Below are 456875 nucleotides of genomic sequence, written 5' to 3' on the forward strand. Positions count from 1 at the left end.
GGCTGCGCTGGCACGCCGTGCCTGCCATCTCGAACATGTGCCTGGAGATCGGCGGCGTCTGCTATCCGTGCGCCCCCTGATCGGTGGATCGTGAGCCCGCCGAGTGGACGCGCCGAGTGGACGCGCCGAGTGGACGCGCCGAGTGGACGCGCCGAGTGAGCGTGCCGAGTGGATCGTGAGCGCGTAGATATGGCGCGGGACGGTCGGAAAGCCGGAAAATCATCATGTGACGGAGAAGATCGGAGTCGTCGGCGCGGGCATCGTGGGGCTGGCGGTGGCGCGTGAGCTGGCCATGACCAGGGGCGCCGTGGTCACGGTACTGGAGAAGGAGGGGCGCGTCGGCGCCCACCAGACCGGCCACAACAGCGGCGTTGTGCACGCGGGGATCTACTATCCGCCCGGCTCGCTCAAGGCCAGGCTCTGCAGGGAAGGCGTGGCGCTGCTCAAGGAGTACTGCGCCGCGCACGAGTTGCCCTACCACGAGGCGGGCAAGCTGGTCGTGGCCGCCCGCCACGCCGAGCGGCCCCGGCTGGCCGCGCTGGCCGAGCGGGCGCGCGCCAACGGGGTCCCGGGCATCGCGGAGCTGGACGCGCTGGGCCTGCGCGAGATCGAGCCGCACGCGACCGGCGTGGCCGCCGTGCACTCGCCGCACACCGCGATCTGCGACTTCCCCGCCGTCGCGCGGCGCCTCGCGCTGGACGTCGCGGAACTGGGCGGGTCCGTACGCCTCTCGCACCCGGTCAGGGCCATCAGGGAACGCGCGGGAAAGGCCGAGGTGCTGGCCGGGACGCGCAAGTTCGCCTTCGACCGCCTGGTGGTGTGCGCCGGGCTGGGCACTGACGCGGTGGCCAAGATGGCGGGGGAAGCGGGAGACGTGCGGATCGTGCCGTTCAGAGGCGAGTTCTACGCGCTCAAGGGCACCGCCAGGGACCTGGTGCGCGGGCTGATCTATCCGGTGCCCGATCCGCGGTATCCGTTCCTTGGCGTGCATCTGACGCGGCAGATAGACGGTGGCGTGCTGGTGGGGCCGAATGCGGTGCTGGCGCTGGCGTACGAAGGCTATGGACGGTCTAATTTTCGCAATGTTCGGCAAATTCTCAGTTGGCCGGGGACGTTGCGCATGGCGAGGACGCACTGGCGTACCGGAGTCAGGGAAGTCTATGGATCGCTTGTGAAAAAAGTCTTCCTCGACGCGGCCCGCCGCTACGTCCCCGGGCTCACCTCGGCTGACCTGGAAAGGGCTCAGGGCGGCGTCCGCGCGCAGGCCGTGGCCAGGGACGGCGGCCTGGTGGACGACTTCGTGGTGGACGTCCAGGGCAGGGTCGTGCTGGTGCGTAACGCGCCTTCGCCCGCCGCCACCTCAAGCCTCGCCATTGCGCGGCATATCGCGGGAATTGTCCCAGCACTCGTCTAATGAGGGCATCCTTGGATGTGATGGAATCACGCCTGCTGATAGTCGAGGACGACCCCAACATCCTCGAACTCCTCGCCGCGAGCCTGAGGTTCGCGGGTTTCGACGTGACCACGGCGAAGAGTGGTCTCGACGCCGTGGCCGCCGTGCAACGGCATCGTCCCGACCTCGTCGTGCTCGACGTCATGCTGCCCGACCTGGATGGTTTCGAGATCGTCCGGCGGATGCGCGGCGGCGGGCTGCACACACCGGTGGTCTTCCTGACCGCCCGTGACGAGACCGAGGACAAGATCCGCGGGCTCACCCTCGGCGGCGACGACTACGTGACCAAGCCGTTCAGCCTGGAGGAGGTGGTCGCCAGGATCCACGCCGTGCTGCGCCGTACGGCGGGGGAGCCGCAGGCGGCGCCGCCGCGGCTGACGTTCGCCGACATCGAGCTGGACGAGGAGAGCCACGAGGTGTGGCGCGGCGGCAACGCGGTGGCGCTGTCGCCGACCGAGTTCAAGCTGCTGCGCTACTTCATGACCAACGCCGGCCGGGTCCTGTCCAAGCCGCAGATCCTCGACCACGTGTGGGACTACGACTTCAGGGGCGAGGTGGGCATCGTCGAGTCGTACGTGTCCGTGCTCCGCCGGAAGATCGACAACCGCAGCCCGCGGCTCATCCACACCCTGAGGGGCGTCGGATACGTCCTTCGCCTGCCACCGAGCTCCTGATGACGAGCCCCTGATGCGCGGCCTGCCGCTGAGGATCAAGCTGATCTCCGCCATGCTGGCGCTGCTCGGCCTCGGCATGCTCTTCATCGGCCTGGTGAGCGTATCGGTGCTGCACGGCTATCTGCTCGACCGCGTGGACAGCCAGCTCCACCTGCTCAGCGCGCGCATGGACAAGAAGGTCAGGAGCGACTGGCGCAAGGACAGGGCGACGGGCGACCACCCGATACTCATCGAGTCCGACGCGATCGCCCTGGTCAAGGAGCCGGGCGGCCAGTTCGTGCCGATGCTGACCGACCGCGACGTGGACCTGAAGCCGGGGCCCGTGCTGCCGCGCACGCCCGAGCCCGGGCCCTTCACCGTGCCCGCCGTCAAGGGGGACGGCGAGTGGCGGGTGCTGGAGAGCAGGGTGCAGCGGCGCAGCCTCGTGGTCGCGGTGGACCTGGAGGAGGTGGACGCGATCACCCGGCGGCTCGCGCTCATCGAACTGCTGGGCGGCGGCGGCATCCTGCTCATCCTGGCCGTGGCCGGCGTCACGATCGTGCGGCGCAGCATGCGGCCGCTGGCCCAGATCGAGCGTACGGCCGAGGCCATCGCCGGAGGCGAGCTGGGCCGCAGGGTGCCGGACGGCGACCCGCGTACCGAGGTGGGCGGCCTGGCCAAGTCGCTGAACGGGATGCTGGCCCAGATCGAGACCGCGTTCGCCGCCAGGTCCGCCTCCGAGGCGGCGGCCCGCCGCTCCGAGGACCGCATGCGGCAGTTCGTCGGCGACGCCTCGCACGAGTTGCGCACCCCGCTCACCTCCATCCGCGGCTTCGCCGAGTACTCCAGGCAGAACCCGAACGCCGACCCCGCCGAGCTGATGCAGCGCGTGGAGCAGGCCGCCGGGCGGATGAGCGTGCTGGTGGACGACCTGTTGTTGCTGGCCAGGGTGGACCAGCAGCGGCCGCTGAAGATGCAGCCGGTGGACATGCTGGCACTGGTGGCGGAGGCCGTACAGGATGCCAGGATCATCGCCCCCGACCGGGCGATCAAGCTGGACGTGATCGGCGGCGCGGCCCTGATCGTCTCCGGCGACGAGGTACGCCTGCGCCAGGTCATCAGCAACCTCGTCACCAACGCCCTCGTGCACACCGAGCCCGGCTCCCCGATCATCGTGCGGGCCGGGGCGGACTCCGGCAACCTGTTCCTCGAGGTCGTCGACAACGGCCCGGGACTGACGCCCGAGCAGGTCGAGCACGTCTTCGAGCGCTTCTACCGCGCCGACTCGGCCCGATCCCGCCGCCGCACGGCCGAGGACCGGGGCAGCGGCCTCGGCCTGGCCATCGTACGGGCGCTCGTCCAGGCCCACGGCGGCACCGTGGACGTGGACAGCTCGCCGGAGGCCGGCTCCACCTTCCGCGTCGAACTCCCACTCGCCTTGGAGTGAGCCTTCAGCTAACCCTCAGGTGACTGAGTCACTCTAAGTAGGTGATGAAACCCGAGGCGCTGATCATGGTGGTGGACGACGAGCCCAGCATCAGGGATCTGCTCTCCGCCAGCCTGCGCTTCTCCGGGTTCGAGGTGCTCACCGCCGCGGACGGTGAAGAGGCCGTGGAGGTGGCCGTACGCACCTCGCCCGATCTCGTGGTGCTCGACGTGATGCTGCCGGACCTGGACGGGTTCGAGGTGGCCAAGCGCATCGACGCGCCCGTGTTGTTCCTCACCGCCCGTGACGCCACCGAGGACAAGATCGCGGGGCTGCGGGTCGGCGACGACTACGTGACCAAGCCGTTCAGCCTGGAGGAGGTGCAGGCCAGGATCCGGGCGGTGCTGCGGCGTACGCGCGGGGAGGCCGTGCCCGCCAGCAAGCTGAAGGTGGCCGACCTGGAGCTGGATGAGGAGGCGCGCGAGGTGTGGCGGGCCGGCCGGTCGGTGCGCCTGTCGCCGACCGAGTTCAAGCTGCTGCACTACTTCATGGTCAACGCCGGACGGGTGTTGTCCAAGGCGCAGATCCTCGATCACGTGTGGAACTACGACTTCGGCGGCGACGCGGGCGTGGTCGAGTCGTACGTCTCCTACCTCAGGCGCAAGGTCGACGACGTCGAACCCCGGCTCATCCACACGCTGCGCAGCGTCGGTTACGTGCTTAGAGAGCCGCCACCCGGTTAGTTTGACAGCATGGATCTGCTGGGCGCGCTGGAGTCGCTGCGGCGGCCGCTGGACCGGGAGCTGTTCCCGCTGGCCGTCGGCGCGGCCGAGGCCGACAGGCGCGCGCTGCGGGAGCTGACCGGGCAACTCGACGACTACCTGCTGCCCCGGCTGCGCGCCCTGGACGCGCCGCTGCTCGCCGTCGTCGGCGGGTCCACGGGGGCCGGTAAATCCACCTTGGTCAACTCACTGGTCGGCGCCGACGTCGCCGAGCCGGGCGTGCTGCGGCCCACCACACTGGTGCCCACGCTCGTGGTCAGCCCGGCCGACCGCTCCTGGTTCATGGGCCAGAACGTGCTCCCCGGCCTGTCCCGCGCCACGGGGGAAGGCCCCGGTGCGTTGCGCGTGGTGACGTCGGAGGCGCTCGGGGCGGGGCTGGCGCTGCTCGACGCGCCCGACATCGACTCCGTGGTGACCGCCAACCGGGAACTCGCCGCCCAGCTCCTGGCCGCCGCCGACCTGTGGCTCTTCGTCACCACCGCCGCCCGGTACGCCGACGAGGTGCCCTGGAGCTTCCTGCGCTCGGCCCGCGAACGCAGCACCGCGCTGGCCGTCGTACTCGATCGGGTGCCAAGCGAGGCCGCCGAGCCCGTCGCCCGCGACCTGACCCGCCTCCTCACCGAGAACGGCCTCGAAGGCACCCGCCTGTTCACCGTCCCCGAGGCCGCGCTCCCCGACGAGAAGGCCAGGCTGCCCGCCGAGTACGTCGCGCCCATCTCCGCGTGGCTGACGGGGCTGGCCGCCGACGCCGCCGAGCGGTCCCGCGTCGTACGCCAGACGTTGTCGGGAGCGCTCGACAGCCTGGCCACCCGGGTGCCGTCGCTGGCCACCGCCGTCGAACGCCAGCAGGCCGCCTTCGAGGGCCTGCGATCCATCGTGTCGGGCGCGTACGCGGGCGGGATGGCCGACTTCGACGAGGGCATGCGGGACGGGTCGCTGCTGCGCGGGGAGGTGCTGGCCCGCTGGCAGGACTTCATCGGCACCGGCGACCTCATGCGCTCCCTGGAGAGCCGCGTCGGCTGGCTGCGCGACCGTGTGGTCGGCTTCTTCACCGGACGGGTGCCCGAGGCCAAGCTCAGGGACGCCCTGGAGAGCGGCGTGGAGGCGCTGATCAGGGGAGCGGCCGACGGAGCCGCCGAACGGGCCCTGGAGGGCTGGTCGGCCGCGCCCGGCGGCCCGGGGCTCCTCGACCGGCTCGGCGCCGTCGAGTCCGCCCGCCTCGGCCGGGCCTCCGCCTCGCTCGGCAAACGGGCCGAGGCGGCGGTGCGTGGATGGCAGGAATACGTCCTCGACCTGGTACGCCAGGAGGGCGCCGAGCGCCGGACCACCGCCAGGATCGCCTCCTTCGGGGTGAACGGGGCCGGGCTGCTGCTCATGCTGGCCGTCTTCGCCTCCACCGGCGGGCTGACGGGGATCGAGGTGGGGATCGCGGGCGGCACGAGCGTGTTGTCGCAGAAGCTGCTGGAGGCCGTGTTCGGGGACCAGGCGGTACGGTCGCTTACCGCGCGGGCCAGGGAGGACCTGCGGGAACGGGTGCGGGGGCTGCTGGATGAGGAGGCGGCCCGGTTCACCGCCCAACTGGAGACGGTCGAAGCGCCGAGAGGGACGGCGGACGTGCTCCGGGCGGCGGCCCAGCGCATCCACGACCACCGCGCCGACCTCCCCGCGACGGCGACGGCCGAACTGCCCGCACAAGGACCACCTCCGTCGGCGACGGCCGAACTGCCCGCACAAGGACCGCCTCCGTCGGGGACCGCCGAACTGCCTGTGCAGGGGTTGCCTCCGTCGGGGACGGCTGAGCTGCCCGCGCAGACGGCCGAGTTCCCCGTGCCGAGGGAGGAGGGGCCGTGAAGCTGCTGCGCCGCAAGGAGGGCCCGTCTCTCGACTCCCGGCTGTCCGCCCTGCTGGAGGCGGCCACCCTGGCCGAGGGGCGGCTGCCCGAGCAGGACGTGACCGGCGCGCGTGCGGTCGCCGAACGGGCCGGTGTACGCCGCGAGCTGTCCATCGACCACACCGTGGCCGCGCTGGCGGGCGCCACGGGCAGCGGCAAGTCCTCCCTCTACAACGTGCTGGCGGGGGAGGACCTGGCGGACGTGGGCGTCACCAGGCCCACGACCTCGACCGCCCAGGCGGCCCTGTGGGACGGCGACGGCGCGGGCCCGCTGCTGGACTGGCTGGACATTCCCCACCGCCACTCCGCCGCCACCACCCCCGAACTGTCAGGGCTGGTCCTCCTCGACCTGCCCGACCACGACTCCATCCGCCTGTCTCACCGGCTGGAGGTGGATCGCCTGGTCGAGCAGGTCGATCTGCTGGTGTGGGTGGTGGACCCGCAGAAGTACGCCGACGCGGCCCTCCACGAGCGCTACCTGCGCCCGCTGGCCGGGCACCGGGACGTGATGGTCGTCGTGCTCAACCAGATCGACCGCCTGCCCGCGCACGCGGTGGAGCGCTGCCTGGACGACCTGCGCCGCCTGCTGGACGCCGACGGCCTCACCGGCATCCCGGTCCTGGCGGCCTCCGCACGCACGGGACAGGGCGTGGACGAGCTCCGCGCCCTGCTCGCCGCTCGGGTCTCCGAACGCAGGTCCTGGTCGGACCGGCTGGCCGCCGACATCACCTCCGCCGCCGACCACCTCGCGACCTGCGGCACATCCGGGACGGAACCGGCGAAGGACGCCACTCGGGCGGAAGGGTCGGGGCGGCCGAGGGACGCCACTCGGGCGGAAGGGTCGGGGCGGCCGAGGGACACCACTCGGGCGGCAGGGGCGGGGCCGGTCAGGGACGCCACCAAGCGGATGGCGGGGGCGGATCGGGCGCTCACCGGCGCGTTGTGCTCGGCGGCTGGGGTGCCGCTGGTCGTGGAGGCCGTGGCCAAGGGACACCGCCACCGGGCCGTGGTCGCGACGGGATGGCCGGTCACCCGATGGGTCAGAAAGTTCCGGCCCGACCCACTACGCAGGCTGCGCATCGCCGGGCGGCAGAGCAAGGAGATCGTCGGGCGGACCTCCGTACCGGCGGCCTCTGCTGTGCAGCGGGCGCAGGTGGAGACGGCGGTCAGGGACGTCGGTGAGGTGGCCTCGGCGGAGCTGCCGGGGCCGTGGGCGGCGGCGACCCGGCAGGCGGCCAGGTCCCGGGCCGGTGAGCTGGCGGACGCGGTGGACCGGGCGGTGGCCACGACGTCCGCCGTCGGCACGAAGCGCCCCCGGTGGTGGCGCGCGGTGAACCTGCTGCAGTGGCTGGTGTTCGCGACCATGCTGACCGGCGCGTTGTGGCTCGCCGGCTTGTTCGCGATGGACTACCTGCGCCTGCCCCAGCCGCCGCTGCCGACCGCCGGCGTGGTTCCGTGGCCGACGGTGCTGCTGGCGGGTGGTGCGCTGGCGGGCGTGCTGATCGCGTTGTTGTCGCGGCTGGCGGCGTGGGCGGGCGGCAGGCGCAGGGCCCGCCGTACGGCCAAGGCGCTGCGGAAAGCCATCGGGACGGTCGGCGCGGAACTCGTACTGGAGCCTGTGGAGGCCGAGCTGGAGACGTACGCCCGCTTCACCGAAGCCCTGGACCTGGCCCGCGCCCGCCTCTGAGCAGCGGTGTGGCCAGTGCCGCGCCCACGAGGGCGAACACGGCGGCGGCCAGGAAGGGGACGGTGGGCCCGAAGCTCTCCCCGACCAGCCCGGCCACCGCCGAGCCCGCCGCGCCGCCCATCCCGAGCGCCGTGGAGACCCAGCCGAACGCCTCCGCCTGCGCGGCCGGCGCGTACTCGTCCACCAGCAGCGACGAGGTCGTCAGCGCCGGGTTGAGCGCCAGCCCGCCGGCGAACAGCACCACCCCGAACAGCGGCAGCGGCCCGATCAGCACCAGCGGCGCCAGCGCGAGCCCCAGCGCCAGCATCAGCCACACCAGCCGCACCGGCACCGGCGACCGCCACGAGCGGGCACCGTAGGCCATCGCGCCCGCGATCCCACCCAGCGACAGCGCCGCCACCAGCAGCCCGGTGGCGGCGGGCAGGTCGCGGGCGGCGGCCAGCGCGGGCATCCCGACCTGCAGCGCCCCGAAGGTGCCGCCGTGCAGCAGCACCACGGCCAGCAGCACCGGCATCCGGCGGTCGGCGAACACCCGTCCTCGCCCCCGCGAGGACGGATTCGACCCCACCCGCAGCGCCCGCGCGAAGGCCAGCGTGCCGAGCCCGGCCGCCGCGGTGACCGCGCCCAGCGCGAGCGAGGACGAGGCGACCGCGATCAGCAGGCCGAACACCAGCGGCCCCGCCATCATGGCGAACTCCTGAACCAGGTACACCAGGCTGTAGGCGGCGGTACGGTTCTCGGCGGCGATCCTGCGGCCCCACTCGATCCGCATGCTGACCGAGATGGGCGGCAGTCCGATGCCCGCGACCCAGGCGAGCACCACCATGGGCCACCAGGGCCAGCCCTGCCGGGCGCATCCGAGCAGGGCCAGCAGCGCCGCCACGTGCAGCAGGGCCGTGGCGGCCAGCACCGGCCTGGTCCCGTGCCGGTCCATCAGCCGCCCCTGTACGGGCCTGCCCATGCCCGCCCCGACCGAGAACGTCGCCGCCGTCGTCCCCGCCAGTGCCAGTGAGCCGCTCGCGCCCTGCACGACGAGCACCATCCCGACGGGGGCCACCTGCTGGGTGAGCTGGGCCAGGAAGCCGAGCACGGCCTGCGCCCCGACTCCCGGCAGGCCGATCAGCCTGCGGTACGGCACGCCCTCAGGTCCGTTTTGTCCCATGGGCGCACGTTACCCCTCAAGATCAGGAGATGGGGCAGCCGTAGCCCTTGACGGACTTCTGGTTGAGCCTGGCGATCTCCTCTTCGGGGAACGGCATCTCCGAAACCGAGAGGAAGGCCACCCCGGGTTCGGTGAGCATCCCGCCGTCGACGTACCAGTTGCCGGGCACCGACCTCATGTCGCCGGCGCCGATGGGCGTCAGGTCCGCGTACTTGTTGACGCGCACCCCGCGCTCCTTGAGCAGCGCGGTCACCTCGGTGACGGTCTTGTTGAGGTAGGGCACGCAGTGCATGGGCTCGCCCTTGGCGTCGAACGTGGTGGTGCTCTGGTACTTCTCGCCCGTACGCGCCTTCCTGCTCACGGCGACGTCGGCGACGCCGGAGAAGTTCTTGGGGATCTTCACGCCGATGGCGCAGCCGTCCACCCGCTCGCACGGGCCGGGCGGGTAGATGCCCTTGATCTCCTCCAGGTACTTCATGTCCGGAGAGGTCGGAAAGACCTGGCCCTCGTAGGCGGCGGTGGCGGGAATGACCCTCAGTGTGATCTTGAGCCCGGCGTCCCGCAGTTGCTTCTCGTAGACCTTCGGGTTGGCGTAGAGGTCCTTGACCTCGATGACGTAGTAGCCGTTGTCCTCCTTGATGTCCAGCGCGGCGGCGGGCGAGACGGGAAGCAGCCAGGTGGTGGCCGCCACCGCCCCGGCCGCCAGCAGCGCTCCCGCGGGGATGGCCATCCGCAGGTTGAGTCGCCTGCGGCTCTTCACGGGCTCCGGGGCGGTCGGGTCCGCCATGATCTCGTGCATCAGCTCTCGGGCTCCCTCGCTCACGGTGGACACGGCAGGCGGTGCGAACCGGGCGACGATGTCGTCGACGTTCCTGGTCATGGCTGTCCTTTCGCGAGAGAGACGGCGCGGCGGCCGTAGTCGGCGAGATCCGGGTCGAGTTGGGCCAGTTCCCTGGCCAGGCGCTTGCGGGCGCGGTGCAGTCGCAGCCGGGCGGCTCCGCGTGAACAGCCGAGCACCTTGGCCACCTCGGGGCCGCTGAGCCCTTCCCAGGCGACCAGGGACAGCAGTTCCCTGTCGTCGTCCGCCAGCCGCTGGAATGCCTGGTGGGCCGGGTCGTGCGTGGTGTCGGGCGCGGTCCAGGTCGCGGCCTCCTCGCGCAGCCGTACGGCCAGGGCGGTCCTGCGCTCCTCGGCGCGGAAGTGGTTGGCCAGCACGCGCCGGGCGACGCCGTACAGCCAGAGCCTGGCCTCGTCCCCCTTGGGGACGGCGTTCAGGCGGCGCCAGGCCGTGGTGAAGGTCTCCGCGATCACGTCCGCGACGTCGTCCGGTGACCCTGCGCGCCGCCGCACGTAGCTGGCGACGGCGGGATAGTACGCCATGTAGATCTCCTCAAAGCGTTGCTCGGGCTCGGGCGGCCCCATGCGGCGTTCCTTCCGATCGGCGAACACATTTGAGGAGATGTCCGGATATGTACGGGGTGTTTCACCCCGTTCCGAGAGATTCCGCAACCATGCGCAGGGCGGACAGCAGCGGGCGCAGGAGGGGATGGGCATCGGAGCCCCGGCGTACGGCGGCGAAGACCCGGCGCTCGGGACCCGGCGTATGGCGCACGGCGACGCCGGGCAGCGCCATGTCACGCAGCGCCAGCCGTGGCACCAAAGCCACCCCGGCCCCCGCCCCGACCAGCGCGACCACGGCGCGGAAGTCGTCGGAGCAGTGCACGAGGTCCGGCGTGAAGCCCGCCTGCTGACACGCGAACGTGATCACGTCGTGCACCGGATTGCCCGGATAGGGGCCGATCCAGGTCTCGGCGGCGAGCGACGTCAGCGTGGCCGTCTCCGCCAGCGGATGGTCATGGGGGAGCACCAGGTCGAACGGCTCGGCGTACAGCGGGCGGCGCGACAACCGGCGGTCGCCGGCGTCGGGCGCGCCGCGGTACTCGACCGCGATGGCCAGGTCCGCCCGCCCGTCCAGCAACATGGCCAGGCCCTGGTCGCCCTCGGCGTCGTGCACGCGCACGGACAGGCCGGGGGCGGTGGCGCGCAGGGCGGCCATGGCGGGCGAGAGCACGGCGCTGATCGCCGTGGCGAAGCAGGCCACCGTGACCTCGCCGGCCTCGCCCGTCGTGTACGCGGCCACCTCCGCCTCGGCGCGTTCGAGCTGGGCGAGCACCTCGTTGGCGTGGCCGAGCATGATCTTGCCGACCGCGGTGAGCCGCACGCCGCGCCCGTCACGGGTGAACAGCCGATGGCCCACCTCGTGCTCCAGCGCCACGAGCTGCTGGGACACGGCGGAGGGCGTCAGGTGCAGCGCGGCAGCGGCGGCGGTGACCGTACCGTGGTCGGCCACCGCGCGCAGCGTGCGCAACCGCCGCGGATCAATCACCCGTGCTCCATAGCACGGGAGGATACTCAGCCCTTGGCCTGGATGAACGCCTGGACCGCGCGGTCCACGTCCTGCTCGGAGTGCGCGGCCGAGAGCTGCACGCGGATCCTGGCCCGGCCGTGCGGCACGACAGGGTAGGAGAAGCCGATCACGTAGATACCCAGGTCGAGCAGGCGGTCGGCCATGGCGCTCGCCTCGGCGGCGTCACCGATCATCACGGGCACGATCGGGTGCTCGCCCGGCAGGATGTCGAACCCCGCCCTGGTCATCTCGGCGCGGAAGCGGGCGGTGTTGGCGCGCAGCCGCTCACGGGCCTCGCTGGAGCTCTCCAGCAGGTCGAGGATGCGCAGCGAGGCCGAGGCGATGACGGGGGCCAGGGAGTTGGAGAACAGGTACGGGCGCGAGCGCTGGCGCAGCAGCTCGCAGATCTCCCTGCGGGCCGAGACGTAGCCGCCGCTGGCCCCGCCGAGCGCCTTGCCCAGCGTGCCGGTGATGATGTCGATCCGGTCGGTGACGCCGTGCAGCTCGGGCGTGCCCCGGCCGGTCGGGCCGACGAAGCCGACGGCGTGGGAGTCGTCGACCATGACCATGGCGTCGTACTGCTCGGCCAGGTCGCAGATCTCCCGCAGCGGCGCGAGATAGCCGTCCATGGAGAACACGCCGTCGGTCACGATCAGCCGCCGCCGCGCCTCCGACGCCTCCTTCAGGCGCGCTTCCAGCTCGGCCATGTCGCGGTTGGCGTACCTGAAGCGCTGGGCCTTGGACAGGCGGATGCCGTCGATGATGCTGGCGTGGTTGAGCGCGTCGGAGATGACCGCGTCCTGGGCGTCGAGCAGGGTCTCGAAGACGCCGCCGTTGGCGTCGAAACAGGAGCTGTAGAGAACGGTGTCCTCCATGCCCAGGAAGTCCGACAGGCGGCCTTCGAGCTCCTTGTGCACCTCCTGGGTGCCGCAGATGAACCGTACGGAGGCCATGCCGAACCCCCACCGGTCCAGCGCCTGCTTGGCCGCCTCGACCACGGACGGCTCGTCGGCCAGGCCCAGGTAGTTGTTGGCGCAGAAGTTCAGCACCTCGCGGCCGGCCACGCTCACCTGGGAGCTCTGCGGGGTGGTGATCACGCGCTCGGGCTTGAGCAGCCCGGCCTCGGTGATCTCGTCGAGCGTGGTACGCAGTTCCTGGCGCACGTTCGTGAACATCAGGCGGGACTCCAATCCAGAATGACCTTGCCCGTACGACCGCTCGCGGCCGTGTCGAAGGCGGCGTCGAAGTCGCGGTAGGAGAATCGGTCGGTGATGACGGGGGAGAGGTCGAGGCCCTTCTCCAGCAGGACGGACATGTTGTACCAGGTCTCGTACATCTCCCGGCCGTACACGCCCTTGATCGTGAGCATGGACGTCACGACCGTGGCCCAGTCGATGGCGAACTCCCCGGCGGGCAGCCCCAGCATGGCGATCCGCCCGCCGTGGGTCATGCTCGCGATCATGTCCCGCACGGCCACCGGGTTGCCGGACATCTCCAGCCCGATGTCGAAGCCCTCGCGCAGGTGGAGCTGGCGCATGCCCTCGGCGATCGAGGATCTGGAGACGTTCAGCGCGAGGGAGACGCCGAGCTTGCCGGCCAGGTCGAGCCGCTCGTCGCTGACGTCGGTGATCACCACGTTGCGCGCGCCGACGTGCGTGGCCACGGCCGCCGCCATCAGGCCGATCGGTCCCGCGCCGGTGATCAGCACGTCCTCGCCCACCAGGGGGAAGGACAGCGCGGTGTGCACGGCGTTGCCGAACGGGTCGAAGATGGCGGCCACGTCGGGGTGTACGGGGACGCGGTGCACCCAGACGTTCGAGGCGGGCAGCGTGACGTACTCGGCGAAGGCGCCGTCCCTGTTCACCCCCAGCCCGATGGTGTTGGCACACAGGTGCCTGCGGCCGGCCATGCAGTTGCGGCACTTGCCGCACACGATGTGCCCCTCGCCGCTGACCAGGTCACCGACGGCGATGTCCTCGACCCCCGGCGCCACCTCGACCACGTGGCCGGCGAACTCGTGCCCGACGATGAGCGGGAGCTCCAGAGTGTGCCTGGCCCAGTCATCAAACTTCCGAATATGAAGGTCCGTACCGCAAATCCCGGTACGCAGCACCCGAATCTTCACCTCACCGGGCCCCACCACCGGCTCCGGCACGTCCACCAGCCACAAGCCAGGCTCGGCCCTCTGCTTGACCAGCGCTTTCATGCCCCTCACTCCCCCCAAAGGAACCTAACGCACTGTGCCCGCTCCACCTGGGACGTGTCCATCGAGGAGTTCTTAAGTGCCCCAACAGCTCCGCTTCACGCAGCGAAGCACTCAGCGGTAGGTGGGACTCCAGGGTTGGAAACGCCGTTCCGACCACCGAACGCGGGTCCAAGCTTGGATCGTGATCGACAGAGCAGCCGAGCCGACCTGGAACTTCAAGGTCATTCTTGATCGAGAGCCGACGGACGCCGAACTGGACGCCATCTACGAGGCGGGGCTTGATGACTGCGCCATGGCGGGCGGCCCTGACGGCAGGGTCTGGCTCATGTGCAGCCGTGAAGCCGGTAGCGTCCTGGACGCCATCGCCTCCGTGCTCGGTGAGCTCAGGACGGCCGAGGGCCCCCGGGCGGTCGGCGTCGACGAATACGACGACGTTCAGCCGATGCACCAGGACATCGCCTTGGCCGATGAGGCGGTCAAGCTCGCCTGTGAGGCCCGGGCTGCCCATCAGCAGGCCCGGATCCTCCTCCTGCTCGAAGCCGCCTGACCACAAGGACGCCTGCCGCCACGTGTGCGGCAGGCGTCACAGGAAGAAGCTCAGCGTTCGGCCTCGGAAGGTTTCTTGTCCAGGTCGGGGAATGGGGACGGCTCAGGGGTGGACTGGGTGAGTTGGCGGGGGCCGTTCTGGCTCTCGGATTCCTGGGCGTCGGCGACGGCCAGGGCTGCGGCCTCGGCCGCCTTGGCGGCCTCCTCCTCGGCCGCCGAGCTCTGCGGGACCTCCTCGCGCGTGGCCTCCGAGCGGGGCAGGGCCTCCGTGAACGCCTTCGAGACGCCCTGCAGTGCCGAAGTGACCTCGCTGGGGATCACCCAGAAGGTGTTGCCGTCGCCCTGGGCGAGTTGCGGCAGGACCTGGAGGTACTGGTAGGCCAGCAGCTTCGGGTCGGGGTCGTTGCGGTGGACGGCCTGGAAGACCTGGTCGATGGCGCGCGACTGGCCCTCGGCCTCCAGGATGGCGGCCGTGCGCTGGCCCTCCGCGCGCAGGATGCGGCTCTGCTTGTCGCCCTCGGCCGTGAGGATCTGTGACTGGCGCTGGCCCTCGGCGTTCAGGATGGCGGCGCGCTTGTCGCGCTCGGCCCGCATCTGCTTCTCCATCGCGTCCTTTATGGTCTTCGGCGGGTCGATGGCCTTGATCTCGACCCGGTTGACGCGCAGCCCCCACTTGCCGGTGGCCTCGTCGAGCACGCCGCGTAGCTGGCTGTTGATGGTGTCGCGGGAGGTCAGGGTCTTTTCCAGGTCCATGGAGCCGACGACGTTACGCAGCGTGGTGACCGTGAGCTGCTCGACGCCGGTGATGTAGTTGGCGATCTCGTACGCCGCCGCCCGCGGGTCGGTGACCTGGAAGTACAGGACGGTGTCGATCTCGACGACCAGGTTGTCCTCGGTGATGACCGGCTGGGGACGGAAGGAGACGACCTGCTCCCGCAGATCGATCATGGTGTAGACGCGGTCGATGTACGGGATGACGAAGTTGAGACCGGGCTTCAGCGTCCGGTGGTATCGGCCGAGGCGTTCGACGTTGCGCGCGCGGGCCTGCGGGACGATCCGTACCGCTTTGAGCAGGGTCATCACGGCGAAGAGTATGACGAACAGTCCGACCAGCAACAGCGGATCCATGGGTCACTCCCGGGGATATACGAGGGCTGTCGCCCCTTCGATCTCGATGATGTCGACGGTCGCCCCCGTGGGGATCACCAGGGTTTCGTCGTAGGCGCGCGCCGACCATTCCTCTCCCCCGATGCGCACGCGACCGTCGCGGCCGGTCACCTCGGACACGACGTAAGCGGGTTTGCCGACGAGCGCCTCCACGCCGAACCTCTGCAGCGGCGGCTGCTTGATATGGCGCATGGCGATCGGCCTGATGACCAGCAGGCCGCCCGCGGAGGAAAGGGCGAAGAAGAGTAACTGCAAGGGGACGGGCAATCCGATCGCGGCGGTCGCGGCCGTCAGGAGCGCGGCGACGCCCAGCAGGCCGAGTGAGGCCGTGAGCGTGAATATCTCGGCCACGCCCAGGACGACTGCGAGGATTACCCAGATGATCCATTCATCCATGTTGTCCGGCCCTCCTGATTGGACAACGGGCCTGCGTTCCGAAGTGGTTCCCCTTCTCCTACCGTAATCCCGATATCAGTGCTTCAACACCCTGCTACCTGCGGCATCGATTTTTCGCAACGCGCTTCCCTGCCGCCATTTCTCCCACGGCAGTTGCCAGAAGCCCCATCCGTTGTCCCAGGCGAGCGGGCGGCTGGTGCCCGTGATGGTGACCGGGTCGCCGCGCAGCGAGGAGGCGTAGAACCAGGCGGCCTGGTCGGGCCGGGCGTTGACGCAGCCGTGGCTGACGTTGGAGCGGCCCTGCGCCCACACGTTGTCCTTGGCGTGCACGTATTCGCCGCTGTTGGAAATGCGCACGGCGTGGTCGATCATCAGGTCGTAGAAACCGGGATCGCCCTTTTTCCTGCCGGGGGAGATCATGCGGACCGGGTTTCCCTTGTCCATGGTCAGATGGACGCCGCTGGTCGTGGTGTATTCGAGTGTGGTGGCCATGCCGGCGCTGATGGCCATGCGCTGGGCGACCTGGCCGTCGCGGTGGACGAGCATCTGGTGGCTCGTGGTGTCGATGGTGCTGGTCTGCCTGCGGCCGACGGTGAAGGAGAAGGTGGAGTCGGCGGCGCCGTAGAGGCCCTCGCCCGCGCGTACGCCCGCGAGATGTGCGACGACCGTGACCTGCTGCCGCGGCGCCCAGAACCGCCGGGTGCGGAAGATCACCTGGGTGTCGCCGACCCAGCGCCAGGCGCCCTCGACCGGCTCGCGGGACTGGATCTCCAGCGCCCGCTCGACCGCGGCCTTCTGCTCGATGGCGGTGTCGAAGTCGATGACGACGGGCATGCCGGTGCCGACCGTCTCGCCGGGCAGCGGCGCGGTGCCGGCCACCTGGAACGTCTTCGCGGCGGCGCGGGTGCGCACACGGCCCATCGCCACCGTGGCGGGCGCCCCCTCCCGCGTGGCGGTGGCGGTCACCGTGTACTCGGCCGACGGTTTGAGCGTCCAGTCGGTACGCCACGTGGTCCGCGCCGCGTCGAGCCGGCCGGGCACCGGCTCGCCGTCCTGGTAGACCAGCACCTGGCTGAGCGTGCCGCCCTGCGCCCTGATCACCAGGCCGCGGTCGGGCCGCGCGCGCTTGCTGTCGAACGGCGGCGAGACGTGCACGACGGGCGGCGTCGCCGCCGGGATCCCGGCCGGGTCGGCGCCGCAACCGCTGACCGGGAGGAGGCCACCGCAGACCAGGAGAAAGCCGACACGGAACATCGCGGCACGCCGCATGTGACTCCTGCTCTCCGAGGGAAGGGGTGCATCCAGAGTAGCGGTGAGTCATCGAGCAAGCACGTCAAGTCACTTATCCGACAGTTCCGGAAACCTCCCCCGACGTCGGACCGGCCGCGACTCCAGCAGTTCCGGAAACCTCTCCCGCTGTCGGGCCGGTCGCGACTCCGACGGTTCCGGAAACTTCTCCCAGTGTCAGGCCGGCCGCGATGGCGCGGATGGTCACCGTGTCCCCGTCCTGCAGGAACGTACGGGTCTCGCCGCCCGCCAGCTTGATCGGCTCGCTGCCGTTCCAGGTCAGCTCGATGAGCGAGCCGCGCTGCCCCGGCTCGGGCCCCGAGATTGTGCCGCTGGCGAACAGGTCGCCGGTGCGCAGCGAGGCTCCGTTCACCGTCATGTGCGCGAGCATCTGGTCGGGCGTCCAGTACATCTCCGAGTACGGTGGCCGCGCCACGACCTCTCCGTTGAGCAGCACCTCCAGCGCGAGATCCAGCCCCCAGTCGCCCTGCCTGCGCAGGTAGTCGGCGGGCGGCGGATCCTGGGCCCGCCCGGGAATCCTGGGCAGCGCCTCCAGGGGCGTGACCCAGGGCGAGATCGAGGTCGCGAACGACTTGGCCAGGAACGGCCCCAGCGGCACGTACTCCCACGCCTGAATGTCGCGCGCGCTCCAGTCGTTGACCAGCGTCACCCCGAACACGTGCTCATCGAACGCCCCGGCAGGCGAGCCCAGCTCGGTCGGCACGCCGACCACGAACCCCAGCTCCGCCTCGATGTCGAGCTTCTCGCACGGCCCGAACACGCCGGCCCGGAGCTGCCCCTGGGGCCGCCTGACCGGTGTGCCGGACACCACGACCGTGCCGGCCCTGCCGTGGTAGCCGACGGGCAGGTGCCGCCAGTTCGGCTGCAGCGGCTCCGTCCCCGGGCGGAAGATCTTGCCGATGTTGCTCGCGTGGTCGAGCGAGCAGTAGAAGTCGACGTAGTCGGCCACCTCGAACGGCAGGTGCAGCCGTACCTGCTCCAATGGGATCAGGTGCCGCTCGGTGACGGACAGGTCGGTGGTGAGCTTGTTCTGGATCAGCGCCCTGGTGTCGTGCCAGGCCGCGCGGCCCCTGGCCATGAACGGGTTGAGCGAGGGGGCGGCGAAGACCTCGTCGTGCAGGGCGGAGGCCAGGTCGAGCACGCTGTCGCCGTACCTGACGCCGACCCTGGGCTGCCGCCCGGGACAGGAGAAGACCCCGTAAGGCAGATTGTCCACACCCCAGCTCACAGGCCCTCCTCCTCATCGACCAGTCCGAGCGCGCGCAGGTCCGCCAGCGGCGCGCTGGTGCTGCACGAGCCGTAGCTCACCATCAGCCGCCGTGCTTGCCGCGCGGTGTCCTCCTGTACGGCCTGCGCCAGCCGTACGAGATGACCGACGTCGGTGGTGCGCAGCGCGGGCACCGGATCGCGCCCCTCCACGGTCTCGCAGACGGCCACCAGCAGGTTCAGAAAGCCGTGCCGGTCCACGCCGAGCGAGGGGTCGAAGTGGCGGACGGCGTGGTGCAGCCCGGCCGAGGCCTTGAACGGGATGCCGCCCTCCACGCAGGACCTGATGAACTGCCCCAGATGCTCCACCGCCGGGAAGGCGTCGGCCGTCGTGCCGCCGCAGCGTACCTTGAGCCCGACGCGGTCGGGCAGGTCGAGGGCCAGCTTGCGGGGCGGCACCTCGGCGAACAGCCGGATGCCGTCGGCCAGCGCCAGCCGTTCCGCCAGCTCCGCGACGGTCGTGTCGGCCGGCAGCCGCATCTCGACGTAGTCCACGGGCAGGTCGGCGAAGTCCGGCAGCGTGCTGGTGTCCACGATCAGCCCGATTCTGCGCGGCCGGTAGTCCATGCCGCGCAGCCGGTCCAGGCGGCTGGCCGGGCACAGGAAGCGGTGGGTCAGGATCCGGCTGTCCCGCTCCAGGTCGCGCCGGTTGCGGGCCAGGGCCTCGTCCATGTGCAGGGACGTCGGCGGGAACAGGCCCGCGTCGTCCACCAGCGCGGTGTACAGGCTCGTCGCCGTCTGTACGCTCATCGTGCCCACGTCCAGGCGTATCCGGGATCCTCGCAGGACAGCGCGCCCCGGCCGAGGTCGAGCGGGCGGAAGGTGTCCACCATCACGGCCATCTCGCTGGTCGCCGTGACGCCGCGGGAGACCGCGTCGATCACCGCCTCCACCGCGCCCGGCTGCGGTCCGTGCGTGAACCCGGCCGGATGCAGCGAGATCGAGCCCACGTCGATGCCGGACCCGGCCCGCGCCGAGTAGTCGCCGCCCACGTAGAACATGAACTCGTCGGAGTCCACGTTGTGGTGGTTGTACGGGATCGGCACGGCCTCGGGATGGTAGTCGAGCGGCCGCGGGCAGAACGAGCACACCACGAACCCCGGCCCTTCGAACGTCTGGTGCACCGGCGGCGGCGCGTGCGTCTTCTTCACGATCGGCTCGAAGTCTTCGATGTTGAACGCGAACGGGTACAGGTAGCCGTCCCAGCCCACCACGTCGAACGGGTGGTGCCGGTAGACGAGCCTGGTCAGCCCGCCGCGCGTACGCACCAGCACCGGCACCTCCGAACCCTTGACGACGAGCGGCTCGGCGGGGGCGCGCAGGTCACGCTCGCAGTAGGGCGCGTGCTCCAGGAACTGCCCGTACTGCGACAGGTAGCGCTTGGGCGGCCTGATGTGCCCGGACGCCTCGATGGCCAGCACGTTGACGGGCCCGTCGGGCACCCAGCGGTGGATGGTGCCGGTCGGGATGACGACGTAGTCGCCCTCGCCCGCCTCGATCACTCCGTACGTGGACTCGAAGCGCACCCGCCCGCGCTGGACGTAGACGCACTCGTCGCCCATGGAGTTGCGGTAGAGCTCGCTGGGCCGGTCGCTGGTGGCGTACGACAATCGGACGTCGGAGTTGCCCGCCAGCAGGATGCGCCCGGCGACCAGATCGCCGGCGCCGGTCAGGTCCTGGGTGCGGAAGTGGCGCGGCGAGAGCGGCAGGTTGGGCTCCAGCCGGGCCTCCGTGGACGGCGTGACCGCCTCCGCCTTGACGATCGCGGTCGGCAGGTGGCGGTGGTAGAGCAGGGAGGAGTCGGATGAGAAGCCCTCCTCGCCCATCAGCTCCTCGGCGTAGAGACCGCCGTCCGGCCGTCTGAACTGCACGTGCCGTTTGCGCGGCACCTCTCCCACGACCCGGTAGTACGGCATCCCGGCCCTCCATGACCGTCCGATTATCGGACGTATGTGTCCTCTATATGTAACTACCGTCCGCCAGCTCTCCGGAGATGTCAACCCAGGGCAGCGGTCAGCTCGGCCGCCGCGGCCATCACCCGCGGCCCCGCGTCCTCCTCCAGCGGCCCGAACGTCACCACTCCCACGGACGCCTCCAACCAGGGCAGCCCGGTCACCGGCGCGGCGACCCCCCGTGCCCCTTCCTGCAACTGCCCCTCCGTGACGAAGTAGTCGTGCCTGCCCTCGCGCAGCGCCAGGATCGCCCGGCCGGCCGCCCCCTTGGCCAGCGGATGGCGCGAACCCTCGCGGTAGGCCACGTGCATGTCGGTCCAGGACGGCTCCACCACCGCCACGGCCAGCCCGTCGTCGCCCTCGGCCACGGTCAGGTGCGCGGTCGCGCCCACCTGCTCGGCCAGCCGCCGCAACGTGGGCACCGCCGCCGCCCGCAGCAGCGGCTGTGCGGCCTGCGCCAGCGCCAGCACCCCGAGCCCCAGATGCACCCGCCCCTCGGCGTCCCTGCGTACGAATCCCTCGCCCAGCAGCGTCGTCAGCAGCCGGTACACCACGGGCCTGCTCAGCGACAACTCCGCGCTCAGCTCGGTCGGCGTGCGCCCGCCCTTGCCGTCGGCGAGCAGTCTGAGCAGGCGTAGCCCGCGTTCGAGGGTCTGGGCGGATTCAGCGGCCATGCCCCTGATTATGTAGTGACGCTGCGCGGTTAAGGGGGTACGTATCGGTATAGAAGAGCCGGGGGGTAAGGATGCGGCAAAGGTGGGTTCTCCTGCTTGCCGGGGTGGCCGCGTGCGCCGCCTCCTCCGCCGTGGCCTCCTTCATGCCCCCGATCACCACGCCCATGGCCCAGATGTCGCGCCAGACGCCGCTCACCCCGTCCGACCGGAGCCTGGTGGAGGACACCTTCTACCTCACCGAGGGCATCGAGGTGAGCCAGCGGCTGCTGCCCACCGCCAAGGGCGTCACCTTCAGGCCCGCATACCTCGCGGTCGGGGTCAAGGTCGACCAGGGCGGCCGTCTGTACGGCGCGCCGCAGCGTTCGGGCACCTTCGTCGTCCCGGTCCAGATCTGCACGGGCGAGTCCTGCGGCAAGCAGGACCTCACGCTGGTGGTGCTGCGCTACTCGCCGTGGGAGCCGCGCGAGCTGACCTTCCCCGGCAAGGTGGGCACGGCGCTGAACGGCGAGATCGGCGTCAACGGCGGCCCCTCGGGCGTGGTGCCCACCTTCACCGTGACCGACTACGAGAAGGTGCCCGAGGGCGTGAGCATCGGCCCCGACGGCCGCGTGGGCGGCACCCCCGCCTCGCCCGGCCTGTCGGAGGTGCCGGTACGGATCTGCGTGGCGGGCAACTGCGCGGGCGTCGTCGTCCGGCTCATCATCGTCTGACCCTCTTGTGGCGGGGCGTGCTTTCCGGTCACGGTGGTCTCATGAAATCGGTCATCGTGGTCGGAGCGGGCATTTGGGGGTCATCACTGGCGTTGCGGCTGGCTGAGACCGGCTGGCGGGTGACGCTGGTCGAGCAGCACAGGCCGGGGCACGTACGGCAGGCCAGCGCGGGCGAGACCCGGCTGCTGCGCTGCTCGCACGGTGCCGACGAGTGGTACGCGCGCCTGGCCCGGCAGGCCAGGGACGGCTGGCGGCGGCTGGAGGAGCGGGCGGGCGAGGAGTTGTACCTGGAGTCCGGCATGGTGTGGTTCGCCAGGACGCCGGACGGGTGGGAGCACGCCAGCGCCCAAGTACTGAAAAATCTGGACATCGCGTGTGAGGTGCTGGACCCGGCCGACGGGGCCAGGTTCTTCCCCGACTCCGGCGGCTTCCGTCACGACGATCTCAGCTTCCTGCTGTGGGAGCCGCACGCGGGCGTGCTCAGGGCCAGGCGGGCGACCCAGGTGACCGCCGCCCTGGCGCGGGCGGCCGGGGTACGGCTGGTCAGGGCGCGGGCGGTGCCCGTGGCGGCGGCCGGAGGCGCGGGGCCGTACCTGAGCGCGGTCGAGATCGACGGGGAGACGCACCGCGCCGACCGGGTGGTGTGGGCCTGCGGCGCGTGGTTGCCCGAGTTGTTCGACGGCCTGCCGATCACCGTCACCAGGCAGGACACGCTGCACTTCGCGGTGCCGTCCGCCTGGTCGGTGCCGGAGACGCCGGCCTGGGTGGACCACGGGGCCTCGGCGTACGGGCACGGCGACGTGGACGGGGTGGGCATGAAGGCGACCTCCGACGCGGAGGGCACGCCGTACGAGCCCGAGTACGGCCCGCGCGTGGTGGAGGCGGCCAGCGTCGAGCAGGCCAGGAGCTACCTGGGCCGCAGGTTCCCCGGCCTGGCGCAGGCGCCGGTGTTGTTCAGCCAGGTCTGCCAGTACGCGCTCACCCCCGACGCCGAATGGTTGTTCGCCGAGCTCTCGCCGGGGGTGTGGCTGCTGGGCGGCGACTCCGGGCACGGGTTCAAGCACGCGCCGGCGCTGGCCGGATACGTGACGGGCGTGCTGGACGGCGAGCACGGCCCCGAGCCGCGCTTCGGCCTGCACGAGCGTGTCCCCGCCCGCGGACTGCGCACGAGCGGACACACCGGGTAGGGCGTCCCCGCCCGCGCACCGGACACGCCGGGGTGGGGCGTTCCCTACCGCGACTCGGGGGTCGGCGGGCATGAATACGGCCAGGTCGGAGGCGGAGACTACAGAGGTACCCGCACACCTTGGAGACTGCCATGAGCACCACCGTCATCGCCGAACCCCGCGAGACCACGCAGACGCCCCCGCCCGTCGTGCACGCCGCCGCCACGCTCTGGTTGTCGGCGGTCGCGTTCGGCGCGTTCGAGGCCGTGCTGATGGTCGGCAGGGCCCTGTACGAGGGCGCCCCGGCACTCGACCTGCTGCCGGGCGCCGGATTCCGGCTGGCCGTTTTCGCCGGAGCCGTCTTCCTGGCGCTGCGGCTGAAGGCCGGGGCGAACTGGGCACGCTGGACCCTGGCCGGCACGCTGGGCGTGTTCGGCACGATCTCGCTGGTCAAGGAGCCGATCGAGTGGTTGCTCGCGGGCGGCTCGATCACCGAGGCGATGGCCGGCATGGACGCGCTCGGCTGGGCCTTCACCGCCAGCCGCGTCCTGCACGTGCTGGCCGTCCTGGGCGCGCTGGCCCTGATGTTCCAGCCCAGGGCCAACGCCTACTTCAAGTCTGCGGGCTGAGGGTGCGGCGCGCGCAGGTTCGCCTACTTCAGGTCGGCGGGCTGAGCGTGCGGCGCGCGGAGGTTGCGCACCCCGGGTGACAGCAGTGCGAGCAGCGTGGCCACCGTGACGATGACCGCGCAGCCGAGCAGCGACTCCTCGGTGCCGAACCAGCCCGCCGCCGGCCCGGCCAGCAGCAGCCCGATGGGCCCGAACATCAGCGACCCCAGCATGTCGTACGAGCTGACCCGCGACAACGACTCGGCCGGCACCTCGCGCTGCATCGTGGTCTGCCAGAGCACGCCGAACACGTCGATGCTCACGCCCAGCACGAACGCCCCCGCCACGATCGCCCACAACGGCGCGTCCAGCCCGAGCAGCAGGTACGGCACCGCCGTCGGCAGGCAGGCCAGCACCGCCACCAGGATCGGGCGGCGCGGTCGCAGCCGCATCGACACCAGCACCCCGGCGATGGTCCCGACGGCCTCGCCGGCCAGGAACGCCGACCAGGAGGCAGGGCCGCCGAGGCTCTCCTTGGCCAGCAGCGGGCCGAGCACGCCGTGCCCGGCCTGGACGGCCATGAGCATCAGCGAGAACTGCAGGACCACGACCCAGATCCACTGCCGCGAGCGGAACTCCCGCCAGCCGTCACGCAGATCGGCCAGCACCGAATGCGACTGACCGGCGGGCCGTTCGCCCGGCTCCAGCCGCAGCAGCGCGATCAGCACGCCCGCCAGGGCGAACATCGCACCGCTCACGGCCAGCGCCCAGCCGCCGCCGAACAGCACCACCGTGCCGCCGCCGAGCACCGCGCCCGCCACCCGCGAGGCGTTGGCGCCCAGGCCGAGCAGGGCGTTGCCGGCCTGCAGCCGCTCCAGCGGCACGACCTCGGGGATGATCCCGGTCAGCGCGGGGAACGTGACCGCCGTGGCCACCCCGGCCAGCGCCGCCGCCGCCATCAGCGCGGGCAGCGGGGTCCAGCCGGTGAGCAACATCAGGGACAGCGCGAAGAAGCCGAGCGCCATCAGGAACTCGCCGGCCATCATCACCCGCTGGCGCGGCAGCCGGTCCGCGATCACGCCGCCGACCAGCATGAACGCGATCATCGGCACCGACTCGGCGGTGAGCACGGCGGACAGGGTCGAGGCGGTCGCGCCGGGCATGTTGAGAATGCCGAAGGCCAGCGCCACGGGGGCGAACGCGCTGCCCAGCACGGAGATCGTCCGCGCCGACAGCAGCAACGCGAAACGACGGTCGCGGAGCAGGCCGAGATCGCCGAGATAACCGTGCATCTGCGCACAACCCCCTGACAGCAGGCAAACTCCGTCATTCTTCCGCAGTGCGCTCCCGATGTCGTGTGATTATTCGTTGTCACGCGGGTAACAAGATCGGTCGCGGAATGTGCCGGAGACGGGCAAGAATTGGGCCCGCCTTCTCCCGTACTTTGCTAGGTCCCTGCTGACGGCGAGGGGACCAGGCATGCGCGACATGGTGATCGCACAGGTGGCCCGGTGGGCCGGGGAGATCCCGCAGGCGCCCGCGTACACGTTCGTCGACCATCTCGGCGGCGGCTCGCGGCACACGCTGACCTGGGGCGGCGCGGACCTCAGGGCCAGGGCACTGGCGGTGCGGCTGCGCGAGCTGGCCGGGCCGGGCGAGCGGGTGGCGGTGCTCGTGCCGCAGGGGCTGGACTACGTGGTGGCGATGCTGGGCACGATGTACGCCCGGCTGGTCGCGGTGCCGCTGTTCGCGCCCGGGTTGCCGGGGCACGCCGAGCGGCTGGCCGGTGCGTACGCCGACGCCGACCCCCTCATCGTGCTCACCACCACCGCCGCGCTGCCCACCGTCACCGGCTTCCTGGAAGCCGCGCGGGCACCCAAGCACGTGATCACCGTGGACACCGTCTCCGGGCTGCTCGCCGACGAGTGGGAGCACGAGCCGGTCGGCCCCGACGACCTGGCCTATCTGCAGTACACCTCCGGCTCCACCCGCACGCCCGCCGGGGTCGAGATCACCCACGGGAACCTGACCGCCAACGTCACCCAACTCTGGGAGTTGTTCAGGGCCAGGCCCAGGACCTCCGTGGCGGCGCTGTGGTTGCCGCTCTTCCACGACATGGGGCTGGTCGCGACCGTCGCGATGCCCATGATGGGCGGGAACCTGGCCGCCTTCATGGATCCGGTGGCGTTCGTCATGCGGCCGGTGCGGTGGTTGCGGTTGTTGTCGGAGTACGACGACGTGTTCACCGGCGGGCCCAACTTCGCCTACGAGTACACCGCCGCCCGCGTCACCCCCGAGGAGAAGGCCGGGCTGGACCTGTCCGGGGTGCGGGTCATGCTGAACGGCGCGGAGCCGGTGCGGCCGGGCACGATCGAGGCGTTCGACGCCGCGTTCGCCGGGTGCGGGCTGCGGCCGGAGGCGCACACGCCCGCGTACGGGCTGGCCGAGGCGACCGTCTTCGTCACCGCGACGGGACGGGACGAGCGGCCGGTGGTGACCTCGTTCGACCGCGACGCGCTGCGTGAGGGGCGCGCGGTGCCCGCCGGGACGGGGGCGCGCAGCACGCTCGTGTCCTGCGGGCGGCCCCACGGTCAGCTCGTACGCGTCGCCGGCCCCGATGGGCGGCCCCTGCCGGACGGGGAGGTGGGCGAGATCTGGGTCCAGGGGCCGAACGTGGCCCGCGCCTACTGGCGGGATCCGGGGCGCGGCGTGTTCGGGGCGGTGCTGGAGGGTGCGGAGGGCGGCTGGTTGCGTACCGGAGACCTCGGGGTGCTGCACGACGGCCGCCTCTACGTCACGGGACGGATCAAGGACCTGGTCATCGTGGATGGGCGCAACCACTATCCGCAGGACATCGAGGTCACCGTGCAGGAGGCGCATCCGGCGGTGCGGCGCGACCGGGTGGCGGCCTTCGCGCTGTCCTTGGAGGAGGCGCAGGAGAGGCTGGTGGTGGTGGCCGAGCGGTCGCGGCACGGGCTCGGCGCCGACGCGGGCGAGGTGGGCCGGGCGGTACGGGCCGCTGTCCAGAAATTTCATGACCTGTCGGTGCATGACTTCGTGCTGACCGGGGCCGGGACCGTGCCGAGGACGTCGAGCGGGAAGATCGCCCGGCGGGCGTGCCTCCGGGCGTACCTGGAGGGTGCCCTTGCCGGGTCGACAGGTGTTTGAGTCGGCGGGCCGGCTGGTCTATCGCGGCCGGTGGACGCTGCTGGCGCTGACCCTGGCGGCGGCCGTGCTCGTCGCGCCGCTGGGACTGGAGCTGTTCGGGCGGATGGCCGACGGCGGCTTCGAGGACCCGCGCGCCGACTCCACCACCGCCGCCCGCTGGAACGACGAGTGGTACGGCGGGCACGCCCCCGACGTGGTCGTCCTCTACCGGCACCCCACCGTCAAGGTGCGCGACGCCCGGTACAGGAAGGCGGTGCACGACTCGTTGCGGGCGCTGCCGGGGGCGCACGTGCGCAGGATGGTCACGTACTGGACGACCGGGTCGAAGAAGATGGTCTCCGAGGACGGGCATTCGACGTACGCGCTGGTCACGCTCAAGGGCGACGAGCAGCGCGGCTACGCGGCCATCGCGGACCGGCTCAGGGACGTCGACAACCTGCGGGTGTCGGTCGGCGGGTCCGTGCCGCTGCTGGCCGAGCTGAACGACCAGACCGCCGCCGACCTCGCCCGCGCCGAGGCCATCGCCATGCCGGTGCTGCTGGTGCTGCTCGTGGTGGTGTTCGGCAGCCTGGTCGCGGCCGGGCTGCCGCTGCTCGTGGGGCTGCTCGCGGTGCTCGGCGCGCTGGTGTTGTTGCGGCTGCTCACCGAGGTCACCGAGGTCTCCGTCTTCTCGCTGAACGTCGTCACCATGCTCGGGCTCGGCCTGGCCATCGACTACTCGTTGTTCGTGCTCAAGGCGTTCAGGGAGGAGATCGGGCGCGGCGCCACGAACGAGCGGGCCGTGGTGCGGACCATGGCCACCGCCGGGCGCACCGTCGCCTTCTCCGGGCTGACCGTGGCCACCTCGCTGCTGGGGCTGCTGCTGTTCCCGCAGATGTTCCTGCGCTCGATCGGGCTGGGCGCGGCGGCCGTGGTGCTGGTCGCGATGTTCGCCGCGCTGGTCGTGCTGCCCGCCGTGCTGGGCGTGCTCGGGCCGCGCGTGAACGCGCTGCGGATCACGCCGGACTTCGGGCCGCCACGGGCGGGCGGCGGCATGTGGCACGCCGTGGCGTCGAGCGTGATGCGCCGGCCCCTGCTGTACCTGCTGGGCGTGAGCGCCGTCCTGGTCGCCCTCGCGGTGCCCTTCGCGCACGTGAGCTTCGGGAACGTGGACCACCGGGTGCTGCCGGCCGCCTCGGAGAGCCGGCGGGTGGCCGAGACCCTCGATCGGGACTTCGCCAGGAACGCCATGGCGGCCATCGACGTACACGTGCTGGTCGAACGCTCCTTCACCGGCTCACCCGCCCTGCCGGGGCCGCTCGGGCAGGGGCACACGCCCATCAGCGCCGTCACCCCGGTGAGCCCCGTGGACGTCCGGCCGCTGGTGCGGCGGCTGGAGCGGTTGCCGCACGTCACCGAGGTCGAGGTGGCGGGGCTGGCGCAGACCCGGGGCGCGGTACGGCTGGCCGTGCGTTACGACCGGGACCCGATGTCGGAGGAGGCCAGGCAACTCGTACGGTCGATCAGGGCTCTATCACCCGAGCCGAACGTCCGGCGGCTGGTGGTCGGCGGGCCCACGGCCGCGCAACTCGACCTCCAGGACAGCCTGCTCGCCACGCTGCCGTGGATGGCGCTGGTCGTCTGCTCGGTCACGGGGGTGCTGCTGTTCGCGGCGTTCGGGTCGCTGGTGTTGCCGGTCAAGGCGCTGCTGATGAACGTGTTGTCGATCGGGGCCTCGTTCGGGGTGATCGTGTGGGCCTTCCAGGACGGTCACCTGGCCTCGGCGCTCGACTTCACCTCCACCGGCGCCATCGAGGCGACCGTGACCGTGCTGATCCTGGCCGTGGTGTTCGGACTGTCTATGGACTACGAGTTGTTCCTGTTGTCGCGGATCAGGGCGGAGTGGGTGCGTACCGGGGACAACACGGGCGCCGTGGCCGCCGGGCTGCAGCAGACGGGCGGCGTGATCACCAGTGCGGCGCTGTTGCTGCTGGTGGTGATCGGGGCCTTCACGACCGCCGGGATCGCGATCGTGAAGCTGCTCGGGGTGGGGATGTTCGTGGCGATCGTGGTGGATGCCACGCTGGTGCGGGCGCTGCTGGTGCCGGCGTCCATGCGGTTGATGGGCGGGGCGAACTGGTGGTTGCCCCGATCGTGGCGACGCCTGCACCGGCACATCGACCTACACGAACCCACCCCAACCCCAGCACCACCAACCGCACCCGCACCCGCACCCGCACCTGCTCCCGTGCCCGCGCCGGCTTTCGCGCCCGGCTCTGTACGCGCGCCGCGCCCGTCCATCGTGACGCCGCCTGCCGCGCCGCCCGTTACGCCGCCCACTGCCGCGCCGCCCACTGCCGCGCCGCCCACTGCCGTGCCGCCCACTGCCGTGCCGCCCACTGCCGCGCCGCCCGCTGTGACGCCGCACGCTGTGACGGTCAACGGGCGGCCGGCCGTTTTCGGGGCGGACACCGATCCTGTGCCCTTGCCCGCCGCGAATGAGCGGGCCACCGAGCCCGGCAAGGACGGGCGGACCGGGTGGGTGCGGGTGGTGGAGAGGCGGGCGCGGGTGGTGCGGCCGCTTCCCGGTGGTGGGTGGACGTGGGAGGAGGTGGACGATTGAGTGCCGGCACCTTCACCCGGGCACGGCGGGCCGCAGGAGCGTGGCCGTTGTTCGTCGTCACCGGGCTGGCCGGGTTCATGACCACGCTGGACAACACGGTCGTCACCGTCGCGCTCCCCAGCATCCGCCGAGACCTCGGCGCCCGCCTGGCCGAACTGGAGTGGGTGGCCACCGGGTACATCCTGACCTTCGCGGGCCTCATGCTCGCCGGCGGCCGGCTGGCCGACGTCCACGGGCACCGGCGGGTCCTGCTGGCGGGGCTGGCCACGTTCACGGCGGCCTCGCTCGGGGCGGGCCTGGCGGACTCCATCCAGGCCCTGGTCGCGGCGCGGCTCGTGCAGGGGGCCGGGGCGGCGATGATCCTGCCCGCGACGCTGGCGGTGCTGGCCGGGCGGGAGGAGCGGCAGCGGTCCATGGGGGTGGCCGTGTGGATGGCCTCCGGGGCGGCGGCGCTGGCGCTCGGGCCGGTGGTGGGCGGCTACCTCAGCCAGCACGCGCACTGGACCTGGGTGTTCCTGATCAACGTGCCGATGGGCGCGGCGGTGATGGCACTCGCCGCCGTGACCGTTCCCCCTGGGCACGGGGCCGAGCGGGGCCCGGGGGTGGCCAGGCGCGGGAGCGTGCGGAGCTCGGGCGTGGCAGGGCGTGAGGGCGTGTGGGGTTCCGGTGCGGCCGGGCGGAGTTTGGACGTGGGCGGGGTGGTGGCGTCCGGGGTGTTTCTGGGTGCGGGGACGTTCGCCTTGATTCATGGGGGTGAGTACGGGTGGACGTCGCCTGCCGTGGTGGCCGCGCTGGGTCTGTGTGTGGGTGGCGGGGTGGGGTTCGTGGTGGCCGAGCGGCGGGCCGGGGAGCCGATGGTGGATCCGGGGCTGTTCGCGGTGCGGAGCTTCGCGGGTGGGGTGGCGGCCCAGGTGCTCTGGGGGCTCGGGGTCAACGGGGTGTTCTTCTACACGGCGATCTTCCTGCAAGGGGTGCTCGGGTTCACGCCCACGGCCTCAGGGCTGGCGTTCGTGCCGCTGGCGCTGCTGGTGGTGCTGGTCACGCCGCTCGCGCCCTGGGTGGAGCGGCGGCTCGGGGCCGGGCGGACGGTGGCCGCCGGGCTCGTGCTCGTGGCCGGCGGGATGGCCCTGGCCGCCACGCTGGAGGCGGGGGACGGGTGGGGACGGTTGTTGCCCGCCGTCTGCGCGATCGGGGTGGGGTCGGCGCTGACCATGCCGCTCGGGTCGGCGGTGCTGGGGGCCGTGCCCGAGTCGAGGGCTGGGGTGGCGGGCGGCATCTTCTCGGTAAGTCGTGAAATTTCGGGACTCTTCGGGATCGCGGCGGTCGGCGTGATCGTGCACGGCGCCGGGAATTTCGCCGCCGGGTACGCCGCCGGCCTGCTGGTGGCGGCCGGGCTGGTCCTGGCCGGAGCGCTGATCAGCCTGGCGACCCTCCCGTGAGCGGCGACCTTCCCGTGAGCGGCGACCCTGCCGTAAGCGGCGACTCTCCCATGAAGGTGGCGGCCCATGAAGGTGGCGGCCCATGAAGGTGGCGGCCCATGAAGGTGGCGGCCCATGAAGGTGGCGGCCCATGAAGGTGGCGATCCATGAAGGTGGCGGTGCTGGGGTTCGGGTCGCGGGGGGATGTGCAGCCGTGTGCGGCGCTGGCGCGGGGGCTGGCGGGGCGCGGGCATGAGGTCACGCTCGTCTGCGCGGGCCGCTACGCCCGGCTGGCCGGGCCCGGCGTGGCGGTCGCGGCCCTGAGCGTGGATCCGCAGGCCGTTGTGGAGAGCGAGGAGGGCCAGCGGTGGCTGGCGAGCGGCCCCCTGGGTTTCGTACGCGGGTTCAGGACCGTCGTCGAACCGCTGGCCGCCACGCTGGCCAAGGAGGTGGACGCCGCCTGCTGCGACGCCGGCCTGGTCCTGGCCCCGGCGCTGGGCGCCTTCGGCAGGCACCTGCACGACAGGTACGGCATGCCGTACCGGATCCTGCACCTCCAGCCCGGCGAGCCCACCCGAGAGTTCCCCAACCCCCTGCTGTCACCCGCCACCCTGGGCCCGCTGGGGAACCGGGCCAGTTACGCCCTGATCGAGCGGCTCGGCTGGATGGTGCTCGGCCGCATGGTGAACCGGCTGCGATCGGACGTACTGGGACTGCGGCCGTTGCGCGGCAGCCCGTTCGCGGCCGATCGGCGGGCGCGGGTGCCGGTGTTGTGCGGGGTCAGCCCACTGGTGGTGCCCAGGCCCGCCGACTGGCCGGGCCACGTGCACCTGACCGGCTACTGGCACCTGCACTCAGAGGAGGAGACGGGCGAGGCCGAAGAGTTCGTCGCGGCCGGGCCCGCGCCCGTGTTCGTCGGGTTCGGGAGCATGGCGCCGGGCGACCCGGAGCGGGTGGCCGGCGAGGTGACCCGCGCGTTGCGGCGGGCGCGGATGCGCGGCGTCGTGCAGGGGCTGCCCGTGACGCCGGGCGACGACCTGCTGGTGGTGGGGGAGACGGCGCACGACCGGCTGTTCCCGCGCATGGCGGCGGTCGTGCACCACGGCGGCGCGGGGACCACGGCGACGGGACTGAGGGCGGGGGTGCCGAACGTGGTGTGCCCGTTCTTCTCCGACCAGCCGTTCTGGGCGCGCAGGGTGTCGGCGCTGGGCGCGGGGCCGGAGTCGTTGCCGATCAAGGCGTTCACCGGCGAAGGGCTGGCCGCCCGGTTGATCGCCGCGAGTGAATATCGGAAGAACGCGGCACTACTGGGACGGCTACTACGTGCTGAGCAAGGCGTGAAGAACGCCCTGGATCTCATTGAACGTTGTTGATCGTCCGGATATTGTGCAAAATGCCCGCGTTCACCCCCCGGAAGACAGGTGCCATGAGACGGCGGCTACGGCAGGTCCTCATCATCGGACTCACGCTCTCGCTCCTGGGCATCGGCGTCCCCGCCTGGTCGGAGGACGACGACAGGAGCTGTAACGACCTGATGGCCGCCGACACCCCGGCGTACGTCGTCTGCACCTGGCTGGCCAAGCCCGAAGAGGCCAAGGAGATCGCGGAGTTCTGGCTCGGCAACGACGGCGAGAACCTGATGGGCGCCGAGCCGCTGCCGCCGATCACGATCGACTGCGACGCGCCCGGCAACTCGTGCCCCGACGACTCGGTGGGCGACGGCGAGGCTCACGACGTCGGCTCGCCCGACGTGCCGGGCGCCGAGGACGGCGGCACGCCGGAGTGCCAGAACGGCGAGCAGTGCTACATCGATCCGCAGGCGATCACCGCCGCCGAGAAGGCCGCCGCCCAGGAGACCCCGGCCGGCCGGGCCGCGCAGGCCGTCGCCCAGACCAGCATGCGCGTCTGGATCGACGCCGAGCTCGCCGACGACTACAAGGCCGGCCAGCTCACGGAGGCCGCCAAGAAGATCGCCGCGCTGGCCGCCACGCAGCCCGGCGTCGTGGGCGTCAGGTTCACCTCGCAGCTCGGCTTCAACCAGAACTTCACCACGGCCGAGGAACTGGACAAGTTCGTCGCCGAGGCGGCGACCGCGCTGCGTGCGCTGATGCCGGGCAAGAAGCTGGCCGCGCACACGGTGATGCCGGTGTTCGCCTGCGGCACGAACGACACCTGCAAGACCGAGATGACCAAGAAGTACCCGCTGCTCGACCCCGAGCGCGTCGGCACCTGGCTGAACAAGGGCTACATCGACCAGCTCGCCCTCGACGGCGGCTTGCTGGCCAACGGGTACGCCACCTGGAAGATCGACGCCACCGAGGCCCAGCGCAACCAGTGGATCCAGGTCCGCGCCCGCGCCTGGGACGCCTACGCCCAGATCGCCGCCGAGGACGCCTCCATGGCCGCCGGAGCGGGAAGCGCCCAGCTCACCGAGGAGCAGACCACCAAGGCGATCTCCGAGCGCGTCGCCGCCACGCTGCAGGACGACGCCGCCGAGACGGTCACCCTGTGGAGCCGCTGGCAGAACGACCAGGGCCAGGTCAGCCGGTTGTACGGCGAGAAGTGGGCCACCAGCGCCACCTGGGAGCAGCTCAAGAAGCTCGGCTCGATCAAGCCCCGCCTGGCCACCGTCTACGACCCGGCCAGCCCCGAGGTCGACGTGGCCACGGACCTGAAGAACCTGTCGGAGGTCTTCGGGCAGGTGTACCTGTACGCCGCCTGACACGACGTTGACATGAAGGGCCGGGTGCGCACGCACCCGGCCCTTCGCGTTATGTCCGGGGAGTTAGGGTCATGTGGCCATGCGGAAGTGGCCCTGTCGATGCCGTGGCGCGCGTGAAAGTTTTGTCCATGGGTCGGGTCGGCGACCGGATTTTTTTCTCTCGGTCGCGGTCCGAAGGGGGTTTTTCATCAATTTGTCCCGAAGGGGGCTTCATCATGGCCGAAAACTTCGCCGAGGCGCCGACGCCGCAGAACGTCCGGCTCATCGACTTCGAGGAGGCGAAGGTCGTCCGGGGCATCGTGCCCAACACCTTCATCCTGGTGGTCAGCGGCACCAAGCCGTATCTCAACATGGAGGTCTCGCTCGTACCGCTGACGTACGTCAAGCAGCCCGAATTCTGGGGCATCGAGGTCGTCGGCACGTTGAAGGGGTTCGGACTTCCCGCGACCGCTCCCTACACCGTGACGCTGCCGCTCGACGGCGTCATCGGCACCGAGGGGATCGAGGTCATCGGGGCGAACAAGAGCAAGACCATCAAGGTCCCGTAAGGCCCGGCGGCGGCCGACCCGAGTGGGGCCGGCCGCCGCTCACGCGCCCAGTGCCTTGCGGATCATCGGGTACGACCTCTTGAACTCCCTGGTCCAGTACGGCCAGGTGTGGGTGCCGTTGCCGTACAGGTGCAGGGTGTGCGGGATGCCGAGCCGCTTGAGCCGCGTGCTCAGCGCCTTGCCGGTGTAGGCCGACAGCGGCTCGCCCAGGTGGGCCGGATGCCACGGCGAGCCGGGCGCGTCCAGCGGGCCGTTGAAGCTGTTGGTGCCGCTGGAGAGGTAGAGGCGGACACCCTTGAGGTTCGCGGCCAGGGTCAGGGGGTCGTTCGCGGCCCAGACGCGCTTGTCGCGCTTCGGGTGGCCCCACAGGGCCAGGGGGTCCTGCTTCTCGCTGGCCTGGGCGTTCATGATGACCGCCGGGATGCCGGGCAGCGTGGTGGCCAGGATGCCGCTGTAGGCGCCGGCGAAGCGGAACATGCCAGGGTGGCGGGCGGCGTACTTGACGGCGCCGTACGCGCCCATCGACAGGCCCGCGACCGCGCGGCGCGTCCCGGCGCGGTAGCCCACCTCCAGCAGCCTGCGCACCTCATAGGTGTGGAACGTCTCCCACGCCGGCCGCCCGCCCCTGCCGCCGTTGTGCCAGTCGGTGTAGTTGCCCGCGCGGCCCGCCTCCGGCATGACGACGATGGCGTCCAGGTCGGCGGTGTGGGCCGCGACGTCGGTCATGCGGGTCCACGAGGTGTAGTCGTCGGCGCCGCCGTGCAGCAGGTACAACACGGGCCAGGTCCGCCTCGCGCCCTTCGACCAGCCCTCCGGCAGGAGCAGGCGGACCGGCAGCATGCGCCCGACCGACGGCGAGGAGATGAGCACGTCCAGCGTGCGGGCGTCGAGGCGGCGCTCGCGCACCACGCGGGCCGGTCCGGAAAGCGCCTTCTGTCCGGGCCGGTACCCGGTGTCCTGCGGCTCGGTGGGTCGCGGTCGCTCGCTCGGCGCGGCCTCGGGCCGCCCGGCGGGCGCGCCATCGGGGACGAGCGACCAGTCGGGGTCGGCGGCGTGGGCGGGCAGGGCACCCGGGACGGCCAGCATCACCGTCATCGTCAGCCCCGTGAGGGCGAGCAAGGCGCGCATGGTCGAAAACCCCTTCGCCGCAGGTGCAGGCGAGCGTAGGGGCCGGGGTGGCGGCCCGGCTATGAGCGTGGGTACGAAATTCCGGCCCTTGATGCGTCGTGCCGGATAAATCATCACTCCGGTGACAAAACGCGGCCGAGGAGTGTTCCGTCCGAGCCTGACCCGCGTCCGGCCCTGATGGGTATGTTGGCCGATCACCCCGGAGGCATGGAGCGCTCATGGACGTACCCGGCGAAGGTGAGATCCGCCGCTTCCTCGTCGAGCGGCTCGGCGAACACGTCGATCCCGACCGCCCGCTGGGCGAGTACGGGCTCTCCTCGCGCGAGTCGGTGGCCGTGGCGGGCGAGCTGGCCGGGCTGCTCGGCAGGGAACTGAGCCCGACCCTGCTGTGGGAGCACCCCACGATCAACCGCCTGGCCCGCGCCCTGTCCACCCCCACCACTCCGGTACGTCCCGCGCCCGCCCCCGCTGAGCCCGTCGCGGTGGTCGGGCTGGGCTGCCGTTTCCCGGGAGCGCACGGGCCGGAGGCGTACTGGGAGTTGCTCATCGGGGGACGCGACACGGTGGGCGAGGTGCCGCCGGGGCGGTGGGAGGCGTTCGGCGAGGCCCCGCCGGAGACCACGAGGCATGGCGGGTTTCTCGGGGACGTGGCCGGGTTCGACGCCGAGTTCTTCGGCATCGCGCCGGGCGAGGCGGCGGCCATGGACCCGCAACACCGGCTGCTCCTGGAGACCGCCTGGGAGGCGCTCGAACACGGCGGCATCGCGCCCAGGTCGCTGGCCGGCACGCGGACCGGGGTGTTCACCGGCGTCTCCGCCAACGAGTACGCGTACCTGACCGCCGGGAACCTGGCCTCCGTGGACGCCTGGACGGCCACCGGCGCGGCGCTCGGCATGGGCCCGAACCGCCTGTCCTACCTCCTGGACCTGCGCGGCCCCTCCATGGCCGTGGACACCGCCTGCTCCTCCTCCCTGGTCGCCACCCACCTGGCGGTCAACAGCCTGCGGGCGGGCGAGTGCGATCTGGCGCTGGCCGCCGGCGTGAACCTGCTGCTGTCGCCCGTGCTCACCCTGGCCTTCGACCGCGCCGGCGGCACGGCCCCGGACGGGCGGTGCAAGGCGTTCGACGCCTCGGCCGACGGGATGGTGCGGGCCGAGGGGTGCGGGGTGGTGGTGCTCAAGCGGCTGGCGGACGCGATCGGGGACGGCGACCGGGTGCTGGCGCTGATCGGCCCGACCGCCGTCAACCAGGACGGCCGCTCCAACGGGCTGGTCGCGCCCAACCCGGAGGCACAGGAGTCCCTGCTGCGGCAGGTCTACGGGGATCGCGGCCCCGACTATGTGGAGGCCCACGGGACGGGCACCTTCCTCGGGGACCCGATCGAGGCCCGCGCCATCGCGGCCGCCATTCCCACGCCGGTGCTGCTGGGCTCGGTCAAGACGAACCTCGGGCACCTGGAGGCCGCCGCCGGGATCGCCGGCCTGATCAAGACCGTGCTCGCCCTGCACCACGGCGTGATCCCGCCCAGCCTGCACTTCCGCCACCCGAACCCGCACATCCCGTGGGACACGCTGCGCGTCGTCACCGAGCCGACGCGCTGGCCCAGGGCGGACGCGCGGGCGGGGGTGTCGGCGTTCGGGTTCGGCGGCACGAACGCGCACGTGGTCGTGGACGCCTACGGCCTGCATAGCGACCCCGCCCCGCTTGGGAGCACCGCCAAGCACGTCTTCCTGCTCACCGACACCACCGAGGCCAGGGTCCGCCGGCACGCCAGGACCCTCGCCGCCTGGACCCCTCCCACCGGCCTCCGTGACGTCGCCCACACCCTGGCCAGGCGTGCCGGACGCGGGAAGGTGGCCGCCGCCGTGGTGGCGGGCGACCAGGAAGAGCTGGCCGAACGGTTGCGCACCGCCGAGCTCGGGACCGTGGCGGGCAAGGGCCCGGCATGGGTCTTCGGCGGATATCGTCCCCATCCGCCCAACCTCGCGCTCTACGACACCGAGCCCGCCTACCGCCGTACGATCGACGCCCTGGCCCCGCTGCTCGCGGCCGAGGCCGGCATCGACGTGCACGACCCGGCCCCGGAGGGCGTCGCCGCGATCCAGCCGATCATCTTCGCCGCCCAGCTCGCCCTGGCCCAGACCTGGCGGGCCTACGGGTTCGAGCCCGCCGCCGTGATCGGGCACTCGATGGGGGAGGTGGCGGCGGCCGTGGTGGCGGGCGGCCTCGCACCGCGAGACGCCGTCAAGGTCATCTGCACCCGGGCGCGTCTCCTGGGCGGGCTGAGCGGTGGCGACGGGGCGATGGCCGTGGCGGGGGTGGATGCCGCCCAGGTGCCCGCCGACCTGCACGTGGCCGTGTACACCGCGCCTGACCAGTGCGTGGTCACCGGTCCGGCGGAGCGGGTGGCCGCGTTCGTGGCCGGGCTGCTGGGACGGGGGTTGTTCGCCAGGATGCTCACGGCCGAGGGCGCCGGGCACTCGCCGCAGGTCAAGCCGCTGCTGCCGGTGCTCAGGGACGAGCTGGCCGGGATCTCCGGCGGCAAGCCGGGCGTGCCGTACTACTCGGTGGTCTTCGAGGATCCCCGTGAGGTGCCGGTGTTCGAGGGTGCGTACTGGGCCGCGGGTGTCCGCCGTCCCGTACGGCTCATGCAGGCCGTACGCGCCGCGGCCGAGGACGGCTGCACGCTCTTCACCGAGGTGAGCCCCCACCCCCTGCTGACCGGCGCGCTGCGTGCCACCCTGCCGCCGGACGCGCTCATCACCACCGGAGACCTGCACACCCAGGTGGCCACCGCCGCCACCGCCGTCACCCCGCGCACCAGCGGGCGCGTCGTGGACGTGCCACGCTCGCCCTGGCAGCACGTACGCCACTGGGCCACCGGGAACCCGCCCCCGGAGACGACGCCGGCCACCCTGGACGACAGACTGGTCGTGCGGACCTGGGCTCCCGCGCCACCACGGGAGGCGGGCCAGTCCCGCGCGTGGCTCATCCTGGCCGATGAGGGGGACGCGCGGGCGGCCCGCCTCCAATCCCTCCTCCCCTCGCCGGGATCGACGGGCGAATCGGTGCTCGTGCTGCCTGCACGGGGACTCGATCCGGCCGGGGTGCGCCGGGTGATGCTGGAGGTCGCCGCGCTGGTCACGCGGGGCTGCCGGGTCACGATCGCGACGGAGCGGGCACAGGTCGTACGGGACGGGGAGCGGCCCGACCCCGGCCCGGCGGCGCTGCGCGGGCTGATCAGAGTCCTCGCCCTGGAACATCCCGGGGCCCGCGCCACCCTCGTCGACTTCGACGACCTCGACGATCTGGCCGCGGAACTGGCCCTCGACGCGGCCGACGACGAGGTGGCCTGGCGCGCCGGCACCCGCCACACCGCCCGCCTGCTCCGCGCCCCGCTCCCGCCCGTCCGGGTGGATCCCGTCGTCGGGCCTGGCGCGTACATCGTCACCGGCGGGACCGGCAGGCTCGGGCTCCTCGTCGCGCGCCGGCTGGCCGAACTCGGCGCCACCCGCGTCGTGCTGAACAGCCGCTCGGGCACGTACCACCCCCACGGCCTGGTCGTGGCGGGCGATCTGGCCGCGCCAGGAACGGCGGAACGCCTGGTCGAGGCGGCCACGGACGGAGGGATGCGGCTGCGGGGCGTGATCCACGCGGCCGGGGTGCTGGACGACCGCCTGATCGCCGACCTGGACCCGGAGAGCCTCGAACGGGTGTGGGCCGCGAAGGTGGACGGCGGCCTGCGCCTGCACGAGGCCACCAAGGCGCTGGACCTGGACTGGTGGGTGGCCTTCTCGTCGGCGGCCGGTTTGCTCGGCTCCCCCGGGCAGGCGGCCTACGCGGCGGCGAACGCCTGGCTGGACGGGCTGTGCGAGCTGCGCGCGGCCGACGGGCTGCCCGGGGTCAGCATCGCGTGGGGGCCGTGGGCGGGTACGGCGGCCGGTGCGTTGCCCGCCGTGGAACCGCTGACGGCGGAGGAAGGGCTTGAGGCGCTGGAGGAGCTGATCAGGCGGGGCATGTCGGCGGGGGTGGTCAAGGTCGACGCGCGGAAGGCCGTGGCGGCGTTCCCCGCCCTGACCCGCATCCCCTACTTCGCCGCCCTCACCTCTCCTGACCGTGCCGCGCCCGATGACGTGTTCGCGCAGGTCAGAGACCGGGTGGCGGTCGTGCTGGGGGTGCCGGCCGCGAGGCTGGGCGAGGGCGTGGTGCTGACGGACCTGGGGCTGGACTCCCTGGCCGCGACCCGGCTGCGGGGCATCATCGAGCACGACTTCGGCGTCACGGTCGCCACCGCGCCGATGCTCACGGGCGCCACGCTGGGGACGCTCGTCCGGGCGGTCGCCACCGAATCGGGACGCGGGGACCCGGCGCCGGTGAAGGCACGGGACGCGGCGGAGCGGCAGGTGGCGCGGGTGGTCGCCGGGCTGCTCGGCCGCGAGCCGTCCGTCACGGAGCCGCTGGCACCCGGCCTGCTGCCCGAGGCCCTGGACCTCCTGGCCCGCGAGGGCAGGCCGATCACGCCACCCCCCGCGAGCCCGACCGTGCAGGTGCTGGCACAGGCGGTGCGGGAACAGGACGAGGCGGAGGCCGGACGCGGGACCGTACGCCGCCTGAACGCGGTCACCACGGGAAGGCCGCTCTTCCTCGCGCACCCGGCAGGCGGCACCACCGGCGTGTACGCGCTCCTGGCCGCCCGCCTGCCCACGCCGGTGTTCGGGCTGGAACGGGTGGCGGGCGAAGGCATCCCCGAGCGCGCCGCCGCCCACGCCCGGGCGATCAGGGGCACGGGCCCGGGGCCGTACCGGCTGGGCGGCTGGTCGTTCGGCGGGATCCTGGCGTTCGAGATCGCCCGGCTGCTCGCCGGCGACGTGGAACTGGTGGTGATGATCGACTCCGGACTGCCGGAGCCGGTGCCGGAACGGGAGAGGCGGGAGATCGAGGCCCGGCGCTACGCGGACTTCGCCGAGCACCTCGCGCGGACGTACGGCGTGCGGGCCGGTCTCGAAGACCTTGCCGACCTGGACGAGCTGGCCCAGCGCCTGGAAGGCGTGCTCCCCGCGCCGATAGTCCGCCACCAGCTCACCTCGCACGAGGACACCAGGGCCATCGAACGTTACCGCCCGTCCCCCTACCACGGCCGGGTCGTGCTCTACCGCTCCACGGAGCAGACCCCCTGGACGGTACGGGACCCCCGCTACGCCCACGACGACGACCCGGCCAGGGGCTTCGGCCCGTACAGCAGCGGCCTGGAGATCGTCGAGATCCCCGGATCCCACCACCTCAACCTGCTCGACCCCCCGCACTTCGAGGTCATCGCCGAGCACCTGAAGGGACTGCTATGACGCTGGCAGAGGCGGTCGTCGCGGGCGCGGAGCCCGCCGAGCTGGAGCGCCTGGAGGTGCCCGCCACCTACCGGGCCGCGTACCTGAGCAAGGACGAGGTGGGCACGTTCGAGCAGGACGCGGCCGACAAGGACGTGCGCAGGACGTTGCACGTCGGCGAGGTGCCCATGCCGGAGCCGGCCGAGGACGAGGTGCTGATCGCGGTGCTGGCCAGCGCGATCAACTTCAACACCGTGTGGTCGGCGATGTTCGAGCCGATCCCGACGTTCGCGTTCCTGGAGCGGTTCGGGCGCACGGACCCCAGGCACGACCTGCCCACGCACGTGCTCGGCTCGGACGCGGCCGGCGTGGTCGTGCGCACCGGCCGCGCGGTACGCCGCTGGCGGGTCGGCGACCGGGTGGTCACCAGCCCCGCGTACGTGGACGGCGAGGACCCCGTCGTCCAGCACGACGGCATGCTGGCGGCCGACCTGCGCGCCTGGGGCTTCGAGACGAACTTCGGCGGCCTGGCCGACTTCGCGCTGGTCAAGGCCACCCAGCTGCTCGCCAAGCCCCGGCATCTGACCTGGGAGGAGGCGGCCTGCAACATGTTGTGCGCCTCGACGGCGTACCGGATGCTGGTCGGCGAGCGCGGCGCGCGCATGAAGCAGGGCGACGTGGTGTTGTTGTGGGGCGCGACGGGCGGCCTCGGCGGGTACGGCGTGCAACTCGTGCTGGGCGGCGGCGGCATCCCCGTCGGCGTCGTCAGCTCGCCGGAGAAGGCGGCCCTGCTGCGCAGGATGGGCTGCGCGCACGTGATCGACCGCACCCAGTTCGACGACCTGACCGGCGAGAAGGCGTGGCGGCGGCTGGGCGCGGAGGTCAGGCGGCTGGTGGGAGAGGACCCGGCCATCGTGTTCGAGCACACCGGCAAGGAGACCTTCGGCGCCTCCGTGTACGTGGCCGCGCGCGGTGGCTCGGTGGTGACGTGCGGCTCCTCCAGCGGCTACGCCCACGCGTACGACAACCGCCACCTGTGGATGAAGCTGAAGCGCATCATCGGCTCCCACGGCGCGAACTACCAGGAATGCCACGAGGTCAACCGGCTCATCTCGCTCGGCCTGCTGCACCCGACGTTGTCGGCCGTCTACCCGCTGGACCGCGTGGCCGAGGCGGCGCGCGCCGTGCAGCTCAACCGGCATGTGGGCAAGGTCGGTGTGCTGGCCCTGGCCCCGGCGGAGGGGCTCGGCGTCGAGGACCACGACCTGCGCGCACGGGTGGGCGAGGACCGGCTGCGGATGTTCCGTTCCGGCTGATCCGGACGTGCGGGGCGCAGGGGGATCTTTCGGTATGTTGCGTAGTCCGAGATGACGAACCTGCGAGAGAAGGGAACGGCACGTGTCGGACGATGCCGGCCTTCAGGCGCTCCGCGAAGCGGCGCGTCTCTCCCCGGACAACCTCCCCCTGCGTCAGCACCTGGCCGGGCAGCTCCTGGCCAAGGGCTACCTCGCGGAGGCCGAGGCCGAATACCGCGCCGCGCTCGCCTTCGCGCCCCAGAACCCCGGCCTGATCGCCGGGCTGGCGGAGGCGTTCGTACGGCAGAGCGCCTTCGGCCAGGCGATGGCCGTGCTGGAGCCGCTGCTGGCCACCTCGGGTTTCCCGCCCGCCGTGGGCATCCTGGCCGCCCGGGCGCTGCTGGGCGAGGGGAACACGGCGAAGGCGGCCTACCACTACTTCGAGGCCGTCAACCGCGACCCCTTGGTGGCGGACCAGGAACTCCAGGGCCGCCTCGCCGGCCCGCCCACCTATGCCGGGTCTCCCGAACCGCCTGCTCCGCCCGGCGGATCTTCGCCGTACCTGCCGTCCGTGCCGGGACCCGGCGACAGCAGCACCGCCGAGGTGGAACGATCCGGGGTGTCCTTCGCCGACGTGGCCGGCATGGAGCCGGTCAAGGAGGCGCTGCGGATCAAGCTGCTGCTGCCCCTGCAGCAGCCGGAGATGTTCAAGGCGTTCGGCAAGCGCGCGGGCGGCGGCGTGTTGCTGTACGGGCCGCCGGGCGCGGGCAAGACCCACCTGGCCAGGGCCGCCGCCGGTGAGCTGGGCGCGGCGTTCGTCAACGTGGGCCTGGCCGACATCCTGGACATGTACACCGGCTCCAGCGAGCGCAACCTGCGCGCCACGTTCGACCTGGCCCGCCGCAACCGCCCGTGCGTGTTGTTCTTCGACGAGGTGGACGCGCTGGCCGGACGCCGATCCGACATGCGCCAGGCGCACACCCGCCAGCTCGTCAACCAGTTCCTGTCCGAGCTGGACGGCGTGGACCAGAACGCCAACGAGGGCGTGCTGGTGCTGGCCGCCACGAACGCCCCCTGGTACGTGGACGTGGCCTTCCGCCGTCCGGGCCGGTTCGACCAGCCGGTGTTCGTGCCGCCGCCCGACGCGACGGCGCGCGCGGCCATCGTCCGCATCCTCTGCAAGGACAAGCCGCTGGCCGAGATGGACTACGACGCGGTCGCGGCGGCCACCGAGCACTTCGTGGGCGCCGACCTGAAGGGCGTGGTGGACCGGGCGGTGGAGGCCAAGCTCCATCAGTCGCTCAGCGCCGGCCGGCCGATCCCGCTGACCACCCAGGACCTGCTGGCGGCCGCCAAGACGGTACGGCCCACGGCGGTCAGGGAGTGGATGGGCACGGCCCGCAACTACGTCATGCACGCCAACGACTCCGGCGCCTGGGACGAGCTGATGCCCTGGGTGAAGGCCAAATGGTGAGGGCGTGAAGGTCGCCTCGGGTGTAGGCCAGGTGGTGAGGGCGTGAAGGTCGCCTCGGGTGTAGGCCAGGTGGTGAGGGCGTGAAGGTCTCCTCGGGTGTAGGCCAGGTGGTGAGGGCGTGAAGGTCTCCTCGGGTGTAGGCCAGGTGGTGAGGGCGTGAAGGTCGCGGACCCGATCGAGCGGGCGCGCACGCTCCTGCAACTGCGCCGCCCGGACGACGCCGAGCGGGAGCTGCGCGGCCTGCTCGCCCAGGAGCCCGAGAACATCAGCGGACACGCCCTCCTCGGGCTCGCCCTGATCCAGCAGGGCCAGGTGGGCGACGCTCTGGAGGAGGCGGCCGAGGCGGTACGGCTGGGCCCCGACCAGTGGTCGGCCCACTACCTGGCCGCGCACGTGTACTACCGGGCCGGGCGCGGTGAGGAAGGTCTGACCGCCGCCCGCACGGCCCTGGACCTGCAGCCGGAGCACGCCCCGAACTGGGAGGTGCTGGCCCGCGTCCACATGCTCAGGGGCGAGTGGGCGCTCATGGTCGAGGCGGCCCTGAGCGGGTTGCGCATCGAGCCGGAGGACTGCGACCTGGTGTGCCTGGCGTCGCTGGCCTACAGCAACCTGGGCGACGAGAGGCAGGCGTTCGCCGCCGCCGCGCACGCCGTACGGATCGATCCGGAGAGTGCGCTCGCGCACTTCGTCCTGGGCCGGGCGGCGCTGAGGTTCGGCGATCCGCGGCGGGCGGCGGAGAGCTTCCGCGAGGTGCTGCGCCTCGACCCGGGCTTCGGCAAGGCCAGGGACCTGCTCGTGACGGCGCTCAAGCAGCGCAACCCGCTCTTCCGGCGGTTGTCGGGGCTGCGCGGCAGGTTCCCGAACGGGTGGCGGCTGATCTTCCTGCTGCCGGTGGCCCCGCCCATCATCGCGATCTTCATCATCGTCGCGGTGCTGCACTGGCTGGCCTGGGTCACCGAGGCGTGGACCGTGCTCCGGCTGGCCCGCGCCAAGGCCACCAGCCTGCTGTTCGAGGGGGTCGAGGCGCGGGTGTCCGCCGTGTGCCTGGGCCTGGTGGCGGCGGGCGCGGCGCTGCTCGGGCTGGGCATCGGGCTCGGCCTCGACGCGATCGGCACCGCGGGCGTGGCCGTGATGACGCTGGTCACCCCCGCCCAGGAGGCCGCGCACACCGGCTCGCCCCGGCTGCGCGCGTTCCTGTACGGCTGGGCGGGCCTGCTCGCCCTGGCCATCGCCGTCTCGATGGCGCTGGCCATCCCGTGGATCTCGTTGATCACCATCTACATCTGCCTGTTCACGGTCTGGCTGGCGAGCCGGTTGCGCGGCAGGCCACCCCAGACCGTCTAGGGCCGCAGCGGCGTTCCGCTTCACCTCGAACTCGGGCAGGGTTACAGCAGGGTTCCGCCGCTCACCTCGAACCCGGACAGGGCCTCGTCCAGCCTGGCCAGGGTGTCGGGGTGGAGGGTGAGGTCGGCGGCGGCCAGGTTCTCCTCGATGTGGGCGGGAGTACGGCTGCCGGGGATCGTCACCACGTGCTCGTCCTGGTGTAGCAGCCAGGCCAGGGCGAGCTGGGCCGGGCTGAGGCCCAGCTGGGCGGCCAGCGCCCTGATCGGGGCGTAACGGTCGTTGTTGCCCGCCAGGTTCTCGGCCGAGAAGCGGGGCGCGTTGTGCCGGAAGTCGCCCTCGCCGAGCGACTGAACGGTGCCGGTCAGGAAGCCGGTGCCCAGCGGGCTCCACGCCACGATCCCGACACCCAACTCCCGCGCCACGGCCAGGAGGTCGGCGTCCACGGGGCGCCACATCGACCATTCGTTCTGCACGGCCGTCACCGGGTGCACCGCGTGCGCGGCGCGGAGCTGGGCGGCCGTCACGTTGGACAGGCCGACGTGCCTGATCAGCCCGTCGCGGACCAGCTCGGCCATCGCGCCCACCGTGTCCTCGATCGGCACGCCGGGGTCGGGGTAGTGGGCGTAGTAAAGGTCGATCACGTCGGTGCCCAGGTTGCGCAGGCTGCGCTCGGCGTAGCCGCGTACCAGGCGGGGCTCGGCGTTCACGCGCAACTCGCCGAAGGCGTAGCCGACCGGTTGGGGCCGGCTCGGCTCGCCCTCCGGAATCGTCAGGCCGAACTTGGTCGCGACCACCACTTCGTCCCTGCGGCCCTTGAGCGCGCGGCCGACCAGGCGCTCGTTGTGGCCGTCAGGGCCGTAGGCGTCGCTGGTGTCCACATGGGTGCCGCCGGCGTCCAGCGCCGACTTGATCGCCGCCTCGGCGCGGGCCTCGTCTACCTCGCCGTACGTGCCGGGCGACAGGACCATGGCGCCGAAGCCGATGGCGGGAACTTCAAGATTGCCAAGTGTGCGTGTCTTCATGGGCCGAAGCCTGCCGCGCGGACCCCGCGTCTGTCCAAGACCTTCCGTCATAACCGGTGGTTATGGGGTGCCTGCTATAACCGGTGACTGTGGACGTACATCTGCGGGAGTTGCGGTATTTCGTGGCGGTCGCGGAGGACCTGAACGTGACGCGGGCGGCCGAGCGGCTGTTCGTCTCCCAGCCCGCGCTGTCCAAGCAGCTCAGGGTGCTGGAGCGGCAGCTCGGGTTCCCGCTGTTCGAGCGGACGTCCGGCGGGGTGCTGCTCACCAGGCAGGGTGCGGCGCTGCTGCCGGCCGCCCGTGAGCTGCTCGAACGGTGGAACGCCGGAGTCGAGGGGGCGCGGGCGGCGGCGCCCACCGGCACGCTCGTGATCGGGATGCAGACGGCCGTGGGCAGGGGGTTGCAGCAGGAGGCGCTGCGCCGTTTCCGCGCCGCGATGCCGGGCTGGGAGGTGTCGCTGCGGCTGGTCGGCTGGGACGATCCCAGCGGCGGGCTGGCCGACGGCAGCTCCGACGTGGCGTTCATCTGGTTGCCGGTGCCGCCGGGGCTGCGGACGTACGTGCTGGCCACCGAGCGGCGCGGGGTCGCCATGCCCGCCGATCACCCGCTGGCGGAGCTGGCGGAGATCCCGTTCGCGGCGCTGCGTGGTGAGCCGTTCATCGCGCTGCCGCGGGTGGCGGGGCCGTTGCGGGACTTCTGGCTCGGCGTGGACGCCCGCGACGACGAGCCGGTGGTCGCCGTGACGGCCAACACCGCGGAGGAGGTGTTCGAGGCCGTGACCAGCGGGCTCGGGGTGGTGCTGGTGGCCGAGGGGAACGCCGCGCTGTACAAACGGCCCGGTATGACCTATCGGCCGGTTACCGGGCTGCCTCCTGGGGAACTGGCCATTGCCTGGCGCGAAGGCGACGCGAGCCCACAAGTCGGGGCATTCGTCGACGCGCTGCGACACGTCAGCACTAAGGTCTGACGCGAGATCGACTCGTATGGAAGGGCGTCCCATGAGCAACGACTACGCGACCACGTTCAACCTGCTCGACACCGACAAGGACGGCCGCATCTCCGCCGTCGAGCTCGTCCGCCTGATGGAGGTGCTCGGCCAGCCCGTGACGCTGGAGGCCGCGCAGGAGGGCGTGCTCAAGCTGGACAAGGACGGTGACGGGCTGATCGACATCGAGGAGTTCGGCGCCTTCCTCCAGAAGTGATAAGAAACAAGCGTTTGCTAGCCATCCTTCTGTTGCCTGCGACACAATGGCGGCAGGAGGGACGATGGCCATCAAGAGTGACATCAGCGAAAGCCGGATATCTACGGACATCGTGCGAACACTCAGGTCGGGCATCGGCCGGGTCTCCGAAGAGGTGATCGAGGAGATCCAGGCCCGCATCCCCGAGTACGCCCGGCCATCGGACGAGGTCTACATCAAGGTCGTACGCATGGCGGTCGAGCAGGCCATCGAGGGCTTCCTCGACCGCATCGAAAGTCCGGACGCCCCCTGGGATCCGGAGCCGTTCCGCATGATCGGCAAGGGGGAGGCGGCCGAGGGCCGCAACCTGGAGCCGCTGCAGGCGGCGATGCGGCTCGGCGCCCGGGTGGGCTGGCGGCGTCTGACGGAGATCGCCGAGCCGCTCGGCCTGACCCCGCAGGCCCTGTACTGCGTGGGCGATGCCATCTTCGTCTACCTGGACCAGCTCGCCGACGCCGCCACCGAGGGCTTCGAGGAGGCCAGGGCGCGCGCCGCCGGTGAGATCGAACGCCGCCGTGGCCGCCTGCTCGACCTGGTGCTCAGCCACCCGCCCGCCAGCCCCGACGCCATCGCCGACCTCGCCAAGGCGGCCGGCTGGCGACTGCCGAGAACGGTCGCCTGCGTCGCCCTGGACGACCAGCCCGGAGGCGGTCGGATGGGCGGGGATGACCGACCCGGAGGCGGTCGGACGGGTGTGGATGACCGGCCCGGAGGTGGCCGGACGGGTGTGGATGACCGGCCCGGAGGTGGCCGGATGATGGGTGCGGATGACCGGCGCCGCCTGCCACGGGTGCCTCCGTTGCCGCCCGACGTGCTCGCCGGACCCGGACGTCCCCAGCCGTGCCTGCTGGTGCCCGACCCGGCCGGTCCCGGGCAGGCCCAGATGTTGCGGCACGCGCTGCGCGGCCACCGGGCGGCCATCGGGCCCGCCGTGCCGCTGGGCTCGGCCGCGACCTCGCTGCGCTGGGCAGGCGAGGCGCTGGAGCTGTCGCGCCGGGGCGTGCTGCCCGGCGGCCTGCTGAGCTGCGCGGACCACATGGCCACACTGGTGGTCTTCAAAGACGAGGAGCTGGTCAGCGCGCTGGCCGAGGTCCGCCTGGCGCCCCTGGCCCACCTGCGGCCCACACAGCAGGACCGGCTGGCCGAGACGCTGCTGGCCTGGCTGCGGCACGGGCGCGGGGCGGGGGAGGTGGCCGCCAACCTGCACGTGCATCCACAGACCGTGCGCTACCGGCTGCGTCAGCTGGAAGAGCTGTACGGCGACCAGCTCACCGACCCCGACATCCGGTTCGAGCTGGAGATCGCGCTACGGGCCAGACAGGCGGTCATCACGGGCCGCTGAGCCACTCCGCACTCACCCGGTCATCGATCTATAACATGGACCGATGCCGACACCGGTGATACTCGACTGCGACCCGGGACACGACGACGTCTTCGCGATCTGGCTGGCGGCCGGCGACCCCGAGATCGACCTGCGCGCCATCACCACGGTCGGCGGCAACGGCAAGCTCGCCCACACCACATACAACGCCAGGGTGGTGACGGACCTGGCCGGCATCGCGGGGGTGCCGATCTCGGCGGGCGCCGACAGCCCCATGGTGCGGCTGCTGGCGCCGGCCGAGTGGATCCACGGCGACAACGCGCTCGGCGGACCCGAGCTGCCGCAGCCCGCCGTGGCGGCCGACCCGCGCACGGCCGTCGAGCTCATCAGGGACACGCTCGACGAGGCCGGGCAGCCGGTGACGATCGTGGCCACCGGGCCGCTGACGAACATCGGCATGTTCGCGCGGATCCACCCCGACCGGCTGCCCCTGATCAAGGAGATCGTCTGGATGGGCGGCTCCACGGGCCGGGGGAACGTGACCCCGTACGCGGAGTTCAACGCCTGGACCGACCCCGAGGCCGCCGCCATGGTCCTCGGCACCGGGCTGCCGTTCACCATGATCGGCCTGAACGTCACCCACCAGGTCCTCGTCACGCCCGGGGTGATGTCCAGGCTCGGCGCCATCGGCAACAGGACGGCCGCCTTCGGCGTGGAGCTGCTGAACTACTTCAACTCCACGTACGAGACCGACCAGGGCATGCCGCAGGCCCCGCTGCACGACCCCGTGGCGGTGGCGCTGGTGGCCAGGCCGGGGCTGGTGTCGACCGTGCGCACCAGACTCGACATCGAGCTGCGCGGCACCGAGACGGCCGGCGCGACCAGCGTGGACCTGCTCGGCAAGCTGAAGCGCCCGCCCAACGCGAGCGTGGCCACCGGCGTCGACATCGAGGGCTTCTGGGGACTGGTCGAGGACGCGATCCGCGCGCTGGCATGAACGCTGGTGGATGAGGACGCGATCCGCGTGCCGGCGTGAGGGGGTGGATGGGGACGCGATTTGCGTGCCGGCGTGAGCGGTGTGGATGAGGCGCGCCGCTTGGGGTAGCGGGAGCGGATGCGACTGACGTACACCTCCGACGTCTGGCACAAGAACGCCGTCGTGTACTGCCTCGACGTGGAGACGTTCAAGGACGGCAACGGCGACGGCGTGGGCGACTTCCGCGGGCTCACCCAGCAGATCGACTATCTCGCGGGGCTCGGCGTGACCTGCCTCTGGCTCATGCCGTTCTTCCCGACCCCGGGCAAGGACGACGGTTACGACATCACCGACTTCTACTCCATCGACCCACTATTGGGCACGCTCGGCGACTTCGTGGAGTTCATGCGCACCGCGCACGACCGCGGCCTGCGGGTGATCGCCGACCTCGTCGTGAACCACACCTCCGACCAGCATCCCTGGTTCGTCGAGGCGCGCTCCGGCCGGGACTCGCCGCGCCGCGACTGGTACGTCTGGTCCGACGAGCCGGAGCCGGACAACAAGGACCAGATCATCTTCCCGGACAAGGAGACCAGCGTCTGGGAGTACGACAAGGGCTCGGAGCAGTACTACCTGCACAGCTTCTACCGGCACCAGCCGGACCTCAACGTGGGAAACCCCGAGGTCAGGGACGAGATCGCGCGCATACTCGGGTTCTGGATGGAGCTGGGGTTGTCGGGGTTCCGGGTGGACGCCGTGCCGTTCCTCATCGAGAACGTCAACCCCCAGCTGGCCGAGCCGCACGAGTTCCTGGCGGATCTGCGGGCGTTCATGACGCGGCGCAACGGCGGGGCGATCCTGCTTGGGGAGGTGAACGTGCCGTACCCGGATTTGGTGCGATATTTCGGGGACGGGCTGGGCGACCAGATCACCATGTGCTTCGACTTCATCGGCATGCAGCGGGCCTGGTTGTCGATGGCCCGTGGGGAGGCCGCGCCCCTGGCCGAGGCCCTGCGCGAGCGTCCCAAGCCGCCCAAGGACTGCCAGTGGGCCATGTTCCTGCGCAACCATGACGAACTGACCCTCGACAAGCTGACCGAGGACGAGCGGCAGGAGGTCTTCGCGGCCTTCGGGCCGAGCGAGGACATGCAGATCTACGGGCGCGGGCTGCGCCGCCGCCTGCCGACGATGCTCGGCGGGGACCTGCGGCGCGTCAAGATGGCCTACAGCCTGCTGTTCTCGCTGCCGGGCACGCCCGTGATCTTCTACGGCGAGGAGATCGGGATGGGCGAGAACCTGGAGGAGGAGGGCCGGATGGCGGTTCGCGTGCCGATGCAGTGGTCGCCGGACGGCGGCTTCAGCCAGGCCGAGCCGGTACGCGAGATCCCGGGCGGCGCCTTCGCTCCCGACCGGGTGAACGTGGCCGACCAGAAACGCGACACCGACTCGCTGCTGCGCTGGTTCCAGCTCCTGATCGAGCGTTACCGGGAATGCCCCGAGCTGGCCTGGGGCGAGTGCACGGTGCTGGACACCGGGCATCCGGCGGTCTTCGCGCACCGCTGCGACGCCGACGGCGCCACGGTGGTGGTCGCGCACAACCTCGGGGAGACCGCGCAGGACGTGGAGCTGCGGCTGGACGGGCTGGACCGCTACGAGCTCACGGACCTGCTGGTGGACGGGACGCTGAAGGTCTCGGACGACGGCCTGGCCCGGCTGGAGCTGGGCCCGCACGGCTGCCGCTGGCTGCGCGCCTCACCCCCGGAGATCCCGCCGGAGGACGCCTCGGTGAAGGCCCACTGAGGGAACCCGCTGGGCTTCCCGCAGGTCCACTGAGGGACCCCGCAGGCCCGTTGAGGGACCCCGCTGGACTCCCCGCAGGGCCCGCTGGACTCTCCGCAGGGTCCGCCGGGCTTCCCGCAGGGCCCACTGGGGCCCTGCCGTGAGACCCCGTCGTCTCCTGTCAGTGCCTGCTGACAGGAGACGACGGCCAGGCGGACATGGCGAAGGTGGCGATGGCGAGCAGGTCAGTGTGCGAGGCGCCGTCGCGCGACTGCGTGGACATGCCCTGGATCACCGAGGCGTAGAACGTCGCCAGCCCCGCCGCGTCGGTCCCGGCCGGCAGCCTGCCCGCCGCCACGTCGTCGTCGATCCGCCGCCGCAGCGCCGCCTTGGCCTCCTCCCTGAAGTCCCGCAGCAACGCCTCCACCTCAGCGGATTCAGGGCCGCAGTTCACCGCCGCGGTGATGATCAGGCAGCCGGACGGGTGATCGGGGCTGGCGTACTCGGCGGCGGCCTCCCGCAGCACCCGCTCGATCGCCGCGCGCCCCGTGGGCTCCTCGGCCAGCGCCAGGGTGGTGAAGGCGCCGTAGGTCTCCTGGTAACGCCGCACCGCCTCCTCGAACAGCCGCCGCTTGTCCCCGAAGGCGGCGTACAGGCTGGGTGGCCTGATGCCCATCGCGGTGGTCAGCTCCGCGACCGAGGTCGCCTCGTAGCCGTGCCGCCAGAACGCGAGCAGCGCGCTCTCCAGCGCCGCCTCCCTGTCGAACGCCCGTTGCCTGGCCATGGCGCCATTCTATAGCGATCGCTATGCTATTGTTTTGTATCGATCGCTAAAGAAAGAGGTCACGTCATCATGCCCACGGCCACGTACGACGGCGGCACTGTTCACTACCGCAGAGAGGGCAGCGGCCCCGGCCTGGTCATGGTGCACGGCACCGGCGGCGACGCCGTCACCAACTACGCCCACCTCGTCCCCGGCCTCGCCGACCTCCGCACCGTCATCACCCCCGACTACGCCGGCAGTGGCCAGACCTTCGACCCGGGCGGCGACCTCAGCCTCGACCTGCTCGCCGGTCAGGTCGCGGCCGCGTTCGAGGGCCCGTCCGACCTCGTCGGGTTCTCGCTGGGCGCGATCGTCGCGGCCCGGATCGCCGCGACGCGGCCCGAGCTGGTCAGGCGGCTGGTGCTGATCGCCGGCTGGACCCATCTGGCGGACTCGCGGCTGGAGCTGGGGCTGCGTACGTGGGCCAGGCTCGCGCGGACCGACCCCGAGAGCTTCGCCGCGTACGGGCCGCTCGTGGCGTTCAGCCCGGGATTCGTGAGCTCGATCGGCACGCCGGCCCTGATGGCGGGCGAGCCGCCGCGCGGCACGCTCCGCCAGATCGAGCTGGATCTGCGCGTGGACATCAGAGACCTGCTGCCGAAGATCACCGCGCCCACCCTGGTCATCGGCAACACCCAGGATCACCTGATCCCCGTCGAGCACGCCCGTGCGCTGCACGCGGCCATCCCCGGCAGCGAGTACGCCGAACTGGACAGCGGCCACGTGGTCCTGCACGAGCGTCCGGCCGAGACCACGGCGCTGATCAGGGAGTTCATCGACCGCTAGAGGTAGGAGGGGCCGGTCACCCGGTGCCGGAACGTCCACCAGACCCACGCCTGGGACGCGACCAGGAACGGGATCAGCGTCAGGACGACCGGCACCAGCAGCGGCCCCGACGTGCCGGCCTCCAGCGGCAGCCGGAGCCCCGCCAGCAGCCCGACCGCCACCAGCGCCGCCGTGGTAAGCGCGTACATGCGCGCCTCCCCGGCGCCGCCGGTGAGCACGGCCGCCCGCGCCCGCAGTGTCCCGCGCAGCCGCAGCGCCGCGAACGTCAGCCCGTGCGTGAGGAACAGCGCGGCCGGCACCAGCGCGCCCAGCACCACCACCGGGCCCTGCATGCCGAGCAGCACATGGGTCAGCAGCAGGCCCCAGCACAGCGCCAGCCCCCAGCTCCCGGCCACGATCGCGCCGTCCCAGAACGCCTGCCACCGTGCCCCGGGCACCCGCCCGCGCAACCACAGCCCCATGTCACGCACGACCCAGGCCACCAGCAGCGTCACGATCAGCGCGTAGTTGCCGTGCAGCAACTCGCCCTCCAGCTGGGGAAAGAGCCCGGCCAGCACGCCGCCGGCGGCCACCAGCCACACCTCGTTGCCCAGGAAGAACGGCGCGATCGCGGCGATCACCTCGCGGCGCTCGCCGACCGAGCGCCCCAGGTACGGCAGCGCCATGCCGACCCCGATGTCGGCGCCGCCCAGCACGAGGTAGCCGAGCGTGAAGAAGGCCAGGATGAAGATCTCCATGGAGGGCTCCTCAGAAGGTGGGGGCGGGAACGGGGACCTCGATCGGCCGGTCGCCCAGCATGACCGCGTCCGGCCCGCGCCTGGCCTGCCTGGCCAGCAGCCAGTAGTTGACCGCGACCAGCACCGCGAACACCGTGACGAACGCGGTCAGCGAGAAGATCATCTGCCCCTCGGTCACCGGCGACATGGCGTCGGAGGTCTTGAGCAGCCCGTACACGGCCCAGGGCTGGCGGCCGACCTCACGGAACATCCAGCCGGCCAGCATGGCGACGAACGGCACCGGGATCATCAGCGTCAGCAGCCAGTGCCACAACCTGAACCCGCGTACCACGGGCCGGAAGAACATGAGCAGGCAGCTCAGCCCGGACACGAACATCAGCACCGCGAACAACAACAACATGGTGAGGCCGCTCGCGTACACCAGCCCGGCGGGCGGCAGGTAGTCGCCCGGCCCGAACCTGGCCACCATCTCCGCCTGCGCGGCGGCCAGCCGCTCGGCGTCGTTCACCCACGCGGCGATCTTCGTGGGCTGCATGGTCTCGAAGCTGATCCCGCCGAACGTCGCGGTGACGAAGACGGCGGGCAGCGCCACGCCCATCCCGATCCGCAGCGACTTGCGGAACAGGTCCTGCTCGGGGGTGCGCTTACGCAGGTGGTACGCGCTCACCCCGGCCATGAAGAACCCGCCGGCGACCATCGCCCCGCCCATGATGTGCCAGAACGCCACCTGCGCCGCCGGGTTGGCCACCATCGCGCCGAAGTCGGTCAGCCGCAGCCGTTGCCCGCCCTCCAGCACGTGGCCGACCGGGTTCTGCAGGAAGCCGTTGGCGATCATGATCCAGAACGCCGACACGTACGCGGTCAGCGTCACCACCCAGATCAGCGCCAGGTGCGCCCACCGGTTCAGCTTGTTCCAGCCGAAGATCCACAAGCCCAGGAACGTGGACTCGACGAAGAAGGCCACCAGCGCCTCGATCGCCAGCGCCGAGCCGAAGACGTCGCCCGCGTACTCGGTGAGCCCGCTCCACGACAGCCCGAGCTGGAACTCCATCACGAGCCCGGTGACGATGCCCATCGCGTAGTTGATGATGTAGAGCTGGCCCCAGAACCGCGTCATCCGCACGTGCACGGGGTTGCCGCCGAACGTCGCCCGGGTCTGCACGACCGCGACCAGCGTGGCCAGCCCGAGCGTCAGCGCCACGAACAGGAAGTGCGCGCCGGCGGTGAGCGCGAACTGCAGGCGGGCGAGGTCTTCGATCTGCATGCTCCGACCATCCCGGTACGGCTGCGCCCACCGCGTCATGCGCGGGCGTGCACCCGTCGTACATCCCGGGTCGCATGCGGCCCGTCGGCGTACGACTCAGGGGGTAAGCCAGCCCGGAGTGATCATGCCCGCCTCGTATGCGATCACCACGAGCTGCGCCCTGTCGCGCACCGCCAGCTTGGTCATGATGCGGCTGACGTGCGTCTTCGCGGTGGCGGGGCTGAGCACGAGGCGGGCCGCGATCTCGTCGTTGGACAACCCGCCGGCCACCAGGCCCATGACCTCCCGTTCGCGCTCGGTCAGCGCGTTCAGCCGGGGGCCCGGCTCGGGCCGCTTGACCCGGCCGGCGAACTCCGCGATCAGCCGCCGCGTGATCGAGGGCGCGATCAGCGCGTCGCCCCTGGCCACGACCCTGACCGCGTGGATCAGCTCGGCGGGCTCGGTGTCCTTGACCAGGAAGCCGCCCGCCCCCGCGCGCAGCGCGCCGTAGACGTAGTCGTCCAGGTCGAACGTGGTCAGGATGATCACCTTGACGCCGTCCAGCGCGGGGTCGCCGGCGATGCGCCGGGTGGCCTCCAGGCCGTCGAGTTCGGGCATGCGGATGTCCATGAGCACCACGTCAGGGCGGTGCTCGCGGGCTCCGGCGACCGCCTGCTCGCCGTTGGCGGCCTCGGCCACCACCTCGATGTCGTCCTCGTCGCTCAGGATGGACCGGAAACCGGCCCGTACCAGGTTCTGGTCGTCGGCGAGCAGCAAGCGGATCATCGGGCCCCGTTCATCGGCTGGGTCAGTGGCAGGCGGGCGGCGACGCGGAAGCCGCCCTCGGGGCGCGGGCCCGCCTCCAGGGTGCCGCCGAGCGCGGCCGCGCGTTCCCGCATGCCCTGCAGGCCGAAGCCGCTGCCGCCGTCGTAGGAGGCGCCCGGCCCATTATCTTCCACGCTGATGATGATATTTCCGGATGTGTTGGTGATCGTGAGGGATGCCTTGTTCGTACCTGAGTGGCGGGAGACGTTCGTCAGGGACTCCCTGACGATGCGGGCGGCGGCCAGGTCCACCTCGGTCGGCACGGCGTCCAGCGGGCCCGACAGCTCCGTGCGTACCTCCAGCCCCGACGCCGCGACCAGCGCCTCCACCCGGGCCAGGCTGTCGGCCGGCGTGGTCGGCGCGTCCTCGTCCACCTGGCGCAGCACCCCCAGCGTGGTACGCAGCTCGCGCAGCGTCTCCTTGCTGGTGTCCTTGATCGTCCGCAGCGCCGACTCGGCGTCCTCCGGCCGCTTCTTGAGCCCGTGCAACGCCGCGGACGCCTGTACGTTGATCATGGAGATGTTGTGGCCGAGCACGTCGTGCAGCTCCCTGGCGATCCGCAGCCGCTCCTCGCTGGCCCGCCGCCGCGCCTCCTCCTCCTTGGTCTGCACCGCGTCCAGCGCGTGCTGTCTGGCCTCCTCCAGGTACGCGCGGCGGTTGCGGGTCACGCCGCCGAACGCGATGGCCGACACCACCCATCCGGCGATCATCAGGAACGCGCCGTCGTCCACGTGCCTGACCTCGCCGATCTCCCCGATCCCCATGCCCAGCAGGGCCAGCGCGCCCGTGGTGATGGCCGCGGTGAGGTGGCCCAGGTCGGCGGCGGTGTAGAGAGCGACGAACACGAGCGCGATGATCGGCCCGTCCAGCCTGGCCAGCGGATAGTACGCGGACAGCGAGAGCACCACGACGATCAGCGCGGTCACCGGGTAGCGCCGCCGCGCGAGCAGGGCGACGCACGCGATCAGCGGTAACACGAAGTCGAGCGTGTTCAGCGGGACGGGGCGCAGCCAGTAGATGAGGACGTTGGACGACAGTGCGACGGCAACGATCACGAGAGACACGGTCGTGCTCGTCGAGGGCCTGCGCATGGCTCCCATTCTTATCCGTCCGCGCATATGACGGTTAATTCGCTGGGTAGTGCCTATGAATGAGCACAAAGGATGAACTGCGGCAGGTCGAAGAGGATCTGGCCCGGTTGCGTGCCGAGAACCAGGAAGTTCGCGACCAGATCCGCGACATGGGTGCGACCGACCAGGTGGAGATCTCGGCGGTGATCAGCCAGGCGGACGAGCAGGACGAGCTGATCGCCGGCCTGGAACGCCGCCGCGACGGCCTGGTCCGGCGGCTGGAGGAGGAGGGCGCCCGGTGACAGGCGCCCAGGGATTCCGGGAGGCTCAGCGCAGGGGCTCGCCTACCTCGTGCAGGTGTTTCAGGGCTTGGCCGTAGGACTCGATCAGGCCGGTCTGCAGGTAGTCGACGCCGATCTCCTGGCAGTAGCGCTCGACGATCGGCTGCGCCTTACGCAGGTTGGGGGCCGGCATGTGGGGGAAGAGATGGTGCTCGATCTGGTAGTTGAGCTGGCCGAGCGCCACGTCGGTGAACAGGTTGCCGCGCACGTTGCGTGACGTCAGTACCTGCTTGCGCAGGAAGTCGAGCTTGTCCTCCTTGGTCAGTACCGGCATCCCCTTGTGGTTGGGTGCGAACGTACAACCGAGGTAGACCCCGAACAGTCCCTGGTGGATGGCCAGGAACAGCAGCGCCTTGCCGAACGGCAGGATCGTGAAGACCAGGCCGAGGTAGAGCGCGAAGTGCGTGACGAGCAGGCCCAGCTCCAGCCACCGCCGCTTGGCCGTGGGCTCGAACAGCGCCTTGACGCTGGCCACGTGAAGGTGCCAGGCCTCCAGCGTGAGCAGCGGAAAGAACCAGAAAGCCTGATATTTCGCGATGAAACGCGGCAGCCCGGTGACCCGCCGCGCCTGTTCCTGCGACCATACGATCACCGCGGGGGAGACGTCGGGATCGTGGTCCTCGTGGTTGGGGTTGGCGTGGTGCTTGTTGTGCTTGGTGTTCCACCAGCCCCAGCCGAGCCCGACACCGAAGTTGCCGATGATCAGGCCGGCGATGTCGCTGGGGCGGCGCGTCCTGAAGACCTGACGGTGACCGAGGTCGTGGGCGAGGAAGCCGAGCTGGGTGAAGACCACGGCCAGCACGACCGCCATGAGCATCTGCCACCATGAGTCGCCGATCCAGGCGAACAGGGCCCAGCAGCCGAGGTAGACGATGGTGGCGATGGTCATCCGCACGGCGTAGTAAACGGGACGCCGGTCGAGAAGGCCGGCGTCCGTGATTCGATGGGCTAGTCGGGCGAAGTCACTCCCCCGAGTATCGATGCTGCCGGGACTGGCCACTGGTCTCCTTATCTAGCTGTGCAAGGTTGCCCTAACCTTGGCGCATCCGCCGCCAAACCGGAAGCACGTACTGTGGCGGAGTGATCTATGTCAACACACCTCTTACCCCTGAGATCCGGGAGGCCGCCGCTGCGACCTGGGGCGTAGGGGGCGAAGGCGAACGTCTGTACGGGGGCGAGGAGTCCGCCGCATATCGGCTCGACGGCCATGTGATCAGGGTCGGCCCCGAGGGCCGCCCCGCCTCCGAGTCGGAGTGGTGCCACAGTATCGCCCGCCACGCCGCCGCCACCCTCCCCGAGGCCGTCGCGCCCCTGCTCACCCCTGAGGGCACGACCGTCGTCGTCGTGGCCGGGCGGCCCATCTCCTGCTGGCCGTACGTCGAGGGCTCCTGGCCCGACTCGGACGTCCCCGCGCAGCGCGTCGCGGGCGCCCGCCTGCTGGCCAGGCTGCACCGCACCCTGGCCGCCTTCGACCCGGGCCCGCGCCCGGCGCCCGCCCTCCAGGAGTCCGGCCTGTACGGCGACCCGCCCCAGGACGCCGCCGAACTGGCCGACCCCGACCTCGACCGCTGGCTGGCCGCCTTCCACGCCCGCCATCCCCTCCGCCACCCGCTGCACGGCGACTACTACACCGGCAACACCCTGGCCAGGGACGGCGAGATCGTGGCGGTCCTCGACTGGGACGAGACCTTCGTGGGCGCGCCCGAGCTGGAACTGGCCGCCGCCGCCCTGGAGTGGGGCGACGACCGGACCGGGCCGAGCGCCGAGTTCGTCGCCGCCTACCACGAGGCGGGCGGTACGGCGACTCCGCTGGATGAGGAGTCGCTGGCCCAGCTCGTCCGGCACAAGCTGCGCAGGGAGTACGCCTACTTCCACAAGGCGGTGGGCGCCGGGGTGGTGCATGACGAGGAGGACCTCGAATACCACCAGGCCAGAATCGCCCTCTTCCACCGCCTCCGCCCCTGATCACCTCCGGGTGGGGAGCCGGTCCAGTGCGTGTCTTTCCGGGTGGGGGATCGCCGCGCCCTTTCCGAGCGCCGCCTGGAAGGCGTCCGGGCCCAGAGCCCGTACACACCTGGCCGCCAGGTCGTTGACGTGTGGATCGGCGGACTCGCCGATCCCGCGCAGCGCCCGCGCCGCCCCCAGCAGCTCGGCCGCGGCCGGCGCCGGCAGGTGCTCGGCCACGCCCTCCAGCACGGTCGCCCGCACAGTCCGGTCGGAGCAACCGTCCATCAGCTCCAGCGCCCGGCCCAGAGGCCCGGCCGGCTCATCGCACACCCTGGCGAACTCCACCCTCATCAACGCCCTGAACTGCGCGGACTCCTCTACATCCAGCGCCATGGCCGCCTCCAGCAGCCGCCTGGCCTCGCCCAGGTCACCGATGCGCCGCGCCAGCTCGGCCCTGGCCACCATCACCCTGGCGACGAGCCCCTGATCCCCCGCCCGCCCAGCCACCGCCCACGCCTGATCTCGCGCACGCCCATCCGCCCCCCGCGCCTGATCCCGCATCCGCCCATCCTCCGCCCAGGCCCGATCCCGCACCCGGACGGCCGCCACCCACGCCCGATCCAGCGTCCGCGCGGCCCCGGCGTGATCGCCCGCCCGGCCCTTGAGCTGTCCGAGCCGCAGCAGGAACGTCATCGGCCCCAGCGGCGTCTCCAACCCGGACAACTCGGCCGCCAATCGCTCGGGCTCCTCGGCCAGCGCGACGGCCGCGGCGAAGTCCCCCCGGTTCTCCGCCACCAGCGACAACCAGTACAGCGCCGCCCACTGCCCCCACCGGTCACCGGCCGCGCGGAACCCGGCCAGCGCCGGCTCCAGCAGATCCTCCGCCCCCGCCACGGTCCCGTACTCGAACCGCACGATGCCCGCCACCAGCAGCGCCGACGACCTGACCCACGGATCGGGATGGTCACGCAGCCGGTCCAGGCCGCGCTCGGTGAGCCGGATCACCTCGTCGGCCGGGAGCAGGACGACGCCCAGCGCCCACGAGTTCAGCGCCGCCGGATGGTCGGACTCGCGTACGACCTCGGTCAGCTCCCCACGCGACAGCGCCACGCACAGCCCGTGCGCCAGCTCCCGCCCCTGCGGCGCCACCTCACCCACCCTGGCCAGCACCGCCGCCGCCTGCTCACCCATCTCCCGCCACCGGCCGCGCACGATCCAGGGCCACAGCAGCGGCAGGATGAGCCTGAGCGGATCATCGGAATGCCGCAGCGCCGCGTCCAGGTTGCCGCGCTCGGCATCCAGCCGCGCCAGCCAGACGAGCTGATCGCCGGTACGCAGGTGCGGCTCGGCGCTCTCGGCCAGCTCGGTGTAGTAGCGGGCGTGGGCCTGCCGCCGCCCGGGAAGGTCGGCGGCGGCGTACTGCCTGATGGTCTCCAGCATCGTGTAGCGCTCACCGGAGACCGCGATGAGCGATTTGTCCACCAGCGAGGAGAGCAGCTCCAGGTCGCCGCCGCAGACCCGGGAGACGGCCTCGTACGTGGCGCCGCCGGAGAACACCGTCAGGCCCCGCAGCAGCTCCCGCTCGCCCTCCGACAGCAGGTTCCAGCTCCAGTCGATGACCGCGCGCAGCGTGCGGTGCCGCGGCTCCGACGTGCGCCCGCCACGGAAGGCCAGCCGGTCGCCGAGCTGCGCGACCAGCACGGACATGGGCATCGTACGCAGCCGCGCGGCGGCCAGCTCGATGGCCAGCGGGATGCCGTCCAGCTCACGGCAGATCCGCGCCGCCTCCTCGCGCGACACCACCAGCTCCGGCCTGGCCGCGGCGGCCCGGTCCGCGAACAACTCGGCCGCCGGGCCTTCGGGCAGCGGCAGCACCTGGTGCAGGCGCTCGCCCGGGATGTCCAGCGGCTCCCTGCTGGTGGCCAGGATCCGCAGGCCCGCCAGCTCCGACAGCAGCCATCGCGCCACCCGCGCGGCGTCCTCGATCACGTGCTCGCAGTTGTCCAGCACGATCAGCGGAGAACTGCCGCGCAACGCCGCCACCAGGTCGGTCGCCTTGAACACACCCTCAACCGCCGCCCGCACGTCCGTGACGGCGGCCAGCTCGACCAGCCACACGCCGTCGGGAATGTCCAGCCCGGCGGCAGTCTCCACGGCCAGCCGCGTCTTGCCCGCCCCGCCCGGTCCCGCCAGCGTGACCAGCCTGGACTCCCGCAGCGACCGCCGTACCCGCGCGACGTCCTCGGCTCGCCCCACGAAGCTCGTGAGCCGCGCGGGCAGGTTGCCCTTCGGGACCGGCGCCGCCTCCCGCAACGCCTCCAGGTGCGCCTGACGCAACTCGGGTCCGGGATCGACTCCCAGCTCCGCCGCCAGGGCGGCCCTGATCCGCTCGAAGAGCGCCAACGCCTCGGCCCGCCGCCCCTCGGCGGTCAGCGCCCGCATGAGCAACGCATGGAACGGCTCCCGCAACGGCAGCGCCGCGACCAGCCCCTCCAGCTCCGCCACGACCTCGCCCGTACGCGCTTCGAGGTCGGCCGCGATCCGGCTGGCCAGGGCCGTGAGCCGCAGTTCCTCCAGCCGCGCCGCGGGACCCGCCGAGAAGGGCAGCCCGGCCGCGTCGGTCAGCGCCTCGCCCCGCCAGAGCGTCAGCGCCCGGTGTACCTCACCGTCGCGCACCAGCCGCTCGAACGCCCACGCGTCCACCTCGCCGGGCGGCACGTCGAGCGCGTAACCGGCGGGATGGGAGGAGATCATCCCGGGAGCCTCCCTGCGCGCCCTGGACACCAGGGACTGCAGCGCCGCCGTCGGATGCGCGGGCGGGTCACCCGGCCACAGGTCGTCGATCAGCCGATCGGCCGTCACCACCCGCCCAGGATCGAGCGCCAGCCGCACCAGCAGCGCACGCACCCGCGCCCCGCCGATCTCGCGCCCCGCGACCCGCAGCGGCCCCAGAATCCCGACCCGCATCCACCCTCCACGACCACGCGCCGGCTCCACAGTAACCCCGCCCACCCAACCGCTCAGGCGGGCGTGCCGCCGGCTTGACGGCAGCCTATGAGCTGGGCAGGACCGTGCGGACGATGCGGGAGGAGCGGGGCTGGAGCCAGAATGACCTGGCACGCGAGGCGGGGATGGCCCAGTCGGCGGTGGCACGGTTCGAGGCGGGTGGAACCGTGCCGACGTTGCCGGTCCTGGGTCGGCTCGCGAGTGCCCTGGACGCGGAGATGGAAGTACCTCTGACGCCCCGCGCCTCCGCGGCCTGAGCGGGCGATGGCCTGGGGTCAGGGGCAGCGGACCACCATGCCCGCGTAGCTCAGGTTGCCGCCGAAGCCGAACAGCAACATCGGGGCGCCCTGCGCCACCTGTCCGCGTTCCAGCAGCTTGGCCAGGGCCAGCGGTACGCTCGCGGCCGAGGTGTTGCCCGACTCAACCACGTCCCGCGCGACGATGGCGTTGACCGCGCCCATGCGTTGCGCGATGGGCTCGATGATGCGCAGGTTCGCCTGGTGCAGGACCACCGCCGCCAGGTCCTCCGGCCGTACGCCGCCGCGCTCGCAGGCCCGCCGCGCGATCTCCGGCAGCCGGGTGGTGGCCCAGCGGTACACGTTCTGGCCGTCCTGAGAGAAGCGGGTGGGGGTGCCCTCGATCCGTACGGCCAAGTTCAGCTCCGGCATCGAACCCCACACGACGGGCCCGATCTCCGCCTCCTCGCAGGCGCTCACCACGACCGCCCCCGCGCCGTCGCCGGTCAGCACGCACGTGGTCCTGTCGGTCCAGTCGGTCACCGCGGTCATCATGTCCGCCCCGACGACCAGCGCGTTCGTGGCCGCGCCGGCCCGGATGGCGTGGTCGGCCTGGGCCAGGGCGTGGGTGAAGCCCGAGCACGAGACGCCGACGTCCATCAGGGCGGCGGACGGCACGCCGAGCCGGGCCGCGACGTGGGAGGCGACGTTCGGGGCGCGTTCGGTCTGGGTGCAGGTGGCGATCATGACGAGGTCGATGTCGGACGCCTCCAGCCCGCTGCCGGCCAGCGCCTTGCCCGCGGCGTGGGTGGCCAGGTCCGCCACGCTCTCGCCGTCCTCGGCCACATGTCTGGTACGAATGCCGACCCGCTTGCTGATCCACTCGTCGCTGGTGTCCACCATGGCCGCCAAGTCATCATTTGTCAGGACTTTTGCGGGTTGGTAGTGGCCTGTGGCGACAAGTCGTGATCCATTCATGGGCGGACTATAGCAACCGATCGTTCGGACGCTATGTTGGCGACATGAACGCAGAGTTGCCGGTCGGGATCATCGCATGAGCCCGCGCAGGCCCGTCACCGACGGTGCTCGAAGCATGAGCGCGCGCAGGCCCGTCACCGACGGTGCTCGGAGCATGAGCGCGGTGCTCGAAGCATGAGTCCGCGCCGGTCGGTCGCCGACGCGCTGGGCACGCGGGCGGCGATCCTCGACCGCTCGGTCGCCCTGGCCTCCGTGGAGGGGCTCGAAGGGCTGACCATCGGGCGCCTGGCCACCGAGCTGGCCATGAGCAAGTCGGGCGTGCTCGGGCACTTCGGCTCCAAGGAGGCCCTGCAGCTCGCGGTGCTCGACCGGGCCGGGCAGATCTTCCGTGCCGAGGTCTGGGAGCCCGCCCTGCCCGCCGCGCCGGGGCTGGCCCGGCTGCGGGTGCTCTGTGAGGCGTGGATCTCCTACCTGGAGCGTCGGGTCTTCCCCGGGGGCTGCTTCTTCGTGGCCGCGGCGCACGAGTTCGACGGCCGGCCGGGGGCGGTGCGGGACGCGGTGGAGGCCCGGTTCGACGCCTGGCGGGAGCGGCTGGGCAAGGAGGCCCGCCGGGCCGTGGAGGCGGGGGAGTTGTCCGCGGGTACGGATCCTGGGCAGCTCGTGTTCGAGTTGCTCGGGCTGGTCATGGCGCTGAACCACGCCATCCAGCTTCATGGCGACCAGAGGGCGACCGCCCACGCGCGCCGTGGCGTACAGACGCGCCTTGGGCTTGAGGAAGGGCGGCCTCCCAGGAGGCGCCGCGGGCCCTACTCCGCCGGGGGGATTACTCCGCTGAGAGCCGGTCGAACAGGGCCAGCGCCGCCTGCCTGACCTCTTCTGGCGACACCCCGTCCAGCGTCTGCCTGGCGTCGGCGATGTCGCGGGTGGTGGCCAGGGTGATGGCCACCGACGAGGCGGCGGCGCGGTCGATCGATCCCGTCGGGGCGGCGTCGGCCACTTCCTGTGCGCTCGCGGCGAGGTCGAGGTTGTCTCTCAACGGATCTCCTCGGGTGAAGACGGTTCGGCCCATTGCATCACTTGGCATCGTGCCGCATCCACCATTCGGTGAATTCCCGGCATCGCCCGTCGGGAGCGAACCGTATCACCCACAGGTTGCTGTAGGTGTTGTCGGAGTACGTGGTGACCCCCTGGATGACGCTCACGTCCTCGGTCACGGACACCGGATGCCACTCGAAGGTGGCCTCACCAGGCTTGTCCGCCCGTCCCAGCCACTGCGAGACGATGTCGTCGCGCCCGTGCCACGGAGAGCTGTACGGCTCGGTGTAGTACACCGCGTCCTCCGTGAACAGGGCGGCGATGTCGTCGGGATCGTTGGAGTTCCACGCGCGCACGTACCCCTCGATCCACGGCTGTGGCTGGACCATCGCCTATCCTCTCAACGGATCATGCCCCACGGACATGAGCTCGCGCCGCGACTCGTCGTCAGTGCGGTCGCCCATGGTCTCGACGAGCTCCACGACCTGGCTCATCACCTCGATGTCGGTCTTGGTGAGGTCGCCCTTCCGTTTGCTCAGCACATGCAGCACGCCCCGGCCGAGCTCGTCGATTCCCAGGTCGGGGTCGGGCGGGAAGCCCTCTTCCGAGGAGGCGTCGGCGAGCAGGTAGGCCCGCAGTTCCTCGGAGTTCATGTTTACCGAGCGGTGAAAGGATTCCCACAACAGGTCGGTGTCGAAACCGTCAGTCATAACGCCCGCCTACCCGTCACGTCCCACGTTACGCACCTGCGGGGGTCAGGCCCGTCATCCACGCCGTCGGCGAGTTCGGCGACCGCGCGGCTCGGCCATGGGTCACGCTTTGCCGTATTTCTCATCTCATTTAGGTATGGACGTACTCAGGACACCCCCTCCGCACTCGGTACATGATGAAGCCGCCTCAGCGCGGGGGACGCGGGGGCGGCTTCACGGGGGGATGCCGCGAGGAGGGGACGGCACGTGTCAGGGGCCGGGGCTGGCGGTCTGCCAATCGCGACCCCAGCCCGTGGCACGTGCCGGACGGGGTCCCGCGACCCGTGGACCCAGGGTTCTCCCCAGGGTGGTCCCAGAGGCGGGCGCGGCGTGGCCGCCGTACCGTCACGACGTGAGCGACGACTTACTTCCCGACGTGCTGAGCCGGCGCGAGAGCGCGTTCCTGCTGTGGCGGCCCGCGGTGGCCGACCCCGCGCCCAGACTCGTGATCGGACGCTTCCAGCCCGGCAACCCGCCGAGCCTGGCGGACGAGCGCGCCATCGCGCTCGTCCCCGAGACCCCCGACCTGTGGACGGTGGCCGCCGCCTCGTGCGAGCTGGCCGACGGGCAGGTCTACCACTACTGGTACGAGGTCACCGACAGCCGTCCCGGCGGTCCCGGGCGGCGGCTGCGCCGTACCGATCCGTTCGCCACCACGGTGGACTGGCGGCTGCTGTCCCCACCCCTCGATCCTCCGTACGGCGGCCACGACCGCTGGCCCGCCGCGGTGATCATGTGGCGGGACGGCAGGCTGGTGACCTGCGACCCCGGCGGCCAAGTGCCCACCTGGGCACGTGAGGTGCCGGCCGACGAGCTGCCGCCCAACAACCAGACCGTCTACTACAAGCTGCCCGCCGCCTGGTCGCGGCGCTCGGCCGAGGGCGGCGTCGAGGTGGCCGCCGGGACATTCAGGGACGTCATGGCGCTGGTGGACCAGGAAGCGGCGCCGGCCAACTTCCGTGGCGTGGCCGCGCTCGCCCCCGGCCGCTCCCACCTCGGCGAGCTCGGCGCCACCACGCTGGAGCTCACCCCGGCGGCCGACAGCTGGACGGTACGCGAGTGGGGCTACGCCACCAGCAACTACTTCGCCCCCGACCACGACCTCGGCTTCCCGCGCGGCAACTCCACGCCCACCCCGAACGGCGACCTGGCCGCCCTGACCGCCGCCTGCCACCGGCGGGGCATCAGGGTCGGGTACGACGCGGTGATGGCCTTCGGCCAGCGGGACCCGTACCGGGAGATCAACTACCTGGACTTCCACGTACGGGAGGGCGCGGGCGACCCGGAGGAGGACGCCCGCTCGGGCTTCGGCGGCGACCTGTTCAAGTACAACTACCAGGTCGAGGGCTACGACCCGGTGAGCGGGAAGATCGAGCGGCAGGTGCCCGCCCGGCAGTACATGAAGGCGCACATCGCCCAGTGGATCCTGCGCCACCACATCGACTCCATCCGCATCGACAGCGTCAACAACGTCTACAACTGGGACTTCGTGCAGGAGTTCACCGAGTACGCCCGCGCGCTGAGCCGCGCCCCCGCCGACCGTTTCCTGGTCGTGGGCGAGGAGTTGTCCGTCCCGATCGACCTGGTACGCCAGCGCCGCCTGGACGCGTTGTGGAACGAGCGCTTCAAGCACCTGGTGCGCCAGGCCATCCTGGGCGAGGGCGACGACGAGACCGTGCGGTGCGTGATCGACGGCCGCCGGCTCGGCTTCGAGGACGGCGCCCAGATGATCAACTACGTGACCTCGCACGACGTGGAGGGCTTCAGGAACGAGCGGCTGTACGACTTCCTGAACGCCAACGGCGTCCGGCAGACCGAGGAGCGCGTCAAGCTGGCCTTCGCCTGCCTGCTCACGGCGGTCGGGATCCCGATGATCCTGGCGGGGGAGGAGTTCGCCGACCGGCACGACCTGGCGGTGACGCACCCGTCCAAGCAGGTGGACCCGGTCAACTACGACCGGATGGAGGACCCGTGGCGGCGGCGGGTCTTCACGCACGTCTCCCGCCTGGTGAAGCTGCGCCGGCAGGCCCCCGCGCTGGCGGTGAACGACACCGCGTTCATCCACACCGACCTCACCCCCGGCCGGCGGGTGATGGCCTGGCGGCGCGGCGGCCCCGGGCAGGATCCGGTGATCGTGGTGGCCAACTTCTCCGGTTACGCCAGCGGCCCCGAGTACGTCGTCCACGGCTTCCCCGAGGCGCCATGGGGCAGCACGTGGCGCGAGGTGACGCAGGACCGCGTGGTCCCGCCGGAATGGGCGGGCCGGGAGCCCGTCTACCCGTGGGAGGCGAAGGTCTACGCGCTGGAGTGAGGTCTACGCGCTGGAGTGAGGTCTACGCGCTGGAGTGAGGTTTACGCGCTGGAGTGAGGTCTGCGCGCTGGAGTGCGCTCTGCGCGCCGGAGTGCCGGCTATGCCCCGGTGTGGGCGGGGCCGGTGCTGCCGCGTGGCGTGAGGATGGCCGCCTGGTCCTCGAAGGGCGGCACGCTCTGGCCCGCGATCAACGCCAGCAGCCGCTGCGCGGCGTGCGCGCCGTAGGCGGGGATGTCGCGGGTGAGCGCGGTCAGCGGCGGCCGTACGACCTGGGCCAGCGGCGAGTCGTCCCAGGCCACGATGGACAGGTCACGCGGCACCTCCACCCGCATCTCCTGGGCCACCGACAGGCCGGCCACGGCCATGATGTCGTTGTCGTAGACGATGGCCGTGGGCCGGTCGGGCGAGCTGAGCAGCCGCCTGGTGGCCCTGGCGCCCTCCTCGCCGGTGTAGTCGGTGTGCACGATCATGTGCTCGGCCACCCCTTCGCACGCCTGGGCGAACGCCTGGTCGCGCACGGTCGTATGGACCAGCTCCGGCAGCCCGGCCACCCGCGCGATGCGCCGGTGCCCCAGCGCTACCAGGTAGCCGACGGTCTCCCGTACGGCCTCGCCCTCCTCCGACCAGATGGCCGACAACGACCCGGACTCCGACGGATGGCCGATGACCACGACCGGCATGCCGAGCCGCTCCAACTCGGTCACCCGGGAGTCGGAATAGTGCAGGTCCACGAGGAACACCCCGTCGATGCGGCTCTCGCCCCACCAGTGCCGGTAGACCTCGCTCTCCTGCTGGTGGCTGGCCACGACCTGGAGCAGCAGCGCGTAGGAGCGGTCGGCGAGCACGCCCTCGATGCCGCTGATCAGCTCCATGAAGAACGGCTCCACGCCCAGGATGCGGGCGGGCCTGCACAGCGCGAGGCCGACGCAGTTGGCGCGGGCGCCGTTGAGCGCGCGCGCCGCGCTGTTGGGCCGCCAGCCGATCTCGTCGGCGATGGCGATGATCCTGGCCCGCGTCGCCTCCGACACTCCCGGCTGCCCGTTGAGCGCGTAGGAGACCGCCACCTTGGACACTCCCGCCCTGCTGGCGATGTCGGCGATCGTCGGTCGCTTCACGGACTCCCTCTCTGAACCGGATAACCCTCCATACTCTAGGCCACCGGACCTCACCGCCATGGTGCCCACCCCGCCGGGGCGTTAACCGCTTAAGCCGCGTGCCAGGGCCGGGATTCCTGCGTCTCCTTGGCGTCGTCCGACACGCGCAGGGCGTACGTGGGCCGCTGAGAGCCTGCCACCGGCCCGAGGTAGGTGTGTCCGGTCATGTGGCACCACGCCGGCAGGTCCACGGGGGCGGCGGGATCGGTGGCGATCAGGTGGATGACGGCGCCGGGTCCGGCCTCGCGCACGTGGGCGCGCAACTCGATGAGCAACTGCACGCACAACTTGTCGCCGCCGTCGACTACGAGATCAGGCATGGGTATAGGAAACCACCACTTCAAACTGGTTGCGCGGTCAACAGGGGCAACATGGCCTCGACGCGGGTGCCCGCGCCCGGCCGGCCGGTCACGACGCAGATTCCGCCCAGCTCCGCCGCCCGCTCGCGCATCGAGCCCAGCCCCACGCCCGCGCGGTGCGACTCGGGCAGCCCCTTGCCGTCGTCCTCGACCAGCACCCGCAGCACCGCCCGCTCCCGCTCCAGCACCACCATGGCCCGCGACGCCTCGGCGTGCCTGCGGATGTTGGTGAGCGACTCCTGGACGATGCGGTAGACGGCCACTTCGACGGCCGCGGGCAGGTCCTCCAGGTCGCCCTCGACCCGTACCTCGATCGACTGCCCCGCCAGGTCCTGCACCGCGCGGGCCAGGCCGAGGTCGTCGAGGGCGGGCGGGCGCAGGCCGTACACGAGCTCGCGGACGTCGCTCGTCACGGCGCTCATGCCCGCGTGCAACTCCCGCAGCAGTTCGTCGGCGGCGTCGGGGGAGTTCTTCAGGCTCAGGCGGGCCATGTTGATCGTCATCGCCATGGCGGAGAGGGTCTGGCCGAGGCCGTCGTGCAGGTCGCGGCGCAGGCGGCGGCGCTCCTCCTCCCTGGCCGTCAGGATGCGTTCGCGCGAACGTTGCAGGTCCGCCGCCATCCGGACCGCGTGCGCCACGTCGGCCGCGTACGGCGTCAGCGTGGCCAGCACGCGCTCGTTGTGCGCGGCGGGGAAGCGGCGCGGCCCCGGCGGGCCCACGAGCAGCCGGCCGACCCGCGTACCGTGCCAGACCAGCGGCACCTCCCGGGGCGAGGGGCCGACCCGGCCGCTCTCGACGTGGCGGGGCTCGCCGTCGGCCGCCTCCACGGCCACGCCCTCGACCGCCAGCCCTTCGCGCAACACGCTCACCACCGAGGTCAGCGCCCGTGCGGGGTCGCCGCGGCGCACGGCCTGGGTCAGGCGGTCGGCCAGCACCTCGGGGTCGCCGACCGCGCCGTACAGGAACCGGTCCACGGCCCGCTGCAACGCGCGCCGCAGCGGCTGGAAGAACGCGCCGGCGAACAGCGCGGCGGCGATCCCGGCCAGGTGGTCGTAGCCGGACAACACCAGCCCTGACAGCGCGCCCACGCCGAAGTAGACGGCGCCGACCGCGGCCACCACGCCGGCCGCCACGAAGGCGCGGCTGATCAGGGTCTCGATGCCGTAGAGCCGGTAACGCATCACCGAGTACGCCACCGCGAACGGGATGAGCGCCGTCCACGCGATGGCCGGCCACCGGAACACCGGCCAGAAGACGCTGAGCAGCAGGAGCACGATGTACCCGGAGAACCCGAGCAGCGGCCAGCCGATCTGCCGCCGCCCCACCGGGTCGGCCCGCCGCATCCGCACCAGCAGCGACACCGCCGCCAGCACCATCGCGAGGAAGACCCCCGACCAGCTCACGACCGTGACCACGCCCAGGTACGGGGCCAGCGCCGGCACCCGCATCGGGTTGGGGATGACCCCGGTCGTCCTGACCAGGTAACGCGCGGCCGCGACCGTGAGCGACAGGCAGCCCAGCCACAGGATCGGCCGCCAGCGCCCGGAGGGCAGCCGGCCGTCGGGGGAGTACAGCGGCAGCACCATCGTCAGCAGCAGCCCGCACACCAGCCAGCCGAGCTGCGTCGGCAGCCGCAACCAGCCCGCGAGGAGCGGTTCGCCGTCGGCCGCCGCGCGGTACATCAGCGCGTTGCACAGGTCGCTGACGGCCGCGGCCAGCCCGCCCGCGCACATGAACCAGGCCAGGTTGAGCCGGGGCCGCCGGTAGATGAGGAACGCGCCGACGGCGGGGAAGGTGAAGGCGACGGCGGACTGCGGGGTCACGGTCTCGGAGGGCGTCCACTCGGCGGGCAGTCCCGCCCAGATGAGGATCGCGAAGAGGTTCAGGATCGGCGCGGCCGCCGCCATGACGATGGCGACGGCGACCGCGCCGGTCACTCTGCTGCGGGCGTTCTCGGAGAGTCCGGCCATCGCGCTAGTCCATCTCTGTCCTGGCCCCGCGAAACGGGAGAGGCCAGGACAGAATAGGCGCTACTCGACCGTGACGGTGGTACTCGCGGGCACAGTTGTGCCGGTCACCTGGCCGGACACGGTGAACGTGCCCGGCTGGGCGTACTGCGCGGGATCGACGGCCGCCCAGGTGACGGGCACCGAGCTGTCCTTCGAGCCGTCGTTGTAGGTCGCCACCACCGTCTTCGGCAGCGCGGGCGCCACCCCGGCCCTGGTGGTGACGGTCTCCTCGGCGATCGAGGTGATCGTGACCGCGGCGGTGGCGCGGACGTACACGGTGGCACGGGCGGGCTGCCGTACGCCCTCGGCCAGGCCGGTGACGGTGAAGCTGGTGCCGCCGGTCCTCACCTGGTCGGGGGTCACCTGCTGCCAGGTGACGGACGCCTGGCTGCGGGCGCCGTCGGCGTACAGGGTCTCCACGGTGGCCGGGAGTTCGGGCAACTCGCCGACCAGGGTGGGGACGTGGACCGGGCGCGCGGAGTCCGGCGGGACCTCGTACACCTTGGTTTCGAGCAGTCCGACCGACGCGCCGCCCGCCTCCAGTTGCACGCGCAGCCGCGAGGTCGTGACCTCCTCGAAGGAGACGGTGTTGTAGGCGTCCACGGCCTTGGGGTAGTCGGTGACGCCGGTGACGTCCTCGAAGGAGTCGCCGTCCCAGCGCTGGATCTTCCACGAGGCGGGCACGCGCACGCCGCCGCCGTCGTCGAAGAAGTACACCTCGGCCTTGTTCACCCGTACGGGCTCGGGCCAGGCGAGCTCGACCCACTGCGTGCCCTGCTGCGGCCAGGTGCCCCAGCGCGGATTGGCGCCGTCGTTGGAGCGCGGCGGGTCGATGCCGTCGTTGATCGCCGTGACCTTCTCCCACGGCGAGGTGTAGGAGGCGGTCGGTGTGGCCTTGGGGGCCACGTTCACCTGCGCGCTCTGGGCGGTGGCGGTGACGGTCACGGTGGCGGAGGTGCTCCTGGCGCCGTCGGTGGCGGTCAGTTTCAGCTCGTACGCCCCGGGCTCGGAGAAGGCGACCACCGTGGTCGTTCCGGTCGGCTCGGTGAAGAACGCCTCGCCGGGGCCGCTCACCTTGGCCCACTGCGTGCTCAGCTCGCCCTTGGGCAGCGCGTCGTCCTTGACCACGGCCTCGATCCTGGCCTGCCCCGGCCGGGTGAAGGTGGGATCGACCACGGGCACCACGGACGGCGCCCGGTTGGCGACCGGTCCCGCGCCGCCGCCCGTCCGGTACGCCTGCACCTCCTTCAGACCGGTCGCCAGCCCCGGCCGGTGCGTGACCAGCACGCGCAACTTCTGGGCGGTGACCGCCGGGAAGCGCACCTCGTTGAGGTTGGCGCGCGGGTAGACCGGGCTCTTCGCCTGGCGCGGAACGTCCTTCCAGGTCTCGCCGTCGAGGTACTGGACCGAGTGGAAGGCGGGCTCGCCGTAGTCCTTACGGTTGTTGTAGTAGTACAGCTTGAGCTGGTCCACCTTCTGCGCCGAGCCGAGATCGACCTCCAGCCAGTCCTGCGCCTTGCCCGAGCCCTTCGAGCCCCAGTACGGCTCGTTGATGGTGAACCCGTCCACGGCTCCGGCGGGGTCGCCGTGCGAGGCGGTGGCCGACCTGACCAGGTTCCGGCGGGTGCCGCGCAGGTCCACGCCGGCCTTGGCGAACAGGTCCTCGACGCGGTCGCCGGTCAGCCTGACCTCGGTGGGGGCCTTGAGCGACGCCTTCTCGGCGTGGACGACCGTGCCGCCCTCGACCTTGCCGGTCTTCGGGTCCCAGACGGCGTGTTCCAGGCCGGACAGGGTGACCTTGCGCCTGCCGTCGATGATGATCGAGTAGCCCTCGGGCGTTCCGGCGTAGTGCCTGGTGCCGTCGCCCGGCTTGTCCCAGACGATGGTCAGGTCGTCGCCCCGGTAGTTGACGCCGTTGACGGAGAAGTGGTCCCAGCCGATGTCCACCGGCCACAACTCGATCTTGCCGTCCGAGCGCGGGCGCAGGCCCATGACGTCCTCGATGACGGTCCAGTTGCTGCTGCCCAGGATCGTGTGGTGGATCCAGGAGCGGTAGTCGATGGTCTTCGTCTGCGGGTTCCAGTTCGCCCAGAACTCGTTGGCGTCGGGGTAGCGGGTGTCGCCGCCGACGTACTGCGACCAGGCGTTCCAGTACAGGAGCTGCTTGTACTGGGCGGCGGTGATGTGCGGGCTCGCGTACTGGCGCATGACCTTGGAGAAGAGCTGGAAGTTCCGGGTCGAGTTGATCTGCGAGAAGTTGTTGGAGCCCGGGTGGCCGGCCGCGGCGGCCTCCGCCTTGTCCTTCTGGTTCGCCGTATACGCCGGAAATATCGGATATTCCGCCGGATCGGACCAAAGGCGGAGAGCTTCGCGATATTTCGGGTCATCGGTGGGGACGAGGCCGGTCGCGTACGGGATGTAGTTGTTGGACTCCTTCCACGGGATCAGGTTGCCCGTCTGCAGGTCGCGATGCTTGAACAGCTTGTTCTCCTCGTCCCACAACAAGGAGAGGATGCCGTACTTGACCTTGTCGGCCACGCCGCGCAACTCGGCGGCCTTGGCCCGGTCGCCGGACAACTCGTACGCCTGCGCCCCCGCCATCGCGTTGGCGTACACGTAGGCGCCTTCCAGCCGCTCGTTGGCCCGGTCGTAGTAGTGGAAGGAGACCGCGTCGGCGTCGTTGCCGGTCATCGCCTCCCAGTCGTACTCGATGACCCCGTTGTCATTGGAGTCGTAGGCGTCGAGCTGGCCGTGCACGTCCTTCTCGGCGTAACGGGCCAGGTTGCGCAGGATCGACGGTTGCCCGCCGTGGATCTGGTAGCTCTCCAGCGCCGAGGCGGAGATGTACTGCGTGTAGCTGTTCGACCAGTTCTCCGGATCCCCCGGGTTATCCGTATATTTCGAGTTTCGTGATACCTCGCCCGCCGACACCCACGGCCCGTAGGAGTAGATCGGGTCCCGCAGGTACTTCAGGTCCTGCACGAACATCGGCACGGTCAGCACGATCGCGTTGTTGTAGCCCAGCGCCCCCTCCACCGACGTCGGGAACTGGAAGTCGTTGCCCGGGATGTCGGCGTCCAGGAAGTTGAAGCGCATCAACCACCAGCGGTAGTAGACGGACTTCTTGATGTTCTCGTCCGGCACGTCGATGTAGGGCAGGTTCTCCGCCCACCAGGCGTTGTAGTCCTGCAACTGCCGCCGCAGCGCCTGCTCGGGCGAGCGCCCCTTGTACCCGTCGTACTCGGCCCGCGACCCGGTCAGCTCCTCGGTCACGAAGCCCAGTTGCACCTTGGTCCGCACGGTCTTACCCGGCTGGACGGTCACCGAGCCCTTCAGCGTGCCCTCGGAGACCTTCAGCCCGTCGCCGCTGAGCCTCGGGAAGATCGTGGTCAGCTTGTTCTTGGCCCAGACTGCGCCGGTCAGCTCCCGGTCCCCGTCGGCCTTCTTCGTGTACGGCGAGGTCACGGTGATGGGCACGGCACGCGCCGCCGAGCCGGTGTTGGTGATCTCCAGGGTGGTCACGGCCACGTTCTCGTGGGTGATGAACTTCTTGACGCCGACCGCGAGGCCGTCGCCCGCGTACCGGCCGGTCCAGTGGCTGGGCATCTGCAGCCGCTTGGAGACGTCCTCGGTGAGCGGCGTGCCGAGCGTGATCTCGTACGCGTCGCGGTTGTCGATGCTCTCCCAGTACGCCACGTACCCGCCGAAACCCAGCTTCCTCGGGTCGTGCTCCTTCATGAACACCGCCCGCCCGCGCGACATCAGCCACGTGCCCGCCGGATCGTCACCCGGCCTGGCCAGCATGCGGTCGATCCAGTACGAGTCCCCGCCCTTCTCCTTGGCGTAGATCTCCGCCATCATCTTGCGCGGGTGATAGCGCACCGGCTCGTCGGGCACCGGATCGGCGCCGGTGAACACCGGCATGCCCAGGTCGTCGGCGACCGCGTGGGCGGGCGCCGTGCCGAGCGAGGCCGTGAGCGCCAACAGGGCTAAGCACACCAACGGTTTACGCACGTCAACCCTCCTGAATGGGCAGCCAGACACGCATGGTCGCGGGGCCCCGGTTGCCCCAGCGGTGGTAGGGCACCAGCCGCAGCCGTACGTCCGCGCCCGCCGCGTCCGCGTTCGCGGGGCCGTACGGAAAAGCGCCGTTGCCCCCGGGGGCGACGGAGGCGGCCACCTCCAGCTCGACCACCCCGTCCGACTCGCGCTCCACCGGCGGATCGACGCGCGCCGTCACCTCGCCGAGCGGCGGCTCGTCCGCCACCGACTCCGCGCAGTAGACCAGCGGCCCCCGCTCCACCGCCGCGCTGCCCCTGACCGCGTCGATGCGCCGGTCCGGGTAGGTCCACCTGGGCCGCATCGGCAGCTCCAGCCGGATCTCGTCACCGGCCCGCCACGGCCCATCGACGTAGGCGTAGCCGGGGCTCACCGGACGGATGACCGGCCCTTCGGGCAGCGGCGCGTCCTGCGAGGAGACCGGCACGTGCACGAGCGTCGCGTCCGAGGCCCAGGCCGGCACGCGCAACCCGACGCGCCCCTCGCCGCCCCGCAGAACCCGCACGCTGACGGAGCCGTGCCACGGGTAGCCGGTCTCCACCCGCAGCGCCAGCGCCCCGTGCCGGATCTCCGACGGCGTGAGGTGGTGGATCAGCACGTCGTCGCCGCGCGCGGCGGCCACGTAGGCGGGCAGTGAGGCCAGCGTGCGGGCGATGTTGTTCGGGCAGCAGGACACGTCGAACCACGGCGAGCGCAGCCCGCCCTCGGCCGCGTGGTTCACGCCGTCGAGGGGCACGGCGGGCACCCGTACCTGCAGCGGGTTGACGTAGAAGAACGAGCGCCCGTCCAGCGCGACGCCCGTGGCGAGCATGTTGTACATCGTGCGCTCGGCCAGGTCGGCGTAGCGCGCGTCGCCGGTGGCCAGCAGCAGCCGGTGGGCCAGCATGACCGAGGCGATGCTCGCGCAGGTCTCGTTGTAGGCCCGGTCGGGCGGCAACTCGTAGTCCTCGCCGTAGGACTCGTCGGCATGCCTCGAGCCCATGCCGCCGGTCAGGTACGTACGGCGGGCGACCGTACGCTCCCACTGGGACTCCACCGCCTTCAGCAGTTCCTGGTCCCCGGTCTCGACCGCCACGTCCACCACGCCGCAGGCCAGGTAGAGCGCCCGCACCACATGCCCGCGAAAGACCTGCGCCCGCCTGACCGGCACGTCGTCCTGGTAGTAGCCGCGCCCGAACGGGATGTCGGCCAGCGCGGGCAGGCCGCGGCGCGCCACGAAACGGCGGGCCATCTCCAGGTAACGCTCGGCGCCGGTCACCCGGTACAACTCGACCAGCGCCATCTCGATCACCGGATGCCCGCAGGTCTCGGCGCCCTCCATGAACCGCCGGCACACGTGGTCGGCCGCCTTGGTCACGACCTCGGTCAGCCGGTCCTCGCCGTGCGTGCGCAGCCTGGCCACGCCGGCCTGGATGAGGTGGCCGTAGCAGTAGAGCTCGTGACCCCACTCGAAGTCGGTGTAGCGGCTGCCGGTCCAGCGGGTGTTGAGATAGCCGTCGCCCTCCTGCGCCTGGGCCACGGTCTCGGCCAGCGCGGGCAGCGCCGGATGATCGGCCCAGGCCATGGCCTCCAGCAGCTTGTAGACCTCCGAGTCGCTGAACTCCCGCCCCCTGCGGGGCCGCTCGCCGCGGAAGTTGCCGATCCAGCCCTCCCGCTCTTCCCATTCCCGGCAGTGCGCGATCGTGACCTCGCGGTTGAGCGCGATCCGGTCGCCCCAGAAGCCGGGGAGCACGCGTACCGCGTCGAGTCCGAGAGGGGCAAGGACGCCCGATGAGGGCAGGACAGGATTAGCCACGCAGAGCTCCTGACATGAATCCGCGCACGTAGTGGCGCTGCAGAACGATGAAGAGAATGAGACAGGGGATCGCCATGACCATCACGCCGGCCTGGAGCATGCCGTAGTCGATGGCCCCGAACGTGTGCTGCGTCATGCTGACCACCGCCACCGGCAGCGTGAACGAGGCGCCGTCGTTGAGCAGGATGAGCGGCGCGAAGAAGTCGTTCCACGAGGCCAGGAACGCGAACAGGCCCACCGTGATCAACGCGGGCCGCACGGCCTGCAACAGGATCCTGGAGAACGCCCTGAAGGTGCCGCAGCCGTCCACCAGCGCCGCCTCCTCCAGCTCGCGCGGGATCGCCTCGAACGCGTTGCGCATCATGAACAGCGCGAACGGGAGCTGGAACATCACGAACACCAGCGAGAGCCCGACCAGGGAGTTCTGCAGGCCGATGTAGCCGAGCAGGACGTAGAGCGGGATCAGGATCGTCGCGTACGGCACCATCAGGATCGCCAGCGTGGCCAGGAACAGCAGGTTCTTGCCCGGGAAGTCGAAGCGGGCGAAGCCGTAGCCGCCGAGCGCCGAGACGACCAGCGTGCCGCCCACGGTCATGGCCGACACCAGCACGCTGTTGGTGGCGTAGGTGTCGATGCCCTCGCCGAAGCGGGCCATCTCCAGGTAGTTCGACGGCTCCTCCAGCGAGGCGTAGCCGCTCCACACCAGCGGGAACAGGAACAACACCGCCAGCGCGGACAACGTCAGATATCTGCTCATCGCAGCCTCCGCATCATCAGCGAGTTGAGCCCGACCAGGGCCACGAGCAGCACGACCGACAGCGCCGCCGCGCCGCCGAGGTCGAAGCGGAAGAACGCGTCCCGGTAGACGACCATGACCATCGAGACCGTGCTGTTGTCCGGGCCGCCGTTGGTGAAGACGAAGAACTGGTCGAAGGCCAGCAACGAGCCCGTGATGCTGAGGATGAGCATCAGCGCCAGCGTCGGGCGCAGCAGCGGCAGCGTGATCTTGGTGAAGATCTGCCGGCGGTTGGCGCCGTCGCTCCTGGCGGCCTCGTACACCTCGTTCGGGATCGCCTGCAGGCCGGTCAGCAGGATGAGCATGTTGAACCCGGCGAAGCGCCACAACACCAGCGTGATCGTGGAGAACAGCGCCATGTTCGGCGTGCCGATCCACTTGATCGGCTCGTCGATGAGACCCAGCGTGCGCAACATCGGGTCGATGGGGCCGAAGTCGTTGTTCAGCATCCCGTAGAACAGCAGCCCCGCCGCCGCGAACCCGACCGCGCCCGGCAGGAAGAACGCGGTCCTGAAGAAGGCGATGCCCGGCCTGCGCTCCTGCACCAGCAGGGCCAGGCCGAGCGCGACGCCGGACAGCAGCACCGTGGTGATCGCGGTGTACTTGAGCGTGAAGAACACGGCGTCGACGAAGAGCGGGTTCTCGCCGATCTTGACGTAGTTGGCGGGGGCGTTGAACGTGGCCCGGCCGAGCAGGGGCCAGCGGTTCAGCGACATCCAGCCGACCAGCACCAGGGGCGCGATGAACAACACGCCCACGATGACCGCGGTGGGGGCCGCGTACAGCCAGCCCTGGACCTTCCTGCTCCGCCACCGGGCGGACGGCGCCGAACGGGCCGCCCGCCCCCGCCCGGATCGGGTGGCCGTCAACGTCATTGCTGCTGCAGCGACTTGGTGACGTCGGCGTTGAGCTGCGTCACCTTCGCGGCGTCACCGAACACCGCCTCGCGCGCCAGCCGCAGCCACGGGCCCTGCGGGTCGTTGTAGGTCTGGCCGAAGCGCAGCGCGTACGGCGTCTGGCCCTTGGCCACCAGCGAGTTGATCAGGACCACGCGCGGGTCCTCCGAGGAGTACTTGTTGCTGGCCAGGTCGGTGCGCGCGAGCACGTCCTTGTTCTTGGCCATGACCTCGACCTGGGCCTCGTCGGAGACCGTCCAGGACAGGAACTCCCAGGCCGCGTCCGCGTTCTTGGTGGTCGAGGAGATGCCCACCGAGTCGCCGCCCACGAACGTGGACTCGCCGCCGTCGGGCCCGGCGATCGGGGTGACGCCGATCTTCATGTCCGCCGGCATCAGGCCGAGCGTGGTGGAGGGCATCGGCATCACGCCGATCTCACCCTTGGGGAAGAAGCCGGTCCAGGTCGGGCCCTGCTCCTCCTTGGCCGTCGGGCCGGTGACCTTCTTCTCGTACAGCCCGCGCCAGATGTTGAACACGTCCGTCATGGCCTGCTGGTCGTTGAGCGAGGACGTGCCCTCGGGGTCCATCACCTGCGCGCCCGAGGCCCAGACCGACGGCCAGAAGGTGAAGACGTAGCAGCCGCCGCAGTTGCCGCCGAAGAAGGTGCCGTGCACCTTGCCGTCCTTGCCGAGCTTCTCCTGGACGGTGGTCGCCTGCTCGGCGAACTCCTTGAGCGTCTTGGGGCCCTTCTCGGGGTCGAGGCCGGCCTTCTCGTACAGGTCCTTGTTCCAGAACCAGACCGACAGGTCGAGCGTGTGGGGGAGCGTGTACTGGCGGTTCTCCAGGGTGCCGAGCTTCATGTGCGAGGGGGCCAGCTTGTCCTTGTACGGCAGGGCCGCGATCCGGTCCGTGACGTCCAGGAACAGTCCTTGGGAGGTGTAGTTCGGCACGAAGATGACGTCGGCCGCGAAGACGTCGGGGAGCTGCTTGGCGCCTGCCGCGGCGGCGATGCGGGGCTGATAGTTGTCCGTCGGGATGACGGTGAGCTTCACCTGGTTCTTGTGGGACTTGTTGTAGGCCGCGACCAGCCGCTCGCTCTGCGTCTGGGTGGCCGCGCGGGTCCACATGGTGATCGTCACGGGACCGTCCGCCGGTTGGGTGCCGCCGCCACCCCCGCCGCTGCCGCAGGCGGCAGCTGTGAGCGCTAACACACCGATAAGGGAGATCCCGGCCAGCCTTCGTCTCATGATGTGCTCCTGGACTTAAAGGTTTTCGGAAACGTAGAAGAAACATGAGCCCATGTCAATGGGTGCTAAGGTGCTAAGCAGTTCACAATTCACCGAAAAGGGTTTCGAAGTATGGCGGGTAAGCGGGCGACCATCAACGATGTGGCCTCGCTGGCGGGGGTGTCGATCGCCACGGCGTCCAAGGCGCTGAACGGGCGTCAGGACGTGCGGGCGGCCACGCGTGAGCGCGTGCTCGCCGCCGCGGCGGAGCTCTCCTTCCAGCCGAACGCGCTGGCCAGGGGGCTGCTGTCGGGCCAGACGAAGACCGTGGGACTGCTGACCTCCGACAGCGTCGGCCGGTTCGGCATCCCGGTGCTGCTCGGGGCCGAGGACGCGTTCGGGGCCGGGGAGATGGCGGTGCTGCTGTGTGACGCGCGGGGCGACGCGATCAGGGAGCAGCACCATCTGCGCGCGCTGCTGTCGCGCCGGGTGGACGGGCTGATCGTGGTGGGCGAGAGCACGAACCCGCGGCCGTCGGTGAGCAAGGACCTGCCGGTGCCCGTCGTGTACGCCTACGGGCCGTCGGAGGACCCGTCGGACGTGTCGTTCGTGCCGGACGACGTGGGGGCGGCGGCCATGGCCGTCAACCACCTGCTGGCCCTGGGACGGCGCCGCATCGCGCACATCACCGGGCCCGCCCACTACAAGGCGGCCCGCGACCGCGAGGAGGGCGTGCGCCGGGCGCTGGCGGAGGCGGGGGTCGAGCAGGCGGGCGCCACGCTGAGCGGGGTGTGGTCACAGCGGTGGGGGCGGCACGCGGCCGAGATGGTGCTGATGGCCGAGCCGGAGATCGACGCGGTCTTTTGCGGCAGCGACCAGATCGCGGCCGGGTTCGTGGAGGGGGCTCGGGAGCGGGGGCGGCGGGTGCCGGACGATATCGCGGTCGTGGGGTACGACAACTGGGAGGTGCTGTCCACCGAGACCCGGCCGGCGCTGACCACCGTGGACATGAACCTTGAGGTGCTCGGACGAACGGCGGCCCAGCACCTGTTCGCCGCCATCGACGGCCGCGCCACGCCGGGGGTGCACACGCTGCCCTGTCAACTCGTGATCCGCGACTCCACCTCACCCCCCGGGGTGTCCTGACGCCCCACCGACTGCTGGTGCGGCTCCGTGCGTGGCTGAGGTCCTTTGGGTGGAGAAAGAGGGAACCCTCGCCAGCTCACCGTCCCATGTGGGGTGGCTGGGGTCCTTTGGGGGAGATAGGAGGACCCCGGCCACGCGCCGCCGCCGCGCCTCTCCGACCGCCGGTGCGGCACTGTGCGTGGCTGAGGTCCTTGGGAGGGAGATGGGAGAAGGACCCCGGCCACGCGCTGCCGTGCTGGGCCGCCTCCGCGCGAGGGGCGCGCCGTGGGTGGAGGGCGCGCCCCGGAAGGGTTAGGAGGAGGCGCAGGTGTAGGAGGTTACCGTGGAGGTGTTGCCGCCGGGGCGGGTGATCTGGAAGCCGAAGTTGGCGGTGCCGCCGGCGCTGAGGTTGCCGTTGTAGCCGGCGTTCCGAGCCGTCACCGTCTGCCCGCTGGTCGTCAGTGTGGCGTTCCAGGAGCCGGCGATCGTGTGGCCGGCCGGCAGGGTGAAGGTGACCGTCCAGCTGGTGGTCGGCGCGGTGCCGCTGTTGGTGACCGTGGCCTGTGTCACGTAGCCGCCGCCCCACTGGCTCTGCACGGTGCCTGTGGCCGTGCAGCCGCCGCCGGGACCGCCGCCGGACGTGGTGGTGAAGGTCGTGGTGGGTGAGTTGCCCGACCGGTTGCCGGCCCCGTCGCGGGCGCGGACGTACACCTGGTACTGGGTGGAGGCGGTCAGGCCGGTGAGTGCGATGGAGTTGGTCGTGGTGGAGCCGAGCAGCGGGTCCGTGGTGCCCTGTTCGCGGTAGACGTCGTAGCCCGCCAGGCCGGAGCCGCCCGCGTCGGTGGAGGCCGACCAGGTCAGGTTGGCGCCGCTGGAGGTGATGCCGGCAGCCGAGGGGGTGCCGGGCGTGGTGGGCGCGGTGGTGTCGGTGCCGCCGCCGCCGAAGAACGTGGCCTCGCGCGAGGTCGCGGCGATGCCGTTAGCGCCGTTGAAGATGCGCTGCCCCCATGAGGTCAGGCTGGCGGCGTTGAAGTTGGTGACCATGTCGAGGTACTCGACGCCGCCGCCATTGCCGCTCCACGACCAGCCGATGTAGCCGATCCCGCGCGACACCGCCTGGGACATGATCGTGTCCTCGTCGGGGTTGCCGTCGGAGTGGTTGTGCCCGAACTCGCCGATCACCAGCGGCAGGCCCGCGGTCTGGAAGGCGTTCAGGTAGGCGTTGATCTCGGCGGCCGTGTCGAACACGCCGTACATGTGCACGGAGAAGACCGTGTTGCGCTGCGGGTCGGCGTTGGCGACGGTCTGGGCGTTGTCACGCATGGTGAACTGCCAGTCCTGGCCCCAGTTGGGCGCGTCCACCAGCAGCATGTGCTGGAAGCCCAGGCCGCGCATCCGGGTGATCGCGCTGGTCGTGGCGCTGGTCCAGGTGGAGACGTTGTTGTTGCCGATCGGCTCGTTGCCGATGTTGACGATGATGAAGTCCTCGGTGCCGGTGAGGGCGCTCCTGATGCTGCTCCAGTAGTCCACCGCCTGGTCCAGCGTGTACGCGCCGCTCTGCTCCCCGTACCCGGTGGTGTCATGGTTTTCGAGCACGCATATTAACCGGTTCTGTCGGCAGAGCGAGACCACGTTGGCCACGTCGGCGGCGTTGTTCGCGGGCCACCGCCCGCCGCTCAGCACCACCCGGACCGTGTTCGCGCGCAGCGCCTTGATGTTGGCGAAAGAGCCGGTCTGGCTGGTGTACCAGGTGTGCGCGTGGCTGACGCCGCGCATGACGAACGCGTTCCCGTTGGCCTCCATGATCCTCGTGCCGCTGACCCGGAGCCCCACCGCGGCGTGCGCGGGAGCCGGGACGATCAGCGTCGAGACCAGCATCGAGGCGACGAGCGACAGGAGCGCCGCCAGCGCGGGCCCGAGTCGTTTCCTCATAGGTAGTGCCCTTCCTATTGTTAACCGGTTAGGAACGGCCACATGCTCCGGCGAATCCGTCCCGATGTACAGCGGGCAGGGGGCGAGTGGTCAGGAATGCCTGGATCCGGGTGAAACTTTCACTCGTCCCTGAGCGTTGGCAGGCCGACGGCCAGGGCCCTGAGCGCCCGGACGAGCGTGGGCAGCAACACGGGACAGGAGGCGGCCAGTTCCGGATCCTCGGCGTACACCTGGGCCAGTGCGGGAGGCGGGTTGGCCGCCGGGTAGAGCATGCCGGCCAGGCCGCTGGCGGCGGCCACCACCTCGCCGCCCTCGCGCTGCGTCAGCTCCGTGGCGCGGGCGACCTCGGCGCCCATTTCGGACAAAAGATCCACCACGGTGTGTTTGAACGCGCGGGCTGCCGGTACTGAGACGTTGTGTTCAAGGCTGGTGGAGGTGTGACTCATCAGGTCGCAGAAGAGCGGCCGGTCCACGAGGGTCTCGGCCAGCACGGTCACCGCCTCGGCCGTGCCGTTCGTGTCGCGCAGCCGGGCGGAGACGTCGGCGGCCCACTGCCGCCACTCCTCGGTGGCCAGTTCGAGATAGATCTCCTCGCGGGTGCCGAAGTAACGCATGATGTTCGACTTCGCCAGCCCCACGGCCTCGGCGACGGCGCCCAGGGTCACGTTGCGTACTCCGGAGGCGCGGGCGAGCTCGCGCGCGGCGGCGAGGATCGCCTCGCGCCGCTGCTGCTTGTGCTCGGGGCGCCTGGCCCGGAGAAATGCCGACCCGTCCATATCGCCAAACAGCATACTGACCGATCTTAAGAGAACGCCGTTCACTTGTTAAGAAAACGGTGTTCTGTTAGCGTTCCGCTAAACCGGCCCGGGAGGTACCGAGTGACCGAGATTCGGATGAAGGTGAACGGTGACGTCGAGTCCCTCGACGTGGAACCGTGGGTCAGCCTGCTTGACGCGCTACGCGACAGGCTCGACCTGACCGGCCCGAAAAAGGGCTGTGACCAGGGCGCCTGCGGCGCCTGCACGGTGCTCGCCGACGGCATGCGGATCAACGCCTGCCTGGCGCTGGCCGTCCAGTACGACGGCAGTGAGATCACCACCATCGAAGGCGTGGCCCACCCGTTGCAGGAGGCGTTCGTGCGCCACGACGGTTTCCAGTGCGGCTACTGCACCTCGGGCCAGATCTGCTCGGCGATCGGCATGCTGGCCGAGCACGCGTCCGGCATGCCGAGCGTCGTGGCCGACTCGTCGGAGCTCACCGAGGCCGAGGTCAGGGAGCGGATGAGCGGCAACCTGTGCCGGTGCGGCGCCTACAACGGCATCGTGGACGCGATCATGGACGTGGCCGGGAAGGACGCGCGATGAAGTCGTTCGCCTACGTCAAGGCCACCAACGTCGAGGACGCCGTACGAGCGATCACCGCCGAGCCGGGCGCCAAGTTCCTCGGCGGCGGCACCAACCTGGTCGACCTGATGCGCGAGGGCATCGAGCGGCCGGACACCGTCGTGGACGTCACCGGGCTGCCGCTCAACACCGTGGAGGAACTGCCCGGCGGCGGGCTGCGGATCGGCGCGCTCGTACGCAACAGCGCCCTGGCCGCCGACCGGCGGGTGCGCACCCGCTACCCGATGTTGTCGCAGGCGCTGCTGTCGGGCGCCTCCGCCCAGCTCCGCAACATGGCGACGGTGGGCGGCAATCTGCTGCAGCGCACCCGCTGCCCGTACTTCTACGACGGGACCTCGGCCTGCAACAAGCGCGAGCCCGGCAGCGGCTGCGACGCGCTCGACGGCTTCAACAGGGGCGGCGCGATCCTGGGCGTCAGCGACAGCTGCATCGCCACCCACCCCTCCGACATGTGCGTCGCGCTGGCCGCCCTGGACGCCGAGGTCGAGGTGCGCGGCCTGGACGGCACCCGGCGCGTACCGCTGGCGGACCTGCACGCCCTGCCCGGCGACACGCCGGAGATCGAGACCACGCTGGCCCCCGGCGAGCTGATCACGGCGGTCGAGCTGCCGCCCGCGCCGGTCGCGGCGAACTCCCGCTACCGCAAAGTGAGAGACCGCGCCTCCTACGCCTTCGCCCTGGTCTCGGTCGCGGCGGCGCTGGAGGTGCGCGAAGGCACGGTCAGCCAGGTACGGCTGGCGCTCGGCGGCGTCGCGCCCAAGCCCTGGCGGGCCCGCGAGGCGGAGCGGATCCTGCTGAACGGCCCGGCCGACGAGGCGGCCTTCCGCCGCGCGGCGGAGGCGGAGCTGGCAACCGCGACCGTCAGGCAGGGCAACGCGTTCAAACCAGGGCTCGCCAAGGCCACGATCGTGGCCACGCTGCGCGAGCTGAGCCGCGAGCTGAGTACGGAAGGAGCCGGTCGATGACCGTCACACAGTCCGAGGCGGTCGAGGAACGCGCGACCGGCACCACCAAGTACGTCGGCCAGTCCGTGGACCGGCTGGACGGCCCGGCCAAGACCACCGGCAAGGCCCGCTTCTCCGCCGAATTCCCCTACCCGGGCCTGACCTACGCCGCGGTCGTGCACGCCACGATCTCCCGTGGCCGGATCACCGCCATCGACACGGCCGAGGCCAAGGCCGTGCGCGGCGTGGTCGACGTGCTCACCCACGAGAACACGCCGCCGATGAAGCCCGTCCCCAAGGGGATCCCCACCAGCATGAACGCCGTGTTCAGCGCCATGCTCTCGGGCACGTCGGTCAACTACCTGGCCACCGACGAGGTGCACTGGAACGGCCAGCCGGTGGCGGTCGTGGTCGCCGAGACGCCGGAGACGGCACGGTACGCGGCCTCGCTGGTCCGGCTCACCTACCGGGAGCTGCCCGCCACACTGGACTTCGCGGCCGAGGAGCCGAAGGCCGAGCCCCAGAAGGGCGGCCTGATGGGCGGTGCCTCGACCGACAAGGGGGACGCGCCGGCCGCGCTGGCCGCCGCCGCGCACTCGGTTGACCTCGCCTTCAGCACGCCGCCGCACAACCACAACGCGCTCGAACCGCATGCCACGACCGCCGTCTGGGACGGCGACCGGTTGACCGTGCACGACAGCACGCAGGGCATCTCTGGCCTGCGCAAGCACCTGTCCCAGCGGTTCGGGCTGCCGGAGAAGCGGATCAGGGTGCTCGCCCAGTACGTGGGGGGCGGGTTCGGCGGAAAGGGCTCGTTCTGGGCGGGCACGCTGCTCGCCGTGCTGGCCGCGCGGGCGACGGGCCGCCCGGTACGGCTCTCCCTCACCCGGGAGGGCGTCTACCACACGGTCGGCGGTCGCACCCCCAGCACACAGCGGGTCGCGCTGGGCGCCGGGGCGGACGGCCGGCTGACCGCGTTGCTCCACACCAGCGTGTCCAGGCTGGGGCAGGTCGGCGGCATGCCGGAGAACATCACCGGAAGCTCCCGGCACCTGTACGCCTGCGACAACATTCAGCTGCGGCAGAGCGTCGTCCGGCTCGACCTGCTGTCCAACACCTTCATGCGCGCCCCCGGCGAGTCCATCGGCAGCTTCGCCATGGAGTCGGCCGTGGACGAGCTGGCCTGCGAACTCGGCATGGACCCGATCGAGCTGCGGGCGCGCAACGAGCCGGAACGCGATCCGGTGGGCGGCAAGCAGTTCTCCAACCGGCGGCTGGTGGAGGCGTACCGGGTGGGGGCGGAGATGTTCGGCTGGCGCGAGCGCGACGCCCGCCCCGGCGCCATGCGGGACGGGCGGTGGCTGGTCGGCATGGGGGTGGCCACGGCCTACCACCCGCAGATGCTGATGCCGGCCAATGCCACGGTGCGGATCGACGCGGCCGGGAAGGTCGTGGTGCAGTGCGGCCTGCACGAGATCGGCGTGGGCGCGGCGACGGCCCAGGCGCAGATCGCCGCCGACGAGCTGGGCGTGCCCCTCGGCTCCGTGCGCGTGGAGCACGGCGACTCCGACCTGCCGCAGGCCCCGTTCGCCGGCGGCTCGGTCCAGACCGCGAGCGCGGCGGCGGCCGTGGTCGCCGCCTGCGCCAAGCTGAAGCGCACACTGCTCGGCCTGGCCCGCCGCTCCGCCGCCTCGCCACTGCGCGGGCGCAGGCTGGAGGAGCTGGAGGTTCGCGACGGCGGGCTGTACCACGGGGGGCGCGGCCAGACGTACGCGGAGATCCTGGCCGGTGCCGGCCGTGGCCACGCGGAGGCCGTGATCAAGGCGAACATGCTGGGCTTCGTCGCCAAGACCGTGCGTGACACCAGGCGGTACGTGAAGGCCGCGTCCGGCGCGCAGTTCTGCGAGGTACGGGTGGACCCCGACACCTTCGAGGTACGGGTGTCGCGCTGGCTGGGCGTGTTCGACGTCGGCACGGTGATCAACACCAGGACGGCGGAGAGCCAGTTGCGGGGCGGCATCGTGATGGGCATCGGCATGGCGCTGTCGGAGCAGACGCTGATCGACGGCCGCGACGGCCGGATCATGAACCCGAGCCTGTCGGAGTACCACGTGCCCGTGCACGCCGACATCCCCCGCATCGACCTGCACTGCCTGAACGAGCCCGACCCGATCTCGCCGCTGGGCGTGGTGGGGGTCGGCGAGGTCAGCATCACCGGAGCCGCGGCGGCGGTGGCCAACGCCGTGCGGCATGCTACTGGCAAGCGCGTCGTCGATCTGCCGATCACGCTCGACAAGCTGCTCTGAGCCGAGCAGGCCGGCATCAACGACGTGCAGCCCCGGGGGACGTGCAGCCGCTCAGGTGATCAGGCCACCCGGATCCACCGGGGATCGTCGTAGCGCTGCTCCTCGCCGGCCGCGGGCGGGTAGTCGGGCGCGGTGCACAACACGACCATCCCCTGCACCTCCAGGTACCGGATGAGCCCCGCGGCCACCGACAACATGGCCGGGGGGCCGCCGTCCGGCGGCGGCATGCGCTCATTGAGCACCGCCACGACGTCGGTCAGCCCGAACTCGCCCGGCAGCAGCGCGGCCACCTCCTTGACGAACCTCTCGCTCACCCGCGCCTGCACCATGACCGTGCCCGGATCCCCCTTGCCCGAGCCGCCGCAACCGTCGCAGCCGCCGCGGTCGTGCGGGTTGATGGAGATCTGGCCGGAGCCCAGGCACATCTGGCAGCGGCCCGACGCCGCGGCGTGCCGGATGGCGGCCCGCCGGTCGGGCAGCGGCTGCCCGCAGGTGCACGAGAAGGAGTTGAAGGTGCCCGTCACGTAGTCGTGGTAGCCGATCTCGTCGGGGGCGTTGATCCACTCGGTGGTGATGACATGCTCGTCCATGGGGCATCCAAGGTTAGCCAGCACGTCCCGCGCGGATCACGGGATCGGCGAAACTCGTCACACTCCGTGAAGGTCGGGCTCCTCGTGCGGCCTGCCCTTCAGCTCGTGGAAGCCCGGCGTGCCCGCCACCAGCAGCGTCCCGTCCCACAGGCGGCCGGCGTCCTCGCCGGTGGGCAGGCGGGAGACGACCGGGCCGAAGAAGACCACGCGTTCGCCGCCCGCCGTGACCCGGACGATCGGGGTGCCCACGCCGGGGCCGATCGAGCCGACGCCCTCGGCGTGCGAGGCGCGTACGAAGTCGTCGTAGTCCGTGCCGTGCCCCGCCTCCGCCAGCGCGACCGGCAGCCCGGCGGTGCTCAGCGCCGTGCGCAGGTCGCCGATCCAGTCGCCGGAGCCGGTGGTCCACATCGCCGTGTAGAGCCGCTCCAGCGCCTGCTGCCCGTGATCGCGCTGCACCGCCGCGCAGATGCGTACCGGAATCCACAGGTATCCCTCGGGATCACCTTCCGGATCGACCTCCAGCCCTTCGTTGAGCACCTTCAGGCTCATCACGTGCCAGCGCACCTCGACCGGGCGCACCTGGCGTACCTCCAGCAACCACCGCGAGGTCAGGAACGTGTACGGGCAGGACGGATCGAACCAGAAGTCGGCCACCACCATGTCGGTCATGCGGCCAGCCTGCCAGAGTCACTGGGAGATCTTCCCGACCCCCGACCCCGCCATGACCGCCGCCCGCACCCCGGCCGGGTCGGCCACGGTGTAGGCGTAGTACGTGCCCGGCTCCTGCACGGCGCCGGAGCAGTCGGGCGCGCCGGACTCGTCGGCGAACACGTTGTTCCTGGCCACGCACCTGCCCGAGGGCCCGGCGTAGGAGTTGGAGACCGGCTCCTCGACCCGTTCGAAGTAGTTGCCCTCGACCACGCACCCGGCGTTCGCCTGGCAGGCCACCCCGACGTCGGTGTTGTAGACGTAGTAGTTGTTGAACACGTGCACCGGCTCTCCGAACCGCACGCGCGGGTTGCGCTGCGGCGTCCGGTCGAACCAGTTGTGGTGGTAGGTGACCTTCAGCCGTCCGACGTCCTGGGCGGCGTTGCCGTCGTCGTGGCCGAGCAGCATGTTCTTGGTGTGGTCGTGCGTGTGGTTCCAGGACACGGTGACGTAGGACGAGCCGCGCTTGACGTCGATCAGCCCGTCGTAGCCGGCGGCCAGGTCGTTGTGGTCGATCCACACGTGGTGGCTGAACATCTGCACGTTGATCGAGTCGTCACTGGCGTTCCTGAACAGCAGGTTGCGGACGATGACGTTGTGCACGGCGTTCGCGGGCGGGGAGGTGATGGCGTCGTCCGGCGGCAGGCCGATGTTGAGCCCGCCACCGCTGATCCCCGATCCGGCGCCGACGCCGAGGATCGTCTTGTCGGAGGCGACGTCGTACATGCCGGCCGGGACGGTGACCATCCCGCGCACGCACACCGTCAGCGGCCCGCTCCGCCCGATCGCGGAGATCAGCTCGGCGGCCGTGTCCACCTCCACGGTCGGGCCGCCCGCGCCTCCGGTGGTGCCGTTCTGCCCCCAGGCGTTCACTGAGGCGAACCCGACGGGAGCGCCGGGGGAGACGCACGAGCCGGTCGGCGGCAGGGTCGGCTCCGTCGGCGGCTCGGTCGGCCCGCCCAGGTCGCTCACCAGCACATCGTCGAACGAGGCGCTGGCGTAGTAGCCGGCCAGCCCTGCCTTGCCCGAGGCGAGGCTCGTGTCGGTCGCCGTGACGAGTCGCACGTTGTCCACGAAACCGCGCAACGTGCTGCCGAACGCCTCCAGCCGCAGCGTGCGCCACGCGCCGGGGACCACCGAGGCGGCGGCGGAGGCGAGGGTCACCGGGCCGCCGCCGGTCCGCTTGCCCAGGACGACCGTGCCCGCGTTGCTCAGGCCGAGGAAGTAGTAGTTGCTGGTGCTCTGCGCCCTGGCCAGCACCGCGACGTACCGTCCCGAGCCGTTGAACGCGATCGGCTTCACCCGCGCCTGCACCGCCTGATCGCCCCATCCGCCGCCGGCCAGCGCCCTGGCGTCCGCGCTGGTGCCGGACTGCCGGTAGGCCCGGCTGCCGTCGCTGACCACCGACCAGCTGCCGCCGGAGCGCGCCCAGCCGGCGGCGTCGCCGTCCTCGAAGTCGTCCCCGAACAGTGTCGCGGCCGACGCGCTCGGCAACGTCACCACCCCCAGCAGCAGGAGGACGGCCGTGGCCGCGAGAAGCCATAAATGAGTCTTGGGTGCTCTTGTCCTACGCACTGTGGAACCTCCGGTGGGGTTGACGGCGACCGGGGTGCACCTCTTTATGCAACCGATTGCCGGGCGAGTCAATGCGTGGGCTGTGCAGGTTTGTTGCATGAGCGTGCATGCATTGCAAGCGCTTGTAGTCCAGACATAAAGCCGCCGGGAGCCTTCCACCCCGCCGGGTACTCGTGGTTCCTGTGGCTCATGCGCCCCTTCCAGAGCGTGGAGCTGGTGGCGGCGGTGCAACACGCGATGGGCCTCGGCATCGCGGTGATGGTGTACGTCCTGCTGCGCCGCCGGTCGTTGCCCGCCTGGGTCGCGGTGTCCGCCACGGTGCCGGTGCTGTTCGATCCGGCCTTCGTCCGGCTGGAGCACGCCGTGCTGTCGGACCTGCAGGTCATCTTCCTGCTCACCGCCGCCCTGCTGGCTCTCACGTGGTCTGACAAGCTCTCCGTCCGGGCGGCGGCGGTGGCCGGGCCGCTGCTCGCGCTCGCCGGCCTCACCCGCACCGCGACCGTCCCCCTGCTCGGACTGGCCGCGCTCCACCTGCTGCTGCGCCGCACCCCGTGGCGGCGGGTCGCCGCCCTGGTGCTGGCCGGCGCGCTGCCCCTGCTGGCCTACGCCGGCTGGTACGCCCAGCAGCACGGCAGGTTCGCCCTGAGCGGCTCCGACGGAGTCGCCCTGTGGGCCCGCACCATGACCTTCGCCGACTGCTCCCGCATCCGGCCGCCGCCCGACCTGGCCCCGCTCTGCCCGAACGGCACCGTGCTCGACGCCGCCTCCGAGTACGTCTGGGACCCGGCCTCCTCGCTCAACCGCCTGCCCGGCGACCGCTTCCTGCACAACGACCGGGCCAGGTCCTTCGCCATCGCCGCGATCACCGCCCAGCCGCTGGACTACCTGAGCGAGGTCGTCAGGAACACCTCACTCGCCTTCACCTGGGAGCCCGTCGCCCACCCCAAGCGGGTCAGCGCGCACGAGTCCTTCCCGCACGGTTCGTGGCCGCTGCCCGAGCAGCACGCCCTCATCGGCAAGGTCCGCAGCGAATACGACCCGGACATTCGCGGCATGAAGTCGGTCGAGCCGTACGCGTCGATCCTGGCCGCCTACCCGTACCCGTGGCCGCTGCACGGCCCCGCGTTCGGCGCGCTGCTGGTCGTGGGCGCTATCGGCGTGGCCCGCCGCCGCCCGGCCGTGCTGCTGCCGTGGTCGTTCGCCATGTTCCTGCTGGTCGCCCCGGTGGCCGCCCTGGACTTCGACCACCGCTACGTGCTGCCCGCCATCCCGCTCGCCTGCGTGGCCGCCGCCCTCGCCGTACGGCGGGAGGTCAGTGGCGCAGATCGCGGCAGGCCAGACCCAGCCACAGGTACGGCACAGGCGACATCGCCAGCCAGAACCGGTGCGCCTCGTCCCAGTGCCCGAACCCGCAGGTCGGGGGCCACAACCTGACCGCGTCCGGCAGCAGGACGGTGGCCACCACCAGCCCGAGCTGCACCACCACGGCGGCCATCGCGGCCTGCCGGCCGGCCGCGAACCGGACGGCTGTGGCGGCGGCGGCCAGCGCGATGCCCAGGCAGACGGCCATCTCGATGAGCAGGTCGCCAACCGGGAAGAGCGAGCCGTCGGGGAGCCGGTACAACGTGTACGCGAACGCGCCGAGCCAGACGGCCACCGCCGTGCCGCCCGCCAGCAGGCAGCGCAGCGCCTGGCGTACCCAGCGAGGTGTGGCCGCCGCGCCCAGGTCGGTGGACATGGCGTCCACCAGGGCGAAGGCGGCGGCCGAGCCGAGCAGGGTGCCCGTGACGCGCATCAGCAGCAGCGCCTCGCCGCCGGCCAGCGGCTCCCCGAAGTCCACCAGCGTCAGCAGGGCCGCGGCGAACACCGTGACGACGGCGAGCGGCGCCCAGTCGATCGACCTGGCCAGCGGGCGGGCCAGCAGGACGGGAACGGGCAGGGTCAGCGACATGGGTCGGCTCCTTGAGGGGCGTCGAGCGTGTGCTTGAGTCCCAGCAGCGGCAGCGCCTGGTCGATGGTGGTGGCGGGGTTCACGAGCTTGTCCCAGGCGGCGTGCACCCGTTCGCGGGCGTCAGGGACGGCGAGCAGCGCCTTGGCGTAGGCGACCTCGGCGGCTCCCCAGTTGACCAGCCACCGCCTGCCATGATCGTCGTCCACGTGGAAGTCCCGTGGTGGTTCGGGCGGGACGACCTGCCCCATGATCCAGAGCGCCACGAGCGTGCGGGCCTGACCTCCCGCGTCGCGCGTCAGGCTTGGTGTTGCTCGGCGGCGGTCGTGGAGCGTGGGGCCTGGTGCTGCTCCACGGCGGCGGCAGTACGATCCTCGTCTCCCGCGACGATGGCCTCGACCAGTTCCGCGTGCACCTCCAGACGGTGCCGCAGATAGTCGTCGGGGCGGGTGTGCGCGTCGGGGTCGGCGTGCTCGGACAGCTCCGAGATGCACTGGGTCATGGCCAGGTAGACCGCCTTGGCCAGGTGGTTCGGGGTGATCTCGGCGATGCGCTCGTGCAGTGCCCAGTTGGCGCGCATGAACCGGTCGGTGTCCTTCGTGGCCCGCCTGAGCGCGGTGAGCAGCTTGCGCAGGTCCGCGATGTCCTGCTTGCTGCGATGGCGGGCCGCGTCGGCGCAGACCAGCGGTTCGAGCGACTCGCGTACGGCGATGGCGTCCGCCACCCGTGCCGGCATCCCGCGGACGGTGAGCAACGTGTGCCGCAGCCGCACGATCGGGTTGAGCGCGGCCACGAACAGCCCGCCGCCCCGGCCTGGCCGGATCTCCACCGTGCCGCGGTCGCTGAGCAGCCGCGCCGCCTCGCTGATCGTGGCGCGGCCGTAGCCGGACAGGTCGCGGAAGCCGTCCATCGTCCCGATCAGGTCGCCGGGGCCGAGTCCGCGCTCGCCGATCATCGCCTCAATGGTGGCGGCCAGTGACTCCGCCCGGGTCTGGGGTACGCCGTTAAACACCCGAACCATTCTACGGGTTGACTGGTCATTTGCGCGGGCGGGCGATACGCTCCCGCTGAGCCTTTGGAGGACTACGTGACCCCGCTGCTGCGACAGGTCCTGAGCCAGATCGACGGGCCCGACCCCCGGGTCAATGAGGTGGTCTCGGCGCTCGTCCGCCACCTGCACGCCTTCGTCGAGGAGGTGCGGCCCACCGACGAGGAGTGGATCGCGGGGCTCGACTTCCTGATCGAGACCGGGCGCGTGTGCACGCCGCACCGCAACGAGTTCATCCTGGTCTCCGACATGCTCGGCCTGACCAGCGCGGTGGACGAGGTCAACAACTCCGGCCCCGAGGGCATGACGCCGTCGTCCGTCGAGGGTCCGTTCCACTCCCCGGCGCCCGCTCGCGAGCCCGGCGCGTGGATCAGCTTCGGTCCCGAGCGGGAGCGTGGCGTGCCGACCGTGGTACATGGCCGCGTGCTCGACTGCGACGGCACCCCGCTGGCCGGCGCGACGCTGGACCTGTGGCAGGCCAACGACACCGGCCTGTACGACAGCCAGGACGACACCCAGGAGATCGGCAACCTGCGCGGCCTGTTCACCACCGACGCCGAAGGCCGCTACTGGTTCCGTACGATCCGGCCCAGCAGCTACCCCGTCCCCACGGACGGCACCGGCGGCACGCTGCTACGGGCCATCGGCCGGCACCCGATGCGCCCCGCCCACCTGCACTACCGGGTCGCCGCCGCCGGCTACCGGCCCCTGACCACGCACGTCTTCCTGGCCGGGGATCCGTTCCTGGGCTCGGACGCCGCGTACGCGGTCAAGGAGGAGCTCATCTGCGAGTCGCGGCCGCGCGGCGACGGCGAGTGGGGGATGGACGGCCCGTACGAGGAGATCGAGTTCGACCTCAAGCTCGTGCCGCTCGACTGGAAGGACGAAGGGTGAAGCTCGCGGGGGTACGCCTGCCCGGCCAGGACACCGTGCACGTGGCCAGGCTGGACGGCGACGAGGTCATGCTGCTGGCTGAGGCAGCCACCTTCTGGGCCGACCCGCGAGGGTGGCTCACCAAGACCGATGGGCGGGTCATTTCGTCGAATTACGTGGAGTTCGTTCCGCCGGTGCCGCCGTCCGCGCGGGTGATCTGCGTCGGGCTGAACTACCGGGCGCACGCCGCGGAAGGCTCCTTCGAGGTGCCCGAGCACCCCACCCTGTTCGGCCGGTGGACGGCCTCGCTCAGCGTGGGCGGCGTGCCGGTCGCCGTGCCGTCCGGTGAGCCGGGGCTGGACTGGGAGGGGGAGGTGGCCGCGTACGTCGCCGAGCCCATCCGCGACGCCGACCCGGACACCGCGCTCGCGTCCGTGCTCGGCTACTCCACCTTCAACGACCTGACCGCCCGCCGCGCCCAGAAGTTGTCCACCCAGTGGACGCTGGGCAAGAACGCCGACCGCAGCGGCCCCATGGGCCCGATCGTCACCGCGGACGAGGTCGGCGACCTACGGGACGGGCTACGCGTGCGCACCCGCGTCAACGGCACCGTCGTCCAGGACGGCGACACCCGCGACATGATCTTCAGCGTCGGCGAGGTCCTCTCCCTGATCAGCCGCACCCTGACCCTCAACCCCGGCGACGTGATCGCCACCGGCACCCCCGACGGCGTCGGCTACGTCCGCACCCCACCATGGCTGCTGGTCCCCGGCGACGTCGTGGAAGTAGAAATCGACCACCTCGGCACCCTCCGCACCCCGGTCACCGGCTCCGCTGATGGGCTCGCTCAGGAGAAAAGGGACGCCTGACGGGCTCGCCTGTATCGGGCGAGCTTGCTTCGCGGAGAGCTTCCGATGAGTTCCACCGTCCCTTCCTCCCTCAGGATTGCCAGCCAGCGGCGTACCGTCTGATCGGTGAGCCCGGTCCGTCGTGCCAGGTCGGCTCGTGAGAGCGTTTCGTCGCCCAGCGCATCCAGCAATTGCGGTCGGCGGTCAGTGCGTGTGGTCAGCGACGTTTCCTGCGGTGAACGCCGGTGCAATCGTTCGGACAGTTCATAGCGCGCCCACCGGTTGGTTCCCGTCTGTACGACGAGTTCACGCGCCACGAGGTCGCGAAGTTCGGCCGTCGCGACACGGGAGTCGACACCGGCGGTGTTCCGGTAGGAGCGGTTGTCCAGAATCTGACCTTCGCGCAGCATGGCCAGCGCGATGCATTGGCTGTCGGTGAGCCGCTGTTCGCCGAGCCCTTCGATCCATCTGACGGTCTCCTCATCGAGCAGCGTGTGGTTCGGAAAGGTGACGGTGAAGGCGGAGATCCGGTCGTCGAACTGGGGTGGGCTCATTCCTGCGGAGCGGAGGGCATTGACCATGGCGCGAATTCCCGACCCGCGATTTTCGCACACCGTGCGCGTTTCACCAGGCAGTACTACGTCTTCCAGAATCCTCATCAGGGTGGCGTTGCGTGTGGAGGAAATTCCATCGTCGGCCAGGTTGTCCACCGTGACAGGGCCGAAGAGTCCACCGGGGCTCCGAACCACGAGCCGGTCCGGATACATTTCGAGCTGAATCTGCGCGCCGCGGGCAGTGCTGGAGAGATCTCTGTGCACGAGCGCGTTGGCCACGACCTCCCGCAGCGCCGTTTCCGGATATTCCCAGACGTCTTCTCGCCCAGCGCCGCCGACGATGGCTCGTTTGGACATGTTGCGCCTGATCACCGCCAGCGCGTCGCGGACCATGACAGGAATGGGGCCCTCGATCGTGAGGTTGTCCAGGAAGCGGGTCCCTGCGGCGGCGTCGTCGCCCGTGGGGGAAGGGAAGTGCACGAAACTGATGATGAGCTGAGGAAAGTGCTCCTGCGGATAGGTGCCGAGGGCGAGAAGCGCTGCCAAGGAGAGAACTTCGGCGCCGTCGTGGCCGGTCACCATAATCTTCGCCCGTCGGAGCAGGGCATCGCGATCACAGTCCCTGAAAGCGTACGGTCTGCTGATACGCAGCCGTTGGACAAATGTTTCCAGAGCGACGGGATCGAGTAGTTCCAGCCCGGCCCCGGGAATTCCCTGCTCGTCGTCTCGAGGTTGCCCTCGTGAGGACAGCATGATCTGGACTTCGTAGCTCGACAGATGCCGGTCTCCGTCTCCTACCCGAATGAAGCTGCCTTTCGTCATGCCGGCGCCCTTGTAGAAGCATGGCCGTCGGGCACGCTCCAGCTCTGGAACCTCCGCGACGATGACCTGAACCCCCTCGAAGTCGTGGACACGAATCAACGGGCGTAGAACGGGCTCCATATCGGTGGAGCAGAGCGAGGCCAGGTCGTTCGAGATCTTGACGGCGTTCTGCACGCCGGTAGCTGCGAAGCCCGCGCTCTCGTCCAGCCCCAGGATCAGCACGCCGCCGTGCGTGTTTGCGAAGGCGGACAGGGACTCTCGAATGGTTTTCGGCAGCTCACGCTGGGACTTCTTCACCTCGACGTCGGCTACATCCCCGCCCAGCGTGCGGAGGTTCTCGACGATCTCGGAGAGTTCCTCGTCGAGCATTGCCACCTCCGGCCACCGCAGACGTCATGCCAGCTGACATGTTAACTAGCATGACAGCTAGCATGTAGCCGAAAGCGACGAATGGGTTACACAGAATAAGGCTGCTGGAGGCGAGCCCAGCGCCCGGTGGTGTGGGAGCCGCGTGTCAGCCGGCGATGGCGCGGTGGGCGATCACGGTTTCGATGTTCAGCCGTACGAGAAATTCGCCGGGGACGGCGTTGCGGGTGCCGAACTGCTCGGCGCGGTCGTCGCCCATGTAACGCCTGCCGATCTCCGTGCTCCACGCCAGCATCTCCTCCAGATCGAGGGAGAGGGTGGCGCTGCCCTTGATGAGCACGTACGAGTACGGCGGGTTCTCGTCGTCCACGCACAACGCGGCCCGGGGATCGCGGCTCAGGGCCTTGCCCTTGAGGCTGGTCTCCCCGGTGTTGAACACCACCGCGTCCCCGTCGAGCAGGAACCAGATGGGCGTGACGTGCGGCGCGCCGTCGGCCAGGGTCACCGCCAGCTTGCCCGTACGGGTGCCCGACATGACGAACTCACGCCACTCGGCATCGCTCATTTGTTCCATGCGGCCACGCTACGCCACCGCACGACCGGCTCCCGTCAACGGCGCGGGCCCGGGGAAAAGAGCTCGAAAACTGTCGGTGGCCGGTGATAGAAAACGGGTTCGAAGCCTGACTAGCAGCGGCCGGGGGGCTGTGTCACATGAGCACCAACAGTACGGAGTTCTCAGTCTCCGGCCCACGCTACAACCGCCGTGGGCCGGTGCGCTGGCTCTGGTCCCATCTGCGCCGTCATCCGCTGCACCTGGTCGGGTTCCTCGGCGGGTCGCTCGTCATGGTGGTGCTCAACGCCATGGTGCCGCAGCTCACCGGCGACGCCTTCGACGCCGTGCTGGGCAATCGGGGCGAGCCGCTCGACGCGCTGGGGTTCATCGCGCTGGCGCTGCTGGCGATCGTGGTCGCTCGCGGCCTGTTCGACCTCTGGGCCCGCCTGTCGAGCGAGGTGCTGGCCAAACGGCTGGAGCGGGACGCCCGCGACGAGCTGTACGTGAGCCTGCTCGGCAAGAGCCAGACCTTCCACAACCGGCAGCGCGTCGGCGACCTGATGGCGCGGGCGGCCAACGACATCCGGCAGTTGTCGATCATGATCACGCCGGGCGCCGACCTCATCGTGGACTCGGGGCTGACCGGGCTGGTGCCGCTGTTCTTCATCGCGACCATCGACCCGCGGTTGCTGCTGGCCCCCGGCGTCTTCGCGGTGGTGTTCGGGTTCGCGCTGTGGCACTACATGCGGCAGCTCAACCCGGTGTCTACCCGCATGCGGGAGGAGTTCGGCGATCTCAACGCGGGGCTCAACCAGGCCGTGCGCGGCATCGAGGTGATCAAGGTGACCGCGCAGGAGGCCCAGGAACGGCGGCGGTTCCGTGCCAACGCGCGGCTCTACCGGGACTCGTTCGTACGCAACGGGCTGGTGCAGGCGCGTTACCTGCCGACCCTGCTGTTCGCCTTCGCGATGGCGGGGGCGCTGTGGCACGCGCTCGCCCTCCAGGCGGCCGGGGCGATCACCATGGGCGAACTGATCGCGTTCATGGGCCTCATGGGGATGCTCGGGTTCCCGACGCAGATGTCGATCTTCACGTTCTCCCTGATCCAGATCGGCATCGTGTCCTCGCGCAGGATCCTCACCATCATCACCTCCGACAGCGAGATCGAGCAGCGCGCCGACGGGCACGCCGCGCCGATCAGCGGCGAGATCGTGTTCGAGGACGTGACGTTCGGCTACGAGGAGGACGGCGAGCGGGCGCTGCGCGGGGCGAGCTTCACGGTACGGCCGGGGGAGACCGTGGCCATCGTCGGCGAGACCGGCTCCGGCAAGAGCACGCTGACCAAGCTCGTGCCACGCATCTACGACGTCACGTCGGGGCGGATCCTGGTCGACGGCGTTGACGTACGCGAATGGGACCTCGACTCGTTGCGGTCGCAGATCTCCACCATCGAGCAGGACATCGTGCTCTTCTCGCGCTCGGTCTCGGAGAACATCGCCTTCAGCAAGGGGCAGCGGGCCGATCACGAGGCGGTGGTCAGGGCGGCGCACGACGCGCAGGCCGCCGAGTTCATCGAGGAGTTGGAAGACGGCTACGACACCGTGATCGGCGAGCGCGGCGTCACCCTGTCGGGTGGGCAGCGGCAGCGGCTGGCCATCGCGCGGGCGCTGCTGACCGATCCGGCGATCCTCGTGCTCGACGACTCCACCAGCGCCATCGACTCCGCGACCGAGGACAAGATCCAGCAGGCGATCGGGCGCATTCTCGAAGGGCGTACGACGTTGCTGATCACCCACCGGCTCTCCCAGATCCGATGGGCGGACAAGGTGCTGCTGCTGCGGCGGGGCGAGGTGGCCGACTTCGGCACGCACGACGAGCTGATCCGGCGCAGCCGCCTCTACCGGCGGGTCTTCGCGCACTACGACGAGGCCGACGTACACGAGCCCGGCCACGAGCCCGGCCATGAAGATGGGCCGGTCCTGGCCGGCGAGCAGGGAGGGGTGCGCTGATGGGCTTCATCATGGACGGCCTCGACGCCGAAGACTACGACCGCACGTATAACGACCGCGACCTGCTGCGCCGCATCATGTCCTACTTCCGGCCCAAGCTGGGCGCGATGCTCCTGGTCGCCTCCATGATCGTGCTGCTGTCCGCCAGCCAGGCGGCCGTCCCGGCGCTGGTCAGCCTGGCCGTCGATGCCATCGCGGACGGCACGATCGGCCAGGTCGGCTGGATGCTGGCCGCCGGGATCCTGGGCACCGGAGTGTTGTCGTGGGTGTTCAACTACCTCCGGCAGAAGAACAGCGCGCGGGTCACCGGCGATGTCGTGCTGCGCCTGCGCGAGGACGCCTTCGACGCGGTGCTGGAACGCGACCTGTCCTTCTACGACGAGACGCCCTCCGGCAAGATCGTCAGCCGGGTGACCTCCGACACCGACGACTTCGCCACCGTCTCCACACTCACGATGGACCTGATCAGCCAGGTGCTGATGGTGGCGTTCGTGACGGTGCTGCTGTTCGTGCGCAGCGTCGAGCTGGCCCTGCTGACGCTGCTGGTGGTGCCGATCGTGGTGGGGTTCGCGCTGCTGTTCCGCCGGCTGGCCAGGGCCAGTACGCGCAGGGCGCAACGCTCGCTGAGCCGGGTCAACGCCAACCTGCAGGAGACCATGGGCGGGATCGCCGTGGCCAAGAACTTCCGCCAGGAGCAGCAGGTCTACGACGAGTTCCGGCCCATCAACCGGCAGAGCTACGGGGTGACGCTGCGGCAGGGTTTCGTCTTCTCGACCATCTTCCCCGTGTTGTTCTTCGTGGCCGGGCTCGGCACGGTCGCCTTGGTCCAGCTCGGCGGCTCGTCCGTCGTGTCGGGGGAGATCACCGCCGGCGACTGGTACCTGTTCCTCCAGGGTGTGGCGCTCTTCTGGTTCCCGCTGACGTCCATCGCGGCGTTCTGGTCACAGTTCCAGCAGGGACTGTCCGCCTCGGAACGGGTCTTCGCGCTGATCGACGCGCCGCCGCGGGTGGTGCAGACCGACGCGCGACCGGCCGGGCGGCTGGCCGGGCGCATCGAGTTCCAGGACGTCACCTTCGGGTACGACGCGGCGCAGCCCGTACTGCGGAACTTCGACCTGGTCATCGAGGCGGGCGAGAGCGTGGCGCTGGTGGGGCACACCGGGGCGGGCAAATCCACGCTCAGCAAGCTGATCACCCGCTTCTACGAGTTCCAGGAAGGCCGGCTGCTGATCGACGGGCGCGACATCCGCACCCTTGAGCTGGGCAGCTACCGCAGCCAGATCGGCGCGGTGCCGCAGGCGCCGTTCCTGTTCAGCGGCACGGTGGCCGACAACATCCGCTACCCGAGACCGGAGGCGAGCGAGGCGGAGATCCGCGCGGCGGCGGCCGCGGTCGGCGGCGGCGACTGGGTCGAGGCCCTGCCGAACGGCCTGGAGACCGACGTCGGCGAGCACGGCCGCGCCCTGTCGATGGGCCAGCGCCAACTCGTCGCCCTGGCCCGCCTGCTCGTCCAGGATCCGGCGATCGTGGTCCTGGACGAGGCCACGGCCAGCGTCGACCCGCTGACCGAGGCCCAGATACAGGAGGGCCTCGACGTGGTGCTGGCCGGTCGCACCTCGATCGTCATCGCCCACCGCCTGTCCACGATCGAGCACGTCGATCGCATCATCGTGCTCGACCACGGCCAGATCGTGGAGGAAGGCGACCACACCACCCTCCTGGCCCGTGGCGGCCGCTACTGCCAGGTCTACAACACCTACTTCCGGCACCAGTCACCCAACTACCGCGCAGGCACCGGCTTCGTCCCAGTCACCACATCATGACCCAACCCGCCCACTGATCAGGCCGGCCGCCGCACAGACCGTGGTTGCCCGCCGCCGCATGCGACCACGGCCTGCTTGAGGCGTCAGCCTGCCTAGGGGCAGTTCCGGGGTCGGGTTGGTCCGGGGTCGGGTTGGTCCGGGGTCGGGTTGGTCCGGGATCGGGTTGGTCCGGGATACGGTGCCCGGCTTCGGTGCGGCGCACTGTCCGGCCTCCGTGCGGCGCACTGCCCGGCTTGCCTGCGGGGCACGATATCGGCCAGCCTGCCTTGGGGTGCCGACCAGCCTGCCTGGGGGCACGACGATGCTGGCCGGCTTACCTGCGGTGCGGTGCTGGCCTGGCAGTGGCTCATTGTGGTGCTGGCCTGCCTGCGGTGTATTGCTCGCGTGCCTGGGGTCCGATGCCGGCTGGTTTGAGGCCGGGTGGTTCGAAGCCGGGCATTGGCTCGCCTGGGGAAGGGGGCGATGTGCAGGCATGGGCTTGCCTGGGGAGGTGGGTGACGTGGTGGGGCTAATGGTTGTCGCGGAGGGCGCGTAGGGTTTCGGCTTGTTCGGCGGTGACGCCCCTTGCGCGTTGTTCGGTGGCCTCCTGGGGGGTCAGGCCGGCGCCGGCCCAGGAGGCGGTTTCTTCGAAGGGGATCCCCGCCTGCCACCAGGCCCGCGCGACCGCCATCGGGCTGAGGCCGCGCCGGATGTAGCGCTTCGCCTCGGCGGGGCGCAGGCCCAGTTCCTGCCACATGCGCGCGGTCGCGGCGGGCACCTTCTGCCTGGCCCACGCGGTGGCCTCGTCGTCCACCCAGTTCTCGTCGATGTAGCCGTACAACACCACACCGTCGGCATTGCCCGCCCGCGCGATGAACCGCTGCGTCTGGTCACGCGGTTCGCCACCATCACCGCCCGCCAGGGCCATCAGACTCGAGAACGGATCGAGTTCCTCTGTGGCGTCGCGACGGCGGCGCGGTTTGTGGCCGCGCCTGAGGTCGTAGGCCTCCTCAGGGGTGTGGCCCTCGCGCTTGAAGGCGATGGCCTCGTCGGGCTCGAACTCGTACTCGTACCAGAGGAGTGCCTGTGAAGCGGTGAGCCCCGCGTCGCGGCAGGCGGCGACCTGCTCGGGGGTGACCTGGGCGATGGCCCACTGGGTGGCCGGCGCGGGGTCGGCGACTCCGGCCCGCCGCCAGGCGTCCGCCTGCGCCGGGGCGAGCCGCCACTCCCACCAGCGCCGACTCTCCTGCGGTGGGATCCCGACGGCCTCGTACGGGGCCGGGTCGAAGTCATCGTCCGGCGCGCTGAAAGTCATCGATCCTCCTCAATCAGTACGGTGTGCGCCCATGCCGGCGCCCGTCCATCCGCGTCGAGCAGGCCGACGACGACCCGGGTGCCGGCAGGTGGTCGGTCCGGCCACGGAGTGCGGCCGTCCGTGATCGCGACGATCAGGTCAGGCGGCCGGCGGGAGGCCAGGGCGGCGGCGAAACCGGCCCGCAGATCGGTGCCGCCGCCCCCGCCCAGCCGCAGGTCGGAGACCCGGCCGACGATCTGCGGCCGGTACGCCCGCGCGTCGCAGGCGGTCACGCTGACCAGCCGCCGCCCGATGCCGACGGCCCGCAGCACCCCGTGTACCTCGGCCAGCGCCTGGCTCAGCATGGTGTCCGTGATGGACCCCGAAGTGTCGATGAGCACGGTCACGCAGGGCAGGGGCCGGCGCAGGCCGGGCAGGACGACCCCGGGCAGTGCGGCGGCCCTGCGTGACGGCCTGCGGTAGGTGTAGTCCACGCCGCCCGCTGCCTGGGCCAGGCCGTGGCGTACCTTGGCGGCCAGTAGGCGGCGCCAGTTCACCGACGGTTCGAGCACGTCCTCGGCCCAGCGGCGCCAGCCGGCCGGTACGTCGTCGCGGGCGTTGAGACGTTCGCGGATGCGGCGTGCGGTGTCGAGCGCGGTGAGCCGGGCGCTGGTGGCGGAGAGCCCGGGCAGGCCGCAGTCCCACGGGCGCGGCAGGCCATCACACGCACTGCCACAGTCGCCGTCCGCCACCTCTTCGCTGGCGAGGTGCCCGTGCGCATCCTCTTCGCTGGCCTGGTGCCCGCGCGCAACTTCGTCGGTGGCCTGGTGCTCGCGCGGAACCTCGCTTGTGGCGGGTTGTCCGTGTGCGACCTCTTCGACGGTTCCGTGTCGGCGCGCAACTTCGTCGGTAGTGGGTTGTCCGTGCGAAAACCCTTCGACGGCGGGTCTCCCGCGTAGAGCGTGCCAGTACTGTTCGGCGGTCTGGCCAGCCGGCAGGCCGAGCTGCGCGGGCGTGTCAGTCCCGGCTGGTAGAAGTGGGTCGAGGTCGTCGTTGATTTCGGCGTCGGTGGCCAGGTTCCAGGTGAGTCGCTCGTCCGCGTCACCCGGATAGCGCCGGGCATGTTCCCGTAGCAGGTGGCTCACCTGGTGGATCAGCCAGAAGCCGATCTCCGGTACGCGTTGCCGCGCGAGCTCCTCGGTTCCGACGTAGATGTGCCATCCCGTGTCGGCGGGGAAGCGCCGTAAATCGGGGCGCGGGGCCGTACCGTCCGGGGAGTCGGTGAGCAGGACCGGTTCGAGCGTGAGCAGCGCGTGGGCCAGGTAGGGAGCCTGGTGGGCGGCCCAGACCCGAGCCGCGGCCCACTTCTCAAGGTCGCTCATTCGATCAGGCCCGCCGCGCGCAGGATCGGCGTCAGTTCCAGCAGCGCGACCGGGATCCGGGCCCCGGGAGGTCGCCGGCCCGCCAGTGTACGGGCCGCGAGGGTGGCCACGTCGGGCGCGGTACGGGTGGCCTTGGCGATCACCTTCCAGGCGGCGTCCCACAGCTCCGCGTCACCGGCGGCCACCGCCACGGCCACGATCGAGGTGAGCACAGCGAACGCGCGATCGCCGCGCCGGGGCAGCTCGAACGCGTCCGGGTCCGCGAGCACCGCCATCGGATCCGGCAGGTCCAGATGTTCCACCCAGGACAGAAACTCCAGCGCCGCCCCCTCACCGACGGCCCCCGCCACGAGCACGGCCAGCACGTCGGCGTGCGCCCCGGCGGCCTCGCAGGCAGCCATCAACGTGGCCACCGCCTCCCACGACCGAGGACTGGGCCACCCCCGCCCACCGCCACCGCCCTCGCCGAAGCCGCCCCCACCAGGGCCATTGCCAGCGCCACGGAAGCCACCGCCACTGCCAGGGCTGCCGATATCGACGCCGATGCCGCCGTGGCCACCACTCTCGGGAGCACTTCCACCTCCTGGCACCCGCAGCACCAGTCCGGGCCTGACCTCAAGGAACGCCGCCACGGTCGCCCGTGCCCGAGCCACCTCCTCCCGCGATGCACCCCGCTCGAACCCGGCCGACGACGGTGGCGCAAACCCCACGGCCAGCCCGCGCGCGATCTGCCGGCCATCCACCGGCCAGTCGAGGTGCACGAGCCGGTTGGCCAGTGGCGCGGCCAGTTCCCACCCGTCGGCCGCCTCCTCGGGCGGGTTGGCGGCGGCGACGATCCGTACCTTGTCAGGCAGTCGCACGTCGCCGACCACCCGTTCCAGCACCACCCGCAGCATCGCGGCCTGTACGGCCGGGGGAGCCGTGGTCAGCTCGTCCAGGAAGAGCAACCCGTGCCCGGCCGTGGCCAGCCGCTGCGCCCAGGCGGGAGGCGCCAGCCTTACGGCGCCGTCGGAGATCACCGGCAGGCCGGCGAAGTCGCTCGGCTCTCTGATGGATCCGATCACGACCTCGATCGGCCAGTTCAGCGACTCGGCGAGGGCGACGACCGCGGAGGTCTTGCCGGTGCCGGGACTGCCCCACAACAGAACGGGCACACCCGCCGACACCGCGATTGACAACGCCTCCCGAACCACACCGCCTTCGCTCACTCCGCTCCCTTCCGCTTCCCACCGAATTCCCCGCCGCTCACTTCCCCGGTGCCATCAGCCCACCAAGCCCCGGCACACCAAGCTGCCGCTTCAACAGGGCCAACTCATGCGCAGGCACCTCGCGCCGTACAGTCTCGGCGTTGTCCCGCAGTGGCTGGGCGGTCAGCCGGACCTCACCGACGGCCCGCCGGAACTCCGCCCAGTCCCAGTTCTCGGGAACCACCGCGCCGTCAGCGATCCGCGCGATGTCCTCGGGCGCGGGCTGGGAGCCGATGCCCAGCCGGGTGGTGAGCCGGTCGCCGACCAGCAGTCCGGCCAGGTAGCCGCGGGCGGCGGCCGGGCGGCGCAGGGGCCGGGGGTCGGCGCCGTGCACCCAGGCGGTGACGACCTCCGCGACCAGCCGGGCGGCGGCGTGGCTGGGCCGGTCGGACAGGCCCAGGTCGCCGAGGTCGTGCTGGTTGGCGGAGATCACCAGCGCCACCCGGTCGCCGGTCCAGCCGCGGGTGAAGTGGCTCCAGCCCCACGGGTACTCGCCGCCATGACCGATGTAGGGGTGCTCGCCGCCGAACACGTTGAACACCAGGCCGATGGACAGGTCAGGGTTCGGGCCCGCGAGGGTGCCGCCGGACGCCTGCGCGGTGATCATCTGCTCGGCCGTGGCAGGTTCGAGGATCGTGCCGGAGCCAAGGGAGCCCCCGTTGAGCAGGGCGAGCACGAACCGTACGTGATCGGATGGCGTGCTCAGCGCGGACCCCGCCGGGTAGTCGCCGGGGTACAGCTGGGGCAGCGGCAGGCAGAGGCCGGGCAGGGTCGCGTACCCGGTCGAGCGCCGGGCCAGCAGTTCCTCCGGCACGAAGTCGGGATGTTGCGCCCGCGGGAACACGGTCGAGCCCATCGCCAGCGGCGCGAACACGTGCCGCGCCACCCACTCGGAGAACGTCACCCCGTCGGGATTGAGCAGCTCCACGAGCTGCCCGACCACGGCGATCCCGACGTTGCTGTACTGGTAACGCTCGCCCACCGGCCCGCTCCAGAACGGCACCAGCGTGCCCCCGTACGCGTCGGACCGGCCCGTCTCCAGCACCCGCCGCAGATGCTCGCCCAGCGGCGGGGGCGGCACGCGGTCCCAGTTGCCCATGCCGATGCCCAGGCCGCTGCGGTGGGTCAGCAGGTCCCGCAGGGTGATCGGCCGCTGCCCGTGCGGGTTGACGACGCGGATGTGCTCCTCGATCGGGTCGTCCTGCCCGATCAGGCCGCGCTCCACGAGCTGCATGGCCGCGACGCCGGTGTACGGCTTGCAGTCCGAGCCCGTCGGACCGACCGTCTCCACCGTCATCGCACGGCCGCCGGCCAGGTCCGCGAGCCCGTACGCCCTGGCCAGCGCCACCTCCGAACCCACCCCCAGGGCGATCGACAACCCCGGCGTCCCGCAGTGCTCCATGATCTCCGGCACGAACGCGTCGAGCGCCTCTGCCAATGCCTTGATATCCATGCGTCAAGGCTCGCATTGACGTTTGAGAACTGTCAAGCAAAACGTTGACAGGCATAATGGTACGGTGCCAGAGCTACCCGACCTCACCGACCTGCTGTCGATCGTCGAAGAGCGCAGCCGGGACGCCGACGCCCTGACCCGCCTCGACGTCGCCGAAGGCGTGCTGTCCGACCTGCAAGGCATCGGCGACAGGCTGCTCGGCTACCTCGTCGAGCTGGCCAGGGCCGACGGCTGCTCATGGTCGGACATCGGCGACCATCTCGGCATCAGCCGGCAGGCGGCCCAGCAGCGTTACGGCCGGCGCTGGTCCAGTCTCACCGTCGCCGACCTGGCCCAGTCGGGCGCGTTCGAGCGTTACACCGGCCGCGCCAAGGAGACCCTGGAACGGGCCGAGGGCCATGCCCGCCGCCTGGGCCGTCCCGCGATCGACGCCGCGCACGTGCTGCTCGGCATCCTCGACGACCCGAACACCCTCGCCGTACGCGCGCTCGCCGCCCAGGGCGCCGACCCGGACGCCATCCGCGCCGACCTGGGCAAACTCCTGCCGACCGGGCCGAGTTCGCCGACGGTGGTTCCGGTCGGGACGGAGGCCAGGCGCGCCCTGACCGCCACGCTCGCCGAGACCGCCGAACTACGGCACAACTACGTCGGCACCGAGCACATGCTCCTCGGCCTCCTGCACGACAAGTCGGGCATCGCCGGAAAGGTGCTGCGCGAGCACGGGATCGTCCTGGAGCCGACGCGGGCCGCCGTTCGCGCGGCGCTGGAGGCGTTCCTGCGTGCCCGCGAGGGGTAGGGCCAGCCCCACCCCGGGCTCACCTGCGTACCGGATCGCATCCGGTATCTGACATTCCGTAGTTTTGTCCCCATGATCGCACCGCGCTTCGCCCTCCTGACCGGCTCCTCCGCACTCGCTCTGGCCGTCCTGGCCGGCCCCGCCGCCATCGCCGCGCAGGCCGAGACCGCGCCCGTCCAGAGCACCCTGCAGAGCCTCGTCACGAAGGACAAGTTCCCCGCCGCGCTGGCCGCCGTACAGACCCGTGACGGGAAGACGAAGCACTACACCGCGGGAAAGACGCAGGCGGACGCGTACGTGCGCATCGGCAGCAACACCAAGACCTTCACCGCCGTCACCGTCCTGCAGCTGGTCGGCGAGGGCAAGGTCAAGCTGGACGCGCCGGTCGAGACGTACCTGCCGGGGCTGCTGCGCGGCCAGGGCATCGACGGCCGCCGCATCACCGTTCGCCACCTCCTGCAGCACACCAGCGGCCTGCCCGACTACACCGACTTCATGGCCAAGGGCGCCCTGCCCTTCCGGCACACCCACTTCGGGCCGAACCAGCTGCTCGACATGGCGCTGCGCAAGAAGGCGCAGTTCGCGCCCGGCGCCGGATGGGCCTACGCCAACACCAACTACATCGTCGCGGGCCTGCTCATCGAGAAGGTCACCGGCCACCGGGCGGGCGAGGAGATCACCAGGCGTACCGTCGAGAAGATCGGCCTGACCCGCACGTACTTCCCGGCCTCCGGCGATCGGAAGATCCGGCAGCCGCACGCCGTCGGCTACCACCGGGACGACCCCAAGAAGCCGCTGACCGACGTCAGCGAGTTCGATCCGTCCCAGGCGTGGACCGCCGGGCAGATGATCTCCACCCCCGGCGATCTGAACCGCTTCTACACCGCCCTGCTCGACGGCAAGTTGCTCAGGCCCGCGCAGCTCAAGCAGATGCGCACCACCGTCGCGGCGCCGATGTTCGGCCCGGACGCCCGGTACGGCCTGGGCCTGAAGAGCGTCAAGCTCTCCTGCGGCGGCACCGCCTGGGGACACGGCGGCTCCTTCCCCGGCTACAACACCGCCAACGCCGCCACCGAGGACGGCCGCGCCGCCACCATCACCGTCACCCAGCTTCCCACCACGCCCGACGGCATGAAGAACGTCGAAGCCGCCCTGGACAACGCCCTCTGCGCTCAGTAGCCGCGTGTTTGGACATCGCCGTCAACGCCCGTTTGAATCGAAACCATGATGACGCATGACATCGCCGTAATCCCGGGAGACGGCATCGGGCACGAAGTGACCCCGGCGGCCATGGAGGTGGCGCGGGCGGCGGGCCGGCGCCACGGGTTCGGGCTCCACCTCACCGAGTACGACTGGTCGTGCGAGCGCTACCTGCGAGAAGGCGCCATGATGCCGCCCGGCGGCCTGGACCGGCTGCGCGCCCACGACGCCATCTTCCTCGGCGCGGTCGGCGCGCCCGGGGTGCCCGACCACGTCTCGCTCTGGGGCCTGCTCATCCCGATCCGCCGCGCTTTCCGCCAATACGTGAACCTGCGCCCGGTCCGCCTCTTCCCTGGCGTGGAGAGTCCCGTACGTGCGGAGGTCGATCTTGTCGTGGTGCGGGAGAACACCGAGGGGGAGTACAGCGAGATTGGCGGCCGGATGAACCGGGGCTTCCCGGAGGAGATGGCGGTGCAGCAGTCGGTCTTCACCCGGGCCGGCGTGACCCGCGTACTCGACTACGCCTTCGACCTGGCCGGCCGCCGCCGCGGGTACCTGACCTCGGCCACCAAGTCCAACGGGATCGTGCACACGCTGCCGTTCTGGGACGAGCTGGTCAAGGAGCGCGCGGCCGAGTTCCCCGGGGTGCGCTGGGATCAGGAGCACATCGATGCGCTCTGCGCGAAGCTGGTGCTGCAGCCGTCGCGGTTCGACGTGATCGTGGGCTCCAACCTGTTCGGCGACATCCTCAGCGACCTCGCGGCGGCCGTCGCGGGCAGCATCGGGATCGCCCCTTCCGCCAACCTCAACCCTTCGCGCGAGTTCCCGTCCATGTTCGAGCCCGTGCACGGCTCGGCGCCGGACATCGCCGGACAGGGCCTGGCCAACCCGATCGGGGCAATCTGGTCGGCGGCCATGATGGTGGAGCATCTCGGGCATGCGCGGGCGGCCGAGCAGATCGTCGCGGCCATCGCCGCCGTCCTGGCCAAGGGCGACGTACGCACACGCGACCTGGGCGGCACGTCCGGCACCGAACAGTTCACGCGTGCGGTGCTGGCGGAACTGGGCTGAGGCGCTGTGGCACATTTCAGTGGACCGGACTGGCCTGGACCGGGCGTTATGGCGCTTTTCCGGGGAGTGCGCGATGGACGGTCACCTTGTCGCCTCGCCCCGGCCAGACCATGACGAGCAGCCGCTGCCCCGCCTGTTTCTCCCCCTTCCAGCTCAGCCAGGCGTAGTGGACGCGGACGCGATAGTGCCCCTTGCCCCGCACGGCCAGGTTCGGCAGCATGACACCGCTCAGCTGGTCGGCCAGGACGAGGCGGCCTTCCGGACTCTCGTACCCGACCTCGACCACCTGATCCCAGCCCCTGGTCTCGACCGGGGGACGGCGGTTGTAGGTCTCGGTGGTGACACAGACGCGGTACTCGGTGTTGAAGTCGATGACCGGCCGACGTCAGGTGGTCGGTGTTTGTGCGCGTGGAGCCGTCTGGACTCAGCTGGCCAGCTCATCTCCCTTCGCCATTAACGGCGCTCGTTTGGGCAGCAGGGCAGAGTGGCCGAGTAGCCAGTCGGCCAGGCGGTCGCGTTCGACCAGCACCAGGTTCTGGCGTGCGGCGAGTGCCTCCGTACGTGCCTGGCGGGTGAGGTGGCCCGACGTGACGAGGACGCCGGTGTGTCCGTCGAAGGCGTTGGCCAGAGCGCCGAGGAAGTTGCGGACCTCTGGGGCGCCGACGGTCTTGCTGTATCGCTTGCACTGGATGGCGTAGAGGGTCCCGCCTGGTGCTACCGCGGTGATGTCCACACCGCCGTCGCCGGCGCGGCCCCTTTCGCGAACTCGCCGGAATCCTTCGGCGATCATGCGTTCGGCGATCAGGTGCTCGAATTGCGAGCCGGTCATGAGGTCGACTTTTGCCAGCTCGGTATTGGCGGCCAGGAACTGTGCGCGGCGGTTTTGGATGGCCCGATATCGAAGGAAAAGGCCACCGCCTAGGGTGACGAGAATGAGAAAGGCGATGCCGATCGCCAAACCCGGATATTCTGCGATGAATCTGGCCACGAGGAAGACGGCGGTGGCGGCTACTGCGAAGCCGAGCGCCCACAGCCCTTCCTTGCCGCCCGACCTCCGCCGTCGCCTGCCGCCGCCCCTGCCCCGACTGGATCGCCTCGCCATCGATCTCCTCCTGAAAGCCGCTGTGATGGCCAGTATGAACGGCGGGACCGACAAAATCAGCACCCATGAGAGATGGGCGAAATGCGTTAATCGTTCAGGTGTTGGTGGAGCGGAATCTTCGTGAAACTCTTTTTGGCGGTGCGAGGTGCGGGTTCAAGGCATAGTAGGTCTTTAGGTCGTATATGCCGGATTCCCAGGAGGGAATCTTTTCGTGGGGCTTGCGCATCGGCCAGCCATGAGCGGCGAGCAGCCGCCGGATTCCGTACGCTCCCAGCGCGGTCACGCGGACGACCATGCCGCCATAAATGGCCTCGACGGACGCCCGAGGAGCCTCCTCGAGGAATCCGGCCGTATGCGAACCCTCTCCAAGGTCGGCGGCCAGTTCCTTCACCAGGAGATTGAGTTGATCGGTGGAGGCTGACGCGCCGGCTGCCGGGCGGTTCGGCACATGGGTGGTGGAGGACGGTGTGGCGGCCGTGGGGTGCTCCGGCCCGTGGGTGAAGGCCGGTGTGGGGTTCGTGGGGTGCTTCGGTCCGTGGGCGGGGGACGGTGTGGCGTTCGTGGCGTGCTCCGGTCCGTAGGTGGGTGGGGTGTGCGTCGGGTGATTGAGTCCCTGGGTGGGGAACGGTGTGCCGTCTGCTCGTTCGATCACCCCGCCCAGTGCCCAGTCGTCCATCACGAGCCGCACGTTGTGGAGCAGCCCGCCCTCCAGCCCATACAGCCCCGCCACGTCACCGGTGGCAGTGGCGATGACCAGTGCGGGGAGCAGCACCGGGAAAGGGCGGTCCGCCAGCCCTGCCATGATTTGGGCGGTGAACGGATACACCATCTCCAATGGCGCTGGTGGGGCGTAGTAGGAGCGGTTCCCCTGCTCGACGCGGATGCGGGACCGCAGTAGCCCGGCCAGCAGGCGCACCCACGTCTCCACGGACTCTTCGGTCGGATCGGACCCATATGCCGTGTCCTCCGCGCCCACCGGGTAGGCCCCGACAGCCGTGCTCCCTGCACCCGCCAGACCGGATCCTGCGGCAGCGTCCCTTGGGCTTGCCGGGCCGGATCCTGATGTGGTGCTCCCCGTGCTGACCGGATGGGGTGGTGTGGTTGTGGGGCTTGCTGCGCTGGTCTGATCCGGTGTGGGGGCAGCATGCTTCGGGGTGGACGGATCGGGGCTGAAGGTGGCGATGGCCTCCGACTCGCGGACTGTGATGAGCCCGGCCTCGACCGCAGCGCTCCACAGATCATGCAGTACGGGCAGGTCCTTGGCGTTGCGCAGGTTCTTCATGCGGCCGCCCTCGCGCCGAGCCGCCTCCTCCTCAGCACGCCGCAGCACCCAGCCGGGGAACGAGGACACCCCCGACAGCAGCACATCGACCTCCGGCAGCAGGGTGCAGTCCAGCCCGAGGTCGGCCACGGCTCGCAACGCATCCGCCGGTTGCAGCACCTTGCCGAGCGTCACTGCACGCCCAGAGCCCACCCACGCGGCCAGTTCGTGCGCCCGCCGTACCAGAAGGCAAGCCTCGGCCTCCGTGACCAGATGCGCCACCTCGCCCGGCCGCGCCGGCGGCTCCGCGTCGTCCTCTCGTACGGCGAAGGCCGGGAACAGGGCCGTGAACACGGGGTCGATCTGGCCGGCCGGGAGCGGGAGGTCGCGTCCGAGCAGCGCGCCGTTCGCGAAGAGCACCTTGTCGAGCGTGAGACGGTCGCCCTCGCCGAAGGCGCCGACGGTGTAGTCGTCGGAGTCCTCGTCGGGTGCGCGGCCGTGGCCGGCCGTGCAGGAGGGGTAGCAGGTCTCCGGGTCGGCCGCGAAGACGTCCTCCACCTCGATCCGATGCCTCCACTCCGCGCGCAGGTCGTACACGTAATCGAGGACGACGCCACGGCGGGGCGCGGCCTGGCGCAGCCGTACGTCGTCCTCCCGGATCCTGGTGGGCCCGGGTCTGCTCAGCCGGCCCGCCATCAGCGGCTCAGGGACGTACTCGACGGAATCGAGGCAGAACTTGTGTGGGTGTTTGCCCACCCACTCGAACGCGTCCTGCAGGATGTCACTCAGCACACCCAGCGTGATCTCGGACGGCACCCGCAACCGCCGCCACACCGTGGGCCGGAAGTCCCACAAGGTGACCTTGAGCTGATGCACCTGCGCCGGGGCGAGGGAGCGGCGACGAGACATCCAACGCACTCCGTCCATGGGGGGACTGGGCTGGGCGGCAGCCTAGTCCTCCGACGTCGGAAGATGCCAAGACCGAAGTTGTATTCAACTCGCTTTCCCTGCGCGGGTACGGCCGGAACACGACGGCCCGGCAGCGTTGCCGGGCGAACTCAAGCAACGCTCAGCGTGACGGTGAGTCCTTCCTCGGCGGCGAGAACCTGCCCGCCGAACTCCTCGCAGGCGGCGGCCACGGCGGCGGCCCGGTCGTTGCCCGGCCAGAAGTGGGTGAGCATCAGCCGGTGGGCACCCGCGTGGCGGGCCCAGTGGCCGGCCTCCGCGGAGGTCATCAGGTTACGGGTGGGGCGGCCGGTCTCGCCGTCGCGGTCGGTGGCCTCGACGATGAACAGGGCGGCGTCGCGGCCGAGTTCGGCGAGAAGAGGGGTCGGGCCGGTGTCGCCGGTGTAGGCCAGCGCGATCCCGTCGGCCTCCAGCCGGATGCCGGCATTGGGTACGTAGTGCGGCAGCGACGACGCGGTGAGGGTGAACGGCCCCACCTGGTGACTGCCGGGCAGCGGATGCACGTCGAAGACGGCGTGCAGGTCGGCGTCGGGCTCCAGGCCGCCGATCCGGTCGAGCACGCCCGGCGGGCAGTACAACGGCAGCTTCGGCCCGCCGGGTTCGCCGTAGAACCGCATCCGGAACAGCCCATGCAGGTCGACGCAGTGGTCGGGATGCTCGTGAGTGATGACGACGGCGTCCAGCGCGCCGTCCGGCCAGTGCGCGAGCAGCCGAGGCAGCGTGGCGTAGCCCAGGTCGAGCAGGAGCCGGTACCCGTCCCAGTCCACCGCGAACCCGCTGCAGGCCCGGCCCGGCTCGGGAAAGGCTCCACAACTCCCGAGAACGGTCACTTGTCGCATCCGACCATGATGCCAGCCCGCCACCTGACGCCATGTTGACGCCAAGTGGCGCACTCCTCGGAGATGCATGGCGTCATCACATCTTGCAATGACATCACTGTGGTGTCATAGTGGCGTCATCGACAGGCGAGAGAGACGAGGAACGGCCATGGATGAATCTCTTCAGACCTTCACGACGCTGCCGACCGAGCGTCAGCCCGGTTGCCCGTTCGACCCGCCCAAGGAGTTGATCGAGGCCCGCGAGCAGAGCCCGATCAGCCGTTACACCTTCCCCGGCGGGCAGAAGGGCTGGCTGGTCACCGGTTACGACCTGCTCAGGTCGGTGCTGGCCGACCCGCGGTTCAGCTCGCGCAAGGAGCTCATGTTCTTCCCGTTCTATGACGTCACCGGCGTGGAGATCCCGCCGGCGGCGCCCGGTGAGTTCCTGATGATGGACGAGCCGCGGCACGGCCGCTACCGCAAGCCTCTGGTGGGCAAGTTCACCGTCCGGCGGATGCGGCTGCTCACCGAGCGGGTCGAGCAGATCACCGCCGACCACCTGGACGCCATGGAGAAGGCCGGGCCGTCGGTGGACCTGGTGACCGCGTTCGCCAAGCCGATCCCGGCCGTCGTCATCTGCGAGCTGCTGGGCGTGCCGTACGAGGACCGCGACTCCTTCCAGGAGCACATCGACAAGCTCATGAACGGGGAGGCCAGCGACGAGGACCAGTTCGCGGCCTACACCGCGGTCCAGCAGTACCTCGCCGTGCTGGTGGCCGCCAAGCGCGCGAACCCCACCGACGACGTGCTCAGCGACCTCACCGACACCGACCTGACCGACGAGGAGTTGAAGGGCGTCTCCCTGCTGCTGCTGGCGGCCGGGCTCGACACCACCGCGAACATGCTCTCGCTGGGCACGTTCGCCCTGCTGAGCAATCCGGCGCAACTGGCCGCGCTGCGCGCCGACCCCACGCTCATCGACCGGGCCGTGGAGGAGCTGATGCGGTACCTGACCGTCGCCAAGACGTTCCAGCGGGTGGCGCTGGAGGACGTCGAGCTGGGCGGCCAGACCATCGAGGCCGGTACGACGGTCATCATGTCCCTCAACACCGCCAACCGCGACCCCGAGCGCTTCGCCGACCCGCACGTGCTCGACCTGCGCCGGCAGGACGGCGGGCACCTGGGCTTCGGCCACGGCGTCCACCAGTGCCTGGGTCAGCAGCTGGCCCGGGTCGAGATGCGGGTCGCGTTCAACGCGCTGATCAGGCGTTTTCCGACGCTGCGGCTGGCCGTACCGGCTGAGGAGGTCGTGCTGCGGCCGGAGATCGCGGACATCTACGGGATGAAGAGCCTCCCGGTCACCTGGTGAGCCAGGAACCACTCAGAAGCCAGAGAACGGATATCTGATGACGACACAGCACGTGATTCACGTAAAGGGTCTGGAGAAGTCCTACAAGGAGCTGCGGGTGCTGCGCGGGGTGGACTTCTCCGTGGTGCGGGGGAGCATCTTCGCGCTGCTCGGCTCGAACGGGGCGGGCAAGACCACGGCCGTGAAGATCCTGTCCACGCTGCTCAAGCCGGACGCGGGCAGCGCCGCGGTGAACGGCTTCGACGTCGCCACCCAACCGGCGGACGTACGCGAGTCGATCAGCCTGACCGGCCAGTTCGCCGCCGTGGATGAGATCCTCACCGGGCGGGAGAACCTGATGCTGGTCGCCCGGCTGCGTCGGCTGAAGAACCCCGGCGAGATCGCCGACGACCTGCTGCGCCGCTTCTCACTCACCGAGGCGGGCGCGCGCAGGGTGGCCACCTATTCCGGCGGCATGCGCCGCCGCCTGGACATCGCGATGAGCCTGATCGGCGACCCACCGGTGATCTTCCTCGACGAGCCGACCACCGGCCTGGACCCCCAAGCCCGCATCGAGGTCTGGCAGGCGGTCAGGGAACTCGCCGCCAACGGCACCACCGTGCTGCTCACCACCCAGTACCTGGACGAGGCCGAACAGCTCGCCGACCGGATCGCGATCCTGCACCAGGGCCGGATCATCGTCAACGGCACCCTGGAGGAGCTCAAGCAACTGCTGCCGCCCGCGAAGGTCGAATACATCGAAAAACAGCCCACCCTCGAAGAGATCTTCCTCAGCCTGGTCAGTGACCACGGCAAGCACCGCGTAAAGGACCCCCGATGAGCACGCACTTCTTCGGCGACACCACCGCCCTGCTGGGACGCTCGCTGCGGCACATCTCGCGCAGCCCGGACACCATCATCACCACCACGATCATGCCGATCGCCTTCATGCTGATGTTCGTCTACGTGTTCGGCGGCGCGATCAACACCGGCTCCGGCTCGTACGTGAACTACCTGTTGCCCGGCATCCTGCTCATCACCATCGCCTCAGGCATCTCTTACACCGCCTTCCGGCTGTTCACCGACCTGAAGGGCGGCATCTTCGAACGTTTCCAGTCCATGCCGATCTCCCGCTCCTCGGTGCTCTGGGCGCACGTGCTGACCTCCCTGGTGGCCAACCTGATCTCGCTCGTGGTGGTCGTGCTGGTCGCCCTGCTGATGGGTTTCCGCACCCCGGCCGGAGTGGCGGCGTGGCTCGGGGTGGCCGCCATCCTGTTGTTGTTCACTCTGGCGCTGACCTGGGTCGCGGTCATCCCCGGGCTGACCGCGAAGACCGTGGACGGCGCGAGCGCGTTCTCCTATCCGCTGATCTTCCTGCCGTTCGTCAGCTCGGCCTTCGTGCCCACCGACACCATGCCCGGCCCGCTGCGCCTCTTCGCCGAGAACCAGCCGGTCACCTCCATCGTCAACGCCATCCGCGCGCTGTTCACCCAGCAACCGGTCGGCGTCGACCTGTGGATCGCGCTGGCCTGGTGCGTGGCCATCCTCCTCGCCGCGTACGCCTTCGCGATGAACATCTACCGCCGCAAGATCTCCTAGGGCTTACGCACGAAGGCGCTCACCTGCGCCGCGAACTCCTCCGGGCTCATGATGCGCACCCCCAACGTCTCGGCCTTGGCCCGCTTGGAGCCCGCCTTCTCCCCGGCCACCAGCAGCGACGTCTTGGCGGATACGCTGGAGGAGGACTTGCCCCCGGCCCGCTCGATCAGCTCGTTGACCTCGTTGCGCGTCAGCTCCGCCAGCGGCCCGGTCATGGTGCCGGTCACCACCACCGACATCGAGGCCAGCGGCAGCTCGACCACCGGTTCCCCTTCGGCGGCGGTGGCGGCGGTGGGGGGTGTGGCGCCGGGCTCGGTCATGTTGACCCCGGCGAGGATCAGCTTGTCGATGAGCGGGGCCAGCTCGTCCAGCTCGTCCACCACGACCGGCGCCTTCTCCGGGCCGATGCCGTCCACCTGCTGGATCGCCTCGGCGTCGGCCGCGCGGATGGCGTCCATGGTGGCGAAGTGCCGGGCGATGCGACGGCTCATCGAACGGCCGGTGCCACGCACGCCCAGCGCCGCGAACACCCTGCTCAGGGGGCGCGTCCTGGCCTGCTCGATGGCGGCCAGCAGGTTGTCGGTGCTGGTCTCGCCCATGCGTTCCAGGCCGAGCAGTTGCTCGCGGGTCAGGAAGAACAGGTCGGCGAAGTCGGCGATCAGGCCGGTGTCCAGCATCTGCTGGATGCGGTTCTCGGCCAGGCCCTCGATGTCGAGCGTGTCGCGGCCGACCGCGTAGGTGATGGACGCGATCGCGCGGCAGGCCCGGCCGCGCACGCACCGCCACCGCTCCTGGGAGCTGTCGATCGCGTCCCCGCAGGACGGACAGACCTGCGGGATCGGGATCGGCTGCTCCTCCCCGGTACGCAGGTGCACCACCGGCGCCTCGACCCGGGGGATGACGTCGCCCGCCTTGTAGACGGTGACGCTGTCGCCCAGCATCAGGCCACGGCGGGTGATGTCGGCGACGTTGTGCAGGGTCGCGTAGGTGACGGTCGAGCCGTCCAGCTTCACCGGCTCCAGCACGGCGCGCGGGGCGATGATGCCGGTGCGGCCGGTGCTCCACTCCACGGCGAGCAGCTTGGTGATCTTCTCGGTGGCAGGCAGCTTGTACGCCACCGCCCAGCGCGGCGCCCGCGAGCTGAACCCCGCCTCCGCCTGGTCGGCGGCCAGATCACACTTGATCACAATGCCGTCGATGCCGAACGGCAGCGTGGCACGGACCGCCGCGATCTCCCCGACCCGCTCCTGCACCCGCTCCAGCGTCCGCGCCACGATCCCGGCGACCGGCGTGGCGGCCGTGGTCTGCACGCCCTGCGCGGCCACCCAGTCCATGATCTGGCTGTGCGGCAGCTCGCGCAGGCGCACAGCCAGCTCGGAGTCGTCGCCGGGCGGGGGCAGCACGCCGTACCCGAAGAAGGTCAGCTCGCACACGTAGGGCCGGTCCTGCGCGCGCAGCGTGCCGGCGGCGGCGCTGCGTGGGTTGGCGAACGTGGTGCCGTCGTGCGCCTCCCGCTTGGCGCACGCCTGCTCGAACTGGGAGGCCGTCATCATCACCTCGCCGCGCAGCTCGACGGTCACCGCGTCGGCCAGCCGGTCGGGCAGCCCCACGATGGTGCCGATGGCGTGCGAGACGTCCTCACCCGCGGTCCCGTCGCCCCTGGTCACGAGCTGCGCCAGGCGGCCGTGCCGGTAGCGGGCCGAGATCGCCAGCCCGTCGAGCTTGGGCTCCACACTCCACTCCGTGACGGGCCGCCCGAGCCTGCGCTCCAGCCCGGCCGCCCACTCCACCAGCTTCTCGGGGCCGAACACGTTGTCCAGGCTGAGCATGGGCACCGTGTGCGGCACGTCGCCCACCACGGCGCCCCCGGCGACCTTGCCCGTCGGCGAGGACGGCAGCACCGACTCGGGATGCGCCTGCTCATAGGACTCGATGCCGCGCACCAGCCGGTCGTAGGCGTCGTCGTCGAGCGTCGAGGTGCCGTCGGCGTAGTAGGCGGCGGCGGAGTCGACGGCGAGCTGGACCGCCTCGGCGTAGGCCGTGTCGTCCGCCAACTCGGTGAAGGGGGGTGTCTCGGTCATGGCATCATCATGTCGTCCGGCACTGACATTTTTGTGCTCCACGCAGACTGGTCAGGATTGGAGAAGCGCTCCCCACACCCCCGAAACTAGCGTGACCGGCATGGACATCAGCATCCAGGCCAGCTTCCTGCCGCACGACGACCCGGACGCGGCATTGACCTTCTACCGGGACGTCCTCGGTTTCGAGGTGCGCGAGGACGCCGCGTACGACGGCATGCGCTGGATCACGGTCGGCCCCGCGAACCAGCCGGGCACGTCTATCGTCCTGCAACCGCCCGCCGCCGACCCCGGCATCACCGACGACGAGCGCCGTACCATCGCCGAGATGATGGCCAAGGGCACCTACGCCGGTATCCTCCTGACCACCGACGACGTGGACGGCGTTTTCGAGCGGCTGCAGGCCGGCGACGCCGAGGTCGTCCAGGAGCCGATCGACCAGCCGTTCGGCGTACGAGACTGCGCTTTCCGCGATCCGGCGGGCAACATGGTCCGCATACAGCAGCACCACCCATAAACCGGACATATTGTGCTCAAGCTGGGCAGATCCAGTCAGGCGACGCCTATGACAAGTATGGAGAAGTAATGAGTAAGGACACTCCCGCGCCGCACGTCGCCGACAGCCACGATCTGATCCGCGTGCACGGCGCCCGCGTCAACAACCTCAAGGACGTGGACGTCGAGATCCCCAAGCGCCGGCTGACGGTGTTCACCGGGGTCTCGGGGTCGGGCAAGAGCTCGCTGGTGTTCGGCACGATCGCCGCGGAGTCCCAGCGGATGATCAACGAGACGTACAGCGCGTTCGTCCAGGGCTTCATGCCGACTCTGGCGCGGCCCGAGGTGGACGTGCTGGACGGGCTGACCACCGCGATCATCGTCGACCAGCAGCGGATGGGCTCCGACCCCCGCTCCACCGTCGGCACCGCCACCGACGCCAACGCGATGTTGCGCATCCTGTTCAGCCGGCTCGGGCAGCCGCACATCGGCTCGCCGGGGGCCTTCGCGTTCAATGTGCCTTCCGTACGGGCGAGCGGCGCGATCACCGTCGAGAAGGGCGGCAAGAGCAAGGCCGAGAAGGCGACCTACACCCGCACCGGCGGCATGTGCGTGCGCTGCGAGGGCCGCGGCAACGTCTCCGACATCGACCTCACCCAGCTCTACGACGACTCCAAGTCGATCGCCGAGGGCGCGTTCACCATCCCGGGCTGGAAGTCCGACAGCTGGTGGACGGTGCGTACGTACGCCGAATCGGGCTTTCTCGACCCGAACAAGCCGATCCGCGACTTCACCAAGCGGGAGATGCAGGACTTCCTGTACAAGGAGCCGACCAAGGTGAAGGTCGAGGGCGCGAACCTCACCTTCGAGGGGCTGATCCCGAAGATCCAGAAGTCGTTCCTGTCCAAGGACAAGGAGGCGATGCAGCCGCACATCAGGGCGTTCGTGGAGCGCGCGGTCACCTTCACCACCTGCCCCGAGTGCGACGGCTCGCGGCTCAGCGCGGAGGCCAGGTCGTCGAGGATCGCCGGGATCAACATCGCCGAGGCGTGCGCGATGCAGATCAGCGACCTGGCGGACTGGGTCCGCGGCCTGGACGAGCCGTCGGTGGCGCCGCTGCTCACGACGCTGCTGCGGACGCTCGACTCGTTCGTGGAGATCGGGCTGGGCTACCTCTCCCTCGAACGCCCGGCCGGTACGCTCTCCGGCGGCGAGGCCCAGCGCGTCAAGATGATCCGCCACCTCGGCTCCTCCCTCACCGACGTCACCTACGTCTTCGACGAGCCCACCATCGGCCTGCACCCGCACGACATCGAGCGCATGAACGACCTGCTGCGGCGGCTGCGCGACAAGGGCAACACGGTGCTCGTCGTGGAGCACAAGCCGGAGGTGATCGCGATCGCCGACCACGTCGTGGACCTCGGTCCCGGCGCCGGTTCGGCGGGCGGCAGCGTCTGCTACGAGGGCACCGTCGAGGGGCTGCGGGCCGGCGACACGATCACCGGCCGCCACCTGGACGATCGTGCCTCGCTGAAGGAGAAGGTACGCACGCCGGTCGGCAAGCTGGAGATCCGCGGCGCCTCGACGCACAACCTGCGCGACGTGGACGTCGACCTCCCGCTCGGCGTGCTCACCGTCATCACCGGCGTGGCCGGCTCCGGCAAGAGCTCGCTCGTGCACGGGTCGATGCCCGCCCGCGCGGGTGTGGTCTCGATCGACCAGAGCGCGATCAAGGGCTCGCGGCGGAGCAACCCGGCGACGTACACCGGGCTGCTCGAACCCATCCGCAAGGCGTTCGCCAAGGCCAACGGCGTCAAGCCGGCGCTGTTCAGCGCCAACTCCGAGGGCGCCTGCCCCAACTGCAATGGCGCCGGCGTCGTCTACACGGACCTCGGGTTCATGAACACCATGTCCGCCACCTGCGAGGAGTGCGAGGGCAAGCGGTTCGAGACGTCCGTGCTCGACCACCACCTCGGCGGCCGGGACATCAGCGAGGTGCTCGCGATGTCGGTGATCGAGGCCGAGCAGTTCTTCGGGTACGGCGAGGCCCGCACCCCGGCCGCGCACGCCATCCTGGAGCGGCTCGCCGACGTCGGCCTCGGCTACCTCACCATCGGCCAGCCGCTCACCACCCTGTCCGGTGGCGAGCGGCAGCGGCTCAAGCTGGCCGTCCACATGGCCGAGAAGGGCGGCGTGTACGTCCTCGACGAGCCGACCACCGGCCTGCACCTCGCCGACGTACAGCAGCTGCTCGGCCTGCTCGACCGGCTGGTCGACGCCGGGAAGTCGGTGATCGTCATCGAGCACCACCAGGCGGTCATGGCGCACGCCGACTGGATCATCGACCTCGGTCCCGGTGCCGGCCACGACGGCGGCAAGATCGTGTTCGAGGGCACCCCGGCCGATCTCGTCGCCGCCCGCTCAACCCTCACCGGCGAGCACCTTGCGGCTTATGTGGGGGGTTAGCGTTCTTCGAGGCAGTCCGGATCGCGGCGGAAGGTGGTCGTGGCGGTGGCGGAGGCATTGCCCGAGCTGTCCACCGCCCGCACCCCGATGACGTTGTCACCCACGGGCACCACGGCGATGCTGAAGGTTCCGGCGCCGCGCGCCCAGCCCTCGCGTACGCCGTTGACGAACACCTCGTAGTCGATCGCGGGCTGCGGGTCGGTGTTGTCGCTGGACTGCGCCCAGGTCACGTTGGGGGAGAAGCACGCGTACACCGACTGCCTCGCCCTGACCTCGGTCGGAGCGGACGGCGCCACCAGGTCCGTACGCGGGGGCGTCGTGAGGGTCAGGGTGTTGGACGTGGGGGAGACGCCGATGGCCGGGCGGACGGCGCGTGCCGAGTAGGAGTGTGACGACTGCGGCGCGAGCTCCCGTACGTCGAGCGTCACCGTCGGGCTGCCGACCCAGGCGAAGCCCGGGATCGAGGCGATCCGCGAGGCGCCGTCGAAGACCTCGTAACGATCGACGTCCCAGCTGTCGTCGGGCTGGTCGAAGACGAGACGGACGCGGGCGGGCGCGTTCTCGGCGGCGCTCAGGTTCGCCGGACCCGGCGGGATCACGCCCGGCCCGCGGGTGGTGACCGTGAGGGTGCGGCTCGGCGGTGAGGTGTTGCCGACGCTGTCGGCGGTGACGACATGGAAGGTGTACGTCGCCCCGGGGACGAGTCCGCTCGCCGTGTAGCGGATCAACGGGGTGGTGGCGACCTGCGTACCGTTCTGGAAGATCCGGCCGCGGATGGGCATGACGGCGCCGCTGACGTTCTGCGACCAGGCGAAGGAGACCTGGGTCGCGGTGACGTTGGTGACGCGCAGCCGCTCCGGCGCGAGCAGCGCGGCGGCTGTGGCGGGTGAGGGCGATAACGCTGTGATCAGGCACAATGCTGCCAGGATGGTGATCATTCTGCGCATGTACGTTTTTCCCTTCTTGAATGGCACGTCGCCGAAGGGTCCGCTCGTATGTTAGGCATCGGTCGTAAAGGATCGGTAGATTACCGCGGCTGATCTGTAGGCCGCCTACCTATCTCTGCCGTGTCATCTAAGGAGAGCCGATGCGGAACGAACTCTTCGACTACAGCCCGATCATCGAGCGCGAGCCCGTGGCCTGGCCGGACGGCGCCCGGGTCGCGTTCTACGTGGGGCTCAACGTCGAGCACTTCCTGATCGACCGCCCCTCGACCAGCCTCAACCCGGCGACCGCCGCGCTGGTGCCCGACCCGCTGAACTACGGCTGGCGCGACTATGGGGCGCGGGTGGGCATCTGGCGGATGATGGAGATCTTCGACCGGCACGGGATCCGTCCGAGCGTGTTGCTCAACTCCGACGTCGCCGGCGAGTATCCGCAGATCATCGAGGCCGGGCGGGCGCGGAACTGGGCCTGGCTGGCGCACGGCAAGAACAACTCCATCCTGCAGTCGGGCATGAAGCCCGACGAGGAACGCGCTTTCCTGACCGACGTCGTCACCACCATCGAGCAGGCCACCGGTCAACGGCCGCGCGGCTGGCTGGGGCCGGCGCTCACGGAGACCTTCCAGACGCCTGCGCTGCTGGCGGAACTCGGGTTGAGGTACGTGCTCGACTGGACCAACGACGACCAGCCGTACCGGCTGAACGTGCCGGGGATGTTGAGCGTGCCGTATTCCGTCGAGCTCAACGATCTCGGCCTGTTCACGATGAAGAGCTTCACCGGGCCGGATTTCGTGCAGATCGTCAAGGACCAGCTCGACCAGCTCCACGCCGAGGGCGGCCGGGTGATGACGCTGGCCCTGCACACCTTCGTCACCGGCCAGCCGTTCCGCGCCAAATACCTGGACCAAGCCCTCGAATACATCGTGAACCACCCCGGCGTCTGGGTGACCACGAGCGACGAGATCGCCGACCATTACCTTGGTGACAGCCGCTGACAGAGATCTGGCAGAGCCGCCTGGCACGGTCGGGTGCGTGAACGACAAAACGCACGTACTCATCGTCGGCGCCGGCCCGACCGGCCTCACCCTCGCCGTGGACCTGGCCCGCCGGGGCGTCGCCTGCCGCATCGTGGACCAGGCTCCGGAGCCGTCCGGCGGCTCCAAAGGCAAGGGTTTGCAGCCTCGTACGCTGGAGGTCTTCGACGATCTCGGAGTCGTCGGCCCGATCCTGGCGGCGGCGACGCCGTACCCGCCGGCTCGGTTGAAGGTGGGCAGGGTCCCCTTCTGGCAGGTGCGCATGCACAAACCGGTCGCGGCGACGTACCCGCTGGTGATGATGCACCCGCAGTGGCGTACCGAGGCGGTGCTGCGGGAGCGGCTGGCGGAGCTGGGCGGGAAGGTGGAGCAGGGCAGCACGTTGACCGGCTTCGAGCAGGACGCGGGCGGGGTCAGCGCGCGGCTGGGGACGGGCGAGACGGTGCGGGCGCGTTACCTGGTCGCGGCGGACGGCGGCAGGAGCACGGTGCGCAAGGCCCTCGGCGTCGGCTTCAGCGGGGAGACGCGCGAGGAGGAGCGGATGGTCCTGGGGGATGTGCGGGTCGAAGGGCTGGGGAGGGAGCACATCCACGTCTGGGTACGGCCGGGCAAGGGGATGGTGGCGCTGTACCCGATGGCCGGGACCGACACCTTCCAGTACCTCGCCTCCATCAAGCCGGGTCTCGCGCCGGACCTGACGCTGTCCGGTTTCCGGCGGGTCTTCGCGGAACGGTCGATGTTGCGCGGGGTGCGGCTGACCGAGTTGTTGTGGTCTTCGCTCTACCGGGTCAACATCCGCCTCGCCGAGCGGTATCGGGTCGGGCGGGTGTTCCTGGCCGGAGATGCCGCGCATGTGCATTCGCCGGCGGGCGGGCAGGGGCTCAACACCGGGGTGCAGGACGCGTACAACCTGGGGTGGAAGCTCGCGCGGGTGCTGGCGGGGGCGCCGGAAGAGCTGCTGGAGACGTACGAGGAGGAGCGGCGGCCGGTCGCGGCCCGGGTGCTCGGGCTCAGCTCGGACCTGCACGACAAAAGGTCCATGAAGCGGGACGAGGAGACCTACCAGTTGAGGCTCAGCTACCGGGGTGGCTCGCTGGCGCTGCGGGGTGGGGAACGGGTGCCGGACGGGCCGTTGCCGCTGGCCGACGGGACTTCGGCGCGCATGTTCGACCTGCTGCGGGGGCCGCACTTCACGCTGCTGTCGCCGGACCCCGCGCCTCGGGTGGGGCCTGAGGTGCGGGCTTATGCGCCTGCCTCGCCTTATGGCGGGGAACGGCACACCCTCATCCGGCCGGACGGGTACGTCGGGATCGCCACCTCTTCGGCCGAGGAATTGTCGGACTACCTGGCTATGGTGTGAAGCATTCGCCACTATCGAGGATGAGTTCGAATGAGCCAGACGATCACCTATGTCATCACCTACGAGCAGGAGAGGTGGGTTTCGCGCTGCCCGACGGGGGAGATCGAGGGCGTGGGTGTGGCCAGTTCGCTGTCGCAGATGCTGCGCGACCTGGCGGAGGTCCATGCCTGGACCTGGCCGGACAACACCCCGGGCGTCGAGTTCGCCTTCGGTGCGGGCTAGGTTCAGCCGTTTGGAGGTTGGTCGCCGGTGGGATCGGGCTCGGCGCGCTGGCCCACGAAGCTACCCAGGTGCGGAACCGTGTAGAGCAGTCCTTCTTCACGAAGGGCGCGCACTGCCTTGCGGGCCGTGTCACGGGCGACACCGAACTCTTGGACGAGTGAGAGCTCCGAGACCAGGTGCTTGGGCGGATAGGCGCCGGACTGGATGCGCTGCCGGATGACGTCCGCGATCTGCTGCCATCTCGGACGGTCTGGCTCGAACTCGAACATACCTCAACGATAGAAAGCCCTGCCGACCCATCTCCGACCGCCTACGTGGGTAGACAGGGGTAGACGTACAGCACTACTCTCAGCGGCATGTGCTACGACCTTGATGTGCTACGGGCGGCATTCCCCGGCTGGTCGGTCTTCCGCAGTGACGCGGGAGTGTTCTACGCGACCCGGCGCGGCATCCACCTCCGGGACACCGACATCGACAACGGCCTGCGTCAGACGATCAGCGCCGAAGACGCCCAGACCTTCGTATCCCTGCTCCGCGACCAGGGGGAACTGGCGGTGAATCCATGAACCCGCCACCCTCCCACTTCGACTACCACGGCCTCCACGTGGCTGTCCCGCAGGAGCAGGCCGTGCGGGTGCGGTGGGCGGAAAGCACGAAACGCGCCGCCCGAATCCGGATCAAGGAACACACCTGCTTCTGCACACACCCCACCTACGAGTTCTGTACAGCGGGCGGCCTGTGGTTCGTACGACGCCTCCCGGAAGAAGGCACCACCATGGAAAGCCCCTGGCTACCCGCCGACACCGCCCGCGCCCTGTGGCTGCGAATCGTGACCGGCCAGGCTTACTAGGAGACGGTGAAGCCGTTCGTAGCGTTACGGCAGAAGTCGCGGAAACGAGCCAGCCACTCCGCCGACACCGAGTAGTTGCGCGCGAGGTCGTCCCGGTGAAACTCGTACGTGTCCGGCTCCGTGGTAACCGACCCGTTGAGCAGCACCCGCCCCTCGGCCGGCACGGATGTCGTCAGGTAGCCATCCAGGAAGACGGCGATGCGCCGAGCCTCGTCGCCGGTCAGCTCGATTGCGCTGTTGAAGCCCAGCAAACCCGCCGTCTCCGCGTCCAGCACACCGGCCTCTTCCAGCAGCGCCAGCGTAGGTCGCCAGTTCCACGCGTTGACGTCCAGCGAACGACCGTCGGAGGTCTCCAGCGTCCAGGACACCGCGCAATCGTACAGCGCCGACCTTCGTGCAAGCCTGTCGGCGGCTGAAGACCACTACTGCGGAAGGCTACGGATCATGTGTTCGCGAGTTGTCGGTGATGCACCGTCAAAGGCTCGATTTCGGTGGTGTCATCGTCGATGACGAGTTCGACGCGGAACCGAACCCCCATTGCAGCGCCGAGGCGCAGCAGTGTCGCTATATCCGGAATGCCGCCACCACCCTCGATGCGGGACAGGGCGGGCTGGGACATCCCAGAGCGCTCCGCTACAACTTTCTGAGACAAGCCTCGGCGCCTGCGGATCTCACGCAACTGGTCTCCGACTTCCAGGTCGCGGCCCGCCTGCTCGTATTCGGGGTGGGGCTGTGCATCCGCTTCCATCTCGCGCAGACGCTTCGCCTTGTAGGTTTCCCAACGGCTGTGACCCATCATGCGCTCCTCTCGAACACGTGCGTGGTGCTTAGGTCGTGCTCTGCGGGCGCGGGGGCCGACACCGCGCCATCGTACCGAGTAGATGATTCTCGCTTGCAGGCAATCACATCGTGCTCGTACGGTTACGGTGAGCAATGGCATCGGGCGGGGAGAACGGCATGGGTGATCACAAAGGCGAGCCCACGGACCGGCCTTTCGACAAGGAAGAGGACGGAAAGAAGCAGGGCAGCACCCATGACCAGGCACCGGAGAGCCCCGGCGGCGCGCATGGCAAGGATGGGGACGAGAAGTAGTGGACGTGCCGGTCGGCTACATGGAGCGGCTTATCGCTGCCCTGGATCCCCATGGGTCGGGGGACCTCGCCGAGTGGGTCGGCGACGCAGTCCGCGCGGTGCCCCGCCACCAGTTCGTCCCGGATGTGGGCCTGATCGCCCCGAGGGACAGCGAGCCGTACCTGATCGACCGCGTCGCCGACCCCGCAGCCTGGTGGGATGTGGTCGGCTCGACGGCGGCCATCGTCACCCAGCTCGACGACGGCGCGACCCCCTTGACCGCGCTCACGGGCCACTACACGTCCTCATCCTCCTCGCCGGCCACGGTCGCGGACCTGCTCAACGTGCTCGCCCCCGAGCCGGGCATGCGGGTGCTGGACATCGGTACCGGAACCGGCTGGACGGCCGGGCTGCTGTCCCACGTCGCCGGACCGGATCGGGTCGTCTCGATCGACGTCGACCGGCGCGTGTCCGACCAGGCCGCCAAGAATCTCGCGGCGGTCGGTCTCCAGCCTCATCTGGTCGTCGGCGACGGCGCACGTGGCTGCCGGGACTTCGCGCCGTACGACCGCATCCACGTCACCTGCGGCATCCGCGATATCCCCTATGCCTGGGTCAAACAGTGCCGGCCGGGCGCGATCATCGTCCTGCCCTGGCATCCCGGCTTCGGCACCGGCCACTGCCTGCGCCTGGAGGTGCGGGCGGACGGTACGGCGCGGGGCCGGGTCGTCGGTTTTGCCGGGTACATGATGATGAGGGCGCAGCGGCTTCGTCCGGATGAGAGACCGGAGCGCGACGAGGAGCGGCGGCGGTACTGGACGGCTCTCGATCCGCGCGCACTCGACGCCCTGTCCGCGAGCGCGGACCTGGCCGTCTCCGCGCTGACCGGACTCTGCTCGCACACCGAATCGGGCGTGGACGAGGACGGCGAGTGGCTGTGCATGCGGGTGTCGGACCCGGCGGACCCTGGCTCGTGGGCCACTGTCATGCGGCGTCCGGGTCGCACCAGACATGTCGTCCAGCAGGCCGGCGATCGGCCGGTGTGGGATGAGGTACTGCGGGCGTACGTCCGGTGGGTTGAGCAGGGTGAGCCGTCCTGGAGCGACTTCGGCGTCACCGTCATGGCGGAGGGGACGCGCGTTTGGCTGCATTCGCCCGACAACGTCCTCTGAGAATATGCCGGACTTCGATCGCATCGACTCTCAGCCGGGCAAGCTCGAGGGCAAGCCCACTATCCGTGGTCTCCGTATCACGGTTGAGACGGTGGTACGGCTCGTCGCCGGTGGATGGACCTTTGACGAGATTCTCTCCGACTACCCGCATCTTGAGCGCGTGGACATCAAGCAGGCGCTTGAGTACGGGGGTCCGAATACCCATGGACGATGAGCGCAAGTCGAGAAATGCTAAGCAAACCGATCAAGGAGCGGCCATGCGCCTGCGATTCCTCGGAAGCAACAGCGAGCAAGGCACCTGTCCCGCCGTCTACGAGACGGATCGCGGCACGATCGCAGTCCAGGGAAAGGCGATCACCGACCCCGATGCCCTTGACGATGCCGTCAACCTGGCTCCCGACGAGATCATCGTCGAGATTCCCAAGGACCTCCTGCCACACTTTCCTCGGGGGTGACCGTGCTTCTGCCCGAGGCAGAGCTGGGCAACCTGCTCGCCACCTTCACCACCACCGCATTCCGGTTCGAAATCCGCGAGCGCTACAACAGCGCCGTGGGTGCCGAACCGTTCCGCAAGTGGCAGGCCGGCGAGTTGGACGACTACGCGTGGCATCGGTCTTGGATGGAAAAGATCAGCCGTGACGTCGCGTCAGGGAAGACCTGGCAGCGAGTCCGCATCGTGTCCGTGCCGCCGTCGGACTACACGAGGTACGGCATCAAGGTGGCTCAGCTCAGCGTGCGGGCCGGGGAGGACATTCGTTATTTTCGCCGTGACGTGGCCGCGCAACTTGGCCTCGACCCGTACGACGCGTGGCTGCTCGACGACTTCCGCCTGATCCGGTTGCACTTCGACGACGCCGACGACACGTTCGCCGGAGCCGAACTCGTCTCCGATCGCGAGGCCATCTCGCGTCACCGGGCGTGGCGTGACCTGGCCCTCAAGCACGCCAAGCCGCTGGATGAGTTCGTCGCGCATCTTCTGTGAATCAACCCCTCCTCGGCCGGCAGGCCGTTCAAGCGCTCGGTATCCGCCTGCGAGATTTGCGGCGCGATGCCGGGCTGACCGGTCGCGAACTCGCCGCCGCGTGTGGATGGGTGCCATCGAAGGTGTCGAAGATCGAGCTCGGGAAGCAGGTTCCCTCAGAGGACGACATCCGGGACTGGTGTGTTGCCTGCCAGTTCCCCAGCGAGATCAGTGACCTGATCGCGGCTGTCCGCTCGATTGACGCTCAGTACACGGACTGGAGGCGCTCCCTCAAGACCGGTACGCGGCGTCGTCAGCGCGCCAACATCGACGCGTACGAGAAGACGCAACTCATCCGGGCCTGGGAGCCCACAGTCATCCCCGGGTTGCTCCAGACGGCCCCGTACGCGCGTGGCATCCTGACGACGATCATCGATTTCACGGCATCCCTGACGACGTCGAAGAGGGTGTAGAGGCCCGGTTGGAAGCTCAACGGGTACTTGACCGCGCCCATCGCCGGTTCCTGTTCCTCCTCGGCGAAGCAGCGCTGTATACCGCCGTAGGCGACCGCGAAACGATGGCGGAGCAGCTACGCCGGCTACTGAATGCCACTCGTGCGCCGCGTCTCAGCCTCGGCATCGTGCCGCTGGCAACGCCGTACACGGTGCCGAGGAACAACGCGTTCACCATCTACGACAGCCGCATGGTGACCGTGGCGACGTACACCGCAGAGCTGACGCTGCGACAGCGCCACGAAGTCATGATCTATGAGAAGGCGTTCGATCGTCTGATGGCCTTGGCAGTGCGTGGCGAGGTTGCACGCCGCCTGATCAATCGCGCGCTTAGCGATCAAGTAGAAATCTGACGCAACTTCGTTGAGCTTCATGTTGCTCGGTTCGTAGCTTTGTGTGCATGGACGGTCACGGATCCGAACGCCTCTCCCCATGCTGGATGACAGGCGCCAGATCTCACCCCGGCCACCGCACCCACGAGAGGAGACGGCAGTGGGCCGACACGAGGACCCGAACAGCCCTAAGGGCAAGGAGGTCGATGGGACGGAAGGTGGCGCCGGCAGCACCAACGACCAGCAGCAGAAACCCCAGGGCGACCACGCCGACGGAAAAGGCAAGGGGAAGTGAGCGCCACGCCCGAGCGGCTCGCGCGACTGATCGCCGCCCTCGACCCTGAGGGATCCGGAGACATCGCCGAGCCCATCGCGGACGCCGTCCGTACCGTGCCTCGTCACCTGTTCATTCCCAACCTGGGCCTGGTCGTCGAGGAGGAAGGGTCACCGTACCTGATCGACCGCGACGCCGACCCCGTCACCTGGTGGGACACCGTCTACTCGCCCAGCATCATCGTCACCCAGCTCGACGACGGTGCGACCGGTCTCGACGAGTTGCGGGGCCACTCCACATCGTCTGCGTCCGCGCCCAGCACGGTCGCGGATCTGCTCAACCATCTGGCGCCCGAGCCCGGCCACCGGGTGCTGGAGATCGGCACGGGTACCGGCTACACCGCCGCGCTGCTGTCCCATCTCGTCGGAGATCAAGGGGAGGTGACCTCCATCGAGGTGGACGCGGCGGTCGCTGAGCAGGCGGCGAAGAATCTTGCCGCGTCCGGGGCCCAGCCGCGACTGCTCGTCGGCGACGGCGCGCTCGGCTGCACCGATGGGGAGCCGTACGACCGAGTTCACGTCACCTGCGGCATTCGCACGATCCCATATGCTTGGGTGGAGCAGACTCGCCCCGGCGGCGTGATCGTGTTGCCGTGGCATCCCGGGTATGGCACCAGCCACGCCCTACGCCTGGAGGTGCAGGACGATGGGACTGCGATCGGGCGAGTGGTCGGGTACGCCGGATACATGATGATGCGATCCCAGCGTCCGGAGCCGGGTGAAAACCCGCCTTCGGGGCAGGAGCGGCGGCACTATCGCACGGCCCTCGATCCACGGGCGCTGGACCGACTCGGCGCGGGCGCGGACCTGGCCATCGGTGCGCTGACGGGTCTGCGCTCGAACACCACCGAAGGTGCCGATGAGGACGGCCAGTACGTGCGCATGTGGGTTTACGATCCGAACGACGGCGGCCGCTCGTGGGCGGTGGCCACGTGGAGGCCCGAGAGTGTGGATCACGGGGTCCAGCAGGTGGGCGACCGGCCCGTGTGGGATGAGGTGGTCCAGGCGTACGCGCAGTGGGTGAGTCGGGGCGAGCCGCACTGGCGGCGGTTCGGTGTGACGGTCGCACCGGAGGGACAGCGGGTGTGGCTGGATACGCCGGAACAGGTGCTGGTCAGCACCTGAGTCCTGAGGGGGCGCGCGGCCGGGTCTCCGCCGGGTCGTGCGTTACCTCGTGTTCGTGTGCTGTTCGCCTTTGCGTCATGGGGCTTCCTCATGATCGAGGGCACGCCTTCGACGAGCCCTCGGAGATGCCTTGATCGCCTTACTGCGCGTTCTGCTCGTGTCCGCGATGACCCTCCTCGCTCTTCCCGCCTTGCCCGCGCAGGCCGCGGCGCCGGCTGGTATGCACCGGTTCGTGGTCGCCATCGGCGGGTTGAAGACCAGTTCCCGCGAGAACTGGGTACGCCTGGCCACCTACAGCCTCACCGCCGACGGGAAAGCCTACGAGTCGCATTTCCACTGGTCGCAGCGGGTCCGCGTGTCCCGCAGCTACACGGGTGTCACCGGGGCCGGGTGTGGGGCGCGGGCGTGTCAGGTGCAGACGGGGAACGGGTTCCAGGCGACCAGTTTTCCCAAGGAACTCAGCGGTACGTACACGGTCACCGGGTCTGTGTTGCGGATCTCCTGGACCGGGAACGGGTGGGAGGAGTGGACGGTCAGTGAGCCGATTCCGGGGCAACTGGCCAAGCTGACGTATCGGGGGAGTTCGTTCGGGGCGACGCATGGTTACGGGTACGGGAGCAACGCCACCTGGGTGACGCGCGCGTCTATGGCCCAGATTGCCGCCTTCGATCACGCCCGGCTGAAGCACGATTACCACCTGTGGAAGACCGACGCGGGCACGCCGTACCTGGATGAAGGGGCGGGGGAGCCGTTCTGGATGCGGGATTGGCAGCGGTGTTCGAGTGGACGGTGTCTGGGTGGTGTGACGACGGGCACCGACTACTACCTGGCCACGGCGAACGCCACCTCGACCGACCGCAGGGACACGATCTGGCATTGGCGGCGTTCGCTGGCCGATGGGCGGGGTGAGCACTGTTACACCGGGAACTCGCACGTCAAGCCGATGTTGCAGATCATCGACAACTCGGGCGGGTTCCATGGGTGGGTGGCGGTGGAGGCGTCGCTCAACCAGACGTCGCCGGCTCAGGGCACCTCGGCGGATGACATCGGGGTCTTCGAGATCAGCGAGTTCTGAGCTCGTACCAGCGCGATTCCGTACACGGCGATCCAGACCACCCACAGCAGCCACCCGGCGAGACCGATCAGCCCGAGCGGGCCCTCCGACCGCATGACCAGGTGAGCCAGGGTGGCCGAGGTGAACTGGAGTGCCGCCGCCAGGAAGCCGAGCGTGCCGTGCCACGGGCGGATGAAGCCGGTGCGCAGGCCGGCGACCGACAGGCCGACCAGGGCGATGGCGAGGAAGGTGCCGTTGAGGGTGAAGAAGCCGTCGTGCAGGGCCCAGAGCGCGGCGGTGCCGTCGGGGGCGGTTCTGGCCAGGGCGAGGCGGGTCGCGATGATGCCGGTGAAGGTGAGGTTCTGCATGAGCAGGCCGGCGAAGCCCACCAGCGACCACGCCTCGCCGCGCTCGCGTTCCGGCGGCCACAGTACGGCGACCGCGCCCGCCCCGAACAGGGTGGCCAGCATCCAGACGGCGGGCGTGAACGCGGAGGCCAGGCCGACGATGCCGCCGTTCGCCGCGTAGAACGCGTTGACCTCGTCGATCGGCGCGCCGGTGAGTGGCAGGCCCGCCGGGACCATGATCAGGTTGGCGCCCACGATCGTGGCGGCGAAGCCGATGGCGGCGATGCCGGTGATCCGGGAGAAGCGCATAACGAAGCTCCTTTACGTGGCCTATATCCAATATAAGCCACGTAAAGTTAAAGCGCGTCAGGCCAGGCGTGCCGGGAAACCGCCGGTCGCGATCGGTCCCCAACGGTCGATGTGCAGGCGGATCAGCGACTTGTCCTGGTGGCGCATGGCCTCCCGGTACTCGTCCCAGTCGGGGTGCTCGCCGGCGATGCACCGGTAGTAATCCACCAGCCCCTCCAGCGCCTCCGGCATGTCCAGCACCTCGGCATGCCCGTCCACCTGCACATACGGGCCGTTCCAGTCATCGGACAACACGCACATCGACACGCGGTCGTCACGCCGGACGTTGATCGCCTTGACGCGGTCGGGGTAGGTGGACACCACGATCCGCCCGTCGTCGTCAACGCCGCACGCGACGGGTGAGAGCTGGGGACGGCCGTCGGCGCGGGTGGTGGACAGCAGGCCGTGGTGCCGGGGACGCAGGAAGTCGAGCAGTTCGGGCAGTTCGACGCGGCGCGCGGTCGCGATGTTCGGAGCCATCTCGATATTGCCTTTCAAGGTCAGACTGTTGCTCCGATCCTTTCACTAACGCTGGAGCAGCAGCCCCATGTAGTACTCGTCCACGCGGTGGCCGTCCACGTCCAGCGCGGAGCGGCGTAGTCCCTCCACCTGGTAGCCGCACGACAGGTACAACCCGAGCGCTCGCCGGTTGTGGCTCATTACGGTGAGTTCCAGTCGCGCCATCCCGGCCGTCCGTGCCTCCTGGGTGGCCGAGTCCAGCAGGCGCCGTCCGAGTCCCTGCCCGCCGTAGGCGGCGCGGACTCCCATCACGACATATCCGGTACGGCGGGCGCGGGCGTAGGGCAGCACCTCCACCTCCACATACCCGGCCGCTTCGGTCGGCGTCATCGCCAGCAGCCGGAAGGACGGCTCACCCAAAAACCCTGGTGACGGGTCGCGCTCGCCGGGCTCCAGCAGCATGAAGCTGGACTCCTCATCCAGCGCCAGTTGCAGGTCGAGCAGGGCGGCGGAGTCCTCGGGCGTGGCGCGGCGAAGGGCGATCGCGTCGATCATGTCGATGAGCCTGAAGCCGTGGTCCGCGCACGGTCAAGTCCGTGCCGAAAACTCCGGGAAACACGGGCGAAACGGTCGTGATCGAGGATCGGCGTCACAACGCTTGCTAGGAGAAGATCATGACTACGCCGAAGAGCCCGGGCGAGATGCGAGAGACCCTGATCGCGAAACTCGGACGACGGAACTTCCTGCGGGTGGCGGCGGCCCTGAGCGGGGGCGCGGGCGTCACCCTGGCCGCCGGCACCCGGCCCGCATCGGCCCTGCCCCGTGAGATCCTGCACTCCGGCAAGGGCCCGATCCACGGCAGGCACTACCTCCCGTCCACGCCCGACCAGGTCAGATGGGGGTACGTCCCGTCCCTGACCAGCGAACCGGTCCTGCGGATGAGGTCGGGCGAGACGGTCACCGTCGATTCGGTCTCGCACGAGGGCATCCTGGAGGACCAGGGCCGCGACCCCGTCGCGTACTTCGCCGGACACGGCGTGCCCCGCGCGAACGTGCTCCAGGACGCCATCGCGATCGCCCGCGACTACTCCCGCACCCCGCGCGACTTCGACCGCGACGGCCCCCACGTCGTGACGGGCCCGATCCACGTGGACGGTGCGCGGCCGGGTGACGTGCTCAAGGTCGAGATGCTCTCGATGTTGCCGCGCGTGCCGTACGGGGTCGTCTCCAGCCGTCACGGCAAGGGCGCGCTGGCCAGGCAGGCGGGCGGCGGCGCGCCCGACGGCATCACATTGGAGGAGGTCATGCCGCCCGTGGCCACCGACGGGCGGCCCACCGGCGACCCGATGAAGTACGGCAACGTGTCGGTGTTCACGCCGGTACGCCGGGGGCGCAAGGGTGTGGCGAGCGGGGTTATGAAGCGCGGCAGGCGTGAGGTGACGTTCCCGCTGAACCCGTTCATGGGGATGATGGGTGTCGCCTTCGCGGAGGCCGGCGAACTGACGGACCCCGCGCTGAACTCCGTCCCGCCCACTCTCGGCGGCGGCAACATCGACATTCATCATCTTGGCGTGGGCGCCACCTTCTACCTGCCGGTGTTCGCGGAGGGCGCGTTGTTCTACACCGGCGACCCGCACCACGCGATGGGCGGCGGCGAGGTGGCGCTGACCGCGATGGAGGGGTCGTTGCGCGCCACGTTCCGCCTCACCGTGTGCAAGAAGGGCGACGCCCCCTCGGTGGCCTTCCGCTACCCGTTCGCGGAGACGCGGGACGCCTGGTTGCCGATCGGCCTGTCCGACCCCGACGGATCCAGGAACGGCCAGGGGAGCGACCTCGACGTCGCCATGCGCCGTGCGGTCGTCAACGCTCTCGACTTCCTGGAGCACGACCAGGGGATGGAGCGCGCCGTGGCCTACGCCTACCTGTCCGCCGCGACGAACTTCGAGGTGTCCCAGGTGGTGGACAGGACCACGGGCGTGCACGGCGTCATACTCAAGGAACACTTCACAGCCCCGTGAGCCCCACCCCGACCAGGACGAGCCCGGCGGCGCACGCCACGGTGCGCAGCGTGTTGAAGGCGGTCCACCTGGGCGAATAGTCCTTGAACGTCATGTTCCCGGCGAGCAGCGCGTTGTTCATCGGCACGTTGATCGCCACGGTCACCAGGAACGAGCCGACGAAGTTGACCCCGGCGGCGGCGAAGAACCAGAGGGAAGCGGGAGCGGGCGCGAGGAACCCGGCGACCAGGGCGGCGATCGGAGAGCCGAGGAACACCAGGTACAGCCAGGGGTTGAGGATCTTGCGGTTGATGCTGCGCATGGCCTCTTCGGCCTGGGCGGGCTCGATGGCGTTGAGGCCGGGCATGACGGACATGGAGAAGGTGTAGAACAGGCCCGTGAGGGCGCCGTGCAGCAGGAGCGTGATGAGAGCGAGGATTAACATGCCCCTATCGTGACGCCGGACGCATGAGACGGTCCATGGCCATGACGCTCGATGCCATAAGTGAGCGTCTACTGTCGCAATTGCAGCAGCCGCAGTTGCAGCCAGGTGGCCAGCAGATGGTCGGGGCCGCTCAGGTCGATGCCGAACATCTCCTGCGCCCTGCGTACCCGGTAGCGGACCGTGTTCTCGTGAATGACCAGCTCACTGGCCACCCGCAGGCTGTCGCCGAGCGCGCCGAAGTAGGCCAGCAACGTCTGCGCGTACGCGGTGCCGTGCAGCGCGTCGTGCTCGACCAGCGCCGTGACGGGCTTGAGCCGCAGCTCCTCGACCAGTTCGGGCAGGTCGGCCAGCGCGTGCAGCAGGATCTGGCTGCGTACCCGCTCGACGTCGGCCACCCCGCCCCCGGACGCGGACAGCACCCGCAGCACCCGGTCGGCCATCCGCCGCGACGTCGCGACCTCGGCCAGGCCGTTCGCGGGTGAGCCGATCGCGACCAGCACGTCCATGCCGGTGGAGCGGCGGATCGTCGAGGAGAGGTCGTCGGCCAGCTTCATCAGGCGGGCGCTGGGCTCGGCCGCGCCGTCGGTGGGCAGCAGCGCGTAGACGGTTCCGGAGTCGGCCACGCAGGTGGCGCTGGAGTGCCAGGACTCGCAGTAGAGGTTGACCAGGTCCACGATGCGGGCCGCGCCGAGCAGCGGTTCGAGCTGCCGGTCGGCGAGGGTGACGGCGAGCACGACGGTGGGCGCGTCGGCGCGGATGGCCAGGCGGGTGGCCATCGAGCGCGGGTCGCGTGAGCCGTTGAGCAGGGTGCGCAGCGCGTCGCAGCGGGCGGCCCGCTCGGGGTCGGCCTGCGTACGCGTGCGCAGCAGGTGCAGCGCCGCCGACCGGCCCGCGTCCTCCAGCACCTCGGCGGCCTCCTCGACCAGCGGCGGCCGGTCGCTGATCACCCAGATCGTGCCCAGCACCTGGTTGCCCGCCCTGATCGCGATGCCCAGCCGTTCGGCGTACTCGGGCCGTTCCGGCATGACGTGCACCGCGCCCTCACCGCCCAGCACCTGCTGGTAGGCGTTGCCGGTGCTCGGATAGACCGGCGCCTGCCTGCCCAGGATGCCCATCCGCCGCGCGGAGTCGATCTCCTGGCCGGGCAGGTTGGAGTAGGCCAGCACCTGGCCGCCGGTGTCCTCGATGGACACCGCCCCGCCGACCGCCGAGGCGATCGCGTTGGACAGCGCGAACAGGTCGCCCGCCACCACCTCCGCGAACCGGCCGCCCAGCGCGCCGGCCGCCGCGATGGACCGGCTCGCGGTCAGCAACGCGTCGAGCTGGCGCCAGGTCATCTCGTTCGGGGTACGCAGCAGGGCCACGCCGACCTCGCCCGCCGTCACGGCCAGCGCGTCGAGGTTGTCGCCGAAGTCCTTCACCACGACCGCGCGGTAGCCGGACCTGCCGGCCTGCCGGATCGTCTCGTGCACCGGGCCGAGCGGCGCGCCGCTGCCGGTGAGCAGGAGCAGCGGCGCGGTCGCGGTGGGGAGGGGCTCGCCGGGGCCGCTCACCACGATCTCGCCGATGCGCGCCTCCAGCCGGCCCGCGTCGGTGACCAGGCGCAGCGCGTGTGAGCCGAGTGTGTCCAGGATCGTGGACAAGGTGGGACCTGGTGCCGGTTCCATCTCCTTCGCCCAGAAAACCGCGTGATCCATCTGCATAGGGTACGGGCTGTGCGAGGGGACAATCCGGGCGGGGCGGGGTGATGCCGTCCGGCATTTCCGCAGGTAGGGCTCACTTGCCGGACTCGGCGATGTGAACGCGTAACCCTGTGGTCCGGCCCTGGCAGGCGCATCGGCCGAAAAGGTGGAGCTACATTGATCTCTCAGCGGCCGGACCGACCTGACGAAGACTGGACCGGCCTGACGAAGAGAGGAAGCACCAATTGGCGCTGGAATCCATCAATCCTGAGGAGATAGAGCCGCCGGTGACCTACAGTCACGTCATTATCGCCACCGGCACTCGAATGGTTTTCATCGCAGGTCAGGTGGCCGAGGACAAACAAGGCAACATCATTGGGCACGGCGATATGACGGCTCAGGCCCACCAGGTTTTCACCAACATCGGCCACGCGCTCGCCGCCGCCGGCGCCCGGCCCGACCAGGTGACCAAGCTGACAATCTTCGTCGCCGGCTACAGGCGTGAACACCTCGCGCAGATCGAGCAGGGCAGAGTCGCGTTGTTCGGCGACCACAAGCCGACCGACACGCTGGTGGGAGTCGCCGCGCTGTCCAGGCCGGAGTATCTCCTCGAAGTCGACGCCGTCGCGGTCATCGACGACGTCTGACCGATTCTAAGGCTGTGTCCAGCCGAACTCGCCGTCCACGGCCGTGCCCAGCACCGGGATGGCGGCGATCTCGGACACGTCGGTGTCGAGGGGGTTGCGGCCGAGCACGCAGAAGTCGGCGTAGAAGTCGGGCGCGATCCGGCCGAGCACCCGCTCCTTGCGGGTGATCCACGCGCCGTGCACGGTGAACGCCTCCAGCGCCTCCTGTACGGTGACCCGCTCGCCGGGACACAACTCCCGGCCGGAGTCGGAGCGGCGTTCGGCCAACGCCTGTACGGCCCGCAGCGGATTTCCGGGCAGTGGCCGGTCGGTGCTGCCGACCAGCCGGACCCCGGCGTCCAGCAGCGAACGCCCCCGGTAGAGCCACGAAGCCCGGGAAGGCCCGAGCAGTTCGGTGTAGCGGTCGCCGAAGTCCCACAGGAAGGACGGCTGGGTGACCACAGAGACGCCCAGCTCCGCGATCGCGGCGAGGTGGTCGGGCCTGATCGCGCCGCCGTGCTCGATGCGGTGGCGCGCGTCGGGGCGCGGCAGCTCCCGCTGCGCCCTGGTGAACGCATCGACGGCCAGGTCCATGGCCGCGTCGCCGATGGCGTGCACGGCCATCTGCCATCCGGCCAGGTGACCGTCCACGATCGCGTCCCGCATCGCGGCGGGGTCGGCGCGCCACGTGCCGGTGCCGTCCAGGCCCGTGAACGGCTCGGTCATCCTGGCGGTGCCCACGCTCATGCCGCCGTCGAGCACCACCTTCTGCCCCGCCAGGAACAGCCGGTCGGAGCCGAACCCGCTGCGCAGCCCCAGGTCGATGCCCCGGCGGTAACGGTCGTCGCGGTGCACGGGCAACTCGCGCAGCACGTCCATGCTGGGCATCAGGCCCATGCGCACCGGCAGCCGCCCGGAAAGGTGCAGGTCCAGGTAGGCCGCGCCGTCCACAGCGCTCAGGCTGCCGACCTCGCCGCCGTTGCCGGCGTCCACGCAGAAGGTCACGCCCTGCCCGCGCGCCTCCCACGCCGCCGCCACGATGATCTCGCTCAGCTCGTCGTTCGCGTACGGCAGGCGCTGCCGCCGTACGAGATTCTGCTCCAGCTCCTCCAGCAGCCCGGACGCCAACCTGAGACGCAGCTCCCGGTCGGGCTCGTCGGCGAGGACCGAGGCCGAGACGACGGAGGCGTGGCAGGAGATGTGCCGCACCCACACCTTCCTGCCGCCGCCGGCCACCTCCAGCTCGGCGGCGTTCAGGTGCCGGCCGATGGCCGCCTGGTCGTAGCCGCTGACCTCGATCCAGGCGTCCCCCGGCCGGTCCGCCGCCGCCTTGGCGATCAGGTCGAGTGCGGCCTGCGGGGTGCGGCAGGCGCCGATGTTCACCGCCGCCATGGCCTGACCGCGCAGCTCCAGGTGGGTGTGGGCGTCCACGAGGCCGGGCAGCAGGCAGGCGCCGCCCGCGTCGAGGCGTTCTGCGGCGTCCCAGCCGTCGAGGTCGTCGTCGAGGCCGATGATCCTGCCGTTCCTGACGCCCACCCGGTTCGCGCGGGGGCGGGCGGGGTCCATGGTCAGGATGTCGGCGTTTTCCACCAGGAGGTCGAGCCTCATGCCAGGGCGCCCATCGGGTCCCAGGCCGGCAGCACGAGAGGCGCGGTGTCCAGGGCGGCGAGCAGTTCGGGGGAGAGGCGGTCCTTGCGTACGACGACCTCGAAGACGTACTCGTCGAACCACGAGTCGTTCATCGTGTAGAAGCCGCCGTCGCCCTTCTTGGTGCCCCAGCTGTTCTCGACCCGCCAGCGCCTGGGCGCGCCGTCCACCACGTGCACGCCGGTGAAGAGCATCGCGTGCGTCATCAGCGAGTCGTGGTAACGGACCCTGGCCTCCTTGTCCAGGTCGTGGCGCGTGCCGTAGACGCCGTCGTAGTCGTACAGCCGGGCGTCCCAGATGCCCAGCTCGCCGTCGGACTGCTGGCCGGTGTCGCAGCCGAACCAGACCGGCTCCCCGTCCACGATCGTCTCCATGGCCAGCCGTTTGGCGGTGGCGATGTCCACGTTCAGGTAGAGCACGGGGTCGCCCTCGATGACGTTGCCGAGGTGCTCGACGGTCAGGGTGGCGTTCTTGGGGTGCTCGGGGCGGGGGTCGTCCACGAGGCACACGTACGCGGACAGGTCGAGCTCCACGTACCTGGCCATGAACTCCTGCGGCGTCAGCTCGCCGTCACTGTGGAACTGCTTGTCGCGGTCCGTCCACTCCCAGGTGAAGGAGTCCGGCGGGGTGCCGAGATGGATGTTCAGGATGGTGTGCACCTCGGCCAGCACCTCCGTCTTGACCTCGCGCAGCCGATCGGCGGCTCCTGCCGCGGATAGTTCGCGCAGCCGCTTGGCGCCGTGGCGCAGGGCCACGCGCAGCCGCCGGTTCATCTTCGCGCTGTCGGAGGACGACTGCGTCTCCGGCATGACGGACTTGGGCACCACGCCGTGCTTGGCGAACACGCTGACCGCCATGTTCCACTGGCCGCCGTCGTTGACCGGCATGCCCAGCAGGAAGGCCACGATCCGGTCGTCGATCGGCCGCTCGGCGGTGGCGATGATGGATTCGAGGAAGTAGTTCGCCCGTTCCAGCTTGTCCCAGTACATCGCGTGGGCCTGCGAGAACTCGAAGTCCTTGACCCCCAGCCGGTCCGCCGTGCCCGGCCGCATCAGGTTCAGCGCGGCGAACAACCAGCAGCGGCCGGTCTTCTTCTGGTCGGTCGCCTTCCAGTCGTCGATCCGGTGCGACATGGTCGGCCCGACTCCGACCGCCACCGAGTGGTCCAGCGCCACCTGGTCCACGCTCACGTTGGCGATCGCGTTCTGCATGCGCTTGAGCTGCGGATCGGCCGCGAATCGGCGTGCGAAGGCGGCCAGATCGGAAGGGGAGATCGAGGACATGTACTGAACAGTAATCAGCGTTCCCGCACCACGCACATGTGGTCGCAGGACAGGAACCCCTCTCCGATTTGTTCACCGGGACAAGACGATCGTCGTTAGCTGGTGGCGATCGCTCTGGCCCAAAGCGGTCCGGGACCCGCAAACTTGGAGGTAGGAAAAGGGAGGAAACGCGCAGTGCTACCCGAATGGCTGGAAAGCGAGCTCGACCTGGTTCCGGACTTCGACGCCTTCGCCGGCGTGGACGAGCTGGAGGACCTGCTGGAAACGCTCGCGTCGGAGTACCCGGACGTGGCGGAGCTGCGGGAGGTCGGTCGCTCCAGGGAGGGCAGCAGGCTGCTGTGCCTGACCGTCGGCCCGCCCGGCGCCCCCGACGCGCTGGTCTTCGGCCTGCCGCACCCCAACGAGCCGATCGGCGGGCTGACCGCCGTGCACCTGGCCAGGCGGTTGTGCCAGGACGCCGGGCTGCGGGAACGGCTCGGCCACCGCTGGCACGTCATCGCCTGCATCGACCCCGACGGGCTGCGGCTGAACGAGGGCTGGCTGCGCGGCCCGTTCACCCGCGAGCACTACGCGCGCCACTTCTACCGGCCGGCCGGCGGCGACCAGATCGAGTGGACGTTCCCGCTGGACTACAAGGACGCCCGCTTCGACACGCCGCTGCCGGAGACGCGGGCGCTGATGGAGCTGATCGACGAGCACCGGCCCGCGCTGGTCTGCTCCCTGCACAACAGCGAACTGGGCGGCGTCTACTACTACATCAGCCGTCAGGAGAGCGCGCTGTTCCCGGTGCTGCAGGCGGTGCCGGAGCGCCTCGGCCTGCCCCTGCACCGCGGCGAGCCCGAGGCGCCGCACATCGTGCGGCTGGACGACGGCGTCTTCCAGACCGGGTCGGTACGGCGGGCCTACGACCGGATGATCGCGATGGGGCAGAAGTGGAGCGGCGACTCCGGTGACAACACCGCCTCCTACGCCGGCCGGCACGGCTCGCTCACGCTGATCAGCGAGCTGCCGTACTGGATCGACCCGACGGCCGACGATTCCACCCCGACCACCACGTCCTACGCCGACGCGCTGGCGGCCAAGGCCGAGGCGGTGGCCGAGCTGGCCGTACTGCTCAACGAGAGCCTCGACGCGGTCGGAGATCACCTGATCCTGGCCGGCTCGCCGTTCTGGCGGGCCACCCGGTTCTTCGCCCGCATCATGGTCAGGGCCGCGGAGACCACGGCGGCGCGCGCCCGCATGCCCGAGTCGGACAGGCCCGCGACGGTCGCCGAGGTCAGCTCGCTGATCGGCGACGGGCACAGCTTCCGGCTGCGGTACGGCGGGATCCTGCTGCGCGGGCTCGACGCCGAGCTGGCCGCGGGCAACCAGGCGGCCGTCATCGGCCGTACGCGGGAGCTGGTCGCGGAGCGGTACGAGCACTGGCTGGCCACCGACTCGGCCGCCGAGCACGAGGTCATCCCGATCAGGTCACTGGTGGCCACCCAGTATTCGGCCACGATCGCCGCCGCGGCCCACCTGGCGTCCCGTCTGTAAAGCCGCGGACCGTCTGTAAAGCCGCGGGCCGCCTGTAGGGCTGCGGGCCGCCTAACGTCCCGTCTGTAAATCTGCACAAGGGACCCCGGCCGAATTTACCCTCGCCGACAAAGCCCCGATCATCCCGGACGGCCAGGATGAACAGCCATACCCGCAGGTTGTCCAACTCCGGAGGCTATCGGATGAGACGTGTCACCTTTGGGCTGCTGGCGGTCTCCCTCGGCGTGCTCAGCGGATGCGGCGGCGCGGGAGCGGTGGATGCCGACTCCTACGTCGCCGCCGTGCCGGCCTCCATGGTCGAGAACATGCTGCCGGGGGCCAGCCAGGCCAGCAACGTGGACTACGCGTTGTTCACCCCGCTGACCAGGATCGACACGAAGACCGGGCAGGTTCAGAACGCCGTCGCCGCCTCGATCGAGAGCACCGACCAGAAGGTCTGGACGATCAAGATCGCCGACGGGTGGACCTTCCACGACGGCAGCCCGGTCACCGCGCAGTCCTTCGCCGACTCCTGGAACGTGACGGCGCTCGGCTCCAACGCGCTGACCGGCAACGCGCTCATGTCCGTCTTCGAGGGGTACGACGAGCTCAACCCCGAGTCGGGCACCGCCAAGGCCACCACGTTGTCGGGCGTGAAGGTGGTGGACGACAAGACCCTCGAAGTCACGCTCAACGAGCCCAACAGCATGTTGCCGTACACGCTGACCTCCAGCGCCTTCGCCCCCATCCCGGCCGGCGCCGCCAAGGACATCAAGGCGTTCGCCACCCACCCGATCGGCAACGGCCCCTTCAAGGCCCGCGACGGCGGCTGGGAGGTCGGCGCGCAGGACGTCTACCTCGACCGGTACGACAAGTACGCGGGCCCCGACAAGGCCGCGTCCCCGTCGGTGAACCTGCGCGTCTACCAGAACAACCGCACCTACTACACGGATTTGCAGGCCGGCCAGGTGGACGTCGCCCTGGTGGAGGGCGAGGACCTGGTCAGCGCCAAGGGCAACGACGCGGTCTCGACCGTGGACGTCAGCCTGCCCGCCGTCGTCTACCTCGCGCTGCCCGTCTACGACAAGCGGCTGACCCCCGACATCCGCAAGGCCATCTCGATGGCCATCGACCGCGAGGCCATCGTCTCCTCCCTGCTGTCCGGCACCGCCGAGGCGGCCAAGTCGCTGGCGCCCACCGTGCTCACCGGCGCGGACCAGGTGACCTGCGAGGCGTGCGCGTTCGACCCGGCCAGGGCCAAGGACCTGCTGGCCAAGGCGGGCGGCTGGAGCGGCGAGCTGAACCTGCAGAGCTACCAGGGCGGAAACAACGACAAGGTCCTCGAGGCGGTCGCGAACCAGCTGCGCACCAACCTCGGCATCCAGGACGTCTCCTTCGACACGATCGAGATCTCCCAGCTCTGGACCGGGCTGCGGGCCAAGAAGGCGAAGGGGCCGGCGCTGCTGTACTCGGGCGTCCCGTACCCGCACGTCTACGCCATGGCCAACGCGTTGTTCACCGCGGGCGCGCCGCTGAACGCCTCCAGGTACGACAACTCCTCCTTCGGCGAGACCCTGGCCAAGGCGGCCTCGGCCGCGAAGCCGGAGGACGCCGTGAAGTACGCCGCCCAGGCCGCCAGCGCCGCGCTCGCCGAGATGCCGATCGCGCCGTTGTACTACCCCAAGGCCGGGCTCGTGCACAGCGACCGGGTCTCCGGCGTGAGCGCGGAAGTGCTCGGCGGCGCGCACCTGTCCGGCATCAAGGTGCAGGCCGGGTAGCGTGCTGGGTTATCTCGTCCGCCGCCTGGCCGGCATGGTCCCCATCCTGATCGGGACCACGTTCCTCATCTTCGCCGCCGTGTACGCCCTGCCCGGCGACCCCATCCTGGCCCTGGCGGGCCCCGACCAGGTGGTGTCGGAGTCGATGCGGGCCGAACTGTCGGCCAGGTACGGCCTGGACCAGCCGCTGCTGATGCAGTACTGGAACTACCTGAGCGGATTGTTCGTCGGCGACTTCGGCATCGATCTGCGGGGCGTCGAGGTCTCCACGCTGATCTCGCGCGCCTGGCCGTACACGGTCGTGCTGGGGCTCACCGCGTGGGCGATCATGGCGGTGGCCGGGGTGGCGCTGGGCACGCTGGCCGGGATGCGCGCCGGCGGCCCGGCCGACTGGACCGTGCTCGGCACCACGACGCTGCTGGTGGGCGTCCCGTACTTCGTCGTCGCCTACGTCTCCCAGATCGTCTTCGGCCTGCAACTCGGCTGGTTGCCCACCTCGGGCGTGCGGGCCGGCTGGCCCATCTCCTACCTGCTCCCCGCCACCTGCATGGCGATGCTCGCGATCCCCGAGCTGGCCCGTCTGACCAGGACGAGCATCGCCGAGAACCGCAGCGCGGACTACGTCAGCACCGCCGTCGCCAAGGGCCTGTCCCGCCGCCGCGTCGCCCTGCGCCACGTGCTGCGCAACTCCCTGGTCCCGGTCGTGTCCGTGCTCGGGCTCAGCCTCGGCGGCCTGCTCGGCGGCAGCGTGCTGACCGAGGGGATCTTCAACATCCCCGGCCTCGGCCACCTCATGTTCACCGCGATCAACCAGCACAACGGCCCGGTCATCGTCGGCGTCGGCACGCTGCTGGTCCTGGTCTTCCTCGCGGTCAACCTGATCATCGACCTCCTGTACGGCCTCCTGGACCCGAGGATCAGCCTTGCCCGGCAAAATTAGTGTGCGCCTCGCCCTCCCGTCGGCGCTCGTGGGCCTCATCCTCCTCGTCGCCGCCTTCCCCGGCCTGTTCGCCGGCCTGTTCGGCAACGGCGACCCGCGGGTGTGCGACCTGCGCCTGGGCAAGCAGGGACCGACGGCCGGCCATCCGTTCGGCTTCGACATCCAGGGCTGCGACCTGTACGCCAACGTCGTGTACGGCGCCCGCTCCTCGGTGCTGATCGGCCTGATGGTCACGCTCGGCTGCGTGCTGATCGCGATGGTGCTCGGCGTCGTGTCCGCGTACTACAAGGGCTGGGTCGACATGCTGATCGGCCGCCTGATGGACGTCATCTTCGGCTTCCCCGCACTGGTCGGCATGATCGTCATCCTGACCACCGTCCAGCGGCGCGACGCCCTCACCGTGTCCGGGGTGCTGATCCTGTTCACCTGGCCCGGCGCCACCCGCCTCATGCGCGCCAGCGCGCTGAGCTGCGTCGACCTCGACTACGTACGCGCCGCCGTGGCGCTGGGGGCCGGCCCGGTGCGGGTGATGACGCGGCACGTGCTGCCCAACTCACTGGCCCCGCTGCTGGCCGTCACCAGCCTGAACGTCGGGGTCGTCATCACGGCCGAATCCGCGCTGACCTTCCTCGGGGTCGGCCTGAAGACGCCGGCCATCTCGTGGGGCGTGCAGCTCAACGTGGCCCAGGACTCCTTCCTCAACCACCCGCACCTGCTGCTGTTCCCCTCGTTGTTCCTGTCCGTGACGGTCCTGGGCTTCGTGCTGCTGGGCGACGCCGTACGACACCGCCTCGACCCCAAGTCCCGCTGACCGTACGACACCGCCTCGACCCCGAGTCCCGCCTGAGGCTTGCCAACGGCAGGCGATCAGGAGACGGTGACGACGTGCGCGACATCCCGGGACCTCCTGCCCAGTCCGACGGCGGTCTGAGCGCCATCGCCGACGCCGGCGGCCTGCACACCTACCAGCTCCACCTGCACGAAACCTACGGCCCGCTGGTCCGCTTCCAACTCCCCGGTGCTTCGTCGGCGATCTCGGTGGCCGACCCCGTGCTCCTGGAGGCCACCGCCGCGACCAACAAGCGCCCGGACAAGTTGTTCGAGTTCCTGGCCCCCCTGTGCGAGGCCGGCAACCTCCAGACCCTCCCCGCCGACGAACACGCCCCGTTCCGCCGCGCCCTCCTGTCCGTGCTCGCCGGCCGCCCCTCCCACGAGGCCCACTTCCCCGCCTTCACCACCCTGGCCACGGACCTGGCCGACCGCTGGGCCGGCCACGCCGGCCCGGTCGCGTTGCAGCAGGACCTGAGTGAGTTGTCGCTGCGCATGATCTGCCAGTACGCCCTCGGCGGCGGCATCGACGACCCCTCCCGCGTGGTGAGCGCGTTCGAGACCGTCCTGACCGTCTATTTGGGCCGCCTGTACAAACACGAGGACGACCTGGAACGGGCGGGGCGGGCGCTGGCCTACCTGCGCGAGGTCGTGGACGGCGTGCTGGCCGCCGACGGCAGCGAACTGGTGACCGCCCTGGTCAAGGCCGGCCTGAGCCCCGCCCGCGTCCGCGACTCCGTCCTGATGATCATGCTCGCCGCCCACCACACGACCGGCGTCGCCGTCTCCTGGACCCTCCACCTCCTGTCCCGCCACCCCGCCCACGCGGTTCGGGTGACCGAGGAGGTGGACGCCGTCCTGGGCGACCGGCCCACGCCGTCATACGCCGACCTCAGGCGCCTGCCGTACCTGGAGATGGCCCTGAAGGAGTCGATGCGCCTCTACCCGCCGGGTCCGTACGGCGCTCGCGAGACCACCGAAGACCTCACCCTGGCCGGCCACCCCATCCCAGCCGGAACCACCATCTTCTACCCCTTCTGGGCCATCCACCTGAACCCGGCCTACTGGCCAGACCCCCTCACCTTCCTCCCCGACCGCTTCACCCCCGCAGAGCAGGCCAAACGACCCCGCTACGCCTACGTCCCCTTCGGCCTGGGCCCGCGCAACTGCGAGGGTGCCTCCCTGGCCATGATCGAGGCCGAACTGGTGCTCGCCGTACTACTCAAGAGGTTCCACTTCGACCCGGTCGCCCACCACCCCGTGACACCGGTGGAACGCTTCGTCCTTTGGGCCGAGCACGACATCCACATGCACCTGACCGCCCGCCACGCTGCCTGATCTCAGGCAAGCGCCGGATCTTTGCCTGACTGACGCCGTAGAGTGCCTTCTGCCCCCGAACATGGCTGTGCCCCGGCTGCGTGCGATGCAGAGGCAGAACCGGGGCTTATGACTTCGACGGTACCACGCGCGGGCGCACTGCCACGATCAGGTTGGAAGGACGCCCCCGATGGAAGAAGCCGAGGCCAAACGGCTGTGCACCCTTCTCTCGCCCCTGCGCCTGGCCGACTACGAGCTACGGTGTGGCGGCGATCCGATCGCCGCACTGCGTCTGCACTGCTGGAACACCGAGATCAGCGAGGCGTTCTACGGTCCCCTGCAGTATCTGGAGGTGGCCATGCGCGGCTGCATGACCCGGGAGCTCACCAGCTATTTCGGACGCGCAGACTGGTGGAACGATCCACGACCTCAGCTCACCTATGGGGGGCGTCAGCGCATCGACGAAGCCGTACAGCAGATCCAGCGCATCGGCTTGTCTCCCACGCCGCACATGGTGGCCGAAGAACTCGCGTTCGGCTTCTACGTCTCCTTGCTTGGGTCAGGCCGTGGTTACGACCAACGGTTGTGGCGTACTGCGCTGTACCGAGCATTTCCCGGCTATCGCGGGCGTCGGCAGGGCCTGCACCGTCAGGTCGACCATCTAAGGATCTTTCGCAACAAAATTGCTTACCATGGATCGATCCATCATCGTCACCTAGTCGCCGACCATGACGCGATTCTGCTGTGTTTGGGCTACATCGACGCAGGTTTGGCGGCCACGGTGCAGCGGCACAGTCGGGTGCCCGAGGTGCTCGGCCGACGCCCCTGACCGCAGCTTTCCGGTTCTCTTCCACGTGAGCAGAGTTCAGGTGGCGGCGAGCGCGGCGAGGTCGCGTTCCATGTAGCGGCGGTGTTCGCACTCTTCGCCCATCACCACCCGCAGGCACTCGCCGACCGAACGCGGCTGCTCGGGATACCCGGGCGCGGGAGGGCGGGTGCAGGGGCGGGCGAGTTCGGCGTCGGTGAGGTCATCGACCACGCCGCGCACCAGGGCCAGCCGACCGGCGCGCACCTCCATCACCTCCCCGTACGTCGGGCGGGCGGCGAGGTCCATGCCGAGTTCGGACGCCTTCGTGGGCGGATAGGCGGTGTGGGTGAGGCCAAAAGGGTGGAAGGGCAGCGGCTCGTCGAAGATCGTTCGGCTCACCCAGGCGTCGGTGGCGAAGACGAGGTGGCGCAGGGTCTCGACGAAGGACCATTCGTCGTCGAAGCGTTCGTGGCGGCGGGCCTCCGGGAGACGCTCGGCGCGGGCGACCGTTTCGGCCCAGAGCCGTTCGACCGTGGCCCACATCGCGCGGAAGTCGTCCGGCGTACGCATCTCGCGCAGTTGTACGCGCTCAGGGTTCCGCCGGTCCAGTTCCGCCTCGACATAGGGGGTGACGTCCACGTCGTTGACGATGAAGTTGCCCACGATGCCGGACACGTTGACGTCGACGAGAAAGGAGTCGACGACCTTCAGCCCGGTCAGGTCGCAGTCGCGGAACTTGGCCCCGGCGAGGCTGGAGCTGGTGAAGCTGGCCTCGCGGAAGGCGTCGGTGTTGTCGTAGTGGGCGGCCATCGCGCCATTGTTCCCCATCGGCCGTGAAAGCCCCAGGGCCCTGACCCGATGAGGAGTTACGGCTCTTCGGGCCACTTCTCCTGGGGAGCCACGAACGTGCCTCTGCCCTGGATCGTGACCACCCAGCCTTGCTCGCGCAGGAGTTCCATGGCACGCCTGACGGAACCACGAGCGATGCCGTGCTCCTGTTGGAGCGAGCTTTCGGAGGGCACGAGCTGCCGCTCCCGCAGGTCCCCTCCCTTGATCTTTTCGCGGATGATGCGTGCCAACTGCTCGAAGATCGGCGTCGGGTCTAGCTGGTCGACTATCACAAGAGAGACGTTAAAGACGAGCAGTCATAGCATTAACGTTGGGTATGTGCTAGACGGGCTAGACAGGCTGTACGAGTTAAACGTATTCTCCTGCCAGGCAGTTCGACAGGAGGTCCGGCTCATGGGCAACCCGACCACGGATGCGCGATTCAGAAACCTCGTCGAGATCTTCGAGGGAAGGACTGCGTGACATGACAGGAATCTCCGACTTTCACGGTCCACACGCAGAGCCTCCGCAAGATGGCTGCACCAAGATCTCCTGGTACGAACCAACCCGTCGCGTGAGGCGCATCCGAGTCGTGGCGCACTCGTGCGAGTGCCCCGACCTCCTGTTCGAGTTGTGTGCCGCTGGTGGTCAGGGGTTCATGCGCCGGATGGATCGCGCTGAGGGCACCACGAGTGAAACCGCGTGGATGTTGACGGCGGTGGCGAGGGATCTCTACGGCCGGATCCTGCGGGGCGAGGCTCGCTAGGTGGTGGGTGTGCGGACGGCTGGGCACTGGCCGGAGCGTGGTCGGTGGGTGGTAAGGGAGTTGAAAGTCGGGCCGGCTTTTCGCAAGCCGGTTGAAAACGGTCCGTCGCAAAGTGCGGTCATTCCCCCTAGAAAGGACGAGCCTCCCCATGACAATCTCCCGCACCCTTGCCAGTTTGACCCTCGCAGCGGCCGCCGCCCTCGCTTCCGCCGCTGCCCTCGCCCCCGCTGCTCAGGCTGCCCAGGCTCCGGCTGCGGCGAGTGCCGCTTGGGGGCCGGTGCACGCTCCCGGACGCGGCGCCACGGCCTCCGGCGCCCTGACCGTCACCGGTGAGGACCACGCCGACCTGCCGACCGCCGACCGCGTGCGAATCTGGGGCAAGGTGACCGACAACACCCGTGGCGCCAAGTGCGGTTGGGCGGTCTTCCGGATCACCTATCGCTCGGGGAACAACCTGCCCAACAGGAACCACGCCGTCCGCGACTGCTCCTACCGCACGCCCAAGCACTTCTCCGTCAAGCACCGCGACGTCTACCAGGTCGAGCTCAAGGTCTGCGCCGAGGGCAAGGCCGCCAAGCCGTCGCTCAACTGCCTGTACGCGGGCACCTGGAAGACTCTCTACCTGTCGAAGTAGCCGAGCAGGTCGGAGAGCGGGGCCATCTCGGAGACGAAGCCGAAGCGGCCCGCGCGCATCTCCTTGGCCCCGTCCAGGAATGAGCGCAGGGCGAGCCGCGACAGACCGCCGCCGATGCTCACCCTGCGCACACCGATCCCGGCCAGTTGCTCCAGCGTGATCGCGGGATCGGCGAAGCCCATCACGATGTTGACCGGCTTGCCGACGGAGGAGACGACGGCGCGCATCTGGTCGAGGGTGCGCAGGCCCGGCGCGTACAGGACGTCCGCGCCCGCCTCCTCGAACGCCCGCAGTCGCCGGATGCTCTCGTCGAGGTCGGCGACGCCGTACAGCAGGTTCTCGGCCCTGGCGGTCAGGACGAGCGGGACGGGCAGGGCGCGGTTGGCCTCGACCGCCGCCTGGACGCGTTCGACGGCCGGGCCGAAGTCGTAGATCGGCGAGCGGGGGTCGGCGGTGGCGTCCTCGATGGAGACGCCGGCGACGCCGCAGGCGAAGGCGTCCGCGATCATCTTGGCGGCCTCGGCGGGGTCGTCGGCGAAGCCGTTCTCCAGGTCGGCGTTGACGGGCAGGTCGGTGGCCCGGCAGATGACGCGGCAGTTGTCCAGGACGTCCTGGCGGCCGGCGCGGGTGCGGCCGAGCACGTTGGCCACCCCGAGGCTCGTGGTGGCCAGGGCCTCGAAGCCGAGGCCGGCCAGGATGCGGGCGGTGCCGGCGTCCCAGGGGTTGGGGAGCAGCAGGGGCTCCGGGCGCTCGTGCAGGGCTCGGAAATGAGCCACCTTGGCCGTCTGATCAGTCATGATGCCCAGTCTTGCGGGCCTCGGAAAATAGGTCCAATGCATAGTGAGGATTGTCGGCATCAGGAATACTGATGGATTGTGACGGTGGAGGAGATCGAGGCTTTCGTCTGCATCGCGCGGACGGGTGGGTTCACCGAGGCGTCCAGGAGGCTCAACCGGTCCCAGCCCGCGATCAGCCGCCGGATCCACGAGCTGGAGCGGTCGCTGGGGGCGGCGCTGTTCGAGCGGGCCGGGCGCCGGGTGGCGCTGACCGAGGCGGGGCGGGCGCTGCTGCCGTACGCGGAGGCCGTGCTGGCCTCGATGCGCGACGGGGAGCGGGCGGTACGGGAGGCGTCCCGGGAGGGGATGGGCGCGCGGGTGCTCAGCCTGGCGATCGTGGGCACGCTGGCCGACTCGCACATCGTGGACGCGCTGCGCGCGTTCGAGGCCCGCTTTCCGCAGGCGGAGGTCGAGTTGCGCACGGCGACGAGCCGGGAGGTGAGCGCCCTCGTACGCGGTGGCGAGGCGTCACTGGGCCTGCGCTATTTCGAGGAGGGTGATCCGCAACTGGAGTCGATCCCGCTCGGGACGGAGAAGCTGCTGGTCGTGGTGCCCGCCGGACATCCGGTGACCGCTTCCCGGCTGCCCGACCTGCGGGCGTTCGAGGGGGAGCGGTGGCTCGGCTTCCCGCCCGAGCGGGGCAGCTCCGACTCCTACGGGCGGCTGCTGGAACGCGAGTTGCTCGCGAACGGCCTCACCGACCCCTCGATCACCCGCATCGACAGCCTCACCGCGCAGCGGCGGCTGGTGGAGGCCGGTTTCGGCGTCGCGCTGATGCCCACGAGCAGCGTCCGGGAGGAGTTGCGCATCGGCAGTCTGCGGGTGATCGAGGTGGCGAACCTGGATGTGGGCCTGCCCGTGGTCGTCGTACGCAGGAGAGGGGGCCACCGCGGCCGGCTGGCGGCGGCCCTCCTCGACGTGCTGCGCGAGCACACGTCCGCGGGGCTCAGCTAGGAGGGACGCCGCGACGCGCTGTGGAACTCTGCGGCCGTGACGCGCCGTGGAGCTCCGCGCCCCTGACGTGCTGTGGAGCTCCGCGCACCTGGGGCTCAGCCGGAACTGGCCGCGAACGGGACGGTGTCCGGGCGGCACTCGGCGCCCCGCTCCGGCAGCTTGTCCTCAAGCAGGTAAGCCGAGATGGCCTTGATCGCGCAGGTGGACTGCTGGGTGGTCACGTGCCCCCACCCCTCGTTGACCAGCAGGCGGCTACCGGGCAGCAGGCGCTGCACACGCTCGGCCGACCACACCGGCGTGGCCGGGTCGTGCCTGCTGTTCAGGATGAGCACCGGCTCGTTCGTCTTCGCCGTCCACGGCCCGCGGTGCCGCTCGTCGCTCTTGCTCTGCCAGAACGAGCAAGCACTCGTCTCGTACGCGCGCAGCGACCCGAACGGCGCCGCCACCTTGTCCCGCTCGGCCGCCACCTTGGCCAGCGCCCGCGCGTTCGCGGGATTGTCCGTCTCGGGGCAGGTCACGGCGTGGAAGGCGGCCTCGATCGGCGAGCCGTACCCCGCCACACCGATCCCCTGCTGCTGCAACAACTCGATCTCCTGCGCCAGAGCGGTGGCCTCGGACCCGGCCGGATCCTTGATCGCCGCGCCGACCGCCTTGAGGAACGGCGCCCCGCCGAGCTGGTTCCAGAACATCGGCTGATACAGCCACGATCCGGTCCACGAGACCACGTAGGAGTAGGTCAGGGCGACCTTCTTACCGGCCGGGTTCGTGAGCTGGATCGACCCCTTGCGCAGGGCGGTCAGGATGTCGTCGAAGGCCGCCGCCGGGTCTCCGTTCCCGAATGAGCAGCGGTCACCGGCCTCCTCGCAGAGCCGGAAGAACTCCGCCAGCGTCCGCTTGGTGCTGATGTCCGTGCGGTTGCGGCTGGAGGCCGTGCTGAGCGGATGTCCGGAGTCGCGCTTCCCGGGGTCGATCACGCTGTCGAAGACGAACTTGCCGGTCTTGTCGCCGAACAGGTTGGCGTAGACCATGCCGAGGTAGGTCCCGTAGGACTGGCCCAGGTAGTTGAGCCGCTTCTCGCCCATGGCGGCGCGTACGGCGTCGAGGTCGCGGGCCATCGACACGCTGCTGATGTGGTCGAGCAACCCGCCGCTGCGCTCCCGGCACAGGCGGGCGAAGTCGGCGTCGGCCTTGGCGCGCCGCTGCCGGTCTGCCGCCGTCACGGGCGCGTCGGGCACGTCCTTCGCGAACGCCGCCGCCTCGGCCGGCGTCTCGAAGCAGCGCACGGCGGGCGTGCTGCGGCCACTGCCGCGCGTGTCCACCCCCACGATGTCGTACGCCTTGCGCACCTCCGCGTCCACCGGACTGGGCAGCGTGCCCGCCACGATGCCCTGGAGGTATTCGACGGTCGAGTACCCGGGTCCGCCCCTGTTCACCACCAGCGACCCCTTGCGCGCGGCCGAGTCGGTGGCCTTGATACGGGACAGGGCCAGCGTGATCTTCTCGCCCTTCGGCCGGTCGTAGTCGAGCGGCACCCGTACGGTGGCGCATTCGAGCTGCGGCGCCCCGGCGCACGCCCGCCAGTCAAGTTCGGCCGCCTTCGCGACGGCGCTCGGCGCCGCCGCGCACACGGCCATCCCCAGGGCGCTCATCAGCACACCGGTACGACGCCACGCTTTCCAACTCACCAGGGCTCCTCGTCAGTTCGTTCCCCATTGCCGGGACCAACTGTGGTGGTTCAGGAGGAGCGCACGTCAGTGGCCGATGTCATCAGAAAGCCTGACATATGTCATGAGCCGGCGAGGGCAAAGAGTTGGTGAGAACCGCCCGGATGTCCCGGCCCTTCGGCGGGTGGCCGCGTGAAGCTGGTGCAGGCAGATTCCGGTCCTGGGCGAGACGGCGGGGTTCCATGATGAAACGACTGGTCGGACGGTCTGCGGTGGCTCTGGCGATCGTTCTGGCCTATCCGGCTCCGGCGCACGCCGTGACGCTGGCGCAGAAGCTCACCGCGCTCTCGGCGCTCACCCAGCCCACCGCCCGCAGCGCCGCCGCCTGGCGGGTGGCCTCGGGGAGGCCCGGTACGTGGGCCGATTACGCCTTCGACTGGAGCACCGATCTGTGCTCGGGCAGCCCGGATCGGCCGCTTGGGTTCGACTTTCGGATGGCGTGCCGGCGGCACGACTTCGGCTATCGCAACTACAAGGCCGTCGGGCGGTTCGTGGGCAACAGGGAGCATGTCGATCGGGCGTTCCTGTTCGATCTGCGGCAGGTGTGCGCGGCGTACGAAGGTGCGATCGGGCGTGGGTGTGAGCGTCTGGCCTGGTCGTACTACACGGCGGTGCGCCGGTTGGGCGGGCTTCCCGATCTCGAACGGTCCGATCGCAGATAATCCACGTCGGAACTAGGCTGGACGGCATGACTGCGATGGCCCCCGCCCGTACCGAGACCGACCTGTCCTACCTGTTCGACCACACCGGCCACGTGCTGCGCTCGCAGATGACCGCCTCCCTCGCCGAGATCGGGCTCACCCCGCGCATGCACTGCGTGCTGGTCCACGCCCTGGAGGGGGAGCGCACCCAGATCCAGCTCGCCGAGCTGGGCGACATGGACAAGACCACGATGGTGGTGACCGTGGACGCCCTGGAGAAGGCCGGGTACGCCGAGCGCCGCCCCTCCACCACCGACCGCCGGGCCCGCATCATCGCGGTCACCGAGTCGGGCGCGGAGGCCGCCGCGCGCAGCCAGGAGATCGTGGACGGCGTGCACCGGGCCGCGCTCGGCGCGCTGCCGGACGACGAGCGCGAGGTGCTGGTCCGCGCGCTGAACCGGCTGGTCACCGGCCATCTCGCCACGCCGGTCGAGAGCCCCGCGCCGGTACGCAGGGCACGGGAGCGCAAAAATTAGGTCCGAAGAATATCGTCTGTAACAGAACCATCTGTTACGGTCTCTCCTGTCGGCTTTGGAGGCTCGCTCCGAAGGCCGGCTTCGGAACGGGAGAGACTGTGTCGTACCTAATGAAAAGCTCGCGCTGGACGGCGCTCGGCGTGTTGTCCGCGACCGGACTGATGACCGTCCTCGACGGCAGCATCGTGACCGTCGCGCTGCCCGCCATCCAGCGGGACCTGGGCTTCTCGCCGGCCGGGCTGAGCTGGCTGATGAACGCCTACCTGATCGCCTTCGGCGGCCTGCTGCTCCTGTCGGGACGGCTGGGCGACCTGATCGGCCGCAGGGCGATGTTCCTGGCGGGCAACGTGGTCTTCACCGCCGCCTCCTTGCTGGCGGGCGCGGCCACCGGCCCGGGAATGTTGATCACCGCCCGGTTTCTGCAAGGTGTGGGCAGCGCGCTGGCCTCGGCCGTTGTCCTGGGCATCCTGGTGACGCTGTTCACCGAGACGCGTGAGCGGGTCAAGGCCATCGCGATCTTCAGCACCACCGGAGCCGTCGGCGCCTCGCTCGGCCAGGTGCTGGGCGGCGTGCTCACCGACCTGTTGAGCTGGCCGTGGATCTTCTTCATCAACGTGCCCATCGGTGTGGTGACCATCGCGCTGGCCGTGCGCGTCCTGCCCGCCGAACGGGGGATCGGCCTGGCCGCCGGGGCGGACGTCGCCGGAGCCGCGCTGGTCACCGCCGGGCTGATGCTGGGCATCTACACGGTGGTCAAGGTGGAGGAGTACGGCTGGCTCGCCACCCACACGCTCGGCCTCGGCGCGGTTTCGCTGGCCCTGCTCGCCGCGTTCTTCGTCCGGCAGGCCACGGCCAAGGCGCCGCTCATGCCGCTGCGGGTCCTGCGCTCGCGCAACGTCGCCGGGGCCAACCTCGCGCAGATGCTGGCGCTGTCCGGCATGTTCGCCTTCCAGGTGCTGGTCGCGCTCTACATGCAGCAGGTGCTCGGGTACGGCGCGCTGGACACCGGCCTGGCCATGTTGCCGGCCGCGGTCGGCATCGGCACGATCTCGCTGTTCGTCTCGGCCCGGCTCAACGCGCGGTTCGGCGCCAAGGTCGTGTTGCTGGGCGGGCTGGTGATGCTCATCTCCGCGATGCTGCTGCTCACCCGCATCCCGGTGGACGCGGACTATGTCACCCACCTGCTGCCGGTGATGCTGCTGATCTCGGGTGGCGGGCTGGTACTACCCTCGCTGGCGACTCTGGGCATGTCAGGGGCCCGGGAGAGTGACGCGGGGCTGGCCTCGGGGCTGTTCAACACCACCCAGCAGGTGGGCATGGCGATCGGCGTGGCGGTGCTGACCACGATGGCCGCCGGGCGTACCGAGGGGCTCCTGGCGGCCGGCCTGAGCCAGGCGGAGGCGCTGACGGGCGGCTACCGGCTCGCGTTCGGGATCTCCGCCGGACTGCTGGTCGCGGCCCTTGTCGTCGGGCTGGTGGTGCTGCGCCGGCCGGTCGCTGAGAAGGAGGACGTCCAGGAGATGGTGGCCGCCTGATCCGCGTCGTTTCTATACAAGACGCCCCCAAGTGCCGCCCTCTAATCTTTGACTCACGTAACCCGATGTTGAGGAGAGCCATCATGGCCAGGATCGTTTCGAGCTTCTTCATCTCCGTGGACGGCGTCGTCGAGTCGCCCGACGAGTGGCACTTCCCGTACTTCAACGAGGAGATGGGCACCTGGGTTCAGGCGGGCATGGCGAGTGCGGCCGGATTCCTGATGGGCCGCAAGCTGTACGACGAGTGGTTCGCGTACTGGACGTCGCCGGAGGCCGAGGCCGGGATCGCCGAGATGTTCAACGCGGCCCCCAAGTACGTCGTCTCCAACAGCCTGGAGAAGGCCGACTGGGCCAACACCACGCTCATCAACGGCGATGTCGCGGCGCGGCTGCGTGAGCTGAAGGAGCAGACGGCCGAGGGCGACTTCCAGGTGTCCGGCTCCGCCACGACCGTGCGGTGGCTGCTGGCCAACGGGCTGCTGGACGAGCTGAACCTGCTCGTACACCCGATCGTCGTCGGCCGTGGCCAGCGGCTGTTCGAGGACACCCCGACCCACCCGCTGAAGCTGGCCAAGTCCGAGACGTGGACGACCGGCGTGCTCAACCTCTGCTACGTCCCGGCGACCGCCTGAAGGGATCCTGGGCGGTCGGGCGGTGATCGCCTGAAGGGGTCCCGGGCCGGGCGGTGATCGCCCCAAGGAGTCCTGGGCCGGGCGGTGAAGATCATGTATGGTGAGCGCGGTATATCCGTTGAACGGCCTGGAGCCCGCCGTGCCGTACATGTCCCGTCGCCAGGTTCTCTCCCTGCTCCCCGCCGCCGGCCTGCTCGCCATGACCCCGCCGGGGCGAGCCGCCGCGGCGGCGGTCGACCACCCGCGGCTGATCGCCAACACCCTGGCGATGCTGGCGGGCACCCCTGAGGTCAACACCCGCCCCGAGGTGGCCGCCAAGCTCGCGGCCGTACTCGGCGCCGCCAGGCAGCGGCTGACAGCCATGGACCAGGCCGGCGAGGGAGAGTTGTTCGCCGGCCTGAAGCTCGGCACGGACGACGTCAACCTGCGCCTGGCCTACCAGTACCTGTACGAGATCGCGCTGGCCACCCGCACCCCCGGCAGCGCGCTCGAAGGCGACACCACCGCCCAGCGCCGCGTCACCGACGGCCTGCGGTGGCTGCACGAGCGCTATTTCGGCGACCAGGCGGCCGGCTACTACGGCAACTGGCACAACTGGGAGATCGGCATCCCCACCCATGTCAGCAGGACGCTGGTCCTGCTGGCCGAGGGCTTACCGCAGGGCCTCGCGGCGACGTACCTCGCCTCGATGGACGCCTACCTGCGCAACGGCGAGAACGGGGACGTCGATCTCGACTCCCGCTTCCACACCGGCGCGAACCTGGCCGACATCACCGCCAACCGGATCCTCCAGGGCGCGCTCACCGGCGACGACGCCCGCGTCACCAAGGCCATCGCCGACCAGGCCACCGTTTTCGCCACGATCGACCCGTACAACCTCAAGCACGGGGTCACCGACGGCTACTACCGCGATGGCTCCTTCATCCAGCACCATTCGGTCGCCTACACGGGCTCCTACGGGCGCGCCCTGCTCACCCGGGTCGTGCAGACGCTCAAGACGCTGGAGGGCGCGACGATCGGGGTGGCCGGGGACCTGCCCGCCGTGGTCCAGCGCTGGATCACCGACGGCTTCGCCCCGCTGATCTACGAGGGCTGGATGATGGAGATCGTCAAGGGGCGGGCGGTCTCGCGCACGAACACCGGCTACTCCGACGTCGGGGTGGTCATCGAGGCCATCGCCGACCTGGCCGACCACGTCGAGGACGCGCGGCCGCTGAAGGCGTACCTCAGGTTCCTGCCCGCCGCGGACACCACCTCCTTCGTCTCGCCGGTCAGCATCGCCCGCTACGCCGCCGTCCGTGCCGACGCGAGCATCCCGGCCGCCGACCTGAACCCGGCCGAGCGCACCGTGGCCTACAACGCCATGGACAGGAACGTGCACCGGCGGCCCGGCTACGCCTTCGCGCTGGCGCGCAGCTCGGAGCGGATCAGCAAATACGAGTACATGAACGGCGAGAACCTCATGCCCTGGTTCCAGGGTGACGGCGCCTACTACCTGTACCTGGCGGGCGAGGACCAGCGCGAGGTGTTCGGCGTCGACTACTACACGGCCGTCTCGCCGTACCGGCTGGCGGGGGTCACCGCGCCGGTGGAGGAGCGGCGCACGGTGCCGGACCTGTACGGCCGGTTCTGGTACGAGAACCCGGGCCACCCGCTGAACTTCACCTCCTCCTCCGAGTCCCAGAACACCTACGTGTACTTCCCGCGCGCCACGAACGCCTTCTCCGGCGGCGCGACGCTCGGCACGTACGCCACGGCCGGCATGGTCCAGTCCGACGACGCCGCCTACGCCGCCAAGCAGGCGGGCACCCTGCCCGACGACTTCGTCGCCTACCGCAACGCCCGCGCCACCAAGTCCTGGTTCATGCTCGACGACGAGATCGTGGTGCTGGCCGCGGACGTCTCGGGCGAGGGCGGACGCGCCGCGGTGACCACCGTGGACAGCCGCATCGCGGCCCCGGGCGACGCGGTCACGCTCACCGGCGAGCGCTGGAGCGGCGGGGCCTGGCAGACGGGCGACAACACGCCGCCGCGCTGGTTGCGGTACGCCAACGGCACCCGCGGTACCGCGATCGGCTACGCCTTCCTGTCCCGGCAGCCCGTCGCGGCCGGGATGGAGACGGTCACCCGCAGTCGCAGGGCCGTCCGCGTGGCCAACCCCGACACCAGCGTCACCAAGAACGTCTTCACCGCCTCGATCGGCGATGTCTCCGCGCTGGCCTACGCCCTGGTCCCGAACGCCACCGAGGCCGATCTGCGCCGTTACGCCCGCGGCCCCCTGACCGTCCTGGCCAACAGCCGCCACGTACAGGCGATCAAGCACAGGTCCCTGGGCATCGTCGCCGCCAACGTCTTCGCGCAGGGCCCCCGCCACGTCGAACGCCTGATCGTCGACGGCCCCGCCTCGGTCATCGTCAGGACGTCCGGCGGGCGCACGGTCGTCGCCCTGTCCGACCCCACGATGGAACGCGACCGCGTCAGCGTCGTCCTGCTCGGCGGCCACCTCAGGCTCGACACGGCCGAGGAGGGCGTGACGGTGCGCCGCGTGCCCGGCGGCACCCTCGTGCAGGCGACCACCCGGCACGCCTACGGACGCAGCTTCACCGCCCCCCTCCGCTGAGAAGCGACCCCACTTGACGCGCCAACCGTCACTTCCGTTATGTTGCTCATATGAATACCTCTTCAGATGAAGGCGTGTTGACGTTGGACGGTTGTGCCGTCCGGGTGGTGGACGCCGATCGGGTGGCTCTGGTGCACGAGCGCATGCCGCCCGCCGAAGACCTGGCCGACACGGCCGACGTCTTCGGCCTGCTGTCCGACCAGAACCGGCTGCGCCTGCTGGTCGCGCTGCTGGACGGCGAGCTGTGCGTGTGCGACCTGGCGGCGGTGACGGGGCAGAGCGAGTCGGCCGTCTCGCACGCCCTGCGCCTGCTGCGCGCCCACCGCATCGTGGCCGCGCGCCGTTCCGGCCGGATGGCGTACTACCGGCTTGAGGATCCGCACGTACGGATGTTGCTCGATCTGGCGCTGGCCCACACCGAGCACACCGAGGCCATCCACCCGGAGCGGGAAGGGAACGCCTGATGGGCGCCGGGCACGGGCACGGCCACGCGGCCGGCAAGCACAGGTGGCGGCTGGCGGTCTCCTTCGCGCTGATCGGCGCCTTCTTCGCGGTCGAGCTGGTGTTCGGACTGTTGTCGGGCTCGCTGGCGCTGCTGTCGGACGCCGGGCACATGGCCGCCGACGTCGTCACCCTCGGCGCGGCGCTGGTCGCCACCCGGATCGCCACCCGCCCCGACACCACGGGCCGCCGCAGCTACGGCTCCTACCGGGCCGAGGTGTTCGCCTCGCTGCTGGCCGTGGTGCTGATGCTCGGCGTCGCCCTGTACGTGGTCATGGAGGCCATCGGCCGGATCGGCGGGCCCGCCGAGGTCTCCTCCGGGCCGATGCTGGTGGTCGGCGCGATCGGCCTGGCGGTCAACCTGGTCGCCCTGCTCCTGCTGCGTTCCGGGGCGAGCGAGAGCCTCAACGTCAAGGGCGCCTACCTGGAGGTCGTCGCCGACACGGCGGGCTCGGTGGGCGTCATCGTGGCCGGCTGGCTGGTGGCCGCGACCGGCCAGGCGTACTGGGACACCGTCGTCGCCCTGGCCATCGGCGTCTTCGTCGCCGTACGGGCGATCTCCCTGGGCCGGCAGGTCTTCGCCGTGCTGGGCCAGCACGTCCCCGAGGGCATCGACGCCTCCGCCGTCGCCGCCGACCTGGGCAACATCAAGGGCGTACGCGACGTGCACGACCTGCACCTGTGGACGCTCACCTCAGGCATGAACGTCGCCACCGCCCACCTGGTGACCGGCGACCAGGACGACAACCACGCCGTGCTGGACGAGGCCCGCGACCTGCTGCGGCTGCGGCACGGCGTGGCGCACGCGACCCTCCAGGTCGAGCCCGCCGACCACAACGGTTGCGACGAACTCGGCTGGTGACGCCTCCTCGACGCGCCGACCGGGCGGGCATACCGTCGATGCATGCCGATCGTCGTGGGTGCCGCGGCCGCGTTGCTGGGATTCGTCCTGGTCGGAAGCGTCATGGCCGCGCTGGGCGTCAGGGGCGGCGTCGAGATCATCATCAGCACGGTCGCCGGGGTGACGGCGGGGGTCATGGTGGCCGTCTGGGAAGCCCGGCGCCGCAAATAAAAGTGCTCAGTTGGTGAGCACTTAACCGAGGAGGATGGACATACCGACCTGAGAGAGGAAGCGGACATGCTTCGAGGACTCACCACCGTCACGTTCTACTCGCCCGACTTCGAGGCGACCAAGCGCTGGTACACCGAGCTGTTCGGGATCCCGCCGTACATGGACACCCCCGGCTACCTGGAATGGCGCATCGGCGACTACCAGCACGAGTTCGGCGTCATCAACAGCGCCTACGCCGGAAGCGAACTGGCCAGGACCCCATCGCCGGACACGATCGGCGGGCCGGCGGGCGCGGTGGTCAACTGGCACGTGGACGACGTCCCCGCCACCCTCGAACGGCTCGTGGCGATGGGCGCCAAGGAGCACGACGCGCCGCACGACCGGGGCGAGGGCTTCATCACCGCCTCCGTGATCGACCCGTGGGGCAACGTCCTGGGCATCATGTACAACCCGCACTACCTGGCGATCCTTGAGGGGCGGCGGTCGTGACGGTCTTCGCCGACGCCGCCGCCTGGCGGTCCTGGCTGGCCGGCCACCACGACTCGGAGACGGAGGCGTGGGTGGTGCTGGCGAAGAAGGGCACGACGGAGCCGACCAGCCTGACGTACGAGCAGGCCCTGGAAGAGGCGCTGTGCTACGGCTGGATCGACGGGCTGACCAGGAGCCGCGACGCCGCGACCTACCTCCAGCGCTACACCCCGCGCCGCCCGCGCAGCGCCTGGTCCGCGCGGAACATCGCCCGGGTGGCGCGGCTGCGGGAGTCGGGCCGGATGCGGCCGGCCGGGCTGGCCGAGGTCGAACGCGCCCAGGCGGAAGGCCGCTGGAACGCGTGAGTGGTTTCCGCCATAACCGAGCGAAAATTCGATGAGAGATGAAGGACCAGAAACTAACATAAATCCCGTGTCTCCGATTCCGGGTAAGGCGTTGCGTTTATGGCCGTGAGCATGCACGACGTAGCTCGTGCAGCCGGCGTTTCCCAGCGAACGGTCTCCAACGTCGTCAACAACTACGAGTTCGTACGCCCGGAGACCCGTCAGCGCGTGCTCGACGCCATGGCCGCGCTCGGATATGTGCCCAACGCGGCCGCCAGAAGCCTGCGCTCCGGCCGTACCGGGCTCATCGCGCTCGTCGTCCCCGATTTCCGGGCCCGCATCTTCGCCGACCTCACGGGCCCGGTCGTCCGCGAGGCCGAGGCGCTCGGCTACACGGTGCTGATCGAGCTGACGGAGACGGACCGGGACCGCGAGCTGAAGGTCCTCACCGGCGGCAGGACCCAGCGCACCGACGGCGCGATCATGATGGCCCTGTCGCTGCGGCCGGAGGACGGGCATCGGCGCCGCGCCGACTATCCGATCGTGCTGATCGGCGATGAGGAGCTGGAGGGCGACGTGCCGCACCTCGCCTGGCCGAACAGGGAGGCGGTCCAGGCGGTGGTACGCCATCTGGCGGACACCGGCAGGCGGCGGCTCATGCTGCTCGGCTACGCCATGGGCGGGATGCAGACGGCGCGCATGCGGCAGCACGGCTTCTTCGACGGGCTGGCGGAGGCCGGGCTGCCCGTGCACGACGAGCTGCTGGTCAAGGCCGGATGGACCCGCGCCGATGGCCAGCGGGCGATCGAGGAGCACCTGGACGCGGGCCGGCTGATGCCTGACGGCATCTTCGCCATGAACGACTCCCTGGCCCTCGGCGCGCTACGGGCTTTGCACGACCGCGGGGTACGGGTGCCGCAGGACGTCGCGCTGGTGGGCTTCGACGACGTCGAGGAGGCGCGGTACGCGACGCCGTCGCTGACCTCGGTCTCCCTCAACCTGGAGTCCATGGCGGCCAAGGCCGTCGCGATGTTGCACGAGGAGATCAGCGGCAAGCCCGGCGGGCACGAGCCGCACATCCTGATCGACTTCCACCTGAAGGTGCGCGAGTCCAGTCAGTGAGCCGGGACCGCGACCCTGCGCCCCGTTTCGTACGCCTCGATGATCCGGTACGCCACCCGCAACGCCCTGCGCCCGGCCTCGGCGGGCACCGGCGGCGCGGCCCCGGCCCGCAGCGCCGGCACCAGCGCGTCGAGGTGGGCGTCGAACGTCTCGTGGAACGAACGCCCCCGGTCGTTGAAGTAACCGGCCTCCCAGACCGTGCGCGACTCCGAGCCCGCGGCGGAGAACTCGTACCGCCTGGCGGTGTCGTCGATCAGCAGCCGGCCCAGGTCCCCGTTGACCTCGACGTGATGGGTGCGCGGGTAGGCGTAGGAGGAGTCGTAGGAGCCGACCAGGCTGCCTACCGCGCCGCAGGCGAAATGGGCGGCCACGACCAGCGTCGAGCCGCCCCGCGTCATCTCGGCGCTGACCGCGTCGATCGGGCCCAGCAGGTGTTCCAGCAGGTCGATGCCGTGGCACTGGGTCTCGATCAGGTTGGCGTGCGGATGGTGGTCCGAGTTGCCCTCGCCGCCGAACCGCCAGGTGGCGAAGGACAACTCGCCCAGCCGGCCGGCGTCGAGGTCGCGCCTGGCGCGCAGGACGGGCTCGGCGTAGCGGTGGTTGAAGTTGATCGCGAAGAACAACTCGCGGGCGCGGGCCTCGTCGATCAGCCGGTCGGCCTCGTCCAGGTCGAACACCAGCGGCTTCTCCACCAGGAGCGGGATGCCGTGTTCGATGAGCGCGAGCGTGGGCGCGTAGTGCTCGGTGTTGGGCAGGCAGACGCTGATCAGGTCGGGCCCGGTCTCGTCGATCATGCGGCCGATGTCGTCGTACCCCCTGGTGGACCAGCGGGCCGCGCGTTGCTCCGCGCGCGCCAGGTCGCGGGAGAACACCCCGGCCACGCGCGCGTCGGCGCGGGCGGAGAAGGCGCGCGCGTGTTGCTCGCCCCACCCACCGGCGCCGACGATGGCCACCTTCAACGGCTTGCTCACTCCGCCTCCTGGGTGCCGACGGTGGCCGCCTTCAGTGGCTCGCTCACTCTGCCTCCTGGGTGACGACCACCTTGCCCGATTCGCCGGACAGGAACGTCTCGAACGCCAGCGCGGTCTCGCCGACGTCGAAGGTGTGCGTCACGATCTGCCCGAGGTAGTCCTGGTTGTGCAGGAGGAGTTCGAGGTTGCCGGCGAAGTCCCCGTACGGGAAGTATTCGCTGCCCAGCACCGCGCGCCCGGCGGCGATGAGGTCGGGGGAGACCTGCAGCAGCAGATCCTCCCCGTGCCCGACGCAGACCAGCACGCCCCGCTTGGCGAGCCGGTCCAGCGCGGAGCGGCGTGCGGCGGCGCGCCCCGAGGCGTCCACGGCGACGTCCACCGGGGGCAGGTCCGCGACGGAGTCGGCGTGGACGGGGATGCCGCCGAGCGACTCGGCGAAGGACAGCCGCCAGCCGGAGACGTCGCTGATGTGGATCGGCACGTCCTGGCCCAGGCGCAGGCGGGCGACGGCCAGCACGCCGATGCCGACCGGGCCCGCGCCGGTGATCAGCAGCGACTTGATGTCCGGCCGCACGGCCAGCGCCCGGTTCAGCGCGGCGCCGCTGGTGCCCATGACGTCCAGCAGCATCGTGGCCAGCGGGAACGGAAGGTCGTCGCCGATCGGGAAGAACATCCGCTCCTCGACCAGCTCCAGCGGCCCGAGCCCGCCGTCGCGGTTGAAGCCCATGTCACCGGCCTTGTCCAGGCACAGGTTGGTCGCGCCCGCGCGGCAGCTCCTGCACCGCCCGCAGTACCCCATGAGGTAGATCACCCCACGGGTGCCCACCGGTGTCGTGGCGCCGGGACCCGCGGCGACGACCGTGCCGGCGGCCTCGTGGCCCGCGACGACCTGGCTGCCGTCGCGGAAGAGGCCGTGGTCGCTGCCGCACAGCGCGTTGGCGCGCGGGCGGATGAGCAACTGCCCCGCACCGGGCTCGGGATAGGTGTGGGCGCGGTGCTCCACCCGTCCCGAGCCGATGAGGAACGGCGCCGTGGTGGCGACGGCCATGTCACTGACCTCCGAGGCCGGTGGTGGCGATGCCCTTGATGATCTGCCGCTGGAAGAACAGGAACACGATGATCAGGGGCAGCGCGGCCAGCACGGAGCCCGCCATCTTCAGGGCGAACGTGATGCCGTAGCCGGGCGTGACCGTCTCCAGGCCGACGGGCAGCGTCATGAGGTCGGGGTCGTTGGTCACGATGTAGGGCCACAGGAAGTTGTTCCACGCGCCCACGAACGTGAAGATCGCCACCGCCGCGATGATCGGCCGCGACAGCGGCAGCACGATCTGCAGGAAGATGCGGAACGACGTCGCCCCGTCCACCCGGGCGGCGTCCTCCAGTTCGACCGGGATGCTGTCGAAGAAGCGCTTCAGGATGAACACCATCACCGGCGCGACGATCTGCGGCAGGATGATGCCCCAGTAGGTGTCCACCATGTTGAAGGCCAGCATCTCGTCGAACAGCGGCACGATGAAGATCGTCCCGGGCACCATGATCGACGCGACCGTGAGGCCGAGCAGGAACTTGCGGCCGGTGAAGTCCAGGCGCGAGAACGCGTACCCCGCCAGCGTGGAGATCACCAGCGTCAGGATCGTGACGCCGACCGCCACCACGAGGCTGTTGACCATCCAGGTGGGCACGTCGCCCGTCCTGAAGATGTTGGCGTAGGTGTCCCAGGTGTACCCGCCGTCCGGCAGGATCGTCACCGGCGAGGCGCCGGCGTCCTCCTCGGTCTTGAACGAGGTGTTGATCGCCCACAGGAACGGCGTCAGCATCAGCAGGCTGAACAGGGCCAGCACGGTGACGCCCATCACCCGACCGGCATTAATGCTTCTCATCGCTGGTCAGACCTCCGGGCGAACTTGAACTGCAGCAGCGACAGGATGAGGATGATGGCGAAGAAGACGTACGAGATCGCCGAGGCGTAGCCGAGCCGGTAGTTGGTGAAGCCGGTGTCGAAGACGTACATCAGGATCGAGCGGGTGGAGTCGTCGGGGCCGCCGGCCGTCATCTGGTAGATCTGGTCGAACACCTTCAGCGAGGCCAGGAGCTGCAGGATCAGGATGAGCACGGTGGTGTTGCGCAGCAGCGGCAGCGTGATCGAGAAGAGCTGGCGCCACTTGCCGGCACCGTCGATCGAGGCCGCCTCGTAGACCGTGGCCGGGATGTTCTGCAGCGCGGCCAGGTAGAGCAGGAAGTTGAAGCCGAGCGTCCACCAGGTCGTGGTGAGCGCGATCGCGCCCATGGCGGTGGCCGGGTCCTGCAACCAGCTCTTGCCCTCGATCCCGAACATGCCCAGCACGGTGTTGATCAGCCCGAGCTCGGGGTTGTAGAGCCACTCCCAGAACAGGCTGACCACGGTCGAGGCCAGCAGGTACGGCAGGAAGAACGCCATCCGCCACACCCACTGCCCCGGCAGCCCCATGTTCACCAGCAACGCCGCCACCAAGGACAACACGACCAGCGGGATCGTGGTGAGCACGGTGAACAACACCGTGTTGCCGAACGTCGTCCACACCATCGGGTCGGTGAGGGCCTCGGCGTAGTTGGCGAGACCGACGAACTCCGGGTCGGCGCCGGCCGCCAGGTCGCGGTCGGTGAAGCTCATCCAGACGCCGTACACGATGGGCCAGAGCAGGAAGAGCGCGAACGAGACGAGGAACGGCGTCACGTACAGGAGGCCGATCCGGCCCTTGCGCGGGCGCTCGGATCGGGTCGTGGGCGCCTTGGTCGCGGCGCCCTTCGCGAGGGTGGCCGAGGTCATCGCTTCACCGCCTTGGACATGAAGACATTGACGCGTTCCTCCCATTGGGCGACGGCGTCCTTGACGGGGGTCCGGCCGGTCAGCACGTTCTGGAACACGCCGCCGAACTGGTTCATGAAGCTCGAGCCCGAGCCGGTGAACGAGGACGGCGGGTCGTAGTTGATGTACGTCGCCGTCTCCGAGTAGTCGCTGTTCGGCCGCAGCTGCTTGAACTCCGGGGAGTTGACGACGGGCTGGTAGGCGGGCGTGTGCCCGGCCCTGCCCCAGGACAACGAGCCCTTGAGCATCTTGGAGACCATCTCGTAGACCAGCTCGCGCACCTCCTCGTCCGGGTTCGCCTGGTGCGGCAGGACAAAGGTGTGCGAGTCGCCCCAGTTCGCGTCGATGCCGGTGCCGAAGAGGTTCGGCACCGGCATGGCGCCCAGCGGCATCTTCTTGTCCTGGTACTGCGGCAGCTCCCAGACACCCGAGAAGACCAGGCCGGTGTCGCCGGCCAGGAACGCCGAGGTGGCCGTGGCGTAGTCAGTGCTGTTGGAGGCGACCTCGCCGTCCACCAGGCCGCGCATCGCGTCGATCGAGGCGGCGAACGCGTCCGCGTCGTAGACGAACTTGTCGCCCAGCAGGTCGAAGGTGGCGCCATGCTGGCTGTAGAAGGTCCAGAACAGCCGCCAGAGCTGGGCGCCGTCGCCGAGGAAGCCGAAACCGAGCCCGTACTTGTTGCCGGTGACCTTCTTGAACTCCCTGCCCAGGTTCTTCAGCTCTTCCAGGCTCTTGACCTCGGGCAGCTTGCCGTTGGACTGCAGCAGCCCGGCCTTGTTCGCCAGGTCGGTGTTGTAGAAATTGACGAACGTGTGGGAGTCGAAGGCCAGGGCGTAGACCTTGCCGTTGACGATGGAGCTCTTCCACGCCGGGGCGGTGAACGAGGACTCGCTGATGCCGTACTTGGCCAGCCGGTTCAGGTCCCAGGGATCGAGCAGGCCGCCGGGGGCGTATCCGGCCAGGCGGGACATGTGCGCGATGCCCAGGTCGGGGGAGCGGCCGCCGGCGGCCGACATCGCGAGCTTGGTGTAGTAGGGGGCGCCCCAGGCCAGGATGACCTGTTTGATGTGGGCCTGGGGTATATCGGCGTCGGCCTTGGTGACGATCTCGTTCATACGATCGCCGTCGCCGCCGGTCAGGAGATGCCAGAACTCGATCTCCCGGGTGCTTTGCCTGGCGGGGCCCGTGCCGCAGCCGGCCAGCAGGGCGGAAAGTCCCGCGATCTGCAGCACCCTGCGGCGGGAGGGCCGGTAATTAGGCCGCTTGCTCATACGTGGTTCCTCGCAGAGGTCCGGCCGGTCCTCACAACGGGGGCTAGCCGGATGTTGACTCCGGTTGGAGGGAGTGTGGCACACTCTGCTACGTAGCAAAAGGTCTTGACTTATCCCCATTTCTGCGATTTCCGAAAGTGCATAGATGCAGCGTTCCGCGCCTCATGACGTCCCTCGTCCGGAATACCCCCGCCCGCAGATGGTCCGCGAGGACTGGCTCAACCTCAACGGCCAGTGGCAGTTCGAGATCGACGCCGCCGACTCCGGCCTGGAGCGTGGCCTGCGCGAGCGCGACCTGTCGGGCACCATCACCGTCCCCTTCGCGCCCGAGTCGGAGCTGTCCGGCCTCGGGCACACCGACTTCATGGACGCGGTCTGGTACCGCCGTACCGTGACGATCCCGGCAGAGTGGGCGGGCCGCCGCACGCTGCTGCACTTCGGCGCCGTCGATCACGACGCGACCGTGTGGGTGAACGGTGTCGAGGTGGCCCGCCACCGTGGCGGCTTCTCCCCGTTCACGGCCGACCTGTCGGCGGTGGCGCGGCCGGGTGAGGACGCCACGATCGTCGTGCGCGCCCGCGACTCCCGCCAGGGGCCCCAGGCCAGGGGCAAGCAGTCCACCAGGTACGGGAACTACGAATGCCTCTACACCCGTACGACGGGGATCTGGCAGACGGTGTGGCTGGAGCCGGTGCCGGAGGCGTACCTGCTGCGTCCGCGCATCACGCCTGACGTCGCCTCCTCCTCCTTCACCGTCGTCACCCCCCTGTCGGCCAACCGCCCCGGCACCTCCGTCCGCGTCACCGTCTCCGACGCCGCCGGCACCGTCGCCACCGCGACCGCCCGCGCCGACGTGGACCTGGCCCCCTCCGTCCGGCTGGAGCTCCCGGCCGACCGGGTACGCCTGTGGGAGCCGGGCGAAGGCTTCCTCTACGACGTCAAGGTCGAACTGCTCTCCTCTTCGGACGCCGTCACGGACACCGTGGACAGCTACGCCGGGCTGCGCTCGATCGCGATCGACGGCAAGCGCGTGCTCATCAACGGCCGGCCCGTCTTCCAGCGGCTCGTCCTGGACCAGGGCTACTACCCCGACGGCCTGATGACCGCGCCCAGCGACGCCGCGCTGCTGCGCGACATCGAGCTGTCGGTGGCCGCCGGCTTCAACGGCGCGCGCCTGCACCAGAAGGTGTTCGAGGAGCGCTTCATCTATCACGCCGACCGGCTCGGCTACCTGGTGTGGGGCGAGTTCGGCGACTGGGGCGCCCACAACGGGACCGAGCAACTCCCGACGGCCTCGTTCATCACGCAGTGGCTGGAGGTCGTGGAACGGGACTTCTCCCACCCCTCGATCATCGGCTGGTGCCCGCTCAACGAGACCTCCCAGCTGATCCACGACCGGGTCAGCCAGCTCGACGACGTCACCCGCGGCATGTTCCTGGCCACGAAGCTCGCCGACCCGACCCGCCCGGTCCTCGACGCCTCCGGCTACAGCCACCGGGTGCCGGAGACCGACATCTACGACTCGCACAACTACGAGCAGGAGCCCGCCGCGTTCGCGGACCAGATGAGCGGCCTGCACAAGAACGAGCCCTTCATCAACACCGGCGCCGAGGACCGGCCCATCTCGGTCGCCTACCGCGGCCAGCCGTACTTCGTCAGCGAGTACGGCGGCATCTGGTGGAACCCGGAACTGGCCGGCACGGAGCAGGACGCGGCCCGGGTCGGCTCGTGGGGGTACGGACAGCGCGTGCGGAACGAGGAAGAATTCCACACCCGCTTCGCCGGCCTGACCGACGCGCTCCTGGACAACCCGGACATGTTCGGCTACTGCTACACGCAGCTCACCGACGTGTTCCAGGAGGAGAACGGCATCTACCGCTTCGACCGCACGGAAAAGCTCGACGTCGCCCGCGTCCGCACAGTCCAAACCCGCCAGGCCGCCTCCGAACGCTGACCTGTTGGAGGTCACCCCCGTTGCCGTCGGCAGCGGGGGTGACCTCGACACCCGGATCCGGCGGGCCTACCGTCGATTCATGCCGGACTTGCATCCGAGGCTGATCCAAGAAGGCCGCCAGGTCATCGAGCATGGGCTGGATGCCGTGGCTGATCCCGATCTGGTGCCGTTGTCGTTCGATGTCGTCGAAGGCGATGTCGCAGCGGTGCTTTTCTCGCACGACGGCGCTCGGGCCTGGGTCATATACGAGTACGCCACCGAGTGGTCGCATATCGGCCTGACCGCGATCCGCGCCGGAGTGGGCCCGCCGAGTACGGCGGAGGTTTCGGTCGAGGTGCACTGGATCATCCGCGAGCGCAGCCGCATCAGGCGCTGGAGCTTGAGAGGCCGGCACCTCGTCCATGGGCAGGTGCTGCGTACGAAAGGGATAGCCCGGTTGCACGTCGACTCGAGAATCGTCGCGACGCCGCACGACTGGGCAATCATGGTCTGGCGTGGCCGTGACATGCCCGCTTACGCGGTCCCGGACGTCTAGCAGTAAATGCGCACGGGGTCGGAGTAGGCGTGTTTCCTTGCCACCGGAACACCCTGGGCGAATCCGTCGATGACCCAGCGGTATTTCTCGCTGCCGGCACCGGTGCACGGCCACGGAGGTTGTGACTCCACGAAATAGCTCCGGGACCAGGCGAGAGTGCTGCGATGCACGTTCCGCCAGATTCCGAAGGCCCGGTAGCGTTGCAGGGTCAGCCGTACTCCTTGCGGTACGTAGCCGGATCCGGTGCACCACTGGCGGCCGACGCCGTGGATGTGTTTGACGCCGCTATACCTGACGAATTTCGGATTGCTGACGTACATATAACAGTGCCACGCCGCCGCGCTCTGCTTTGCGCCTGCGTGGGCGGGCGAAACGACGGATCCCGCCGCTGTCAGAGAAGCTAACAGCATGGGTAAGAGAATGCTTCTGCGCATGTGCATGATGCCTCCGCGGGCTGATACGTCTAGGTATGGCCCAGGCGGCTGGTGGGCCTGCGGAAGCGCTTCCTGATCTAAATGACACCGGATGCGGGGTGCGGGCTTCAAGGAAGATGCAGAACTTCGCATAATCCCAAGTCGCCGGGGCCTGCCCGAGGCGCCGCTTCCTGTGGTGAAATGTGCCGATGGAGCGGGCGAGGCAGTTGGTGGGCGAGATGCTCGTCTACTGTTTTGCGGTTGCCTTATGCACGGGGGTTTTCTGGCTTTTCACTACATGCCGGACGATCGCATGGTGCCGTACAGCGGCAGTTACCAGCCGCTGTACGGCACCATGATGAGCCCCGCGTACGAGTCGACCCTGCGGATCAGCATGGACGTCCGTGGGGGGCTGCTCATCCGCCAGTTGCACATCACCTCATCGACGCTGCTCGTGCTGGGTGCCGTCGTCTGGGTTCTGCTCGGTCGTCTGCGGTATCTGCCGGCTCTGCTGGGTGTGGGAGTGGTTCTGCTCGGCGTGCTGAGTGGTTATGGCTCGGTTGATGATCTGCTGAGTGGCACTGTTCTGGGCAGGGTGCCCATTGTCGTCTGGTACGCGCTGCATGTGCTGGCCGCGTTGGCCCTGGCCGTCACCCTGGTCGTCTCCTCGTATCGGGAGGCCGTGCGTAGTCCCAGGACGCCGGGGTTCGTGGCGCTGGGACTGGTGCTCACCGCGCTGCTGTTCCTGTGGCGCTGACGCCGAACGGGTTGTCGATCGCGTACCGCCATCGCCCGTCAGGGCCGCGTCGGGCGACGTCGGTGGCGGTGCCCTCGATGTGGAGGTGTTCGCCGTCGCCGTTCGTGCCGTCGATTTCCCAGTCCACGATCAGCAGGGCGAGGTCGCCGGTCGTGTAGACGTGACGTGGGCGGACGGTGATCGGCAGGCCGAGGCCGGCGAAGGCGGCGTTGGCCTGCCGGGCTTGGGTGCCGGTCAGCGGGGTGCCGGGGTTGGACACGAAGATCGCGCCGTCCTCGTACACCTCGTGAACCGCAGACAGGTCACCGCTGTTGAAGCGGTCGGCGAACACGGCCGGCACGTCCTCGGGTCGCTGCGCGAGATCCCGCATTGTTCATCCATTCTCTTCAGGCGGTAGAAAGATGCGGCAAACGCTAGGAGGTGCCATCGTGGCTCACCAAACGGTTGGTCAGGCGGGCCTGCCCGACGATCCCCGGGCGGCCGTCACCGAGCCCAGCCCGTCCTGTCCGGTGGAGATCACTCTCGCCGCGTTGCGCGGGCGCTGGACGACCCTGCTGGTACGCGAGCTGTTGCGCGGCGAGCGCACCTTCTCCGAACTGCGCGACGCCCTGCCCGCGCTGTCGGACAAGGTGTTGTCGGACCGGCTGGCCCAGTTGACGGAGGCCGGTGTGCTGGATCGGGAACGCCGTTCCGGCTGGCCGCCCCGCACCTGCTACCGGCTCACTCCGCAGGGACGCCGCCTCGGCCCCGTACTGCAGGCGTTGTGGGACTGGGGTGCCGAGCGCCTGTGACGCGGCGCACCGGTAGCGCCCAGCCGGTGGCGGGGGCGGACAGGTGCAGGCGGCCCCGGCTCGCCTGCCAGGAGGCGACCGTTACGAAGGTGACGCTGACCAGCAGCGCCCAGGCGCCGAACTTGGCCGGGTGCACCAGCTGCCAGGTCTCGCGCTGGTACGGGTACTGCCAGGCACCGAGGTAGGTCGCGATGTTCTCGGCCACCCACAGGAAGAAGCCGATGAGCGTGAGCGACAGGGCCAGCGGCATCTGGTACCGGTGCCCGCCCACGGTGAAGTGCACCACCGTTCCCCAGGTGACCAGCACGAGCAGGAGCGCCAGCGGGATGCGCAGGTCGATCCACCAGTGCTGGGTGATGAAGTTCGCGTAGATCGCCACCGCCACCAGGGTCACCGGCACCGTACGGTAGGACACCAGCCGCAGGGAGAAGATCCGCCAGGCCGCGCAGACGTAGCTGCCCACGGCGGCGTAGAGGAACCCGCTGTACAGCGGCACCCCGGCGACCTTGGTGAATGCCTCTTCCGGATAGCTCCACGATCCGAGCCGCACTTTGATCATCTCGAAGACCAGGCCGACCACGTGCAGGGCGGCGATGACGGCCGTCTCCTGGCCGGTCTCCCAGCGCAGCGTACGGAAGAGCACCGCCACGGCCACGGCGTAGAGCAGCAGCGCGTCGTAGCGCGGGATCGGCAGCGGCAGGACCGACGCGGCGGCCAGGCCCGCGAACAGGGCGACCGCGAACGCGCACGACCTGGCCTCGGCCCAGGCGAACCGGAACAGCTGAGCGATGAAGAACCTCACGTCATGTCCGATCGCCGGGAGCGGCCCGGGGTTCGCCGGATTATGTCGAGGTTGCGTGCATAAAGGGCCCGTATTCGTACAGGTCCACTCTTCGGATGATGGAAATCGGTGTGGCACTCATCACGGCTGATGTGTGGATTCCTGCACAGATGATCGTGGCGGGTCTCCGTAATGTCCCTGTCACAAGGAAACACCGACCTGACAGGGAAAGGACCCCGACAATGCGTAAGACCCTCGCGATCGCCGCTCTGGCCGGTTCGACCGCCCTCACCGGCCTCGCCCTCAGCCCGGCCACCGCCCAGGCGGCCACGCAGTCCGCCACGCAGTCCGTCACCGCCGCCACCACGACCCCCGTGGTCAAGTGGGGCAAGTTCTTCTCCAGCGACCACAAGGCCTACACCTTCGGCAAGACCTGGAAGTCGTACGGCAAGGTGTACACGAAGTGGTACGGCGTGGACAAGCCCGGCGGCAAGAAGGGCTGGGTCTGGTTCGAGGTCTACAAGAACGGCTCCTGGCACAAGTTCAACAAGTCCTGGGACGGCAAGGTCACCGGCGCGTGGAGCGGCCACGGGATCAAGAAGGTTTACACCTTCACCTGCTGGGCCGGCAAGTTCGACAACTGCGGTAAGAAGTACCGCATCTACTGATTTGAGTAGAGGGTACTCATGCCTCCGGCGGAGTCCCGCCTTATCACTGAAGGACACCAGAAGACGAGACATGAACGTTCTCGCTCAAGGAGTCCCATCGTGAATCGCACCATCCGTTCTCTCGAAGTCGCCGCTGTCGCCGGGACGATCGCCATAGGCGTCCCGGCCGTGAGCACCGCGGCGAACGCGTCGAGCGCCGTGGCGAACGCGTCGAGCGCCGTGGCGAACGCGTCGAGCGCCGTGGCGAACGCGTCGAGCGCCGCCGCCTCCTGCAGTGCCGCGGCGGCCTATTACGACGCGGCACCCACCAGCGCCAACCTCGCCATGATCCGCACAGCGGTCTACTGCCTCATCGACGCCGAGCGCGCCAAGGTCGGGCTCCGCCCGCTGACGCGTACCGCGTCGCTGGAGAGCGCGGCGATCTCGCACGCCGCCGCGGCCGCGAGCATCAGGTGGTGGACGCCGGGCGCCAACTCGCACAACAACCCGCGGACCGGCTCGACACCGCACAGCCGCATCACCGCCGCCGGTTACTGCCCGAACCCCGTGTCCTGGGCGTACGCGGAGACCACCTACACCGGCTGGGGCGGCGGGGGCACGCCCAGAGCCGCCGTCAACTGGTGGGTGAACGTCAGCACGTACGGCCACCGCCAGATCGTCCTCAGCCCGACCCTGACCGACGACGGCGTCGGCGCGGCGGTGGGCAGCGCGAACCCGGCAGGTGGCAGCGGCGGCGGCACGTACGTCGTCGACTTCGGCCGCTGCCAGCGGTAAACGGCGAAGTGCGCCCGCCCCCGCGATGTACGGGGACAGGGCGCACCGCCCGTACTACCAGCGCACCGGCACTTCCCGAAGCCCGCCCACCAGCAGCCCCTCGACGCGGCGCAGGTCCTGCTCGGGCACGGCCAGCTCCAGGGTGGGCAGCCTGCGCAGCAGCGTCTCCAGCACGACCTGCAGTTCGGTGCGGGCCAGGGACTGGCCCAGGCAGGAGTGCGGGCCGGCGCCGAAGGTCAGGTGCGGGTTGGGGCTGCGGCCGAGGTCCATGTCGTCGGCGCCGGCGAACACGTTCTCGTCGCGGTTGCCGGCGGACATGCTGCACAGGACGGTGGTGCCGGCGGGCAGCGTCTCCCCTTCGACCTCGATGTCGTCGGTGAGATAGCGGCGCAGGCCGAAGCCGTTGTTGGCGTCGAAGCGCAGCGACTCCTCCACGGCGGTACGCACCAGCCGGGGCTCGGCCAGCAGCCGCTCATACCGGGTGCGGTCCACCAGCAACATGGCCATCATCTTGCCGATCATGTTGGCGGTGGTCTCGTGCCCGGCGACCAGCAGGCCCATCGCGGTGCTGACCAGCTGGGCGTCGGTCAGGCCCTGGCCCTCCTGCTCGCTCTCCCCGATCAGCATGCCGATCAGGTCGTCGGTCGGGGTGGCGCGCTTGGCGGCGACATGTCCGGACATGTACTGCGTGAACTCGGTCAGTCCCTGGGCGGTCTCCTCGCGGGAGTACCTGGAGGTGCTGAGGAACATGTCCGACCAGCGGGAGAAGCGGTGGTGGTCGTCGGCGGGCACGCCGAGCATGTCGCAGATCACGTACACCGGCAGCGGGAAGCCGAGAGCGGCCTTGAGGTCGGCGGGCGCGCCGCTCGCCACCATGTCGTCGATGAGCCGCTCGGCGATCTCGACCATGCCGGGGCGCAGGGCGGCCATGCGCTTGGCGGTGAAGTACTTGCCGACCAGGCGCCGCCAGTGCTGGTGCCCCTCGCCCGTGGCGGGGACGGCCAGCGCCATGTCGCCGTTGGCGGCGGCGCCGCCCGTACCCTCGGGCGAGACCCGGGCGGCGTTGTCACCGGCGCCGGGGCGGGCGAAGCGGGGGTCGGACAGCAGGCCCTTGACGTGCTCGTGGCGGGTGAGCAGCTTGGCGTGGTCGCCGCTGGGCAACTCGACGGTGGCCACCGGGCACTTGGCACGCAGCCGCTCCCACTCGGCGGGCGCCGACAGGGCGGTGTCGTAGGGCAGCGGGTAGGACAGGACTTCCTCGTTCTGGCTCATACGGGGTCTCCTTCGGTCATGAGTCGCTTGGTTGCGGGCTCGGTTTCCGTGATGGTCAGGGCCGGGATCGAGGTCGTACGGCGGGGGATGGCCAGCGTCACCAGGGCCGCCACCAGCGCGACCGCCCCGCCGAGCACGAAGACGACCTGGAAGCCGGCCTCGGTCGGCACCGGGACGCCGCCGGCGCTCTGGGTCAGCTGGGCGAGGACGACGCCGATGATGGCGCTGGAGACGGTGATGCCGATCGAGCGCATCAGCGAGTTGAAGCCGTTGGCGGCGGCGGTCTCCGAGCGCGGCACGGCGCCCATGATGAGGGCGGGCATCGCGCCGTACGCGAAGGCCACCCCGACGCTGATCACGCAGCTGAAGACGAGGATGCCGACCGCGGTGCCCATCAGCGGCAGCGCCAGCGCGTAGCCGGCCGCGATGATCAGGGTGCCGGCCAGCAGTGAGGTACGGGGTCCGTGGCGGCCCGACACCCGGGCGCTGATCGGCGAGACGACCATCATCATCAGCCCCGCCGGGGCCATCCACAGGCCGGCGGCCAGCATCGACTGGCCCAGGCCGTACCCCAGGGACTGCGGCAGTTGCAGGAGCTGGGGCGCGGCCAGCGACTGCGCGTACATGGAGAAGCCGACCACCACAGAGGTGAGGTTGGTCAGCAGGACCTGGCGGCGGGCGGTGGTGCGCAGGTCCACCAGCGGGTCGCGGGTACGCAGCTCGAACCAGCCCCACAACAGGAGCGCCACGGCCGCGGCGGCGAACAGCCCGAGCGTGGTCGCGCTGCCCCAGCCCCAGTCGCCGCCCTTGGAGACGGCCAGCAGCAGGCAGACCAGCCCGGCGGCCAGCCCGATCGCGCCGGGTACGTCGAAACGCCCCCGCGTGGCGGGCGGCACGTGCGGCAGGAACACCGCGATCGCGATCCCGATCAGGGCGGCGATGACGGCCGAGGCCCAGAACAGCACGTGCCAGTCGGCGTTCTCGGCGATGGCCGCCGCCACCGGCAGCCCCAGGGCGCCGCCAATGCCCAGCGACGAGCTCATCAACGCCACCGACGCGCCCAGCCGCTCGGGCGGTACGACGTCGCGCATGGTGCTGATGCCGAGCGGGACGATGGCCATGCCGATGCCCTGCAGCCCGCGCCCGATCAGCATGGGCGCCAGGGAGTCGGACAACGCGCAGATCAGCGAGCCCGCCACCAGCAGCCCCACGCAGAACAGCAGCAGGCGCCGCTTGCCGTGCAGGTCGCCGAGCCGCCCGACGACGGGAGTGGCCACCGCGCCGGTGAGCAGGGTCATCGTGATGACCCAGGACGCGTTCGCGGAGCTGGTGTCCAGCAGTCGCGGCAGCTCACCGATGAGCGGGACCAGCAGGGTTCCCATCACCGACGCCACGATCCCGGCCCCGGCCAGCGTGGCCACGATCGCCCCTGAGCGTCCCTGGGACGCGGAAGCCGTCATGATTTGCACCCTACACATCGTATGCATGATGCACAAAAGTTGCATGATGCCTACATTGAGCAGCATGCACATTGACGTATCGTTCAGGTGAACACCAGGCACGATCGGGAGGCGGCGCGGATGGATGCCGAACAGGCGGGCGCGCACGTCGAGCGCGAACTGCTGATCCTCACGCGGCAGCGCGAGCTGACCACGCCGCAGCCCAGCGACGACCGCCTGGAACGCAGCGCCTACGTGTTGCTCACCCGGCTTGAGACGCAGGGTCCCATGTCGATCGCCGACTTCGTGGACGCCTTCGGGCTCGCCGCCTCCACCTTCAACCGCCAGACCGCCGCCCTCCTCAAGGACGGCCTGGTCGAACGCACCCTCGACCCCAGCGGCGGGATCGCCCGCAAGTTCCGCATCACCAAGAAGGGCACGGAACGGCTGACCGCGGAGCGCGGCAGGCTCGCGACCGGCATCGCCAAGGTGCTGGCCGACTGGCCCTCGGAGCGCCTGGAACGCTTCGTCGCCGACCTGCGGCAGTTCAACACCGACGTCGAACGACTCAGCGGGCGGCCCTGGCCGCGCTGACCCCACGTGCGTGGTTCCGAAAGCGGATCAAAAGCGGCTTTGCCTAGGGTCTGCTATCAGCGGACCGCCGGACGGAGCGCGGTCCGCCTTCGGGGAGAAACCAGCAAGACTCACGATTTCGGGGTAATCATGCGCAAGGTACTGCTCACTGTCGGATTCGTCGTGGCGATGGTGGTGGGGGCCGTCGGTGCCGCCTCCGCCGCGCGCGAACCGGTCAAGTGCGATCCCGTCGTACCGGTTCCGTGCGACACGAGCTTGACTCCGGGCGATCCGAGCCCGACCCCGGAGCCGCCCGAGCACGACTGGGGATGAGACCCGGTGAGGATCTGCGCGGGCGAGCGTGTTGCGGCAGGCGTACGACGTTGCGGTCGGGCAGCCCGGCCGTGTGATGCCGGCTGGTGATCAGCACGCCGCAGGGCGCGCCGCCCGGGAGCAGCGGCCAGATCTGCTCGCCGGAGCCCGCGTTGTCGAGCAGCAGGAGGACGCGCCGGCCGGCGACCGTACTGCGGAACAGGGCGGCTCGTTCCTCCGTCCGGCGCGGCACCGCGGAGACGTCCAGAGCGCGCAGGAACCGGCTCAGGACGTCGGCGGGCCGCAGGTCGCCGCCGCGCAGATCGACGTAGAGGTGCCCGTCCGGGTACGCGGGAGCCAGCCGGTGCGCCGCCTGCAGGGCCAGCTCGCTCTTGCCTTCGCCGACGACGGCGACGATGGGCAGTTCGCAGCTATCCCCGGCGTCCCCGAGCAGTGAGCAGATGTGCCGCAGCTCGGCCGTGCGTTCCGCCAGGCGGGAGATCATCGGCGGCAACTGCCTGGGCACCGGCATCGGGCGCGCCACCGCCGGGCCGTCAAGCTGGGCCTCCTGGTTGAGTATGGCCAGCTCCAGCCGGCGCAACTGCTCGCCCGGCGCCAGGCCGAGCGTGTCGAACAACATCGTGCGGTAGGCGCGGAAGACTTCGAGCGCGTCCGCCTGCCGCCCCGAGCGGTAGAGCGCGAGCATGAGAAGGCCGTGCAGCCGCTCGCGCAGCGGGTTGTCCCGTACGAGCGCGCGCAGCTCGGCGACCAGTTGCTCGCGGCGTCCCGCGGCGAGTTCGAGCTCGACGCACTGTTCGTGGGCGAGCAGGCGGCGCTCCTGCAGGCCGTGCGCGATCGTCCGCACGAGATCGCTGCCGACGTCGGAGAGCGCGGGCCCGCGCCAGAGCGCCAGCGCCTGACGCAGGGTCCGCGCCGCCCGCCCCGGCTCCTCACGCCGGGCGCGGGCGGTCAGCGCCTCGAAGTCGGCCAGGTCGAGCCGCCCCGCGCCGGCGCTGATCAGGTATCCGGGTGGCGCGGTGCGGAGCAGTTCGTACGGCTGCGCGGTGTCGCCCAGCGCGCGGCGCAGCTGGGAGACCCTGATCTGGATCTGGTTGCGCGCGGTCTCCGGCGGGAACTCGCCCCAGGCGGCCTCGATCAGCCTGCTCATCGGTACGGCCCGGCCGGCGTCGAGCAGCAGCATGGCCATCACGACGCGCTGGAGGCTGCCACCGAGATGGAGCTCGTTCCCGTCGTGGGTCACGCTCAGCGGTCCGAGAATCCTGAAGTACATGATCTCCTCCGCCACCGATCTTGCCTGAGGCGGGTTGCAGGACATTCGCAATAAGGCTGCAAACACCGCCGAAACGGCTTATTGCCTCCCTGCGCGACGGCTCATAGCCTCCCTGTGCGACGGCTCATTGCCTTCCTGCGCGATGGCTCACAGCCTCCCCGAGCGCCGCTCCCGGAGGAGCAACCAGCCGAGGTACACGCCGCCCAGCACGCCGGTGAGCACGCCGACCGGCATGATGGCCGAGCCGAGCAGCCGCTGGGTGGCCAGGTCGGCGCCGCTCACCAGGAGCGATCCGACGAAGGCGGCCGGGAGCACGTTCGGGCCCGGTGTCCTGGTCAGGCGCCTGGCCAGTTGCGGGGCGGCCAGGGCGACGAACGGGATGGGCCCGGCCGCGGCCACCGTCATCGCCGTGATCCCGGTGCCGACCAGGAGCAGGCCCAGGCGGTTGCGCTGTACCCGGATGCCGAGGCCGGCCGCGAGCTCGTCGCCCATCTCCAGCAGGGTGAGCCGCCGGTTGGCGGCCAGCGCCAGGGGCAGGAGCACCACCAGGCCCACGCCCGCGATCCAGACGTCGTTCCATCCCCGCCCGTTGAGCGAGCCGATCATCCAGGTGGCCGCCTGGGCGGCCTTGCCCAGCTCGGCCCGCAGGAACAGCAGGCTGGTGGCGGACCCCAGCACCGCGGAGGCACCGATGCCGACCAGGATCAGCCGGTAGCCCTGCACTCCGCGCTGCCACGCCAGCAGGTACACCGCCACCGCGGTCGCCACCCCGCCGCACACGGCTCCGAGCGCCGTCTGCAGGGGCCCGGCGTTGAGCAGGATGATCGCGACCAGGGCGCCGGCCGAGGCGCCGTTGCCGAAGCCCGTGATGTCCGGGCTGCCCAGCGGGTTGCGTGACAGGGACTGGAAGATCGCGCCCGCCACGCCCATGCCGAACCCGACCAGTATCGCGTCGAGCGCTCGCGGCAGTCGCAGGTCCAGGACGATGAACGCGGCTCCGCGGGGCCCGTCGCCGGCGAGGGTGCGTACCACCTCCAGCGGGCTGAGGGCGTAGCGTCCCGTGCCGATGGACAGGATGGCGACGGCGGCGGTGAGCACGGCGAGCACCAGGCACACCAGCACGGCCCTGCGGTCCACCCGCCACGACCAGCCGCGCCACCGGACATGACCGCGCGGGCGCCGCGCGCCGTGCGACACCGTCACAGCCGGGCCACCTTCCGCTGCCGGACCAGATAGATGAAGATCAGGCCGCCGAACAGGGCGGTGACGATGCCCACCTCCACCTCGGCCGGGCTCATCACGACCCGGCCGATGACGTCGCAGCCCAGGACGAGGACGGGCGCGTACAGGGCGCAGTAGGGCAGCAGCCAGCGCGGATCGGGGCCGCAGAACGCGCGTACGGCGTGCGGGATCATGAGCCCGACGAACCCGATCGGGCCGCACACCGCGGTCGCACCGCCGCAGAGCAGCGTGATCGCCACGATCGACAACGCGCGGGTACGTGCGGGCACGGCGCCCAGCGCCCGCGCGGAGTCGTCGCCCATCGCGAGCGCGCCCAGCGACCTGGACAGCGCGAACGACAGCAGCCCGCCCGCGACCAGCAGCGGCAGCACGGCGGTCAGCAGGGCCGGGTCGCGGTTGGCGATGGTGCCGACCGACCAGTGCCGCATGGCGTCCAGCGCTTCGAGGTCGAACAGTTGCAGCCCGTTGACGTAGCCGAAGAGCGCGGCGTTGGCGGCGGTGCCGGCGAGCGCGAGCCGTACGGGGGTCGCCGCCCTGCTGCCGCCCAGGGCGATGACCAGGACCGTCGCGGCCGCCGCGCCGCCCAGCGCGAACCACAGGTACCCGTGGAACGAGCCGATGCCCAGCACGCTGATGGCGGTGACGACGGCGGCCGAGGCGCCGGCGTTCACGCCGAGCAGGCCCGGATCGGCCAGCGGGTTGCGCAGGAGGGTCTGCATCACGCCACCCGCGATGCCCAGCGCCGCTCCCGAGGCGGCGCCGATCAGGGTGCGGGGCAGGCGCAGCTCGCGGATGATCGCGTCGTCCTTCGTGCCGGCGGGATCGAAGAGCCCGCTCCACACGTGGTCCAGCGAGATCTGCTTGGCGCCGACCGCCAGGCTCGCGAGCACCACCAGGACCAGCAGCACGAGGCCGAGCAGCAGTCCGGCCGTGCGCCTTGAGGCGGGTTTGCGTGGCGCGGCGATGGCGGTCGCGCTCACAGCGGCCGGGCTGTGTCGGTACCGGTGCCGGTACGGGAGCTACGAGGCATGGAAGTTAGCTTAGGCTAAGCTAACTCGGCCGGGTCGGAAGGTGGCTTTTGTGACAGTACTAAATGGGGATCCCGCTCCTCGCATCATGGCCGGGCCGTGCGTCGAACGCCTGGCCGCCGACCTGGCACAGGCTTCCGTCGCCGATCGGGAAGCGGTTGTCGAGCGGTTCTGGGCGGAGGTGGAGCGGCGCGGTGCTCCGGTGGTCGAGGCGATCGACGGTGCGGACGAACACCGCGCCGTCACCTTTCTGTGGCGTGGGGGATCGGCGGCGGGTCAGGTGTTGCTGATGGCCAACCGGCTCACCGACCGGCGGAACCTGGCCGGGGCACTGCTGCGTCACCTGCCCGGTACGGATGTCTGGCATCTGACCTTTCGGTTGCGGGCCGATCATCGCGGCTCGTACAAGATCGCGGCCGGTCCTTCGGCGGATGTCCTCCTCTCCGACCAGGAGGGACTGCGGGTGCTGGCCGCGTCCGCCGTCGCCGACCCGCTCAACCCGCACCGCCTGCCCACCCGCTGGAACGGTTCCGACTCCTCACTCTTCGCCCTGCCCCACGCGACCCCCCAGCCCTGGGCCGCCCGCCGCCCGGAGATCCCCCGAGGCCACCTGGAACGCCACCGCCTCCCGACCGGCATCCTGGGCGCAGAGCGCGACGTCTGGACATACCTCCCCCCAGAAGGACAGCGGCCTGACTTGCCCGTGGTGGTCGTTTGCGACGGTGACATGTGGTTTGGCAGTCTCGGCCTGCACGACACCCTTGACGCGCTGATCGCCGACGGCGCCCTGCCGCCCCTTGCCGTCCTGGCGCCGGACAGTGTGGACAACGCCACCCGCTGGCGGGAGCTCAGCGCGAACGACGACTACGTCACCTTCCTCGCCGACGAACTGCTGACCTGGGCGGCCGATCGGTGGCCGCTGTCCGCCGACCCGGCCCGTACCGTCATCGCAGGCCAGAGCCTCGGCGGCCTGACCGCCCTGCACGCCGGCCACACGAGGCCGGATCGGTTCGGCAGGGTGCTGGCCCAGTCGCCGTCCCTGTGGTGGCGGCCGGGGCTGCCGGCGCGAGTGCCGGAGTTGGCGGAGGACGGCGTGCCGTGGCTCGTCGCACGCTATGCGGAAACCGTCCCGCCGCGCCCTCTGGAACTGCGCCTCGACGTGGGCCTGCACGAGGGAGCCATGGTTGACTACGCCCGCGCGCTGCACGACGTGCTCCGCTCGAACGGCCACCCGGCCACCCTCGTCGAGCACAACGGCGGCCACGACTACGCATGGTGGCGAGGCGCCCTCGCCGACGGCCTGATCACCCTGCTCGCTGACTGACCTTTCACGGCCCAGCCACCCTGCTCGCTCACTGACCTCTCACTGCCGGCCGCCTTGCTCGGCCACCGACCTCTCACGGCCCGGCCGCTCTGCTCGCTCACTGACCTCGACACACCCCGTTACCTAGGAGCCACATCCATGTCCTCACCATCCAGCATCCGCCCGACCAGGCTGGCCGCCGTCCTGCTGACCGGCGTACTCGCGCTCACCGCCTGCGGGGGCGGCCAGGAGGAGAGCGCCGCAGCGGCCACGCGGACCGTCACCGACGCCGGCGGCAAGGCCGTACAGGTGCCCGTGACCCCCGCGAAGGTGGTCGCGCTGAGCGAGCCGACGCTCGACGCGGCCCTGGCGCTCGGCGTCAAGCCCATCGCCGTCACCGCAGGTAGAGGGCAGAACGGCGTGTCCACGTATCTCGCCGCCCAGTCCGGCGACGCCGAGGTCGTGGCCACGGTCGCCGAACCGGATCTGGAGAAGATCGCCGCGCTGGCGCCGGACCTCATCCTCCTCGACGAGACAGTCGGCGCCAAGCGCGTGACGGACAAGCTGGAGGCCATCGCCCCGACGGTGATGACCGCCAAGCTGAACGAGGACTGGCGCAAGGCGTTCACCGCGACCGCGGACGCGCTCGGCAAGAAGCCGGACGCCGAGAAGTGGCTCGCCGACTTCGACGCCGACGTGGCCACGGCCAAGTCGGGCCTCGGCGACAACGCCGGTGCGGTGACCAGCGTCATCCGCTGGCAGAACGGCGCCCCCTCGGTCGTCGGCAAGGGCGTCGGCCACGTCGGCTCCACCCTGTCGGCGCTCGGCCTGACCCGTCCCACGGGCCAGCAGGGCGCGAGCAGCGGCCACAGCGAGCCGATCAGCCTGGAGAAGCTCGACACGATCGACGGTGACTGGATCTTCTTCGGCGCCCTGGGCGACAAGGCGGCCAGCCAGACCGCCTACGAAGAGGCCAAGAAGGTGCCCAACTTCAGCAAGCTGAAGGCCGAGCAGGACAAGCACGTGATCGTCATCGAGGGCTCCGCCTGGAACAGCTCGGGCGGCCCCGTAGCAGCCAAAACCGTCCTCACGGACGTCACCACCGCCCTGAACAGCTCCTCCTGACCAACCCGCTCCACCTCAACCGGCGAACTCTGGCCACCCGACCCGCCGGTGCGGGCGAACTTGTGGGCGTCCAACCAGCCTGAGCGGGCGCGCTTGGGGTGTTCGGGCTGCTCTGGCATTCTCGTAGCATGCGCAGCGTGTACGAGGCCGCGGGCGGCAGCGCCGGCATGCTCCGCCTGGCCAGGGCCTGGCACGCCAGGGTGATGGCCGACGACGTGGTCGGCCACGCCTTCAGCCAGGGCTTCCACCCACAGCACAGCGAACGGCTGGCCGCATACTGGGGCGAAGCCCTCGGCGGCCCGGCCACCTACTCCGAGCAGTACGGAGACGAGACCTCGGTCGTACGGATCCACAGCGGCAACGGCCCGCACGAGGAGATGGACCGCCGCGCGATCGCCTGTTTCGACCAGGCCCTGGAGGACGTGGGGCTGGGCAGCACAGACGAGCCACTTCGGTCCCACGGATCCACAGCCGAAACGGCCCGGCTCCGTCAGGTGCTGCACGACTACTTCGCCTGGGCCACCACGACGACGATGGCCCGCTACCCTGACTCCGCCGACGACGTCCCCGAGGGCCTGGAGATTCCCCGCTGGTCATGGAACGGCCTGCGCTGAGCCCATCTGATGTACGTCACTGCTGGTGGGTGGGTGACGGGGCGGATCCGGCAACTGCCCCCGTTGGCTAGTTGCCGGATCGTCCGGGGCGGTCCGGTTCGGTCAATGGGCGGGGCCGTGGAACTCGCCGGTGTTGTTCGCCCGCGCCGGGAGCAGCAGGGCCGTGATGACCACGACCACCGACAGCGCGGCGCCGATCACGAAGGCCAGCCGCATGCCCTCCAGGTTGGCGAGCACCTCACCGACCTCCGCGGCCCGAAGGGTGTCGGCACGCGCGCTCATCACAGTGATCACCAGCGCGGTGCCGATGGCCGCGGCGACCTGCTGCAGCGTGCTCAGGATCGAGCTGGCGTGGGAGTAGAGCGAAGGCGGAACCGCCCCGAGCCCGAGGGTGAACACCGGGGTGAAGGTCGCCGCCAGGCCCACCATCAGCAGCGCGTGCATTCCGAGCAGTTGCCAGAACGGCGTGGTCATCGTGACCTGGGTGAAGCCGGTCAGCGCGAGCGTGATGCCGATCGCGCCCGGGATGACCAGGACCCGGCCGCCGTACTGGTCGAACAGGCGGCCGACGGTCGGACCGAGCAGCCCCATCGCCAGGCCGCCCGGCATGACGAGCAGACCGGTCTCCAGCGGGCTGAGCTCGCGCACGTTCTGCAGGTAGAGCGGCAGCAGGATCATCGAGCCGAGCATCGCCATGAAGGCCACCGACATCAGGACCAGCGCGACGGTGTAGGTGCGGTGGCGCAGGGTGCGTAGGTCCAGCAGCGGCACGCCGCGTCGTTGCAACCGCAACTGCCGGACGACGAAGACGGCGATGGCGACCAGACCGGCCCCCACGATGGCGGCGGCCGTGGTCACGTCGCCACCCTCGAACCGGCTGAGCCCGTACACCAGACCGCCGAAACCCGTGGCGGCGGTCACCACGCTCAACCAGTCGATGGTGCTGACCTTGGGCTCTCCCACGTTCTTGAGCTGCCGCAACCCACGCCAGGTGATCAGGCCGGCGATGGGCAGCACCACGGCGAACAACAACCGCCAGGACCCGAAGTGGAGGATCACGCCCGAGACCGCCGGACCCATCGCGGGGGCGACCGAGATGGCCAGCGTGACGTTGCCCATCACCCGGCCGCGGTCCGACTCGGGCACCACCTGCATCAGCGTGGTCATCAGCAGCGGCATCATCACCGCCGTCCCGCTCGCCTGGACGATGCGGGCGCCGAGCAGCACCTCGAACGTCGGCGCGACGGCGGCCAGCGCCGTGCCGAGGAGGAACAGGCCCATGGCGGCGGTGTACGCACGGCGGGTGGACACCCGCTGCAGGAACCAACCGGTGATCGGGATGACCGCGGCCATGGTCAGCATGAAGGCGGTCGAGAGCCACTGCGCGGTCTGCTCGGTGATCTGCATCGCGCTCATCAGCCGAGGGATAGCGTTGATCATGATCGTCTCGTTGAGAATGACCACGAACGTGGCGAGCACCAGCAGCCGGATCACGGGCGGGGTGCGGCCGGAGGCGGCGGCGGGCGCGGCCTTGATGGGTGGATCGAGCTGTGAAATGGACACGGCTCCTCGATCTGGGTTGTCGGAACTGGCGTGGTCATGGCCGCCGGCGTCCCGGCTGCGGGTCTCGCAAGAAGTTGTCGTCATGTACAGAGTGACCGGCGGCACCGACAAAACTCATCGCCCGCCGCCAACCTCAAGCCAGCCTCGCGCCAGCCCACGCAGAACCTCACCCGCCCCGTACCCGCAGCACCACAACCTCACCCGCCGCACACCCCAGGCACCACAACCACCCGACCGCGTCCGTCCCTTTGGTGACGGTCTGGGGGCCGTTGTGGTCGTTGAGGTCGGTCGCCGTGTAGCCGGGATCGGCGGCGTTCACCCGGATGCCGGGCAGCGCTTTGGCATAGTGCGTGGTCAGAAACTCCGCCTCGCCACAGTCACCGGCCCCTGACCACCACCAAACACGGGTGAGCGGCTGGCCAGTTTCTGAAACAAAGTTCTAGTATCGCCACAGAGGAGAAATCCCTCCCAGGAGAGGACGGCCATGGGCGTACTGGAAGGCAAGGTCGCAGTCGTCACCGGAGCGAGCAGGGGGATCGGCGCCGCGATAGCCGTACGGCTGGGCGCAGAGGGCGCGAAGGTCGTTGCCGCCGCACGTACCGTCGAGGCATCCCAGAGCCGCTTCGAGGGGACGATCGCTGACACCGTCGCGCAGATCGAGAAGGCGGGCGGCACCGCCTTCGCGCACGCCACGGACCTGTCGCGCGAGAAGGACAGGCGGGCGCTCATCCGGGCGGCCGAAGAGCGGTACGGCCAGGTCGACATCCTGGTCAACAACGCGGCGGTCACCTACTTCACGCCGGTGGTGGACTTCGCGGAACGCCGTTACGACCTGATGTTCGAGGTGCAGGTCAACGCGCCCTTCCAGCTCGCCCAGCTGGTGGTGCCCGGGATGCGGGAGCGCCGCCGGGGCTGGGTGCTCAACATCTCCTCCATCGCCGCCCGCCATCCCACGTTCCCGCCCGGCCCCTTCGCCGGCCTTGGCGCCACTGTGTACGGCATGTGCAAGGCCGCACTCGAACGCTTCACCACCGGCCTGGCCGCCGAACTCTACGCCGACAACGTAGCCGTGAACGCCTTGTCGCCGAACCGGGTCGTCCCCACTCCCGGAACCCTCTACCACCGCCTGACCAGCGACGACGACCCCAACGCCGAGCCTCCCGCGATCATGGCCGACGCGGCACTGGCGCTGTGCCACCGACCCGCCGCCGAGCTCACCGGCCGCATCGCCTACTCCCAGGACCTGCTGGCCGAGCTCAAACCCGAATAGGTGACCGCGACCCCACGGGGAGGGTCAGCCGCCAGGCCCCGGCCTCGACAGTCCAGGTCCGTGCGGTGATGGGGCCGGTGAGTTCGCCGTCGGCGTTCACGTGCGTGGGAGGGCCGGAGATCCGGATGCGTCTGCCGCGTACGGTGGTCACTTCCGGTCTGCCGGTGTGCCGTCCCAGCCGCAGCAGCACGCCGTAGAGCAGCCGCTGGAGTGGGCTGGTGGCGAAGGAGACGATCACGTCGGCGAGACCGTCGGCGGGGCGGGCGTCGGGGGTGAGCGGGGTGCCGCCGCCGATGGAGGTGCCGTTGCCGATGCCGACCATCAGCACCCCGCGCCGTCCGTCGGCGATGGTGCGGTCGTCCACCCGCACGATGAGCGGAAGCCCTCGCATGCGAACACCCGCGATCACGCTGCCTGCCGCGTAGGCGAGCCGGTGCAGCACCGGTTTGAGGGGCTTGGCGGCTTTGGCAGCCTCGACGCCCACGCCGAGGTGCACGGCGTTGATCACGATGTCGCCGATCTCGTCGCGGAGCAGGTCGAGCGGCCGGGGCTCGCCCAGGGCCGCCGCCCGCGCCGCCTCAACCGGGTCCAGCGGTACGCCCAGTCCGCGGGCCAGGTCGTTTCCGGTGCCCAGCGGGATCAGTCCGACGGTGCGCTTTTCCAGTTCGCCCTGTTTCGCGAGGGCCGCGATGAGGGTGTGCAGCGTGCCGTCGCCGCCCAGGGCGACGGGGTCTCGCTCCGGGTGTTCGGCCAGCGCGGCCGGCAGGTCGGCGGGGTCGTCGATGCGGGCCTCCACCGTGTCGGCGTGCTCGGTCAGTACAGCGAGGACCTGGGACACGACCTCGTCGCCGGCGCTTCCTGCCGATGAGTTGACGATCGCCAGCAATCGGCGCATGTGCCTTCATCCCTCTCCGCCGCCTCTTCTGGTGCTGGCGTCTACCCGTCGGCCCGGCGGCAAACCAAGGGCGTGAGCGACCGCCGGCGATCGGCCGGTTGTAACTACACCGACCAGTCGGTACATTTACGAGCATGAGGCCGAGTTCGAGAACAGCGATTCTGGAGGCCGCGCTGCGCGTGGCCGGGCGCCGTGGCATCGGTGGCCTCACCCTCGACGCCGCCGCCCAGGAGGCCGGCGTGAGCAAGGGCGGCCTCGTCTACCACTTCGCGAGCAAGGAGCAGTTGATGCTCGCCGTGGTGGAACACCTGATCGCGGGCTGGGAGCAGGCGATGCTGACCGAGCTCGGCAAGCCTTTCGACGAGGCGACCGCGGCCGAGCGGGTGCGGGCCTACACCCGGGTGATCACCGGGCTGACCACGAGCAGGGCCGATCTGGCGATCCTGATCGACTCCGTGCATGAGGAGAGCCTGCTGGAGCCCTGGCGGGGACTGTTGCGCCGATGGCTTGAGGAGGCTCCGCCCGATGTCAGCGCGGTTGACAGGGCGGTGGCCAGGCTGGCGGCGGACGGGTTGTGGCTGGCCGACGCGAGCGACACCTCGAACTACGACGCGGACATGCGCGCGGCGATCACCGCCAGGATCGACCGGCTGGCGGAGGGGCCGGCACTGTGACCTTGCTCACCTGAACGATGTTCAAGCTTGAACGTTGTTCAGGTTGCGTGCGAGACTCCACGCATGCAGTTGAAGCGTGCCGACGTCGTGACCGGGGCCCTGACCCTGCTCGACACCGACGGCCTCGACGGGTTGACCATGCGCAAGCTTGGCGCCCTGCTCGGCGTACAGGCCGGTGGCATCTACTGGCACTTCAAGAACAAGGAAGCGCTGCTCGGCGCCATGGCCGACCGGATCGTCGGCGAGATCACCGCGACCCCGCTCGACCCCGGCCCCTGGGACGCGCAACTGGCGGAGGTCGCCCACCGCCTGCGCCGCGCCCTGCTCGCCCGCCGTGACGGCGCCCGCGTGGTGGCCGGCACGTACGTGGTGGAGCCGAACCACGTGCGCGGCGGCGAGCAGACCGCGCGCATCCTCACCGACGCGGGTTTCCCGCTCGACCGGGCCGGCTGGGTGCTCTTCTCGGTCCTGTACTACGTGCTCGGCCACACGATCGAGGAGCAGGCCCAGCGCGCCGCCGGCGACTGGGAGCAGCGCGGGGCGGCGCTGCCCGACACGGAGCTGAGCCGCGCGATGGACGGCGTGATCAAGGCCGACCCGGACGAACGTTTCGCCTACGGCCTGGAGCTCTTCCTCGATGGTGTACGCGTGCGGCTCGCGGCCGCCCAGGCGACGATTGGCAGGAGACAAGCATGACGAAGGTGATCGGCACGGTTGCGGAGCTGCGCGAATACGTGAAGCCGCCGCCGCGCGTCATCGCGGACAAGGCCATCGACCACATCGACGCCGAGTCTGGGCGCTTCATCGAGTTGAGCCCGTTCTTCCTGCTGGCGACCTCGGCGCAGGACGGGACCTGCGACGTCTCACCACGCGGCGACCCGCCGGGGAACGTCCTGGTGCTCGACGAGCGCACGCTGGCCTTCCCCGACAGGAAGGGCAACCGCCGCCTGGACAGCTTCGAGAACATCCTCCAGCGCCCGCGGGTCGGCATGTTGTTCCTCGTGCCGGGGATGGGCGAGACGTTGCGGGTCAACGGCAGCGCCCGGATCGTGGCCGAGGCCCCTTACCTGGAGCGGATGGCCATGAAGGGCGTCGCGCCCCAGCTGGCCGTGGAGGTCACCGTCGAGGAGCTGTACCTGCACTGCAGCCGGGCCTTCTTCCGATCCTCGTTGTGGGACACGGACAGCTGGCCGGAGCGGGGACAGGTGCCGAGCGCGGGGAAGATCGCGCGCAGCCAGGCCGGCCTGAAGGTCGGGGCCGCCGTGTTCGACGCCGTGCTGGGTCGCGCGTCCCGCAACCTGTACTGAGACCTCACGCGCGGACGCGGGCGTGCAGATGCATGTCGTGCCGGCCGTCGTCGTGCACGGCGGCGCTGCGCATCGTGCCTTCCAGGAGGTAACCGGACTTCGCGGCGACCCGGCAGGAGGCCGCGTTACGCGTTGAATGGTCAAGCTTGAGCCGGTAGAAACCGATCTCGTGCAGCGCCCAGACGGTCAGCGCGGTGAGGGCGCGGGTGGCCACGCCTTCGCCGCGGGCGGCCGGGAGCACCCAGTATCCGGCTCCGGCGATGCCGTCGTCGAAGTCCAGGCCGCCCAGTGCGATCCGGCCGAGCACCTCGCCGGCGTCGCGGGTGATCGCCCACGAGCCGCCCTTCTCCCGTGCCCAGTTCTGGCGATAGGTGTCGAACCACTCCAGCACCTGGGCCTCGGTCGAAGGGCGGCGCGTGTGCCAGCGCCTGATCTCCTCATCCTGGTACGCCGAGAGGAACGCCAGTGCGTCGGCCGATTCCCAGGGACGCAGCAGCAGGCCCCCGGCGGCGGTAAGCACGGGCTGACGGGTACCGGCGAGGGTGCCGGCGGCGATGGTGGGCGGGGTCGAGAGGGCGCGAGTCACGCACCATGATCGCCTGGCGGTGACCGCGCCCGTCAAGCAGTGATCACCTGGCGGTGGCCACGGCTACCCCCGGCGCATCAGCAGGCGGCCCTGCCGGAATGGGCGCTCGTTGCCGTTCGCCTCGCGTGAGATCCGGCCGATCTCGGCGAACCCGGCGTCACGGGCCAGCGCGGCCAGGTCGTCGATCGGCCACCGGTAGGCCGTCGTCACCTTGTGGTCGAAGGGCGTCACCGGCCCGCCGTCCGACTCGAAGAAGCCGAGCAGGAGGTGCCCGCCCGGGGCCAGCACCCGGCCGAACTCACCGAGGTAGGCAGGCAGCTCCTCCGGGGGCGTGTGGATGAGGGAGTACCAGGACATGATGCCGGTCAAGGCGCCGTCGGCCAGGTCCAGGGCATCCATCGAGCCGACCTCGAAGCGCAGGTCCGCGAACGCCTCCCCGGCGATGTCGATCATCGCCGGCGACAGGTCGAGACCGAAGACGTCCAGCCCGAGCTTGTGCAGGTACGCCGTCATATGTCCCGGGCCGCATCCGAGCTCGGCCACGAGGCCGCCGCCGGCGGTCCGTACGAGCTCGGCGAACGCCTCCAGCGCCGCGCGGTCCAGCGGCTGGTCGTCGAGCGCGTCCTTGAAGAGGCCGGCGTAGAGGGGGGCTACGGAGTCGTAGGCGTTCGCCGTCACGGTGAGATGGGAGGCAGAGTCAGTCACGACGGGCCACCCTAGTCCCGCAGCCGGGTGAGGAGGGCGTCGAGGGCCTCGCGGAGTGCCGTGGAGTTGGACTCGTCGAACCAGGTGGTGCGGATGCGTTCGTTGGAGCCCTTCGGGGTCTCGTGATCGGCCGCGAGCTGCCGCAACGAGCGGTTCTCCGCGCTCAGGGAGCGGCCGACGCCCTGAAAGAGGTCGCGTACGTAGCGGTCCGCGTCGTCGGGGGCGATGCCGTGCCCGGCGGCCCAGGAGGTGAGGGTGGTGAGGTACCAGTAGTGGGTGCTCAGGGTGGCGGTCAGCGTGGAGAAGACGGCGTAGGTGGCCTCGTCGGCGACCGGGAGCACCCCGCCCAGACGCTCGAAGAACGGGTCGACCACCGGATGGGACGGATAGGTCACCGTGACGGAGCGGCGTTCGCGGATGGCGGGCAGGGGGATGGCCCGTACGAGGGGCGCGTCGGTGGCGAGCAGGTGGCGCAGTTCGTCGTTGCCGACCCCCGCCATCACGTTGATCACGATCTTGTCGCCCGGCACCTTCAGGCCGGTCAGCGCCTCGTGCCGGTCATGGGGGCGTACGGCGATGAGAAGCACCTCGGAGCCGGTCGCCACCTCCTGGTTGCCCGCGCACACCCGGACACTTTCGTAGCGCTCGGACAACTCCGCGGCCGTGCGGGCGCCCCGGGGCGACAGCAGCACCTCGGGCGCCTCGTCACTCCCCTCGCACAGGCCCGTCACGATGGCCCTGGCGATCTCGCCCACTCCGATGATGCCGATGCGCACTGCTGCTACCTCCGTGCCGGGTGCCGTCAGACCCATACTGGTCTAGCAGGTCAGGTGGCGAACCAGCCGGCCACCCTCTCGTACGCGGCCTCTTCGGTGCCCGCGTCGAGCACGATCTCGGGCCCGATCAGCGGCAGCACGTCCTCGAACCTGTCCCCGTGCCCGGTCAGCCGCCAGCCGCTCCATCGCCCGGCCAGCTCCCGCAGGTCCAGCGGGCAGTCGAGCGACCAGTAGTCCAGCGTCCGGTTCTGCGCGTCCAGGTAGACGCCGCTCCAGGGAACGGCGTCCAGCGCGGCGAACGGGACGGCCTCGTCCTTGGGGGACAGGAGCCTGTCTGGCCCGGCGAGCAGCGGGGTGTCCAGCCCGGTGGCCCACCAGCCGGAGAAGGACAGGGCCCCGCCGGCGTCGCGGACGGCGATCACGACCTCCGCGACCCGCGACAGGTCGTTGTCCTCCGTGGGGGCCTGGGCCCAGCCGGTGGGCAGTTCCGGCGGGGGATCGTCCAGGTAGAGCACGGTGTCGTACGGCAGCCCGAGGTGTTCCATGACCTGGTGCAGCCCTCGCGACGCCCACGTCACCCGCCAGCCGGGCCACGCGGAGGCGACGAGCCGCAACCACGCGCGGATCTCGAACACGGAGGTCGGGCGGCCGTACTCGGCCATCTCCTGGTCGGTGTGCACGAGCAGATGGCGTTCACGCAGGTCGAGCAGTGCCACGCCCTGCCACCAGACCGAGTTCATCCAGAAGTCGCGATGCCCGCCCTCCTGCTCGTGAATGAAGGCGATCATGCGTTCCGGGCCCTTGAGAACGTCCTGATAGAGGCTCAGGGCGCCCCGATGCCGCGACCAGACGCGGTGGCCCGCGCCGTCCACGATGACGTAGTGGGCATGCCCGCCGCTCATGCCCGTCAGGATAACGATTGCCGCAGGGCAGACCGTCGGAAGTTGCGCTATTCCGGGCTCTCCGGGTCGGTTTCCGCGCGCTCGGCGAGGCGTTCCGAGCGCTGCCTGGCGGCCTGCGCGGTGCCCAAACCGAGCCCGAAGGCGATCTCCTGCCAGGTCATGCCGCGTCCGCGCGCCATCCGCAGCAGCCCGGCCTCCAGCGCGTCCATCTCGCCGCGAACCAGCGGGACGAGGCTCAGCGCCGCGGTGATGTCGGCGTGGTCCACCTCCGGCTCGCCGTCGTCCAGCGTCGCGGCGCCGCTGAGCAGGAACGTCACGAGCCTGACCGCCTCGTGCGGGCCGATGGCCGATGGGTGGACCTGCCGGCCGCGCTGCTCGTCGGTGGCCGCGTGCCGTTCGGCGATCCGGAACAAGGACGCGTACACGCGTTGTACGCGCGCTTGTTCCGGATGCGGCGGCGTGAAGGGATCAGTGCCTGAGGTCATGCAAGCAAGCTGCCGCAAGAAGCAGCACGTTGTCAACAGCTTGTTTTAAACAAACTGTTTAAGCGCGCACTCCGGACGACTCGACGGGAAGGCCGGCCGCCACCCAGTCCTCGATGCCCTCGACGTATCGGCGCACGTTCGTGTAGCCGAGCGCGGTCAGGCGATTGGCGACGGCCTTGCTGTTGTTGCAGGACGGGTTGGTGCAGTACGTGACGACGGCGGCGTCCTTGTCGGGCAGCAGCGTGCCGACCCGCTCGGCGACCTCGCTCTCGACCAGCGAGAGTGCGCCGGGCAGGTGCTGCTGCGCGTAGTACTGGCCGCCGAGCGTGTCGAGCACGACGACGCTGCCCAGGGTGGCGCGCAGTTCGTCTCGGGTGATGGTGGTCATTGCCGCTCCTCGTGGAAATGGACTACAGTCCGTTTTGTGGATAGCTCGGAAACTAACGGACCACGGTCCGGTTCGTCAAGGGAGCCGCTCGAACTGCTGCGCCCCAACCCGCCCAAGGAACGGGCCGACGCCGCCCGCAACCGGGAGAAGGTGCTGGCCGCCGCGGCGCGGCTGTTCGCCGACAAGGGCGTGGATGCGGTCTCGATGGACGCGATAGCCGCGGATGCAGGAGTCGGAAAAGGAACGCTATTCCGCCGGTTCGGGGATAAATCCGGACTTGCGGTGGCGTTGCTGGACGCCCGCGAACACGACCTCCAGGAACGCATCCTGTCCGGCCCCCCGCCCCTCGGCCCCGGCGCACCCGCCACCGCCAGGCTCACGGCGTTCGTGGACGCCTACCTGACCTACCTCTTCGCCCACCTGGACCTGGTCAGAATGTCGGAAACAGCCAGCCCCGGCGCCCGCCACCGCATCGGCGCGTACCGCTTCTGGCACCGCCACGTGTCGATCCTGCTGGCCGAATCCCACCCCCACGCGGACCCGAGCCCCCTCTCCCACGCTTTGCTCGCATCAGTGAGCGCGGAGACGGCAGGACACCTCAGACAGGAGTACGGCGAACAGCGGGCAAGACAGGCGATCATGACCCTGACGGCCGCCGTGACGACCGCCTAACGCGCCCGGACGGTGCCGTCCCACTGCCAGTGTGTTTGGCGGGTGAGGCCGGGGAGGGTGGTGCGGCCGGTGCACCACAGCAGGACCTCGGTCGCGTCGTCTCCGTCGAGGGCTTGCGGGAAGAGGCGGTGGACGGCGGGGGCGCACAGGTGGTCGGGTGGTCGCCAGTCGAGGTCGAGGCCGCGGCTGATGTCCATGCCGTGGACCAGCAGTTCGACGATCGCCATGGCGGCGAAGCCCGGGCCGTCGGAGTGGCCCCAGGGGTGCCAGGCGCGTACGTCGCCGTCGGCCTCGCGTACGGCGGAGGACAGCATTCTCGACGCGATCCTGACACCCTCCAGGCAGTGGGCGATGGGAGCCTGCGGGTCGAGCGAGGCGAAGAGGGTGATGTAGCGGTCGGTGGGGCGGGCGATGAGCAGGCCCGCGTAGCCGACGACGCCCAGGGCGAGGTGGTCGAGGGTGGCGCGGCAGGTCCAGCCCAGTCCCGTGGCGTTGCGGGACCAGTCCCGGTCGGCGGCCTTCTCCAGGATCGCGGTGGTCTCGTCGGCCGCCTCGATGACGAGCGCGGCCCAAGAGGCGGCGCTGGGCAGTAGGAAGGGGGTGGTCATGCGGGGGTGGGCCTGAAGTGGTCGATGATGCGGGCGTAGCTGTCCAGGGCGTGGCCGCCGGCGACGGCCTCCGTGAGGAGGCGCTCGGTGTACTCGGCCAGGGTCGCGTCGATCCCGCGCAGCCGGCTCTCGTGGATGAGGTGGCGGACCGGCGGGATCTGGGTCTCCAGCGTGGCGTCCTCGGCGGCGAAGGAGCCCTCGTCGATCTGGTGCGCGTACGCCGTCAGGAACGACGCCACGCCCTTGAGCCAGTCGGTGGCCATCGGCAGGAAGTCGGTGGCCGCGATCTTCTCGGTGCCCACGAGCGCCGCGCCGTGCATGAAGCCGTTGAACGTCGACCACATGAGGCCGAGCAGCGCGACGTCGTACAGGGATGGCAGGGCGACGTCGGAGCTGATGAGCGTGGTGCCGCCGCCCAGGACGGTGAGGGTCTGCTCGTGGGTCTCGTAGAGCGACGGCGAGCCGCCGTACAGGATGACCGTCTGTGGCGCGCCGATGCCGGGAGGGGTCATCATGATCGCCCCGTCCAGGTAGCCGGCGCCGCGCTCCGCCGCCCATCCGGCCAGCGCGCGGGCCTCGTCGGAGGCGCCCGAGGTGAGGTTGACCAGTACGCGGCCGGAGAGGGCCGCTTCGGCGGGGGCGAGGAGTTCGCGTACGGCGTCGTAGTCGCGTACGCAGACGATCACCAGAGGAGCGGCGGCGACGGCGTCAGCCACGGTCGGGGCCTGGCTCGCGCCGGCTTCGACGAGGTCCTGGGCCTTTCCCGGGGTGCGGTTCCAGATGGTCGTGGGGTGGCCGGCCCGCACGAAGGCGGCGGCCAGCGCGCGGCCCATCAGGCCCAGGCCGATGATCGTGACCGGGGTTCGCGTCATTTCTGGTACTTCCTGTCTGTTTCGGATGCGGCGGTTCACCACGATGGCAGCGGGCGACGCCGGCCGACACTGGCAGGAGTGCCTATATCCACCAAATTGCTGCCATAGAGTGGGCGCATGAATGCCGGCTCCGTGGCGCTGGTCGTGATCGACGACGCCATCGCGATGTGGGACATGTACGAGCTGGGCATCGCGACGGCGGTGTTCGGCGTGGCCCACACCGATCTCGCGAACCCCTGGTACGACCTGCGCCTGTGCGGGCTGCGCCCGGGGACGTCCTCGTCGGCGCCGGGATTCCGGCTGAACGCGCCGTACGGGCTGGAGGAGCTGGAGAAGGCCGACACCGTGATCGTCCCGGTGGTGCCGGAGTCGTACACGAACGGCGGTCGCGAGCTGCCGGAAGAGCTGCTCGACGCGCTGCGCAGGGCCGGTGCGGCCGGGGCGCGCATGGTCTCGCTCTGCAACGGCGTGTTCGCGCTCGCCGCCGCCGGGCTCCTCGACGGCCGCCCCGCCACCGCCCACTGGGAGCACACCCGGGAGCTGGCGGAACGGTTCCCGCGGGTGCGGGTGGACGACTCGGTCCTGTACGTCGATGACGGCGACGTGCTCACCAGCGCCGGCCTCAGCGGCGGGCTCGACCTGTGCCTGCACATCGTCCGCCGCGACCTCGGCGCGCGGGTGGCCAACCAGCTCGCCCGCCGCCTCGTGGTCCCCGCGCACCGGCCGGGCGGTCAGGCCCAGTTCGTGGAACGCGCCGTCGAGGTGGGCGACGACGGCATCGCACCCGTGCTGCACTGGGCCCTGGAGCACCTCGACCGCCCGCTCACCGTGGACGACCTGGCCGCCCGCGCCGGGATGAGCGTGCGCAGCTTCCACCGCAACCTGCGGGCGGCGACCGGCACGAGCCCGATGAAGTGGCTGCTGCACCAGCGGCTCGCCCGCGCGCAACAACTCCTGGAGAGCACCGACCTGCCCATCGACCAGATCAGCGAACGCAGCGGCCTGGGCAGCTCCAACAACCTCCGCCACCATTTCGCCGCGCATCTCGGGGTGGCGCCCACCGAATACCGGCGCGCCTTCCCCAACCGGCAGACCGGGGAGGCGCTCAGAGCGTCTTGAGCAGCCCGCCGTCGATCACGAGTTCCGAGCCGCTCATGTTGGGGACCAGGCCGGACGCGAGGAACACCACCAGCGCCGCGACCTCCTCAGGCTCGGTGAACCTGCCGGTCGACATGCCGACGAACGCGGGAAGCTGATCGGCGAGGTTCTCCCGCGCGATGCCCGCGCGTTGGGCGAGCACGTCACCAGGCCCGCCGGGGGAGGTCCACACGTCGGTCCATACCGGGCCGGGGGAGATCGTGTTCACCCGCAGCCCACGGCCGCCGAACTCCTCGGCCAGCGCCTTGCCGAGGTTGGACAGCGCCGCCTTGACCGCCGACTGGGCGACCAGGCGCGGTTGCGGCAGCCGGGAGTTGACCGAGCCGATGTTGATCACCGCGCCGCGGCGCTCCAGGAGGCTCGGCAGTGCGGCGCGGGTGGCGCGCACCGCCGACATCAACGTCAGGTCCACCGTGTGACGCCAGGCGGCGTCGTCGAGTTCGAGGAAGCCCCCGGCCGGTGTGGAGGTGCCCGCGACGTTGTTGACGAGGAGGTCGATGCCGCCGTGCCGGTCGATCGCGTGCCGCACGAGGTGGCCGGGGCCGTCGCCGGTGCCCAGGTCGATCGCCAGCGCGTCCGGTGTCGTGTCCTTGAGCGCGCCGGTGATCGTACGGCTGCCGGCGACGACCGCGTACCCCTCCTCGACCAGCGCCCGTACGGTCGCCAGCCCGATTCCCCTGCCCGCTCCGGTGACCACGGCGACGCGCTTCTCATCCTGGTGACTGTTCACCTCGCTCATCATTCAGGTTGAACTAAGGTTCAAGTCAATGAACGAGCTGACGATATCCGAGCTGCGGGCCCGCACCGGCGTGGCGTCGTCCGCGCTGCGCTTCTACGAGCGCAAGGGCCTGCTGTACGCCACGAGGCGCGCGGGTGGCAAGCGCGTCTACGACGAGGTCGCCGTCGAACAGATCGCCCTCATCGACCTGCTCAAACAGGCCGGATTCACGCTGTCGGAGATCGCCGCGCTGGTCGGTCCCGATGGCCGTACCGCACTGGGCTGGCGGGCCGCGGCGGTGGCGAAGCTGCGTGAACTCGACGAGCGGGTGGAGCGGATCCAGCGGGCGCAGAAGGCGCTACGGCACACCATCGAGTGCCGGCGCGACCACCTCGACGACTGCCCGGTGCACCATCGCATCCTCCGGGCACACGCCGACGCACTCGCCGCGGCCGCGGCCGCGGCCACCAAGAGGACCGGCGCGGACGTCTGAGCAGTGGCTACGCGTCGTGCTGCCGGCGCACCATCTCGTTGATCCAGATGGGCGCGAAAGGCGACGTGCAGCCCGGGGCGGTCGGGTAGTCCTTGAGCACCTCCAGGCGCTCGCCGATGTCGAGCGCGCGGGCGCGGTGCCCGGCGTGCTCGATCCCGATCTGCGCCAGGCAGTGGTTCATCGCCCACTGCAGCCGATCGGGAGCGTCCTTCATCTCCGCCTCGATGACGCCGAGCAGCCCTTCGAGATCGAGGCCCTCGGGCTTCTTGGCCACGCGTTCGGTGGTCAGCGCCCAACCGGCGCTCGCGACCACCGGATCCGGATCGGTGAACCAGGCCAGGCGCAGCTCCTCGACGTGCGGGTTCTTCTTCACCACGTAGTTCACCAGCCAGTCCTGCACCTTGGGCGCACGCGCCTGGCGCAACATGCGGTCCAGCTCGTCACGCTCGAACGCCTTCGGACGGCAGATCAGCAGCGCCAGCAACCGCGCCGCGGTGTCGTCGGTCTCCCAGAGCCGGTACGCGAGCTCCTGCTGCGTCTTCAGCCGCTTGGCGATCGCGCGCAGCTTGCCGAGGTTCACCCCGTGATCGTCGCCGTGTTTCTCGTTCACGGCCCGTGCCTTCGGATCCTCCAGTTCGGCCAGTTCGGCCATCACCTCGGTCAACGTCGTCCCGGCCATCTTCACGCCTCCTGTCCGTTACGTGCGCAATGCAGCCTACGACGGAAGCCGGTCATCGGGCGGCCCGGGCGGTGAGAGCCCCGAGTCCGCAGATGATCGCGATGCCGAACAGCGAGTAACGCGCCGCGTCGAGCATCGATCCGCCGCCCAGGTTGACCAGGGCCCCGCCGACCGCGGTGCCGAACGCGATCGACAGGCTCGTCACGGTGGCGATCGCCGCCGCGGCCCGCCCGCCCTCCTCCGGGTCCTGGGTGCTGGACATCGCGGCCACCGACAGGTGCGGGTAGGCCAGGCCGATGCCCGCGCCGGCGACGTACAGCACCGGCACCCAGGCGATCACCAGCCAGATCGGCGCGTTCTCGGCCTGCAGCAGCCCCTGGACGGCGAGGCCGGCGGCGAGCAGCAGCGGGCCGAGCACGCGCAGCCGGCGCACCGCCCGGGGTCCCGTCACCGACGAGCTGCCGATCTGGGTCGTCGACCAGCCGAGTGAGATGGCCGCGGCGAAGAACCCCGCCACCAGGGGCGGCAGCCCGGCGAGCCGCTGGCCGAACAGCGGCAGGAACGACTCGACCGAGACGCCGAAGGCCAGCAGCCCCAACGTCAGGTAGATCCACTTGAGCGACGAACCCCGCTGGTAGGTCGTCCGGGGGAAGACGCGCAGCTCGCTGCGCCGCTCGTGCGCGACGAACCCGGCCATCAGCAGCAGCGACGCCACGATGCAGGCGACCTTCGCCGGCGTGCCGGCCACGACCCCCGCCATGCTCACGGCCGCGGCAGCCGCCGTGATCAGCACCAGCGACCCAACCGGAACCGGAACCCGCTCGCCGCCGCCCCGACCGCCGCCGCGCTCGCCGCCGTGCCCGCTTCCGCGATCACTGCGCGGCAGTACGCGGGGCACGAGCGCGCCGCATCCCGCCCCGATCACCGCCATCGCGACGAACGCCAGCCGCCACGACCCGAACTGGGCGAACAGGCCGCCGAGCGCCGGACCGGCGAAGTTGCCGACGCCGTACATCGCCGACATCAGAGCCGCGCCGCGCGTCCAGAGCCTGGCCGGCAGCGCCGACCGGAGGACGGCGAACCCCAGCCCGGACAGCAGCCCGGCGCCCAGCCCCTGGACCCCCCTGGAGACCAGCAACACCTCCATCGCCGGGCTCAGCGCGCAGGCCAGCGAGCCCGCGACGAACGTCGCGAACCCGGTGAGGTAGGCGCCGATGTTCCCCCACCGGGACAACAACCGGCCGGCGAGCGTCGTCGCGATCACCATGGCGACCAGATAGGCCGTCATGTTCAGGGCGTAGAAGCCGGCGCCGCCCAGCTCGGCCACCGCGCTCGGCAGCAGGCTCGCCGCCAGGTAGATGTTGATCGCCCCCACCAGCACCCCACCGGCCAGCACGATCGCCGACCCGAGATGCCGCCGGCCCAGCAGTTCCCCCCACGCGGGTGGACCGGGCGATGTCGCGATCGGGGACCTCGTGGAGCCGGGTCCTCCCTGCTCGTCAGTACTCATGACTTCGAGCTTGTCGCTGAACCGATCCCGGAACCTTCCGGCCGCCCCACCGCTCACGATGCCGGTGAAAGCTTCAAGCGGCGGTACAACCACCGCATACCGCGGCCATACCGCCGAGCCCTGGCGTCGGCAGCCCCGACGATGCTCGTGAGCCGGTCGCCGAGCGCCCCTGGCCCGCGATGTCGGAGCCGGGGGCGCACCCTTGTCTACGGCGTCAGGCGTAGAGGAAGTAGTAGTGGTACTGGCTCTTGTACTCGCATCGCCAGCCGTCCCACCAGCCTTGTTGGTCGCCGTAGTTGCCGACTCGCTGGCATTCCGGGAGTTCCCGGTAGATGCCGTTCAGCTTCTCGGCGTGTGCCGGGGCGGCGCCGATCGTCAACGACATTCCGGCGGCCAGAACGGCCGAGACGAGAACCGCGCGTGCCTTGCGCATCAATCCTCCTGCCACTGGGTGGATCTTGGCGGTCAAGATTAGCACTGACCGCGCGCCAGGAAAGGGTGTCAGCCATTCGGGATCAACTTTGACTTTCGATGATTACTTTGACGATCATCAGCTATCTGTCATACCGACACCCCACCCAGAATGACCGGAGGCGCACGATGCGCGTTCGTACCCGCATGCCCGCGATTCTCGGCATGGTCATGACCATGCTGGCCACCCTCACTGCGTCGCTCGTCATTTCGCCACCGGCTCAGGCCGCGCAGGTGATCAGCGACATCGCCTACGCGCCCGCGCAGCCGGCCGGCTCCCGGGGGCACCTGCTGGACTTGTACCTGCCATCCGGCGGCATCACCCCGCGTCCGCTGGTCATCTGGCACAGCGGCTCGGCCTGGTCGAGCGACGACGGCAAGAGGGGCGCGGACGCGATCGCCGCCGAACTCAACGCCAGGGGGTTCGCGGTGGCCGGAGTCAGCGTCAGGTCCAGTTCGCAGGCGGTCTTCCCGGCCCAGGTGCACGACGTGAAGGCGGCCATCCGGTGGTTACGCGCCAACGCCGCCACCTACCAGCTCGACCCCAACCGCTTCGCGATGATGGGCGACTCCTCGGGCGGCTGGCTGACGGAGATGGCCACCTTCACCGGCGGCGTCTCCTCGCTTGAGGGCACCGTCGGCACGACCGGCGTCTCCAGCTCCGTGCAGGCGGGGCTCGCCTTCTACAGCCCCACCGACTTCCTGCAGATGAACGCGCAGAACCTGCCGGGCGGCGGGCTGGACCACGACTCTCCCGTCTCGCCGGAGTCCCAGCTGATCGGCTGCGCCATCCAGACCTGCCCCGCCAAGGTGGCCCTGGCCAACCCGATCAACTACGTCGACAGCGCCGACCCGCCGCTGCTGTTCCTGCACGGCCAGGCCGACTTCCTGGTGCCGCACGGGCAGAGCGTGCTGCTCTACAACAAGATCAAGGCGAGTTGCGGCAACGGCCAGTTCATTTCGGTCCCCGGCGCGGACCACGGCAAGAGCGACGTCATGGACCCCGCCCGCTTCGGCACCCAGACCGTCTACACCACCACCAACTGCGGCGGGACCACCCAGGTCGGCTCGCCCAACCCCACCTGGGACACCTTCGCCGCCTACCTGCGCGGCGCGCTCAAGATGGGCACCTCCTGCCAGGTCTCCTACGCCACCACCACCTGGAGCGGCGGCTTCACCGGCAGCGTGACCATCAGGAACACCGGCACGACCCCCATCGACCGGTGGACCGTGACGTGGGGCTGGCCGGGCAACCAGCAGGTCACGACCGCCTGGAACGCCGTGGTGACGCAGTCCGGCACGCAGGTGACCGCGCGCAACGACGCCCACAACGCCGTCATCGGCGCCAGCTCAAGCACCAGCTTCGGCTTCGAGGCGACCTACAGCGGAACGAACGCCGTGCCGGCCGAGTTCAGGCTCAACGGCATCGTGTGCGCCAGGGTCCTCGGCTGACAATTTCGGAAACGCACTCTGGACCCGTCCAGGAGGCAAAACCGCAGCTCGCCGCAGAAAAGTGCATTTCATAATTCAACACGTTCCGACGGGATCCGATCACGGAATGACGTCATCCAGATTTCGGGGCGTTATATTGCTTTACCCGATGGTCGGATCTATCCTTTCCTCTGGGACGGCCGGTGAGAGAGTGACCGGCCGAAACATCGCCTCACCGCCGATATTCCGTCTGCCGGCCGCGTGCTATTGACTGTGTTTCCAATATAAGGCTTCGGATGCGCGTCGCCCATCCCGCCTGATTCTCCTCACCCGCCTGCCGGAAACCCCACCGGCGTCTTCGCCGACGCCGTCTCCCATGGTGCTCCGTCGGTCCGACGGTGCCCTCCCACCGTTTGACGAGTTAGGGGACGTGTGCGTACATCCAACATGTTCGTCAGGAGCCTTGGCGTCTTCGTGCCGGACATCGTGAGCGTGGAGCAGGCGGCCAGGGAGGGCAGGTATCCGGCCGAGGAGGTCGAGCGGTTCCAGCAGATCGGCGCGGCGGTCGCCGGCGACATGCCCGCGCCGGAGATGGCGCGGCGCGCGGTGCTGGACGCCTACGACCGCTGGGGCGAATCCTCCCCGCGCGACCTCGACCTGCTGCTCTACCCGTCGGTCTGGCACCAGGGCCCGAACGGCTGGCAACCACAGCACTACCTGCAGATGCATCTCCTCGGCGGGGACGTGCCGGCGTTCGAGATCAGGAGCGGCTGCGTCGGCATGATCAGCTCGCTGCAGCTCGCGGCCAGTTACCTGCAGGCCGACCAGGGCCGGGACACCGCGATGGTGGTCTCGGCCGACAACCACGGCACCCCGCTGGTGGACCGCTGGCGCATGACGCCGGGGGCGGTGATGGGCGACGCCGCGTGCGCGCTCATCCTCGGCAAGGAGTACGGCATGGCCGAACTCCTCTCGGTGAACGTGACGACGATCCCCGAGGCCGACGCGGTCAACGACGGCGCGTACCCCCTCTTCCCGCCGGACGCCACCGTCGGCAGAGGGCTGAGCTTCGGAGACCGGCACGAGGAGTTCCGCCAGCGGTTGCTCAAGGAGCGCGGCACCGGGATCCATCTGACGATCCAGAAGACGATGATGCAGCAGGTGGAGCAGACCCTGGAGGAGGCCGGGATCGGGCCGGACGACCTCGGCAGGGTGGCGTTCCCGCACGGCCGCCGCGAGGACCTGGACGGGCAGATGTCCTGGCTCGGGATCGAGCTGGAGCAGACGACCTGGGACTACGGCCGGCGCGTCGGCCACTGCGGCGCGGTGGACCAGTTCATCGCCTTCGAGCACCTGGTCGCCACCGGCGGGCTCTTACCCGGCGATCACCTGCTCATGGTGGGGTTCGGCTCGGGGACGTCGGTCGCCGCGGCCGTGTTCCGGGTCCTCGCGACCGCTCCCAGGACGAGAGAGGCACTCGCATGACCGCGTACCGGCTCATCGCCTTCATCCAGGAGAACCTGGTGCCGGACGATCTCGACCTGGAAGTGGACGAGACGACGCCGCTGCTGCTGTCGGGGCTGCTGGACTCCCTGCGCACGGCGCGCCTGCTCAACTTCATCAGGAAGGAGCTCGGCGTCCCGGTGCCCGCCGCGAGACTCGACCCCGAGAACTTCAGGGACGTCGCGACCATCGTCGCGATGCTCGAAGAGCTCGAATCGGCGCGATCCGCATGAAGCAGGCGGATACCTACATCGGCGGTGTGGGAGCCTTCGTTCCCCGGACGGTCAGCGTCGAGAAGGCCGTCGCCAAGGGCTGGTACCCGGCCGAAGAGGTCGAGCTGCACAACCTGGCCGGGGCGGCGGTGGCCGGTGACCTGCCGGCTCCGGAGATGGCACTGCACGCGGCGCAGAGCGCGCTCAAGCGCAGCGGCCGGGCGCCGGCCGACCTGGACCTGCTCCTGTACGCCTCGACCTGGCACCAGGGTCCCGACGGCTGGCCGCCGCACTCCTACCTGCAGCGCAACCTGGTCGGCGGGGACGTCCTGGCCACCGAGATCCGGCAGGGCTGCAACGGGATGTTCATCGCGCTCGAACTCGCGGCCGGCTACCTGGACGCCGCTCCCGGCCGGCAGGCCGCCCTGCTGGTCTCCGCCGACAACTACGGCACGCCGCTGATGGACCGCTGGCGGATGGGCCCCGGCTACATCGGCGGTGACGCCGCCGCCGCGCTCGTGCTCACCAAGGAAACGGGTTTCGCGCGGCTGACGTCGATCTGCACGGTGACCGTGCCCGAGGCCGAGGAACTGCACCGGGGCACGGAACCCCTGTTCCCGCCCGGCGTCACCGTCGGCCGCCGGATGAGCTTCGGAACCAGGAACGAGCAGTTCCGGCAGCAGGTCATGCCCAAGGGGGAGAGCACGGCGGCGCTGTTCAAGATCCAGCGGGCGCTGATGGAGGTCGTCGAGCGCGCGCTGGCCGAGACCGGGATCGAGGCCCGCGACCTGGCCCGGGTGGCCTTCATGAACTACTCGGAGGAGATCGTCGAACAGCGCTGCATGGCCGCGCTCGACCTGCCCATGTCCCGCTCGACCTGGGACTACGGCCGCACCATCGGCCACTGCGGGGCCAGCGACCAGGTTCTCGCCCTCGACCGGCTGCTGATGACCGGGGAACTGGGCCCCGGCGACCACCTGCTGATGCTCGGCACCGGCCCCGGGGTCACCGTCTCCAGCGCCGTGATCCAGATTCTCGACACACCTCCATGGGCCTGACCTCGAAGGGAAACGAACGCAGATGGTCGTGGAACCAGTGGCGGTGGTCGGGATCGGATGCCGCTTTCCCGGCGACGCCGGCTCACCGGAGGAGTTCTGGGACCTGCTGTGCGCGGGCCGGAACACGACCGGGCCGCTGCCCGCCGAACGCTGGCGCCCGTACGAGAACCGGAGTCCCGAGTACGCCGCCGCGCTGCGCGACGCCGTACGCCATGGCAGTTTCCTGAGCGACAGCGAGGGCTTCGACGCGGAGTTCTTCGGCCTGTCGCCCCGCGAGGCCGAGCTGATGGATCCGCAGCAGCGGATCCTGATGGAGACCGCGTGGGAGGCTCTGGAGCACGCGGGCCTGCCGCCGCACGAGCTGGCCGGCACCGACGCCGGGGTGTTCGTCGGGGTCTGCACGGCCGACTACGGCAGCCGCCTGCTGGAGGATCTGCCCCAGATCGAGGCGTGGACCGGGATCGGCGCGGCGACCTGCGCCGTCGCCAACCGCATCTCCTACTCCCTGGACCTGCGCGGGCCCAGCATGGCGATCGACACCGCCTGCTCGGCGTCGCTGGTCGCGCTGCACCTGGCCACGCAGAGCCTGCGGCTCGGCGAGAGCGACGTCGCCCTCGCCGGCGGGGTCAACCTGCTGGTGACCCCGGGCCAGACCATCACGCTCGGCGCCGCCGGAGCCCTGGCGCCCGACGGGCGGTCCAAGTCGTTCGACGCCACGGCCGACGGGTACGGGCGCGGCGAGGGTTGCGGCGTGGTCGTGCTCAAGCGGCTGTCCGACGCCCGCCGCGACGGCGACCGCGTGCTCGCGCTGGTCATCGGCAGCGCCGTCAACCAGGACGGGCACACCAACGGCATCATGGCGCCGTGCGGGGAGGCCCAGGAACACGTGATGCTCAGGGCCTGCCGGCAGGCGGGCATCGCGCCGGCCTCGGTCGGCTACGTCGAGGCGCACGGGACCGGGACCCGGCTGGGCGACCCGCTGGAGGCACAGGCGCTGGCCTCCGTGTACGGCGCGGGACGCCTGCCGGACGACCCGTGCCTCATCGGCTCGGTCAAGTCCAACATCGGCCACCTCGAAGGCGCCGCCGGCATCGCCGGGATCATCAAGGCGGTGCTCGCCCTGCACCGCGACGAGATCCCGCCGAGCGTGCTGACCACCCCGAACCCGGCCATCTCGTGGGAGACCTCAGGACTTCGCGTGGTGACCGAACGTTCGCCGTGGCCGGATCGCGGGCATCCCAGACGGGCGGGCGTCTCCAGCTTCGGGTACGGCGGCACCGTCGCGCACATCCTGCTCGAACAGGCTCCACCGGCTCCGGCGGCAGCCAGCGGGGAGGAGGGGACGGGGGAGCGCCTGTTCCCGCTGTCGGCCGCGTCGGAAAAGGCTCTCCGGCAGTACGCGGGCAGACTGGCCGACCAGCTCGATGGCAGCGACCAGCTCGACCGGCTCGATGGCCGCGACCGGCATGATGGCAGCGACCAGCTCGACCGGCTTAATGGCCGCGAGCAGCTCGACGACCTCGACCGGCCCGACCGGCTTGATGGTCTCGATCTTGCTTCGGTGGGGCACACGCTGGCGTTGCGGCGCTCGCACCTGGGTCGGCGAGCCGTCGTGATCGGCGGGGACCGGCAGGAGTTGGCGGCGGGTCTCCGCAGGCTGGCCGCCGACGTGCCGTCCGAGGCCGTCATCACCGGCGATGTGTTGCCCGAGCCTGGCCCCGGGCCGGTCTGGGTGTTCTCCGGGCAGGGCTGCCAGTGGCGTGGGATGGGGCAGGAGCTGCTGGCCACGGAGCCGGAGTTCGCGTCCCTGGTGGACGAGGTGGAGCCGATCTTCGCCGAGGAGATCGGTTTCTCCCCCAGGAAGATCCTGGCCGAGGGCGAGCTGGAGGGGATCGACCGCGTACAGACCATGATCTTTGTGATGCAGCTCGGTCTCGCCCGGCTCTGGAGCTCGTACGGGGTGAGTCCGAAGGCGGTCATCGGCCACTCCGTCGGCGAGATCGCGGCGGCGGTGACGGCCGGTGCGATGACCGTCACCGATGGCGCGCGGCTGATCTGCCGCCGGTCGCGGCTGCTGCGCCGGGCCGAGGGCAAGGGCGCCATGGTGATGGTCGGCCTGCCCTTCGAGGAGGCGGCCGAGCGGCTGGCCGGCCGTACCGACCTGGTTCCCGCCATCTCGTCGGCACCGGACTCCACCGTGTTGTCCGGCGACGTCGCCGCGGTCGAGGCGGTGCTGAACGAGTGGCCTGCCGAGGGCATCGTGGTCCGCCGGGTCGCCTCCGACGTCGCCTTCCACAGCCCGCACATGGATCCGCTGGCCGTCGAACTGGCGGCCGCCGTCACCGACCTCTCCTTCGGCGCGCCCCGCATCCCCATGTACACGACCGTGCTGGCCGACCCCCGGTCCACGCCGGTCCTGGACAGCGCGTACTGGGCGGCGAACCTCCGCGACCCGGTACTGCTGGCCGCGGCGACGACGGCGGCGGCGCAGGACGGCCACCGCGCGTTCCTGGAGATCTCCCCGCACCCCGTGGTCGCGCACTCCATCACCGAGACGCTCGCGGAGACCGGGTTCGAGGACGTGTTCGTCGGCACCACGTTGCGCCGGAACCAGCCGGAGCGAGCGACCTTCCGCACCGCGCTCGGCCTGGCGCACTGCCACGGCGTCGAGCCGGACTGGAGCCGCCTGCAGCCATCCGGCGGCCTGGTCACCCTGCCGCCGTACGCCTGGCAGCACCGCCGCCACTGGCGTGAGGCCCCGGGCGGCGACGAGAACCGAGGGCACGAGGCGGACTCCCACACCCTGCTCGGCGCCGGGACGAGCCTCGCGGGCAGCAGGACCCGGGTGTGGCGGACCAGCCTGGAGGACGCGAACCGGCCCTATCCGGGCAGCCACGCGGTCGGCGGGGTCGAGATCGTGCCCGCCGCCGTGCTGGTCAACACGTTCCTGCGTGCGGTCGCGGACCTGGACGGCACCCTTCCCGTCCTCGCCGACGTGGAGATGACGCATCCGCTGATGACCGCGGAACGCAGGCAGATCCAGGTCGTCCACGAGCCTCCTGCGATACGGATCGCGGCGCGTACACCGGCCGGCCCCGACGAACCGGAACCCGCCTGGCTGATCCACGTCACCGCAGCCACAGCCCCTCCGGTGGCTACGGCCCCCCAGGCGGCCCCGAGCCCCGTGCTGCCGGACGCGACCGGTCTCACCCCGATCGACCCCGGGTTCGTGCACCAGCGGCTGGCCGCGGTGGGTGTGCCCACGACGGGCTTCGACTGGACGATCGAGACGCTGCTGAGCGGGGACGGCGTGTTGCGCGCCACGGTCCGTACGCCGCACCCGGACTCCGGGGCCACCTGGGCGTCCGCGCTGGACGCGGTGATGTCGGTCGCTCCCTGCGTCTTCCCCGGCGATCCGGTGCTGCGCATGGTCGTGCACATCGACGAGGTGAAACTGACCGGCACGCCACCGGAGACCGTGATCATCGACGCGGCCGTCGATCCGGCGGCCGCCGACACCGTGCTGGCGCTCCTGGCCGACGCCGACGGCCACGTGGTGGGGCACCTGTCCGGCCTGCGCTATCCGGTGATCGACACCCCCGCGACGGCCGAGGACGATCTCCAGGGGCCCGCGGAGTCGTTCGCCGCCCTGCCGCCGGAGGAACTGCGCGAGTACGCCCTGACCGAGGTCCGCGCGGAGATCGCGGCCGTGATGCGGCTCGCCCCGGAGGACCTGGCGCTCCGGCGTCCCCTGGTCGAGCAGGGGCTGGATTCGGTGATGACCGTCATGGTCAGGCGGCGCCTGGAGAAGCACTTCGGCCGCCGCCTACCGGCGACCCTCCTGTGGCAGCAGCCCACCATCTCCGCGATCGCGGACCACTTGGTGGACCTCCTCTGAAACCGGACCCGACCAGGCCGGACCCGACCAGGCCGGACCCGACCAGGCCGGACCCAACCAGGCCGGACCCGACCAGGCCGGACCCAACCCGGCTGCCCGACCCGGCGGCTCTACCCGGCCTTCTCTGAGGCCGGGTCCTGCCCGGCCGCGCCAGGGCCGGGCAGCAGGTCCACGTCACCGGCGTGCATCGGCTCGCCGCAGTGGTCGCAGCGCAGATCGACCCGGGCGATCTCGCCGCACGCGTGATGGCGATACAGCACCGGCGGCCCCGCCTCGCCCGCGAGCCACCGATCCCCCCACCCGGCCATGACCATGAGCAGGTCGACCAGCTCGGTGCCCTTCAGGAAGTCGGCGTGGGCTGACTCGCGGGTTGACTTTGGGTCTTGTGGCGCGGCCTCGGTCGTGCCACCATCGCAGCCACAACTCATAGGAAACTTTCCTAAGAGATGACTGCGAAAGGAAGTTCCGGGTGCGACGAAGCCTGACGTCGGTGGCCGCCGCCGCGTTGATCGCCGGAGGCACGATCTCAGTCACCCTTCCCGCCTCACCGGCCTCCGCGACAGCCTGCGACTACCCGAACTGGGTGGCCGGGAAGTGGTACGCCGTGGGCAACATCGTCCGATACACCGACGGCAAGTACTACATCGCCGTGAACGAGAACCCTGGCTACGACCCGGTGATCAGCCACTGGTACTGGGATCCGCACAACTGCGGCGGGACCAACCCGCCCAACCCAGGCGCGGCCGTGGTGAGCCAGGCCCAGTTCAACCAGATGTTCCCGAACCGCAAACCGTTCTACAGCTACAGCGGCCTGACCACCGCCATGGCCTCCTTCCCCGCGTTCGCCCGTACCGGCAGCGCCACGGTCAAGAAGCAGGAGGCCGCCGCCTTCCTGGCCAACGTCAACCACGAGACGGGCGGCCTGGTCCACATCGTGGAGCAGAACACCGCCAACTACCCGCACTACTGCGACCCCAAGCAGCCCTACGGCTGCCCCGCGGGACAGGCCGCCTACTACGGTCGCGGGCCGATCCAGCTGAGCTGGAACTTCAACTACAAGGCGGCGGGCGACGCCCTCGGCGTCAACCTGCTGGCCGACCCGTGGAAGGTGGAACGGGACTCGGCGATCGCGTGGAAGACCGCGCTGTGGTACTGGATGACCCAGCGTGGCCCGGGAACCATGACCCCGCACAACGCCATGGTCAACGGCCGCGGGTTCGGCGAGACGATCCGCAGCATCAACGGCAGCATGGAGTGCGGCGGCAAGAACCCCGGCCAGGTCCAGAGCCGGGTGAACGCCTACCAGAGGTTCACCGGGATTCTCGGCGTGAGCCCTGGAGGCAACCTCTCCTGCTGACGCTCATCTGATTCTCGTTCATCCCGTACGAACTCCTCCCACCCCCAGGAGTGCAAGATGCGCAAGAGCACGATGGCCGCCGCGGTTGCCGCCTCCGGACTGCTGGCCCTGCTGCCGGCGTCGGCGGCCAACGCCCACGGCACCATGTCCAACCCGCCCAGCCGGGTCTACGTCTGCAAGAACGAGGGCCCGGAGTCGCCGAAGTCCGCCGCCTGCAAGGCCGCCGTCGCGGCCGCCGGCACGCAGGCCTTCTACGACTGGAACGAGGTCTCCCTGCTCGAAGCGGGCGGACGGCACCGCCAGCTCATCCCGGACGGCAAGCTCTGCAGCGCGGGGCGCGAGAAGTACCGTGGCCTGGACCTGCAGCGCGCCGACTGGCCCGCGACCAAGGTGAGCTCCGGCAACTTCCAGCTCACCTACCACGCCACCGCCCCGCACTCCAACAGCAACTTCGAGTTCTACATCACCCGCGCGGGCTGGAACCCGACCATGCCCCTGAAGTGGTCCGACCTGGTCCACATCAAGACGTTCAACGGCCAGAACCCGACGACGTTCACCAACTGGAGCATCAACCTCCCGCAACGTAGCGGCCGGCACATCCTGTACTCGATCTGGCAGCGCGTGGTCGGCAGCAACGAGGCGTTCTACACCTGCTCCGACGTGGACTTCGGCGGCGGCGGCACCCCGACGACGCCGACTCCCACGCCGACCCCCACCTCGCCCCCGAAGCCGACGCCCACCCCCACGTCCAACCAGCCCGGCGGCACGTGGAGCGCCGGCACGGCCTACCGCGTGGGCGACAGGGTGACGTTCGGCGGGCAGACGTATGAGTGCCTCCAGGCACACACCGCGCTCGCCGGCTGGGAGCCGTCGAACGTGGCCGCCCTCTGGAAGCGCGTCTGACAACCGGCACCTCGTGGCGGCGACCGGCGGGAAGCCGGGCGCCGCCACACCCCCGGGGCTACGGTTGATGGCGGCGCGGCAGCCAGTACGGGCGGATGACGTTCTCCACGAACTCGTCCAGCCGCGCGTCTATCCTGGTGCCGGTGTCGTCGATGTCGTTGTGGATCTGGAACACCCGGCGGTTCCAGTGCGTGTCGGCCTTGAGGTCGTCGATGTTGTCCTTGGCGTAGATGGCCTGGTTGGCCGAGGTCGGGAGCAGATGGTTGTCGCTGGTCCTGATCGTGATGTCCGTGCCGGACACGATCACTTCGAGCGGTTCGACGCGGCGGTTGAGCCGCTCGGCCCGCAACCGGTCGGCGGCGCTCACGTACACGACCCGGCTGTTGGACCTGAGGTCCTCGAACTCCCGCAGCGCCGACAGCAGGTTGGGCCTGGCGAACTCGACGAGGGCGACCTTGCCCCGCTGCTTGACGTTGACGCGGACGGCCTGGGCCAGCGCCTGCAGCGCGGGCCCGAGGACGGCGGTGTCGCTCACCTCGAAAGCTCCGGCGGAGTGCGCGATGAAGTCGCCGCCGCGGGCGGACTCCAGCTTGATCGCATCGCGCACGTAGTCGCCGTAGATGAAGCTGTAGTCGGAGAGCTGGGCCGTCTGGATGCCCATCGTCTCCAGGTGTCGTGCCAGCGAGCGGCGTACGAGTGATTTGCCCGAGCCCGGCAGCCCGAGGATGAACACCACCTGACAGTCGTTGCCGAAGGCCAGGTGGGGCAGCACCTTGGCCCCGTCCCGCAGGTCGATGCCGAGCAACCGCTCGGTCTTCCGCAGCGCCTGCCGCACCTCCGCCGCGTCGCCGTGCCCCGCGACATGGCCGCAGATCATCTTGGCGAGCACCGCCTCCAGTGGTTGACCGCCGTCCCAGACCCTCTCGAAGTACTCACCCAGGATCTGGGTCGCCGCGAGCCCGTCCTGCCTGGCCGGCCGGTCCTTGCCCTCGACGCGGTGGTTGACGATCAGGGTGGACTCCTCGGCGGGCTCGCGGGAGAACAGGTGGAAGCTGAAGTTCCCCATGCCCAGCTCCGGCTGGGCGACCCGGACCTGGATGCCCCGGTTGAGCAGGTCCACGCCGCCGCGGATGTTGTCCTCGGAGTCGTGGGTGACCACCCGGACGCAGCCGTCCCTGTTGATCCGCTCCCAGGTCTTGCGGATGTCGATCGTGCGCTTCTCGGTGGCCGGCGCCAGGCCGAAGGCCACGACGTCGATCCGCTGGGTGCCCTTCTGCGCGGACTCGTTGCCCACCGTGTTGAGGTAGTTCTTGCGGCGGACCCGCCGGGAGACCACCTTGGGTACGCGGCGGCGGGTCCACATGGCCCGCATGCCGCCGATGAGGGCGGTGACGAAGATGCCGCTCGTGATGGGGACGACGAAAACTTCCCATCCGGCACCGAACATCTCCGCTGCGATGGTTTCTATGGTGCGCATCGGATCGGGTCCTCTCATGTGACCCAGTCGCCAGGAGAATCTCAACTGATGTTAAGATCTTTGCCGCTTGATATTCATAGAAGTTATAGGATCAGCTTGGATGGACACCGACCGGTTGTCAACTCATGTCAGGGCGGATGCGGTACGCTCTTCACAGCAGTTACCGCCGAGCGGTGGGAGGGGCCGGCATGACGGACCAGGGGTCAGGGCAGCCACCGATGACGCTCGCCGAGAAGCTAGAATTTCTCTTCCAGACCGTTCACCCGCCGGGCAGAGGCCCGTACAGCAACGACGAGGTGGCCGCGGGCCTCAAGGATCGAGGCGGGCCCACCATCTCCGGCACTTATATCTGGTACCTGCGCAAGGGCGAGCGCGACAATCCGACCATCAAGCACATCGAGGCGCTCGCTCGCTTCTTCGGCGTACCCTCGCAGTACTTCCTTGAGGACGATCCTGCCCTCATGGAGCAACTCAAGCTCCTCAACGCGTTCAAGGATGCCGGAGTTAAGTCGATGGCGATGCGGGCAGCGGGGTTGTCGGCTGAGAGCCTCGCCTCCATCAGAGAAGTCGTCGAGCGGATGCGCGAGCTCGAAGACCTGCCCGACGGCGAGGCGGGGCCCGACACGGCCGGCGGTCCTTAACCCCCACGGCCCTCAAGAGTGCGAGGCGGGACGTGTGTCGCAAAGATATCTGGTACGAGTGCGGGCGGCTCGTGCAGGAGCTGAGGCTTCCTGTTCCGTTCAGCGCGCGCAAACTGTGTGAACAGGTCGGCGCGGCACGAGGGCGCGAGATCAGGGTGATCCCCATGGTGGAGCTTCCCAGCCGCCTCTATGGGCTGACGGAGATGCGCGAAGAGCTCGACATCATCCGCTATCAGCCGTACACCACGGCCCTGCACCAAGAGCACATCATCCTGCACGAACTGGCGCATCTGCTGCTCGGCCACGACCCGGCGCGGCTGCACCGCATCGTGTTCCCGTCGCTGGATCCCAAGATGGTGGCGACGGTGCTCGGCCAGACCAACTACCTCGGCAGGACCACGTACGAGGAGAGGGTGGAGTACGAGGCCGAGTACGTCGCCACGCGGATCCTGGAGAGGGCGCGCCGTCTCCCCGACCGCTCCCCGGCGGAGTACCCCGGCCGCAATTCTCGCCTTGAGCGCACTCTCGGCCGCCGCCCGAGGTGATCGGTGAACGCGGCGCTCTACATTCCCAGCGCGGCCCTGGTGTGGCTCGTGGCGATACTCAAGATCACATACGTGGTCAGGGGCGGTCGCAACCCCGGATTGATCACGTTGTCGGTGGCGCTGCTGTTCCTGGCCGTCACCATGACCGTCGCCATCCCCGCGGTCTGGACCTGGCTCGACCTGAGCCTGGACGCCGCCAACGTGTCCGCGCTGATCTCCCAGGCGTCGGCCATCGGGTTCGCGCTCGCCGTACACCTGCTGGTCCTGTTGTGGCTCGTCCCCGAGGAGCGGGTCCGGGCGGCCATCTGGTGGCATCTCCTGACCTGGGCGCTGATCGTCGGCGTGATGACGGTCCTCTTCCGGCGGATCCCGCCGCTCGCCGAGGAGCCCACCAACTTCGTCGTCAGGTACGCGGGCGACCCCCGGGTCGCCACCTACCTCGCCGTGTACGTGATCGTCTTCGGCGTGGTGCAGGTGAGCAACACCCTGTTGTGCTGGCGCAGCGCGTACAGCGACGGGCCCGGATGGCGGCGGCTGGGGTTGTACCTGGTGGCCGCCGCGTCCTTCCTGGGCCTGGTCTACGCGATCATCAGGGGCATTGACGTGCTCGGCAAGCAGGCCGGACTCCCCGTGCACGGCCTGGAGCCCGTCGCCCGGCTGGTGATCTGCGGTGGTGTGGTGCTCGCCTCCCTCGGCTGCACGGCCTCGTCATGGGGCGCGCGGGCATCGGCCGCGGCCGCGTGGCTGCGTGACTACGTCTCCCGTGTCCGCCTCTACCACCTGTGGACCGTGTTGTACGAGGCCGTGCCGAACATCGCGCTCGACCCCCCGCCCCGCTCCGCGCTGCACGACCTGCTGACGGTGCGGAACACCGGATACCGGATCACGCGCCGGGTCGTCGAGATCAACGACGGCTTCGTGCTGCTGCGTTCCCGGCTGGGCCCCGAGGCCTGGGCGGAGGCGGAGGCGTACTGCCGGGGCCGCCGCCTGACCGGACCTTCCCTCCAGGCCGCCGTCGAGGCGTGCCTGCTGCGACGTGCCCTGATGATCGGGTCACCGCCCGCCACGCAGCCGGCCCCGGCCCCGCCCCCCGAGCACACGCGCATGCCCGGCGAACTCGTCGCCGCCGAGGTCAGGAGGTTGCGGCGGATCGCGCGCGCCTTCAGCCGGTCACGCGCGGTCCGCAACTTCCCCTTGCGGGAATCCCGGCCGGTTTGAACGTGGGCGCCGGGTGCCACCGGTGGAGATGAGCGCCGGGCCCTCATGCGTCAGGCGGCGTCGAGGGCCTCGGTGATCTTGCGGGCCATGTCGGTCAGGGTAGGGCTGGGCTGACCCTGGTGGATGCGGGCGGCGGCTTCGAGGGCGACGATGACGGTGGCGCGGAAGTTGTCGGCCTCGGCCGGGTCCTGCTGCTTGAGCAGGGTCATGGACGCGGTCAGGGCGGGCAGGACCTGGTCGGCGAGGTCGGCGACGGTCTTGCCGTACTTGATGCCCTTGGGCGCCTTGGCGATGACGTGCCCGATGGGGCCGGTGGCGGAGGTGAGGGCGATGGATCCTTCGGTGGCGGTCTTGTGGGCCGAGCCGGCGGCGCCGGCGGCGGACATCAGGGAGACGGCGCCCCAGGCGGCGACGCGGAGGGTGAGCTGGTCCTGGTCGGTGAGGTTGATGGCCATGATGGTGTGTCCTTTCACAAGGGTGACGCGTGCCGGCCGCCTTGTGGTGGCTGCGTTCGCTGTCCCGTTCATGGCGCCAACTCTCGCCGACCGTGCTGATACCGGGCCGTCGCCGTCCTGACGCGGCCACTGACACGCCGACCTGCTGTCAGGCAGCGGTGAGGCGGTCGAGGGCGGTGGCGGTGGCCTCGTCGGAGGCGAGGTAGACGACCAGCCGCCGCTCGTCGGAGTCGGGCAGTTCCAGGCTCTCGTACGCCAGCCGCAACTCCCCGGCCTCCGGGTGCGCCCACCGCTCGACGCCGGTGCGCGCGGGCAGCGCGGCCGAGCCCTCGAACCGGTCGCGGAAGCGGGCGCCCACGGTGATCGTCAGCTCCTCGGCGAGCAGCGCCGCGTGCGGGTCGCCGAGCGCGGCGGCGGCCCGCAGCGCGGCGGTCCGCTCGCCGGCGACCGCCTCCCAGTCGGGATGGACGTCGAGCGCGCGCGGGTCGGTGAAGACGTACCGGACCAGGTTCGGCAGCGGGACCTCCAGCAGCCCGGCCGGGCCGGCGAGCCGCGCGAACCCCTCCGTCCACGCCAGCAGGTCGCCCGGCCGGTTGACGACCAGTGCCGGCGCGGGTTCGAGCCGGTCGAGCAGCGCCCGCACGGTCGGGCGCACCGTCAGGGGCCGCGCCGCGGCGGTCCCGTCGCACGCGCCGCCGCCGGTGGCCTTCGCCAGCCGGTGCAGGTGGATCCGCTCATCGCGGGACAGGCCCAGCGTGTCCGAGAGCGCGGTGAGCACCTGGGCGGACGGGCTGCGGTCGCGCCCCTGCTCCAGCCTGGTGAGGTAGTCCACGCTGACGCCGGCGAGCGTGGCCAGCTCGGCCCGGCGCAGCCCGGGGGTGCGACGCCGGTTCCCGTTCGGGAGCCCTACCTCGGCCGGCGAGACCGCCTCCCGGTGCGCGCGCAGGAACGCGCCCAGCTCTGTCTCTGCCATCAGCGCGAGTGTACGCGCGGCGAGTCCGGCCCTGCCAGGGCTGGGGAACCGCATCCTGGCCCTGCCAGAGCCAGGAAAAGCGCAGCCTGGTCCCGGTCCGTCCGGCGCTGGGACGCTCGCAACATGAGAGTAGAGATGTACGGCGACATAACGTGCCCGTGGTGCCGTCTCGGCGCGCACCAGTTTCATCGCGCGGTCCGCGAGGCCGGTGCGGAACAGGACGTCGAACTCGTCCATCGTCCGTACCAGCTCATGCCCGACGCGCCCGACGACCCCCGGCCGCTGATGGACGCGGCGGCCGAGTTGTTCGGTCCTGAGCAGGCCGAGGCGATGCTCACGGGGATGACGCAGGTCGGCGCCAGAGAAGGGGTCGAGTACCGGTTCGACCGTGCGGTGGCGGTCAACACCCTGACCGCGCACCGGTTGTTGTGGCTCGCCCTGAACGAACACGGTCCCGCGGTGCAGGCCGCGCTGGCGACCGCCCTCTTCGACGCCTACTTCCGCGACGGCGTGAACATCGCCGACCACACGCGCCTCACCGACCTGGCCGAGCGGGCCGGCATGGCCGGCCGCCGGGTGCGGGACTTCCTCGCCTCCGGGGAGGGCTTCGCGGAGGTACGTGAGCAGGTGGCCGCGGCACGGCGGGAGGGCGTCACCACCGTGCCGCGATTCGTCTTCGGGAACGGCACGCAGATCGTCGGCGCGACCGGCACCGAGGCCCTCCGCGACGCGCTCGGGCTCTCGGCGCAGGGCGTCCACCGCGACGGGTAGGGATGCGCAAGGCGCGGCGGTGCCCGTGGATGATGGAACGCTGACGTGCGGATGGTCGAATCAGCCGCGGTCAGGTCCCTCGGCCGATCGCAGTCGCGTGGCCACGGAGCGCAGGTGCTCGATCATCGCGACGGCCGCGGGCAGCCGGTGCGCCTGTGCCGGTGTGGCGGTCAGCACGGTCCTGGTCAGCGACGGTTCGCTCAAGGGGCGTACGACGAGGTCGGGGGCGGTCGCGGGGAGAGTGAGGAAGGGGGCGAGCGCCACCCCGAGCCCCGCCGCGACCAGCCCTCTGACCGTCATCTGGTCGTCGGTCCTGAAGGCGATGACCGGCTCGAACCCCGCCTGCCGGCAGGCCCGGGGCAGGACGTCCACCGTGGATCCCCGGCGCACCCCCTGGATCCACCGTTCGCCGGCCAGGTCGGCGAGCCGGATGCGGGCGCGACCGGCCAGGCGGTGGCCCGGCGGTAGCGCGATGTGCAGCGGGTCGGTGAGCAGCGGGCGCACCTCGACGTTCGCGGGCAGCACCAGGGGCACGGCGGGGAACTCGTACACGAGCGCCAGGTCCAGTTCGTGCGCGGCGACGGCTGCCATGGCCTCGTCGCGGTCGGCCTCGACCAACTCCACCGACACTCCCGGCCGCTCGCGCAGGAAGGCGCGCACGGCCAGGGGCATGAGCGTGGCGTTGGCCGTCGTGAACGAGCCGAACCGCAGCCTGCCGCCCTCCCCGGTGCGGATCGCGGCCAGCGTGCTCTCGGCGGCACGCAGTTCCGTCAAGATCCGCTCGGTGTGGTCCAGGAGCGCGCGCCCGGCCTCGGTCAGGCGGACGCCCCGGGCGTGCCGCTCGAACAGCCGGGCCCCGGCCTCCCGTTCGAGCACGGAGATCTGCTGCGACAGCGCCGAGGTGGTGTACGACAGCGCGGCGGCGGCACGGGTGAGCGACCCGTGGCGGGCCACCTCACGCAGCACGCGGAGCCTGGCCAGGTCGAGCATACGGAAACGCTAAACCGTTCGTTAAGGAGCTGTCGATTGTGCTTAATGCTCGGCTCCGCCCATTCTGACGGCATGCGATTCGGAACTCCTCGCGGCACGCGCCCGTAGCCGGCCATCCCCGCCGTGAGGCCATCCCGAATGGACCACCCCCGTGTACGGAGCCGCATGATGCTGACCACACTGAACGCCATCCCGCCCATCCTGGTCTGGAAGGACGTCCTGGCCCGCGTGATCCAGGGCGAGCAGCTCACCCTGGCCGTCGTCGAGCTGCCTGCGGGCGGCCTGGTCCCCGAGCACCGCCATGCCAACGAGCAGATCGGTGTGTGCCTGCAGGGCACGCTCACCTTCCGCGTCGGGCAGGAGACCCGTGATCTCGGCCCCGGCGGCTCCTGGCGGATCCTCGCGCACGTTCCCCACGAGGTTCAGGCGGGGCCGGAAGGGGCGGTCGTGGTGGAGGCGTTCGCCCCGGTGCGGGAGGACTGGGCCGACCTGGAGCAGGCGGATCCGGCCACGCCACGCTGGCCATCCGCACGCTGAAGCAGGCGGGCGGTCAGGCTTTTCCCGGGCGTTCCGTGCGGGTGGGGTTGCCGCGTACGAGTTCGTCGTGGATGTGCCAGCGGTCGGTGATGACGGCGCGCTCGGCCGCGTCGTCGTCGTGTTCGATGCGCTCTCGCAGCAGCCGCATGGCGATGCGGCGGTTGAGGCTGAACTGGCGCTCGGTGTCGACCACGACGACGATCCCGGTGGGCCGGTGGGTCGCCCGCACGGCCGTGCTGGCCTTGTTGCGGTGCTGGCCGCCGGGACCGCCGGTGCGGCAGGCGACGACGTCGACGTCCGTTTCCGCGAACGTCGTGCGTTGGGTGCCGACCTGGCACGGCCGGGCGATGACGTACCAGTTCTTCCGGCTGGTGGCGGGCCGGTATGGGCTGGGGGCCTGCCAGCACAGGGTTCCGGTCCACGACGCGGCAAACGCCTCGGCGCCGGCTCCCGTGATGCGGACGAGGGCCGATCGGTAGGTGCCGGGACGGTCGCCCGGGACGGTTTGCTCCCGATCAGTCCGCAGGTCGTGCCGGGTGGCGTCGGTTTCCAGGCGGTGCAGCAGCTTGGCCAGCGCCCACGCGCATTCCTGCGGGCCCCGCCCGGCCGACAGCAGCAGGTGCACGCTCACGACCGCCGCCCGGGCTTGCGCCTGCCCTTGGACCCCAGGTCGGCGGTCTTGTAGGTGACCAGCGGGATCGTGGTGGCCACGGGGGTGGCCAGGCCGTGCTCGACGAGATCGTCGATCACCTGCTCGATGCGCTTGTACGCCGTCGGCGCCTCCTCGAAGAGCAGTTGCCGGTCGCCGCACACCACCAGCGACCCCACCGGCGTACGGCGCAGTTCCTCGACCGTGTGCTTGGCCCGGCCCCGGCGCAGCGCGTCGGCCCGCGACATCTTGCGGCCCGCGCCGTGCGCCACCGAATGACCGGCCTCCGGCCCGGCGTGGCCGGCCACGAGGTAGGAGGGGGTGCCACGGGTGCCGGCGATGAGCACGTCGCGGCCGTCGCCCGGCGCGGCGCCCTTGCGGTGCAGGTAGCTCCCGTCGCGGATCTCGACCAGGTTGTGGCACTGGTCGACGATCGGCTCGGTGGGCTCGGCCCCCAGGGCGTGGGCGACCCGGGCGGCCAGCAGCCGCCGGTTGAGCGACCCCCAGCGTACGGCGTCGTCGTGCATGGCCAGGTAGGCGCCGGGATCGGGGGCGGGGCCCGCGCCGTGCAGCTCGGTGTGCGCCCGCAGGATGCGTTCGCCCAGACCCCGGGAACCGCTGTGGACGACGAGGACCAGGTCACCGGCGGCGAGTCCGAGATGGCTCGCGTGCTCCGGCTCGAAGACGGTCCCGATCCGGGCCAGCTCGACGAAGTGGTTGCCCCGGCCGACCGTGCCGAGACCCTCGACGTGACCCGCGGGGATGTCGCCCTTCAGCACGTCCCAGGCCGGGTCGTCGGCGTCCTGCTCGGGGTCCAGCGCACGATCGAGGTCGGGGAAGCGGGCGGCGAGCTTCTCGGGTACGGCGCGCCGGAGCCTGATGGGGAACACGGCGATGCCGCAACCGATGTCGGAGCCCACCAGGAACGGGTACAGGATCGTCGACGTCATGGCCGCGCCGATGGGGGCGCCCTTGCCGGGGTGCAGGTCGGGCATGCCGGCGACGTGCGTCATGCCGTCGAGGGCGGCCACCTGGTGGCACTGTGCGACGGCATCGGACTCGATCCAGCTCGTGGGGGAGGCGAACACGGTGACCGTGGCGGAGGGCCGGGAGTGTTGCTGAGACAAAGACGCTCTCTCTTCGCTGAACGTGGGTATGGGCGGGCGGCATCACGGCGCGGGCGGGCGCCGTACCAACTCGAAACAGCCTCAAAGCCTCATGGACACCACGTTCCCCGAGTTTCACCACGCGGGGCAAATGATTTTCGGGGTCAGAGCGAGATCAGAGCCAGCAGGAAGAGTGCGAACGCCGCCCAGGTCGTCCCGAACTGGATCCAGTTGATGGCGAAGTAGCGCTGCCGTCCCGCTTCCCAGTCCGCCGGCATGGCCTCGGGGTTCCAGGCCAGCATCACCTTGTAGTGCGGTGTCTTCCACACGTTGGAGACGATGAGGATGCCGACGACCACGACACCCAGGCCGACCGCCGTGAGCACGAACGAGGCCGAGCCGAGATCGTCCCGGAGGAACGCGAGCGCGACGATCGCCGCGACGCTCGTCCCACCCGACCAGGCGTAGTTGTACGCCTTGCCCCAGCCGTTGTTCGCGTACCGGAGGAACGTCTCCATGAAGTTCCTGAAGTCCCGGCCGCTCATCGCCGCGAGCGTGGGACGGAGGATCACGCACAACCCGCCCAGGAAGCCCGCCGCGAGCCCCGCGCAGAAAACAGCCGCCGCGAGCGCCCATTCCTCGGCCGTCATGTCCGCCCCCTCCACGCTCGAAGCAGGGTACGGAAAGATGGTAACCGGAGAGGCGTCTTCCTCCCCAGGTGACGTCCGCGCGGAGCCTCAGGTGGCGCCCGCGCGAAGCACCTCGCTCAGCCGCCGGCGCCGGCGGAGCGCCGATTCGACGGGCACCACGACGGCGACCGCCGCCGGGAACGCGACCGCCACCAGGCCGAGGCCCCACCACGGCAGCGCCGGGGCCGGGTCGGCGCCGGTGATCAGGCGCAGGGCGAGTGAGCCGAACGTCAGGCGGGCCAGCAGCACCCCGAGCAGCGAACCGGCCACGGCGGCGACCAGCACCGGCGGCAGCAGTTCTCCCACGGCGACCCAGCGGGCCTCCCGGGGCCGCAACCCGAGGGTGCGCAGCCGGGTCAGGGTCTGCCACCGCTCCGGCGCACCGGCCGCCGCGCCGAGCGCGAGCCCCAGCAGGCCCAGGGCCGGCAGGGTCACGGCCGAGGCCCACGCCAACCGCAGCAGCCCCGAGGCCAGCGGTCCGTCCGCCGCCCCCTGACCGACGGTGGCGCCGAGGATGAGCGCGTACGACGCCAAGGCCACGGAGGTCACCAGCACCAGCAGCGGCAGCACCCGAGTGGAAGCCGCCCTCGCGGCCCCGAACACCGCCAGCGGCCGGCGCGACCGCAGGAGCCGCCCGAGCACGAGGCGCGTCCCGACGGGCAGCGCCCACACCAGCACCAGCGCTCCCGCGAACGCGCCAAGCGTGGGCGCGCTCGCGGGCAACACCCCGCCGGCGACGATCCCACGCTGGTACAGGGAGACGAAGGCGGCGACCGTGACGGCCAGCACGCCGGCCTCGAGAACGGCCCGCCGCAGCCGTACGGTATGGCGGAGCCACCGCCGCGCACTCCGGTTGGCCGGGACCCGCCGATCCCGGGTGGCACGGGCGGCGGCGACCGTGCCGAACCCCGGCCCGGCCACGACGGCGGCCACCACCACGGGAGAAGCCCACGCCCAGGAGACCCCCGGCGCGAGGTACCAGGCCAGGCCGAGCCCTGCCGCCGCGCCCGCCAGCGCCACCACGGCGGACTCCAGCAGCAGCTCACCACCGATCACGGGCAACGACATCCCCCGCTGCCGGGCGGCGGTCAGGGCCGGGGCGCGGCGGCGGGCCAGCAGGTCGGCGGCGAGCAGCAGGACCAGGACCGCGACCGCCAGCAGGGCGGTGAGCAGGACGGACGCCTGTGCGGAGGCGGCCTCGACCTGGGCGCGCACGTCCCGCAGCATCCCGTCGAGCCGCGTCTCCCACTTCAGCGAGCCGTCCCGGGCGCCGGAGGAGCCGGAGGCCGCCTTGAGCGCGACCACCTTCGCGTGGACCGACGGGACGGAGTCCCAGGTGAGCCGGGCCGGGTCGGGCGTGAACCAGACGGTACGCCGCAGTTCGTCCTGGCCGAAGGCGAGCCGGGCGTCGGGCAGGGAGTCGCGTGACAACAGCCCGGCGAACCGGGTGCTGCCCGCGCCGTCCGCGCCGGAGGCGGGTCTCAACAACGACGGGACCAGCCGCCAGGCGGGATCGGCGTTGTCACGAGGCCGGAAGACGCCGCTGACCTGGACCTTCTTGTCGTTACCCTGATCGTCGGCCAGCGGGATGGGGTCGCCGGGCCGCAGCCGGAGAGCGGCGGCGTCCGCCTCCGACAGGCCCACCTGCACCGGCCACGGTGGCGCGCCGTAGGGCAGCTCCGCCGTCTCGGAGCCGGTGGGTTCCGGCGGGCCGCCCGCGACCCAGGTCACCTCGGGCCCGCCTTCGCGGGCCAGGTAGGCGAGCTGGAACGTACGCAGCACACTGCCGTCGGTGATCTTGAGGATGGGGCTGGTGACGGTGGCGACGGGTGGACGCAGCGCGGTGCGCAGGCCGGGGCCGAGCTCGTCCGCCGCCCTGGTGCGGAAGTCGTCCACGTCTCCGGCCAGTCGGGGATGGCGGATGCGGCTGCCGCCGTTCCCGTCGTCGCGTTCCATGAGGGCGTGCACCTGGAGGTCGCCGCCGGTGCGCACCCCGTCTCGTACGGCGTCGTCGGCGGTCGCGGACAACATCGGCGGGACCGCGCCCGCGAGCAGCGCGACGACCGCCACCACGGCGGCGACCAGGAGCAACGGCCCGGCGTCCACGCGGGCCCGACCGGCGACGCTGGGCCAGTGCGGTGCCGGGGGCCTCATGACGCCGGGCCAGTGCGGCGCCCGGAGCCTCACGACGCCACCCGCAGGTGCGCGGCATCGACCCGCCGGGCCTGGACGGCGACCACCGCGCTCACCGCCAGCGCGCACCCCGCCAGCAGCACGGCGAGCAGGACGGACTCCGCGGCCCACGGCCAGACGGGCAGCACCTCGGGCACGGGCGCGGCGCCGGTGTCGGAGCGGACGAGCAGGGGCGCGACGACGCGGGTGGCCAGCGCGCCGACGACCGCACCCGCCGCGAGCAGCGGCAGCAGGATGCCGACGTGCTGGCCGAGCAGCACGGTACGGATCTCGCGCCGGGTCATCCCCAGCCCTCGCAACCGCGCCACCTCCACCGCGCGGGCCCGCAGATCGAACGTCACATGCAGCACCAAACCGGCGATCATCAGCAGCACCGCGGCCGGCACGAGCAACCGGAGCACGGCCGGCAGCCCGGCCCGCAGCGGGCCCTCGGCGAGCCGGGCGGTCTCCGACTCGCGCGTGGTGACGCCGCCGAGCCGGAGATCGGCCGCATCCGCCCTGGTGGGGTTGCCGACCCACCACGCGTCCACCGGAACGTCGAAGTCGCCGCCGACGGCCAGGGCGCGGGAGAGCGCGTCGAAGTCGGCCAGGATGGCCCCGGCACCCGGCGCGGACGGTACGGCCGGCAGCACCTCGGCCACGCTGACCCGGACGGGGGTGAGGCCGACGGTGAGGTCGAGCGCGGAGCCGCGCCGGACGCCCACCTCGTCGGCGAAGCGCGCGGAGACGGCGACGGGCATCGGTCCGGGGGCGGGGAACGCGGTGGCGATCAGGTTCCTGGCGGCGTCCGGCGGGCCCTGCAACTCGACGGTCGTCGTCATCCTCAGCTCGGTGCCCGCGGAGGTGCCGATGAGGGCGACGGCCGGTTCGCCGAGTTGTCCTGGAGCGGGAGCGGCGGAGGTGGCGGTCCACGGCGGGCCGGGGGTCGTGCCCGGCATGGTGAGTGTCACCTCGACCCGGCTGTTTCCCGCAGCTGGGTTCGCCGACGTGAACGGAAGGGACACCGCGACCAGCCGCAGCCCCTCGGCCGTCGCGCAGTCCGGCAGCGGACGCGCCCTGCCGTCGAGCGGAACGGGCGCACCCGTGCAAGGGGTACGCAACCCCGTCGCATCCTGGAACAGCAGCCGGGGGGTCACGGTGAGCGGCGTCGTACCGGTCGCCTTCCCGACCAGGGAGAGCGCGGCGCCGGCCGGGACGGAGACCCCGGCGGCCGGAGCCGCCGGCGCGAGTCCGGCACCCACCTCGGCCCACGTGCGGCCCTCGGCCGTCCGCCCGCGCAGCAGCGCGCCGGCGCGGGTGGTGTCCACGGCGACCAGCCGCGGCGGGTCGCCCGCGCCACCGAGCCACTGACCGACCGCGATGCCCCGATCGGTGGCCGGGCTCACCTCCCCGCCGGTGGCCGCGCCGACCGCCGCACCCTGCCCGGCCGCGGGCGGGGCCGCGAGGGTGAGCGCGAGGTCGGTGCCGACGGACAGATCGGCCTGATCCTGCTGGGAACGCTGCCAGGTGGCATCGAACCCGATCCCGTACGTGGCCGCCGCGCAGCCCAGCCCGATCAGCAGCCCCGCCGCGACCGCCTGCGGCCTGCGGGCGGCCTCGAACGCGGCCAGCGGAACCACCAGCCCGCGAGCCCGGCCGGCCAGCCGCTCCACCCCACGCAGCGCGGGCCACACCAGGCGCAACGCCAGCGCGGACCCGGCGATGAGCAGCAGCGCGGGAGCCAGCACGCGTACCGCGTCGATGGGGGACCCCGAGCCGGTCGGCTGGTCGCGCAGCTGCCACCAGCCGACGGCGGCGAACACCACGAGCAGCAGGTCGGCGCCGGAGCGGGCGAGCAGTTCGCGCCGGTGGCGGAGGCCGGAAACCCGCCGCAACGAGGGCACGACGAGCACCACCGCCAGCGCCAGCGCGCCCGCGGCGACGGACAGCACCTGCGCGCCGTTCACGCCGGGTCGCGCGGCGAGCCCGGCCCCGGCCATGGGCGGCAACCGGGTCAGCACGGCGTGCAGGGCCGACGAGGCGGGGACCGCGATCGCGGCGGAGAGCACGGCGAGCGCGCCGGCCTCGGCGAACGCGGCGGCGGCGAGCCGGCCGCGGCCGACGCCCAGCGCGGACAGCAGGGCGGTCTCCTCGCCGCGCACACCGGCGCTGAGCCGGCCGGCGAGGGCGAGGGCGGTCGCGGTCAGCACCAGGCCGATGGCGGCGACGGCGAGCACGGCGGCCGTGGTGACCTGCTGCTGGTCGCCGGCTGCCAGGAGGGTCGAGGGCAACTGGGAGGCGACGCGTTGGATCTGTACCCGGTCGCCGAGGGTGCGTCCCAGTTCGCGGTCGGCGGCGAGCACGGCCCGGGTGGCGGTGTCGAGGCCGTGGCGGGTGGGGGCGGACAGGTCCGGGTGGGCGGTGATCTCCAGCCGGTCGATGGTGGAGCCGCCGCCGAGCAGGTCGCCGAGGTCGACAATGAACGGTCCGTACGCCTGGACCGGTTGTGCGGAGCGGCCGTCGCGGTAGGACAGGTCGTATCCGGCGGCGGCGAGGGGGTCACGGTCCCAGCCGGCGCCGGGCAGCGGGCGTACGATGCCGACGATGTCCACCCGGGTCGCCTGGGCGGGCTCGTCGGACAGCTCCGCGCCCAGGCGTACCCGGGCGCCGACGGTGAGGCCGAGTTGCCGCGCGGTGGGCTCCAGGACGACGGCCTCCATCGGCGTTGCCGCTCCGGCGCGCGGCCAGCGTCCGGTGGCCAGCCGGGCGCGGGCCTGCAGGTCCTCGACCCCCGACAGGTACGCCACGGCGGCCCGCCCGTCCGCGAGCGATGGTTGCCCGGACGACGTGCGATCCGCTGGGAGCGAGCGCAACGCCGACGACGCGCGTGCGGCCGTCGTCGTCTCGAACGGGGCGAGGGCCGAGGTCAGCACGTCGCGGGTGTCGTCGGCGACGGATCTCGCGTCCCGGCCGCGTACGGTGACGGTGTAGGCGGTGACGTCGATCTGCTCGGGGGTGGCGCGGGAGGCGGCGGTTTCCAGCGCCTGCTCGGCGGTGCGGGTGAGCAGCAGGGCGCAGGTGCCCAGCAGGGTGGGGCCGACCACGGCGACGGCGAGGAGGGCCGCCAGCAGCGGCCATTGCGCGCGGGCTCGGCGGGCGACCAGCTTCAGCACGGGCGACTCTGACCGATCACGAACCCGCCTGCCCGTCCAGGTGCCCGTCGTTGATCTCAAGCACCCGATCCGCCAGCGCCAGCATCGTCGGATCATGCGTGGACACCAGCGCCGTCACGCCCTCGGACTCCACCACCCCGCGCAACAACGCCATCACCGACAGCCCGGTCTCGGCGTCGAGCTGCCCGGTCGGCTCGTCGGCGATCAGCAGCCGGGGCGAGGCGGCCAGCGCCCGCGCGATCGCCACCCGCTGCTGCTGCCCGCCGGACAGCTCACCGGGAAGTTGTTCGGCATGGCCGGCCAGGCCGACCAGCTCCAGCAGCAGTGCGACGCGCCGCTCGCGTTCGTTCGCCGGCATGCGGGCCAGCCGGAGCGGGGCGCCCACGTTCTCCGCCGCCGACAGGACCGGGATCAGGCCGAAGGTCTGGAACACGTACGAGACCTTCTCCCGCCGTAACAACGACAGGCCGTCCTCGTCGAGGGCCGTGACGTCCGTGCCGTCCACGAGGACCGTGCCGGAGTCCGGGCGATCCAGGCCGCCGATGACGTTGAGCAGGGTGGTCTTGCCGGAGCCCGACCGTCCGACGAGGGCGGTCATGGTTCCGGGCGCGAGCTCGAACGTGACATCCCGCAACGCGTGCACGGCGGTCGCCCCGCTGCCGTAGCGCCGGTGCACGCCACGCACGCTGACCAGCGCCCTGCCGCTCATGCGGCTCCGCCGTCGCCGTCGGGACGGATCGCGACGTGATCGGCCTCCAGCACCAGCCGGACCCGCCGCGTCAACGCCAGCGCCTCCCGGTAGTCGCGCGGCACCTGGATCCGCCCCGCCCGGTCCATCACGGCGTACTCCTCGGCGATCACCCGCGGGTCGCCGTCGTCTCCGGTCGCGGTACGGCGCAACACTTCGCTGCTGGTACGCCCGTCGCGAATCGCCACGGTTCGCTCCACCTGCCCGCTCACCGCGGGATCGTGGGTCACGATGACCACGGTGACCCCCAGCCGCCGGTTGACCTCCCGTAACATCCCGAACACCGAGGCCGAGGTGGCGCTGTCCAGCTCTCCGGTCGGCTCGTCGGCCAGCAACACCCGGGGCTCGTTGGCCAGGGCGACCGCGATGGCGACCCGCATCTGCTGCCCGCCTGACATCTGCGCGGGCCGCCGCTCGGCGCACTCGGCGACGCCCAGCGTGTTCAGCAACTCGGCGGTGCGCCTGCGGCGAACGCGGGCGGGAGTCCGGGCCGCCGTCATCGGCAGGTCCACCATCTGCCGAGCGGTCAGGTACGGGATGAGGTTGGCGGCCGTCTGCTGACGTACGAATCCCACGGTGTCGCGCCGATACCGGACACGATCGCCCCGCGACATGGCCAGCAGATTCCACCGATCGACCCGCACCCGCCCGGCGGTGGGAGCGTCCACCCCGGCCAGGATGGACAACAACGTCGACTTCCCCGACCCGGACGCCCCGACGACGGCCACCATCTCCCCGCCGTCCACGACCAGGTCAAGCCCCTGCAGCGCCTGCACCTCGACCGACCCGGACTGGTAGATCCGCACCAGGCTCTCGCACACGATCAACGCGTCCCGCCCGAACTCCGGCGCCTTCGGAGGAGGCTGCGGCAGGGACAGCGGCGTGATGGACATCCTCCTCCTCAAGATCTCTGACCAGACTCTACAATCCCCGCCGGTGAGGGTGGGGCCGGGCCGGTGGGCTGCGGCCTAGGGAAAACCCCGAGTCAGGCCCTGAGGCCCGGCGGGCGGTGCGGGCGGACACTGGGGCCTCAGTGGCCCGGTGCGGGGGCCGGGCCGTAACCGACAAGGCGAACCGGCCGAATCGAGGCAACCATGGCCAAGCCAGAGTTCTCCCCGCCCTCCGGACTTCCCGAGCCCTTCCCATCCGTAGCGGACGACGTCATGTCCCGCGCCGCCAGTGCGGTCACCGACGCGGGTCTGCGGGACGTGGCCGCTCCCATCCGTGACGCGCATGGCGAACTCGAGAGCGCCCTGATGCGCATCCACCGCGAAGGCCGTCCCGGGGCCCAGGACGTGGACAGCTTCCTGACGCCCAGCGGCGCCGTGCAGGGCGTCGCCGTCGGGCTCGGCGAACCCGGATCCCCGATCGCGCCCGGCGAGCCGGCGCTCACCGTGTACGTGGCCGAGCCCACCGAGATCAGCAGGGCACGCGAGATGGTCGTGGACGGCCTCGGCGTCTCCTCCGCCCGGGACGTGCCGATGATGGTGCGCCAGGGCGTGTTCGACGCGCAGCCGCACCGCTTCCGGGCTCGCCCGGCGCCGGGCGGCATCTCCACCGGCCACACCGCGGTCACGGCGGGCACGCTGGGCTGCCTGGCCGTCGGCCGCAGCGCGCCGCGCAACTCGCGCCTGATGATGCTGAGCAACAACCACGTACTGGCCGACGAGAACAAGGCGTCACTGAACGACCCCATCGTCCAGCCGGGGTCCTTCGACGGCGGCACCTCACCGGCGGACCAGATCGCGGTGCTGGAACGGTTCCGCCCGATCGCGTTCGGCGGCGCCCCGAACCTCGTGGACTGCGCGGTCGCCTGGTGCTGGCCCGACCGCGTACGCAGGGAGCTGACCTACGTCTCGGGCGGCGGCCAGTCCTTCTTCCGCATCGCCGGCGCCCCCGTCGCCCCGGCACTCAACATGGTCGTCGGCAAGACCGGCAGGACCACGCAACTCCGGCAGGGCGTGATCAACGGCCTGGCCTGGTCCGGCTTCGTCAACTACGACAGCGGCCCGGCGTTCTTCACCAACCAGATCGCGATCCGCCCCATCGGCTCGCCCGAGTTCAGCGCGGGCGGCGACTCCGGCTCCGTCGTCTGGGCATGGAGCGGCGCGCTTCCCCCGGTCGGCCTGCTGTTCGCCGGCAGCACCGCGCAGACCCTGGCCAACCCGATCCAACTGGTCCTGGACGCCCTCGACATCAACCTGTACACCTGACCCATCCGCCGTACGATGCCTGGGTAGGGCAGGCGCCTTCCGAGCTGAGGAGCCGCTCGTGGCAGACGACGAGAGTTTCGAGCCCCCCGGGCAGGTGGAGGGCGGATTGCCGGAACACACGGTGTTCACCGCATCGATGCCCGCCGCCACCCCGATCACGGCCGCGGTCGAGCGGGTCGCCGGGGAGTGGCTGGAGGTACGCGGCGTCGAGGCGGTCGCACACACCATGGGGCCGGCCGGCGAGGACGTCGTACAGGTGATGGTCACCGACCAGGCGACACTGGACCGGCTCGCACCCCGGCTGCCCGCGGAGGTGGACGGCTTCCCGGTCACCGTGCGGGTCAGCGGCAAGTTCCGGGCACAGTAAGAGCCGATGGGGGACGAAGACGGGGCCAGGCGACCCGGTCACCTGGCCCCGCCCCTCGCGTCCGGCCAGGCCGGCGTCTTCACGCGGCGGGCAGGGTAAGGAATGACGGCCGCGTCAGTGCCGTCCGAGCACGCAGAACTCGTTGCCCTCCGGGTCGGCCAGGACCTTCCACGGAACGTCGCCCTGGCCGACGTCGGCGGTGGTGGCGCCCAGGGCCCGTAGCCGGGCCACCTCCGCCTCCTGCGCTTCCATGGGGTGCGGCACCAGGTCGATATGGACCCGGTTCCAGACGGACTTCGCGCCGGGCGTCGTGCGGAGGAGCTCCAGGTACGGCCCGGCACCCTTGGGGGAGCGCAGCCGCGCGTGATCGTCGCTCACCTCGTGCACGGTCCAGTCCACCGCCTCGCCCCAGAACCGGGCCAGGGCGCGCGGATCCGCGCAGTCGATCACCACCGCGGCGATCGGCCCGGCATCCCGGTAGATCGGCCGGGGCTCCAGCACGCAGAACACGTTGCCCTCCGGGTCGGCCAGGACCGTCCACGGGACGTCGCCCTGGCCCACGTCGGCGGGCGTCGCACCGAGCTCCTTCAGGTGCGCGACCAGCTCAGCCTGATGGGCGTCGGAGGTGGTGGCGAGGTCGAGGTGCACCCGGTACCTCACCGTCTCGGGGTCGGGGACGGCGACGAAGTCGACGTAGAAGGCGTCGGGGTCGGGCCAGGTGAAGCCCTCCGGTTCGAGGTTCGTCACGCCGGGGCCCTCGCTGGAAACGCTCCAGCCGCCGAGCGCCCGCGCCCAGAACCGGCCGAGCGCCGAGTCGTCCCTGGCCTTGAAGTTCACCTGAAAGAGTCCCAGCGCCATGCCGCCGATCTTATGCCCGTCAGGGTTCGAGGCCGCCCGTGGTTCCCGCGGGGAACTCTTCGAGGCCGAGCACCCGCAGCAGCTCCAGCCGCTCGCGGGTGTCGGCGTCCGCCGGGGTGAACACCAGCAGCTGTTGCCCCTGGTCGGGCGTGAACAGGGTCTCGCAGTCCATCACCAGGCGGCCCACCCGGGGGTGCAGCAGCGTCTTGCGGTTGGTGCGGCGCACCGCCACCTCGTGCTCCGCCCACAGGCGCCGGAAGTCGGCGCTCGCGGTCAGCAACCGTTCGACGAGCCCGGTGACCGCCGGGTCCCCGGACCGGCGGCCCGCGACCGCGCGCAGGTCGGCCACCATCTGGCGGGCCTGGTGCTCCTGGTTCTCCGGTGGGTGGACGGCGCGGGTGGCGGGGTCGGTGAACCACCGGTACACGATGTAGCGCCGGTCGCCGGAGAAGCGGGTGTGGTCGCCCATCAGCAGGAGGGCCGCCCGGTTCTGGGCGAGGGCCTCGCCCAGGTCGGACAGCACCACGGCCGGCGTGTCACTGAGCAGGTCGAGCATGCGCATCAGGCCCGCGCGGGCCAGGCGGGCCGTTCCGTCGGCGGGCGGGGGCTGGTGACCGGCCAGGTGGAACAGGTGATCGCGCTCGTCGTCCGACAGGCGCAACGCCCGCGCCAGCGCGCCGAGCAGTTGCGTGGACGGCTGGCTGCTGCGGCCCTGCTCCAGGCGTACGACATAGTCCACCGACATGCCGGCGAGCATCGCCACCTCCTCCCGGCGCAGCCCGCTGGTGCGGCGGCGGGCGCCGTCGGCCAGACCCACCTCGGCCGGGCGGATCGCCTCGCGGCGGCGGCGCAGGAAGTCGGCGAGTTGCTCACGTTCCATGACTTCATCCTGCCGTCTGTCCTGCGGGCCATGCCAGGGAGCGGCTCTCCCATGATGAACGCTCCGCTTCCGCCCGCCCCGCCAGGCGCCCAGCATGAGAGCGACAACGAGGGAGAACATGATGCAGACAAGAACTCTGGGCCGCACCGGACCGGCCGTCTCCGCGCTGGGCCTGGGCGCGATGGGCATGTCCGGCGGGTACGGCGTGGCCGACCGCGCGGAGAGCGTCGCCACCGTGCACGCCGCGCTGGAGGCCGGCGTCACGCTGATCGACACCGGCGACTTCTACGCCATGGGCCACAACGAACTGCTGCTCGCCGAGGCGCTGCGCGGCCGGGACCGGGACGGTTACCGGCTGAGCGTCAAGTTCGGCCAGCTGCGGGGCCCCGGCTCCGAGCACGGCGGGCAGGACGGCCGCCCCGAGGCGGTGAAGAACTTCCTGGCCTACTCGCTGAACCGGCTGGGCACCGACCACATCGACATCTACCGTCCCGCCCGGCTGGACCGGAGGGTGCCGATCGAGGAGACGGTGGGGGCGATCAAGGAGATGGTCGACGCCGGGTACGTGCGGCACATCGGGCTCTCGGAGGTCGACGCCGAGACGATCCGCCGGGCGCACGCCGTGCATCCCATCGCCGACCTGCAGATCGAGTACTCGCTGCTCTCGCGGGCGGTCGAGGCGGAGGTCCTGCCCACGCTGCGGGAGCTCGGCATCGGCCTGACCGCGTACGGCGTCCTGGGCCGCGGCCTCATCTCCGGGCACTGGGCCGCCGGCCACAACGCCGGCCCCGGGGACATGCGCGGCTTCAGCCCGCGCTTCTCGGGCGAGAACCTGGAGCACAATCTCGTCCTCGTGGACGCGCTGCGCCGGATCGCCGAGGCGAAGGACTGCACCGTCGCCCAGCTGGCCATCGCCTGGGTGGCCGCGCAGGGTGCGGACATCGTGCCGCTGGCGGGCGCCCGTACGCGGGAGCGGCTGGCCGAGGCGCTGCCCGCGATGGACCTGACCCTCACGGCGGATGATCTCGCCGAGATCGAGAAGGCGGTGCCGGCGGGCGCGGCCAGGGGCGACCGGTACCCGCCGGCGTTCATGGCCGACCTCGGGGTGGGGAACTGAGCGGCCGTCAGTCGATGGCCTGGTAGAGCGTGGTCCAGAAGTCGCTCATCAGGTGGGCCGGGCTGGGCACGGTGTAGGCGAGCTGGCAGAGCAGGATGCCGGTGAGGCCGTTCTGGGGGTCGGCGTAGGAGGAGGTGCCGCTGCCGCCGTCCCAGCCGAACTGGCCGATGGGTGCGTAGTCGCCGCGGTAGGTGCGCACCGCCATGCCCATGCCCCAGCCGCCCTGCTGGCCCTGGCCGAAGGAGATGTGCACGCCGTCGGTGGCCATCTTGGTACGCGCGGCGTTCTGCTCCGGGGTCAGCCGGTTGGTGGTCATCAGCTCGACGGCGGGCCGGGACAGGATCTGCCGGCCGTTGTGCACACCGCCGTTGAGCAGCATCCGGAAGTAGGCGTGGTAGTCGTCGGCGGTGGAGACCAGCCCGCCACCGCCGCCCGGGAACGCCGGCGGCCTGCTCCACCGGCCGTCCTTGGCCTCGTCCCACACCAGGAACTCGCCGCTCTGCGGGTCCGGCGCGTACAGCGGCGGCAACCGGTCGATCTTGGTCTCGGGTACGTGGAAGGCGGTGTCCTTCATGCCCAGCGGCTCGAAGATGCGCTCGCGCAGCACGTCCTCGAACGGCCGGCCGGTGACCCGGGAGACGAGCACGCCGACCAGGTCACTGCTGATCTGGTACTGCCAGCGCTCGCCCGGCTGGTACTGCAGCGGCAGCTCACCCAGGCGGCGCATCCACTCATCCGGCTCGGGCACCTCCACCGGCAGGTTCGGGGTGAGCCCCTTCTCGAAGACCGCGTTCAAGATCGGGGTGCCCAGCGACATCATGTCCATGCCGAGGCCGAAGGTGGAGGTCAGCACGTCCCGCACGGTGATCGGCCGCCGCGCCGGCACGGTCTCGTCCAGCGGGCCGTCGGGCCGGGTGAGCACCTTTCGGTCGGCGAGTTCGGGCAGCCACGGATCCACCACGTCATCCAGCCGCAACCGGCACTCATCCAGCAGCACCAGCGCCGCCGCGATCGACAACGGCTTCGACGTGGAGGCCATCCGGAAGATCGTGTCCCGGCTCATCGGCGCGCCGCCGTCATGCCGCATCGTGCCGATCGCCTCGACGTGCGTCTGACCACCCCGGCTGACCAGAGCCACCAGCCCGGGGATCTTCCCCGACTCCACATGCCGGGTCAGCACCTCACGCAACCGGCGCAGCCCACTCGCGGAGAAACCACCGTTACCGTGTTCCATCGTCCATCTCCCTGCTCGGTGTGTGACCTGTTGATGACCACCACCATGGACGACCCCCCTGACACCGGACCGTCATCACCCTGACGCCGCCACTGATATCGGTGGTCAGGCCGATCGGCTCAGCTCCCGCTCCGGGCGCACCGGTGCCATCCGCTCATGGAATCCGCCGTCGGGGGAGCGGGTGATGATCCCGGTCTCCCTGCCGTGCTCGGCCACGTCTCGGTCCGAATGCTGGAGTGCGAGGCAGATCCACCGGGTGATGACGAAGGCGACGACGGGGCCGATGAGCACGGCGTACCGGAAGAAGATCGTCACGGCGTTGACGGTGAGCTGGAACTGATGGGCGATCTGGTCGTTGGCCGCGGCCGCCCACAGCAGGCCGTAGAACGTGATGCCGGCGGCGGCGATGGCCGTCTTCACGGGCGTGTCGCGCGGCCGGTCGAGCAGGTCGCGGGCGGTGCGGCGGGCGCTTCTGGTGCGGTTCGACGCGTCGCGTCGTGCCAGGAAGAAACGTTCGGCCGACGGGTACGCGGCCAGCGCGGTGAAGAAGATGCCGGGGATCACCACCGTGGGGACGAGGACGGCGAGGCTGAGCGTGTGGTTCCCGAGGGTGAGCTCCCAGCCGGGCATGATCCGGAGGGCGCCGTCGAGGAAGCCCATGTACCAGTCGGGCACCGAGCCGGCCGAGATCTGCGTCGGCTTGGCGGGGCCGTACAGCCAGATCGGGGCGATCTGGAAGCCGAACGCGAGGATGATCAGCATGCCGACCGTCGCGGCCGCCATCAGCGGGCGGGCCCTGCGCCGCGCCGGCAGCGAGGCGACGAACCGCGAGTGGCCGTGCCGGCGTACCAGCAGCTCGCGGGTGAGCAGCAGGGCGGCCATGAGGGCCGCGAGCAGCAGGTGCGCGCCGTACATGACCGGAATGACGGTGTCACCGGGGAAGCCCGAGCCGAACAGCAGCGACATCAGCCACGCGCCCGCCACCGGGATGGACTGCACGACCGACATCATCAGCCACAGGCTCCCGCCCGACAACATGTCATCGGGCAGGGCGTTGCCGGTCTCGCCCGCGAACATGCCCAGCGCCAGCAGCGCCACCCAGATCAGCCACTGGCGGATCCGCGGGCGGCGGAACGCGCCGGTGAGGAACATGCGCAGCAGTTGCAGCACGACGGCCGCCACGAAGACGAGCGCCGCCCAGTGGTGCAGCTGCCGGATGAGCAGGCCGCCGCGCACCTCCAGGCTCAGGTGCATGGTCGAGTCGAACGCCTGGCTGACGAGTAGCCCGCGCAGCGGGGCGTACGAACCGTCGTAGGTCACCTGGGTCATGCCGGGGTCGTAGAAGAACATGAGCATCGCGCCGGTCACCAGCAGGACGACGAACGACCAGACGGCGATCTCGGCGAACATGAACGACCAGTGGGAGAACTGGAACGAGCGGCGTATGGCCGGCAACGAACGCATTTTGGGCCCCCTAACCTTGCCTACACACAAGACGAGGTGGGGCCGGCGGATGTGACGCCGTCAGGGGCCCCGGCGGACGTGAATCACGTCACTACGGGGGTCACCTGCTCCCGCCCAGGAACATGTCCACCTCGGGGTCGCCTTCGAGGTAGTACCTGGTCCACGCCGCCCGGTACTCCTCGCGGGAGACGACGTCGTCGCCGTCGGCGTCGATCTTCCCGGCGGTCACGCCGGCCTCCTCCGCCGTCAGGCCGGCGCTCTCCAGGGCGGCCCGCAGTTCGGCCTGGTCGATCCGGCCGTCGTCGTTGGCGTCGATCACCGCGAACTCCGCGTCCATCGCGTCGTCGAGGCTCCGCGTGAACTGTCCCGCGCTGCTCAGCCCGTTGCCCATGGCCTCGATGAACTCGTCGCGGGTGATCCTCCCGTTGGCGTCCGCGTCGGCGTACCGGCGGAGGATCTCCCAGAGCTGCCGGTACGCGTCACGAAGCGCCCGGCCCTTGGCGGAGTCGTCGGGCAGGTTGTGGGCCTGCGCGATGCCGGTGGCCAGGGCCGCCATGTCATCCGATCCGATCGCGTTGTTGCCGTTGACGTCGAACAGGTCGAAGGTGCGGCCGTACCGGAAGGTCGTGACGTCGCTCATGGTGACCTCTTTCGTAAATCTTGACCTACTACTTAAGGTCACCATGAATTGCTCTACGTAGTCAACCGTGAGAGATGGGCGGGTTCGCTGATGAAGCGGGTGCCGAGCGCCGAGAGCAGGCACAGTGCGGCGGACACCGCCACGATGGGCCAGGTCTGGCCGCCGGACCAGTCGTCGAGCCAGGCCGCCACGAAGGGGATGCAGCCGCCGACGACGGCCCCGGCGATCTCCCGGGTGAAGGTGACGCCGGTGTAGCGGTAGCGCACGTCGAACAGCTCCGACATCATCGTGGCCTGCGAGGCGAGCGTCAGGTCGTTGCAGAGCGTGAAGATCATCACGAAGGCGGCCCAGATCACGACGGGCGTGCCGGTGTCGAGCATGAAGAAGAAGGGGTAGAACAGCACCGCCGCCGCCACCGACCCGGCGACCATCACCGGGCGCCGCCCGTACCGGTCGCACAACCAGCCCGCGGTGGGCACGGTGACGAGCTTGACCAGGTTGGCGATCACCACGCCCATCAGGCCGACCCACGACTCGGCCCGCACGTGCGTGGTCAGGTAGGTCAGGGCGTAGACGGAGGGCAGGTAGCTGATCACGTTCGGCGCGATGCTGATGAGCATGCCGGGAATGATCTTGTGGCGGGAGGAGGCGAACAGCGCCCGCAGCGGCGCCTGCACCTGCTCGCCGCTGTCGCGGGTCGCGCGGAACTCCGGGCTGTCGGAGACCTTCATCCGCACGATCACGCCGGCCACCGCGACCAGGACGCTGAGCAGGAACGGGATGCGCCAGCCGTAGTCGATGAACGCCTCGTCCGACATGAGCGCGGAGACCAGGAAGAACACGCCCGTCGCGACCAGCGAGCCGACCGCGTTGCCGAGCGTCGGGGCGCTGGCGTTCAGGCCGCGTGAGCGGGTCTCGGCGTGCTCGGCGGACAGGAGCATGGCGCCCGCGTACTCGCCGCCCGCGCCGAGTCCCTGCACCACGCGCAGCGCCACGAGCAGGATCGGCGCGGCGGGGCCGATGGCGGCGTAGGAGGGCAGCAGGCCGATCAGCGTGGAGGCCGCGGCCATCAGCATCAGGGTGACGAAGAGCATCGTCCGGCGGCCGACGCGGTCGCCGAGCACGCCGATGACGATGCCGCCCACGGGCCGGGCGAAGAACCCGACGGCGAAGGTGGCCAGCGAGGACAGGGTCGCCGCCACCGGGTCGTCCGAAGGGAAGAACACCTGTGGCAGCACCAGCGCGGCGGCGGTGCCGTAGAGGGAGAAGTCGTACCACTCCAGGGCGGTGCCGACGGTGGAGGCGATCGTGGCCCGGTTGACCCGTTGCGTCATCCTGAACTCCTCAATTGCGTCTCAACGTCTAGCCCATTAACGTTAATGTGGCCGTAACAATATGATTGGCCTGGTTGGCAGGTCAAGGCTTTCGGTCATCGAGCCGACCACATGAGCGTTAATGAAGGGACTGCGTATGGAACCCGCCAGTGTCGGGCTGTCGAAGTACGATCCGCTGGGCCGGATCCTGTGCTTCGACCGGTTCGACTCCACCACCCACGGCTGGACCGAGCTGATCGGCAACTACAACGGCCGGGGCGACCTCGGCACGGTCGACGACCACATGCGCGACTTCCGGCCGCCGCAGCTGTCCTCCTGCTCCTTCTTCGACGTCGGCACGCACGGCACGCTCAGCGGGAACTACGCGCTCAAGCTCGCCACCCGCCCCTACCGGGGGCACACGGCCACCGGCATCCGCAGGCTGACCATGGCGGGGCGCGGCCGGGTGCGGATCGAGACCTACTTCGCGTTCAAGGCGGAGGCGACCCTCGGCCACGACCTGCCCGCCAGCGTCGCCTGGGACGGCAACCGGCACCCCTCGGAGGCGCAGTTCGGCGCGTTCACCGTGGCCACCGACATCTGCGCGGACAACGGGACGCGCTACCACAACGTGATCCGCTACCAGAACACCAACCTGGCCGGCGAGATGACCCAGCGGTGGATGTACCCGATCGTGCCCGAGCCGACGCCGCGCGACCACCAGGAGGGCAGGTTCGCCCTGCCGTACGCGGCCGACTTCACCGCGCCCGACCCCGACGACTGGCGCACCTTCGACGAGCCGCTGGAGTTGTGCGTCAACGAGGTGCCCACCAAGATCAACTGGCACTACCTGCGCTGGGACATCGACACGGCGACCCGGTCGAACGTGGAACTGCGCCTCAACGACCGCGTGATGGACATGAGCGACGTGCCCGTGCCGATCTACCCCGACCGCTACGGCACGCTGGACAACCTGCTCAACTTCTACTTCTCCGTCCGCACCCACGCCGACATCCGCAACTTCCTCTTCCTCGACTCCGTGCTCATCTCCGTGGATTGGTGACGACGATGCGATCGACCATGACCGCGGTGCTGGAACGCGCCGCGCTGGTGAACGACGAGCTCGCCACCGAGCCGTACGAACTGCCCTGGGCCCATGAGGCACGCTTCTTCGTCCAGGTGCACGAGCTGACCGGCGGGCTGGAGCTGACCACGGAGATCTCCCCGGACGGCCTGACCTGGTGCCCGGCCGACGTGCCGGCCGTCCGCGTCGAGACGCCCGGGATGGCCAGCTGGCTCGTCACCGGCTTCGGCCAGTGGCTGCGCGTACGCTGCCGGGTTTCCGGCGACACGGCTCCGGCTGCCAGACTGCGGATCTACCTGGTGGGCAAGAGCTGAGCCGGAGGATGACGGGATGGCACGTTCGCAACGGGTGACGCTACGCGATGTCGCCGACCGGCTGGGCCTGTCGGCGAACACCGTGTCGCGCGCGCTGGCCGGCAAGGACCAGGTCAGCGAGGCCACCAGGGACATGATCAGGGCCGAGGCCAAGCGCCTCGGCTACGTCCCGAACAGCCACGCCCGCTCGCTCGTGTCCGGCCGCACCATGGTCGTCGGGCTGGTCATCACCAACCCGTCGAACCCGTTCTACGCCGCGCTCATCTCCGCAGTCGAACGGCAGTGCCGCGCGGCCGGCTACTCCGTGCTGCTCCTGGTGACCGAGGACTCGGAGGACAACGAGGAGCGCGCGGTCCAGCAGTTGCTGCGCACCAGCGTGGACGGCGTGCTGGGCGTCGCCACCGAGTGCAGGAGCGACGTGTGGGACGGGCTGAGCGGGGCCGGCATCCCGGTCGTTCAGCTCAGCCGCGACATTCCCGGCCGCGGGATGGACTTCGTCGGCATCGACGTGGAGTCGGCCATCCACGAGGCGGTGGTCCGGGTGGCCCGTACCGGCGTGCGCCGCATCTGGCTGCTGGAGGAGGACCTGCGCGTCAGTACGGTCGCCGCCAGGACCGCGGGTTTCCGGCGCGCGCTCGACGACCTGGGCATCGCCCACGCGCACTCCCTCGTGCTGAAGGTGCCCACCCGCCGCACCAGCGGCGCCACCCTGCCCTGGCGTCCCGACGACGCCTACGCCCTGGCCGCCAACCTGATCACCCCCGGCAACCACCCGGACCTGGTGGTCACCGCGAACGACTACTTCGCGCTGGGCGTCTACCAGGCGATCAGGGAGTGCGGTCTGGCCGTACCCGACGACGTTCGCGTCCTCGGGTACGGCGACCACCCGTTCGCCGGTTACCTCCAGCCGGCGCTGAGCACGATCAGGCTGCCGGCCGAGGAGGTGGGCACGGCCGCGGTCGATCTGCTCCTGCGCCGCATCGCCGACCCGGACCGCCCCCGGACCAGCACCCGCCTGCACGCCGGACTCGTCGAACGCCAGTCGACGGGGTGAATCACCTGGGCGTCCCCGCGAGCCGGAGGTCCGCGTAGGACATGTTGTGGTCGGAGCGGAGCAGTTCGTCCACGGCGCCGGACGTCTGGAGGGTCTGCGGGATCTGCGTCCACCGGCGGACCTGGGTTCCCTTCCTGACGAAGATGTGATCGATCTTCTCCCCGGCGGGAAGCGGGATCTTCCCGCCGTTGAACGAGGCGTACTCGTCGCCGGCGCGGCGTTCGGCGACGGCGTGCGCGTCCACGAAGCCCACGTCGGAGAAGGCGTCCACCGCGCTCGCCGCCTCGGCGGCGGAGCCCGAGTTCATGTCGCCGGCGAACACGATCGGCAACTTCCTGGTCTCCGGGTTGTGCAGGACGAGTTCCTCGGCCGTCCGCCGCGCGTCGCCGTACCGCACCTGGTCCCAGTTCTTGGTCCAGCCGTTGGGGTCGGTGGCGCCGTTCGCCCGGTACTCCAGGTGCATGTCCACCACGACCAGCCGGGCTCCCGTCGCCTTCTCGCGCAGGACGTTCCAGGTCATGGTCTTGCCGTAGATCTCGGTCGAGTCGGGCAACCAGAACAGGTCATGGGGCAGCTCACGGCCCCGCGTGTCCAGATGGGAGTAGCGGGAGGCGTCGTAGTAGGTGAAACGGCCGGCGCCGGACTTGAGCGGGTAGCCGTACCACGGATGACGGGCGCCGGCGTAGTCCGCGGGCGCCTCGGCATAACCGTGCTTGGCCAGCGCGGCCGTCAACGGGGCGCGGAAGGACTCGACGTCCACGCCCACCTGGGTCGGGGTCGGGTTGTTGCCGATCTCCTGCGTGGCGACGATCCCCAGCCCGGCCTCGTCGATGTCGGCGGCCACGGCCTCGGCGCGGCCGTCGGCCCAGGGTTTGAGCTTGGTCGCGCAGTCGCGGCCGATCACCCGCTCGCACTCCTCCTTGGTCGGCAGGCAACCCTGGCCGCACACGTTGTACGTGCCCACGCGGACGTCGATGCCCCGCCCGTGGCCGTCGGCGGCGATGGCCACGGGCGCGTTCCCGAGCGCCAGGAAGGCGACGGGAACGGCGATCATCATCCTGCTGGAACGTCGTCTCAAAGGCATGTCAGCACCTAACATTAACGTTAATGTGGCCTTGTGGGACGAAACGGTACAGGTGATGCCGGGGAACCGGAAGAGGCACTACGCCGCGCCGCTCACCTCGATGTAGCAGAGCGCGTACTCCGGACCGGCGGCATGAGTGAGCAGCAGCGCCCCCGAGCCGGACGGGCCGGCGGTCACCGGGATCTCGATCCGGCCGTCCTCATCGACCACGGCGGGACCGGAGACTCCCGTTCCGCCGAAGGCTGCCACGCTCACCCGGTCGGTGGCTTCCCACGGGGTCAGATGGGCGTTGACGGTGCCGGGCCTGCCGGCCTCCAAGGTGGTGGGCTCGCAGCTCAGGTCATGGCCGCTGTAGACCTCCAGCTCCCAGATCGACATCCCGTACCGGGTGGCGGGGACGCCCTCGACGCGCACGTACCTGCCCTCGACGGGAGAGCGGCCGATCGTGTCCGTGAGCTGGCTCTGCGGCTTGCGCACGTGGGCGAACTCCGTCCACCGCACGCCGTCGGCCGAGACCTTGACCGTGTAGTCCGTGGCGGTGGCCGCCTCCCAGAGGATCTTCACCTGGCTGACCGGGCGCGGCTGGCCCAGGTCGATCTGCGCCCAGCGGGGGGTGATGGGCGGGTTCTCGCGCTGGGAGGCCCAGCGGGTGGTGGCGTCGCCGTCGTTGACCAGGGCCGCGCGGACGGAGTCGGCATGGGCGGAGTCCACGGTGACCGGCCGGTTCAGCGCCAGGTTCTCCCGGGGCGCGGCCGGCGGTCCCGGCAGTTGCTCCTCCGCGAACGCCTCGACCTCCCAGAGCGAGGGCCCGTACTGCGCGTTGTCCCGCTGCAGGGTCTGGATCCGCAGGTAGCGGCCGGTGGCCTGGACGGGCAGGACGTCGCGCCCGCCGTCGCTGCCCGGCCCGGGAGTGCGGTAGACCTCCGTCCAGGTCGTGCCGTCGTCGGAGACCTGCAGCGCGTACTGCCTGGCGAAGGCGCTCTCCCAGCTCAGCCGTACGGTACGCAGGGTCCTGCGCGAGCCGAGGTCCACCCGCAGCCAGGTCGAGTCGCTGGCCGGGCCCTGCCATCGGGTCGTCATGTCGCCGTCCACGGCCATGCCCGGCGTACGGTCTCCCGTGCTGCCGTCGGCGGTGGCGGGCCGGCCATGGGCGAGGTTGACCACACTGGTGGCCGACATCTCGGCGACGTCGTAGCCGCCGCGGCCCGAGAGCATGAGCACCCGTGCGAACCGGGCCCGCGTCCCGCCGACCGGCGTGTTCACCTCCGCGCCCGTGCCGTTCGTGACGAACTCGTGGTCCCGCCAGGTCACGCCGTCGAGCGAGCTCTGCACGACGTACCTGGTGGCGGCCCGCCCGCCCCATGTCAGCCGGACGCCGGTCAGCAGGGATCCCCTGGGCAGCTCGTACCGCAGCCACTGGTAGTTCCGGCGGTCCGAGCGCCAGCTCGTCCTCGGGTCGCCGTCGCCCGCGAGCGCCGGCGCGGTCGTGGCCGTGCTGGCGGTGAGCCGCAGGTCAGGGGCCTCGGGGGTGTCGGTGAACCCCTGGGTGACCGGCTTGCCGAGCTCGGTGCCCGAGCCCAGCTGGAAGACGGCGTACCGGGGCTTGCCCGCTCCGGTGAGCGTGACGGTGAGGGCGGCGTCGGGGACGTCGGGGACGGAGACGGTCACCTTCGGGTTCGCGCCCTTGCCGTCGAGCATCACCAGGCTCGGCCGGTCGGCCGACAGGGTCCGGCCCCGGCCGAGATCGAGCGTGCCGGGCTTGGTGAACACGGCCATCGTGCGGCCCAGGCGATCGTGCGTGACGGCCTGGACGTCGGCGTCGTTACGGAGGATGCGCACGGCGGGATGCCGGGCGTAGGCGCGGGTCTTGGCGGGGGAGGCGTTGGGCAGCACGATGTAGGCGTAGCCGGCGCCTTCTGGCTTGACCCCGTGGTCGAGGTAGAGCGTGAAGGCGTTCCTGGTGACCGGCTCGTGGCCGATCCAACTGCCCGTCTGCGCCTTGTTGGAGACGCGCAACGCGCCACCGGTCGGCAGGACATATCCGGTTTTGTCGTTGTATGCCCAGCTCGCGCCGTCCCGGGCCTCGCGGTCGGCGCCGTGCGGCACCGCAGCGCCGTTCACGGAGGTGGTGCCGCGGGCGACCGCCTGGTTGAGCGTGGTGTAGACCGGCCCGCTCGCGGCGGAGGAGATGCCGGTGCCGAGCGCCACCATCTCGTCGTCGAAGGTGAAGTAGCTCTTGGTGCCCTTGGTCTGGCCCTTGTCGAGCTGGAGGGTGGTCGCGCCGTACCTGCCGTCGGACACGCCGCCGACAAAGCTGCCCGCGTTCCTGCTGACCCCGGGGGTGGTCTTGAGCTGGTACGGGTTGGTCACGCCCGGGTACTGGTACCAGTCGAAGGCGGGATAGAGGCCGGTGTACTCGTCACCGTCCACCTGGATGGCGGTCACTCCGGCGGAGTTCCACTCGATCTCGTTGCCGATCTCCGGCCGGAGCGTCGATCGGTACTCGCCCGGTACGGTCCGCGCCGAGTTGAGCCTGGTGTAGATGGAATAGCCGGGACGGGCGTGGCCGCTGAACTCCGACCGCCAGAAGTACTTGTCGCCGTCCGTGCCGTTGGAGGCCGCCGTGCCCATGATGTTGTCGAGCATGCGCCGGTAGGCGGCCGCGTTCAGCGCGTCGGTCCTGATCATCGCCTGGAGGGGCTCGATGAACTCCGCGGCCCCGGTCGAGATGCCCTGCACCGTCCTGGCCGGCCGGTAGCCCAGGTACAGCAGGCCGAACTCGCGCCGCACCATCCACCGCGTGCCGCCCAGGATGTAGCCGGCCACCGCGTCCAACTCGGCACGGTCGAAGGCGAAGGACGTCTCACGGGCGAGGTCCGCCCAGATGGCGACGCTCTTGAAGAGGATCATGCCGTAGCCCTCGCTGTACAACTGCGCGCCGTGCGCCCAGAAGCTCCCGTCCACCTGGACGGCCTCGACGGGCGCCCCCGTGCGGTCCACCGCCAGGGCCTTGGCCATGGTTCGCAGGCCCGCGTCGATGGTGGTCGCGTCCTGCTTGCTGAGCGCCTCGAACAGGTAGTTCTGCGTACGCCAGGAGCCGTTCGCCCCGATCGGGTCGGCGATGCCGGTGTTGTGCTTGAACGCCAGGTCGAGCGCTTCCGGGGCGAGCCGGTCACCCGTCAGGACCGAGACGCGGCCCATCACCATGGACTCGCCGATCTCGGTGTCCCACCAGTTGGTGCCGTCGGGATCGGCCTGCTCCCAGTACGTGAGAGACCGGTTGAGCGCGTCCAGCAGGGCGGGATCGTCCGCACCCGGATGCCCCGGGGTCCGGTACGCCTGCGCGATCGCGTTCATGCGGCTCAGCGCGATCGACGGCTTCCACGTCGCGCCGTTGGCGGAGTTGGTCCTGTCGGCGTAGTCGACGTCGGCCCACGACCCGTCGGGGCGCAGCGAGGCGACGTAGTCCTGCGCCTGCGAGGCGCGGGCCATGACGTTGCCGTTCCAGATGTGGATGTCGTCGCCGAGGGAGATCAGATAGTCGCGGGCGCGGGTCGTCATCGTGGAGATGTCCTGGTCCACGGTGGCGGCCTGGGCAGGGGTGGCGATGAGGGGAAGCAGCAGCAGGGCGATTAAAACGGGCATGCGAAATCTCATCAGTGCCTTCTCAGGGGGTGCGTTCGAGGCGGGCGATGCCGATCTTGGTGTCGGCCATGCCGTAGAAGACGTACAGGGTGCCGTCGATGTCGGCGGCGGTGGTGGGGAAGACGACGTTGGGCACCGTCCCCGACACCTCGTCGTCAGTCTCCGGGCTCAGGAGGGGCTCCTTGGACCTGGACAGGACACGCGCGGGGTCGTCCGCGTCGAGGATCATGGCTCCGGCCGAGTAGACGGCGCCCTGCTGCTGCTCGAACGGGTTGTCGCCGATCGTGCCCGCCGCGCCGTGATGCAGCATGAGCCAGCCCTCGGGCACGCGGATCGGCGCGGGTCCCGCACCCAGTTTCAGTTCCTCGTACGGGTACTCGGGCAGGGCCACGAGGCGGTGACCGCGCAGCCGTACCAGGGTCGAGGCGTCGGCCACTACCTCGGCCAGCGGCACGTAACTGATCCAGATCCCCGGCCGGTCGTCGTGCAGCCCGGACGGCAGCGGGGAGCCCTGACCGGGGCGGATCGTGCCCAGATCCCACATCGGCCGGTGCAACATGGCCAGACTGGACGTCCCGTCAGGTGCGGACACCGGCTCGGGGAAGAACACGGCGTCCTTGTTGGGATAGAGGTTGAGATCCACGTCCAGACCGTCGTCGTAGCCGAACTGCACCGGTCCGAGCCGCCGCCACTCCCGCAGGTCGGCGGAGGTGGCCAGGGCCAGCCGGGGGCCGAGCGGCCCGAAGGCGACGTACGTCATCACGTGCAGCCCGAGCACCGGCAGGTACGTGACCCGCGGATCCTCGACGCCGGCGTTGCCCGCGCCGCGCTCCCAGCCGCGCTCGGGCGCCAGCACCACGCCCTCCCGCCGGACCCCGGCGGGAACCCCGTCCACCACCTCGACCCTGGCCAGGCCGATCCGCGAGACGTTGCCCCGCGCGACCAGCCGGGGGAGCAGGTAGAGCCGTCCGTCGGGCCCCCGGCCGCAGGCGGGGTTCAGCACGCCTTCGGCCTCGAAGGGCTCGTCCTCGTCGGGGGCCATCAGCACGCCGGCCCTGACCAGGCGGTATGGAAAGGTCATCCCTTGATCCCGTCTTCGATGACGCCACGGACGAAGTAGCGCTGGAACGCGACGAACAACACGATCACCGGCACGGCGAGCAGCGTGGACGCGGCGGTGACCGTGCCCCAGTAGTTGCCGCCCCCGGCCGTGGCGTGGGCGCCGGAGCCGAGAATGCCGACCGCCACCGACAGCGGTTGCCAGTAGGTGTCGCGGACGACGAGCAGTCCCCACAGGAAGTCGTTCCACGGCCCGATGAACGTGATCAGCGTCGCGATCAGGAACGCCGGCCTGGTGAGGGGGATCGCGATCTTCCACAGGATGCGCAGGTTCCCGGCGCCGTCGAGGTAGGCGGCGTCGAACAACTCCTGCGGCAGCCCGCGGAAGAACTGGCGGAAGATGATGATCGCGGTCGCGTTGACGGCCATCGGGAAGATCAGCGCCAGGTAGGTCTCCGGGCCCGGCCTGGCCCAGCCCCAGTCGCTGACCATGATGAACAGCGGCACCATGAGCAGCTGGAACGGGAGCGCGAGCGTGAAGAGGATCACCGCGAACAGCGTGTCCCTGCCGCGGAAGCTGAGCCGGGCCAGGGCGTAGCCGGTGATCGAGCCGATCGCGAGCGTGATGGCGACGACGCCCAGGGTGTAGACGACCGAGTTGAGCAGGTTCCAGCTGATCGGCAACTCGGCGAAGATGAACGTCCAGGTGCTGAAGTCCAGGGACGGCGGCACGAGGGAGCCCGTCGAGCCGGGTGGCGACACGCTGGTGATGATCATGAAGTAGAACGGGAAGAGGAAGATCAGCCCGCCCAGGGTCAGGATCGTGTAGCGGACGATACGCGGGATGCGCGTCATGTCGTGCGTTCCTCCAGGAAGCGGCGCTGGAGCAGGACCACCGCGACGACCACGAGGGCGACCACGATCCCGATGGCGGCGGCGTAGCCGAAGTCGAGCGACTGGAAGCCCTTCTGGTACAGGTAGAGGACGGGGGTCATGGTGGAGTTGAGCGGCCCGCCGCCGGTCATCAGGTAGGGCTCGGCGAACACCTGGAAGCCGGTGATCGTGGACAGCGCGATCACCAGGGCGATCGCGGGCCGCAGGCCGGGCAGCGTGACGTGCAGGAAGCGCTGCCACCAGGTGGCGCCGTCGGTGACCGCCGCCTCCTCCAGCGACCTCGGGATGGTCTGCAGCCCGCCGAGGAACAACAACACGTAGAAGCCGAGCGACTTCCACGCCACGACCACCGCGATGGAGGGCATGGCCAGCCACGTGCTCGTCAACCACGGCAGCCCGTCGAACCCGAGGGTCCTGAGGAAGCCGTTGAGTATCCCGTCGTCGGTGGACAACATCCACTTCCACAGCAGCGCCACCACGACGGTCGAGGTCACGTACGGCAGGAAGTAGACCGTGCGGAAGAACGCGCGGCCGGGGAAGCTCGCGTTGAGCGCCACGGCCAGCGCGATCCCGCACACCAGCGTCAGCGGGAGGTTGACGGCCAGGTAGAGCAGGGTGTTGGCGAGCGAGGTGAGGAACAGCGGATCCCGGAACAGGGTGAGGAAGTTGCCCGGGCCCACCCACGGCCGCTCGGCGGAGATCAGGCCCCACTCGTGCAGGGACATGTAGATGGCGAAGCCGAGCGGGTAGGCGACGAAGGTGAGGAAGAAGATCGCGTACGGCAGCGTGTACAACCAGGAGCCGCGGTTGTGCGGCTTGTGTCTCTTACCGCCCACGGCGGTTACTTCCCGACGAGCTGGTCGACCTGGTCGGCGGCCTGCTTCAGGGCCTCGGCGACCGGTTGCCTGCCGTAGATCGCGGCGCTCTGGTAGGCGGTCGACAGGGTCGTGAGCACGTCGATGGTCTTGGTCGACAGGTCCAGGTCCAGCACGCTGCCGGTCTGCTCGACGAACGGCACCAGCAGCGGGTTGTCCTTGAAGAACGCCTCACCGACGTCGTCGGCCAGCGTGGTGCGCAGCGGGATCTGCTTCATCTCCGACAGGAACGCGGCGTCGTTCTCCGCGTTCAGGTAGAACTTCACGAACTCCCAGGACGCGCTCTTGTTCTTTGCCGTGGCGAAGATGACCACGTGCTTGATGTCGCCGTACGTGGTCACGGGGCCGGTGGCCTTGGCATCGGGCACGGGCACGGTGCCGACGCCCGCCTGTTTGGCGACCGGCCCGGTCATGCTCGGGATGTTCCACGGGCCGGAGAAGTAGAACGCGCTCTTGCCCTGGTTGAACGGGTTGGTGTCGTCCAGTCCCGCGCTGCTGCGCGCGTTGTAGCCCTTGGCGAACACCTCCCGCCAGAAGGTCATCGACTCCACGCCGGCCTGCTCGTTGAACGCCGATGCGTCCACCTTCTCGCTCAGCAGGCCGTGCTTGGCGGCGGCCAGGTAGGTGGGGTACCAGTCGAAGTTGCGGTGCCACCAGGTCTGGTCGATCGACTGGGCGATGGGTGCGATGCCGGCGACCTTGAGCGCCTTGAAGGCCGCCAGGTACTCGCTGTAGGTGGCGGGCGGCTTCTCCGCGTCGAGCCCCGCCTTCTTCAGCAGGGCCTTGTTGTGGAACACCATCACCGGGTTGGTGCGCCACGGCACGACGTAGAGCGAGCCGTCGGCGGCGCGGTAGTTGTCCAGGATCGCCTGGCCCGAACGTTGCGTCACGAAGCTCTCGGCGTCGGGGAACTCCTTGCTGAGGTTCAGGACGCCGCCGGACTCCGCCAGGGACGGGGACTGCGCGGTGGACGCGCCGATGAAGAGCTCCGGGGTGCTCTTGGCGGCCACCGCCGCGGCGATGCCGTCCTCCGAGGCGGTGGCGGCGGGCAGGTCCTGCGCGACGAACTTGGTTTCGTGGCCGGCGTTCCACTTCTCGACGACCTTGCGCACGAAGTCGCCCTCCGTCCCGGCGGGCGCCCAGATGGTCAGCGTCTGAGCGCCCGCCGGCTGACCGGCCGGAGCGCCGCCCCGCTCGGCGGAGCAGCCAGCGATGGTGAGCGAGCCTGCCACGGCCACCGCCGCGACGGACTTCCTATTGATCCACACTGGACGTCCCTTCCGTGCTGAACCGGTTGTGCATCGTGAACGTACAGAGATGAATCCTGGGGGTCAAGAGCGTTACCGGCGTTTGTTCAACCGGTTCTGCTAAAGTGTGAAGGATCGTTTACCGGCATTCGGGGGAAGAAAGGGTGTCATGCAGGGGCGTCCGACCATCAACGATGTGGCGCAGGCGGCCGGCGTCTCCAAGAGCGCGGTGTCGTACGCGTTGTCTGGGCGCGGGCGCATCGGCGCGGAGACACGTGAGCGTGTGCTCGCCGTCGCGGCCGAGCTCGGCTGGCAGCCCAGCCAGCAGGCACGCGGCCTGTCCAGCTCGCGCACCTACGCCGTCGGGCTCGTCTTCGCCCGCCCGGCCGAGCTGATCGGCGCCGACCCGTTCTTCGCGCCGTTCATCGCCGGCGTGGAGGCCGAGCTGAGCCACCACAAGTACGCCCTGCTCTCCCAGGTGATCGTGGGCGGCGAGGCCGAAGAGGAGGAGGGCTACCGCCGCCTCGTCAGCGGGGGCCGGGTGGACGGCATGATCCTCACCGACCTGCGCGACATCGACCCCCGCATCGGGTTGCTGCGCGATCTCGGGATGCCGTACGTCGCCGTGGGCCGTCCGATGCAGGCCATCGACGGGCCCGCGGTCAGCAACGACGACTCCGCGTCCGTCACCGCCGCCGTCGATCACCTCGCCGACCTGGGGCACCAGCGCATCGCGCAGGTGTCCGGCTCGCGCGCCCTGGTGCACGGGCTGGAACGCGAGCGGGCCTTCCATCGGGCGCTGGCCGCCCGCGGCCTGTACGCGGGCACGGTGATCCCCGGCGACTTCACCGGTCAGAGCGGCGCCGAGGGGATGTGCGCCCTTCTCGAACTGTCGCCCCGGCCGACCGCGATCATCTTCGCGAACGGGCTCATGGCGATCGCCGGCATGCAGGAGGCCGCGCGTCAGGGTGTTTCGGTGCCTGCCGACGTCTCCGTCGTCGCTCTGGACGACAACCCGATCGCACCTTTTGTCACGCCCGCGCTCACCGCCGTGCACACCGATGTGCTGCTCTGGGGGTCGCTCAGCGCTCGTACGATCATGGCTTGCATCGAGGGCGAGCCGGACACGGCGGACGTCGTGCTCACGAGCGAGCTGGTCGTCCGCGGCTCGACCGCGCCACCACCGCCGCCGGCCTGAAAGCCGCCTGACGGGCCGAGGCTGGGAAGGAGCACGTATGAGCGCGAAGCTTCGGCCGATTCGTGAGGCGGACATCCCGCACCTTGAGACCGGCGCCTCCACTCCCGAAGGCTCGGGGGATTTTCAGTGGTTCGGGTTCCGTACCTTCCATCAGCTGAGGGAGAGAGTGGCGGCGGATGGATGTCTGGGCCCGGACGGAGGCGCCTTCGTCGTTGAGTGCGCGGGTGCGGTCGCGGGATGGGTCACCTGGGTCAAACACTCCTGGGGCCCGGAGGCGACCTCGTGGAACTGGACCATCGGCATCATCCTCTTTCCGGAGTTCCGGGGCAGGGGGATCGGAACCGCCGTCCACAAGGAGCTGGTGGAGTATCTGTTCGCGCACACCCGGGTGGAGCGGATCCAGGCGTCCACGGACCTGAGCAATGTGGCGGAGCGGCGTGCCCTGGAGAAGGCCGGCTTCCGGCAGGAGGGAATACTGAGACGCGCGCAATGGCGCATGGGGAAGTGGCACGACCAGGTCCTCTATGCGGTGGTGCGTGAAGCGCGCGAGTAGAGATCCCTCAGCGCGGGGGCGGGTGCCGGTCGTCCCGTTCCGCGACCTCGTGGGCGCGGGGCTCCAGGGGCCGAAATTCGCCGCGTGGGTCGGCCGTGGGGGGCCGCCGGGGCGCGCTTTTCGGAAAAGTACCTGAACACCCCATGACAACCATGTGGCCGGCGGACCCCGTTGAGAATGACGTTAATACAGTTCCGGCTGGCCCGATATGAGAAAGCAATCCGCGTGAGAGGAGCGAGGTTAGTTCGGTTCCCGGTTGGATAGAAGCGCTGGGGCGCGCCGAGTCTCATCCGGCTTCATCCAGGCCATGCGAGGGCCCGTGACTGGTGACGGCGTGCGATGAAGGGGCGGTGTCGCAGTGGGCGACGAGGCACGATCGGTTCGTATCATGCTCGTGGACGACCAGGAATTCGCTCGCCGGGGCCTCGGCCTCGTTCTAGCCGACCAGCCGGACATCGAAGTCGTGGCCGAGGCAGGCAATGGATCCGACGCCATTTCGCTGGCAGCCGCGCTCCGTCCGGAAATCGTGCTGACGGAGGCGAGACTGCCGGACCTGAACGGTATCGAAATGACTCGGAACCTGCTCCGGCACAGGGATCGGCCAAAAGTCGTCATCGTCACGAGCTTCGATTCCGAGGAATATCTCCTTGGTGCTCTCCAGGCCGGTGCGTGTGGCTACATACTGAAGAGCACGAAGGTTGACGAGTTACTCAACGCGATCCGCGCCGTCGCTCTGGGCGGTGCGGTGATCTGCCCGTGCATGACGCAGCGCCTCATCAACAGGATGCGCAGCCGCCCGCCACTGGAATCCAACGTCGGGGCACGGATGCTGGACACGTTGAGCGCCCGCGAATTTGAAGTGCTGGCGCACATCTCGGTCGGGAAGACCAACAGTGAGATCGCCAAGGAAATGGGGCTTACCACCGCGACCGTGAAGTCACACGTGTCCGGCGTGCTCGCGAAACTGCGGCTGCGCGACCGTGTGCAGGCCGCACTCGTGGGCTACGAGGCAGGCGTCGCGTTCCGAGACCCGGCGGGCAAGGGCCGTACCCCGACGTTCTCGTCGGTCTGAGCGCGTCGCCGGCGGAATTCTCCGGAACGTCATCGCGAATGCATCCCGCGTTCTGTTCTGTCCAAAAGAACGGCGGCGCGACTTTCTCTGCACGCGTGCGCCGGAGTTAGCCGCAGAAGTCATACCAGAGTCTAATCCGGCCTCCGTCTCCGGACCGGGATATTTCGCTCCACGGTCTAATGGTTTTGTCCGCGCCGGCTGCCTACGCTGAAGGCGGCACAGCGGAGGATTTCGCCGCTCGCCGCGTATTTTCTTTTCGACGCCGGCGGCTGTTTCGGAGGCCGAAGTGGACCGAACTATGCTCAAATCGAAAATTCACCGGGTGACCGTGGCGGCAGGTCTGCTGGGCGATGCCACCTCGCTGGTCCTGTCGCGAGAATTGCTGCGGGCCGCGGATCTGTTGCCCGGTGAACGGGTGGACGTCGTCGACATCACGAATGGCAGCCGTTTCACCACTCACCTGGAAGAAGCGGCGGGCGGAACCGGCGTCGCCGTGCTCGGCGGAGCGAACGTGCGCCTGGCCGCCACCGGCGATCTCGTCATCATCATCGGCTATGGCAGTTACGACGCGGGCGAGGCGGAGCGCACCGATCCGCAGGTCGTCTTCGTGGACCGGCAGAACCGCATCACCCAGATCGGTCACGACGCGGCCGCGGATATCCCCGAATTCGACACCGTACGCGGTGACACGCTCGTCGAGTCGGCCGGTGGGAGAACGTGATGCGGGGGACCGATCAGCTCGCGTCCGTCACCGCCCTCACGCGTTATTACGACGAAATTCAGTGCGCCCTGCGCCTTGTCGGCGCGCGTCACCGTGCCACGACGTTCGACCCGGGATTCACGCTGCCGGTCATGGACGCGCGCATGGCCGAGTTCCTGGCCCCGTCCAGGATGCGGCTCGTCGAGCTGGAGCCCTACCGTGACCGCAGGCTGCTGCTCCTCGACCTGATGGGAAATCCGCGCACCCGCACCACCAAGACGTTCGCCTCGCTGGTCATCGTGGCCCGCGCCGTCAGGCACATCCAGGACACCGGACAGCCGATCGTCATCCTGACACCGACGTCCGCCAACAAGGGGACCGCCCTGCGCGACGCCGTGCTCAGGGCCATCACCTGCGGCCTGGTCACACCCGACCAGCTGCGCATCGTCACCGTCGCGCCGGCCGGCTCCCTGCCCAAGTTGTGGTCCGGCGGGCTGGACGAGGATCCGGACCTGGCGGCGCGCAACCCGGTGGCCCTGTACCACGGCCGCGACGCGGCGGGCGTCAAGGAGCTGGTCCGGTGGTACATGGAGACCTGCGCCCCCGAGCTGGAGCGGACCGGCGTGCGCGTCTGGCACACCATGGCCCTCGACAACTACCGGACCGGCGACGTGGCCCGCGCCTGCTTCGAGAACGAGTTCGCCCCGCCTGACCCGGCGGTGCCCCGGCTGCACGCCCACGCCGTGTCCAGCGCGTTCGGCCTGCTCGGGCACAACCTCGGCCGGGAGCTGGTGGCGACTCCCGGCTCGCCGCCGAGCCGCTACCTCCTCGTCCAGCACCTGCACACGCCCGACATGGTGCTGAGCCTCTACACGGACGGCGTGCGGGACGAGGACCGCCCGCGGTACACGCGAGACCCCGCCACCGGGCTCTACCACCAGTCGGCCAACGACCACTTCCCGCGGGTCACGGCCGATCCGTACGAGCGGCTCGACAGCACCTTCTACACGCGGCGCCCCGCGACGTCCGCCGAGATGAACGCGCTGATCAGGCGGCAGGGCGGCGGCGGCATCGTGGTCTCGGGACACGAGTGCGCGCAGCGGCACCCGGAGATCCTCGGCCGGCTGCTGAGCGCCGGGGTGCCGTTCCCGGACCACTTCGACGACCTGCGCGAGCGTTCGCTCTCCATGGCGATGACCGGCGTGCTGAACGGCATCGACCGGGGCGTCGTCAGGGAACCCGAGGTGCTCGTGCACGGCTCCGGCAGTTACTCCCGGGACGACTTCCGCCCGCTGCCGATGGCCCGCACCACGCCGGTGCGGACCATGGACGACCTCGCCGACGTGCTGCGCCGCATGCCGCGCGGCGGGGCCGGTGGTGACTCCGTACACGCCGCCGAGCGGGACGGCTCCGTCGTGGCCCGGACGCGGTGACCGAGGGCCTAAGGAGGAACCGTCTTGCCCACCCCGACGCTGGTCATCATCGGAACCGGCTCGTTCGCCCGCTCCGCCGCCCGATCGTTGCTCCCACCTCCGGGAGAGCCGGTTAGTGTACGCGCTCCGGGAGAGCCGGTTAGCGTACCCCCTGCGGAAGTGCCGATTCGCCCTCCGGGCGTGCCCCTCCGCGTACACGTCGTCGGCCGCCGGGCCGCCGCGGCTGCGCAACTGGCCGAGGTGGGCAATGTGCGCGCGGTCATCGACGGCGACCCCATCACCTTCTCCGCCAACGAGGCCGACCTCCCCTCGGATGACGCCATCGCGGGCGAGGCCGTCGCCGCCCGGCCCGACGTCGTCATGCAGTGCGCCTCGCACCATTCGCCGTGGGAATCGGCGATCGCGCCCTCGGCCTGGACGCGGTGGTGCGCGAGTGCGGGTTTCGGCGTCACCCTCGCGCTCCAGGCACGCCTGGTGTGGCGGGTGAGCGCGCGGCTGAAGGACTCGGGCCACGCGGGAACGTTGCTCAACGCCTGCTATCCCGACGCGGTCAACCCGCTCCTGAGCCTGCTGGGCGGTGAGGTCCTCGCCGGGCTGGGCAACGTCGCCACCTTGGCGGCGGGAGTCTCACGGGCCACGCTCGGCACCGTCCCGCCGCTCCGGCCCCGCGCGGCGGACGGCCGAGCGGCGCCGTCTCCGGACGAGGCCCGCGTCCGGATGCTCGCCCACCACATCCACCTGCACCGGCCCGCAAATCCGGACGACGAGGCGATGGCCTGGGCAGGGCAGACCCGGTTGGACGACGTCGGCGCGCTGCTGCGCCCGCTGCGGGCGATCGACCGGTCCCGGCTCAACGACATCGCCGGGCACGCCGCCGCGCGACTGGCCGGGGCCCTCCTGAACGGCGGCTCGTTGCGTACGCACTGTTCCGGGCCGCTGGGCCTGCCCGGGGGGTATCCCGTCGTCCTCGACGGCGGCGGGCTACGGCTCGACCTGCCCCCCGGCCTGACCCGGGACCAGGCGGTCGAGTGGAACCAGCGTATGGCGGCCGCGGACGGAGTGGTCGTGCGTCCGGACGGCCGGATCGTCCACCCGCCGAGCACCGCCCGCGCCCTGCGGCCGTACCTGCCCCGTCTGGCCGCCGGATTCGACGCGGACGAGACCGAGAACGTCGCGGACGAGCTGCTCGCGCTACGCCACCGCCTCAGGGCCACCCTGGCGGAAGACCTCAGAACCACCACGGATGACCTCAGGGCCACCACTGGAGAAAGGACCGAGCCATGCGCCGCACGATGCTGAGGTCGAGCATCCAGCGGGTCACCGTCACCCAGGCCGACCTGCACTACGTGGGCTCCCTCACCGTTTCCGGCGACCTCATGGAGGCGGCCGGGCTGCTGCCGGGGGAGAAGGTCGACGTGGCCGACGTCGACAACGGCCACCGCCTGTCCACGTACCTCATCGAAGGGCCGCGACACTCCGGCGTCATCGGCATCAACGGCGCCGCGGCACGGCTCATCAGCCCCGGAGATCAGGTCATCATCTCCTGCTACGCCGAGTACTCCGACCGCGAGGCGCGCGCCATCCGTCCCGTGACCGTGACCGTGGACGCGGCGAACGCCCTCGTCGGCCGGTCCGCCGGGCTGCCGTGAACAACGGAAGCGGGAGTCCGCGACCCCTTCATGCAACCGCACCGACCATTGGACCAGATGAGAAGGACACGTACATGACGACGCTGGAGAACGCCCCGCTCACCGCACAGCCGGCCCCCGACGGTCAGGCCGCACGGGACCAGGTTCGCGCGGTCTACCGCGCGATCGCCGGAGAGTACGACGAGAGGATCCCCGGCAACGGCCCGGCGGACGAGCTGTTCACCGACACGGAGTTCACCTTCCTGCGCGACAAGGTCCGGCCCACGGACCGCGTCCTCGACATGGGCTGCGGCACGGGCCGCTTCACGGTCCCGCTCGCCGCGACCGCGGCGGCCGTGACGGGCCTGGACCTCTCACCGGAGATGCTGGAGCAGAACGGCCGCAAACTGGCCGAGCGCGGCCTGCACGCGGAGCTGCGCCAGGGCGACATGACGGCGCTGCCCTTCGAGGACGGCAGCTTCGACGTGGTCACGAGCATGCTGGCGCTCATGCACCTGCCGCGCGAGGACCGTGAGGCGGTGTTCGCCGAGGCGGCGAGGGTGCTCAAACCCGGCGGCAGGCTGCTCGTGGAGGTCAAGAACTCGGTCTTCGAGCGGCTGTTCCGCGGCGACCGGTTCGCCGCGGTGGACGTCACCGACGTTGACGCGGGGGAGCTCATCTTCACCCAGACGAAGGCCGGACAGGAGTTCACCGCGCCCTGGCACAGCTTCAGCCCGGACGAGCTCACCTACCTCACGGCCAGGGCGGGCCTGAGCGTCGTGCACCTGCGCGGCATCTCCCCGCTGTCCACCTGGCTGGCCGACCCGATCCTGAGCGACAAGAACGTGCGCGACACGGTCCAGCGCCTGGAGCGCACGCTCAGCGACGTGCCGCCCTTCAGCCACCTGGGCTACTACCTGCTGGCCGAAGCCGTGAAGCCCGTGCGCTGACATGGACGCCATCTCCCGCACCCCCGGCCCGGCGGCAACGCCGGGCACGGGCGTGGCCGGCCTCTTCCAGGAGGTCGTCCGCCGCCGCCAGGACGCGCCCGCCATCGTCACCGGCCGGGGAACCCTCACCTTCTCCGAGGTGAGCGCCCGGTCCGCGGAACTCGCGGCATTCCTGCGCGACCACGGGGCCGGGCCGGGCCGGATCGTGCTGCTCAAGGGGGACCCGGCGCCGGAGGCGGTGATCGCGATCCTGGCCGTCCTGCGGACCGGCGCCGCGTACGTGGCCGTGGAACCCGGCACCCCGGCCGCGTGGATCGAGGCCATCAGGGCGGAGGCCGCACCGAGCGTCCTGCTCACGGTGGAACCGGACGACGACCCGCACTGGCTGCGCCCACCCGCGCCGGGCACGTATGACGGGCAGCCGCCCGAACCCGCGCCCAGCAAGAATGACCTCGACGCGACCATGTACGTCGTCTTCACGACCGGCAGCACCGGCCGCCCGAAGGGGGTCGTCACCACGCACCGGGCCTGCCTGGCCCGGCTGGCCCAGATCTGGCGGGCCCACCCGGCGGCCCCGGACGAGCGGGCCTGCCTCAGCGCGGCGCTGACCTCGTCCGACTCGGTACGCCAGATCTTCGGCTCGCTGCTGGAGGGCACCCCCGTGGTCGTGCCTCCGCGCGGCAGCCGCCGTGACCTGGTGCGGCTCCTGCCCGAGCTGAGCCGTCACCGGGTGACCCGGCTGCTGGTCACGCCGTCGCTGCTGCGGTCGCTGCTGGCGCTCGCCGAGGACCCGGCGACGGAGCTGGACACGGTGCGGCGGTGGTTCCTCAGCGGCGAGCCCGTCACGCCCGGACTTCTGCGCCACGCGCGGGCCGTCCTGCCCGGCGCCCGTTTCATCAACCTGTACGCCACCACGGAGAGCCCGGTCACGTTCGGCGACGTCACCGAGGAAGAGGACGTGGTGACGGTGGGCCGGCCGCCGGAGGACACGGAACTGCTGCTGCTGGACTCCCGCATGCGGCCCGTTCCCCCGGGCGAGGTGGGTGAGGTGTTCGTCGGGGGAGAAGGACTGACGTCGGGCTATCTCGGCGACCCGGCGGCCACCCGCGCGGCCTACCTGCCGCATCCCGCCCGTCCTGGCCGGCGGCTGTACCGTACCGGCGATCTCGGGCGGCTCACCCCCGACGGGCGGCTCGAACTGCGCGGCCGTCGTGATGGCCAGTTGCAGGTGCGCGGCTATCGGGTGGAGGCCGAGGCCGTCGAGGAGGTGCTGCGCGATCATCCGCAGGTCGCCGAGGCGGCCGTCGTCCTGGAGACGATGCCGGAGGGCCGGCAGGCGCTGGTCGCCTTCTGCGCGCCGCCGCGCGGCGGGCGTCCCGATCCCGCGGACGTGCTGCGGTACGTCCGGGGGCGCCTGCCGCACTACATGGTCCCGGCGCGCTGCGTCCTGCTCGACCGGCTACCGCTTTCCCGCAACGGCAAGCTGGACCGCCGCCACCTGACCGGCCTCGACGCCGTCGCCGATCGGAACAGCACCCCGGACAGCGCCCGGGGCAGCTTCCCGGGTGGCGTCGGCTCGCCGGTCCAGCGGCGGATCGCGGAGTTGTGGAAGCAGGCCCTCGGTCACACGCCCGGCCAGGACGCCGACGTCTTCACCGAAGGCGCGGACTCCCTGAGCGCCGCGTCCGTCGTCGGACGGCTGCGCCGCGACGGTTACGACCTCACCGTGCGGGACGTCTTCACCACCCCCACCATCCGCGCGTTCGCCCGCCTCGCGGAGCAGCGCGCGGGCCGCGCCCGGCGTCAGGAGGAGCCGGTACGGAGCACCGCCTCGCGGGACCCGATAGGGAGCACCACGGCGCGGGAGCCGGTTCCGCTCGCACCCTCACAACGCGGCATCTGGTTCGACACCCAGCTCGACCCCGACTCGGACGCCTACACCATCGTCAGGACCTTCGAGGTGCACGGGCAACTCGACGAGGCGGCGTTGCGGGCCGGCGTGGAGCACCTGGTCCTCCGGCACGAGGCACTGCGCACCGGCTTCCCATGCCCGGACGGCGAACCCGTCCAGGCGGTCCGCCCGGGACCTCGGGTCGCGTGGGTGCGCGGCGACGACCCGAGGAGGCTGCTCGCGGACCTGGCCGAGCGGCCGTTCGACGTGGAGAACGGGCCGCTCGTCCGCGCGGCGCTGACCCGTACCGCCGAGTCGCGCCACCTCTTCGCCGTCGCCTTCCACCACCTCGTCTGCGACGACGTCTCGCTCCACGTGTTCTTCGACGAACTCGGCCCCTGCTACCGCGCACTGAAGGTGGGCGAGACACCCGGCCTGCCCGAGCCGCCCCTCGGCTTCCGCGACCTCACGAGGATCCGCCTGACGGCCGAGTACGACGCCCGCGACCGGCTGACCACCTACTGGAAGACCACCCTGGCCGACCTCCCCGACGGGCTGGGCCTCACCCGCCACGAGACGCCCCCCGCCGCGGTGCCGCGATGGGACTGGCAGGTGGACCCCGACCGGCTGGCCGCCTTCAAGACGCGCCTGCGCACCGGCGGGCACACCCTGCCGATGGCGATGACGGCCGCCTTCGCCGCAGCCCTGCACGAGCACACCGGCCGGACGGACATCGTCGTGGCGATCCCCATGGCGGGTCGCGACCTGCCCGAGGCCGAGCGCGTCGTCGGCTGCTTCGTCAACGTCGTGCCCCTGCGAATCTCCCTCGACGGCGGACCGGACCGGGACACCCTGCTCGGCCGGGTCCGCGAGGCCCTGATCGGCGCGTACACCCACCAGGAGCTGGCCATCGGCGAGATCGCCGCCGCGGCGGGATTCCGGGGCCGGCTGCCCTGGGACGCCTGCCTCAACATCACTCTGTCGGGCACGTCGGGGCCCCGGGCGGACGGCCTGACGTTCGTGCCGCTCCCGGCGCCCACGAAGGCGACCCAGTACGAGGTCGAGCTGGAGATGACCGGTGAGGAGGACGGGCTGGCCGTGCGGCTGCGGCTCGGGCCGGCGTTCGGCGAGGCGGACGGCGCGGAACTGGCGGCCCGGGTGGCTCGGCACATCGACGAGTGGACACGTTCGCCGGTGGACGGTGACGGCGTGAGCGCCAGCGAGGAGCGGATCACATGACCTCCCCTGCCCGACCGGAGCTGCTGCCGCTGTCCTACCAGCAGGAACAGCTCTGGTACCTGGAGAACCTGAACCCCGGCACCCCCACGTACACGATGACCTGGGGGTTGCGGCTGCACGGGGACCTCGACCGGGCGGCGCTGCGCGGAGCGCTCGACGACCTGGTCGCCCGGCACGAGACGCTGCGCACCACGTTCACCGACACGCCGGGCGGCCCGCGCCGGGCCGTGACCGCCGACCCGCGGATGCCGCTCACGGTCACCGACCTCACCGGCCTGGATTCGGCCGCGCGGGAGCGGCGGGTCTCGGCCATCCACCTGGACCTGGTCGGCTCGATCTTCGACCTGCGGCACGGCCCGCCGCTGTGTGCCCGGCTGCTGCTCCTGACGCCCGAGGAGCACGTCCTGATCGTCGCCTTCCACCACATCGTCGTCGACGGCTGGTCGTTGCGGACGCTCAACGACGACCTCGCCGCCCTCTACAACGGCCGCCGGGCCGCCCGCGTACCCCGGCTGAGTGAGCCCGCCACCTACGGCGACTACGTCAGATGGCAGCGCGAGGCCCTGACGGGCGACCGCCTCGCGGAGCTGACCGAGCACTGGAGAAGCTCGCTCGACGGCGCCGTCGCGGCGGAGGTGCCAAGGGATCGGCTCCGTCCCGGCCACGTCCTGCACCGGGGGGAGCACGTCAGGCACCGGCTGAACGGCGGGGTCGCCGCGGCGGTCGGGAAGCTGGCCGCCGCCGAGCGGTGCACGCCCTTCATGGTGCAGGTCGCCTGCTTCGTCGCCGTGCTCAACAGGTACAGCGGCCGGGACGACCTCACGTTCGGCATGGCCGCCGCGAACCGTACGCCGCAGGAGTTCGAGGACACGGTGGGCCTGCTGGTGAACATGCTGGCGCTGCGCGTGGACGTCGGCGACGACCCCACCTTCCGCGCGCTCGTGCGGCGTGTCCGCGGCGTCCTGCTGAACGGGCTGGCCCACCAGGAGTTGCCGTTCAGCCACGTCGTGCAGGCGGTGAACCCGGCCCGCGACGCGAGCCGGGCGCCGCTGTTCCAGATCGCGCTCAACTCCGGCACGGAGATGGACGTGCCGCCGGTCCTGGACGGGCTGCGGGTCACCCTGATGCCCGGACAGACGCGGGCCGCGCGCAACGACCTGACGGTCGAGTTCGGCGAGGACGGCCAGTGCCTCACCGTGACCGCCGAGTACAGCACCGAGCTGTTCGAGCGCGACACCGTCGAACGGCTGCTCCGCCACTACGCCACACTCCTGACCGGAGCGCTGGCCCTGCCCGGCAGCCCGGTCGGCCGGCTGCCCATGCTCAACGACAAGGAGCAGTGGCAGGCGATTCACGGCCGCAACGCGCATGTACGCCCCTGCGCCGACGCCGACCCGCTGCACCGCCTCTTTGAACGGCGGGCACGCCGTTCGCCCGGCCGGCCCGCCGTCTCCGATGCCCGCCGCACGCTCACCTACGCCGAGCTCGACGGGCAGGCCGACCTGCTCGCACACCGCCTGCGCGACGCGGGAGTGCGGCCGGGCGATCTGGTCGGAATCTGCCTGCGCCGTTCCGTCCGGGTCGCCGTGGCCGTGCTGGCGACGCTGAAGGCGGGGGCCGCCTACGTCCCGCTGGACCCCACGGCCCCCGCCGCGCGCCTCACCGCGATCGTCGAGGACGCGCGCTCACCCGTCGTCATCGGCGAGCGCGCGCTGGCCCACCTGGTCGAACCGTCCGGGACGGCCATGCTCGATCTCGACGCCTGTGATCTTGATGGTACGGCGCCGGGTGGCCCGCCCGACGTCGAGACCCGGCCGGAGGACCTGGCCTACGTCATCTACACGTCGGGTTCGACGGGACGGCCGAAGGGGACGCTCGTCGAGCACCGCAACGTGACGAGCCTGCTGAACGCGGCGGGGCCGCTGTTCGACCTGCGGGAGAGCGACGTCTGGGCGCAGTTCCACTCCTACGCCTTCGACGTGTCGGTCTGGGAGATGTGGGGCGCCTGGTCGCACGGCGCGCGGCTGGTCATGGTGCCGGAGGAGGTGGCTCGCTCGCCCGAGGAGCTCCGCGAGCTCCTCGTGGCGCAGCAGGTCACCGTGTTGTGCCAGACGCCGACCGCCTTCGCCGCGCTCGACCGCGCCGACGCCGCCGCGCCGGCGAATTCCCAGCTCCGGCCGCGGTACGTGATCCTCGCCGGGGAGGTGCTCGACTTCTCCCGCCTGCGCGACTGGTTCGACCGGCACGGAGACCGGGCGCCCGTCCTGGTCAACATGTACGGCCCCACCGAGACCACCGTCTACGTGACCCACCGCGTCGTCACGGCCGGCGACGTGCCGGCGGGCGGCAGCCGCCTGGGAGTCAGCCTGCCCAACGCGCGTAGCTACATCGTCGACGAACGGCTCCGCCCGGTTCCGGTAGGCGTACCCGGCGAACTGCTCATCGGCGGGGAGTGCGTCGCCCGCGGCTACCTGAACAGGGCCGGGCTGACGTCCGAGCTCTTCATCCGGTACCCGCCGGGCAGCGGGGAACGTTGTTATCGCACCGGCGACCTCGTCAGGGAGACGTCCGGCGGCGATATGGAGTACCTCGGCCGCATGGACGACCAGGTCAAGGTGCGGGGGTTCCGGGTGGAGCCGGGGGAGGTCGCCGTGGCACTCCGGGCGCACCCCTGGATCAGGGACGCCGCGGTGGTCGCCAGAGATGGCGAGAGCCTGTGCTCGTACATCGTTCCCGCCGATGGTTGCCGTCCGCCGCACCGCGATGAGCTGCGCGCGTTCCTGGCCCGCAGCCTGCCCCCGTACATGATCCCGGCCGCCTTCATCCCCATCCGGGCGCTGCCGATGAACCGGAACGGCAAGCTCGACCGCGCCGCCCTGCCGGCGCCCCGCGCCGAGCGGGGCCTGCGCGACGCGCCCGTCGTGCCGCGCACCGAGCACGAGAACGATCTGGCCCGTCTCTGGTGCGAGACGCTCGGGCTGGCGGGGGTGGGCATCGACGACGACTACTTCGTGCTCGGCGGCCATTCCCTCGGCGCGGCGCGGCTGGTCGCCTGGATCCGCGAGCGGTACGGCGCGGGGCCGTCGCTGAGGGACTTCCTCGCGGCCCCCACCATTCGCGCGCTGGCCGGGCACCTGGCCGAGGCACGCGACAGCGGGGCCGGGCATCTGGTTGAAGGACGCGACGGCAAGGCTGGGCATCTGGTTGAGGGACGCGACGGCAAGGCTGGGCATCGCTGCCGGGTCACGCTGAGCGACAGCGACCCGGCCCGGTCCCGGACGGAGCTGAACCTCGTGCATCCGGCGGGCGGATCGGTCCTGTGTTATCGGGCGCTGGCCAGGGAGCTCTCTCCCGCAGTGGCCGTCACCGCCTTCCAGTCGCCGATGCTGGAGGGCGGCCCGCCGCTGACCGACGTCGAGAGCACCGCGGCGCACTTCCTGGCCGAACTCGGCGACCGGCCGGCACTGCTGGGCGGCTGGTCGTTCGGCGGGATGGTCGCCTTCGAGATGGCGCGGCGCCTGGCGGCGGACGGCAGGTGGACCGGCCCGCTGATCCTCATCGACACGGCGCCGCCGGGCAGCCTGGACGAGGACGACGAGACCAGCGAGGCGGAGTTCCGGAGGTACGTCGAGCGCGTCACCGGCACCGGCGCGCCGGACCTCACGGCGGTGGAGTGGGACGCCCACCTGTCGATCTTCCGGGCCCACGCGTACGCCCAGCGAGACTACCGCCCCTCCGGCCCCCTGCCCGGCGACATCCTGCTGTTCGCCGGCGCGGCCCTGCCCGATCCCGTCCCGTGGCTGGCCCACGCCACGGGACGGGTGACCATCCGCCGCCTGCCCGCCGACCACTACGAACTGATGGAGCCGCCGCACGTCGGGGCGATCGCCCGATACACCGCGCAGCGGCTGCGCGCGTACACGAAGGACAACCATGGAACCCATGCTCACGCCTGACGAGCGACGATTCCGCGAGGAGGTCGCCGCCCTGCTCCGGCGGCCGGAGGTCACGGCGGAGTGCGCCACGCTGGCGGCCGACCCCGGCAAGGACGGATATCCCGTACGGACCTACCGGTTGCTCGGCGAGCACGGCATGCTGGCGCCGGACTGGCCGCGCCGATACGGCGGGCTGGACGGTCCGGTGACCTACCAGGCCATCCTCCAGGAGGAGCTGGCTCGCCACGACGTCCAGGACACCGTCTTCATCAACGCCGTCAAGAACGCCGGCGCGCTGCTGATGCTGGCCGCCGACGCCGATCAGAAGGCGCGCTACCTCCCCTCGCTGGCGGCCGGCACCGCCACGATGGTCCTGCTCTACAGCGAGCGGGAGGCCGGCTCCGACCTGGCGTCGCTGCGTACCAGGGCGGATCGGGTGGACGGCGGCTGGCGGCTCACCGGCGTCAAGCGCCCCAGCGTCAAGACCCGGTCGGCGGCGCACGGCATCGTCGCCGCCCGCACCACCCGAACCGGTCGCGCGGAGGCGGGCATCACCCTGTTCATCGTCCGGATGCGGGACGAAACCGTACGCGTGCGGCTGCTGGAGACCTTCAATCCCGAGCCCTTCTACGAGGTCGCCTTCGACGGCACGTTCGTCGCCGATGACGACGTGCTCGGCCCCGTGGACGGGGGCTGGTTCATGCTGTCCGCCGGACTGGCGATCGAGCGCACCGGTCTGGACTACAACGCCAAGGCCAGACGCTGGCTCGACGTCGCCGGCGAGCGGATCAGGGCCGTCGCCTCCGGGCGGGCCGAGTTCGCCGATCGGCTCGTGGACCTGCGGACGCAGGCTGCCGCCGGGCGGCTGCTCGCGTGGCGGTTGCTGCAGCGGCAGATCGAGGGCGACCTGTCGGCCGAGGAGGCGGCCATGTCGAAGTGGTTCAACGCGGAGCTGGGTGCCAAGGTCGCCAGGCTCTGCCTGGAGGTGGACGGCACGTACGCGGTGCTGGAGCGCGGGGAGCCGGACGCTGCCCGTACGGGCATGGTCGCCGCGATGCTGAGCGAGGCGCCCGGCCTCCGGCTGTCCGCCGGAACGTCCGAGGTGATGCTGCACATCGTCGCGTCCGGCCTGGGCCTGGGAGCGGCGTCGGGAATCGCGTCCGGCCTGAGCATGGGAGCGGCGTCATGAGCCGCGTCCGGCCTGAGCCTCACAGCAGCGTCATGACCAGGGCCGATTTCGACGACGGGGGAGCTCATAGCCTCGCCGTGCGGGCGGGCCTGGCCGGCGGTGCCTACGCGCCGCTGGAGCAGAGCCTGGCCGCCGGGCTCCTCGCCGCCCACGGCCTGCCTCCGGACGCGGAGACGACCGTGGCGCTGTTGCCCGCCGACACGGCCGACGGCAAAGGACGGCGCTGGGACCTCGTGGCGGGCGCGACCGGTGCCGCCCAATTCCTCGCCACCGGCCCAGCCCTGGTGATCTTCGACCGGTCGGAGGTGAGTTGCCACAGCCGCCGCAGCATCGCGCGGGAGGACTTCCATCGCGTCGAGGCCGCCGACGCGACCGGCCGGGTGCTCTGCGAACGCCCGGGTTGCCCCTCCTGCGACCTGGCCACCGCACGGGCGCGCTGCCGTACGGCCGGATACCTCTGGGGGATCGCCCGCGCCTCGATCGACGCGGCCGTCCTGCGGACGAAGCACCGCCGCCAGTTCGGCCGGGCCATCGGCGACAACCAGGCGATCGCGTTCAGGATCGCCGCGCTCACCGCCCGAGCCGAGGCGCTGGGCCGGCTCGGCGAGGCCGTGGCGAGCCGGTTCGCCGGCGCGGACGAGCCACTGCGCCACACCTCGGAGCTGCTCGCGGCCTGCGCCGACCTGGCCATGGAGGCGAGCGCGGAGTCCCTGCACCTGCACGGCGTGGAGGGCCTGCTCGCCTCCGCGACGGCCCAGGACCTCTACCGCACGGCACACACGTTCGCGGTGCGGCACGGATCACCGTCGCGGCTCCGGCTGGAGCCGCAGCCATACGGAAGGAGCCAAGCGCGATGACGACCACCGTGACGACCGAGGCCGTGCCGCTCGACCCGCGGACACTGACCCTGCACGGCCTCGTGGAGCGGCGCGCCGCACGTACCCCGCACGCCGCCGCCGTCAGCGGGCCGGACGCCGAATGGACCTACGCGGAGCTGGAGGAACGGGCCGAGCGCATCGCCGCCGGGTTGCGAGCGCGCGGCGTGCGGCCGGGCGAGCTGGTGGGCATGGCCGTGGAGCGCTCCGCCACGGCCGTGGCCGTGATCCTCGGCATCATGAAGCACGGTTGCGCGTACGTGCCGCTCGACCCCGCCTATCCCGAGGAACGGCTGCGCCTGATCGTCGAGGACTGCGCGCCGAGCGTCGTCGTCCACGGCGACCTGGAACCGCTCGGGTTCGGCGCGGTCCGCGCCATCGACGCCGGTCACCTGCTCGCCGAGCGGGCCCGGCCGGAGCCCCGCCCCGCCGCGTCCGCCGAGGACGCCGCCTACGTCATCTACACCTCCGGCTCCACCGGACGTCCCAAGGGCGTCGTCGTCCCCCATCGCGGGATCGTCAACCGGATCCTCTGGGAAGGGGCCGTCTACCCCACGGGCCCGGACGACGCCGTGCTCCTGCACACCTCGCTGAGCTTCGACATCTCCCTCTGGGAGATCTTCACCCCGCTCAGCAGCGGCGCCAGGGTCGTCGTCGCCGACCCGATCTACCGCGACGACCCGCGCTATCTCGTGGACCTCATGCGCAGGGAGAGCGTCACGTGCCTGGCGCTCGTGCCGTCGCTGCTGCAGGCGCTCCTGGAGGAGGAGCCCGGCCTGGGTGGTTGCCCGCGGCTGCGCGAGGTGTTCTGCGGCGGTGAAGCCCTGCCGCCCGGCCTCGTACGTCGCTTCTTCCGCACCGTCGACGCCGGCCTGCACAACCTGTACGGCCCCACCGAGTACTCGATCGACGCCACCTACTGGGACTGCCGCCCCGGCGACGGTGACGGCGACGCGAGCGTGCCCATCGGCTACCCCCTGGCCAACACCCGGCTCCACCTCCTGGACCGGGACGGCCGCCCGGTGCCCGATGGCACCCCGGGGGAGTTGCACGTCGCAGGTCTCGGCCTGGCCCTGGGCTATCTGAACCGTCCCGACCTCACCCGCGAACGGTTCGTACCGGAGCCGTCCGGCGATGGCCGCATGTACCGGACGGGCGACCTCGTCCGCCGCCGCCCCGACGGGGCGCTGGAATTCCTGGGCCGCGTCGACGACCAGGTCAAGGTGCGGGGGTTCCGGGTGGAGCCGGGCGAGGTCGAACGGGCACTACTGGCGGTCGAGGGCGTGAGCCGGGCGGCGGTCGTCACGACAGGTGAGGGGGCGGACGCCCGCCTGCTCGCCTACGTCGTCGCCGAGGAAAGCCCGGAGCGCATCAGGGCGATCCTCGCCGAGCGCCTGCCCGACTACCTGGTCCCTTCCCTCATTGTGCCGATTGATCGGATTCCTCTCGGTCCCACGGGGAAGCTGGACAAGGCCGCTCTTCCGGTGCCCGGCCACGAGTCTCCGCGTACCCCAGAACGCGGGAGCCGGCCCGAGGCGGAGGAAGGTGTGGTGGCCGCGATGTTCGCGGAGATCCTCCAGCTGGACGACGTTCCCCGCGACGGTGACTTCTTCGCGCTCGGAGGCAACTCGTTGCAGGCCGTGCGCCTGCTGAACAAGCTGCGCAAACACGCCGCGCCCGACCTCCCCCTGGCCGTCCTGATCGAGCGGCCGACCGTGGAGGGCATCGCGGCGGCGATCCGCGGGAACGATCAGGCGTGAGAACCGCGGAGAACCTGGCCGGTTGGTGGCGCGGCTCGGTGCCGGCCAGGTCACCGGGTCTGCGGCGCATCACGCTGAGCACCCTGCTCTCGGGGACGGCCGACCAGTTCGCGCTCATCGCGCTCATCTGGCTGGTGTTCGAGATCACCGACTCGCCGTCCGCCATGGGCCTGCTCGTGCTCTGCAACCGGCTGCCGGCGGTGATCTCCGCCCCGCTCTGCGGCCCCTACCTCGATCGCGGCAACCCGGTGCGGCTGGTCCTGTTCAGCTACGTCATCAGGGCGGTGTGCCTGGTCGCGTTCCCGGTCCTGTTCGTGGCCGGACTGCTCAGCCTGCCCGTCATCCTGGTGCTCGCGACGGTCATGGGCGCGGCCTATCCGCTGGCGGACGTGGGCGGGCGGATGCTCATCCCGAGGGTGGTGGAGGAGCGCGACCTGCCCTCGGCCAACGGGCTGATGTCGATGGGGGACCAGTTCCCCTATCTCATCGGGCCCGCGCTCGGCGGCGCGTTCGTGGCGCTGGTGGGTCCGTCGTCCCTGCTGCTGTCGGCGGGGGCGTGCCTGCTGGCGATGTTGCTCATGCGCGGCCTGCGTGCCGACGCCCCGGCGCCGCACGGCGGGGACCAGGCCGCGGGGGAGGCGCAGGCCGGGTGGTTCGGGTTCCGTCCGCTGCTCAGCGACCCGGCGGTGCGGGCGCTCGTGCTGCTCACGTTCGTGTACTTCCTGGCGTACGGTCCGCTGGAGCCGGCCCTGCCGCTGTACTCGCGGGACGTCCTGGGCTCGGGCGCCGCCGGGTACGGCCTGCTCTGGTCGGCGATCGGCGCGGGCGCCCTGGTCGGGCTGGTCACCGTGCCGTTCCTGGCCCGGCGGCGGCCCGGCGTCGTCAACGCGTTCGGCGCCATCCTCTGGGGCCTGCTGCTGTTCCCGCTCGTCCTGGTCGACTCGCTGCCCGCGGCCATGCTGATCCTCTTCTTCGCGGGCTTCGTCTGGGCTCCGTACGTGGCCACCGAGGTCAGCGTGGTGCAGCGGCGCGTGCCCAGGTCCCAGCACGGGGCGGTCTTCGGCGCGCGCAAGGCCCTGCTCGTCATCGCCTCGCCGTCGGGGGCGGCGTTCGGCGGGCTGCTGCTCGAAGGCATGTCCGCGACGTCCGTGATCGTCCTGTCGTCGGTGACCTGTGTGCTGGCCGGCGTGGCCTGCCTGGCGCTGCCCTCCGTACGCGCCGTCCTCCCACCACCGGCCGCGCAGCGGACCGCCAAGTAGCGCTTCAGTCCTTGGTGGCGGCGTAGACCTGCAGCAGCCTGCCGACTCCGTGCAGGAAGGTCTCGCTGATCAGCGCCGGATCGAACAGGCAGCCGGCGGCCATGGCGCCGTCGCGCAACATCACGAAGTGACGGGCGGCGGGCTCGGCGCCCGCCTCCCGGATCTCGGCCAGCAGTCCCGTGATGGTCTCCAGGAACCATTGGCGGTGGGCGAGCACGGCCTTGCGTGCCGGCGACTCGGGGTCGGGATACTCGGCGGCGGCGTTGAGGAAGGCGCACCCCCGGAAGCCGGGGGACTGGATGCCCTGGGCGATGTCCCTGCTGAGGGTGAGGATGGTCTCGGCGGCCGGTAGCCGGGCGGCGATGGCCTCCTCCGCCGGGCTCCGCATGGCCCGGTCCACGCCGCTCAGATAGGCGAGGACCAGGTCCTCCTTGCCGGCGAAGTGCCGGTAGAGGGTGGCCCGCGTCACCTTCGCCTCCACCACGATGCGATCGATGCCGACGGCGTGGATGCCTTCCCCGTAGAAGAGCCGGGTGGCCGTGTCGAGCAGCCGGGACCGCGCTTCGGACGGCCGGCCTTCGGATTCGTTGCGCATGGGACCAGCCTAGTAGGTAGAACGTTCGGTCTTGACAGTCTGCGCTGCGGGCTACAAACTTCAAGAGATAGAACGTTCTGTCTCATCGATTGTGTGCGTTGAAAAGGATCACCATGAGCTCCATCGCTGCCTCGCCCGGCATCTCCGGAACTGCGATCACCCTGCGCCGGCTGTACTTCGTCCGGTTCGCGTTCGCCATCGTCTGGGCCCTCGTGATGTTCACGACCGCCGCGAACCTGGGCCCGCTCGCGATCACCCTGCTCGTGCTCTACCCGCTGTTCGACGTGGCCGCCGCCATCATCGACGCCCGCGCGTCGCGCACCACCGGATCACCTGCCCTCCTGTACGTGAACGTCGCGGTCAGCCTGATCACCGCCATCGCCGTGGCGATCGCCGGCACGTCCGGCATCCCGGCGGTGCTACGCGTGTGGGGCGCCTGGGCGATCGTGGCCGGGGCGGTCCAGCTGGTCGTGGCCGTCACCCGCCGCAAGATGGGCGGCCAGTGGCCGATGATCATCAGCGGCGCCATCTCCGTGCTCGCCGGCGCGTCGTTCATCCTCGGCGCCGCCGCCCCCGACCCGACCCTGACGAACGCGGCCGGATACGCCATCCCCGGCGGCATCTTCTTCCTCATCTCGGCCATCCGCCTCGGCCGCGCCGCGAAGGGAAACTGAGATGGACGGCAACACCTACGACGTCGTGGTCATCGGCGCCGGTCCGGCAGGGGAGAACGTCGCCGACCGGGTGGTGCGGGGCGGGCTGACCGCCGCCGTCGTCGAGCGTGAGCTCGTCGGCGGGGAATGCTCCTACTGGGCCTGCATGCCGACCAAGGCACTGTTGCGCAGCGCGGCCGCGCTGCGGGCGGCGCGACGGCTGCCCGGGGCGCGGGAGGCGGTGACCGGTGACCTCGACGCCGCCGCGGTGCTGGGCCGCCGCGACTCCTTCGCCTCGCACTGGAAGGACGACGGTCAGGTCGGCTGGCTCGACTCGGCCGGGATCGCCCTGCACCGTGGTCAGGGCCGGATCGTGGCCGCGAACCTGGTCGAGGTGACCGGCGACGACGGCGTTCCGGTGACGTTGACGGCCCGGCACGCGGTGGTCATCGCGACAGGAAGCGGCGCGTTGCTGCCCGACATTCCCGGCTTGCGGGACGCCGCCCCGTGGACGAGCCGGGAGGCGGCCGCCGCGCGTACGGTACCCCGCCGCCTCGCGATCATCGGCGGCGGCGTGGTGGCCTCGGAGATGGCCACCGCCTTCGCCGCCCTGGGCTCCTCGGTGACGATGCTGGTCCGCGACGGTGTGCTGGCGCAGGCAGAGCCGTTCGCCGGCGAGCAGGTCACCGAGTCGTTGCGGGAGTCAGGGGTGTCGGTACGCCTCGGCGCGCAAGCCACATCGGCGCACCGCGACCAGACCGGAACGGTGCACATCACGCTGACCGACGGCGAGCAGATCGAGGCCGACGAGCTTCTGGTCGCGATCGGCAGAACCCCGAACACCCGGGACCTCGGTCTCGAAGCCGTCGGCCTGACGCCGGGCGCCTGGCTCACCGTGGACGACACGCTGCGCACGGTCGGGGCGGACGGGACGCCGATCGGTGACGGATGGTTGTACGCCGTGGGTGACGTCAACCGGCGCGTACTGCTCACCCACCAGGGCAAATACCAGGCCCGCGCGGTCGGCGACGTCATCGTGGCGCGGGCGAGGGGCGAAGCGGTCGAGGACGGCCGCTGGGGCCGGCACGTGGCGACTGCCGACGAGCGCGCGGTGCCCCAGGTGGTCTTCACCGACCCGGAGGTCGCGTCGGTGGGGCTGACCGCGGCCGAGGCCGAGGCCGCCGGGCTACGGATCCGCGTGCTCGATCACGACCTGGGCGCGGTCGCCGGCTCCGCCCTGCACGCCGACGGCTACCAGGGGCACGCCCGCATGGTCGTCGACGAGGACCGGAAGGTGATCGTCGGCTTCACGCTCGTCGGCCCGGACGTCGCGGAGCTGCTGCACGCCGCGACGATCGCGATTGTCGGCGAGGTCCCGCTGGACCGGCTGTGGCACGCGGTCCCTTCGTACCCCACGGTCAGCGAGGTGTGGCTGCGACTGCTGGAGACGTACGGCCGCTGACCGGCCGCCGACCGTCCGCGGCCGGGAGCTCGGGCCAGGCCCGGCGGGCGGACGGCGTACGCGTGCGGTTATCGGCGCACACGGTAGCGGAGGTGCAGCACCCGGTTCCCCCGGATCACCACGTCAGGATCCGCCAGCAGGTGCTGCCCCTCGACCGGGCCGAAGTAGCGCTTACCGGACCCGAACACCACCGGCACGACGTCCATGGCCACCTCGTCCACGAGCCCCGCGGCCAGCATCTGGCCGCCGACGTCGCCCGCGGCGACCTCGACCGTACGGTCGCCCGCGAGCTCCCGCGCCTTGACCATGGCGGCCTCGACACCCTCGACGAAGTGGAACGGCGCCGCGGGATCCCAGCCTTCGGGCATCGGCCGGTGCGTCACGACGACCGCGTGGTCGATCCCGGCCGGCGGCTTGCCGCCCCAGCCGTCCGTCATGTCGAAGACGTGGCGGCCGCAGATCGTCACGCCGATCTCGTCCCAGTACGACCGGGTGTGGTCGTAGGACACCTGCGACACCTTGAGCTCCCCGCTCTCGTCCAGCGGGACCTCACCGTTGGTCAGCCACTCGAACAGCGGGCCGACCTGGTCGTTCTGGTCGGCGATGAAGCCATCGACCGACACTGTGCCGTACATGACCACCTTGCCCACGGGCTCTCTCCTGTTCCATCGGGAATGCCCATAGTGGCGTGCCGGGGGTCGCCGGCTCTTGTAAGAAATCAATCGGCCGGCAGCGGCCAGCCGCCGAGCACGTGGCCGGGATGTTCGCGCAGGAACCGCCGCCGGGCGTCGATGTACCGGGTGGGCGTGAGCCCCGTGAACATCCGGAACTCGTGCCCGAAGTGGGCCTGGTCGAAGTAGCCCGCGCGCGCGGCGACCTCCGGCCAGTCGACCGGCCCCGCGGGGTCGATCGCGAGCACGGTGGTGGCGAAACGGTAGGTGCGGGCCAGCCGCTTCGGCGTGATGCCGACGAGGGCCTTGAACCGTTGCGCCAGATAGGTGCTGCTGACACCGGCGGCCACGCTCAGGCCGCCGATCGTCACCGCGCCGCCGGTCGCGGCGATGACGCCGCCGGTGTGGCGGACCAGCCCCAGCCCGGTGGCCTCGGTGAACCGCCGCATCAGCTCCTCCTCAAGCAGCTTCAGCATCTCGTGCGGCCCGGCCGCCATGGCCAGCCGCTCGCGCAGCACGGCGACGGCCGGGCGGCCCCAGACCTGCTCGATCGTCACCGGCAGGTCGCGCAGCTCGGCCGCGGGCATCCCCAGGAACGGCGCCAGCCCCCACGGCTTGAAGTGCACGCCCACCGACCTGGTCCCCGGGGGATAGCCGAACACGTACGCGCGGGTGGGTATGGTGATCACGCACCCGTCGGCGTACCCGGCCGTCTCGACGCCGGCGGCGGCGCGGATGCGGAACGGCGGCCCGAGGTTGAAGATGAGCAACGCCGACGGCGACGGCGGCAACGTCAGCCGGGGGTACGGCGGGGAGCCCTCCAGGTAGTAGAGGTCGTCGATCAGCCCGTTCAGCGGGGGTCGCGGGACCAGGGACACGTACTGCACGCGTCACAGCATCGCCGATGCGCGGACGGGCCGCCAGGGCGTCGCCGCGCCTGCCGCCCCGCGATCCCCGGCGGGCTCCGGAAGCCGGTCAGGGCAGGAGTTTGTCCGCGGTGACGGGCAGGCTTCTGACGCGTACGCCGGTGGCGTTGAACACCGCGTTGGCGTAGGCCGCGCCGGCCCCCACGGTGCCGAGTTCGCCGATTCCCCGTGCGCCCGTCGCACTGATCGCCGGGTCAGGGTGATCGAGGAAGTGCACGTCCATCTCCACGGTGTCGGCGTTGACCGGCAGGAGATAGTCGGCCAGGTTGGCGTTCGAGATCCGGCCGGTGGCGCCCTCGACCCTGACCTCCTCCGCCATCGCGGCGGCCAGGCCGAACAGCACCCCTCCCGTGATCTGGCCGCGCGCGGTCTTCTCGTTGATGATGGTGCCCGCGTCCACGACGGTGGTGAACCGCGACAGCCGTACCTCCCGGGTCCACCTGTTGACCCTGACCTCGCAGAAGTGCGCGGCGAAGGAGGCGAAGGCGTGACCGGCGTCCGGGGGAGCGGTGGTGCCCTCGGCCGCGACCTCGGTCGTTCCGGTCCGGGTGAGCAGTTCGCCGAACGTCAGGGACGTGCCCTTTCCGACGACGCGGCCCTCCACGTAGCGGACGTCGTCCGCGCCGAGGAACGGCGAGCCGGGGGCGGTGGTGGCGTGCTCGACCAGTTTGCCGATCGCCTCCCGCGCGGCCACCAGGATGGCGGGCGTCACGGTGGCGGTGGCGGCCGAGCCGACGGCGCCGTACTGGTCGTTGGGACCGGCGACGGGCAACCGGGAGTCCCCGAGCGCCGGTTTGATCCGGGCGACGGGAAGGTTCAGGGCTCGGGCGCCGGTCATGGCCATGACCGTCCACATGCCGGTTCCCGCGTCCGAGGTGGCGTTGCCGACCGTGGCCGTGCCGTTCGGGCGGAAGGCCACGCGTACGACGGTGGGCGCCCGCCCCGCGCCGAGAATGGAACTGGCCATCCCCAGGCCGATCAGCCAGTCGCCGTCCTTGACCGTGCCCGGCTCGCCGCGGCGCGCCCAGCCGAAACGTGCGGCGCCCACCCGGTAACACTCGTCGAGATGTTTGCCGGAGTACGGCAGCCCTTCCATGCTCACCTGCCGGTAGTTCCTCATGCGCAGCTCGATGGGGTCGATGCCGAGCAGGACCGACAGTTCGTCCATCGCCGATTCGAGGGCGAAGGAGCCGGTCTCGTCGCCGGGAGCGCGCATGATCGTCGCGGTGGGGAGGTTCATGTCCGGCGTCACCCGCAGGCGGATGTGGATGTTCGGCGACTCGTAGAACTTCGGCGTGGTGCGGTAGCCGGGGTCCTCCACGATGCTCTGGCTGGTCGTGAAGTGCTTGATCGCCTTCAGCCGCCCGTCCCGGCCCGCGCCGAGCCCGAAGGTCTGCGACGACGCCGCCCGGTGCCCGGTCACGGTGAAGAGTTGCTCCCGGCCGGTCACGACCTTGACCGGCCGGTCGAGGGCGCGGGCCGCGGCCGCCGCGAGCATGCTCGGCGCCCAGGTGAACGCCTTGCCGCCGAAGGCGCCGCCGACGTACGGGCTGATGACGTGGACGTCGGCCGTTGCGATGCCGAGCGCGACGGCCATCTCCTCCGCGTGTGCGACGGGCCCCTGCGTGCCGCTGTGGAGGGTGAGTTTGCCGTCCTGCCAGACGGCCACCGCGGCGTGCGGCTCCATCATGGCGTGGTGCCGCGGCGGGAGGTCATAGGTGGCCTCCAGGCGGACCTCGCTCGCGGCCAGGGCGGCGTCGATGTCCGTCACGCCGGGGGCCAACTGGATGATCTCCTTTCCGAGCGGGAGAGGGGTGACCGGCGGAGGGGCGGGATGCTTCTTGGCCTCCTCGAAGGAGGATTTCGGAGGTTGCGCCTGGTAGCCCACCTTGACCAGGGCGGCGGCGTCGCGGGCCTGCTCCAGGGTCTCGGCCACCACGAGCCCGATGATCTGGCCGTGGTAGTGGACGTTCGCGTCGGCCAGCGGGCTGCGTGCCTCCGAGAAGATGATCGCGATCCCGGGCGGGGGCCCGTGGAAGGTCAGCGGATGTTCGTGCGTGTAGATCTCCAGTACGCCACCGGCGGCGCGGGCGGCGGTGAGGTCCATGGACACGATCCGGCCCCTGCCGATCGAGCTGGTGATCAGGTGGCCGTACACGAGACGGGGCAGGTTGTGGTCGGCGGCGTACTTCGCGGCGCCGGTCACCTTGGTGCGCGCGTCGATCCGGTTGAGTGTGTCTGCCATGTCAGCCTGCCAGCCGGACGAGTGCGCGGACGATGGTGCGGCGCAACAGCGCCGCCTTGAACCTGTTGTGGGCCAGCGGGCGGGCGCCGTCGGCGGCGTGCCGCACCGCGGCCTCGAACGTCGCCTGGTTCATGGGCCGGCCCTCAAGCTCCCGTTCCACCGAGGGCAACCGCCACGGCCGGGTACCGACGCCGCCCGCCGCCACGCGGGCGGCGCGGATCACGCCGCCGGTCACGTTCACGGCCACCGCGGCGGAGACGAGGGCGAATTCGTACGACTGCCGGTCACGCACCTTCACATAGGCTGACCTGCGGGCCCACGGCAGCGCGGGCACCGTCACGGCGGTGACGAGCTCACCCGGCCGTAACCCGTTCTCCAAGTGCGGCGTGCCGCCCGGCAGCCGGTAGAAATCGGCCAGCCGTACGGTACGCGTCCCGCCCGCGCCGCGCAGGGTCAGCCCGGCGTCCAGGGCGGTGAGCGCGACGGCCAGGTCGCTGGCGTGGGTGGCGACGCAGGCTTCGCTGGTGCCGAGAATGGCGTGCCCGCGGTTGTGACCCTGGACGGCGGGGCAGCCGGAGCCGGGTTCGCGTTTGTTGCACGGGGTGAGCGGGTCGCGGAAGTAGCCGCAGCGGGTGCGTTGCAGGAGGTTGCCGCCGATGGTGGCCATGTTCCTGATCTGGGGCGAGGCACTCTGCCGCAACGCCTCGGCCAGCAGCGGGTACGGCCCCGCGACGAGGTCGTGCCCGGCCACGTCGCTCATCCGTTCCATCGCGCCGATGGTCAGGCCGCGGGCGTCGGCCCTGACGCCACGCAGCGGCAGGGCGGTGATGTCCACGACGTGCTCGGGCGTGAGGACCTCCAGCTTCATCAGGTCGACCAGGGTGGTCCCGCCCGCCAGGTAGGTCGCCGGGTGACCCAGCGCCTCGTCCACGGTGCGGGCGGCGGTGTAGGTGAAGGGTCGCATCACACGGCCTCCCGTACCGCTTTGACGATGTTCTCGTAGGCGCCGCAACGACAGATATTTCCGGACATATGCTCACGAATCTCCGCGTCCTGGCCCGTGTGTCCCTCTCGGATCAACGCGACCGCGGACATGATCTGGCCCGGCGTACAGAACCCGCACTGCAGCGCGTCGCACTCCACGAACGCCTGCTGGACCGGATGCAGCCGGTCGCCGTCCGCGAGTCCCTCGATGGTGGTGACGGCACGATCGTGCACGGTGGCGACCAGCGTGAGGCACGCCAGCACCCGGCGCCCGTCCACGTGCACCGTGCACGCCCCGCACTGGCCGCGGTCGCAACCCTTCTTGGTGCCGGTCAGGTTCATTCGCTCGCGCAACGCGTCCAACAGGGTCACGCGGGGATCGACGCGCAGCGTGTGCGACCTGCCGTTCACCCGCAACGCGAGATCGACCGTGGCGGCCCCGGGCGCTTTGGCAGCCGCGGGCGCTTTGGCGGCCGCCGGCCGTGACCCTTCTGCGGTGGTCGCGAGTGCTGCCGCGGCGGTCGAGGTCAGCAGAAAACCGCGGCGCGAGACCTGCTCTGGGTTGTCCCTCATGTCACACCCTTCTGAACTCGATACCGTTTGGTACTCAGTACCATACTGTATCGAGTTCCACAGAGATAGACTGTCTTCATGCCGGCCGAATCACTTCAGGAGCGCAAACGGCAACGCGTGCGGAACGCCATCGTCACGGCCGCCTACGAGCTGTTCGACGAGCGCGGTTTCGACGACGTCACGGTGACCGAGATCGCCGAACGGGCCGAGGTGGGGCGCACGACGTTCTTCCGCTACTTCGGCGACAAACAGGAGGTCGTGTTCGCCGACGACGCCCGTACCATCGCGGCGCTGGCCGACTCGCTCAGGCTCGCCGCCGCGAGTCGCGGGCCCATCGGCGACTCGCTGGCCACAGCGCTGGAGACGGTCAGGTCCGCCACCGAGGAGGGCCTGACCGGCTGGACGGCCACGCCCGAGCGCTCCTCGGTGCACGCCCGGCTCCTGCGCCGCCATCCCGAGCTGATGTCCCGCCTGCTGCTGAAGCAGCAGCAGGAGGTCGGGACGATCGTGCAGATCCTGATCGAGTACGGCGCGAGCCCCATGGCCGCGACGCTCGCCGCTCAGGTGTCCCTGGCCTGCCTCTACACCGCGATGCAGGTCGCCGACGACCCCGCGACGCTGCCGGAGAAGGTGGGCGAGGCGTTCGACATGCTGGCTCCCCTCGCCCGATGACGGCCGGGGCAGGCGGCGCTCATCCCGACCTCTCCACGCCCTTTGAGCCGAACCGTCAGCCTTCGGCCCGAACGGCCAGCCTTTCGGGCCGAACGGGCGGCGCCGGGGCTACTGCTGGCCGGCGACGTGCCTGTCGAAAAAGGACAGGGTGCGCTGCCAGGCGTCGTCCGCCGCCGGGCGTACCAAACCGTGACGCAGCGGGAACAGCGCGAGGCGCGCGATCGGGTGATGGCCGTCGGTCATGAAGGAGTGGCCGGCCTCAGGGTAGATCGTGACGTCGTGATCGACGCCCAGTGCCCGCAGGTGCTCCCGCAACCGTTCGCCGTGTGCGCGGAAGCCCATGTCACGGCCGCCGTAGGAGGCCACGACCGGGCAGACCGAGGCCAGTTCCTCCTTACGGCGCGGCACCGCGCCGTAGTTCACCGCCGCCGCCCGCACCCCGGATGACGGGCCGGCGGCGTAGGCCAGGGCGAAGCCCCCGCCCATGCAGAACCCGATCACGCCGAGCCTGCCGTCATCGACCTCTTCGCGGCCCGCCAGCCATCGCCGGGTCGCGTCGATGTCGGCGACAGGCCCGTCGTGCCCGCCCATCGCGAGCTGCCGCATGTTCCGGGCGAGACACCTGATCTTGGAGCCATGGCTGTAGAGGTCGGGCAGGACGGCCGCGTACCCGTGTTCGCCGAACCGCTCCGCCACCTCCAGCATGTCCGGTTCGACGCCGTAGATCTCGTGCACGACCACCACCCCGGGCCAGCCTGACGGGGGTGCGGTCCCGTTCGGGAGCACCATGGTCGCTGCCAGTGAACTGCCGTCCGCCAGCGGGATGCGTACGTTCTGCGTCATGAGAACTTCTTACTCTGTGCCGCCGTGAACCGCTCGGCGTTACTCAGCAGCCGATCCCGGGCCTGCTCCAACGCGGCGAACCTCACCGGAAACCGCACGATCGCGGGCCACTGGATGGTGCTGATCGGCCGCGACCCCGACCGCGCCGCGACCCTGGCCCGCGAACTGCCCGCCGCCACGGTCATCACCACGGACGTCGCCACCGGCGCCGGAGCCGCACGAGCGGCCGAGCAGGTGGCGGCGACGATCGACCAGATCGACACGCTGATCAACAATGCCGGCGTGATGGTGCCCGAGCGGCGCGTCACCACCGAGGGCATGGACTGAACTTCGCGGTCCACCACCTGGCCCCCTACCCCCTGACCTCCGCCCGCGCCAGCAGCCCGGCCTCGCCGCCCGGACCGACCGAAGGCGCGGCGCATGTCACGTTTGTCCGGACCGACATGAAGCGCGGCGCATGTCATGTTTAGGGTGGTTCCGGCGCAACGGGAGTTGCGAAGGATTACAGGAACGACGGGGGTTGCAGTGCAGCGCGTGAGCCGACAGACCAGCACCATCGCCGGGGCGGGCGTTCTCGCCCTGCTCCTGGCCGGCTGCGGAGGCTCCGACACCGGCAAGAGCGTCAGCGGCGACACGCCGAAGGCGAAGGAGACGGCCGCGCCCACCGGTACGCCGCTGACGCTCGACACCGCACCACAGCGAGCGAACTACACCGACCGCGACGACAAGACGCACCAGCTGACACTCCACCCGACTCTGCTCAAGCGCGGCTCGGTCGACGACCTCAAGGGCGTGCAACTCGACGACGACGTACGGGGAATGGTGCCGCACTATCTCACCGTGTCGATCACCAACAGCGGGTCCGGTACGGTCGAGAGCGCCCTGGCCGTCAGGAACTTCCGCCTGGCGCTCGGCGACGGCACCGCCGGCGAGACCGTCTCGTTCTTCGGCGGCAACCCCCTGGCCTCGCCCGGCACCGGCCCGCTTGAAACGTGCAACGGCACCAAGGCCCCCAGAACGTTGGCGGCCGGCCAGGCAGCGACCGAGTGCCGGGTCGTGATGCTCCCCAAGGACGCCAAGCCCGCCACCGTCTCCTACAGCGACGACTCCGGCACCAGTACGTGGAAGGTCGAGGGCGGCGACACCGGCAGCGGCGTGCTACCCGCAGACAAACCGGCAAAGGTGACGTGGAAGGACGCGCAGGACAAGGACGTCCCCCTGACCGTCACACCGAAGAGCGTGCGCAAGGCAGGCGCAGGCGCGCTCGCCGGGTACGACCTGAACGCCAGGCAGAAGGCCGCCACGGCGTACTTCGTCACGCTCGCGTACCGCAACAACGGCACGTCCAAGCTGTACCCGGGCATGGAGGAGGCGGTCACCCTGCGTACCGAGAGCGGCCAGACCCTGCGCAAACTCACCCTCATCGCCATCGGCAGCAACGGCCCCAAGGGCTGCCAATCCTCCGTGCCCTACGGCATGGTGCGGCCCGGCAAGAGCGTCCAGCAGTGCGGCGTGTACCTCGTAGACCAGGGCGACAAGCCCGTCACCATCACCTTCTCCTCCACCGCCGACGGAGCCGAGCCCGTGACCTGGAAGACTTCCTGACATACGGGTGCCACACGGTTGAACGCAACCATGGCGGGCCGACCCTGTCCCGAGGATGTCAACGACTGAGTAGATAGCGTCGCGGCGTGGTGCCCACCACGCGGCGGAAGGCCGCCAGGAACGCGCTCGCCGTGGCGTACCCCACACTGTGCGCCACCCGGGACACCGGCTGCCCCTCGGCCAGCAACGGCAGGGCGGCGCGCAGTCGTACCTGCGTGCGCCAGCGATCGAAGCTCATGCCCGTGTCACGTACGAACAGGCGCGTCAATGTTCGCCTGCTCACCCCCGCCGCGCGGGCGTGAGCCTCGAGACTGCGCGGGTCGGCCGGGTCCGCCAGCAGGGCGGCCGCCACCGCCCGGACGCGCTCGTCGGTGGGCGCCGGCACGTCGATGGGCCGGTTGGGCAGCGGGCGCAGCAGGTCGGGCACCACGGCCTCGGCGCGCAGCCGCGCGTCGTCGGTGAGATCGGGGCGGGCCAGGTATTCGATCATCTCGGCCAGCAGACCGCCGACGCCGACCGCCGTGGGCTCCGGCCAGTCCAGCGGGCAGCGCTCCGGCGCCAGGTACAGGCTGCACAGGACCGCGTCGCGGGTCGCGCCGGTCGCATGGGCGACACCCGCGGGCAGCCACAGCGCCCTGGTGGGTGGCAGAACCCAGTACACCTCACCCACATTGACGCTCAGCACACCACGCCGGGTCCAGGCCAGCTGGTGGTGGGTGTGGCTGTGCGGCGGAATCCAGTCCCCCGAGGACAGCGGGAAGTGGCCGACGATGATCGCGCCCATGTCCTCCATGCGACACAGCATGGCCCCATCGCGGATTGTGGCCAAATGCGGCGAATCAATAGTTTCGTCCGGTGCCAATGATCGTGTTGTGTCTTGTCCAGTTCATGCTCGTGCTCGATGACACTGTGGTGAGCGTGGCCCTGCCCAGCATCCGCGATGAACTGGGCTTCAGCGCGTCCGCACTGCCCTGGGTCGTCAACGCCTACTTCCTGGCCTTCGGCGGGCTGCTGTTGTTGTGTGGCCGGATGGCCGATCTGCTGGGCCGCCGCCGCGTCTTCCTCATCGGGGTGGCGCTGTTCGGGGTGGCCAGCCTGGCCTGCGGGCTCGCGCAGGAGCCGTGGCAGCTCGTGATCGGCCGCTTCGTGCAAGGCGCGGGTTCCGCGATGGCGAGCCCGGCGGCGATGTCGATGATCACGTTGCTCTATCCAGGGCCGGAGGAGCGGGCCAAGGCGCTGGGGATCTGGGGCGGCATCGCGGCCCTGGGCGGAACCTCGGGCCTGGTACTGTCCGGAGCGCTGACCGACCTGGTGTCCTGGCGCGGGATCTTCCTCATCAACCTGCCCATCGTCGCCGTGGCTCTGGCACTGCTTCCCCGCCTGGTCCCAGAATCGCGGGCCCCCGGCCGGCGCCGCCTCGACGTTCCCGGCGCCATCCTGATCACGGGCGCGGCAGTCTCACTGGTGTACGGGCTGCTCCGGTCCGAAGACGCCGGCTGGAGCGACCCGATCCTCATCGCCGCCATCCTGCTCGCCGTCGTGCTGACCGGCGCGTTCCTGCTGGCCGAGTCACGAGCGGCGGCACCATTGGTGCCCGGTTCGTTCCTGGCCTCACGGACGCGTGCGGTCGCCAACGGCGCGACCCTGCTGTTCTCGATGGCGATGTACGCGACGTCGTTCCTGCTGATGATCCAGATCCAGACCGTCCTGGGATACGGCCCGCTCCTGGCCGGCATCGCCTACCTGCCCTATGGCGCCGGCATCCTGGCGGGCATGTGGCTGTCCTCCCGCCTGTCATCCAGGCTCGGGACCCGACGGGCGCTCCTGCTGGCGTTCCTGGTCAACATCACCGGCCTCCTACTGCTGTCCGGCGTTTCGGCGGGCGACTCCTACGCCACCCACGTCCTGCCCGGCATGCTCATACTGAGCGCGGGCAACGGGCTGAGCCTGCCCGTCATGGCGGTGGCCGCGGTCCATGGCACCACCGAGGACGACGCCGGCCTCGGCTCGGCCCTGTTCACCTCCGTTCAGCAGATCGGCGGTGCCGTCGGGGTGGCCGCGCTGGCCATCATGGGCTACTCGGGCGGGCTCACGGCGGGCGCGGTCTGCATGGCGCTCGGCGCCGTGCTCGTCGTCGCACTACTGCCATCGCGTGCCAACAGGCCGTCAGTTCGGCGTTGAGGGTGTGGTTGTCGTCGAGGGGACCCGGCTCTCGGTGGGTGGTCACAAGACGCAGCGGGCGCCCTCGGGGGGTGTCTTCAGGTCGATCAGGTAGTCGAGGAGGATGTCGTTGATGCACGCGTTCCGGCCGACCAGGGAGACGCCGTGCTGTTCGCCCTCCACGGTCAGCAGGCTGCCGCCCAGCATCTTGGCCAGGTCGACCCCGGCCTGGTAAGGAGTGGCCACGTCCCCGGTGGTCGAAACGGTCAACGTCGGAGGCAGGTCGGCGTCGCCGGTGAGCCAGGGGCCGGTCCGGGACGGCGGCTTCGGCCACGCCTCGCACGCGTGGTGGCTCTGCTCCAGCGGCCGGCCGTCGTCGACGATCGGCGCCGCCTTGCGGATCTGGCGGATCATCTCGGTCTGCTCGGCCGGGGTGCGGCGGGGCCAGTCCATGCACCGGATCGCGATGAAGCTGTCGCCGAGATCGTTGTAGCCACCGTCCGGTTGACGGCCGTAGATGAGGTCACGCAGCGCGAGCAGCGTGTCCCCTCGTCGCCGGGGACGGCCCGCAGCACGTCCATGTCCCGCGCGTTCTCCCGGGTGCCGACGCTGGTGAGCGCGTCCTCCCCGCCCGCGCTCTCCGCGCACCGCCGTACCACTTCCCGGGCCTTTTCCTAGTCGGCGACGTTGTCGACGTCCAGCCCGCCGTCGAAGCCCGCGCCGCGGTCCGCCGCCCGTCACCACCTCGGCCTGGCCACCGTCAAGACCCACGTCTCGGCCATCCTCACCAAGCTCGACCTCGACAACCGCGTGCAGATCGCCCTGCTCGTCCACGACGCCGAACTCGACCCGCAGGCGTAATTACAGAGGCACGCCGCCGGAGCTTCCCATGTCGACGGCCCGGACATACGCTTTCGAAAATCTGCCGATGTAGCAGCGCCGGAGTTCCCAGGGGGACATGATGCCACGGCGATCCGGGGTACTGCGCTGGTCAGCGGGCATGATGGCGGTGGCGCTCACGGCGTGGGGACAGCCGGCACCGGCCGCGGGAGCCGTCAGGGATTTCGTCGTGTACGGGTTCAGCCAGTCGGACGTGCACGGGGAGGACCCGCAGGTCTACGAACTCGACCCGGACACCACCATCCGCGCGATCGGGAAGTGGTCCACGTCGGGGGACGAGGCGGCTGACTACAATTTCGCGCAGATCGGCCGCTACCACGCCCAGGGCATCACCTTCATGGGCAGCGGCACGGCGAGCGTGATCTTCCCGAAGGACTTCGCCACCGCCGAGATCTTCGACGACATGTCAACGCGCGACGCGGACGGCAACCCGGTACCCCATGACGAATTCGGTTTCCCGGAGCCGGCGCGACGGGGCAACCTCTTCAACCCCGCATACCGCGAGTACCTCCTGTCCTGGGCACGCATCCAGGTGGACGGCGGAGTCGACGGCCTGAACTTCGACGAGATCAACTCTGGATTCAGCGGCGGCTCGAAATACGGCTTCAACGGCAACGAGGGCTTCGACGACTACACGATCGCCGACTTCAACCGATACCTCCTGGAGAAGTACCCGGCCTTCACCGCCGCCGACTGGAAGTCGCGCTTCGGCATGACCGACGACAACATCCTGCGTCGTGACGTGCCGCCCGGCGACCTGGCGGCCAACTTCAACTACCGTGCTTACCTGCGGTCCGGCGGCTGGAACCTCGATCCCCTGAACGCGTCGAACCCCCTCGCCCGCGAGTGGGGCCGGGTGGTCGCCAACCGCATGTACGCCGAGGACACGTCATTCACCGCCACGTACATCCGCCGGTACTGGAAAGAGCTTGTCGACAAGACGCGGGCGTACGCCTGGCGCACCCGGCACCGCAACATTCTCATCTCCTCGAACGGGCTGTGGCCCTATGTGGACTTCAACAGCGTCGGCATGTACCCGTGGAACCCGGACGAACAAACACCCGACTTCCGCGGCGCCGATTATGTGCCGGTGGTGGAAGGCCACCTCAACGGCGCAAAGTCACTCCAGTCGCAGTACCGCTACCTGAAGGAACAGAGCGCCCGGATCGCGGGCCCCGAGGCGCCGGTCGTCGTGTTCATCGACTGGCCAAACGATATGATGACCAACTATCTCAACCTGCCGCTGCAGGAAAAGAAGGACTACTGGCAGATCTTCGGCGCCGAGGCGTACGCGAACGGCATCTTCCCCGCCTTCCACCTGAAGGACACCGTCGGCAGCCCCACCGCCACGGACCTCGGAATGATGGACTTCTTCAAGACCTACACCCGCTTCTACAAGAAGCATCGCGCATTCTTCACCAACAACGCGATCAGCGCCCAGCCGATACGGGTCAGCGCGCCCCAAGTCACGGCGAGCCTGCTCGCGCAGCGCGGCACCGGCAAGCTCTCCCTCCACCTCATCAACCACACCTACGACCAGGGCATCGAACCCCAATCCGGGTTCACCGTGGAGGCCGACCTCGCATCCTGCCCGCATCGCGTCTCGTTGCTCTCGCCGGATTTCCCTGGGCCGAAGTCACCGCCATTCTCCTGCCGCCACGGCAAGCTGAAACTCACCGTCGACCGCCTCGACCACTACACCATCATCCAGTTGTAGCCGTATAGTCGCTCGGCATCCGTAAGCCGAGCGACCGTACGACCCGCGACCGTACGACCTGCGTGCCGGCCGCCGTCCTCCCGTTGCCAGCCGGAGCAGCGGACCGGTGGCGCTTACCAGCGCTTGGCTGGATCAGCCGTAATGGGCGGCGATGTCCTCTGAGGAGGTCCACCGGCTGTACGTGGGTGACTGTGGCCAGCCGTCGGGGGAGTCCTGCCACTCTTCCTGCCGTCCGTACGGCAGCACATCGATCAGCGCGAAGGTGTGGCTGAGCTGCTCGGTGCCTCGGCCGTTGGTGTGCCAGGTGCGGTACACGGTGTCGCCGTCGCGCAGGAACACGTTCACGGCGAAGCCTCCGCCGGGCGGGGCGCCGACGTCGGTGCCGAAGGGGCTGTTCGCGGTGGAGTACCAGGTCATCTTGTTCCCGACCTTCCTCTTGTAGGCGAGTGCCTCCTCCAGAGGTCCCTGGGTGACGATGACGAACCGGGCGTCGTAGTTGTCCAGGAACTCCAGCCGGGTGAACTGCGAGGTGTACCCCGTGCAACCCGAGCACTGCCACTCTTCGCCGGGGAACCACATGTGGTTGTAGACGATCAGTTGCCTCTTGCCGTTGAAGACGTCCGCCAGTCGAACCGGTCCGTCCTCGCCTTCGAGGGTGTAGTCCGGCATCTCCACCATGGGCAGGCGGCGGCGCTGCGCGGCGATGGCATCGAGTTCCCGGGTCGCGGCCTTCTCCCTGGCACGCAGTTCATCGAGTTGCCGCTGCCAGGTGTCGGCGTCGACTACGGGCGGCAGCGCTTTCGTGGTGGTCATGGGTCCTCCCCGGGCTCGTACGCGACTTGCGGTGTTCGAGAGTTAGACCTGCCCCGCTCACCGAATTCATCGCCGTTCAGCAGATTTGCCGTGGGAAGGCGAACGGTGACCCTGGAGGGATGGGAGGCTTGGAGCGTGCGTACCTGGTTTGAGCCGGAAGAGGCCGAGGAGTTCGTGGCCGCCAAGGATCTGCTGATCCGGCGGTGTGTCGCCTGGGCGGAGGAGCACGGACATCCGGTCGATGACCTGTTGTTGTCCGCCGCCGTCGATGCGCGGCACGAGAGCCGTGACGGCCGGCTGGCGTACTGGGACGGTGCGGGCATCAGGTTCTTCCTGCTGCGGTACGTGCCGTACAAGGTGACGGCCCTGCGGGAGGAGCTCGACCTCGCCCCCGAGGTGCTGCGCACGTACCTGCGTTATCTCGACGTCACGGGCCTGCGCGATCCGCGCGGTGCCACGCTCGCGGAGGCGGAGGAGATCATCGCCGGGACAAGGGCGGAGTACGCGGCCGCGCTCGACGATCCCACGCTGCGGGGGGTGGCGACGTTCTGGGCGCACACGGCTCTGAGCCGGGGCGTCGATCTCACCGTTCCCGGAGCGTTCGCGCGGTTCCAGCGCGAGGTCGAGGCCGGTCGCGTTCCGTACGACGAGCAGGTGCTCGACCAGATCATGCGGAACCGCTTCCTGACCGGCGGCATCGGCGAGGAACGCGCCTTCCCTCAGCCGCCTGTCCGCCTGCCTTCCGCGTCCGAGCTGACGGCGGCCGCCGCGAGCAGCCGGACCGTCCAGCGTCTCATCACCCTGGCCGACTGGGTGGGCAAGGACGGCCGCGCCCTCACCGGCGCGGGCAACCTCCGCGTCGCCGACGCCGTTGAGGTGTCGGCCCTGCTGGGCACCGGCGAGGATCGGCTGCGCGTCCGCAGCGCCACCGATCTGCCGCAGCTCAACCTGCTGCTCGCCTGGGCCAGGAAGCTGCGCCTGATCCGTACCAGCAAGGGCCGGCTCCTGCGCGTGGCCAGGGCCGTACCCCTGCTGCGTGACCCGGAGGCGCTGTGGCGGCGGGCGTTCGAGGTGCTGCCGGAGCTGGGCCGGGTGGTCACCGTGCCCGTCGCGACGTGGCGGCCCGAGCCCATCCTGGCCGAGATCTTCGAGGAGATCCTGCCGGACGTGCTCAACTCCATGTACGGGCTGGAGGAGATGCCGGTGGTCCGGCTCGAAGAGTCGGTGTGGCTGGCCTGCCAGGAGTACTTCGACCTCGACCAGGAGGAAGAACGCCTGCGTGATCTCTGGCGCCGCGAGGCCAACCGGGACCTGGGGCGCATGTTCGAGGTCCTGTCCGACCTCGGGGCGGTGGAGCTCACCCGCGGCCCCGCCGACCCCCTCTACGTGAGCGACCTCGACCACGACGACCAGCCCCTGCCGGCGGACGCGATCGAACGCCTGCGCGCCGCCCTCGCCGAGCCCGGCCTCCCGCTGATCCGCCTCACCCCGCTCGGCCTGCTCGGCGTCCGCGACCGCCTCCTCGCCGATGGCCGCGACGCTCCCCTCATCGGCGAACTGGCCGCCGCGCCGGCGGCCGAGCTGCTCGGGGTGCTCGCCCAGCACTATCCACCTGATGACGCCGTCACGGAGCTCCAGGGGTGGCTGGGCCGCCCGGGGCAGGACGTCGAGACGTTGCTGCAGGGTGTGCGGGATTGCCCGTTCCGTACGCGGGTGGCGGCGATGTTGCGCGTGCTGGCCGACGCCCTTCCCTCCGGAGGGCGGCTGCTGCATGACCTACGTGACGACCCGATCCTGGGGCCCGCCGCGTTGACGCAGCTCATCGATGCCGGGCAGGTGAATCCCGGGGCGTTGGGCGAGCGGGAGAACCTGCTGATGGGGGCGGAGAACTTCCTGTCGATGCTGGAGCTCGCGGGGCCTGAGGGGCTTGTCGAGCAGCTCAAGAGGATGGGGGGCGGGGACGCGTACGAGTTCGTGACGGCGATCCTGGCCTCGGGGCACCCCGATGTCGTGGGCTTGCGGGAACTGCGCGACCTGGTGGCCGAGCCGCTCCGCAAGACCGCCCGCCACCCCCTCCGCCTTGTCCCCACCCGGCCGCCGGGCGCCCAAGGCCGCCGGAAGAAGCGCAAACACTGACCTTGACCCTTGGCCCTGCGTGCCAGGAGTCTGAGCAGCGTGGGCTGCGACGACACCCAGATGGCCCGCATGGACCACCGCCGCAGGCCACCGTGCGTCGGCCGCACAGGTAGCCTGCCTGGCACGCGGGGGCGGCCTGCGCGCCTGTCGGTACGGTGACGATCCCGGCGGTGACGTGGGTCGCGCCCTGAGGCCGGTCACAGCTTCACCATGGGCAGGAAGACCTGGTCGACGAGCTCCATCAGGACGTCGTCGGAGATGTCCGCGCCCGGGTTCATCTGATATTCCTGGCGCAGCAGGACGACGGGCACGGTGGCCACGCGGGGTCGCAGTGCGTCGGGCCTGGCCTCGCCGCGCGCGACCGCCCGGCCCAGGATGGTCATCATGGCGCCGGGCTCCTGGGCCAGTTCCTCGCGTATGTGCTGGAGCAGCTCCGGGTGGGCGTGCATCTCGGACATCACGCCACGCAGGATCTCGCCGCTCACCGGCGACCCCATCCGGGCTGTCGTCCCGCGCAGGAGTTCCAGCACGTCGGTACGCAGGTCGCCGGTGTCCGGCAGCGCCGCCGGCCGGGCCACGAAGTGGCGGTAGGCGGCGAAGGCGAGGGTGGCGCGGTTGGGCCAGCGGCGGTAGATGGCCGTCTTGTTGGTGCCCGCCCGTTGCGCCACCCGGTCGATGGTCAGCCGCGCGTAGCCGCTCCCGGCCAGTTCGTCGAGCGTGGCCTGCAGCAGCGCCTCCTCCAACTCCGCGCCCCGTCGCCGGGAGCGCTTGTCCTCTTCCTTGCTGGTCTTCGACACCGCTTCTTCTCCTTACGGTCCGGCTTGTCCCTTATTGCATCCTACGGCAAACCTTTATAAGGTCCCATTGGTCCCTTAATAGGGGACTGGCACGCTTTACCGACGATGGGACACCCATGGAAGACCTCCGTACCGGCGTCAACCGCGGTGCCACGTACGGGCTTTTCGGCCCGCCCGAGCCGTTCATGGACCAGGTCCGGGCCCTCAATGGCCGGTTCACCCGCGTGAACCTCTTCTGGTCCCAGATCGAGCCGGAGCCTGGCAGGTTCGACTGGACCGTGGTGGACGCCTTGCTCGGCCAGCTCCAGGACGGCGACGAGGTCTGGGTCACCGTGTGCGCCGCCTCGCCCTGGGCCACCAGGCGGGCCACCCGCTTCCTGCCGCCATCGCCGGCCAAGGAACCCACCGCGTACGAGAGGTTCGTCGGTGAACTGGTGCGCCACGCCCGCGGCATGGTCCGGTTCTGGCAGTGCGAGATCGAGCCGAACGTCCCGATGTTGTGGTCGGGAGGTCTCGACGACTACCTCGCCCATCTGCGGGTCTTCCATCGGGCGGTCAAGGAGGCCGACCCGCGCGCCCTGGTCGCGCTCGGCGCCGCCGTACCGGGCGCGATGACCGGCAACGCCTCCTGGATCGCGTATTTCGACCGCATCCTGGCCGGGGCGGGCGGATGCTTCGACGTCTTCGACCTTCACCCGTACGGTGACCCGTACCAGATCCCGGCCCTGACCGAGGCGTGCCGACGGCGGATGGGCGCGCACGGGTACGTCAGGCCGATCGCCGCCAGCGAGTTCAACGGCCCGATGCCCACCGGATTTCCCGCCAACCTGCCAAATCTCGGCGAAGCGTTGGCCGCGCACCGCAGCCAGTTCCTCGGCGAGACTCCGATCCCACCGGGCGGCGTGCTCGCGAGCCAGGCCCAGCCCGCCGTGACCGCGCTCTACGAGCGGGCCCACGAGTTGCCGGACAGCCTGCGGATGTTCCTCGACGGCTGCCCGCCCGAGCTGGAGGCCAGGCGGTTCAGGATGGCCGGGCGCGACATCGTGACGCGCACGCTGCTCCTGCTGGCCGCGGGCGTGCGCCGGACGGCCGTCTTCCAGCTCGCGCCCGAAGCCGCCCGGGAGGGGAGCACGCACACCGTCCGGGCGCTGATGTTCGGCACGTTCGCCCTCATGGACGCCGATGGCACCCGGCATCCGACGGCCGACGTCGTGGAGCTGCTGTCGCGCCGCCTGCGGGACGTGACGGACGTCCGCCGCCTCCACGTGGCGGAACGTCCGGATATCTACCTGTTCGAGCTGCGTGCCGGGTCGTGCGAGCCGATGCTGGTCGCCTGGCTGCGTCGCGACGGCCTCGCAGGTGAGGACGAGCCGCCCGTCCCCTTCGCCTGGCCATGGCCGCTGCCCGCCGCGCACGCCGTGGACGCCTTCGGCGCCGGCGTGTCGGCCGATGTCGCGGGCGGCCGCGTCCGCCTGTCCTTGTCCGTCACACCCGCCTTCATCACCTCGGGGAGCTCTCGATGAACAAGTCCACCCTGATCAAGACGCTCGTCCCGGACGTTCTCCTGCCCGTCGCGGTGTACTACCTCAGCCGCCGGATCGGCGTGCCCCAGGAGGCGTCGCTGCTGCTGGGCGCGGCGACCGCCCTCGTCCGCGTGCTGCTCCAGGCCGTCGTCAGCCGCCGCTTCAACGGCCTGGCCGCCCTGGTCTGCGCCGGGTTCGCGGTCGGCGTGCTGCTGGCCCTCCTCACCGGTGACCCGCGCTTCCTGCTGGCCAGGGAGTCGCTCCTGTCGGGGCTGCTCGGCCTGCTCCTGCTCGGCTCGTGCCTGGTGGGTAAGCCCCTCATGTACGCCCTGATGCGCCGCCTGTCCGCCGACGACTCCGCCAATCTCGACGAGTGGGAGCGGTTGTGGCGGTCGGCGCCCCAGTTCCGCAAGGTGTTCCTCACCCTGACGCTCGTCTGGGGTGCCGGGCTGCTCACCGAGTCGATCGTCAGGGTGCCGCTCATCTACAGCCTGCCGCTCGACGTGATGGCGGGCTTGTCCACGGTGCTCCAGCTCGCCACGTTCGCCCTGCTGATCGGCTGGTCGCTGCTCTACCGTCACCGACGGCTGAGCCGCGCGGCGACCCGCTGACATGCGGATCTGGACCCTACCGTGCCTGCCACCGGCCTTCGCGGCGCAGCCCCGAAGTGCGAGCGCCGCACGTGGTCACACTCCACCGAGGCCCTCGATCAGCTCATGGAGTGTCATTCGTGCGCTGCGACTGCGACGGGTCGCCCACGGCGATGTCCATCGCGCTCACTGCTCATGGCCGCTCTCGTATCTGGGAAATTGTCTCATATATGTGACACTGTATGGCACCGCGTTCATCAGATGGGGGCAGCACATTTGCGCACGACGCAGGAGCGTAAGGCGATCATGGCGGAGAAGGCCGACGCCTTCCTGGCCCTGCCCGGAGGGCTCGGCACTCCGGACGGGCCCCAAACCCGGTTGCGGGACAAACCGAGCCACCCCATACTTTTCGCCGTGATCAAAACCTCCATCTTCCTGTCGCCCAGTCACGTCGCCGCCGCGATGGTGCCGGGCCGACAGCAGACCCGCCGCCCCTGGAGGCCGATGCTTCTCCGGGCATGATCGCCGCCCTGGTCGCGGGGCTCCTGGCCGGCTATGGCATCGCCATCCCGGTGGGCGCGATCGCGACATATCTGGTGGCTCTCACGGCTCGAACATCCCTGAAGACCGGAGCTTTCGCCGCCCTCGGCGTGGCGGCCGCAGACGGTCTGTACGCCCTGATCGCCGCCCTTGGCGGCGCCGCCATCACCCCCTTCGTGCAACCGATCGTGACCCCGCTGCGCTGGGGAGCTGCACTGGTCCTAATCGCCCTGGCCCTTCGCGGAACGGCGACGGCGATCAGGCATCACCGCCGAAGCCATCACCCCGCCACGACCGATGACAGGCCGATCAGCCCGGCAGGTGCCTTCTGGGCGCTGCTGGGCCTCACGATGCTGAACCCCCTTACCGTGATCTACTTCGCGGCATTGGTGCTCGGTATGCAAACCGCGACAACTGTGCACATCCTTGACCAGGCCGTGTTCGTCGCAGCCGCATTCGCCGCCTCGGCGAGCTGGCAACTGCTCCTGGCCGGCGGTGGCGCGCTGCTCGGTCGACTCATCACGGGCAGTCGCGGAAGGCTGGCCACGGCTCTGGCATCCAGCGCAGTGATCATCTTCCTCGCCCTGCACCTGCTTCTGTCCGCAACCTGAACCCGGACGCCGCGGAAACGTCCCAATCAAGGCTGGATATCGCCCGTTTCTCTTGGAGTGCCATCGGGAGCGGGTGGAGGAGGCTGCGGCGCTCCTTCTCGCCGACGCGCTCTGGACGCGAGGTCTGCCGGACACCGGCGCGCCCGTGACCGCGCGCGGCTTCCCCTTCCACATCGACGTCGCCGACAACGTGGCCGAGACGAACGTGTGCACCTCTTCGATCTCGGGCCGGATGCGCGCGGTGCCGGACCAGTTGCAGGTCATCAGCTGGCGTGGCCGCAAGCGCTGGATGGGCCTGGTGCTGGTGCCGCAATAGCCGAGTAGCTGGCGCGCTGCGGCTGCAGGCGTTCCACGTGACCGGGTGAGCGCTCAGGTCGGGTGAACGCTCACGGCGGATGAGCGCTCCGGGTCGGCGAGCGCTTACGGTCGGGTCCGGCTGTCAGGCGGGGTTGGCGGAGCGGGCTCGCAGGGCGAGGTCGAGGGTGTCGATCATCCAGGCCCAGGAGGCGTCGGTGTCGCGTGGGGTGTGGCTGAAGGAGCCGGCCGCTTCCAGGCTGACGTATCCATGGATGGCGGCGCCGAGGAAGCGTACGGCATCGGTCTGGCCGGGTTCGGGCAGGTGGTAGCCGCGCAGCAGGGCGCGCAGCATCTCGCTGTGGCGGGGGCCGGCGCTGCCGGCGGCGGTTTCGGGATCGAGTGCGTGGCGGGAGGCGGCGTAGCGGCCGGAGTGGGTTCTGGCGTAGTCGCGGTAGACGCCGGCCAGGGCGGTCAGGGCGTCCTTGCCGGCGCGGCCGGCGATCGCGGCGGCGGTCTGGTCGGCCATCTCCTGCAGGGCCAGCAGCGCCACCCGTACTTTCAGCTCGCGGGCATTGCGGATGTGGGCGTACAGGCTGGGCTCCTTCACGCCGAGACGGCGCGCGACCGCGGAGCCGGTTACGTGGTCGAAGCCGAGCTCGTCGGCGACCTCGGCCGCGGCGCGGGTGAGTCGTTCAGCGGTGATGCCCGCGCGTGCCATGACGACCTCCACTAAGCAAATTAATGGTTTGCCTAATTATATTAGGCTGGCATACCGTGCGGGACATGAAGCCGATGACAGAGAGCGATATCCGCAGTTCGTTCGTGAACTGTTCGCAAGGCGAGGCCAAGAGGCTGGGCCTGCCGGCGGATCTCGCCGAGCAACCATGGCAGGACCTCGACTTCCTCGGCTGGCGCGATCCCGGGGCGCCCGACCGCGGCTACGTGGTGGCCGAGCACGAGGACGGCGGCCTGGTGGGGATCGCGTTGCGGGCGGTCAAGGGGACTGCGCGGGGCTTCGCCTCGCGCAGCATGTGCTCGTTGTGCCTGACCATCCGCACCGGGGGCGGGGTGGCGCTGATGAGCGCGCGGCGCACCGGGGCGGCGGGGCGGCTGGGCAACAGCGTGGGCCAGTACCTGTGCTCCGACCTGGCCTGTTCCCTCTACACGCGGGGCATGAAGCAGACGGCCGGAGGCGACTTCGAGGAGACCCTGACGGTGCAGGAACGGATAGCCCGCACGCGGGACAACCTGGCCGGCTTCATCGCGAAGGTGGTCGCGTAGGCCGGGAGCCGCCGTCACCGTCAGCTTCGGCACGACGCTCGTGGCGTTCGTCCCATGGCGGCGCGGTCGTAATGGTTTCCGAAGGCCGACCCGTCCCGAGCTGCCACCAGGTGCATGGCCGTTGACGCCACGCATTACCGTTGCAGCCACAGCTCGATTACCGACCGCATGTCTGTGTCGATGCCGGCCTGCGGGAGATGGCGTCCGCAGGCCGTCGGCCGTGATGCCGATTCGGCGTGGTGGGTCACTTGGGCTGTGCGCGCCGCACGCACTTCCTCGCTCCATGATCAAGGAGCGTCGTGGTGGTCCATGATTCGGCGTATTTGGCTTGGTGTGCGGATTTCGATGGCGTGAGGAGGGATCAAGACCTCTTTGAAGGTATGCGCTGTCGAGGCCCAGTTGGGGCGACGGCCACGGCGCTCCCTCTCTGCGCTGTTCAGGTGCCACACGCTCGCTTGCAGGGTGAACGAGTCCGTCAACCACAGTTGGTAGTCGTCACGGTGTTCGGCCAGATGGGCGATGTAGCGAGGGAGTACGGTCTGGGCGACCGTCTCGGCCGTTTCGGCCCGGGCATTGCCATGAGAGTGCTCGGTGGGAAGTTGGCACCAGCCTTTGGTGTGCTGGTCGGTGTATTCGATGAGGTAGGTGAATTGCTCGGTGGTCTCCTGCGCGTCCGATGCATCGGGCAGTTCGGCTGCTTGCGCCGATAGCCGAGCCCAGTCGGCGATTCCGGTGTACAGCGCCATCTGCTGCCGGGCTCGCGGAGTGTTGTCGTGGTTCGTTGTGGTCTCGTCGAGGTGCGGCATGTTGAGCAGGGCCGCCACCTGATGGAGCCGACATGGAGAGATCAGGCGTTTCCGAACGTCGATGAGATCGCTGGTCACGGCCCTCAGTGTGGCGGAGCGCCAAAGGATGGGTCAGGAGAAGGTCAAAAGATCTTCCAAGGGCTGTGCGATGGGTGGTGGTCGCGGGCAGTTCACATGCGCCGAGCGGCATGACCGCGCGTCCCGGCTGGGCGACTGGGGTCAGACGGAGCTCGTTGCGCGCCGCGTACAGGAGTTGCAGGCCGGCCATGCGGGCGAGCCGGCCGTCATGGTCAGCCGCGGCAGCTTCCCGCGACCTGATGCGCCGCTGTGCCGCGGGGCCCGGGATGGACCCCGCGGACGGGCTGCGGCAGCCAAGTGGGGGCGTTTCATCAAGCGGCGTCGAGGGTTTCGGTAATCTTGCGGGCCATCTCCGTCCTGGTGGGACCGGGGCGTACCGTGCTGGGGGCGGGTAGCGGCAATGGAGCCCCCTATACCGGCCTTGTGCGCCGAGCCGGCGGCGGACATCAGAGAGACGGCGCATCGGCCCCATACAGGGACGGGGGAGGCGATCGTGATCCTTGGGATCAAGAACGGATCGATCGGGTAGTAGCACTGGCAGCCTTCTGCTTGCGTTGGCCCCGATGGGGAGGCGCATTGGAAAGGCTGGCCGCAGTTGCATGGTGACAGCCGCACACACCCGGACATCTCAAGGCACCCTCGATCGACGTGACTTGGCGTCTCAGTCAGGACCTCCGACCGTCCATCGCTTGGAGGGCGTTCGGCCTGGTGGAAGCGATATTCGCGGTGGGAGCCCTGCAAGGCGGTCCCGCTCTTCAGATGTGGGTGTAGGCGTGCTCAGTGCGTCGGCTGGGCCATGTTCCGAAGTGGCCTGGTCTGAGGTCCTGGGCGTGGTGAGGGGCTCAGACCGGACCTGTAGGTGTTAGTGGTGGTTGGGGTTCGGCGTTTCTGGGTGGTCTTCGGGTTGGGGGAGTGCGCTGGGTTGGTGGAGGAGTTCGGCGCGTAGGGCGGTGAGGTGTTCGTGGAGGTGGCGGCGTAGGCCGGCGAGTTCGTCGCTGAGGGCGGCGAGGTCTTGTCGCGTTTCGGTGCGGATGGCGGTGAGTTCGGTCAGTATCAGGGTGATGCTGATGGCGGTGAGGTTGACGCCTGTGTGGGTGCTCGTTTCCAGGGTGCGGATGCGCCGCGTCAGGTCGAGGATCAGTGCCTCTGGGTTCACGCGCTGCCTGCCTTTGCCAGGTGAAATAGGGAGTCCCGGGCCGGCCGCCTCGGCGCTGGGTCTGTCGATGAGCACAGTGACATACGCCAGGACGGGCCCGTGTGAGGAGGCGGTGGTCGGGGGTGAATCTTTCTCCCGGATCCCGGCGCGTTCCTCCCCCGGGTGATGTTCTTTTCGTGGGGGACGCAGAGGTGAATCGGGCGCGGTAGGGAGGAAACCGGGCAGAGCGCTGAACGGCCCGAGAGAATGGGTGATCGTCGCGTCAGTGGGTTGTCTCGGCAGGTGATTGCTGTGGCGGTCGGCTTCCGGTAGGTCACAAGATCGCGGAGGTGGCCGGGAAGCGTGTCGGTGATCGTAAAGGAGGAGACTTCCGAAGGATGGTTTCAACGACCAGGAAGAACGACACACCGCAGATCTTGTGGTCGGCGTAGCGGCAGTGAAGCGGCGCGACTCAACCGATGCATAGTGGGCGGCGCTGCGACCGCTTCTGCCGACCGGTTCGGGTCAGGGGTGTCCGCCGAAGCGGAGCAAGTCCACCCTGGCCTGCTGGCGCCCGTCGCCGCCACCAAGCCATCCGGCACTTGCGACCGCATCAAGCCGACCATGTCCGAGATCCGCCGCCTGCTCGCCACACTCGTGCTGACCCGGCACCATTTCATACCGACGTTCTGCACTGGTTGGACTGGCGCCGCCGCCACCAGGCCTTGCCCCTGACCTTGGTGCCTGCGCTCAAGACGCGGGTGGGCAGCAAGGTCAGGGGCAGTGATGGAGCGTCAATGACTGTGAATCATGTCGCTGCCGTGGGTGGAAGAGTCCTGCGTCAGTTGCAGGGGCTCGTGGTCCGGTTGAGGTAGCCGGTGACCCGGCCCCAGGTCGAGACCTCGCCGTTGCAGTGTTCCGTCTTGACCCCGACAAGCTTGGTGCGAGCCGAGTCGGAGAAGTACTGGGTGTTGCACAGGTAGCCTGCCTGGCACGCGGGGGCGGCCTGCGCGCCTGTCGGTACGGTGACGATCCCGGCGGTGACGAGGGTCGCGACGGCCATGACGCGACGGATCATAAATCGTCCTTCCTGAGCACGGAACAGCACTGAGTCCTGCGACTTGATGGACGGTCCGACCGATGATTGCATGATCCGTTCTGGCGGAAGAAACCACAAGTGGCAGACCCGGATCCCGAAGCCCTGAACGTCACGCAAGGCAAGGGAAGCCCTTCCGCGACCTGGCCGAGCCGCTCCTTGGAGGTCCTCGCCGAGCGGGGGCTGGACCGCATCGAGGACCTCTGTGCCCAGGACCTCCATGGGACGCGCGTCAGTCTCGATGCCTGCCTGCGGGAGATGGCGCCCGCAGGCCGGCGGCCGTGATACCGATTCTGCGTTGTGGTGAGCTTGTTCCGCTTTGACGGACACCATCGCTGTGGTCGTCAGGCCGGGCTGGTGGTGCCGTACGTGCTTTCTCGCCTCTTGATCAAGAGGTGTCGTGGTGGTCCATGATTCGGCGTATTTGGCTTCGTGTACGGATTTCGATGGTGTGAGGAGGGACCTCGACCACTTTGAAGGTGTGCGCTGTCGAGGCCCAGTTGGGGCGCCGGCCACGGCGCTCCCTCTCGGCGTTGTTCAGGTGCCACACGCTCGCTTGCAGGGTGAACGAGTCCTTCAGCCACAGTTGGTAGTCGTCACGGTGTTCGGCCAGGTGGGCGATGTAGCGAGGAAGTATGGTCCGGGCCACCGTCTCGGCCCGGGTATGGGCGTGGGAGTGCTCGGTGGGAAGTTGGCACCAGCCTTTGGTGTGAAGGCGTGCCCGTGCGGTGAGGCGTAGGTGAGCATGGGCATGACCTGGCAGCTCTCCACCTGGCCGGTCCGTCCGCAGTATTGATAGGCCACACCGGCTGCCGGATGTCGCCGCCGTACCACTGGCCGGATCCTTAGCTCGCGGCATGCGACCTCGTGCCGCACCTTGTCATAGCGGGCGGCGCAGCCCGTCCAGCACGAGGGTGATGACATCGTCGGCCTCGGCCCGCCAGCCGGGGCGGTCATGGGCCGCGCCGATGCCGTGCAGCGCCATCATGACGGCACCGGCGTCCACGTCGTCGCGAACGGCGCCCGCCTGTACGGCGGCGGCCACCAGGTCGGTGACTGCTTGCTCCAGCGCCCGGCTGCCCTCGGCGAGGGCACTCGAGCGATCGGCCCATAGCGTGGCCAGCGTCCGGGCGAGGCCCTCGTGGGCAGCTATGTGGTCGACCATGCCGCGTAGGAAGGTCGCCAACGCCTCCGCCGCGGGCAGCGTGGCCTGTAGCCGGCGGGCGCGGTCGCACAGGGTGGCGACTTCCCCGTGGTAGACCGCCTCGGCCAGCGCCTCCCGGGTGGGGAAGTGGCGGTACAGCGTGCCGGTGCCCACCCCGGCCAGGCGGGCGAAGTCATCGAAGCGCAGGTCGAAGAAGCCTCCGGTGTCGAAGACCTCCCGGGCTGTGGCGAGCAGGGCCTCGCGCTTGCGCTGGGCGTCGGCCCGCAGCGGCTTGTCGGCGGTCATGCGCTACCTCGCGTTGACAAATGGAGATGATCTCCATATTTTGAAAAGTGGAGATAACCTCCAAATCGATCGTACCCCATGAGGTGCAGTGTGAAGATCCTGATGTTCGGCCGAGGTGTGATCGCCACCATCTACGGCTGGGTTCTGCGAAAGGCGGGGCATGACGTCGAGTTCTACGTCCGGCCGGGCCGCGCGGCGACGTACGGGGACGCGGTGGACCTCGACCTGTTCGATATGCGGCGCCGGGTGTGGGGGCAGCGTGTCGCCGAGAAGTGGCCGGTGCGCTACCGCGAGGCGCTGGAGCCGGACCACGACTTCGACCTGATCGTGCTCAGCGTGCCCCACCACCGCCTCCCGGAGGCGACGGCCTTCCTGGCCCCGCGTGTCGGTCAGGCCACGGTGCTGATCTTCGGCAACCTCTGGACCGAGCCGCTCACCGCCATCGGCGCACTCCCCGCCGACCAGATCGCCTGGGGCTTTCCCCAGGCCGGTGGCGGTTTCGGTACGGACGGCGTACTCCACGGGGCACTGATGCCGTCGGTCATCTTCGGCACACTCGACCGGCCCCCGACCGACCGTGAACGGGCCGTGCGCCAGGCGTTTCGCGAGGCCGGGCTCCGGATCAAGGAGCGGCCTGACTTCCGCGGCTGGCTGTGGGTCCACTTCGCGTCGGATGCCGGCATGTTCTCGCAGGGCCTGCGGCTGGGATCCCTGTCCCAACTGGCCGGGGCGACGGGCGACCTGGGTGAGGCGCTGCTGGCCGGCCGCGAACTGCTGCCGCTCCTCCAGGCGCGCGGCCTCGACCTGCGACGGCACCGGGGCGTTCTGCTGCCGTTCCGGGCGCCCACCTGGCTGACGGCACCCGTGCTCGCCTGGCTGACCGCTCATGTCGCGCCCGCGCGCGTGAGCCTCACGGCGCACTCCGACCCCGACGCCGAGGAGCCGCGTGAGGTCTGCCGGGACACCCTCGCCGAAGCACGACGGCTGGGCATCTCGGTACCACGACTGGAAGCGGCGGAACCGCACTTCGCCCGTGAGGGGACAGGTCGAGCCTGACGGTCCCAGTGGTCCATTGCGCGGCTCTTTGGTCCGCCGCGTCCCAGAGCCAAACCCGGCCGCACCGGTCGGTTAACACACGGCTTTTGGCTGTCCAGCCTCTATCGCCTGTCCGTGACGTCGTGGAAGGAAAAGTCATGACTACCGCCGAGAAGCACGAGTTCCCCATGGCCCGTACGTGCCCGTTCGTGCCGCCGCCGGCGTACGGGGAGATCCGCGAACAAGAGCCGGTCTCGCGGGTTCGTCTGCCCGACGGCGGGTGGGCCTGGGTGGTCAGCCGCCACGAAGACGTACGAACCGTGCTGAACGACCGGAGGTTCAGCGCCGACCGGCAGCATCCGGACTTCCCAGCGCTGGTCGAGGGCGAGGCGGCGTCTCGGCGGCCGGACGAGGAACGCTTCCTGATCGCCATGGACCCGCCCGAGCACGGGCCGGCGCGCAGGGCCGTACTCGGCGAGTTCACGGTGCGCCGGTTGGAGGCGCTGCGGCCGCGGATCCAGGAGATCGTTGACGGGCAGATTGACGCGCTGCTGGCGGGGCCGCGGCCCGGTGACCTGGTGGACTCGCTGTCGCTGCCGGTTCCGTCACTGGTGATCTGCGAGATGCTGGGTGTGCCCTACACCGACCATGCGTTCTTCCAGGAGAACACGGTGAAGGTGATCAAGCAGTCGACGCCGCCCGAGGAGCGGTGGGCGGCGATGGAGGCCATCCAGGGCTATATGGCCGACCTCATCGCGGAGAAGGAAGACAACCCACCGGACGACCTGCTCGGGCGGCAGATCGTCAAGCTGCGCACGGACGGCACCTACCGGCGGACGGCACTGACCGGCATGGGCTTGCTGCTGCTGGTGGCCGGCCACGAGACGACGGCGAACATGATCTCGCTGTCGACCATGGCGTTCCTGCGCAACCCGGAGCAGCTCGCGATGATCAAGGCTGACCCGGGCAAAACACTCAACGCGGTCGAGGAGATGCTGCGGTACTTCACGATCATCGACGTGGCGACGGCCCGGCTGTGCGTCGAGGACATCGAAGTCGGCGGGCAGCTGATCCGCGCCGGCGAAGGAGTGTTGGCGCTCGGTTATTCGGCCAACCGGGACCCGCGGGCATTCGAGAATCCGGACGAGCTCGACATCGAACGCGGCGCGCGCCACCACGTCGCGTTCGGTTTCGGGCCGCACCAGTGCCTGGGCCAGAACTTGGCGCGGATGGAACTCCAGATCGTGTTCGACACACTGTTCCGCCGCGTCCCCAGCCTGGAGCTCGCGGTGAATGTCGACGAGCTGCCGTTCAAGGACGACGCGAACATCTATGGCCTGTACCAGCTTCCGGTGACCTGGTAGAGGACGAACTGCCAACCCCACCTCAGGACAACAGTGCCATGAGGATCATCGCGGACACCGGCAGGTGCGTCGGTGCCGGACAGTGTGTGCTCACTGAGCCCGCGCTGTTCGGCCAGAGCGAGGACGACGGCACGATCATCGTGCTGGACGAGACGCCGGAGGGTGAACTGGTCGTGAAGGCCCGGGAAGCGGCACGCGTGTGCCCCAGCCAGGCCCTCTCGCTGGAGGCGTGAGCCAGTCCGTGGATGGCCATACAGCCTGAAACGATCACGCTGATCGGTGTGGGACGCTGAACGCCGCGTCTCCGCACAAACAGGGCTAACTCCCACGAAGCGTCAGCGCCGCGTGACAGTGTGCCAGGCTTGACCGGGATCAGGTTGGCATCCTGGCCGCCGTGTCGGTGGAGCCGGTCATCCAGTTCAGCATTTCGCAGTGTGAGGACCTGGATCTGGTTGGCGTAGATGCGGATGGTGTTCTCCAGTTCCCGTACAGCGCGTGCGATCTCCTGGACGATCTGTGGGGTTGGCTGGCCGGCAGAGGGGTCAGGGCCTGCTCCAGCCGGGTCTGGGCGGCCGCACGGGTCACTGGTCACCGCCAGGGGCGCCGAATTCAGCGATCAGTTGGTCCAGTTCGCCGAGGCAGCCGGGCCCTCTCCGTCAGACGGGAACGTAACAGCCTAAATGAGGCCCGACCTGGGAAAACGTCATCAAGATCATCTCGTGTATGTCCCCTGATCATGGCCTTACGGCTGCATGCAGGCACCGCCTGCTGCCTATCAAGGGCGCAAAACAAAAGACCTGCGGCTATGAAGCCGCAGGTCAGGGGCCTGAAATGTCAACTAGGTGAGTGCCCCCGGCAGGATTCAACCTGCGGCACTCGCTTTAGGAGATCTCGAGTCATTTCGAGTCCAACTTGTCTACCTTTGGGCGATATGTGGCTGCTCTTCGACAACTGCTGGCGCCTCGACAAAGGCCTTCCATTTGTCCAGCGCTTCACGGGTGTTTGGCCTGTCAAAGCGATGCTTGCGGCCGGAGACTTGCAAGGTGTTGCGGCTCTTCAGATGCGCGTGCCAACGTGCTTAGCGCGTCGGCTGGGCCATGATCTGAAGCGGCCTGGTCTGAGGCCCCGAGGGCGGTGAGGGGCTCAGACCAGGCCTGTAGGTGTTAGTGGTGGTTGGGGTTCGGCGTTTCTGGGTGGTCTTCGGGTTGGGGGAGGGCGCTGGGTTGGTGGAGGAGTTCGGCGCGTAGGGCGGTGAGGTGTTCGTGGAGGTGTCGGCGGAGGCCGGCGAGTTCGTCGCTGAGGGCGGCGAGGTCTTGTCGCGTTTCGGTGCGGATGGCGGTGAGTTCGGTCAGCACCAGGGTGATGCTGATGGCGGTGAGGTTGACGCCTGTGTGGGTGCTCGTCTCGAGTGTGCGGATGCGCCGCATCAGGTCGAGGATCAGTGCCTCTGGGTTCACGCGCTGCCTGCCTTTGCCAGGTGTGGAAAGGTGTTCCCGGGCCGGCCGCCTCGGCGCTGGGTCTGTCGATGAGCACAGTGACATATGCCAGGGCGGCCTGTGTGGGGAGGTGGTGGCCGGGGGTGAATCTTTCTCCCGGATCCCGGCGTGTTTCTCCCCGGGGAGATGTTCTTCTCGCGGGGGACGCAGAGATGAAACAGGCGCGGCAGGGAGGAAACCGGGCAGAGCGCTGAACGGCCCGAGAGAATCGGTGATCGTCGCGTCACTGAACGCTTTTCATCCTCACGCGGCCTGCGCGACTCGGTGATTCTGCAGGACGGCGATGGCCTTGCACAGGTGGCCGGCCTTGGACGGGCTGCAGCGTAGCTTCCGGAGGATCTTCCAGCTCTTCAGCTGGGCGTTCGCGCGCTCGCCGGGGCCGCGGAGCCTGGCGTGGGAGCGGTTGGCCTGCTTCTGGGATGCGGGCTTGTTCTTGCCCTTGTATGGGGTGCGGACCGGGCCTTCGGCTCCTTGGTATGCCTTGTCGGCCAGGGTGATGATCCCGGCCTGCTGCAGTGCGCGCAGGATGCCCCAGATGCGGGCGGCGCTCAGGTCGTGGGTCTTGCCCGGCAGTGCGCCCGAGGTCCACAGGATCGTTCCGTCCGGTGTGGCGATGACCTGGACGTTCAGTGTGCCACGAGCACGGAGAGGGGTTGATCGGTAGGCCGATCTCTCGATGTGGTGCTGTGCGGATGATGAAGGTTGGCCCTTCGGCGTCGCCCTGCGGGGGGAGGCGTCAAACCGCCTCATGCTGCGTTGGTTGAGGACCGTCGTGGTGAGCGATGAGGAAAAGGCGCAGAAGATGCGTCAGGTGGGGGTCGGGAAGGCGAGCGTGAGCGAACCGCTGATGACGTGTCGTAACTGGAAGGTGGCATCGAAACCGGGGCGGTGAATGTGCCTCGGGATGAGCCTGGCGGAGACCCGTAGTGCTGGCCAGGCGGTGCCCGGCATGAAGGCGGCGCGAGCCCGGCCTGCGGCGTCCGTACGGAACGTGGGAAAGCGCGCGCTGAAACGGCGTGCCCGTGCCCGGGGTGGTGCGGGGTGGCGAGAGGGAGCACGCCGAGCGGCGGAAACCGCGAGGCGTTGAGTACCGTCGCGGCGCGTGCTGGCGGACCGGCTCGTAGTAGTGAAGAAGCCTCGGTAATCGGGGTGGAGTGAAGGGGCCGGCTCATCTGGAGTTGTTCGCACGAGCAACCAGACCCCACCGGGGCTGGGAGGAGACGAGTGAGCAAGTCAGTCCCGAAGGACAAGCCGTTCAAGATATCGAAGCAACTGGTGTGGGAGGCGTATAGGCGAGTGGCGGCTAACAAGGGCGCCGCCGGGGTGGACGGGCAGTCGATCGCCGACTTCGAGAAGGATCTGAGGAACAACCTGTTCAAGATCTGGAACCGGATGTCGTCGGGGACCTACTTTCCGCCTCCGGTGCAGGCGGTGGAGATACCCAAGCCGCACGGCGGCGGGACCCGGATACTTGGGGTGCCGACCGTCGCGGACAGGGTCACGCAGACCGTGGCGGCGATGGCGTTGGAGGCCCGCACGGAGTCGATCTTTCATCCTGACTCCTACGGATACCGGCCGCGCCGCTCGGCTCTGGACGCGGTGGCCACGTGCCGTCAGCGGTGTTGGAAGAAGAACTGGGTGATCGATCTCGATGTCGCCAAGTTCTTCGACTCCGTGCCGTGGGACCTGATGGTCAAGGCGGTCGAGGCCAACATCACCACCGAGCAGCGTTGGGTATTGCTGTATGTGAAGCGATGGCTGCAAGCCCCGCTGGCACTGCCCGACGGCACCCTGCACGAACGAGATCGGGGAACCCCGCAGGGATCGGCGATCTCACCCGTGCTGGCCAACCTGTTCATGCATTATGCGTTCGATCTCTTTCTCGCCCGGGAGTTCCCGGACGTGGAGTTCGAGCGGTATGCCGATGACGCGGTCGTGCACTGCGTCACCGAACAGCGGGCGCGCCAGGTTCTGGCTGCCCTCTCCGGGAGGATGGCGGAGGTCGGGCTGTCACTGCATCCGGCCAAGACCAGGATCGTGTGTGCGCCACGCGCGCAAGAGGGAGAGGTTGCGATGTAAGTAGGGACCTCGATCGATTGTGCTGCTGCGTGGAAGATGAAGGTTGTGGCCCTTCGGCGTCGCTCTTCGGGGAGGGGCGTCAAACCGCCCACTGCGGCATTGGCTGAAGACCGTTGTCGTGAGCGAGTGGGAAAAGGCGCACGTGATGCGTCAGGTGGGGATCGGGAAGGCGAGCGTAAGCGAATCGCTGCTGAAGTGTCGAAATTTGTTTCAGGTGGCATCAAAACTGGGGCGTGCACGAGGTCCCAGGACGAGTCTGGCGGTGACCCGATTATTGGCCAGGCGGTGCCCGGCATGTAGGCGACGCGAGTCCGGTCTGCGGCTTTCACGTGGAACGTGGGAAGGCTGGCCCCGATACCGCTGCCGTGAGGCGGCGAGAGGGAGCGCGTTCAAACGGTGGAAACCGTGAGGCGTTGAGTACCGTTGCGGGGTCGGCATTCGGACCGGTTCATAGTAGTGATGAAGCTCCTGTAATGGGGGTGGAGCGAAGGGGCCGGACTGTCCTGGTGATGTTCGTTCGGGCAACCAGAGCTTTCTGGGAGGGATCGAGTGGGCGAACCGAAGTCGATGGAAAAGCCGTTTAATATTTCGAAGTGGCTCGTGTGGGAGGCATACCAGAGAGTCAAGGCCAATAAGGGAGCGCCAGGTGTGGATGGGTGCTCGATCGAGGGCTTCGAAGCTGATCTGGAGAACAACCTCTACCGGATATGGAATCGGATGTCCTCGGGGAGCTACTTCCCGCCCCCGGTGCTGGCGGTGGAAATACCGAAATCGCATGGCGGGGTCAGGGTCCTCGGCGTGCCTACCGTTGCAGACAGAATCGCGCAGACCGTGGTGGCCATGGAACTGGAGAAACGGGTGGAACCAAAATTCCATCCCAACTCCTATGGCTATCGGCCGAGACGATCCGCGCTGGACGCGGTAGGCACATGTCGGCAACGCTGCTGGGAGTATGACTGGGCAGTCGATTTGGACATCCAGAAATTCTTCGACAGCGTGGACCACTTCCTCATGGTCAAGGCGGTTGAGGCGAACACCGACCAACCATGGGTGGTGCTGTATGTAAAGCGCTGGCTTGTTGCGCCGATACAGCATCCCGATGGAACCCTGCATGAGCGGGAGAAAGGAACGCCGCAAGGCTCAGCTGTTTCTCCCGTGTTAGCCAACCTATTCCTCCACTATGCGTTCGACATGTGGATGGCAAGAAACTTTCCGGCCGTCCGGTTCGAGAGATACGTGGATGATGCGGTGGTCCACTGTGCAGACCTGCCGCAGGCGAAAATGCTGCGGGATGCGATTGGCCAGCGGATGGTCGAGGTCGGGCTGCGACTGCATCCGGACAAGACCCGGATAGTTTACTGCAAGGACAGTAACAGGCGATGGGATTATCCTAATGTCGCGTTCACGTTCTTGGGGTATACCTTCCGTCCCCGCAGGGCGCGGAACAAAAGAAGGGGCGTGCGTTTCACGTCGTTTCAGCCCGCGATGAGCAGGGAGAAGCTGGTCGAGAAAGGCAGGGAAGTCCGGGGCTGGCGACTGCATCGGCGACCTAACGACACTCTGGAGGATCTCGCGGAGGCGATCAATCCGATCGTGCGAGGTTGGATGACCTACTGGGGCCGGTACTACCGGACCGAGATGGATCCCCTTCTCAGACGCATTAATACCTACCTGATGCGCTGGGCCCGGAAGAAGTACAAGCGGTTGCGTGGGTTCAAACGGCTGAAAGCCTGGTGGAAAGGGGTCACCCAACGGGACTCCGGACTATTTGCGCACTGGGCCTGGACGCACCGATTCCACCCGACTGGATGGTAAGAGCGGAGTGACGGGAGACCGTCACGCTCCGTTCTGTGGGAGCCCGGGGGCGCGATTCCCCCGGGCTACCCGACACTGCAAGGACCGGGTTCGGCCGGGCTCGTATGAGCACACCGAGTTCACGTTCCTTGGGTTCACGTTCCGCGCGCGGGCGGCTAAGGCCAGGAACGGCGGGGTGTTCTCCTCGTTCCTGCCTGCGGTCAGCTCACAGGCCCTCAAGGAGATGGGGCGACGGCTCCGCCGCTGGCGGATTCACCTGCGCACCCGGCTCGACCTGAACGAGCTCGCCAAAGCGATCAACCCCATCGTGGCGGGTTGGATGAACTACTACGGCCGGTTCTACCGGTCACAGCTCGGCCCCTTCCTCAAACGCATCAACACCTACCTGATGCGCTGGGCGCGCCGAAAGTACAAACGGCTCCGGACATTCAAACGCTTCAGGAAGTGGTGGCTCGCACTCGTCCAACGAGCGCCCCGCCTCTTCAGACACTGGGCCTGGATGGCCGAGACCGGAAGGATGAGATGAGAAGAGCGGAGTGACGGGAGACTGTCATGCTCCGTTCCGTGGGAGCCCAGGGGTGAAACTCCCCTGGGCGACCCGACTCCCATGGACGCGATGCTTGCCGGAGAAGTACGGCCGGTCGGCGGCGAGGCGGTCGATGCGGATCAGCGTGCCGTCCAGCACCAGGTAGTGCAGCCCGTCCCGCTGGGCCTTGCGCAGCGCCTGGCCGAGCTTGGGCGAGCGCGCCGACAGCAGCATCACCGTCTCCTCCACGTACCGCCATGCCGTCGCCGTCGAGACCCCGAACCCAGCCCCGAGCTCAGGGAACGTCTCTCCCTTGCGCAGGTAGACCAGCACGAGCAGGGCCTGCTGTCCCGGGTTGAGCAGCCGCCAAGTCAATCCGATGGCCTGGCGATGCCGGCGGATGAGACCGGCGACGTAGTTGAGAGTTCGGCGCGACAAATCGACGGCAGCACGATGCTTCTATGCCTTGTCAAGCGGGGAGGGACGCTGCGGCTGCGGGTGCCTGAGGGCGGACGAGGATCTTGTAGAGCTGGCGGGCGACGTATCGCTTCAGACAGCGGATGATCTCCCTCTTGGACAGCCCGTCGGTGGTTCTGCGCTCGACGTAGGCACGGGTGGATGGATCGCAGGACATGCGGGACAGCACGATGACGTACAGGGCCCGGTTGGCCTGCCGGTCGCCGCCGTGGTTGAGCCGGTGACGTCGTGTTTTGCCGCTGGATGCGGGCACGGGTGATACTCCGCATAGGGCCGCGAACGATCCCTCGGAGCGCAGCCGATCTGGGTTGTCGCCACACGTGACCAGCAGTTGGGCGGCGGTCTCCACACCCACGCCCAGGGTGGCGAGCAGTTTGGGCCGGGACTGCTCGATCAGCGCCTTCAACTGGTCGTAGGCCACGTCGATCTCGGCGCTAAGGGCGCGGTAGCGAGCAGCGAGATGCCGCAACGCCGCCTTGACACCCTGAGCTGGGTCAGCCAGATCAGCAGAAGGCCTCAACCGGAAGCAGGCGTCGACGAGCCGGGCCTTCTTCATGCCGGCCAGCTGCTCGCGAAGCTCGGCCGGGGCCGTGACGAGCAGCGCCTGCAGCTCGTTGAGGCAGGCGGTGCGAGCCTTCACCGCGCCAGCGCGAACCAGATGCAGCACGCGGATCGACTCAGCCACCCCGTTTCCGCTCTTCGGGACGGAGCGAGCCCTGTCGGCCAGTACAGCTTCGGCCGCGGCGTAGGAGTCCAGCGGATCCGACTTGCCCTTGGCCCTGCGCTGCTGCCGGTCAGGGCGATTGACCTCGATCACTTTGACCTTCGCGCTGCTCAAATGCCGAGCCAGGGCCGCACCGTAGGAGCCGGTACCTTCGACCCCCACCGCGTGCAGCCGACCGAAGGACCCCATCCACTCCAGCAGGTCCGCGTAACCCGCCCGGGTCGCCGGGAACTCCCGATCGGCGAGCCGGCGCCCGTTCATCAACACCACCGCGGCGTGATGAGTGTCGGCGTGCGTGTCGACCCCGCCCACGATCCGTCGCGCCTTGGGCTTCTTGAACTCCGTCATGTGCACCCTCATCGGCTCGGGGAATATCCGAAGACGGTGCGCGCCGGGGTAGCCGAGCAGGCAGACCAGTGACGGGACCAGTTCCCTCGCCGAGGCTTCTATCAAGCCACACACGGCCGACCCGGCACGCACCTTCGGGAGTGCTCCCCAAAAGAGGCGACAGATCGTGCCGACGGCACCGGGAGGACCCGGGCCAGATAGAACAAGGGTCAACCTCAGGAGAGAACACTTCCTGCTCCTGCAACATCATCCGCAGCAGCAGTCGTTCCCGATAGCACCAGTCTCACTGATAGAACAGCATGCGAGGCCCCTGGTGGTGGCGGACGTGATTGTGGTGATCAACCCGTCTACCAGGGGTTTCGCCATGCCATCAGACGAACGCCGCTTTCGCGTTCATGTTGTGATCAGCAGTCCGCCGCATGGGGATGAAAACGGCTCACTGTGCCGCAAAGAGGCGGAGGGGATACTAATCGTAAACTCCCTCTCGTTGAGTTTTATCCTCTCCCTTGACCGGATTCCTTCCGCGAAAACCTTGACCAGCAGCGGTTCTGCTGTCCTTCCATCCGGCGTCGCGATGCCGAGGGTCCACCATTCGCCTGAAGGCGAGGCGCTCCCTCTGTGGCCTTCGGCTGTCATTTCGCCTTATTCGCCTTTCAGCGTGTCGCTACCCGCGCCTCTGGTGTCGGCCTTCTTGCGGAGTTCGATCTTCAGCCGCATGCGGGCCCAGCTGACGAGCGTGTGCAGGCCGAGGCCACTGGTAAGCACCAAAAGAATGGCAGCGCCGAGCCCCGTGTCCGCCTTGGTCTCCAGTCCGCCCCATACCGGGAGCAACGCGATAGGTATGCACGTACGGGCTTGCGAGCGCAGCAGCCAGCAGATAAGCGAGACGAGGGGAGCAGTCGCACGGCCAAGCAGCCAAGCCGCTCGCGACTCGATGCTAGCCCAGACAAGGCCGCCGACATGAAGCATCACGTCACGCTGTGTCCTGGTGGCAGCCAGTTCGACCACGTCCCACCGCCAACTTTCGGCGGCTTCGGGCTGGGCGGACAGGAGGCCGGCGAAGCGAGTGAGGCGAGCCGGAAGTGTCTTTGACTCCGACTGCACGGGATTGATCAGGAACCCGACACCCGTTGTAGCCACAGAGCCGTCGAGTTTGCCATTTTCCTCCAGCCCCAAGCTGGCGATGAACTCGACAACTGTAGTGGGGTTCTTAGGGCCTGGTATCTTCACCTATTGCCCATCCACAAACCGCTGGAACTCGGCCTTCCTGCCCTTTCCCTCCGGAGCTAGGTGAGGGCCGTAACCTATCCGGAGCTTTTTGCCAGAGTGTAGAAACTCCACCTCATGGATGCCGGGCTCATTAAGGGTGCGGGCGAGGAATTGATTCAGCATCCTTTCAACGGAATCGTCCTCTCCGGTTGTCCACCACAGTGGAACCTTGCCTGCCTCGGCGTCGTGAAGCACACGATCTCCGAACTGCACTCTGGTGATTTTCATCAGGCGGGGCTCCATCGCCACTGGCCAGCGGGCTTTGTGCCACGATTGGCAAGGGCCTCCTGCGCGGCCGTGCGCCCCTCCGCGGTCATTTCCAGAAGACGCCGTCGAGGTCCAGTGGTGTCACTCTCATCCCAATAGGAACGCACCCACCCGATGCCCTCCAATCGCCGCAGGATCGGGTAGACGGTGCCGGACCCGTGGCCGGTCGCCAGGCAGATTTCGAGCCCGTATGTCGGAGTGCTCTGCGCCGCCGCCTCCAAAAGGATGCCGAGGACGTCGCGGGTTGGGGCGGTGAGTCGGATCGGAGCAGACATGTCCCTCCCTGTCGTTCTCGATCTATGTCGAGTACGACTCTCCACCGAACTCATGCCACGCCGACGCTCGCGGCGCTAGAGCGTCATCATCTCCTCGACGAACCGTACACGCGCCGGGTTGGCCACAACCCGCAGCAGTTCGACTGCCAGGCCGCGCTCGTCCGCGATGACCTGGTCGGCGGCCAGCACCCACGCCCCCTTCGCCAGCTTGAGCCGCGAGGTCTCCTCGCCGGTCGCGAGCCGCGCACGCACGGTCCGCCGCACGACCATCGCGGGCGCATGACCGGTGTGGGCCAGCGTGGCGTAGATCCCGCCGGGCACCTTGCGGTCAATCGCGATCGGCGTGCCCTCGACGACCGGCCGGGGGTAGACGGCCTCGTCCAGCCGAACCGGCACGTCGCCGGCGAACGCGGTCCGCGCCCGGGTGACGATATCGGCGCCGGGCTCGATGCCGAGGAGCGCGGCCACCTCCTGGTCGGCGTGGCCGGGGGCGACGGCGTTGGTGACCATGCGCCCGTCGAGGCCGGCGAGCTTGCAGCACTCGGACCAGGGGAGCGGGCCGTGGCCGGTGCGGTTGTGCAGGATGAGGTCCACGACGACGGGGCGGGGGTCTTGGACGATCATGCCTACGGCGGCGTTGCGACGGATCCGTCCCTCTGCTTTGAGGATCTTGTACGCCTCTCGGAGGATGTTGTCGGAGCCGAGGCCGTAGGTCATCATCAGGTCGCGGGAGTGGGGGAGGGGCTGGCCTGCGGGGTAGCTGCCGTTGAGGATCTTCTCGCGGAGATCGTTAGCGACCTGCTCGTAGCGGGGGACGGGCTTCTCGGCCATGCGGGCATGTTACGCGCGTAACATGCCGGATGTCTATCGGGGCCGCCGGGTGTCAGTAGCTACGCGGCAGAGATCAACTCGTTGAACGCCAGCGCATGGGGCTACGGCTGGTCAGAGCCATTGCAAACTCGTCGCGTTGTTGTCTGTGTCGGCTGAATGCTGAGAACTGGGCCTCGTCTTTGCCTGAACAGCAGAATGTTGTTCGTCGTCCCTCCTGCAGCGCTCGGTGCCAGGGCATTTGTGTGAGTTCCCCGGGGGCGTCGGGTGTGAGACGCTGCGGGAAGCACCTGGAGCTGAGGAACCAGCTCCGTGGAGATGCCTTGGTCGTCCATCCCGGCACGACTCGGCGTGACGCGCTCGACCGCGCCGCCTGGTCCGGCAACAGACTGGCATGCGCAGCCTGGCGCCGGAGGGGGGAGCCTGCTCCAAATGCCGGAGGGCGCTGGCCCGATGGTGCTCGACGCCGTTGTGCGGTGGGGCGCGAACAGGGTGCTCCTGGCGGCCGGCTAACCTCACCTTGTTCAGGGGATGACGATCTCCCTTTGTCAGCTTCGGGAACGGGCGTCGTCCCTGCTCAAGTGATTCGTAGAAGAGCCCTGCGTGGTGGTTCTTGCGACTCTTGACCGGCGTTTGGCGCCTGGTTCTGGTTCCACCCTGCAGCGCGAAGCCCTCGCTCTGGTCTCCTGGAGTGGAGCGAGGGCTTCGTCGTATTCCACGGTTCAGCAGGTGACGAGCATTTCGAGGCTCTCTCTCCTCCGTGTCGGCGCGAGTTCCTCGCTGCTCGCGCGTGCTTCTCAGCTGCCCATGGCACTCCGCCGCGGCTGTGTCAACGGCCGAGTGCGTGTGGGTCTGGCTCACTTTTCGTGATCGGCCAGAGATCCAAGATCACGATGTTGTTGAGCCGGGTGCGAACCGGTGCTGGTGCCGAGACGCTGCTCTGTGTCGATCATGCCGCTGTTGGCGGTCGTGTTCCCGCACCTTGCCGCCGTCCGCATCGAGCGGGTGTACCAGGTGGGCGCGATCGTGCGGGTGAAGGCCGCGACGACGGAGCCGAAAAGCTCATGCCCTGGCTGTGGATACGAGTCGGCGCGGGTTCACAGCCGCTATGAGCGGTGCCTGGCAGATCTTCCGGTCGCCGGGCAGGAAGTGCTGCTCCAGGTGCGGGTGCGTCGCTTCTTCTGCGACAACCCCGGCTGTGACCGGAAGACCTTCGCCGAGCAGGTGCCCGGTCTGACCAGCAGGCACGGCCGGCGCGGCGGGACTGCTGTCGATGTTGCGGACGGTGGCGCTGGCTCTGGGGTGGCCGTCCCGGTGCCCGTCATACCGCCCGGCTGGCTTGTGCGGTGGGCCGTTCGACGCTGCTGCGGCTGCTGCGGAGCTTGCCGGATCCGCAGGTGGCGACCCCGCGGGTGCAGGGGGGTCGATGAGTTCGCCTGGCGCAAGGGCCATACCTACGGGACGGTGCTGGTCGATGTGGAGGGCGGTCATGTGGTCGAGGTGTTGCCGGATCGCTCTGCGGACTCCTTCGCGGCCTGGCTGCAGGCGCATCCCGGGGTCGAGGTGATCTGCCGGGACCGGGCCGGCTGCTATGCCGAAGGCGCGCAGCGCGGCGCTCCGCTGGCGGTGCAGGTCGCCGATCGGTGGCATTTGCTCCACAACCTGTCCGGCGCGGTCCAGCGGGCGGTGTCTCGAAACCGCGCGCAACTGCGCGAACCGGCCAAGCCCGAGACCACCGAACCTCCTGCCGAGGGGTTGGAGCCGGACCACGAGGAAGGGGCAGCGGCGGCCCGGACCAGGGCGCGGCACGCTGAGATCCACCAGCTCCGCTCGCAGGGGATGACCATCACTGCGATCGGCCGTGAGCTGCGGCTTTCTCGCAAGACGGTGCGCCGCTACGCTACCGCCGCCAGCGCTGACGAACTGATCAGCGACGAGCGCGCACCACGTCAGACGATCCTCGATGCTTATCTTCCCTACCTGCTCGAACGCTGGGAACAGGGCTGCCGCAGCACCGACCAGCTCCTGGCCGAGCTGCGCGACCGAGGTTTCCTCGGCAGCGCCCGGACGCTCCGGCGCCTCACCGCCAAGCTCCGCACGGCAACCGTCACACCCGCGCGGCCTCCCGCGCCCAAGATCCGGGAGGTCACCGGCTGGATCGTCCAGTCACCCGGCAAGGTTGCCGCCGAAGACCTGGCCATGCTCGACCAGATCGCCGCCCGCTGCCCGGAACTCGCTTCGGTCACCGAGCTGACGCGTCAGTTCGCCGAGATGCTCGTCCACCGCCGCGGTGAACAGGACCTGGACGACTGGGCGGCGCGAGCGGAAGCCAGTCCCGCGCGGGAACTGCGCGACTTCGCCGCCGGGCTGCGTCGAGATTGGACGGCGGTCAAGGCCGGGCTCACCCTGCCCTACAGCTCCGGCGCGGTGGAAGGCAACGTGAACCGCATCAAGATGATCAAACGGATCATGTACGGGCGAGCCAACGCCGACCTGCTTCGTGTCCGCGTCCTGCACCGTTCCTGATCACGAAGAGTGGGCCAGACCCACTTTTGCACGGCCACGGACAGGCTGGTTGAGTCATGTCGTCCCGATCTCTCGATTCGCCTTCCATGCGGGGTTATACGCACATTCGGGGGCAATGGGTCCATCTGTCTGGTTACGGAGTGTTGCATATCTGATAGGGCTGTTTGTCAATTTGTAATAATTGTCCCTCTTGTCCGATCGGTCGAATTTCCTTACTTTGATCGTCGGAAGTGATCGACTCCGAGCTGCACAACCCGAGAAGGCTGTGGCGGAGAGCGACGGCTGCCGCCTTGCTGGTGTCTTTCGTTGTGGTTCGGAGCGTGATTTCGTATGCGCCGGTTCTTTTCGCGTGCTGTCGTTGCCCGGTCGGCGGCCGTCATCCTGATCGCTGGCCTGCCGGGGTTTGTCCCCCTGGCTGCGCTTCCGGCCTCCGCCCAGACAACTTGGGACGGCGAGGTCGTCTCCGTGCAGGGCACCGCGGTAGTGCCGAAGCAGCAACGGGGTGCGGCGGGAGTCTTACCAAGCCTGACGGTCACCCCCGCGACGGCGACGGCAGCGACGGCTGAGGATGATCCGCCTGTGCGGGGAGCCCTGCCGGAAGATGGGGGCGCGTGGCCGCGGATGGCGTTGAAGGCCGAGCCGGAGACGGAATCGCAGCTACCCGCTGGTGTACAGCGGGCTGAACAGCAAGACCAGGCAACCGCGGCGAACACCTTCCCCTTGATCGACGATGTGTATCCCGACGCGGGATCCCTGGTGGGAACGACGACTCCGCTGCTCACCGTGCGGGCTACGCGCATCAATGAACCTGATGACCCTTTCAGCCCGCTGAACCACACGTACCACATCTGTGAGAAGCCGGAAGAGGATGAGGAAGACACCGGCTCCCCTTCTTCCACGCCGCCCTGCTGGAAGTCCGGCGCCCTACCGGACGAGGACACGTGGCGGGTGCCCGCGGGCAAGCTGGAGTGGGGCAAGCAATACGAGTGGTGGGTCCGTATCGTGGACTCGGAAAGCAAGGCGGTCGCCACGAGCGACAAGCAGCTCATCCTTATGGGTGCGCGTCAGCCGATCAACAGTGCCCAGCTGGGTGAACGCGTCAATGAGGAGCAGGAGTTCTCGCTGCTCGGCGGGAACTACACCACGACCGAGGTGGACGCGCACGTGCAGGTGGCGGGTCCCGCACTGACAGTGCAACGCACCTACAACAGCTCCGATTCGCGCACCAATGGGATCTTCGGCGCGGGCTGGTCGACGGCTTGGGACATGAATGTGGTGGCCGAGCGGTCGGGAACGGCGGTCACCGGGTTGCTGGTGACCTACGCCGACGGGCGGCGGGTGCGGTTCGCGGCCAAGGGCGATGGTGGTTATCAGCCGCCGCCGGGGACGAAGGACACGCTGGCGGATGCGGATGGCGGCGGGTGGCGGCTGAAGGACACCGCCTCGATGTCGTACGTGTTCAACGCGGCGGGCCGGCTGCTGAAGATCGAGGACAATCGCGGGCGGGCACAGACGCTCAACTACAACGCAGACGGTACCTTCGACACGGTGACCGGAGCCGGCGGCCGGGCACTGCACGTGACCTGGAACGGCCCGAGGGTGGCCACGGTGTCCACCGACCCGGTGGACGGCAAGGCGCTGACCTGGACCTACACCTACACCGGCGACAACCTGACGTCGGTGTGCACGCCGGCCGCGGCACCGAACTGCACCACCTACAGCTACGGTGACGGCTCACGGTACAAGGGCCTGGTGCTGGACTCCGAACCGGTGGGCTACTGGCGGCTGGGCGACAAGCAGCACGAACCGGCCGCCAACTTGGGCAGCGACGGCGGCACCGGTCAGTACGACAACGTCACCGTCGGTCAGCCGGGCGCGCTGGAGGGAACGGCCGACACCGCAGCGGGCTTCACCAAGTCCACGATGATGCTGCCCGTGCCCATGCTGGACCGTCTGCGGGATCAGGTGTCCCTTGAGGGCTGGATCAAGACCACGCAGCCTGGCGTGATCTTCTCGGCTGACGAATCGGGAAGCGGTGTCGGTGCGTCGCTGCCGGTCCTGTACGTGGGCACGGACGGCAAACTCCGGGGCCAGCTGGGCCTGGTGGACGGCGAGTACACACCGATCATATCGGCAGGCACGGTCACCGACGATCGGTGGCACCACGTGGTGCTGACGGTGGCGGGTGACAAGCAGAAGCTCTACCTCGACGGTCAGGTCGTGGGGGAGCTGACGGGGCCGCTCTGGGATGAGCTCCGTCAGTACGCGTTTGTGGGCAGCGGAGACCGGGCCAGTTCCTGGTCCAGCGTCCCCGGAGGGCCGCGCGCGTCGGGCGTGTGGCCGTTCAAGGGCTCGATCGATGAGTTCGCGGTGTACGGCAAGCCACTGACGGACACCGAGGTCCAGTCCCACTGGAGTGCCCGTACGAAGATCAGCCACAAGCTGTCCCAGGTCACGCTGCCGTCCGGCCGGGTCCGGGCGAAGAACACCTACCACCCGGCGACCGACCGGCTGGACTCGCACACTGACCGGCATGGCGGCACCTGGAAGCTCGGCGACTTCGACATCGACTGGGATGAGGGCCTCTACAAGATCGCGTTGACTGATCCGCGCGGCGGCACCCTGGACTACGCCTACGACACACTGCGCAACGCGCGACCGACGTACACGATCGATCAAGCCGGGGCCAAGACCAGCTACGACTACGACACCGGCGGGTTCAAGGTCAAGCTGACCGACCCGAACGGCAACGTGATACAGCGGTGGAACGACAAACGCGGCAACATCATCCAAGGCAAGTCCTGCCGCAAGGCGGGCAACTGCCAGCGCTTCTACCTGGACTACCACGCCAATGCGGACGACGACTTCGACCCGCTCAATGACAAGCTCAAGGTCTTCCGCGATGCTCGCTCCACGGATGCAGCCAGCAACACGTACGCCACCACCTTCGAGTACAACAGCTACGGTGAACCGACCAAACAATCCACCCCTGCCACACCGGACTTCCCCGAAGGTCGGTCGAACAAAGTCACCTACACTGACGGCAGCGAGCCCGCCGTCGGCGGCGGCACCACCCCGCCGGGACTGGAGAAGACCCGGACCGACCCGCGCGGCAACACCTGGTCCTACGCCTACACCGCCGCGGGCGACCTGGCCGAGCAGACCGACCCCCTCGGATTGGTGACGAAGCTCGGCTACGACGAGATCGGCCGGGTGACCTCCACCACGAAGGTGTCGGAGGCCAACCCGAACGGAGTCACAACATCTACCACCTATGATCCGACCGGCCGGGTGGCCACAGTGACAGGTGCGGCGGTCAAGAACGAGGTCACTGGCGTCACTCACACGGCACGGACCACCTACGGCTATGACCCGGACGGGAACAAGCTGTCGGAGTCCATCACGGACCTGACCGGCGGCGATGCCGAGCGCAAGACCGTGCACAGCTACGATGACTTCGGCCAGCTGGCGTCGACCACCGACCCCGAGGGCGGTGTGACCCGCCAGACCTGGGACGCTTCCGGTCTAAAGGCCACGTCAACGGATGCCCGCGGGACCCTCTTCGTCTACGGCTACAGCAAGCGCGGAGAGCTGACCACCACCACGTTGAAGGGGTGGACCGGCAGCCCGGTCGATCCGCAGCTGGCCAAGGATGTCGTGCTGGAAAGCCGGAGCTATGACAGCGGGGGGCGACTGGCCGCGCAAGTGGACGCGATGGGCCGCAAGACCTCCTACACCTACTTCGGCGATGACCTGCTGTCAGAGAAGATCGGCGACGACGTCAGGCTCAATAGCTCCAGCGAAACCACCGACGTGGTCCTGGAGGCCAACAGCTACGACGCGGCAGGCAACCTCGTCCAGCAGGTCACCGGCGGGAACAAGAAGATGACCACGGTCTCCTCGTACGACGCCGCGAACCGCCTGTCCTCGCAGACACTCGACCCGGCCGGCCTCAACCGCAAGACCAGCTTCACCTACGATGCCAACGACAACATCATCAAGTCCACACTTACCGCGGCGGGCACCGCGCGAGCCGAGACCAAGGAATTCGCCTACAACAAGGTCAACAAGCCGACCCGGCACAGCGTCGAGAACGGCGACCGGGACATCGTCTCCACCACCACCTACGACGATCGCGGCCTGCCGGTCGCCGCCACCGACCCGCGTGGCAACGCCGACGGCGCGAACGCCGCCGACTACACCACGACGCTGCGCTACGACGTCCTGGACCGGCTGGTGGAGACCAAGGCACCGCAGGTGCAGGTGGACAAGAACGGCGCTGCCTCCACAACCCGCCCATCCGCTCTGATGGGCTATGACACAGTGGGCAACCAGACGCACGAGCGCGATGCGGAAGGAGGCGTCCTCACCTCGACATTCGACAGGGTCAGCCGCCTGACCAGGGCCTCTGCCCCCGCCTACACGCCGCCCGGCGGCAGCGCGATCACCTCGGCTGTCCAGCACGCCTACGACAAAGCCGGTCAGCGCGTCCGCACCACCGACCCGCGCGGTTACCTCACGTCCTACGAGTACGACCAGCTCGGCCGCCAGGTCCGCGTCACCGACCCCGCTCCAGACGGGCAGAATCCGGGCACCCGGGTGGCCGAGTACGACATGGCGGGCCAGCAACTGTTCAGCGTTGACGCCACCGGCACCCGTACCGGGGCCACCTACGACGACCTCGGCCGGAAGATCACCGCCACGCAGATCGAGCGCAAGCCCTCCAGCGCCGTCTACACCACCACGATGGAGTACGACCAGGCGGGCCGGCTGACCAAGCAGACCGCCCCAGGCAGTGTAGTCACCAGTTACACCTACAACGCGGCGGGCGAGACGGAGACGGTTACCGACCTAGGAACCAACGTCGCCATGACCTATGACCTGGCGGGGCGCCTGGTCAAGACGACCGACGCCCTCCGCAACGCCACCATCGCCGAATATGACCTGGCCGGCCGCAAGAACGCGGCCAAAGATGTGGACTCCGCCGGTACGGTGCTGCGCACCTACGGCTACGGGTATGACCTGGCGGGCAACCCGACCAGCACCACCTCACCCGAAGGACATGTCACCAAGCAAGTCTTCGACGCGCTGGGCCGGACCACCTCGCTGATCGAACCAGTCTCGGACAGCGAGTCGATCACCACCAGCTTCGGCTACGACGCCACCGGCGCCCGCACCCGCCTCACCGACGGCCGCGGCAACGCCACCTGGACCAGCTACAACAGCCTCGGCCTGGCAGAAACGGTGACCGAACCACCCACCAAGACCCACCCGGACGCGGCCGACCGCACCTGGACCCACCTCTACGACGCGGCCGGCAACCAGACAGCCACCATCCAGCCCGGCGGGGTGCGCACCGACCGCACCTACGACCACCTGAACCGGCTCACCAAGGAGAGCGGAGCAGGCGGCGACGCGGCGACGGCCGAGCGCACCTTCGGCTATGACCTGGCCGGCCGCTCAACCACTGCCGGTGACCTGACCGTCGACTACAACGACCGCGGCCTGCCGCTCAAGATCATGCGCGGCACCGTCCAGGAGACCGCCTACGCCTACGATGGCCTCGGCAACCCCACCCAGCGCATCGACGCCGCAGGCTCCGCCGTCTTCACCTACGACACCGCCAACCGGTTGAAGACTGCCACCGACCCGGTCACCAGCCGAACGCTGACCTACGACTACGACACGGTCAGCCGGTTGAAGACCATCACCGCCACCAGCGGCACGGCCAGCACCCAGACCATCGACTACGACAACCTGGACCGCATCACCGGCCAAACCCTGAAGAATGGCTCTGGCAGCCAGCTCGCGAAGATTACCTACGGGTGGGACAAGGACGACAACCTCACCACCAAGACCACCGCCGGCACCGCAGGCGCGGGCACCAACAGCTATAGCTACGACCACGCCGGGCGGCTCACCTCCTGGACCGCCCCCGGCGGCGCCATCACCGCCTACGAATGGGACGCCGCCGGCAACCGCACCAAGGCAGGCGACAAAACTTTCACCTACGACGAACGCAACCGCCTCACCAGCGGCGACGGCACCGACTACACCTACACCCCGCGCGGCACCATGGCCACTAGCACCAAGGCCGGCGCCACCACGCAGTACACCTTCGACGCCTTCGACCGGCTCATTGCCGACGGCGACAGCCTCTACGCCTACGACGCCCTCGACCGCGTCACCTCCCGCATCAGCGGCACCACCAAGCAAACCCACCAGTACGCTGGGCTCGGGAACGACCTGGCAGCCATCAGTGTCAGCAGCAGCGTTCAGGCCAAGTACTCGCGCGACCCATTCGGCGCTCTTGTCGGTCTCCAAGAAGGCACCGCCCCCGCTGCAGCCACTCTGAGCGACCTCCACAGCGACCTCGTGGCCACCTACACCGGCACCGGCCTCGTCAGCTCCACCAGCTACGGCCCCTTCGGCGAAACCGCCGCCCAGGCGGGAGATCCGACCAGTCTCGGCTATCAGGGGGAATATACCGACCCGGACACCGGCAAGGTCAACATGCACGCCCGCTGGTACCAGCCCGGCACCGGCACCTTCACCAGCCGCGACACCTGGACCCTCGAACCAACGCCATCCGTGCAGGCCAACCGCTACACCTACGCCAACGCCTCACCGCTCACCGGCACGGACCCGACCGGCCACACGGTGCTGAACGATATCGATGGCGGTATGGGAGACCGCGGCAACCACTGCAGCATGTACGGCGACTGCAACGGGCAATGGGTGCCCGACGTAGGCTTCAACCCCGGTTTTAATGAGGAGGAAGCCCGCCGCATCAACGTCGTCCACGAAGGGCTCGGCGCCGGCCGGGACGTGCCAGCCGACGACTTCTGGCTGAACAACTCAAAAGAAGGCGAAGCGGCTCGACGCAAATACATCGATCTTTATGACCCGATGAATCCGAACATCAACGAGGACGAGCTTTGGGAATACGCGAAGGTGTCCACCCGCGCCACTGCCTGTGACGGCTGCGGGGTTAAGGCCGCTTCGGCTGTGGGATGCGAAGTTCTCTATGGAGCTAAGTCCTGTAAGGCGATGAAAAAGGCCGCCAAGCTCGTAGGAGACGCCAAAGTCTATTACGACAATTGTCTCAATGGCGATGGGAGCCAAGATGGGCACCTTGCAGGCAGCTGCAGAGGAATCGCCAAAAGACTAGGCATTGGATATGACGAATGGCTGGCCCTGAAGAAATTGCAGGCCGAGGCGCGTGATAAGTCGGGGTCCTGGTTCATAAGGCTATTCCGTGGCATCAGCGATTTCATATGGGGCGACGCGCAATCTTGCAACTCTGGCAGTGGGATTAGCTGCTTTCTTATGGTTGCAAACCTCTTGCCGGGTGGCGCCGCAGTCAAAGCCGTAGGAAAGCTCGCGAAGTACATGCCCAAGTTGGCTCAGGCGCTTCGCTCCGGTGCAGCGGCAGCGGCATGTAACAGCTTCCGAGGCGAAACCCTCGTTTTGATGGCCGACGGCGGCCACAAAGCGATCGAGGACGTCCAGGTTGGAGATCGGGTTGTAGCTACGGATCCGGTGAGCGGGCAGACGGAAGCCAAGCAAGTCGCCGATAAGATTTTCGGTATCGGGACGAAACACCTTGTGCAGATCTCTGTTCGCCTAGAAAGTGAGAACGAAGCGGCCGAGACATCTGTGGTGGCGACCGCCGGCCATCCCTTCTGGGTTCCTTCCCTGCGGGAATGGGTGGATGCGACCTATCTCCGTCCGGGATTGTGGCTACGGACCTCTTCCGGAACCTGGATCCAGGTCGCAACGGTGAAGCGGTGGACGACAGAGGAAGCAGTCTACAATCTGTCAGTCGCCGACATTCATACCTACTATGTCGCGATCGGATCAGCCGATGCGCTCGTCCACAATGACCAGGTCGTACCGAATATCATCAAACAGATGCTTCGGGATATCCAAAATGGGAGCCTGATGCAGCGCACCACTTACAATAAAAAAACTAAGCAATATGAGCTGGATTTTTACAAAAACCGCGAGGGTGTCCGGAGGAATGAATTCTGGGTGGACGGGGAAATCTTTGGCTACGACGGTAATAATGACTACCGCATAATCCGAAAAGGAGACAAGTATGCATGGGTTGGCCCGAAGGGAAATAAGCCTGGAGGGGGACACAACTATGGCAAAATTATTCAAATAGGTTGCGATTAGCGAGATGCTGAAACGAGAGTGCATTGAATGAAGAACTGATAGCAAGGCTCATGCTGGCCTTCGGCATGCGATTCCTCGGCACTAGACGTGGAACGGGGATCCCAACTCGCATCGCCAGGGTGACAACGTGTGCCGGGCCTGAAGATGGTCGGCGGGACCGGATCGTTGACCTGAATGATGTGGATCTGATCGCCAGATTCAACGCTGAATGGTGCGCGCTGGCGACCGAACATGGGCTCTTTTCGGCTGAGCGTCAGTTTCTTGTCGCGCTGACACCGGCCATTGACCCTGCTTTCGCTCAAGAGCGTGAAGAGACCGATGATTGGGAAGACCCCGCATGGTGGGAATATGTGTGGGGTCTAGTGGAACTGCAGGAGGACTGGGATATCGCGGGAGCTGGGGCAGAATCCGGTGTCCTCGGATCCGCATACGGTCAGCCAGCGTTCGTCATGTCCGCGATAGATGGATCAGTCTTCGTGGTGGGAACTCGTTGGGAGGACGGTATCGGCGTTGTGGCCTTGCCCCAGCCTTATCGCTCCTCGACACTTCGAGAGCTAGCCCGCCGCAATCTCGAGGCAGGCGGCAGAACCGAGGAAGAGGAGCAAGATATGCAGGCCTGGCTCGTCTCTGATCACTGAGCTGTTCGACGTACCAGGGCGATCCATGACCTCTTTTCATCCTCAGGACGGCTGAGCAACGCGGTGGTTCTGGAGGACGGCGATGGCCTTGCACAGGTGGCCGGCCTTGCTCGGGCTGCAGCGTAGCTTGCGGAGGATCTTCCAGCTCTTCAGCTGGGCGTTGGCGCGCTCGCCGGGGCCGCGAAGGCGGGCGTGGGAGCGGTTGGCCTGCTTCTGGGATTCGGGCTTCTTCTTGCCCTTGTACGGGGTGCGGACCGGGCCTTCGGCTCCCTGATACGCCTTGTCGGCCAGGGTGATGATGCCCGCGCGTTCGAGTGCGCGCAGGATGCCCCAGATGCGGGCGGCGCTCAGGTCGTGGGCCTTGCCCGGCAGCGCGCCGGAGGTCCACAGAATCGTCCCGTCCGGCGAGGCGATGACCTGCACGTTCATCCCGTGCACGCGGTGCTTGCCGGAGAAGTAGGGCCGGTCGGCGGCGATCCGGTCGATGTGGATCAGCGTGCCGTCCAGCACCAGGTAGTGCAGCCCGTCCCGCTTGGCCTTGTGCAGCGCTTGGCCGAGCTTGGGTGAGCGGGCCGACAGCAGCGCGACCGTCTCCTCCACATACCGCCACGCGGTCGCGGTCGACACCCCAAACCCGGCCCCGATCTGGGCGAACGTCTCGCCCTTGCGCAGGTAGACCAGCACCAGCAGCGCCTGCCGGCCAGGGTTGAGCCGCCGCCAGAGCGACCCGATCACCTTCCGGTGGCGCCGGATCATCCCGGCAACGTAATTCAGCGTCTGAGGCGACAAATCGACGGCAGCACGGTAGAACAACACCTGAAGCTCCTGGTTGCGACGGTGTGGATTGTGGTGATCAACCCGTCTACCAGGAGCTTCTTCATGTCACCGACCGAACACCGACATCGCGATCACGCTGTGATCAGGGCAGCCGCCACGGACCCTGAAAATGGCTCACTGTAGGTATTACTTCCAGGAAGAGTATGAAAGTTCACGGAGGGGGACGTACCAGTGCGATGAATACCCCTTCGCCTCCACTCTGCAGGGGGCGGCCGCGGATAGGATCAACTATTCTGTCCGCGCTGTTTACGCCAGCCACAATGACCTGCACGGAAGGGCGCTGAAGGCGTTCTACGGTCATTACCGGCTGCTCTACTATGACCCGAACAATACCCCCACCAAGACCAGTGACAGCCCGTTCTGGGTGAAGATCGCGAACTGACGACCTGATGACCGGGATCTAGTCAATCCCAACTCCGTACGCGGGATCGCCGTGGCACATGCTCGGCGATCCCGCCGTCCGTTGACCGCACGGTGCTATGACTCAAGGACACGACGATGAATATTCCCGCACAGGCGTTTCCTGCGCAGAACCAGTGGGACCTGCTCGTTGAGCATCGCGTCCACTACGAGTTCCACGGGCTCTGGGTGGAGTGCGAGGATCCTGAAGAACTCCGCCGATTGCTGCGCGCGGATGCGGGCTCGCGTCTCGACTGCGACCTCGAAGGAGCCGTCGGGACATACCCGGGGCCGCCGGAAATGGTGGTCTGGATCGGCCCGCACGCGCCCGGCTGGACACATGTCCTCGCCTTCGGGATGGACCCTTACCGCCTCGGCGTCATCAATCTAGGAAAACGCCGTGTCTTCGAGATCCACTGTGACGAAGAGCTGGGCAGGCTCGATCCGCTGTATCTCTACTACGACGGCGAGCAGCTCGGCCACGTTACTCCGCCGTACGAGGAAGGCGGATACATGGAGTTCCCCGATTACCGGCCCTACGCGAGTGGGCTCGCGCTCGGCGAGGGCGCCGGCCTCGAGCACGACATCCACCTCATGTTGTGCATGGTAGGCCGTATCACGGGGCGCTTTCTCGATCGGGAATGGTTCGCGTCGACCCGGACCGCGTACCGGATCCCCGAGGGGACGTGGGACGAGCCGTGGTGACGCCCGGTCGGCCTGCCGATCAGGACGGTGAGGCGACCATCGTTGTCGCGGGAGCGACCTATGAAACTGCAGGTCAGGGCTCGAGAATGCCGAACCGCTGGTCAGGACGGCGTCAGCGCGTTCGAGCCGCGCCGTGTCGGCGCGCGCGGCCAGGATCATTACGTCGTCCACGGTGCGGCAAAGGTACGACCGGGCCACGGCGGGCTTCCTCCTGCACTAGTCCGAGGTGAGGTCTTCTCTGGCCCGGGGTGAGATTGAGCGGGGTGGTGACGTGCAGGTTCCAGCTGAGGCCGGGCGGCGCGAGCTTGTGGTCGATCCAGGCGATCGTCGGGTCGCCCTCGGCGTTGATGGCATGGCCAGTCTCTCTCCGAAGCCGCTCCTGCTCTCGGACACCGGGATGCTCTCGCACCGGCGATCTCCGGCCACCCGAACGGGTTGACCAGCACGAATCCGCTGAACAGCAGTCCGGGCAGCAGGGCCGCCGGCAGCAGGCTCGGCCTGACCGGGCGCGGCGGAGCGCCATCGGGCAGGCCGTGTGCCAGGTCCGAGTCGTCCACCTCGGTGCGCCAGGCCATGCGATGGAGGAACTGGCGCGCGACCACGGCAGCCTGGAAGGGCGTTATGGCCAGCGCCAGCACGGTTCCGGCCAGGCCCCATCCGAGGGTCGTGAGCGGGTCGGGGAGCAGGCGCAGCCCCGACTCGAGAGCCCACGTCGCCGCACCGGGAACGAGGACGACCCCGAAGGCCAGCGTCAACGCGGTCGGCAGGAAACTCAGCTCGGTCAAGCGATAGGCGCGGCGGATCGAGCCCAGCCCCGAGCAGCCGTGCAGCAAGATGCCGGGCACGGCCAGCAGACCCGGCATCGTTGTACGCGGCCGCCACCAGCAGCGCATTGGCCAGCCACTGCTGATCAGTCGCCATCAGCACGCCTGCTCTCGCGGCTACGGTTGCCCCGGACGCCAGCGCGGCTACCAGGAGCAGGATGAGCAGGGATGGCAGCCGCCGCACTGTCGGTGTTGGCATCCGACATCTTCGGCGTCTCCGGGCGAGCGATGATGGCCGCGTTGGTCGCCGGGGAGCGCAGCCCGCGGATCCTGGCTCAGATGAAGATCGGGGAACTTCTTGCCCCTTTCGAGCAGGCGATGGAGCGGCTGAATGAGATCTCCGGCATCGGCCGCACGGCCGCGGCGCTGATCCTGGCCGAAATCGGGCTGGACATGAGCCGTTTCCCCACCGCCGGCCATCTGGCCTCCTGGGCCCGTTTCGCTCCTGGCATGGGCCTGTCCAGCGAACGGCTCTGGCCCGTAATCGGTGGTGGCGCCGAGTGCTCACCAATCACAGGCGCCTGCACTCGGCGCTCGGCTACCGGCCGCCCCTGGAGGTATTCAACGAGTCCCTCTCAGCCCAAACAGCCGCGTAAGCTACGGCCATAGACGGCTGTCGGGAATCTTCGTGGGCCCCTCAGGCAAGCTGCCACGGTCATGTGGGGCAGCGGCATCGAGGGAACATGGTGAACTCGCCGTTGCGTTTCATCTCTGCTCGGTATGAGGCCTCGTTTTCAGGGCCAGCCCTCCCGGGCGGCGGAGCGCCGAACATTCCGGAGTAGACGAGAGCGGTGGAGTGCGATCGCGGGTGCCGCCTGTAGCCGTGCTGCCGCACAGGGCGGGTCGGCTTCGACATTTCGAACTACGGCCCCCCGCCCGCCGCCGCGCCTGGTTCCGGATGTCATGTTGGGCATCGTGGTGATCAGCCGACTGGGTGCTGGTGACCACCGTTGTCGCCGGAGCGGTCCGCGTGCCGGGCAGGTGGGCGTGCACTTCAAGCCGGAGTTTTACGCAGGTATCTGGCGCGATCAACGGCCATGCCTGTCCGATGCCGGGCGGTCGTGGCGGGTTGCCGGTGGCCCCCAATGGCTTAGAACTGGGGTCTGACCTGTTGATACACTCCCAAGATCATCCCGTATATGTCCCCTGATCATGGTCGTACGGCTGCATGCGGGCACCGTCGGTTACCTATCAAGGTTGTAAAACAAAAGACCTGCGGTTGTGAAACCGCAGGTCAGGGGTCGATAGTGCCGATCAAGGTGCGTGCCCCCGTCAGGATTCGAACCTGCGGCGCCGCTTTAGGAGAGCTCCAGTCGTTTCGAGTCCAACATGTCCGCTGATGGGCGATATAAGGGTGGTGCTCGATGTGTATGCGGATCCTCGATTAGGAGCCCCATCATCCATCGTTGCCGGGCGTTTGTGCTGGTCAAGGCGATATATGCGGTGAGGACCTTGAAGGCGGTCCGCTCTTCAGATGCGGGTGTGGACCTGTTTGCCGCCGAAGACGCTCCGCTGATGTATTATGGGCGGCCCAGCGCCCGATATGTCCATCCGGCGCCGCGCCAATGCACGGCATCCAGGGCGTTGCGTGCGTCGATGATGTTGCGGGCGCGGACCACCTTCCCGACGTCCTCTGGATCCATGTCGCGAAACTCGCGCCACTCGGTGAGCAGCAGCACGGCGTCCGCATCGCGCATCGCCTCCCGTGTTGACGTGGCGTAACCCAGGTGCGGGTGCACCCGGCGGGCATTTGCCAGCGCCGCGGGGTCGTAAACGGTAACCGTGCCGCCCTGGTCGCTGATCGTGGAGGCGACGTCCAGCGCGGGGGAGTCGCGGATGTCGTCGGAGCCGGGTTTGAACGACGCCCCGAGCACGCCGATCACCTTCCCCGCGAGCGTGCCGCCGAGCAGTTCGCGGGCCAGGTCGACCGTACGGGTCCGGCGCCGCAGGTTGATCGCGTCGACCTCACGGAGGAACGAGAGCGCCTGCTCCACGCCGAGCTCCCCGGCGCGGGCCAGGAACGCGCGGATGTCCTTGGGCAGGCAGCCACCGCCGAAGCCGAGCCCCGGGTTCAGGAACCTGCCGCCGATGCGGTCGTCGTAGGACAGTGCCTCCGAGAGCTTGGTGACGTCGGCTCGCGAGGCCTCGCAGACCTCGGCCATCGCGTTGATGAACGAGATCTTGGTGGCGAGGAACGCGTTCGCCGAGACCTTCACCAGCTCCGCCGTCTGGTAGTCGGTGATCACCAGCGGCGTGCCGTCGGCGAGCAGCTTCGCATAGACCTCGCGCAGCACCTTCTCGGCCCGCTCCGAGGCGGTGCCGATGACGATGCGGTCGGGGCGCAGCGTGTCCTGCACCGCGTGCCCCTCGCGCAGGAACTCCGGGTTCCACGCCAGCTCGGCACCGTCGCCGATGGGCGCGCCCTCGGTGATCCGCTCGGCCAGCTTGGCGGCGGTGCCGACCGGGACCGTGGACTTGCCGACGATCAGGCACTCCCGCCGCAGGTGCGGGATGAGCGCGTTGATGGCGCCGTTGACCTGGCTCAGGTCGGCGGCGTCGGAGTCGGCGCGCTGGGGCGTGCCCACACACAGGAAGTGCACGTCACCGAACTCGGCGACCTCCTCGAACGACGTCGTGAACGCGAGGCGCCCGGCGTCGACGTTCCGGCGCAGGAGTTGCTCCAGGCCGGGCTCGTGGACGGGAAGGTCGCCAGCCGCCAGCCGCGCCACCTTTTCGTGATCGGCGTCGATGCCCAGCACCTCGAACCCGAGCTCGGCCATGCATGCGGCATGGGTCGCGCCCAGGTATCCGGTGCCGATCACCGCAAGGCGGTAAGTCAATGAGTCTCCTTACGCGGGAAGTTCTGATATCTGCACATGGCTACTACGTACTCGGCGGCGTGAAGATCGAGAGCGCGTGACGGCTGCCCTACGGGCCCGCCGCCAGGTCCGGTGTAATCAAGGTGCGCTCACCGTCGGAGAGCCTCGGCGTAGGCCCGCAGCGTACGGGCGGCCGCTGTGTCCCAGGAATGATGGTCGAGGACGTACCGGCGGGCACGGTCACCCAGCGCCGGATCGTCGTCGCTCAGTGCCCGGAGCAGCGCGGCCGCCAGCTCGTCCGGATCGAGTGTCTCGGTCCGCGCGCACGCCCCCTCGGCGCTGCCGACCACGTCCGGGTCGAAACCGGGCCCCACCACGGCCCGGGCCCGCAGCGCCATCGCCTCCAGAGCGGCAAACCCGAACGACTCCGAGGTCGATGGGAAGACGCATGCGTCGGCCGCCACCACGTGGTCACGGAGCTCGTCAGTGTTCAGATACCGCCCGAGTACGTGTACGCACCCGGCCAGCCCCGCCTCCTCGACCCGCTCGCGCAGCCGCTGGTCGATGGAGGTGTCGTCAGGCCAGCCGGTGCCGGCCATGACCAGGGTGACGTCGGCGCCCTCGACCAGCATCCGGCGGACCGTCTCGATCAGCTCGGTCACCCCCTTGTGCGGCCCGTACCGGCCGGCGAACATGATCATTCGACGGCCGTCGGGGATCCCGTACAGCGCCCGGACCTTGTCCCGTACGGTGGCGCGTTCTATGTCGTTCGGGAACTCCATTCGCCATGCCTTCCCGGCGCCATGCGAAACCACGGCGACGTCGGACCGGCCGGCCAGGTGGGGGATCCCGGCTTGGGTGTGCGGCGACGGAACCATGATCAGCCGAGCTCGACGGCTCAGCGCCCGGTTCAGTGTCCGTCCGAGCGCGGCGACCAAGCCCCTTCCCCGATCCCGGAGAAAGATCTCCGCGGAGTGCACGTGATAGCAGACCGGTATCCGGAACAGGACGGCACAGATCAGACCGGCCGGCGCGCACATCCAGTCGTGCACCGCGACCAGGTCGACCTTCTCCCTGACGTGCAGCCGCCGGGCGTACCAGGCCCCGACGATGTTCAGCCGGGCGATCACGGCCATCATCCCGATCCGGGAGCGCGGCAGTGAGGCACGTGCCCACGGCGGGGTGACGAGCACCCGGCGGACGGTCGCCCTTTGATGTTGGAACACCCGTGGCAGGCGGTGATGCCGGGACGCGCCTACCAGATGGACGTGGGCATCGTGCGAGGCCAGGCCGCTGAGCAGGCCCTCGATGTAGGTGCCGATCCCGCCGAAGGGATCGGGTGGCGCGCCGGTGGAGACGATGACGATCCTCATGGCACCTGGCCTTTCTGCTCTTGCGCCTTGTCGGGAACGACGACGCGAAATTCCTGGGCCGCGTGGTCGGAGAGGGCCTTGCCGCCACCGTCGAGGTGGTAGCTGGGAACAGTCAGGCCGTCGGTGGTGTACAGCCAGTCGAGACGCCACATCCGAGGCAGCGAAAAACGGGAGATGGGCCACGTGTGAAGGGGCGCGAGGGCGTCAGGAGGGCCCTGCGCCCGCGTGCCGGGCCGGAAGGAGTACAGCTCCGTCCATGGCGAATTGAAGTCACCGGCCATCACGATCGGGTGGGGGTTGCCGGCCACGTTCGTGCGCAGCTTACGCAGATTGTCGAACCGCCAGATGCTCTGCTTCTTCTGGCGCTCGTAGAATTCCGCGGTCAAGGGGTTGCCGCCCCGCAAGGGGCCCGGCAGGTGCACATTGTAGAAGGAGACCGGACGCTTTCCGACCTGGATTTCGGTGCGCTGGAACTTCGGCCCCTTCCAGAACCAGTCATCGCCAGTGCCGGGAACCGTCTGGTGGTGGGCCCTGACAATGGGCAGCCGGGAGAGGGTGACGAACTCGCCTTCCACGGATATCTGGTAACCCGGGAATGCCGCGCGCAGGCCGGCCGTGGCGTCAATACGGATCACCTCGTTGTACGCCGTGTCATTGATCACCCCATACAGGTGTTCCTGCAGCAGGTAGACGTCAGCGTTCTGGCGCCGTAAGAAGGCATAGAAGGCGTGCGGATCGTTTTCCATGTCCCAGTAGTTGGTGTTCCAGGAAAAGACCTTGATCACCGTGTCCCGTGGGCCGGCGATGGCGGAACCCGTCCACCCACGTCCGTAGCCGGCCAGATAGGCCCCGGCCAGCAGCAGGAGAACCAGAACCAGGGACAGCCAGCGGCGCACCGGGCGCGCGAACGGCACGAATGCGAGAAGGAGCAGGGGCACCGCCACCGTGGCCAGCGGGGGCGTCATCTCCACGATGACCCACGGCCACCAGTCCCCGGCGAGCAGGATGTGCAGGATGAGGAACATCGTCAATGCCGCCGTGGCGGCGACGAGAAGCCGCGTTCCCCATCCCCAGCGGCTGATCACCGGGTCCGGCTCAGGAACAGCGACGCTGCTTCCCTGCCGAAGCCACGGCTGGTGGGGAACTCCACTGTGGTGCTCTTCAGGGGAAACGGCTCAGCCGGTACGGCGACACCGAGAAACTCGCACAGTGGCCCCCATTCATCGCGGATGTCATAGATGAGCAGCCGATCGGCGGGGACGGCCTCGACGATCTGATCCGTGTGTTCCCGGAACCTCTTGATGGCGTTTTCCGGTCTCCGCTCGTTCACGGATTTCAGGGCCTGCCCTTCGAGCGTCAGCTGGAACAGCTTGATCAGCGGAGCGAAATCCGTGCCTAGTGCCGACGAGAGCCGAATGGCGGCTTGGCCGTACAACGTGTTGATGTGCCGGCGCCGCTTCATCAACGTCCTTTGCACGCTACTGATCCATTGCTCCGGGTCACGCACCGTGTGAACGACCTTCGCCTCCGGATATCGCTCGACGAGTTGCCGCCAGCAAGGCGTAGCCGGCTCGCACACCATCGATTCATATCCCGCGAGAATCTCCTCCCATCTCGCCGGTCCTCCTTCGACGGCTCCGAGCAATGGCCGGATCAGCCGGGGATTCCGGAACACGTCCCCCGCGCTGAGACACGGCCCGAAGCCGAGTCGCACGAGCGCTGCCTTGAGGGATGTCGTCCCCGTCCGGCCGTAGCCGGTTCCGATGACGCGCATCATGGTCTGCTCCTTCGTGAGTGATCGGAGGGGTGATGGCCGGGCTGGTCTCGTCTGGCCGCCACGAAGCGGGTCCCGGCCAGCAGTCCCAGCACTCCGAGGGTCGCGATCACGTGCCCCAGAGTGGTGAGGAGCCGGCTCAGCAGCAGCAAGGTGATGAGGTCCGGGCCGCTGACCAGGACACCGAACGTGAGGCCGAGCACGACCTCACGTACCCCGAGGCCGGCGGGCGCCTGCGACAGCGCGCCGACGACGGCGCTGAGGACGAATCCGCCTATGCCGAGTGTCATCGCAGACGCGGGAGGCGCGCCGAGGGCGACCGCGAGGATCGCCGCGTGCGTGCCGTTGCAGCTCCACCCAAGGACGTTGTACGCGAGCACGCCCATTGAGGTCCTGCCGGTGGGCAGCACGATCTCGTGCCCGCCACGTCCCAGTATGCGTTGCCCGAGGCTGAGCAGCCTCTTGAACAGGCGGGGTGCCAGCATGACCGCACCAGTGGCGGAGAGCACAAGCGGCAAGGCCAGCCACCACATCGGCTCGGTGGCCGCCAGGTAGGGGACTGCCAGCAGACCGACGATGCCGCCGCTGAGCGCGGTCAGGACGAGCGTGATCAGGCCGGCCGTCATGAGCCCGGCCGCCGGCGCTCCGACCCGCTTGGCGAGTGCGGCCTGCACGATCGGGGGCCAGATCGCGCCGGGAAGGTAGCGCGTCACTCCGGACAGGAAGAACACCCACGCCGCGTCGGACAGCGTCAGTCGCATACCGGTGCCAGTTACCAGCAGTCTCCACCCGAGGAATCCGGGAAAGGTGCCCACCACGGTGAATCCGGCCGCGAGGCCGATGGCGCTCCAGCCGACAGAGCTCAGGCTGTCGCCGAGCCCATGCCGCACACGCCAGATCTGCCAGCAGAGAAATACCACGATGATCGAATAGCCGGCCGTCCGGAGAAGCTTGAGCAGGCGCCGGCGGCCGTTCGATGGATTCGCCACTACCGCACCAGCGTGCCCGGCTGCCGGGCGCCGATCGTCGAGGTGTCCTTCATAGGGATGACCTGGTCGAACAGTTCCTCGTAGGCGTCCAGGAAGGTCTCCACGCCGTAGAGATGTCGGGCCCGGCGGCCCCCCTCGGCGCGCTCCTCGGGAGTCAGCGCCGCCAGCTCGGTGATCGCACGGGCCAGCGCGGCCGGATCGCGTGGCGGAACCAGGCGGCCGAATCCCGTCTGCAGGACGGGCGAACGTCCGCCGGGGAGGTCCGTGGTGACCGACGGAATGTCGGCCATCATCGCCTCCGCCTGGACGGTGCCGAAGGACTCGGCAACGGAAGGCAGGGCGAATACGTCGATCGAGGCGTAGAAGTCATCGATCTGGCTCCCGCCGAGCAGGCCCAGCATGCGAATCCGTTTGTCGTCGCCGATGAGCGGGCGAAGCCGATCCTCGATCCCGCCACCGGCCACCTTGATCCAGTCGCCACCGATCAGCAGCCGTGCTTCAGGATCCTCAAGCTGCTGAAATGCCCTTATCAGGTACTCGATCCCCTTGTCCTCGACGATGCGCCCGAGAAAACCGATGTGCAGTCCGCTCCCGTCCCGGAAGTCCGGCCGGCCACCCCGGCGGTCGAGGCACGGTGGCGCGATTCCCCGCCAGTTCCTCCGCCTGATCAGGGGCCACAACTTCGATCCCCGTGCCTGATCCGTGCTGTTCAGCACGACCGCGTCGGAGCGCAGCATCGCGGCCCACGTGGAGACGTCGACCGCCCGCGTCGCTACCGCGTTGGTCACGCTGGGCGGCAACCACAGGTCGATGTGATGCGTCGTCACCAGTGGCCGATCTCGAACCCCGATCGCGATCGGAGCCACCTCGAGCATCGGTACGTGCGGGTTGACGATCGCCGACCTGCGGGCGACCTGCCGGGCGAGCGACACGAAGCGGGGACTCACCGGTCCTCTTCCGATCGTCCGGGAGACCGGGCTGCGGAAGACCGAGACATTGGCGCGGACCTCGCGAAGAGGCAGCGACTTGTCGTGCTGAACGGCCACGACCGCGACGCGCTTCCCGCGTCCGGCCAGGCCCTCGGCGAGGCGCTGGGTATGGATGGTCAGGCCGCTGACGTACGGCGCGTAGTAGTTGATGAGTATCGCCACATCGAACTGGTTGTCATCCATGGCGGTGGCCACCTCGGCTTCTCACGGTAGAAGGATCGGACTGATGGACGGGATCCTGGTTACGAGTACGAGCGCGCCGATCGCGCAGAGCCAGATCCCGAAGGACGCGATGAGGGCGCGATCCCGCAGCAGCAACCGGACCGGGTCACCGCCTCCCTTCAGCACCAGGACCACTTGGAGGTAGCGGGAGAGCGCGTACAGCACGAAAGGCAGGGAGATCAGCAGGGCCTCTTGCCTGTGCGGCGCGATCGGTGCTTCGGTGGCCAGGTACGCCGACGTGGCGGCGAGGCAGACCACGCCGGCGAGCAGCAGCAGCTGGTTCAGGAACTCTACTGAGTAGCCGCGGAGCGAGGGACGGTGCTCGACTCCGACCTCCACCAACTCGTACCGGCGCTTTCCGAGGATGAGCAGGAGCGATCCGGAGAAGACCGCGATGAGCAACCAGCCGGGTAGCGCGGCGCCGGTGGCCAGGTATCCCTGCACCACGCGCAGCGCGAACCCGCTGGAGACCACGCCCATGTCGATCAGCGGCAGGCGCTTGAGGCCGGCGCTGTAGGCGACGTTCAGGCCGAGATAGCCGAGCACCGGCCAGGAGCTGCCGTGCGGCGCGTACGTGAGCAGCAGAATCAGGCCGCCGATCAGTACTGCGCCGTACAGGGTGACCGCGGTGACGGAGAGCCGCCCGGCCGCGATCGGACGCCGGCGCTTGCCCGGGTGCAGCCGGTCGAGGCGCTGGTCGACGAGGTCGTTGACGAGGTAGATCACGGCGGCGGCGAGGATGAACGCCGCGATGGACCAGGCCACGCGGGCCAGGGCGGGCCACGACCACACCGCCAGGTCCACCAGCGCGATCGGCACCACCAGCACGCTCTTGGCCCAATGTGCCGGGCGGGCCAGCAGGAAGAGATCCATGACCTGCCGTCGCACACCGGCCCGGGTCCGTTTGGCGGGCCGTTCCCGCGCAATGTTGACGCTGCCCATGCTGTCGCCCGCCTTAGAAGAAGACTTTTGCCAGCGACAGGGCCCCTTGGCGCCAGGCGTCCCGGCTGGTCCTGCCGACACCTGCCGGGCGCTGTCGGCGCCACCAGTGATAGGAGCTCAAGATCGCGTCCTCGTTGGAGAATCGTGGCGTGAATCCGAGTCGGTCGCGTGCCTTGTCGATGGACACGTACGAGTCAATGAGCAGCTTGTGCGTCAGCCGGCGATAGACCGGAGAGAGGTGGCTGCGCTCGAGCAGTCGCAGCAGCGGCAGGGCGGGCCGTACCGGCAGCGATACGACTCGTTTGCCGTGTCCGGCGGCATCGAGTACCGACTGGAACGCTGCGCGCAGCGTTCCGAAATCGGCGGCGCCCAGATTGTAGGTGTCGTCGGCGGCCTCCTCGGATGCCGAGATCAGCAGCAGGATGAACTCGACGAGGTCCTCCACGGCGAGCATCTGGCTGAGTACGTCACCGCGCCCGAGAACGGGAAAATTGCGGCCGTCCGAGGCCCATTCAAAAAGCATCGCGAACAGGCCCATGCGACCGGGGCCGAGAAAGGTTTTCGGGCGGGGAATGGATACGCACATCCCGGTGCCGCGAAATTCTTCGGCGATCTCCTCCGCCTCCGCCTTGGCCTGGCTGTAGGCGTCCACCGGCCGGCGCGGATGCGTCTCCGGAGTCGGCACCTCCAAAGGCAGGCCGTAGACCGCGGCCGAGGAGACATGGATGACGCGGGGCACCCCGGCGGCGCGGGCGGCCTCGAAGACATTGCGAGTGCCGCCGACGCTGATCTCCCGGAGCCGTCCCTTCGCATAGCTCGGCAATCCGCTCGCACAGTGCACGACGGCGGTGGCGCCAGAGAACAGGCCGGTCAGCAACGCCTTGTCGCCGATATCCCCGGTCGTGTGTCCCACTCCGGGCACCGGCTCCGCGGGCGCACGCAGATCCACGCTGTGAACCGCATATCCAGAATGCGCCAACCGGCGAACCAGGCTGTCTCCCAGCATTCCGGATCCGCCGGTCACCACGATCCGATCGTCCATCGAAGATTCACCTTCCTTCTTGTCGAATTGAGTGAGTCGTCCCTCTCGCGGTGGCGCGGTCCTGCGGTATGGCCTGTTTCATGACAGGCGATCGCGCATCTGACATGGGTGGAGCTGGAATTCCTGGAATGGTCGCGGCGAGGATCGCGGAAGGATGCGTCCGACGCATTTCGACAGCGATGAGCTGCGCGGATGTGGCCGTGTCCGAACAGGCTCCGTCAGCCGTCCCGGTACACGAGGAGCACCGTTCAGCGATCCTTGGAGGGCGGCCCTGCCCTCTTCCAGGTGGAGGACTCTTCCGTGCCGGGGACGCCGTACGAGGCCATCGGCGTCACCCGCAGCAAGCTGCGCGCCTGCTCGTGGCTCAGCTTCGGCTCGCGTGTGGCGACCAGGACGTCGAGGAGGTCACGGGGCGTCTTGGGGCAGGTCTGGACCGGCGGTGGGCGATGAGGTTCGCCATCATTCCTCCAGGCGGTTCGTTTCCAGCAACTCGAACCGTAGGAATGTGCGCTCTCCAGCCCCTATCCGCCACCTATCCGTTCAGGGCCTCTATGTCCCGTGCGATCTCCTCCGCTTCGGGCAGGCGGGCAGCCTTGGCGATGACCTGTGCCTTCTCCCAGTGGGTACGCGCGGCTGCCCGGTCGCCCTCGTCCAGGGCCAGCCGGCCCAGCCCCTGGTGGGCGGGCACCGCCTTGACCTCCAGACCGAGGCGCAGCACCTGCCCGTAGCACTCGCGCGCCGCCTCCGGGTCACCGAGCGCGTGGTGAACCTGCCCGAGCACGTTGAGCGACTGACTCTCCACGTCGGCGTCCTGGATCCGCCGCGCGAGCACGAGCGCCTGCCGTGCGCTGCCGAGGGCCGCAACGTTCTCGTCCTGGCGGCGCAGGCAGTCGGCGAGGAGGTACAGCGCCCGTGCCTCGGCCTCCACCGCGCCGAGCTGGCGGCCGAGCACCAGACCGCGCTCCAGGTGGTCGCGGGCCTCCGGCAACCGGTCGGAGAGGGTGTAGATCCAGCCGGCGTTGACCAGGCACAACATTTCGGCGAAGCGGTTGCCGAGCCCGGTTTGGATGTCGAGTGCGCGCTGCACGCACGCCGCCGCCTCCTCGTAGCGGCCGAGCTTGGTGTTGACCACGGCCAGGTTGGCGAGGAAGAAGGCCCGGTCGTGCGCCGAGCCGTCCTTGTCCAGCAGGTCGAGGGCGCGGTGCAGGTTCTCCTGTGCCTCGGCGAAGCGGCCGAGCCTGATGTGCACGATGGCCATGTTGCTGAGCACCCGGCCGCTGCCGGGGCCGTCGCCGTGGACCTCTCGTTCGAGAGTCAGGCTCTTGCGCAGCGCGGCCAGCGCATCGTCGAAGTCGCCGGTGCCGAGCCGGGCGACGCCGAGGTGCCGGTACAGAGTGGCCTGCCCGGCCCGGTCGGCGCACAGGCGGGCGGCGTACAACCCTTGGTCGTAGACCTCGAACGCCTCGTCGCTGTAGCCGTGCCGTTGCAGCAACGGGCCCAGGGCCGCCGCCAGCCGCCAGGCGTGGGAGTGGGCGCCCGCACCGGCCATGTGGCTGGCAACCTCCACGAAGTTGAGCCGCTCGGCCGCGATGACGTCGCGCACGGCGCCGGGCGCTGGCAGCTCGGGCAGTTCGGAACGGCGGTCGAGCTCCAGCTCCCCAAGGTGGCGGCCCGGGTCGAACACCTGCTCCGCGACGTGCCCGAGGTGCAGGTAGTGCTCGGCCAGGCGGATGACCGCCGCCGAGTGCTCTTCCGGGCGCTCTTCGCGCTCGGCGGTGGTGCGGGCGTACTGGCGCAGGAGATCGTGGAAATGGTAGCGGCCGACGGCGTGCTGGGTGAGCAGGTGCACGTCCAGCAGTTCCTCCAGCAGGGGTTCGACCTCGCCTGCCGGGGCGTCCGCGAGCGCGGCGGCGCCGTACACGTCGAAGTCCGCGCCGGGGTGCAGCCCGAGCAGCCGGAACAGGCGCCGCTGGGCCGGCGCGAGATGGCGGTAGGAGACGGAGAAGGCGGCCAGCACGCTGCGGTCCTCGGTGGCCAGTTCGAGCAGCCTGCGCCGCTCGTCACGCAGCCGGTCGGCGAGGTAGGCGACGCTCCATGTGGGACGGTGCCGAAACCTGGAGGTGGCGATGCGGATAGCCAGCGGCAGGTAGCCACACAGCTCGACCACCTCGGCCACCTGCTCCGTCTCCCCGGTGACGCGGTCCACTCCGGCCACCCGCAGGAACAGGTTGACGGCGTCGCCGGGCGGCATCAACTCCAGCGAGAACGATGAGGCGCCCTCCAACGCGGACATTCGCCGCCTGCTCGTCACAAGGACCCGCGCGGTCGGGGAACCCGGCAGGAGGGCACGGACCTGCTGTGCGTCCTTGGCGTTGTCCAGGACCACGAGGACCCGCTTGCCCGCGAGGTCGGAACGCCACTTGCCGACCCGCTGCTCGAAGTCCCTCGGGATGCGCTCCGGCGGCACGCCCAGGCCGTCCAGCAGCACGTCGAGCGCGGCTGTCGGCGTGAGTGGCCGCTGTCCCGGCGTGTAGCCGTGCAGGTCGATGAAGAGCTGACCGTCGGGGTAGACGTCGGTGAGCAGATGCGCGACATGAACGGCCAGCGTCGTCTTGCCGATGCCGGCCATGCCGTCCAAGGCGGTGATCACCACCGCCGTTTCGGTGGCCGTGCCCGTAAGCTCCAGCAGCCGCCGCACCTCGTCCGCGCGGCCGGTGAAGTCGGCGATGTCGTAGGGCAGGCAGTTGTGCGCCACCGGCAGGTCCTCGGCGGACGGTGGCTTCGCGGGAGCGTCGAGGGCGGGATCATTGTTCAGCAGTTGCTGGTGCAGCAGACGCAGTTCAGAGCCAGGATCGACGCCGAGCTCGTCGGCCAGCAGCACGCGGGTGCGCTCGTAGGCGTTCAGCGCGTCCGACTGCCGTCCTGACCGGTACAACGCGATGATGTGCTGACGCCGTAAGGTCTCCCTGAAGGGATGTTCGGCCATGAGCTCGGTCAGTTCGGGCACCAGCTCGGCCGCTTCCCCTAGCGACAACCGGCACTCCAGGAGCTGTTCCCTGGCAGCCAGGTGCTGCTGGTCGAGCCCGGCGGCCGCAGCCTCGATGGTTCTCCCGGTCAGTCCTTGGAGGGCCGGACCACGCCAGAGGCTGAGTGCCGAGGCGAGCGTCTGCGCCGCCGCAGCCGGTTCCCCCGCCTCAACGCTCAGCCGGGCCGCCTCGAAGACCTGGCCGAACCGGTGGGCGTCCACCAACTCCCCGTCCACGCGCAGGCGATAGCCCGCGCCCTCAGTGGCCAGCAACTGGCCGGCGGAGCCCAGGCTTCTGCGCAGCCTGGCCACGGCGTTGTGGATCTGCTCACGTGCTGTGCCGGGCGGGTCCTCACCCCAGAGCTCGTCGATCAGCCGTTCGGTAGAGACGATTTCGACCGGGTTGAGGAGGAGTGTGGCGAGCAGGCGCTGCTGCCGCGGCCCGCCAACAGATAGCCGTCCCCCGTCGACGGCTACTTCGAGCGGACCGAGCAATCGAAACTCCGCCTTGATGCCCATATCTTGGCATTATGGCGACGGAGTCTTCCTCTTGGTAGCAAGTTAGGAGGACGATTGGATCAGCATGGGAAGCCCGTGGTGCCGCAAAGTGCGGCCAAGACTGTTTCCTTCGGTTCGGGCCTGTCTATCAGGTTCACTCCCGCGATTGCCGTGCCCAGGGTCAGGGCGGTGACAAGAGAAGCGATCACTGCTCGCACGATGGACGGCTCCTTTCGGCTCGGTGGACGCACCTTTCGGGTGGTCCGGCAGGCACAATGTGGCGGACCGCCCTATCCATCCGCTATCCGTCCTCGCGCGGGGTGTCGTGACGTTGCCGTTCGCGCTGGCTGGGTGCCGGCGACCCCGGTGTCGCCGGAGCGGCCCGCGTACTGGGTCGGTGAGTGTGGACTTCAAGCGGAGGTTACGCACGTATTCGGCACGATCAGGCTGGCTGTGTTCGCTCCGTGCCGCGCGGCCGGAAGCGGGTACCGCGAACGTGACGGCCTAAAATGCGGTCTGACCTGGGAAAACGTCATCAAGATCATCCCGCTTATATCCCCTGATCATGGTCTTACGGCTGCATGCGGGCACCGTCTGCTGCCTATCAAGGGCGCAAAATAAAAGACCTGCGGTTGTGAAACCGCAGGTCAGGGGCCTGAAATGCCGATCTAGGTGAGTGCCCCCGGCAGGATTCGAACCTGCGGCACCCGCTTTAGGAGAGCGGGGGTGGGGATGCGGGTCTACGTGGATTGACCTGCCGAAACACGGTGATGGGCTCCTGCGATTCGCTTGATCATCCCGCGCATGTCCCGCGTCACGCTGGCTTGCGGTCACCCACAATCCGATGCAAGACACAGGTACGAGCGATGCTCCCCCTTCTAACGAAGGGGGAGCATCGCTGCTGTTCAGAGCACACATAGCATGCGGCACCCAGCGGAGGGTTGACTCTTGCCCAGCGTCAGCATATCATACCTATACCCCTACTGGGTATAGGTATGATCGCCAAATCATTGGAGGGAATATGAATAATCGGACCCGCCAGGAATTAATTAGTTCGTTAGGTCCATGGGTTGATGACCTTCGCTGTGAGCTGGTCCTGGCCGGACTTCCCGTCTGGGTCTCGGGAACCGGATCCTCGCCTGGGCGCTACCACGCCGCTCCTGGCTACCGCTGCAACCTGCTGCGTCGGCCTGACCTCGCAATTGAGATGACAGTTGATGCCGCCCGAGCTCTGGATCTGTGGCCATGCCCGGCTTGTCGGTTCTCCCGCTACACGCGGTTAGCGTTGAGAAGCGCGGGGCTCGATCCCGACAGGCAGAGCCTGCTCATGAGGTGATGTTGTCGTCGATGTTGCTATCAACTTGATGAAGGGCCCCGAAGCGTTGACGCTTCGGGGCGTTTGTGTTGGTGAGGTTTGGTAGCCAGAACCCGGGCGAACTGCTGGCCCTTCCGCTCTCAACCCCGAGCTCGTGCGGTAAGTCTGCGAGCCGCACCTCTAAGCTCTTGGCCTCCCTCGTCCCCACCTCCGGCCGCTGTCGGGGAAGCCGAAAGGCGACTTCCTGCTTGCAAGCGGGAGTTAGTCAGTCAGTCATTGAAGGCGGCTCCCGGGGCAGCCCCATACCCGAACATGCGACGATCCCACCGGTGCATGGAGGCATGTCGCCGGGGCCGTGGTGGGATATCGGGACAAGCTGTGGCGGGCGTGCATTGCAGACACCCACGCTAGTGGCCTGTCGCTGGTCGTTGACCCGGCTGGAGGCCTAGTTGGCCGCCCGGGATGCCTCCAACGCTCGCGCTCGGATGAAGGCCGCCGCCTTCCCGGTGCTCAAGACGAGGAGTTCGACGTTGCCGCCTCCTCGATCCCGAAGGCGACCTTCGACTACCTCGGCCTCGCTGGAGTGGGTCCGGGCGGCGGAGAACTACTGCGCGGTCGGACCGGCCGGCACCGGCATGTCCCACAGCCTCATCCCCTTCGGCATCGCCGCGGTCCAGACCGGGCATAAGGTTCGCTACTTCACCGCCGCCGACTTGGTCGAAATGCTCTATCGCGGGCTGGCCGACAACTCCGTCGGCCGCGTGATCGAGACTCTGCTACGCGCCGATCTGGTCATCATCGACGAAGTCGGCTTCGCCCCGCTCGATGACACCGGCGCCCAGCTGCTGTTCCGGTTCGCCGCCGCCTAAGAACGCCGCGCCCTTGGCATCGGCTCGCACTGGCCCTTCGACCAATGGGGACACTTCCTGCCCGAACACACCACCGCCCTTCAGCTCCGTCGTCGCAGCCTTCACTCGCACGGTCGCACCCATCTGATGCACCCGCTCGACACGAACGGCGGCAAAATGAAGGAACACGACCCGCCAACAGCTCCGTGATCGACACAGAGCAGCGTCCCGGCACCAGCACCAGGCCGCATCCGGCTCAACACGATCGTGATCTTGGGATAACGCCGATCACGGAAAGTGGGCCAGGCCCAGTATTCACGCGTCTAAGCCGGGGTTCCGCAGTTCGCCGCGCCACTGGTGACACGCGCCACCCTGAACTGGGACAACGTTGAGGATCAACGTATCAGCCGGTGTCTCCTAGTGACACGAATCGGACATCCGTGTGCCACCACCGCGAACGCCGTTGACCTGGCCTGTTACCCACAACCGTGTCACCAGCGCCACCAGGAACTGCGGAACTCCGGCTAAGCTGTCGGTACCGGAACTGATCCGCTCCATAGGTTCAGATCACTGAGCTCTCGACGCACCGGTAGACCGGTCGGACGGCTTCAGGTTGTGCAACCACTTCTCAACCAGGGCCGCTTGAGTGGGCGAGAGGCCTGCGGGGGGTGCGGTGCGGAGTCTAGCCCGCAGCTGTTCTCGTGTCAGGGACAGGGCGAGATCCTGTATGTCCTGAGCTCCTGCGATGCGGTTTATGAAGATGCTACGGAGGAAATCGATGCTTGGGTCCTCTAGTAGCTGCCTCCCAGTGAGTGTCAGGTTCATGTGATCGTTTTCGATGTCGACTAGGCCAAGAGACACTAGGACGCGCGACCGTCGACGTGCCTCATCCGAACGCGTGATGGTTGGGAAATGCTGCTGGAAGTCGGCGACATAGTCATCCCAGGTCGGCTGCCCATCGGCGAGTGAGGTCATGGTAACGATGGAATCCAGGAGGCGACGGCCCCTGTCGGAGGGCATCTTCTCGATGTAGTAGCGGCGCTGAGTGCTGCCAGACGCCCGCGTAGCTGTGTCCTGAACGGAGCTCTCGGTCCTGCCGGTGATGGTCGCGAGAGCCTCCAGGTCGAGGGAGAGCAGGGAGAGGCGTGAAGCCTGGACTCCGATGCCGTGCTCGGTCAACAGGTCGGCGAGTAGCTGACCGTCGATGAGATGGATGGGAGTGAGTGTGTTCTCCCTTGCTTCATATGGCGCATCCCTGGTGTAGTGACCGGTTGTAACAATGATGCCTTGGGTTCCGGATCGGAGCGTACCTCTGAGCTCTCGGACCACTTTCACCGTCACCGGCTTTGTCGTCCCCCAGCGCTTGGCCTGGATTGAGGTGGGAACGGTTGTCACGCCGCCGGCAACTAGCGTGGCGTGAACATCTACGCCACCGTCTCTGGACCGCCTTGTGACCGCTACAGCCTCGTACCCCATCGCGGTGAATAGAGCTGCGACGATGTGTTCAAAAACTTGCGGAGGTACTTCTCGCAGCTGCTGCAACAGCTGGTTCTTAACTTGTTCGTTCTCTTGTTCGATGGCTTGCTCAGCCTTGTTGCCCGGCGGTCGAAGGCGGACGGAGTCGCCTGACATTGAGAAACGTTGCCGGTATCCGCGAGCTGAGCGCGTTGAGTCATCCCGCTGCAGCGCTTCAAGTAGCTGTTCCTTCTCAAGGGGGGTGGCGGTTGTCTGCTTATCGCCCATTTCCTTTAAGATGCGCTCGACCTCAAGAGGTCCTCCATTGTGTTTACGGAGGACGTCATAAACGTGGCGTGCAGTGAGTTGTCCAGGTGGGAGCACAGAATCTAGATCCATGGCGAGTGGCGGCCCCTTCTGATGGCATGGTTTGCATGGTGGCGGTTAGGTCTGACATACGAAGACGGGAGTTGCAGATCGATGAGCTGGTCGTGCGTGTGCATAGCTTGATGATCAAATGCAAGCCGTTGATGTTCTGACGCTGGCGATTTCTGTGCTCGGCCTCGTTTAGCCTTGCGTTAGCTGTTCCGGATGTGGATATGGTTGGATTGATGAAGGGGTGCCTGTAAACTCAGGGCACCCCTTGCACCCTTCATGTTTCGAGTTGGGTAGGTTATGCTTATGGACGCGGAAGCGACGGCGGCAACTTGAAATTGCCTTCCTTCTGGCCCCGCTCCCTCGCTACCCGGATGCGCAGCTGCTCGACGTCATTGTCTGGCATCTTGTCCCCAGCCACCATGTATGTGAGGAGATCAGCGGCGAGATTGTAATTCTCCTTCTTAGTCAGAATGTTATGTGCTGAGTTGATTAGGACATCGCGCCAGAGGGGGCTCGTAATTCGCCAGTCGACCTGATAGGCCTGGGCCACGGCACCCTTGAGAGGGAGCGCAGGGTCCAGCTTGAGAATCTGAGACAGCGCTTGGAACAGAACGATGTGTGTCGCCGGCTTGAACAGCAAGCCGTACTCCGCATCCTTGCTGCGCAGCTCCGGAAGCATCTTGGTATTGTCGCGGCCGTACCTCAGGTGTGGCATGCCGTCCAGCACGGCTGTCCACCACTCCGACACACGCTCGTAGCCCTCTTCCAACCTCTCATCTTCAGGACGGACGTGTGTCTTCTTCTCGTTTAGGTCATCCGCCATGTCGTAGTACTCGGCGATAATCCGAACGGTCTCGTAGACGGCACTGAGGGTAGTGAGCTGGACACTCCGTTCCGCGATGGTGTTGTTCTTGTAGTTAACCAGCGACTCGCCCTTGTGGTTCTTTCCGGCCAATGGCCCAGCTTCATCGGCCAGACCGCGAGCGATGATCGCGAGTCCGTCATCCTCACTGGTGAGGATGTTGTCCCCTCTGCTGGTGTTCTTGGCATAGCGGTTAACCTTGTTGAAGATCTTTCTGGTGTGTTGGACGCTGATGTGCGGAACGATGATGACAGTCACTTCGTCGTTCGCTACGTCCCGGGCATGGTCTCCCTCGACGCTCCGGGCTATGACCACTTCACGCAGTGCGGCGAAGCGGTGCTGTCCATCAAGGATGATCCGGTTGCCGCCTTCGATGGTCAGGAACCCGAAGCCCTTGGACATGGCGGCCTTGTAGGCGTGAGGTAGCCCCTTGGCGAGATCGCTGAAGGATTCGAACTGCGGCTCTTCGTCGCTCTCCAAGAGCAAGATGAGAGCCCCGAAAAAGCGATCCGGAGACTTGGCCAGATAGGGTGCGATCTCGGTGCGGACCCGCAAGTCGTTCAGCTCACGCTGCAACCTCTCGGTCAGACCCGTGGTTGCCCACTCCTCCTGCTCGCTTGCAGGGCGCGCGATCTGGACCAGGTCGCTCACCTTCATCGTGGTGACGTAGTACGGCGTCGAGCCCATGCGGGCACGGATCGCCGTGTGTACGGTTGCCATGAAGATCCACTCCTGCCTCGTATTCGCATAGACCATATCTGTATGTACAAACTGTTTACAAGAGTCCGTTCTATGTTTGCGTATACAGCATCAAGAGAGGTTCGAGCTGGTCGGTTGGTGGCCTTCGGCTGAAGATCGACGCTGGACGCGCCGGTAGCGGTCAAGCATCGGTGCAGCCTTGACGGGAGGCCAGATCGGACGACCACGTCGATCGCGAGGGATCTAAGGGGGCAAGCCGCGAGATGCCTCGAGTCTGGGTGCGCGCCGCGCTGACCCGGGCAAAGGCGGCTACGGCACCGCCGGCGCGGCTACGGTCGGTAACAGCGTGCCGGGTGGCTCCGCTCCCTTAGGCAACGTCCCGGAAGAGGAGAACGAGCAGCTCAAGGTCCGGATCCGGGAACTGGAGCAAGAGCGGGACATCCTGCGCAAGGCAGCCAGGCCTTTCGCGGGAGAGATGTACGCCGTGAGGTGTTGATGGTCCGGGCGAAGGGTGCGAGACCTTCGTCGTGCGTCCTGTCGTGGCAGGGAGCGGAAGTTGAAGGCAGTCCGATCCAGGTTATGGCCTTCAAGAAACCATCCACATGATCTCTTGCGTTGCCATACCGTGCAGAAACAACCGTTTGGCTTGCAGGCGCATCTGCTTGTTTGACTCCACCAACCGGGATCTGAAGCCTGCCCCTGGTCGCTGTCATCCACTGCATGCGTGCCGAACAGCAGGTGGCAAGCAACTCGCGGCAAGGCACCTCGAACGTACAATCTTGATAGCGATGCTGTAACAATCCCGATCCAGATCCAGAAATGTGCCAAACTGATGTCCTGGACTATGAGCTGCTTCGATACTTCAGAGATAGTGAAGGAATAGGGAATTGGATAATAGGACACCTGCGATGGGTGCCGCCAGTGTGAAACCCACCAGTCTGCCAATCAGTGAACTTCTGTCCTCTAGATATCCTGCGCGAGTTCCACGGTATCAGCGCGCCTACGCTTGGAACGATACGCAGGTTGGCGATCTCATCGATGACATTAAACTTCTTCTACCTCTTCCTGCTGGCACGCGAGGCCATTTTTATGGCGGCATGGTCGTCATCAAAATAACGGACTCTTCTGAACCCAGTAGCAACGTCTATGAGATAGTGGATGGCCAGCAACGACTAGCAACGTTCTGTCTTCTCTTTGCACAGATTGCTGCGAGGGCAGATGAACTAAAGGATCAGGCCGATAGTCAAGGCGATGGTGAGGAAGCGAAGAAATTAGCAGTATTGGCAAGAGGAGTACGAAAGTCGAACTTGTACTATCAGCGTTACGATGTAGACGAGGGAAACGAGTCAGAACAGCCGAGAGTTCGACTCAGTCGCGTCGATGACGACTTTTTTCAATCACTTCTGGATGGAACTGCGGGGCCGCCGAGTCGAGAAAGTCATGAATTGCTAGAAAATGCGGCTAACCTCCTCCGCGACGAGCTGGTGACGCCAGCCACTGATGCGACCGATCTAGCGGATGCTAGAGGGAAACTGCAGCGTCTATGTGATGCTGTTCTGCTCGACTCGTTCGTTATCCACATTGTGAGCGACTCTCGATCTAGTGGCTATAGGTTGTTCTCTGTGCTGAATGACCGGGGCGCGCGTTTAACGGTCGCGGATCTTCTTAGAAGCCACACCCTAGAACTCCTCGATGACCACGCTTCGAGTCGAGAGAAAGCGGCAAATCTCTGGGACGATATTCTAACCGAGGGGGCAGATCTCGTAGACGACTTTCTCATGACCTACTACACGTCACTGACCGGCAAGCGTGCCAAGAGGGAAGACTTATTCGATGACGTTAAGGATCTAATCTTCTCGGCAACTAAAGGCCGTGTAGAGATTCTTGCCGCACTGCAGAAAATGTCGGGCGAAGTCTCGACCTTCAAAGCGATCCATGCTGGCATGTGGCCCTATGTGCCGTCTGAGCATATGCAGTCTGTAACTGAGTGGCAAAGATCTCGGCTGCAGAGGCTGGTCTCAACAATACAGCACAAGCTTTCGCATCCACTTCTCCTTGCCGCACGTGCACACTCTCGTGAGGACGAGTTTGCTAAGCTCGTGCACATGCTAGAACTGTTCGCGCTGAGATACAAGAACATCTGCGGCGCGCACACGGGTCCAGCACAGGCGGTTTACTATGCCGAATGTAAGCGGCTGCGAGGACTGACGAACGGGGTAGCTGCTAATTTCGCTGCATTGAGAAAAGCTCTCAATACTCTAATTGACAAGCGAGCGCCCGATCCGATCTTTCGTAATGCCTTGAAAGACAAGCTACGCTATGACGGTGGCAGTCCGATGAAGGCTAACCTTAAGGAGCTGCTTACCGTTCTAGAGGACTACAGGCCTTGGATTAAGCAAGGATCCTCTGGGCAGCCCCGCCCGTCTATGATCAACCTAATCGACCTCGGCCAGGTAAGTATCGAACATATCCATCCCCAGAAGCCTGAAGTAATCGTGCCTTCGCTGACCTCGCATACAAATCGACTCGGGAATCTCTCATACTGGGCTCCAAGCGACAATAGTGCAGCAGGTAATAAGCCCTTCGCTCTTAAGCAACCTGCATACGCTGCTAGCGTTGTCAGCTTCAATCAGGACTTGGCAGAACTCGCAGCATGGGATCTGAGTGCTCTCGAAGCTCGTGAGGAGCAGCTCATCCACGATGCCTGCCTTATTTTCAGGCCCTGAAGCTGGGAGCGTCTGGAGTCAGGTTTCTCTGATTGGCGGCGAAGGGACAGGTCCTCGTGGGCGGCGTCGAGATGCTGCACCCAAGCCCGGGGTGTTTGGCCTCGAGCGTTCGCGCTATTGCGCGATGCTGAGTGCCTATCGTCGGTTGTCTACGCCAGTCGATCAGGAACGGAGCCCGTTTGCCTGCGATCATTGGCGATCGACGTGAGTGGCCGCCACCTCGAGCACGTTACCGTCGCCGACCCGCCTGTCCACATCCTGACCGGGCGTGCTAGAGCGGTGCTCGATCGACTCAGGCACTGGGGATGCTGGCCGCTACCGGCTCGCTCTTTGCTGTGGCCTAATCTCTGGTCGCCGTGTTTGACGGAGCGACGTCGCTGGCGAAGATCGCCCGCTTTATCACCAACTACGACCCTCAGCTGCGCCGCTTCGTCCCCGGAACAGTATGGTCAGCTGCCAGCGCTCTGAGACGACTGCTCACCCGCCTGGATGCTGACGCCTTAGACACCATCACCTGCAGTCATCTGGCCTGGCTCGGCGCATGGACCGCGTTCGTCGGCACCAGCAGCTTTCTTCCAACGCTCGCGGGCCGGCCGTAGACGGCAAGGCCTTACGCGGCAGCCCGCACCCCGAGGGACGCCAGGACGACCTCCTAACCGCCGCTCAACAGGACATGGTCGGGATTGAAGCTGTGGCCGCCTTTCCCGAGCTAGGCCATTTCTTCGAACCCCCCGAGTTCTAAACTCCAAAATGGGCTTGTGACTATCACGGAACAGGGTGGCGCTTGGGAAACTGACCGTCGCCTGACCGCAATCGGTAGAACGGGACTTTCCGTACCCGCACGTCAGGCTGTGGTGGATCAGCAGATCACGTCTGGCTCGTCGGTCCTGGACTATGGGTGCGGACGAGGGGCTGATGTCCGAGCTCTGCAGGGGATCGCCATGAGCGCGGTCGGCTGGGACCCCCACTATCATCCTGGCGGCAGCCTCGGCCCATCAGATGTCGTGCTGCTGACTTATGTCCTGAACATCATCGAGGACCGGGAGGAACGGCGTCGTACGCTCGTCAAGGCATGGGACCTTACCAAAGGCACCTTGGTGGTCTCCACTCGACTCACTTGGGAGAAGTCCAAAGTCAAGGGCACGGATTTCGGTGACGGAGTCCTTACCAGCCGACGGACATTTCAGCATCTGTTCAGCGCTGGCGAGCTCCGAAGCTACGTTGAGGACGCCACAGGCGTCCGGTGCGTCTCTGCGGCTCCCGGAATCGTCTACGCGTTCAAGCGCGATGAGGCGCGCCTTAGCTATCTGGCTCGTCGGATCGTACCCGCGGCCATCTGGCTGGCCTCTGATGACGCGGCATCGGCGATCGCCTCCGTAGTCGACTACACAGAACAACGCGGGCGAGTGCCGCGCATAGAGGAGATGCCGGCGCAGATGGCGGAGCTCCTCGCCCATCTGAACGCTGCAGAACTGCAGCGGATTGTCCGAGTATCGGCTGATCCAGAAAAGGTCGCGGAAGGTGCGAAGAGATCCACCTTGACTACGTTGCTGTTCCTCGGTGTGGAGCTGTTCAATGGGCGTGGCCCCTTCGGATGCCTCCCGCGTTCCGTACAGCTTGACGTGAGAGCGTTCTTCAGCTCCTACAAGGAAGCATGTATACGGTCCGACCGCCTGCTGCTCAAGCTACGCGACGATGCCTATGTCCGCGGTGCGATGAACGGGTCGAAGGTTGGCAAGCTCACGCCAACAGCCCTGTACGTGCACCGCCGAGCGATTGATCACATGCCTGTTGTGCTGCGCCTTTATGAGCACTGCGCTTCGCTTGCGGCAGGACGTCCGCAGGAGTGGACCCTAGCCAAGCTACGCCATCAGGGTAGGGGAGTGAGTTGGCTGGACTATCCGCAGTTCGACACGGATCCGCATCCGCGGCTGCGATCTTCGTACATGGTCGATCTCACCACGTTCAGGACCTCCCACATGTCCTACGAGCAGTCGGAGAACAGGCCTCTGCTTCATCGCAAGCATGAGTTCCTCAACCCGGATGACCCGGATGTCCCGAAGTATCGACGACTCACCGACAGCGAGCTGCGAGCAGGCCTATACGCCAATCCGCATCTCATCGGGACCGAGCAGGGCTGGGAGGCCGAGCTCGTCCGCTGCGGCCGACAGCTCCGTGGTCACCGCCTGATCAAGAGGAACTGACCGATGCGATTCCGGCTTGGTACTCGGCGATGATGCTTGCGAATTCGTCGACGTCCAGTTCCTGAGTTTGGTCGGGGAACCACGAGAGGCGCAGTCCATTGCTGGCCTGTTCTTCGGGCAGTCCCATCGCCGCGAGGACGTGGCTTGGGGTGTAGGACGCACTCGTGCACGCGGACCCAGTGGCCACCGCGGCGTAGTTCTTCAGCTGCAAGATCAAAGCCTCAGTGTCCACGCCCTCGAACGACAGGTTGAGGATGTGCGGGACCACGTGCTCTTGGTCGCCATGGAGTTTGAACCGGGTCTTGCTGAATCCCTCCAGCAGCCGGGAGCGGAACACGCTGGCCGCTTCCAGCCACCGCGTACTTTCACTTTCGAATACCTCGAGAGCCTTGGAAAGGCCCATGATGAGCGGAACAGGAAGCGTGCCCGGGCGGAGCTTGCGTTCCTGACCGCCTCCATACATCAGTGGGGTCAGCGGTACAGAGTCTCGCCCTCGGCGTCTGATGAGAAGGCCGCCGATCCCCTTGGGGGCTCCGATCTTGTGCCCGCTGAAGCTGATGAGATCGATCGGTCCACGCAGGCCATCTGGCAGCTTGGCGAAGCCCTGAGCCGCGTCAACATGAAGATAGGTGGCCGTGGAGCGGAGATGCTCTGCCAGCTCTGTGACTGGCTGGATGACGCCAGTCTCATTGTTGACCTGCATGACGGAGACGAGGAGCGTGTCGGGACGTAGCCGTTCCAGTACTGCTTCCGCGCTCACACGGCCAGATGGACCAGGCTCGATCAGGTCCACCTCGAAACCTTGTGTCTGGAGGTGCTCGAGTGGTTCCAGAACAGCCTTGTGCTCGATCGCGGTGCTGATGATGTGACGGCGTTCACTCTTAGCACCGAAGGGAGCTAGACCCAGGATGGCGATGTTGTTGCTCTCGGTTGCACCACTGGTGAAGATCAGCTCGTCCGGGCGGGCGGAGAGATGGGCTGCGATGCCTTCACGAGCGCGGGCTACTGCCCGCTTGGCGCGCGTTCCGTACTCATGGGTCCGCGAGCCCGCATTGCCGAAATCTTGGGACATCCAGTGCAAGACGACCTCGGCGACCTCGGGGAGGACCCTCGTCGTTGCAGCGGCATCCAGGTAGGCGACCACGTGCACACCAGCTCTCATAATTGTTTGCCCAGGTCACGTGTGTACGTTAAAGCGCACACGTACTTACGGTACCGTGGGCGCGTGGGAACACACGCGCTGGTGCAGCAAGGCAGAGACGCCACGACCGCAGGCTTCGAGTACATCTTCCCAGCGATCCGCGGCGTGCAGGCAGGGCGTGAGTACTACGTATCGATGTGTCCCCTGCGCCTCATCCCCAAGATCTTCTTGTTTGATGAGGACGAGCTCGCGCCGGAGGTGCGGGCACAGCGTGTTCTGAACAAGGGAAGAGTCCCAGCGCTCGCTCGGTACATCCTGGATAACCCTGACGATTACGTCTTTTCCGCGCTAACCGCCTCCGTCGATGGCGCCATGCGCTTCGTGGGAGTGTCGGACCAAGGCCCGGGCCTGCGGGTCGGCCAGTTGTACATCCCGATGGCCTCACGCTTCCTGATCAATGATGGTCAGCACCGGCGTGCAGCCATCGAGACCGCACTTAAAGAGAACCCGCCACTCGGCGACGAGACCATCGCTGTCGTCTTCTTCCATGACGCCGGCCTTGAACGCAGCCAGCAGATGTTCGCTGACCTGAACCGCCATGCCGTGCGGCCGGCCCGTTCCATAGGCGTCCTCTACGACCACAGGGATGAGCTCTCTCAGCTGACACGACTCCTTGCGCTGAAGTGTCCGGTCTTCCGCAACTTCGTTGAGATGGAGAGCAGTAACCTTTCAGCTCGATCGCGCAAGCTCTTCACGCTCAGCGCCCTGTACTCGGCGATGAGCGCCCTTCTTCAAGGGCTAGAGCTGACCGGCGGGAAGGACACGGAATGCCTGTCGTGGGACTACTGGGAAGCTGTAGATGATCTCATCCCGGATTGGGGCGAGGTGCGAAGACGATCTCTGTCTGCCTCCGAGATACGTAAGCAATACCTACACACGCATGGGATCGCACTCCATGCGCTTGGGCTACTTGGGAACACGCTGCTCCGCAATTCACTTGATCCAGACGAGTGGAAGCCGCGGCTGGCGCGGCTTCGGGACGTGGACTGGTCACGGACCAATCCTGACTGGGAGGGACGTGCGATCATCGGTGGCCGTGTCTCGAAAAATCACCAAAACGTCGTACTTACCGTGAATTACCTACGCAAGCAGCTCGGTCTCGACCTGACTGCCGATGAGCAGCAGGCAGAAGACGCCTACCAGCGAGGAGAGCGATGAGCACCCCGACGCGCAGTGCCGTCATGCTGAACACGCCCACCCGGCGCGCGGTCCCTTTTGAGAGTCAAGGCGGCCTCGCCGCGGTGGTGAACGAGCTGACCGCGGAGATCCGTGAGCTATACCTGGCTGATCAGGTTCCTTGGGTCGTGGGCTACAGCGGCGGTAAAGATTCCACCGCAGTGCTTCAACTCGTGTGGCTGGCGCTACAGGGTATAGAGCCCGATCAGCGCACCAAGCCGGTCTATGTCATCAGTACGGACACCCTGGTTGAGAACCCGGTCGTTGCTGCATGGGTGACCCAATCACTGGAGACCATGCGTAAGGCGGCGGAGAAGCAGCGGCTTCCCATCCAGCCGAATCGGCTGGTGCCTGATGTGAAGGACACCTTCTGGGTCGGCTTGATCGGCAAGGGATACCCCGCTCCGAAGCCGAAGTTCCGCTGGTGCACCGAACGCTTGAAGATCAAGCCTTCCAATTCGTTCATTCGCCGAGTCGTGCACGACCACGGTGAGGCAATCCTGGTACTGGGCATCCGCAAGGCCGAAAGCCAGGCCCGCGCCCGAGTGATGGAGCGCCACGAGAAGCGCCGTGTCCGCGACCGTCTCTCGCCCAACGGCAACCTTCCTAACTCCCTGGTCTACAGCCCCGTCGAGGCATGGAGCACCGACGAGGTCTGGACGTTCTTGATGCAGCAGCCCAACCCCTGGGGGCATCCGAACAAGGACCTCCTCACCATGTACCAAGGGGCTTCGAGCGACGGAGAATGCCCACTCGTGGTGGACGACACCACTCCTTCCTGCGGTGACAGCCGCTTCGGCTGCTGGACGTGCACCCTCGTCGACAAGGACAAGTCCATGTCGGCCATGATTCAGAACGACGAGGAGAAGGAGTGGATGCTTCCACTCCTAGAGCTACGCGACGAGCTCGACGCTCCCGACGACAGCCACCTGCGTGACTTCCGGAAGATGAACGGCACGATCCAGCTCTTCCACGATCGCAACGTTCCTGGGCCGTACACACAGAAAGCCCGAGAGGAGTGGCTCCGCAAACTCCTCAACGCACAGACCTGGATCCGGCAGAACGCTCCAGAACATGTGCGGGGTATCGAGCTCATCACCATGGACGAGCTGCATGAGATCCGACGCCTCTGGGTCTTCGAGAAGCATGAGGTCGAGGATTCGCTACCTCAGATCTATATGCAAGAGACGGGTGAGGAGTTCCCCGGCGGTCCGCTCGACCAGCACCTCGCCGTGGCTGCGGATGAGGTGGAGCTGCTTCGTGAGGTCTGCGACGGAGACGACCTGCACTTTGAGACGATGCGTGAGCTACTTGCAGTCGAGCGGAAATTCCGCACGATGACTCGTCGCTCCGGACTCTTCGAAGCGCTTGAGAAGGCAATCAAGAAGGGCTACTACACGGATGAGGAGGATGCGGTCGAGCTAGCCAAACGCAATCAGCAGAACAAGATCGCCCCTACCCTTCTCGGATTGGATGAAGAGAGCACCGATGCTCCTGCATGAGATCACTCTCGAGAATTTTGGAGCGTACCTCGGCAAACAGGTCCTCTCTCTGAACCCCAAGCCTGGCAAGCCGATCATCCTTATCGGCGGTCTAAACGGCTGCGGGAAGACGACCCTGCTAGATGCTATCCAACTCGCGTTGTACGGCTCCCGGGCACGGTGCAGCGGTAGGGGAAACCGCTCCTACGATGCGTTCCTCCGTGACAGCGTGAACCGTCAGGCCGTGCCTAAGCAGGCAGGCGTGAAACTTTGGTTCTCGACCACGGTCGAAGGAGAGCAACGTCATTACCGGATTGAGCGAAACTGGTCCATCGCAGGAAAGACTCTCCGCGAGTCGCTAGCGGTCTTTGTCAACGGCGAACACGATAAGGCCGCCAGCGACACATGGGCGGACTATATAGAGGATCTTCTACCGCTGGAAGTCGCATCCCTCTTCTTCTTTGATGGCGAGAAAATCGAATCCCTTGCTGATCCTGAGCGGGCCGCTCCAGTCATCGAGTCGGCGGTTCAATCGCTCCTAGGGGTCAGCACGGTCGAACAGCTGCGAACCGACCTACTTGCTCTTCAACGGCGCCAGAAGGTAAGTCGGGAGGACAAGGCCGCACTCGAGCTGATCGCCACCATCGAAGCTCAGCTTGAGGAAAACGAGGTGGCCAGAGCAGATGCGCTTCAGCGGGTCGCCTCGGCAAAGGCCGGTCTCCTACACGAGAAGAAGGATCTGAAGGCCGTCGAAGCTGCGTTCGCTAAGGAAGGGGGGGACCTTTTCCGCCGCCGGGCGGAGCTAGAGACACAGAGTGCGCATGCGAAAGGTCGACTCGAAGCGGTAAGCGCGACTCTTGCCAACACCGTCGCCTCAGGACCGCTCCCACTTCTCCTCCTTAAGGACCAGCTGGAGGCACTGCGTGCGCAGGTAGCTCGAGAGGAAGATGCGGGCCGCGCGGAGCAGCTACTCGACGCACTGCACATGCGGGACAAGGAGATTCTTTCGCTACTGGGCAGCGGCATACCGGACGTTCAGCTTGAGCAGGTCACCCGGTTCATGGAAGAGGATCGTGCCCAACGCGCAGCTGACGCGGGCGTTTCTAGAGTTATTCAGATGTCGGCGACAGGCATCCAGCAACTCAACTCTCTTGACCAAGTCCTTAAGAGCGAATCACAGCATGCGCAAGAGCTGCTCACTGAGTCTGGAGAGCTCAGAGCGCAGCTCGACGCGCTGGATCGGCAGTTGGCCGGCGTTCCAGCAGAAGACACGATCGCCGACCTGATCGCCCGACAGGACAAGGTCCGTCAGCGCGTGGAAGACCTCGAGAGAGTACTGCGCGCAACGGAGGAGGCTCACGCCGCACGCGTCCGTGAACACGCGCAGCTTGAGACGGCCCGGGAGAAGGCATATGCCAAACGAGCTAAGGGACTAGCCGAGATCGAGCATCGCGCCCGTGTGGTTTCATACTCCGATCGCGCTCGAAACACCTTGGACAGGTTCGGAGAGCTCCTGCTGCAACGTCATATCAGTCGTTTGGAGGTCGCCGTACTAGACAGCTTCAACCGCCTAATGCGTAAGGATGGCCTGGTAAAGGACCTACGTATCGACACTGGCAAGTTCACCTTGGCCTTGATTGGTGCGGACGCTGAGGAGCTCAATCCGGCACGTCTGAGCGCAGGCGAGCGTCAGCTCCTGGCGGTATCCCTCCTCTGGGGCCTAGCTCGTGTAGCGGGCAACAGACTCCCGAGCGTCATCGATACCCCGCTGGGTCGGCTGGATAGCCGTCACAGACAGAATCTTGTTGAGCGTTACTTTCCGCAAGCAAGCCACCAAGTTCTTCTGTTGTCGACAGACGAAGAGATCGATGATGAGCTACTGCAGCGTCTCATTCCGTCGATCGCCCAGACATACACGTTGATCCACAACGACACGACGTTCACAACCACGATCGAACGCGGGTACGGATGGGGGAAGACTCGGTATGTCGCTTGACACAGTCCGATTGTCTCAACCGGCCAAGGATCAGTTGATCAAACTCAAACGAGTCACCGGCATAAAGAACTGGAACGTTCTGTGCCGCTGGGCTCTAGCTGTTTCTTTGCAGGACGAAACGCCCCCGCTGGTGCGCGATGTTGTTACTGACTCCAACATCGAGATGTCTTGGCGAACTTTCACTGGAGCATACGGGGATATCTACATGGCGTTGATTAGATCCCGATGTCTGCGTGATGGCAGCGAACCGACTGAAGAAGCTTGTGAGAGAACTCTCATTACTCACCTGCATCGCGGCATTGGGTACCTTGCAGGGCGACGTGATCTACATTCTGTGGACGATCTGATAAAGACAGTTGTTGCTTAGCTCTGAAGGGGCGGCGATTTGTGCCTCTTGCTTAATTTCTGCGGCACGGCAAGAGGCATTCATCCCCAGGACGCCAATACTTTATCGGAGGAATTATCAGTCTAGATCAGAAATGAGCAAGCCCACCCAAATAATTCTTCCGTAGCATAGCCGGCCTGTATTTTGACGAGGTGCTGACTGGTAAGCGGGTTGAAGGCTACTCGACTGATTACGGGACACGCCAAGTCATTCCTGATCATCTTGTCGAGTATAGAATATTGAACAAGCGCCTCGACCGCCTCGCGGTAATCGGGAACTCTGTTGGAGAATTCGGTTCTATCTGGCAGCTTGAATGCGGCAAATTCTATCGGGCCCAGCTCTATTTCGGCGTAATTGTATGCATCGGCGATTCTCTTTCTGAGCGTGTTGCCATTTTCGCTGCTTAAATGTTGAGCCAGTCTTCCTAAAGCTCCTATGGCCGACAATGTCTGTCCAATATAGAGTGCAGGGAATTCCAGCGCAACAATCCCGTATATATAAGGGGAGCGATGTCCAATCTCCCCCATGTTGATGGATGCAGTTAGAAGCATCTAGTCACCGGAAGCGAAATTGGTGAGATCTATCTTGCGAACGATCTCTGTGAGCTGTCCGCCTACACGTTCGCGGAACTCTTCCATAATGGCTTCAATCGAAGCTTCATCAGCTTCTGATTTATATACTGTTCCATATTCTCCTTGTGCGAGACCGAAGAAAAGGACATCGAGAAGTTTTATGAGGAGTTGATTATCTTGGTTAGGCTCGACAATTTCTCTGATCAGCCGGTGAGACCTGTTTACCCTGACAAACAGGCCATTTTCGGGGTCATGGGCCCTTTCCCATAGCTGATTATTTGCCAACATTGGAACGTATTGTACCCGTTGAGAAGACGAGCGTAGGCGTTCGCTTTCTTCAACGGTGGCTTGGCTCCGCTGTGAAGCCCTCTCCCGTCTGCCCTCTAGTCGCCTCCGCTCAGGCTCCGCGGCTGCCTCTTCGTCCAGCTCGTCGTTCTTTGTTTCGATGCCACTGATCGAATCTAGGACAATATTTATATCCTCATGCGGGGATTTCTCGGCGATATTTTGAAGATCTCGCTTCGCCTTTTCCCAGGCTAGCCGACTCTTCTTCAGGGCCTCTGTAAGCAATGGAGATAGCTGGAGGTGCGCAATATCCGACAGCTGGATTCGGCTTTTTGTGACGTCGATATTGAGCACTTCGTCTGCGTCCGAGGTAATCTCTATGCGACCCCGAAATGAATAGAGGTTTTGGTCGAGTGGAACGAGTCCCAGAGAGTCCGCCCAAGATATAAGCCGACCGTTGCGATAAATGTAGAATCCGTAATTTTTTGCTGCGATCTTATACTCGCGTCTCGCTTGGGCGCGAGACATGATTCCCTTCTTCTCTAGAGTTGGAGGATGGGGTAGCTGGGTCATTGTCACGCGTGCAGTGATACGGCCGTCAGGGCTCAACTGGATACCCTGGGGTTTGACGATCCACTTAACGTCTGTTCCGTCCCAGACGTACTCGTCGAGATTTCCAGAAACGGAGTTCTCGAAGAGCGGGTCAAATGCTTCGACGCGCTCATCGCCTATGTACATCTCTAGCCGCTGCGTACCTTCAGTCCCACCAGTGATCGGGAAGTAGTAGACCACCCCCGCGCGCGCTTTAAGGTTTTCTATAGCCTCTCCAGGCGAGGGCATGTTTTCTTCGGATATTTTTGATATCTTGACGAGCGTTCCCGTTCCGCCGTCAGCTATCGCATCGAGTTGCTCAACTTCATCTGCGGATGCTTCCTCAAGGGTGTAGACAAACTTATTCAGTTCGCGGATAGCGTCGTAGTCTAGAATTAAGGTGCGAGCGATCGAATCTCCACCGCGACTTGTGATACTCAATCTCGCACCGAGAGAAGCGGATGCAGATTTTAGGCCAAGCCCAAATTTCGATAGAGTTCCCTTGAGATACCCTTCCGAGGGAGAGCCAAGTGTTATAGCCGCTTCAAGGCCTTGCTCGTCCATTCCAGAGCCATTGTCGCCGATGCTAACTCCGGTAATAAGTGTTCTACGCCGCCCCGGCCCCTCTCGGGTCTCCTGCTGCGTTAGTATGTCTATTTTTACCGTAGTTGAGCGGTTTGAGACTGAGTTGTCCGCAATGTCCAGTATTGCAGACACTGGGTCATAGCCGATTCGACCAAGCGCGGGAATGACACGGGCTGGGTTCCAGTGGCCTGTACGGTAGGTCGCCTTACTCATGTAGCTCTTTCCTTGGTCGCGTTCTGTATTGAGAATTAGAAGGGTACTCTGTTGTCGCGCGCGTAGGCTAGGGGGCGTTCGTTGCCGGGATCGCATGGTTGCAGATAGTCGAATGGCAAGATCGGCCGGATTGGTAGACGCAGCGGTATAGCGCGTCGTGACCTAACTGATGGGAAGTGGGCGTTAAGCAACCTCGTGACTCCTTGGGCGAACGGGGGTCGATTGCGGATCTGCGGGCGTAGGCCAACGCTGTGGTAGGGCTGTTTCGCGCTGGCCCGTGGGGACGTGTGCAGAGGAGTACGGTTCCTGGTTCAATGTCTGAGTTAGGTTTTGGATGGGCAGTTGCTGGCGGCTTGCGGACCTAATCGGTCGGAGGCGATCGGGGTGGTTTGGTCAGAGTGGAGTGGCCCTGCCTCTCGGCTGCGCTGGACGATCAAGCCTCCCTGGGACGTTATCGCACCTCCTGGTGGCAACAGATCACAGCAACCCGCGTATTCGGTGGCAAGCCGACCCGGAGCGCAGGGCCTTCAGGCCCGAGCACCGGAAGCGGCGCGGCAGCCCACACCCGGCTGCCGGACCAGACTTCCTGACCCTCAGCGTGTTCGTGTGTCCGTGGCCTTGTGAAGTTGATTGACACGCCAAGCCCGCGATCGCCGCTAGGTCTGGGTCAGGAGATCAGGCCTTGTTGCTACGTCAGGGCGTCGCTCGTCGTCGAAATGTTCGGCTGACGGTCCTACTGGCGCGCCGGCGGCGCTGGCCGCGACCGGCCGGAGAGCCGCAGCGCGGCCAGCGACCGCCCGACGCGCGGCAGGCCGCCGCAGGCGGGCTGCCCTTGAAGACGTAGGGAAAAGTCTCATCCGGTTGAACGATCATGTCCGTGAGATGCAGTTCTTCGCGTTCCATGAGTGCAGACTGTCACGGTTGATGCTTGACACTGTGACCCCGGCGCTAGCCGATGTGTGGTCCGTCTCCGTGTAGGTAGTGGGAGATCCGCAGGCGCATGGAGCAATGCATCTGGTAGTCGTCGACCTTCTGCCGCGGCACCCAGCGCACCTCTCGGGACTCTGCACTGGGTGTCGGCTGCCCATGTGCGGCTCGGGCTGTGAGGACGAGGGAAAACTCCTGCCGTACCTCGTTGTTGCTCGTGTAGTGGATGACGTGGCCCGGATCGCTGTAAGTGCCGACCAAGCCCGTGATCTCGCAGGTGATCCCGGTCTCTTCGAGGGTCTCTCTGATGGCCGCCTGAGGAATGGACTCGCCGAGGTCGATGGCGCCGCCGGGTAGGGCCCAGTTGTCGTTGTCAGAGCGGCGGATGAGCAGCAGCTCGCCGGCCTCGTTGGTGACGACGACATTCACGGATGGGACGAGACTGTTGGCGGCAGGCGCGCTCGGGTCGTTGTAGTAGTCGATCCGCTGGCTCACGCTCCCGGAGCCTACTCCGCCGGCGACCCGCCGTTGAGGCTGTCGGCCACCTGCCCCTATTCGGCCTCGGCGTCGGTTTTCACGAAGCTGCCCAGGTTGGGGACGGTGTAGACCTTGCCTGCGCTTCTGAGGCGTTCCATGGCCTTGCGTATGGTGGGGCGGGCGACTCCGAACTCTTCCATGAGCTTGACCTCGGAGATCTTGAACTTGGGGCCCCACTCGCCCGAGTCGATGCGCGCGTTCAGCACTTCGAGGATCTGCTCCCAGCGGGAACGGTCCTCGTCGAACTCCCAGGTGCGCGTGTGCTCGACATATCTGGCCACGCTATGAGAGTAGGAGGGCGTTTCACGCCTCTTCACGGCGGATCGTGAAGCTTCACGCAGCTCCATGGAATAGACAGGGGCTTACAGGCTTGCTAACTTGAAGGTATGGCGTTGGTGAGTGGCGGTCCAGGGCCCCTCCGGGTGGGGCATCGCAGCTGCGCTCCGGACCTGCCGCCCGTGAGTGCGCACGCTGCAACTGGAGATGGCTCCTCGCTCACCAACGCCAGTTCATCGATCACGGTCCCCGCGAGCGCCGTCGGCGCTCCGCCGGTGACCGCTCGTCACGAAGGATGGTGAGCCCTGTGGCAGATGACGACGACTTTCACGGTACGCACCCCGCCTCACCGCGTCCGGACGCGGTGCCGGTGAGGTGGGCCGAGGTGCAGAACCGTCCACTTCCGGCGCGCGTGCGGGGCTACACCTGCGAATGCCTGTCGATGGTCTTCGAGGACTGCCGGGCCGGCGGGCAGGGATTCATCCGGCGCTACGACCGGTCAGTTTTCCCATGGGCCATCGCCGAGAGCCCGCGGATCAGGGTCGGGGATGCCGAGGCACTGTGGCGACAACTCATCAATGGGGAAGCGAGGTGAGGATGCGCAGAACCTCCTAGTTCGCGCACACGGAGCGTCACGATTTGAAAGTGATCTGTGACGAGCGTTTCCGCAGGTCGAAGGCCGACCTGCGGTTTCGCATGCCCGCCGACTGGCAGTTTTTCTGCCAGTGACGCAGGTCGCCCGCCTTATCGTCGAAGCAAGCGACGGCGAGAGGGAGGGCTCGGACGTGGCAACAGAGTACGTGACGCAGGGCCAGCGGATCGCGCGGGCTCGTCACCGCAAGGGCTGGGATCAAGCCACCCTGGCCGAGAAGGTCGACCGGTCCGTCTCCTGGCTGTCGAAAGTGGAGAACGGGCGGCTGCCGCTGGACCGCATGAGCGTGGTCGGGCAACTCGCCGAGGTGCTCGGGGTAGAGGTCGCCGAACTCACCGGTCAGCCGTACCAGCACGAAACGACGGAACTCGACTCGGGCCATGCGGCGGTGCCGGCGCTACGGCTCGCGCTTCAGCAGGCTTCGCTGCCAAGCGGGGTCCTACTTTGGTCGGCCCGAGAGCCTCGGCCGCTCCAGGAGCTTGAGGCGAACGTGCGGCTTGCCGAGCAGCTGCGCCAGGACGCCAGGTTCACCGCTCTCGGTGAGGTGCTGCCCGGTATCCTCACCGATCTGATCGCCATCACCGGCGACTCGTCGGCCGATCGCGACCGGGCCGAGGCGTTGATGCTGCGGGCCTGCCACATGGCGCGAGTGTCGTCCAACCTGCTGGGACATCATGACCTTGGTTGGACCGCGGTACAACGTGAGCTCGTCGCCGCGCAACAGGTCGGCGCTCCGGACCTGGTCGCCGCGGCGAGTTGGGATCTGTGCGGTGTCTGGCTGCACGAAGCGCAGAACGACCCTGCCAAGGATGCGGCCCTGTCGGCGCTCAATCGGATCGAACCCCACGTGGGCGAGAGCGACACGGTCAAGGCGATGTGGGGCGCTCTGCACCTGCGGGCGGCCGTGGCGTATTCAAGGCTGTGGGACCAACGAGAGGCCGAAGGCCATCTTGAGGAGGCCCGCCGGGTCGCCGGCGCTCTGCCTCGGGACGGCAATGCCTTCCAAACGCAGTTCAACCAGGTGAACACAACGATCCACGCGGTCGAGGTCAGCATGGAGCTTGGCCGGCCACGCGAGGTCATTACCCGCGCCGATCAAGTCGAGATCGCGCAGATCGCCTCGTCCGAACGCCAGGCGCACTACTGGACCTGCACCGCGGCCGGCTACCACATGAACAGGAAGGACAACCAAGCGGCAGACGCCCTGCTCCGTGCCGACCGGATCGCGCCCCAGCACGTCCGGAACCGTCCACTGGTCCGCAACATCGTGCGCGACCTGAGGGACAGCGGCAACCTGCATCGTCAGCGCGAGATTCTCAACCTCGCCAAGGTGATGAGGCTGCTCTGAGCACGGCAACGGAGGGCTATCCGCGCAATGGCTCCCCACCCGTCAGGTAACCCGGGGACGCTTCGGCGTCCTGCCTACACAATGGGGTGGTACGTGGGTCTCAGTGAAGTTGAACGACAGATCCTGCTACGCGAACTCGCGGAGATCACGGTCGACCTGGCCGAACTTCAGCGGCGTACCGTCAGGATCGCTTCTCGGCTTGATCGGGACGAGTCCGAGCGTCTAGCTCGTCCAGCCTGACTGTCAGCTTGTTCATGTGCTGACGGATCTCGCTTAGCTGCTCGGAGATGATGCGGAACTCTTCGCTGTGCTCGCCAGGGGCCGGGCCGGCGGTCTCGTCGTCGGGGGTCCGACTGACGAAGCTGCCGGCGCCCTGGCGGGTCTCGATGAGTCCTTCGTCGCGGAGGACGGCAAGGGCGTTGCCGATGGTCATCATGGCCACGCCGTACCGTTCGGCCAGTTCGCGGGTCACGGGGAGGCGCTCGCCGACCGCGTAACGGCCTGATGAGATGTCGCGCCGGATGTCCTCGGCGATCCTCAGGTACGGCCGGCGCCGGTCGGTTGCCATACCCCAACTTTAGCGGTTCTAGGTGCCTAGGTCTCTGGGCAACCTGTAAGCAATCTCAAGCCAAGTCAGCTATCTTGGTTTACAGAACTAGATACCTAGGTATCTTAGTAGGTAGAACACCGCCTCTGAAGGAGACCAGCTCTCGTGCGTACCATCCCGATTCCCGTCGACACCTCCAAGCTCGTGATCACCTGCGTGAAGGCGCCCAAGCCGCGCCTGCTCAACAAGGACACCGGCGAGATCAAGACCGACAAGAACGGCAACACCGTCTACGAGATCACCACCTCAGTCGAGGACGAGTTCGGCCGGATCGAACTCGTCAAGATCGCGACCTCGGGGGAGCCCCCGATCAGCGCCGGTCAGCAGATCAACCCGACCGGCCTGATCGGGTACGTCTGGGAGATCGCCGGACGGTGGGGCATCTCCTACCGCGCCGCCGCGCTCCTACCGGTGGACACGGAGTCGCTTCGTGTCTGACAACACGCTCATTGTGCTCGGAGTCCTGGCCGCTGCGGCGGCCGGGCTCTGGGCCTGGCGCCGCTGGCACTACCCGTCGTTCTGGCTCGTGCTTGCCTTCCCGCTTACCGCGATCAGCGTACGGGCAAGCTGGCGCAAGGTCGCCCTCGGCTGCAACCTCACCAAGAAGCGGCAGCGCTTCTGGTTCACCACCGTCCCCGGCATGATCGCCTCCACCGGCGTCGTACGCGTCAAGCGCAAGTTCCAGCGCATCGCCGTGGACACCAAACCGTTCATGTGGCTGCCCAAACCCACCCGGCACGGCTGGCGCGTCACCCTGCACACCCTGGAAGGCCAGATCCCCGCCGACTACTCCGACGCCGCCGAACGGCTCGCCCATTCCTGGGGCGTGCACGCAGTCCGCGTCGCGTCCCCTCGCCCCGGACGGGTCGTCCTGTCCGCCACCGTCCGCGATCCACTCGTCCGGGTCGAAACCCTGCCCACCTCGCCCGAACTGCTCAAGGTCATCGTCGGCCGGTTGGAGACCGGCGGCCCGTGGATCATCGACTTCAAGACCGTCCCGCACTACATCAACGCCGGAGCGACGCAGTCCGGCAAGTCCAACCTCGCCAACGCCCTGGTCCAAGGACTCGCTCCGCAACCGGTCGCCCTGCTCGGGTTCGACCTCAAGGGCGGAGTCGAGTTCACCCCGTACAATCCTCGCCTCTCGGCACTGGGCACCAACCGGGGCGAATGCACCGCCCTGCTCGATGACCTCGTCAACCTGATGACCAACCGCATGGCTCTCTGTCGCGAGGCCGGCGCCCGCAACATCTGGCAACTCCCGGATGACCAGCGTCCCGTGCCCATCGTCGTCCTCGTCGACGAGTTGGCCGAGCTCTACCTGATGGCCGACAAGAGCGAGAAAGACGAGATCGCCAAAACCTCGACAGCTCTGCTGCGGGTCGCCCAACTCGGACGCGCCTTCGGCATCTACCTGTTCTGCTGCGGCCAACGCATCGGCTCAGACCTCGGCCCCGGCGTCACCGCCCTGCGCGCCCAGTGCTCCGGACGCATCTGCCACCGCGTCAACGACCCAGAAACCGCCAACATGACCCTCGGCGACCTCGACCCCGCCGCCCTCGCGTCGGCACGCGCCATCCCCGCCGAGACACCGGGCGTCGCCATCGTCGCCTCCCAGGACGGCCAGTGGTACCGCGCCCGCTCCTTCTACGTCAGCGAACAAGCCGCCGAACACGCGGCCACCGCCTACGCCGACCGGGCCCCGCTCTGGGCCAACGTCATCTCCGGCCACACCACGCCACCGACCGACGCCGACCTCGCCGAGTTCCTCGACTCCATCCCGGACCCGCGAAAGGCCTGAACCGATGCGACGCCTCGCCCACTGGCTGCTCGACACCGGCCCCGTGCTCGTCCTGGCCCTCATCGCCGGAGCTGGGTCCTTCACCCACATCCGCGACACCGCCAGCGAACACGGACAGTCCGGCTGGATGGCCTGGGCGATCGCCGTCTGCATAGACCTGACCTGCGTCATGGCCGCTCGCGAGCGGCAGCGCGACAAGAAGACCGGCCGCCAGCAGCGCGGCCTGACCTCCTGGCCCGTCCTCGTCCTGACCGGCGGCATCGTCCTCTCCCTGGCCGCCAACCTGCAACAAGCCGACCCAACGATCTGGGGCTGGATCACCGCGGCCACCCCGGCGGCAGCCTTCCTCGTCGCGGTCTCCATGCTCGAACGCCGAACGTCCGGTCCACGTCCTACTTCGGCCCCGGAAAAGCCCTGTCCTCGTCCCGAGGAACCGCCCGTCGCTTCTACGAATGATCGTCCCGCTCTCGTACCGGCCGAAGACCACCGACCCGGGCCTTCTCCGGCGCTGATCGACTACGCCCGCCGAGTGGCCGACGAACACCACGCCAGGCACGGCAAGCCCATCACTCGCGACATTCTCCGCGCCCGCCTGGGCGTATCCGACCAGCTCGCCTCCGACCTACTCACCGCTTCTGGAACGTTCCACGAAAGGTAGATCACCGTGCACAACGACCGAGACGCCCTCATCGCCGGCCTCATCGCCCTGGCCGGCTTCCTCAAGGCCAACCCCCAAGTGCCGACGTCCGTAGCGCCGGTCATCATCCGGGCCTTCCCAGCCAACGGCCCCGACAACGAGATATGCGCCGAGGTCGACAAGGTCGCCGCCCTGCTCGGCACGGAGATCGACCCCGACCACCTTCCTCACGGCCACTACATGACCGGCATCGCCTTCGGACCGGTCAGTTACGAGTTCACCGCCATCCTCGCCAAAGCCCGCGCTCGCCACGCCGCCGCAGACAGCTACCGCGACTGCATCCAGACCGACATCTAGGAGGTACGCACCATGCGCATCCGCCTCGAAGGCAACCGCGCCGAACTCACCCTCGGCATGATCCACCTACGCCAGAACTTCACGGTCACGTCCATGTCGCGGGCCTTCCCCGCCAGGAACCGACCGCGCCAGTACCGCATCTACCTCACGATCTCTCCGCGCGAAAGCCACTGATCATGCCGCCGGAAGAGCTACTGATCGCTCCCGGTTGCTGCTGCACCTGCAACGGCTCGGGCCTCGACGGAGACGGCGGCACCTGCCGCGACTGCCACGGCACCGGAATCGACAACCACGGCGCATAGCCGAGATCCCCTCACCTGGCCACACAACCGCCAAGTTCCGCGCCAGGTGAGGGGCCATCCCACCCAGAGCACATCCGGACAGGACGGATCCATCTTGCACCACCCACACGCCATAGCCGGGCTAATCTCCCGACTGCATGACCCCGATTACAACCGCTGGGCCTGCCAGATCAAGCGCACCGGTGGCTGCCGACAGCCCATTCACCTGCGCGGCAAGGTCGAGCACTACGACCAGCTCACCGGCGATCTCCTGCACCGCTACAGCACCAACATCGAGCCCAACGGCGTTCTGCGAGTGTCGTGCAAGACGCGCCGCGCCTCCCGCTGCCCGGCCTGCGCCGAGATCTACCGCGCCGACACCTACCAGCTCGTACGCGCCGGCCTCGTCGGCGGCAAGGGCGTACCCGAGACGGTCAACACGCACCCGTGCCTGTTCGTGACCCTCACCGCGCCGTCCTTCGGAGTCGTACACGCGCGACGAGAGAAGAACGGCAAGGTCCTGCCCTGCCACGCCCGCCGCGATGCCTCGCCCTGCCCTCACGGCAGGGTGCTGTCCTGCACCGACCGGCACAGCGCCGACGACCCGCGACTCGGCGATCCGCTGTGCCCCGACTGCTACGACTACGACGGCTCGGTCCTGTTCAACGCCATCAGCCCGGAGCTGTGGCGCCGCTTCACGCTCGCCCTGCGCCGCCGCTTCGCCCGGCTCAACGGCCTGACAGTCAAGGCCCTGCGCGAGCACGTCAGCATCGCCTTCGCCAAGGTCGCCGAATACCAGCGCCGCGGCGTCGTCCACTTCCACGCCGTCATCCGCCTCGACGGCCCGGACGGTCCGAACACGCCACCACCGGCTTGGGCCACAGCCGACGCGCTCGCCCAAGCCGTCCAACACGCGGCTGCCGCCGTAACGACAGAGGTCAAGCCACTGCGCCGTACCTTCCGCTGGGGCACTCAGCTCGACAGCCGCCAGATCACCATGGACGGGGACCTCACCGACCAGGCCGTAGCCGCCTACATCGCCAAGTACGCCACGAAGGCGGCAGAGTGCGTCGGCACCCTGGACCGGCGCATTCAACCCCTCGACGACCTGAACGCCCTCCCGGTACGCGAGCACGCCCGCCGGCTGATCGCCGCCTGCATGCACCTCGGTAGCCAACCCGACCTGGCCGAACTCCGGCTCGTCCACTGGGCCCACATGCTCGGCTTCCGCGGCCACTTCTCCACCAAGAGCCGCCGCTACTCCACCACCCTCGGCGCACTCCGCGCCGCTCGCGAAGAACACATGCGCACCGAAGAGATCACCACCGGCCGACTTCCGCTGTTCGAAGAGGACACCGTCCTGGTCATCGCCCACTGGGAGTACGCCGGACAGGGCCTCTCCCTGGGCGAACAGCTCCTCGCCGCAGCCATCACCGGCGTCCGCCTGCCCCAGATCGGAGGTGACCCTCAATGAGCAGAAGCGACGAGCTGCTGACCGTTCCTCAGGTCCTCGCCGAACTGGGCGGAGTCTCCCGCCGCACCTTCTACCGCTGGCGCGAGCTCGGCCGTGCGCCGGTCTGCCTCCAACTGCCCAACCTCGAACTCCGCGTCTGGCGGAGCGACCTCATCGCCTGGCTCGACTCTCGACGGGAGGCCGCGTGAACACCACCTACGACGTGAAGTTCAGTCAGGTCCAGCAGCGCTCGAACCGTGGAATGGCGGTGTACGTCGCCCGCTGGAGGGTCGCGGGCAAGGAGAAGTCCAAGAGCTTCCGGACCAAGGGCCTGGCCAACGCCTTCATGTCCGATCTCCGGCAGGCGGCCAAAACGGGGGAGGAGTTCGACGTCGCCACCGGGCTGCCGGTGTCGATGCTGGAGTCCGAAGCGACCGGACCGTCCTTTCTGGAGTTCGCGCAGGCGTACGTCCTCCGCCGCTGGGACTTGTCTGCGGCGCGGACTCGGGAGACCGACGCGTACGCGCTCCTGTCCCTGGTCCCTGCCCTGGTCGCCGACGCTCCGCGCCGTCCCTCGCCAGAAGCATCGCGCGAGGTGCTACGCGTCCACGCATTGCTGCCGGAGAAGCGGCGGACTGACCTGACCGCGATGCAAACAGCAACCCTGGGCTGGCTGGAAAGGGCGTCTCTCCCGCTGTCATCCCTGGGAGAGGCACACGTCCTTCGTACGGCTCTCGCCGCCATCTCCGTCACCTTCGCCAGCGCGCCCGCCGGGGCCAATACCGTGCGGCGTAAGCGCGCCGTACTGCATCACCTGCTGGAGCACGCAGTAGAGCAGAAGGTATTCAGCAAAAACCCGCTGGACGAGATCAAGTGGACAGTGCCGAAGGCCGTGACGGCGGTCGACCCGCGCACCGTGGTCAATCCCGCGCAGGCCAAGCAACTCCTCGACGCCATTCCCAAGGTTGGTCGCAAGCGCGGCCCTCGGCTCAAGGCGCTGTTCGCCTGCATCTACTACGCCGCACTTCGACCCGAAGAGGCTGCCGACCTCCGACAGAGGAACTGCACTCTCCCGGAATCAGGATGGGGCCTGATCGTCCTGGAGAAAGCGCGCCCCCAAGGAACGAAGCGCTGGACCAACTCCGGCGAAACCCACGAGTCGCGCAGCCTGAAGCACCGCGCGGACAAGGAGACGCGAGAGATCCCCATCCCGCCCGTTCTGGTCGCCATGCTCCGCGAGCACATCGCTGCATACGGCACCGCTGACGACGGCAGGATCTTCGCCACGAGGACGGGCGGCACCTACTCCAGCTCGGCGCACTCCTACGTCTGGCAGGAGACCCGCAAACTCGCTCTCACTCCCGCACAGATCGCCTCGTCGCTCGCCGCCAGACCGTACGACCTCCGCCACGCGGCGGTCTCGCTCTGGTTGAACGCCGGCGTCCCGGCCGTCGAGGTCGCCAAGCGCGCTGGGCACAGTGTGGACGTCCTGCTACGGGTCTACGCCAAGTGCATGGACGGCCAGCAAGAGCAGATCAACCACAAGATCAATAGCGCTCTCGATGAGTAAGTCCTGGTTATTCACCTTCGGCCCCGGTCTTCCGGGGCCATTTCACGTTGTGCTGCTCGACATGCCGCGTCGTTCCGTTTCGAAGACCGCACGCTGCGTCACCCTGGCATGAACAAGCAGCGAGAGGGGGATCATGTACAACGACCACGACTCAAGTCCGTCATCCGGACCCGCGAGGCGACCACCGTACGGCATGCCGATTCGTCCTCGGGTAAGGCGCGATACGTCGGCTCCTGCCGACTGGCGTAAGTATTCGCTTCCGGCCACACCAGAAAGATCACCTGCGAGGCGTTGGCCTCGTGCCGCCAAGCTGGTGCTCGGGGTCGGCTCCTTGACCTGTGTGGTCGTGGCCGCCTGGTCAATTGTCTGGAGTCCGCTCAGCTCATCCGACATGGGCTCTACCCCGACGCCCAAGCCGTCAGGCGTAGCTGCGCAAACGCTGCCGGCTGCCTCGACGCCGACGTCTTCGCCTACGCCGACGTCTTCGCCGACACCCAGCGCGCGCCCTCCTGCGAAATCCAGTCCGGCTCCCAAGCCGCCGAAGGCCAAGAAGGCCGCATCGCCTCGAAGGCGGGAACGAGCAGATGACCGTGCCGTACCGCCTCGGCGTCCCCGTCGGGACGTGGAGCCGCGACCGGTGCGGACAAGCCGGAAGCCAGAAGTCAGACGAACTGTCCCGAAGAGTGACACCAGGACACAACTAGGATCATTGATCGCCGCGAAATGTGACGAGCTCTTCCCGCCTTCCGTACCCGAGAACCGCATCCGGAATTGGGCATGCCACCGCCTCTATGGATGATCGCAGGGGGTTACGGCTGTGGCCGATGCTCGCTGATCCACGGTGGAGCCTCGATGGGCACGGAGGACTTCTCTTGCACGGTAGCGGCGGCCCAGACCAGCCCAAGCTCTACTCCAGCTACGAGCGGCCTCTCTCCGCCGATCGCCCAGAGCAGGCCGGCGGCGAAGGCATCTCCGGCGCCGGTTGCGTCCACGACCTCGGTGGGGACGGCTGGGAAGTGATGGGTGCCGTCTGCCGAATGCACAGTGACGCCGTTGGCGCCCTCGGTCACGATCGCGGTGGTGTCCTCGGGGATGACGGTGAACTCATCGCGTGAGCCGATCAGGTACCGCATGGCCGGGACCGCCCCCGGCGGAACGCTCGTGACCAGAGCTCCAGCGGCGGCCATGGCCTGGGCTGCGGGGACGAAGACGTCGCGCCAGGCAGCGAAATAGACGATGTCACCTGGCGCCACCGCCGCGGCAGGAATGGTGATGTCGTGCAGTAGATCAGGGTGGATGCCGACGATGGTGCGTTCGCCGTTAGGTTCGACGAGCAGGACGACGGATGATGTGCGTCCTTCCAGGACCTGTACGTGATCGACGTCTATCCCGGCCCCGGTCAGCGCGGTCTTCATCCTCTTGCCGGCGGCATCCGCCCCCACGTAGCCAACCATGTGCACGCGGGCGCCGGCTTTGCTCAGCGCGGTGGCCACATTCGCGCCGGTACCTCCAGGACGCTCGGCGCTCTCGACGGCTTGGACGAAGTGGCCGCTGTGGGGGAGGCGATCGACGTACAGGGCGAGGTCCCAGGCGATGGGCCCGATGATCCAGAAATCAGGCATACCTAGCCCGTCGCCTTGCCCGCAGCCCTTGGGCAAGCGTCTCCAACGACGAGGGGAGAGCGACTTGCGGCGCCCACGGGATGTCCACCGCGTCTTGGCGGCAGCTCAGGATGCCTCCGACGATTGCAGCCACGGTGTCAGTGTCCCCGCCGAGGCTGACCGCGTACCGCATGGCCTCAACTGGCTCTTCGTGGAGGCCGAGGACATGCAGGACCGCTCCCAACGTGTCCATGACGTCCAGAGACACCCCGTCCGGGCTCAGTTCCCACCCTTCGACGCCGGGGACGCCGAAGTGATCAAGTTCCTCCTTGGCGACCGTGGTCAGCTCCCGGGCCGTACAGGATTCGAGAGCCCAAGACCCCATGGCGGCAACAGCCCCGGCGGTGGCGATGGCTCTCGCGTCCGCGTGAGTGGTCTTGGTCATACGCTCGACCAACTCACGGCGTGCCTGGGCCTCATTGGCGGGCACGGCCCAGCCGATGGGCAGGACGCGCATCATCGCCCCGTTGGTTCCTCCGCCGTCTGCCGTGAGGGAGCCGGTCGCTTCGAACCGTGCAACCGCACGTCGCGTGGTCGGGCCGGCGCCGTGCATGGTGGGCAGTGCCGCGGCGAGAGCGATCAGGAAGGCATGTTCTGAGCCGCCGGTGCTGATCAGGTTCTCGGCAAGCAGGACGAGTTGTTCGGTGTCGTCCGAGGTGCTGCCGGGTGGCCATTCTCCGCGGGCGGTCAGGACGTCTGTGAGGGCGATGTCCTGGGGAGGCTTTCCCTCCCACGGCACGCCGAGAGCGTCACCACAGCAGAACCCAACGAGTCCGTTGAGAATCCGCTCTGCCGACGGAATCGCCTGGTCAGGAAACAGCTGGTCCAATGCGTCGAACCCTCCTTGAACGGCGAGGCGTCGTCCGATGTCGGCGTGGCGGACGCGCTCGCGACCCTGCATGAGGCGGGCGAGCGACAGCTGACCGGATGCGATGTCGTACGGGGTGCCATGGTGCTTGAACTCGACCAACGCCTGCTCCGTCAGTTGCCGTGCGCCTGAATGGTCGCCGTTGGCCTGGTGGACTTCGGCTTCGCTGTAGGTGATTTTCGCCGCGAGCAGGCCGTCTCCGAGATCCCGGGCCATACGTCCGGCTTCTGCCAGGCTGTGGGCGGCTTCTTTCAGCAGCCCGAGGCCGCACTGAGCCTTGCCCAGGCCATGCAGGGACTGGGCGATTCCGCGGGCGTCCTCCGAGGCCTTGCGGATGGCGAGCGCCTTGTTCTGACGGTCCAATGCGGTGCGCCAAGCGCCTGTGGCTTCGGCGACGAGGGCGGCGTCCTGTAGCAGGCCGGCGTGCAGTGCTTGATCCCTGAGATGGGCAGGACGGGCGGTGACTTCCTGAAGTGCCTGGTTGATGAGGGTGTCCGCGCGGTCGACGTTTCCGGAGAAGTATTCGATCTCGCTGAGGAGCTTTAGCCACGGAGCCTGGTCGGCGGTGCTGTTCATGCCTTCGGTGGCATGCCGGCGTCCGTCCGAGAAACGTCCGCGGTAAAGCTCGATCTCGGCCAACCGGAACAGGAACCCTTGCCGTGCGTCTGCCTCCGCGAGCGTCAAGGCCGTCTGGGCAAGGTGTTCGGCGCGTTCGAAGTCACCTCTGCAGAATGCCACTTCGGCGCGGACAAGCTCGGCATGGGCTGACCTCTGAGGCAACTCGTTCAGGAGTGCTTCGGCTCGATTCCAGTGACCCAGCCCGAGGTACGCGCGGGCTACTCGGTACAGACAACGGCCCCGGTCCTCGTCCCGGCCGATGCGTAGTTCGTCGAGCAGCCCTGCAAGAGCGCGGCACTGGTCGTAACGGCCGGTGGCGAGGCTGCGATCCATGAGCGCCACCCACGCCGACACGCCTCGCGCCGGATCGAGGTGACTCAGGTGATAGGCCGTCTCCATCTCGGCGGTGAACTCCTCGCGCTCGCCGTAGTGCCGGGCCAGGACCTCATGCGCGTGGCGCAGCTCGGCGGGGCGGACGTTCCGCAGTGATCGGCGCAGGATGTTGTGCATGGTGTAGGCGTCGGATCCACTGGCCGTGCCGCCGCGCAACGGGGCGATGAACGAGAAGGCCGTCAGTCTGCTGAACGCGCTGCGGTCACAGGGAAAGTCCAGCTCTTGGCCCAGATGGCGGAAGGTCTCGGCGGTGAAGGCCCGGCACGCGCTGACCGCGAGGATCCCGTACTCGGCTTCGGCGGGCGTCCACTGCAACAACCGGTGGGCCAGGTCACGCTCTTTGTTCACCAGGCCGGAGAAGTCCCCAGGACTGAGGTGAGAGCCGGCAGCGAGAGCCACATCAGCGCACAACCCCAGGAAGTACGGATGCACTTCGTCCTGTGCGGTGGAGGCGTATCCGACGAGGGCTCTACGCATGGGCGGATCGGTGATGCCCGCCAGACTCAGATACTGGTCCGCGTCGGCAGCCGTGAGGTGGCCTACCAGCCGAAGGTCGAGATATCGCTCTGGAATGGGGAAGACAGGAGCGGTCGGCCACGGTGGACGGGTGCGGCCCGCCAGGATAGCAACGATCCCGGCCCCCAAGTCGAGATGGCCCAGGAGGCAGCGCAGCCATTCGTCGCGCATCAGCTTGTCGGCGTGGATCAAACTGTCGGGGTCCCCGACCGCCTCGCCGAAGAACGCCTCGTGGGTGTCGAAGAGCAGCACAATGCGCGGATGGTCGCCTGCAGCGTCGTTCAGGTCCTTGGCGAAGAGCCGGGGGAGTTCGTGCAGGAGATCCGGCTCAGGGACGAGGGCGAGAATCTGCTCTGCGTCTTCCTGGGGGACACGACGCTGCATCCGCCTGCGAGTGAAGACCTTGTCCATTCGCACGTTGATCATTTGGAACAGCTGCTGTCCCACGCGCAGAACCGGCAGCGTCATGAGGGCGTCGGCGATGTCCAACGCGATGCCGGCCTCTCCTCGCGGGAACAGTTCGGGCACGCGATGGGCGATGTCGAAGCCGAGCTTGTGAAGATAGGTGATCGCAGCGAAATCGAACCGAGGAGTCGCGATCCCGTACTGGGAAAGTTGCCGTTTCAGCATGAACAACCCCGAGAACGCCTCCTGCGGGCGGTTCTCACCCGCCGGGCGCGCGCCAAAGTCGATCCTGGCCGTCGGCACTTGCTTCCCATGCTCGGCGAGTCGCTCCAGCAATTCCGTGTCGGAAGCGACGCGCACGGCCGCCCACTGGTCATCCGTACGCAGGCAGCAGCGCTGTTCCAGGTGCCGCAGGAGCAGAGACTTGCCGTTGCCGCCCAACCCATGCAGGTAGAGGATCCGCTCCGCGGGTGGGTCCTCGTTGATGAGCGAGACAACGCGCCGGGTCAACTCGAAGCGGTTCGCAAACAGCTCAAGAGAGCGGTCATGGGCTACTACTGACCTTTCTGGGCCTTCCTCGAAGATCGGCACGATCAGCTCTGCATGGGTGCAAGTCGCATATGTTTCCCCTACGAAGACGGAAGGTGCGACGACTTGCCATGGTCGAGCTCATGCGATGGGAGCGCCCTGACCTAGGCCGTCGCAATCGGTTCTACACCGAGGTGATGCTTGCTTCCACCTGGTCCGCGGAGAAGGTGCGTCAGCAAGGCGCTTCGATTGGCCACCGCCAATCACGCTGGCTCCGCGCTGTCGACGGCAGCCAGATCACCATGGACGTAGGCAGGGGCCCCATAGATCTTCTCCTATGCGCTGGCCGGGACGACAGCCACCCGGTGTGATTGCTCGTGATCGCGCGGTTGAACCGGAAGTGCATTGGCTCGCGTACTCCTGGTGGCAGCGACGATCGTCATACCAGTACCGCAGGATCCCGTAGTCAAATGTCGGGGTGAGGCTAGGCTGATTGGCGGTCCGGACGTGTTCCCCGAAGATGCTGGAAACCCTCATGACCCAGCCGACCGATCTACCGTCGAAGCCGTTCGACGATAAGTTCTCCGGAATCGACCCGTCGTGGATGGAGCAGTTCGAGAAAGCACTTGGCCGTGCCGGAGATCTGTTCCGCAAGAACGAGCCGTTGGTTCGACGTGTCATGGAGCAACTCGAACTTGAGTCTTCGGGACTGAGCGTCATGCGGGAGACGGAACGCTGGATCCGTATCAAGGCTCCCGAGCTGCGGCGACGGAACGATGCCATCCAGACTATGGAGGAGACCTGGGGACCTGAGCAGTCGAAGGGCCTCGTGCCATTCGATGAAGAGCTGCACAAGAAGGTTTCCTACGATGCCGAAGCCTACGCGGCGGCGGCTCATCTCAACCGGGCCGCGGATGGTGAAGAGGTCGACGAGAAGACGTTAGCCCAACTGGAGAAGCATGCGGGTGACGCGGGCTTCGCGCTCAAGCTGATGAACGCTATGGGGCCAGAGCGGGTACGACGGCTTCTTGCCAGGACCGACGGGCAGGACAAGCAATCCGAACGCCTGCGCGCGGCTCTGGGCAGAGCGCTTGGAAGCGCCAGCGGCCAGTTGAGCACGCAATGGCGTAGGGACCTGACGACCAATCTCTCACGCTACACACAGACGGGAATCGCAGCCGCGCTCAAGCACGGCACCTACAACAGCTCTTTCTTGCTGGAGGTCGCCAAGGCGCTGGATGACGCCGAGCGAAAGCAAGCGACGCACCACATGGTCGGACGGCATCCGATGGCGGACGTTATGGTGGCGCTCAAGAATAACCCGGAAGCGGCGCAAGGGTTCTTCACCGACAGCGACAGGCTCAAGTACTACACGACCGTGTTGCCCTTGGGAGATGGCGGCAAAGCAGTGGGTGAGGCACTGGAAACGGCCACGATGAGGTTCCGAGATCGTGCAGGGTCGGCTGAGCAGCCGTCATCCGGCTATCGGTCGGCCGATCTCGCGTCGAAGCTCATGCACTTTGAATACGAGCAGATTCGCGCAGGTAAGCCGCAAGAAGCGTTCGTGGCGCCTATCTCCATTGGGCGGATCTTGGCGGCATACGTCATCGACGTCAACCGGACTGCGAAAGGCGGAGTCGAAAAGCCGGGGGTTTATAAGCAAGACCATCCCGGCCTTCCTGGCCAGGAGGCTTGGGGAGCGAAGTTCGACCGCCAGAATCTGCGTGAGGTGATGGCGTCTGTCTTCTCTAAGGACGAGAAGGCTTTCGGAGTGGTCATGGCGGCGCAGACGGCGTTGAGTAGCGGCTTATTCGATCACGGTGCGGCCCAGGCGGCTGGGAATGATCGCAAGAACGCCATGAATGCTGCAGCACTTGAAGCCGCGGCAGGCTTCGGGATGCTCGCCCACGCAGCCGGCATCGGGAAGATCGAGGCGGCGCGTGAGATGGACGAGGCGCAGAAGCGCAACATGAAGATGCTCATGGCAGTCATGAACACGGGATTGTCCTTCCCTCAGACGGCAGTATGGCCAATTACGGCTGGCGTGGTGAGTTCCTGGAGCGGTGTGATTGAAGACGCAGCCAAAGGAACGGCAGAGAAGGATGCCATCGCATCTGCAAACGCCGCTGCGGATCGAACGCGCGAGCTTGTTGGTCAATTAGGAGTGCAGGCCATGTTGAACCATGGTCTCTTCGGTTCGTCGGATCCGCCCGCCAAGTCCCACCCATGGGCATCGCTGACCGATCTGGGGCCTGGCGCCGATCCTCGCCAAGCGGACAACAACTTCCTGGAACCCGATGGCAAGACCCTCAAGAGTCTGGAAGAAATGATGAAGCCGGATCAGGATGCCTACGACGCTTATAAGAGTTGGTTGTCTCGGTTCAAAGATAATCCATGGAGTGATTTGGGACTGCAGCAAACTTTGGACGGAGCTTTCAAGAACGGTTTCCCGGTGTTCTAAGCCGATGAAAAAGTTACATGCCCTAGTAGCCGGCCGACTCGCATGCGCCTTGGTCTTGGTGGCGGCGTGTCAGAGTGAACCACCTGCTGTGGACATGACTCCACTGCCGTCGGTAGCTGCTCCTCCTTATCTGTGTGATCACATCCCCGAGAACGCAGCTGAGCTTATGACGGGGGCGCATGATCCCATCGTCGTCGGTTTTCTCAACGAGTGGCGAAACGGTGTGGGCCATGGTACCTGCGCCACGTACCAGCCGACGGGGGAGCGAGTGCAGCTGCTGCATGTCGTTCTTGATTCCAACGGCGCCCGTGGTCAAGTCGACGAATATATTGGAGATGGCGGCAAGCTGCTTCCTGGCATCATACCCGGCGGCTATGGCGCCTACATAAAGGATCCCCAGCGGAACACTCGAGTAGCCGCCTTGATCGTCAAGGGAAAGGCTCGGCTTTCGGTCGAGCTTGTACGGGGAGTTGCAGGACGGGACAACGCTGCGGACATGGTGGCGTTCATGAAGCTGATAACACCGAGACTTCTCGCCGACGCTTCGTATCCAAGTACACCCTAGAGAAGGGGAGCTGAGTCAATGCCGGAAATGGTGCCGAATCCGCTTCGGGAGGCACTGCAGGAAGCTCTTAGGAGGATCGAACCACTGCTTCACGAGATGCGGGATGCACTCGACGCCCCTGCCAAGAACTTCCATACCGGCAGGATCTGGACAGGTCCGGTCGCCAAGAACTTCGACGGCGAGCTCGACCGACATAATGGACGAGTTCGGCACGTGAGCGAAACCATCCTGAACGATCTACGTTGGCAGATCACACGTACCGCTGTGGAAGTTTCCGAACGTCAGGCGGTGGAGCTCAGCCGCCGGTACGGCCTGTAGTTGCCGGTGACTGACGAATGGTCCAATACGGCGAGTGCCGTGCTGCGGCCTGGGCTGTGGCGCTCGAAGGGTGGCCATCGAAGCCGACAACGTCGGCGACGAGACAGCGGTCGTGAGGATCCACAGTGATGTTGGCCTGCGTGAGAGACGGACCACCAGGTGACCACCTGCTTCGATCAGGCTCTGGGGATGAGGGGCTGACCGCCGCCGGCCGGTAAAGGGTGATCACTTTGCCGTGGGCTGCCACGATGTCGATAGCGTGCTTCCCCAGAGTCCGCCGCCGACGCTCCGGAAGGGTCGGGCATCCCGCGGTGTTCATAGGACGAGCTGCATCGCTGGGTCGAGTCGCCCTCTGAACCCCAGTCGACCAGGGGGAACGCATGCAAGATCATCCCGTATATATCCCGTGATCAAGGTCCTACGGCTGCATACGGGTGCCCTCGGTGACCTATCCACCGTCTGAAAAGCAAAAGACCTGCGGCAGTAAAACCGCAGGTCAGAGGCCAAAATGCCTGGTCGAGAAGCGTGCCCCCGGCAGGATTCGAACCTGCGGCACCCGCTTTAGGAGAGCGGTGCTCTATCCCCTGAGCTACGGAGGCGGACGCCAGTAAGCCTAGCGAAAGTTCGGCACTGCGTGGGACGTGGGGGCGGTGTCAGTTTGGCTGGGTTGGTTATGGATGCTCTGAGCTGCGGTAAAGGCATGACAAGTGATCAGAAACCTGTTCGTTGGGCGTGGATACCTTCTGCCTGTGAGCAGGAGGCGATACACGCAAGCACGTCGGCGGCCCGTGGTGTTGTTCGGTGCGTTGGTGGCGCCGGCGATTCTTGCGGGTGGGTTGTTGGCGGGGGAGATGCGTGGGTTTGAGGGGGGCGCGGCTGAGGGGCGTGCTCTGGGGTGGGCTGGGTCTGTGGTGGGGGTGGCGTTTGAGCCTGTGATGGTGCCTGCGCCTGCTCGGCCGGATCGGTGGTATGAGGGGGTTGTGCCTGTGCGTGCCGCTGTGAGGGCTTGGCCTGGGCGGGAAGTGAGGGTGGTGGAGGGTGTGGAGGCTGCTCCGGAGGTGGTTGAGGAGGAGCCTGTTACGCCGGTTCCGGTGCGGACTCAGGCGGGGTGTCCGGGGGAGTGGGTGGATACCTGGTTGTGGGAGTTGTGTCGGGATCGGGAGCAAGAGGAGGAGCAGGAGGCTGCTGGGCAGGCTTTGGTGCCGGGGATCTGAACCGTGGGTGGGGGGTGGGCGTACTCAGCTATAAGGATCTAGGGCTTTTGAGTGTGGAGTGGGTGGAGTGTGGGTTGTGGTCAGGGAGGTTGAGGGAGACGGCGGTGTTGGAGGGGTGGTGGGGAGAGGGTGCTGGTGTGTGATGGGGTGGTTGGGCGGTCGCGGTATTCGGGGGTTGGTGTTGTGAGAGGTGGGGGGCTTGGGGGTGGGCTGGCTGTACAAAGTGGGCTATTTGTCTCATAACAGCTCTTCGGAGTTCGGTCCGGACACTCGGGGGGCTGTAGTAACGTGCGTGCCTGACCCGGGTAACGAGTTTGCAAACGGAGGAGTCGAACGTGCCAGCCCCTCGATCAGCGGGTCTGATCGCGGTTGCGATGGCGGTGGCGGTTCTCCTCCTGCCCCTCGGCGTTGTGCCGGCGCAGGCTCAGGTACGGGTACAGCGGGCACAGCAAGGGTTTGTTGAGCGGCGGGATCCGGCCAATCTGACTGAGTTGCGCAAAGAGGCTGAGAAGTCGGCCAAGGAGCTTGAGGAAGCCACCAAGGCTCTGGAGAAGCGGCGGGCCGGCATTGCGAGCTCTGAGAAGGAGCTCAAGAGCAAGCTGACCTCGCTGCAGGATCTTGAGCGGCGGCTGGCCGTGATGCGGCAGCCCGTGTCGCAGATGGCCGAGTTGTTGTACCAGCAGCCGCTCATGGCGGGTGGGGTTGTGCCGTTCCTGTCGGGGAGCGCGGATGAGAAGACTCTGCGGGCTCTGATGGATGTGAACCAGATGGTTGCCGTACGGCAGCAGGCCGTCGAGCAGACCAGCGCGCTGTACAAGGAGACCGAGCGGCTCGCCGGTGAGGCGCAGGAGCTGCGGGCGGGCAATCTGCTGGCTGAGGCGCAGCTTGCGGCCGAGGTCGATACGTTGCGGCAGCGGTCGGACAAGATTGTGAAGTCTCTGACCGCGGCGTTGGTGAAGCTGGGGATCAAGATTGACAAGGTGGGACGGGGTGCGCTGGGGTGCAACCCGTTGCGGGCGGCCACGGCCGATGAGTACCCGAACGGGCTGATTCCCAAGGGGATGCTCTGTCCCTTGCAGCAGAAGGGGTTCAGTCTCAGGGCCGATGCCACCATCGCTTTCGTGAGTCTGAACGAGGCTTATCGGCGGCGGTTCGGGAAATCCATGTGCGTGACGGATGCGTACCGGAACCTTGCCGAGCAGCAGTCCATCTACTACCGGCGGCCGGGGTTCGCCGCGGTGCCGGGGCGGAGTAACCACGGGCTCGGGTTGGCTGTGGACCTGTGTGGTGGGGTGGAGCGGTCCGGGTCCGCGGAGTTCGTGTGGATGGAGAAGAACTCCAAGCGGTACGGCTGGTTCCACCCCTCCTGGGCCTACAGCAACCCGTTTGAGCCGTGGCATTGGGAGTACGACCCTAAGATCGATGATTCGCTTCTCTGAGTGTGTGAGTGCCCAGAGTGTGCATGGTCTGAGTGTGAGCGGTTGGTGTCTGAGGCTTGAGCGGTCGTGAGCTTGAGCCACTGGAGCGAGAGCGGGCGGCCCGGTGGCTGAGCGGGCGGGAGTCTGGGCTTAGCCTGCTCTGGTCCTAGGCGGGGGTTACTTCGGCGCTGCAGTGGGCGCAGCGGGAGGCGGGCTTGGGGATCTCTGACAGGCATTCGGGGCAGTCGCGGGTCTTGGACTCGATCTTGCTGGCGGCGCGGTCCTTGAAGTGTGTGTACGGCTTCACCACCAGGAAGTAGATCACCGCGGAGATCATCAGGAACGAGATGACCGCGTTGAGGAAGTTGCCGTACATGAAGTTGGACTGGCCGACGGTGACTTTGAGTGAGGAGAAGTCGGGCAGGCCGCCGAACGCGGAGATCAGCGGCGTGAGGACGTCGGCCACGAACGACTGCACGATCGAGTTGAAGGCCGCCCCGATGACCACTGCCACGGCCAGGTCGAGGACGTTGCCCTGCATGAGGAACTTCTTGAAACCGTTCATGGACAGTGATCGTAGCCGACCGATTACTTTTAGTTAGGTTTGATTGTGAGGGAGAGGCGGGCGTGGGCTTGGGCGGTTGCGAGGTCGGCTGCTTGGGTTGGGGTTGTGGCTATCACGATCAAGGTGCCTGTGCCCGTGCTCGTGCTGGTGGTGTTTGTTGGTTTGGTTGGCGGTGCTGTGCTGGGGATGGTTAGGACTGTTGTGTCTGGGGCCAGTTGGCGGGCCGGGGTGTTCGGGTCGTAGGCGGCCAGGAGGGTGATCGTTGAGCCGGGGGAGATGAGGGCTGCTGCGCCGGCGTCAGCGATGCGTACGGGGGTGGCGACCAGGCCCGGTGGGAGGCGGTAGGAGGACAGGAGGCGGGCGTCGGTCAATGGCTCGCCTTTGCGCATGGGGGTGGCGAGGGTTTGGCCTGCTGTGATGGTGCGTACTGCGCCTGAGGGTGGCGGGTTGAGGGCCGCGAGGTGGAAGTCCTTGGCTTGGAGGGGGCCGGGGGGCAGGTCGCGGGAGGCCACCTGCACCGTGAGGGGTGAAGGCGCGGGGCGGGTGGCTATGAAGGCGGCGAGGACGGACGTGGCGGCGAATGCCGCCGCGATGAGGCGGCGGCGACGGCCGTGGCGGGACAGCCAGGACGAGCCGAGTGCGATCACGGTAGCTCGAAGGGGAGTTTGATGCCGTCCAAGGCGGAGCCGCAGGGGCAGGTGCGTTCGTCCGGGAGGGACTGGACGGTCTGCGATACCAGGGTGCGCATGCGGGTGACGTTCTGGGCGAAGAACTCCAGGACCTCGTCGTGGGTGACGCCCTGGCCGGTCTCCACCCCGGCGTCGTGGTCGGTCACCAGGGAGATCGAGGTGTAGCAGAGCGCCAGTTCGCGGGCCAGGATCGCCTCGGGGAAGCCGGTCATGCCGACGATCGACCAGCCGTTGGCCGCGAACCACTGCGACTCCGCGCGGGTGGAGAAACGCGGGCCCTCGATGACGACCAGGGTGCCGCCGTCGGCGACCGTTTGCCAGTTCTCTGAGTGGGCGGAGCGAACGGCTGTGGAGCGGCCTGTGGGGCAGTACGGGTCGGCGAAGGAGACGTGGACCGCGCCGTTGATGTCGTAGTAAGTCTGAGTGCGTCCTGAAGTGCGGTCTATGAGTTGGTCTGGGATGACTATGGTGCCGGGGCCGTACTCGGCTCTGAGCGAACCTACGGCGCTGGGCGCGAGCACCTGGCGGACGCCGAGTGAGCGCAGTGCCCAGAGGTTGGCGCGGTAGGGGATGCGGTGGGGCGGGAAACGGTGGTCGCGCCCGTGTCTGGGAATGAAGGCCACGGAACGCGAGCCGATGCGCCCGACCGTGACGACATCGCTCGGGGGACCGTAGGGTGTGGCGAGTCCGACTTCCTCCGCGTCGTCGAGCAGGGAGTAGAAGCCGGAACCGCCGATGACGCCGATGTCTGCGCGAGTGACCATGGCGCCGAGATTAGCCGGAGTGGTGGGGCGTGGCGGGGGGCCGAATGGCGTTCTGTGGATAAGTTGATCGCGACGGCGTTATGTGTGGATAACTCGGTTGCGCGGTGTGTGCGTACCGACGCGATGTGTGAGAATTGCTGCGGGCGCGCATGGTGCTGCGGTCGATTTGCTACGAGAGGGAGCGGTGCGGGGCGGTGCGGTGCGTTCGGGTACCGCTGCGGTTGTGTCGTCGTCGCCCGCCGGTGTTTTGGGTGGGCTCCTCGGCGGAATCGTCGATAGACCCGCCTGCGGCCCCTCCGAGACCGATCGGTCGGTTATGGGCCGAGAATGCCGCAAGTGCACAGTCGTCGGTCATGCGCGCGTGAGCGATCGGCCTACTGTGGGCGATCGCGGTCAGCTGTGTCCAGGTACCGCGGGCGGCGCGCTCAGCAGCGTTCAGGTGCCGTGCGTCGCGGAGGCGTGGCTCGGCCGCGTGCGTTGCGGAGGCGTTTCCCGTTGCGGGTGGCCTCGGGTTCTGCCCGTGTGGGGTGGGCGGCCTCAGGTTCCGCGCGTTGTGGGGAGGTGGGCTTGGGTGCCGCGGCTGGGCAGTGCTTCTGGCGACTGCCCGTGCGCGTACGTGCCAACCCTCAACTGGACGCGGCGGCCGGGGTGGCGCTGGAGGATGAGCTGGAATCCGAGGACTTGCTCTCTCCCGACTTGCCTTCCCCGGACTTGCTCTCCCCGGACTTCGACGAAGTCGAGGAAGCCCCGTTGGACGCCGCAGACGACGAAGACGAGCGGTTGTCGGTCTTGTAGAAGCCGGAACCCTTGAACACGATCCCGACGGCGGAGAACACCTTCCGCAAATTGCCCTGGCAGGCCGGGCAGACCGTCAACGCATCGTCGGTGAACTTCTGAACGACCTCGAGCTGCTCACCACAGTCGTTGCAGGCGTACTGGTAGGTCGGCACGCGCTCCTCCTTCAAGCTTTGGCACTCGAGCGATGCGACTGCTAATGGTAACCGATAGGGTCAAACACCTATTCCAACCCCCGCTCCCCGTACCAACCGGCCAGCTTGCCGCTGCGGCTCACGGCGCGCAGGCGGCGTTCGACCTGTTCACGGCAGGACGCGGTGGTGACCAGCAGAAGTTGGTCCTCCACCCGGATGCGCGTGGTGGTGGCGGGTACGAACGATTTGCCGTCACGTACGACCAGCGTCACCTGGGCCCCGGCGGGCAGCCGGAGCTCGAAGATCTCCACGCCGTGCAGGCGCGAGCCCATGGGCACCTTGACCTGCAGCAGGTCGGCCTTGAGCTCCTCCAGGGGAGCCGATTCCACCGCCAGGTCGTGGGCCTCGCCAGGCGCGCCCACTCCCAGCAGGCGGGCGGCGAGCGGCAGCGTCGGCCCCTGGAGAAGGGTGAAGACGATGACGATCACGAAAACCTGGTTGAAGAGGTCTTTGGAGCCCTCGACATTGGCGGCCCATGGGATGGTCGCCAGGACGATCGGGATCGCGCCGCGCAGCCCGGCCCATGACAGGAACGCCTGGTCGCGCCAGCTCGTCCAGCCCAGCCGCAGCGCCGCAGCCAGCACAGAGCTGACGACAACCGAGAGCGGGCGCGCCAGGAGCACCAGGACCGTGCCGGTGATCAGGCCGGGGATGATGGCCGATGGCATCTCGTCGACGTCGGCCAGCATGCCGAGCATGACGAACAGGCCGATTTGCGCCAGCCACGCTGCGCCCTCCGCGAAACCGCGGGTCGCGGCCCGGTGCGGCAGGCGGGAGTTGCCCAGGATGAGGGCCGTCAGGTAGACGGCCAGGAAGCCCGAGCCGTGCAGGAGCACCGCGCCGCCGTACGAGACGAAGGTGAGCGCCAGCACGGCGATCGGGTACAGGCCGGAGGCGGGGAGTGCGACGCGGCGCAGTGCGTACGCGCCGGTGGGGCCGACGGCGAGCCCGACGGCCGCGCCGATGATCAGCTCGACCGAGGTCTCCAGCAGGAACGTTCCGAGCGGCGCCTGCGTGTGGGACACGGACGCCCCGCTGAGCAGGACCACGGCGATCACCGTGGGCGCGTCGTTGAAGCCCGACTCCGCCTCCAGCACGCCGGCCAGGCGGGACGGCAGCGGCAGCCTGCGCAGCACGGAGAAGACCGCCGCGGCGTCCGTGGAGGCCAGGACGGCGCCGAGGATCAGCGCGGTGGTGCCGTCCACCCCGAGTATCCCCTGTACGACCAGCGCGACCACGACGATGCTGACCGTCACGCCCGCGGTCGCCATCACCAGCGCCAGGGGTACAGAACGCCGCACATGGGACCAGTTCGTGGTCAGACCGCCCTCGGCGAGGATAACGGCCAGCGCCGACAGTCCGATCTGCTGGGCGAGCTCGGGACTCTCGAAAGGGATTCCGAACCCCGAAGGGCCCAGAACCAGCCCGAAGCCGAGGAAGATCAGAAGACTGGGCAGACCGGTGCGATGCGCGAGGCGTACGGACGCGATGGCCGCGATGACAATCCCGGCACCGAGGAGGAGCCAGACATCCAGCGTCATCTGGCTCCCCTTTCGTATCTGCGTTCACATGAGTTTAGTGAGTCCCGAAGGCGTCATCGCATAGCGCACCTGCCGGTCATGAGGCTCTGCTGGGACGTCGTCGATCAACTCGCCGTCGTGCAGCAGCGCCACCGTGGGAACGTTCGGGCCGACACGGGCCAGGGCTCGATCGTACGAGCCGCCGCCGCGCCCCAGGCGTACCCCCGTCTGCCGGTCCACCGCCAGGGCGGGCACGATCACGAGGGCGGCCGTGCGCACGGCGTCAACGCCGCGGCGCGCGTCCACCGGCTCCATGATCCCGTAGCGGCCGGGAGCGAGCGTGTCCGGGCCGTCGTACACCGCCCAATCCAGGTCATTGTTCTCAAGAAGGACGGGGAGGATAACTGTGGCTCCATGTTTCCAGAGAGCGAACACGAGCCCGTGCGTCTCCGGCTCCGACCCCGCTGACCAGTAGCAGGCCACCAGGCCGGCCATCTGTACCCAGGGTTGGTCGAGCAGTGTTTCGCGTACCTTGATGGCGTTTGCCCGTAGCTGTTCGGGGGCGAGGCGGGTACGCGCCGCGCTCACCTCACGGCGCAGGTTCAGCTTGTCCACAGGTCCCTCCACTAGGGTCTACTCATGGCTGACTTCGACCCTGTGACGAAAGCCGTCGTGCCCGCCGCGGGTCTGGGCACCCGGTTCCTTCCGGCGACCAAGGCGACACCGAAAGAGATGTTGCCCATCGTCGACAAGCCCGCGATCCAGTATGTCGTCGAGGAGGCCGCCTCCGCTGGGCTCCTCGACGTCCTCATGGTCACCGGCAAGAACAAACGCTCGATCGAGGACCACTTCGACCGGGCCTTCGAGCTGGAGGAGGCGCTTGAGGCCAAGGGCGATGAGCACCGTTTGTCCCAGGTCCGCGAGCCGGCCTCGCTGGCGACGCTGCATTATGTACGTCAAGGCGAGCCGAAGGGGCTCGGCCACGCGGTGCTCTGCGCCAAGCACCACGTCGGCAACAACCCGTTCGCCTGCCTGCTCGGCGACGACCTGATCGACCATCGTGACCTGCTGCTGCAGCGGATGATCGAGGTGCGGAACACGTTCGGGGGGAGCGTGATCGCGCTGATGGAGGTGCCAAGGGAGTCGGTCTCGCTGTACGGCGTGGCGACCATCGAGGCCACCGCCGAGGAGGACGTCGTACGCGTCACCGACCTTGTCGAGAAGCCGCCGGTCGAGGAGGCGCCGTCCAACTGGGCGATCATCGGGCGTTATGTGATCGATCCGACGGTGTTCGAGGTGCTGGAGAAGACGCCGCCGGGGCGTGGCGGGGAGATCCAGCTCACCGACGCCCTGCGTACGCTCGCCTCGCGTAGTTCGGAGGACGGCGGGCCGGTGCACGGCGTGCTGTTCCGGGGCCGGCGGTATGACACGGGCGACAAGCTGGACTATTTGCGTACTGTGGTGAAGTTCGCGGCAGGTCGGGAAGATCTGGCGCCGGAGTTCGTGCCGTGGTTGCGGGAGTTCCTTGATGAAATCAGTTGAGGCGCATCTGGCCGAGATTCTGGCCACCGTACGTCCGCTCGCCCCTCTTGAGCTGGAGTTGGAGCAGTCGCTGGGGGCGACGCTGGCCGAGGATGTGTCGTCGCCGGTGCCGCTGCCGCCGTTCGACAACTCGGCCATGGACGGGTACGCGGTCAGGGCTGAGGACTTGTCGGAAATTCCGGTTACGTTGCCGGTTATCGACGACGTGGCGGCCGGGTCCACGGAGCTGCGGGCCGTGGGGCCGGGGCATGCCGTACGCATCATGACCGGCGCGCCCCTGCCGGCCGGGGCCGATGCCGTGGTGCCGGTGGAGTGGACCGATGGCGGGACGGTCTCCGTACGCATCGACCGCCGGGCCGAGGCCGGCAACGCGGTGCGCAGGGCCGGGGAAGACGTACAGACCGGCGAGGTCGTGCTCAAGGCGGGCACCGCGATCGGGGCGGCGCAGCTCGGGATCATCGCGGGAGTCGGGCGGCGGCGCGTCTTGGCGCGGCCGCGGCCCCGGGTCGTCGTGATCTCCACCGGCGCCGAACTGGTGGAGCCCGGCGGGATGCTGTCGCCTGGGCAGATCTGGGATTCCAACAGTTACACGCTGACGGCGGCCGTACGGGAGGCGGGGGCCGAGGGCTTCCGCGCCGGTTCCGTGGGCGACGATCCGAACGTGTTGCTCGACCGGCTGGACACGCACCTGGTGCGGGCCGATGCGATCATCACCAGCGGCGGGGTGTCGATGGGGGCGTACGAGCCGGTCAAGGAGGCTCTGTCGCCGCTGGGCACAGTCCGGTTCGAAAAAGTGGCGATGCAGCCGGGAATGCCTCAGGGGTTCGGCGTCCTGGGGGAGGACCAGGTGCCGATCTTCGCCCTGCCGGGCAATCCGGTGTCGTCTTTTGTGTCGTTCATGCTGTTCGTACGGCCGGCGCTCGACAGGATGCGCGGGCTGCCCGGGGGCATGGCCGAGACGCTCACGGCGCGGACGGTGGGGCCGCTGCGGTCGCCGTCCGGGCGGCGGTCGTACCTGCGTGGCGTGCTGGCCGCCGATGGCACGGTGTCGCCGGCGCACGGGCAGGGCTCCCATCAGCTCGCCGCACTGGCCTCGGCCAACGCGCTCATCGTGGTGCCGGAGGACGTGACCGAGGTGGAGAGCGGGGCTCAGGTGGAAGTGATCCGGCTGTGAGCCCGGCTCGGGCGGAGTGCGACGCCCACGTGGCGTTGTCTGGGATGGGGTGCCTGTGAGTGAGCTGACGCATATCGACGAGACCGGGGCCGCCCGCATGGTCGATGTCTCGGCCAAGGACGTCTCGGCCCGCACCGCCACGGCCACCGGGCGGGTGCAGCTGTCGGCCGAGACGGTGGCGCTGCTGCGGTCGGGAGAGGTGCCCAAGGGCGATGCGCTGGGGGTGGCGCGAATCGCGGGGATCATGGGGGCGAAACGTACGCCCGATTTGATTCCGCTCTGCCATCCGATCGCGTTGCACGGGGTGAAGGTCATCCTTGACGTCGAGGACTGGGGCGTGGGGATCACGTGCCGGGTGAAGACGGCGGATCGGACCGGGGTGGAGATGGAGGCGCTGACCGCGGTCTCGGTGGCGGCGCTGGCCCTGATCGACATGGTGAAGGCGGTCGACCCGGGTGCGGTGATCACCGATGTGCGGGTGGAGGAGAAGCTGGGCGGGAAGACCGGCCGGTGGACGCGGGGCGAGGAGGCATGATCCGGGCGCTGGTGATCACGGCTTCGAATCGGGCGGCGGCTGGGATTTATGAGGATAAATCCGGGCGGTTGCTGGCCGATCTGCTGCGGGAGGAGGCCGGGTGCGAGGTCGAGGGGCCCGTGGTGGTGCCTGATGGCGAGCCGGTCGAGGGGGCGCTTCGTGATGGGGTGGCGGGCGGGTATGACGTCATCGTCACGACTGGTGGGACCGGGTTGACGCCTATGGATCTGACGCCTGAGATGACGGCTCGGGTTATTTCTCGGGAAATTCCTGGCATCGCTGAGGCTATTCGGATGGCGAATCGGGAGAAGGTGCCGACTTCCGTACTTTCTCGGGGGTTGGCTGGGCAGGCGGGTGAAACCTTAATTGTGAATCTGCCTGGGTCGTCGGGTGGTGTGCGGGATGGCGTCGCCGTACTCGCGCCGATTTTGCGGCATGCCGTTGATCAGATTCGAGGTGGCGATCACCCGCGTTGACGGGTGTGCGGCACGGTCTTGAGCGCTGGTCGGGTCGCGAGTGGGCGCGCGTGTCGGGGTGCGAGTGTGTGACCGCCTTGGGCCGCAAGGGTGACCGCGACGAGACGCGAGGCGTGAGCGGCGAGGGGCGAGCGGCGTTGGCGCCGCGTGCGGGCGACGGCGTCCGGGCGGGAAGGCGAGCGACCGCTTTGGGACGGGAATTGGGCGCTTTGGGACGGGAACTGGGCGCTTCGAGATGGAGCAGGTCGCTTTAGCGGCGGTGAGCGGTCGCTTGGAGACGGTGATCGGAAGCTCTTTTCGACGGATTCTGTCACGGCGATAGGGCGTGCAGATGGCCGGATCTCGGGCGATGCGCGCGCGGGAGGTGGCGGGCTCTCAGGTGGTGCGCGGGAGATGGCGGGCTCTCGGGCGATGCGCGCGTGCGGGAGGTGGCGGGATCTCGTGCGGTGCGCGGGAGGTAGGGCCCTCGTGCGGTGCGTGGGCGTGCGGGAGGTGAGGGCTCTCGTGCGGTCGCGGCCGTGCGGAACGTGGCGGGCTCTTGTGCGCGGGAGGTGGGGCTCTCGGGTGGTGCGCGGGGCGTCCGGGGAGTGGCGGGCTCTTGGGTGATGCGCGGGTGTCCGGGGGTGGAGGGTTTTCGGGTGGTGCTTGGGCGTGCGGACGGGGGTTCTTGAGCGGTGAGCGAGCGTGTGGGTGGCGGATTTTGGCGGTGCGCGAGCGTGGGGGGAGTGGCGGGTTCTTGGGTGGTGTGTGGGTGTGTGGGTGGCGGATCTTGGTGCGGTGATCGGGCATGCGGACGGCGAATCTGATCGCCGGTCGTTGATCCGTGGCGACATCGTGCCCGATAGGGGGATGATGAGAGGTGTGGATCGACTTCGTGGCTGGCCGGTGACCCTGAACGAAGGTCCGGTAGGCCTCCGGCCGCTACGGCTGAGCGACGTACGCGTGTGGCGTGAGACACGGCTGCGCAACGCCAACTGGCTGCGTCCGTGGGAGCCGAGCAATCCGGAGACGCCGCTTTTCAGAACCGGGCTCGGGCCGTACGTCTCCATGGTCGGTACGTTGCGCCGCGAGGCAAGGCAAGGGCTGGCGCTGCCGTGGGTGATGACCTACAAGGGCCGCTTCGCGGGGCAGTTGACCGTGGGCGCAATCGTGTGGGGATCTGCCCGTTCTGCCCAGGTTGGTTACTGGATCGATGGGGCGCTCGCCGGCAAGGGAGTCACCCCCACCGCGCTCGCCATGGCCGTTGACCATTGCTTTTTCACCACTGGTTTGCATCGGCTGGAAGCGAACATCCGTCCTGAGAATCAAGCCAGCCGTAGAGTGGTTGAGAAGCTGGGATTCAGGGAAGAAGGCATTCGGCGTCGCCAACTCCACATCGACGGAGCCTGGCGCGACCACATTTGCTACGCGCTGACCGTCGAGGATGTTCCCGGCGGGCTGCTCGTGCAGTGGCGTCGCGCGCGTGAGTCAGCCGCTCGCGGGGGTTCCTCGGTCGAAGAGGTTTGACGATCTCGCGACACACCGCACCGAATGCTCGTCAATCAGTGACATGCGGTCTTACGGTGCGTGACGTGAGCACATTCAAGGCGCGACGAGCACATCCGCGTCTTCGTGCTGCCCGGAGGTGGTCGTGAGCAGCGTCCTCCTCTATCTGGCCATCGTCGTGATGTGGCTCTGCGTCCTGATCCCGATGTGGCTGCGCAAGGACAAGACGAACCTCGCCGAGCTGGCCGAGCTCGAAGAGTATTACACCGGCGAGCACCAACTGCCCGATCTCGACAACTTGGCTCCACCGGACGCCGATGAGGACGACGGGACTCCGCCGTTGGAGGTCGAGAAGGTCGACGTCCGCCAGTTCCGTCTGCGCCGCCGCGCCATCATCGTGGCCCGCCGCAGACGACTGCTCTTCTTCACGGCTCTGCTGGTGCTGGCCTCCATTGTGACGGCCGCGGTGCAGATGATCCCTTGGTGGGGGGTCGCACCGTCCGTCGTCATCATGCTGGCGTACATGGCGTTTCTGCGCATCGCCGTACAGGTGGATGGGGAACGCCGCGAGCGCTCCCTCCAGGCTCGCTCTGACCGGCTGCGGAGGGAGCGCGAGCAGCGGCGGGTCACCGCCGAGGCGGAGGCCGAGGTCATCGATCTGTCCGCGCTGCATGGTGATGTCCTGTTCGATCAGTACGCCGAACCGCCCAAGCGAGCGGTGGGGGACTGAATCGATGGCGCGAGGACCCTCTGGAGTTTGCTAATCTGGTCAAGTCCTTGGGGATGTAGCGCAGTCCGGTAGCGCACTTCGTTCGCATCGAAGGGGTCAGGGGTTCGAATCCCCTCATCTCCACCCTGGGCCGTTCTTGAGACGGCCGGACTGAAGTTGACGGGATCCCGTCTGATCATCGCGATCGGGCGGGATCTTGTCGTTTCGGGGGTTTCCGAATCGGGTTCGTCCTGGTTTGGGGACTGCGGAGCGGGTGTCTGGGAAGGCCCGGGTGGTGTCAGGCCGCTGGTGGAGGAGCGAGATCCGGCCGTTGGGCATGGCGAAGCCGACGGTGGGCTGGGCGCTGCGGCGGGGTGGCGGGTTTTGCGGCTTATGGGGTGGGTGGTGGCCTGCTCTGGCCTGCGGGTGGTGTGCCGTCGAGGGGCTGGGCTGGACTCTGCGGCGTGTCGGCGAGTGTGACGGGCTCGTCTGGGGGCTCGTGGATGTGGCGCCACTGGTCGAGGAAGTGGTCGTTGGCGACGGTGACGAGCAGCGTGACCAGGATGGTCTGGGCGACGCGGCCGTGGGCGAGCCGGTTCTTGGGATCGCCGAGGTCGAGGTCGTGTCCCTTGAGCCTGCCGTTGAGGCCCTCGGCGTTGGCGCGGACGGACTTGTAGGTCCCGATCCAGGCGGAACTGTGATCCGGCTCATGCGTAAGTCGGCGATCCAGACGTCGGCGATGACGTCGTCAGCCGCTGTTCTCAGCGGCCACCGGACGAGCGCGTCCTGGAGGTGACGAAGGGACCACTGGGAGTTCTGCGCCTGCTCATGATCCCCACCGAGAGCCTCCGTGTCCTGCTCCCGGAGACTCTCGGCGTGTTCTCATATGCAGGTGATAAATCATTACCGGGACGTCCTGCGCCGCGTCGCCTGGCTGGACGCCCTCTGCTGGATCGTTGTGCAGCCTCTCGGAGAGCATCTCGGCCTCGACGACGTCTTATGGCGAGTGAACGGCGGCCGCGACCCCGGACAGCGTGTCATGGCCTACCCGCCCGAGGAGGCGCTGGAGGCGGACGAGCCCGTGCTCTTCGCCTTCGAAGGCGACGGCGCCTGGGGCCTGCTGGAGTTCACCTACGGATACGGGCTCTCGGACCAGGTTCTCGCCATGGTCAGTGAGGGTGCCCGGGTGTGGATGGCGTCCTGGCACTTCAAGGGCGGCCACACGGTCGTCTACGCGGCCGACGGGCGGATCAAGGCGCGGATGTGGGAGTTCGTCTTCGGCGACCGCCGGGAGGAGGATGGTGACCCGTCCGCTCTGGCCGGTCTGCGCACCCTGCTCGACGGCCTGGCCCCCGACGACTTCGACGGCAAGTGCGCCGCCGTGTTCGCCTTCACCGAACAGACCACCGGGGTAGGCTTCGACGCCGATCAACTGCTCGCGGAGAACGCGCCCGTCATCGTTCTCGACGTGCCGCGCCCCTGACTCCCACCACTCCCGGGTCATCATGAGGGCTGCGGTACCGCGAACCGAGGCACCAGTACCTTGAACCATCCAGGTGCGATTCGCCCCGAAAGTGACATCATCTCCGCATGAGCTACGACCTTGCGGTCTGGGAGGGCCAGCGCCCCGCGAACGATCAGGAAGCGGGCGAGACGCATTCCGCCCTGTACGACCAATACGTCGAAACGGATGCGGAGACTCCGCCAACACCCCTGATCGCAGAGTTCGTGGAGCGGCTCCTGCAACGCTGGCCGGACCTGGGCGAGGTGGATGAGGACGACGAGGGCTATGAGGATATTCCCTGGTCAACGTCTCCCCTGATCGGAGAGGCCATCGGCCCTTACATCTACTTCCCCATGGTGTACCGCCGCGCGAGAGAGGCATCAGCGTACGCGGTCCAGGTTGCGGCCGAACTCGGCTTGCACTGCTACGACCCTCAGCTGGACCGACTTCGAACCTCCTAACCACTGTCAGGCCGACCACATCGAGGCGAGCGCCCTATCCGACCTGGTAAACGATCACGCGGAATTCGGGAAGCGATCTTTCAGCCCCCTGATGCATCCCAGGCCAGGCTCACTCGTGAACACCCCACCCTGGGCCGTTCTTGAAGCGGCTGGACTGAGGTTGACGGGATCCCGTCCGATCATTTGAATCGGGCGGGATTTCGTGTTTTCCGAGGTCTTCGGATTGTTGGACGGTGGGACGGGCGGGCTGGTTTCGGCTCGTTGTGGCGTTCGTGCGAAGGGCGCCGGGGGTGTTGAGCCGCTGGGAGCGTGCGAGGGGTCGGGCGGGCGTGCGCGACCCGGCCGGTCGGGGTGTGGGACCGGTAGGTCGGGCGTGCGCGACTAGTTGGCCCGGGGTGTGGGACCGGTCGGTCGGGGGTGCCGTCCGATTATCAACTCAGAGGACCAGGTGCCCGGTGGCGGTCTTTCGGATGTTGTCGGCGGGTCCAGATCTGCGGATGCGTGGGTGTCCTCGGGCAGGGGTTCGCGGTGGTCGTGGGTTTGCCGTCGGGCGAGCAGGATGAGTTCGTTGGTGACGGCGGTCACTAGTGCGGCGAGCAGGGTCTGGGCGACGCCATCGTGGGCGAGCCGGTTCTTGGGGTCGGCGAGGTCGATGTGGTGGCTGTTGATGCCTTCGGTGTTGGCGCGGATGGGTTTGTAGGAGTCCTGCCAGACCGGGGTCAGGTGGTGTGGGTCTGGGCGGGACTTGGTGTTGGCGTCGAGGTCGTCGGGGGCAGGGTGATGGTGGTTTGTGCGCAGGTGTGCGCTGGGCGGCGATCAACTGGGCGAGGTGCTCGGATGGGGTGCGGACAGTTCGGTCGTCCGGGGCGGTGGTGGCCTGGGGCAGGCGCTCGGGCGTCAGGGGGCAGGCCAGGGTGCCGTCGGTGAGGAGGGTGCTGTGGACATCGGTCTTGGACGCCGCGTTGGTCCTGCCTGTAGTCCAGGACGAGTTGGTAGCCATAGCCCAGGGCCTCCGGCCTCAAGCATCCGCCCGCATGCTGAAGCACTGGGTGATGAGTACTGACACGCCGCTTCTTCCCGCGTGGCTCGTCATTGTCTGAACATGCTGCTGTTGGTCGTGAGGAATGGGGTGAGTTTCTTTGCGCAGGGCGCGTGTCCTATTTGGGTGCACAGGTGTAAGGCCTGGCTTGCCTGGTGGGATGCTGCCTCGTGGTTGCCGCGCTGTTGTTCCAGGTGGGCCAGTTCGGTTAGGGCGGCCAGTTGCGGCAATCGGTAGGTGTTCTCGGTTGCCACGGCGTGTGCCCGCAGCGCGTGATGGATGGCGCCCTCCCGATCTTCGCGGGCGTTGTGCAGTCGGGCTCGGGCGAGCAGCGCGTAGGAGCGATGCCAGGGCAGGCCGCCCGCGGCGATCAGGTCGTCGGCCAGGTCAAGGCTGTCCGAGGCTTCCGCAGTCAGGCCGAGGGGGATGACGGCGTCGGCCAGGGCGACCAGGCCCGCCGCCTCGACCAGTCGGTCACGCTGGCCGCGGCACACCTCGAGTGCTCTCAGCACCTCCTCTCGCGACTGCTCCCACCTGCCGTTCTCCCAGTGCAGCCGGCTGATCCAGACTCGCGTCGTGGCCGCGCCGTGGCCGCCTATCGAGGTGATCAGGGCGACCGACCGCCGCAGGCATGACTCGGCTTCGTCGTATCGGCCCTGGTCGAGGAGTACGGCGCCGAGTTGCCGCAGGTCGGCTCCCTCGGCGTAGGGCAGTTGGTGGCGGCGGCTCAGTGTGAGGGCCTGCCTGCAGTAGTGTTCGGCCAGATCGAGCCGGCCCAGATGGTGGTATTGGTAGCCGAGCGCATTGAGGGCCCTGATGTGTCCGGGCACCGAGTCGAGCTCGCCGAAGAGCCGCGCCGCGCGGACGTTGTCGGCGATCGCCCTGGGAAGGTCGCCCGTCCACGCACGTGCGAAACTCAGCCCCATCCTGGCCGCCGCCTCGCCCTCCCGTTCGCCGCTGTCGTGCGCGATGCGCACGGCCTCTTCCAGGTGTCCCACGGCTTCCGTACGGCGACCGGCGCGGAAAAGTCCGTCACCCATGCCGATGTGCAACATGGCGGCCACGGCGGGCACCTCGTGGGCGGAGGTGACCGCGAGCAGGGCCGGCGCGATCTCCACCCACTCACCGATGTGGTCGGTACGGGCGCAGATGGCGCGGATCAGGTCGGCCAGGCGCCAGACCTGCGGGCCGGGCTCATGTTCGGTCGCGTACCTCAATGCGGCCATCAGATTGAGGACGTCCAGGTCGATGATGCCGGGCTTCTCTGTGAACGGCCGTTCACGGGTTCTTGGCCGCGGGCCGGGAAGCAGGTATTCGCCGGGTGCGCACCGGGCGGCGATGGCGGTCGCCAGGTCCAGATAGTGGCCGAACAGGCGGTTCCAGGCAGGCTCACGCTCGGGGTCGCGCCCGGCTTCCGCCACGGCGTAGAGCCGGACCAGGTCGTGGAATCGGTACCGGTCGGTGATGTGGTGTTCGAGCAGGTGCGCCGCGGCCAGGGCCTTGAGGGAAGCACGGGCCTCCGCCGGCGGGAGGCCGGTGGCCGCTGCCGTGGCCGCCACGGTCACATCGGGACCTGGAACGAGCCCGAGCAGGCGGAAGACCCGCTGTTCCGCTGGGGCGAGCACGCGGTAGGACACGGAGAAGGCGACGGTGACGGCGTTGTGCTCGGTTCCGTCCAAGATGAGTCCCGCCAGGGTGTCGCCGGCGGCCAGTTCGGCCGCGACCGCCGTGGTGCCGCCCGCGGGCCGGACGGCGGCGTTCGCGGCGGCGATGCGCAGGGCGAGTGGCAGGCCGCCGCATGTACGCACGAGGGTGCCGCGCGCGTCCGATTCGGCCGGTTCGTGTGCCGGGCCCAGCACGCCGTCCAGCAGTGCCCGGCCGTCCTCGTCGGAGAGCGGGCCGAGCGAGCGCTGCCTGGCACCTGCGTGTACGACCAGTTCGCCCAGCCGGTGCCGGCTGGTCACGATCGCCGCGCCGGTCGGGGGCAGCAACTGCTCGACCTGGGCGGCGGCGCGGGCGTTGTCCAGGACCAGCAGGTACGAGCGGTCGGCCAGGAGGGAGCGGTAGAGACCGAGCCGGGCCTCCAAGCCGCCCGGCATGCTCCCGGGTTCGACGCCGGCCGAGATCAGCAGGCGGGTCAGGGCCGCCGCCGTGGTCAGCGGCTCTTGGTCGTGGTCATATCCGCGCAGGTCGATGTAGATCTGGCCGTCTGGAAAGCGGCTCTTGGCCTGGTGTGCCCAGTGCACCGCGAGCGCGGTCTTTCCCATGCCCGCCGCGCCGCTCAGGACGCACACACCGTCGCCGCCGTCGCCGCCGTTGTCCAGGCACTCCTCCAGCCACGCCAGTTCCGCGTCGCGGCCGGCGAACCCTGACACGTCCCTGGGCAACTCGGCCGGCCGCGCGACAGACGCGTGCCGCCCAGGAGTGCTCGGTGGTCCGGGAGCGTCCGGCTGTCCGGTAGTGTCCGGCTGTCCGGGAGTGCTCGGCTGTCCGGTAGTGCTCGGCTGTCCGGGAGTGCTCGGGTGTCCGGGAGCGTCCGGGTGTCCGGGAGTGTCCGAGTGTCCAGGTAGGTTCGCCGTGTCCTCCTGGAGGAGCCGCTGGTGTATTTGGCGCAGTGGGCCGCCGGGCTCGATGCCCAGTTCGGTGACCAGTCGCTGTCTCGCGTCCCGATACACGGTCAGGGCCTCGGAGCGGCGCTCGCACCGATACAGGGCCAGCATGAGCTGTCCCACCAGCCGCTCGCGCAGGGGATGCTCGGCCACCGCCGCACGCAGTTCGCCGAGGACGCCGGTGTGCCGCCCGCACGCCAACTCGGCGTCGTACAACTCCTCCAGAGCGCAGGTCCGCCTGTCCTCAAGGCCGGGGCGTTCCCGGTGGATCAGCTCGGCGCTGGTGCCCGCCAGCGCGGGACCGCGCCACAGCCCTGTCGCGGTACGCAACAGGGCCGCGGCGTCGGCATGGCGCCCGTCGGCGGTGTCGGCGCGCGCGGCGTTCCGGTGCTGCTCGAACATGGACAGGTCGAGCTCGTCCGCGGCCACGTGAGCGCGGTAGCCGGCGCCGACGCGGCTGATGCGCTCCTTGCCGACCAAGGTACGCAGTTCGTGCACGTACACCTGAAGGCGAGCCACGGCCGTGCGTGGCGCGCGCTCGCCCCACACCAGGTCGATGAGCCGGTCGTCCGGGACCATACGGTTCGCGTGGAGCAGCAGGACGGCCAGCACGGTTCGCTGCTTGGGCGAACCCAGCGCGATCGGGCCGCCGGGCCCGTGCACGGCCACCGGGCCCAGAAGCGCGAATCGCACCTCCATGCGTTTCCTTCATGTTCAAGGACGGTTCGCAGTGATGCTACCGAGGGATGATCGTCCCGTACGGTGATTCCTCCTGAGATGTCCCAGGGGCCGGCGGTCGTGACGGCACCTTCCCGACCTCCCCCACGCCGACGGTCAGCGCCGTCAGGACCGCCGAGCGCGCCCGTAGCAAGGTCCGCCAGCGAGAGATCCGCGCCGACGCCCGGGCGGCCCGGCTGCGATCAGGAAGGAAGGGAGAGGGCTCGGACGCCTAGCTCACATACCACATGAACCACGTAGTGCCCTGGGCGTGCAGGGTGTCGGTCACTCCGACCGTCACCCGGTAGTCGCCCTTCTTCGTCGGCGTACCGGAGATCAGACCCGACGCCGGATCGATGGTGAGCCCCGGAGGCAGTCCGACCGCCGTGTGGGTCAGCGGCCGGCCGCCGGGGTTCGTGGCCTCGAGTTGCAGGCTGGCGGCCTTCCCCACCACGGCATCCTGGTCTCCCGGGTTGACTGGACGTGGCGTCTGGCTGCCGCCGATCGGGTTCGCGCCGTTGACCGAGACGGCGGACCACGCCGCGTTGACCGTGTTGTACTCCAGGCCGTGCGCGCCGTAGAGGTCGGCGGCCGCTTTCAGCGTCGCGATCCGGGCGGCGGCGTAATTGGTCGTGGCGGCGAAGTATTCGGTCAGCGCCCGATACCAGATCTTCGCCGCCTTGTCGTTTCCGATGCCGGTGACGGGCATGCCGTTGCAGGTCGGGCTGGTCTCACCCTGGGCGGGCTTGTCGCCCATCGCGAGGAGGTAGAAGAAGTGGTTCGCCGGGCCCGGGTCCGTCCTGGTCTGCGTACTCCAGCAGCCCGACGAAGGATTGGCCATCGAGACCGGCGGGGCGAACGTGCCGGCCGGGAATCCCACGGCAAGACGCTCGCCAATGAGGTGGTCCGGCCGATCGACCCGGTTGTTCGCGTAGAACTCGATCATGGTGCCGAAGATGTTCGCCGTGGCCGCCCCTATCGCGGCCGGTTCCTCCCGCTCGGGGTGATCGGCGGTGTCCTCCCATCTGGGCAGGCCCGCCTCCACATGGGCCACACCCATGGCGAACGCGCCGCCGACCAGGTCCAGTGTGGCCCCGTCGAGCTGCCTGTAGTTGCCGTCCTTCCCCCTCTCCTGGTGCGGGCTGGCGTAGGCGATCCTGGCCGGACTGTCGAGGTCGGGCCTTGCCGGTACGAAGGCGGGGCGGCCGTTCGGAAGCGGGAGGCCGGCCACTCTGCCGTGCAGATTGAGCGCCCGGCCCTCGCCGTCGAAACCTTTGCGCCCGTGCACGTTGGCGAAGTAGTCCCATGCCTTCGTCGCCGCGTACTGGGCGTCCACGGCCTGGCTCGCCTGGTTGGACAGGGTTCCGTCGCCCCAGTCGTTGTCCTGGTCGGTGTACGGCACCGACACGATGTCGCCGGCGCTGTTGCGGCGATCCAGATAGCCGCTCGCGCCGCCTCTGGTCGCGTCCTTCAGCTCGTAGGTGTCCCCGTTGAGCACGGTCGTCAGCGGGACGGTCCCGCTGTGGAAGCCGTGGCCGACCGCGGGTATCTCGTCATCGGCCACCGCGACGGGGGCACCCGCCGCCGTGGCCGCCAGACACACTCCGGCCACGATCAGGCAGCGAGCATCGCGTAAATTCATTACTTCCTCATTTGGTTTGCGGGCGCCCCGGCCATCATCGGCGGCCGGGGCGCGCTCTGGCTTGCGTAACGCAGACCTGCCGTTGCCGAACCGGGGCCCTGATCCCTTGACCGCGGGTCTGACCGGCCTCGACGGCCGACAGGCGAGGCTGCGTCTGCGGACGATATCACCCGCGCGAATGAAATTCCGCCGGATAGCCGGTTCCGGGCATTTCTTACTTGTGTTCCAACGGAACGGAAGAAAAAAGGAAGAAAAGCGGAAGAGTGGGCCATGCGCTGAGCCGGGCTCCGGCGGTTCAGGTAACAGTCTCGAGCAGGGACGCCCCGAGGGCGGTCGTCATGTACAGCACGCTGCGCCCGGATCGTTCGCGGGCGACCAGTCCGCTTTCGCGCAGTACGCGGAGGTGTTGTGACACGGCGCTGGGCGTGATCCCGAGCGCCCGGGCAAGGTCCGTCGTGGTCGAGGGCGACCGCAGTGCCTCAAGGAGTTCGGCTCGCGCCCGGCCGAGCAGCCGTACCGTACTGCCTGCGGGTGCCCGCGTTCCGGCGGTCCACAACGTTCCGACGCCTCGTGCCGGATAGCGCACGGTGGTCTGCGTGGAAGTCCTTTTCTTGATCAGCACGTACGGTGAGCCGAGCGCGACCGGCATGAGCACCAGCCCACCGGGACCGCGTTCCACGACCCGCTCGACCCGCCAGCGTGCTCCGCCCAGTCGCAGCCGGCCATCGTGCCAGCGTAGATCCGGATGCAGGTCCGCGAACAACCTCTCGGCACCACCCGCGGCCAGCTGCCTGGCCCGATGGATGACGTCCGCATCGAGCAAGGCCCGGATCCGTGACCAGTGCGGCGCGATGAGCCGGTCGTGTGCCGTACGCAGTTCCGCGGCGATCGCCGCCAATCCGGCCGCGGGCCGTTCGGCGAGTGCGGCGGCCGGGGCGGGGAGGTCCTCACCGAACACGCGCCGGAGGCTGATCCGCACTTGCGCCGCGGGTGTCCTGCGCAACGCGGCAAGGTCGTCGTCGATGGAGGCTCCCGGGCCGAGCGGAGCGGGAACGAGGAATTCCGGCCAGTTGGGCCGGTCGCTGACGATCAGCGGCCAGGTGTGCGAGAGGTCCAGGGGATCGCGGGCGAGCTCGTCCGCCGCCCACCGCAGCCACCGCAGGTGGAGGGGGTTCCGATCAAGATCACCGAGCTGCTGCAGGCCGGACACGGTTTCCGACAGCGGGGAGATCGCGAACCGGGTCGCTGCCAGCTCGGACACACCGAGATCGATCGTCAGCGCCACGGCCCCATTATGTAGCGCTCGCCTAAATGCTGTCGTGACGGCACTTGGCACCGGAAGATCCCGATGTGACGAACGGAACGGGCGACGAGCCGCGCTTCTCCGCGGGCTACCGGCGGTTGTTGTGGGCCACGGGAATCAACAGCATCGGCGACGGGGCGTTCACCGCGGCCGTTCCCCTGCTGGCCGTCGCGGTCACCCGAGACCCGCGGCTCGTGTCGATCGTGTCCGCGGCGACGTACCTTCCCTGGTTGCTGCTCTCCCTGCCCGCCGGCGCGCTCGTCGACCGCCATGACCGTGTGGCCCTCATGTGGCGCGCTCAGGCGATCCAGGCGTTGATCGTTGCCGTCATCGCGGTCCTTGCCGCGTTCGATCGGATCAGCATCCCGGCGCTCGCCGTCACGGCCTTCGGATTGGGAGCGTGCACGGTCGTTTTCGCGAACGCGGCGCAGGCGATGTTGCCGGACCTGGTCGCCGGGCCGCTGCTGCACAAGGCGAACGGCCATCAGCAGACGATCACCACGGTCGGCTTGCAGTTCGCGGGGCCACCGGTCGGCAGCCTGCTGTTCGCGATCGCCGTGGCGTTGCCGTTCGGTGTGGACGCCGCCACATTCGCCCTGTCCGCCGCGCTGCTGGCGACGTTGCCCAGGCGCGGGCGCGAGCGGATCGAGCATCCTCCGGTACGGACGGCGATCGCGGACGGCCTGCGCTGGCTGGCCCGTCACCGGCTGCTGCGCACCCTCGCGATCCTGCTCGGCGTCAACACCTTCTGCTTTCAACTCGGCAATGTCTCCCTGGTCCTGCTGGCGACACAGACGCTGCGTCTCGACGCGCCCGGCTATGGGCTGCTGCTGGCCGGTGCCGCGATCGGCAGTCTGCTCGGCGGGCTGGTCAGCGCGCGCCTGGTCGAGAGGATGGGGGAGCTTCCCGCCCTCCTTGCCGCGCTTGTCACGAACGTCGTCGTCTTCGTCGGGATCGGGCTGAGTCCGAACGTGGCCGTGCTCGGCGCCCTGCTGGCCGTCAACGGCTTCGTCACCACGCTCTGGAGCGTCGTGACCGTCAGCCTCCGGCAGCGGATCGTGCCGTCCGAGCTGCTCGGGCGGGTGAACAGCGTCTACCGGATGCTCGGGTGGGGATTGATCCCGCTCGGGGCGTTGGCCGGGGGGTTTGTGGCGCACACGTTCGGGTTGCGGGCGCCGTACCCGGTCGCGGGGGTGCTGAGAGGAATCGCCTTGCTGGTCGCGATGCCCGTACTGATGCGTGCCATGCGCGGTTCGCGGCTGATCTCAAGCAGGGCTTGAGTCTCAAGCTGCTTGAGACATCATAGTGACGGCATGGACGACAACGAGCTGTACCCGATCGGGGACGCGGCACTGCGGACCGGGCTGAGCGTCAGTGCCATCCGGTACTACTCCGACGCCGGGATCATCGCACCCACCGACGTGACCGAGGCAGGCTACCGTCAGTACGACATCCGGGCCATCGCCCGGCTTGAACTCATCCGCACCCTTCGCGACCTGGACGCCGGCCTGGACGACATCCGCCGGCTGCTCGACGGCGAGACGTCGCTGCACGATCTCCTCACCACGCATCTGGAGCTCGTCGAGCGTCAGGAGCGGGATCTGCGGGTCAGGCGGGCCGTGCTGAGGACGCTGGTCAAGCAGGGTGGCACGGCCGCGCAGGCGGCCCTGATGCGCAAGCTGGTGTCGATGCCCGACGAGGAGCGCGAGCGGCTCATCGACGATTTCTGGCACGAGGTCGGCGAGAATCTGGACGTACCCACCGGTTTCGTGCAGCGGTTGGGGACGATGCGGCCGCGCCTGCCGGAGGACCCCACCGCCGAGCAACTCGAAGCCTGGATCGAACTGGCCGACCTGGTGCAGGGGGAGGAGTTCCGTGCTGCGGTCCGCGCCTACCTCCAGGACACTTACGGTACGTTCCCGGGACGGAACGTGGCCGCCGCGCCGATGTGGGACTTCATCCACGGCGAGGGGGCGGACATCGGGCAGGAGATCCTGACGGCGTACCGTTCCGGGCTGCCGGCCGACTCGCCAAGGGCACGGGAGCTGGCCGTTCGCCTCGCGAACACCACCGCCGAGGTCGCGGGCACCCAGGCCACCGCGGAATCACATGAACGGCTGGCCACGGCCTTCCTCCTGATCGAAGAGTTCCAGCTGGAAGACGTCCGGTACGACGCCACCCACGGCAGGTACGTGTCCCTGGTGGCCCTGATCAATGAGACTCCGCCCGATGCGGGCGGGGAGGTTGCCGCGGTCTCCGCGTGGCTCGCGGCGGCGCTTCGCGCGTCAGCTCAGTGAGGGCATCGGTGTTGATCAGCGGCGGTGCAGTTCCTCGAGCGCCGTCACGACGGCTGTGAGCAGGCACCCCAGACCGATGCCGACCAGCCTGTTCAAGCCCGCCTCCCGGGGGCTGATCAGAAGCCTGCGGCCTGGGAGGTGACGGTTTCGATGGCCTTGACGGCGACGTCGGGCGTGTCGGTGTAGATGTAGTGGCCGCTCTTGGTGGCGGTGCTGAGCTTGCTGTTGCCGGACAGTTCGAGCCACTTGCGCTGCCCCGCGGCCCACGCCTTCTCCAGGCCCTTGCCGTACGTGGGAATGGCCGCGAGGTACTGCTGGCCGTGCATGATCACCTCGACCGGGATGTTCCCGGCGGAGCCGACCTTGCCGTCCTTGATGACGAGCTGCTCGGGGTTCTGGCCCTGGAAGATGGCCAGGTTCTGGGCGCGTACCTGGGCGCCGGGGCCCTTGGCGGACTTGGGGATCACCGTGGAGATGTCGGCGATCATGGTGGACGGGGTGGCGTCCATCAGCACCAGCCCCTTGACCTTGTCCTGGTGTTCGGGGGCGTAGCGGGCGGCGATGATGCCGCCGAGGGAGTGGCCGGCCAGCACGACCGGGCCGCCCTCCGCGACCTGGTCGATCACGCCGGTGAGGATCTTGCCGGTGCTCGCGAAGTCCTGCGGGCCCGCCGGCTTGTCGCTCGCACCGGCGCCGAGCCGGTCGTAGGAGCAGACCCGGTTGTTCTTGCTCAGGGTCTTCTGCAGGGCGGCCAGCTTGGTCAGGTCGTCGCCGCCGCCGTGCAGCAGGACGATGGTCGGCCGGACGGCCGGGCCACCGGCGCAGGACACGTTCACCGACTTGCCGTCCACCGTGATCTTCTTGGTGCCGGAGAACATGCTGGAGGAGGAGGCGAAGGGGTCCCAGTTCTCCACCGCTTCGCTGTCGCAGCCGGCGACTCCCATGCCGAGCGCGGTGCAGCACAGTGCGGTGACGGCGGTGGTCTTGAACTTGCCGAGCATGTTGAACTCCGTGGTCAGAGGGGGAATTGCCGATGACCGAAACACTAGGGAATCAACCGCTTGCCGATCGTCACCGCACGGTGGACATTCGCCGGTAGCTCGCACGGGGGACAGGCTCAGCCGGACAACACGTCGGTGACGGGCAGCGGGAGAGGCGCGAGCCGGTAGCCGGGCGGCTCGGTGCCGTGCAGGTGGCGGACGAAGTAGTCCCAGGTACGGCGGGTGACGTAGTGCATGCGGCCGAACAACGCGTGCTCAACCCCCGGGACCAGGAGCAGGTCGAAGTCCTTGTCGGCCTCGATGAGCGCGTCAACCAGGCGAAGGGTCTGGTACGGATGCACGTTGTCGTCGAGTTCGCCGTGCACGAGGAGCAGCTTCCCGCGCAGGTTGGCGGCCAGGGCGGGGTTGGAGATCGAACGCCTGCCCTCGTCGCTGAGGTCACCGTGGTACTGCTCGGCCCACAGCGGCAGGTAGACGCCGTTGTCGTGGTTGCCCGCCACCGCGACGCCGACCTTGTAGAACTCGGGGTGGGCGAGCAGGGCGCGGCCGGTGGCGAAGCCGCCGCCGGAGTGCCCGGTGATGCCGACGCGGTCGGTGTCCAGCCACGGATGGCGGTGTCCGAGTTCGCGGATCGCCGCGATGTGGTCGGCCAGTGAGCCGGCGTCGCCGAGGGCGCCGTAGGACTGGTCGTGGAAGGACTTGCCACGACCCGGGGTGCCGCGGCCGTCGATGGCGACGACGGCGAACCCGAGTGCGGCCAGCGCCTCCGGCTCACCGGACGCGGTGTTGTCGAACGACGAGGAGGTCCGGCTCACCTGCGGGCCGGGGTAGGCGTGGTCGATGATCGGGTAGCGGCGTTCCGGGTCGAAGTCGTGCGGTCGCCAGAGCAGCCCGTAGATCGGGGTCTTGCCGTCGGCGGCGGTCGTACGGAAGCGCTCGGGGGGTCGCCAGCCGAGTTCCTCCAGCGCGCTCGCGTCCGGGGACTCCAGCTCGACCAGCACCTGACCGTCGCCGCCGAGGACGACCGAGCGGGGCGGGGCGCTCAGCGAGGAGGCGCGGTCCACCAGGTAGCCGCCCTCCGGCGGGCTGATCGCGTCGTGGTCGAGGTCGTCGTCGGTGATGCGGGTGAACCTGGTGCCGTCGAGGCCGATCCGGCAGATCTGGCGGACGTACGGGTCGTCATCGACGAGCCCGCCTGCCAGGAACCACACCTCCCGGCGCTCCTCATCGACCCAGAGCACCCGGCGCACCAGCCACTGCCCGGTGGTGATCTGCCCGAGCCGCTGCCCGTCGGGGGCATGGAGGTAGAGATGTCCCCATCCGTCGCGTTGTGACCACCACAGGATCTCGCCGGAGTCGAGCACGCGGACTATCGGCGGGTCCAGGTACTCCGGGGCCGGGTCGAGGCGGGTCCGGCCGGTCTCGCTGATCAGCGTGGTCGTCGCGCCGGTGGCCGGGTCGAGGCGCGGCGGCGAGCCGTTCGTGGTCGAACGCGTCGCGGCGGGTGCCTTCCGCCGGGTCGACCACGAGGAAACGGGATCCGGGCTGGTAGCAGAAGCGGGCTCCGCCGGACAACCAGTGTGGCTGCACCCCGCTGCCGGGCACGCGTCGTGAACGGTACGGGCCCAGCAGCTGCTCCGCGCGGGCATAGTCCGCATTGGACAACACTGCTTCAATCCTTTCGTCGGGTTCGCCGGGGCTTCGCACGGTAAACCCGGACGTCGGGGCGGGCTCAACCTCGGAAGAAGCCAGGTTGACTCGGACCCGACGTCACAGTTTTAGCTGGGCACATGCCGCTCATCGCCCTCGCCTATCTCATCTCGCACTTCATGAGCCTGCTCGGAAACGGGATCGCCGCGGTGGCGTTGCCGCTGATCGTCCTGCAGACCACCGGCAGCCCGCTGAGCGTGGGCGCGGTCTCGACCGCGACCGCGGTGCCCGCGCTGCTGGTGGGGCTGTTCGCCGGCGTGGTGCTCGACCGCGTCAACCGCAGGACCTGTTCGGTGCTCGCCGACGTCGTCTCGGCCGCCTCGGTCGCCGCGATCCCCCTGGTCGAACTGCTGTGGGGGCTGAACCTGTGGTGGTTCGTCGCGCTCGCGATCGTCGGCTCGTTCGGCGACGTCCCGGGCATGACCGCGCGGGAGGTGCTGGTCCCGGCGGTGGCCCGGCACACCGGCATGCCGCTGGAACGGCTGGTCGGCCTGCGTCAGTCGCTGACCTCGATGGCCCTGGTGATCGGGCCCGCCGTCGCGGGCACCCTGCTCACCCTGTTCGAGGGCAGCACCGTGCTGCTGGTCACCGCGGCGACCTCGGCGGTGGCGGCGCTGCTCACCCTGGCCATGCCGCACCGCTTCGGCCGCATCGACGACCTGCCGGAGCGACGGACCTCGGTGTGGGCGCAACTGGCGGCGGGCGCGGCGGTGGTGCGCCGCAGCCGGTTCCTGGCCGGGATGGCAGGGCTCACGGTGGGTCTGGCGGTGGTCGTCGGCGGGCTGCAGGGCCTGGTGCTGCCGCTGTACTTCAGCGTCATCTCCCGGCCCGACCTGCTCGGCTTCGTGCTGACCGCGCTCGCCGCCGGGATGCTGGTCGGAGCCGGGTTGTACGCCGCCGTCGGCGCCAGGATGTCGCGCCGATCGTGCATGTACGCCGGGCTGATCGGCACGACGGCCGGATTCGTGCTGATCGCGACGCTGGCCTCGCCGGTAGTGGTGTTCGCCGGCGCGGCACTGGCCGGGGTGGCCAACGCCCTGCTGGGGGCCGTGACGGGCGTCCTGCAGGCCGAAAGGGTCCCGGAGGCCGTACGCGGCCGGGTGCTCAGCCTGCAGAACGCGTTCTTGCAGGTCGCCGCGCCCGCCGGGATCGCCTTGGCCGGAGCCGTCGCCGAGTGGGGGTCCCCGGTCGCGGCCGGGTTCGCCGTCACCGCCGTGTGGCTGGTGCTGCTCGTGGCCGTGGTCGCCTCCCGGGCGCTGGCCGGGGTGGAATCGAAGGAGCAGACCGTTGCGCAGCAATGAACTGGCCGAACTCGCCGGCGTCACCATCCGTACGCTGCGGCACTACCACAAGGTCGGGATCCTGGACGAGCCCGAGCGGTCGGTCAACGGCTACCGCGACTACGACGTACGGCACCTGGTCCGGTTGTTGCGGATCACCCGCCTTACCGAACTCGGCCTTCCGCTGGCCTCGCTCCCGGACGTGCTCGACGACCCCCAGACCGCCGAGACGCTGCTGGAGGAGCTGGACCGGCAGGCGGCGGCCGAGATCGAGCGGCTCACCAGCCGGCGGGCGGCGATCGCGGGGCTGCGCAGCCATGGCGCGATGCCGGACCTGCCGCCCGCGCTGGCGGCCTACGGGCCCACCATCAGCGCCGTGGCGGATGTCGCCCCCGAGTTGGCGCGGCAGGAGCGGGAGCAGGTCGTTCTGATCGCCCATCTGCTCGGCGAGAAAGGGACGGCCGCCCTCGCCGGGGTGCTGGCCCAGAACGCCATCTTCAGCCCCGCGACCCCGGCGTTGCTCCTGCGCTTCGCCGAACTCGGTCCTGACACCGCTCCGGAGGAGCTTGAGCGACTCGTCGAGGACATGGTGGTGCACTATCGGCCCCTGCTGGGGAGCTGGCCCGAGAACATCGAGATCGGGGCCGACCTCTCCGCCATGCTCGTCGCCTATGGCGAGCAAGCGCTCAATGATTGGCAGCGCCGGGCGTACGAGCTGTTCCAGGAGCGGATGATCAGCGAGCCACCGGGCGCCGCCTGACGTTCCACCCGCGTGATGTTTTACCCGCGTCCTGTCGAGCAGACGATCAGCCATGCGGCACAGTGACGCGGTTGAGGAGCGGGATGGTGGGTGAGGCGCTCGCGTTGACGGCGGCCCTGTGCTTCGGGATCACGCACTTCCTCAACGGGCTGCTCGCCCGCCGGGCCGACAGCGCCGCCGTCGCGCTCGTCAGCCAGGTCGGCGGCACCGTCCTCATGCTCGTCGTCGCGCCGTTCGTGGCCGCGCCGCAGGTCAGCGGCGAAGCACTCGGCTGGGGAACGCTTTCCGGCATCGGGACCGGCATCGGCGCGGCGTTCCTGTACCGGGGACTCGGCAATGGCCGTTTCAGCGTCGTCGTGCCGCTGAGCGATGTCGGCGCCGTCGCCCTGCCCGTGCTGGTGGGGGTCGTGCTGCTGGGTGATCGTCCCGGCTTGGGAGCCTGGTGCGGGATCGTCGCCGCGCTGCCCGCGTTGTGGCTGGTCTCCCGCTCTGATCATGACGGGGCACCGGCCACCGCGTCGGGGGCCGGCGACGGCCTCGTCGCCGGCGCCGCCTTCGCCCTGCAGTTCGTCGCGATCGCCCAGGCCGATCCGGCGGCCGGGCTCTGGCCGCTGGTCGCCAGCCGCGCCGCTTCCGTCGTCGCCATCGCGCCCCTGCTCCTGCGCCATCCCGGCAGGATCCGCATGCCCGCCAGGCTCGCCTGGGGATGCGCCGGCGCGGGCGCGCTCGGCACGGTGGCGATCACCCTGTACGCGCTCGCCTCCCGGGAGCAGTTGTTGTCGCTCGCCGTCGTACTTACCGCGCTTTATCCCGCCATCCCGGTCGTTCTCGGCGTCACCGTGCTCCGCGAACGTCTCACCCGGGCCCAGCAACTCGGCCTCGCCTGCGCCGCGGCGGCCATCGTGCTGATCTCGCTGGACTAGCCGGCCCTCGGTTGCGTCTGAAATGTGCCAGCATCGGCTGTTTCATGACTGCTTGGCTTGGCGCCCGTACACCACTCATGAACGGGAACCATGCCAATCTCATCGCTCGCTCCGCCGCGCTCGCCCCTCGTCGGCCGGCTCGCGGTCATCTCGCTCATGCTGGGCATCTTCGCCATCGTCACCAGCGAGATCCTGCCCATCGGCCTGTTGACCACCATCGGCGCGGACTTCGGCATCTCCGACGGCATCACGGGACTGACCATGACGCTGCCCGGCATCGTCGCCGCGGTCGCCGCACCGGTCGTGACGCTGACGACCGCGCGCCTGGACCGCCGGGTGATGTTGGTCGCCCTCATGGCGGTGCTCGCCGTCGCCGACGTACTGGCCGCCGTGGCGACCTCCTACTGGGTCATGCTGATCTCCAGGGTGCTCGTCGGCCTGACCATCGGCGGCTTCTGGTCGATCGGCGCCGGGCTGGCCGGGCGGCTGGTGCCGCCGCACGCCGTCGGCGCCGCCACCGCCGTGATCTTCTCCGCCGTGCCGCTGGGCTCGGTGCTCGGGGTACCGGCCGGGACCTTCATCGGCGATCTCGCCGGTTGGCGTACCGCGTTCCTGGTCCTGGCCGCGCTGGCGCTGGCCGTCCTGGCCGCCCTGGTGATGTTGCTGCCGCCGTTGCCCGCCCAGCAGGCCACCAGCCTGCGCGTGCTGCTCGACCTGCTGCGCACTCGGCGGGCCGGCATCGCGCTGCTGTCCACCTTCCTCGTCGTCCTTGCTCATTTCGGTACGTACACGTACGTCACGCCCTTCCTTCAGGACGTCACCGGCCTGAGCCCCGCAGCGGTCAGCGCCGTTCTGCTGGCGTACGGCATCGCCGGGGTCGCCGGGAACTTCCTGGCCGGCAAGGTCGCCGCCACCCGCTCGCGAGCCGCCTTCGTGACCTGCGGCTGCCTGATCGCGCTCACCACCCTGCTCCTGCCTTCGATCGGCGTCACGGCCGCCGGCGCCGTGGCGGCGCTGGTGGTCTGGGGGCTGGCGTATGGAGGTGTGCCGGTGTGTTCGCAGGCGTCGTTCATCGCCGCCGCTCCGCGGGCGCCGGAGGCCGCCACGGTCGTCTTCACCTCTTCCTTCCAGGCCACCTTCGCGCTCGGTGCTCTCCTCGGCGGGCGCGTGGTCGACGCCTTCTCTGTCTCCACCGTGATGATCTGCGGTGGGCTGACCGCTCTGCTCATGGCGGTGTCCGTGTGGTCGCTCGCGGGGTCCCGCTGAGCCGCGTAGGTGGAGGCTGAAGATCACGGCCAGCAGGGCCATCATGGCGGTGCCCGAGGTGGCGACCGCGAAGCCGTACTGTGCGCCGGACAGGTCCGACAACCAGCCGGCCAGGGCCGCCGCGCCCGCCGAGCCCGCGGCGCTGGCCGAGTTGAGCCAGGTGAACGCCTGGGTCAGCGCGGCCGGATGGACGGCCTTCTCGGTGAGCACCCCGCAGAGCACCAGGATCGGCGGGATCGCGCCGCCGGTCAGCAGGCTCACGGACCCGAGCCCCAGCGGCGAGTCCACCATCAGCGGCAGCGTGCTCGCCAGTGCCAGGATGGACACGGCGACCACGAGTTGTACCCGGGAGGCGGCCCGCCACCTGGACAGGCCGTACAACCAGCCGGTCAGCAGTCCGCTGCAGCTGGAGGCCGCGAAGATCACCGCTGCCGTGTCCGCCGCGCCGTGCTGGACGGTGAAGGCCGTCGTCGCGACCTGGGTGGCGCCGAAGTACACGCCGATGGACAGGTTCAGGCCGATCAGCAGCGCGAAGCCGGGCCGTACGAGCGAACGATCGGCCCGGCGGCGTTCGGCGGCGCTGGGCTCCGGCGCGGGCGCGGTGCGGTGCTGGGTGGCGAGGGCGAGGCCGCCCGAGACGATCAGTACGGCGGCCAGCAACGTCCCGAGCATCGGCTGCCCGCCCGCCCCCAGGGCGCTGACCAGGGCGGGACCGACCAGATAGGCCAGTGCGTTGGCGAGCGACTCCAGCGAGAAGGCGGCAGGCAACTGCCCGGCCCGGTCGCCGCGCAACAACGTCGCCCAGCGGGCCGCGGACAGCGCGCCGAGTTGCGGGATGGTGGCGCCGACCAGCGCGCCGCTCGCGGTCAGCAGCCAGGCCGGTGCGTGGCCATGGGCCGAGGTCAGCAACATGGCCACGGCCGTGGCGTGGGCGAGCAGCGCGGGCGGCAGCACCCGGCTCTGCCCGAAGCGGTCGATCAGCCGGGCCAGTTGCGGTCCGACCAGGGCCTCCGCGACCGCGAAAGCGCCGGTCACCAGGCCGGACACGGCGTAGGAGCCGGTGGTGCCGTGTACCAGCCAGACGATGCCGAGGCTGGTCATCGCGATACCGACGCGGCCGATGGTGGCGGTCAGGAAGAAGGCCGCGGCTCCCGGAGCGCGCAGCAGATCACGGTAGGTCGCCGACGACACGCGTGTCCCCTCTGCTGCCCGGCGGGGCGAACCACTGGGGTCGTCGGCGCCCGAGGTATTACCGACCCGTGGTCATCGCCTGGAACCGTCCAGTGCTGGCGTGGAGCGGGGACACGCGCCCCCACGCCGACTCCGTCACCGGGCAGGAATCTTCTACTAAGCGTGGTTTTGCCGCAGACGATAGCAGATCAAAGTCGTCAACTTAGATTGATGGCATGGGTAGGGATTGAGCTGGAAAGCGCCCTCGTGTCAAGAATCGGGTGGTGGCTCCGACCGGTTGGGGAGCGGGGCGCGTTCGGGCGCTCCCCAGCAAGGAGAGGCGGAGCGGGATGAGCAAGGTGACCGCGCAGATGTCGGTGTCGCTGGACGGCTTCTACGCCGGTGAGCGGCACGGCGGCCAGGGGAACTGGATCGACTCGGCGGAGGCCGCGGGGTTCTTCCGGGTCACTCGCTGGCTGACCGAGGCCATGGCCTGGCGGGAGCGGCAGGGGTTCGCCGGTGGCGAGAAGGACACGAACTCCGACATCATCGCCGAGACGTTCGAGGCGGCCGGGGCGTACGTCATGGGGCGGCGGATGGCGGACGGCGGCGAGGGGCCCTGGGGGGAGGAGCCGCCCTTCCGCGTGCCGGTCTTCGTCGTGACGCACCGCCCCCGCCAGACCCTGACGCGCAAGGGCGGCACCAGCTTCACCTACGTCACCGACGGCGTGGCCAGTGCCGTGGAGCAGGCCCGTGCGGTGGCGAACGGCAAGGACGTCAACGTCGCGGGTGGCGGCAGCCTGGTACGCCAGGTGCTCAAGGCGGGGCTGCTGGACGAGTTGGAGCTCAACGTCGTCCCGGTCGTGCTCGGCACCGGGATGCGGTTGCTCGACGCCGATCTCGGGCTCGCCGACAAGGAGGCCATCGAACTGACGCTGAACAGGGTCGTCAACACCCCAACCGTCACGCACCTGCGTTACACGGTCAACGGCCGCGCCGCACTCGTGCTCGACGACCGCGGAAGGGGGAGCGGCGAGTAGGGTGGGGCGGCGTGGGAGTCGGGTCGGCGGAGACGGTTCTGGTCATTATCCGGGGTAATTCGGGGTCGGGTAAGACGAAAGTGGCTCGGTCGGTGCGGGAGGCGTACGGTCGCCGTGGGCTGGCGATCATCGGTCAGGACGTGGTGCGGCGGCAGATCCTGCGGGAGCTGGATGTGCCCGACGGCGTCAACATCGGGTTGATCGACACGATGTGCCGGCACGTCCTGGACGCCGGGCAGCATGTGGTGCTGGAAGGGATCCTCACGCTCAGCCGGTACGGGCCGATGTTGCGGCGGCTCGCGGACGACCACGCCGGCACCACCTGCTGCTTCTACCTGGACGTGCCCTTTGACGAGACGGTCAGGCGGCATGCGACCCGTCCGCAGAGTGCCGAGTTCGGCGCGGAGCTGATGCGGGAGTGGTACGTGGAGCGTGACCTGCTGCCGGATGGCCGCGAGACGATCGTGGGCCAGGACAGTTCGTTGCCGCAGACGGTCGAACGTATTCTCGCCGACAGCGAACTGCTGGCCCGTTAACCCGTGCTGAGGTCGCGGCGGCGCAGCCCGTACAGGCCGAGGGCCGTCAGTGCCGCGGCGAGTGCGGTCAGCGCCGCCGTGGCCGCGGGGGCGAACGTGCCCAGGGGGTGCCAGGGCAGGTGGGAGAGTACCGACGTGTTGACCAGCCATCCCGGCAGGCCCGCGTAGTCGCCGAGGACGGTCACGAAACCGCTGTACACGAGCACGGCCCAGGCCAGGCCGGCGGCTCTCGGGGCGAGTCCGAGCAGGGCGGCGGAGAGGGCGAGCAACACCAGCGCCTCCGGCACGCGCAGCAGGCTCGCCGGGACGACCTCGCCCACGAGGCCGGGATCGCCGGTCGATGCGGCGGCGCCGATGCCGAGCGCGGCGCCGTACACGGCCTGGAGGACGATCACCGCGAGTGCGGAGACCAGGAGGGAAGACCCGAACCAGGCCGTACGGCCGGTCGGGCCGGCCAGCAGCGGGCCGAGGCGGCCGCGCAGTTCCTCGCCCCGCAGTCGCAGGACGGACAGGACCGCGAAGACGCCGGTGTAGAGCGAACCGGTGAACACCATGAGGCTGATCCACGCCCGCCCGAAGTCCGCCCCGGCGAAGATGGGCAGGTCGGTGGCCGACATTCCGCCGGTCATGGCGCCCAGGACGAGGCCGACGGCCACGTACGCCGCCGTCCACCAGCCGATGGCCGCCCGCTGGAGGCGGAGGGCGAGCGTGAACGGTGTGCGCAGCCAGGAGGGCGCCGAGGAACGGCCGGGGCGTGCGGGCATCAGCGCGGCGCCGAGGTCCCTGCGGCTCGCCAGCCCGTACGCGCCCGCGACCAGGACGGTTGTGAGCAGGAGCGAGAGGCCGAGCGGCCACCAGCGTTCGTCGGCCAGCGGCCGGGTCTGCTGTGACCAGCCGATCGGGGACAACCAGAACAGCGGGCCGCCCTCCTGCGCCTGCAACGCTCCCGCGCCGCGCACGATCCACGCCATGAAGAGCGCCGCGCCCGCGAGCCCGGCCGCGCCCCTGGGGTGCTCGGTGACCTGGGCGGTGACGGCGGTGACGGCGGCGAACACCAGCCCGGCGGCGGCCAGCGAGGCGCCGAACAGCAGCGCGCCGGAGACGGGGAACCCGATGCCGGCCGCCGCGACGGTGGTGAGCACCGCGAGCGCCGCGTTGCCGATCAAGGCGACGATGAGCGCGCCGGTGAGCTGGGCGTGCCGGCCCACGGCGGCCGAGCGGATGAGCTCGGCCCGGCCCGTCTGCTCTTCCGCCCGGGTGTGCCGGGTGATCAGCAGCACGTTCATCAGCGCGGCGGCCAGCAGGAACTCCACCCAGTAGGCGGCCAGGAAGTACTTCTGCGTGGTGACGGCCTCGGCGCCGAAGAAGGGCCCGGCCAGTACTCTCATGAACGTGAACCGGATCAGCCGGGTCGCCTCGTCCAGAGCCTGCGGCGTCGGCACGACCGTGGTCGTGGCCGCGTGGTAGAAGCGCGGCACCAGGAGCGTGATGGCGAGCAGCCAGAGGGGGAGCTTGATCCGGTCGCGGCGCAACATCAGCCGCGCCATGGCGCCGGTGCCGGTCAGGTGGGCGTCCGCCGCCCGCATGTCGGTGCGGCCGGGCGTTCGGGAGAGTGTCGCGGTCATGCCGCCGCCTGCCTGACGCCGTAGTGCCGCAGCATGAGTTCCTCCAGCGTCGGCGGGTGGCTGACCAGCGACTTCACGCCGAAACCCGCGAGGTGCCGCACGGCGGCGTCGAGGTGCTCGGTGTCCACGCTGAACCGCACGTTGTTGTTCTCGGCGGTCAGGCCGTGCACGCCGGGCAGGCGGTCCAGGCCGGTGACCGTGGTGGCGGTGGCCGCCACGACCGTCGTCCGCGTCAGGTGCCGCAGTTGTGCCAGCGTGCCCGACTCCACGGCCCTGCCCTGCCTGATGATGGTGACCCGGTCGGCCAGCGTCTCGACCTGCGCCAGGATGTGGCTGGACAGCAGGATGGTACGGCCGGCGGCCTTGACCTCGGCGACGACCTCCTGGAAGACCGCCTCCATCAGCGGGTCCAGGCCGCTCGTGGGCTCGTCCAGGATCAGCAGCTCCACGTCGGCGGCCAGGGCGGCGACGAGCGCGACCTTCTGGCGGTTGCCCTTGGAGTAGGTGCGCGCCTTCTTCTTCGGGTCCAGCTCGAAGCGTTCGATCAGCTCGTCCCTGCGCCTGCCGTCGAGCCCGCCGCGCAGGCGGCCGAGCACGTCGATGGCCTCGCCGCCGCTGAGGTTGGGCCACAGTTCCACGTCGCCGGGCACGTACGCCAGCCGCCGGTGCAGCGCGACCGCCTCTCGCCAGGGGTCGCCGCCCAGCAGCCTGGCGGTGCCGAAGGTGGCGCGCATCAGGCCCAGCAGTACGCGGATGGTGGTGGATTTGCCCGCGCCGTTGGGGCCCAGGAAGCCGTGCACCTCGCCGGTGCGTACGGTGAGGTCGAGGCCGTCGAGGGCGCGCACCGGCCCGAAGGTCTTGACGAGGTCCGAGACTTCGATGGCGGAGGTCATGATTCTGCTCCGAGGTTCTCGTGGCCCGGCCGCGCCTCGGCCGCGCGTGCCATGGCCTCAGCGATCCGCCCAAGGAGGTCGTCTTCCCTGGTCACGTCCATGGGCAGGGGATGGCCGCCGGCTTCGCGGATCGTCGCCATTTGGGGCAGTCGGCGCGCGCCGCCGTACACGATGTGGCCGGCGCGCAGGAGCTCCGGCGCGGTGGCTTGGCCGATGCCGGACGAGGCGCCGGTGACGAGACAGACCCTGGGGTCTCCGAATGTTCGCACACGGGGGAAGCTACGGAAGCGTTCGCGAATTCAGCAATCCGGAGAAGCTGTTTCCGCAGGTCAGATGCATTTCATTGGTGCGATGACATTGCCGCCAAACGCAACACGGATGGCATACTCGGTGCATGTCCGTTGGTCATCTGACGTACGAGGACCGCCGCGAGATCGCCGAGGGTCTGGCGGCGGGGCTCGCCTATGCCGAGATCGCCCGCCGCCTGGGACGCCCGAGATCGACCGTCGGCCGCGAGATCGCCCGCAACGGCGGCCCGCACGGCTACCACGCGGGCCGGGCGCAGCAGGCGGCCACCTGGCGCGCCCGCCGCCGGCCGAACACGCCGCTGAGCGCGCCGCCGCCGCCGGTCCTGGACGACTCTCGAACCGGGCACGACTCTCGAACCGGGCACGACTCTCGAACCGGGCACGACTCTCGAACCGGGCACGACTCTCGAACCGGGTACGACCATCGGGCCGTGCGCGATCCTCAGGCGGTTCGCGCGTACGAGGAGAAGCTGACCGGGCTGCTGGGCGGGTCCTGGCCGCCGATGGCGGCGAGGGTGCTGGTCTGCCTGCTCACCAGCGACAGCGGCAACATGACCGTCGCCGACCTGATCGAGCGGCTGCGGGTGAGCCCGGCGTCGATCTCCAAGGCCGTCGGCTCGCTCGAACAACTGGGTCTCATCAACCGCGAACGCGACAGCCGGCGCGAGCGCTACTACATCGACGACGAAGTCTGGTATCGGGCGTGGCTGGTGGGCACCCGATCGATGGCGCTGTGGGCCGGCACCATCCGGGAGGGCGCGGACGTACTCGGCGCGAGCACCCCGGCCAGCACCAGGCTCCTGACCGCGAGCCGGTTCTTCCAACTGCTCAGCGACGACATGGCCCAGGCGGCCGAACACTACCGGCGTACCTTCGCCGCGCCCTCTTGAACCTCAAGCCGCTTGAGGTCCCATAGTGACGGATATGCACGACAACGAGCTGTACGCGATCGGGGACGCGGCGCGCCGTACCGGCCTGAGCGTCAGCGCCATCAGGTTCTACGCCGACGCCGGGATCATCGCGCCCACCCGCCTGACCGAGGCCGGCCACCGGCTGTACGACATCCGCGCCATCGCCCGCCTTGAGCTCATCCGCACCCTCCGCGACCTGGGCACCGGCCTGGACGACATCCGCCGGCTGCTCGCCGGTGAGACGACCCTGCACGACCTCGTCACCACCCACCTCGAACTCGTCGAACGCCAGGAGCGCGGCCTGCGGGCCAGGCGGGCGGTGCTGAGGACCCTGGCCAGGCAGGGCGGCACGGTTGCGCAGGCGGCCCTGATGCACAAGCTGGTCTCGATGTCCGACGAGGAGCGTGAGCGGCTCATCGACGACTTCTGGCAGGAGGTCGGCGCGGGTCTCGACGTGGCCCCCGACTTCGTCGAGCGCCTGGCCGCGATGCGCCCGCACCTGCCGGAGGACCCCACCGCCGAGCAGCTCGAAGCCTGGATAGAGCTGGCCGACCTGGTACGGGACCCGGCGTTCCGCGACGCCGTCCGCTCCTTCCTCCAGGAGACCTACTCCACCCCGCCGGCCCGGCTCATGACCGCCACCCCGGTGCAGGACTTCATTTACACGACCGGGACGAAGATCATGGAGGACCTCTTCGCCGCGCACCGCGCCGGGCTGCCGGCGGATTCCCCGCAGGCTCAGGAGGCGGTCGTACGTCTCGCGCGGGCGGCCGCCGAACTCGGCGACAAACGGCCCACCGCCGAGTTCCGGGAGCAGATGGCGGCGTACTTCCTGCTGATCGAGGAGATCGAGGAGGAAGAAGACCCCGCGTTCGACCGCACCCATGGCAGGTACCTGTCCCTGGTGGCCGTGATCAACGGGACCCCGTCCGAGGAGGGCCCTGTGCCCTTCGCATGGCTCTCGGCGGCCCTGCGTGCTTCGCTCCCCCTGTGACGAACCCCCCGGCGTCAGACTGCTGCTCGCTGGGACGTATCGGAACGGGCCGTTCGTCTGAGCACGGGTCTGATCACCGTGAGCTGGGCCACGGCCAGTAGCAGGGAGACCAGGGCCAGGCCGCCCCACAAGCCCGCCGGGCCGGTGTGTTCGAGGAGCTGGGTGCCGAAGACGGGGGCGAGGACGGTGGCGAAGCCCCAGGAGGTGCCGAAGATCGACAGGTATCTGCCGCGCGCGTCCTCGGGGGCGATGGCGACGACCATGGCGTAGCTGCGTCCGAACATCAGCACGTCGCCGGCGCTCCACACCACCGTGGCGGCGAGGTGGGCCGATAGCCCGTCCGCCACGGCGTAGCCGGCCAGACCGGCGGCGAGCAGCAGGTAGCCGCAGGTCATCGCCGCGTGGTGGGGGAGCGCGGCCGTCCATCTCAGCAGTGGCTGGCAGAGGACCATGACGACGGCCGAGACGGTGGACAGCAGCCCGGCGTCGGCGGCGGGCAGGCCGCGGTGCACCAGCGCCAGCGGCAACGCCATCCCGACCTGCATGTAGATCAGTGCGAAGCAGGTGCCGGAGGCCAGGAGCAGCAGAAGCGAGCGGTCACGCCACGCCGACCTCCCAGGAACGGTGGGCTGGGCGGGAGAGGAGGTGGATGGCGCGAAGGGGCGGTCGGCGGGCAGGGTGAGGCGTACCACGAGGGCGCAGGCGAACACGGCGATCATCGCCACGGACCCGGAGGCCGCGATGCCCGCCTGGGCCAGGGCGCATCCGACCAGGCCGGCGACGATCGTGCGGCGGCGGCCGAACCGGTCGGCCAGGACGCCGCCCAGGAGCCGGGAGGGGATGGTGGCCAGCCCGAAGGCCGCGGAGATCAGACCGGCCGCGACGGCGCTCACGCCGAACTCGGTGGTGATCAGGACGGTGAGGAACCCGAGCGAGAAGGCCCCCAGCTTGTTGATCGCCCGCGCCAGGACCAGCCACCATACGATGCGCGGCAAACGTTCCGCACGGCCGGCGATCAGCACGTCCATCCTCCAGTGACCAACGTAACTGATAACGTCGGTCACGGACTCTAGAGCGCTAGGAGTGACCAGTCAAGTGATGTTCGATAGTCACGTGGCGATCCTGCTCGACACCGCGGTATCGCTCGTGAACGTACTGACCGACGGCGGCGACCGCGGCAAGCCCTACGTCGCGCCCAAGGGGGAGTCGCTGCCGGCCGCGGTCGCCACCGCGCTGCCGGGCGTCGCGACGGTCTCCATGGAGGAGGCCCTGTACCTGGCCGGCACCGCGCTGAAGGTCCGGCGCGTCTTCGAGGCCATGGAGGCGCGGCAGGAGGACGACGCGGCCTCCGTCGTCAACGCCCTCGTCATCAGCACGGGCGCGCGCCCGCAACTCGACCGCGTCCCCGGCGAACCCTGGCAGGTCCACTTCCACGGAGCCGACGACAGCCTCGCCGTGGGCTGGAGCGCCGGCTTCGCCTCCGCGCTGACCCTGGCCATCGGCAGCGACCTCGGCGGCCGCCTCGGCATCTGCCAGGCCAGGCAGTGCGACCGCGTGTACGTGGACGCCTCCCGCAACGGCGTACGCCAGTTCTGCTCCCGCTCCTGCCAGAGCAGGACAAAAGCGGCAGCTTTCCGCGCCCGCTCCCGCTCCTGACACCCTCCTCACCCGCTCGGCATCCAGAGCCGACGCGCAACGTGAACTCTTTTGTGGCGGGGCGGTAAGTACAGGCGATCGTGCCCGATACGGGGCACCGCCAGAAGGAGCTGACCGTCCATGGCAGAACCGGCGACAGCCGAGGTTGCCGACACCGACCTGATCAGAAGGTCGTGGCGTGAGCCCGAGGCGTTCGCCGTGCTGTTCGACCGGCACGCTCCGGCGCTGCACCGCTACGCCGCCCGCAGGCTGGGCCCCGATTCGGCCGATGACGTCGTGTCGGAGGTGTTCCTGGCCGCGTTCGAGCACCGGCAGCGCTACCGGCTCGATCAGGCCGACGCCCGTCCCTGGTTGTACGGCATCGCCTCCAACGTGATCGGCAAGCGGCGGCGCGCGGAGTTGTCCCGGTACCGGGCGTACGTGCGCGGCGGTGTGGACCCGGTGGAGATCGGCGGCGGGCTGGTGGAGGAGGGCGTCGGGACGCTCGCGGTGAACAGGCCGCTGGTGGCGGCGCTGGCCGGGCTGCGGGCGGGCGACAGGGACGCGCTGCTGCTGGTGGCGTGGGTGGGGCTGACGTACGAGGAGGTCGCCGCCGCGCTGGACATCCCCGTCGGCACCGTCCGCTCACGGCTCAATCGGGCACGCAAGAAGGTTCGCCAGGCCCTGGAAGGGACAGACCATGGATGAGCTGAAGGAGCTCGGGCGCCTGTGGGCCGACATGCCGGAGGCGAGTGAGCAGGATCTCGCCGCCTCTCGCGCCGCGCTGCTCTCCCGGGCCGGCATGCCGCAACGCCCGCGGCCCCGGATCAGGTTCCGCCGGCCGGCGCTGAGGGTCGGTCTGGTCGGTGCGCTGGCGACCGGGCTCAGTGCCGTGATCGTCGCCGCGCAGGTGGGCCTTCTGGGTGCCGGGTCCGTGGCCAATGCCCAGGACCTGCTCAAGCGGGCCTCCGCGGCCGCGGCAGGGCAGGAGGAGCTGGTGCCGGGCCCCGGCCAGTACGTGCACACGAAGATGCGGGTCAGGAAGAACCTGTACACCCGCGACAAGGCGACCGGTAAGCTCCCGCTGACCGTCGTGCACGGCAACGAGGAACGCTGGGATCCGGCGGACGCGAACCGGCCGTGGCTGATGCGCGAGCAGTCCTACGCCGCCGAGGGCCCGGCCCTGCGCCACCTGTGGGACCGCGGCGTCGTGGACATCCTGCACGAGCCGTCGTACTGTCCGGGACCGCGCGCCTACGCGCGGCTGGGCGACTGGCCGAGTGACGTCGGCCAGGTGCGCGCCAAGCTCGTCGCCCAGGTGGGCGAGGATCCCCTGAGCCAGTGGAACGAGCTGAAGCGGCTGGTCAAGGAGTCCGTGGTGCGCCCGAGCCTGAGCGCCGCGCTCTACCGGGTGGTGGCCGAGGTCGACGGCATCGAACTCGTGCCGGAGGTCGTGGACGTGGCGGGCAGGCCGGGCATGGCCGTGGCCATGGACGAGGGTGGCGGCCGCCGCTCCGAGCTGATCTTCGACCGGAGCACGTACCGCTATCTGGGCGAGCGCACGGTGAACGTCGCGGACGTGCGGGAGGACACCCCCAACGGCACCATCACGCAGCCCAAGGGCGCCACGACGGGCACCGCCGTGCTCGGCGTCGAACTCGTCCCGAGCCTGCCCGCTGTGTCGGACAAGGTCTCCCGGATGAAGATCCCCTGCTGACCCCTTAACCCCCAAAAAAGCGCCGGACGTTCTGTTCGGCATGCCCGCACAACGAAAGGAAGATCCCATGTTGATCGTCAATGCGGTCGCCTCCGCCCTGATCGTCACCTCGCTGGCGTCGCCCGCCACGGAGACCGCGTACGAGAACAAGGCCGAGATCGAGACGGTACGTGCCGACTGCATGAAGGAGCGCGGACTGAAGTACCTTCCCGAGGAGGTCATGAAGCGCGAATGGACCAAGGAGGAGCGGGCCAGGGTCACGGGCGATCCTGAGGCGATGCGGGCCTATCGCGCGAAGTACGGCTTCGGCGTCTGGTCCAGGCTCGTCTTCCCCAAGGACCCCGCCGTCCACGGGGAAGGCCGGGAGAGCAGGAACAACAAGCATCTGATGTCGTTGTCGCCGAGCCGGCTCAAGTCCTACCAGGCCGCGGACGAGAGGTGTTTCGCCAAGGCCGTCAAGTCCGTGCTGGGCAAGAAGGCGTCCTCACAGGCGGACTTCCTGGAGCAGATGGGGGCGGCCGTGGACGGCCGGCTGCGGGTCCTCGACCAGGACGGGAAGCTCGTCAAGCTCGGCGAGGAGTTCGCCTCCTGCCTCGGAGTCTCCACGGCGAAGCCGTCGGAGCTGGCCGAGCGGGGTGTGCGGGAGTTCCGTAAGCAGAGCACCGAGGTCGCCAGGTCGCGGCAGACGACCTCGGTGCCCGAGGAGAAGCTCAAGGACAAGGACTTCTGGATGTGGCCGGCCATGAAGCCCGCGCAGGCCAGGCCGTACCTGGACAAGGAGGTGGCGGCGGCGCTGGCCGACCTGAAGTGCGGCAAGGCGTTCTACCAGGCGTACCTGCCGCGGGCGCGCGCCGTCCAGGAGCGGGTGTACCAGGAGTACGCCATCGACTTCGCCCTCTAGACAGGACAGGGGATCCCGCCCGGCGGAGGCCGGGCGGGATCCGCACGTCAGCGTACGTAGATGTCCGGACGCGGGGGCGTGGGCATGCGGTCGCCGAGGAAGAAGCTGGTGTGCGGGGGCTGGTTGTAGGCGGTGTTCTGCCAGGCCACCGACACGCGGTAGAGCGGGTCGTGCATCAGGGTGTAGATGCGCCGGTCCGTCGCCGTGGTGGTGGCGTATATGCGCAGCGCGCGGTTGTCGCTGGTGGGCCAGATGACCTCCTCGCGCCAGTCACCGAACAGGTCGCCGGACAACGACGGGGTGGCCTTGGTGCCGTTGTTGGAGTGCACGCCGGAGGCGGTCAGCAGGCGGGTGTCGGAGCTGGTGCCGTACTTGTCGATCCTGGTCTGGTCGAGCAGTTCCCTGACCGGGTCGGCGTCCCACCAGGCCAGGAAGTTCACCGAGGACGGCTCGCGGGCGGCGCTGTTGCCGGTGACGCTGCGCAGGGTCGTGTCCGAGGCGGACCAGAACTCGCCGGCGACCCGGACGGTCGAGATGTCCCCGGCCACGCCGCGGCCGTTGTCGGAGCCGGACGCGGTGGACCACAGAATGCTGCCGTTGCGCGGGTCGATGTAGAGCGAACTGGGCTGCGAGGAGGACTCGCTGACCTTGAAGTACTCCAGGCCCGCCCGCGCCGGGTCGAAGTCGCCCAGGTGCTGGGCGTCGCCGTGGCCGGTGCGGGTGGACCACAGGCCGGTGCCGTTGTCGTTGACGGTCATGGCGCCGTACACGATCTCGTCGCGGCCGTCGGCGTCCACGTCGCCGACGGACAGGCTGTGGCTGCCCTGTCCGGCGTACTGCGAGCCCGCCGAGTTGCTGTCGAACGTCCACCGCTTGGTCAGCGAGCCGTTGCGGAAGTCCCACGCGGCGATGACGCTGCGGGTGTAGTAGCCGCGGGCCATGATCAGCGAGGGACGTTCCCCGTCCAGGTACGCGGTCCCGGCCAGGAAACGGTCCACCCGGTTGCCGTAGTTGTCGCCCCAGGAGGAGACCGTGCCGCGCGGCGGGTCGTAGTTGACCGTGGACATCGCCGCGCCCGTCAGGCCGTTGAACATGGTCAGGTACTCGGGCCCGGCCAGAATGTAACCGCCGGAGTTGCGATGGTCGGCGCCGGAGTTGCCGATCACCGTCCCCACGCCGTCCCTGGTGGCGTCGGCGGTCTTCATCGCGACCTCGGCCCGGCCGTCGCCGTCGTAGTCGTAGACCTGGAACTGCGTGTAGTGGGCGCCGGCCCGGATGTTGCGGCCCAGGTCGATGCGCCACAGGCGGGTGCCGTTGAGGCGGTAGGCATCGACGTAGACGTTGCCGGTGTAGCCGGACTGGGAGTTGTCCTTGGCGTTGGACGGGTCCCACTTCAGCACGATCTCGTACTGTCCGTCGCCGTCCATGTCGCCCACGCTGGCGTCGTTGGCGCTGTAGGTGTAGGAGACGCCGTCCGGGGTGGTGCCGCCCGACGGCGGCTGGATGGGCACGTCCAGGTAGGAGCCGCCGGTGAAGCGGAGCGAGGCGGGCGAAGCGGCCTGCTCGGTCCCGCCGACCACCGCCCGCACGGTGTAGGAGGCGTCGGCGGCGGCACCGTTGTCCTGGTAATTGGTGGAGATGGTCAGGTTCGAGGCCACCCGGGTCGAGCCCCGGTAGAGGTTGAAGGCGACGCCGTCGGGGTCGGTGCCGAGCAGTCGCCAGGAGACGAGGTTGCCCGAGCCTGAGCGTACGCTCACCAGCCCCCGGTCCAGGTCTTCCATCTGCTTCGTGGGTGGCGCGGCTTGGGCGGGGGCGGACGGGATGGTGATCGAGGCCAGGGCCAGGACGGTGGCCGCGGCTGCCAGGTGTAAGCGCATGGCGGGTTCCTTTGCGGTTGGTAAGCGCTTTCCCGATGGGCAAAAAGAAAGTTTCATGGGGTGGGGCGGCGCGGTGATAGCGCTAACAGATCGAGGCTGAGGGTGGAACGGGGTGCCTGACCTGCGGGGATCGTCACAGGTGCTCCTCTTCGGCGGCGGGGGTGGCTGGGGCGGCGCCAGGGCGTATTAAAGCCAGGCGGTACTTGATCCGCAAGGAGTCGTACCGGATTTCGCTGACCCGCCCGCTTGACTCGACGTCAGCCGCGCGGCGGCGGGGCTTCCGTGCGCTCCCAGCGGATCTCGCCGTCCTCCCACCGGTCGGTCGGGCTCAGGCCGAGCGAGGTGGCGACGGCCGCCGAGGCCCGGTGGTCGGGGTGGATGTGCGCGACGAACGTGTCGATCCCCTGCTCCGCGAGCCGGCCGACCATGGCCGTGGCGGCGGCGGTGGCCAGGCCGCGACCCTGCCACGGCGTGCCGATCACCCAGGCGATCTCCGCGGTACGGCCGTCCACCGTGGCCTGCACGTAGCCCACCAGCCGCTCCTCCCGCCGCAGCCAGATCACCCAGTTGCGCCAGCCGGGCGGCCCGGCGGACAGCCGTTCGTAGCGCGCCCGCAGGTCCTGCGCGGACAGCGGGGCGCCGCCGATGAACGTGTGCAACGCGGGGTCCGCGAGCACCACGGCCATCTCATCGGCATGCTCAGGGCGCAGGGGGCGAAGGATGAGCAGCGGTGTCTCGATGGTGTCCATTTGGCCACGATAAACGCGCACGTCCCGTACATCGCCCGTGGCTTACCAGGGGAGTGTCTCTTCGCCCAGACCCATATGGCCTGAGCGGCAGGGTTTTAGCACTCCGTGGTCACATGATGACAAAGCGGCATTGGTTCTTGCCGTAAACGAAGCGGAAAGTGAAGGTACCCCGTCCTTTGGAGATCGCCCATGCATCCACTGCAGCTTCCAGTCCCCGGCGAGCGGACGTCCGAGACGGTCAGCCGATACCGGGATGAGGGCGGCCCGGTCGTGCCCGTCGAACTCCCAGGAAAGGTCGCCGCCTGGATCGTGACCTCGTACGAGACGGTCAACGAGGTGCTCTCCGGCGACGGCACCCTGTACGGCAAGAACCCCGTCAACTGCCCCGCGATGCACGACGGCACCATCCCTCCCGACTGGCCGCTGCGGCAACTCGTCGAGGGGGAGCACCTGCTGGTCAAGGACGGCGGTGACCATCGGCGGCTGCGCGGCCTGATCAACCGCGCCTTCACCCCGGCCCGCGTGGAGGCCATGGGCCCCCGCATCCAGGAGCTCACCGACGACCTGCTCGACCGGCTGGCGGAGCAGCGGGAGGAGGTGGTGGATCTCGTACAACACTTCAGCGAGCCGCTGCCCATCGCGGTGATCTGCGAGCTGTTCGGCGTGCCGGAAGGTGAGCGCTACCAGATCCGCGAGTGGACCAACGTGCTGCTGTCCCACACCGCCACGCCGCAGGAGGCCGCCACGGCCGCGGACGAACTGCTCGGCTACCTGCGTGCCTACATCGGGCGCAGGCGCGTCGAGCCCGCCGACGATCTCACCACCGGGCTCATCCGGGCGCAGGAGGACGACGGCGACCGGCTGTCCGACAGCGAGATGGTGTGGATCCTGTGGCTGGTGCTCATCGCCGGTCACGAGACGACCGTGCACCTGATCGCGAACACGGTGATCGCGTTGTGCTCCGATCCCGGGCAGGTGGCCAAGGTCAGGAAGGACGGCATCTGGGCCGAGGTGGTGGAGGAGTCACTGCGCGCCCGCAACTCGGTGCAGAACGTCATGTTCCGCTACGCGTTGCAGGAGGTTGAGGTGGCGGGGACCACGATCCCGGCGGGCGAGCCCATCATCGTGTCGCTCGGGGCGGCGGGCACGGACCCGGCCAAGTTCGGCGCGGACGCCGATCGGTTCGACGCCTCACGCGAGCCGGACGTGCACTTCGGCTTCGGCCGCGGGCCGCACTTCTGCCTGGGCGCGCCGCTGGCCAGGCTGGAGATGCGGATCGCGCTGGCGTCGTTGTTCGCCCGCTATCCCGAGCTGCGGCTGGCCATCCCGGAGGACGAGGTCGCCTACAGCTTCTCCCTCATCACGGAGGGGCCGACCGCGCTGCCGGTGGTGCTGGGGCCGCGCAGCTGACCTGAGAACCGGGCAGCCGGGCCCCCAGGGCACCGCCACGCTCGCCCTGTGGGGGCTCGACCCTGCGGTTACCGCGATCAGTCGCGGTCGAACAGGGAGTCCAGCAGGCCCGTGACTCCGATGACGCTCAGGAGCGAGGGCGTGGATCGGTCCTGGGGAGTGGTTCCGGTCGCGGGAAGTGCGCAGGCTGCCGGGTTGTCGGTCAGCGCGTCCAGGATCCTGTGCACACCGAGGGCCTCCAGCAACGACGCCGGCCGTTGCGCCGGGGCAGGCTCGCCGGCGGGCGCACAGGCGGCCGGGATGGTGGAGACGACTCGTTCGAGGTAGTGGGCAACGGACGCGGTGTCGATCACCGGCATGGGCGGCAGCTCCGTGCCCGGGGCCGCCGTGCTGCGGGCGCACGTCAGCGCCCGGTTGATGAGGTCCTCGAACATGACCCGCATGGGGGAGAGCGAGGACGGGTCCGAGCCGGCGACGGGCGCGGACGGATCCGAGCCGGTGGTGGCGGAGGCGGACAGGCCCGAGCCGGTGGCGGAGGCGGGCAGGTCCGAGCCGGGGGAGAGTGAGGGCGGGGCCGCCGCGCCGCTCGGGCCCAGCAAGGACGACTGGCCGGTGCTGGGGAAGGGCGCCTGGCTCGGGCGGGGGAGCGCCGACTGGCTGGTGCTCGGGACCGCGGATCCGCTCGGGGCGGCCGACGCGCTCGTACTCGTGCTCATGCTCGGCGTCGGACCGCCCTGCATCGGCGCGTACGAGTCGGCGACCGACGCGTTCAGCCGCACCTCGGCCTGGACCGGGGGCGCGAACGGCCCGGAGATCGGTGCGTACGGCACGGGAACGGGTGCGATGTACGGCACGCCGGGAATGGCGGGCATCGTGGCCTCCGGCGAGAAGAACCCCCGCAGCCGGGAGTCGCCGATGATCGTGTCCATCAGGCTTCTGATGTCCTCGCCCGTGATGGTCCCCGTGAGCGGCGCGGGCGGCGACACGTTGATGCTGATCGCGTCGAAGTTGCCGCACCGGGCGGCGGTCCCGTCATCCGCGGTCGCCTGGGCGGCGCTCGCCAGCAGGACGGCGGAGGTGGCGGTGAATACGGCAACGGCATGCCGGTACATGATGCTCCCCGATGGGTGATGATCTAGTTATCCTTGCGATCAGTACCCTTAGTGTTGGTTCAATTACTTCATAGTTGGATCTAGCCCTCTTTACCGGTAGTCGCCGCGTTGCGCACACGGCACGCCGGGCTCTAATGTCACGCCTCGTGAAAACACTCAAGATTGCCGTCTTAACGGCAGCCCTCATCGCCCCAATTGCCGGTACGGCCACCGCGACGGCCGCGACCTATCCCGTGAAAGACGAGAAGCTCACCGCCAACCCCCTCTATGCGGCCGGTGCGCTGCCCAAGGCCGAGTGCGCGGAGCACAAGATGCGCCGCGGCGACCGCCTCAACCAGGCCCGTAAATACCTTGATGGGGTCATCGGCTGCCTCGAGAAGACCTGGCAGCAGCACCTCGCCGGGGCCGGCCTCACCTACAAGAAGGTGAAGGTCGAGCACGTGAAGAAGTTCCCCAAGAAGTGGTGCGAGTTCGAAACGGGAAAAATCGACTCGCAGGGGTACTACTGCGCCGAAACCGGCACCATTGCCTTCCAGGTGGGCAAGACCTGGCTGGATGACGCCTCTGACCTCTGGATGTTCCACTTCGCCGGCTACATGTACGGCCACCACGTACAGTCGCTCGTGGGCATAGAGCGGGCCTACCAAGATGCGCCATATCGCAACAAGTCCGAACTTAATGAACAGATCCGCCGTCGTTCCCTCCAGGCAGAGTGCCTGAGTGGCGCGTTCACGAAGAGCGTCTGGCCCATGAAGGGTCGTACGGCGAAGGACTGGAAGAAGCTCCTGTCGGTTCAGGAGGGTGACGCCCGCGGCGAGGTGCGCGAGCTCGGCACGACGTCCAACATTCGTCACTGGATCAAGCAGGGCTACGCCACCGGCGATCCCAAATCGTGCAACACCTGGGCGGCTCCGTCCGCCAAAGTCGCGTGATAATCGGGTGATCTCCCCGCGGCGGCCACGCGGGTCGCCGCGGACCCCGGTGGAAGGAGCCGGTGCATGCGCGCGTTCCTCGCCTTCCTGCTCGCCGCGCTGACGTTCGTCGCGGCCTGCGGTGACGCCCCGCCGACCAATCCCGGGCTGCGTACCGAACTGCTCGGCATGCTCAAGCAGGACCAGGAGGTCAGGACCCTCGAAGCGGCCCAGGAGGACTGGGATCGGGTCGAGAAGGCCAACACCGAGCGCATGCGCCAGATCCTCGACGCGCACGGCTGGCCCGGCCACGCCATGGTCGGCAAGGACGGCGCGCAGGCCGCCTGGGCGCTGGTCCAGCACGCCGACCGCGACCTGGACCTGCAGCGGCGCGGCCTGGAGCTGATGCGGCAGGCCGTGGAGAAGGGCGACGCCGATCCGTCCGACATGGCCTTCCTGGTGGATCGGGTGCGGGTGGCGGAGAAGAGGCCGCAGGTGTACGGCACCCAGTGGGAGACCGATCCCCAGGGCAATTGGCGGCCCCGCACGCCCATCGAGAACGAGGCGGAGGTGGACGAACGCCGCGCGGACGTCGGGCTGAAGACGTTGCGGGAGTACCTGGAAGAGCTCAAAACGGCCAAGTGACAGCTATATTGAAGCGCTGTTACATTGCTGGAGAGGAGCCCCTGATGTACCCCGCGATCGAACCCTATGAGACCGGCATGCTCGACGTCGGCGACGGCAACCTCATCTACTGGGAGGTCTGTGGCAATCCGGACGGCAAGCCCGCGGTCGTCGTCCACGGCGGGCCAGGATCGGGGTGCTCGGTCAACTCGCGCCGCACCTTCGACCCGGAACGGTTCCGAATAATCCTGTTCGACCAGCGCAACTGCGGCCGCAGCCGCCCGCACGCCAGTGACCCCGCCACCGACCTGACCCACAACACCACCCAGCACCTGATCGCCGACATGGAGCGGCTGCGCGAGCACCTCGGCGTCGACCAGTGGCTGCTGTACGGCGGGTCGTGGGGCTCGACGCTGATCCTGGCCTACGCCGAGACCCATCCGGAACGGGTGTCGGAGATCGTCATCGTCGCCGTCACGATGACCCGCCGCTCCGAGATCGAGTGGCTCTACCGGGGCGTCGGCAGGTTCTTCCCCGAGGAGCAGGAACGGTTCAGGCAGGGCGTGCCCGAGGCCGACCGCGAAGGTGACCTTTTCGCGCTGCTGGCGGGCTACGCACGGCTGTTGTCCGACCCCGACCGGCAGGTACGCGAGAAGGCCGCCACCGACTGGGTCACCTGGGAGGACGCGGTGATCTCGCAGGAGAGCAACGGCAAGCCGGGCGCCTACAGCGACCGGCCGGCCGACGCCGTGATGGCCATGACCCGCATCTGCTCCCACTACTTCGCCAACGCCGCCTGGCTGGAGGAGGGCGTGCTGCTGCGCGAGGCGGGCAAGCTGGCCGGCATCCCGGGCGCGCTGATCCACGGCCGCCTCGACCTGGGCGGGCCACTGCACACCGCGTGGGAGCTGAGCAAGGTCTGGCCGGACGCCGAACTGCACGTGGTCGAGGACTCCGGGCACACCGGCAGCCAGACGCTCAGGAAGGTCCTGCACGAGGCCATCGAGCGCTTCTCACCAGTGCAGGATCCGGCCACGGACTAACGTTTGCGGCCGGTGCGCGGGCGTGAGGGGCGGCGCTCGGGCGGCAGCACCTCCACCGACGTCTTGCGGATGTGGTCGTAGACCAGCGACGTACGCACGTCGGCGATGTTGCGGTGCCGCGACACGTGGTCGAGCACGAAGTCGCGCAGGTGCCCGGCGTCCCGCACGCCCACCTGGATGATGAAGTCGTCCCCGCCCGAGACGACGAACACGGCCAGCGTCTCGGGCAGCCCGGCGACGTAGTCGCGGAAGCCCTCCACCGCCTCGCGGATCTTGGGGTGCAGGCGCACGTTGATCAGCGCCTGCACCGGGCGGCCGATCGCGTCGAGGTTGACCTCGGCGTGGAAGCCCTCGATCACGCCGGCCGTGCGCAGCGAGCGCACCCGCTCCAGGCAGGTCGAGGGGGCGATGCCGAGGTGCTCGGCCAGTTCGCGGTTGGTCTGGCGGCCGTCGCGCTGCAACTCGGCGAGGATCGCCGTATCTAGTTCGTCCACGTACCCAGCTTGCCACCGGTTTCCGAATTTCCTTCGGAAACCGGCCACATCCTTTGGTGGAACAACGGCATAGGTGTGATTCTTCGGGGTGAACTTCGGAGAGAGGATCCGTGCATGAACGTGCTCGACGAGCTCGACCGCCGTACCGATCTGCCCACCAAGGAGCTGGCGGTCAAGTGGGTGATCGTGATCGACCGCGACCTGCCCCGCGGGCTGCAGGCCAACGCCGCGGCGTGCCTGGCCGCCTCCACCGGGGTCGCCGTGCCGGCGATCGTCGGTTCCGGCGGCGTGGACGCCTCGGGGCTGGCGCACGCCGGGCTGCCGTGGACGGGCTGCACGGTGCTGGGCGCGCCGGCCGCGATCGTGGCGCGGATCAGGAACGAGGCGGCGGCGGAGCCCGACCTGGTGGTGGCGGACATGGCCGCCATCGCGCAGCGGACCAACGTGTACGACGACTACCTGGCCGAACTGGCGCGTACGCAGGAGCCGCCGTACTACGCGGTCAGCCTGTTCGGGCCGCGGGAGGTCGTCGAGCGGCTCACGGGACGGCTGCCCCTGCTGCGCTGAGGCCGGATCAGATGGGCGGAACCAGGACGAAGTAGCGGTCGAGCAGGGCCTGGTCGCCGCGCACGCCCAGCCGGTCGGCCGGGATGCGCCGCCAGAGGAACAACATCAGGTCCGACGCCGTACCGGACAACTCGATGTCGAAGCCCCCGTCCTCGCCGAAGCCGAGCCGGACGTCCTCGACGTCGAAGCGCACCAGCCACTGGCCGGGCCCGTCGGTCCGTACGAAGCGGAAGCGCTCGCCCGCGCCCGGCGGAGCCTTCATCCAGGCGCGCCGCGCGGGAGCCATGACCTCGAACGTCTGCGTGACCGCGTTCGCCGCGATCTCCTCGGGGACCGGGCGGGCCGCGCCGAGGGCGTTCTCGGCGTCCCAGCGGTGCACGGCGGCCTCGATCGTCTGCATCCGCAACCAGAAGCCGACCGTCTGCTCCGGCGCCCACGTCCAGACCGTCTCGTCCGGCGGGTGCTCGCGGAACTGCCTGCCGAGCAGCTGCGCACCCTCGTCGAACCAGTCCAGCAGGCTCGGCGGGATCGGCCCCATGGTCGGGGCACGATCCGGCGCGGGCCAGCCGGTCATGTCGGCGGGGAACTCGGCCCTGGCCAGCCCGGCGGGGTCGATCGGCGGCACCCGCAGGCGTTCCCTGATGATGGTGCCCACCATCCGATGCACCATGCCCAGGTGAAGCACGAGGTCGGACATCGTCCAGGCCGGGCAGGACGGCACCATGGGCGCCTGGCCCGAGTCGGCCGCCCGGCGGGCGGCGTCGTGGAATGCGCGTACTTCCGCTGCGAAAGGTGCGGCAGAGTCCATGGATTTCACTCTGCCGCACCTCGAAGATCGACCTCCATCCGATTCTCAGTCGAAGAAGCGGGCGCTCTGGACGTACTCCATCGCCTTGACGAACTCCGGGTCGTTCATCCGGCTGCCCAGCTCCTCCTCCGGCACGTCCTCGATCCTGGACTGGATCCACCACAGGTTGCCGAACGGGTCGCGGACGCGGCCCACCCGGTCGCCCCAGTACAGATGGGTGACCTCCGTGATCGACGTGCCGCCGGCCTCGACGGCGCCGCGGTGCGTGGCGTCGGCGTCGGGGACGTACAGGCGCAGGAAGGCCGGGGTGGCCGGCCACTCCGGCGGGGCGTCGAAGAGCATCACGATCGCGTCGCCGATCCGGATCTCGGCGTGCCCGATGCGGCCTTCCGCGTCGGTCACCCGGCCCAGCTCGACGGCGTCGAACGCGGTCACCAGGTAGCGGATGAGCCCGTCGGTGTCGGCGGAGATGATCCACGGGGTGACAGTGGTGTATCCGTCGGGGATCGGCTTGACGGTCATGATTCCTCCTGAGAGTCGCGAACAAGACCGAAGGTAGAGGCCATGTAGGCCGGGACCTGTCCTACATGCGCGGCATGCTTGAAGTCATGAGTGATTCCCGTCTCCTCGCCCTGCTGTCACTGCTGCAGACCCCGCGCGAGTGGCCCGGCGGTGAGCTGGCCGAGCGCCTGGGCGTCAGCCGCCGCACGGTACGGCGAGACGTCGAACGGCTGCGCGACCTCGGTTACCCGGTGGCGGCCACGATGGGGGCGGTGGGCGGGTACCGGCTGGTCGCGGGCACGGCCATGCCGCCGCTGCTGCTGGACGACGAGGAGGCGGTGGCGATCACGGTCGGCCTGACCACCGCGGCCAGGCATCCCGTGCGCGGCATCGAGGAGGCGTCCGTGCGGGCCCTGGCCAAGCTGGAGCAGGTCCTGCCCACGCGGCTGCGCCACCGGGTCAGGTCGCTCGGCGGGGCCACCGTGCCCATGCCGGCCCTCGAAGGGGCGCAGGTCGATCCCGGGCGGCTGACCGCGCTGGCGGTGGCGGTGGAGGGCCGGGAGCGGGTGCGGTTCGGGTATCGGGCGCACGACGGTTCGCAGAGCCGGCGGCTGGTGGACCCGCATCGGCTGGTGGCGGCCGGGCGGCGCTGGTACCTGCTGGGCCACGACCTCGACCGCGACGACTGGCGGATCTACCGCATCGACCGCATCGACGATCTACAGGCCACCGGGGCCAGGATCGTGCCACGGGAGCCGCCGGGCGGGGACGCGGCGGCCTACGTGGCGGACAAGTTGTACACGTCGGCTCCCACGTACGAGGCCGTCGTCACGGTGCACACACCCGCGAACGAGGCGGTCAGGGCGCTGGGCGAGGTCACCCCGATCGGCGGGCGTGCGTGCCGGCTGCGCATGCACGCCGATACCCTCGACTGGCTGGCCTTCCGGCTGACCACGCTGAGCTGCGAGTTCGAGGTGCACGAACCGGCCGAGCTGATCACGCACCTGCGCGCGCTGGCCGCCCGCCTCACGCGTGCTGCCGCAGGAACTCCAGCACCATCGGACCCGCCACGTGCCTGAACTCCTCGAAGTAGGCGTGCCGCGCCCCTTCGATCATCCGCACCTCCGCGCCGGGGATGCGGCCGGCCAGCAGCGGGGCGTTGGCCGCGGGGTTGAACACGTCGTCGCTGCCGTGCACGACCAGTGTGGGTGCGGTGATGGCGGGCAGCACGTCCCAGGCGTCGTGGCGCGCGCTGGCGGCCAGGTGGCGGAGGCGGGCGTAGTGGGGCATGCCCGGGTCGCCGATCGTGAAATAGGGGCCGGGATGGGTGGCCAGCCAGGCGGGCGTGTACATGAGCTCAAGCAGCGCCCGCTCGGCCGCCGCCCGGTCCGGCTGGGCCAGCGACCTGCGTACGTCGTTGCTCCGCTCGACCCCGTGGGCGCCGCCGGGCGAACTGCAGCCGAGCACCAGCGCCCCCACCCGCGAGGGATGCTCGGCCGCCAGCCACTGGGCCACCCGCCCGCCCATGGACGTCCCGTACACGTGCGCCCGCTCCACCCCCGCCTCGTCCAGCACGGCCAGCACGTCGGCGGCGAACCCCCGGGTGCCGTACGGCTCGTCGGGCTTGTCGCTGTCGCCCGTGCCCCGGTAGTCGAGGGTGATGGTCTGGTACGCCGCGTCGAAGTCCGCGCGCACCGAGTCCCACCAGCGGTGGTCGTTGGACTGGCCCTGCAGCAGCACGAGGGGCCGGCCAGCGCCTCTGACCTGGTAGGACAGCTTCACGCCGCCCGGGGTGGTTACGTATGGCACGCCTCCGATGGTGCCCTACGCGAAAAAGTTCGGCGAAACCGGGTGCATGATGTCCGGTGAGCCGCCCCGGCTCCGACGTCCCTGCTGAAGACCACGAGAGAGGACGAACCATGAAGTACATGATCCTTTCGTACGCCTCCCAGCGGGACTACGACGAGATGGCCGGCAAGGACACCGGCCGCGCGTCCTGGACCCCGGAGGCCCTGGCAGCCATGCACGAGTTCATGACCACGGTCAACAAGGAACTGACGGAGTCCGGCGAACTGGTCGAGACGCGGGGGCTGGCCGCGCCGGTGCACACGCGCAGGGTCGGTGCCAGGGACGGCGCGCCGTACGTGACCGACGGGCCCTACGCCGAGACCCAGGAGGTGCTGGCCGGCTACTGGATCGTGGAGTGCGAGAGCTTCGACCGGGCCACCGAGATCGCCGGCCGGCTGGGGCAGTGCCCGTACCCCGGTGACCTGTACGCCGACGCCTACGCCGACATCCGGCCCCTCATCGACTCGTCAGAGGACCTGGGGTTCTGAACGGCGGCGGGGTGACTGAGGACCTGCTGCGCGAGCTGGCGCCGCAGGTCCTCGGCGCGCTCGTCCGGCGTTACGGGCATTTCGACACCGCCGAGGACGCCGTGCAGGAGGCGCTGCTCGCGGCGGCCACCCAGTGGCCCGAAGAGGGCTTACCGGACAGTCCACGCGCCTGGCTCATCACGGTGGCCGCCCGCCGGCTGACCGACCTGCTGCGCGCCGAGCAGGCGCGCCGCCGCCGTGAGGACGCCGTGGCGGCCAGGGCGCTACCGGAGGACTGGCGGCAGGCCCCCGCCGACCGGCCGCTCACAGCCTCCGACGCCGCCTCCGCCTCCGACTCCGACTCCGACGACACGCTCGTCCTGCTGTTCATGTGCTGCCATCCGTCGTTGTCGCCCGCCTCGCAGGTCGCGCTCACGTTGCGCGCCGTCGGCGGCCTGAGCACGGCGCAGATCGCCCGCGCGTTCATGGTGCCCGAGCCGACCATGACCCGCCGCATCACCCGGGCCAAACAGCGGATCAAGGACAGCGGCGTGCCGTTCCGCCTGCCGCGCGCCGCCGAGCGCGACCGGCGGCTGGGCGCGGTGCTGCACGTGCTCTACCTGATCTTCAACGAGGGGTACGCCAGCACCTCGGGCCCCGACCTGCACCGCGCCGAGCTGACGGCCGAGGCGATCAGACTGGCGCGGATGGTGCGCCGGCTGCTGCCCGATGACACGGAGGTGGCCGGGCTGCTGGCCCTCATGCTGCTCACCGACGCGCGCCGCCCCGCCCGTACCGGGCCCGACGGGGCGCTGATCCCGATGGCCGAGCAGGATCGCGGTCTGTGGGACGCCGCCCGCATCGCCGAGGGCGTCGAACTCGTCACGGACGCCCTGCCCCGGGGGACGCCGGGGCCGTACCAGCTCCAGGCCGCCATCGCCGCCCTGCACGACGAGGCGCCGACCGCGGCGGAGACCGACTGGCCGCAGATCACGGCCCTGTACGAACTGCTGCTGCGCATCGCCGACAACCCCATGGTGGCGCTCAACCACGCGGTCGCCGTGGCCATGGCCCGAGGCCCGCAGGCCGGCCTCGACCGGCTAGAACGGCTCGGCGGCGACGACCGGGTGTCCGGCGACCACCGGCTGCACGCGGTGCGCGCCCACCTGCTGGAGATGTCCGGCGACCACGAGGGGGCACGGGCGTCGTACGAGAGGGCGGCGGAACTGGCCATGAGCTTCCCCCAGCGGCGCTATCTGCGCTCCAGAGCGGCCCGCCTGGCCGGGCCCGGGGAAAATTAATCGGCGTGGGACGGGAATGCATCGCCGGGGGATGTGGTTACATACAGCGTGGCCGGTGTGCCCAGTGTCCCCGGGCCTCACCTATTGCCTTCGCGGACTACCGTTCGGCTGGAGCCGCGTTGTGCCTTTCGCCGAGAGGCGACACGCACACCGGTACGCACTCGTGGGGCGCCCGCCCTCTCCGGAGGGCGGGCGCTCACGTGTTTTTCTGATCCCAGTACGGGTCCGTGATGCCGCCGGGAGCGGCCATCGCCTCCGCGTCGATCCCGGTCAGCCGGGCCCCCGCCTGGTAGGCGCTGTCCAGGAACTCCAGCACCGCCCCCACGGGATCGTCCATGCCGCGCACGTCGTCGTAGCGCAACACGGCCAGATGGCTGCCCCTGGCGGCCAGCCACTCGGCCTGCGCCGGACGCAGCGGCTCGCGTTCCAGCCCGTCGGGCTCCGGCGCGGTGTAGGAGTAGAAGGCCGGCCACGGCCGCTCCTTGTCGCCGAACCAGAACCCCGAGCTGATCACCTCCCAGCTGTAGGCCTCCCGCGTGACCGGATCGGCCTGCGGTGAGACCTTCACCACCCGGCCGGTGAAGCGGGTGACCGCGATGTCGAAGGTGTGCCAGAAGTGGTGCACGGGGCTCGTCTTGCCGGCGAAGTCGGCGGCGAAACGGTCCAGGAGTTGCACCACCTGCGACAGGATGCGCCAGTACCGGTTGATGAGCACCGGGTCGTAGCGGGCGTGCAGGGTGTCCTCGGCGAACGGCGTGCTGTCGCCCATGTCGAACGGCACCGCCCAGATCTCCGGCCGGATCCCCAGCCCCGCAAGGGTCTCGAAGAGCCGGTCGTGGAACGAGGCCACCGACCGGCCGATCAGGCTGAACTCCGCGCTGCGGCCGTCGAAGACGTCCACCACCAGCCGGTGGCGTACGAGGTCGAAGTCCACGCTGAACAGCGGCTGCTCGCCCAGCCCGCCCATCGGCCGGGTGGTGAGCCCGCGCCCCGTGGGATGGAAGGGCACCTGCCACCAGTGGTTGCGGCGGTTGCTCGATGCCAGCCGGATCTTGCCCACGATCTGCGCGAACCGGTGAAAGGTCTCCTTGGCCTCCGTCCATTCCGCCAGCGGCATGGCCGGGAACAGCTCCATGACGGCCCCCTCCGACGTAGAGCATTTCCCTGCAATCGTAACTACTGGGAGTATTCGACCGGATCCCCGGGGTCGTGGAACGCGGCCCGGAGGCCGGGCCGCGCCACCGTTCAGCCGGAGCTGACGTACTTTCTCGGCCGCAATGCATGGGAGCGCAGCGCCGCCAGCGCCGCGAGCTGGCCCGGCCGGTCCATCCGCACCGCCAGGTCGTCGCTGAACGCCAGCCCCAGCGCCGTGAGCTGGGCCACCAGATCGTTCACCGGCCCGGCGACGTCCTCCAGGTTCGTCGCCGGATGCCAGCCCTCGCCGCCCACCACCTCGGCCACCCGCTCGCGCAGCTGGCCGGGCGACATCAGCGTGCCGTCGGCGAGCAGCAGCAGCGCGGCCTCCCTGGCCGACACCTCGAACTCGTGCTCGCCCCTGGCCAGCAGCAGCCGGGTGACCGCCCGCCACATGGCCGACTTCGACTTCAGCAGCCGCATGCCGTAGTCGGTGATGGCCAGCTTGGCGCCGTCGTACCTGATCGCCCCCAGCTCCCGCTCGGCCAGGTCACGCAGCCGCAGCGCCTCGGGCGAGGGCGCCAGCCGCAGCGGCAGGCTCTCCCCCGAGGCGGCCAGGGACAGCAGCCGGTTCAGCGTCGGCAGCGGTTGTGGCGTCACCGGGGCGTGCAGGCGCACCTCGAACGGCTGGGCCAGCTTCCGCCTGGCCGGGCCGCGCCCCAGCACCCAGCGGTTGAGCCGCTCGCCGTGCACCCGGTTGAGCCAGCTGTCGCCGCCCAGGTCGGTGCGCGGCTCGGTGAGCCAGCGGCGGGTCAGCGCCGTGCGGTCCACACTCTCGCCGGCCACGATGGCCAGCTCCAGCGCGGCGGAGCAGGCGATGTGCGCGCCCAGCTCCTCCGGCCCCATGATCATGCTCCACTGCAGTTCTGGTACGTCGGGCGGGAGCACACCCGTGGCCTCCAGCGCCTGCTGGTAGGCGGTCGTGCCGGCGTCCTCGCCCTCATGGGCGTAGGTGCGCAGGATCTGTACGGTCGTCGAGGACACGCAGAGAGCGGCATAGCGGTCCATGCCGCCGAGCTGGAGCAGCCGCCCCAGCGAACGGGCCAGGCGCTCCAGGTCGGTGCTGACCTTCATCGGCCCGACCTTGAGCGGCAACGTGTACCAGAGGAACTCGCAGACGTCGAGCTGGGTCACCGTCTCCAGCGGCTCCCCACCCGTCAACCATTCGACGGCGGTCCTGGCCTCCTCGGCCAGATCCGGCTGAGATCGCTCCAACTCGGCGAGCAGGGCGGTGACATCCGGTGCACTCATGCCTCGAAGTTTGCCGTATCGACCCCGGGCCTGACGATGACCGAAACCGGTGCGTATTGGGTCTTGCACAGCGACTACCTAAAAAACCCCTATTGAGGTGACTGTAACGTGATCATATCCACCGTTTCTCAAACAACATGCGGGCCTTCCAGTCGGCGTAGGGAATCAGCTCGGCGGACAGGATCGGATGCAGCCACCAGAAGTTGATCAGTGCCAGGAGGGCGAAGGCGCCCACGGCGGCCGCACCGAGGGTACGCCGCAGGGGAACGGTGCCCTTGGCCGTCACGGTGGACGGCCCGATCAGCAGCCCGGCGCACAGGGTGATGGCCAGCACCATGAACGGCACCATCGGGATGGCGTAGAACAGGAACATCGTGCGGTTGTCCGCGAGGGCGAAGTAGAACCAGGGCAGCCAGGCCATGACGTAGGCCAGGAGCACGGCCCCGGCCCGCCAGTCGCGCGAGGAGACGTACCAGGCGATCAGGGCCACCAGCGCGGCCAGCGCGCCGAACCAGATGATCGGCGTGCCCACGCCGAGCACGGCCTCCGAGCAGTCCTTGACGCCGCACGCGTTCGACTTGCTCTCGTAGTAGAAGGCGACCGGGCGCAGCAGCAGCGGCCACGACCACGGCTCGGACATGTACGGGTGCGAGGTCTCCAGGCCGCTGTGGAAGGTGAAGACCTGCCACTGGTACTGCACCCACGACCGCATCGAGTCGAAGACGAAGAACAGCGGGTTGCCGGCCGAGGTGGCCTGGTCCCAGTTGCGGCCGTAGCCGTCGTGGTTGACGAACCAGCCCGCCCAGGTCGCCATGTAGGCCACGAACGGCACGATGCCGAAGGCGACCACGCCCTGCGGCACGTCCTTGGCGAACGCCCCCTTGTACGGCTGGCGCAGCCCCACGGCCCGGCGGGCGCCGAAGTCCCACATCAGCGACATGATCGCGAACGCGACCGCGAACGCCAGCCCCGACCACTTGACCGACATCGCGAAGGCCAGGCACACCCCGGCCCCGATCCGCCACCATCTGATGCCCAGCGACGGGCCCACCGACGAGACCGGCGAGTTCTCGTACCAGGTGACCAGCTTCTCGCGGGTCTGGTCGCGGTCGACCACCAGGCAGGCGAACGCCGCCAGTGCCCAGAACATCAGGAAGATGTCCAGCAGCGCCGTGCGCGAGAGCACGAAGTGCAGGCCGTCCAGCGCCAGCAGCAGGCCCGCGAAGCAGCCGAGCAGCGTCGAGCGGGTCATCCTGCGCGCCACCCTGGCCAGGATGAGGATGGACAACGTGCCGATCACCGCGGCGGCGAAGCGCCAGCCGAACGGGTTGAGCCCGAACATCCACTCGCCCAGGCCGATCATCCACTTGCCCAGCGGCGGGTGCACGACGTAGGAGGCGCACTTCTCGAAGTCCTGCGGCGAGCACGCCTGGAAGATGTCGGTGTTGCCGGCCAGGATGCCCTTGTCGGCGTCCTTGATCGTGACCTTCTCGACGCCGTGCGTGATCAGCGAGAAGGCGTCCTTCATGTAGTAGGTCTCGTCGAAGACCACGGACTTGGGATGGCCGAGGCCGATGAAGCGCAGGATCCCGCCGAAGAGGGTGATCAGCAGTGGTCCGGCCCATCCCCAGAACACGCTGCCGCGCATGGGAGGTATGACCCGATCACGTACGGACTGCGCCCTGGGTTGGCTCTCGCCGGCCTCCGAGCTCTCGTAGGCCTGGTACGGGGAATCGGTCACCGCCATTCGGACATCGTACGGGCCCCAGAGCGGTGGTTACCCAAGAAACACGGTCTATTTGGGATGCGCTGCCACAATGGTCAGGTGACTGAGAACGGCAGGTTGGTGCTGGCAGGAGCCCCCATAGGCCAGGTCGGAGACGTCTCTCCGCGACTGCGCGAGGTGCTGGAGAGCGCCGACGTGGTGGCCGCCGAGGACACGCGCCGGCTGCGCAGGCTCGTCGCCGATCTCGGCGTCGAGCTCACCGCCAGGGTGGTGTCCTACTACGACCAGAACGAGGCGGGCCGCGCCCAGGAGCTCGTCGAGGCGCTGAAACAGGGCCGCACGGTCGTGGTGATCACCGACGCGGGCATGCCGGGCGTGTCGGACCCGGGCTACCGCCTGACGCATCTGGCCGTCGAGGCGGGCATCACCGTCACCGCGCTGCCGGGGCCGAGCGCCGTCACCACCGCGCTGGCCGTGTCCGGGCTGGCCAGCGACCGGTTCTGCTTCGAGGGCTTCCCGCCGCGCAAGTCCGGCGAGCGGGCCCGCAGCCTGGCCGCGCTGGCGGCCGAGGAGCGCACGATGGTCTTCTTCGAGGCGCCGCACCGCCTGGCCGACTCCCTGCAGGCCATGGCGCAGGCGTTCGGCCCCGACCGGCGGGCGGCGGTGTGCAGGGAGCTGACCAAGACCTACGAGGAAGTGCGCAGGGGCGGGCTGGCCGAACTGGCCGAATGGGCGGCGCCCGGCGTCAAGGGCGAGATCACGGTCGTGGTGGCGGGATATCCGGCGGGCGAGGTGGAGCAGGACCTGGACGCCCTGGCCGCCGAGGTGGAGCGCAGGGTCTCCGGTGGCGAGCGGCGCGGGCAGGCGGTGGCCGAGGTGGCCAAGGGCGCCGGCGTACCCAAACGAGAGCTGTATGACCTGGTTCACAGGAGAACTCCCACCCCATAGGGTGCGCATCGTGAAGAACTGGGGGGTGTCGGCGCAGCGGCTGGTCCCGCCGATGCCGGGCGGCGCCCTCCTGGGCTGGCTCGGGCCGCTCGCGGTGGCGATCTTCGGCGGACTGCTGCGCTTCATCAGGCTCGGCGAGCCGAAGGCCGTGGTGTTCGACGAGACGTTCTACGTCAAGGACGCCTACTCGCTGATCACGCACGGCGTCGAGCGGGTCATGCTCGGCGACGACAAGGACCCCATCTCCGACCGGCGCATCATGGCCGGCAACCTGGACATCTTCAAGGACTGTCCCCAGCCTGCGGACTGCGGCTCCTTCGTGGCGCACCCGCCGCTGGGCAAGTGGATGATCGGCGCGGGCGAGTGGCTGTTCGGGATGAACCCGTTCGGCTGGCGCTTCGTGGCGGCGCTCGCGGGCACGCTGTCCATCCTCATCCTGGCCAGGGTCGCGCGCAGGATGACCCGCTCGACGCTGCTCGGCTGCCTGGCAGGGACGCTGCTGGCGCTCGACGGGCTGCACCTGGTGTTGTCCAGGACGGCGCTGCTGGACATCTTCCTGATGTTCTGGGTGCTGGCCGGGTTCGCCTGCCTGGTGGCCGACCGTGACTGGGCCAGGGGGCGGCTGGCGGGCTGGTACGACGCCTCGGTCTCCGCGCGCACCGAACGGGGCCCGCGGCTGGGATGGCGGCCGTGGCGGCTGGCGGCGGGGTTGTGCCTGGGGGCCGCTTGCGCGGTCAAATGGTCGGGGATCTTCTTCCTCATCGCGTTCGCGGTCATGTCGCTGATGTGGGACTTCGGCGCCCGGCGGGCGGTGGGGCTGCGGGAGGCGTACCGGGGGTCGCTGGCGTACGACCTGCCGGGCGGGTTCGGCGCCCTGGCGATCGTGCCCGCGGTGACCTTCGTGGCCTCGTGGACCGGGTGGTTCGCCACCGCGGGCGGCTGGGGCCGCAACTGGGACCAGGCCACCTCCGCGGGCAACCCGTTCTTCTTCGCGCTGGACTCGGCGCGCTCGTGGCTGCAGTACCAGTCGCAGGTCCTCGGCTACCACAGCGGCCTGGACACCTACCACTCGTGGATGTCGGAGCCCTGGCACTGGCCGCTGCTCTTACGGCCGGTCTCCTTCTGGTACCCCGCGAACCTGCCGCCGTCGGCCTGCGGCAGCGACCAGTGCTCCCAGGCGGTGCTGGGCGTCGGCACCCCCGCACTCTGGTACGCCGCCGCGCTCGCCGTGATCGCGCTCGTCGCCTGGTACTTCTCCTCCCGCGACTGGCGGGCCGGGGCCGTGCTGCTGGCCTTCGCGGCCGGCTGGCTGCCCTGGTTCTACTACGCCATCGCCGACAACCGCACGATGTACCTGTTCTACATGATCCCCGTCGTGCCGTTCATGGTGCTGGCCCTCACGTTGTGCGCCGGGCTCGTCCTCGGCAGGCGGGACGCCCCGCCCGCCAGGAGGGCGGCCGGGGCGGCGGCAGTGGGCGCGTTCACGCTCATCGTGCTGATCAACTTCTGGTGGTTGTCACCGGTGCTGACCGCCGAGACGGTCACGCACGCGCAGTGGTGGTCCCGGATGTTGATGACTTCTTGGGTGACCGGCGCGCCCAAGTGACCCCGCGGCGCAGCGTGATCGCCGCCGCTATGCAGGCCAGCGGCACGGCGGGAAGCACGTAGCGGTAGTCGAACTCCGCCGTGGCCGCCGGGGCCAGCAGCAGGCCGACCGCGCCCAGCCAGGGCAGCGCCACCGGGCCGCCGAACTTGCGCCAGCGCACCACGACCCCGTACAGGCCGATCAGCAGGATCCCGCCGACCACGATGCCGCGCAGGTAGAACACCTGCTGGTAGCTGCTCATGATCGTGGCCCAGGGCTGCACGATGCGCGTCTCCGGGGGCCCCTGCTCGTAGCTGAACGCGTCGGTGTCGGTCCGGCCACCGGCGTAGGAGGACCACTTCGGCAGCCGTTTGGGCTGGCCGTTCTCGTCGATCTCGACGTACGGCTTGAACTGGTACATGTTGTACGTCGACTCGTCCGGGAAACGCGGGCGCGACCAGTGGAAGGAGCGGAAGAAGTCGCGCGCCACCACCTGCAGGTAGTCGCCGGGCTGCGACAGGATGGCCCGGGTCGCGAACGCGCTGGCCGCCTCGTTGGTGATCTCGCTCCACTTCTTGTTGGTGCCCCAACGGTGCAGCACCTCGCCGGTGCCGGTGCCGTCGCCGTTGCCCTGACCCCACAGGTACCACTGCGCGTAGTCCTTGCGCTGGTTGACCGGGTCGTTGATGCACAACAGCAGGAGCTGGACCTCTTTGTACTTGTCGATGTCCATCTTGTTGCAGTCGGCGAAGATGGCGGTGCGCATGTAGAGGATGAGCCCGTCGCTGTTGGTCATCGCGAACTTGCCGTACGCGGAGGCGAACCACCCCATGTACGCCATCACCGGGATCGCGCAGGCGGTGATCAACGCCACGATCGGCCGCCAGCCGGTCCGCTTGACCAGAAGATAGAGCACCACGAGCGCCAGGATCGGCAGGCCGATCGACCGCGTCAGCCAGGTCAGCGCCAGCAGCAGGCCGATGACCAGGCCCGCCTTCCAGCTCAGCCGCCGCTTCCACAACACCAGGGTGATGACGCCCACCACGAGCAGCATGAACATGGTGTCGGACATGATCAGCTGTTCGAGCTGGATCTGGTAGGCGTCGAGCAACACCGGCGCGGCCGCCAGCGTGGCGCCCCACTTCGGCAGCCTGAACTTGATCCGCAGCAGCGCGTAGATCAGGCACGCCGTGGCCAGACCCATCACGTGCTGCAAAAAGACGACCAGCGTGAAGCTGTGGAACGGCTGCAGCAACATCAGCCAGAAGCTGTAGCCGTCGGGCCTGATCGGGTGCGGCCGCGGATGCAGCGCCACCGAGACGTACTCGTAGGAGTCGTTGAACCACATGGCCGGGCCGTAGCCGAGCATGGTGATCAGCCGCAGCACGGCGCCGACGCCGAAGACCGCGGCGAACACCCGATGCCTGCGCACCATGGACAGCAGACGTGCCGTCCTGCCAGGGGCGGAGTGGTCCACAGGGGTAATCTCCGCGACGCTCACCATGCTGTAAAGAATGCCAGTCGTTTTCGGGTCTGTGCCCGAGCATGGGCTCCTTCAAGGCATGATGGTTCACTGGAAGAGCCTTAACTGAAGGGTAGACACGTGGAACTGACGGTGGTCATGCCCTGCCTCAACGAGGCGGAGACCGTGGAAGTCTGTGTACGCAAGGCACTGGCGTGCATGGAGGAGCACGGCATCGAGGGCGAGGTACTGATCGCCGACAACGGCAGCTCGGACGGCTCACAGCAGCTCGCCCGCGATGCCGGTGCTCGTGTCGTGCATGTGGATGAAAAGGGCTATGGAAACGCCCTGATGGGCGGCATCAGGGCCGCACGCGGCAAATACGTCATCATGGGCGATGCCGACGACTCCTACGATTTCACCTCGCTGCTGCCGTTCGTCGAGCAGCTCCGCGACGGTGCCGACCTGGTCATGGGCAACCGCTTCAGGGGCGGCATCGCCCCGGGCGCCATGCCGCCGCTCCACCGCTACCTGGGCAACCCGGTGTTGTCCTTCATCGGCCGGCTGTTCTTCCCGTCGGCGATCAAGGACTTCCACTGCGGGCTGCGCGGTTTCCGCCGTGACTCGATCCTGCGGCTGCAGCTCCAGACGGGCGGCATGGAGTTCGCCTCCGAGATGGTGGTCCGCTCCACGCTGTCGGGCCTCGACGTGCGCGAGGTGCCCACGACGCTCGCCCCCGACGGCCGTTCCCGCCCGCCGCACCTGCGCTCCTGGCGCGACGGCTGGCGCCACCTGCGCTTCCTGCTCCTCTACAGCCCGAAGTGGCTGTTCTTCTACCCCGGCGTGCTGATGATGATCGTCGGCCTGGTGGCGGGGACGGCGCTCGTGTTCGGCCCGGTCGAGATCGGCGAGCTCGCCTTCGACGTCGACACGCTGGTCGGCTCGGCCGCCCTGGTGGTGATCGGCTTCCAGGCGGCGCTGTTCGCGGTCTTCACCAAGGTGTACGCGGCGGAGGAGGGCTTCCTGCCGGAGTCGCCACGCATCCGGCGGCTGATCGGCATCGTGAGCCTGGAGAAGGGGCTCGTGGTGGGCGGCCTGCTGGCGCTGGCCGGTCTGGTCGGGCTGGTGATGTCGCTGGTGCACTGGCAGGTGCGCAGCTTCGGTGAGCTGAACCCGCGCGAGTCGCTGCGCCTGGTGGTGCCGTCGGCGACGGCGTTCGTCATGAGCTTCCAGACGATCTTCGCCGCACTGTTCATCAGCATTTTGGGCATCCGCCGCACCCGCGAAACCCCGATCGACCACGCCGCCGCGGCGGCGGAGGAAGCATTCTCGAAGACCTCTCTCGAAGAGACCAAGCGATAAACAGCATTTTTTACGCGGTGCCGTGGCCGGCCACCCACCGCCGCTGGTTCCCGTCTGTCCAGGGAAACGCCCGCTGACCGGTCAGTGGCGCGCCGCCGTAACGGCGCGCACTGCCGGCCGGTTACGTGGTCAGGAGGGCCCGGTAACCGGGTAACTTGGGCTCGCGTTGCGGCGGGTCACCGGTGAAGGGTTCAGCGGGCGTTTCCTGGAGGGCCATCAGCCGAAGTGCGGCGGGTGGGGAACCATGGCAACGCGTAACAGATGATCCCAAGCCCGCCGAAGTGCGGCGGGTGGGAACCATGGCAACGCGTAACAGATGATCTTCTAAGACCCCGTAGGCTAAGAACCATGTCCCAGCACATCTTGACCGCCGTTGCGTGGCCTTACGCCAATGGTCCTCGGCACATCGGGCACGTGTCCGGTTTTGGCGTTCCGTCTGATGTTTTCAGTCGTTACCAGCGCATGGCGGGCAACAAGGTGCTGATGGTGTCCGGCACCGACGAGCACGGCACACCCATCCAGGTCCAGGCCGACAAGGAGGGCGTGACGGCCAGGGAGCTGGCCGACCGCTACAACCGCGTCATCGCCGAGGACCTGACCGGGCTCGGCCTGTCCTACGACCTGTTCACCAGGACCACCACCAAGAACCACTACGCCGTCACGCAGGCGATCTTCAAGGGCCTCTACGACAACGGCTACATCTTCCCCAAGACCACGATGGGCGCGATCTCGCCGTCCACCGGCCGCACGCTGCCCGACCGCTACATCGAGGGCACCTGCCCCATCTGCGGCTACGACGGCGCGCGCGGCGACCAGTGCGACAACTGCGGCAACCAGCTCGACCCGATCCAGCTCGTCAACCCCAAGAGCCGCATCAACGGCGAGACGCCGACGTTCGTCGAGACCGAGCACTTCATGCTCGACCTGCCCGCCTTCGCCGAGGTGCTCGGCACCTACCTGCAGTCCAAGCAGGGCGAGTGGCGGCCCAACGTGCTGAAGTTCGCCCTCAACCTGCTCGGCGACCTGCAGCCCCGGGCGATCAGCCGCGACCTCGACTGGGGCGTGCCGATCCCGCTCGACGGCTGGCGCGACCAGCCCAACAAGCGGCTCTACGTGTGGTTCGACGCGGTCATCGGCTACCTGTCGGCCTCCATCGAGTGGGCCAGGCGCTCGGGCGACCCCGACGCGTGGCGCCAGTGGTGGCAGAACCCCGACGCCCGCGGCTACTACTTCATGGGCAAGGACAACATCGTCTTCCACGCCGAGATCTGGCCGGCGATGTTGTTCGGCTACAGCGGCATCGGCGCGCGCGACGGCTCGCCAGGCCCGCTGGGCGCGCTCGACGTGCCGTCCGAGGTGGTTTCCAGCGAGTTCCTGACGATGGAGGGCAAGAAGTTCTCCTCCTCCCGGCAGATCGTCATCTACGTGCGCGACTTCCTGGCCCGCTACGACGCCGACGCGCTGCGCTACTACATCGCCGTGGCAGGACCGGAGAACCAGGACACCGACTTCACCTGGCAGGAGTTCGTCAACCGCAACAACGGCGAGCTGGTCGCGGCCTGGGGCAACCTGGTCAACCGGTCCATCTCGATGGCGGCCAAGAACTTCGGCGCCGTGCCCGAGGCGGGCGACCTCACCGACGCCGACCGGGTGTTGCTGGAGCGCTCGCGCAAGGCGTTCGGCCCGGTGGGCGCGGAGCTGGGCCGGTCTCGGTTCAAGAACGCGATCACCGAGGCGTTCGACGTGGTCCGCGAGGCCAACAAGTACCTGGCCGAGCAGGAGCCGTGGAAGCTCAAGGACGACCCGGAGCGGCAGAAGTCCATCCTGCACGTCGCGCTGCAGGTCGTGGACGACGCCAAGACGATGCTCACGCCGTTCCTGCCCAGCTCCTCCAACAAGGTCTTCGACATGCTCGGCGGCGAGGGCGTGTGGTCGGGCATGCCGGAGATCCGCGAGGTCGACGAGGACGGCGGCACCCCGTACCCGGTGATCACCGGCGAGTACGACGGCGCGGCCCGCTGGGAGCACCGGCCGATCAAGCCGGGCACGCCGCTGGCGCCGCCCGTGCCGCTGTTCAAGAAGCTCGACCCGAAGGTCGTGGACGAGGAGCTGGCCCGGCTGGGCGAGTGATCCCCTAGTCCTTCAGCGTGACGGCGGAGGCGGTCCTCCTGACCGGCTTCGCCGTCACGGCGGCTACTTTAGATGGCGTGACCAAGCTTCCGGCCGCACCAGAGCCGCTTTCCGCGCCCGTGTTCGACAGCCACTGCCACCTCGACATCATGGTGGGCAACCGGCAGGCGTCATCGGGCGATCCGGTGGCGCAGGCCGCGCAGGCGGCGGCGGCCAGCGTGCGCGGCATCCTCGACGACGCGCGGGCCGTCGGCGTGACGCGGCTGGTGACGATCGGCTACGACCTGGCCTCCTCCCGCTGGAACGCCGAGGTGTCGGCCGAGCAGGAGGGCGTGTACGCCGGCGTCGCCATCCACCCGAACGAGGCCCACGAGGCCACGCCCGAGGTGCTGGCCGAGATCGAGTCGCTGGCCGGGCGGCCGGAGGTGCGGGCGGTCGGGGAGACGGGCCTCGACTACTACCGCGACTGGGCGAGCAGGGACGACCAGCACGCGAGCTTCCGCGCGCACATCGAGATCGCCAAGCGCACCGGCAAGGCGCTGGTGATCCACGACCGTGAGGCGCACGACGACGTGCTGAAGGTGCTGGCCGCCGAGGGTGCGCCGGACAAGGTGGTCTTCCACAGCTTCTCGGGTGACGCCGAAATGGCGAAAAAGTGCGTCGAAGCGGGATATTTCATGTCGTTCTCCGGGCCGGTGACGTACAAGAACGCCGGCTACCTGCGCGAGGCGGCCGAGGTCGCGCCCGCCGAGCTCATGCTGGTCGAGACCGACGCTCCCTACCTGCCGCCCGTCCCGCACCGTGGCAAGCCCAACGCCCCTTATCTCATCCCGCTCGTCCTGCGCTGCCTCGCCGAGGTCAAAAAGGTACATCCGGATGAGTTGTGTGAGGCGATCAGCGTCAACGGAGTCACCGTCTTCGGCGAGTGGTGACCATCTTTTGGTGAACCGGTAGTTACGGGGGCGGGACCAGCGCTAGCGTTCGGGCGGTCCTGCCGCCCTACCGGAGGTTGGTTCGTGCGAGGAAAGAGGCGTGCGCCCCGTCCGCCGATCCCGTGGCTTTCGCCGTGGACGCCGGTTGTGTGCGTGGCGGGCGCGGTGGCAGTCGGCGCGCTCGTCGCGGTGTCGTCCCTGGTCAAAGAGGTTGTCGTGGTCGTCGATGGCGAGCACAGGCCGGTCCGCGCGTTCGCGGGGACCGTGGCGGAGGTGCTCGCCGAGGCCGAGGTGTCGGTGGGGTACGGCGACGTCGTGAGCCCGTCCTCGCTGAACGAGGTCGACGACGGCGCCACGATCGAGGTGCGCCGCGCCCGCCCCATCACCCTGACGCTCGACGGCCGCACCAGCAAACACCTGGTCACCGCCACGAACGTGGGCGACGCCCTGGCCGAGCTCGACATCGCCCCCGCCGCCGGCGGCAAGTTCTCGGCCACGCCCGCCGACGCGGTGCCGCTTGAGGGCATGGAGCTGACGGTGTACACAAGGCGGAAGGTGTACGTCGTGGCCGGCACCACGCGGCTGACCTCGCGTACGACGGCCAGGACGGTACGCGAGGTGCTCAGGCAGAAGCGCGTCGCCCTGCGCCGGGGCTACCAGGTGGACCCGCCGCTGAGCAGCTTCCCCAAGAACGGCACGGTCATCACGGTCAGCCCGCCCCGCTCCGTACCGATCCGGTCCGACGTACTCCAGCTCGACTGGCGGGCGCTGGCCATGTGCGAGTCGCACGGGAACCCGCAGGCGTACAACCCGGACGGGCCTTACTACGGCATGTACCAGTTCAGCCTGGCCATGTGGCAGGCCGTGGGCGGGATGGGCCTGCCGAACACCTGGCCGGAGGACGAGCAGACCTACCGGGCCCAGCTCCTGTACCAGCAGGTGAGCGGCAAGTGGCAGGGCCAGTGGCCGCACTGCGGCGAACGCCTGTTCACCGCCGCCGCCTCCTGACACGCGACCAACCGGATGCTCAGCCCCTCAAGCGGCTCCAACCGGACGCTGAGCCTTCAACGGCGCTTCAACCGGACGCTGAACTCTTCAACGGGGCTTCAACCGGATACTGAGGACCCGAAGTCGGCCCCCTTGGGCGGCTGGAGCGGCTGGAGCGCGTCGTCGTTGCGTGCGGCAACCGAGACCTTCCCGTACGGTGGCGCGTCCGGCTGGCCCACGAACAGTTTGTTCCCGCTGAAGGCCACCGACCAGCCGAACAGGCCGTCCTTGGCCGTCAGGGTCCGGTCCTCGGCGGCGTTCTTCCACGAGACGATCCGCACGCCGTTCCCGTACGGGGCGCCGATCGCCAGCCGGCCGTCGGAGGAGGCGGCCATCGAGAACCCGAACGCCTGCTTGGCCGCCTGCGTCACCCGCCTGATGGGTTTCCTGGCGGGATTCAGCAGTTCCACGTAACCGGGTCCCGGTGAGCTGATGGCGTAACCGGAGCCCTCGGAGTAGGCGACCGCGTAGCCGTACCGGTCACCGGACTTGGCGGTCGGCGAGTCCAGCTTGAATGAGGTGATCTTCGTCGCCAGCACGTCGTCGATGAAGACGACCGAGCCCGAGTCGATCTTGCCGGCCTCGATCTGGCGGCCCGCGCCGTCGTCGTTCTCGTACGGCACGCCGACGACCAGCCCGTTCTCCGGCCCGAACGCCATCGACCAGCCGAACTGGTCGCCGACCTCGCTGTTGCCCCGCACGTCCACGGTCTCCTGGCTGATCCTGCGCAGCTCCGTCGCGCCCTTGCGTACGTAGATGGCGCCCACGTCCAGGAGCTGGGACTCGTCCTCGTACGGCGCGCCTATCACGACCAGGTCGCCGCGCGCGGCCAGCGACCAGCCGAAGTGCGCGAACCGCTGGGGCTGGGGCGCGGTCAGGCGCTGCGGGGGCGTCGTGCCGCCGCCGTAGACGATGTACGCGGCCCCGGCGTCCTCGACGCCGTCCACGTCCGCGTACGGCGCGCCGATGACCAGGTCGGCGCAGGCGTCACCATCGACCTGCGCCAGCCGCACGGACCAGCCGAACCCGTCGCCATCGGCGGGCCCGGGAACGGTCACGGGGACGACCTTGCCACCCGACAACACATGCACGGCACCCGTCCGGTCGGCGAACGGATCGCCCACCGCCACGTCGTCCACCCCGTCCCCGTCGAAGTCGGAAGCTCCGGCGCACGCCACGCCACTGAAGGCCATGGCAGTGACACCCATGGCCCCTGCACCATTCGTGGCACCCGTGGCACCCGTGGCACCCGTGGCACCCGTGGCACCCGTGGCGTTCGTGGCACCTGCGGCATCCGTGGCACCTGCGGCACTCGTGGCATTTGCGGCAGTTGTGGTGCCTGCCGTGAGCAGGACTATCGCGATGAGAGCCGACCTGATCATTACAGCCCCACCTCGATCTGCCGGCCGTTCTCCAGCAGGTTCGCCGTCATCTTCACGGGCCGGCGATACATGGCCAGGTCGAACACGAACGCGCTGTCCACCCGCGCGCCGGGCAGGATGGCCGGCGGCAGCGTGATCTCGGCCGCGTCGTGCTCGCCGCCCCTGTCATCGACCATGGTGACGACGGGCTGGATCAGCTCCTTACGTTCGCCGCCCGGGTTGATCATCGTCCAGGTGATCACGCAGAGCTGCCCCTTGGTGGCCGTCTTGCCCTCGTACTCCTTCAGCCCGCACACCGGCGTGCCCGAGACGATCGCGATGGGGTCGTCGAAGTTCTCGCCCAGCGGGAACCTGCGGCCCACGTCGTTGGGACGGGCGCTGCCGGTGGACGCCGAAGGGGTGCCGGTGTTCGCGGTGACGGTCGTGTTGCGCTCGGAGGTGACGATCAGCACGGCCACCGTCACGACGAGGGCAAGCACGGCCGCCGCCGCGGCGATGAGCCACCGGGTGCCGGCCGTACGCGCGCCGCCGAGGGTGTCGGGCTCGTCGTCCGCTGCGGTGCGCGAGGTCCGCGCGCCCGGCTGAGTCTCGGTGCCCAACACAGCGGCCTGACCTGCCTGAACGGGCATCCTCTCGTCCCGCGACGGCGCATCCGTGCGTCCGGAGTCCCGCGACGGCGCGCCCGTATGCCCCGAGTCTCGCGACGGCGCATCTGTACGTCCCGAGCCCCGCGATGGTGCGCCCGTGTGTCCCAAGTCGTGCGACGAAGTGCCCGTTCGCCCCGAGTCCTGGGGCGAATCCGAGCGCTCCGAGCCTTGCGGTCGCTCGCCCGAGCGCTCCGAGCGGGATGGCTTACCGGCACGGAACAGCCCGCGCAGCCCTGGCTTGCGCTCCTGCTGCTCCTGGCCGGGAACCTGCCATCGGGCCAACTCCTCCCTGGCCGCCTCCTCCTCGCGCCGAGCCCGCTCCTCCACGGACGCACTCGCTGCTGCGGCAGACCCCGGCGCACCGGGCGGGACGCCGGGAGACCCCGGCGCACCGGAGGACCCAGGCACGCCGGGCAGCGCACCGGGGGACCCCGGAGAACTCTGCGCCTCCGGAGAACCGGAGGCACCCGACGTACTCGACACGCCCCGAACACCGGCCCCGCCCGTAGAGGAGGAAGCCGCGCCCGTGACCCCTCTCCCCGTTGCGTCACTGGGTGGCGGCGTAGTGAACGTGGCCGTGATGTCCGGCTCGTTCACCACGTTCTGCGGCGGCTGCCAGTCGCTGAGCATCTCGGTCGCCACCAGCGTCGGCGGATCGGCCGCGGCCTTGGCGGGCACATTGCCGCCGACCAGGGCGATCAGCAGATCCTGCGCGGAGGGCCGCAGGGCAGGATCCATCGAGGTGGCCCGCCGTACCAGATCGTTGAGCGGCGCAGGCAGTACGCCCAGGTCGGGCGGCGTGTTCAGGACACGCGTGGCCATGGTGATGGGATCGCCGCGCCCGTACGGATGCCGCCCGTTGCCGGCGTAGGCGACCAGGCAGCCCCAGGCGAAGATGTCGGCCGCCGGGCTGACCTGCTCACCGCGTACCTGCTCGGGAGCCCACCACCCCGGGCTGCCCAGCAGTTCGCCGGAGAGCGTGAACCCCGTCTCCCGGTCGAGCGCCCTGGCGATGCCGAAGTCGATCACCCGCGGCCCGGACAACGAGAGGATCACGTTCGCGGGCTTGAGGTCCCGGTGCACCAGCTCCGCCACATGGATGGCCGCCAGCGCCGCCGCGACCCCGAGCGCGACGCCATGTAAGGGTCCGGGGTCCAGGGCTCCGTACTGTGTGATCTGTTCCGACAGGGGGGTGCCCGCGATGTACTCGGTCACCATGTACGGCCGCCCGTCCCGGGTATTGCCGTTGTCCAGCACCTGGGCCGTACAGAACGACGCCACCCGGCGGGCGCTGTCGACCTCCACGTGGAACCTGGCGGCGAAACCCTCCTGGTTGGCGAACTCCGCCTTCACCACCTTGAGCGCGACGAAACGTCCCGTCGGCGCCCGCGCGAGGAACACGGTCCCCATGCCGCCCTCGCCGAGCCGGCCCAGCAGCCGGTACGGACCGATCTCCCGTAGGTCGGTCGGCCGTAGCGGAGCGGCTCCCGTTGGCTCCATGAGGGAAGTCCCTTCCTGTTCCACGCCATCCTCTCCTTTGGTCTCCCCATCCGCCATCACAGGTTGTTCGATGCGAGAGACTGATTGGATGATGAGGCTGCTGGGCCCCGCAGAAATACGTATTTTGGCTAACAAGCTGGATCTGCGCCCAACAAAAAAACTTGGCCAGAACTTCGTGATCGACGCGGGGACCGTCCGGCGCATCGTCCGCGTGGCGGATCTGTCCCCTGATGACGTGGTCATAGAGGTGGGCCCCGGCCTCGGCTCACTCACGCTCGCGTTGCTGCCACCGGCCGCCCACGTGGTCGCCGTCGAGATCGATCCGGTACTGGCGGGCCAGCTCCCGATAACCGTCGCCAATCACGAGGCCACAGACGAGCCGCCGCCCGCCGATGAGCCGACGCCTGCCGACGAGGTGACGGCCGCCGACGAGGTGACGGCCGCCGACGAGGTGACGGCGGCTGATCACGGCGTCGCCGGCAAACTCACAGTGGTCAACGCCGACGCCATGAAGATCACCCTCGACGACCTCGCGGGCCACGTCCCCACTGCCCTGGTGGCCAACCTCCCGTACAACGTGGCCGTCCCGGTGGTGCTGCACCTTCTGCAGTCCCTGCCCTCCCTGCGCAAGGGCCTGGTCATGGTGCAGTCGGAGGTGGCGGACAGGCTCGCCGCCGGCCCCGGCTCGAAGGTGTACGGGATCCCGTCGCTCAAGGCCGCCTGGTACGCCGACGTGCGCCGGGCCGGCCCGGTGGGGCGTACCGTCTTCTGGCCCGTGCCCAACGTCGACTCCGGCCTGGTCTCCCTGACCCGCCGCGACCCCCCGGCCACCACGGCGTCCCGCGAGGAGGTCTTCGAGGTGGTGGACGCCGCCTTCGCGCAGCGCCGCAAGACCCTGCGGGCGGCCCTGGCCTCATGGGCGGGCAGCGCCGCCGAGGCGGAACGCGCCCTGCGGGGCGCCGGAGTCGACCCGTCCGCCAGAGGCGAGCAACTCGACATCCACGCGTTCGCCCGCATAGCCGAACTCCGGCCCTGAACAGGGCACAGCATGAACGTCGCCGCATCGCGGGAAGCACTCGAATGGGCCGCCCGCGCCGTGGGAGAGTCCCGGCCCGCCGAGGTCGTGCGCGTGCTGACCGGCGGCACCCATGCCGGCACCCTCCTGCCGAAGACACCGGCCGGCCGGATGGTGCTGCGCCGCTTCCCCGAGGGAGACGGCGCGGCGGCCAACGAGGCGCGGGTGCTGACCGCTGGGCCGTACCGACCTCACCCCCGGGGCCCTGCGGGCCGGCCACGCGTCCTGGTCCGAACGTTGCGTGCGGCGCTGGGCGGCGGGAGAGTTCTCGACATCGGGCAAAAGCCCACCAACTTGACTCTCTGTGTACGAGGAGCCGGGAGTCGTCCCGGTCATCTTCCCAGAACCGCATGTCAGGGTAGCCTGCCCGGATAACATCGAGTGTCCTTGACCCCGGCAAGTGATGAGAGTGGCAGAAGATCGATGAGTTCGGTGACCGTACGTGTGCCCGCGAAGGTCAACGTGCAGCTTTCTGTCGGCCCGCTCAGGGAAGATGGCTACCACGACCTGGTCAACGTCTTCCATGCGGTATCGATCTTCGATGAGGTGGTGGCGAAGGAGTCCGATTCGATCACCGTCCAGATCAACGGCAAGTGGGCCGACCAGGTGCCGACCGACGACAACAACCTCGCGATCCAGGCCGCCCGCGCGCTGGCCAAGCACGCGGGCCGCAGCTACGGCGCCGACCTGGTCATTCAGAAGGACATTCCCGTGGCGGGCGGGATGGCGGGCGGCAGCGCCGACGCCGCCGGCGCGCTGGTGGCCTGCAACGAGTTGTGGGGTCTGGGCCTGCCGCCGGAGGATCTGATGGAGATCGCCGGAGACCTCGGCAGCGACGTGCCGTTCTCCCTGCTCGGCGGTACGGCCGTCGGCACGGGGCGCGGTGAGCAACTGAGCGAACTGCCCACCGGGGGCACGTTCCACTGGGTGTTCGCACCGGCGAACGGCGGGCTCTCGACGGCCAGTGTGTACGGCGAGTGCGACCGGCTCAGGGAGGTCTCCGGAGCCCAGGTGCCCTGGCCCCAGCTCAACGACTCGCTGATGGAGGCCCTCGGCACCGGCGACGCCTACGCCCTCGGCTCCAACCTGAGCAACGACCTCCAGACCGCCGCACTGACCCTGCGCCCCTCACTCGCCTCCACGCTCGACGCGGGCCGCCAGCACGGGGCTCTGGGTGCGATCGTGTCCGGCTCGGGCCCGACCTGCGCCTTCCTGGCCATCGACGCCACCCATGCCCGTGACCTGGCCCAGAGCCTGACCGCCACGGGCGCCGCCCACACCGCGGTGGCCGCCCACGGCCCCGTCCACGGCGCCACCCTGATCTGACTCTGACCCTCTGCATCACGGGCGCACGCCCGTGCCGGTACCACGCAGGCCCTGGGCGGCCTCGGGGCCTGCGCGGTACGGGCACGGTCCGGCCGGCGACGGTACGGGCACGAGCATGGGCATGGTCGGCCGGTGACGGCAGGGTGGCACGTGTGGAGCCGATACCCTGGGATGACGATGAATCTGGTGAATCTTGAGTCGGTTTCCCACGCTTACGGCCCCAAGCCGCTGCTCAGCGACCTCTCGCTAGGAGTGGAGGCCGGCGAGCGCATCGGTGTCGTCGGCCGTAACGGTGGCGGTAAGACGACGCTGCTGTCCGTCCTGGCGGGCACCGTACGTCCGGACAGCGGTCGCGTCACGCACAACCGCGGCCTGCGCGTCGGGTTCCTGTCGCAACAGGACACGCTCGATCCCGCCGCCACCGTGCGCGAGATCGTCCTGGGCGGCCTGGCCGAGCACGAATGGGCGGGGGATCAGCGCGTACGCGAGATCCTCACTAACCTGATCGGCGACCTCGACCTCGGCTCCAGGTCCGCGGACCTGTCGGGCGGGGAGCGCAGGCGTACGGGGCTGGCCAAGCTGCTCATCGACGACCACGACCTGATCATGCTGGACGAGCCCACGAACCACCTCGACATCGAGGCGATCGCGTGGCTGGCCGGGCATCTGTCGGCGCAGAAGAGCGCGCTGGTGGTGGTGACCCACGACCGGTGGTTCCTCGACGCCGTCTCCACCCGCACCTGGGAGGTCGTGGACGGGCGGGTCGAGCGCTACGAGGGCGGTTACGCCGCGTACGTGCTGGCCAAGGCCGAACGCGCGCGCATCGCCCAGGCCGCGGAGGAACGCCGCCAGAACCTGATGCGCAAGGAGATCGCCTGGTTGCGGCGCGGCCCGCCGGCCCGTACGTCCAAGCCGAAGTTCCGCGTCGAGGCCGCGCAGGCGCTGATCGCGAACGAGCCGCCGGCCCGCGAGAGCGTCGAGCTGATGCGCTTCGCCGCCGCCAGGCTCGGCAAGACCGTCTACGACCTGGAGAACGTCACCCTGCACGCCGGCGGCCCCGGCACGGGTCCGCTGGTGCTCGACCACCTGACGTGGCAGTTCGGCCCGGGGGACCGGATCGGGCTGATCGGGGTGAACGGGTCCGGCAAGTCGTCGGTCCTGCGGCTGCTCGCCGACACGGTCAAGCCCGACGCGGGGCGGGTGGTCAGGGGCAAGACGGTACGCCTGGCGCACCTGTCCCAGGAGCTCGCCGAGCTCGACCCGTCGCGGCGGGTGCTGGAGACGGTGGAGGAGGTACGCAAGTACCTCCAGGTCGGCAAGCGGGAGTGGACCGCCTCCCAGCTCCTCGAACGCCTGGGCTTCAAGGGCGAGGCGCAGTGGAAGGTGGTCGGCGACCTGTCGGGCGGTGAGCGGCGGCGGCTGCAACTGCTCAGGCTCCTGATGGACGACCCCAACGTGCTGCTGCTCGACGAGCCCACCAACGACCTCGACATCGAGACCCTCAACGAGCTCGAAGACCTGCTGGACGCCTGGCCCGGCACGCTGGTCCTGGTCAGCCACGACCGCTACTTCCTGGAACGGGTCACCGACCGGTGCGTGGCGCTGCTCGGCGACGGCAAGTTGTCGATGTTGCCCGGCGGGGTGGACGAATACCTCGAACGGCGCGCGGCCGGCACGGCGGTGACCGCCCGCCTCGGCGACACCGCCACGACGTCCGGTGGCGCGGACGTGGACGCGGCGGTGTCCGGGCCCACGGGCGCGCCCACGCAGGGTGGGCTCTCGGCCAAGGAGGAACGCGAACTCCGCAAGGAGCTCAACCGCCTGGAACGCCAGCTCGACAAGCTCAGCGACCAGGAGACCCGGCTGCACGCCGCCATGGCGGAAGCGGCCAGCGACTACGCCCGGCTGGGCTCGCTGGACGCCGAGCTACGCGAGATCGCCTCCCAGAAGGACACGATCGAAGCCGAGTGGCTGGAAACCGCCGACCGCCTGGGCGAGTGACGCCCACGCTGAGGTCAGAGGGGTGAGTCGAACGGGGTCAGCAGCGTGCGGAGCAGTGAGGCCAGCGCCTGCTGATCCGCACCCCCCAGCCCCGACAACAACTCCCGCTCCCGCCGCAACAGATCATCGAAGGCGGCATCGACCCGGTCCAGCCCGGGATCCGTCAAGGACACCAGCACCCCGCGCCGATCCTCAGGATCGGGCCGCCGCCGTACCAGCCCCGCCTGGGCGAGCCGGTCGATGCGGTTGGTCATGGTCCCGGAGGTCACCAGGGTGGCCCGCAGCAGGGCCCCGGGGCTGAGTTCGTACGGTTTGCCGGCCCGCCGCAGCGCGGTCAGCACGTCGAACTCCCACGGCTCCAAATCATGCTCGGCGAACGCGGCCCGCCGCGCCCGGTCGAGATGTTTGGCCAACCGTGACACCCTGGAGAGCACCTGGAGCGGTTCGACGTCGAGATCGGGGCGCTCCGCTCGCCAGGCCGCGACGAGGCGGTCAACCTCGTCTCTCGCATCCTCCGTCATGACACAAGAGTGTACTGTCTTGACATCGAGATATATATCTCGATATCAATTATCTTTATGTCGAGAGATATCTGGGACCCTGTGACCTACGCCGTCTACGCCGACGAGCGGTCCAGGCCGTTCATCGAGTTGCTCTCCAGGGTGGGGGCCGTCGAGCCCGATTATGTCGTGGACGCCGGCTGCGGCAGCGGCGAACTCACCGTGGAGCTGGGAAATCGCTGGCCCAGAGCGACCGTGGAGGGCTTCGACTCCTCGCCGGCGATGATCACCAAGGCCCGCAAGCTGGAGACGCAGGCCAGGTTCGCGGTCGCCGACGTCGCCACCTGGCGGCCCGACCGGCCCATCGACGTGCTGATCTCCAACGCCGTCCTGCAGTGGGTGCCGGACAACGAAGCCGTGCTGGAGCACTGGGTGGAGTCCCTGGCCCCGGGCGGCTGGCTGGCCTTCCAGGTGCCGGGCAACTTCGAGGCCCCCAGCCACGTCGCGATCCGCGAGCTGTGCGCCTCCCGCGCCTGGTCCGACAAGCTCAGCGACTACGGCAGGGGCAACCCCGTCGGCGACCCGCTGGACTACGTGGACCTGCTCAACGACGGCGGCTCCCAGGTGGACGCGTGGGAGACGACGTACGTGCACATCCTCCACGGCGAGAACCCGGTGCTCGACTGGGTCTCCGGCACCGCCCTGCGCCCCATCCTCGACCGCCTCGACCCGGACGATCAGCGGCGCTTCAAGCAGGACCTGGCGGGGCCGCTCGCCGAGGCATACCCGGCCAGGAGCTACGGCACGCCCTTCCCGTTCAGACGGATCTTCGTGGTGGCGCAACGGTGACGGCGGCCGCAATGATGACGGCGGCCGCAACGATGACGGTGGCCGCAGAGATGACGGGAGCGCGGGGATGACGGGAGCGCAGGGATGACGATCAGGGCGCTGCACCACGTGCAGCTCGCCG

General features: G+C 69.1%; 416 protein-coding genes, 3 tRNA genes and 3 pseudogenes (1 of these 422 running past the window's edge). 227 read left to right on the top strand and 195 right to left on the bottom strand.

Features of this window, described 5'->3' with window-relative positions; translation table 11 throughout:
- The first annotated feature begins 2 nt into the window (after window positions 1-2).
- From AB0I81_RS14300 to AB0I81_RS14330, 7 genes are all read left to right on the top strand, one after another.
- Window positions 3-80, top strand: a complete 78-nt coding sequence (locus AB0I81_RS14300; RefSeq protein ID WP_360657167.1) for a nitric oxide synthase oxygenase — start codon at window positions 3-5, stop codon at window positions 78-80.
- 146 nt (window positions 81-226) lie between these two features.
- A complete protein-coding gene (gene lhgO / locus AB0I81_RS14305; protein ID WP_360655546.1) occupies window positions 227-1414 on the top strand; it encodes an L-2-hydroxyglutarate oxidase in 1188 nt (395 codons plus the stop codon).
- 20 nt (window positions 1415-1434) lie between these two features.
- Entirely contained in the window at window positions 1435-2127 is a 693-nt protein-coding gene (locus AB0I81_RS14310) for a response regulator transcription factor (protein ID WP_360655549.1), read from the top strand.
- Between the two features lie 13 nt (window positions 2128-2140).
- Complete coding sequence (locus AB0I81_RS14315; RefSeq protein ID WP_360655551.1) at window positions 2141-3553, top strand: HAMP domain-containing sensor histidine kinase; 1413 nt, start codon at window positions 2141-2143, stop codon at window positions 3551-3553.
- Between the two features lie 44 nt (window positions 3554-3597).
- On the top strand, window positions 3598-4275 hold the full coding sequence (locus AB0I81_RS14320; RefSeq protein WP_360657170.1) for a response regulator transcription factor: 678 nt from the start codon (window positions 3598-3600) through the stop codon (window positions 4273-4275).
- A gap of 9 nt (window positions 4276-4284) precedes the next feature.
- On the top strand, window positions 4285-6165 hold the full coding sequence (locus AB0I81_RS14325; protein ID WP_360655555.1) for an ABC transporter: 1881 nt from the start codon (window positions 4285-4287) through the stop codon (window positions 6163-6165).
- Complete coding sequence (locus tag AB0I81_RS14330; RefSeq protein WP_360655558.1) at window positions 6162-7892, top strand: GTPase; 1731 nt, start codon at window positions 6162-6164, stop codon at window positions 7890-7892. The genes AB0I81_RS14325 and AB0I81_RS14330 overlap by 4 nt, the downstream gene beginning before the upstream one ends.
- On the opposite strand, the gene AB0I81_RS14335 is transcribed toward AB0I81_RS14330, so the two are convergent.
- The 6 genes from AB0I81_RS14335 to tdh all read right to left on the bottom strand — a co-directional run bounded on the left by AB0I81_RS14335 (window position 7855) and on the right by tdh (window position 13667).
- Window positions 7855-9054: an MFS transporter gene (locus tag AB0I81_RS14335; protein WP_360655561.1), complete on the bottom strand. Its 1200-nt coding sequence runs from the start codon at window positions 9052-9054 to the stop codon at window positions 7855-7857. The genes AB0I81_RS14330 and AB0I81_RS14335 overlap by 38 nt on opposite strands.
- 22 nt (window positions 9055-9076) lie before the next feature.
- On the bottom strand, window positions 9077-9934 hold the full coding sequence (locus AB0I81_RS14340) for a hypothetical protein (protein ID WP_360655564.1): 858 nt from the start codon (window positions 9932-9934) through the stop codon (window positions 9077-9079).
- Window positions 9931-10476 carry a sigma-70 family RNA polymerase sigma factor gene (locus AB0I81_RS14345; protein ID WP_360655567.1) on the bottom strand — a complete coding sequence of 182 codons (546 nt, stop codon included), beginning with the start codon at window positions 10474-10476 and terminating at the stop codon, window positions 9931-9933. The genes AB0I81_RS14340 and AB0I81_RS14345 overlap by 4 nt, the downstream gene beginning before the upstream one ends.
- Before the next feature lie 61 nt (window positions 10477-10537).
- Window positions 10538-11440: a LysR family transcriptional regulator gene (locus AB0I81_RS14350; protein WP_360655570.1), complete on the bottom strand. Its 903-nt coding sequence runs from the start codon at window positions 11438-11440 to the stop codon at window positions 10538-10540.
- 26 nt (window positions 11441-11466) lie between these two features.
- Complete coding sequence (locus AB0I81_RS14355; protein ID WP_360655573.1) at window positions 11467-12636, bottom strand: glycine C-acetyltransferase; 1170 nt, start codon at window positions 12634-12636, stop codon at window positions 11467-11469.
- Complete coding sequence (gene tdh / locus AB0I81_RS14360; RefSeq protein ID WP_360655576.1) at window positions 12636-13667, bottom strand: L-threonine 3-dehydrogenase; 1032 nt, start codon at window positions 13665-13667, stop codon at window positions 12636-12638. Before tdh ends, AB0I81_RS14355 begins: the two co-directional genes overlap by 1 nt.
- Window positions 13668-13848: 181 nt before the next feature.
- Between tdh and AB0I81_RS14365 the strand changes: the two genes are divergently transcribed.
- A complete protein-coding gene (locus AB0I81_RS14365; RefSeq protein ID WP_360655579.1) occupies window positions 13849-14214 on the top strand; it encodes a hypothetical protein in 366 nt (121 codons plus the stop codon).
- Between the two features lie 50 nt (window positions 14215-14264).
- Here AB0I81_RS14365 and AB0I81_RS14370 read toward each other — a convergent pair whose 3' ends face one another.
- From AB0I81_RS14370 to AB0I81_RS14400, 7 genes are all read right to left on the bottom strand, one after another.
- Entirely contained in the window at window positions 14265-15341 is a 1077-nt protein-coding gene (locus tag AB0I81_RS14370) for an SPFH domain-containing protein (protein ID WP_360655582.1), read from the bottom strand.
- A gap of 3 nt (window positions 15342-15344) precedes the next feature.
- Window positions 15345-15776: an NfeD family protein gene (locus AB0I81_RS14375; protein WP_360655585.1), complete on the bottom strand. Its 432-nt coding sequence runs from the start codon at window positions 15774-15776 to the stop codon at window positions 15345-15347.
- Between the two features lie 75 nt (window positions 15777-15851).
- A complete protein-coding gene (locus AB0I81_RS14380; RefSeq protein ID WP_360655588.1) occupies window positions 15852-17045 on the bottom strand; it encodes an Ig-like domain-containing protein in 1194 nt (397 codons plus the stop codon).
- Window positions 17046-17118: 73 nt separating this feature from the next.
- Window positions 17119-18312 carry a fumarylacetoacetase gene (fahA, locus tag AB0I81_RS14385; protein WP_360655591.1) on the bottom strand — a complete coding sequence of 398 codons (1194 nt, stop codon included), beginning with the start codon at window positions 18310-18312 and terminating at the stop codon, window positions 17119-17121.
- Window positions 18309-19100, bottom strand: coding sequence for a hypothetical protein (locus tag AB0I81_RS14390; RefSeq protein ID WP_360655594.1), 792 nt, complete (start codon window positions 19098-19100; stop codon window positions 18309-18311). The genes fahA and AB0I81_RS14390 overlap by 4 nt, the downstream gene beginning before the upstream one ends.
- On the bottom strand, window positions 19097-20266 hold the full coding sequence (locus AB0I81_RS14395) for a homogentisate 1,2-dioxygenase domain-containing protein (protein WP_360655597.1): 1170 nt from the start codon (window positions 20264-20266) through the stop codon (window positions 19097-19099). The genes AB0I81_RS14390 and AB0I81_RS14395 overlap by 4 nt, the downstream gene beginning before the upstream one ends.
- Before the next feature lie 80 nt (window positions 20267-20346).
- On the bottom strand, window positions 20347-20976 hold the full coding sequence (locus AB0I81_RS14400) for a helix-turn-helix domain-containing protein (RefSeq protein ID WP_360655600.1): 630 nt from the start codon (window positions 20974-20976) through the stop codon (window positions 20347-20349).
- Between the two features lie 71 nt (window positions 20977-21047).
- Here AB0I81_RS14400 and AB0I81_RS14405 point away from each other — a divergent pair, with 71 nt between their 5' ends.
- The 3 genes from AB0I81_RS14405 (at window position 21048) to AB0I81_RS14415 (ending at window position 23481) form a co-directional block, all read left to right on the top strand.
- Window positions 21048-21686, top strand: a complete 639-nt coding sequence (locus AB0I81_RS14405) for a hypothetical protein (protein WP_360655603.1) — start codon at window positions 21048-21050, stop codon at window positions 21684-21686.
- Window positions 21687-21727: 41 nt separating this feature from the next.
- Window positions 21728-22873, top strand: a complete 1146-nt coding sequence (locus AB0I81_RS14410; protein ID WP_360655606.1) for an FAD-dependent oxidoreductase — start codon at window positions 21728-21730, stop codon at window positions 22871-22873.
- A gap of 131 nt (window positions 22874-23004) precedes the next feature.
- Window positions 23005-23481 (top strand): hypothetical protein, encoded by a 477-nt coding sequence (locus tag AB0I81_RS14415; RefSeq protein ID WP_360655609.1) that lies wholly within the window; start codon window positions 23005-23007, stop codon window positions 23479-23481.
- A 23-nt stretch (window positions 23482-23504) separates the two neighbouring features.
- Here the strand turns inward: AB0I81_RS14415 and AB0I81_RS14420 are convergent, their stop codons facing one another.
- The gene (locus tag AB0I81_RS14420) at window positions 23505-24752 is read right to left on the bottom strand and encodes an MFS transporter (RefSeq protein WP_360655612.1); all 1248 of its coding nucleotides are present in this window, start codon (window positions 24750-24752) and stop codon (window positions 23505-23507) included.
- A gap of 187 nt (window positions 24753-24939) precedes the next feature.
- Between AB0I81_RS14420 and AB0I81_RS14425 the strand changes: the two genes are divergently transcribed.
- The 6 genes from AB0I81_RS14425 (at window position 24940) to AB0I81_RS14450 (ending at window position 33918) form a co-directional block, all read left to right on the top strand.
- Complete coding sequence (locus AB0I81_RS14425) at window positions 24940-26628, top strand: fatty acyl-AMP ligase (protein WP_360655615.1); 1689 nt, start codon at window positions 24940-24942, stop codon at window positions 26626-26628.
- Complete coding sequence (locus AB0I81_RS14430; RefSeq protein ID WP_360655618.1) at window positions 26606-29230, top strand: MMPL family transporter; 2625 nt, start codon at window positions 26606-26608, stop codon at window positions 29228-29230. Before AB0I81_RS14425 ends, AB0I81_RS14430 begins: the two co-directional genes overlap by 23 nt.
- Window positions 29227-30669 carry an MFS transporter gene (locus tag AB0I81_RS14435; protein WP_360655621.1) on the top strand — a complete coding sequence of 481 codons (1443 nt, stop codon included), beginning with the start codon at window positions 29227-29229 and terminating at the stop codon, window positions 30667-30669. The genes AB0I81_RS14430 and AB0I81_RS14435 overlap by 4 nt, the downstream gene beginning before the upstream one ends.
- A gap of 146 nt (window positions 30670-30815) precedes the next feature.
- Complete coding sequence (locus tag AB0I81_RS14440; RefSeq protein ID WP_360655624.1) at window positions 30816-32021, top strand: glycosyltransferase; 1206 nt, start codon at window positions 30816-30818, stop codon at window positions 32019-32021.
- 53 nt (window positions 32022-32074) lie between these two features.
- Window positions 32075-33370 carry a hypothetical protein gene (locus AB0I81_RS14445; RefSeq protein ID WP_360655627.1) on the top strand — a complete coding sequence of 432 codons (1296 nt, stop codon included), beginning with the start codon at window positions 32075-32077 and terminating at the stop codon, window positions 33368-33370.
- A gap of 215 nt (window positions 33371-33585) precedes the next feature.
- Complete coding sequence (locus AB0I81_RS14450; RefSeq protein WP_360655630.1) at window positions 33586-33918, top strand: hypothetical protein; 333 nt, start codon at window positions 33586-33588, stop codon at window positions 33916-33918.
- Window positions 33919-33957: 39 nt separating this feature from the next.
- Here AB0I81_RS14450 and AB0I81_RS14455 read toward each other — a convergent pair whose 3' ends face one another.
- Entirely contained in the window at window positions 33958-35046 is a 1089-nt protein-coding gene (locus tag AB0I81_RS14455) for an alpha/beta hydrolase-fold protein (RefSeq protein WP_360655633.1), read from the bottom strand.
- Between the two features lie 218 nt (window positions 35047-35264).
- Between AB0I81_RS14455 and AB0I81_RS14460 the strand changes: the two genes are divergently transcribed.
- From AB0I81_RS14460 to AB0I81_RS14475, 4 genes are all read left to right on the top strand, one after another.
- Window positions 35265-40388: an SDR family NAD(P)-dependent oxidoreductase gene (locus AB0I81_RS14460; protein WP_360655636.1), complete on the top strand. Its 5124-nt coding sequence runs from the start codon at window positions 35265-35267 to the stop codon at window positions 40386-40388.
- Window positions 40385-41683, top strand: coding sequence for a crotonyl-CoA carboxylase/reductase (gene ccrA, locus AB0I81_RS14465; RefSeq protein ID WP_360655639.1), 1299 nt, complete (start codon window positions 40385-40387; stop codon window positions 41681-41683). Before AB0I81_RS14460 ends, ccrA begins: the two co-directional genes overlap by 4 nt.
- A gap of 82 nt (window positions 41684-41765) precedes the next feature.
- A complete protein-coding gene (locus AB0I81_RS14470) occupies window positions 41766-43136 on the top strand; it encodes an AAA family ATPase (protein WP_360655642.1) in 1371 nt (456 codons plus the stop codon).
- A gap of 156 nt (window positions 43137-43292) precedes the next feature.
- Window positions 43293-44480: a tetratricopeptide repeat protein gene (locus tag AB0I81_RS14475; RefSeq protein ID WP_360655645.1), complete on the top strand. Its 1188-nt coding sequence runs from the start codon at window positions 43293-43295 to the stop codon at window positions 44478-44480.
- A 41-nt stretch (window positions 44481-44521) separates the two neighbouring features.
- Here the strand turns inward: AB0I81_RS14475 and AB0I81_RS14480 are convergent, their stop codons facing one another.
- Entirely contained in the window at window positions 44522-45502 is a 981-nt protein-coding gene (locus tag AB0I81_RS14480; protein WP_360655648.1) for an aldo/keto reductase, read from the bottom strand.
- 89 nt (window positions 45503-45591) lie between these two features.
- Here AB0I81_RS14480 and AB0I81_RS14485 point away from each other — a divergent pair, with 89 nt between their 5' ends.
- The 5 genes from AB0I81_RS14485 (at window position 45592) to AB0I81_RS14505 (ending at window position 50841) form a co-directional block, all read left to right on the top strand.
- Window positions 45592-46470 (top strand): LysR family transcriptional regulator, encoded by an 879-nt coding sequence (locus AB0I81_RS14485; protein ID WP_360655651.1) that lies wholly within the window; start codon window positions 45592-45594, stop codon window positions 46468-46470.
- A gap of 31 nt (window positions 46471-46501) precedes the next feature.
- On the top strand, window positions 46502-46705 hold the full coding sequence (locus tag AB0I81_RS14490; protein ID WP_360655654.1) for an EF-hand domain-containing protein: 204 nt from the start codon (window positions 46502-46504) through the stop codon (window positions 46703-46705).
- Between the two features lie 64 nt (window positions 46706-46769).
- Entirely contained in the window at window positions 46770-48086 is a 1317-nt protein-coding gene (locus AB0I81_RS14495; RefSeq protein ID WP_360655657.1) for a helix-turn-helix domain-containing protein, read from the top strand.
- Window positions 48087-48129: 43 nt separating this feature from the next.
- Window positions 48130-49062, top strand: coding sequence for a nucleoside hydrolase (locus AB0I81_RS14500; RefSeq protein ID WP_360655660.1), 933 nt, complete (start codon window positions 48130-48132; stop codon window positions 49060-49062).
- A 117-nt stretch (window positions 49063-49179) separates the two neighbouring features.
- On the top strand, window positions 49180-50841 hold the full coding sequence (locus AB0I81_RS14505; RefSeq protein ID WP_360655663.1) for an alpha-amylase family protein: 1662 nt from the start codon (window positions 49180-49182) through the stop codon (window positions 50839-50841).
- Window positions 50842-51001: 160 nt separating this feature from the next.
- Here the strand turns inward: AB0I81_RS14505 and AB0I81_RS14510 are convergent, their stop codons facing one another.
- The gene (locus AB0I81_RS14510; RefSeq protein ID WP_360655666.1) at window positions 51002-51604 is read right to left on the bottom strand and encodes a TetR/AcrR family transcriptional regulator; all 603 of its coding nucleotides are present in this window, start codon (window positions 51602-51604) and stop codon (window positions 51002-51004) included.
- A 69-nt stretch (window positions 51605-51673) separates the two neighbouring features.
- Between AB0I81_RS14510 and AB0I81_RS14515 the strand changes: the two genes are divergently transcribed.
- Complete coding sequence (locus tag AB0I81_RS14515; RefSeq protein WP_360655669.1) at window positions 51674-52429, top strand: alpha/beta fold hydrolase; 756 nt, start codon at window positions 51674-51676, stop codon at window positions 52427-52429.
- Here the strand turns inward: AB0I81_RS14515 and AB0I81_RS14520 are convergent.
- The 4 genes from AB0I81_RS14520 to AB0I81_RS14535 form a co-directional block, all read right to left on the bottom strand.
- Complete coding sequence (locus AB0I81_RS14520; protein ID WP_360655672.1) at window positions 52426-53166, bottom strand: cytochrome d ubiquinol oxidase subunit II; 741 nt, start codon at window positions 53164-53166, stop codon at window positions 52426-52428. The genes AB0I81_RS14515 and AB0I81_RS14520 overlap by 4 nt on opposite strands.
- Window positions 53167-53176: 10 nt before the next feature.
- Entirely contained in the window at window positions 53177-54430 is a 1254-nt protein-coding gene (locus AB0I81_RS14525) for a cytochrome ubiquinol oxidase subunit I (RefSeq protein ID WP_360655675.1), read from the bottom strand.
- 96 nt (window positions 54431-54526) lie between these two features.
- Complete coding sequence (locus tag AB0I81_RS14530) at window positions 54527-55195, bottom strand: response regulator transcription factor (RefSeq protein ID WP_360655678.1); 669 nt, start codon at window positions 55193-55195, stop codon at window positions 54527-54529.
- Window positions 55192-56289: a sensor histidine kinase gene (locus tag AB0I81_RS14535; protein ID WP_360655681.1), complete on the bottom strand. Its 1098-nt coding sequence runs from the start codon at window positions 56287-56289 to the stop codon at window positions 55192-55194. The genes AB0I81_RS14530 and AB0I81_RS14535 overlap by 4 nt, the downstream gene beginning before the upstream one ends.
- Before the next feature lie 95 nt (window positions 56290-56384).
- Between AB0I81_RS14535 and AB0I81_RS14540 the strand changes: the two genes are divergently transcribed.
- The gene (locus AB0I81_RS14540) at window positions 56385-56606 is read left to right on the top strand and encodes a hypothetical protein (RefSeq protein ID WP_360655684.1); all 222 of its coding nucleotides are present in this window, start codon (window positions 56385-56387) and stop codon (window positions 56604-56606) included.
- A gap of 25 nt (window positions 56607-56631) precedes the next feature.
- Here AB0I81_RS14540 and AB0I81_RS14545 read toward each other — a convergent pair whose 3' ends face one another.
- The gene (locus tag AB0I81_RS14545) at window positions 56632-57534 is read right to left on the bottom strand and encodes an acyl-CoA desaturase (RefSeq protein ID WP_360655687.1); all 903 of its coding nucleotides are present in this window, start codon (window positions 57532-57534) and stop codon (window positions 56632-56634) included.
- A gap of 191 nt (window positions 57535-57725) precedes the next feature.
- Between AB0I81_RS14545 and AB0I81_RS14550 the strand changes: the two genes are divergently transcribed.
- Window positions 57726-58610: a phosphotransferase gene (locus tag AB0I81_RS14550; protein ID WP_360655690.1), complete on the top strand. Its 885-nt coding sequence runs from the start codon at window positions 57726-57728 to the stop codon at window positions 58608-58610.
- Here the strand turns inward: AB0I81_RS14550 and AB0I81_RS14555 are convergent, their stop codons facing one another.
- Window positions 58611-61559 (bottom strand): BTAD domain-containing putative transcriptional regulator, encoded by a 2949-nt coding sequence (locus tag AB0I81_RS14555; RefSeq protein WP_360655693.1) that lies wholly within the window; start codon window positions 61557-61559, stop codon window positions 58611-58613.
- 74 nt (window positions 61560-61633) lie between these two features.
- Here AB0I81_RS14555 and AB0I81_RS14560 point away from each other — a divergent pair, with 74 nt between their 5' ends.
- Window positions 61634-61855 (top strand): helix-turn-helix transcriptional regulator, encoded by a 222-nt coding sequence (locus AB0I81_RS14560; protein WP_360655696.1) that lies wholly within the window; start codon window positions 61634-61636, stop codon window positions 61853-61855.
- Window positions 61856-61873: 18 nt separating this feature from the next.
- On the opposite strand, the gene AB0I81_RS14565 is transcribed toward AB0I81_RS14560, so the two are convergent.
- Entirely contained in the window at window positions 61874-62812 is a 939-nt protein-coding gene (locus tag AB0I81_RS14565) for a beta-ketoacyl-ACP synthase III (protein WP_360655699.1), read from the bottom strand.
- A 174-nt stretch (window positions 62813-62986) separates the two neighbouring features.
- Here AB0I81_RS14565 and AB0I81_RS14570 point away from each other — a divergent pair, with 174 nt between their 5' ends.
- Window positions 62987-63682 carry a TetR/AcrR family transcriptional regulator gene (locus AB0I81_RS14570; RefSeq protein ID WP_360655702.1) on the top strand — a complete coding sequence of 232 codons (696 nt, stop codon included), beginning with the start codon at window positions 62987-62989 and terminating at the stop codon, window positions 63680-63682.
- Here AB0I81_RS14570 and AB0I81_RS14575 read toward each other — a convergent pair.
- The 3 genes from AB0I81_RS14575 to AB0I81_RS14585 are packed head-to-tail and all read right to left on the bottom strand — an operon-like array spanning window position 63636 to window position 64557.
- Complete coding sequence (locus AB0I81_RS14575) at window positions 63636-63848, bottom strand: hypothetical protein (protein ID WP_360655705.1); 213 nt, start codon at window positions 63846-63848, stop codon at window positions 63636-63638. The two genes, AB0I81_RS14570 and AB0I81_RS14575, sit on opposite strands and share 47 nt — an antisense overlap.
- Window positions 63849-63885: 37 nt before the next feature.
- Window positions 63886-64236 carry a nuclear transport factor 2 family protein gene (locus tag AB0I81_RS14580; protein ID WP_360655708.1) on the bottom strand — a complete coding sequence of 117 codons (351 nt, stop codon included), beginning with the start codon at window positions 64234-64236 and terminating at the stop codon, window positions 63886-63888.
- A gap of 3 nt (window positions 64237-64239) precedes the next feature.
- Window positions 64240-64557 carry a DUF3140 domain-containing protein gene (locus AB0I81_RS14585; protein ID WP_360655711.1) on the bottom strand — a complete coding sequence of 106 codons (318 nt, stop codon included), beginning with the start codon at window positions 64555-64557 and terminating at the stop codon, window positions 64240-64242.
- Between the two features lie 391 nt (window positions 64558-64948).
- On the opposite strand from AB0I81_RS14585, the gene AB0I81_RS14590 reads away from it, so the two are divergent.
- Window positions 64949-66907: an alpha-amylase family glycosyl hydrolase gene (locus tag AB0I81_RS14590; RefSeq protein WP_360655714.1), complete on the top strand. Its 1959-nt coding sequence runs from the start codon at window positions 64949-64951 to the stop codon at window positions 66905-66907.
- A gap of 98 nt (window positions 66908-67005) precedes the next feature.
- Here AB0I81_RS14590 and AB0I81_RS14595 read toward each other — a convergent pair whose 3' ends face one another.
- The 8 genes from AB0I81_RS14595 to AB0I81_RS14630 form a co-directional block, all read right to left on the bottom strand.
- Entirely contained in the window at window positions 67006-68022 is a 1017-nt protein-coding gene (locus AB0I81_RS14595) for a LacI family DNA-binding transcriptional regulator (RefSeq protein ID WP_360655717.1), read from the bottom strand.
- Window positions 68023-68111: 89 nt separating this feature from the next.
- Window positions 68112-68381 (bottom strand): sulfurtransferase TusA family protein, encoded by a 270-nt coding sequence (locus tag AB0I81_RS14600; protein ID WP_360655720.1) that lies wholly within the window; start codon window positions 68379-68381, stop codon window positions 68112-68114.
- Window positions 68382-68401: 20 nt separating this feature from the next.
- A complete protein-coding gene (locus AB0I81_RS14605; RefSeq protein ID WP_360655723.1) occupies window positions 68402-70390 on the bottom strand; it encodes a sensor histidine kinase in 1989 nt (662 codons plus the stop codon).
- 60 nt (window positions 70391-70450) lie between these two features.
- A complete protein-coding gene (locus tag AB0I81_RS14610; RefSeq protein WP_360655726.1) occupies window positions 70451-74443 on the bottom strand; it encodes an Ig-like domain-containing protein in 3993 nt (1330 codons plus the stop codon).
- A gap of 1 nt (window position 74444) precedes the next feature.
- The gene (locus AB0I81_RS14615; RefSeq protein WP_360655729.1) at window positions 74445-76283 is read right to left on the bottom strand and encodes a beta-L-arabinofuranosidase domain-containing protein; all 1839 of its coding nucleotides are present in this window, start codon (window positions 76281-76283) and stop codon (window positions 74445-74447) included.
- A complete protein-coding gene (locus AB0I81_RS14620; protein ID WP_360655732.1) occupies window positions 76276-77040 on the bottom strand; it encodes a carbohydrate ABC transporter permease in 765 nt (254 codons plus the stop codon). Before AB0I81_RS14620 ends, AB0I81_RS14615 begins: the two co-directional genes overlap by 8 nt.
- Window positions 77037-77954 carry a sugar ABC transporter permease gene (locus tag AB0I81_RS14625; RefSeq protein WP_360655735.1) on the bottom strand — a complete coding sequence of 306 codons (918 nt, stop codon included), beginning with the start codon at window positions 77952-77954 and terminating at the stop codon, window positions 77037-77039. The genes AB0I81_RS14620 and AB0I81_RS14625 overlap by 4 nt, the downstream gene beginning before the upstream one ends.
- Window positions 77951-79222 (bottom strand): sugar ABC transporter substrate-binding protein, encoded by a 1272-nt coding sequence (locus AB0I81_RS14630; RefSeq protein WP_360655738.1) that lies wholly within the window; start codon window positions 79220-79222, stop codon window positions 77951-77953. Before AB0I81_RS14630 ends, AB0I81_RS14625 begins: the two co-directional genes overlap by 4 nt.
- Before the next feature lie 111 nt (window positions 79223-79333).
- On the opposite strand from AB0I81_RS14630, the gene AB0I81_RS14635 reads away from it, so the two are divergent.
- The gene (locus tag AB0I81_RS14635; protein WP_360655741.1) at window positions 79334-80347 is read left to right on the top strand and encodes a LacI family DNA-binding transcriptional regulator; all 1014 of its coding nucleotides are present in this window, start codon (window positions 79334-79336) and stop codon (window positions 80345-80347) included.
- Between the two features lie 291 nt (window positions 80348-80638).
- On the opposite strand, the gene AB0I81_RS14640 is transcribed toward AB0I81_RS14635, so the two are convergent.
- Window positions 80639-82258, bottom strand: a complete 1620-nt coding sequence (locus tag AB0I81_RS14640) for a cellulase family glycosylhydrolase (protein ID WP_360655744.1) — start codon at window positions 82256-82258, stop codon at window positions 80639-80641.
- Between the two features lie 119 nt (window positions 82259-82377).
- Window positions 82378-83049: a TetR family transcriptional regulator gene (locus tag AB0I81_RS14645; protein ID WP_360655747.1), complete on the bottom strand. Its 672-nt coding sequence runs from the start codon at window positions 83047-83049 to the stop codon at window positions 82378-82380.
- A 102-nt stretch (window positions 83050-83151) separates the two neighbouring features.
- On the opposite strand from AB0I81_RS14645, the gene AB0I81_RS14650 reads away from it, so the two are divergent.
- Genes AB0I81_RS14650 through AB0I81_RS14660 form a run of 3 tightly spaced genes read left to right on the top strand, consistent with a single transcriptional unit; the run spans window position 83152 to window position 86911 of the window.
- Entirely contained in the window at window positions 83152-83622 is a 471-nt protein-coding gene (locus AB0I81_RS14650) for a 2Fe-2S iron-sulfur cluster-binding protein (protein WP_360657173.1), read from the top strand.
- The gene (locus AB0I81_RS14655) at window positions 83619-84626 is read left to right on the top strand and encodes a xanthine dehydrogenase family protein subunit M (protein WP_360655750.1); all 1008 of its coding nucleotides are present in this window, start codon (window positions 83619-83621) and stop codon (window positions 84624-84626) included. Before AB0I81_RS14650 ends, AB0I81_RS14655 begins: the two co-directional genes overlap by 4 nt.
- Window positions 84623-86911, top strand: coding sequence for a xanthine dehydrogenase family protein molybdopterin-binding subunit (locus AB0I81_RS14660; RefSeq protein ID WP_360655753.1), 2289 nt, complete (start codon window positions 84623-84625; stop codon window positions 86909-86911). The genes AB0I81_RS14655 and AB0I81_RS14660 overlap by 4 nt, the downstream gene beginning before the upstream one ends.
- 59 nt (window positions 86912-86970) lie before the next feature.
- Here the strand turns inward: AB0I81_RS14660 and AB0I81_RS14665 are convergent, their stop codons facing one another.
- The 3 genes from AB0I81_RS14665 to AB0I81_RS14675 are packed head-to-tail and all read right to left on the bottom strand — an operon-like array spanning window position 86971 to window position 89709.
- A complete protein-coding gene (locus tag AB0I81_RS14665) occupies window positions 86971-87501 on the bottom strand; it encodes a hypothetical protein (RefSeq protein ID WP_360655756.1) in 531 nt (176 codons plus the stop codon).
- 57 nt (window positions 87502-87558) lie between these two features.
- Window positions 87559-88170, bottom strand: coding sequence for a DsbA family protein (locus AB0I81_RS14670; RefSeq protein ID WP_360655759.1), 612 nt, complete (start codon window positions 88168-88170; stop codon window positions 87559-87561).
- An 18-nt stretch (window positions 88171-88188) separates the two neighbouring features.
- A complete protein-coding gene (locus tag AB0I81_RS14675) occupies window positions 88189-89709 on the bottom strand; it encodes a hypothetical protein (protein WP_360655762.1) in 1521 nt (506 codons plus the stop codon).
- A 264-nt stretch (window positions 89710-89973) separates the two neighbouring features.
- On the opposite strand from AB0I81_RS14675, the gene AB0I81_RS14680 reads away from it, so the two are divergent.
- Entirely contained in the window at window positions 89974-91218 is a 1245-nt protein-coding gene (locus tag AB0I81_RS14680) for a hypothetical protein (protein ID WP_360655765.1), read from the top strand.
- A 507-nt stretch (window positions 91219-91725) separates the two neighbouring features.
- On the opposite strand, the gene AB0I81_RS14685 is transcribed toward AB0I81_RS14680, so the two are convergent.
- A complete protein-coding gene (locus tag AB0I81_RS14685; protein ID WP_360655768.1) occupies window positions 91726-91998 on the bottom strand; it encodes a hypothetical protein in 273 nt (90 codons plus the stop codon).
- Between the two features lie 32 nt (window positions 91999-92030).
- Window positions 92031-92744: an FCD domain-containing protein gene (locus AB0I81_RS14690; RefSeq protein WP_360655771.1), complete on the bottom strand. Its 714-nt coding sequence runs from the start codon at window positions 92742-92744 to the stop codon at window positions 92031-92033.
- Window positions 92745-92819: 75 nt separating this feature from the next.
- Between AB0I81_RS14690 and AB0I81_RS14695 the strand changes: the two genes are divergently transcribed.
- Both AB0I81_RS14695 and AB0I81_RS14700 read left to right on the top strand, forming a co-directional pair.
- Window positions 92820-93674: a dioxygenase gene (locus tag AB0I81_RS14695; protein ID WP_360655774.1), complete on the top strand. Its 855-nt coding sequence runs from the start codon at window positions 92820-92822 to the stop codon at window positions 93672-93674.
- Window positions 93671-94522, top strand: a complete 852-nt coding sequence (locus tag AB0I81_RS14700) for a fumarylacetoacetate hydrolase family protein (RefSeq protein ID WP_360655777.1) — start codon at window positions 93671-93673, stop codon at window positions 94520-94522. The genes AB0I81_RS14695 and AB0I81_RS14700 overlap by 4 nt, the downstream gene beginning before the upstream one ends.
- Here the strand turns inward: AB0I81_RS14700 and AB0I81_RS14705 are convergent.
- Window positions 94501-96246 (bottom strand): ATP-binding protein, encoded by a 1746-nt coding sequence (locus AB0I81_RS14705; RefSeq protein ID WP_360655780.1) that lies wholly within the window; start codon window positions 96244-96246, stop codon window positions 94501-94503. The two genes, AB0I81_RS14700 and AB0I81_RS14705, sit on opposite strands and share 22 nt — an antisense overlap.
- Before the next feature lie 145 nt (window positions 96247-96391).
- Entirely contained in the window at window positions 96392-96817 is a 426-nt protein-coding gene (locus AB0I81_RS14710; RefSeq protein ID WP_360655783.1) for a PPOX class F420-dependent oxidoreductase, read from the bottom strand.
- Between the two features lie 137 nt (window positions 96818-96954).
- Here AB0I81_RS14710 and AB0I81_RS14715 point away from each other — a divergent pair, with 137 nt between their 5' ends.
- Window positions 96955-98805 (top strand): ABC transporter ATP-binding protein, encoded by a 1851-nt coding sequence (locus AB0I81_RS14715; RefSeq protein WP_360655786.1) that lies wholly within the window; start codon window positions 96955-96957, stop codon window positions 98803-98805.
- The gene (locus AB0I81_RS14720) at window positions 98805-100628 is read left to right on the top strand and encodes an ABC transporter ATP-binding protein (RefSeq protein WP_360655789.1); all 1824 of its coding nucleotides are present in this window, start codon (window positions 98805-98807) and stop codon (window positions 100626-100628) included. The genes AB0I81_RS14715 and AB0I81_RS14720 overlap by 1 nt, the downstream gene beginning before the upstream one ends.
- 508 nt (window positions 100629-101136) lie before the next feature.
- On the opposite strand, the gene AB0I81_RS14725 is transcribed toward AB0I81_RS14720, so the two are convergent.
- The 4 genes from AB0I81_RS14725 to AB0I81_RS14740 are packed head-to-tail and all read right to left on the bottom strand — an operon-like array spanning window position 101137 to window position 105983.
- The gene (locus AB0I81_RS14725; RefSeq protein ID WP_360655792.1) at window positions 101137-101922 is read right to left on the bottom strand and encodes a hypothetical protein; all 786 of its coding nucleotides are present in this window, start codon (window positions 101920-101922) and stop codon (window positions 101137-101139) included.
- The gene (locus tag AB0I81_RS14730; RefSeq protein WP_360655795.1) at window positions 101919-103283 is read right to left on the bottom strand and encodes a VWA-like domain-containing protein; all 1365 of its coding nucleotides are present in this window, start codon (window positions 103281-103283) and stop codon (window positions 101919-101921) included. The genes AB0I81_RS14725 and AB0I81_RS14730 overlap by 4 nt, the downstream gene beginning before the upstream one ends.
- Entirely contained in the window at window positions 103280-104491 is a 1212-nt protein-coding gene (locus tag AB0I81_RS14735; RefSeq protein ID WP_360655798.1) for an AAA family ATPase, read from the bottom strand. The genes AB0I81_RS14730 and AB0I81_RS14735 overlap by 4 nt, the downstream gene beginning before the upstream one ends.
- Window positions 104492-104528: 37 nt before the next feature.
- Window positions 104529-105983 carry a serine hydrolase domain-containing protein gene (locus AB0I81_RS14740; RefSeq protein ID WP_360655801.1) on the bottom strand — a complete coding sequence of 485 codons (1455 nt, stop codon included), beginning with the start codon at window positions 105981-105983 and terminating at the stop codon, window positions 104529-104531.
- A 64-nt stretch (window positions 105984-106047) separates the two neighbouring features.
- Here AB0I81_RS14740 and AB0I81_RS14745 point away from each other — a divergent pair, with 64 nt between their 5' ends.
- From AB0I81_RS14745 to AB0I81_RS14755, 3 genes are all read left to right on the top strand, one after another.
- Window positions 106048-106779 carry a Clp protease N-terminal domain-containing protein gene (locus AB0I81_RS14745; protein ID WP_360655804.1) on the top strand — a complete coding sequence of 244 codons (732 nt, stop codon included), beginning with the start codon at window positions 106048-106050 and terminating at the stop codon, window positions 106777-106779.
- Between the two features lie 72 nt (window positions 106780-106851).
- The gene (locus tag AB0I81_RS14750; RefSeq protein ID WP_360655807.1) at window positions 106852-107958 is read left to right on the top strand and encodes a serine hydrolase domain-containing protein; all 1107 of its coding nucleotides are present in this window, start codon (window positions 106852-106854) and stop codon (window positions 107956-107958) included.
- 45 nt (window positions 107959-108003) lie between these two features.
- Complete coding sequence (locus AB0I81_RS14755; protein WP_360655810.1) at window positions 108004-109050, top strand: tartrate dehydrogenase; 1047 nt, start codon at window positions 108004-108006, stop codon at window positions 109048-109050.
- Between the two features lie 46 nt (window positions 109051-109096).
- Here the strand turns inward: AB0I81_RS14755 and AB0I81_RS14760 are convergent, their stop codons facing one another.
- From AB0I81_RS14760 to AB0I81_RS14775, 4 genes are all read right to left on the bottom strand, one after another.
- Window positions 109097-109336 (bottom strand): hypothetical protein, encoded by a 240-nt coding sequence (locus tag AB0I81_RS14760; RefSeq protein ID WP_360655813.1) that lies wholly within the window; start codon window positions 109334-109336, stop codon window positions 109097-109099.
- Window positions 109337-109474: 138 nt separating this feature from the next.
- A complete protein-coding gene (locus AB0I81_RS14765; protein WP_360655816.1) occupies window positions 109475-110152 on the bottom strand; it encodes a restriction endonuclease in 678 nt (225 codons plus the stop codon).
- A gap of 94 nt (window positions 110153-110246) precedes the next feature.
- Complete coding sequence (locus AB0I81_RS14770) at window positions 110247-112322, bottom strand: hypothetical protein (RefSeq protein WP_360655819.1); 2076 nt, start codon at window positions 112320-112322, stop codon at window positions 110247-110249.
- A 149-nt stretch (window positions 112323-112471) separates the two neighbouring features.
- Window positions 112472-113218: an MBL fold metallo-hydrolase gene (locus tag AB0I81_RS14775; protein ID WP_360655822.1), complete on the bottom strand. Its 747-nt coding sequence runs from the start codon at window positions 113216-113218 to the stop codon at window positions 112472-112474.
- Between the two features lie 148 nt (window positions 113219-113366).
- Between AB0I81_RS14775 and AB0I81_RS14780 the strand changes: the two genes are divergently transcribed.
- From AB0I81_RS14780 to AB0I81_RS14790, 3 genes are read left to right on the top strand one after another with little or no spacing between them, the layout of a single operon-like run.
- Window positions 113367-114566: a cytochrome P450 gene (locus AB0I81_RS14780; protein WP_360655825.1), complete on the top strand. Its 1200-nt coding sequence runs from the start codon at window positions 113367-113369 to the stop codon at window positions 114564-114566.
- A 37-nt stretch (window positions 114567-114603) separates the two neighbouring features.
- Window positions 114604-115386, top strand: a complete 783-nt coding sequence (locus AB0I81_RS14785) for an ATP-binding cassette domain-containing protein (RefSeq protein WP_360655828.1) — start codon at window positions 114604-114606, stop codon at window positions 115384-115386.
- Window positions 115383-116144 (top strand): ABC transporter permease, encoded by a 762-nt coding sequence (locus AB0I81_RS14790; protein WP_360655831.1) that lies wholly within the window; start codon window positions 115383-115385, stop codon window positions 116142-116144. Before AB0I81_RS14785 ends, AB0I81_RS14790 begins: the two co-directional genes overlap by 4 nt.
- On the opposite strand, the gene ligA is transcribed toward AB0I81_RS14790, so the two are convergent.
- The gene (gene ligA, locus AB0I81_RS14795) at window positions 116141-118225 is read right to left on the bottom strand and encodes an NAD-dependent DNA ligase LigA (RefSeq protein ID WP_360655834.1); all 2085 of its coding nucleotides are present in this window, start codon (window positions 118223-118225) and stop codon (window positions 116141-116143) included. The two genes, AB0I81_RS14790 and ligA, sit on opposite strands and share 4 nt — an antisense overlap.
- Before the next feature lie 100 nt (window positions 118226-118325).
- Between ligA and AB0I81_RS14800 the strand changes: the two genes are divergently transcribed.
- A complete protein-coding gene (locus tag AB0I81_RS14800) occupies window positions 118326-118739 on the top strand; it encodes a VOC family protein (RefSeq protein WP_360655837.1) in 414 nt (137 codons plus the stop codon).
- Window positions 118740-118807: 68 nt separating this feature from the next.
- Window positions 118808-121183: an excinuclease ABC subunit UvrA gene (locus AB0I81_RS14805; protein WP_360655840.1), complete on the top strand. Its 2376-nt coding sequence runs from the start codon at window positions 118808-118810 to the stop codon at window positions 121181-121183.
- Here the strand turns inward: AB0I81_RS14805 and AB0I81_RS14810 are convergent.
- Window positions 121180-122130, bottom strand: coding sequence for a fibronectin type III domain-containing protein (locus tag AB0I81_RS14810; protein ID WP_360655843.1), 951 nt, complete (start codon window positions 122128-122130; stop codon window positions 121180-121182). The genes AB0I81_RS14805 and AB0I81_RS14810 overlap by 4 nt on opposite strands.
- 140 nt (window positions 122131-122270) lie before the next feature.
- Between AB0I81_RS14810 and AB0I81_RS14815 the strand changes: the two genes are divergently transcribed.
- From AB0I81_RS14815 to AB0I81_RS14825, 3 genes are read left to right on the top strand one after another with little or no spacing between them, the layout of a single operon-like run.
- Complete coding sequence (locus tag AB0I81_RS14815; protein ID WP_360655846.1) at window positions 122271-123122, top strand: polysaccharide deacetylase family protein; 852 nt, start codon at window positions 122271-122273, stop codon at window positions 123120-123122.
- A 37-nt stretch (window positions 123123-123159) separates the two neighbouring features.
- Window positions 123160-124521, top strand: coding sequence for an FAD-dependent monooxygenase (locus tag AB0I81_RS14820; RefSeq protein ID WP_360655849.1), 1362 nt, complete (start codon window positions 123160-123162; stop codon window positions 124519-124521).
- A 30-nt stretch (window positions 124522-124551) separates the two neighbouring features.
- Complete coding sequence (locus AB0I81_RS14825) at window positions 124552-124743, top strand: hypothetical protein (RefSeq protein WP_360655852.1); 192 nt, start codon at window positions 124552-124554, stop codon at window positions 124741-124743.
- Between the two features lie 2 nt (window positions 124744-124745).
- Here the strand turns inward: AB0I81_RS14825 and AB0I81_RS14830 are convergent, their stop codons facing one another.
- Window positions 124746-125012, bottom strand: coding sequence for a GntR family transcriptional regulator (locus tag AB0I81_RS14830; protein WP_360655855.1), 267 nt, complete (start codon window positions 125010-125012; stop codon window positions 124746-124748).
- 87 nt (window positions 125013-125099) lie between these two features.
- On the opposite strand from AB0I81_RS14830, the gene AB0I81_RS14835 reads away from it, so the two are divergent.
- Together AB0I81_RS14835 and AB0I81_RS14840 are read left to right on the top strand one after the other, a co-directional pair.
- Entirely contained in the window at window positions 125100-125309 is a 210-nt protein-coding gene (locus AB0I81_RS14835) for a hypothetical protein (RefSeq protein ID WP_360655858.1), read from the top strand.
- Window positions 125306-125593 carry a hypothetical protein gene (locus AB0I81_RS14840; RefSeq protein ID WP_360655861.1) on the top strand — a complete coding sequence of 96 codons (288 nt, stop codon included), beginning with the start codon at window positions 125306-125308 and terminating at the stop codon, window positions 125591-125593. Before AB0I81_RS14835 ends, AB0I81_RS14840 begins: the two co-directional genes overlap by 4 nt.
- On the opposite strand, the gene AB0I81_RS14845 is transcribed toward AB0I81_RS14840, so the two are convergent.
- Both AB0I81_RS14845 and AB0I81_RS14850 read right to left on the bottom strand, forming a co-directional pair.
- Window positions 125590-125961, bottom strand: a complete 372-nt coding sequence (locus tag AB0I81_RS14845) for a hypothetical protein (protein WP_360655864.1) — start codon at window positions 125959-125961, stop codon at window positions 125590-125592. The two genes, AB0I81_RS14840 and AB0I81_RS14845, sit on opposite strands and share 4 nt — an antisense overlap.
- A gap of 74 nt (window positions 125962-126035) precedes the next feature.
- Window positions 126036-126392, bottom strand: a complete 357-nt coding sequence (locus tag AB0I81_RS14850; protein WP_360655867.1) for a helix-turn-helix transcriptional regulator — start codon at window positions 126390-126392, stop codon at window positions 126036-126038.
- Window positions 126393-126550: 158 nt separating this feature from the next.
- Here AB0I81_RS14850 and AB0I81_RS14855 point away from each other — a divergent pair, with 158 nt between their 5' ends.
- From AB0I81_RS14855 to AB0I81_RS14900, 10 genes are all read left to right on the top strand, one after another.
- Window positions 126551-126685, top strand: a complete 135-nt coding sequence (locus tag AB0I81_RS14855; RefSeq protein ID WP_360655870.1) for a hypothetical protein — start codon at window positions 126551-126553, stop codon at window positions 126683-126685.
- Window positions 126685-127836 carry a methyltransferase domain-containing protein gene (locus AB0I81_RS14860; RefSeq protein WP_360655873.1) on the top strand — a complete coding sequence of 384 codons (1152 nt, stop codon included), beginning with the start codon at window positions 126685-126687 and terminating at the stop codon, window positions 127834-127836. The genes AB0I81_RS14855 and AB0I81_RS14860 overlap by 1 nt, the downstream gene beginning before the upstream one ends.
- Window positions 127837-127840: 4 nt before the next feature.
- A complete protein-coding gene (locus AB0I81_RS14865) occupies window positions 127841-128050 on the top strand; it encodes a DUF433 domain-containing protein (protein WP_360655876.1) in 210 nt (69 codons plus the stop codon).
- A 43-nt stretch (window positions 128051-128093) separates the two neighbouring features.
- Window positions 128094-128291 carry a hypothetical protein gene (locus AB0I81_RS14870; RefSeq protein WP_360655879.1) on the top strand — a complete coding sequence of 66 codons (198 nt, stop codon included), beginning with the start codon at window positions 128094-128096 and terminating at the stop codon, window positions 128289-128291.
- Entirely contained in the window at window positions 128288-128818 is a 531-nt protein-coding gene (locus AB0I81_RS14875; protein ID WP_360655882.1) for a DUF6879 family protein, read from the top strand. The genes AB0I81_RS14870 and AB0I81_RS14875 overlap by 4 nt, the downstream gene beginning before the upstream one ends.
- A complete protein-coding gene (locus AB0I81_RS14880) occupies window positions 128815-129270 on the top strand; it encodes a Scr1 family TA system antitoxin-like transcriptional regulator (protein ID WP_360655885.1) in 456 nt (151 codons plus the stop codon). Before AB0I81_RS14875 ends, AB0I81_RS14880 begins: the two co-directional genes overlap by 4 nt.
- 8 nt (window positions 129271-129278) lie before the next feature.
- Complete coding sequence (locus tag AB0I81_RS14885) at window positions 129279-129662, top strand: Scr1 family TA system antitoxin-like transcriptional regulator (protein WP_360655888.1); 384 nt, start codon at window positions 129279-129281, stop codon at window positions 129660-129662.
- A 139-nt stretch (window positions 129663-129801) separates the two neighbouring features.
- Window positions 129802-129936 (top strand): hypothetical protein, encoded by a 135-nt coding sequence (locus AB0I81_RS14890; protein WP_360655891.1) that lies wholly within the window; start codon window positions 129802-129804, stop codon window positions 129934-129936.
- Entirely contained in the window at window positions 129933-131099 is a 1167-nt protein-coding gene (locus AB0I81_RS14895; RefSeq protein ID WP_360655894.1) for a methyltransferase domain-containing protein, read from the top strand. Before AB0I81_RS14890 ends, AB0I81_RS14895 begins: the two co-directional genes overlap by 4 nt.
- Before the next feature lie 130 nt (window positions 131100-131229).
- Window positions 131230-132174, top strand: a complete 945-nt coding sequence (locus tag AB0I81_RS14900; protein WP_360655897.1) for a hypothetical protein — start codon at window positions 131230-131232, stop codon at window positions 132172-132174.
- On the opposite strand, the gene AB0I81_RS14905 is transcribed toward AB0I81_RS14900, so the two are convergent.
- Genes AB0I81_RS14905 through AB0I81_RS14915 form a run of 3 tightly spaced genes read right to left on the bottom strand, consistent with a single transcriptional unit; the run spans window position 132123 to window position 133862 of the window.
- Window positions 132123-132809, bottom strand: a complete 687-nt coding sequence (locus tag AB0I81_RS14905; protein ID WP_360655900.1) for a hypothetical protein — start codon at window positions 132807-132809, stop codon at window positions 132123-132125. The two genes, AB0I81_RS14900 and AB0I81_RS14905, sit on opposite strands and share 52 nt — an antisense overlap.
- A 57-nt stretch (window positions 132810-132866) precedes the next feature.
- Entirely contained in the window at window positions 132867-133328 is a 462-nt protein-coding gene (locus tag AB0I81_RS14910; protein ID WP_360657176.1) for a PPOX class F420-dependent oxidoreductase, read from the bottom strand.
- Between the two features lie 45 nt (window positions 133329-133373).
- A complete protein-coding gene (locus AB0I81_RS14915) occupies window positions 133374-133862 on the bottom strand; it encodes a GNAT family N-acetyltransferase (RefSeq protein ID WP_360655903.1) in 489 nt (162 codons plus the stop codon).
- Between the two features lie 119 nt (window positions 133863-133981).
- On the opposite strand from AB0I81_RS14915, the gene AB0I81_RS14920 reads away from it, so the two are divergent.
- The gene (locus tag AB0I81_RS14920) at window positions 133982-135325 is read left to right on the top strand and encodes an acetamidase/formamidase family protein (RefSeq protein ID WP_360655906.1); all 1344 of its coding nucleotides are present in this window, start codon (window positions 133982-133984) and stop codon (window positions 135323-135325) included.
- Here AB0I81_RS14920 and AB0I81_RS14925 read toward each other — a convergent pair.
- Both AB0I81_RS14925 and AB0I81_RS14930 read right to left on the bottom strand, forming a co-directional pair.
- On the bottom strand, window positions 135312-135749 hold the full coding sequence (locus AB0I81_RS14925; protein ID WP_360655909.1) for an anthrone oxygenase family protein: 438 nt from the start codon (window positions 135747-135749) through the stop codon (window positions 135312-135314). The genes AB0I81_RS14920 and AB0I81_RS14925 overlap by 14 nt on opposite strands.
- Window positions 135750-135817: 68 nt before the next feature.
- The gene (locus tag AB0I81_RS14930; protein WP_360655912.1) at window positions 135818-137446 is read right to left on the bottom strand and encodes a helix-turn-helix domain-containing protein; all 1629 of its coding nucleotides are present in this window, start codon (window positions 137444-137446) and stop codon (window positions 135818-135820) included.
- 230 nt (window positions 137447-137676) lie between these two features.
- Here AB0I81_RS14930 and AB0I81_RS14935 point away from each other — a divergent pair, with 230 nt between their 5' ends.
- Window positions 137677-138078 (top strand): RidA family protein, encoded by a 402-nt coding sequence (locus tag AB0I81_RS14935; protein WP_360655915.1) that lies wholly within the window; start codon window positions 137677-137679, stop codon window positions 138076-138078.
- Between the two features lie 6 nt (window positions 138079-138084).
- Here AB0I81_RS14935 and AB0I81_RS14940 read toward each other — a convergent pair whose 3' ends face one another.
- Window positions 138085-139665 (bottom strand): amidohydrolase, encoded by a 1581-nt coding sequence (locus tag AB0I81_RS14940; protein ID WP_360655918.1) that lies wholly within the window; start codon window positions 139663-139665, stop codon window positions 138085-138087.
- On the bottom strand, window positions 139662-140987 hold the full coding sequence (locus AB0I81_RS14945) for a C1 family peptidase (protein WP_360655921.1): 1326 nt from the start codon (window positions 140985-140987) through the stop codon (window positions 139662-139664). The genes AB0I81_RS14940 and AB0I81_RS14945 overlap by 4 nt, the downstream gene beginning before the upstream one ends.
- A 174-nt stretch (window positions 140988-141161) precedes the next feature.
- Between AB0I81_RS14945 and AB0I81_RS14950 the strand changes: the two genes are divergently transcribed.
- The 6 genes from AB0I81_RS14950 to AB0I81_RS14975 all read left to right on the top strand — a co-directional run bounded on the left by AB0I81_RS14950 (window position 141162) and on the right by AB0I81_RS14975 (window position 148194).
- The gene (locus AB0I81_RS14950; protein WP_360655924.1) at window positions 141162-142523 is read left to right on the top strand and encodes a M14 family zinc carboxypeptidase; all 1362 of its coding nucleotides are present in this window, start codon (window positions 141162-141164) and stop codon (window positions 142521-142523) included.
- 182 nt (window positions 142524-142705) lie between these two features.
- Entirely contained in the window at window positions 142706-144280 is a 1575-nt protein-coding gene (locus tag AB0I81_RS14955; protein ID WP_360655927.1) for an ABC transporter substrate-binding protein, read from the top strand.
- A 1-nt stretch (window position 144281) separates the two neighbouring features.
- The gene (locus AB0I81_RS14960; RefSeq protein WP_360655931.1) at window positions 144282-145220 is read left to right on the top strand and encodes an ABC transporter permease; all 939 of its coding nucleotides are present in this window, start codon (window positions 144282-144284) and stop codon (window positions 145218-145220) included.
- Between the two features lies 1 nt (window position 145221).
- A complete protein-coding gene (locus tag AB0I81_RS14965) occupies window positions 145222-146031 on the top strand; it encodes an ABC transporter permease (RefSeq protein WP_360655934.1) in 810 nt (269 codons plus the stop codon).
- 74 nt (window positions 146032-146105) lie between these two features.
- Window positions 146106-147386, top strand: a complete 1281-nt coding sequence (locus AB0I81_RS14970; RefSeq protein WP_360655937.1) for a cytochrome P450 — start codon at window positions 146106-146108, stop codon at window positions 147384-147386.
- Between the two features lie 169 nt (window positions 147387-147555).
- The gene (locus AB0I81_RS14975; protein WP_360655940.1) at window positions 147556-148194 is read left to right on the top strand and encodes a hypothetical protein; all 639 of its coding nucleotides are present in this window, start codon (window positions 147556-147558) and stop codon (window positions 148192-148194) included.
- A gap of 36 nt (window positions 148195-148230) precedes the next feature.
- Here AB0I81_RS14975 and AB0I81_RS14980 read toward each other — a convergent pair whose 3' ends face one another.
- Window positions 148231-148983 (bottom strand): DinB family protein, encoded by a 753-nt coding sequence (locus tag AB0I81_RS14980; RefSeq protein WP_360655943.1) that lies wholly within the window; start codon window positions 148981-148983, stop codon window positions 148231-148233.
- A gap of 56 nt (window positions 148984-149039) precedes the next feature.
- The gene (locus AB0I81_RS14985) at window positions 149040-149294 is read right to left on the bottom strand and encodes a winged helix-turn-helix domain-containing protein (RefSeq protein WP_360655946.1); all 255 of its coding nucleotides are present in this window, start codon (window positions 149292-149294) and stop codon (window positions 149040-149042) included.
- Between the two features lie 648 nt (window positions 149295-149942).
- On the opposite strand from AB0I81_RS14985, the gene AB0I81_RS14990 reads away from it, so the two are divergent.
- Window positions 149943-150401 (top strand): hypothetical protein, encoded by a 459-nt coding sequence (locus AB0I81_RS14990; protein ID WP_360655949.1) that lies wholly within the window; start codon window positions 149943-149945, stop codon window positions 150399-150401.
- Here AB0I81_RS14990 and AB0I81_RS14995 read toward each other — a convergent pair.
- Window positions 150386-151198 carry an isocitrate lyase/phosphoenolpyruvate mutase family protein gene (locus tag AB0I81_RS14995; protein ID WP_360655952.1) on the bottom strand — a complete coding sequence of 271 codons (813 nt, stop codon included), beginning with the start codon at window positions 151196-151198 and terminating at the stop codon, window positions 150386-150388. The genes AB0I81_RS14990 and AB0I81_RS14995 overlap by 16 nt on opposite strands.
- An 84-nt stretch (window positions 151199-151282) precedes the next feature.
- Here AB0I81_RS14995 and AB0I81_RS15000 point away from each other — a divergent pair, with 84 nt between their 5' ends.
- Complete coding sequence (locus AB0I81_RS15000; protein WP_360655955.1) at window positions 151283-152191, top strand: LysR family transcriptional regulator; 909 nt, start codon at window positions 151283-151285, stop codon at window positions 152189-152191.
- A 95-nt stretch (window positions 152192-152286) separates the two neighbouring features.
- Here the strand turns inward: AB0I81_RS15000 and AB0I81_RS15005 are convergent, their stop codons facing one another.
- Window positions 152287-153876 (bottom strand): alpha/beta hydrolase, encoded by a 1590-nt coding sequence (locus tag AB0I81_RS15005; protein WP_360655958.1) that lies wholly within the window; start codon window positions 153874-153876, stop codon window positions 152287-152289.
- A gap of 221 nt (window positions 153877-154097) precedes the next feature.
- On the opposite strand from AB0I81_RS15005, the gene AB0I81_RS15010 reads away from it, so the two are divergent.
- The 11 genes from AB0I81_RS15010 (at window position 154098) to AB0I81_RS15060 (ending at window position 163386) form a co-directional block, all read left to right on the top strand.
- On the top strand, window positions 154098-154577 hold the full coding sequence (locus tag AB0I81_RS15010) for a phospholipase (protein WP_360655961.1): 480 nt from the start codon (window positions 154098-154100) through the stop codon (window positions 154575-154577).
- A gap of 26 nt (window positions 154578-154603) precedes the next feature.
- Window positions 154604-155092 (top strand): MarR family winged helix-turn-helix transcriptional regulator, encoded by a 489-nt coding sequence (locus AB0I81_RS15015; protein ID WP_360655964.1) that lies wholly within the window; start codon window positions 154604-154606, stop codon window positions 155090-155092.
- Window positions 155093-155202: 110 nt separating this feature from the next.
- Window positions 155203-156627, top strand: a complete 1425-nt coding sequence (locus AB0I81_RS15020) for an MFS transporter (protein WP_360655967.1) — start codon at window positions 155203-155205, stop codon at window positions 156625-156627.
- An 83-nt stretch (window positions 156628-156710) separates the two neighbouring features.
- Window positions 156711-157259, top strand: a complete 549-nt coding sequence (locus AB0I81_RS15025; RefSeq protein ID WP_360655970.1) for a dihydrofolate reductase family protein — start codon at window positions 156711-156713, stop codon at window positions 157257-157259.
- A gap of 97 nt (window positions 157260-157356) precedes the next feature.
- A complete protein-coding gene (locus AB0I81_RS15030; RefSeq protein ID WP_360655973.1) occupies window positions 157357-159879 on the top strand; it encodes a polysaccharide lyase family 8 super-sandwich domain-containing protein in 2523 nt (840 codons plus the stop codon).
- Window positions 159880-159953: 74 nt separating this feature from the next.
- Window positions 159954-160343 carry a metalloregulator ArsR/SmtB family transcription factor gene (locus AB0I81_RS15035; protein WP_360655976.1) on the top strand — a complete coding sequence of 130 codons (390 nt, stop codon included), beginning with the start codon at window positions 159954-159956 and terminating at the stop codon, window positions 160341-160343.
- Window positions 160343-161242, top strand: a complete 900-nt coding sequence (locus AB0I81_RS15040; RefSeq protein ID WP_360655979.1) for a cation diffusion facilitator family transporter — start codon at window positions 160343-160345, stop codon at window positions 161240-161242. Before AB0I81_RS15035 ends, AB0I81_RS15040 begins: the two co-directional genes overlap by 1 nt.
- Before the next feature lie 42 nt (window positions 161243-161284).
- Entirely contained in the window at window positions 161285-161452 is a 168-nt protein-coding gene (locus AB0I81_RS15045; RefSeq protein ID WP_360655982.1) for a hypothetical protein, read from the top strand.
- Window positions 161453-161518: 66 nt separating this feature from the next.
- Window positions 161519-161941 (top strand): VOC family protein, encoded by a 423-nt coding sequence (locus tag AB0I81_RS15050; protein ID WP_360655985.1) that lies wholly within the window; start codon window positions 161519-161521, stop codon window positions 161939-161941.
- Window positions 161938-162285, top strand: a complete 348-nt coding sequence (locus AB0I81_RS15055; protein WP_360655988.1) for a hypothetical protein — start codon at window positions 161938-161940, stop codon at window positions 162283-162285. Before AB0I81_RS15050 ends, AB0I81_RS15055 begins: the two co-directional genes overlap by 4 nt.
- 111 nt (window positions 162286-162396) lie before the next feature.
- Entirely contained in the window at window positions 162397-163386 is a 990-nt protein-coding gene (locus AB0I81_RS15060) for a LacI family DNA-binding transcriptional regulator (RefSeq protein WP_360655991.1), read from the top strand.
- On the opposite strand, the gene AB0I81_RS15065 is transcribed toward AB0I81_RS15060, so the two are convergent.
- From AB0I81_RS15065 to AB0I81_RS15085, 5 genes are read right to left on the bottom strand one after another with little or no spacing between them, the layout of a single operon-like run.
- Window positions 163380-164357 carry a Gfo/Idh/MocA family oxidoreductase gene (locus tag AB0I81_RS15065; protein ID WP_360655994.1) on the bottom strand — a complete coding sequence of 326 codons (978 nt, stop codon included), beginning with the start codon at window positions 164355-164357 and terminating at the stop codon, window positions 163380-163382. The genes AB0I81_RS15060 and AB0I81_RS15065 overlap by 7 nt on opposite strands.
- 43 nt (window positions 164358-164400) lie before the next feature.
- Complete coding sequence (locus tag AB0I81_RS15070) at window positions 164401-165405, bottom strand: alcohol dehydrogenase catalytic domain-containing protein (protein WP_360655997.1); 1005 nt, start codon at window positions 165403-165405, stop codon at window positions 164401-164403.
- A 1-nt stretch (window position 165406) separates the two neighbouring features.
- The gene (locus AB0I81_RS15075) at window positions 165407-166237 is read right to left on the bottom strand and encodes a carbohydrate ABC transporter permease (RefSeq protein WP_360656000.1); all 831 of its coding nucleotides are present in this window, start codon (window positions 166235-166237) and stop codon (window positions 165407-165409) included.
- Window positions 166234-167163, bottom strand: coding sequence for a sugar ABC transporter permease (locus tag AB0I81_RS15080; protein WP_360656003.1), 930 nt, complete (start codon window positions 167161-167163; stop codon window positions 166234-166236). The genes AB0I81_RS15075 and AB0I81_RS15080 overlap by 4 nt, the downstream gene beginning before the upstream one ends.
- Window positions 167160-168473, bottom strand: a complete 1314-nt coding sequence (locus AB0I81_RS15085) for an extracellular solute-binding protein (RefSeq protein WP_360656006.1) — start codon at window positions 168471-168473, stop codon at window positions 167160-167162. The genes AB0I81_RS15080 and AB0I81_RS15085 overlap by 4 nt, the downstream gene beginning before the upstream one ends.
- Before the next feature lie 145 nt (window positions 168474-168618).
- On the opposite strand from AB0I81_RS15085, the gene AB0I81_RS15090 reads away from it, so the two are divergent.
- The 3 genes from AB0I81_RS15090 to AB0I81_RS15100 all read left to right on the top strand — a co-directional run bounded on the left by AB0I81_RS15090 (window position 168619) and on the right by AB0I81_RS15100 (window position 172132).
- Window positions 168619-170427 (top strand): sugar-binding domain-containing protein, encoded by a 1809-nt coding sequence (locus AB0I81_RS15090; RefSeq protein WP_360656009.1) that lies wholly within the window; start codon window positions 168619-168621, stop codon window positions 170425-170427.
- A gap of 79 nt (window positions 170428-170506) precedes the next feature.
- Window positions 170507-170962 (top strand): hypothetical protein, encoded by a 456-nt coding sequence (locus AB0I81_RS15095; RefSeq protein WP_360656012.1) that lies wholly within the window; start codon window positions 170507-170509, stop codon window positions 170960-170962.
- 711 nt (window positions 170963-171673) lie between these two features.
- Entirely contained in the window at window positions 171674-172132 is a 459-nt protein-coding gene (locus AB0I81_RS15100) for a hypothetical protein (protein ID WP_360656015.1), read from the top strand.
- Here the strand turns inward: AB0I81_RS15100 and AB0I81_RS15105 are convergent.
- A complete protein-coding gene (locus AB0I81_RS15105) occupies window positions 172104-172502 on the bottom strand; it encodes a DUF4440 domain-containing protein (RefSeq protein WP_360656018.1) in 399 nt (132 codons plus the stop codon). The genes AB0I81_RS15100 and AB0I81_RS15105 overlap by 29 nt on opposite strands.
- Window positions 172503-172560: 58 nt before the next feature.
- Between AB0I81_RS15105 and AB0I81_RS15110 the strand changes: the two genes are divergently transcribed.
- Window positions 172561-172923, top strand: coding sequence for a helix-turn-helix domain-containing protein (locus tag AB0I81_RS15110; protein ID WP_360656021.1), 363 nt, complete (start codon window positions 172561-172563; stop codon window positions 172921-172923).
- Here AB0I81_RS15110 and AB0I81_RS15115 read toward each other — a convergent pair.
- Window positions 172853-173725 (bottom strand): DUF817 domain-containing protein, encoded by an 873-nt coding sequence (locus tag AB0I81_RS15115; RefSeq protein ID WP_360656024.1) that lies wholly within the window; start codon window positions 173723-173725, stop codon window positions 172853-172855. The genes AB0I81_RS15110 and AB0I81_RS15115 overlap by 71 nt on opposite strands.
- A gap of 221 nt (window positions 173726-173946) precedes the next feature.
- Here AB0I81_RS15115 and AB0I81_RS15120 point away from each other — a divergent pair, with 221 nt between their 5' ends.
- Complete coding sequence (locus AB0I81_RS15120) at window positions 173947-174372, top strand: hypothetical protein (RefSeq protein WP_360656026.1); 426 nt, start codon at window positions 173947-173949, stop codon at window positions 174370-174372.
- 99 nt (window positions 174373-174471) lie between these two features.
- A complete protein-coding gene (locus tag AB0I81_RS15125; protein WP_360656029.1) occupies window positions 174472-175146 on the top strand; it encodes a CAP domain-containing protein in 675 nt (224 codons plus the stop codon).
- A 54-nt stretch (window positions 175147-175200) separates the two neighbouring features.
- On the opposite strand, the gene AB0I81_RS15130 is transcribed toward AB0I81_RS15125, so the two are convergent.
- Window positions 175201-176418 (bottom strand): cytochrome P450, encoded by a 1218-nt coding sequence (locus AB0I81_RS15130; protein ID WP_360656032.1) that lies wholly within the window; start codon window positions 176416-176418, stop codon window positions 175201-175203.
- On the bottom strand, window positions 176415-177878 hold the full coding sequence (locus AB0I81_RS15135) for an MFS transporter (protein WP_360656035.1): 1464 nt from the start codon (window positions 177876-177878) through the stop codon (window positions 176415-176417). Before AB0I81_RS15135 ends, AB0I81_RS15130 begins: the two co-directional genes overlap by 4 nt.
- Before the next feature lie 87 nt (window positions 177879-177965).
- Between AB0I81_RS15135 and AB0I81_RS15140 the strand changes: the two genes are divergently transcribed.
- Window positions 177966-178451 carry a MarR family transcriptional regulator gene (locus tag AB0I81_RS15140; RefSeq protein ID WP_360656038.1) on the top strand — a complete coding sequence of 162 codons (486 nt, stop codon included), beginning with the start codon at window positions 177966-177968 and terminating at the stop codon, window positions 178449-178451.
- A gap of 214 nt (window positions 178452-178665) precedes the next feature.
- Here the strand turns inward: AB0I81_RS15140 and AB0I81_RS15145 are convergent, their stop codons facing one another.
- From AB0I81_RS15145 to AB0I81_RS15155, 3 genes are all read right to left on the bottom strand, one after another.
- Window positions 178666-180033, bottom strand: coding sequence for an AfsR/SARP family transcriptional regulator (locus AB0I81_RS15145; protein WP_360656041.1), 1368 nt, complete (start codon window positions 180031-180033; stop codon window positions 178666-178668).
- Window positions 180034-180180: 147 nt separating this feature from the next.
- Window positions 180181-181236, bottom strand: coding sequence for an iron chelate uptake ABC transporter family permease subunit (locus AB0I81_RS15150; RefSeq protein WP_360656044.1), 1056 nt, complete (start codon window positions 181234-181236; stop codon window positions 180181-180183).
- Window positions 181233-182255, bottom strand: a complete 1023-nt coding sequence (locus AB0I81_RS15155) for an iron chelate uptake ABC transporter family permease subunit (protein WP_360656047.1) — start codon at window positions 182253-182255, stop codon at window positions 181233-181235. Before AB0I81_RS15155 ends, AB0I81_RS15150 begins: the two co-directional genes overlap by 4 nt.
- A 100-nt stretch (window positions 182256-182355) precedes the next feature.
- Here AB0I81_RS15155 and fes point away from each other — a divergent pair, with 100 nt between their 5' ends.
- From fes to AB0I81_RS15170, 3 genes are all read left to right on the top strand, one after another.
- Window positions 182356-183627: an enterochelin esterase gene (fes, locus tag AB0I81_RS15160; RefSeq protein ID WP_360656051.1), complete on the top strand. Its 1272-nt coding sequence runs from the start codon at window positions 182356-182358 to the stop codon at window positions 183625-183627.
- 138 nt (window positions 183628-183765) lie between these two features.
- Window positions 183766-184731 carry an ABC transporter substrate-binding protein gene (locus AB0I81_RS15165; protein ID WP_360656054.1) on the top strand — a complete coding sequence of 322 codons (966 nt, stop codon included), beginning with the start codon at window positions 183766-183768 and terminating at the stop codon, window positions 184729-184731.
- Between the two features lie 128 nt (window positions 184732-184859).
- Window positions 184860-185345 (top strand): group II truncated hemoglobin, encoded by a 486-nt coding sequence (locus tag AB0I81_RS15170; RefSeq protein WP_360656057.1) that lies wholly within the window; start codon window positions 184860-184862, stop codon window positions 185343-185345.
- Between the two features lie 102 nt (window positions 185346-185447).
- Here AB0I81_RS15170 and AB0I81_RS15175 read toward each other — a convergent pair whose 3' ends face one another.
- Together AB0I81_RS15175 and AB0I81_RS15180 are read right to left on the bottom strand one after the other, a co-directional pair.
- Entirely contained in the window at window positions 185448-186908 is a 1461-nt protein-coding gene (locus tag AB0I81_RS15175) for an MDR family MFS transporter (protein WP_360656060.1), read from the bottom strand.
- Window positions 186909-187074: 166 nt separating this feature from the next.
- Complete coding sequence (locus AB0I81_RS15180) at window positions 187075-187227, bottom strand: hypothetical protein (RefSeq protein WP_360656063.1); 153 nt, start codon at window positions 187225-187227, stop codon at window positions 187075-187077.
- Between the two features lie 165 nt (window positions 187228-187392).
- On the opposite strand from AB0I81_RS15180, the gene AB0I81_RS15185 reads away from it, so the two are divergent.
- A complete protein-coding gene (locus AB0I81_RS15185) occupies window positions 187393-188178 on the top strand; it encodes an SDR family NAD(P)-dependent oxidoreductase (RefSeq protein ID WP_360656066.1) in 786 nt (261 codons plus the stop codon).
- On the opposite strand, the gene AB0I81_RS15190 is transcribed toward AB0I81_RS15185, so the two are convergent.
- Window positions 188165-189073, bottom strand: a complete 909-nt coding sequence (locus tag AB0I81_RS15190) for a diacylglycerol kinase family protein (protein WP_360656069.1) — start codon at window positions 189071-189073, stop codon at window positions 188165-188167. The genes AB0I81_RS15185 and AB0I81_RS15190 overlap by 14 nt on opposite strands.
- A 134-nt stretch (window positions 189074-189207) precedes the next feature.
- On the opposite strand from AB0I81_RS15190, the gene AB0I81_RS15195 reads away from it, so the two are divergent.
- The 3 genes from AB0I81_RS15195 (at window position 189208) to AB0I81_RS15205 (ending at window position 191054) form a co-directional block, all read left to right on the top strand.
- Window positions 189208-189747 (top strand): TetR/AcrR family transcriptional regulator, encoded by a 540-nt coding sequence (locus tag AB0I81_RS15195; RefSeq protein WP_360656072.1) that lies wholly within the window; start codon window positions 189208-189210, stop codon window positions 189745-189747.
- Between the two features lie 63 nt (window positions 189748-189810).
- Complete coding sequence (locus AB0I81_RS15200; protein ID WP_360656075.1) at window positions 189811-190443, top strand: TetR/AcrR family transcriptional regulator C-terminal domain-containing protein; 633 nt, start codon at window positions 189811-189813, stop codon at window positions 190441-190443.
- Window positions 190440-191054 carry an MSMEG_1061 family FMN-dependent PPOX-type flavoprotein gene (locus tag AB0I81_RS15205; RefSeq protein WP_360656078.1) on the top strand — a complete coding sequence of 205 codons (615 nt, stop codon included), beginning with the start codon at window positions 190440-190442 and terminating at the stop codon, window positions 191052-191054. Before AB0I81_RS15200 ends, AB0I81_RS15205 begins: the two co-directional genes overlap by 4 nt.
- A gap of 4 nt (window positions 191055-191058) precedes the next feature.
- Here the strand turns inward: AB0I81_RS15205 and AB0I81_RS15210 are convergent, their stop codons facing one another.
- The 6 genes from AB0I81_RS15210 to AB0I81_RS15235 all read right to left on the bottom strand — a co-directional run bounded on the left by AB0I81_RS15210 (window position 191059) and on the right by AB0I81_RS15235 (window position 194896).
- The gene (locus AB0I81_RS15210) at window positions 191059-191640 is read right to left on the bottom strand and encodes a GNAT family N-acetyltransferase (RefSeq protein WP_360656081.1); all 582 of its coding nucleotides are present in this window, start codon (window positions 191638-191640) and stop codon (window positions 191059-191061) included.
- 63 nt (window positions 191641-191703) lie between these two features.
- Window positions 191704-192345, bottom strand: coding sequence for a class I SAM-dependent methyltransferase (locus AB0I81_RS15215; protein ID WP_360656084.1), 642 nt, complete (start codon window positions 192343-192345; stop codon window positions 191704-191706).
- Window positions 192346-192356: 11 nt separating this feature from the next.
- On the bottom strand, window positions 192357-193121 hold the full coding sequence (locus AB0I81_RS15220) for an NAD(P)-binding domain-containing protein (RefSeq protein WP_360656087.1): 765 nt from the start codon (window positions 193119-193121) through the stop codon (window positions 192357-192359).
- Between the two features lie 50 nt (window positions 193122-193171).
- Window positions 193172-194023, bottom strand: coding sequence for a hypothetical protein (locus tag AB0I81_RS15225; RefSeq protein WP_360656090.1), 852 nt, complete (start codon window positions 194021-194023; stop codon window positions 193172-193174).
- A 47-nt stretch (window positions 194024-194070) separates the two neighbouring features.
- Entirely contained in the window at window positions 194071-194508 is a 438-nt protein-coding gene (locus AB0I81_RS15230) for a DNA-binding protein (protein ID WP_360656093.1), read from the bottom strand.
- A 58-nt stretch (window positions 194509-194566) separates the two neighbouring features.
- Window positions 194567-194896 (bottom strand): rhodanese-like domain-containing protein, encoded by a 330-nt coding sequence (locus AB0I81_RS15235; RefSeq protein WP_360656096.1) that lies wholly within the window; start codon window positions 194894-194896, stop codon window positions 194567-194569.
- 36 nt (window positions 194897-194932) lie between these two features.
- Here AB0I81_RS15235 and AB0I81_RS15240 point away from each other — a divergent pair, with 36 nt between their 5' ends.
- The gene (locus AB0I81_RS15240; protein ID WP_360656099.1) at window positions 194933-195568 is read left to right on the top strand and encodes a helix-turn-helix domain-containing protein; all 636 of its coding nucleotides are present in this window, start codon (window positions 194933-194935) and stop codon (window positions 195566-195568) included.
- Here the strand turns inward: AB0I81_RS15240 and AB0I81_RS15245 are convergent.
- Both AB0I81_RS15245 and AB0I81_RS15250 read right to left on the bottom strand, forming a co-directional pair.
- Entirely contained in the window at window positions 195565-196176 is a 612-nt protein-coding gene (locus tag AB0I81_RS15245; RefSeq protein ID WP_360656102.1) for a maleylpyruvate isomerase N-terminal domain-containing protein, read from the bottom strand. The genes AB0I81_RS15240 and AB0I81_RS15245 overlap by 4 nt on opposite strands.
- Complete coding sequence (locus AB0I81_RS15250) at window positions 196173-197048, bottom strand: NAD(P)-binding domain-containing protein (protein ID WP_360656105.1); 876 nt, start codon at window positions 197046-197048, stop codon at window positions 196173-196175. Before AB0I81_RS15250 ends, AB0I81_RS15245 begins: the two co-directional genes overlap by 4 nt.
- A 117-nt stretch (window positions 197049-197165) precedes the next feature.
- Between AB0I81_RS15250 and AB0I81_RS15255 the strand changes: the two genes are divergently transcribed.
- On the top strand, window positions 197166-198167 hold the full coding sequence (locus AB0I81_RS15255; protein ID WP_360656108.1) for a helix-turn-helix domain-containing protein: 1002 nt from the start codon (window positions 197166-197168) through the stop codon (window positions 198165-198167).
- Here AB0I81_RS15255 and AB0I81_RS15260 read toward each other — a convergent pair.
- Window positions 198154-198936: an SDR family oxidoreductase gene (locus AB0I81_RS15260; protein ID WP_360656110.1), complete on the bottom strand. Its 783-nt coding sequence runs from the start codon at window positions 198934-198936 to the stop codon at window positions 198154-198156. The two genes, AB0I81_RS15255 and AB0I81_RS15260, sit on opposite strands and share 14 nt — an antisense overlap.
- A gap of 37 nt (window positions 198937-198973) precedes the next feature.
- On the opposite strand from AB0I81_RS15260, the gene AB0I81_RS15265 reads away from it, so the two are divergent.
- Window positions 198974-199417, top strand: coding sequence for a MerR family transcriptional regulator (locus AB0I81_RS15265; protein ID WP_360656113.1), 444 nt, complete (start codon window positions 198974-198976; stop codon window positions 199415-199417).
- A 7-nt stretch (window positions 199418-199424) separates the two neighbouring features.
- Here the strand turns inward: AB0I81_RS15265 and AB0I81_RS15270 are convergent, their stop codons facing one another.
- The 3 genes from AB0I81_RS15270 to AB0I81_RS15280 form a co-directional block, all read right to left on the bottom strand.
- Window positions 199425-200096, bottom strand: coding sequence for a DNA alkylation repair protein (locus AB0I81_RS15270; RefSeq protein ID WP_360656115.1), 672 nt, complete (start codon window positions 200094-200096; stop codon window positions 199425-199427).
- Window positions 200097-200148: 52 nt separating this feature from the next.
- Window positions 200149-201606, bottom strand: a complete 1458-nt coding sequence (locus AB0I81_RS15275; protein WP_360656118.1) for an MFS transporter — start codon at window positions 201604-201606, stop codon at window positions 200149-200151.
- Between the two features lie 214 nt (window positions 201607-201820).
- Window positions 201821-202039, bottom strand: coding sequence for a hypothetical protein (locus AB0I81_RS15280; protein WP_360656121.1), 219 nt, complete (start codon window positions 202037-202039; stop codon window positions 201821-201823).
- A 167-nt stretch (window positions 202040-202206) separates the two neighbouring features.
- On the opposite strand from AB0I81_RS15280, the gene AB0I81_RS15285 reads away from it, so the two are divergent.
- The 5 genes from AB0I81_RS15285 to AB0I81_RS15305 all read left to right on the top strand — a co-directional run bounded on the left by AB0I81_RS15285 (window position 202207) and on the right by AB0I81_RS15305 (window position 210179).
- A complete protein-coding gene (locus AB0I81_RS15285; RefSeq protein WP_360656124.1) occupies window positions 202207-203529 on the top strand; it encodes a cellulose binding domain-containing protein in 1323 nt (440 codons plus the stop codon).
- Between the two features lie 411 nt (window positions 203530-203940).
- Window positions 203941-204993: a ketoacyl-ACP synthase III family protein gene (locus AB0I81_RS15290; protein ID WP_360656127.1), complete on the top strand. Its 1053-nt coding sequence runs from the start codon at window positions 203941-203943 to the stop codon at window positions 204991-204993.
- Complete coding sequence (locus AB0I81_RS15295) at window positions 204990-205244, top strand: phosphopantetheine-binding protein (RefSeq protein WP_360656130.1); 255 nt, start codon at window positions 204990-204992, stop codon at window positions 205242-205244. Before AB0I81_RS15290 ends, AB0I81_RS15295 begins: the two co-directional genes overlap by 4 nt.
- The gene (locus AB0I81_RS15300) at window positions 205241-206281 is read left to right on the top strand and encodes a ketoacyl-ACP synthase III family protein (protein ID WP_360656133.1); all 1041 of its coding nucleotides are present in this window, start codon (window positions 205241-205243) and stop codon (window positions 206279-206281) included. Before AB0I81_RS15295 ends, AB0I81_RS15300 begins: the two co-directional genes overlap by 4 nt.
- Window positions 206282-206303: 22 nt before the next feature.
- Complete coding sequence (locus AB0I81_RS15305) at window positions 206304-210179, top strand: beta-ketoacyl synthase N-terminal-like domain-containing protein (protein ID WP_360656136.1); 3876 nt, start codon at window positions 206304-206306, stop codon at window positions 210177-210179.
- A 110-nt stretch (window positions 210180-210289) separates the two neighbouring features.
- Here the strand turns inward: AB0I81_RS15305 and AB0I81_RS15310 are convergent, their stop codons facing one another.
- A complete protein-coding gene (locus AB0I81_RS15310; RefSeq protein ID WP_360656139.1) occupies window positions 210290-210607 on the bottom strand; it encodes a hypothetical protein in 318 nt (105 codons plus the stop codon).
- Between the two features lie 41 nt (window positions 210608-210648).
- Between AB0I81_RS15310 and AB0I81_RS15315 the strand changes: the two genes are divergently transcribed.
- Together AB0I81_RS15315 and AB0I81_RS15320 are read left to right on the top strand one after the other, a co-directional pair.
- Window positions 210649-211536 carry a glycoside hydrolase family 19 protein gene (locus AB0I81_RS15315; protein WP_360656142.1) on the top strand — a complete coding sequence of 296 codons (888 nt, stop codon included), beginning with the start codon at window positions 210649-210651 and terminating at the stop codon, window positions 211534-211536.
- Between the two features lie 57 nt (window positions 211537-211593).
- Window positions 211594-212439, top strand: a complete 846-nt coding sequence (locus tag AB0I81_RS15320; RefSeq protein ID WP_360656145.1) for a lytic polysaccharide monooxygenase — start codon at window positions 211594-211596, stop codon at window positions 212437-212439.
- Window positions 212440-212497: 58 nt separating this feature from the next.
- On the opposite strand, the gene AB0I81_RS15325 is transcribed toward AB0I81_RS15320, so the two are convergent.
- Window positions 212498-213916, bottom strand: coding sequence for a hypothetical protein (locus AB0I81_RS15325; protein ID WP_360656148.1), 1419 nt, complete (start codon window positions 213914-213916; stop codon window positions 212498-212500).
- A 218-nt stretch (window positions 213917-214134) separates the two neighbouring features.
- Between AB0I81_RS15325 and AB0I81_RS15330 the strand changes: the two genes are divergently transcribed.
- The 3 genes from AB0I81_RS15330 (at window position 214135) to AB0I81_RS15340 (ending at window position 216320) form a co-directional block, all read left to right on the top strand.
- The gene (locus AB0I81_RS15330) at window positions 214135-214557 is read left to right on the top strand and encodes an XRE family transcriptional regulator (RefSeq protein ID WP_360656151.1); all 423 of its coding nucleotides are present in this window, start codon (window positions 214135-214137) and stop codon (window positions 214555-214557) included.
- 164 nt (window positions 214558-214721) lie between these two features.
- Window positions 214722-215102 carry a hypothetical protein gene (locus AB0I81_RS15335; RefSeq protein WP_360656154.1) on the top strand — a complete coding sequence of 127 codons (381 nt, stop codon included), beginning with the start codon at window positions 214722-214724 and terminating at the stop codon, window positions 215100-215102.
- Window positions 215103-215105: 3 nt separating this feature from the next.
- Window positions 215106-216320 carry an MAB_1171c family putative transporter gene (locus AB0I81_RS15340; RefSeq protein WP_360656157.1) on the top strand — a complete coding sequence of 405 codons (1215 nt, stop codon included), beginning with the start codon at window positions 215106-215108 and terminating at the stop codon, window positions 216318-216320.
- A 50-nt stretch (window positions 216321-216370) separates the two neighbouring features.
- Here AB0I81_RS15340 and AB0I81_RS15345 read toward each other — a convergent pair whose 3' ends face one another.
- Both AB0I81_RS15345 and AB0I81_RS15350 read right to left on the bottom strand, forming a co-directional pair.
- Entirely contained in the window at window positions 216371-216775 is a 405-nt protein-coding gene (locus tag AB0I81_RS15345; protein WP_360656160.1) for a hypothetical protein, read from the bottom strand.
- Between the two features lie 148 nt (window positions 216776-216923).
- Window positions 216924-217748 (bottom strand): helix-turn-helix transcriptional regulator, encoded by an 825-nt coding sequence (locus AB0I81_RS15350; protein ID WP_360656163.1) that lies wholly within the window; start codon window positions 217746-217748, stop codon window positions 216924-216926.
- Window positions 217749-217871: 123 nt separating this feature from the next.
- Between AB0I81_RS15350 and AB0I81_RS15355 the strand changes: the two genes are divergently transcribed.
- Window positions 217872-218519, top strand: a complete 648-nt coding sequence (locus AB0I81_RS15355; RefSeq protein ID WP_360656166.1) for a DsbA family oxidoreductase — start codon at window positions 217872-217874, stop codon at window positions 218517-218519.
- Window positions 218520-218579: 60 nt separating this feature from the next.
- On the opposite strand, the gene AB0I81_RS15360 is transcribed toward AB0I81_RS15355, so the two are convergent.
- Window positions 218580-219509 carry a LysR family transcriptional regulator gene (locus AB0I81_RS15360; RefSeq protein ID WP_360656169.1) on the bottom strand — a complete coding sequence of 310 codons (930 nt, stop codon included), beginning with the start codon at window positions 219507-219509 and terminating at the stop codon, window positions 218580-218582.
- 165 nt (window positions 219510-219674) lie between these two features.
- Here AB0I81_RS15360 and AB0I81_RS15365 point away from each other — a divergent pair, with 165 nt between their 5' ends.
- Window positions 219675-220046: a cupin domain-containing protein gene (locus tag AB0I81_RS15365; protein ID WP_360656172.1), complete on the top strand. Its 372-nt coding sequence runs from the start codon at window positions 219675-219677 to the stop codon at window positions 220044-220046.
- A 13-nt stretch (window positions 220047-220059) separates the two neighbouring features.
- Here AB0I81_RS15365 and prfH read toward each other — a convergent pair whose 3' ends face one another.
- The 7 genes from prfH to AB0I81_RS15400 form a co-directional block, all read right to left on the bottom strand.
- Window positions 220060-220677, bottom strand: coding sequence for a peptide chain release factor H (gene prfH / locus AB0I81_RS15370; protein WP_360656175.1), 618 nt, complete (start codon window positions 220675-220677; stop codon window positions 220060-220062).
- Complete coding sequence (locus AB0I81_RS15375; protein WP_360656178.1) at window positions 220674-221822, bottom strand: RNA ligase RtcB family protein; 1149 nt, start codon at window positions 221820-221822, stop codon at window positions 220674-220676. Before AB0I81_RS15375 ends, prfH begins: the two co-directional genes overlap by 4 nt.
- A 143-nt stretch (window positions 221823-221965) precedes the next feature.
- Window positions 221966-222451 carry a hypothetical protein gene (locus AB0I81_RS15380; protein ID WP_360656181.1) on the bottom strand — a complete coding sequence of 162 codons (486 nt, stop codon included), beginning with the start codon at window positions 222449-222451 and terminating at the stop codon, window positions 221966-221968.
- 87 nt (window positions 222452-222538) lie between these two features.
- Complete coding sequence (locus AB0I81_RS15385) at window positions 222539-224644, bottom strand: ABC transporter permease (protein WP_360656184.1); 2106 nt, start codon at window positions 224642-224644, stop codon at window positions 222539-222541.
- 29 nt (window positions 224645-224673) lie between these two features.
- Window positions 224674-227895, bottom strand: a complete 3222-nt coding sequence (locus AB0I81_RS15390) for an FtsX-like permease family protein (protein WP_360656187.1) — start codon at window positions 227893-227895, stop codon at window positions 224674-224676.
- Entirely contained in the window at window positions 227852-228544 is a 693-nt protein-coding gene (locus AB0I81_RS15395; protein ID WP_360656190.1) for an ABC transporter ATP-binding protein, read from the bottom strand. The genes AB0I81_RS15390 and AB0I81_RS15395 overlap by 44 nt, the downstream gene beginning before the upstream one ends.
- On the bottom strand, window positions 228541-229476 hold the full coding sequence (locus tag AB0I81_RS15400; protein ID WP_360656194.1) for an ABC transporter ATP-binding protein: 936 nt from the start codon (window positions 229474-229476) through the stop codon (window positions 228541-228543). Before AB0I81_RS15400 ends, AB0I81_RS15395 begins: the two co-directional genes overlap by 4 nt.
- Before the next feature lie 201 nt (window positions 229477-229677).
- On the opposite strand from AB0I81_RS15400, the gene AB0I81_RS15405 reads away from it, so the two are divergent.
- Both AB0I81_RS15405 and AB0I81_RS15410 read left to right on the top strand, forming a co-directional pair.
- Window positions 229678-230796 carry a hypothetical protein gene (locus tag AB0I81_RS15405; protein WP_360656197.1) on the top strand — a complete coding sequence of 373 codons (1119 nt, stop codon included), beginning with the start codon at window positions 229678-229680 and terminating at the stop codon, window positions 230794-230796.
- 58 nt (window positions 230797-230854) lie between these two features.
- Window positions 230855-231163, top strand: a complete 309-nt coding sequence (locus AB0I81_RS15410) for a hypothetical protein (protein WP_360656200.1) — start codon at window positions 230855-230857, stop codon at window positions 231161-231163.
- Window positions 231164-231277: 114 nt separating this feature from the next.
- Here AB0I81_RS15410 and AB0I81_RS15415 read toward each other — a convergent pair whose 3' ends face one another.
- Together AB0I81_RS15415 and AB0I81_RS15420 are read right to left on the bottom strand one after the other, a co-directional pair.
- Window positions 231278-232021, bottom strand: a complete 744-nt coding sequence (locus AB0I81_RS15415; protein ID WP_360656203.1) for a VOC family protein — start codon at window positions 232019-232021, stop codon at window positions 231278-231280.
- Window positions 232022-232040: 19 nt separating this feature from the next.
- On the bottom strand, window positions 232041-232901 hold the full coding sequence (locus AB0I81_RS15420; RefSeq protein ID WP_360656206.1) for a helix-turn-helix transcriptional regulator: 861 nt from the start codon (window positions 232899-232901) through the stop codon (window positions 232041-232043).
- A 94-nt stretch (window positions 232902-232995) separates the two neighbouring features.
- Between AB0I81_RS15420 and AB0I81_RS15425 the strand changes: the two genes are divergently transcribed.
- A complete protein-coding gene (locus AB0I81_RS15425; RefSeq protein WP_360656209.1) occupies window positions 232996-234018 on the top strand; it encodes an aldo/keto reductase in 1023 nt (340 codons plus the stop codon).
- A gap of 7 nt (window positions 234019-234025) precedes the next feature.
- On the opposite strand, the gene AB0I81_RS15430 is transcribed toward AB0I81_RS15425, so the two are convergent.
- The 4 genes from AB0I81_RS15430 to AB0I81_RS15445 all read right to left on the bottom strand — a co-directional run bounded on the left by AB0I81_RS15430 (window position 234026) and on the right by AB0I81_RS15445 (window position 238690).
- Window positions 234026-235252 carry a serine hydrolase domain-containing protein gene (locus AB0I81_RS15430; RefSeq protein WP_360656212.1) on the bottom strand — a complete coding sequence of 409 codons (1227 nt, stop codon included), beginning with the start codon at window positions 235250-235252 and terminating at the stop codon, window positions 234026-234028.
- Between the two features lie 105 nt (window positions 235253-235357).
- Entirely contained in the window at window positions 235358-236707 is a 1350-nt protein-coding gene (locus tag AB0I81_RS15435) for a cytochrome b N-terminal domain-containing protein (RefSeq protein WP_360656214.1), read from the bottom strand.
- 109 nt (window positions 236708-236816) lie between these two features.
- On the bottom strand, window positions 236817-237356 hold the full coding sequence (locus AB0I81_RS15440) for an EF-hand domain-containing protein (protein WP_360656217.1): 540 nt from the start codon (window positions 237354-237356) through the stop codon (window positions 236817-236819).
- A gap of 53 nt (window positions 237357-237409) precedes the next feature.
- Window positions 237410-238690 (bottom strand): MFS transporter, encoded by a 1281-nt coding sequence (locus tag AB0I81_RS15445; RefSeq protein WP_360656220.1) that lies wholly within the window; start codon window positions 238688-238690, stop codon window positions 237410-237412.
- A gap of 136 nt (window positions 238691-238826) precedes the next feature.
- Between AB0I81_RS15445 and AB0I81_RS15450 the strand changes: the two genes are divergently transcribed.
- The 3 genes from AB0I81_RS15450 to AB0I81_RS15460 are packed head-to-tail and all read left to right on the top strand — an operon-like array spanning window position 238827 to window position 241121.
- A complete protein-coding gene (locus AB0I81_RS15450) occupies window positions 238827-239732 on the top strand; it encodes a DUF6772 family protein (protein ID WP_360656223.1) in 906 nt (301 codons plus the stop codon).
- A gap of 5 nt (window positions 239733-239737) precedes the next feature.
- A complete protein-coding gene (locus tag AB0I81_RS15455; protein WP_360656227.1) occupies window positions 239738-240067 on the top strand; it encodes a hypothetical protein in 330 nt (109 codons plus the stop codon).
- Window positions 240068-240083: 16 nt separating this feature from the next.
- A complete protein-coding gene (locus AB0I81_RS15460) occupies window positions 240084-241121 on the top strand; it encodes a LacI family DNA-binding transcriptional regulator (RefSeq protein ID WP_360656230.1) in 1038 nt (345 codons plus the stop codon).
- Between the two features lies 1 nt (window position 241122).
- On the opposite strand, the gene AB0I81_RS15465 is transcribed toward AB0I81_RS15460, so the two are convergent.
- The 6 genes from AB0I81_RS15465 to AB0I81_RS15490 form a co-directional block, all read right to left on the bottom strand.
- Window positions 241123-242205 carry a hypothetical protein gene (locus AB0I81_RS15465; RefSeq protein WP_360656233.1) on the bottom strand — a complete coding sequence of 361 codons (1083 nt, stop codon included), beginning with the start codon at window positions 242203-242205 and terminating at the stop codon, window positions 241123-241125.
- Window positions 242206-242283: 78 nt separating this feature from the next.
- A complete protein-coding gene (locus AB0I81_RS15470) occupies window positions 242284-245850 on the bottom strand; it encodes a polysaccharide lyase family 8 super-sandwich domain-containing protein (protein ID WP_360656236.1) in 3567 nt (1188 codons plus the stop codon).
- A 22-nt stretch (window positions 245851-245872) separates the two neighbouring features.
- Window positions 245873-246931, bottom strand: coding sequence for a hypothetical protein (locus tag AB0I81_RS15475; protein ID WP_360656239.1), 1059 nt, complete (start codon window positions 246929-246931; stop codon window positions 245873-245875).
- A complete protein-coding gene (locus tag AB0I81_RS15480) occupies window positions 246928-247764 on the bottom strand; it encodes a carbohydrate ABC transporter permease (RefSeq protein WP_360656242.1) in 837 nt (278 codons plus the stop codon). Before AB0I81_RS15480 ends, AB0I81_RS15475 begins: the two co-directional genes overlap by 4 nt.
- On the bottom strand, window positions 247761-248639 hold the full coding sequence (locus tag AB0I81_RS15485; protein WP_360656245.1) for a sugar ABC transporter permease: 879 nt from the start codon (window positions 248637-248639) through the stop codon (window positions 247761-247763). The genes AB0I81_RS15480 and AB0I81_RS15485 overlap by 4 nt, the downstream gene beginning before the upstream one ends.
- Before the next feature lie 5 nt (window positions 248640-248644).
- Window positions 248645-249946 (bottom strand): extracellular solute-binding protein, encoded by a 1302-nt coding sequence (locus tag AB0I81_RS15490; protein WP_360656247.1) that lies wholly within the window; start codon window positions 249944-249946, stop codon window positions 248645-248647.
- Between the two features lie 148 nt (window positions 249947-250094).
- On the opposite strand from AB0I81_RS15490, the gene AB0I81_RS15495 reads away from it, so the two are divergent.
- The 14 genes from AB0I81_RS15495 (at window position 250095) to AB0I81_RS15560 (ending at window position 269607) form a co-directional block, all read left to right on the top strand.
- Window positions 250095-251123 (top strand): LacI family DNA-binding transcriptional regulator, encoded by a 1029-nt coding sequence (locus tag AB0I81_RS15495; protein ID WP_360656250.1) that lies wholly within the window; start codon window positions 250095-250097, stop codon window positions 251121-251123.
- A 37-nt stretch (window positions 251124-251160) separates the two neighbouring features.
- A complete protein-coding gene (locus tag AB0I81_RS15500) occupies window positions 251161-251676 on the top strand; it encodes a GNAT family protein (RefSeq protein WP_360656253.1) in 516 nt (171 codons plus the stop codon).
- Window positions 251677-252064: 388 nt separating this feature from the next.
- Window positions 252065-252748, top strand: coding sequence for a response regulator transcription factor (locus AB0I81_RS15505; RefSeq protein WP_360656256.1), 684 nt, complete (start codon window positions 252065-252067; stop codon window positions 252746-252748).
- A gap of 298 nt (window positions 252749-253046) precedes the next feature.
- Window positions 253047-253469 carry an aspartate 1-decarboxylase gene (locus tag AB0I81_RS15510; protein ID WP_360656259.1) on the top strand — a complete coding sequence of 141 codons (423 nt, stop codon included), beginning with the start codon at window positions 253047-253049 and terminating at the stop codon, window positions 253467-253469.
- Window positions 253469-254881, top strand: a complete 1413-nt coding sequence (locus AB0I81_RS15515) for a DUF6002 family protein (RefSeq protein WP_360656262.1) — start codon at window positions 253469-253471, stop codon at window positions 254879-254881. Before AB0I81_RS15510 ends, AB0I81_RS15515 begins: the two co-directional genes overlap by 1 nt.
- A gap of 180 nt (window positions 254882-255061) precedes the next feature.
- Entirely contained in the window at window positions 255062-256180 is a 1119-nt protein-coding gene (locus AB0I81_RS15520; protein WP_360656265.1) for a hypothetical protein, read from the top strand.
- Complete coding sequence (panD, locus tag AB0I81_RS15525) at window positions 256162-256530, top strand: aspartate 1-decarboxylase (protein ID WP_360656267.1); 369 nt, start codon at window positions 256162-256164, stop codon at window positions 256528-256530. Before AB0I81_RS15520 ends, panD begins: the two co-directional genes overlap by 19 nt.
- A gap of 74 nt (window positions 256531-256604) precedes the next feature.
- Window positions 256605-257459, top strand: coding sequence for a class I SAM-dependent methyltransferase (locus tag AB0I81_RS15530; protein ID WP_360656270.1), 855 nt, complete (start codon window positions 256605-256607; stop codon window positions 257457-257459).
- 1 nt (window position 257460) lies between these two features.
- Entirely contained in the window at window positions 257461-260589 is a 3129-nt protein-coding gene (locus AB0I81_RS15535) for an AMP-binding protein (RefSeq protein WP_360656273.1), read from the top strand.
- Window positions 260586-264545: an amino acid adenylation domain-containing protein gene (locus AB0I81_RS15540; RefSeq protein WP_360656276.1), complete on the top strand. Its 3960-nt coding sequence runs from the start codon at window positions 260586-260588 to the stop codon at window positions 264543-264545. The genes AB0I81_RS15535 and AB0I81_RS15540 overlap by 4 nt, the downstream gene beginning before the upstream one ends.
- On the top strand, window positions 264532-265713 hold the full coding sequence (locus AB0I81_RS15545) for an acyl-CoA dehydrogenase family protein (RefSeq protein WP_360656279.1): 1182 nt from the start codon (window positions 264532-264534) through the stop codon (window positions 265711-265713). Before AB0I81_RS15540 ends, AB0I81_RS15545 begins: the two co-directional genes overlap by 14 nt.
- A gap of 32 nt (window positions 265714-265745) precedes the next feature.
- The gene (locus AB0I81_RS15550; RefSeq protein ID WP_360656282.1) at window positions 265746-266570 is read left to right on the top strand and encodes an acyl-CoA dehydrogenase family protein; all 825 of its coding nucleotides are present in this window, start codon (window positions 265746-265748) and stop codon (window positions 266568-266570) included.
- Window positions 266567-268348, top strand: a complete 1782-nt coding sequence (locus AB0I81_RS15555; protein ID WP_360656285.1) for a non-ribosomal peptide synthetase — start codon at window positions 266567-266569, stop codon at window positions 268346-268348. Before AB0I81_RS15550 ends, AB0I81_RS15555 begins: the two co-directional genes overlap by 4 nt.
- Window positions 268345-269607, top strand: a complete 1263-nt coding sequence (locus AB0I81_RS15560) for an MFS transporter (RefSeq protein WP_360656288.1) — start codon at window positions 268345-268347, stop codon at window positions 269605-269607. Before AB0I81_RS15555 ends, AB0I81_RS15560 begins: the two co-directional genes overlap by 4 nt.
- 4 nt (window positions 269608-269611) lie before the next feature.
- On the opposite strand, the gene AB0I81_RS15565 is transcribed toward AB0I81_RS15560, so the two are convergent.
- Entirely contained in the window at window positions 269612-270202 is a 591-nt protein-coding gene (locus AB0I81_RS15565) for a helix-turn-helix domain-containing protein (protein WP_360656291.1), read from the bottom strand.
- A gap of 113 nt (window positions 270203-270315) precedes the next feature.
- Between AB0I81_RS15565 and AB0I81_RS15570 the strand changes: the two genes are divergently transcribed.
- Window positions 270316-270876: a DUF308 domain-containing protein gene (locus AB0I81_RS15570; protein WP_360656294.1), complete on the top strand. Its 561-nt coding sequence runs from the start codon at window positions 270316-270318 to the stop codon at window positions 270874-270876.
- Window position 270877: 1 nt separating this feature from the next.
- Entirely contained in the window at window positions 270878-272317 is a 1440-nt protein-coding gene (locus tag AB0I81_RS15575; protein WP_360656297.1) for an NAD(P)/FAD-dependent oxidoreductase, read from the top strand.
- A 68-nt stretch (window positions 272318-272385) separates the two neighbouring features.
- On the opposite strand, the gene AB0I81_RS15580 is transcribed toward AB0I81_RS15575, so the two are convergent.
- The 5 genes from AB0I81_RS15580 to AB0I81_RS15600 form a co-directional block, all read right to left on the bottom strand.
- Window positions 272386-272967, bottom strand: coding sequence for a dihydrofolate reductase (locus tag AB0I81_RS15580; RefSeq protein WP_360656300.1), 582 nt, complete (start codon window positions 272965-272967; stop codon window positions 272386-272388).
- Between the two features lie 68 nt (window positions 272968-273035).
- Window positions 273036-273875: a helix-turn-helix domain-containing protein gene (locus AB0I81_RS15585; RefSeq protein ID WP_360656303.1), complete on the bottom strand. Its 840-nt coding sequence runs from the start codon at window positions 273873-273875 to the stop codon at window positions 273036-273038.
- Window positions 273876-273963: 88 nt separating this feature from the next.
- On the bottom strand, window positions 273964-276159 hold the full coding sequence (locus tag AB0I81_RS15590) for a xanthine dehydrogenase family protein molybdopterin-binding subunit (RefSeq protein ID WP_360656306.1): 2196 nt from the start codon (window positions 276157-276159) through the stop codon (window positions 273964-273966).
- 1 nt (window position 276160) lies between these two features.
- Window positions 276161-277123, bottom strand: coding sequence for a xanthine dehydrogenase family protein subunit M (locus AB0I81_RS15595; RefSeq protein WP_360657178.1), 963 nt, complete (start codon window positions 277121-277123; stop codon window positions 276161-276163).
- Entirely contained in the window at window positions 277123-277716 is a 594-nt protein-coding gene (locus AB0I81_RS15600) for a (2Fe-2S)-binding protein (RefSeq protein WP_360656309.1), read from the bottom strand. Before AB0I81_RS15600 ends, AB0I81_RS15595 begins: the two co-directional genes overlap by 1 nt.
- Window positions 277717-277794: 78 nt before the next feature.
- On the opposite strand from AB0I81_RS15600, the gene AB0I81_RS15605 reads away from it, so the two are divergent.
- A complete protein-coding gene (locus AB0I81_RS15605) occupies window positions 277795-278388 on the top strand; it encodes a TetR family transcriptional regulator (RefSeq protein WP_360656312.1) in 594 nt (197 codons plus the stop codon).
- A gap of 108 nt (window positions 278389-278496) precedes the next feature.
- Here AB0I81_RS15605 and AB0I81_RS15610 read toward each other — a convergent pair whose 3' ends face one another.
- Window positions 278497-279231 carry a dienelactone hydrolase family protein gene (locus AB0I81_RS15610; RefSeq protein WP_360656315.1) on the bottom strand — a complete coding sequence of 245 codons (735 nt, stop codon included), beginning with the start codon at window positions 279229-279231 and terminating at the stop codon, window positions 278497-278499.
- A gap of 24 nt (window positions 279232-279255) precedes the next feature.
- Between AB0I81_RS15610 and AB0I81_RS15615 the strand changes: the two genes are divergently transcribed.
- Window positions 279256-279558 carry an SDR family NAD(P)-dependent oxidoreductase gene (locus AB0I81_RS15615; RefSeq protein ID WP_360656317.1) on the top strand — a complete coding sequence of 101 codons (303 nt, stop codon included), beginning with the start codon at window positions 279256-279258 and terminating at the stop codon, window positions 279556-279558.
- Between the two features lie 207 nt (window positions 279559-279765).
- The gene (locus tag AB0I81_RS15620) at window positions 279766-280836 is read left to right on the top strand and encodes a hypothetical protein (protein WP_360656320.1); all 1071 of its coding nucleotides are present in this window, start codon (window positions 279766-279768) and stop codon (window positions 280834-280836) included.
- A gap of 58 nt (window positions 280837-280894) precedes the next feature.
- Here AB0I81_RS15620 and AB0I81_RS15625 read toward each other — a convergent pair whose 3' ends face one another.
- Window positions 280895-281629, bottom strand: a complete 735-nt coding sequence (locus AB0I81_RS15625; RefSeq protein WP_360656323.1) for a helix-turn-helix transcriptional regulator — start codon at window positions 281627-281629, stop codon at window positions 280895-280897.
- A gap of 68 nt (window positions 281630-281697) precedes the next feature.
- Between AB0I81_RS15625 and AB0I81_RS15630 the strand changes: the two genes are divergently transcribed.
- Window positions 281698-283017 carry an MFS transporter gene (locus tag AB0I81_RS15630; protein WP_360657181.1) on the top strand — a complete coding sequence of 440 codons (1320 nt, stop codon included), beginning with the start codon at window positions 281698-281700 and terminating at the stop codon, window positions 283015-283017.
- A 42-nt stretch (window positions 283018-283059) separates the two neighbouring features.
- Here AB0I81_RS15630 and AB0I81_RS15635 read toward each other — a convergent pair whose 3' ends face one another.
- A complete protein-coding gene (locus tag AB0I81_RS15635) occupies window positions 283060-283449 on the bottom strand; it encodes an alpha/beta hydrolase (protein ID WP_360656326.1) in 390 nt (129 codons plus the stop codon).
- Window positions 283450-283737: 288 nt separating this feature from the next.
- Between AB0I81_RS15635 and AB0I81_RS15640 the strand changes: the two are divergent.
- Window positions 283738-283857: pseudogene (locus AB0I81_RS15640) on the top strand (LuxR C-terminal-related transcriptional regulator); the annotation flags it as partial.
- Window positions 283858-284089: 232 nt separating this feature from the next.
- Complete coding sequence (locus AB0I81_RS15645) at window positions 284090-285613, top strand: hypothetical protein (RefSeq protein ID WP_360656329.1); 1524 nt, start codon at window positions 284090-284092, stop codon at window positions 285611-285613.
- A 132-nt stretch (window positions 285614-285745) separates the two neighbouring features.
- Here AB0I81_RS15645 and AB0I81_RS15650 read toward each other — a convergent pair whose 3' ends face one another.
- Window positions 285746-286426 (bottom strand): DUF899 family protein, encoded by a 681-nt coding sequence (locus AB0I81_RS15650; protein ID WP_360656332.1) that lies wholly within the window; start codon window positions 286424-286426, stop codon window positions 285746-285748.
- Between the two features lie 135 nt (window positions 286427-286561).
- On the opposite strand from AB0I81_RS15650, the gene AB0I81_RS15655 reads away from it, so the two are divergent.
- Entirely contained in the window at window positions 286562-288562 is a 2001-nt protein-coding gene (locus AB0I81_RS15655) for a hypothetical protein (RefSeq protein WP_360656334.1), read from the top strand.
- A 197-nt stretch (window positions 288563-288759) separates the two neighbouring features.
- Here AB0I81_RS15655 and AB0I81_RS15660 read toward each other — a convergent pair whose 3' ends face one another.
- Window positions 288760-289359, bottom strand: a complete 600-nt coding sequence (locus AB0I81_RS15660; RefSeq protein WP_360656337.1) for a TetR/AcrR family transcriptional regulator — start codon at window positions 289357-289359, stop codon at window positions 288760-288762.
- Between the two features lie 116 nt (window positions 289360-289475).
- Here AB0I81_RS15660 and AB0I81_RS15665 point away from each other — a divergent pair, with 116 nt between their 5' ends.
- The 5 genes from AB0I81_RS15665 (at window position 289476) to AB0I81_RS15685 (ending at window position 292939) form a co-directional block, all read left to right on the top strand.
- The gene (locus AB0I81_RS15665) at window positions 289476-290882 is read left to right on the top strand and encodes a hypothetical protein (RefSeq protein WP_360656340.1); all 1407 of its coding nucleotides are present in this window, start codon (window positions 289476-289478) and stop codon (window positions 290880-290882) included.
- Window positions 290879-291493, top strand: a complete 615-nt coding sequence (locus AB0I81_RS15670) for a VC0807 family protein (protein ID WP_360656343.1) — start codon at window positions 290879-290881, stop codon at window positions 291491-291493. Before AB0I81_RS15665 ends, AB0I81_RS15670 begins: the two co-directional genes overlap by 4 nt.
- Before the next feature lie 255 nt (window positions 291494-291748).
- Window positions 291749-291994, top strand: coding sequence for an LOG family protein (locus AB0I81_RS15675; RefSeq protein ID WP_360656346.1), 246 nt, complete (start codon window positions 291749-291751; stop codon window positions 291992-291994).
- Window positions 291991-292623 carry a LysE family transporter gene (locus AB0I81_RS15680; RefSeq protein WP_360656349.1) on the top strand — a complete coding sequence of 211 codons (633 nt, stop codon included), beginning with the start codon at window positions 291991-291993 and terminating at the stop codon, window positions 292621-292623. Before AB0I81_RS15675 ends, AB0I81_RS15680 begins: the two co-directional genes overlap by 4 nt.
- A gap of 73 nt (window positions 292624-292696) precedes the next feature.
- Window positions 292697-292939, top strand: coding sequence for a hypothetical protein (locus AB0I81_RS15685; RefSeq protein WP_360656352.1), 243 nt, complete (start codon window positions 292697-292699; stop codon window positions 292937-292939).
- Window positions 292940-293062: 123 nt separating this feature from the next.
- Here AB0I81_RS15685 and AB0I81_RS15690 read toward each other — a convergent pair whose 3' ends face one another.
- The gene (locus AB0I81_RS15690) at window positions 293063-293638 is read right to left on the bottom strand and encodes a WHG domain-containing protein (RefSeq protein ID WP_360656355.1); all 576 of its coding nucleotides are present in this window, start codon (window positions 293636-293638) and stop codon (window positions 293063-293065) included.
- Window positions 293639-293703: 65 nt separating this feature from the next.
- Between AB0I81_RS15690 and AB0I81_RS15695 the strand changes: the two genes are divergently transcribed.
- Window positions 293704-294201 carry an FBP domain-containing protein gene (locus AB0I81_RS15695; protein ID WP_360656358.1) on the top strand — a complete coding sequence of 166 codons (498 nt, stop codon included), beginning with the start codon at window positions 293704-293706 and terminating at the stop codon, window positions 294199-294201.
- 287 nt (window positions 294202-294488) lie between these two features.
- On the opposite strand, the gene AB0I81_RS15700 is transcribed toward AB0I81_RS15695, so the two are convergent.
- The 4 genes from AB0I81_RS15700 to AB0I81_RS15715 form a co-directional block, all read right to left on the bottom strand.
- Window positions 294489-295085 (bottom strand): hypothetical protein, encoded by a 597-nt coding sequence (locus tag AB0I81_RS15700; RefSeq protein WP_360656361.1) that lies wholly within the window; start codon window positions 295083-295085, stop codon window positions 294489-294491.
- A gap of 862 nt (window positions 295086-295947) precedes the next feature.
- Window positions 295948-296316, bottom strand: coding sequence for a hypothetical protein (locus AB0I81_RS15705; RefSeq protein WP_360656364.1), 369 nt, complete (start codon window positions 296314-296316; stop codon window positions 295948-295950).
- Between the two features lie 745 nt (window positions 296317-297061).
- Window positions 297062-297298, bottom strand: coding sequence for a DUF6289 family protein (locus tag AB0I81_RS15710; protein ID WP_360656367.1), 237 nt, complete (start codon window positions 297296-297298; stop codon window positions 297062-297064).
- A gap of 898 nt (window positions 297299-298196) precedes the next feature.
- Window positions 298197-298766, bottom strand: a complete 570-nt coding sequence (locus tag AB0I81_RS15715; RefSeq protein WP_360656370.1) for a TetR/AcrR family transcriptional regulator — start codon at window positions 298764-298766, stop codon at window positions 298197-298199.
- 90 nt (window positions 298767-298856) lie between these two features.
- Here AB0I81_RS15715 and AB0I81_RS15720 point away from each other — a divergent pair, with 90 nt between their 5' ends.
- The 3 genes from AB0I81_RS15720 (at window position 298857) to AB0I81_RS15730 (ending at window position 301398) form a co-directional block, all read left to right on the top strand.
- Window positions 298857-299822 (top strand): 2-dehydropantoate 2-reductase N-terminal domain-containing protein, encoded by a 966-nt coding sequence (locus AB0I81_RS15720; protein WP_360656373.1) that lies wholly within the window; start codon window positions 298857-298859, stop codon window positions 299820-299822.
- A 188-nt stretch (window positions 299823-300010) separates the two neighbouring features.
- Window positions 300011-301165, top strand: a complete 1155-nt coding sequence (locus tag AB0I81_RS15725; RefSeq protein ID WP_360656376.1) for a cytochrome P450 — start codon at window positions 300011-300013, stop codon at window positions 301163-301165.
- A 38-nt stretch (window positions 301166-301203) separates the two neighbouring features.
- Window positions 301204-301398 carry a ferredoxin gene (locus AB0I81_RS15730; RefSeq protein WP_360656379.1) on the top strand — a complete coding sequence of 65 codons (195 nt, stop codon included), beginning with the start codon at window positions 301204-301206 and terminating at the stop codon, window positions 301396-301398.
- Window positions 301399-302328: 930 nt separating this feature from the next.
- Here the strand turns inward: AB0I81_RS15730 and AB0I81_RS15735 are convergent.
- Both AB0I81_RS15735 and AB0I81_RS15740 read right to left on the bottom strand, forming a co-directional pair.
- Window positions 302329-302592, bottom strand: a complete 264-nt coding sequence (locus tag AB0I81_RS15735) for a hypothetical protein (protein ID WP_360656382.1) — start codon at window positions 302590-302592, stop codon at window positions 302329-302331.
- A gap of 312 nt (window positions 302593-302904) precedes the next feature.
- Window positions 302905-303411, bottom strand: a complete 507-nt coding sequence (locus AB0I81_RS15740) for a transposase family protein (RefSeq protein WP_360656385.1) — start codon at window positions 303409-303411, stop codon at window positions 302905-302907.
- A gap of 474 nt (window positions 303412-303885) precedes the next feature.
- On the opposite strand from AB0I81_RS15740, the gene ltrA (AB0I81_RS15745) reads away from it, so the two are divergent.
- The 3 genes from ltrA (AB0I81_RS15745) (at window position 303886) to AB0I81_RS15755 (ending at window position 307081) form a co-directional block, all read left to right on the top strand.
- Entirely contained in the window at window positions 303886-304740 is an 855-nt protein-coding gene (gene ltrA, locus AB0I81_RS15745) for a group II intron reverse transcriptase/maturase (RefSeq protein WP_360656387.1), read from the top strand.
- A 549-nt stretch (window positions 304741-305289) separates the two neighbouring features.
- Complete coding sequence (gene ltrA / locus AB0I81_RS15750; RefSeq protein WP_360656390.1) at window positions 305290-306555, top strand: group II intron reverse transcriptase/maturase; 1266 nt, start codon at window positions 305290-305292, stop codon at window positions 306553-306555.
- 223 nt (window positions 306556-306778) lie between these two features.
- Window positions 306779-307081, top strand: coding sequence for a group II intron maturase-specific domain-containing protein (locus tag AB0I81_RS15755; protein WP_360656393.1), 303 nt, complete (start codon window positions 306779-306781; stop codon window positions 307079-307081).
- Between the two features lie 78 nt (window positions 307082-307159).
- On the opposite strand, the pseudogene AB0I81_RS15760 reads toward AB0I81_RS15755, so the two are convergent.
- From AB0I81_RS15760 to AB0I81_RS15785, 6 genes and pseudogenes are all read right to left on the bottom strand, one after another.
- Window positions 307160-307519: pseudogene (locus AB0I81_RS15760) on the bottom strand (transposase family protein); the annotation flags it as partial.
- 31 nt (window positions 307520-307550) lie between these two features.
- Window positions 307551-308630 carry an IS110 family transposase gene (locus AB0I81_RS15765; protein ID WP_360656396.1) on the bottom strand — a complete coding sequence of 360 codons (1080 nt, stop codon included), beginning with the start codon at window positions 308628-308630 and terminating at the stop codon, window positions 307551-307553.
- Between the two features lie 642 nt (window positions 308631-309272).
- Window positions 309273-309806: a hypothetical protein gene (locus AB0I81_RS15770; RefSeq protein WP_360656398.1), complete on the bottom strand. Its 534-nt coding sequence runs from the start codon at window positions 309804-309806 to the stop codon at window positions 309273-309275.
- 54 nt (window positions 309807-309860) lie between these two features.
- Window positions 309861-310127, bottom strand: coding sequence for a hypothetical protein (locus AB0I81_RS15775; protein ID WP_360656401.1), 267 nt, complete (start codon window positions 310125-310127; stop codon window positions 309861-309863).
- The gene (locus tag AB0I81_RS15780; protein WP_360656404.1) at window positions 310127-310441 is read right to left on the bottom strand and encodes a PadR family transcriptional regulator; all 315 of its coding nucleotides are present in this window, start codon (window positions 310439-310441) and stop codon (window positions 310127-310129) included. Before AB0I81_RS15780 ends, AB0I81_RS15775 begins: the two co-directional genes overlap by 1 nt.
- Before the next feature lie 75 nt (window positions 310442-310516).
- Window positions 310517-311272: a GntR family transcriptional regulator gene (locus AB0I81_RS15785; protein ID WP_360656407.1), complete on the bottom strand. Its 756-nt coding sequence runs from the start codon at window positions 311270-311272 to the stop codon at window positions 310517-310519.
- 948 nt (window positions 311273-312220) lie between these two features.
- Here AB0I81_RS15785 and AB0I81_RS15790 point away from each other — a divergent pair.
- The 3 genes from AB0I81_RS15790 to AB0I81_RS15800 all read left to right on the top strand — a co-directional run bounded on the left by AB0I81_RS15790 (window position 312221) and on the right by AB0I81_RS15800 (window position 322614).
- A complete protein-coding gene (locus AB0I81_RS15790; protein WP_360657184.1) occupies window positions 312221-313795 on the top strand; it encodes an ISL3 family transposase in 1575 nt (524 codons plus the stop codon).
- A 330-nt stretch (window positions 313796-314125) separates the two neighbouring features.
- Window positions 314126-321976: a polymorphic toxin-type HINT domain-containing protein gene (locus AB0I81_RS15795; RefSeq protein ID WP_360656410.1), complete on the top strand. Its 7851-nt coding sequence runs from the start codon at window positions 314126-314128 to the stop codon at window positions 321974-321976.
- Window positions 321977-321999: 23 nt separating this feature from the next.
- Entirely contained in the window at window positions 322000-322614 is a 615-nt protein-coding gene (locus tag AB0I81_RS15800; RefSeq protein ID WP_360656412.1) for a hypothetical protein, read from the top strand.
- Between the two features lie 42 nt (window positions 322615-322656).
- On the opposite strand, the gene AB0I81_RS15805 is transcribed toward AB0I81_RS15800, so the two are convergent.
- Window positions 322657-323430 carry a transposase family protein gene (locus AB0I81_RS15805; protein ID WP_360656415.1) on the bottom strand — a complete coding sequence of 258 codons (774 nt, stop codon included), beginning with the start codon at window positions 323428-323430 and terminating at the stop codon, window positions 322657-322659.
- 519 nt (window positions 323431-323949) lie between these two features.
- Here AB0I81_RS15805 and AB0I81_RS15810 point away from each other — a divergent pair.
- Window positions 323950-324555, top strand: a complete 606-nt coding sequence (locus tag AB0I81_RS15810) for a hypothetical protein (RefSeq protein WP_360656418.1) — start codon at window positions 323950-323952, stop codon at window positions 324553-324555.
- A 992-nt stretch (window positions 324556-325547) separates the two neighbouring features.
- Window positions 325548-325988 carry a transposase gene (locus tag AB0I81_RS15815; protein WP_360656421.1) on the top strand — a complete coding sequence of 147 codons (441 nt, stop codon included), beginning with the start codon at window positions 325548-325550 and terminating at the stop codon, window positions 325986-325988.
- 911 nt (window positions 325989-326899) lie between these two features.
- Here AB0I81_RS15815 and AB0I81_RS15820 read toward each other — a convergent pair.
- The 8 genes from AB0I81_RS15820 to AB0I81_RS15855 all read right to left on the bottom strand — a co-directional run bounded on the left by AB0I81_RS15820 (window position 326900) and on the right by AB0I81_RS15855 (window position 335529).
- Window positions 326900-328219: a UDP-glucose/GDP-mannose dehydrogenase family protein gene (locus tag AB0I81_RS15820; protein ID WP_360656424.1), complete on the bottom strand. Its 1320-nt coding sequence runs from the start codon at window positions 328217-328219 to the stop codon at window positions 326900-326902.
- 128 nt (window positions 328220-328347) lie between these two features.
- Window positions 328348-329571 carry a glycosyltransferase family 4 protein gene (locus tag AB0I81_RS15825; protein ID WP_360656427.1) on the bottom strand — a complete coding sequence of 408 codons (1224 nt, stop codon included), beginning with the start codon at window positions 329569-329571 and terminating at the stop codon, window positions 328348-328350.
- Window positions 329568-330656 (bottom strand): endonuclease/exonuclease/phosphatase family protein, encoded by a 1089-nt coding sequence (locus AB0I81_RS15830; protein ID WP_360656430.1) that lies wholly within the window; start codon window positions 330654-330656, stop codon window positions 329568-329570. Before AB0I81_RS15830 ends, AB0I81_RS15825 begins: the two co-directional genes overlap by 4 nt.
- Window positions 330653-331348: a sulfotransferase family protein gene (locus AB0I81_RS15835; RefSeq protein WP_360656433.1), complete on the bottom strand. Its 696-nt coding sequence runs from the start codon at window positions 331346-331348 to the stop codon at window positions 330653-330655. The genes AB0I81_RS15830 and AB0I81_RS15835 overlap by 4 nt, the downstream gene beginning before the upstream one ends.
- Complete coding sequence (locus AB0I81_RS15840) at window positions 331345-332334, bottom strand: lysylphosphatidylglycerol synthase domain-containing protein (RefSeq protein WP_360656436.1); 990 nt, start codon at window positions 332332-332334, stop codon at window positions 331345-331347. Before AB0I81_RS15840 ends, AB0I81_RS15835 begins: the two co-directional genes overlap by 4 nt.
- Window positions 332334-333506, bottom strand: a complete 1173-nt coding sequence (locus tag AB0I81_RS15845) for a glycosyltransferase family 4 protein (RefSeq protein ID WP_360656439.1) — start codon at window positions 333504-333506, stop codon at window positions 332334-332336. Before AB0I81_RS15845 ends, AB0I81_RS15840 begins: the two co-directional genes overlap by 1 nt.
- Before the next feature lie 21 nt (window positions 333507-333527).
- The gene (locus AB0I81_RS15850; RefSeq protein WP_360656442.1) at window positions 333528-334487 is read right to left on the bottom strand and encodes a UbiA prenyltransferase family protein; all 960 of its coding nucleotides are present in this window, start codon (window positions 334485-334487) and stop codon (window positions 333528-333530) included.
- Between the two features lie 13 nt (window positions 334488-334500).
- Window positions 334501-335529: an NAD-dependent epimerase/dehydratase family protein gene (locus tag AB0I81_RS15855; protein WP_360656444.1), complete on the bottom strand. Its 1029-nt coding sequence runs from the start codon at window positions 335527-335529 to the stop codon at window positions 334501-334503.
- A gap of 285 nt (window positions 335530-335814) precedes the next feature.
- On the opposite strand from AB0I81_RS15855, the gene AB0I81_RS15860 reads away from it, so the two are divergent.
- Window positions 335815-335979 (top strand): hypothetical protein, encoded by a 165-nt coding sequence (locus tag AB0I81_RS15860; protein WP_360656447.1) that lies wholly within the window; start codon window positions 335815-335817, stop codon window positions 335977-335979.
- A gap of 82 nt (window positions 335980-336061) precedes the next feature.
- Here the strand turns inward: AB0I81_RS15860 and AB0I81_RS15865 are convergent, their stop codons facing one another.
- A complete protein-coding gene (locus AB0I81_RS15865) occupies window positions 336062-339073 on the bottom strand; it encodes a BTAD domain-containing putative transcriptional regulator (RefSeq protein WP_360656450.1) in 3012 nt (1003 codons plus the stop codon).
- 656 nt (window positions 339074-339729) lie between these two features.
- Window positions 339730-339828: transfer RNA gene (locus AB0I81_RS15870), tRNA-OTHER, on the bottom strand.
- 988 nt (window positions 339829-340816) lie between these two features.
- Between AB0I81_RS15870 and AB0I81_RS15875 the strand changes: the two genes are divergently transcribed.
- Window positions 340817-341236, top strand: a complete 420-nt coding sequence (locus AB0I81_RS15875; RefSeq protein ID WP_360656453.1) for an ATP-binding protein — start codon at window positions 340817-340819, stop codon at window positions 341234-341236.
- A gap of 546 nt (window positions 341237-341782) precedes the next feature.
- Here AB0I81_RS15875 and AB0I81_RS15880 read toward each other — a convergent pair.
- Window positions 341783-342958: a restriction endonuclease gene (locus AB0I81_RS15880; protein WP_360656456.1), complete on the bottom strand. Its 1176-nt coding sequence runs from the start codon at window positions 342956-342958 to the stop codon at window positions 341783-341785.
- A 391-nt stretch (window positions 342959-343349) separates the two neighbouring features.
- Window positions 343350-344630, bottom strand: a complete 1281-nt coding sequence (locus AB0I81_RS15885) for a DNA sulfur modification protein DndB (protein ID WP_360656459.1) — start codon at window positions 344628-344630, stop codon at window positions 343350-343352.
- Between the two features lie 887 nt (window positions 344631-345517).
- Here AB0I81_RS15885 and AB0I81_RS15890 point away from each other — a divergent pair.
- The 3 genes from AB0I81_RS15890 to AB0I81_RS15900 all read left to right on the top strand — a co-directional run bounded on the left by AB0I81_RS15890 (window position 345518) and on the right by AB0I81_RS15900 (window position 349539).
- On the top strand, window positions 345518-347335 hold the full coding sequence (locus tag AB0I81_RS15890; protein WP_360656462.1) for a DUF262 domain-containing HNH endonuclease family protein: 1818 nt from the start codon (window positions 345518-345520) through the stop codon (window positions 347333-347335).
- 356 nt (window positions 347336-347691) lie between these two features.
- Window positions 347692-347934: a hypothetical protein gene (locus AB0I81_RS15895; RefSeq protein WP_360656465.1), complete on the top strand. Its 243-nt coding sequence runs from the start codon at window positions 347692-347694 to the stop codon at window positions 347932-347934.
- Window positions 347935-348093: 159 nt separating this feature from the next.
- Window positions 348094-349539 carry a DNA phosphorothioation-associated putative methyltransferase gene (locus tag AB0I81_RS15900; protein ID WP_360656468.1) on the top strand — a complete coding sequence of 482 codons (1446 nt, stop codon included), beginning with the start codon at window positions 348094-348096 and terminating at the stop codon, window positions 349537-349539.
- Here the strand turns inward: AB0I81_RS15900 and dndA are convergent.
- Window positions 349526-350683 carry a cysteine desulfurase DndA gene (gene dndA / locus AB0I81_RS15905; protein WP_360656471.1) on the bottom strand — a complete coding sequence of 386 codons (1158 nt, stop codon included), beginning with the start codon at window positions 350681-350683 and terminating at the stop codon, window positions 349526-349528. The genes AB0I81_RS15900 and dndA overlap by 14 nt on opposite strands.
- Window positions 350684-350764: 81 nt before the next feature.
- Here dndA and dndB point away from each other — a divergent pair, with 81 nt between their 5' ends.
- The 4 genes from dndB to dndE are packed head-to-tail and all read left to right on the top strand — an operon-like array spanning window position 350765 to window position 355760.
- The gene (dndB, locus tag AB0I81_RS15910) at window positions 350765-351898 is read left to right on the top strand and encodes a DNA sulfur modification protein DndB (RefSeq protein WP_360656474.1); all 1134 of its coding nucleotides are present in this window, start codon (window positions 350765-350767) and stop codon (window positions 351896-351898) included.
- Window positions 351895-353418, top strand: coding sequence for a DNA phosphorothioation system sulfurtransferase DndC (gene dndC, locus AB0I81_RS15915; protein ID WP_360656477.1), 1524 nt, complete (start codon window positions 351895-351897; stop codon window positions 353416-353418). Before dndB ends, dndC begins: the two co-directional genes overlap by 4 nt.
- On the top strand, window positions 353405-355393 hold the full coding sequence (gene dndD, locus AB0I81_RS15920) for a DNA sulfur modification protein DndD (RefSeq protein WP_360656480.1): 1989 nt from the start codon (window positions 353405-353407) through the stop codon (window positions 355391-355393). The genes dndC and dndD overlap by 14 nt, the downstream gene beginning before the upstream one ends.
- Window positions 355383-355760 (top strand): DNA sulfur modification protein DndE, encoded by a 378-nt coding sequence (gene dndE, locus AB0I81_RS15925; protein ID WP_360656483.1) that lies wholly within the window; start codon window positions 355383-355385, stop codon window positions 355758-355760. The genes dndD and dndE overlap by 11 nt, the downstream gene beginning before the upstream one ends.
- Before the next feature lie 101 nt (window positions 355761-355861).
- Here the strand turns inward: dndE and AB0I81_RS15930 are convergent, their stop codons facing one another.
- From AB0I81_RS15930 to AB0I81_RS15945, 4 genes are all read right to left on the bottom strand, one after another.
- On the bottom strand, window positions 355862-356329 hold the full coding sequence (locus AB0I81_RS15930) for a hypothetical protein (protein ID WP_360656486.1): 468 nt from the start codon (window positions 356327-356329) through the stop codon (window positions 355862-355864).
- Window positions 356330-358024 carry an ATP-binding protein gene (locus AB0I81_RS15935; protein WP_360656489.1) on the bottom strand — a complete coding sequence of 565 codons (1695 nt, stop codon included), beginning with the start codon at window positions 358022-358024 and terminating at the stop codon, window positions 356330-356332.
- Between the two features lie 948 nt (window positions 358025-358972).
- Window positions 358973-359446, bottom strand: coding sequence for an NUDIX domain-containing protein (locus tag AB0I81_RS15940; protein WP_360656492.1), 474 nt, complete (start codon window positions 359444-359446; stop codon window positions 358973-358975).
- A gap of 56 nt (window positions 359447-359502) precedes the next feature.
- A complete protein-coding gene (locus AB0I81_RS15945) occupies window positions 359503-359769 on the bottom strand; it encodes a winged helix-turn-helix domain-containing protein (RefSeq protein WP_360656495.1) in 267 nt (88 codons plus the stop codon).
- Window positions 359770-360071: 302 nt separating this feature from the next.
- On the opposite strand from AB0I81_RS15945, the gene AB0I81_RS15950 reads away from it, so the two are divergent.
- A complete protein-coding gene (locus AB0I81_RS15950; protein WP_360656498.1) occupies window positions 360072-360359 on the top strand; it encodes a hypothetical protein in 288 nt (95 codons plus the stop codon).
- A 130-nt stretch (window positions 360360-360489) separates the two neighbouring features.
- Complete coding sequence (locus AB0I81_RS15955) at window positions 360490-361764, top strand: helix-turn-helix transcriptional regulator (protein ID WP_360656501.1); 1275 nt, start codon at window positions 360490-360492, stop codon at window positions 361762-361764.
- Between the two features lie 181 nt (window positions 361765-361945).
- Here the strand turns inward: AB0I81_RS15955 and AB0I81_RS15960 are convergent, their stop codons facing one another.
- Complete coding sequence (locus AB0I81_RS15960; RefSeq protein ID WP_360656504.1) at window positions 361946-362332, bottom strand: winged helix-turn-helix domain-containing protein; 387 nt, start codon at window positions 362330-362332, stop codon at window positions 361946-361948.
- A 144-nt stretch (window positions 362333-362476) separates the two neighbouring features.
- Between AB0I81_RS15960 and AB0I81_RS15965 the strand changes: the two genes are divergently transcribed.
- From AB0I81_RS15965 to AB0I81_RS16000, 8 genes are all read left to right on the top strand, one after another.
- Window positions 362477-362809: a hypothetical protein gene (locus AB0I81_RS15965; protein WP_360656507.1), complete on the top strand. Its 333-nt coding sequence runs from the start codon at window positions 362477-362479 to the stop codon at window positions 362807-362809.
- Window positions 362802-364172: an FtsK/SpoIIIE domain-containing protein gene (locus tag AB0I81_RS15970; RefSeq protein WP_360656510.1), complete on the top strand. Its 1371-nt coding sequence runs from the start codon at window positions 362802-362804 to the stop codon at window positions 364170-364172. Before AB0I81_RS15965 ends, AB0I81_RS15970 begins: the two co-directional genes overlap by 8 nt.
- 4 nt (window positions 364173-364176) lie before the next feature.
- A complete protein-coding gene (locus AB0I81_RS15975) occupies window positions 364177-364830 on the top strand; it encodes a DUF2637 domain-containing protein (protein ID WP_360656513.1) in 654 nt (217 codons plus the stop codon).
- Window positions 364831-364836: 6 nt separating this feature from the next.
- Complete coding sequence (locus AB0I81_RS15980; protein ID WP_360656516.1) at window positions 364837-365166, top strand: hypothetical protein; 330 nt, start codon at window positions 364837-364839, stop codon at window positions 365164-365166.
- A gap of 12 nt (window positions 365167-365178) precedes the next feature.
- Window positions 365179-365340, top strand: coding sequence for a hypothetical protein (locus AB0I81_RS15985; protein WP_360656519.1), 162 nt, complete (start codon window positions 365179-365181; stop codon window positions 365338-365340).
- 222 nt (window positions 365341-365562) lie between these two features.
- Entirely contained in the window at window positions 365563-366921 is a 1359-nt protein-coding gene (locus AB0I81_RS15990) for a replication initiator (RefSeq protein ID WP_360656522.1), read from the top strand.
- Window positions 366918-367109 (top strand): helix-turn-helix domain-containing protein, encoded by a 192-nt coding sequence (locus tag AB0I81_RS15995; RefSeq protein WP_336216536.1) that lies wholly within the window; start codon window positions 366918-366920, stop codon window positions 367107-367109. The genes AB0I81_RS15990 and AB0I81_RS15995 overlap by 4 nt, the downstream gene beginning before the upstream one ends.
- The gene (locus AB0I81_RS16000) at window positions 367106-368470 is read left to right on the top strand and encodes a tyrosine-type recombinase/integrase (RefSeq protein ID WP_360656526.1); all 1365 of its coding nucleotides are present in this window, start codon (window positions 367106-367108) and stop codon (window positions 368468-368470) included. Before AB0I81_RS15995 ends, AB0I81_RS16000 begins: the two co-directional genes overlap by 4 nt.
- A gap of 809 nt (window positions 368471-369279) precedes the next feature.
- On the opposite strand, the gene AB0I81_RS16005 is transcribed toward AB0I81_RS16000, so the two are convergent.
- Window positions 369280-370128: a PfkB family carbohydrate kinase gene (locus AB0I81_RS16005; RefSeq protein WP_360656530.1), complete on the bottom strand. Its 849-nt coding sequence runs from the start codon at window positions 370126-370128 to the stop codon at window positions 369280-369282.
- Window positions 370085-373522 carry an ADP-ribosylglycohydrolase family protein gene (locus tag AB0I81_RS16010; protein WP_360656532.1) on the bottom strand — a complete coding sequence of 1146 codons (3438 nt, stop codon included), beginning with the start codon at window positions 373520-373522 and terminating at the stop codon, window positions 370085-370087. The genes AB0I81_RS16005 and AB0I81_RS16010 overlap by 44 nt, the downstream gene beginning before the upstream one ends.
- A 472-nt stretch (window positions 373523-373994) precedes the next feature.
- Between AB0I81_RS16010 and AB0I81_RS16015 the strand changes: the two genes are divergently transcribed.
- From AB0I81_RS16015 to AB0I81_RS16025, 3 genes are all read left to right on the top strand, one after another.
- Window positions 373995-375920 (top strand): hypothetical protein, encoded by a 1926-nt coding sequence (locus tag AB0I81_RS16015; protein WP_360656535.1) that lies wholly within the window; start codon window positions 373995-373997, stop codon window positions 375918-375920.
- Window positions 375921-376014: 94 nt separating this feature from the next.
- Window positions 376015-376485: a hypothetical protein gene (locus tag AB0I81_RS16020; protein WP_360656538.1), complete on the top strand. Its 471-nt coding sequence runs from the start codon at window positions 376015-376017 to the stop codon at window positions 376483-376485.
- An 18-nt stretch (window positions 376486-376503) separates the two neighbouring features.
- Window positions 376504-376803 (top strand): hypothetical protein, encoded by a 300-nt coding sequence (locus tag AB0I81_RS16025; protein ID WP_360656541.1) that lies wholly within the window; start codon window positions 376504-376506, stop codon window positions 376801-376803.
- A gap of 526 nt (window positions 376804-377329) precedes the next feature.
- Here AB0I81_RS16025 and AB0I81_RS16030 read toward each other — a convergent pair.
- Window positions 377330-377402 (bottom strand) — tRNA-Arg (locus tag AB0I81_RS16030).
- Window positions 377403-378352: 950 nt separating this feature from the next.
- Here AB0I81_RS16030 and AB0I81_RS16035 point away from each other — a divergent pair.
- Window positions 378353-379456: a D-alanyl-D-alanine carboxypeptidase family protein gene (locus AB0I81_RS16035; protein ID WP_360656544.1), complete on the top strand. Its 1104-nt coding sequence runs from the start codon at window positions 378353-378355 to the stop codon at window positions 379454-379456.
- A 145-nt stretch (window positions 379457-379601) separates the two neighbouring features.
- Here AB0I81_RS16035 and mscL read toward each other — a convergent pair whose 3' ends face one another.
- The 6 genes from mscL to AB0I81_RS16065 form a co-directional block, all read right to left on the bottom strand.
- Window positions 379602-380000 carry a large conductance mechanosensitive channel protein MscL gene (gene mscL, locus AB0I81_RS16040; RefSeq protein ID WP_360656547.1) on the bottom strand — a complete coding sequence of 133 codons (399 nt, stop codon included), beginning with the start codon at window positions 379998-380000 and terminating at the stop codon, window positions 379602-379604.
- 29 nt (window positions 380001-380029) lie between these two features.
- Entirely contained in the window at window positions 380030-380389 is a 360-nt protein-coding gene (locus AB0I81_RS16045) for an RcpC/CpaB family pilus assembly protein (RefSeq protein ID WP_360657187.1), read from the bottom strand.
- Between the two features lie 254 nt (window positions 380390-380643).
- The gene (locus AB0I81_RS16050; protein WP_360656549.1) at window positions 380644-381453 is read right to left on the bottom strand and encodes an S-methyl-5'-thioadenosine phosphorylase; all 810 of its coding nucleotides are present in this window, start codon (window positions 381451-381453) and stop codon (window positions 380644-380646) included.
- Between the two features lie 626 nt (window positions 381454-382079).
- The gene (locus tag AB0I81_RS16055) at window positions 382080-382403 is read right to left on the bottom strand and encodes an FmdB family zinc ribbon protein (RefSeq protein WP_360656552.1); all 324 of its coding nucleotides are present in this window, start codon (window positions 382401-382403) and stop codon (window positions 382080-382082) included.
- 68 nt (window positions 382404-382471) lie between these two features.
- Entirely contained in the window at window positions 382472-383983 is a 1512-nt protein-coding gene (locus tag AB0I81_RS16060) for a potassium/proton antiporter (RefSeq protein WP_360656555.1), read from the bottom strand.
- 24 nt (window positions 383984-384007) lie between these two features.
- Complete coding sequence (locus tag AB0I81_RS16065; protein WP_360656558.1) at window positions 384008-384577, bottom strand: 5-formyltetrahydrofolate cyclo-ligase; 570 nt, start codon at window positions 384575-384577, stop codon at window positions 384008-384010.
- A gap of 24 nt (window positions 384578-384601) precedes the next feature.
- Here AB0I81_RS16065 and galU point away from each other — a divergent pair, with 24 nt between their 5' ends.
- The 10 genes from galU to AB0I81_RS16115 all read left to right on the top strand — a co-directional run bounded on the left by galU (window position 384602) and on the right by AB0I81_RS16115 (window position 391848).
- Window positions 384602-385504 carry a UTP--glucose-1-phosphate uridylyltransferase GalU gene (gene galU, locus AB0I81_RS16070; protein ID WP_360656561.1) on the top strand — a complete coding sequence of 301 codons (903 nt, stop codon included), beginning with the start codon at window positions 384602-384604 and terminating at the stop codon, window positions 385502-385504.
- On the top strand, window positions 385491-386678 hold the full coding sequence (gene glp / locus AB0I81_RS16075; protein WP_360656564.1) for a gephyrin-like molybdotransferase Glp: 1188 nt from the start codon (window positions 385491-385493) through the stop codon (window positions 386676-386678). The genes galU and glp overlap by 14 nt, the downstream gene beginning before the upstream one ends.
- Before the next feature lie 55 nt (window positions 386679-386733).
- Window positions 386734-387213 carry a cyclic pyranopterin monophosphate synthase MoaC gene (moaC, locus tag AB0I81_RS16080; protein WP_360656567.1) on the top strand — a complete coding sequence of 160 codons (480 nt, stop codon included), beginning with the start codon at window positions 386734-386736 and terminating at the stop codon, window positions 387211-387213.
- Window positions 387210-387689, top strand: a complete 480-nt coding sequence (locus AB0I81_RS16085) for a MogA/MoaB family molybdenum cofactor biosynthesis protein (RefSeq protein WP_360656570.1) — start codon at window positions 387210-387212, stop codon at window positions 387687-387689. The genes moaC and AB0I81_RS16085 overlap by 4 nt, the downstream gene beginning before the upstream one ends.
- Before the next feature lie 852 nt (window positions 387690-388541).
- Complete coding sequence (locus AB0I81_RS16090; protein ID WP_360657190.1) at window positions 388542-389195, top strand: GNAT family protein; 654 nt, start codon at window positions 388542-388544, stop codon at window positions 389193-389195.
- A 124-nt stretch (window positions 389196-389319) separates the two neighbouring features.
- A complete protein-coding gene (locus AB0I81_RS16095; RefSeq protein ID WP_360656573.1) occupies window positions 389320-389904 on the top strand; it encodes a hypothetical protein in 585 nt (194 codons plus the stop codon).
- A gap of 49 nt (window positions 389905-389953) precedes the next feature.
- Window positions 389954-390027, top strand: a tRNA-Ala gene (locus AB0I81_RS16100).
- A 187-nt stretch (window positions 390028-390214) separates the two neighbouring features.
- Complete coding sequence (locus AB0I81_RS16105) at window positions 390215-390679, top strand: hypothetical protein (protein WP_360656575.1); 465 nt, start codon at window positions 390215-390217, stop codon at window positions 390677-390679.
- A 96-nt stretch (window positions 390680-390775) separates the two neighbouring features.
- Window positions 390776-391366 (top strand): hypothetical protein, encoded by a 591-nt coding sequence (locus AB0I81_RS16110; protein WP_360656578.1) that lies wholly within the window; start codon window positions 390776-390778, stop codon window positions 391364-391366.
- Window positions 391367-391473: 107 nt separating this feature from the next.
- Window positions 391474-391848: a hypothetical protein gene (locus AB0I81_RS16115; protein ID WP_360656581.1), complete on the top strand. Its 375-nt coding sequence runs from the start codon at window positions 391474-391476 to the stop codon at window positions 391846-391848.
- Window positions 391849-392937: 1089 nt separating this feature from the next.
- On the opposite strand, the gene AB0I81_RS16120 is transcribed toward AB0I81_RS16115, so the two are convergent.
- The 3 genes from AB0I81_RS16120 to AB0I81_RS16130 all read right to left on the bottom strand — a co-directional run bounded on the left by AB0I81_RS16120 (window position 392938) and on the right by AB0I81_RS16130 (window position 399140).
- Complete coding sequence (locus AB0I81_RS16120) at window positions 392938-396195, bottom strand: BTAD domain-containing putative transcriptional regulator (RefSeq protein WP_360656584.1); 3258 nt, start codon at window positions 396193-396195, stop codon at window positions 392938-392940.
- Window positions 396196-396445: 250 nt separating this feature from the next.
- Window positions 396446-397855 carry a M4 family metallopeptidase gene (locus AB0I81_RS16125; RefSeq protein ID WP_360656587.1) on the bottom strand — a complete coding sequence of 470 codons (1410 nt, stop codon included), beginning with the start codon at window positions 397853-397855 and terminating at the stop codon, window positions 396446-396448.
- Window positions 397856-398150: 295 nt separating this feature from the next.
- Window positions 398151-399140 (bottom strand): metalloregulator ArsR/SmtB family transcription factor, encoded by a 990-nt coding sequence (locus tag AB0I81_RS16130; protein WP_360656590.1) that lies wholly within the window; start codon window positions 399138-399140, stop codon window positions 398151-398153.
- A 65-nt stretch (window positions 399141-399205) separates the two neighbouring features.
- On the opposite strand from AB0I81_RS16130, the gene AB0I81_RS16135 reads away from it, so the two are divergent.
- Both AB0I81_RS16135 and AB0I81_RS16140 read left to right on the top strand, forming a co-directional pair.
- Window positions 399206-400438 (top strand): MFS transporter, encoded by a 1233-nt coding sequence (locus AB0I81_RS16135; RefSeq protein ID WP_360656593.1) that lies wholly within the window; start codon window positions 399206-399208, stop codon window positions 400436-400438.
- Between the two features lie 33 nt (window positions 400439-400471).
- A complete protein-coding gene (locus AB0I81_RS16140; RefSeq protein WP_360656596.1) occupies window positions 400472-401455 on the top strand; it encodes a MerR family transcriptional regulator in 984 nt (327 codons plus the stop codon).
- Window positions 401456-401571: 116 nt separating this feature from the next.
- On the opposite strand, the gene AB0I81_RS16145 is transcribed toward AB0I81_RS16140, so the two are convergent.
- Both AB0I81_RS16145 and AB0I81_RS16150 read right to left on the bottom strand, forming a co-directional pair.
- Window positions 401572-402456: an alpha/beta fold hydrolase gene (locus AB0I81_RS16145; protein WP_360656598.1), complete on the bottom strand. Its 885-nt coding sequence runs from the start codon at window positions 402454-402456 to the stop codon at window positions 401572-401574.
- 116 nt (window positions 402457-402572) lie between these two features.
- The gene (locus AB0I81_RS16150) at window positions 402573-404105 is read right to left on the bottom strand and encodes a prolyl oligopeptidase family serine peptidase (protein WP_360656601.1); all 1533 of its coding nucleotides are present in this window, start codon (window positions 404103-404105) and stop codon (window positions 402573-402575) included.
- Between the two features lie 141 nt (window positions 404106-404246).
- Here AB0I81_RS16150 and AB0I81_RS16155 point away from each other — a divergent pair, with 141 nt between their 5' ends.
- From AB0I81_RS16155 to AB0I81_RS16170, 4 genes are all read left to right on the top strand, one after another.
- The gene (locus tag AB0I81_RS16155) at window positions 404247-405467 is read left to right on the top strand and encodes an MFS transporter (RefSeq protein WP_360656604.1); all 1221 of its coding nucleotides are present in this window, start codon (window positions 404247-404249) and stop codon (window positions 405465-405467) included.
- A complete protein-coding gene (locus AB0I81_RS16160) occupies window positions 405454-406206 on the top strand; it encodes a MerR family transcriptional regulator (protein ID WP_360656607.1) in 753 nt (250 codons plus the stop codon). The genes AB0I81_RS16155 and AB0I81_RS16160 overlap by 14 nt, the downstream gene beginning before the upstream one ends.
- An 83-nt stretch (window positions 406207-406289) precedes the next feature.
- Window positions 406290-407129 (top strand): DMT family transporter, encoded by an 840-nt coding sequence (locus tag AB0I81_RS16165; RefSeq protein ID WP_360656610.1) that lies wholly within the window; start codon window positions 406290-406292, stop codon window positions 407127-407129.
- Between the two features lie 90 nt (window positions 407130-407219).
- On the top strand, window positions 407220-408395 hold the full coding sequence (locus tag AB0I81_RS16170; RefSeq protein WP_360656613.1) for an MFS transporter: 1176 nt from the start codon (window positions 407220-407222) through the stop codon (window positions 408393-408395).
- Between the two features lie 303 nt (window positions 408396-408698).
- Here AB0I81_RS16170 and AB0I81_RS16175 read toward each other — a convergent pair.
- A pseudogene (locus AB0I81_RS16175) lies at window positions 408699-409496 on the bottom strand (MFS transporter); the annotation flags it as partial.
- Between the two features lie 419 nt (window positions 409497-409915).
- Here AB0I81_RS16175 and AB0I81_RS16180 point away from each other — a divergent pair.
- Window positions 409916-410605 carry a dihydrofolate reductase family protein gene (locus AB0I81_RS16180; protein WP_360656616.1) on the top strand — a complete coding sequence of 230 codons (690 nt, stop codon included), beginning with the start codon at window positions 409916-409918 and terminating at the stop codon, window positions 410603-410605.
- 11 nt (window positions 410606-410616) lie between these two features.
- Window positions 410617-411141 (top strand): AAA family ATPase, encoded by a 525-nt coding sequence (locus AB0I81_RS16185; protein WP_360656619.1) that lies wholly within the window; start codon window positions 410617-410619, stop codon window positions 411139-411141.
- On the opposite strand, the gene AB0I81_RS16190 is transcribed toward AB0I81_RS16185, so the two are convergent.
- From AB0I81_RS16190 to AB0I81_RS16200, 3 genes are read right to left on the bottom strand one after another with little or no spacing between them, the layout of a single operon-like run.
- Window positions 411138-412766, bottom strand: a complete 1629-nt coding sequence (locus tag AB0I81_RS16190) for an ABC transporter permease (RefSeq protein ID WP_360656622.1) — start codon at window positions 412764-412766, stop codon at window positions 411138-411140. The two genes, AB0I81_RS16185 and AB0I81_RS16190, sit on opposite strands and share 4 nt — an antisense overlap.
- On the bottom strand, window positions 412763-413659 hold the full coding sequence (locus AB0I81_RS16195; protein WP_360656625.1) for an ABC transporter ATP-binding protein: 897 nt from the start codon (window positions 413657-413659) through the stop codon (window positions 412763-412765). The genes AB0I81_RS16190 and AB0I81_RS16195 overlap by 4 nt, the downstream gene beginning before the upstream one ends.
- Window positions 413656-413928, bottom strand: coding sequence for an SDR family NAD(P)-dependent oxidoreductase (locus tag AB0I81_RS16200; RefSeq protein ID WP_360656628.1), 273 nt, complete (start codon window positions 413926-413928; stop codon window positions 413656-413658). Before AB0I81_RS16200 ends, AB0I81_RS16195 begins: the two co-directional genes overlap by 4 nt.
- A 125-nt stretch (window positions 413929-414053) precedes the next feature.
- Here AB0I81_RS16200 and AB0I81_RS16205 point away from each other — a divergent pair, with 125 nt between their 5' ends.
- Complete coding sequence (locus AB0I81_RS16205) at window positions 414054-414857, top strand: helix-turn-helix domain-containing protein (protein WP_360656631.1); 804 nt, start codon at window positions 414054-414056, stop codon at window positions 414855-414857.
- 34 nt (window positions 414858-414891) lie between these two features.
- Window positions 414892-415872 carry a MerR family transcriptional regulator gene (locus tag AB0I81_RS16210; RefSeq protein WP_360656634.1) on the top strand — a complete coding sequence of 327 codons (981 nt, stop codon included), beginning with the start codon at window positions 414892-414894 and terminating at the stop codon, window positions 415870-415872.
- Between the two features lie 14 nt (window positions 415873-415886).
- Here the strand turns inward: AB0I81_RS16210 and AB0I81_RS16215 are convergent, their stop codons facing one another.
- A complete protein-coding gene (locus AB0I81_RS16215; protein ID WP_360656637.1) occupies window positions 415887-416900 on the bottom strand; it encodes an MFS transporter in 1014 nt (337 codons plus the stop codon).
- A 70-nt stretch (window positions 416901-416970) separates the two neighbouring features.
- Here AB0I81_RS16215 and AB0I81_RS16220 point away from each other — a divergent pair, with 70 nt between their 5' ends.
- The 4 genes from AB0I81_RS16220 to AB0I81_RS16235 all read left to right on the top strand — a co-directional run bounded on the left by AB0I81_RS16220 (window position 416971) and on the right by AB0I81_RS16235 (window position 420125).
- Window positions 416971-417528, top strand: a complete 558-nt coding sequence (locus AB0I81_RS16220) for a CGNR zinc finger domain-containing protein (RefSeq protein WP_360657193.1) — start codon at window positions 416971-416973, stop codon at window positions 417526-417528.
- 120 nt (window positions 417529-417648) lie between these two features.
- A complete protein-coding gene (locus AB0I81_RS16225; RefSeq protein ID WP_360656640.1) occupies window positions 417649-418215 on the top strand; it encodes an RNA polymerase sigma factor in 567 nt (188 codons plus the stop codon).
- Window positions 418208-419224, top strand: coding sequence for a CU044_5270 family protein (locus AB0I81_RS16230; protein WP_360656643.1), 1017 nt, complete (start codon window positions 418208-418210; stop codon window positions 419222-419224). The genes AB0I81_RS16225 and AB0I81_RS16230 overlap by 8 nt, the downstream gene beginning before the upstream one ends.
- A 67-nt stretch (window positions 419225-419291) precedes the next feature.
- Window positions 419292-420125 carry a hypothetical protein gene (locus AB0I81_RS16235; protein WP_360656646.1) on the top strand — a complete coding sequence of 278 codons (834 nt, stop codon included), beginning with the start codon at window positions 419292-419294 and terminating at the stop codon, window positions 420123-420125.
- 47 nt (window positions 420126-420172) lie between these two features.
- On the opposite strand, the gene AB0I81_RS16240 is transcribed toward AB0I81_RS16235, so the two are convergent.
- Both AB0I81_RS16240 and AB0I81_RS16245 read right to left on the bottom strand, forming a co-directional pair.
- Complete coding sequence (locus tag AB0I81_RS16240; RefSeq protein ID WP_360656649.1) at window positions 420173-422002, bottom strand: rhamnogalacturonan lyase; 1830 nt, start codon at window positions 422000-422002, stop codon at window positions 420173-420175.
- 257 nt (window positions 422003-422259) lie between these two features.
- Window positions 422260-422751, bottom strand: a complete 492-nt coding sequence (locus AB0I81_RS16245) for a GNAT family N-acetyltransferase (protein ID WP_360656652.1) — start codon at window positions 422749-422751, stop codon at window positions 422260-422262.
- Window positions 422752-422940: 189 nt separating this feature from the next.
- On the opposite strand from AB0I81_RS16245, the gene AB0I81_RS16250 reads away from it, so the two are divergent.
- A complete protein-coding gene (locus tag AB0I81_RS16250) occupies window positions 422941-424161 on the top strand; it encodes a cytochrome P450 (protein ID WP_360656655.1) in 1221 nt (406 codons plus the stop codon).
- Between the two features lie 77 nt (window positions 424162-424238).
- Here the strand turns inward: AB0I81_RS16250 and AB0I81_RS16255 are convergent, their stop codons facing one another.
- Window positions 424239-424595, bottom strand: coding sequence for a hypothetical protein (locus tag AB0I81_RS16255; protein WP_360656658.1), 357 nt, complete (start codon window positions 424593-424595; stop codon window positions 424239-424241).
- On the opposite strand from AB0I81_RS16255, the gene AB0I81_RS16260 reads away from it, so the two are divergent.
- From AB0I81_RS16260 to pip, 4 genes are all read left to right on the top strand, one after another.
- Window positions 424594-425292, top strand: a complete 699-nt coding sequence (locus AB0I81_RS16260; RefSeq protein WP_360656661.1) for a hypothetical protein — start codon at window positions 424594-424596, stop codon at window positions 425290-425292. The two genes, AB0I81_RS16255 and AB0I81_RS16260, sit on opposite strands and share 2 nt — an antisense overlap.
- Window positions 425293-425419: 127 nt before the next feature.
- Window positions 425420-426205: a neutral zinc metallopeptidase gene (locus tag AB0I81_RS16265; RefSeq protein WP_360656664.1), complete on the top strand. Its 786-nt coding sequence runs from the start codon at window positions 425420-425422 to the stop codon at window positions 426203-426205.
- 66 nt (window positions 426206-426271) lie between these two features.
- A complete protein-coding gene (locus tag AB0I81_RS16270) occupies window positions 426272-426829 on the top strand; it encodes a DUF6624 domain-containing protein (RefSeq protein WP_360656666.1) in 558 nt (185 codons plus the stop codon).
- 44 nt (window positions 426830-426873) lie between these two features.
- On the top strand, window positions 426874-427851 hold the full coding sequence (pip, locus tag AB0I81_RS16275) for a prolyl aminopeptidase (RefSeq protein ID WP_360656669.1): 978 nt from the start codon (window positions 426874-426876) through the stop codon (window positions 427849-427851).
- On the opposite strand, the gene AB0I81_RS16280 is transcribed toward pip, so the two are convergent.
- Window positions 427848-428345, bottom strand: a complete 498-nt coding sequence (locus AB0I81_RS16280) for an Lrp/AsnC family transcriptional regulator (protein ID WP_360656672.1) — start codon at window positions 428343-428345, stop codon at window positions 427848-427850. The two genes, pip and AB0I81_RS16280, sit on opposite strands and share 4 nt — an antisense overlap.
- A 114-nt stretch (window positions 428346-428459) precedes the next feature.
- On the opposite strand from AB0I81_RS16280, the gene AB0I81_RS16285 reads away from it, so the two are divergent.
- On the top strand, window positions 428460-428912 hold the full coding sequence (locus tag AB0I81_RS16285) for a DUF2000 domain-containing protein (RefSeq protein ID WP_360656675.1): 453 nt from the start codon (window positions 428460-428462) through the stop codon (window positions 428910-428912).
- 7 nt (window positions 428913-428919) lie between these two features.
- Here the strand turns inward: AB0I81_RS16285 and AB0I81_RS16290 are convergent, their stop codons facing one another.
- Together AB0I81_RS16290 and AB0I81_RS16295 are read right to left on the bottom strand one after the other, a co-directional pair.
- The gene (locus AB0I81_RS16290) at window positions 428920-429720 is read right to left on the bottom strand and encodes a maleylpyruvate isomerase family mycothiol-dependent enzyme (RefSeq protein ID WP_360656678.1); all 801 of its coding nucleotides are present in this window, start codon (window positions 429718-429720) and stop codon (window positions 428920-428922) included.
- Between the two features lie 45 nt (window positions 429721-429765).
- Window positions 429766-430242, bottom strand: coding sequence for a VOC family protein (locus tag AB0I81_RS16295; protein ID WP_360656681.1), 477 nt, complete (start codon window positions 430240-430242; stop codon window positions 429766-429768).
- A gap of 74 nt (window positions 430243-430316) precedes the next feature.
- On the opposite strand from AB0I81_RS16295, the gene AB0I81_RS16300 reads away from it, so the two are divergent.
- The gene (locus tag AB0I81_RS16300; RefSeq protein WP_360656684.1) at window positions 430317-431300 is read left to right on the top strand and encodes a WYL domain-containing protein; all 984 of its coding nucleotides are present in this window, start codon (window positions 430317-430319) and stop codon (window positions 431298-431300) included.
- On the opposite strand, the gene AB0I81_RS16305 is transcribed toward AB0I81_RS16300, so the two are convergent.
- Window positions 431248-432030, bottom strand: coding sequence for an alpha/beta fold hydrolase (locus AB0I81_RS16305; protein ID WP_360656687.1), 783 nt, complete (start codon window positions 432028-432030; stop codon window positions 431248-431250). The two genes, AB0I81_RS16300 and AB0I81_RS16305, sit on opposite strands and share 53 nt — an antisense overlap.
- 110 nt (window positions 432031-432140) lie before the next feature.
- Here AB0I81_RS16305 and AB0I81_RS16310 point away from each other — a divergent pair, with 110 nt between their 5' ends.
- Together AB0I81_RS16310 and AB0I81_RS16315 are read left to right on the top strand one after the other, a co-directional pair.
- Window positions 432141-432557 carry a YciI family protein gene (locus tag AB0I81_RS16310; protein ID WP_360656690.1) on the top strand — a complete coding sequence of 139 codons (417 nt, stop codon included), beginning with the start codon at window positions 432141-432143 and terminating at the stop codon, window positions 432555-432557.
- A gap of 11 nt (window positions 432558-432568) precedes the next feature.
- Window positions 432569-433837 carry a sigma-70 family RNA polymerase sigma factor gene (locus tag AB0I81_RS16315; RefSeq protein ID WP_360656693.1) on the top strand — a complete coding sequence of 423 codons (1269 nt, stop codon included), beginning with the start codon at window positions 432569-432571 and terminating at the stop codon, window positions 433835-433837.
- A gap of 196 nt (window positions 433838-434033) precedes the next feature.
- On the opposite strand, the gene AB0I81_RS16320 is transcribed toward AB0I81_RS16315, so the two are convergent.
- The 3 genes from AB0I81_RS16320 to AB0I81_RS16330 all read right to left on the bottom strand — a co-directional run bounded on the left by AB0I81_RS16320 (window position 434034) and on the right by AB0I81_RS16330 (window position 438029).
- On the bottom strand, window positions 434034-434972 hold the full coding sequence (locus tag AB0I81_RS16320) for a DUF5996 family protein (protein WP_360656695.1): 939 nt from the start codon (window positions 434970-434972) through the stop codon (window positions 434034-434036).
- A 110-nt stretch (window positions 434973-435082) separates the two neighbouring features.
- Entirely contained in the window at window positions 435083-436282 is a 1200-nt protein-coding gene (locus tag AB0I81_RS16325) for a hypothetical protein (protein ID WP_360656698.1), read from the bottom strand.
- Between the two features lie 112 nt (window positions 436283-436394).
- Window positions 436395-438029: a phospholipid carrier-dependent glycosyltransferase gene (locus AB0I81_RS16330; RefSeq protein WP_360656701.1), complete on the bottom strand. Its 1635-nt coding sequence runs from the start codon at window positions 438027-438029 to the stop codon at window positions 436395-436397.
- Between the two features lie 78 nt (window positions 438030-438107).
- Between AB0I81_RS16330 and rsmI the strand changes: the two genes are divergently transcribed.
- Both rsmI and AB0I81_RS16340 read left to right on the top strand, forming a co-directional pair.
- Window positions 438108-438956 (top strand): 16S rRNA (cytidine(1402)-2'-O)-methyltransferase, encoded by an 849-nt coding sequence (rsmI, locus tag AB0I81_RS16335; protein ID WP_360656704.1) that lies wholly within the window; start codon window positions 438108-438110, stop codon window positions 438954-438956.
- Between the two features lie 10 nt (window positions 438957-438966).
- The gene (locus AB0I81_RS16340) at window positions 438967-440562 is read left to right on the top strand and encodes a phospholipid carrier-dependent glycosyltransferase (RefSeq protein WP_360656707.1); all 1596 of its coding nucleotides are present in this window, start codon (window positions 438967-438969) and stop codon (window positions 440560-440562) included.
- Here the strand turns inward: AB0I81_RS16340 and AB0I81_RS16345 are convergent.
- Window positions 440498-442045, bottom strand: coding sequence for a hypothetical protein (locus AB0I81_RS16345; RefSeq protein WP_360656710.1), 1548 nt, complete (start codon window positions 442043-442045; stop codon window positions 440498-440500). The genes AB0I81_RS16340 and AB0I81_RS16345 overlap by 65 nt on opposite strands.
- 99 nt (window positions 442046-442144) lie before the next feature.
- Here AB0I81_RS16345 and AB0I81_RS16350 point away from each other — a divergent pair, with 99 nt between their 5' ends.
- From AB0I81_RS16350 to AB0I81_RS16365, 4 genes are all read left to right on the top strand, one after another.
- Window positions 442145-443365: a glycosyltransferase family 2 protein gene (locus AB0I81_RS16350; protein ID WP_360656713.1), complete on the top strand. Its 1221-nt coding sequence runs from the start codon at window positions 442145-442147 to the stop codon at window positions 443363-443365.
- Between the two features lie 348 nt (window positions 443366-443713).
- Complete coding sequence (gene metG / locus AB0I81_RS16355; protein WP_360656716.1) at window positions 443714-445495, top strand: methionine--tRNA ligase; 1782 nt, start codon at window positions 443714-443716, stop codon at window positions 445493-445495.
- Window positions 445496-445572: 77 nt separating this feature from the next.
- Window positions 445573-446427 (top strand): TatD family hydrolase, encoded by an 855-nt coding sequence (locus AB0I81_RS16360; RefSeq protein WP_360656719.1) that lies wholly within the window; start codon window positions 445573-445575, stop codon window positions 446425-446427.
- Between the two features lie 165 nt (window positions 446428-446592).
- Window positions 446593-447435: a ubiquitin-like domain-containing protein gene (locus AB0I81_RS16365; RefSeq protein ID WP_360656721.1), complete on the top strand. Its 843-nt coding sequence runs from the start codon at window positions 446593-446595 to the stop codon at window positions 447433-447435.
- Window positions 447436-447533: 98 nt separating this feature from the next.
- Here the strand turns inward: AB0I81_RS16365 and AB0I81_RS16370 are convergent, their stop codons facing one another.
- Complete coding sequence (locus AB0I81_RS16370; RefSeq protein ID WP_360656724.1) at window positions 447534-448682, bottom strand: hypothetical protein; 1149 nt, start codon at window positions 448680-448682, stop codon at window positions 447534-447536.
- Between the two features lie 173 nt (window positions 448683-448855).
- On the bottom strand, window positions 448856-451003 hold the full coding sequence (locus AB0I81_RS16375) for a protein kinase (protein ID WP_360656727.1): 2148 nt from the start codon (window positions 451001-451003) through the stop codon (window positions 448856-448858).
- A gap of 70 nt (window positions 451004-451073) precedes the next feature.
- On the opposite strand from AB0I81_RS16375, the gene AB0I81_RS16380 reads away from it, so the two are divergent.
- From AB0I81_RS16380 to AB0I81_RS16390, 3 genes are all read left to right on the top strand, one after another.
- Window positions 451074-452039 carry an rRNA adenine dimethyltransferase family protein gene (locus tag AB0I81_RS16380; protein WP_360656730.1) on the top strand — a complete coding sequence of 322 codons (966 nt, stop codon included), beginning with the start codon at window positions 451074-451076 and terminating at the stop codon, window positions 452037-452039.
- 462 nt (window positions 452040-452501) lie between these two features.
- On the top strand, window positions 452502-453404 hold the full coding sequence (locus AB0I81_RS16385) for a 4-(cytidine 5'-diphospho)-2-C-methyl-D-erythritol kinase (RefSeq protein WP_360656733.1): 903 nt from the start codon (window positions 452502-452504) through the stop codon (window positions 453402-453404).
- A gap of 177 nt (window positions 453405-453581) precedes the next feature.
- Window positions 453582-455405, top strand: a complete 1824-nt coding sequence (locus tag AB0I81_RS16390; protein WP_360656736.1) for an ABC-F family ATP-binding cassette domain-containing protein — start codon at window positions 453582-453584, stop codon at window positions 455403-455405.
- A gap of 14 nt (window positions 455406-455419) precedes the next feature.
- Here the strand turns inward: AB0I81_RS16390 and AB0I81_RS16395 are convergent, their stop codons facing one another.
- The gene (locus AB0I81_RS16395) at window positions 455420-455926 is read right to left on the bottom strand and encodes a MarR family transcriptional regulator (RefSeq protein ID WP_360656739.1); all 507 of its coding nucleotides are present in this window, start codon (window positions 455924-455926) and stop codon (window positions 455420-455422) included.
- A gap of 57 nt (window positions 455927-455983) precedes the next feature.
- Between AB0I81_RS16395 and AB0I81_RS16400 the strand changes: the two genes are divergently transcribed.
- Both AB0I81_RS16400 and AB0I81_RS16405 read left to right on the top strand, forming a co-directional pair.
- Window positions 455984-456754 carry a trans-aconitate 2-methyltransferase gene (locus tag AB0I81_RS16400; RefSeq protein ID WP_360656742.1) on the top strand — a complete coding sequence of 257 codons (771 nt, stop codon included), beginning with the start codon at window positions 455984-455986 and terminating at the stop codon, window positions 456752-456754.
- 84 nt (window positions 456755-456838) lie between these two features.
- Window positions 456839-456875 carry the 5' end (the start) of a glyoxalase gene (locus AB0I81_RS16405; RefSeq protein ID WP_360656744.1) on the top strand. The gene runs 314 nt beyond the window's last position, so only the first 37 of its 351 coding nucleotides appear in the window; its start codon is at window positions 456839-456841; the stop codon falls past the right edge of the window.

Source organism: Nonomuraea sp. NPDC050404, from assembly GCF_040655495.1.
In the GTDB taxonomy this organism is placed as follows: domain Bacteria; phylum Actinomycetota; class Actinomycetes; order Streptosporangiales; family Streptosporangiaceae; genus Nonomuraea.

Bases quoted from the DNA above. Each gene is read 5' to 3' on its own strand.
- AB0I81_RS14310 (WP_360655549.1), top strand. From the start codon at position 1,435: ATGGAATCACGCCTGCTGATAGTCGAGGACGACCCCAACATCCTCGAA.
- AB0I81_RS14315 (WP_360655551.1), top strand. From the start codon at position 2,141: ATGCGCGGCCTGCCGCTGAGGATCAAGCTGATCTCCGCCATGCTGGCG.
- AB0I81_RS14320 (WP_360657170.1), top strand. From the start codon at position 3,598: ATGAAACCCGAGGCGCTGATCATGGTGGTGGACGACGAGCCCAGCATC.
- AB0I81_RS14325 (WP_360655555.1), top strand. From the start codon at position 4,285: ATGGATCTGCTGGGCGCGCTGGAGTCGCTGCGGCGGCCGCTGGACCGG.
- AB0I81_RS14335 (WP_360655561.1), bottom strand. From the start codon at position 9,054: ATGGGACAAAACGGACCTGAGGGCGTGCCGTACCGCAGGCTGATCGGC.
- AB0I81_RS14340 (WP_360655564.1), bottom strand. From the start codon at position 9,934: ATGACCAGGAACGTCGACGACATCGTCGCCCGGTTCGCACCGCCTGCC.
- AB0I81_RS14345 (WP_360655567.1), bottom strand. From the start codon at position 10,476: ATGGGGCCGCCCGAGCCCGAGCAACGCTTTGAGGAGATCTACATGGCG.
- AB0I81_RS14355 (WP_360655573.1), bottom strand. From the start codon at position 12,636: ATGTTCACGAACGTGCGCCAGGAACTGCGTACCACGCTCGACGAGATC.
- tdh (WP_360655576.1), bottom strand. From the start codon at position 13,667: ATGAAAGCGCTGGTCAAGCAGAGGGCCGAGCCTGGCTTGTGGCTGGTG.
- AB0I81_RS14370 (WP_360655582.1), bottom strand. From the start codon at position 15,341: ATGGATCCGCTGTTGCTGGTCGGACTGTTCGTCATACTCTTCGCCGTG.
- AB0I81_RS14375 (WP_360655585.1), bottom strand. From the start codon at position 15,776: ATGGATGAATGGATCATCTGGGTAATCCTCGCAGTCGTCCTGGGCGTG.
- AB0I81_RS14380 (WP_360655588.1), bottom strand. From the start codon at position 17,045: ATGCGGCGTGCCGCGATGTTCCGTGTCGGCTTTCTCCTGGTCTGCGGT.
- AB0I81_RS14390 (WP_360655594.1), bottom strand. From the start codon at position 19,100: ATGAGCGTACAGACGGCGACGAGCCTGTACACCGCGCTGGTGGACGAC.
- AB0I81_RS14395 (WP_360655597.1), bottom strand. From the start codon at position 20,266: ATGCCGTACTACCGGGTCGTGGGAGAGGTGCCGCGCAAACGGCACGTG.
- AB0I81_RS14400 (WP_360655600.1), bottom strand. From the start codon at position 20,976: ATGGCCGCTGAATCCGCCCAGACCCTCGAACGCGGGCTACGCCTGCTC.
- AB0I81_RS14405 (WP_360655603.1), top strand. From the start codon at position 21,048: ATGCGGCAAAGGTGGGTTCTCCTGCTTGCCGGGGTGGCCGCGTGCGCC.
- AB0I81_RS14410 (WP_360655606.1), top strand. From the start codon at position 21,728: ATGAAATCGGTCATCGTGGTCGGAGCGGGCATTTGGGGGTCATCACTG.
- AB0I81_RS14415 (WP_360655609.1), top strand. From the start codon at position 23,005: ATGAGCACCACCGTCATCGCCGAACCCCGCGAGACCACGCAGACGCCC.
- AB0I81_RS14420 (WP_360655612.1), bottom strand. From the start codon at position 24,752: ATGCACGGTTATCTCGGCGATCTCGGCCTGCTCCGCGACCGTCGTTTC.
- AB0I81_RS14425 (WP_360655615.1), top strand. From the start codon at position 24,940: ATGCGCGACATGGTGATCGCACAGGTGGCCCGGTGGGCCGGGGAGATC.
- AB0I81_RS14440 (WP_360655624.1), top strand. From the start codon at position 30,816: ATGAAGGTGGCGGTGCTGGGGTTCGGGTCGCGGGGGGATGTGCAGCCG.
- AB0I81_RS14445 (WP_360655627.1), top strand. From the start codon at position 32,075: ATGAGACGGCGGCTACGGCAGGTCCTCATCATCGGACTCACGCTCTCG.
- AB0I81_RS14450 (WP_360655630.1), top strand. From the start codon at position 33,586: ATGGCCGAAAACTTCGCCGAGGCGCCGACGCCGCAGAACGTCCGGCTC.
- AB0I81_RS14455 (WP_360655633.1), bottom strand. From the start codon at position 35,046: ATGCGCGCCTTGCTCGCCCTCACGGGGCTGACGATGACGGTGATGCTG.
- AB0I81_RS14460 (WP_360655636.1), top strand. From the start codon at position 35,265: ATGGACGTACCCGGCGAAGGTGAGATCCGCCGCTTCCTCGTCGAGCGG.
- ccrA (WP_360655639.1), top strand. From the start codon at position 40,385: ATGACGCTGGCAGAGGCGGTCGTCGCGGGCGCGGAGCCCGCCGAGCTG.
- AB0I81_RS14480 (WP_360655648.1), bottom strand. From the start codon at position 45,502: ATGAAGACACGCACACTTGGCAATCTTGAAGTTCCCGCCATCGGCTTC.
- AB0I81_RS14490 (WP_360655654.1), top strand. From the start codon at position 46,502: ATGAGCAACGACTACGCGACCACGTTCAACCTGCTCGACACCGACAAG.
- AB0I81_RS14495 (WP_360655657.1), top strand. From the start codon at position 46,770: ATGGCCATCAAGAGTGACATCAGCGAAAGCCGGATATCTACGGACATC.
- AB0I81_RS14500 (WP_360655660.1), top strand. From the start codon at position 48,130: ATGCCGACACCGGTGATACTCGACTGCGACCCGGGACACGACGACGTC.
- AB0I81_RS14505 (WP_360655663.1), top strand. From the start codon at position 49,180: ATGCGACTGACGTACACCTCCGACGTCTGGCACAAGAACGCCGTCGTG.
- AB0I81_RS14510 (WP_360655666.1), bottom strand. From the start codon at position 51,604: ATGGCCAGGCAACGGGCGTTCGACAGGGAGGCGGCGCTGGAGAGCGCG.
- AB0I81_RS14515 (WP_360655669.1), top strand. From the start codon at position 51,674: ATGCCCACGGCCACGTACGACGGCGGCACTGTTCACTACCGCAGAGAG.
- AB0I81_RS14520 (WP_360655672.1), bottom strand. From the start codon at position 53,166: ATGGAGATCTTCATCCTGGCCTTCTTCACGCTCGGCTACCTCGTGCTG.
- AB0I81_RS14525 (WP_360655675.1), bottom strand. From the start codon at position 54,430: ATGCAGATCGAAGACCTCGCCCGCCTGCAGTTCGCGCTCACCGCCGGC.
- AB0I81_RS14530 (WP_360655678.1), bottom strand. From the start codon at position 55,195: ATGATCCGCTTGCTGCTCGCCGACGACCAGAACCTGGTACGGGCCGGT.
- AB0I81_RS14540 (WP_360655684.1), top strand. From the start codon at position 56,385: ATGAGCACAAAGGATGAACTGCGGCAGGTCGAAGAGGATCTGGCCCGG.
- AB0I81_RS14545 (WP_360655687.1), bottom strand. From the start codon at position 57,534: ATGACCATCGCCACCATCGTCTACCTCGGCTGCTGGGCCCTGTTCGCC.
- AB0I81_RS14555 (WP_360655693.1), bottom strand. From the start codon at position 61,559: ATGCGGGTCGGGATTCTGGGGCCGCTGCGGGTCGCGGGGCGCGAGATC.
- AB0I81_RS14565 (WP_360655699.1), bottom strand. From the start codon at position 62,812: ATGAATGGATCACGACTTGTCGCCACAGGCCACTACCAACCCGCAAAA.
- AB0I81_RS14570 (WP_360655702.1), top strand. From the start codon at position 62,987: ATGAGTCCGCGCCGGTCGGTCGCCGACGCGCTGGGCACGCGGGCGGCG.
- AB0I81_RS14580 (WP_360655708.1), bottom strand. From the start codon at position 64,236: ATGGTCCAGCCACAGCCGTGGATCGAGGGGTACGTGCGCGCGTGGAAC.
- AB0I81_RS14585 (WP_360655711.1), bottom strand. From the start codon at position 64,557: ATGACTGACGGTTTCGACACCGACCTGTTGTGGGAATCCTTTCACCGC.
- AB0I81_RS14600 (WP_360655720.1), bottom strand. From the start codon at position 68,381: ATGCCTGATCTCGTAGTCGACGGCGGCGACAAGTTGTGCGTGCAGTTG.
- AB0I81_RS14605 (WP_360655723.1), bottom strand. From the start codon at position 70,390: ATGGCCGGACTCTCCGAGAACGCCCGCAGCAGAGTGACCGGCGCGGTC.
- AB0I81_RS14620 (WP_360655732.1), bottom strand. From the start codon at position 77,040: ATGAGCAGATATCTGACGTTGTCCGCGCTGGCGGTGTTGTTCCTGTTC.
- AB0I81_RS14625 (WP_360655735.1), bottom strand. From the start codon at position 77,954: ATGACGTTGACGGCCACCCGATCCGGGCGGGGGCGGGCGGCCCGTTCG.
- AB0I81_RS14630 (WP_360655738.1), bottom strand. From the start codon at position 79,222: ATGAGACGAAGGCTGGCCGGGATCTCCCTTATCGGTGTGTTAGCGCTC.
- AB0I81_RS14635 (WP_360655741.1), top strand. From the start codon at position 79,334: ATGGCGGGTAAGCGGGCGACCATCAACGATGTGGCCTCGCTGGCGGGG.
- AB0I81_RS14640 (WP_360655744.1), bottom strand. From the start codon at position 82,258: ATGAGGAAACGACTCGGGCCCGCGCTGGCGGCGCTCCTGTCGCTCGTC.
- AB0I81_RS14645 (WP_360655747.1), bottom strand. From the start codon at position 83,049: ATGCTGTTTGGCGATATGGACGGGTCGGCATTTCTCCGGGCCAGGCGC.
- AB0I81_RS14650 (WP_360657173.1), top strand. From the start codon at position 83,152: ATGAAGGTGAACGGTGACGTCGAGTCCCTCGACGTGGAACCGTGGGTC.
- AB0I81_RS14655 (WP_360655750.1), top strand. From the start codon at position 83,619: ATGAAGTCGTTCGCCTACGTCAAGGCCACCAACGTCGAGGACGCCGTA.
- AB0I81_RS14660 (WP_360655753.1), top strand. From the start codon at position 84,623: ATGACCGTCACACAGTCCGAGGCGGTCGAGGAACGCGCGACCGGCACC.
- AB0I81_RS14665 (WP_360655756.1), bottom strand. From the start codon at position 87,501: ATGGACGAGCATGTCATCACCACCGAGTGGATCAACGCCCCCGACGAG.
- AB0I81_RS14670 (WP_360655759.1), bottom strand. From the start codon at position 88,170: ATGACCGACATGGTGGTGGCCGACTTCTGGTTCGATCCGTCCTGCCCG.
- AB0I81_RS14680 (WP_360655765.1), top strand. From the start codon at position 89,974: ATGCGCCCCTTCCAGAGCGTGGAGCTGGTGGCGGCGGTGCAACACGCG.
- AB0I81_RS14705 (WP_360655780.1), bottom strand. From the start codon at position 96,246: ATGCTCGACGAGGAACTCTCCGAGATCGTCGAGAACCTCCGCACGCTG.
- AB0I81_RS14710 (WP_360655783.1), bottom strand. From the start codon at position 96,817: ATGGAACAAATGAGCGATGCCGAGTGGCGTGAGTTCGTCATGTCGGGC.
- AB0I81_RS14715 (WP_360655786.1), top strand. From the start codon at position 96,955: ATGAGCACCAACAGTACGGAGTTCTCAGTCTCCGGCCCACGCTACAAC.
- AB0I81_RS14720 (WP_360655789.1), top strand. From the start codon at position 98,805: ATGGGCTTCATCATGGACGGCCTCGACGCCGAAGACTACGACCGCACG.
- AB0I81_RS14725 (WP_360655792.1), bottom strand. From the start codon at position 101,922: ATGACTTTCAGCGCGCCGGACGATGACTTCGACCCGGCCCCGTACGAG.
- AB0I81_RS14730 (WP_360655795.1), bottom strand. From the start codon at position 103,283: ATGAGCGACCTTGAGAAGTGGGCCGCGGCTCGGGTCTGGGCCGCCCAC.
- AB0I81_RS14740 (WP_360655801.1), bottom strand. From the start codon at position 105,983: ATGGATATCAAGGCATTGGCAGAGGCGCTCGACGCGTTCGTGCCGGAG.
- AB0I81_RS14750 (WP_360655807.1), top strand. From the start codon at position 106,852: ATGATCGCACCGCGCTTCGCCCTCCTGACCGGCTCCTCCGCACTCGCT.
- AB0I81_RS14755 (WP_360655810.1), top strand. From the start codon at position 108,004: ATGATGACGCATGACATCGCCGTAATCCCGGGAGACGGCATCGGGCAC.
- AB0I81_RS14765 (WP_360655816.1), bottom strand. From the start codon at position 110,152: ATGGCGAGGCGATCCAGTCGGGGCAGGGGCGGCGGCAGGCGACGGCGG.
- AB0I81_RS14770 (WP_360655819.1), bottom strand. From the start codon at position 112,322: ATGTCTCGTCGCCGCTCCCTCGCCCCGGCGCAGGTGCATCAGCTCAAG.
- AB0I81_RS14775 (WP_360655822.1), bottom strand. From the start codon at position 113,218: ATGCGACAAGTGACCGTTCTCGGGAGTTGTGGAGCCTTTCCCGAGCCG.
- AB0I81_RS14780 (WP_360655825.1), top strand. From the start codon at position 113,367: ATGGATGAATCTCTTCAGACCTTCACGACGCTGCCGACCGAGCGTCAG.
- AB0I81_RS14785 (WP_360655828.1), top strand. From the start codon at position 114,604: ATGACGACACAGCACGTGATTCACGTAAAGGGTCTGGAGAAGTCCTAC.
- AB0I81_RS14790 (WP_360655831.1), top strand. From the start codon at position 115,383: ATGAGCACGCACTTCTTCGGCGACACCACCGCCCTGCTGGGACGCTCG.
- ligA (WP_360655834.1), bottom strand. From the start codon at position 118,225: ATGACCGAGACACCCCCCTTCACCGAGTTGGCGGACGACACGGCCTAC.
- AB0I81_RS14800 (WP_360655837.1), top strand. From the start codon at position 118,326: ATGGACATCAGCATCCAGGCCAGCTTCCTGCCGCACGACGACCCGGAC.
- AB0I81_RS14805 (WP_360655840.1), top strand. From the start codon at position 118,808: ATGAGTAAGGACACTCCCGCGCCGCACGTCGCCGACAGCCACGATCTG.
- AB0I81_RS14810 (WP_360655843.1), bottom strand. From the start codon at position 122,130: ATGCGCAGAATGATCACCATCCTGGCAGCATTGTGCCTGATCACAGCG.
- AB0I81_RS14815 (WP_360655846.1), top strand. From the start codon at position 122,271: ATGCGGAACGAACTCTTCGACTACAGCCCGATCATCGAGCGCGAGCCC.
- AB0I81_RS14825 (WP_360655852.1), top strand. From the start codon at position 124,552: ATGAGCCAGACGATCACCTATGTCATCACCTACGAGCAGGAGAGGTGG.
- AB0I81_RS14830 (WP_360655855.1), bottom strand. From the start codon at position 125,012: ATGTTCGAGTTCGAGCCAGACCGTCCGAGATGGCAGCAGATCGCGGAC.
- AB0I81_RS14835 (WP_360655858.1), top strand. From the start codon at position 125,100: ATGTGCTACGACCTTGATGTGCTACGGGCGGCATTCCCCGGCTGGTCG.
- AB0I81_RS14840 (WP_360655861.1), top strand. From the start codon at position 125,306: ATGAACCCGCCACCCTCCCACTTCGACTACCACGGCCTCCACGTGGCT.
- AB0I81_RS14850 (WP_360655867.1), bottom strand. From the start codon at position 126,392: ATGATGGGTCACAGCCGTTGGGAAACCTACAAGGCGAAGCGTCTGCGC.
- AB0I81_RS14855 (WP_360655870.1), top strand. From the start codon at position 126,551: ATGGGTGATCACAAAGGCGAGCCCACGGACCGGCCTTTCGACAAGGAA.
- AB0I81_RS14865 (WP_360655876.1), top strand. From the start codon at position 127,841: ATGCCGGACTTCGATCGCATCGACTCTCAGCCGGGCAAGCTCGAGGGC.
- AB0I81_RS14870 (WP_360655879.1), top strand. From the start codon at position 128,094: ATGCGCCTGCGATTCCTCGGAAGCAACAGCGAGCAAGGCACCTGTCCC.
- AB0I81_RS14905 (WP_360655900.1), bottom strand. From the start codon at position 132,809: ATGCGCTTCTCCCGGATCACCGGCATCGCCGCCATCGGCTTCGCCGCC.
- AB0I81_RS14910 (WP_360657176.1), bottom strand. From the start codon at position 133,328: ATGGCTCCGAACATCGCGACCGCGCGCCGCGTCGAACTGCCCGAACTG.
- AB0I81_RS14915 (WP_360655903.1), bottom strand. From the start codon at position 133,862: ATGATCGACGCGATCGCCCTTCGCCGCGCCACGCCCGAGGACTCCGCC.
- AB0I81_RS14920 (WP_360655906.1), top strand. From the start codon at position 133,982: ATGACTACGCCGAAGAGCCCGGGCGAGATGCGAGAGACCCTGATCGCG.
- AB0I81_RS14925 (WP_360655909.1), bottom strand. From the start codon at position 135,749: ATGTTAATCCTCGCTCTCATCACGCTCCTGCTGCACGGCGCCCTCACG.
- AB0I81_RS14930 (WP_360655912.1), bottom strand. From the start codon at position 137,446: ATGGATCACGCGGTTTTCTGGGCGAAGGAGATGGAACCGGCACCAGGT.
- AB0I81_RS14940 (WP_360655918.1), bottom strand. From the start codon at position 139,665: ATGAGGCTCGACCTCCTGGTGGAAAACGCCGACATCCTGACCATGGAC.
- AB0I81_RS14945 (WP_360655921.1), bottom strand. From the start codon at position 140,987: ATGTCCTCGATCTCCCCTTCCGATCTGGCCGCCTTCGCACGCCGATTC.
- AB0I81_RS14955 (WP_360655927.1), top strand. From the start codon at position 142,706: ATGAGACGTGTCACCTTTGGGCTGCTGGCGGTCTCCCTCGGCGTGCTC.
- AB0I81_RS14975 (WP_360655940.1), top strand. From the start codon at position 147,556: ATGGAAGAAGCCGAGGCCAAACGGCTGTGCACCCTTCTCTCGCCCCTG.
- AB0I81_RS14980 (WP_360655943.1), bottom strand. From the start codon at position 148,983: ATGGCCGCCCACTACGACAACACCGACGCCTTCCGCGAGGCCAGCTTC.
- AB0I81_RS14995 (WP_360655952.1), bottom strand. From the start codon at position 151,198: ATGACTGATCAGACGGCCAAGGTGGCTCATTTCCGAGCCCTGCACGAG.
- AB0I81_RS15010 (WP_360655961.1), top strand. From the start codon at position 154,098: ATGATGAAACGACTGGTCGGACGGTCTGCGGTGGCTCTGGCGATCGTT.
- AB0I81_RS15015 (WP_360655964.1), top strand. From the start codon at position 154,604: ATGACTGCGATGGCCCCCGCCCGTACCGAGACCGACCTGTCCTACCTG.
- AB0I81_RS15020 (WP_360655967.1), top strand. From the start codon at position 155,203: ATGAAAAGCTCGCGCTGGACGGCGCTCGGCGTGTTGTCCGCGACCGGA.
- AB0I81_RS15025 (WP_360655970.1), top strand. From the start codon at position 156,711: ATGGCCAGGATCGTTTCGAGCTTCTTCATCTCCGTGGACGGCGTCGTC.
- AB0I81_RS15030 (WP_360655973.1), top strand. From the start codon at position 157,357: ATGGTGAGCGCGGTATATCCGTTGAACGGCCTGGAGCCCGCCGTGCCG.
- AB0I81_RS15040 (WP_360655979.1), top strand. From the start codon at position 160,343: ATGGGCGCCGGGCACGGGCACGGCCACGCGGCCGGCAAGCACAGGTGG.
- AB0I81_RS15045 (WP_360655982.1), top strand. From the start codon at position 161,285: ATGCCGATCGTCGTGGGTGCCGCGGCCGCGTTGCTGGGATTCGTCCTG.
- AB0I81_RS15050 (WP_360655985.1), top strand. From the start codon at position 161,519: ATGCTTCGAGGACTCACCACCGTCACGTTCTACTCGCCCGACTTCGAG.
- AB0I81_RS15060 (WP_360655991.1), top strand. From the start codon at position 162,397: ATGCACGACGTAGCTCGTGCAGCCGGCGTTTCCCAGCGAACGGTCTCC.
- AB0I81_RS15070 (WP_360655997.1), bottom strand. From the start codon at position 165,405: ATGGCCGTCGCCACCACGGCGCCGTTCCTCATCGGCTCGGGACGGGTG.
- AB0I81_RS15075 (WP_360656000.1), bottom strand. From the start codon at position 166,237: ATGAGAAGCATTAATGCCGGTCGGGTGATGGGCGTCACCGTGCTGGCC.
- AB0I81_RS15080 (WP_360656003.1), bottom strand. From the start codon at position 167,163: ATGACCTCGGCCACCCTCGCGAAGGGCGCCGCGACCAAGGCGCCCACG.
- AB0I81_RS15085 (WP_360656006.1), bottom strand. From the start codon at position 168,473: ATGAGCAAGCGGCCTAATTACCGGCCCTCCCGCCGCAGGGTGCTGCAG.
- AB0I81_RS15090 (WP_360656009.1), top strand. From the start codon at position 168,619: ATGCAGCGTTCCGCGCCTCATGACGTCCCTCGTCCGGAATACCCCCGC.
- AB0I81_RS15095 (WP_360656012.1), top strand. From the start codon at position 170,507: ATGCCGGACTTGCATCCGAGGCTGATCCAAGAAGGCCGCCAGGTCATC.
- AB0I81_RS15100 (WP_360656015.1), top strand. From the start codon at position 171,674: ATGCCGGACGATCGCATGGTGCCGTACAGCGGCAGTTACCAGCCGCTG.
- AB0I81_RS15105 (WP_360656018.1), bottom strand. From the start codon at position 172,502: ATGCGGGATCTCGCGCAGCGACCCGAGGACGTGCCGGCCGTGTTCGCC.
- AB0I81_RS15120 (WP_360656026.1), top strand. From the start codon at position 173,947: ATGCGTAAGACCCTCGCGATCGCCGCTCTGGCCGGTTCGACCGCCCTC.
- AB0I81_RS15130 (WP_360656032.1), bottom strand. From the start codon at position 176,418: ATGAGCCAGAACGAGGAAGTCCTGTCCTACCCGCTGCCCTACGACACC.
- AB0I81_RS15135 (WP_360656035.1), bottom strand. From the start codon at position 177,878: ATGACGGCTTCCGCGTCCCAGGGACGCTCAGGGGCGATCGTGGCCACG.
- AB0I81_RS15145 (WP_360656041.1), bottom strand. From the start codon at position 180,033: ATGTACTTCAGGATTCTCGGACCGCTGAGCGTGACCCACGACGGGAAC.
- AB0I81_RS15165 (WP_360656054.1), top strand. From the start codon at position 183,766: ATGTCCTCACCATCCAGCATCCGCCCGACCAGGCTGGCCGCCGTCCTG.
- AB0I81_RS15170 (WP_360656057.1), top strand. From the start codon at position 184,860: ATGCGCAGCGTGTACGAGGCCGCGGGCGGCAGCGCCGGCATGCTCCGC.
- AB0I81_RS15185 (WP_360656066.1), top strand. From the start codon at position 187,393: ATGGGCGTACTGGAAGGCAAGGTCGCAGTCGTCACCGGAGCGAGCAGG.
- AB0I81_RS15190 (WP_360656069.1), bottom strand. From the start codon at position 189,073: ATGCGCCGATTGCTGGCGATCGTCAACTCATCGGCAGGAAGCGCCGGC.
- AB0I81_RS15195 (WP_360656072.1), top strand. From the start codon at position 189,208: ATGAGGCCGAGTTCGAGAACAGCGATTCTGGAGGCCGCGCTGCGCGTG.
- AB0I81_RS15200 (WP_360656075.1), top strand. From the start codon at position 189,811: ATGCAGTTGAAGCGTGCCGACGTCGTGACCGGGGCCCTGACCCTGCTC.
- AB0I81_RS15205 (WP_360656078.1), top strand. From the start codon at position 190,440: ATGACGAAGGTGATCGGCACGGTTGCGGAGCTGCGCGAATACGTGAAG.
- AB0I81_RS15225 (WP_360656090.1), bottom strand. From the start codon at position 194,023: ATGAGCGGCGGGCATGCCCACTACGTCATCGTGGACGGCGCGGGCCAC.
- AB0I81_RS15230 (WP_360656093.1), bottom strand. From the start codon at position 194,508: ATGACCTCAGGCACTGATCCCTTCACGCCGCCGCATCCGGAACAAGCG.
- AB0I81_RS15235 (WP_360656096.1), bottom strand. From the start codon at position 194,896: ATGACCACCATCACCCGAGACGAACTGCGCGCCACCCTGGGCAGCGTC.
- AB0I81_RS15245 (WP_360656102.1), bottom strand. From the start codon at position 196,176: ATGACCACCCCCTTCCTACTGCCCAGCGCCGCCTCTTGGGCCGCGCTC.
- AB0I81_RS15250 (WP_360656105.1), bottom strand. From the start codon at position 197,048: ATGACGCGAACCCCGGTCACGATCATCGGCCTGGGCCTGATGGGCCGC.
- AB0I81_RS15255 (WP_360656108.1), top strand. From the start codon at position 197,166: ATGAATGCCGGCTCCGTGGCGCTGGTCGTGATCGACGACGCCATCGCG.
- AB0I81_RS15265 (WP_360656113.1), top strand. From the start codon at position 198,974: ATGAACGAGCTGACGATATCCGAGCTGCGGGCCCGCACCGGCGTGGCG.
- AB0I81_RS15270 (WP_360656115.1), bottom strand. From the start codon at position 200,096: ATGGCCGGGACGACGTTGACCGAGGTGATGGCCGAACTGGCCGAACTG.
- AB0I81_RS15275 (WP_360656118.1), bottom strand. From the start codon at position 201,606: ATGAGTACTGACGAGCAGGGAGGACCCGGCTCCACGAGGTCCCCGATC.
- AB0I81_RS15280 (WP_360656121.1), bottom strand. From the start codon at position 202,039: ATGCGCAAGGCACGCGCGGTTCTCGTCTCGGCCGTTCTGGCCGCCGGA.
- AB0I81_RS15285 (WP_360656124.1), top strand. From the start codon at position 202,207: ATGCGCGTTCGTACCCGCATGCCCGCGATTCTCGGCATGGTCATGACC.
- AB0I81_RS15295 (WP_360656130.1), top strand. From the start codon at position 204,990: ATGACCGCGTACCGGCTCATCGCCTTCATCCAGGAGAACCTGGTGCCG.
- AB0I81_RS15300 (WP_360656133.1), top strand. From the start codon at position 205,241: ATGAAGCAGGCGGATACCTACATCGGCGGTGTGGGAGCCTTCGTTCCC.
- AB0I81_RS15305 (WP_360656136.1), top strand. From the start codon at position 206,304: ATGGTCGTGGAACCAGTGGCGGTGGTCGGGATCGGATGCCGCTTTCCC.
- AB0I81_RS15310 (WP_360656139.1), bottom strand. From the start codon at position 210,607: ATGAGTTGTGGCTGCGATGGTGGCACGACCGAGGCCGCGCCACAAGAC.
- AB0I81_RS15320 (WP_360656145.1), top strand. From the start codon at position 211,594: ATGCGCAAGAGCACGATGGCCGCCGCGGTTGCCGCCTCCGGACTGCTG.
- AB0I81_RS15325 (WP_360656148.1), bottom strand. From the start codon at position 213,916: ATGCGCACCATAGAAACCATCGCAGCGGAGATGTTCGGTGCCGGATGG.
- AB0I81_RS15330 (WP_360656151.1), top strand. From the start codon at position 214,135: ATGACGCTCGCCGAGAAGCTAGAATTTCTCTTCCAGACCGTTCACCCG.
- AB0I81_RS15335 (WP_360656154.1), top strand. From the start codon at position 214,722: ATGGTGGAGCTTCCCAGCCGCCTCTATGGGCTGACGGAGATGCGCGAA.
- AB0I81_RS15345 (WP_360656160.1), bottom strand. From the start codon at position 216,775: ATGGCCATCAACCTCACCGACCAGGACCAGCTCACCCTCCGCGTCGCC.
- AB0I81_RS15350 (WP_360656163.1), bottom strand. From the start codon at position 217,748: ATGGCAGAGACAGAGCTGGGCGCGTTCCTGCGCGCGCACCGGGAGGCG.
- AB0I81_RS15355 (WP_360656166.1), top strand. From the start codon at position 217,872: ATGAGAGTAGAGATGTACGGCGACATAACGTGCCCGTGGTGCCGTCTC.
- AB0I81_RS15360 (WP_360656169.1), bottom strand. From the start codon at position 219,509: ATGCTCGACCTGGCCAGGCTCCGCGTGCTGCGTGAGGTGGCCCGCCAC.
- AB0I81_RS15365 (WP_360656172.1), top strand. From the start codon at position 219,675: ATGATGCTGACCACACTGAACGCCATCCCGCCCATCCTGGTCTGGAAG.
- AB0I81_RS15380 (WP_360656181.1), bottom strand. From the start codon at position 222,451: ATGACGGCCGAGGAATGGGCGCTCGCGGCGGCTGTTTTCTGCGCGGGG.
- AB0I81_RS15385 (WP_360656184.1), bottom strand. From the start codon at position 224,644: ATGAGGCCCCCGGCACCGCACTGGCCCAGCGTCGCCGGTCGGGCCCGC.
- AB0I81_RS15395 (WP_360656190.1), bottom strand. From the start codon at position 228,544: ATGAGCGGCAGGGCGCTGGTCAGCGTGCGTGGCGTGCACCGGCGCTAC.
- AB0I81_RS15400 (WP_360656194.1), bottom strand. From the start codon at position 229,476: ATGTCCATCACGCCGCTGTCCCTGCCGCAGCCTCCTCCGAAGGCGCCG.
- AB0I81_RS15405 (WP_360656197.1), top strand. From the start codon at position 229,678: ATGGCCAAGCCAGAGTTCTCCCCGCCCTCCGGACTTCCCGAGCCCTTC.
- AB0I81_RS15415 (WP_360656203.1), bottom strand. From the start codon at position 232,021: ATGGCGCTGGGACTCTTTCAGGTGAACTTCAAGGCCAGGGACGACTCG.
- AB0I81_RS15420 (WP_360656206.1), bottom strand. From the start codon at position 232,901: ATGGAACGTGAGCAACTCGCCGACTTCCTGCGCCGCCGCCGCGAGGCG.
- AB0I81_RS15425 (WP_360656209.1), top strand. From the start codon at position 232,996: ATGAGAGCGACAACGAGGGAGAACATGATGCAGACAAGAACTCTGGGC.
- AB0I81_RS15430 (WP_360656212.1), bottom strand. From the start codon at position 235,252: ATGGAACACGGTAACGGTGGTTTCTCCGCGAGTGGGCTGCGCCGGTTG.
- AB0I81_RS15440 (WP_360656217.1), bottom strand. From the start codon at position 237,356: ATGAGCGACGTCACGACCTTCCGGTACGGCCGCACCTTCGACCTGTTC.
- AB0I81_RS15445 (WP_360656220.1), bottom strand. From the start codon at position 238,690: ATGACGCAACGGGTCAACCGGGCCACGATCGCCTCCACCGTCGGCACC.
- AB0I81_RS15450 (WP_360656223.1), top strand. From the start codon at position 238,827: ATGGAACCCGCCAGTGTCGGGCTGTCGAAGTACGATCCGCTGGGCCGG.
- AB0I81_RS15455 (WP_360656227.1), top strand. From the start codon at position 239,738: ATGCGATCGACCATGACCGCGGTGCTGGAACGCGCCGCGCTGGTGAAC.
- AB0I81_RS15460 (WP_360656230.1), top strand. From the start codon at position 240,084: ATGGCACGTTCGCAACGGGTGACGCTACGCGATGTCGCCGACCGGCTG.
- AB0I81_RS15465 (WP_360656233.1), bottom strand. From the start codon at position 242,205: ATGCCTTTGAGACGACGTTCCAGCAGGATGATGATCGCCGTTCCCGTC.
- AB0I81_RS15470 (WP_360656236.1), bottom strand. From the start codon at position 245,850: ATGCCCGTTTTAATCGCCCTGCTGCTGCTTCCCCTCATCGCCACCCCT.
- AB0I81_RS15475 (WP_360656239.1), bottom strand. From the start codon at position 246,931: ATGACCTTTCCATACCGCCTGGTCAGGGCCGGCGTGCTGATGGCCCCC.
- AB0I81_RS15480 (WP_360656242.1), bottom strand. From the start codon at position 247,764: ATGACGCGCATCCCGCGTATCGTCCGCTACACGATCCTGACCCTGGGC.
- AB0I81_RS15495 (WP_360656250.1), top strand. From the start codon at position 250,095: ATGCAGGGGCGTCCGACCATCAACGATGTGGCGCAGGCGGCCGGCGTC.
- AB0I81_RS15500 (WP_360656253.1), top strand. From the start codon at position 251,161: ATGAGCGCGAAGCTTCGGCCGATTCGTGAGGCGGACATCCCGCACCTT.
- AB0I81_RS15505 (WP_360656256.1), top strand. From the start codon at position 252,065: ATGCTCGTGGACGACCAGGAATTCGCTCGCCGGGGCCTCGGCCTCGTT.
- AB0I81_RS15510 (WP_360656259.1), top strand. From the start codon at position 253,047: ATGCTCAAATCGAAAATTCACCGGGTGACCGTGGCGGCAGGTCTGCTG.
- AB0I81_RS15515 (WP_360656262.1), top strand. From the start codon at position 253,469: ATGCGGGGGACCGATCAGCTCGCGTCCGTCACCGCCCTCACGCGTTAT.
- panD (WP_360656267.1), top strand. From the start codon at position 256,162: ATGCGCCGCACGATGCTGAGGTCGAGCATCCAGCGGGTCACCGTCACC.
- AB0I81_RS15530 (WP_360656270.1), top strand. From the start codon at position 256,605: ATGACGACGCTGGAGAACGCCCCGCTCACCGCACAGCCGGCCCCCGAC.
- AB0I81_RS15535 (WP_360656273.1), top strand. From the start codon at position 257,461: ATGGACGCCATCTCCCGCACCCCCGGCCCGGCGGCAACGCCGGGCACG.
- AB0I81_RS15540 (WP_360656276.1), top strand. From the start codon at position 260,586: ATGACCTCCCCTGCCCGACCGGAGCTGCTGCCGCTGTCCTACCAGCAG.
- AB0I81_RS15545 (WP_360656279.1), top strand. From the start codon at position 264,532: ATGCTCACGCCTGACGAGCGACGATTCCGCGAGGAGGTCGCCGCCCTG.
- AB0I81_RS15550 (WP_360656282.1), top strand. From the start codon at position 265,746: ATGACCAGGGCCGATTTCGACGACGGGGGAGCTCATAGCCTCGCCGTG.
- AB0I81_RS15555 (WP_360656285.1), top strand. From the start codon at position 266,567: ATGACGACCACCGTGACGACCGAGGCCGTGCCGCTCGACCCGCGGACA.
- AB0I81_RS15565 (WP_360656291.1), bottom strand. From the start codon at position 270,202: ATGCGCAACGAATCCGAAGGCCGGCCGTCCGAAGCGCGGTCCCGGCTG.
- AB0I81_RS15570 (WP_360656294.1), top strand. From the start codon at position 270,316: ATGAGCTCCATCGCTGCCTCGCCCGGCATCTCCGGAACTGCGATCACC.
- AB0I81_RS15575 (WP_360656297.1), top strand. From the start codon at position 270,878: ATGGACGGCAACACCTACGACGTCGTGGTCATCGGCGCCGGTCCGGCA.
- AB0I81_RS15590 (WP_360656306.1), bottom strand. From the start codon at position 276,159: ATGGCAGACACACTCAACCGGATCGACGCGCGCACCAAGGTGACCGGC.
- AB0I81_RS15595 (WP_360657178.1), bottom strand. From the start codon at position 277,123: ATGCGACCCTTCACCTACACCGCCGCCCGCACCGTGGACGAGGCGCTG.
- AB0I81_RS15600 (WP_360656309.1), bottom strand. From the start codon at position 277,716: ATGAGGGACAACCCAGAGCAGGTCTCGCGCCGCGGTTTTCTGCTGACC.
- AB0I81_RS15605 (WP_360656312.1), top strand. From the start codon at position 277,795: ATGCCGGCCGAATCACTTCAGGAGCGCAAACGGCAACGCGTGCGGAAC.
- AB0I81_RS15610 (WP_360656315.1), bottom strand. From the start codon at position 279,231: ATGACGCAGAACGTACGCATCCCGCTGGCGGACGGCAGTTCACTGGCA.
- AB0I81_RS15625 (WP_360656323.1), bottom strand. From the start codon at position 281,629: ATGGAGGACATGGGCGCGATCATCGTCGGCCACTTCCCGCTGTCCTCG.
- AB0I81_RS15630 (WP_360657181.1), top strand. From the start codon at position 281,698: ATGATCGTGTTGTGTCTTGTCCAGTTCATGCTCGTGCTCGATGACACT.
- AB0I81_RS15635 (WP_360656326.1), bottom strand. From the start codon at position 283,449: ATGGACTGGCCCCGCCGCACCCCGGCCGAGCAGACCGAGATGATCCGC.
- AB0I81_RS15650 (WP_360656332.1), bottom strand. From the start codon at position 286,426: ATGACCACCACGAAAGCGCTGCCGCCCGTAGTCGACGCCGACACCTGG.
- AB0I81_RS15665 (WP_360656340.1), top strand. From the start codon at position 289,476: ATGGAAGACCTCCGTACCGGCGTCAACCGCGGTGCCACGTACGGGCTT.
- AB0I81_RS15670 (WP_360656343.1), top strand. From the start codon at position 290,879: ATGAACAAGTCCACCCTGATCAAGACGCTCGTCCCGGACGTTCTCCTG.
- AB0I81_RS15680 (WP_360656349.1), top strand. From the start codon at position 291,991: ATGATCGCCGCCCTGGTCGCGGGGCTCCTGGCCGGCTATGGCATCGCC.
- AB0I81_RS15690 (WP_360656355.1), bottom strand. From the start codon at position 293,638: ATGGCACGCGCGGGCATCACCGCTGAACGACTCACCCGCGCCGCGGCC.
- AB0I81_RS15695 (WP_360656358.1), top strand. From the start codon at position 293,704: ATGAAGCCGATGACAGAGAGCGATATCCGCAGTTCGTTCGTGAACTGT.
- AB0I81_RS15710 (WP_360656367.1), bottom strand. From the start codon at position 297,298: ATGATCCGTCGCGTCATGGCCGTCGCGACCCTCGTCACCGCCGGGATC.
- AB0I81_RS15715 (WP_360656370.1), bottom strand. From the start codon at position 298,766: ATGACCGCCGACAAGCCGCTGCGGGCCGACGCCCAGCGCAAGCGCGAG.
- AB0I81_RS15730 (WP_360656379.1), top strand. From the start codon at position 301,204: ATGAGGATCATCGCGGACACCGGCAGGTGCGTCGGTGCCGGACAGTGT.
- AB0I81_RS15735 (WP_360656382.1), bottom strand. From the start codon at position 302,592: ATGCGGCGCATCCGCACACTCGAGACGAGCACCCACACAGGCGTCAAC.
- AB0I81_RS15740 (WP_360656385.1), bottom strand. From the start codon at position 303,411: ATGAGGCGGTTTGACGCCTCCCCCCGCAGGGCGACGCCGAAGGGCCAA.
- AB0I81_RS15755 (WP_360656393.1), top strand. From the start codon at position 306,779: ATGGGGCGACGGCTCCGCCGCTGGCGGATTCACCTGCGCACCCGGCTC.
- AB0I81_RS15765 (WP_360656396.1), bottom strand. From the start codon at position 308,630: ATGACGGAGTTCAAGAAGCCCAAGGCGCGACGGATCGTGGGCGGGGTC.
- AB0I81_RS15775 (WP_360656401.1), bottom strand. From the start codon at position 310,127: ATGAAAATCACCAGAGTGCAGTTCGGAGATCGTGTGCTTCACGACGCC.
- AB0I81_RS15780 (WP_360656404.1), bottom strand. From the start codon at position 310,441: ATGTCTGCTCCGATCCGACTCACCGCCCCAACCCGCGACGTCCTCGGC.
- AB0I81_RS15785 (WP_360656407.1), bottom strand. From the start codon at position 311,272: ATGGCCGAGAAGCCCGTCCCCCGCTACGAGCAGGTCGCTAACGATCTC.
- AB0I81_RS15790 (WP_360657184.1), top strand. From the start codon at position 312,221: ATGCCGCTGTTGGCGGTCGTGTTCCCGCACCTTGCCGCCGTCCGCATC.
- AB0I81_RS15795 (WP_360656410.1), top strand. From the start codon at position 314,126: ATGCGCCGGTTCTTTTCGCGTGCTGTCGTTGCCCGGTCGGCGGCCGTC.
- AB0I81_RS15810 (WP_360656418.1), top strand. From the start codon at position 323,950: ATGAATATTCCCGCACAGGCGTTTCCTGCGCAGAACCAGTGGGACCTG.
- AB0I81_RS15815 (WP_360656421.1), top strand. From the start codon at position 325,548: ATGGCAGCCGCCGCACTGTCGGTGTTGGCATCCGACATCTTCGGCGTC.
- AB0I81_RS15825 (WP_360656427.1), bottom strand. From the start codon at position 329,571: ATGAGGATCGTCATCGTCTCCACCGGCGCGCCACCCGATCCCTTCGGC.
- AB0I81_RS15835 (WP_360656433.1), bottom strand. From the start codon at position 331,348: ATGATGCGCGTCATCGGAACCGGCTACGGCCGGACGGGGACGACATCC.
- AB0I81_RS15845 (WP_360656439.1), bottom strand. From the start codon at position 333,506: ATGGATGACAACCAGTTCGATGTGGCGATACTCATCAACTACTACGCG.
- AB0I81_RS15850 (WP_360656442.1), bottom strand. From the start codon at position 334,487: ATGGGCAGCGTCAACATTGCGCGGGAACGGCCCGCCAAACGGACCCGG.
- AB0I81_RS15855 (WP_360656444.1), bottom strand. From the start codon at position 335,529: ATGGACGATCGGATCGTGGTGACCGGCGGATCCGGAATGCTGGGAGAC.
- AB0I81_RS15865 (WP_360656450.1), bottom strand. From the start codon at position 339,073: ATGGGCATCAAGGCGGAGTTTCGATTGCTCGGTCCGCTCGAAGTAGCC.
- AB0I81_RS15880 (WP_360656456.1), bottom strand. From the start codon at position 342,958: ATGGGCGATAAGCAGACAACCGCCACCCCCCTTGAGAAGGAACAGCTA.
- AB0I81_RS15885 (WP_360656459.1), bottom strand. From the start codon at position 344,630: ATGGCAACCGTACACACGGCGATCCGTGCCCGCATGGGCTCGACGCCG.
- AB0I81_RS15890 (WP_360656462.1), top strand. From the start codon at position 345,518: ATGGGTGCCGCCAGTGTGAAACCCACCAGTCTGCCAATCAGTGAACTT.
- dndC (WP_360656477.1), top strand. From the start codon at position 351,895: ATGAGCACCCCGACGCGCAGTGCCGTCATGCTGAACACGCCCACCCGG.
- dndD (WP_360656480.1), top strand. From the start codon at position 353,405: ATGCTCCTGCATGAGATCACTCTCGAGAATTTTGGAGCGTACCTCGGC.
- dndE (WP_360656483.1), top strand. From the start codon at position 355,383: ATGTCGCTTGACACAGTCCGATTGTCTCAACCGGCCAAGGATCAGTTG.
- AB0I81_RS15930 (WP_360656486.1), bottom strand. From the start codon at position 356,329: ATGCTTCTAACTGCATCCATCAACATGGGGGAGATTGGACATCGCTCC.
- AB0I81_RS15935 (WP_360656489.1), bottom strand. From the start codon at position 358,024: ATGAGTAAGGCGACCTACCGTACAGGCCACTGGAACCCAGCCCGTGTC.
- AB0I81_RS15960 (WP_360656504.1), bottom strand. From the start codon at position 362,332: ATGGCAACCGACCGGCGCCGGCCGTACCTGAGGATCGCCGAGGACATC.
- AB0I81_RS15975 (WP_360656513.1), top strand. From the start codon at position 364,177: ATGCGACGCCTCGCCCACTGGCTGCTCGACACCGGCCCCGTGCTCGTC.
- AB0I81_RS15985 (WP_360656519.1), top strand. From the start codon at position 365,179: ATGCGCATCCGCCTCGAAGGCAACCGCGCCGAACTCACCCTCGGCATG.
- AB0I81_RS15995 (WP_336216536.1), top strand. From the start codon at position 366,918: ATGAGCAGAAGCGACGAGCTGCTGACCGTTCCTCAGGTCCTCGCCGAA.
- AB0I81_RS16015 (WP_360656535.1), top strand. From the start codon at position 373,995: ATGACCCAGCCGACCGATCTACCGTCGAAGCCGTTCGACGATAAGTTC.
- AB0I81_RS16020 (WP_360656538.1), top strand. From the start codon at position 376,015: ATGACTCCACTGCCGTCGGTAGCTGCTCCTCCTTATCTGTGTGATCAC.
- AB0I81_RS16025 (WP_360656541.1), top strand. From the start codon at position 376,504: ATGCCGGAAATGGTGCCGAATCCGCTTCGGGAGGCACTGCAGGAAGCT.
- mscL (WP_360656547.1), bottom strand. From the start codon at position 380,000: ATGAACGGTTTCAAGAAGTTCCTCATGCAGGGCAACGTCCTCGACCTG.
- AB0I81_RS16045 (WP_360657187.1), bottom strand. From the start codon at position 380,389: ATGCGCAAAGGCGAGCCATTGACCGACGCCCGCCTCCTGTCCTCCTAC.
- AB0I81_RS16050 (WP_360656549.1), bottom strand. From the start codon at position 381,453: ATGGTCACTCGCGCAGACATCGGCGTCATCGGCGGTTCCGGCTTCTAC.
- AB0I81_RS16060 (WP_360656555.1), bottom strand. From the start codon at position 383,983: ATGACGCTGGATGTCTGGCTCCTCCTCGGTGCCGGGATTGTCATCGCG.
- galU (WP_360656561.1), top strand. From the start codon at position 384,602: ATGGCTGACTTCGACCCTGTGACGAAAGCCGTCGTGCCCGCCGCGGGT.
- glp (WP_360656564.1), top strand. From the start codon at position 385,491: ATGAAATCAGTTGAGGCGCATCTGGCCGAGATTCTGGCCACCGTACGT.
- AB0I81_RS16085 (WP_360656570.1), top strand. From the start codon at position 387,210: ATGATCCGGGCGCTGGTGATCACGGCTTCGAATCGGGCGGCGGCTGGG.
- AB0I81_RS16090 (WP_360657190.1), top strand. From the start codon at position 388,542: ATGAGAGGTGTGGATCGACTTCGTGGCTGGCCGGTGACCCTGAACGAA.
- AB0I81_RS16115 (WP_360656581.1), top strand. From the start codon at position 391,474: ATGAGCTACGACCTTGCGGTCTGGGAGGGCCAGCGCCCCGCGAACGAT.
- AB0I81_RS16120 (WP_360656584.1), bottom strand. From the start codon at position 396,195: ATGGAGGTGCGATTCGCGCTTCTGGGCCCGGTGGCCGTGCACGGGCCC.
- AB0I81_RS16125 (WP_360656587.1), bottom strand. From the start codon at position 397,855: ATGAATTTACGCGATGCTCGCTGCCTGATCGTGGCCGGAGTGTGTCTG.
- AB0I81_RS16140 (WP_360656596.1), top strand. From the start codon at position 400,472: ATGGACGACAACGAGCTGTACCCGATCGGGGACGCGGCACTGCGGACC.
- AB0I81_RS16145 (WP_360656598.1), bottom strand. From the start codon at position 402,456: ATGCTCGGCAAGTTCAAGACCACCGCCGTCACCGCACTGTGCTGCACC.
- AB0I81_RS16150 (WP_360656601.1), bottom strand. From the start codon at position 404,105: ATGCCCGCGCGGAGCAGCTGCTGGGCCCGTACCGTTCACGACGCGTGC.
- AB0I81_RS16155 (WP_360656604.1), top strand. From the start codon at position 404,247: ATGCCGCTCATCGCCCTCGCCTATCTCATCTCGCACTTCATGAGCCTG.
- AB0I81_RS16165 (WP_360656610.1), top strand. From the start codon at position 406,290: ATGGTGGGTGAGGCGCTCGCGTTGACGGCGGCCCTGTGCTTCGGGATC.
- AB0I81_RS16170 (WP_360656613.1), top strand. From the start codon at position 407,220: ATGCCAATCTCATCGCTCGCTCCGCCGCGCTCGCCCCTCGTCGGCCGG.
- AB0I81_RS16180 (WP_360656616.1), top strand. From the start codon at position 409,916: ATGAGCAAGGTGACCGCGCAGATGTCGGTGTCGCTGGACGGCTTCTAC.
- AB0I81_RS16190 (WP_360656622.1), bottom strand. From the start codon at position 412,766: ATGACCGCGACACTCTCCCGAACGCCCGGCCGCACCGACATGCGGGCG.
- AB0I81_RS16195 (WP_360656625.1), bottom strand. From the start codon at position 413,659: ATGACCTCCGCCATCGAAGTCTCGGACCTCGTCAAGACCTTCGGGCCG.
- AB0I81_RS16205 (WP_360656631.1), top strand. From the start codon at position 414,054: ATGTCCGTTGGTCATCTGACGTACGAGGACCGCCGCGAGATCGCCGAG.
- AB0I81_RS16210 (WP_360656634.1), top strand. From the start codon at position 414,892: ATGCACGACAACGAGCTGTACGCGATCGGGGACGCGGCGCGCCGTACC.
- AB0I81_RS16215 (WP_360656637.1), bottom strand. From the start codon at position 416,900: ATGGACGTGCTGATCGCCGGCCGTGCGGAACGTTTGCCGCGCATCGTA.
- AB0I81_RS16220 (WP_360657193.1), top strand. From the start codon at position 416,971: ATGTTCGATAGTCACGTGGCGATCCTGCTCGACACCGCGGTATCGCTC.
- AB0I81_RS16225 (WP_360656640.1), top strand. From the start codon at position 417,649: ATGGCAGAACCGGCGACAGCCGAGGTTGCCGACACCGACCTGATCAGA.
- AB0I81_RS16230 (WP_360656643.1), top strand. From the start codon at position 418,208: ATGGATGAGCTGAAGGAGCTCGGGCGCCTGTGGGCCGACATGCCGGAG.
- AB0I81_RS16235 (WP_360656646.1), top strand. From the start codon at position 419,292: ATGTTGATCGTCAATGCGGTCGCCTCCGCCCTGATCGTCACCTCGCTG.
- AB0I81_RS16240 (WP_360656649.1), bottom strand. From the start codon at position 422,002: ATGCGCTTACACCTGGCAGCCGCGGCCACCGTCCTGGCCCTGGCCTCG.
- AB0I81_RS16245 (WP_360656652.1), bottom strand. From the start codon at position 422,751: ATGGACACCATCGAGACACCGCTGCTCATCCTTCGCCCCCTGCGCCCT.
- AB0I81_RS16250 (WP_360656655.1), top strand. From the start codon at position 422,941: ATGCATCCACTGCAGCTTCCAGTCCCCGGCGAGCGGACGTCCGAGACG.
- AB0I81_RS16260 (WP_360656661.1), top strand. From the start codon at position 424,594: ATGACCCGCATGGGGGAGAGCGAGGACGGGTCCGAGCCGGCGACGGGC.
- AB0I81_RS16255 (WP_360656658.1), bottom strand. From the start codon at position 424,595: ATGTTCGAGGACCTCATCAACCGGGCGCTGACGTGCGCCCGCAGCACG.
- AB0I81_RS16270 (WP_360656666.1), top strand. From the start codon at position 426,272: ATGCGCGCGTTCCTCGCCTTCCTGCTCGCCGCGCTGACGTTCGTCGCG.
- pip (WP_360656669.1), top strand. From the start codon at position 426,874: ATGTACCCCGCGATCGAACCCTATGAGACCGGCATGCTCGACGTCGGC.
- AB0I81_RS16285 (WP_360656675.1), top strand. From the start codon at position 428,460: ATGAACGTGCTCGACGAGCTCGACCGCCGTACCGATCTGCCCACCAAG.
- AB0I81_RS16290 (WP_360656678.1), bottom strand. From the start codon at position 429,720: ATGGACTCTGCCGCACCTTTCGCAGCGGAAGTACGCGCATTCCACGAC.
- AB0I81_RS16295 (WP_360656681.1), bottom strand. From the start codon at position 430,242: ATGACCGTCAAGCCGATCCCCGACGGATACACCACTGTCACCCCGTGG.
- AB0I81_RS16300 (WP_360656684.1), top strand. From the start codon at position 430,317: ATGCTTGAAGTCATGAGTGATTCCCGTCTCCTCGCCCTGCTGTCACTG.
- AB0I81_RS16310 (WP_360656690.1), top strand. From the start codon at position 432,141: ATGAAGTACATGATCCTTTCGTACGCCTCCCAGCGGGACTACGACGAG.
- AB0I81_RS16320 (WP_360656695.1), bottom strand. From the start codon at position 434,972: ATGGAGCTGTTCCCGGCCATGCCGCTGGCGGAATGGACGGAGGCCAAG.
- AB0I81_RS16325 (WP_360656698.1), bottom strand. From the start codon at position 436,282: ATGAGTGCACCGGATGTCACCGCCCTGCTCGCCGAGTTGGAGCGATCT.
- AB0I81_RS16330 (WP_360656701.1), bottom strand. From the start codon at position 438,029: ATGGCGGTGACCGATTCCCCGTACCAGGCCTACGAGAGCTCGGAGGCC.
- AB0I81_RS16345 (WP_360656710.1), bottom strand. From the start codon at position 442,045: ATGGTGAGCGTCGCGGAGATTACCCCTGTGGACCACTCCGCCCCTGGC.
- metG (WP_360656716.1), top strand. From the start codon at position 443,714: ATGTCCCAGCACATCTTGACCGCCGTTGCGTGGCCTTACGCCAATGGT.
- AB0I81_RS16370 (WP_360656724.1), bottom strand. From the start codon at position 448,682: ATGGGTGTCACTGCCATGGCCTTCAGTGGCGTGGCGTGCGCCGGAGCT.
- AB0I81_RS16375 (WP_360656727.1), bottom strand. From the start codon at position 451,003: ATGGAGCCAACGGGAGCCGCTCCGCTACGGCCGACCGACCTACGGGAG.
- AB0I81_RS16380 (WP_360656730.1), top strand. From the start codon at position 451,074: ATGCGAGAGACTGATTGGATGATGAGGCTGCTGGGCCCCGCAGAAATA.
- AB0I81_RS16385 (WP_360656733.1), top strand. From the start codon at position 452,502: ATGAGTTCGGTGACCGTACGTGTGCCCGCGAAGGTCAACGTGCAGCTT.
- AB0I81_RS16390 (WP_360656736.1), top strand. From the start codon at position 453,582: ATGAATCTGGTGAATCTTGAGTCGGTTTCCCACGCTTACGGCCCCAAG.
- AB0I81_RS16395 (WP_360656739.1), bottom strand. From the start codon at position 455,926: ATGACGGAGGATGCGAGAGACGAGGTTGACCGCCTCGTCGCGGCCTGG.
- AB0I81_RS16400 (WP_360656742.1), top strand. From the start codon at position 455,984: ATGTCGAGAGATATCTGGGACCCTGTGACCTACGCCGTCTACGCCGAC.